The following is a 449,723-nucleotide window of genomic DNA, read 5'->3' on the forward strand; positions in this document are numbered from 1 at the left end:
GGTTTACGCACCGGATAAACCGCATAGCGGTTTACCGAGATGGCGCGGGGTGGAGCAGCCCGGTAGCTCGTCAGGCTCATAACCTGAAGGCCGCAGGTTCAAATCCTGCCCCCGCAACCAAATCAAACAAAAAACCCGCGAGACCGAAAGGTCCGCGGGCTTTTTGGCGTTCAGGGGCAAAGAAAACAAAACCGGCTAACCGCCAAGCGCGCCCAGAACAAAGTCCAGGACCTTCGGTCTAAGAAGACGATGGCCCACGATGGCCCACGGCAGCCTGCAATATGCAACGAAGGCCTACAGTCCGCTATCTCTGGTTTGCCCTCATCCGCCAGAGATAGGCCATGCCCTTTTCAAGCATGCGGAAACGACTCCGCAAGGCAGCATTCGGCGAAAAACTTCGCTTGGTCGTGCAATTTGGCCTTGCAGCTCTAGTCACTAGAGGTCGTAGCCTTGCGTCAAGATATGCAAGGAGCAGGTCATGGCAGCAAATATTCGCGAAAACCGATATCGGGTCGAAGGCATGGATTGTGCTTCCTGCGCATCGAAGATCGACACCGCCGTCAGGCGCATGCCTGGTGTTGAAGATGTCTCGGTTTCCGTTGCCGCGGGCACGATGTCGGTCAAGCATGCCGACGACGGCGATCTTGCCGCGAATATCGTCAGCCGGGTCGGAAAGCTCGGTTACCGGCTGCATCCGATTGCCGCCCACCAGAAGCCCGCGGTTGTCGCCATACACACTTGCTCGGGCGATCACGACCATGACCATCCTCACGATCACGATCACGATCACGATCACGATCATGGGCACGGCGACAAGCATGAGAAGCACGCGCATACCAACGACCACGAACATCAGCACAGCCACACCGCGGCCGAGGCAGCTTCATCGCAGCAGCCCAGTTCCCATGCCCATGATCACGGGCCAACGAACGGCCCCTGGTGGCGCTCGGCCAAGGGCCGGCTGACCATCGCCTGTGGTCTGGCTCTGGCCGCCGCCTATGGCCTTGGGCATCTTGTTCCGGCCACCGAGCCCTGGATCTTCACGCTTGCCATGCTGGTCGGCCTGCTGCCGATTGCGCGGCGCGCCTTCGCAGCGGCGACCTCGGGCACGCCGTTCTCGATCGAGATGCTGATGACCATTGCGGCGGTGGGTGCCGTCTTTATCGGCGCGACGGAGGAAGCGGCGATGGTCGTGCTGCTCTTCCTCGTCGGCGAACTGCTGGAAGGCGTCGCCGCCGGCAATGCGCGGGCCAGCATTCAATCGCTGACGGCGCTCGTGCCGAAGTCGGCCTATCTCGAGCGCAGCGGTCGGGTCGATGAGGTCCCGGCGGATAGCCTGGCGGTCGGCGCCGTCATTCTCGTCCGACCCGGCGACCGCGTTCCGGCCGATGGCATCATCCTCTCTGGCGAAAGCGCCGTCGACGAGGCACCGGTCACTGGTGAAAGCACGCCGGTGCACAAGGCAGTGGATGATGCGCTTGTCGCCGGAACGGTGAATGGCGACGGGGCCTTGCGCGTACGCGTCACGGCTGCGGCCTCGGACAATACCATTGCCCGAATCGTGCGGCTCGTCGAGGAGGCGCAGGAGAGCAAGGCGCCGACCGAACGCTTTATCGATCGCTTCTCGCGCTACTATACACCGGCCGTCGTTGTTGTCGCCGCCCTGGTCGCTATCCTTCCGCCACTTCTGGGCAGCGGCGTCTGGAGCGAGTGGGTCTACAAGGGGTTGGCGATCCTGCTGATCGGCTGCCCCTGCGCCTTGGTGATCTCGACTCCGGCTGCGATCGCCGCCAGCCTTTCGGCCGGTGCCCGCCGCGGCCTGCTCCTGAAGGGCGGCGCCGTGCTTGAAAATGTCGGCAAGATCACCGCCGCAGCATTCGACAAGACAGGTACGCTCACCGAAGGCAAACCGCGGGTGACTGATATCGTCGGCTTCGCCCGCGCCGAGAACGAGGTGCTGGGCTTGGCCGCAGCTCTTGAGCAGGGATCGAGCCATCCTCTGGCACGGGCAATCCTGCAGCGCGCCGACGAGCTGAAACTGCAGGTCCCGGGCATCACGACGGTCAAGGCTATCGGCGGCAAGGGTCTTGAAGGCGTCGTTGGCGCCGCCACCCTGTTCCTCGGCTCGCCCCACGCTGCCGATGACCGCGTGCCGATGTCGCCTGATCAGAAGGCGCGCATTGCGGCTCTGAACGACGAGGGCAAGACGGTCTCGGTGCTGATCTCCGGCAATGAGATTATCGGCGCCATCGCCATGCGTGATGAGCCGCGCCCGGATGCGGCAGTCGGCGTCAAGGCGTTGACCGACGCCGGCATTCATGTGGTCATGCTGACTGGCGACAACCGCCGCACGGCGGAGGCGATCGGCCGTCAGTTCGGCATGGAGGTGCGCGCCGAACTGCTGCCGCAGGACAAGCAGCGCATCGTTGGAGAATTGAAGAAATCCGGCTTCAATGTTGCCAAGATCGGAGATGGCATCAATGATGCGCCGGCGCTCGCTGCAGCCGACGTCGGCATCGCCATGGGCGGCGGCACGGACGTGGCGTTGGAGACCGCCGACGCGGCGGTGTTGCACGGCAGGGTCAGCGATGTCGCCGCGATGGTCCGGCTTTCCCGCTCTACAATGCGAAACATTGTCCAGAATATCACTATTGCGCTTGGCCTGAAGGCTGTTTTCCTCGTCACCACGATTGCGGGTATCACCGGTCTGTGGCCGGCCATTCTCGCCGATACCGGCGCCACGGTGCTTGTGACCATGAATGCGCTGCGCCTGCTGCGGCCCGTCCAAACCGCTTGAAGCAAAAGCATAAAACTGAACCGGCGGCATCGAATGCCGCCGGTTTTTTGTTGCGATTACGGCCGATCTGCCTGTGTATATTCACGCTGGACTCTCATCAGCGATCCGGTGAGAGTATAAGGAGATCTCGATTGAGGGCTTCCGTGCCGGGAAATCGATGATAAACTTATACCAAATGGTAAAAAAATCGCCGGCACGGTTTCTGGGAAGAAGACCGAAGCGGGCCAGTTTGGGGATCGTAAGGCCAATATGGACAGTATTGCCATCGAACTGCGTGGGATCGACAAGAGCTTCGGTCCGGTTCACGCCAACAAGAATATCAATCTGAAAGTCCGCAAGGGTACGATCCACGGCGTCATCGGTGAAAACGGTGCGGGAAAATCGACCCTGATGTCGATCCTGTACGGCTTTTACCAGGCCGATAGCGGCGAGATTCACGTCGATGGCAAGCAGGTCTCGATCCGGGATCCGAATGCGGCGATCGCTGCCGGCATCGGCATGGTGCACCAGCACTTCATGCTGGTCGAGAACTTCACCGTTCTCGAAAACGTCATGCTCGGCGCGGAAGAGAGCCAGATCCTCAACAAGGGCATTGCCAAGGCGCGCATCGAGCTGAAGCGGCTGGAGCGCGAATACGCGCTCGAGGTCAATCCGGATGCCGTGATCGAGGAATTGCCTGTCGGCTTGCAGCAGCGCGTCGAGATCCTCAAGGCGCTCTATCGCCGGGCCGATATCCTCATTCTCGATGAGCCCACCGGCGTGTTGACGCCGGCCGAGGCCGATCATCTCTTCCGCGTTCTCGAACAGCTGAAGAGCCAGGGAAAGACCATCATTCTCATTACCCATAAGCTCAGGGAAATCATGGCGATCACCGACGAGGTTTCGGTGATGCGCCGCGGCGAGATGGTGGCAACGCGCACGACGGCGGAAACCTCGGTCGAGGAACTCGCCGAGCTGATGGTCGGCCGCCGCGTGCTGCTGCGCGTCGAAAAGGGCGAGGCCAAGCCCGGCGATGTCAAGCTTTCGGTCAACGGTCTGACCGTCAAGGACGGCCGCGGCGTCACCATGGTCGACAATGTGTCGTTCAACCTTAGGGCCGGCGAGATCGTCGGCATTGCCGGCGTCGCCGGCAATGGCCAGTCGGAACTCCTGGAGGCGATCTCCGGTATCCGCCGTGCCGTTTCCGGCGAGGTGCACCTCAATGGCAAGCCGATCGACGTCACCGGCCATGCCGACCCCAAGGAGCTGCGCGATCGTGGCCTCGCTCATGTGCCGGAAGACCGGCACCACGTCGGCCTAGTGCTGAAATTCGAGGAATGCGAAAACGCCATCCTCGGCTATCACCATGACAAGCGCTACCTCAACGGCGTCTTCCTGAATGTCGACGCCATCCGCAAGGATGCCGAGCAGCGGATCGCCGAATACGACATCCGTCCGCCGAACGCCCGGCTGAAGACCGCGAATTTCTCCGGCGGCAATCAGCAGAAGATCGTTCTCGCCCGCGAGATGGAGCGGGGGCCGGACGTGCTGATCATCGGCCAGCCCACCCGCGGCGTCGATGTCGGCGCCATCGAATTCATCCACAAACGGATCATCGAGATGCGCGACCAGGGCAAGGCTGTCCTGCTTGTTTCCGTCGAACTCGATGAGATCCGCGCCCTGTCGGACCGTATCCTGGTCATGTTTGCCGGCCGTGTCGTCGGCGAGCGCGATCCCGATGCGACCGAGGGCGAGCTGGGCCTGCTGATGGCCGGCGTCGAAGGCCGCAAGGAGGCCGCAGAATGAGCAATCCCTATGCAAAGCTTCCAGGTTGGGTCGAATACGGCCTCGTCCCGCTGGTCAATCTCGCCGTCGCGTTTCTGGTTGCCGGCCTCGTGGTTCTGCTCGTCGGCGAAAATCCGTTCGAGGCGGCCTATCACCTGATCAACGGTGCCTTCGGTCGCGGCGAATATATCGGCTTCACGCTCTACTACGCCACCACCTTCATCTTCACCGGCCTTGCGGTCGCGGTCGCATTCCATGCCGGGCTTTTCAACATCGGCGGCGAGGGCCAGGCCTATGTCGGCGGCATCGGGGTCGCGCTCGCGTGCCTCTGGCTCGACCAGACGATGCCGTGGTTTGTGGTCTTCCCGCTGGCGATCATCGGTTCGGCCGCTTTCGGCGCTGCCTGGGCGTTTCTGCCCGGCTGGCTGCAGGCCAAGCGCGGCAGCCACATCGTCATCACCACGATCATGTTCAATTTCATCGCGTCGAGCCTGATGGTCTATCTGCTGACGCGGGTGTTGAAGCCGCTCGGCTCGATGTCGCCGCAGACGCGCACCTTCGCCGAAGGCGGTCAGTTGCCCAAGCTCGATTGGCTTCTGGGGATCTTCGGGCTCGATATCGGCACGGCGCCATTCAACGTTTCGTTCCTGCTGGCCCTTGTCGCGGCCTTCGGCGTCTGGCTCCTGATCTGGCGCACCAAGCTCGGTTACGAGATGCGCACCATGGGCCACAGTCCGTCGGCCGCGCGATATGCCGGCATGAGCGAGAGCCGCATCACCGTCATCACCATGATGATCTCCGGCGCGCTTGCCGGCATGATGGCGCTCAACCCGATCATGGGTGAGCAGGGCCGCATGCAGCTTGATTTTGTCCAGGGTGCAGGCTTCGTCGGCATCGCCGTCGCCCTCATGGGCCGCTCGCATCCGGCAGGCATCATCCCGGCGGCGGTTCTCTTCGGCGTGCTCTACCAGGGTGGGGCGGAGATCTCGTTCGAAATGCCGTCGATCTCGCGCGACATGATCGTCATCATCCAGGGCCTCGTCATTCTGTTTGCTGGCGCCCTTGAAAACATGTTCCGGCCGGCGATCACCCGGTTGTTTTCCACATCCAGCCGGCGCGCCGCGGTCGTTGCCCAGACCAAGGGAGCTTGAAGCCATGGATTTCTTCCACGTCATCGTGGTGCTCCTCGAGTCCACCATCCGCGTCTCCGTTCCGCTGATCTTCGCAGCCCTCGCCGGTCTCTTCACCGAGCGTGCCGGTATCTTCGATATCGGCCTTGAAGGAAAAATGCTGGGCGCCGCCTTTGCCGCCGGCGCGGTCGCAGCGATCACCCAATCCGTCTGGCTGGGACTGCTTGCGGGCATCCTCATCTCGATCGCCCTGTCCCTTGTCCACGGCTATGCGTCGATCACCCAGCGCGGCAACCAGATCGTCTCCGGCGTTGCCATCAACTTCATCGTCGCGGGTTCCACCGTCATCCTCGGTGAGGCCTGGTTCCGTCAGGGCGGGCGCACGCCGGCACTGGCCGAAGGTGCAAGGTTCCAGACGATCACTTTTCCCTTCGCGGACGCCATTCGCGATGTTCCCTTCATCGGGCCGATCTATGCCGATCTGCTCTCCGGGCATTTCATCCTGACCTATGTGGCCTTCGCCATGGTGCCGCTCAGCTGGTGGATCCTCTACCGCACCCGCTTCGGCCTGCGGCTCCGTGCGGTCGGGGAGAACCCGGGTGCCGTCGACACCGCCGGCATTTCGGTGGTCTGGATGCGGTACCGCGCCGTCATCTGCTGCGGCATCCTGTGTGGCTTTGCCGGCGCCTACCTGTCGCTGGCGATGACCGCCGGCTTCGTCAAGGGCATGACCGCCGGCAAGGGCTACATCGCGCTTGCAGCGCTGATTTTTGCCAAATGGCGGCCATTCAACATCATGCTTGCCTGCCTGCTGTTCGGCTTCCTCGATGCGTTTGCGATCCGCCTGCAGGGCAATCCCCTGCCGCTGATCGGCCAGTTGCCGGTGCAGCTGATGCAGGCATTGCCCTATATTCTCACCGTCATCTTGCTTGCCGGCTTCATCGGCAAGGCAATCCCGCCGAAGGCCGGCGGTGTCCCCTATGTGAAGGAGCGGTAAGGCTATGGAAAACGAACTCTTCGAAGCCGCACGCGAAGCGATGGCCAAGGCGCATGCGCCCTATTCCAAGTTTCCGGTGGGCGCCGCGATCCGTGCGGAAGACGGCCATATCTACACCGGCGCCAACATTGAAAACCTCTCCTTCCCGGAAGGCTGGTGTGCCGAGACCACGGCCATCAGCCACATGGTCATGGCCGGCCAGCGCAAGATCATGGAAGTCGCCGTTATCGCCGAGAAGCTGGCGCTCTGCCCGCCTTGCGGCGGGTGCCGGCAACGGCTTGCGGAGTTTTCCGGCGCCAGCACGCGCATCTACCTCTGCGACGAGACGGGCGTGAAGAAGACGCTCGCCCTGTCCGATCTGCTACCGCACAGCTTCGAGACCGAGATCCTCGGATGAGCAGCGCTGCTGAATTCCTGAGGGGCAGGCTCGGCGGCCTGGCTCCCCGCTATGGTATTGTCCTTGGTTCAGGGCTTGGGACGCTCGTCGAAGCGGTCAGTAACCCGACACGCATTTCCTATGCCGACATCCCGGGTTTTCCCGTCAGCAGCGTTTCTGGCCATGCCGGCGAACTCGTCGCAGGTTTGCTCGGCGCCGTCCCGGTCGTCATGCTGTCCGGCCGGGTGCATTACTACGAGAGCGGCGATGCCAACGCGATGCGCGTGCCGCTGCAGACGCTGAAGAAACTCGGCGTCGAAAATCTCGTGCTCACAAACTCCGCTGGCTCGCTGCGTGATGATCTGCCGCCGGGTTCGGTCATGCGGATCTCGGATCACATCAACTTTTCCGGATTCAATCCACTGATTGGCGTCGAAAGCGACGATCGCTTCGTCGGCATGACCAACGCCTATGACACCGAGCTTGCGACGCGCATGCGGCGCGCGGCCGACCGGATGGGCATTCCGCTGCAGGACGGCGTTTACATGTGGTTCTCCGGGCCGAGCTTTGAAACGCCAGCGGAAATTCGCATGGCGCGCGTGCTCGGCGCCGATGCGGTCGGCATGTCGACCGTGCCGGAAGTCATTCTCGCGCGCTTCCTCGGCCTCAAGGTTGCTGCAGCGTCGGTGATCACCAATTTCGGCGCGGGCATGACGGGCGGCGAACTCAGCCATCACGAGACGAAGGACATGGCGCCGGTCGGCGGCAAACGCCTGGCCGCCATTCTCAAGGAGATGATTTCCACGGACGCGGCGGTTCAGTGACCATGCTTCCCCAGGAGATCATCCGCCGCAAGAGAAACGGCGAGCGCCTCGAGGCGGCAGATATCACGGGCTTCGTCCGCGGCCTTTCCGATGGTTCGATCTCGGAGGGTCAGGTCGCTGCCTTCGCTATGGCTATCTGGTTTTCGGGCATGAGCCGGGACGAGACGGTGGCGCTGACGCTCGCCATGCGCGATTCCGGCGAAACCCTCGACTGGAGCAGCATCGGCCGACCCATTGTCGACAAGCATTCCACCGGAGGCGTCGGCGACAACGTCTCGCTGATGCTTGCCCCGATAGTCGCAGCATGCGGTTTGGCCGTGCCGATGATCTCGGGACGGGGATTGGGGCACACGGGCGGCACGCTCGACAAACTCGAATCCATACCCGGCTATGATATTCAGCCGTCTGCTGCGCTATTCCGAAAGACGGTCGACGAGGTCGGCTGCGCCATCATCGGCCAGACCGCCAATCTGGCGCCCGCCGACAAGCGGCTCTACGCCATCCGTGACGTGACGGCGACCGTCGATTCAGTTCCGCTGATTACCGCATCGATCCTTTCCAAGAAGCTTGCCGCCGGGCTGCAGTCGCTGGTGCTCGACGTCAAGCTCGGCAATGGCTCGTTCATGGGCGATGCTGGCGAAGCCGAGGCACTCGCCCGGTCGCTAGTTGATGTCGCCAATGGTGCCGGCGTTCGCACGTCGGCATTGCTGACGGATATGAACGAGCCCTTGGCCGATGCGGCTGGAAACGCGCTTGAAATCCGGAACTGCGTCGCCTTTCTCAAGGGCGAGAAAAGCGGCACCCGCCTTGAAACCGTGGTCATGGCTTTCGCCGCGGAGATGCTCGTCGCGGCCGGTGTGGCAGTCGACCCGGTAGCCGGCGAAGCATTGGCGCGCACGGCGCTTGCAAACGGTGCAGCGCTTGAGCGTTTCGCCAGGATGGTTTACGCGCTCGGTGGTCCCGCCGATTTCGTCGAGCGTCCCGAACAGCACTTGGCGCCTGCCCCAGTTATCCTTCCGGTGGAAGCAGAAAGAGACGGCTATCTACAATCCTGCCGGACCCGTGACCTTGGCATGGCCGTCATCGCTCTGGGTGGCGGTCGGACACATCCGAACGACAGGATCGATCATCGGGTCGGCTTTGCCGAGCTGAAACCGTTGGGAACGCGAGTTGCCGAGGACGAACCGATCGCCTTCGTCCATGCGGCGGACGAGACCGCGGCCGAACATGCGCGGCAAGAGCTGCTGGCGCTCTATACGATCGCCGACGCTCAGCCTGAGGTGCGCTCGCCAATCCTTTCAAGGATCACCTGACCAGATGCAGCGCGCCGTTTTCGACGCGGTAGGACGATAGTCGGCCGAGGAAGCTCATGCCGACGAGCATGCCGGCAAGCGCCTTGTCGGGCAGCACCAGGGCGTCGACGTCGCGCAACGATATGCCGCCGATTTCGACCCTCGTCAGCTTGGCCCGCGCTGCATCGACATCGCCATTGGCCGTTCGAACGCGTGCGTTGAAAGTAAGCGCTCCGGCAGACAGGCCGAGCCTGCGCGCGGTCGAGACATTGATCGCGATGGTGCTGGCGCCGGTATCGACCATGCCCCGTTCGGTGCGGCCGTTGATGCGGAACGCTCCGAAGAAATGGCCCGAGCGGTCGGCTTCGAGCACCACGCCTTTTCCCGAAGCATATTTCGCCGTCGTTGCCGGAAGGGAGTTGTTCACCGCCGGTTTGTCCGTGGCGGCAGTCTCAGCGTTCGAGAGATAGGAACTCGCGAGGTCAGGAATGACCAGGGCCGCAATAGCGATACCGCCGGCGAATGTCAGCAGACGGACGAACATGGCCTGACCTCCCGCGCATCGGGCCGCAGACGCCCGCGCCGATGAAGTCCAGTAGAGCAGGGGATGGCTAATGCGATACAAAAAAGCCGCCGGTTTGCCGGCGGTTTTTCATCAATTTTGCGCTCTGGTTAAGAAACGGAAAATTACTTGGTTCCATACATGCGGTCGCCGGCATCGCCGAGCCCGGGCATGATGTAGCCGAGTTCGTTCAGGTGGCTATCGATCGACGCCGTGAAGATCGGCACATCGGGGTGGGCGGCCTGGAAATTGCGAATGCCTTCGGGCGCTGCGAGCAGGCAGAGGAAGCGCAGGTTCTTCGCGCCACGTTCCTTCAGCTTGTCGATTGCTGCGATCGAGGAGTTGCCGGTCGCAAGCATTGGATCGACGACGATGATCAGGCGCTCGGACAGGCTTTCGGGCGCCTTGAAATAATACTCTACCGGCTTCAGCGTCTCGTGGTCGCGATAGACGCCGATATGGGAAACGCGGGCCGACGGCACGAGTTCGAGCATGCCTTCAAGCAGGCCGTTGCCGGCGCGCAGGATCGAAGCGAAAACGAGCTTCTTGCCTTCGAGCACCGGTGCGTCGATCGCCTGCATCGGCGTCTCGATGCGCTCCATCGTCAGTTCCAGATCGCGCGTCACCTCGTAGCAGAGCAGCGTCGAGATTTCCCGAAGCAGCCGCCGAAAACCGGCGGTCGAGGTTTCCTTCTTGCGCATGATGGTCAGCTTGTGTTGCACAAGCGGATGATCAATCACTGTAACGCCGTCCATGGCCACCTTCCCCGAAGTTTATGTATCCGCCCTTTTTCCATGGAATGCTCCGCGGCCGCAAGGGCGTTGGGCGGCTCGTTGTGTTCATCCCCAACCGCGACCACCCGCGCTACGGCATAATTCCTTAAATCGGAATCGATTTAAGGAGAAAATTATGCAGCAAGCTTAAAGCGCTACCGCGTCCTTAACGCGTCAAATTTGACGCGCGGCGCTGTAGGTGAACGCAAGGCTCGGTCAGATTAGGGCAAGCAGTTTCTGGCGGGTCGACTCGTCGACGAAAGCCGCCTGGATCGCCGTCCTAGTCATGCTATTGATGTCGTCGTCGCCGAACCCCATCACCGAAGAAGCTATGTCATATTCCTGGGCTAGCGAAGTGTGGAAGAAGGGCGGGTCGTCGGAATTGAGCGTCACCCGCACCCCGGCGCCATGCAGCGTCCGCAAGGGGTGCGAGGCGAAGTCCGGGAAGACCTGCAGGGAAATGTTGGATCCGGGGCAGACCTCCAGAACGACGCCGTCGTCGGCAAGCCGCTTGACGAGATCGGCGTCTTCGATCGCCCGCACGCCGTGGCTGATGCGCGACGGCCTGATATGGTCGAGCGCATCGCGCACACTGAAGGCGCCGGAAAGCTCGCCTGCGTGAATGGTCAAACCCAGGCCGGCGTCACGGGCGATATCGAATGCCCGGGCAAAATCGGCGACGCGGTGCATGCGCTCCTCACCCGCCAGATTGAAGCCGGTGACCAGCGCATGGTCTCTCCTGGCGGCAAATTCGGCCGTCTTGGCGACCGATTCCGGCCCGAGATGACGGATGCCGGTTATCAGCATGCGCGATTCGATCCCGGTCTTTGCCTTGGCGGCCTCCATGCCGGCGGCAAGCCCCTCAAGATAAGCGTCGGCCCCGAGGCCGATCGTGTTGCCGTGATCCGGCGAGACGATGATCTCGCTGTAGATCGTTCCGACCTCCGCCAGTTCCGTCAGATAGGCTTCGGCCAGAAGTGCATAGTCTTCCTGCGTGCGAAACAGCGAGGCGACACTGTCGTAGCACTTCACGAAGCTGGTAAAGTCTGTCCAGACATAGGCTCGGTCGGCGATGATCTCGCTGGTGTCGAGCCCGTACTTCTCCGCCTGCAGCAGCGCCAATTCCGGCGGTGTCGCGCCCTCGATGTGGCAGTGCAGTTCCGCCTTCTTCAGATGTGCGGTCAAATGAGGCTTCTCCCATGTAGGCCGGGTGCGATCCCGAGATGTCTGGCGACCGTTTCGCCGATATGCGCAAAGGTATTGGCAACGCCGAGCGAACGGCTGCGCACAGCCGGGCCGAACATCAGCACCGGCACGCGCTCGCGCGTGTGGTCCGTTCCGCGCCAGGTCGGGTCGCAGCCATGGTCTGCCGTGAGAATGACGATATCGCCGGGTTTCAGCCGCCGGTCGAGATCGGGCAATCGTGCGTCGAAGGCTTCAAGCGCCGCGGCATAGCCGGCGACATCGCGGCGGTGGCCGAAGAGCATGTCGAAGTCGACGAAGTTGGTGAAGACGAGGTCGCCATCCTCCGCCTCGTCGATCGCCGCCAGGCTGGCGTCGAAGAGCGCCATGTTGCCGTCCGCCTTGGTCAGCTTCGTCACGCCCTGATGGGCGAAGATGTCGCCGATCTTGCCGATCGCATGCACGGTGCGCCCCGCTTGCGCCAGCCGGTCGAGGACCGTCGGCTCGGGCGGCAGCACCGAGTAGTCGCGCCGGTTGCCGGTGCGGGCAAAGGTCTGCGCGTTGTGGCCGATGAAGGGACGGGCGATAACGCGGCCGATATTGTAGTCGTCGAGCAGGCGCCGGACGACCTGGCAGAATTCTAGCAGGCGCTCCAGGCCGAAGGTGTGCTCGTGGGCGGCGATCTGAAAGACGCTGTCCGAGGAGGTGTAGCAGATCGGCTTTCCCGTTCGCATATGCTCCTCGCCGAGGCGCGCGATGATATCAGTACCGGAGGCATGGCAGTTGCCGAGAATGCCGGGAATGTCGCCCTCGCGGCAGATCGCTTCGACCAGTTCGGCGGGAAACGCGTCGCCCTCGGCCGAGAAATAGCCCCAATCGAACGTGACCGGCGTTCCGGCGATCTCCCAATGACCGGATGGCGTATCCTTGCCGCGCGAGACTTCGCTGGCAGCGCCATAGGCACCGTAGACCCGGCCCGGAACCGGCATGCCAATAGGCACGCGGCCCGTGGCCAATTTCGCCGCATGCACGAGCCCGAGCGCAGACATGTTGGGAAGGTGCAGCGGGCCTTCGCGCACACCGGCGCGATCTGCGGCGCCCGTCGCGCAAAACTCGGCGATGTGACCAAGCGTGTCGGCACCCAGGTCGCCATAGGTTTCGGCATCCGGCGCACCGCCTATACCGAAGGAATCGAGGACAAAGAGAAACGCGCGCGCCATGAAAGTTCCGGTAAGCCGAAGCGCGGGGCAGGGCCTGCGTTCCGGTGCTGCAACGAGCGCGGACGCAGATGCCGCCAGCGCAATCCCGAAGGAATACCGCCGGCGACGCCGCAATGCAATTGGCCTCGACTACAGCGCTGCGCGTCTTATTAGACGCGCAAAGGTCGCTGTAGTACTTTGAATGGCTGCATGTTTTGATCCTTAAATCGGATAGGATTTAAGGAAACATGCAGTGGCCCCGGTCAGCAATCCGGGCACTTTATGGTTTCGGCCTGGCGTGAGCGGAAATACGCGGTTTTGGACAAATCTACGGTGTTCGTGCTGGATGCAAGGCTCGGCGCGAACAGCAACAGTCCATGCTCCACGATCAGCTCCGTACGGATGACGAAGGCCGTGGTCGCCGTAAACTGGCTCGGAACGGTGGTGGTCGAGTTGACGGCATACGGCACCGCGCCGTTTTGGTCGCGCGACCAGACGACGGTTCCCGTGTTCGTTCCGCTGACCTCGATGCCGGTAATCTTGAGCGTGTATTTTGAACCTTCGTACGGGGCAAGGATGCTTTTCACCACATTCGACATGTTTCCCAAATAGGTCTTGTTGACCTCGCTTTGCTGGGAAACCAGATCGGCAACGGCGCTGGCGGCACGCGCAGCCTTGCCGGCTACGGTAAAGCCGAGCGATAATTCGAATGCGCCGACGTAAATCATGATCAGCAGCGGCGTGACGATGGCAAATTCGACACCGCCAAGCCCGCCCCGGTCTTTGAGCAGCGAGCGGAAGCTTGCGAAGGTCAGGCGGATTGCCGTCATCCAGTGCATCGCTAAAGTCTTCACGACGCGCCTCACTCGTTTTCTGTGCGGAAAGTGGTTGTGGAAACCATGAGATAGTCTTTAGGCATGCTGGATCCGGCCGGGCGCAGGTTGGTCACAAATGGCCTGATGAGATCGGTCATCACACTCCAGCGATAATACGCGCGCATGACGTTGAAGGAGCCGGGTCCGCCCGGCGCAAACTTCAGGTCGGCTGTCTTGAGATCCGACGACGACGACGAGGGGTCCATTCGCGGGATGAGCACCGGGAATTTGGTGAGATCGGTGACACTTCTGACGTCGATATAGAGCTTCGAGGCTTGGGCAGCCTCCGTCGCCGAGCACGTCAACATCACCGAGATTTCCTCGCAGAATGCCTGGCGAAACTTTGTCTCGTCCATATCAGTCGCCGTCTTGCCACGGTTGAAGGTGATCTCGCCGGTCCGGATCTTTCGCGCCATCGTTTCCGTGGCGTTTGCCAGCAGCTGGTCGCCGTAGAAGGCGGCGAATGTTTCGATGGAGGCGAAAATCACCATAAAGAAGGGAAGAGCCAGTATCGCGAACTCAATGCTCGCGGTGCCCTTTCTGTCGCGCCGGAAACGCCTCAATAAGCCCCTTGTGGGCTTTGCGGCCTTTTGGGGCTGCAGTGTTTCCTGCTCGATGCTCATCGCGCCGTCCCATCATGTTACGCCTGACGGAGACACAAAGTAGGGAGTAACTATTGATATTTCGTTGGCGATAATCGCGGGTATTTTAGTGAATTTCCAGTGTTTCTCGCAGTTTGCTCAGCTCCCACCACTTGCGGTTTTGCGCTCCACATGCCGCTCGCAACTTGGCGTACAGGAAAGGACTGTGCGCGACGTCTGTCGATAGACGCGCAGAGTGTTTGCTTCGTCGATCGACACGAGAATTTGCTCGTCGACGATGGCGTTTCCGTCCTGATCGAGGATGACAAGATTCGTCGTGCCGAAGCTGCGGCCGGTAATGACGATCGTGCGGGCGTCGGCCACCGTCGCATCTGCAACTTCCGCGTTGCCGATGATGACTTTGGCGACCGGCCGGTCGAGCTTGAGCACCCGTGCATGGTCCATGTAGACGCGCATCATATCGTCCTGCGCGCTTGCGGCCGACGCCGCCATCAGCGAAAGCATGCCGAGGATCGTGAGTGTCAGCGTGGCGGTCCGGTTGGCCGCGAGGGGCAAAATCATGGCAGGTCCCTGAGATGGCATTCGCCCCATCATCGGCACTCTTGGTGAATGAATCGTTAAGTCGGGTCGGCGCATCCTAAGCCGGCACATTTCCTATTCGCTTACCCAAAAATCAGCGGTGGGCCGTTAATCTTTTGGTAGCTGTCTTCCTTAAGCCGATAGCAATTCGCCAGGACTAGGTTGAGCTCATCCGATCAACGGCAACAGTTGGCGGACGTGCTGAACAACAATCGTGAAGTTAGGAGAATCATCATGAAGAAGATTTTTGCCCGTCTGATGAAGGACGAGTCCGGCGCAACCGCCATCGAATACGGCCTGATCGCCGCTCTGATTTCGGTTGCGCTTATCGGTGGAGCGACGGCGTTGGGCGACAAGCTGAACACGCAGTTCACCAACCTCGGCTCGTACATGAAGGTTACCCCGGCTCCTTGATCACTGCCTCTTTCTCTGAGGGCAAGGCGAGGTTCCGCCGGCGATCAGCTTAAAGTGCGGGGCCGCCCTCCAGTGGGGCGGCCTTATCTTTGCTGCAAGCAGCAAAATGGACTTTTGTGTGCTGGCTGGAAGGCCAGGAAACGTATTCCGCAAACGATGGAACGTCGCAGTGGCGAATTTATGAGTTCCACTCGAGGAGACGACCGGTGATCGTGGCTGCTATCTTCGTAGTTTTTCCGTTTTGTCTGGCGTTGTCCGCTTTCTCCGACGCCTTTACGATGACGATTCCAAATCGGGTGCCGATCGTTCTGATTGCGACCTTCACCATCGTTGCGCCCCTTGCTGGGCTCGGCATCCCGGAAATCGCGCTCCACATTGCCACAGCCCTTACCGTATTCGGCTTATGCTTCTGTCTCTTTGCACTCGGAACCATGGGTGGCGGTGACGCCAAACTTCTGACCGCTTGCGCCCTATGGTTTGGGGCCAACAGTTCGCTATTGGAATTCTTGCTTTCAGTCTCACTGTTTGGCGGCGTGTTGACCGTTGCGATCCTGTTCCTCAGGGCGCATGAAGATTTCATCCTGCCCTCGCGAATTCCGATGCCGCGGCTATTGTTTACGGCCACAAAGATTCCATACGGGATAGCGATCGCGGCCGGCGGTTTTGTTGCCTACCCCTCGTCACCATTGGTGCGAATGGCGTTATCCAGTCTCCATTGAACTGGCGATCCGAGTTTTGACATGTGCCGCCGCAAGTGTTCGCCACGTGCAGTAAGCGGCCTATGCCGACGGTAGGCGATTATTAACCATACCCGTAAGCGGCTTATTAACTATAATTACACCAATTCCTGATCAACCTGACGCCAGCATATCTGCGGGGCTCAGAAACGATCATGAAACCGGTTCGCATCATCATACTGGCGGTGGCCGTCGCCTCGGCGGCGATGGCCGGGTTGTTGGCGATGAAGCTGACCCGTGGTCCCTCGCCACAAATGGCGGAGCCACTGATCGAGCGAGCGCCGACCGTCAATGTCCTTGTTGCGAGCAAGAGCTTGCCCGTCGGGTCGCGCTTAGGTGGCGATGCGGTCCATTGGATGGCATGGCCCAAGGACGGTGTCGTCGAGGGGCTCATCACCGAAGAAAATCGTCCCTCTGCCATTGAAGATCTGACCGGCGCAGTCGTTCGCCTGCCGATCTTTAACGGCGAGCCCGTGCGCAGCGAGAAGGTCGCGGACTCCTCCAGCCGAATCATGTCGTCGCTATTGCCTGCTGGCAAGCGCGCCGTTGCCACAGAGATCACCGTGGCGACCGGCGCCGGCGGCTTCATCCTGCCCAATGACCGCGTCGACGTCATCATGGTCCGTAAATCGGACGGCGATCTCTACCTGACGGAAACCGTGCTCAGCAATGTTCGCGTGCTGGCGATCGATCAGCAGGTCGAGGAGAAGGATGACGGCTCAAAATCCGTTGTCGGTACCACGGCGACGCTGGAACTGACGCCGGATCAATCAAAGGTCATGACTGTCGCGCAGCAAATGGCTGAACGCATCTCACTTGCCCTTCGCAGTGTCGCGGATGCTCAAGAATCCGATACGAACGCTGCGGATTACCTTCTGAGTGGCGATGGCCAGCCCAGCATCCAGGTCATCAAGTCGGGCTCGATCGTCAAGAACGACGGTGCCATCAGCCAAGGCCAGCAACAATGAGCGATCGAGCGGAGCGCAGGGTGAAGCGGAGCGGGAACAAATTTCGGACGTCTGTTGCAGCCGGTCTGTCGTTTTGCCTGACATTCTCGGGCATGGCGCTGCCAACGCTCCCGTTCGCCCATGCGGCCGCCTCGTCGGTCGTCAGGATCGTTGAAAGCGGGCCCGGGGTGAAGAAGAAGATCAGCCTGGGGCTGAACAAGGCCGTCGTCGTCGATCTACCGGCCGATGCCCATGATATTCTCGTCGCCGACCCATCGCTCGCCGATGCCGTCACGCGCACGTCCAGGCGTATCTATCTCTTTGGAAAATCCGTTGGGCAGACCAACATTTTTGTCTTCGGGCCGAATGGCGAAGAGATCGTCAGTCTTGACGTCGAGGTTGAGCGCGACATCGCCAATCTGCAGTCAAACCTGCGTCGTTTCATTCCCGATGCCGAAATCAACGTTGAGATCATCTCCGACAACATCGTGCTGACGGGTACCGTGCGCACACCGCTCGATTCGACGCGAGCCGTCGATCTCGCCAAGGCCTTCCTGCAGGGCGGTGAAGCGACGACACGCAACATCACTGCGCAGGGAAACAATGGTGATGCCGATATCTTTGCCGAGGATCGGCAGGTCTCGCAGATTGTCAACCTGTTGACCATCGAAGGTGACGATCAGGTCACGCTGAAGGTGACGGTTGCCGAAGTGAGCCGCCAGGTCTTGAAGCAATTGGGCTTCAACGGGCGTGTAGGAGACGGCGAGAGCGGTATCGGCTTCCGCAATCCTGCAAACCTCGGTGATGCGATCAGTGTCGGCGCAAACGCGCTGATCAAGGGATCCATCGGCGGAACGACGATCTCGAGCTACATCAATGCGATGGAGCAAGCCGGTGTCATGCGCACACTGGCCGAACCCACCTTGACGGCAATTTCGGGACAAGAGGCCAATTTCTATGTCGGCGGGGAATTTCGGCTCGGCGGCACCCAGGAAGTCAAGGTCGACGACAAAACCGGCGACCCAACGGTTACGCGTGAGATCAACGACGTCGAATATGGAATTCGCCTGAACTTCAAGCCGGTCGTCCTGGGACCGGGCCGTATCAGTCTGCAGATCGAAACCAACGTTTCCGAGCCGACCTATGAGGGCTCGATCGTCACCGGCAACGGCTTCACCTCTGTCCCTGGCAACACCTTCCTCGGCATCCGCAGGCGCGAGGCGTCGACCAGTGTCGAGCTTCCCTCGGGCGGCTCTATCGTCATCGCCGGCCTCGTGCAGGACAATATCCGTCAGGCAATGTCCGGCCTGCCGGGTGCATCGAAAATCCCGGTCCTCGGAACGCTCTTCCGCAGCAAGGATTTCGTGCGCAACGAAACCGAACTTGTCATCATTGCGACGCCCTACCTCGTGCGCCCGGTTGCCAGAAGCGCGATCGCCAGGCCCGACGACAATTTCAACCCTGCCAATGATCTCGACAGCTTCTTCCTTGGTCGCGTGAACCGCATCTACGGGCGCCCGGAAGCATCCGCACCGGCGGGTCAGTACCATGGCAATGTTGGCTTCATCTACAAATAGGGCTGGGTCATGCAAACGCGAAGCAGCTTCCACGAGAATTCTGAAAGGCCGAGTGCCATGTCCCTCAACAGATCCGGAGTTCCCGTCCGTCATTTGCGGCGTGCTGCAATCCTCCTCGTGGCTGCCGGGCTGCTTGTCGGCTGCGGCACCAAGGATAATCTTTCGACGGGCTCTATCCCCGATGATTACCGGACACGGCATCCGATCGTGCTTGCCGAGGGCGAGCGTACGATCGATATCCCCATTGCCTCCGGTGACCGTCGGCTGACGCAAGGCACGCGCGACGTCATCAGCGGCTTTGGTGCCGATTATCGCAATTCATCGACCGGTGTCGTCCAGATCATGCTGCCGCGTGGCTCGGCAAACAGCCACGCCGCGCAGGCCATGCGCAAGGAGATCCGCGGCGTTCTCGTCGCCGCCGGCGTTCCCGCGAAGCGACTGATCGAGGCCGGCTACGAGGCCGGTCCCATGGGTGATGCCGCTCCGGTTCGCTTGAGCTATGTGGCGATCACCGCCCAGACCGGTCCCTGTGGCGAGTGGCCGGAGGACGTTGCACTCAACACGATCCAGAACCGCAACTACTATAATTTCGGCTGCGCGTCGCAATCCAATCTGGCGGCCCAGATCTCCAATCCGACCGATCTGCTCGGCCCGCGCCAGATGTCGCCGATCGATGCGGAGCAGCGCGGCCAGGTCATCACGGACTGGCGCGGAACCGAAAAGAGTGACGGACCCGTCATCATCGTCAATTGATATCGTTGGGATCAGCAGATGAGCACCATTGAGTACAGGATCGAAACGGGGGCCGGGGCGGGCGATTCCGTTTTCGATACGGTTCAACCGGGCGACCTCGAGCAGGTCCGTCCGCTGCCGCGCATTTCTATCCATGCCTTTTGCGAAAGCGAGGCGATGCAGCGGCTGATGGAGCGTTGCGGCCAGGACCGCCGCATGGCGAAGGTCAGCCTGCGCATCAACAGTGGCGGCATCGATGCTGCGGCAAACATGTTTGCGACGGTGTCGACGCCCAATCTGATTATCCTGGAAACGTCGACAGAACCACGGTCGCTGCTGACGGAACTCGCGCCATTGGCTGCGGTCTGCGACCCCAGCACCAAGGTCGTTCTCATCGGCAAACACAACGATATCGCTCTTTATCGCGATCTCATCCGCAACGGCATTTCCGAGTATATGGTCGCGCCGGTGGCGATGCCGGATATTCTGTCGGCGGTTTCATCGATTTTCGTCGATCCCGACGCCGAGCCGCTGGGGCGCAGCCTGGCCTTTATCGGCGCCAAGGGCGGCAGCGGTTCCTCGGCCATCGCGCACAATTGCGCCTGGGGCATTTCTAACCTTTTTTCGACCGAAACCATTCTTGCCGATCTCGACCTGCCCTACGGCACGGCCAATATCGATTTCGATCAGGACCCGCCAACGGGTATCTCGGAAGCGGTTTTCGCACCGGAGAGGCTCGACGAGGTCTTTCTCGATCGTCTTCTGACCAAATGCTCCGAGCATCTTTCGCTGCTGGCGGCGCCGTCGATGCTGGATCGCGCCTATGACTTCGAGGGTGGCGCCTTTCATCCGATCCTCGAGATCTTGCAACGCAGTGCACCCGTTTCGGTGCTCGACATCCCGCATATGTGGACGGAATGGACGCGCGCGGTTCTCGGCGAAGCCGATGAGATCGTGATCACAGCCGTGCCGGATCTCGCAAGTCTTCGCAACACGAAGAACCTGCTCGATGCCTTGAAGAAGCTTCGGCCGAACGACAAGCAACCTCATCTCATCTTGAATCAGGTGGGCATGCCGAAGCGTCCGGAGATTGCGGTGAGCGAATTCTGCGAGTCGCTGGAAATCGAAGCGGCCGCTATCATCCCGTTCGACGCCGTTCTCTTCGGCAACGCGTCGAACAGCGGCCGCATGATTGCGGAGATAGACAAAAAATCCGCCGCCGCCGAAACCTTCTCCCAACTCGCGCACCTGCTGACCGGCCGTGCGTCGATGAAGAAGGCGCGACGCGGCGGCCTCGGGAAGATGCTCGCGGCGCTGGGCAAGAAATAGACCACGCATACCGCATAATTCCTTAAGTCGGATTCGATTTAAGAAGAAAATTATGCAGCAAATCTAAAGTGTTACAGCGTCCTTAGCGCGTCATGTTTGACACGCGGCGCTGTACAACGGACGGATCAGGAACATGTTCGGCAAACGCGGAAACGAAGGCTTCGGCAAGAGCGGCACGACAGGTGCTGCTCTGCCGCCGATCGTCCCTGCCACGCAAGCGGCCGTCATCGCCCACGTGCCGGTGCTTGGCGATGCTCAAGCACCGGCGTCGCGTCCGCAATCGCCAGCTCCGGCACAAAGAAAGCGACCCGCCCGCAACGAGGACTACTACGATACGAAGTCGCAGGTTTTCTCCGCGCTGATCGATACGATCGATCTGTCGCAGCTGGCCAAGCTAGATACGGAAAGCGCACGCGAAGAAATTCGCGATATCGTCAATGACATCATCACGATCAAGAACTTCGCGATGTCGATCTCCGAGCAGGAGGAACTGCTCGACGATATCTGCAATGACGTCCTTGGCTATGGACCGTTGGAGCCGTTGCTCGCGCGCGATGATATTGCCGATATCATGGTCAATGGTGCCGGTCAGACCTTCATCGAAGTGGGCGGCAAGACGATCGAATCCGAAGTCCGATTCCGTGACAATGCCCAGCTCCTGTCGATTTGCCAGCGGATCGTCGGACAGGTGGGGCGGCGCGTCGACGAATCCAGCCCTATCTGCGACGCGCGTCTTCCTGACGGCTCGCGCGTCAACGTCATTGCGCCGCCGCTCGCCATCGACGGCACCGCACTGACGATCCGCAAATTCAAGAAGGACAAGCTGAAGCTCGATCAGCTGGTGAAATTCGGCGCAATCACGCCCGAGGGGGCAGTCCTTCTCCAGATCATCGGCCGCGTCCGCTGCAACATCGTCATCTCCGGCGGTACCGGTTCGGGCAAGACGACGCTTCTGAACTGCCTGACCGGCTTCATCGACCTCGACGAGCGAGTGATTACCTGCGAAGACACCGCCGAACTGCAATTGCAGCAGCCGCACGTGGTTCGCCTCGAAACCCGACCGCCGAATATCGAAGGCGAGGGTGAGATCACCATGCGGGATCTCATCAAGAACTGCCTGCGTATGCGGCCCGAGCGCATCATCGTCGGCGAAGTGCGCGGACCTGAGGTGTTTGACCTGCTGCAGGCGATGAACACCGGCCATGACGGTTCCATGGGGACGATCCACGCCAATACGCCGCGCGAATGCCTGGCGCGTATGGAATCGATGATCGCCATGGGCGGCTACACCCTGCCGGCCAAGACTGTGCGCGAGATCATCTCCGGATCCATCGACGTCATCATCCAGGCCGCGCGTCTGCGCGACGGTTCGCGCCGCATCACCCACATCACCGAAGTGGTCGGTATGGAAGGCGACGTCATCATCACGCAGGATCTGATGCGCTACGAGATCGAAGGGGAAGATGCCAACGGCCGTATTGTCGGCCGCCACGTATCGACCGGCATCGGTCGCCCGCACTTTTGGGATCGCGCCCGGTACTTCAACGAAGACAAACGCCTGGCGGCGACACTCGACGCTATGGACAAGGGCTAGGAGCCGCGATGTTCGGCATAGGCATCCCCGTCCTGGCGCTGGCCTTCCTCGTCGCAATTTCAGCGGCGGCCCTTGCCTATGTTGTCCTGTATTCGCGGATAGAAACCGAGAAGAAGGCGGAAGGTCGAATTCGCAAAGTCGGCGCCGCCGAAACAGATCGGGTCAAGGTCAAGGCAGCTCGCGATCGTGTCAGCGAAATGTCGAAGCGACGCAAGTCCGTTCAGGACTCGTTGAAGGAACTCGAGAAGAAGCAACAGGAAAAATCGAGCAAGACGGCGCCATCGATGAAGGCCCGCCTGGCACAGGCAAACCTGTCCATTTCCCTGACGCAGTTTTATCTTTTCAGTGCGGCTTTCGGCTTCGTCGCCTTCATCATCACGCTCATGGCTGGCGCCGGTCTCGCGATCTCGGCTGGCATCAGCCTGATCGCCGCCGCTGGCCTGCCACGCTGGTTCATCGGCTTCCTGATCAAGCGTCGCTGCAAGAAATTCCTTGAGGAGTTTCCGAACGCGCTCGACATCATGGTTCGCTCGATCAAATCGGGTCTTCCGTTGAATGATGCCCTGCGCCTCATCGCCGGTGACGGCCAGGAGCCGGTCAAAACCGAATTTCGCCGCGTCGTCGATTCTCAGCAGGTCGGCCTCAGCGTCACCGAGGCATGCGCCCGCATGATCAATAGCATTCCACTGGCAGAGGTGAATTTCTTCGCCATTGTTATTGGTATTCAGGCGCAGGCGGGTGGCAACCTGTCCGAAGCGCTCGGCAACCTGTCGAAGGTGTTGCGTGAACGAAAGAAGATGAAGGCCAAGGTCAGCGCTCTGTCGATGGAGGCAAAGGCTTCGGCTTGCATTATTGGCGCCCTGCCATTCATCGTGTCGTTCCTCGTTTACGTTACCTCACCCGACTACATGATGGTCCTGTTCACTGACCCGCGCGGCCATCTCATCATTGGCGCTGGCTTGGTCTGGATGAGTATCGGCATTCTGGTGATGCGCAACATGATCAATTTCGATATCTGAGGGACGATTATGAGCGAAGGATTGATCAAGACACTGACGGATCCCAATGTCGTCTTTGCCGTTCTTGTCTCATTTGCAGTGCTGGCGACCTTCTATTCTCTCGTGGTGCCGCTCTTGGAGCGCGGAGACCTCGGCAAGCGGATGAAATCGGTGGCGACCGAGCGCGAACAGATCCGCGCACGGGAACGCGCGCGCCTGGCGGCCGAAGTCTCGAGCGGCAAGGCCAATTTGCGCGGTCAGAACAATACGTCCGTTCGCCAGGTGGTCGAGCGGCTGAATCTGCGCAAAGCCCTCGTTGACGACAACACGGTCAACCGTCTCAAGACGGCGGGCTATCGGTCCCAGAACGCGCTCAACACCTTCCTCTTCGCGCGCTTCTGCCTTCCGTTCCTGTTCCTGGTCATCGCGATCATCTATATTTTCGTGCTCGGCAATTTTGCCGAAAAGCCGTTCATGATGCGGTTCGCATTTGCCGTCGGTTTTGCCTATGTCGGCTTCTATGCGCCGAACATCTTTGTCGCCAACGCCATCTCGAAGCGACAGCATTCCATTCGTCGCGCCTGGCCGGATGCGCTCGATCTCCTGCTGATCTGCGTTGAATCCGGCGTCTCGATGGAGCTTGGCATGCGGCGCGTTGCCGATGAAATTGCCTCCCAGTCGCCGGCTCTGGCGGAGGAATTGGTGTTGACGACGGCCGAGCTTTCCTTCCTGCCCGAACGCCGGATCGCGCTCGAAAACCTCGGCCACCGGACGGGCCTCGATGATGTGAAATCGGTGGTTCAGGCGCTGATCCAGGCCGACCGCTACGGCACCCCGATTGCCCAGGCGCTGCGCGTTCTGGCGCAGGAAAGCCGCGATCAGCGCATGAATGCCGCTGAAAAGAAGGCGGCGGCGCTGCCGCCCAAGCTCACAGTGCCGATGATCCTGTTCTTCCTGCCGGTTCTCGTCGCCGTCATCCTCGGTCCGGCCGGCATCCAGGTCGCCGATCGTTTCTGATCCCGCTGCTGCACAATTCTTCAGAGCGGATGCAATTTGGGAGATTGTGCCGAAAAGTCGGGCCGCCCATGGCGCTCGTCGCGTATTCCATTGAACGCGCGAGGCTGTGGAGGCTTGCAAATCAGAGGCGGCTTGAGATCAGCCTAGCGCATGTCACTATCGCAAAACCGCTACGCACTTTTGCGCGACATGCGCAAAAACAAAGGCTTAAAGCGCAGTCAGCGATTCCTACAGCGCAGCACGTCTTATTAGACGCGCAAAGGTCGCTGTAGCGGGCTTGGGGCGTGCGACAGACACCGGTTCCGTTCCGTGATCTCAGTTGGTGTTAGTTTCGTCCGCCTTGGCCAGCTGCGTCCACGCACCTTGCTGCGACAGCATCGAGCGCAGATATTTCACGTTGGCTTCTGCCTGCTCCCCGGAAAGCTCCTGGCGGGCGATCGTTTCGGCCTCTTGAAAGCGTCCCTGCAGCCCGACGGCGAGTGCGAGGTTCTGCCGTACGCTGCTGTCGGCGCCGGGTTGGCTCGCGGCGGACTTGAGATAGGTCTCCGCCGTGCGCAGGTCCTTGGTCAGAAGATAGGACATGCCGAGGTTGGAGAGCACCGAAGGCTCGTTCGGCTTGAGCTCGAGCGCTTCGCGATAGCGCAGGCGCGCCTCCTGGGCACGTCCGAGTTGGTCAAGGATCGCGCCCTCGGCCGATTTCAGCTTCCAGTCCGGCCGATCCGGCGTCTGCGCGCGACTGATCGTGTTCAGTGCCTGATCCAGTTGTCCGGCCGCTGCCTGCGCCTTGCCGTAGGCGCCGAGGACCTCGCGGTCCTGCGGATGGTTGATGGCGACCTGCTGCATGACGGCAAGCGCCTGTTCGTTGCGCCCGGTCATGCGCAGAAGATTGGCGTAGTTGAGCCCCGCCTCGCGATCCCGCGGGTTCTTCTCATAGGCCTGGCCGATGCCTTCGGCTGCCTGGGACAGTTCCGATGCGGTCATCGATTGAACCGACTTCGACGTGCCCGAAATGGAACCGGTCGTCAGCTCCTTCTTCGGCTGGTTGGCACAGCCGGCGACAGACAGGGCGACGATCGCGATCGCGGCGCCTTGCAGCAGACGGTTGGCGTTTAGGGATGAGATCGTGCGTTTGGCCATCGGCGGTGTCCCCAGCATGCATTCGCGCACCAGAACTCCAAACAACATCGGCGCAACTTTCACTCCAGCAATAATCTGTTAACCCTAACAGAGCGTTAAATGCGCGAATCCATCTCTGTCAGCCGAGGACTTCCATGGCCCCCTATCAGTTCATCGAGCGGCCGTCGCCGTTCAACACCAGCGCAGGCAAGACTCTGCCGATCTTCGCGGTCACGCCGGCGCATATCGAAACGGGAGCCATCGATCCGATCGCGCTTGATTGGGCCCGAAAGGCCGGCTTCAAGGCCGAATCGGGCGCGGTCCTTCTGATCCCATCCGCCGATGGCCATCTCGGCGGCGCGCTCTTCGGCCTGGGCGGCAACCCATCCGAGGCGCCGTTCCTGACCGGCAAGCTCGCGCGCGCCCTGCCACCCGGCAAGTGGCATATCGAAACGGCGCCGCTCACAGCCAACCGGCTGGCACTCGGCTATGGTCTCGGCTCCTATCGCTTCGAGCGTTACAAGTCGGCAAAGGGCGAGCCGCCGACCTTGCTCATCCCGACCGATGCCGATGCTGCCGATATCAAGCGTCAGCTCGCCGGCGTCTTCCTTGCCCGCGACCTCATCAACACGCCGACCAACGACATGGGCCCTGAGGCGCTGGAAGCAGCATTCCGCGCACTTGCGACGCACTACAAGGCGGATGTCTCGGTGATATCGGGCGAGGCTCTTCTGACGCAGAACTTCCCGCTTGTTCACACGGTCGGCCGTGCGAGCGCAGAAGCGCCGCGTCTTCTTGAACTGCGCTGGGGCAAGAAGGGCCACAAGAAAGTGACGCTGGTCGGCAAGGGCGTCTGCTTCGACACCGGCGGCCTCGACATCAAGCCCGCTTCCTCAATGCTGCTAATGAAGAAGGACATGGGCGGTGCCGCCAACGTCATGGGCCTCGCGCTGATGATCATGGATGCAAAGCTCAAGGTCGATCTGCGCGTCATCATCCCCGTCGTCGAGAACTCGATCTCCGCCAATGCCTTCCGGCCGGGCGACATCTATCGCAGCCGCAAGGGCCTGACGGTGCAGATCGACAACACCGATGCCGAAGGCCGTCTCATTCTTGCCGATGCGCTCGCCTATGCCGACGAGGAAAAGAACGAGCTGCTTGTCGATATGGCAACGCTGACCGGTGCCGCCCGCGTTGCACTCGGTCCCGACCTGCCGCCGTTCTTCACCGACGACGCCGAGCTGGCGCAGGATCTCTCTGAGGCGAGCCTCAGCGTCGACGATCCGATGTGGCGCATGCCTCTGCACATGGGCTACGACAAGGACGTCTCCGCGCGCATTGCCGACCTGACGAACGCGCCTTCGGGCGGCATGGCAGGTTCGATCACCGCAGCGCTCTTCCTCAAGCGCTTCGTCACCAACACCAAAAGCTGGGTGCATTTCGATATCTTCGGGTGGGCCCAGTCCGAGCGGCCGCATTCGCCTGTTGGCGGTGAGGCTCAGGCTATTCGCGCGCTCTATCAGCATATCGGGCGGATCGCCAAGTAAGTCTCTGATGAAGACGACCGGCGCTGACCCTGCGCCGGTCGTCCGAAAAAGCAACGCTTGCGTAACGGTCCGCCGCTATGGTGGCGGACTACCGCAGCGCCGCGCTTCCCTTGGAAGTGTATTGGTCGCTGTCGTTCGTTGACTGTCTGTTTGAATCCTCGAACCGGAGAGCGATCGAGGGATTCATGCGGTTGCGCAGGAGTTGCCATTGCCGGTCGAGCTTACGCCCTCCCAGGCCCTCGGGCTCTGGCACATGGTATCGTTGGAACAGGTGCGGGTGGACGGTCGCGATCTGACGCTGCGCCAGATGGCGATCCTCTTGCAGATCTATCTCGTGCCGCCGCCCCACACCGTTCGTGGCCTTGCCGCAACCCTTGGCGTCACCAAGCCGGTGATCACGCGAGCACTCGATACCATGGGCGCCCTCGGCCTTGTCGACCGCGCCCGCGACGACCGCGATCGGCGCAACGTGGTCATCAAAAGGACAGTCGACGGTGCTCTCTATCTTGAAAAATTCGGCGATCTGATCATTGATCAGGGCCGCAAACAGCCTAAGTGAGTTGACATGTCGACACTTCCCGATCGCCGCCTGAATGCCTATCGAGCCGACCTCGCCGAAAGCCGCCTTCGCGGTGTCGTGGAGGCCGAGCGCTATGTCGAGGGAAGCGTTGCCCGCGTCTCCGTGCCGGTAACGCCGCTCAGGGCAAAGCCCGATCTTGCCTGCGGTACCGATACCGAACTGCTGCTCGGCGAATCGGTTCGGGTGCTCGATACCAACGAGAGCTGGTGCTGGGTGAAGGCGGATCTCGACGGCTATGTCGGCTACCTTCCGGAATATTGCCTTGCGCCGGTGGTCAAGAGCCCGACGCACATCGTCTCGGCCCCGCGCACCTTCGTCTATTCCGGTCATGACTTGCGTTTTCCGACTGTTTATCCGTTGTCGATGGGCAGCCGTCTCAGCGTTGTCGACGAGCGCGAGACCCGTGGCACGCGCTACTTCCTGCTCGACGGCGGCCAGGCGGTGATCGCCAACCATTGCATCGAGGTCGGCAGCGTCGTGCCCGGAGACTATGTCTCGGTTGCCGCCCGCTTCGTCGAAACTCCCTATCTCTGGGGCGGTCGTTCCGGTTTCGGCATTGATTGTTCCGGCCTTGTGCAGCTGTCGATGATGATGGTCGGCAAGCTCGCCCCGCGCGACTCCGACATGCAGGCTGCAGGCTTGGGAACGCCGATCGCCCGTGAGGAGCTTAGGCGCGGCGACCTCGTCTTCTGGAAGGGCCACGTTGCGCTGATGGAAGACGACGAAACGCTGATCCATGCCAACGGCCATACGATGACCGTTGCCCGCGAGGGACTGGAAGCGTCGATCGAACGCATCGGTTGGCTCTACGACCAGCCGACGGGCTATCGCCGCCCTTAAGCATTTCCAGGAAAAGTGCGAAGCGGTTTTCCGTCAGGTAATGCGCAAAAACAAAGAGATAGAGGGTTTGGGCGGCTCTCTCGAGGCCGGAAGCGTTCTAAGCGCTCAGTAGCCGGCTAATTTATCGACGACGTGCTGCAAAGGTTGCCCGCTTTCGAGGCGGGCGATCTGCTGTTCGACGTGGCGGAACAGCGCCTTGACGTCGGACGAAGCTGCGACATGCGGCGTTACATAGACATTCGGCATCTGCCAGAAGCGGCTTTCTGGCGAAAGCGGCTCCTGCTCGAAAACGTCAAGGGACGCTGCGCCGAGAAGGCCCGAATCGAGTGAGCTCAAGATATCGGTTTCGACCTGGCTGCCGCCGCGGCCGCCATTGATGAAGACCGGGGCGCCAAAGGGGCCGTTGCGGCTCAGCTTGGCAAAAAGTCCGGCATTGAAGATGCCGCGGGTCTCCGGCGTCAGCGGCAACAGGCCAACCAGGAAGTCCGTGCGCGCCAGGAAGGCGTCCAGCTCGTCACCGCCATAGGTCTCGATGCCGTCGATCGCCTTCGTGCTGCGCGACCAGCCGACGACCTTGAAGCCCAAGGCCGAAAGCTTACGGGCCGCATCCTGTCCAAGCACGCCCATGCCCATGATGCCGACGGTAATGTCCGCCGCCTCGGGTTGGGAAAGGTCGCGCCACTCCCGCTTTGCCGCCAGCGCCTCATAGGTGCTGTGCTGGCGCAGATGCATGAGGCATTGCATCACCACCCATTCGCTCATGCGTGTCGTCAGGCTGCGATCGACGAAGCGCACAAGCGGCACATCCGGCAATCCCGGCAGCGTCAGGACATGGTCGACGCCGGCGCCGCCGGAGAACACCACCTTGAGATCCGGCGCTCTCTCGAAAAGGTCCGGTGCCGATTTCCACACCACGGCATAGTCGATATCAGAGAGATCGCGATTGTCGTGGATGGCATCGGCTCGGTTGATCACCTCCCGGTCCGGGAAGGCGCCCTTCAGGGCTGCCGCAACCTCCTCGGGAATGAACTTCAGATCGATGATGACGGAGCTTTTCGAGGGCATTGTTAGGACTCTACTGGCGGATGGCGGACAGGTTGACGGCTTCGAGGTTGAAGGCTGCCGCCATCAGGGCCTTGGTATAATCCTCCTGCGGCGCATTGAAGATGCGCTCCGCCGGGCCCTGCTCGACGACCTTGCCCATGCGCATCACGATCATCTCGTTGGCAAGCGCCCGCACAACCTTGAGGTCGTGGCTGATGAAGAGATAGGCGAGGTCGTGCTTGTGCTGCAGGTCGCGCAGCAGGTCGACCACCTGCGCCTGGACGCTCATGTCGAGCGCCGAGGTCGGCTCATCCAGCATCACGAATTTCGGCTTCAGTACCATCGCACGCGCAATCGCGATGCGCTGCCGTTGGCCGCCGGAGAATTCGTGCGGATAGCGCCAGCGGGTGGCGGGGTCGAGCCCCACTTCCTCGAGCGCTGCGGCGACGCGTTGATCGCGCTCGTTGTCCGACAGCGCGCTCTCGTGGATTTTCAGCCCTTCGGCGATGATGTCGGAAATCGACATGCGCGGGCTCAGAGAACCGTAAGGGTCCTGGAAGACGACCTGCATCCGGTTTCGAAGCGGCCGCATTTCGCGGAAGCTGTAGGCGGCGATGTCCTTGCCGACGAAGGCGATCCGTCCCTTGGACGATATCAGCCGCGTCAGCGCCAGACCGAGCGTCGTCTTGCCGGAACCCGATTCGCCGACGACGCCGAGCGTCTGGCCGGCGCGCAGCTTAAGGTCGATGCCGTCGACCGCCTTCACGTGGTCGACGACCTTGCGCAGGAAGCCGGCCTTGATCGGAAACCAAACCTTCACATCAGCCGCTTCCATGACGACTGGCTTCGAGGCGTCCGAAAGCGGCGGGTTACCCCTTGGCTCGGATGCGAGCAGGTGGCGGGTATAGGCATGCTGTGGATTGGCAAAGATCTCGGCGGTCGGCCCGGTCTCGACGATCTTGCCCTTGGTCATCACGCAGACCCTGTCGGCGATTTTTCGCACGATGCCGAGGTCATGGGTGATGAACAGCATCGACATGCCGTGCTCGTCTTTCAGCGTTTTCAAGAGTTCGAGGATCTGGGCCTGCACCGTGACGTCGAGCGCCGTCGTCGGCTCGTCGGCGATCAAAAGCTCCGGCCGGTTGGCGAGCGCCATGGCGATCATCACGCGCTGGCGCTGGCCACCGGAAAGCTCGTGAGGATAGGCGCCAAGCCGCTTCTCCGGCTCGCGGATGCCGACCTGGTTCAAGAGCTCGAGAATTCTCGTGCGCGCCGCGGCTCCTTCCAGTCCCTGATGCAGCTCCAGGATCTCGCCGATCTGCCGTTCGATCGGATGCAGCGGATTGAGCGATGTCATCGGCTCCTGGAAGATCATCGTGATGTCGTTGCCGCGCACATGGCGCAGCTCCGCATCGCTGGCCTTCAGCAGGTCCTTGCCGTTGAAGTGGATTTCGCCGCTCGGATGGCTTGCCGAAGGGTAGGGCAGGAGCTTCAGAATCGAGTTGGCGGACACGGACTTGCCGGAGCCGGACTCACCGACAAGCGCAACCGTTTCGCCGCGCTTGATGTCGAAGGAAATGCTATCGACCGCAAGCGAGGTGTTACCGCCCTGATGGAAAGCGACCGACAGATCGCGGACGGAGAGAATGGGATCGGTCATCGTCGCGCTCACCGGAATGTCTTTCTCGGGTCGAAGGCATCGCGGGTCGCTTCGCCGACGAAGATCAGCAGCGACAGCATCACCGACATGACGCAGAAGGCCGTCAGCCCGAGCCAGGGCGCCTGCAGATTGGATTTGCCCTGCGCGATCATCTCGCCAAGGGAAGGCGAGCCCGGCGGCATGCCGAAGCCGAGGAAGTCGAGCGAGGTCAGCGTGGTGATCGAGCCAGAAAGGATGAACGGCAGGAAGGTCAGGGTCGCCACCATCGCGTTCGGCAGCAGGTGACGGTACATGATCGTGCCGTTGCCGACGCCAAGCGCGCGCGCTGCATTCACATATTCGAAGTTGCGTGCCCGCAGGAACTCGGCGCGCACGACGCCGACAAAGCCGACCCAGGAAAACAAGAGCATGATGCCGAGCAGGATGAAGAAGCCCGGCGGCAGGATCGCGGCGATGATCAAGAGAATGTAGAGCACCGGCATCGACGACCAGATCTCGATGAAGCGCTGCATCAAGAGGTCGGTCCAGCCGCCGAAATAGCCCTGCACTGCGCCGGCCGTCACGCCGATGATCGCGGAGGCGATGGTGAGTACCAGCCCGAAGAGCACCGAGATGCGGAAGCCGTAGATCATGCGCGCCGTCACGTCGCGCGCCTGGTCGTCGGTGCCGAGCCAGTTGAGGTTGCCGGCAATGCAGTTGCGGTCGGCGGTGCCTTCCGGATAGGCCGAGCAGCGTTCCTCCGTGCTCATCAGCCAGAAGGGCTTTGTCGGCGCCGAATGCGGAATGTTCGAGTTGACCGTCTGGTAGGAGTAGCGGATCGGCGGCCAGATCATCCAGCCGTTGCCCTCGATCTCGTCGCGAATGTAGTCGGAGCGATAGTCGGTCTCGGCAAGGAAGCCGCCGAACTTCTCCTCCGGATAGTTGACCACCGCAGGAAACAGGATCTCGCCCTTGTAGGAGGCGATGATCGGCTTGTCGTTGGCGATGAATTCGGCAAACAGGCTGAGCACGAACAGCAGAAGGAACAGCCAGAGCGACCAGTAGCCGCGCCGGTTCGCCTTGAAGTTCTGCCAGCGCCGCTTGTTGACCGGCGACAGCCAGCCACGCGGCGGGGCGGCAACCTGGGTGGGGGCAGTGGTTACGGTGCTCATCACACGTCCCTCCGCTCGAAATCGATGCGCGGATCGACCCAGGTGTAGATGAGGTCGGAGAGCAGGCTGACGAGCAGCCCCATCAGCGAGAAGATGAACAGCGTCGCAAAGACGATCGGATAGTCGCGCTTGACGACGGAATCATAGCCGAGCCGCCCAAGGCCATCGAGCGAGAAGATATATTCGATCAACAGCGAACCGGTGAAGAAGGCCGAGATGAAGGCGCTCGGGAAACCGGCGATGATGATCAGCATAGCGTTGCGGAAGACGTGGCCGTAGAGCACCTGACGGTCATTCAGGCCCTTGGCGCGCGCCGTCGTCACATACTGCTTCTTGATCTCGTCGATGAACGAATTCTTGGTCAAGAGCGTCGTTGTCGCGAAGGCCGAAAGCAAAAGCGTGATCAGCGGCAGCGTCATGTGCCAGAAGTAGTCGAGGATCTTCTGCCACCAGGGCAGTTGCCAGAAATTGTCGGAAACGATGCCGCGCAGCGGAAACCAGTCGAGGAACGAGCCGCCGGCAAAGACGACGATCAGCAGGATGCCGAAAAGGAAGCTCGGAACGGCATAGCCGACGATGATGATGCCCGAGGTCCAGATGTCGAAGGTCGATCCATCAGACACCGCCTTCTTGATGCCGAGCGGGATCGAGATCGCGTAGGAAAACAGCAGGATCCAGAGCCCCAGCGAGATCGAGACCGGCATCTTCTCCTTGATCAGATCGATGACCGACGTGTTGCGGAAGAAGCTCTCGCCGAAGTCGAAGCGGATATAGTCCCACATCATCGTGCCGAAGCGTTCGAGCGGCGGCTTGTCGAAGCCGAACTGTTTTTCGAGCTTGGCGATGAATTCCGGGTCGAGCCCCTGGGCGCCTCGGTACTGGCCGCCTTGATCGCCACCGGTCTGCATCAGGTCGCCGCTGCTGCCGCTCAGCCGGTCGGAGCCGCCGGCGTTCGTCAGGTCCGAAATCACCTGTTCGACCGGTCCGCCGGGCGCAAACTGAATGACTGTGAAAGAAATCGCCATGATCCCGATGATCGTCGGGATCATCAGCAGCAGGCGTCGCAGGATATAGGCACCCATCAGGCCAGCCTTTCGATCGACGTGTTGCCGGTGGCCCGGACCCGCGAAGCGTCGGCGTGCGCCCTATGGTGTCTCAATCCTCACGTCTCCTTGCGGCTTTCAGGCCCAAGCCGGGCCTATATTCGTTTTCAGTGATTCGTTTTTCTGCATTTGGAATCGAGACGGCATCCAAGTGCAAGGGCTTCATTTGGCCGTGGCGTTTTTCGACCACCAGACATCCGGGAAGCCGGTGCCGTAATAGGGCAGCTCCTGCGGATGGGCGAGGTGGTTCCAATAGGCCACGCGGACCGCCTTGGAATAGAAGAGCGGCACGACATAGTTATGGGAGAGGAGAACGCGGTCGAGCGCCCGTGTCGTCGCAACCAGTTCCTCGCGGTTCGGCGCGAAGATGATCCTTCGGATCAGCTCGTCGATCGCTGGATCGGCAATGCCGGCATAGTTTCTCGATCCCGGCTGGTTGACCGAGCTCGAGCCCCAAATGTCGATCTGTTCGTTTCCTGGCACCAGGGACTGCGCCCAGATGCCATAGATCATGTCATAGTCGAAGCTTCTGACGCGATTGGTGTATTGCGAATCGTCGACGGTGCGGATGCGGGCATCGATGCCGATTTTCTTGACGCTGTTAATGAATGGCGTGACCGTGCGCTCGAAGGACGGGTTGGACAGAAGCAGCTCGAAGCCGAAGGGTTCGCCGGTCTTGACGTTGACCAACCGGTTGCCCTTGAGCTCGTAGCCCGCCTCCTTGAACAGGTCGAGCGCCTTGCGCAAGTTGCCGCGCACCTTCTGCGGGTCGCCGTTGATGGGGTTCACATAGGGCGTGGTGAAGACTTCGGCCGGAACCTTGTCCTTCAGCTCCTCCAGGATTGCCTTTTCGCGGCCCTCGGGAAGCTTGGAGGAGGCAAGCTCGGTGCCCCAGAAATAGCTGTCGACACGCTGATAGGCGTTGTAGGCGAGATTGCGGTTGAGATCCTCGAAGTCGAAGGCGTAGTTCAGCGCCTCGCGCACCCGCTGATCCCTAAACTTCTCGCGGCGCATGTTCGGCACCAGCGCCTGCATGACCCCGGTTGCGCGCAGCGGATTCTCGATCTCCTCGCGGATCACACGGCCGTCCTTCATGGCCGGAAAGTCGTAGGCGGTCGCCCAATGGCTCGCGCTGCTGTCTCGGTAGAAATCGACGTTGCCGGCGCGAAAAGCCTCGAATTCCACGTTTCTGTCGCTAAAGAAGGCATAGGTGATCGTGCTGAAATTGTATTGTCCGACATTGACGTTGAGGTTCTTGCCCCAATAGTCGTCCCTGAGCTCGAAGCGGATCGAGCCACCCGCCTGGAAAGAGGCGATCTTGTAGGGGCCGGAGCCCATCACCGGTTCCAGCGTTGTGCGGGAGATATCGCGCTTGTTGCCCTTGGCGTCCTGCCCCTCCCACCAGTGCTTCGGAACGATCGGGAACTGGCCGAGAATGTTCGGCAGTTCGTGGTTGTTCTTCTCGTCAAAGCGGAAGGTGATATCGCGCTCGCCGGTCTTTTCCGCTGAAACCACGTGGCGGTAATAGTTGGACTGGAGTGGATTGTGCTCCTTCGCCATGTTGAGGGAGAAGATGACATCCTCCGGGGTCACCGGCGTTCCGTCGGCCCACTTGGCCTCCGCACGCAGGCGAAAAGTGGCAGACGAGATATCGTCGGGATAGGAGACGCCCTCGGCAAGCAGGCCGTATGCGGTGGTGATTTCATCCTCGGCGGTTTTCAACAGCGTATCGAAGACCAGGGACGAAACGCCGGTCGCCGCTTCGCCCTTGGCGAGGATGGGGTTGAACGTGTCAAACGTGCCGTTTTCCGAGAGCCGCAGCTCGCCGCCTTTCGGTGCGTCCGGATTGACGTAGTCGAAGCGGGCGAAGCCATCCTTATGTTTTGGCTCACCGATCGACGACGTACCATTGCGCCAGACGGGCTGTTCTTCGGCATTCGATGCAGGGGGAAGGAGAAGAAGCGCTGCTGTCAGAAGCGAGGCCGCGAGGCCAGGTTTCACGGTCCTGCAGAAGTTTGGCATCCAGCCGGTACCCCTATATTCCAATGTTCTTTTTTGAAAGCATAGGCGAAATCGGGGCAATTGACAGGCACCGCCGCAAATCAGGCGAAATTTTTGCGTCACATCCCGGTGATTCACAAGGCTGAGGCAAAGACCGCGCCTTAGGATGGGGGTTCATCGGACACGGCGCGTCGGCGTCGGGGTCTGCGGGACATGAACGGGACGAAATGACATGGTTGCTCCACTTCAACGTTGCGGCTCGGCGCTTCTGGCGCTGTTGCTCGGAACGAGTTTCTTGATCGCCGATGCTGCCAGGGCCGACGACACGCCGGCAAAGACGCTTTTCGGCGCCAAGACGCTGCCGGCTCAGATGGCGCCTTCGTCCTATGGCTTCTATGCGAAGGGCTGCCTTGCCGGCGGCGTCGCGATCCCGACGGATGGTCCCACCTGGCAGGCGATGCGGCTGTCGCGCAACCGGCGCTGGGGCCATCCCCAGATGATCGCACTGATCGAACAATTCTCCCATGATGCCGCCGAAAAGGTCGGCTGGCCGGGTCTGCTTCTCGGCGATATCTCGCAGCCGCGTGGCGGACCGATGATCTCCGGCCACGCCTCGCACCAGATCGGTCTCGATGCCGATATCTGGCTGACGCCGATGCCGCAGAGGACGCTGACGGGCCGGGAGCGGGAAGACATCTCCGCAACGTCGATGCTGCAGAAGAACAAGTTTCTGACCGTCGACCCATCGATCTGGACGCCGGCGCATGCCCGGCTGATCATGCTGGCCGCCAGTTACCCGCAGGTCGAACGGGTCTTCGTCAATCCGGCGATCAAGAAGAAGCTCTGCGACACCTGGAACGGTGACCGTTCTGCGCTCGGCAAGGTCCGGCCGATCTATGGCCACGACTACCATTTCCACATCCGCATCAAATGCCCGGCAGGCTCGAAGACCTGCAAGGACCAGGCGGCCGTCCCGGCCGGCGATGGCTGCGACAAATCGCTGGCCTGGTGGTTTACAGATGAACCATGGGCAAAGCCGAAGAAGAAGCCGGGCGAAAAGCCGGTGAAGCCCCGGTTGACGACCATGGCCGATCTGCCGAAGGCCTGCACCCTGGTGCTGAACGGACCGGCCCCGGCCACCGAGCAGGATGCGACCTTCGGCATGGCCTATCGCGCTGCGTCGCCAGTGCCTGCCGAACAGGGCATCGAGCAGGTGATCGGCAATGCCGCAGCCGATTTGCCGCCAGCCGACATTCCCGTTCCCCTGGCGCGCCCGACGCTGCAGTAGCCGTCTCGGCTTGCGCCTTTTCAATCTTGCCGGGCTCATGTATACGGCCATCAAATCGATTTAAATTTGCTGGCGGGGATACGGCATGGCGGATCGGAAATGCGTTGCCCTGATCGCTCACGATCAGAAGAAGGATGATCTCGCCGCGTTTACCAAGGCAAACGAAGCGGTCTTCGCGCAATGGAAGATCGTTGCCACGGGCACGACTGGCGGCCGCGTTCTCGATGTTTGTCCCAGCCTCGATATCACGCGCCTGAAAAGCGGTCCGCTCGGCGGCGACCAGCAGATCGGCGCGATGATCGCCACCGGCGATATCCAGCTTCTGATCTTCTTCGTCGATCCGCTGACGGCGATGCCGCACGATGTTGACGTCAAGGCGTTGATGCGGCTTGCGATCGTCTACGATATTCCGATGGCGCTCAATCGCGCAACGGCGGAGCAGTTGATCGACTTCAACCACAACTGATACTGCATGAATCCTTAAATCGGATTCGATCTAAGGATTCATGCAGCAAGTTTAAGTGCTACAGCGTCCTTTGCGCGTCATATTTGACGCGCGGCGCTGTAGAGAATTCGAAACCTCACGGCGACGATCAGGATGGACAGTGTGATGCCCGGTGCGAGTGACAACAGTTTTTCCTTTCCGATCCTGATCGGCGACATCGGCGGCACCAATGCCCGCTTCGCTTTGCTGCTCGATGCCTTTGCCGAGCCGAAGCAGCTGCCGCCGATCAAGACCGGCGATTTCGAGACGATCGAGGAAGCGTTGCAGAAGAGCATCCTCGACAAGACCTCGGTCCAGCCGCGGTCGGCGATCCTCGCCGTCGCCGGCCCGATCAAGGGCGACGAGATTCCGCTGACCAATGCCGGCTGGGTGTTACGCCCCAAGGACATGCTGTCGGGCCTCGGCCTTGAGGACGTCCTGATCATCAACGATTTCGAGGCGCAGGCGCTGGCCGTCGCCGCCCCGGCTGCCGAAGATCTGGTGAAGATCGGTGGCGGCAGCGTTCGCCCGCTGACCTCCCGCGTCGTTCTCGGTCCGGGTACCGGACTCGGTGTCGGCGGCCTGGTCTTCGCGCAGCACACCTGGTTTCCGGTGCCCGGCGAAGGCGGTCATGTCGATATCGGCCCGCGAACCGAGCGCGACTTCCAGATCTGGCCTTTCCTGGAGCCGATCGAGGGGCGCATGGCCGGCGAGCAGATCCTCTGCGGTCGCGGCATCATGAATCTTTATCGGGCCGTTTGCGCCGCCAATGGCGAAGAACCGGTCCTGAACGATCCGGCCGAGGTCACCACAGCAGCACTTGCCGACAACAACCCCGCCGCGGTCGAGAGTATATCGCTGTTTTCGACCTATCTCGGTCGCGTGGCCGGCGACATGGCGCTGATTTTCATGGCGCGCGGCGGTGTGTTTCTGGCCGGTGGCATTTCGCAAAAGATCCTGCCGGCGCTGCAAAAACCGGAATTCCGGGCCGCCTTCGAAGACAAGGCGCCGCATTCCGCGCTGATGAAGACCATCCCGACCTTCGCGGTCATTCATCCGATGGCGGCACTGTCGGGTTTGGCAGCTTTCGCGCGCACGCCGAGAGACTTCGGTGTTGCAACGGAGGGACGCCGCTGGCGAAGCTGATGGCGGCGGCGTGCGCAAAGACTCGCCAAAGCGACATCAAAGCACTATAGAGCCCGAGAAAGGTAGTGTCGGCGTCCGACTTACCGCGCAGGCTCAGGGAAGACAGGCTTTTTGAGCGCCAGAGATAGAAAACAGCACGCTGTCGATTCTGACACGATCAGCGGAATCTTGAAGCGGGTCATCGCAGAAAACGGTCGCGATCATATCCGCGGCTACGTCTTTGCCATTGCGTGCCTGGCTGTCGTCGCCGTGACGACCGGCTTTACCGCCTCGATCATGGAGACCGTGATCAACGAGGCTTTTGCCAACAGAAATGCGGGTATCGTGCTGCTGGTGTGCGGTTCGATCTTTGGCGCGTTCGTGTTGCGCGGCTTTGCCACCTACGGCCAGGCGGTCGCCTTGTCGAAGATCGGCAACAATATCGTCGCGCGCTACCAGCGCCGGCTCTATGCGCATCTGATGGCACTGAGCGTCGGTTACTTCAACGAGACACGCTCGGCGCAGCTCGCTGCCCAGATCAGCCAGAATGTCAGCGGCATTCGGGACGTGCTCAATCTGACCGTCACTTCGATCGCCCGTGATCTCCTGACCCTGATCGGGCTCGTCGGCGTGATGTTCGCCAAGGATTGGCTGCTGTCGATCATCGTCTTCGTGGCAGCGCCGCCGTTGCTGCTGGGCCTGCGCTACGTTTCCAGGCGCTTGCGCTCGGCGACGCGTGAATCCATCGAGGTCAACAGCCGTGTCCTCGGTGCCATGCAGGAGACGATCCAGGGCATTTCCATCGTCAAGGCATTCACGATGGAGCGCGAACTGCGCGGCAAGGTCGAAGCGATCATCGAGCGGGCCGAAAACCGGGCCAACCGGATTGCGCGCTTGAGCGAACGCACCGCGCCGATGACCGAAACCTTTGCGGGTCTCGCGATTTCCTGCGTGCTTGCCTATTCCGCGTTCCGCGCGATTTATGCCGGCGTACCGCCGGGAGCCTTCTTCGCCTTCGTCGTCGCTCTGTTGATGGCCTATGACCCGGCCCGACGCCTGGCGCGCCTGCAGGTTTCGCTGGAACGTGCCGCGGTCAACGCCCGCATGGTCTACGAAATCCTCGACACGGTGCCGCATCAGCGTGACAAGCCGGATGCAAAGCAGCTCGAGTTCCACGGTGCAAACGTCGAGCTGCGCGATGTGCGCTTCCGCTACGCCAATGGCGACGAGATTCTGAAGGGCGTCAGCTTTGTCGCCGAAGGCGGCAAGACCACTGCGCTTGTCGGCCCGTCCGGGGCCGGAAAGTCGACGGTCATCAGCCTTGTTCCGCGGTTCTACGATCCGGCCTCCGGCCAGATTCTGATCGACGGGCAGGACATCGCCGACGTCACCAAGCAGTCGCTGCGCAATGGCATCGCCTATGTCTCGCAGCAGCCCTATCTTTTCGAAGGCTCTATCCGCGACAACATCCGCTATGGCCGCCCGGACGCGACCGATGCGGAAATCGAGGAAGCCGCGCGTCTGGCCTATGCGCATGACTTCATCCTCACCCAGCCGCAGGGTTACGACACCCCGGTTGGCGAAAACGGGGTCACGATGTCCGGTGGCCAGAGGCAGCGTCTGTCGATCGCCCGCGCGTTGGTGCGCAATGCACCGATCCTGCTGCTCGACGAGGCAACCTCGGCGCTCGACACCGAGTCGGAGGCCGCGGTGCAGAAGGCGCTCGACGAGGCGATGCACGGACGCACGGTCATCGTCATCGCCCACCGTCTGTCCACGGTCGTCAATGCCGACAAGATCATCGTCATGAAGGACGGTCTCGTCGTCGAGGAAGGCACGCACGAGGATCTTGCGCGCCGCCAGGACGGTCTCTACGCTCGCCTGCACAATCTCCAGGGCAAGGCCCCAGAGGCGTCGGCCGACGCCGAAATCTAAACATGAGCTGGAAGGAATATCGCCGATGAGCACGACGGACATGAAGCTTGTGGTCGTCGGCGCGGCCGGTCGCATGGGCCAGACGCTGATCCGTATGGTTCACGGCATGGACGGCGTCCGCCTGCATGCGGCCGTCGAACGTCCAGGCTCACCCTTCGTCGGCCGTGACGCGGGCGAACTCGCCGGGCTCGGACCGATCGGCATCGCGATCACCGACAAGCCGCTCGAAGCTTTTGTCGAAGCCGAAGGCGTGCTCGATTTCACGTCGCCGGCCGGCACCGTCGAATTTGCCGGCCTCGCCGCACAGGCACGCATCGTGCATGTGATCGGCACCACCGGCTGCGGGGCGGATGACGACGCGAAGATCCGCGCTGCCGCGCGTCATGCCCGCATCGTCAAGTCGGGCAATATGAGTCTCGGCGTCAATCTTCTCGGCGTGCTGACGGAGAAGGCGGCGCGTGCTCTCGGGCCTGCTGCCTGGGACATCGAAATCCTCGAAATGCACCATAAGCACAAGGTGGATGCCCCCTCCGGCACGGCACTGCTCCTTGGCGAAGCGGCGGCGAGGGGGCGCAGCATTGCGCTGTCTGAAAATTCCGTGCGCGTCCGTGACGGCCACACCGGCGCCCGCCCGCAAGGCACGATCGGTTTTGCGACGCTGCGCGGCGGCTCGGTGATCGGCGAACACTCGGTCATTCTCGCCGGAGAAGGCGAACAGGTGACGCTGTCCCACAGCGCCACCGACCGTTCCATCTTCGCGCGGGGCGCCATTACCGCAGCACTCTGGGCACGCGACCAGAAACCCGGCTTCTACTCCATGCTCGATGTTCTCGGGCTCAACTGACACCATCTCTATCGTCTCAAGGGGAAATCATATGAGCGGCACCCTCGTCCTTGTCCGGCATGGCCAGAGCGACTGGAACCTGAAGAACCTGTTCACCGGCTGGCGCGATCCTGACCTGACCGAGCTTGGCGTCGAAGAAGCCAAGGCTGGCGGCAAGGCGCTCGCCGACTACGGCATCAAGTTCGACATCGCCTTCACCTCGTCGCTGATCCGCGCCCAGCGCACCTGCCAGTTCGTGCTCGACGCCGTCGGCCAGCCGTCACTCGAAACCATCCGCGATCAGGCGCTGAATGAGCGCGACTATGGTGACCTCTCCGGCCTCAACAAGGATGATGCCCGCGAGAAGTGGGGCGAAGAGCAGGTGCATATCTGGCGCCGTTCCTACGACATTTCGCCGCCGGGCGGCGAAAGCCTGCGCGACACCGGCGCCCGCGTATGGCCCTACTACCTGACGGATATCCTGCCGCGCGTGCTGGCCGGCGAGAAGGTTCTCGTTGCCGCGCATGGCAACTCGCTGCGCTCGCTCGTCATGGTTCTCGACCGGTTGACGAAGGAAGAGATCCTGAAGCTCAATCTCGCGACCGGTGTGCCGATGGTCTACAAGCTCAACGCCAATTCGACGGTCGCTTCCAAGGAAGTGCTCGGCGATATGTCGGCTGCCCATTAAGGCAAACTGCAGAGCAAACAAAAGGGGCGCCGGTCGCCCCTTTTTTCGTTCTCAGGCCTTGCCGGCTTCCCATCCGAGGATTGCGCGCTTGCGCGTCAGCCCCCAGTGATAGCCCGTGAGATCGCCGCTCTTGCCGAGCGCCCGGTGACAGGGAACGACGAACGAGATCGGGTTACGGCCGACGGCTGCCCCGACGGCGCGTGAGGCGGTCGGCTGGCCGATCTCGCCGGCGATGGTCGAATAGGTCGTGGCGCGGCCGAGCGGGATCTTCAAGAGCGCCTGCCAGACCCGGATCTGAAAATCGGAGCCGATCAGGAAGATGCGCAAGGGCTCTCCGGCGCACCAGCGTTCAGGATCGAAAATGCGCGCCGCATAACGCGCCGTGGCCGCGCTGTCCTCGACATAGGTGGCGTTCGGCCAGCGATGCGCCATATCCTCGAAACTCTCGTGCTCGCCGCCGCCATCGGCGAAGGCAAGGCCGGCAAGACCTCGATCGGTGATCATCACCAGCGCCGTGCCGAAGGGGGAGGGGTGGTAGCCGTAGCGGATGGTGAGGCCCGCGCCGCGCGCCTTCCATTCGCCCGGCGACATCGCCTCATGGGTGACGAAGAGGTCGTGCAGCCGGCTCGGGCCGGAAAGCCCGATCTCGATGCTGGTCTCCAAGAGTGGCATGTCTTCCTGGCGCAGCAAGCGCTTGGCATGGTCGAGCGTGACCGCCTGCAGGAACGCCTTCGGCGACAGCCCGGCCCAGCGGGTAAAGACCTTCTGCAGTTGCGTCGGCGACTGCTTCAGACGCTTCGCGATCGCTTCAAGCGAAGGCTGCTCGCGATACTCTTCGGTGAGCATCTCGATCACATTTCTCACCGTGTCGTAATCGGTGCCATCAGGCGTGATGTCGGTGGGGAGGGTTGTCGCAATGTTCATCGGTCATCTCCTGTCGTGACACAGGTAACCATGCCGCCAGCGTCGTTGCCACCCGAAACTTGATTGGCCCTAGCGTCAGCGGCGGCGCACGGTGGCAAGCGCCCCGGAAAACGCCGTGGCGAAGGTTTCGCGGTCGTCGCGGTTGAGGAAGGAACCGACATCGGTCCTGTGGCCGCCGCCGCTGATGCTCATCGAGACGATGCCGATCTCCTGATGCCGTGCGATGTTGAAGCGCGCCCAGAACGGATTGAAGCGGTGTTCGATCATCCGGCCCGACGGCGTGAACTTGCGCACCGACACGTCGGTTCGCGAGACGCTGACTTCTTCACGGCTACGCGCCGAGCGGTAGTTCAGCCAGAAAGCACCGAACAGCAGCGCGAAATCCAGCCCGAAGAAGAACACGATCGGCCAGGCGCCGATCACCATGAACACGACCGCATGTACCAGGCTGAGCAGCCCGGCGATCAGGAAAAACACCTTGAACCCCTTAAAGCCCAGGGAGCGATAGGGGGTCAGTTCGGCGCTGAACACCGGCTCTTCGCCGTCAAGCGTCTGATCGTTGCCATCAGTCATGACCATTGACTATAGATGCATCATGAAAAACGTGAAGCCGAAATTGCCGGGCGAGCCCGCGAAAACGAAGCCAGCGACGGGCCGCCGCGCCCCGCGTACCTCAGGCGTCTACAGTCGCGAGGAAATCTCCGAGATCTTCCGACGCTTCTCGATCCAGCGGCCGGAGCCGAAGGGGGAACTGGAGCACGTCAATCCCTTTACCCTGGTGGTTGCCGTCGCCCTGTCGGCGCAGGCGACTGATGCCGGCGTCAACCGGGCAACCCGGGCACTTTTCGCCGTTGCCGACACGCCGAAAAAAATGCTGGCCCTCGGCGAGGAGAAGGTCCGCGACTACATCAAGACCATCGGCCTTTTCCGCAACAAGGCCAGGAACGTCATCGCGCTCAGCGAAAAGCTGATCACCGATTTCGGCGGCGAAGTCCCGCGCACGCGGGAGGAGCTGGTAACGCTGCCGGGCGTCGGGCGAAAGACCGCCAACGTCGTGCTGTCGATGGCCTTCGGCCAAGCGACGATCGCCGTCGACACCCATATCCTTCGCATCGCCAACCGCCTCTGTCTGGCACCGGGCAAGACCCCTGATGAGGTCGAGGCGAAGCTCTCGCGCATCATTCCCAACGAATATCTCTACCATGCGCATCACTGGCTGATCCTGCATGGCCGCTATTGCTGCAAGGCGCGCAAGCCGGAATGCGAGCGCTGCGTCATTGCCGATATCTGCAAGGCACCGGAAAAGACCTGCGATATCCCGGCGCCGCTGGTCGAGTTGCCGCAACAAGTTCTTCCGGTCGCCGGCTGACGCGCGTCTTATATCTGTCTGCGCTGTCGGCCCGAGACTGACTCATGCGGAGATCAGTCGGTCGATCAGATGGCCGATGGCGTCGACGTAGACCTCTGTCGGCGCGCCTTCGGCAATCTCCAGCACGGCGCGGTCGAAGGCGGCTGACAGCAGCGTCGCCATTGCCGTCAAGGCGGCCTGATCGTGGACCTGCGGCGCCATCGCCTCCGCCAGGCCCTCTTCCAGCGTTCTCTGGGCGTTGGCCGCGTCGATCGTCGCCATTTCCCGTGTGCCGAGCACGGCCGGGCCGTCGAGCAGTAGAATGCGGATTCTGCCCGGCTCCGCCATGGCGTCGAAGAAGGCGCGCGCGCCTGTTATCAGCGCCTCGCGCGGCGTCAGGCGGTCGAATGTCGCTTCCTCGATCCTCGCCGCCACGGCACTGGATTCCCGCTCGGCGACGGCGCGAAACAGTGCCCTCTTGTCTTCGAAGTGGTGGTAGAGCGCACCGCGCGTCATGCCGGCGGCAGCCACGATGTCCGGCGTCGACGTTTCTGCATATCCCCTCGCGACGAAGAGACCGTGGGCAGCATCGAGGATCGCGGCGCGCGTCGTGTCGGAGCGCTCGCGATTGGAGCGGCGCGAGGATTTTATTTGCATACATTCAGCCTGTATGTTAATTCAAAAATACATGCAGACTGTATGATGATGCGAGCGCGAGGGAAAGCCCCCATGAAATCGACGAGCTACTATCCTGTGATCATGACATCAGACGTTGCAGCAACCGCGGCATTCTACATCGACAACTTTCGCTTCCAGGCGCTGTTCACCAGCGACTGGTACATGCATCTGCAGTCGACGGAATCCGAGACGGTGACGCTCGCCGTCCTCGACTATCGCCATGAAACCATCCCGGAGCGTGCCCGCGCGCCGGTCAGTGGCCTGCTCCTCAACTTCGAAGTCGAGGATCCCGACGCAGTCTATGCCGATTGCCAGGCAGCAGGTCTGCCGATCCTGAAGGCGATCTGCGACGAAGATTTCGGCCAGCGCCACTTCATCACCGCCGATCCCAATGGCGTTCTGATCGACGTCATCAAGCCGATCCCGCCGAGCGCCGAGTTCGCCGCCGCCTATGAGGCAAGCGCATTACCAGCGGAATGATCGCAGCCACGCGTGTTTTGTCTTCCAAATGGCTGGAAAACCGCTATTAACGAACACCGGCCATTAGGGAAACTGGACGGAGTTCATGACAAAATACGACGTGCTGACGATCGGCAATGCGATCGTGGATATCATTGCGCGCTGCGATGACGGCTTTCTGAGTGAAAACGGCATCATCAAGGGCGCAATGAACCTCATCGATGCCGACCGCGCGGAGCTGTTGTACTCGCGCATGGGCCCCGCCGTCGAAGCTTCCGGCGGCAGCGCCGGCAACACGGCGGCCGGCGTTGCCAGCCTTGGCGGACGTGCCGCCTATTTTGGCAAGACGACCAACGACCAGCTTGGCGAGATCTTTGCGCACGACATTCGCGCCCAGGGCGTCTATTTCCAGACCAAGCCGCTCGAAACGGTGCCGCCGACCGCCCGCTCGATGATCTTCGTGACCGAGGACGGCGAGCGCTCGATGAACACCTATCTCGGCGCCTGCGTCGAGCTCGGTCCGGAGGACGTGGAGGCCGATGTCGTCGCTGAGGCCAAGGTCACCTATTTCGAGGGCTACCTGTGGGATCCGCCGCGTGCCAAGGATGCAATCCGCGAGGCCGCCAAGATCGCCCATGAAAACGGCCGCGAAACCGCAATGACCCTGTCGGACAGTTTCTGCGTCCACCGCTATCGCGACGAGTTTCTGGAGCTGATGCGCTCCGGCACCGTCGACATCGTCTTTGCCAACAAACAGGAAGCGCTCGCACTCTACGAGACCGAGGACTTCGATCTGGCGCTGGAAAAGCTCTCGAAGGACTGCAAGCTTGCGGCCGTCACGCTGAGTGAAGAAGGCTCCGTCGTCGTGCGCGGCACCGAACGTGTCCGCGTCGGCGCGACGCCGCTCGCGCAGGTGGTCGATACGACAGGCGCCGGTGATCTCTATGCTGCGGGCTTTCTCCACGGATATACGACCGGTCGGTCGCTCGAGGATTGCAGCAAGCTCGGCAATCTCGCAGCCGGTATCGTCATCGGCCAGATCGGCCCGAGGCCGATGGTATCGCTTGCCGCTGCCGCCAAGCAGGCCGAGCTCGCCTGAGGCGAGCTGCAGCGCCGCGCACCAAATATGACCTATGTCAGAGCGGGCGTAGCCTTTATTTGAAGGCTTCGCCCGGATAGGCGCCCCAGATCTCGCTCTGGACGATCCAGCCTTCGACGCCCTGGGTTTCGATGTGGCACCAGTCGCCATTGCATTCACCCACACGGATGACCACGCCGGGCTCCATGCGCGCAACGATCCCTGCCGTGCTCTGCGGCTCGCGGCGCAGGTTGACGAAGACGCCTTCGCCCTTGCCGCGCATCCATGGCGCGGTGACGGCCGTGCGGTCGCCCGACAGAAGGGCCTGGTTCACCCAGCCTTCCGTGCCGTCGGCGTCGCGGATACGGCGCCAGTTATCGTATTCCTGGATGATTTCCACCGGTACGCCGGGCCTGAGGTAGCGGAACGCCACCGCGTAGTCGACGCTCGGGCCGATGCGCAGGTTGACGCTCTTGGCCTTCAGGCTGACGAAACGCGGCAGCGGCAATCCGCTGGCCCCCTTTGCGGCCTGGGCATGGGCACCCGACGTCGTGATGACCGCGCCGATGCAGGCGGCGATCAACGCTAACGAGAGTTTGGAAATGACGTGACGCATGACGAAGCTCATTTTCCGTGGCAACTTGCAGGCGCAGTTCACCCAGGGCTCTTGGCCGGGGCGTAAATCGCGGGGACGACGCAGCGAGTTTTGTTTGTCTTCCCGACCGGGTCTGGTAGAAATTGCGGCTACAGGGAGAAAGTATCGCCCAACTTGGTTAAGGACCCGTCAACAAGGCCCATCGCAGCAATGACAAGCAAGAAGAAGCCCAAGGTCTACATCACCCGGAAACTGCCGGACATCGTCGAAACCAGAATGCGTGAGCTCTTCGACGCCGAACTGAACATCGATGATACGCCGCGCAGCCAACCAGAGCTTGTGGCGGCGGTGAAGCGCGCCGACGTGCTCGTGCCGACGGTGACCGACCGCATCGATGCGGCGTTGATCGAGCAGGCCGGCCCGCAACTGAAACTGATCGCCAGTTTCTCCAACGGCGTCGACAACATCGATGTCGACGCGGCCGCACGCAAGGGCATTACCGTCACCAACACCCCGAACGTTTTGACCGAGGACACCGCCGACATGGCGATGGCGCTCATTCTCGCCGTGCCGCGCCGGCTCGCCGAGGGTGCGCAGATCCTGACCGATCGCAAGGGCGAATGGGCCGGCTGGTCTCCGACCTGGATGCTCGGCCGGCGCATTGCCGGCAAGCGCATCGGCATCGTCGGCATGGGCCGCATCGGCACCGCGGTCGCGCGCCGTGCCAAGGCCTTTGGCCTGTCGATCCACTATCACAACCGTCACAGGGTCAAGGCCGAGACCGAGGAGATGCTGGAGGCGACCTATTGGGACAGCCTCGACCAGATGCTTGCCCGCGTCGATATCGTCTCGGTCAATTGCCCCTCGACGCCGGCGACCTATCACCTGCTTTCGGCCCGTCGGCTCGCGCTGATGCGCCCGGAAAGCTATATCGTCAACACCGCCCGCGGCGGCATCATCGACGAGACGGCGCTGATCAAGTGCCTGCGCGAAGGCAAGATCGCCGGTGCGGGGCTCGACGTTTTCGAGAATGAACCCGTGGTCAACCCCAAGCTCATCAAGCTCGCCGGCGAGGGCAAGGTCGTGCTGTTGCCGCATATGAGTTCGGCGACGCTCGAGGGTCGCATCGACATGGGCGACAAGGTGGTGATCAATATCCGCACCTTCTTCGACGGTCACCGGCCGCCGGATCGGGTGCTGCCGGGTCGCGATTGATTCGCGACTGATCAAAGCGTCTTGCGCATCTCGATCGAGGTAGGCCGGGTAAAGCCCGGGTGAGCGGTTCTGTCGGTTTCGACGAAGCCCCAGGCCGAAAACGTCCTGTGGTTTTCGGTGAGTTCGATCCGTGTCAGCAGCCTCAGAGCGGCCAAGTGGCGGTCGCGTGCCGCTGCTTCGGCGCTTGCAAGCAACAGTCGGCCGACGCCTTTTCCCCGGCAGGTCGCGGAAACCGCAAGCTTGCCGATATAGAGGCAGTCGGTCTCCGGCTTGCAGAAGATGCAGCCGGCAAGCACTGAGCCGTCGACGGCGACGAAGCCAATTTCTGCCGAAGCCTTCTCGCTCAGCCCCTCAATCGTTAGCGCATGGGCCGAGGATGGCGGATCAATCCGCCCGTCCATATAGGCAAAGGCGTCAAGGATCAGGGCCAGCAATTCCTTGTAGCGATCGAAGGCAGCGTCGATCCTGATGATCTGCATCAGTCTGCGCTCCTGTCCTTGCGCCGGCGATAGCGGATGGTGCTGAATTGCGCCGAGAGAGCGTCATACATCAACAGCCGACCGACGAGTGGCTCGCCGATCCCGGCGATCACCTTGATGGCTTCCATAGCCTGCAATGTTCCGATGACGCCGGTGAGCGCGCCGATGATGCCGGCCTCGGCACAGGAGGGCACGACGCCCGGCGGCGGCGCTTCGGGAAAGAGATCGCGGTAGGACGGGTTCGGTTCGCCATCCGCGCCCGAGCGATAAGGCATCAGCACTGTAAGCGAACCGTCGAAGCGGCCGACTGCACCGGTGACGAGCGGTATGCCGACGGTTGCTGCCGTATCGGCGGCGAGATAGCGCGTGTCGAAATTGTCCGAGCCGTCGATCACCAGATCATATTGGCGCAACAGCGCCTCGGCGTTGTCGGCTGCCAGACGAAGGGGATGCCTCTCGACCACCACATGCGGATTGAGCGCGCCGATCGCTGCCGAGGCGCTCTCGACCTTTGTCTGGCCAATATCGGCCGTGCGGTGGATCACCTGCCGCTGCAGGTTCGACAGCGACACCACGTCATCGTCGACGATGCCCAGCGTGCCGATGCCGGCGGCGGCGAGATATTGAAGAACAGGAGCGCCGAGGCCGCCGGCGCCAATGACGAGAACGCGCGCCGCCTTGAGTTTCTGTTGCCCCCCACCGCCGAGTTCGGGCAGCATGATGTGGCGCGCGTAGCGGGCAATTTCCGATGATTCGAGGCTTGTACTAGTCATGAGCGGACACTTTCCATGATCGGCTCCATCATCCCGATACGCTTCCGTGCTCCACCGTCAGGAACCGGCCGCGATCGCCGAGCGCGTCGAACATCGCACGGTCCGTCCCGGTCATGAAGGCCTGGCCGCCAAGTCCGTCGACGAGATCGAATAGGGCGGCGCGGCGGCCCATGTCGAGATGCGCGGCGATCTCGTCGAGCAGCAGGATAGGAGCGTGACCGGTCATGTCGCCGACGAGGCGCGCATGGGCAAGAACCAGGCCGACGAGCAGCGCCTTTTGCTCGCCGGTCGAGCAGCGCTCGGCTTCCATGTCCTTTTCGCGGTGGCGAATCAGGAGGTCGGTGCGGTGCGGTCCGTCCAGTGTCCGGCCGGCGGCCGCGTCGCGCGCCCGGCCCTCGCGCAGCATGGTGAGATATTGTTCTTCGAGGTCGAAGGCTGGCTTGTGGCTCTCGTCGTCGAGGAAGCCCGCCAGCGCCAGGCGCGCAGATGGAAAGACGCTGTCGCCGGTGTTTCTCTCGACGAGCGCCGTCAGCAGACCCAGCATCTCCTGCCGTGCGAGCGCCATCGACACGCCGAGCCCCGCCATTTCCCGCTCGATGGCAGTCAACCAGGCCGGGTCGGGACGAAAGTCGCTGAGGAGCCGATTGCGGCTACGCATGGCACGGTCGAATTCGCTGGCGCGCTTCCCATGCTCCGGATCGAGCGAAAGCACCAGCCGATCGAGGAAACGGCGGCGATCGGCCGACGGGCCGGTGAAGAGCCCGTCCATGGCCGGCGTCAGCCACAGCACGCGCAGATGGTCGGTCAGCTCATCGACCGTACTCGCTGTCGTGCCGTTCAGCCGCAGGCGTCGTGATTGCCCCTCACTGGTGCCGGCCGTGCCGGTACCGATCTCGACCGGGCCTTCCATGCCCACGACTTCGGCAAAGACCGAGAAGCCGTCGCTTGCGCCGACGCGAGCGACATCGGCATAGGCCGCACGCCTGAGGCCACGGCCTGGCGACAGAAACGACACCGCTTCCATCAGATTGGTCTTGCCGGCGCCGTTCTCGCCGGTCAGCACGACGTGCCTCTGGTCGAGCGCCAGCGACAGCGCCGCATAATTGCGGAACTCGCTCAGCTTCAGGCGATTGAGAAAGACCTTTTGTGGCATTTCGGGTCCGGATTCGACGTCGGCGCCAGTCGCAGCGCCACGCGTCGAACAGGACGTGCAAAGGACGCTGCAACACTTGCTGCATAGCTCCATAAATCGATGCCGATTTAAGGAGCTATGCAGTAGGACGAAAGCGGGCTTTAAGGCAAGACGAAAGGTGACCTGAGTCATTTCCAGGCAAAATTGCGCGATAACGGCGGGGAAAGCCTTATAATCCCAGTCGTTCAGCGCTTTTCTTGATCGCTTGCGTACAATATGACAGCCGCATGACAATCCACGAACGGATATATTTGTGATGCTGGCTTGGTTCCGCAAACTCCTTCCCCGCGAAGACAGCTTTTTCGATCTCTTCGCGCAACATTCGCGTACCGTCGTCGGTGCCGCCGAAGCGCTCGACAAGCTCCTCGCCGGCGGCGACGATCTCGAAAAGCACTGCGACCGGATCGTCGCGCTTGAAGACGAGGCAGACGGTGTCACCCGCGAAGTGCTTCTGGCCGTTCGTCGCTCCTTCATCACGCCGTTCGATCGTGGCGACATCAAGGATCTCATCCAGTCGATGGACGATGCCATCGACATGATGCACAAGACGGTCAAGACCATCCGGCTCTACGAGCAGAAGACCTTCGATCCGGGCATGAAGGAAATGGGCGTCATCGTCGTCCAGGCGGCGCACCTGATCGCCGAGGCCATTCCGCTGCTCAATCGCATCGGCGTCAACCACGGCCGGCTCATCGCCATCGCCGAAGAGGTCACGCGCATCGAAGGCCGGTCCGACGAGCTGCACGACCAGGGCCTGAAGGATCTTTTCCGCCGCTACGGTGCCAACAATGCCATGGCCTACATTATCGGTAGCGAGATCTACGGCGAGCTCGAGAAGGTCGTCGACCGCTTCGAGGACGTCGCCAACGAGATCAGCGGCATCGTGATCGAGAACGTCTGATGGACGCGACGCTCGCCCTGCCGTTGCTCGTCGCCCTCATTGCAATCGCCCTGTTCTTCGACTTTCTCAACGGGCTGCATGACGCCGCCAACTCGATCGCAACCATCGTTTCGACCCGGGTGCTCCGGCCGCAATATGCGGTCATGTGGGCGGCGTTCTTCAATTTCATCGCCTTCCTGTTTTTCGGCCTGCATGTGGCCGAGACGCTCGGACGCGGCATCATCGATCCCGGCATCGTTACGCCGCTGGTGATCTTCTCGGCCCTGATGGGGGCGATCGTCTGGAACATCGCGACCTGGATCTTCGGCATTCCGTCGAGTTCGTCGCATGCGCTGATCGGCGGCCTCGTCGGTGCCGGCCTAGCCCGCACTGGCGGCGATGCCATCGTCTGGACCGGTCTCTTGAAGACGGTCGGCGCCATCGTGATGTCGCCGATGATCGGCTTCTTCCTGGCGCTGCTCCTGATCCTCATCGTTTCCTGGCTGTTCGTGCGCCGGACGCCTTTTGCTGTCGACCGTACCTTTCGGGTGATGCAGTTCGTCTCGGCGTCGCTCTATTCGCTCGGCCACGGCGGCAACGATGCGCAAAAGACCATGGGCATCATCGCCGTGCTCTTGTTCTCGCAGGGCTATCTCGGCTCCGAGTTCTATGTGCCGTTCTGGGTGGTGATCACCTGCCAGGCGGCGATCGCGCTCGGCACGCTGTTGGGCGGCTGGCGCATCGTGCACACCATGGGCTCGAAGATCACCAAGCTCAATCCGATGCAGGGCTTCTGCGCGGAAACCGGCGGCGCCATCACGCTGTTTGCCGCCACCTGGCTCGGCATTCCGGTGTCGACCACCCACACGATCACCGGCGCGATCATCGGCGTGGGTGCCGCCAAGCGTGTCTCGGCGGTGCGCTGGGGCCTTGCCGGCAACATTGTCATCGCCTGGTTCGTGACGATGCCGGCCGCTGCTGCGATTTCGGCGCTCACCTACTTCGCAGTCGATCTGTTCCTGTGACCCTGTCCGCCTCCGGCTGCAATGCCGGGGGCGGGGCTCGCGGTTGGGGAGAGAGCCTCCGCATTGGCGGTGGGACTGAGCGTCATGAGACGATCCAGTTCAGGGAACAGGCGTCCGACTTTCGGTTGCAAGGCTCGTCCGGGATATCCGGCCCGGTCGTGATCGCGACTTGGGCGGCGCCCATCAAGATGTAGCGAATGGGGGTTGCGCATGAACGGTCGCGCCCACAGCCGCGCAGCGGTTCACGGGTCCCAGTGCGGAGGATCGCCAAAGGTCTTCTTCAGATGATCGGTAATTGCCCGGAGCTTGGCCGACGGCCGTCGGCCCTCCGGATGGGCCATGTAGATGAATTCCGGCTCTGGGCGAAAACCGACATCGATCTCGCGAAGCCGACCGTCGCGCACCGCAGGACCGCAGATGAATGTCGGCAGCAGCGCGATGCCGAGCCCGGCGACGGCAGCATCGTGGATCATGTCGCCGTTGTTGATGCGCAGCGCCATGCGGGCGCGGATAACGGTCGAACCGGTCGGCCCCTCGAACCGCCAGTCGGAAGCGCCGCGATTGGTGTAGAAGATACCGCGGTGATCGTTGAGTTCCGCAAGCGAGGCCGGCGTGCCGTTGCGATCGAGATAGTCGGGCGAGGCGACCAGCAGGCGCCTGCTTTTGGCAAGCTTCCACACGACCAGCCGTGAATCGGCGATGATCCCGTGGCGCACGATGGCGTCATAACCCTCCGAGGCGACATCGACCCGGCGATCGTCGAGATCGAGCGTCAATTCGACCTCGGGATGTGCCGCCAGAAAGGGGTAAAGGGCAGGCCCGAGATGCAGATGCCCGAAACTGACCGGGGCGGCGATCCGCAATGGTCCGGTCAGCGTCCCGCGGCGCTCCGCCAGATCGCTGGCGGCGGCCTGCACCTCGCTGACGATCCGCACCGCGCGCTCGCGAAAGGCGATGCCATCTTCGGTGAGAGTCAGCTTGCGCGTCGTGCGATGCAACAGCGTTGCGTTCAGGTGGCGTTCCAGGTCCGAGACCCGTTCGCTGATCACGGATTTCGACAGCCGCAGCCGGCGCGCCGCCTCGCTGATCGAGCCGGCTTCCGCAACTGCGACAAAGGCAGCAATTCCTTCGATCTTCAGCATCGTTCGGCATTTCCGAATTCGAGTTCCATCATTGGCAGACTAATCCGAACGGCAATCTTCGGCCATATCTATTGGCAACGAAGGACGGCGGTCGATGGAAAGAAGACCGGTCCCAAGCCAACCCAACAGCCAGGCCAACCCAAAAGAAGGAATTCCATCATGCCACGTTTGCACAACAAGACCGCGCTCATCACCGGCGGCACCAGCGGCATCGGCCTCGAAACGGCGCGCCAGTTCATCGCCGAGGGTGCCCGGGTCGCCGTTACCGGCACCAATCCGAAGAACATTGCCGAAGCACGCAAGATACTCGGCGAAGGCGCCGTCATCATCCAGGCCGATGCCGGCAACGCCGCCGGACAGGCGGCGGTTGCCGAGCAAGTCAAGGCCGCCTTCGGCCATCTTGACATCCTCTTCGTCAACGCCGGCATCGCCAAGCTTCAGCCGATCGAAAAATGGGACGAAGCCAGCTTCGACCAGTCGCTCGCGATCAACGTCAAGGGCCCGTTCTTCCTGATCCAGGCGCTGCTGCCGATCTTCTCCAACCCCGCCTCGATCGTGCTCAACACCTCGATCAACGCCCATATCGGCATGCCGACCTCCAGCGTCTACGCGCTCAGCAAGGCGGCGCTCCTGTCGCTTGCCAAGACGCTTTCGGGCGAACTGATCGGCCGCGGCATTCGCGTCAATGCGGTCAGCCCCGGCCCGATCAAGACGCCACTGCATGACGGACACGGTGCCACGCCTGCCGAAAACAAGGAGATCGTCGCATCGATCGCCGCGCAGATCCCGCTCGGCCGCTTCGGCGATGCAAGCGAGATTGCCAAGGCAATTGTCTTCCTCGCCTCAGACGAGGCCGCCTTCACGGTGGGCGCCGAACTGATCATCGATGGTGGCATGGCCACGCTCTGATACTCACCTGTCTGTTGCCGCCGCGCGCGTTCGATCGCGCGTGGCGGCAAAGTCCTGTTCGTCATCGACGGCACGCCGCGGGCGGCGTTGGCAGGGCGCCCGGAGGAGAGTATATTCTTGAAACCTAATAAGTCGTCGAACAGTCGAGCGGAATGAAGCAGATCCCACACCGATCAGATCCGGGAGGAGACGATGACGAGTGTCAATTGGACGATCAAGGGTCGAGAATTCATTCATTGCAATTGCGCCTATGGCTGCCCCTGCCAGTTCAATGCGCTGCCGACCCACGGCAATTGCTGCGCCGTCGGTGGATTTGAGATCGAGACGGGCCATCACGGCGACACGCGCCTCGACGGCTTGAGATGCGGGATCATTGCGGCTTGGCCCGGTGCAATTCATGAGGGCAGGGGTGAGGTCGTGCCGATCGTCGACATCCGTGCCACGCCGGCCCAGCGCGAGTCGCTGCTGCGCATCATGAGCGGCCAGGATACCGAGCCGGGAGCAACCTTCTTCCAGGTGTTCGCCACCACCTTCGAAACCTTTCACGACCCGGTCTTTGCCGAGATCGACTTCGACGTCGATGTCGGCGCGCGGACAGCACGGCTGAATGTGCCCGGGTGGATCGTGGCGCGTGGCGAGCCGATCTTGAACCCCGTGACCGGAAACCCGCATCAGGCACGCATCAACCTGCCGCAGGGCTTCGAATACGACGTCTGCGAGGTTGGACGCGGGTGGGCCGACACGAAGGGGCCGCTGACGCTGTCCATTCCGGATTCGCACGCCCATTTCGCCAGCATGCATCTGTCTGAAAGCGGCGTGGTTCACTGACGCCCATGGCCGACACTGCGCTCGAAACGCTTTTAAGGCGCGACCGGCTCATCGTCGTGGTCTCGCTGTTGGCCCTGACCGGAATTACCTGGCTCTATATTCTCTGGCTGGCAGTCGGCATGGAGGCCATGGCGCACGTGCCGGCCTCTGGCGATGGCATGAGCGGCGACATGGCGATGGGCACAGACGAGGGCATGGCCATGGACATGTCGCCGGGTGCCATGGCGTCGATGGCCGACGTCGCCTTCCGTCCCTGGAGTGTGTCGACCTTCGCCTATGCCTTTGTCATGTGGGCGGTGATGATGGTCGGCATGATGACGCCTTCGGCAACGCCGATGATCCTGCTCTTTGCCCGTGTCGGGCGGCAGGCGGCGCTCGACGACAGGCCGTTTGCCGCGACCGGCTTTTTTGCCGGCGGCTATCTCACCGCCTGGGTCCTGTTTGCGGCTCTGGCGACGCTCGGGCAATGGCTGCTGGAGTCTGCTCTGCTGCTGACGCCGATGCTGGCGAGCGGCAGCCGTATTCTCAGCGGCATCATCCTGATTTCGGTCGGACTGTTTCAATGGACGGCGTTGAAGGACGCCTGCCTAAGGCAGTGCCAGGCGCCGCTCATGTTCATCCAGAGCCATGGCGGCTTTCGCCGCGATGCCGGCGGCGCCTACCAGTTCGGTCTTCTTCACGGCCTTTATTGTGTCGGCTGCTGCTGGGCGCTGATGGCGCTCCTGTTCATCGGCGGCGTGATGAACGTCCTGTGGATCGCGGTGATCGCGATTTTCGTGCTCGCCGAAAAGGTGGTGCCCGGCGGCCGGATGCTGTCCCGCGTCGCGGGAGCCGCGGTCGTCATGGCCGGGCTGTGGCAGCTTGCGGCCATGACGTGATCCTACAGCGCCGCGCGTCTTATTGGACGCGCAAAGGTCGCTGTAGCACTTTGAATTGCTGCATGTTTTTATCCTTAGATCGGATAGGATCTAAGGAAACATGCAGTAGGGGCAACCGCTGAGCGTCAGTCGCTCAGCGTGTCGAAGAAATCCTTCATCCGGGCGAAGAAGCCGGCGGATTCCGGATTGTTGTCCTTCGACGAGATCTGCTCGAATTCCTGTAGCAGCTCGCGCTGACGCTTGGTCAGCTTCTGCGGCGTCTCGATCTGCATCTGGATGTAGAGATCGCCGGTCTGGCTGGAACGTAGCACCGGCATGCCCTTGCCCTTCAGGCGGAACTGCTTGCCGGCCTGGGTGCCTTCCGGCACGGTCACGCGCGACTTGGTGCCGTCGAGCGTGGTGACGTCGAACTTGCCGCCAAGCGCCGCCGTCGTCATCGAGATCGGCACGCTGCAATAGAGATCGGCGCCATCGCGCTGGTAGAACTCGTGCGGCTTGACCGAGAGGAAGATGTAGAGATCGCCCGCTGGTCCACCGCGCAGGCCCGCTTCCCCTTCGCCGGAGAGGCGAATGCGAGTGCCGTCTTCGATGCCGGCCGGAATGTTGACGGAGAGCGTGCGCTCCTCGGTGACGCGGCCCTGGCCGTGGCACTTGGTGCAGGGATCGGTGATCGTCTGGCCGCGGCCGCCGCAGGTCGGGCAAGTGCGCTCGATCGAGAAGAATCCCTGGGCGGCGCGTACGCGGCCCGAGCCTTGACAGGTTCCGCAGGTCTTCGGGCTGGTGCCAGGCTTGGCACCGGACCCGGTGCAGACGTCGCAGGTGATCGAGGTCGGCACCCGGATCTGCGCGGTCTTGCCGGAATAGGCCTCTTCCAGCGAGATTTCCATGTTGTAGCGCAGATCGGCGCCGCGCTCGCGGCCACCCGATGAACGCCGCTGGCGCCCGCCACCCATCATCTCGCCGAAGATGTCTTCGAAGATGTCGGAGAAACCGCCTGCGCCACCGGCGCTACCGCCAAAGCCGTTGCCCATGCCGCCCTGCTCGAAGGCTGCGTGGCCGTAACGATCATAGGCCGCGCGCTTCTGCGGGTCCTTGAGCGTCTCGTAGGCTTGGTTGATTTCCTTGAAGGTCTTTTCCGAGGCGGCGTCGCCGGGGTTCTTGTCCGGATGATACTGCATCGCCAGTTTGCGGAAGGCGCTCTTCAGCTCCTTCTCATCCGCGTTCTTGGCAACGCCAAGCGTTTCGTAAAGATCACGTTTCATTCTTCAAAGATTGTCCTGTTGACAAGGCGTGCCAGCGCGGGGGCCCGGCGGCTGCCTGGTTACCTTGCCACAGGATTTAGTAAACCTTGAAGCGCGATACCATAGCCCATCGGGCCGCGGATGCGGTTTTTTGTCGGAAAAATGACGTTTCTGCCGGTCTCGCGCCCGGTAGACCCGCTTTGGGTGGCACTCCTGCCCCCAGGGATGCTCTGTAGCGGCGGTTTCAGCGGCGCGGGCCTCACGGGCCCGACGTCCTTCAGAGGCTGTCTGGCGCAGGCGCCTGAGGGGTAAAAAGGCAACAAAAAAGCCCGGGTCGCCCCGGGCTTTTCCGTCTCTAGGAGAGGGCGACTTAGGCCGACCGCTTGCGATCGTCTTCGTCGTTGACTTCTTCATAGTCCGCGTCGACGACATCGCCGTCGCGCGCGGCGTCAGCGGCGGCATCCGCATGGGCGGCGTCCGTCTGCTGGGCCTCGTAGATCGCCTGACCAAGCTTCATGGAGACTTCCATCAGCGTGTTGGTCTTGGCCTTGATGTCTTCGGCGTCCGGCTCGGAAGCCTCGACGGCGGTCTTCAGCGCGGCAATGGCGTCGGAGATCGCGTTGCGGTCGGTTTCCGAAACCTTGTCGCCGTAGTCCTTCAGCGACTTTTCCGAAGAATGGATCAGGCTTTCTGCCTGGTTCTTCGCTTCCACGCCTTCGCGGCGCTTCTTGTCGGTTTCGGCATTGGCTTCGGCGTCCTTGACCATCTTCTCGATGTCTGCGTCGGACAGGCCACCGGATGCCTGGATGCGGATCTGGTGTTCCTTGCCCGTACCCTTGTCCTTGGCCGATACCTGCACGATGCCGTTGGCGTCGATGTCGAAGGTCACTTCGATCTGCGGCATGCCGCGCGGTGCCGGCGGAATGCCGACGAGGTCGAACTGGCCGAGCAGCTTGTTGTCGGCTGCCATTTCACGTTCGCCCTGGGAGACGCGGATCGTCACGGCCGACTGGTTGTCGTCGGCGGTCGAGAAGGTCTGCGACTTCTTGGTCGGGATCGTCGTGTTGCGTTCGATCAGGCGGGTGAAGACGCCACCGAGCGTTTCGATGCCGAGCGACAGCGGGGTCACGTCGAGCAGCAGAACGTCCTTGACGTCGCCCTGCAGAACGCCGGCCTGGATCGCAGCACCCATGGCCACGACTTCATCCGGGTTCACGCCCTTGTGCGGCTCCTTGCCGAACAGCTGCTTTACGGTTTCCTGGACCTTCGGCATGCGGCTCATGCCACCGACGAGAACGACTTCGTCGATCTCGGCAGCCGAAACGCCGGCATCCTTCAGCGCGGCCTTGCACGGAGCAACGGTGCGCTGGATCAGGTCGTCGACAAGCGCTTCGAACTTGGCGCGGGTCAGCTTCATGGTCAGGTGCTTCGGACCGGAGGCATCCGCCGTGATGAACGGCAGGTTGATTTCGGTCTGCTGCGACGAAGACAGCTCGATCTTGGCCTTTTCGGCCGCTTCCTTGAGGCGCTGAAGAGCGAGCTTGTCGTTCTTCAGGTCGATGCCCTGTTCCTTCTTGAACTCGCCGGCGAGATACTGGACGAGACGCATGTCGAAGTCTTCGCCGCCGAGGAAGGTGTCGCCGTTTGTCGACTTCACTTCGAAGACGCCATCGCCGATTTCGAGAACCGAGATATCGAAGGTGCCGCCGCCAAGGTCGTAGACAGCGATCGTCTTGCCGTCCTTCTTGTCGAGGCCATAGGCGAGCGCGGCAGCGGTCGGCTCGTTAATGATGCGCAGCACTTCGAGGCCCGCGATCTTGCCGGCATCCTTGGTTGCCTGGCGCTGGGCGTCGTTGAAGTAGGCCGGAACGGTGATGACGGCCTTTTCGACCTTTTCACCGAGGTAGGATTCGGCGGTTTCCTTCATTTTCTGAAGGATCATGGCGGAGATCTGCGACGGCGAGTAATCCTTGCCATGCGCTTCGACCCAGGCGTCGCCATTGTCAGCCTTGGTGATCTTGTAAGGAACCATGTCCTTGTCTTTTTGCGTGGTCGGATCCTGGAAGGTCCGGCCGATCAGGCGCTTGATCGCAAAAAGCGTGTTTTCCGGGTTGGTGACGGCCTGGCGCTTTGCCGGCTGGCCAACGAGACGTTCGCCGTCTTCGCTGAACGCCACCATCGAGGGGGTCGTGCGCGCACCCTCGGCATTTTCGATGACCTTCGCATCTTTTCCGTCCATGACGGCGACGCAGGAGTTGGTCGTTCCCAAGTCAATACCAATAACTTTAGCCATGTCGTTCTCTCCTTGCAGCGGACTGTCGGAACCCGGTCAGGCATTCGTGAGACAGTCCCTAACGGGATGGTCTTTGGATTTCTTCGCAGCGGTGGCTGCGCCGATGCGGCGTATATAAGGACCGGCGTTTCGGACTGCAAGGCATTCTGCGGGGCGATTGGGGGCAAAAGCAAGCCTGCGATTGGCGTGCGGCCTACAATAGATGCTCGACCCGCGGCAGGGGCGGCTGCAAACTGCCAGGACGGCGCCGTTTGCGCCGCCTCAGCCGCCCGTCAGGATATCGAAAAGCGTCGTGCGCTTGGTGGCGCCGGTGGTCTCGCCGACGTCTGCCGGCGGCACCATGCCGCCACTGCCCTCAGGCAAAGGCCGGGTCTGCTGCACGGCGGCCGAGCCGTCGACGCCTACAGGCGGCTCAGGAAACGCGTTCGGGTCGCCGGAAAGCATGTCGCCCGCCGCGGCAGGCGCACCTCCGTCATCGAAGACCGGCTGCACCCCGGTTGTGCCGAACAGCGGCGAGGGCGAAAGGCCATCATGTGCGGCCACCATGAAGTCGTGCCAGGCCTTGGCCGGAAGGCCGCCGCCGGTGACCTTCTTCATCGACTTGCCGTCGTCATTGCCGAACCAGACGCCGGTGGTGAGGTTCGAGGTGTAGCCGACAAAAAGCGCATCGCGGAAGGATTGAGTGGTACCGGTCTTGCCGGCCGCCTCCCAGCCCTTCAGACGCGCCTTCTTGCCGGTGCCGTTGGTCAGCACCCGCACCATCATCTGGTTCATTTCGCTGACGATGGCCGGATCGAGCACGCGCGGCGGGTTGTCGTAGGTGTTTTCGTAAAGCACCGTGCCATCGGCCTTCGAAATCCGGCGAATGACATGCGGCGTCGCCTTGAAGCCACCGTTCATGAACGGGGCATAGGCCGAGGTCAGTTCGACCAGGCTCACTTCCGAGGTGCCGAGCGCGATCGAGGCGTTGGCTTGCATCTCGGAATCGATCCCCAGGCGATGCGCCACCTTCACCACGTTCTGTGGGCCGACCTCCATCACCAGCTGCGCGGCGATGGTGTTTAGCGAGTTGGCGAGCGCGTCGGCGAGCGTAACTTCGCCGCGGTATTTCTGGTCGTAATTCTCGGGCGTCCAGTTGCCGATTCTGACCGGGCCGTCGTTGCGGATCGACATCGGCGTGCGGCCGATCTCAAGCGCTGCCGCGTAGACGAAGGGCTTGAAGGCCGAGCCCGGCTGGCGCTTGGCCTTGGAGGCGCGGTCGAACTGGCTCTCGGCGTAGTCCTTGCCACCGACCAGCGCGCGGATGGCGCCGGTGCCGTCGATCGAAACGAGGGCTGCCTGCGAGGCGTCGAGCTTGGCGCCGTCGCCCGCAAGCGTGGCGCTGATCGCCTCCTCCGCCTGCTTTTCCAGATTGAGGTCGATGGTGGTGTCGACGATCAGGTCTTCCTTGACGTCGCCGATCATGCCGGGAAGCTGGTCCATCACCATGTCGGCGACATAGTGTTCGGCACCCGACCAATAGCTCTTGGCCTTGGTCGGCGTCTGCGACATCGCCGTCTTGATCTCGCTGTCGGTAACGAAGCCTTCCTCGCGCATGGCGCCGAGCACGACCTGGGCGCGCTCTTCCGCGGCCTTCGGGTCACGGGCGGGCGACAGGCGGGAAGGCGCCTTCAACAGGCCGGCCAGCAGCGCCGCCTCGCCGAGGTTCACGTCGCGCGCCGATTTGTTGAAGTAGCGCCTCGACGCCGCCTCAACGCCGTAGGCGTTCGAGCCGTAGAACACCCGATTGAGGTACATCGCCAGGATCTGGTCCTTGGAATATTTCTGCTCCAGCCAGAAGGCGAGTAGCACCTCCTGAACCTTTCGTTCCAGGGTCCGCTCCGGCGACAGGAACAGGTTCTTGGCAAGCTGCTGGGTCAGTGTCGAGCCGCCCTGGACCATTCGGCCGGTGGTGACGTTCGTCAGCATGGCGCGCGCCAGGCCCAGAGGGTCGACGCCGAAATGCGAATAGAACCGGCGATCTTCGATGGCGATCACCGCCTGCGGGATATAGGGTGACATGTTTTCGAGCGACAGCGCTTCGCCGCCGGTCGTGCCGCGATTGGCGATGATGTCGCCATTGACGGAGAGAATCTTGACGTTGGGCGGACGCTCGGGGATCGACCAGCTTTCAGCACTCGGCATGCGCGCGCCGTAATAGAGCACCAGGCCGCCGACGCCCATCGCGCCCCAGATGCCGAGCACAATGCACCAGTAAAACAGCGTGCGCACGAGACCGATGAAACCGCCGCCTCCGCCCGAGCCGCGGCGCGTTCCGCCGCGCTTGCTGCGCTGAGCCTTCTTCTTGGGCGCAGGAGCCGATTTGCCACGCGCAGGTTTGCGGCTGCCGCCGGTCACGCGATCGCTGGCCTCGATGCGAAAATCGTCATCGTCTTCGGCGTTGCCGCCGAACGAGGGCTCGATCCGTTGTCCTGACTTGCCGCTTGCTGCCATGCCGTTTGGATTTACCCCTCATGCCGCATTGCGGGCGCCCAGTCGTCCGCCCCAGCAGCGAACGCAATCCTAAAGGCGGGGAAAAATTGATCGCTCGACCCGCCATGGCGATGCGGTGAACTTTAAATGCGGCAATTTAAGGGGGGGTTAAAAACCGAATTGTAAAATATGCATGGTCTTCAACAGCTTGCCGGATTTGAAGCCCCAGGCTTTGCCGCTTCGTTCGCGCACGCCTGCCAGCATCAATCGCGCGGAGCCACGCGCACGCGCCATCATCAACAGCGGAGGAATTGGCCGCAGTTGCCGCCGACGTGCACGATCCGGCATTGTGTCTGTGTCGATGCCGGCCCTATTCGGCGGCCTTTTCGTCCTGAACCACGCGATCGGTCTTTTTCAGGAGCACAATTTCTTCGGACGTCGGCTGGCTTTCCGTCGTGATGCTGGCGGTGGTTGTTGTCGTATCGACCGCTGCATTGGTCTTGGCGTGATAGGCGCATTCGGCAAATGCCGCGGAGGCGGACAGGCCGACGGTGGCCACAGTCACCAGAATGATCTTCATGATCTTCTCCTTCTCGCTCACGCGTGAAATCCTAACCTGCAACGCGAGCCGCTCGAAATCACGATTTTGTTCCGGCGGAGGCTGCGCCAGGGTTATGGAGGTAGATCGAACGTCGTTGCTCTACTCGATCGAACTCCTGAGCGGTGTTTCGCCGACGAGCTTCGCCTGCTTGCTGCGGTCTGGTTCGGTGTACTCGTAAAGCCATTGGCTGAAAGGCAGTCGCAGCAGGACGGTCTTTGCCAGCTTGTTGGTAGCCATCGCATCGCAGTCGCGCGCCGGGTAGGCCTGGCGGGTACACATCGCTTGCGGACTGTCGACCAGGCGGTAGCCGTGACCTTGAAAGACCAGTGTGGTCATCGCGGTCAACCGGTACGAACCGGGCGGCACAACAACGAGGCGCAGGCTGGCAAGCCAGGTCGTCAGAATCAGGAGAACGATGATCGCGGTCGGGACCTGGAGCAATAACTTCAAGAAAGAGCCTGCAATTCCTAGGTGCAATGGCATCTAAGGAACCAAAAACGCCCGCATGTCTAGGAAGATGTGCGCCGTCATATCGGCTATCTTCAGTTGTGGTTTGCAACCTTTAACGCCAATCGCCACTCATATACGCAACCGGTAATAGATTGCGGACATGATTTTGGGTGAAAATTGTGCGATGCAACAAATCCGCCCTTGAAAATATTGCGACGCATGATTATTGTAACACTTATCGAAGCGCTGCACCTCCTCCCGCGGCGCCCGATGCGGATCGGTGGCACTCCTCCTCCCAGTCACCGGTCAAGTTTGAGAGCCCCGTGCACCTCCTCCCGCGCGGGGCTCTTTTCATGTCTGGACCCCCGCGCTCGTAACGAAAGCACCTGAACGGCGACGCAGATTTTGCTGGTCCTGTCGGTGTTGCGGGTGTATCGGCGCGGTTCATGGGCTCCAAGGCAAACGGCTATATCTACGCGCTCCTCGCCATCGTTATCTTTGCGATCCAGGACGGCATCTCCAAACATCTGGGCAGTGTCTATCCGCCGGTCTTCGTGGCGATGATCCGCTATTGGGCCTTTGCCCTGTTCGCCGTGGCGCTGGCCGCCCGCGCAACGGGAGGGCTCAAGCTGACGGCGACGACGAAACAGCCATTGCTTCAGGTACTGCGCGGGCTGCTGCTGCCGCTGCAGATCGTCATGATCATTACCTCTTTCACGATGGTTGGGCTGGCGCATTCGCAGGCGATCCTTTCAGCGACACCGCTGTTCGTAGCGCTTCTGTCGATGCCGCTTCTGGGCGAGCGTGTCGGCTGGCGCCGATGGCTGGCAATCTCGGTTGGGCTCATCGGCGTACTTCTGATCCTGAAACCGGCCGAAGGCGCGTTCGAACTCACATTCCTGTTGCCCTTGGCCGCAGCACTTGTCTTTGCCCTCTATGTCATCGTCACGCGGCTGGTCAGCCGCGACGATCCGGCGATGACGAGCTTCTTCTACACCGGCATCGTCGGCGCCGTGGCGATCAGCCTTGTCGGCCCATTCTTCTGGACGACGCTGTCGCCACCCGATTGGGGTTGGATGCTGCTCTTGTGCCTCACGGGAACCACGAGCCATTATTTCCTCATCCGTGCCTATGACGTGCTGGACGCGGTCGCCGTCCAGCCTCTGACCTATCTGCAGCTGGTCTTCGCGTCGATCATGGGCGTCAGCCTCTTCGGTGAGACGCTGACCACCAACATGGTTGCCGGCTCGGTGCTCGTGGTTGCGGCCGGCATCTTCACCGTCTGGCGCGAGCGCGTCGTTGCCCGCCGCAAGGCGGGCCTGCCGTCGACCTGACGCGATATCGATATTTTGGCGAATCTTGCTATGGCTTCGCCTTGATGTTGTGCTCGGTTGGCTGCCCCAAAAGCCGATCAGGAGGAGTGCCATGACGTTTCCGTCCGCCGCCGTGCTGGTGTTTTCGACGCTCGCTGCCGTGAATTCCGAAGCTCTGGCGCAGGACAACGTCGCCTATATCGACGACCGATCGGATGGTGCAGCAGTCGTTCGCTCGCTCTACAACGCCATCAATCGCAAGGAATATGCGCGCGCCTACGGTTATTTCGGCGAATCGAAACCGGTTGGCGGTTACAGGACTTTCACGCGCGGTTACGACCGCACCGTTTCGGTCGAAATAAAGCTCGGCAAGGTGAAGACCGAGGCCGGCGCCGGCAGCATCTATTCGGCTGTTCCGGTGGCGGTGAAGTCGATCGAAAAACGTTCGCGGGTACGCTTCTTCGCCGGCTGCTACGTGACGCGGATCATCAATCCTTCGCTGCAGGTGCCGCCGTTCACGCCCTATCAGATCGAAGCGGCGCGCCTCAAGGAAGTGAAGGGACCGCTGGAGGCGGCCCTTCCGACCGTCTGCAACGCCCCGTGACGACGACCTCTACTGAATAGGTCCGCGCCGCTCCGCAAGGAATCTTGACCGTTCGAACACCAGGATTACGGTGAGCGCCATGATGAACGGGATGACGAGATAGAGGATCCGGAAGATCGCCAGCGCCGCCAGCACGTCGGCCGGATCCATTTCCGGCAGGGCGGCGATGAAGACGAGCTCAAGAACGCCAAGTCCGCCCGGCGCGTGCGACAAGAGTGCTGCCGAAAACGACGCCAGAAAGATCCCGAGAATGACGATGAAACCCGGATTGCCGGCTTCCGGCAGGGCGAAATAGATGATCCCGGCGGCACCGATCAGCTCGACCGGCGCGATCACCAGCTGCCGCAGCACGATCGAGGGCTTGGGATAATGCAGCTGGAACCAGCGTGTGCGGATCGACGGCAGGCCGACGAGGCTGCCGATCACATAGAGCGCGATCACGACCAGGATCAGCACGCCCGTCGTCAGCGACATTTCGACCGGCAGGAACTCGGCGAACCGCTCGATGATCTCCGGTTTGACCAGAAGCACGATCGCCGAGAGCATCAGGGTGCCGAGCGTAAAGGTGAACGAGCAGAAGGCGACGAGCACGCCGACTTCGCCCGGCGTCAGCCCTTTCGATCGGTAGGCCCGGTAGCGCACGACAGCGCCCGAAAAGACGGAGGCGCCAAGATTGTGCGAGAGCGCATAGGTGGTGAACGAGCAGACGGTGATGAACCACAGCGAGATACGATGGCCGAGGTGATCGAGCGCCAGCTTGTCGTAGCCGGCAAGTGCTGCATAGGCGACCAGCGTTGCGCCGATCGCCAGCAGCCAGCTTCTCAGGGAAATCGCCTTGAAGCTGGCGATGAATTCGTCCAGCGAGAGGCCGCTCAGCTCGTGATAGAGCGCATGCACCGAAAAGATGATCGCCGCCAGCCCGACGACGGGCCAGAAATACGCGCGCAGCCTGCTCATACCGGTGTCGCGATCGCTGCAACAATCTTGGCCGAAGGCCCTTTCGACGGCGTCGCCTTTATCTCGGGACGCATCTGTTCATGAAAGCAGCCGCGATCGCGGCTCCAGCCCGTCACAGTTTCGCGTCCGGAACGCGACGTCTCGGTCCTCACACTTGCCAACGATCCAATTTCCCATTCTGATTTGTTTTGCAAAAGGGAAGCATCTGAGGTCGAGCAGGTCAAGGATCGATGCCCCGGCAGGGGCCGGTGTTTGGTCAAGAAATCGCGAACACGACACGGTAAAGCGGAGGCGGGCGGATGCAGAACGATGAGGAAAAGCCGATCGAGCCGGTTTTTCGCAATGGAACGGTGACGGTCGTCGGCGTGGTGCTGTCGTTTTCGCTGGGCTTTCTCACCCAGTGGGCAGCCAATCCGGTGCCATGGAATATGGGCGATCTTCCCGCCGTCATCCTGTTGGCGATCGGCATCCTTTTGCAGATGCATGCGCTCTGGGACTTTCTGCAGCTGCGGTCGCTGCAGCCAAAGGTCTACGGTCACGCGACGCGCATCTTCTTCATCGGCGTAGTGGTTACCGGCAGCGGCGTGTTTGCAGCGCTTGTCGCCGACTTTGTCGTGATGATCTCGAAAGCGGGGTGATGGTCGTGGCGGGCTGACCCGCCACGACGTCGTTCGATATCAGGCGGCAAGCGCGTTCAGGATGCGGATCCAGGAACGAATGCCCTTGTGATAGGATTGCAGCTCGTATTTCTCGTTCGGCGAATGGATGCGGTCGTCCGAAAGGCCGAAGCCGACGAGCAGCGATTCCATGCCGAGCATCTTCTGGAAGTCGCCGACGATCGGGATCGAGCCGCCCATGCCGATGACCACGGCCGGCTTCGGCCATTCGTCGGAAAGGGCGAGCTTTGCCGTGTTGAGCAGGTTCGAATCGTAGGGCAGCTGGATTGCCGGCGAACCGCCATGGGCGTGAAATTCGACCGTGCAGTCCGCCGGCACCTTCGAGCGCACATAGGCGCGGAAAGCTTCGCGGATCTTCTCCGGGTTCTGGTTGCCGACCAGGCGGAAGGAGACCTTGGCGGAAGCCTGCGCGGCAATCACCGTCTTGAAGCCTTCGCCGGTGTAGCCGCCGGTGATGCCGTTGATCTCGGCGGTCGGGCGGGCCCAGGTGAGTTCGAGGACCGAACGGTTCTTTTCACCAGACGGGATCGACAGGCCGATTTCGCCGAGGAATTTTTCCGCGGTCTGGCCAAGCGTCTCCCATGCAGCCTTGATCTGGGCCGGGGTTTCCTCGACGCCTTCGTAGAAGCCTTCGAGCGTCACGCGGCTGTTTTCGTCATGAAGCCCGGCGAGGATGCCGGTCAGGATGCGGATCGGGTTGGCGGCAGCACCACCGAAATAGCCCGAATGCAGGTCGCGGTCGGCCGCCTTGATGATGACTTCCTCGCCGACGAGCCCGCGCAAGCCCGCCGAGATCGCAGGCGTGTCCCGGTCCCACATGCTGGTATCGCAGACAAGTGCATAGTCGGCTTTGAGTTCGGCCGCATTGGCTTCGAGGAAAGGTTTTAGCGACGGCGAGCCGGACTCTTCCTCACCTTCGAACAGGATCGTGACGCGGCAGGGCAGCGAACCGTGGACTTCCTTGTAGGCGCGGGCGGCTTCGACGAAGGTCAAGAGCTGGCCCTTGTCGTCGGCGGTGCCTCGGCCGGTGATGACCTTGCGGCCGGGCTCCAGCTCCTTGACGCCGGGTTCGAACGGATCGGTGTCCCACAGGTTCAGGGGATCGACCGGCTGGACGTCGTAATGCCCGTAGAACAGCACATGCGGGGCATCGGCGGTGGCGCCGGCGTGATGGGCAACTACCATCGGATGTCCGGGAGTGTCGCGGATCGAGGCGTCGAAGCCGAGGCCGTTCAGTTCCGCGACCAGCCATTCGGCGGCCTTGCGGCAATCGGCCTTGAAGGCCGGATCGGTCGAGATCGACTTGATGCGCACGAGGTCGAAAAGCCTGTCCAGGCTCTTCGGCAGGTTTGCGTCTGCGCGCTCGAGAATGGGGGTGATATCTGCCATCATGCATATCCTTGCTTCAAGTTTTGCCGGAACCTACTGCATGACGCCGCAAATCGGAATCGATTTCAGCAGCGAAATCATGCGGCCGTTCGACGGGCGGCAGCGATTTTGGCGTGTCCGAACGAACCCGCTCAGGTTGTTTAGAACCTCATGCGGGTGGATTTAAGCCAAATTTTTTGATGGAACGATTAGGGAGACGTGTTGCCTGTCACGCGGCACCGCCGTCACGCGCGGCATGGGCAAGCGCCATGCGCATGTATTCGAGCATGAGTTCGCGCTCGAATTGCCTGAGGCCTGATAACAGCGACTGATCGGCGGCAAGCGCTGCCTCCTTGGCCGCCGCCTCGATTTCCCTCGCCCTCTCGGTCAGGAAGATTTGCTGCGAACGCTTGTCCTGCGGATGTTTGCGCCTGACGATGAGCCCGTCGCGTTCCATTCTCGCCAGCGTGTTGGCCATGGTCGCCTGTTCGATGTCGAGCCTGTCGAGAAGCTGTTTCTGGGTCAGACCCTCCTCGGCCCATAGTTCCAACAGGACGGGAAACTGCCCGGGCGCGAAGCCGAGCTTCTGACCGCGCTCCTGAAGTGCACGCGAGAAGCTTTTGGCCAGCAGGCTGGCCAGGTAAGTCGCAGATTCCATACGGTTGAAGGCCATGCTCCAATGGGTACGCTCGAAGCGGCGCGAAGACAAGTTACAAAGCAGGCGATGGACTTGAGAAAGCCTTATCTCACAAGGATTTGACAAGGACTTGACCCAACCAACGAGAAACCGCCACGGCGCGGAGGCGGCGCCGTGGCGGTTCTCTGAAAACGGGACAAAGGCCCGGAGAGGGGGATAAGGCCTTTGTCCTCATCTGGTGCGGGCGGGGGACAGGCCAATCACCAGAAGACGGCATCACTCGGTGCCGTTGACTAAGATTTGAGGATTCAAATGTGGCTTTTCAAGGATTGGGCCAATGAATCGCACATTACAAATGCGTAACGTTTCTGTGAAAGCCGGACATTGCTCAAGCGCCCTTCGAGCGCCGGTTCCGCAAGGCAAAAATGACCTCCACGGCGCCGATCGCGATTGCAGTCGCCAACGCTGATTTCGCCACATCGCGGGCCGATTGATCCGGCCTGATGCACATGACGATAATGAAGGCGACGAAAAGTGCGGCCCGAGCGATCGCGTATTCGACCTTCTGCCACAGTGGCCACGGCGCGGCGTCCGCCCGTCTGAAATGGGCATCGAGCCCCGTCGTCGCAAGCAGATAGATCGGCGCAAAGACGGTCTTGATGACGACAAGGAATGCCGGATCGCTCAACAGCCAGGAAATGACGAAACAGACTCCGGCAAACCCTGAAAGAACAAGGTACTGTCTCAGTGCATATTGCACGTCATGCGGCATCGCTTGCTCCTCTGTGACAGCTGGACATTGTAGTGTTCGACGAGAAAACCGCAATGGACGTTTGGCTCACCCCGCGCTATCCATTGCCCATGAAAAACGGTGATCACCTCTTCCTCGTCGACGGCTCCGGATTCATCTTCCGGGCGTTCCACGCCATCCCGCCGCTCAACCGCAAATCCGATGGCCTTCCGGTCAATGCGGTGTCCGGTTTCTGCAACATGTTGTGGAAGTTGCTCACCGATGCGCGCGACACCTCCGTCGGCGTGACGCCGACGCATTTCGCCGTCATTTTCGACTATTCCTCGAAAACGTTCCGAAACGAACTCTACGATCTCTACAAGGCCAATCGCTCGGCGCCGCCTGAGGATCTGATCCCGCAGTTCGGGCTGATCCGCCACGCCACGCGCGCCTTCAACCTGCCTTGCATCGAGAAGGAAGGGTTTGAGGCCGATGACCTGATCGCCACCTATACGCGCCTTGCCGAAAAGGCGGGCGCCAGCGTCACCATCATCTCCTCCGACAAGGACCTGATGCAACTCGTGACGCCGAACGTCTCGATGTACGACAGCATGAAGGACAAGCAGATCTCGATCCCGGAAGTGATCGAGAAATGGGGTGTGCCGCCGGAAAAGATGATCGATCTTCAGGCGATGACCGGCGACTCGACCGACAACGTGCCTGGCATCCCCGGCATCGGCCCCAAGACCGCGGCGCAATTGCTGGAGGAATACGGCGATCTCGATACGCTGCTGGCGCGTGCGGGCGAAATCAAGCAGGCCAAGCGCCGCGAAAACATCATCGCCAATGCCGACCTTGCCCGCCTGTCACGCCAGTTGGTGACGCTGCGCACCGACACGCCGCTCGACGTCCCTCTCGAGGAGCTGCATCTCGAACCGCAGGATGGGCCGCGCCTCGTCGCCTTCCTGAAGGCGATGGAATTCACCACGCTCACCCGTCGCGTGGCCGCCGCCACCGATACGGACGCCGATGTGGTCGAACCGGCCGCGGTGCCGGTCGAGTGGGGCGCGGATGCGCGCGGACCGGATCTCGACAAGGCTGCGGCTGCCCCGGCGTCGTCGAGTGCCGGCGAGGCCGCGCCTGCGGCCGTGAGCCAGGTAGCCTCCACGGGCGAGGCCACTGACGCCACACCAGAGGCGCTCGCACAATCGCGCGCAGCCCTTTTCGCCAGCGCTACCATCGACCACTCGCGGTATGTCGCGATCCGCGATCTGCCGACGCTCGACGCCTGGATTGCCGACGCCAAGGACGCGGGCCTCGTCGCCTTCGACACCGAAACGACGTCGCTCGATGCCATGCAGGCCGAGCTCGTCGGCTTCTCGCTGGCGCTTGCTGACTATGGCAAGGACCCTTCGGGAACGGTGATCCGCGCCGCCTATGTGCCGCTGATCCATAAAACAGGAGTGGGCGATCTTCTCGGCGGCGGCCATGCTGAAAACCAGATTCCGGTGCGCGAGGCGCTCAGCCGGCTGAAGGTGCTGCTTGAAGATCCTTCGGTGTTGAAAGTCGCACAGAACCTCAAATACGACTACCTCCTCATGAAGCGACACGGCATCACCGTCCAGGGCTTCGACGACACCATGCTGATGTCCTACGTCGTTGATGCCGGCAACGGCACGCACGGGATGGATGCGCTGTCGGAGCGCTGGCTCGGTCACAAGCCGCTCGCCTACAAGGACATGACCGGCAGCGGCAAATCGTCGGTGACCTTCGATTATGTCGATATCGACCGCGCCACCGCCTATGCCGCCGAGGATGCCGAAGTCACCCTGCGCCTCTGGCACGTGCTGAAGCCGCGGCTGGTGGCCAAGGGGCTGGTGCGCGTCTATGAGCGGCTGGAGCGCCCGCTCGTGCCGGTGCTGGCCCACATGGAAGAGCGCGGTATCACCATCGATCGCCAGATCCTGTCGCGCCTCTCCGGCGAACTGGCGCAAGGGGCAGCGGCGCTCGAAGACGAGATCTACAAGTTAGCCGGCGAAACATTTACCGTCGGCTCGCCCAAGCAGCTCGGCGATATCCTCTTCGGCAAGATGGGGCTGCCCGGCGGTTCGAAGACCAAGACCGGCCAATGGTCGACCTCGGCGCAGGTGCTCGAGGATCTCGCGGCGGAGGGCCACGAACTGCCGCGCAAGATCGTCGACTGGCGCCAGATGACCAAGTTGAAGTCGACCTATACGGACGCCTTGCCGGGTTTCGTCCATCCGGAAACCAAACGCGTCCACACCTCCTATGCGCTGGCGGCGACGACGACGGGACGCCTGTCCTCGTCCGACCCGAACCTGCAGAACATCCCGGTGCGCACCGCCGAAGGCCGCAAGATCCGCACGGCCTTCATTGCCACATCAGGTCACAAGCTGGTTTCGGCCGACTACAGCCAGATCGAACTGCGCGTGCTTGCCCATGTCGCCGACATCCCGCAGCTTCGCCAGGCCTTTGCCGATGGCGTCGACATTCACGCGATGACGGCTTCGGAGATGTTCGGCGTTCCTGTCGCGGGCATGCCGAGCGAAATCCGCCGGCGGGCGAAGGCCATCAACTTCGGCATCATCTACGGTATCTCCGCTTTCGGCCTTGCCAACCAGTTGTCGATCGAGCGCTCGGAAGCCAGCGACTACATCAAGAAGTATTTCGAGCGTTTCCCCGGCATTCGCGACTACATGGAAAACACCAAGGCCTTTGCCCGCGAGCACGGCTATGTCGAAACGATCTTCGGGCGGCGTGCACATTACCCCGACATTCGCTCGTCGATCCCCTCGCATCGCGCCTTCAACGAGCGCGCTTCGATCAACGCGCCGATCCAGGGGTCCGCAGCTGATATCATCCGTCGTGCCATGGTGAAAATCGAGCCGGCGCTGAGTGAGGCGAAGCTTTCCGCCCGCATGCTGCTGCAGGTGCACGACGAACTGATCTTCGAGGTCGAGGATGCCGACGTCGAGCGGACCATCCCGATCGTCGTGTCGGTGATGGAAAATGCCGCGATGCCGGCGCTCGACATGCGGGTACCGCTCAAGGTCGATGCCCGCGCCGCGATGAACTGGGACGAGGCGCACTGAGGTTTCCCTGAGGGATTCCATCAGCGACCTTGCATCGACAGCTGCGGTTATTCTTGCAGAAGGCGGCCACGACGGCCGCCTTCTGCCTGTCGGCGTATCACGATGATAGAAAGCGCATGCCGCCGCCGTCTCAGCGGTTGCGGTCGTCCTCGTCTCCCCCTAGGCAGCGATCGGGGAGGGCGCTAGCGCGCCCGGCAGAGCCGCCGATCGGAGGAGACCATGGCCACCAACACATTCATCCTTGTGCTGTCCTGTGACGACAAGCCGGGCATCGTTGCCGCAGTGACGACGGAGCTGGCCGGCCTTGGCGCGAATATCGCCGAGAGCAGCCAGTTCTGGGATCGGCACACCAACAGCTTCTTCATGCGCATCGCCTTCCAGGCGCCCGATGGCATGACGCGGGACGACGTCGAGCGGGCGTTGCGGCCGGCGGTCGACCGGTTCCAGATGCGCACCGCGCTGACGGAAGCCGCACGCAAGCCGAAGATCGTCATCCTGGTGTCGAAGTTCGACCATGCGCTCCTGCGTCTGCTCTACCAGATCCGCGTCGGCTGGCTGAACGCCGAGGTCGCCGCCATCGTTTCCAATCACGAGGACAGCCGGCGCACGGCGGAACTCGAGGCGATCCCGTTTCATCATTGGACGGTATCGAAGACCAACAGGGAAGAGCAGGAGGAAAAGCTGTTGCGCCTGACGCAGGAGACCGGCGCCGATCTGGTGATCCTGGCGCGGTACATGCAGGTGTTTTCGGACAATCTGTCAAAGCGCCTCTACGGCAAGGCGATCAACATCCATCACTCGTTCCTGCCGTCGTTCAAGGGGGCCAGGCCCTACCACCAGGCCCACGAACGCGGCGTCAAGCTGATTGGCGCCACGGCCCACTACGTCACCCCGGATCTCGACGAGGGGCCGATCATCGAGCAGGAAACCGAACGTGTCAGCCACGCGCTGACGGCGGAGGACTTCGTCGCCAGCGGCCGTGACATCGAAAGCCGCGTGCTGGCCCGTGCCGTCAAGCTGCACCTGGAACGGCGGGTGATGCTCAACGGCCATAAGACCGTCGTCTTCAGCTGACGGTGGATAGTGCAGAACGGGCGGCGGAGGGCGTGCGGAAGCTCGAAAACAGCCGCCTCAGCCCGTCACGCCCTTCGGCGACGATGTCGAACGGGCGACCAAAGAGCAGCCACTGGGTGCAAAGCCCAAGCATCATCCAGTGAAGCGTGCGGGTCGCCGACGTGGGCGTCCAGCTGTCCTGCATGTAGCCCTTGGCAAGGGCGCGGGAAAAGGCCAGTTCGAGCAGGGCATTATGATGTTCGTCGAGTTCCTTGTGGCGGGTCAGGACCTCGCTCATGTCGCCGTCGTAGTTGGTGCGCAGCATGATGGTGAGAATGCGCTGGCGCTGCTCGTCGGCGGCCAGGATATCGATCCAGGCGCCCATGGCGTCCTCGACGATTGCCAGCGTATCGGCGGCCTCGGCCTCGATTTCCTGGGCGATCATGTCTTCCTGGGGCAGCGGCACGGCATCGTGCAGGGCCAGGAAAAGATCGGTCTTGTTGGCGAAGTGCCAGTAGATGGCGCCGCGGGTCACGCCCGCTTCCTTGGCCACTTCCTCAAGCGTGGTGTTTGAAACACCCTTTTCGTAGAACACACGTTCAGCGGCGCTCAGGATCTTCTGCCGGGTTGCCTCCGCATCGGCTTTCGTTCTGCGCATTCATTCCTCCTTGCAGAACGGCCCGCCGAGAGGGCGGGCCGTCGATAGCAGTGTTATTCGGCGGGTGTTGGGGTCTCGGCTGCAGCCGGTGTGGCTTCTACCTTCTTGCGTCCGAACAGCTTCGTGACGAACACGAAGAACACCGGAACGAAGAAGATCGCCAGCACCGTTGCCGAGATCATACCACCCATCACGCCGGTACCGATGGCGCGCTGGCTGCCAGAGCTTGCGCCGGTGGCAATCGCCAGCGGCAGAACGCCGAGCGTGAAGGCGAGCGACGTCATCAGGATCGGGCGGAAGCGTAAGTGTGCTGCCTCCAGCGTCGCATCGATCAGCGATTTGCCCTGTTCACGCAGTTCCTTGGCGAACTCGATGATCAGGATGGCGTTCTTCGCCGACAGGCCGATGATCGCGATCAGGCCGACCTTGAAGTACACGTCGTTCGGCATCTCGCGCATGGTCACGGCAAGCACCGAACCGATGACGCCGAGCGGAACCACCATGATGACCGCCACCGGGATCGACCAGCTCTCATAGAGCGCAGCCAGGCACAGGAAGACGAGCAGGCACGACAGCGCGATCAAGAGAGGCGCCTGGGTACCCGACTGGATTTCCTGCAGGGACTGGCCGGTCCATTCGTAACCGAAGCCTGCCGACAGTTCGCCCGCAAGCCGCTGCATTTCGTTGATCGCGTCACCGGAGGAGTAACCCGGAGCCGCTTCGCCGCTGATGCGTACCGACGGGTAGCCGTTGTAGCCGATCGTCTGGGTCGAGGCCTTGACCCACTCCACCGTCGCGAAGGCGGAGAGCGGGACCATGCCGCCATTGGCGTTGCGGACGTTGAGGTTCAACAGATCCGCCGTCTGCATGCGCTGACCCTCGTCCGCCTGCACCGTCACGCGCTGCATGCGGCCGGCATTCGGGAAGTCGTTGACATAAGACGAGCCAAGGTTGGTCGAGATCGTCGAGTTGATGTCCGCAAAGGTCACGCCGAAGGTATTGGCCTTTTCGCGGTCGATGGCCACGCTGACCTGAGCCGCATCGGGCATGCCTTCGAAGCGAACCCCGGTCACGATCTTGCTCTGAGCCGCAAGGCCGAGAAGCTGGTCGCGTGCCTGGGACAAAGCCGCTTCGCCGAGACCGCCACGATCCTGCAGGCGGAAGGAGAAGCCCCCGGTGGTGCCGAGGCCCTGGATCGCCGGCGGCGACAGCGCGAAGCTGATCGCATCCTTGATCTGGCTCATGGCCATGGTGGCCCGCATGGCGATCGATTGAGCGGCGTTGTCGGCGTCGCGTTCCTTCCAGTCCTTCAGCGTCACGAAGGCGAGCGCTGCGTTCTGTCCGGTGCCGAAGAAGGAGAAGCCGTTGATCGCGATGATGCGTTCGACAGCCGGCTCCTGGCCGAAGATCTTCTCCGCCTGTTCCACCACCTCGGTCGTACGGTTGCCCGTCGCTTCGGAGGGGAGCTGCATCATGACGATCACGAAGCCCTGGTCTTCGTCCGGAAGGAACGACGACGGCAGCTTCATGAACAGCCAGCCGAGGCCGGCCAAGACGGCGATGTAGACGATCATGTAGCGACCGGTGCGGTGGACCAGGCGCTTCACGATGCCGCTATAGCCGTGCGAGGTCTTGTCGAAGCTGCGGTTGAACCAGCCGAAGAAGCCGCGCTTGGCGTGGTGGTGGCCCTTCGGAACCTGCTTCAGGAAGCTGGCGCACAGCGCCGGCGTCAGCGACAGCGCGAGCAGTGCCGAGAACAGGATCGACACGACCATGGTCAGCGAGAACTGGCGATAGATCACGCCGACGGCGCCCGGGAAGAAGGCCATCGGAATGAACACCGAAGCCAGCACCAGCGTGATGCCGATGACGGCGCCGGTGATCTGCTTCATTGCCTTGCGGGTGGCGTCCTTCGGTGTCAGCCCCTCTTCGGACATGATGCGTTCGACGTTCTCGACGACGATGATCGCATCGTCGACCAGGATGCCGATCGCCAGCACCATGCCGAACATGGTCAGAACGTTGATCGAGAAGCCCATCGCCAGCATCACCGCGCAGGTGCCCAGAAGAGCGACCGGCACGACGAGTGTCGGGATGATGGTGTAGCGGATGTTCTGCAGGAACAGGAACATCACGATGAAGACGAGCGCGACCGCTTCGACCAGCGTCGAAAGCACCTTCTCGATGGAAACGGCAACGAACGGCGAGGTGTCGTAGGGAACCGAATATTCCAGGCCCTCCGGGAAGAACTTCGACAGTTCGTCCATGCGCTCCTTGATCGCCGTCGAGGTCGACATCGCGTTGCCGCTTGGCGACAGCTGTATGGCGATAGCCGCGGACGGCTTGCCGTTCAGGCGGGTCGAAAACGCGTAGCTTTCGCCGCCGATCTCGACGCGGGCAACGTCGCGCAGACGAACGGAGGAGCCGTCCGGATTGGCGCGAAGCACGATCGCTCCGAATTCCTCGGCGCTCGACAGCTGACCCTTGACGACAACAGGAGCACTGATCTGCTGCGTGATCGGGTTCGGCTGTGCGCCGATCGAGCCGGATGCGATCTGGGCGTTCTGGGCCTGGATGGCATTCGTCACGTCGCCGGCGGTCAGGTTGAGGCCGAGCATCTTGTCCGGATCGAGCCAGATGCGCATCGAGCGTTCGGTCGCAAACAGCTGCGCACGGCCGACGCCGGGCACGCGCTGGACTTCGTTCAGCACGTTGCGGCTGAGATAGTCGCCGAGACCGATGGCGTCCATAGAGCCGTCGGTCGAGGTGAGCGCGACGATCATCAGGAAGCCGGAACCGGCTTCGTCGACCTGTACGCCCTGGCGCTTGACCGAATCGGGCAGGCGCGGTTCGACGCGGCGAACGCGGTTCTGAATGTCGACGGCCGCCTGTCCCGGATCTGTACCGGGTGCAAAGGTGGCGCTGATGTCGACCGAGCCGGCAGCGCTGGAGGTCGATTCGAAATAGAGCAGGCCTTCGACGCCGTTCAGCTCGTTTTCGATCAGCCGGGTGACGCTCTGATAGGTGTCCTGCGACGAAGCGCCGGGGTAGCTCGTGTTGATGGAGATCTGCGGCGGCGCAACATCAGGATATTGCGATACCGGCAACAGCGGTATCGCGATGATGCCGGCGAGCATGATGAAGATCGCCACCACCCAGGCAAAAATAGGCCTGTCGATGAAAAAACTAGGCATTAATCAGCACTCACTCTGTGGCTTCAGCGGGCTTTGCGTCGGTCGCCGCGGTCGTCTGGGCTGCTTCGGCCGCCGGCTTTGCATTCGGATCCCAGTCGGTAGGCTCCACCGGCGCGCCGGGGCCGATCTTCTGGAAGCCTTCGACGATGACCTTTTCGCCGGGCTTCAGCCCCGAGGCCACCTGCCAGCGGGTTCCGACCGTGCGTCCAAGTGTGACGTTGCGGAACTCGACCTTCTTGTCGGCGGCCACGACATAGACCTGCGACTGGCCGGCATTGTTGCGCTGGACAGCCTGCTGCGGCACGGTGATCGCGTCCTTCTCGACACCCTGCTGGACCAGCACGCGGACATACATGCCCGGCAATAGGTCGCCGTCGGGATTGGGGAACTCGCCGCGCAGCGTTACCTGGCCGGTCGTCGCGTCAACGGCCGCTTCCGAGAACAGGAGCTTGCCCTTGTGTTCATAAGGCGTGCCGTCGTCGAGGATCAGTTGAACCTCGGCCTCCTGGTCACCGCTCATCATCTGGCCGGCTTCAAGCGCCTTGCGCAGGCGGATGAGATCGGTCGCCGACTGGGTAAAGTCGGCATAGAGCGGATCGAGTTGCTGGATCGTGGCGAGGTTTTCCGAGCTGTTGGCGCTGACGAGCGCACCCTCGGTGATGAGAGCGCGTCCGATCTGGCCGCTGATCGGGGCGGTCACGTTGGCGTATTGCAGGTCGAGCTTGGCAGCGGCCAAGCCCGCCTGGGCGATGGCGACGTCGGCGTTTGCTGCAGCCAGCAGGCCGTTTGCATCGTCGAACTGCTGGGCGGCGACGACGTTTGCCTTCTTCAGAGCTTCCTGTCGGGCAGCCTTCTGTTCGGCCTGGAGATGCACGGCCTGGGCGCGGCGCAGGGTCGCTTCGGCCTTTTCGACCTGGACCTGGAAGGGAGCAGGGTCGATGCGGTAGAGCACGTCACCTTCCTTGACCTTCGAGCCCTGCTGGAAGACGCGTTCGACGACGATGCCGGAAACGCGCGGACGAACTTCGGCGACGCGCGTCGCGGTGATGCGGCCCGGCAGTTCATTGGTGATCGGCAGCGTCTCGGATGCGGTCGTGAAGACAGCGACGGCCGATGGCGGGAAGGCGGGAGCGGCCTGTTCTTCGTCTTTCTGGCAGCCGGAAAGGAGAATCACGGTTGCCAAGGCGGCGGCCAGTGTCGGTCGGTTCATGCGCATAGCGATGTCCATATTCGGTGACCGTGCGCAGCCAGTGCGTATCGCAGGGCTGCGCGGTCCGGAAGTGAAGGGAAGCAATTACCAGTATCGGGATGGGAAAATACCGGAACGCTAATATACAAACACAAATGTATGTTAATTTGCGCCGCAGTGCAACACCGTGATGCAGCGCGTTGAATCGATCAAAAAAATCAGCCGCCGCAGTGCTTTCGGCACCACGGCGGCTTGATATCACTAAGGTGTGATCCGGGTTTGTCGCCGGATTATCGTCTCAGGCGAGGACGCGGTCGTCGGCACCGAAGCGGTGCATGCTGCCGACCATCGGCGTCGCAAAGACAATGTCATCAGGCGCGTAGCGGTGTTCGCCAAACAGCCGAACGGTGATCAGACCGACCTGGTCGGACTCGATATAGACAATCGTGTCGGCGCCCAGATGCTCGACGTGGATGACCTTGCCCTTCCAGTCGCCACTCTCGCGCGACAGACCGATATGTTCCGGCCGGATGCCGATCGTCTTGGCGCCGGGATCGCCGAGGCGGGCGCCGTCGACGAAGTTCATCTGCGGCGAGCCGATGAAGCCACCGACGAAGACATTGGCCGGCCGGTTGTAGAGATCCATCGGCGAGCCGATCTGCTCGATCTGGCCGGCGTTCAGCACCACGATCTTGTCGGCCAGCGTCATCGCTTCGACCTGATCATGGGTCACGTAGATCATCGTGGCCTTCAGGCTGCGATGCAGCCGGGCGATCTCGAGCCGGGTGTTGACGCGCAAGGCCGCATCGAGGTTCGACAAGGGCTCGTCGAACAGGAACAGCTTCGGTTCGCGCACGATGGCGCGGCCGATGGCGACACGCTGGCGCTGGCCGCCGGAAAGTTCCGCCGGGCGCCGGGCGAGATAGGGGTCGAGCGACAGCATGCTGGCGGCCTTGCCGACCTTGTCCTCGATTTCAGCTTTCGGCTTGCCGGCCTGCTTCAGGCCCAGGCCCATATTGTCCTTCACCGTCAGGTGCGGATAGAGCGCATAGGACTGGAATACCATGGCGATGCCGCGCTTGGCGGGGGCCACGTGTCCGACTTCGACGCCGTCGATCTGGACGCTGCCGGAGGTCGCGTCCTCAAGGCCGGCAATGGTGCGCAGCAATGTCGACTTGCCGCAGCCGGAAGGACCCACGAAGATGACGAACTCGCCGTCCTTCACTTCCAGGTCGATGCCCTTGAGAACCTCATGGTTTCCGTAGGCCTTGCGGATGGATTTGAGTTGAAGTGATCCCACCTAATTGCCCCTCTTAAAGTTTGACCGGCTGACCGGTGCGGACGCTTTCATCAGCCGCAAGGCAGATGCGCAGCGACTGGACGGCGTCGTTCATGTGGCGGTCGAGATTGATATCTTCGCGAATGGCCTTCAGCACATAGGCCTGCTCACGATCGCAGAGTTCCTGATGGCCGGGCTCTCCGTCCATTGTCAGGTCCTCGTCCGGCTTGAGAAAGCGACCGTTGGGACCAGTTTCCGCATTGTGCACGCGAATGACCGAGGTCTTGGTGTGTGTGTCGATATCGTCCGACTTGGCATTCGGATCCATGACGATCGACACGGAGCCCTTTGGCGACATGACGTCCTTCACGAAGAAGGCGGTCTCCGAAATCATCGGACCCCAGCCGGCCTCGTACCAGCCGGCCGACCCGTCTTCGAAGATCACCTGCAGGTGGCCGTAATTGTACATGTCCGAAGCGATTTCGTCGGAAAGACGCAGGCCCATGCCGCGCACCTCCACCGGCTTGGCGTCGGTGATCTGGCACATGACGTCGACATAATGCACGCCGCAGTCGACGATCGGCGGGGTCGTCTGCATCAGCGACTTGTGGGTCTCCCAGGTCGGACCGCTCGACTGCTGGTTCAAGTTCATGCGGAAGACGTAAGGACCGCCGAGTTTGCGGGCTTCGGCGATCAGCCGGATCCACGAGGGGTGGTGGCGCAGGATGTAGCCGATGATCAGCTTGCGGCCATGCTTCCTGGCGGCAGCAACGACCCGTTCGGCGTCTGCGACCGTCGTTGCCAGCGGCTTCTCCACGAACACGTCGCAGCCGGCTTCGAAGGCGGCAACCGCATAGTCGGCATGGCTGTCGGAATAGGTACAGACCGAGCAGAGTTCGGGTTTCAGTTCCTCAAGCGCCGTCTTGAAGTCAGGATGGATCTCGTAGCCGCGCAGTTCCTCCGGAAGCTCCACCTTGGAGCGGTTGACCAGCCCGACGATCTCGAAGCCGGGATTGTTGTGATAGGCCAGCGAATGGCTGCGGCCCATATTGCCGAGACCCGCGACGAGGACCCGGACCGGTTTGCTGTTTGAACTCACTTGACTGCTCCTGCGGTGATGCCGCGGATCAGCTGCCGCGAGAAAATGACATAGAGGACGAGAACCGGAAGGATGGCGAGCGACAGGGCCGCAAGCACGGCGTTCCAGTTGGTGACGAACTGGCCGATGAAGATCTGCGAGCCGAGCGTGACCGTCTTGGTTGCTTCTGCCGGCGCCAGGATCAATGGGAACCACAGATCGTTCCAGATCGGGATCATCGTGAACACGGCAACCGTTGCCATCGCCGGCCGGATCAGCGGCAGCACGAGGCGGAAGAAGATCGAGTATTCCGACAGCCCGTCGATGCGGCCGGCATTCTTCAGGTCATCCGAAACCGTGCGCATGAACTCCGACAGGATGAACACCGCGAGCGGTAGCCCCTGTGCGGTATAGACGAGGATCAGCGCCGTCAGCGTGTTGACGAGGTTGGCAGCGACCATGCCCTGAAGGATGGCGACGGTGCCGAGCCGGATCGGGATCATGATGCCGATCGCGAGATAGAGCCCCATCAGCGTATTGCCGCGGAAGCGGTATTCCGACAGCGCGAACGCGGCCATGGCGCCGAACAACAGCACCAGCGCGATCGCGACGACCGTGACGATGAAGCTGTTCTGGAAGTAGGTCGCGAAATCGCCCTGGCCGAGCACCGTCTGGTAGCCGATCAGGCTGAAGGTCTCGGGCGTCGGGACCGTCAACGGCGCCCGGAAGATCGCGTTGCGATCCTTGAACGAGTTGATGATCGTCAGGAACACCGGAAACAGCGAGATGAGCGTATAGGCGATCAGCGCGATGTGGACGAAGCCGGTGCGGAAAATGGAGTGGCGTGCTTGCGACATCTCGGCCTCCCTTAGAACTGATAGCGGCGCATGCGGCGCTGGATGACGAAGAGGTAGAGCGAGACGCCGGCGAGGATGATCAGGAACATCACCGTTGCGATCGTCGCGCCCATCGAGCGGTCGCCCAGCTGCAGCTGGAAGCCGAAGAAGGTGCGGTAGAGCAGCGTGCCGAGAATGTCGGTCGAGCCATCAGGACCGGCAAGCGCGCCCTGCACGGTGTAGACCAAGTCGAAGGCGTTGAAGTTGCCGACGAAGGTCAGGATCGAGATGATGCCGATCGCGGGCAGGATCAGCGGCAGCTTGATCTTCCAGAACTGGCTCCAGCCGGTGACGCCGTCGCATTCGGCGGCTTCGATCACTTCATCGGGAATGTTGAGCAGGGCGGCGTAGATCAGCATCATCGGGATGCCGACATATTGCCAGACCGAGATCAACGACACGGCGATCAGGGCCGAGCCTGGCCTGCCGAGCCAGGGCGCAAACATCGACTTGAGGCCGACGAGATCGAGCATCCAGGGCGCGACACCCCAGATCGGCGACAGGATCAGCTTCCAGATGAAGCCGACGATAACGAAGGAAAGCAGCGTCGGCAGGAAGATCGCCGTGCGGTAGAACGTGACGAAACGCAGCTTCGGAATGGACAGCATGGCCGCCAGCGCAACGCCGATCGGATTCTGCACGCACATGTGAATGATGAAGAAGATGACGTTGTTCTTCAGCGCGTTCCAGAAGTCGTGCGCCCAGCGCTCCTCGCCGAACAGGACCTGGAAGTTTGCGAGACCAACGAAGGTCGGCTGGCCGTCGACCGTGTTGTATAGCGAGAGACGCAGCGTCTCGATCAACGGCAGGATCATCACCGCCGTGTAGACCAGAAGGGCCGGCAGCAGAAAGATGAGGATGTGCCAGCGTTTCGGCCGTCTCACGGTCGGCTGTCCCTCTTGCAGTGAAGTGACGTTGCTCATTGATCGTACCCGCTTGTTCGACCGGTTCCCCAGGGCGTCATGATGCACGTCGACGCCACACGGCCGGTCTTGCCGCATAACGCCTGCCCCGATCCGGGCTCATGACGAAGGTTAAGGCTATCGCGTTCTTTTGCAAACGACTGCGTCGGGGACCTCCCCATCAAGGGGAGGTCGAGGACGCTGCGGCTGGGGGAGTGCCTCCTTGGGCAATGTCCTCCCGCCCGGCCCTTGCTGCATGTTTCCTCAATCCTATCCGATTTGAGGACAAAAACATTCAGCAATTCAAAGTGCTACAGCGACCTTTGTGCGTCCGACAAGACGCGCGGCGCTGTAGGGCCGACCCTCCCCCGAAGGGGAGGGAACCAGTTGCGCTTACTTCGCCGGCTTGTACCAGCCGTCGAGACCCTTCTGCAGCTTTTCGGCCGCAACCTCAGGCGTATCCGTGCCGTTGATGACGTTGGCCGATTCAACCCAGGTTTCGTTCTCGAGGCTCGGCGTACCGCGCGCCAGGATCTGGTAGGTCGAGCGGATCGTCGGCTTGCACTTTTCGCGCCAGGAAACGAATTCCTGAGCGAGCGGATCGGTCATCTTCACCGGGGTCGAATTGAGGCTGAAGAAGCCCGGCAGCGAATTGGCGTAAATCTCGGCGAATTCCGGCGAAGCGACCCAGGTAAGGAAGGTCTTGGCTTGCTCGGCGTGCGCACTCTTGGCGTTCAGACCGACGCCGATGTCGTTGTGGTCGGAGATGTAGCAAGCGTCGCCGGCGTTCTTAACCGGAGGCGGGAAGGCGCCCATCTTGAACTGGGCCTGGGTGTTGAACAGGCCGATTTCCCACGAGCCGGCCGGATAGATCGCGGCGCGGCCGAGCGTGAACAGGTTCTGGCTGTCCGGATAGGTCTGGGCCTCGAAGCCGTCGCCGAGATAGTCCTTCCACTTGGCGAGAACGCGATAGGGCTCGACCCACGGTTCATCGGTCAGCTTCTGCTCGCCCTTGATCAGCGCAGCGCGGCCTTCTTCACCCTTCCAGTAGGTCGGGCCGATGTTCTGGTAGCCCATGGTCGCGGCTTCCCAGAGATCCTTGGTGCCCATCGCCATCGGGATGTAGTTGCCGTCGGCCTTGATCTTGTCGAGAGCTGCGAAGAATTCGGCTTCCGTCGTCGGGATCTGGATGCCGAGCTGGTCGAAGGCGTCCTTGTTGTAGATGAAGCCGTGGATGACCGAAGCCATCGGCACGCAGAAGGTGGCCGAGCCATCGTCTGTCGTCCAGGCGGACTTGGCGACCGGGGAGAAATTTTCCATACCCGGCAGCGCCGTCAGGTCGGCAAGGTGCTTCTTGTTGTAGAGTTCGAGCGAGACATCGAACGGACGGCAGGTGATGAGGTCGCCCGCGGAGCCGGCGTCGAGTTTGGCGTTCAGCGCCGCGTTGTACTCGGTCGGCGCCATCGGGGCGAACTTGACCTTGATGCCGGGGTTCTTGGCTTCGAAAGCCGGGATCAGCTTTTCTTGCCAGATCGCCAGGTCGTCGTTGCGCCAGCTTTCGATCGTCAGCGTGACGTCCTCCGCGTGGGCCAGGCCGGCCGAGCCGAGAATGCTCGACGCAAGCAGCAGGCCCTTGAGTGTCGTACGGGTCATTTAGCTTCTCCCTCTTATATGCGCCGTTTTGGCGCGGTTTGAATCCCAGGTTTATCTCAGGCCGAAACGATATCGATCGCCCGGCGCAGGTTCTGCTTGGTCTGGTTGAGCGCCGCTTCGGCTGCCGCCACGTCCTTCGCGCCCGATGCCAGCAGGATGGCGATCTTGACCGAGCCGGATGCGGCATTGATCAGCCGGCCGGCCTCGGATGCGCCAACACCGGTAATGTCGGTGACGATGCGAACGGCGCGGCCGTGCAGCTTGATGTTGTCGGCGCGCAGATTGACCATGTGGCCGTCGAGCACGTGGCCGAGATGGATGCCGACCAGCGTCGAGAACATGTTGAAGGCGATCTTCTGTGCCGTGCCGGCACCCATGCGCGTCGAGCCGGAAACGACTTCCGGCGGCGTCTGCAGCAGAATGGCGACATTCGCGTCGTTGAAAAGAGCTGCGCCCGGATTGTTGGCAACGGCGATGACTTTTGCGCCGAGCTTGCGCGCTTCGTCGGCTGCGGCCAGCGCATAGGGTGTCGAGCCGCTGGCCGACACTGAAACCAGACAGTCGCCCGCGGTGATGCCGGCCTTGCGGACGTCTTCGCGCGCCAGATCCATGTCGTCTTCGTAGCCGCCGGCGAGGTCATTGAGACTGGCGGCGCCGCCTGCAAGCAGAATGACGATCTGGTCCTGGGGGATGCCGTAGGTGCCGGGAAGTTCCAGCGCATCGGCCATGGCCATCAGGCCTGAGCTGCCGGCGCCGGCATAGGCGAGACGCTTGCCGGAGGCGAGCGTTTCTGCAGCCAGGGACGCAGCAGCGGAAATCTGCTCAATCGCGGCGTCCACGACCTTTGCTGCCGCCTGTTGTCCGGATGCGAGCAGCCGAAGCGCCAGCGCCGGATGCATGACATCCAGGCCTTTGGCGTTGTCGTGACGCTCTTCGGTCTTCACTGAAGGCATAGGTTGTGTCTCCTCTGGGTGAATTAATGCCAAAAAAATACCAATTGTCTAGGAGAAATTACATTTTGGCGTCAAAAAAAACCAATCTCTGAAATTATCCGTTGTTATTCAATGCATTATTTCAAAATTGGATATCGAGACCAATTCGGACTTGGTTATTGGTATTTTTTTGGTATCCTCTATGGGCGGAGGTGCTCATGCCAAACTACCTAATAGGAATCGATGGCGGCGGAACAAGCTGCCGGGCGGCTGTGGCTGCGGGGGATGGACGTATTCTCGGCCGCGGCAAGGCTGGTGCAGCCAACATTCTGACGGATCCTGAAACGGCGCTCGCCCATATTGGCGACGCTGCGCGGGCGGCATTTGAAGAAGCCGGTCTTGATCCCTCTGGTATCGCCGAGGCGCGCGCAATTGTCGGCGTCGCCGGGCACAATGTCGGCGATGCCGTGCATTATGTGAAGCGACGCCTGCCGTTTGCCGCAGCCGATATCGAATCGGATGGTCTGATTGCCCTGCAGGGCGCGCTCGGCGACGAGGACGGCGCCGTCGCCATTCTCGGCACCGGCAGCATCTATATCCTGCGGCAGGCCGACATCGTCAGCTATGTCGGCGGCTGGGGCTTCACGATCGGCGATCATGGCAGTGGCGCACGCATCGGCCATGCGCTTTTGCAGGAAAGCCTGCTTGCCTTCGATGGCATCCATGAGGCGTCGCCGATAACCGATTCCGTCATGGCCGAGTTCAGGAACGATCCGAGTGCTGTCGTCGATTTCGCGCGCCTGGCAAAGCCGGGTGAGTTCGGCCGCTATGCCCCGCGTGTCTTCGAAGCGGCGCAGGCGGGCGATCCCGTCGCCGTGCGTCTGCTCAAGACTGCGGCGATCACGGTCGACGAGGCGCTAGACGTCGTGGTCGCCCGGGGCGGGCGCAAGCTCTGCCTGCTCGGTGGCCTCGCGCCGCTCTATCGTCCCTGGCTTGCCGAGCGCCACCAGCCGTTTTTTGTCGAAGCCGAGGCCGACGCGCTCACCGGCGCCGTCGCACTCGCCGCACAGCGCTTCGGCTCCCGCTCGGAGGTCGGCGCATGACCGATCATCTCGCTGCCATTCTGCCGCTCGAAGGCCTGCAGGCCGGTGGATCCGGTCCGCTCTATCTGAAACTGCGGCAATCGCTGGAAGACGCGATCCAGTCGGGCAAGCTCAATCATGGCGACGCCCTGCCGCCGGAGCGCGATTTGGCCGATTACGCCAATATCAGCCGCGTGACCGTGCGCAAGGCCGTCGACGATCTCGTGCGCGACGGCTTGCTGGTGCGGCGCCACGGCTCCGGCACTTTTGTCGTCAAGCCGGTCTCCAAGGTGCAGCAATCGCTGTCGCGGCTGACCTCGTTTACCGAGGACATGGCGCGCCGTGGTCTCAACACTCATGCCCGCTGGCTGGAGCGAGGCCTGTATCATCCGTCGCCGGATGAGATGATGGCGCTCGGCCTGCCGGCCGACGCGTTGGTGGCCAGGCTCGGGCGTCTGCGCATCGCTGACGACATGCCGCTCGCGATCGAGCGCGCCAGCATCTCGGCCGAATTCCTGCCGGATCCGCAGGCTGTCACCTCGTCGCTCTATACCGCGCTCGACAAGACCCGTTCCCGGCCGGTGCGCGCCGTGCAGCGCATCTCCGCCTGCAACATCAAGGATCCGGACGCCTCCATGCTCGGCGTCGCCGTCGGCTCTGCCGGCCTTTCCATCGAACGCGTCTCCTATCTCGCATCGGGACGCGTCGTCGAATTCACCCGCTCGCTCTATCGGGGCGACGCCTATGATTTTGTCGCGGAACTGACCCTGTCGGAATCCTGACCGTCGCTCCGCAAGAAAGGAATTGACCATGCAGACCAACATGCGCCGAGAAATCGACGAGATCCCCGAAGCGGCGGCCCGACTGCTCGAGCATTCTTCCGAGGCCCTGAAGCAGGCCGGCGCAGCGCTGCGCGCCAAGGACCCGGCTTTCCTGGTGACGATCGCGCGCGGTTCTTCGGACCATGCCGCCCTGTTCCTGAAATATGCGATCGAGCTGCAGGCCGGTCGACCGGTCGCTTCGCTCGGGCCGTCGCTCGCGTCGATCTATGGCGCCAAGCTGAAGCTCGGTGGCGCGGCGGCAATTGCGATTTCGCAATCGGGCAAGAGCCCGGATATCGTCGCGATGGCCCAGGCCGCAACCGATGCCGGCGCCGTATCAATCGCACTTACCAACACCCTGCCGTCACCGATCTCGAAGGCATGCACCCATCCGCTCGACATTCTCGCCGGCCCGGAAATCGCCGTTGCTGCAACCAAGTCCTATGTCAACTCCATCGTCGCCGGCCTTGCCGTTCTCGGCGAATGGACCGGCGACGCGGCGTTGCAGCGCGCCGTGGCCGATCTGCCGAACCAGTTCGCCAAGGCGGTGAAGCTGGATTGGCATGAGTTCGCCGCCGATCTCGGCGAGGCCGAATCGCTCTACGTGCTTGGCCGTGGCCCGGCGCTGGCGATCGCCAGCGAAGCGGCGCTGAAGTTCAAGGAAACTTCGGGCATGCATGCGGAAGCCTATTCGGCCGCCGAAGTGCTGCATGGACCGGTGGCGCTTGTCGGCGCCAAGTTCCCGGTGCTGACGCTTGCGGCGCGCGATGCGGCCGAAGGGTCCGTCGCCGAGATCGCCGACGGCATGGCCGAGAAGGGCGCCGTGGTCCATGTGACGTCGAACCGCGCCGGCAAGGCCAAGCGCCTGCCGTTCGTCGAGACGGGACACCCGATCACCGACGCGCTGACCCTGATCCTGCCGTTCTATGGCTTCGTCGAAGCCTGGTCGCGCTCGCGCGGTCTCAATCCCGACGCACCGGCAAGCCTCAAGAAGGTAACGGAGACGAGATGACCGAGAAGAAGGCAATCATCGGCGCCCGCCTGTTCGATGGTATCGAATGGCATGACGGCGCCGCTCTCTTGATCGAGGCGGGTCGTGTCAAGGCCATCGTGGCAGCCGGCGATCTGCCGGCCGGTGCCACGATCGTCGATGCCCACGGCCTGCTGCTGGTGCCCGGCTTCATCGACCTGCAGGTCAACGGCGGCGGCGGGGCGCTTCTCAACGCGCAGCCGACGCTGGAAAGCATCCGCCAGATCTGTTCGGCCCATGCGAAGTTCGGTACGACCGCACTTCTGCCGACGCTGATCACCGATACGCGCGAAGTCCGCACGGCAACGATCGCCGCCGGCCTTCAGGCCAAGGCGGCCGGCGTGCCCGGCTTCCTCGGCCTGCATCTGGAAGGTCCGCATCTTTCGGTCGCACGAAAGGGCGCGCACGATCCAGCGCTGATCCGACCGATGGATGACGCCGACCTCAAGGAGATGCTCGACTGCGCCAGGGCGCTCGGCACCCTCATGGTCACGGTCGCACCGGAAAATGCGACCAAAGAGCAGGTTCGAGCCCTTGCCGACGCCGGCGCCATCGTCAGCCTCGGCCATACGGATGTCGGCTATGAGACCGCCGTGTCCTATGCCAAGGCAGGGGCGAAGACGGTGACGCATCTGTTCAACGCCATGAGCGGTCTCGGTCATCGCGAGCCTGGCGTCGTCGGTGCAGCCCTTGCGACAGGCACCCTGCACGCGGGCCTGATCGCCGACGGCTACCATGTCGACCCCGCCTCGATGGGTGTGGCGCTGCGGGCCAAGACCGGCCCGGGCCAGATCTTCCTGGTGACCGACGCGATGTCGCCGATTGGAACGGACATGACGAGCTTCGAGCTCAATGGCCGCGAGATCCTGCGCCACGGCGGTCGTCTGACGCTCGCCGACGGCACGCTTGCCGGCGCCGATATCGACATGCTCTCGTCGGTGCGCTTCGTGCACGAAAAGCTCGGCCTACCGGTCGAGGAAGCCCTTCGCATGGCATCGGCCTATCCCGCCGACGCCATGGGCATCTCCTCGCACAAGGGCCGTGTTCTGCCCGGGGCAGATGCGGATTTCGTGCTTCTGACATCAGAACTCGCCATGGGATCGACTTGGATTGGCGGCAACCAGGTCTACGCAGCCTGATCACCGATCTATCGAAAAATTGAGGCCCGACGATCGGAGTGATCGTCGGGCCTTTCTTTAGCGTGAACTGAAAGCGTGGCGAAGATCCGACGCGCGAACGTCCTACCCCGCCGAAAGCCGCGCTTTCATCGCCTGAACGGTCGCCACATCCGTGCGGCGCCGATCCTCGGTCACGAAGCCCATCTCGACCAGTCGCCGATCATGAGCCGGCTCACGGATCGAGCAGGATGAATGCACTTCCGTGACGGGCAGTCGGGCAAGCAGCGCATCGACGGTTTCAAGCGTCACGCCGGAACCAGGCATGATCGAAAGCCGCCCACCTGCCAGCTCGACAAGCTCCGCCAGCTTCTCGATGGCCTGTGGCGCGCTCCTCGCGCCTCCGGATGTCAGGATCCGCTCAAAGCCGAGTTCAACCGCAAGTTCGATTGCGTCCTTGAAATCTGGCACCAGGTCGAAGGCGCGGTGCAAGGTGAGGCCGAGGCCTGCGGCATGGCCCGTCAGTTTTCGGAGCATGGGCGCATCGAGCTGGCCATCGGTAAGCGACGCACCGAGAACGACGCCGGCAAGTCCGGCATCGCGCACCGCATCGATATCGCGGCGCATCATGTCGAGATCGGCGGCGCCAAAGACGAAGTCGCCCGGCCGCGGCCGGACCATGACATAGACGGGTACCCGTGGCGGCCCGGCGAGTGCCATCAACCCGGCGGTCGGCGTCAGCCCGCCGACGGAAAGTGCTGCGCAGAGTTCGATCCGGTCCGCCCCGCCCTCGATCGCCGCGGCAAGCCCGTCGGCGTCGTCGACGCAAACCTCAAGTCCGATGCCATTCATGCCTTTTCTCCTCCAAGGCCGAGCAGGGCTGCGCCGATCAGGCCGGGCTCGACCTGACACTCGCCGCGCACGACGAGCGGCCGTTTGAACTGCCGCAGAATCCGGCTACGAACCGCCAGATCGATCCCCTCAAGCAGCGGTTCAACGTTGGAAAGACCGCCGCCGACAGGTACGATCGTCGCTCCCGTGGTGTTGATGACGAGCGCCAGCGGTGAGCTGACGAGATCGACAAGAATCTCGACGGTGCGTTTCGCTTCCGTGTCGCCCTTGAGCCACGCCTCGATGATCTCATGGCTCGACATGGTCTTGCCGTGCACGGTGTCGTGCAGTCGTTCGAGCCCGCGCGCGCCGCCGACCGTGTCGACGCAGCGCCGCTGGCCGCAGCCGCAGGCATAGGCGGGGATGGCGATCGGCGGTTCACCCGCTTCCGCGGCAAGTGCCGGTCCATGTCCCCATTCGCCGGCAAAGCCGCCGTCGGCGTTGATCAACTGGCCGTCGACCACCAAGCCGCCGCCGACACCGGTGCCGAGGATCGCCCCGAAGACGATGCGGTGACCCCGGCCGGCGCCGGCGCCCGCTTCGGCAAGGGCGAAACAGTCGGCGTCATTGGCGATCTTGATCGGCAGGTGCAGCTCGCGCTCGAGCTCGGCCACCAGTTCGCGGCCGTCGATGCAGGGGATGTTGGCGCATTTGATCCGGCGCGTCTCCGGGTCGATGACGCCGGTAATCGAGATCGCCACGCATTCCGGGTGGCCGCCGGCTTCGTCGAGCACGGATTCGAGCGTTTGGACGAACTGGCGGAAATTGTTGAGCGGCGTCGTGCGGCGCGGCAGCGGAAAGATCCGTTCGCGCGAATGCACGATCGCCCCCTTGATCGCCGATCCGCCGATATCGAAACAGACGATCATGCCTCTCCCCGGATCACGGCTTCGGCGGCAAGTGCGATCGAGAGCAACCGGTCGTCCTGATGGTGCGGTGCAGCCAACTGCAGGCCCACGGGCATTTCGCCGGCACCGGTGCCGCAGGGGATCGAGATGCCGCAGAAATCGAGGAAGTTGCCGATGAGCGTGTTGCGCAGCGTCGTGGCGTTGGTCTTGAAGAACAGCTCGTCGTCGGCCAGCAACGGCGCCAACGGCGGCGCGACATGCGGCAATGTCGGATGGACGATGAGTTCGCCCGGCTTCAGGCTCTCGACCGTTTCATGGATCAGCTGGTCGCGCGCATCGAGAAGCGCGATATAGTCAGGCATGGTGATCTTCTCGCCGAGCCTGGTGCGCGCGACGACACGCGGATCGATGCGTTCGGCCTCGGAGCCTGCCAGGCGCTCCCGGTGAAGTGCGAAGGCTTCGGCGGTGACGAGCGCGCCGTGGCGCGCCATCAGATCGAACACCGCCTTGAACGTCGGAAAGGCGCGGCGGGTGACCGTGGCGCCGGCCTTTTCCAGCCGCTTGACCGCATCCTCGAAGGCTTCGACGACTTCGTTTTCCGCCTCGTCGAAGACGATGGTTTCGGGGATGACGATCGAGAGGCCGGCGATCGCGCCGCGGCGAACCACCGGTGCGGTCAGTCCATGCATGGCGGCGTCGAGCCAGACCGCATCCTGCACCGTATGACAGAGAGGCCCGAGCGAATCGAGGCTTTCGGCGAGCGGGAAGACGCCCTTCATCGAATAGCGGCCGCGCGTCGCTTTGTAGCCGATGATGCCGGTCATGGCCGCCGGGATTCGGACGGAGCCGCCAGTATCGGTACCGATTGCCGCGGGCACGAGACCGGCCGCGACCGCCGCCGCCGCGCCCGACGAGGAGCCGCCGGGGATGCGCTCGACATCGGTCGAGGCCGGGTTGTGCGGCGTGCCGTAATGCGGATTGATGCCGAGGCCGGAGAAGGCGAACTCGCTCATGTTGGTTCGCCCGACGCTGACCATGCCGGCACCGGCAACCGCGCCGACCACGGCGGCGTCACTGCCAGCAGGCGGGGTGTCCCGCAGGACCGCGGAACCCGCGGTCGTCACGCTGCCCTTGACGTCGAAGAGATCCTTCCAGGCGACCGGAAGACCATCGAGCAGGCCGAGCGATCGGCCCGCACGAAGCCGGGCGGAGGCCGCCGAGGCCTCCTTAAGCGCGCGTTCGCGGGTGATGCCGACAAAGATCGACTGATCGCCGTGCGCCGCGATGCCGGCAAGTGTTTGCTCTGCAAGCGTGACCGGGTCGAGCTTGCCTTCCTGGACGAGTACCGAAAGCCCGGCGAGCGTTTTCTGTCTGGTCATGGTCTCCCCTTGTCCGCCTGCCGCCAGCGGCAGCTCGTCCTTCCGTTGGCCCGCGTGGGCAGGCTTTTGATCTAAAGCGTGTCGCGATCTCCAGGATTCGCTGACTGCGCATTAAGTCGTTGTTCTTGCGCATGTCGCGCAAAACCCCTGCACAGTTTTGTGCAACAAGCTCTACCATATCGCTCCCCGTGGCGTTTGCCATGGTTCGTCCGTCTTCGCCGCAGGAATTTTGCCGAAAGCAGATGATGCCGGCCGTCCTGCCTTGTCGATACGAAGGCGTTTGCCTACATGCCTCATCGAACCCTGCCCGGCACTGGAGAGATTTGATGATATTGGACGCGGCGCGGCTTTCTTTTGCCAATCTCTTTGCACCGGAGACCCGTTCGGTGTTCTGGAAAGTGCTCGGCCTGACGCTTCTGGCGCTCGCAGCACTGTGGTTCGGCCTGCGCGAACTCTTCATCTGGCTTGCTTTGCCATGGCTCGATGCGTTGATGCCTGGCACGCCCGCCTGGGCGGGTTGGCTCACCTTCGTGCTCGGCATCTTCGCGAGCCTCGGGCTGGCGCTGGCCCTGGCCCTGCTGCTAGCGCCGGTGACGGCGCTGATCGCCGGCTTCTTCCTTGACGATGTCGCGGACGTGGTCGAGGCGCGCGACTATCCGAGCGAGCCGGCGGGCAGGCCCTTGCCGCTCGGAGAGGCGATTGCCGGCTCCGCCAAGTTCCTCGGCGTCGTCATTCTCGGCAACATATTGGCGCTGTTCCTGCTGCTCGTGCCCGGCGTCAACCTGATCGCCTTCTTCCTCGTCAACGGTTACCTGCTGGGGCGGGAGTTCTTCGAGTTTGCCGCCATGCGCTACCGGTCGCCGGCGGAGGCGCGGCTTTTCCGCGCCAAGCACCGCTCGACCGTGTTCCTGGCCGGGTTGATCCTTGCGGCGTTTCTCGCCGTACCGCTGCTCAACCTGCTGACGCCGCTCTTTGCCGCCGGCATGATGGTGCACCTGCACAAGAGGCTGTCGGCAAGCGATCCGGGATTTTCGCTGACGCGAGGGGCCACGGCCAGGCCCTGAGACGCAATCTGCTTGACAGCGGACATCCGCTGGCCAATCTGCCGGCAAATCCCCCGCTGCATGTTTCCTTAATCTTGTTCGATTTAGGAATACCGACATGCAGCTATTCAGAGTGATACAGCGACCTTTGTGCGTCTGAAGACGTACGGCGCTGCAGGCGTCGCCCGCCGGGATGGCCGCGACAGGACGGAGCAGCTGAAATGAACAACGCCGAAGACCGGGTCACCCGCCTTGAAGAGACGGTGGCTCACCAGGCCAAGACGATCGAAGAGCTTTCCGACCAACTTGCCGAGCAATGGAAAGTGGTCGAACAGACCCGAGCAAAGCTCGACCGGCTGACGGAACGCTTCCTCAGCCTCGAGGAGCAATCGATCGATGCGCCTCCGATCACCCGGCCGCCGCATTACTAGAGCTTTTCCAGGAAAAGTGCGAAGCGGCTTTGCGTCAGGAAATGCGCAAAGCCAGGGAGATGGCGCGGCTCAATGGCTCCGCAGGACAGGGAAATAAAAAGGCCGCCGGTTCTAGCGAACGGCGGCCTTTCTCATTTTCAGGCGGAAGCCCTTAGTAGGGGCAGGCTTCGTCGCTCATGTAGTCGTGCACCTGGACCTTGCCGGCGATGATCTCGGCTTTCACCTTCTCGACCGCATCGAGCATTTCCGGGGTGATCAGAGCCTTGTTGTTGTCGTCGAGCGAGTAGCCGACGCCATCTTCCTTGAGGCCGAGATTGGAGATGCCGAACTCGAACTTGTCGTTCTTGGCAGCAGTGAAGGCTTCGTAGACGGCGACGTCGACGCGCTTCAGCATCGAGGTCAGAACCTTGCCCGGCTGCAGTCCGTTCTGGTTGGAGTCGACGCCGATGCCGAGCTTTCCGGCATCTGCAGCGGCCTGCAGGACGCCAACGCCCGTGCCGCCGGCTGCGTGGTAGACCACGTCCGAACCCTGGTCCATCTGCGACTTGGCAATTTCGCCGCCCTTGACCGGGTCGTTCCAGGCGTCCGGTGTCGTGCCGGTGTAGGCTTCGAGAACCTTCACGTCAGCGCCGGTCGACTTCGCGCCGCCGACATAGCCGCAGGCGAACTTGTGGATGAGCGGCACGTCCATGCCACCGACGAAGCTGACGGTCTTCGACTTCGAAGCGAGACCAGCGAGCACGCCGACGAGGTAGGAGCCTTCCTGTTCCTTGAACACGATCGACTTCACGTTCGGCTTGTCGAGCACCATGTCGATGATCGCGAACTTGGTGTCCGGATATTCGCCGGCAATCTTTTCGAGCGGTGCCGCCCAGTTGAAGCCGGCCATGACGATCGGGTTGTTGCCGTCGCTGGCGAAGCGGCGCAGGGCCTGCTCGCGCTGTGCATCGTTGGCGATTTCGAATTCGCGGTATTCGACGCCCGATTCGGTTTTGAACTTTTCGGCGCCGTTATAAGCGGCTTCGTTGAACGATTTGTCGAACTTGCCGCCCAGATCGTAAATGATGGCCGGCTTGATGTCGGCGGCCAGAGCCGTCGCGGACATCATGGAAAAGGCAAAGAGACCGAGAATGGTTTTTTTCATCGTGCAGCCCTGTTGTCGCTATTGATCTTTATCGGGTCCTCCCGCGGGCCCCGGATGGAACCTGTCTGCGGAACCCACCCCTCTCGTGGGGGCTAGGGTGGCCGCATCCTTGCACGGTCACGGCAAAAAAACACTCAAAATTTTTCGGATGGTAAAAATGTCGACCGGCATTCACAAGCAGGGTTAAAATGCCGGTTCGCTTGACCTTTTAGCGCGGGGGGTGGACACCAGCAGCATGTAAAAGGCCAAGAGCATATCGCGCAAGAGTATACAGTGGGTTGTGCGCGACATGCGCAAAAGCGAAAGCCTGAAACGCAGCAGGCGGATCCCGCTGATCGCGATAGGCCCTAGGCGCCGATCGGGCAGCTGACGCCGGTGCCACGCAGGGCGCAATAACCAACAGGGTTCTTCGCCAGATACTGCTGGTGGTAGTCCTCGGCAAAATACAACGGGCCGGCCTTCGCGATCTCGGTGGTGATCTTGCCGGTGTGGCCCGATCTCTTCAGCGCCGCCTGGAAGGCATCGCGCGCGGCCTTCGCTTCCTTCAGCTGCGCGTCGTCATAGACATAGATGGCGGAGCGATAGGTCGTGCCGATATCGTTGCCCTGACGCATGCCCTGGGTCGGGTCGTGTTCCTCGAAAAAGGTCTTGAGCAGGCTCGACAACGGAACCACCTCCGGATCGTAGACCACCAGCACCACCTCGGTGTGGCCGGTCAGTCCCGTGGTGGTTTCCTGGTAGGTCGGGTTCGGCGTCATGCCGCCGGAATAGCCGGCCGCGGTGACATACACGCCCGGCTTATTCCAGAGCAGCCGCTCCGCGCCCCAGAAGCATCCCATGCCGAGCAGGATCTTTTCCATGCCTTCCGGGTAGGGGCCCTTCAGCGGGTGTCCCGAGACGAAATGCGTGGCGGCGGTCGGAATGGCGTCCTCGCGCCCGCGCAGTGCCGTCTGCGCGTCGGGCATGATGGTCTTCTTGTTGAACATGTCGATCAGGAACATCACGAAACTCCTTGTCGGTCGACGCGGGATGAGCACCCCGCGATGATCAGGCAGCGAAACGGCCGGCCGCCGGCCGCTTCTTGTATCCGGCCATCCACAGGAGGAGGGCGAGAAGGGCGAGCACCGCAAACGCCGGCTGCGTAAAGAACCAGTGCAGCACCGTGTGCCAGAGGATCGGCCCGGTATCCGTCCGCTGCGCGAACAGCACCCAGCTAGCGGTGTCGGGGCCAAGCGCTTCGAGATCGTCGCCGAGCGACGTCATCACCAGCTCGGAGGCTGCGACGGACTGGATGGCATCGACAGCCCCCGCAAGGACGGCCGCAAGCAGCACCACAAAGCTCGCCAGTCGCAGCACGAAGCGCATCGGTCCCTCATTTCTCAAACTCTATCGCCCCAGATCGAACCGTCGCTCCCGTCTTACGGCATCAGTTCCCCTGCTTGAGGGCAAAGCCGGCGCGAGGGGAGAACGTGGCAATCCGGGATGGTGCAACGTTCCGGCGGCCTTCGAAAGGAGGCGCCGAACAACTCTGCCGCAAGAGATAGGCCCCGTGTTCGACAAGCGCAATGGCAGCCGTTCGCTGCCAAGTTTCATAAGATGTCAACAATCTGTCAGAAAGCAGTTGATCCCGCGCAAATCATCGGTATATATCCCGCCCGTCCGCCGGTTCGCGCCGGATGACACGAAGGGCCTTGCCCTTCCCATCCAGCCGCATGACCATCGGCTGTTGACGGATGGACAGGTGGCCGAGTGGTTGAAGGCGCACGCCTGGAACGCGTGTATACGTGAAAGCGTATCGAGGGTTCGAATCCCTCTCTGTCCGCCATTTCTTCACCAAGGGTTAATTTTTCATCGTACTCAGCCGTCGCTAGTCGCAACCTTGTGCGCTGACCCAGATCATTGATGTGCGCGGAGCTTGCGCGGGTGTTGGTGCGTCGCCGGCGGAGGGCAAACAGTTAGCCGTTGCGCTAAGTGTTTCGTCATGATACTTAGCCTTATGGAACAGTATTCGAGCCCTTTGGACGGAATTTTTCAGGCCCTGGCCGACCCCACGAGGCGCTCCGTGCTGGCGAGGCTCGGTCGAGGGCCAGCCAGCATCAGCGATCTGGCAGAGCCGTTCGACATGGCGCTACCGTCGTTCATGAAACACATCCATTTTCTCGAAGGCAGCGGCCTGATCCGCACCGAGAAGCAGGGCCGGGTGCGCACCTGCACCATCGAGAAGAGCCGGTTTGCCGCCATCGAAGCGTGGATGTCGGAGCAGCGCGCCCTTTGGGAAGGCCGCACCGATCGGCTTGAACAGTTCGTGATATCAGCTGAGAACAAGGAGAAATGACATGATCCGATCTCACAACCCCGATCTCGACCTGACGATATCGCGCCTGATCAAGGCGCCGCGGCCGACGATCTGGAATGCATGGACCGATCCCGCCAGCTTCGAGCAATGGTGGGTTCCGGCGCCGGCCAGATGCCAGGTGGTCGATATGGGCCTGCGGCCGGGCGGCGCCTTCGTCACAAGGATCAGCGAAGGCGGCGGTGCGTTCACGCCGCATCTGGATGCGTGCTTTCTGGCGGTCGACGACATCCAGCGCATTGTCTTTACCAATTCGCTGGTCGCGGGGTGGCGCCCGGCCGAAAACCCTTTCATGACGGCGATCATCACACTCAAGGATCATCCTGAGGGCACGGACTATGCCGCCCACGTCATGCACAAGAGCAACGCCGACCGAAACATGCACGAGGAGATGGGTTTTCACGATGGCTGGGGCACGGTCATCGCGCAGCTTGCCCGGCTCGTGGAGGGCAGAACCCAGTAGAGGAGGTCGACATGCGCAAGATTGTCCTGCAGATGATGACGACGCTCAACGGTCGCCTCGACGATCCGCTGGCCTGGCTCGGTAGCGTCGGCGACGACCAATATCGGGCGATCGACCGGCTCTACGCCACCTATGACACCGTACTCGTCGGCCGCGTGACCTACGAGGAAATGGCATCCTACTGGCCGGGCGCCCTGTCGGAGGACGTGGGAACCGAAACCAACCGCAAGATGGCGCGGAGGATGCACGACTATCGCAAACTGGTCTTCTCGCGCTCGGGACGCCAGACGCTGACCGAATGGAACAATGTCGAGCAGGTCGTTGCCCACGATGACGAATTGCTGGCAGCCTATCTCCTGGATCTGAAGGCGCGCGCCGGTGGCGATATTCACCTTTCCGGCGGCGCCAGCCTGGCCCAGACGGTCATCGGTCTCGGCCTCGTCGATATCTTCCACTTCTTCGTCTATCCCGTCACGTCCCCGGGTGCCGCCTGGTTCGATGAGCTTCCCGACAGATATGATCTGCGGCTGATGGGCACGGACACCTACGAGAATGGCGTGGTCGGCCTGCACTACGAACCGCTCAAGCGTGAGAACGCGGAACGGGCAAGCAGTTTTTCCGAACTGCTCGTATAACCGCGTGTCCCGCCGCTCCGGCCGCGCCGACGGCCCGAGCGGCGGTCGATCGCAGATCAGCAACCGTGCTCCAGCGCGGTCTTCATCCGGTCATAGGTCGGGGCGAGTGCCCGCAAGGTGGCCGCCGCGACTGCGTCCTTGCGCACCACCAGCGGATACTGCAGCGCTCCGATGAGCCGTGCCTGTTCATCGGCAATGCGGGCCGCCTCGTTGTAACCCGCCCGTGCGAGGCAGGCGGCCGCGTCGGCCGCGCGGCGGGCGCCGGTCCGGATGGCGAAGTGGACCAGATGCGCGCGCAAGTTCTTGTCGCAACCGGTCGCGACGCGCGCGGCGAGCGTTTCGGCTGCTTCGGCATTGCCGAGGGTTCCGGGAGGAACGGGCAGGTCCGTCTCCATCGACAGCCAGTGGATGGCGGCCGGGATCGACGCCCGTATCGTCTCGATTTCCGATATCTCGGCGATACGGACAAAGTCGGTCCGCATGGTGTAGGCGTCACCATAACTCAGCGTGTCTGCGCGCCAGGCGGCCATGAAGTTGGCGAGCGGCAGGCGCGCATAGGGGTAGCCCTGCGGGTCGTGCATCAGCACGCTGTCCTCGTCCATGTCGAGCACCACGACGTAATGGTCGGCGTCGATCGGTCCGTTCATGCCCGGCTGGTGGCGCAGATGCCCCATCTCGATGGGGCCGATCCAGACCGGTCCGTCCTTGAGGGCTGCGCGCAGGCGGGAAAGCGCGTCGTCCGCATCGCCGCCCTTGCTGAGCGTCGATGTCCAGCCGAGCGCCGCAAGCGCGCCTTCAGAGCCGGCTTCCGGATCCCAGCCATAGGGGTCGAAGAACGGCAGGGTGCCGCCGAGCAGTTGCATGCCGAACGGACTGCTGGTGGCAAATTCGATCACCGCGGTGGAGGGGGCCTGCGCGCCGAACATCATTGCGAAAGAGTTGGCGTAGCAATAGGGGCCGGAGCCCGTATAGGCGAAATGCATCATGATCGTCTGTCCTGTTAGAGCATTTCCAGGAAAAGTACGGAGCGGTCTTCCGTCAGGAAATGCGGATAAAACAAAGAGATAGAGTGGTTCTGATTCCGCCTAAGACGGAAACATTATGGGGTAGGCGACATCGAAGGACGCGCCGTTGCTGCCGGGGTAGATTTCGTAGGGGCTGCCGCTGCTGTTGATGTCGGTTCGCGCATCCAGCCAGGTTTCGATGGCGTCGTAGACGCGCAAGATCAGCGGGAAGTTTTCACAAGCCGCCGGCACCGGCAGAAAGACCTCTCGCCGCGCGGCCTGAAGGCGGATGCGCAGGTCGTCGACCGGCTCGATGCCGCCTTCATAGGCGATGGCGACTTCCACCAGTCCCTCGCTGTCGCGGCTAACGGTTTCATGGAAATGCACGGTCATGGCGCCGTCGCTGGCAATCCCGCAATGGCGCAGGTAACCACGGATCTCCGCCTGGGCGGTTGCCAGGAATGCATCAAGCGCCTCGATATCGAGCTGACGTTGGCAGGAGATCAGCTTGCAGGCTGCCACCTCGCGTACGGCAATCGCCGAGATTAGGTCGGCATCACCGCCGTCCGTCTGCCGCGCGATCGCCTCCACCAGCTCGGTCTGCTCGCTCAGCCGCTCGTTTTGAGCGTCCAGCCAGGACCGCAATTCGATAAGGCGGCTCTGCGCATCCAGTTCCACCAATTGCGCGACGCGCGCCACCGACAGGCCAAGGCGTCGAAGGCGCGCGATAAGCCGTGCCCGGGCGGCCTGCTCCGGCGCATAGTAGCGATAGCCCGTCGTCGGATCGGTATAGGCGGGCACCAGCAGGCCCTGCTCGGCATAAAGCCGCAGCGCCTTTGGTGACAGTCGTGTGGCGGCGCCAAAACGGCCCGCAAGGAGATAAGATTCGCTCATGGATCTGACTGTGAGGCTTGCCCCTGGGGCGAGGTCAAGAGGCAATCGTTGTCGATGTGCACGCCTTGTACTCGCATTCGCTTTGCCAGCGCTGTCGGGGGGTAAACAAGGGGTGCCGCAGGGCGTGCCGAGATGGTCGATACGCCCTGTGGCAGGTTCATCGGATCAGGCTTCCGCCGGGCGTTGCCTCGCCAGCACACCGAGCGCGACCAGCGTGACGATCGCCATTGTCATTGAATAGCCGGCTAATGGAAATGCGGTATCTCCACCAAGCAGAACCACAGCCAGGGTGCCGAGCACCCCGACAATCAGGCTCTGAATGCAGAAGTAGAGCGCGACCGCCGTTCCTGCCACATGGCCGAAAGCCTGGAGGGCTCCATTGGGGGTGACCGAACCGGTGAAGACGATGCCGACGGCGATGACCCACATCGGCAGGATGAAGGTCCAGAACGACGGTGCGGCGACGCTCTGGCCGACGACGAGCAGCACCGCGCCGAGGATGAGCAGCGCCATCCCGCGGGCAAGGCTGCCGGTGATGCCCCAGAGCGCCACGAAGCGTTTGGCAAAACGGGTCGTGACGATCATCACAAGGGCCGCCGTCGCAAAGACCAGGCTGAAGGCGAGTTCGGAATAATCAGCTCGATCGATGAGCACGCGTGGTGCTGTCGAGAAGAACACGAAGAACGAGGCCATCGCGGCGCTGAAGCCGAGCGTGTAGGTCCAGAACGCTCCGTTGCGCAGGATCGGGCCGAAGGATCTTCTCTCGCCTTCGGTGCCGGTTGGCCTGGTTTCCCGCCATCGCGGTATCGTATTCGCCATGGCCGCGATGGCGAGTAGGCCGAGTGCCAGGAAGATCGCCCGCCAGCCGAAGCGATCGGCAAGCAGCGCGCCGGCGATCGGGCCGAGGGCCGGCACGAAGGCGAGCATCGCGCTGAAGAGGCCGTAGATGGTCACGCCTTCGGGCCGGTCTGCATAGACATCGCGGACAGTGGCAAAGGTGGCAACGAGCGCTGCCGAGGCGCCGATCGCCTGCAGCAGGCGAAGGGCGAGGAAGGCGGGGGCCGACACGGTGGCGGCCATCAGCAGCGATGCGACCGCAAACAGCAGCGCCCCACAGATGACGACCGGACGCCGACCGATGCGATCGGAGATGGGCCCGAAGACGATCTGGCCGACGCCGAGAATGGTCATGTAGAGGCTTAACGTCAGCTGGATGATCGCTGGCGTCGTGGCGAGAATGCCCGGCATGACAGGCACGACCGGCAGATAGATATCCATCGCCAGGGAGGCGAGAATGTCGAAGGGGGCCATCAGCAACAGCGCTGCCGGCACTGAATAGTTCCAGGTTGATGATTTATGATTGGGCACGATTGAACATCCGCTCAAATGAATGACATTCAGCGGCGCTCTGCCTTCTTATCGGTAGTGTGAAATGACCGGACAGACGCCGCAACAACGATTGGGAGTGTTGTTGCGGCTTACTTGGTTGCTGACTCAGGCGTCCCCATTCCGGTCTCCATAGGAAATCGCGCGCGTTGTGGTTGGCGCCGTCTCCATTTACCAGCCCAAGCTGCCAACAACAACCGCTTGCGGTCAAGCAAGCAGATCATGAATGTTTGCCCGGCTTCACCGTCAGGCGGTTCTCGACGCTGGTGACGCCGATTACCGATCTCGCCGCGTCGCCGGCGCAGGCAACATCGGAATCGCTTGGGACCTGGCCCGACAGCACGACCATTTCGCCGAGCACGATCACTGAGATATCGGTGGTGTCGACGAAGGTGGCGTAGCGGATGAAGCGCAGAACCTTGCCCGCCAGATCGTCATCCTTCAGATGAGGATCGTCGTCCTTATGGGAGTAGATGGGCTTTTCTGTTGGCATGGTCGTTTTCCCACTGCTGTTCGGGAACGCCCCGGACAAGCGAATGTTCCGGTCTTTTTTACCTTGGTCGACGGCTTCGTCAGGGGCGTGGATCCGGTCCTGCAACCTTGCGGCGGTCGCCGGAACGGGTCTATCTCTATCGGACCGTTCCCAAGGCTCACGCATGTCCGATATTTTCCAGAATGTTCTGCCCATCTTCATCCTGATCCTCACCGGTTGGCTGATCGTCAGGCTCGGCTACCTGAAACCGACCGTTGGCGACGCGCTCGGTGATTTCGTTTTCCGCGTCGCGGTGCCTGTTCTCCTGTTTCGCACAATCGCCGAGGCGGATTTCAAGGACGGCTCGCCCTGGCCGCTCTGGGTTGCCTATTTCTCAGGCGTCGCCGTCACCTGGACCATCGGCCATCTGGCGGCGACGCTCGCCTTTGGCCGCGATGCGCGCATGGGCGTGCTGGCCGGTGTTTCCTCGGCCTTCGCCAACACCGTCTTCATCGGCTTGCCGCTGGTCTCCCGCATCGTCGGCGAGGAGGGGATCGTCGCGCTGTCGATCCTGCTGTCGGTGCACCTGCCGGTGATGATGATCGCGGGCACCGTGCTGATGGAGCGCGCCGAACGCAGGGTAAGCGGCAAGCCGGGCCAAAGCCCGCTGAAGCTCCTGGGCGGCGTTGCCCGCAACCTGCTGCGCAATCCGCTGGTCATAGGCCTTGCCTTCGGTGCCGCTTTCCATCTGCTTGGCCAGCCGCTCGACGGTCCGGTCAAGAGCGTCGTCGATCAGCTTGCCGCCATTGCCGCGCCGGCGGCGCTGGTTTCGATCGGCATGGCGCTCGACAAATATGGTCTTGTCGGCAATCTCGGGCTGGCGACGGTGACGAGCCTGTTGAAGCTTGTGGTTCTGCCGGGCGTCGTCTTTGCCGCCTGCCACCTGCTCGGCCTCAACGACAACTGGACGACCGCGCTTGTGCTGACCTCGGCGGTGCCGACCGGCGTCAACGCATGGCTGATCGCCAATCATTTCAACGTCGGCCATGCGCTGGCGTCCTCGACCATCACGCTGACCACAGCGCTGGGTGTCGCCAGCGTTTCGGTCTGGGCCTACATCCTGATGTGACCGGCGGGTCCGGTGAAGACAGCAAAAAGCCCGGCGCGATGGCCGGGCTTTGCGAAATTCGATCGTAACGGAGCTTGGGGCTTATTGAGCCGGCGCAGCCTGGCCTTCGGCCGGCTTGGCTTCCGTTGCGGGCGCTTCGGCCGGCTTCTCGGCAGCACCTTCGGTAGCGGCAGCCGGAGCAGCTTCTGCGGCCGCTGCATCCGGGAGAGCGGCCGGAGCATCGGCCTGTTCGCGGAGATATGCGATCAGGTTGGCGCGTTCGTCAGGCTTCTTCACGCCGGCAAAGCCCATAGCGGTGCCCGGAACGTGCTTCTTCGGCGCTTCGATGAAGAAGCTGAGGTGGTCGTAGTCCCAGACGACCTTGCTGCCTTCGGAGAAGGTCTTCATGCCAGCCGAGTAGCTGAAACCTTCGTGCGAGGCGATCGGGCGGTTGACGACACCCCACAGGTTGGGGCCGACCTTGTTGGCCCCTCCCTTATCCACGGTGTGACAGCTTGCGCATTTCTTGAACACGGTTCCGCCGGCTGCAGCGTCTGCCTTGAGGAGCAAGGGCTTGATGTCGACTTCAGCCGCTTCCTGGGCGCCGCCGCCAGCTTCGGCCGTGCCTTCTTCGGCAACGATCGCGAAGCCTTCCTTCTCGGGAGCCTCGGAATGGAAAATGCCTTCCGACGCAATGGATACGGACATCAGAACGAAAACCGTACCCAGAAAGGCACCCACGCCCATGTTCACATATGAGTTCATCTGCAAACGCTCCCTTTGCCACCGGCGTAAACAAAAACCCGGCCCATCTTGAAATCGCGCGGAACCTATGTCTTTTGGCTCTGCGTTGCAACAGAGATTATGGGCCCCCAACTGAGACTTTTTGACACTTTGGGCGGGGTTTTTGAAGGCCACATCATGAATCGCGAAAATTCAGGCAAAGCCATCGTGCTCATTCCGGCGCGCATGGCCTCCACGCGTCTGCCGGGCAAGCCGCTCGCCGATATCTGCGGCCTGCCGATGATCGTCCAGGTTGCCAAGCGCGCGGCGGAAGCCGATGTCGGACGGGTCGTCGTCGCCGTCGACGACCCGCGTGTTTTCGATGTCGTGCGCGACGCCGGTTTCGAGGCGATCATGACGCGGGTCGACCATCAGTCCGGTTCCGACCGGATCTATGAGGCGCTGTCGAAGGCCGATCCGGACAGTGAGGCGCAGTTCGTCATCAACGTGCAGGGCGATCTGCCGACGATCGAGCCGGCTCCTATCCGTGCCTCGCTGAGGCCGCTTGTCGAAAATGCCTCGACCGATATCGCCACCTTGACGGTGGCGATCACCGACGAGGAAGAGAAGAAGAGCCCCAACATCGTCAAGATCGTCGGCTCGCCGCTGTCGGCGACGCGCCTGCGCGCTCTCTATTTTACCCGCGCGACCGCGCCCTACGGACAGGGCCCGCTCTACCACCACATCGGGCTTTATGCCTACCGCCGCCAGGCGCTCGAAAAATTCGTCGCTCTGAAGCCGTCGACGCTGGAAAAGCGCGAATCGCTTGAGCAATTGCGCGCGCTTGAAGCTGGCATGCGCATCGATGTCGAAATCGTCGACACCGTACCGCTCGGCGTCGACACTCCGGTCGAGCTCGAAAAAGCCCGCCGCATCCTTTCCGAAAAAGCCTGAGAAGGAAGACAGTGTGACCACGAAGACCAACAGGATCTCCTTCCAGGGCGATTACGGCGCCAATTCCGACATGGCCTGCCGCGACATGTTTCCGTCGATGGAGCCGCTTCCCTGCCAGACCTTCGAAGACGCCTTCGTGGCGGTCGAGAATGGCGAGGCGGATCTCGCGATGATCCCGATCGAAAACACCATCGCCGGCCGTGTTGCCGACATCCACCACCTGCTACCCGAATCGCGGCTGCATATCGTCGGCGAATATTTCATGCCGATCCGCTTCCAGCTGATGGTGCTGCCGGGCGTGACGCGCGACGAAATCCGCACCGTTCACAGCCACATCCATGCGCTCGGTCAGTGCCGCAAGATCGTGCGCGCCAATGGCTGGAAGCCGGTGGTTGCCGGCGATACCGCAGGAGCCGCCAAGCTGGTGTCGGAGCAGGGTGATCGCTCGATGGCGGCGCTCGCGCCGCGGCTTGCCGCCGACCTCTACGGCCTCGAGATCGTTGCCGAAAATGTCGAGGACACCGAAAGCAACGTGACTCGCTTCGTCGTGCTGTCGCGTGACGAGCAGATGCTCTCCCGCAGCGCCGATGACGAACTGATCATCACCACCTTTGTGTTCAACGTGCGCAACATTCCGGCCGCGCTCTACAAGGCGATGGGCGGCTTTGCCACCAACGGCATCAACATGACGAAGCTCGAGAGCTACCAGCTCGGCGGCAAGTTCGTGGCCACGCAGTTCTACGCCGACATCGAAGGTCATCCGGACGACACGTCGGTGCGCCATGCGATGGAGGAGCTGCGCTTCTTCTCGGAGAAGGTCCGCATTCTCGGCACCTACAAGGCGCATCCGATGCGTGGTGTGCTTTAAGCATCTCAGAGACAGAGCGTTTCTACGACCCGTCTAAACCGGAGACGCTCTGGCGGCTCCGGCCGCACTGCAGATCAGGCTTACCAATGCGTTAACTCGCTACGCGTCTGGTGCATGCCTAATCTGCAATCGCGGCGGTACCTAAACAATGTGCAAATGCCTATTTGACACTCGTTCACATATGGAGTGTTAAAAATGAAGATCCGTCAGAAGATCGTTGAATATGCAAAAATGCGCCGTGCGATCCGCGAGCTGAATTCGCTGGATGACCACGCCCTGAGCGATATCGGTATTTCCCGTTCGCAGATCCAGGCCGCCGTTTACGGCCGCTAATCAGCACAATTCGCCGTATCCCGCCACCCAAGCTGGCGGGATACGCGCAATGCACTACAGCGCCGCGCGTCAAACTGGCGCTACTCGTCAAAAAGGCACACGCGCAGGCGGTGTCCATCCGGGTCAAGCGCCACGAAGGTCGGTCCGAAATCCATCTTCGTCAGTTCCTGCGCAATCGGCAGGCCAGCGTCCTTCCATTTTTCATAGTGCGCGCGAACCGCCTCCTCATTTTCCACCATGAATGCCAATTCCGAGCGGCTGCCGGTCTTCGACGGCGGTGGTGGCGCCACCTTATCCTGTGCCCAAAGCCCGAGCACGAAGCCGCCCTGCAGCTCGAAGGACGAAAAGGTCGGGAAGGAGACGAGCGGCTCCTTGCCGAGCAGCTTGCGATAGAATTCGACGCTTGCGAGCGGATCTTCGACATAGAGAATAGTGAGATTTGCCTTGGCCATAATCCGTCTCCTTGTTTGGGAGTTGCAGATTAGCGCGCACCACTGCCAATTTCTGTCAGCATCGATTTCCGGTTTTTATGCCTTATGCCGAACCGACCCGCCTGCCTTCAGGCGCAGCAATATTCTGCGTCGTGCGCCATTCCCGAAGCAACACCTGCCGCCGGCGCGCATAGCGGCTCTCGCTCATGTCAGCCTGCCTGATGCGGTCGGTCCGGAAATGCCTGAAGCCCTGGCGCAGCTCGCACCAGGCAACCAGAACTCGAACATTCTCGAAGAAGCCGAGGGCAAACGGCCAGACCGTGCGGCGGGTCTCGCTGCCGTCGTTGTCGATATAGACGAGGTCGAGCTTGCGCTCGTGGCGTATCGCCTTGCGCAACAATGCAATGTCGATGCCGTCGGCCACCGGCGGGCTTGGCCCGACGAGCAGTGTCGAGGCGTCGAGCTCGTCGCGCAGATCCGCCGGCAGCACCGCGGCGATCTTGGCGAGCGCATCGGCGGCGGCCGCCGCCAGATGGGTGTCGGCGCGTTTTGCCACCCAGCGTGAGCCGAGCACCAGCGCCTCGATCTCCTCCTGCGAGAACATCATTGGCGGCAGCATGAAGCCGGGTTTCAGGATGTAGCCGAGCCCCGGCTCGCCTTCGATATGGGCGCCCTGCGCCTGCAGGCTGGCGATATCGCGGTAGAGCGTTCTGAGGCTGACGCCGGTCTCCTCCGCCAGACGCCGTCCGCTGACGGGCTGGCGGTAGCGTCTGAGAACCTGCAGCAGGTCGAGAAGCCGTTCGGAGCGGGACACCTTAAGTCTCCTCGTATCGGCAGGTCTGTGCTCAGCCGTGCTCGTCCCAGGCCAGCCAGTCGCGCATCAGCCGGTGGGCAATGGCGCCCTTCGGCGGCGGAATATGCTCGTCGCCGGTATCGGCCACGCCGGTCGTGCGTTCCAGCATTGCTGCCGTTTCGGCGCGGGTGAACCAGCGGACATCCTCGAGCTCCTGTTCGTCGCGCTTGATCGCCGTCGATTTCGCCTCGGCATAGCAGCCGATCATCAGCGAGTGCGGCAGCGGCCACGGCTGCGAGGCGTGGTAGCGCACGCGGCCGATGTGGATGCCGGATTCCTCGTGGGTTTCGCGGCGCACGGCGTTTTCGATGGTTTCGCCCGGCTCGACGAAGCCGGCGAGGCACGAATACATTCCGGCCGTGAAATGCGGGCTGCGGCCGAGCAGGCAGAGATCACGCTCCAGATCGATGGTCAGCATGATGACGACGGGATCGGTGCGCGGGAAAACCATATGGCCGCAGGCTGTGCAGACGCGGCGATAGCCACCGGCCTTGCCTTCCATCGGCCCGGCGCAACGGCCGCAGAAGCGGTTGTTGGCGTTCCATGTGATGAGGCTCGAGCCTTGGGCGAACTGGCCGAGAAGTTCTTCCGGCAGCATCTGCTGGCGGTAGAGCGTGCGTCCGTCGGCGATCTTGAACGGCTCGGCCATGTTGTCTTCGGTAAGGCCGGTCGGCACGGCGAGCCGCGGCTCGCCGTTCGGCAGGTAGCCGAGCAGGATGGTGTCGTCGAGCACCGGCTCAAGCCCGTCGAGCTCATAGGGTGCAAACAGCGGGTCGATGATCTTCTCGTCGTGTTTGACGATCAGCTTCGGTCCGGAAAAGGCGAGGAAATGGGCGCCCGGATGTTTGAGCGCGACTTCGATGCAGTCGTCGGCCCGGTGCTCGGACTGGCGATCCAGGTGGTTCTCGGAAAAGGCGACGAGAGTGCTCGGCTCCGGATGAGGGCTTCGAAGGTCAAAGATCGATTTCGTCATGTTCAGAGATTTTCCAGAATGCGGGCTGCAAATGCCTGATGGTCTTGCTCGCCCCAAGGCTCCGACTTGCCGAAGCCCCAGACGGGTCCGGGCCAGTTCGGGTCGCCGTCACTGCGGGCGATGATATGCACATGGAGCTGCCGGACGATGTTGCCGAGCGCGCCGATATTGATCTTCTCGGCACCGGTGACCTTTTTCAAGGCGGTCGCCACCATATTGGTTTCGAAAGTCAGCATCGTCTGGTCGAGCGGCGTGAGATCGAAGATCTCGGAAATGTCCCCGCGTTGGGGAATGAGGACCAGCCAGGGCCAGCGGCGATCGTTCATCAGGCGCATCTGGCAGAGGCCGATCGAGGCGATCGGGATGCCGTCGCGTTCAAGCCGCTCGTCAAGGGTGAATGTCGTCAAGAAGGTCTCCTTGTGCCGGGAGCGGATTCGCCTTGTTTTGCATATCGATATCAGTTTTTTGATGGCTTGGCTTGCATTTGGTTGCGATATTGCCGATATGGGAGCCGGGAGGTTGGTGGTGGACGAGCCACTCGCCAACCGGGTCAGGTCCGGAAGGAAGCAGCCCTAACGAGCCCGGCACGGGTCATCGTGCCAGCCTCCCACCTGCCTGATTGCTGAGATCGAGATAGCTCTCAGCAATCAGGCAGCATCACAGAATGTTGCGGCGTCCAGACGCATCCCATGCGACGCGCGGTGCCGTAAATCCGTCCTGTCGGGACACGAGTTCAAGCAGCGGCAGGGTCGATGAGCGACGAAACGTCCATTTCATCCGAACAGAAACCAGCCGCCTACCGCGTTCTGGCGCGCAAGTATCGCCCCAAGGATTTCTCCGACCTGATGGTCGGCCAGGAGCCGATGGTGCGCACGCTGACCAACGCGTTCGAAACCGGCCGCATCGCTCAAGCCTATATGCTGACCGGCGTGCGCGGGGTCGGCAAGACCACCACCGCCCGCATTCTCGCCCGTGCGCTGAACTACAAGACACCCGAAATCGATCGGCCGACGATCGACCTGCGTGCTCTCGGCGAGCATTGCCAGGCGATCATGGACGGCCGCCATGTCGATGTCATCGAGATGGACGCCGCTTCCCATACCGGCATCGACGATATCAGAGAGATCATCGAGCAGGTGCGCTACCGCCCGGTTTCGGCGCGCTACAAAGTCTACATCATCGACGAAGTGCACATGCTGTCGACGCAGGCCTTCAACGGTCTGTTGAAGACGCTGGAAGAGCCGCCGGAACATGTGAAGTTCATCTTCGCCACCACCGAAATCCGCAAGGTTCCGATCACGGTGCTGTCGCGCTGTCAGCGGTTCGATCTTCGGCGCATCAGCGGCTCCGACCTCGTCGGCCTGTTTTCGACCATTCTCGGCAAGGAAGGCGTTTCCTTCGATCCCGAAGCGCTGGCGATGGTCGCGCGTGCGGCCGAAGGCTCTGCCCGTGACGGCCTGTCGCTGCTCGATCAGGCGATCGCCCATGGCGGCGGTTCCGTCGAGGTCGAGACGGTGCGTTCGATGCTCGGACTTGCCGATCGCGCCCGCATCGTCGATCTGTTCGAACATATCGTCAGGGGTGACGTTGCCGCAGCCCTCGCAGAATTTTCGGCACAATACGAGGCCGGCGCCAACCCGACGGTGGTTCTGACCGACCTTGCCGATTTCACCCATCTCGTCACCCGGCTGAAATACGTGCCGGATGCGGCCAGCGATCAGTCCCTGAGCGAGATCGAGCGGACGCGCGGAGCGGAGTTTGCCGGCAATGTCGCCGTCAGCACGCTGTCGCGCATCTGGCAGATGCTGCTGAAGGGCATTCCTGAAGCCGAAAGTTCGTCGCGCCCGGCCGGTGCTGCCGAAATGGTGCTGATCCGGCTTGCCCATGCGGCCCATCTTCCGTCGCCCGAAGACGCGGCGAGACGCGTGCTCGAACTGTCCGGCAGCGACAATGGCAGCGTCCGTCCGGCGCCCGGTGGTGGAAGTGGCGGCGGCATGCTGGCGTCAGTCGGCGCGCCCGTGCAGGCGCAGGCGGCCCAGTCGACATCGATGGGACGGCCGACCGGCAACGGCGCGACGATGTTGCGCGCGGTTCCCGATGTCAGCCCGCAGCCGATCAGCGTCGGACACACCGAGGAGCGGCCGGCAGCCGCGCCTTCAGCAAAGGCTCAGCCGTCGGTGCCGGTCAATTCGGTCAGCGACATCGCCGACCTCTGCGCCAAGAATAAAGACATCAAGCTGAAGACGCTGGTGCGCGGCTTCGTGCGGCTGGTGCGCATCGAGCCCGGCCGGCTTGACGTCAACGTCCCGGATGATGCGCCGAAGACGCTGCTCGGCGAACTCGCCGTCAAGCTCAAGGAATGGACCGGCATTCACTGGATCGTCAGCTACAGCCGTGACCCCGGCGAGCCGACCATGATCGAAGCCGAACAGCAGGCCCAGGAAAAGCGTGTCAGCGATGCGCGCCAGGATCCGGATGTGGCTGCCATCCTCGCCCGTTTCCCGGGCGCCAAGATCACCGACGTGCGCATTCGCGCCGTCGAGGAGGAAGAGGCCGAGAGCGTAGCTCCGGCCACAGCCGAATCTGCCGATGGCGATATCGTCCCCGGCGACGATATCGAATAGTCGGTCGGAACGAACGACCGGAAATTTCTAGAGAACAGGAGACGACGATGCGCGACATCATGGGGATGATGGGCAAGGTCAAGGAAATGCAGGCCAAGATGGAGAAGATGCAGGCGGAAATCGCTGCGCTCGAAGTCGATGGTGTCTCCGGTGGCGGCCTCGTCACCGTCCGCCTCGATGGCAAGGGCACTCTGAAGAGCCTGAAGATCGACCCGTCGCTGTTCAAGGAAGACGATGTCGAGATCCTCGAAGACCTGATCGTCGCCGCCCACAAGGACGCCAAGGACAAGGCCGAGGCCGTCCAGGCCGAAAAGACCCGCGAACTCACAGCCGGCCTGCCGATCCCGCCCGGTATGAAGCTGCCGTTCTGATCGGCCGTTCTTCGCTGCTAGACCATTTCCAGGAAAAGTGCGAAGCGGTTTTCCGTCAGGAAATGCGTAAAAACAAAGAGATAGATCATTTGTGCGGTTCCGTCCAAATCGGAAACGACTCTATGAGTCGGGCGCCGGTGCGGGAACGATCGGTTTCGCCGGAGTGGCGCCGCGCGGATTGGTGTCCATGCTGGCGGTGATGCGCAGATCGGCTTTCTGTGTAGAGGCCGGCGGTATCGGTCGTTGATCGAGCGCCGCGCCGATCTCGGCGAGCTTGAAGGCGAAATCGTTGAGCGCTGCGCGTTCGGCCTTGGACGACCCCACCAATCCGGTCGGGTCGTATTTCGTCAGGATCGTTGGATAGTCGGCGGTGCTGTCCGTCGGCGGCGCATTGTAGCGCGCCGAGAGCTTTCTGAGCGATTCCGCCAATGTCGGCAGCATCGTCAACGCTCTACGCCAACGGTGTTCGTTGAAGTCGAAATCGTTAAGAAGAGTCTCGCCGGCCTTTCCGCCGAGTGCGCTGAGATAGGCGACGGTTTCGCGATCCATATCCAGATTGAGCCCACCCTCCTTGTCGTCGTCGAGCCTGACTTCGACGATCCGCTCGCTGTAACCGTGCAGCTGGCTCTGCAGCGTGTCCTGCCAATTGCGCGCCGTGTCGAGGATGGCACCGACAAAGCCGAACAGCCCGTCGACCGGGTAGATGGGCGCGACCTTGCCTTCGGACGTCCTGCGCGGAAGATAGACGCGGCTTGCCCCGTCCGCGTCATCGCCGTGCCGCCGCTGATCATAACTGGCAAGCGAGATGCCGAAGGTCGGTCGCCCAGGCAGAAGGCCGTCAAAAAGGTGAATCGGAAAGTTGCTGGTGATGCCACCGTCGGAAAACAGACAGCGGATGTGCGTAGCGGGATCGCGCCGTGCGCTGCTTTTCAGCGAGTAGTCGTAGCGGTAAAGCGGCACGGCACGGATCAGCCCGGGAAAGCTCAGGCTCATCCGGGCGAGAATGGCCACGGGCAGCTTGTTTGCCGGCGGAAGCTGGTAGAAGTCCTTCGACCCATCGGCCGCGACGATGTCGCGTGGTTTGCTCTCCTTGAGCAGGTACGCCATGATCGAGGACGGAAACAACGCCTCGAACTCCGACTTGCGATAATTATGGACCCGGTCTCCGAATGGCAACTCGTAAGGACGGCGCGAGGAGAGGTCGGTGGTCACGCTTCTAAGCGTGATGTCGTGCGCCTCGAGGTCGCCAATTGTCAACGGCCTGTCCGAACCATCCTGCCGGAGGGGACCGGCTATCGCCTCTATTCTTTCGGAGATCCAGTTGGTGAAAGCCGGGTTCTTCATGCCCGGCTGGGTCAGGCCGCTGCAAAGACCGAAATCGTTGGCCGGCAAGAGCACCGCTACCGCCTGGTAGAATTGATAGAGGATCATCAAGATTGCGCCGGTCAAAGCGGTGACGATGCCGAGCAGTATTGTCGCGGCGCCGGTGCCGAGCACACCTGCAATAAGGATCAAAATGCCGGGTGCAGCGCCAAGCAACGCCGGCAGGGCAAAGACCCGCAGCGTCTCCAAGGCGCAGGCCATGGCCCTGCTGTGCTGGGTGCGAATGGCGGCCATGCCGATGCGAAAGAGGGGGGCCGTGTCGGCAGAGGGCTGAAAGAAGGTTGAAAGGTTTGCCGCCAGCTCGCCAGGCATGCCGTCGATGAGGGCAAAGCCGGCATTCTTCTCTTCCACCGTCGCGCCGGTTTGCCGCCGGTACTCCGCGGCCGCCGTCATCACGGCGGCGATCGCGCCAGCCGAAGTTCCGCCAATGTGCATGAAGCGGTAACGGGTTGCCAGTTCAGTGATGGCGCGCGGGAATACCACGCCGGAGGTGATGCCACCCTTCATGATGAGGTCGCACTCTTCGCTGGGTTTGGCGTAACGGAAAGTCGTATCGTTCATCGCACCCTCCATCTCCGAACAACAACATTAGATTGTGTTGATGTTCGATGCACGCAATTTCGCAGCGGCGGAAGGCTGGCGCCGACGGCAAAGCATGGTAATTTGCCGCCTCTCGAGGAGGATCGCGCATGACCATGACGTCCCTGCTTATGTTTGCCGGCGCCTTGCTGGTTGCGGCCGGCTCGCCCGGCCCGAGCGTCGCCGCCCTTGTGGCCCGCGTGCTTTCGAAGGGCGCGCGCGACGTTCTACCCTTCCTTGTGGCGCTCTGGATCGGCGAGGCCATCTGGCTGTCATTTGCGGTGGCCGGCCTGGCGGCGATTGCCGAAAGCTTCCATCTGCTGTTCGTTGCCATCAAGTGGCTGGGCGTCGCCTACCTGCTCTATCTCGCCTGGAAAATGTGGATGGCCGAACCGGATCTGCCCGGCGACAGCCTGCCGCAGTCGCGCTCACCCTCCAAGCTGTTCTTTGCCGGCCTGACGGTGACGCTCGGCAATCCCAAGGTGATGATGTTCTACGTCGCGTTGCTGCCCTCGATCATCGACCTGCGCTCGGTCACCTTGATCGGCTGGATGGAGCTGGTTGCGACGATGCTGGTGGTTCTGGTCGTGGTCGATTTCGGCTGGGTGACCATGGCCGCCAATGCGCGCAAGCTCCTGAAGAGCAAGCGCGCCGTTCGCCTCGCCAACCGCGCCAGCGCCGGAACCATCGCCGGGGCGGCCGTCGTCATCGCCACCCGTTGAGCCGTGCTTCGATGCGTCCGTGAGTTCCGGCGCAATGGAGGGCGGGAGCCGCGTGATATTCCGGCAAGGCGATTCCGTTTGTCGGCGATATGGGCTAAAAGCGCCGCATGGCAAAGCGAGTCACCGGTCCCGAAATCGAAAAACTGATCCAGCTTCTGGCAAAGGTGCCGGGGCTGGGGCCGCGTTCGGCGCGGCGCGCGGCGCTGCATCTGGTCAAGAAGAAGGACCAGCTGCTTGGGCCCCTGGCGGAAGCCATGGGCGAGGCCCATCGCAAGGTGCGCATCTGCTCGTGCTGCGGCAATGTCGACACGATCGATCCCTGTACGGTCTGCGCGGATGAACGCCGCGACCAGTCGGTGATCATCGTCGTCGAGGATGTCGCCGATCTCTGGGCGCTGGAACGGGCCGCGGCGATGAACGCCGCCTATCACGTGCTCGGCGGCACGCTGTCGCCGCTCGACGGCGTCGGCCCCGACGACCTCAACATCAAGGGGCTGGTGCAGCGCGTTGCCAATGGCGGCGTCCGCGAACTGATCATCGCCGTCAACGCCACGGTCGAGGGCCAGACTACCGCCCACTATATCACCGACCAGCTCGAGGGGATGGAGGTGAAGATCACGCGGCTTGCCCATGGCGTGCCTGTTGGCGGCGAACTCGATTATCTCGACGAGGGCACGCTGGCGGCCGCCCTTCGCGCCCGCACCTCGATCTGACACCTCGAATTGATCGGGGCTTTTGCCCCAACCGCCCGCGATCCAACCGATAGGGAAGCCGGATGCTGAGATTTCTATCACTGTCGACATTGTTGTTCTGCGTTTTCACGGGCTTCGCCCAGGCTGCCTCCAAGGCGGATGTCGAGAACCAGTTTCGCCAGTGGCTGCAGCGCGATCTCTGGCCGGAAGCCGAGAAGTCGGGTGTATCAGCGCGATCGTTCAAGGCCGCATTTGCTGACGTAAAGCTGAACTGGGACCTGCCCGATCTGGCCCCACCCGGCTTCCCCAAGCCGAAGGAGCAGAAGCAGAGCCAGGCGGAGTTTTCCTCGCCCGGCAGCTACTTCTCCGAAAAGCGGCTGCAGGGATTGGCGGCAACGGGGCGAAGCCTTGCTTCGACGCACGCGTCTACCCTGAAGCGGATCGAAAAGACCTATGGGGTTCCGGCATCGGTGGTCGTGGCGATCTGGGGCCGCGAATCCGGCTTCGGACGCGCGAAAATTCCCTATCCGGTCGTCGATGTCCTGGCGACCAAGGCCTTCATGTCGACCCGGCCGGATCTGTTCCGCCGCGAGTTGATCGCGGCCTTGCATATTCTGGACAGCGGCGACGTCGAAGAGGTGTCGATGCGCGGCTCCTGGGCCGGCGCCATGGGTCAGCCGCAGTTCATGCCGTCGAGCTTCCTGCAATATGCCGTCGATTTCGACGGCGACGGCCGCCGCGATATCTGGAACTCTGTTCCCGACAGCTTGGCGTCGATTGCCAACTATCTCGTCAAGAAGGGCTGGCAACGTGGCCGCGACTGGGGCTTCGAAGTGTCGATCCCGGCCGGCGTCTCCTGCGCACAGGAAGGTCCGGATCTTGCCCGGCCGATGTCCGATTGGGCGGCCAAGGGCATCACCCGCATTTCCGGAAAAGCCTTCCCGTCGCATGAGCGTTCGGCGCCGTCGATGATGTTGGTTCCGGCCGGCACTCATGGGCCGGAGTTCATCGTCACGCCGAATTTCTATGTGCTCAAGGAATACAACAACTCGGACCTCTATGCGCTGTTCATTGGCAACCTTGCCGATCGCATCGGCGCGGGTGGCGGTGCCTTCCGCGGCACCTGGGGCGATGTCGGCAACATGCTGCGCTCCGATGTCCTGGCGATGCAGAAGGCGCTGGTTGCCAAGGGCTACGACGTCGGCAAGGCCGATGGTCTGGCCGGCTACAAGACGCGCCGCTCGCTCGGCGACTGGCAGGCCAAGAACGGCCTGGCGCCGACCTGCTTTCCCGACGCCACGTTGAAAGCGAAGCTCCGGTAAGTCTGCTGCTGCCGGCGTGTTTACCCAATCCTAGGCGCGCGCTTCGCCTCAGTGCATGTCGACGTTCACCTGCCGCTTGTAGCGCTCGTAATGCGTCGGAACGATCGTCTGGCGCTCGATCATGCGATGCACCCGCGGTGGCGCTGCGCCGCGATGCAGCGCCGTCAGCTTGTCGCCGACCGAGGCGTCGGCTTGCGTCCGGCGCTGGTTATGGCGCACATATTCCACCCAGGTCGGCACATGGTAGGTTTCCGTCCAGGTGGTCGGAATTTCCAGATCGCGCATCAGCGCCCAATGGCCGGCGCCGTCGCGGATGCGGATGCGCCGCCGTTCGGCCATGGTCTCCAGAAACTCCGGTATGTCGGCATCGTCGATCTCGTAATCGATCATGATGACGATCGGGCCGCTGCGGGGTTTCAGGTCCAGCTCGAGCAGCGGCTCGTTGAAGCGGTTGAGCGGATCGAGGTTGAGCGACTTGAACTCGGGCAGCGGCAGGCGCAGGCCGATGACCGCACCCGCCAGCATCAACAGACAGGAGACAACAAGCGCATTGGTGGCACCATATTGCTCGGCCGTCGTGCCCCAGAGCCAGCTGCCGCCGGCAATGCCGCCGAAGGTCATGGTCTGGTAGAGCGACAGCGCCCGGCCGACCACCCAGCGCGGAGCCGAAAGCTGGACGGTGGTGTTGAACAGCGACAGGGCCAGCACCCAGGATGCGCCGGAGACCAGGAGCACGAGACAGCTGAGCCAGGCATAGGGGCTGAAGGCAATGACGACCGTGCTCACGGCAAAGCCGCCAAAAGCCAGGCGAACGATCGCTTCGCTCGACATCATTTCGCGCAGTCTTGCGCTCAGCAATGCGCCGCCGATCGCGCCGAGACCGAAGGCGCCGAGCATCAGGCCGTAGGTGAGCGGTCCGCCCTGGACGAGATCGCGCGCCACCAGCGGCAGAAGCGCGAGAATGGCGCTTGCCGAAAGGCCGAAGAGGAAACCGCGCACCAGCACCTTGCCGATATTGGGCGACATGACGACATAGCGCAGGCCTGCCGTAATCGCCCGGCCGAGCGTTTCGCGCGGCAGTGGGCTCATGGTCACTTCGCGCCGCCAGCGCATCAGCGCAAAGAGGATGGCGAAGTAGCTGAGCGAGTTGGCGGCAAAGGCCGCCGCTGCACCCGCCGTCGCCACGATCACGCCGCCGATCGCCGGGCCGACGCTGCGGGTGATGTTGAAGCCCATACTGTTCAGCGCCACGGCCGCCGGCAGGTCGTCGCGCGGAACCATGTCGCCGACCGAGGCCTGCCAGGAGGGGTTGTTGAGCGCCGTGCCGCAGCCGATCAGGAAGGTGAAGAGCAGGAGCAGCCACGGCGTAATGATGCCGAAATAGGCGCAGATGGTCAGAAGCGCCGACACCGTCAGCATGAAACACTGCGCCACCAGCATGATCCGCCGCCGGTCGAAATTGTCGGCAAGCGCGCCGGACACCAGCGAGAACATCATGATGGGAAGCGCGGTCGACGCCTGCACCAGCGCAACCATGTTGGCCGACGAGGAAATCGAGGTCATCAGCCAGGCGGCGCCGACCGACTGGATGAGGCCGCCGAAGTTGGAGGCGAGGCTTGCTATCCAGATGGTGCGGAAGATGTCGTGCTTGAAGGGGGCCAGTGGCGAAATACGGGTGGGCACCTCGTCTTCTCTCTCGTGTCTTTTGATTGCGATATCGAAGCGGTTCGTTGCCTGTTATAAACCTCGAAGGCCGAAGTGCCAGCCGCTGAAACTTGCCGTCGCATCGATTGCCTGCCATCCGCCCCGATCTGGCGGCTTCGGCCACCACCGGTCGAACACCTTGCAATTTGCGGCAACGAGGCGTATATGGGCCTCAAATTCTTGATCGGTAGATGAAGAGTGGGCCCGTCAGGACCCGCTCTTTTTTATTAGCCGGTCCCATGAGGAGACATCGTTTGTCCGATCCGACAACGGCTGAAAATGAAATTGAACCCCGCCTGATCACCGAGACCGGTCTTGATCAGCGCATCGCCGACATCATCGAACCGGTGCTGACGCCGATGGGCTATCGCCTGGTACGCGTGCGCATGTCCGGCCAGAACGGCATGACGCTGCAGATCATGGCCGAGCGCAACGACGGCACCATGACCGTCGAAGATTGCGAAGCGATCTCGATGGCCATTTCCCCGGTTCTCGATGTGGAAGATCCGGTCGACAAGGCGTATCATCTGGAAGTGTCGTCGCCCGGCATCGATCGCCCGATGGTGCGCAAGTCCGATTTCTTCCGCTGGCAGGGTCACCTGCTGAAATGCGAGACCTCGGTGCTGGTTGAAGGCCGCAAGCGTTTCCGCGGCAAGATCGTGTCCGTGGATGCGGATGGTTTCCAGATCGAGCGCGATCAGCCTGCTTATGGCGAGGAAGCGACGGTTACCATTCCTTTCACCACGCTTGCGGAGGCGCGGTTGATCCTGACCGACGACCTGATCCGCGACGCCCTGACGGCCGACAAGAAGGCCAAGGCAGCGCGCGCCGCGAACGAGAATTTTGAAGACGAAGATTCACCTATCGACGAATAAAAGCCGGGGCGGTGCTTGAGGCCCCCTGCAACCAGACGGAGACATGAGATGGCAGTCAGTGCTAACCGGCTCGAGCTTCTGCAGATCGCAGATGCAGTGGCACGCGAAAAGGTGATCGACCGCGAGATCGTTCTGGCCGCGATGGCCGATGCGATCCAGAAGGCCGCGCGCTCCCGCTATGGTTCGGAATCCAACATCCGTGCCGACATCAATTCCAAGACCGGCGAAATCCGCCTGCAGCGTCTGCTGGAAGTGGTCGAGAAGGCGGAAGACTATTCCACCCAGATCCCGCTTGAACTGGCCCGCGACCGCAACCCGGACGCCAAGCTCGGCGACTTCATTGCCGACCCGCTGCCGCCGATGGATTTCGGCCGTATCGCTGCCCAGTCGGCCAAGCAGGTCATCGTGCAGAAGGTTCGCGAAGCCGAGCGTGACCGCCAGTTCGACGAATTCAAGGATCGCGTCGGCGAGATCGTCAACGGCACCGTCAAGCGCGTCGAATACGGCAACGTCATCGTCGATCTCGGCCGTGGCGAAGGCATCATCCGTCGCGACGAGATGATCCCGCGCGAAAACATGCGTTACGGCGACCGCGTCCGCGCCTTCGTCTACGACGTTCGCCGCGAACAGCGCGGCCCGCAGATCTTCCTGTCGCGCACGCATCCGCAGTTCATGGTCAAGCTCTTCACCATGGAAGTGCCTGAAATCTACGACGGCATCATCCAGATCAAGTCGGTTGCCCGCGATCCGGGCTCGCGCGCCAAGATCGCCGTGATCTCGAACGACTCGTCGATCGATCCGGTCGGCGCCTGCGTCGGTATGCGCGGTTCGCGCGTTCAGGCCGTCGTCGGCGAACTGCAGGGCGAAAAGATCGATATCATTCCGTGGTCGCAGGATCCGGCATCGTTCATCGTCAACGCGCTGCAGCCGGCGGAAGTCGCCAAGGTCGTTCTCGACGAAGATGCGGAACGCATCGAAGTGGTGGTTCCGGACGAGCAGCTGTCGCTGGCCATCGGCCGCCGCGGCCAGAACGTTCGCCTCGCTTCGCAGCTGACCGGCTGGGATATCGACATCCTCACCGAGCAGGAAGAAAGCGAACGTCGCCAGAAGGAATTCAACGAGCGCACCAACCTGTTCATGGACTCGCTCGACGTCGACGAGATGGTCGGTCAGGTTCTGGCTTCCGAGGGCTTTGCGGCTGTCGAGGAGCTTGCCTATGTCGATCTCGACGAAATTGCCTCGATCGACGGCTTCGACGACGAAACGGCTACCGAAATCCAGACCCGCGCCCGCGAGTACCTGGACAGGCTGGAAGCTGAGATGGATGCCAAGCGCAAGGAACTCGGCGTTGCCGACGAACTGCGCACGATCAATGGCCTGACCAGCCCGATGCTGGTCGCGCTCGGCGAGGAAGGCATCAAGACCATCGAGGACTTTGCCGGTTGCGCCGCTGACGACCTGGTTGGCTGGAGCGAACGCAAGGACGGCGAGACCAAGCGCTTCGAGGGCACGTTCTCGAAGTTCGAAGTTTCGCGTGCCGACGCTGAAGCCATGATCGTTCAGGCTCGCCTTGCTGCCGGCTGGATCACGGAAGACGACCTCGCCGTCGAGCAGGAAGTAGATGAGGCGATCGAGGTTGCCGAAGGCGCGGAACAGGACGCCTGATGGCGACCACCGCATCGACTGACGCTGACGTTCTGCCTTCGGACAACGGTCCGAAGGACAAGAGCGGCAGCACCCGGACTTGCATCGTCACGCGCGAGAGTGGCTCGCCCGACGATCTGATCCGCTTCGTCGCCGGACCCGACGGCCGCATCGTTCCCGATCTGAAGCGTCAGCTTCCGGGGCGCGGCTGCTGGGTCAAGGCGGAGCGGGCGCTGGTCGAAAAGGCCATGGCGAAGAAGCTCTTCGCCCGGGCCTTGAAGGCCGACGTCAAGGTCGATGCGACGCTTGCCGATGACGTGGACAGGCTGCTCGTCGAGCAGCTTGCCGGAATGATGAACATGGCGCGCAAGGCGGCCCAGTTCATCTCCGGCGCGACGAAGACGGAGCAGGCAGTTCGTGGATTGGCGGCACTCGCCGTCTTCCACGCGAGTGATGCGGCAGCCGACGGCGTCCGCAAGATTGACCAGGCCCGCAAGGCGATGAGCTTTGTGGTTGAAGATGAAACGGAAATACCCGCGTTCCGCCCCTTCACGGCGGCGGAAATGGAGGGCCTTTTGGGAAGTAATGCTTTTATCCATGCCGCAACGCTTGCAGGGCAGGCGGGTGAGGGTGTAGTGAAGCGCGCAATCATGCTCGAAAAGTACCGTGGATCCGTCCCGGTCCGGGCCGAAGGCGGCGCTGGCAAGCCACAGCAATGACGCGCGTCACCGGCAAAATCCGGCATCGCGTACATTGTTTGAGACAATTTGGAAGACAGGGTCAGGTGATACGCATCCGGCCCTGATCGCTAGGAACGGAACGGAATGACCGACAACAACGACGACAAGACAGGCGGCGCAGCAGGCAAGAAGACGCTGACCCTGAAGCCCTCCGGGGTTTCGCAGGGGACCGTGCGTCAGGACATGGGCCGTGGCCGCACCAAGGCGGTCGTGGTCGAAACCAAGAAACGCCCCTTCCATCGCCCCAAGGACGAGCGCCCGATCACGCCGGTTGCCGCGGCTCCCGCCGCACGGCCGGCCGAACAGCGTCCGGCTCAGCCGCAGCCTTCGGGCCGCCCGGCCCCGCAGCCACAGCAGCACCAGACGCGCCAGGAAGCCAACCAGGCGAACCGTCCGCGCGTCGGTGTCGTTCTGAACCAGCTTTCCGCCGGTGAGATCGATGCGCGCCGCCGCGCTCTGGCCGAAGCCCAGATCCGCGAAGCTGAAGAAGCGGTCATCCGCGCCGAGAACGAAGCGCGCCGCAAGCGTGAGGAAGAAGCCCGTCTCCTGCAGGAGAAGGAAGACGCCGCACGTCGCGCCGCCGAGGAAGCAGCCCGCCCGGCTGTCGAGCCCGAAGCCAAGGCCGAAGAGGTTGTCGAAGAGCGCCCCGTGGCTGCTCGCGCACCTGCAGCCGGCGAGCGTCGCGTCGACAATCGCCCGCAGGCTGCACGGCCCGCCGCCGCCCCGGCAGCAGGTCTTCCGACGCCGGCACCGGCCGGTGCTCTGCGCGGCCGCAAGGTCGACAACGAAAAGGATGAGGATCGCAGCCCGCGCCCCGGCGCAGGTCCGGTTCGTGGCAAGGTCGTGCGTCCGGAGCCGGCAAAGCCGGTCACGCGCCCGAAGGGTGACGATGGTCGCCGCCAGGGCAAGCTGACGCTGACCACCGCTGCCGACGAGGATGCCGGCCAGCGCGCCCGCTCGCTGTCGGCGATGCGTCGCCGCCAGGAGAAGTTCAAGCGCAGCCAGATGCAGGAGACCCGCGAGAAGATTTCGCGCGAAGTCGTTCTGCCGGAAACCATCACGATTCAGGAACTGTCGCAGCGCATGTCCGAACGCGCCGTCGACGTCATCAAGTACCTGATGAAGGAAGGCCAGATGATGAAGCCCGGCGATCTGATCGATGCCGACCTGGCTGAACTCATCGCCGGCGAATTCGGCCACACCGTCAAGCGTGTTTCCGAGTCCGACGTCGAAGAAGGCATCTTCAACGTTTCCGACATCGAGGAAGAACTGGTCTCGCGTCCGCCGATCGTCACGATCATGGGTCACGTCGACCACGGCAAGACCTCGCTGCTCGACGCCATCCGTCATGCCAACGTGGTTGCCGGCGAAGCGGGTGGCATCACCCAGCACATCGGCGCCTACCAGGTCGAGCAGAACGGTAACAAGATCACCTTCATCGACACACCCGGCCACGCGGCGTTCACCGCCATGCGTGCCCGTGGTGCCCAGGCGACCGACATTGCCATCCTGGTGGTTGCGGCCGACGACAGCGTGATGCCGCAGACGATCGAATCCATCAACCACGCCAAAGCGGCCGGTGTTCCGATCATCGTGGCGATCAACAAGGTCGACAAGCCGGCGGCCAATGCCCAGAAGGTTCGCACCGAACTTCTGCAGCATGAAGTCTTCGTCGAATCCATGGGCGGTGAAGTTCTCGACGTGGAAGTCTCGGCGAAGAACGGCACCAACCTCGACAAGCTGCTCGAAGCGATCCTGCTCCAGGCCGAAATCCTCGACCTCAAGGCCAATCCGAACCGGACAGCCGAAGGTACTGTGGTTGAAGCCGAACTCGACCGTGGCCGCGGCGCCGTCGCAACCGTGCTCGTTCAGAAGGGTACGCTGCGTCCGGGCCAGATCATCGTTGCCGGCGACCAGTGGGGCCGTGTGCGCGCCCTGGTCAACGACAAGGGTGAACACGTCAAGGAAGCCGGTCCGTCGATGCCGGTCGAAGTTCTCGGCCTGTCGGGCACGCCGGCAGCAGGCGACAAGTTCGCCGTCGTCGAAAACGAAAGCCGCGCTCGCGAGATCTCGGAATACCGCCTGCGGCTTGCCCGCGACAAGGCAGTTGCCCGTCAGTCCGGTTCGCGCGGTTCGCTCGAGCAGATGATGACCCAGCTCCAGACCTCCGGTCTCAAGGAGTTCCCGCTCGTCATCAAGGGCGACGTGCAAGGCTCGATCGAAGCGATCGCCGGTGCGCTGGACAAGCTCGGAACCGACGAAGTGCGTGCGCGCATCGTCCATTCGGGTGCTGGCGGTATCACCGAGTCGGATATCTCGCTCGCAGAAGCATCGAACGCCGCCATCATCGGCTTCAACGTTCGTGCCAACAATCAGGCCCGTTCGGCAGCCGAGCGTGGAGGCATCGAAATCCGCTACTACAACATCATCTACGATCTGGTGGATGACGTTAAGGCGGCGATGTCCGGTCTGCTTTCGCCCGAGCGTCGCGAAACCTTCCTCGGCAACGCCGAGATCCTTGAGGTGTTCAACATCACCAAGGTCGGCAAGGTCGCGGGTTGCCGCGTCACCGAAGGCAAGGTCGAGCGCGGCGTCGGCGTCCGTCTGGTTCGCGACAACGTCGTCATCCACGAAGGCAAGCTCAAGACGCTCAAGCGCTTCAAGGACGAAGTCTCGGAAGTCAACGTCGGTCAGGAATGCGGTATGGCGTTCGAGAACTACGAAGACATCCGCGCAGGCGACACGATCGAGTGCTTCCGCGTCGAACACATCACGCGGACGCTGTAAGATCCGTCCGATTAGAAATTGTGCGGGCGCCGGGTTATCCTTCGGCGCTCGCATTTTTTTGAGGTATTGACCAATGACCAGAGCCACATCCTCTGCCCCCTCCCAGCGCATGCTGCGCATCGGTGAACAGGTGCGCGCCGCGATCACGCAGGTTCTACAGCGGGGCGACGTCCGCGATCCCGTGATCGAGAAGACGCTGATCGCGATCTCCGAAGTGCGCATGTCGACCGACCTGAGGATCGCGACCGCCTTTGTGACGCCGCTCGGCGTTCCCAATCATGCTGAGGTCATCGAGGCGCTGAACAAGAACGCCAAGTACATTCGCGGCCGCCTCGGCCCGCATTTGCGCCAGTTGAAGTACATGCCCGAAGTTCGCTTCCGCGACGATACCAGCTTCGACAACTACAAGAAGATCGATGCCCTGCTTCGTTCGCCCGAAGTCAGCCGCGACCTCGATCCGAATACCGACGACGAAGAATAGAAGAGTTCATGTCCAAACCGCGTAAACCCAAGGGCCGTCCGATCTCGGGCTGGCTGATCCTCGACAAGCCGCTCGATTTCGGCTCGACCGAAGCCGTTTCCAAGATCAAGTGGCTGTTCAAGGCGCAGAAGGCCGGCCATGCCGGCACGCTCGATCCACTGGCGTCCGGCATGCTGCCGATCGCTCTTGGCGACGCGACCAAGACCGTCCCCTATGTCATGGATGGCCGCAAGATCTATGAATTTACGGTCGCCTGGGGCGAAGAGCGCTCGACCGACGATCTCGAAGGCCAGGTGACGCATTCTTCGGACGCACGCCCGACCGAAGAGGCGATCCGCGCCCTCTTGCCGAACTATACCGGCGTTATCAGCCAGGTGCCGCCGCAGTTCTCTGCGATCAAGATCGACGGCGAGCGCGCCTACGATCTCGCCCGCGATGGCGAGACCGTCGATATCCCGGCACGCGAAGTCGAGGTGTTCCGCCTGACGCTGCTCGGCGCCGCGCCCAATCTCGCCCAGTTCGAGATCGAATGCGGCAAGGGCACTTATGTTCGCTCGATCGCCCGCGACATGGGCCGCGATCTAGGCTGTTTCGGCCACATCGCTTCGCTGCGGCGCACCTTCGTCGCGCCGTTCGGCGAGGATGACATGGTGCCGCTCGCCGATCTGGTGGCACTCGAAAAGATCGAAGACGAGGACGAGCGGCTGGCAGCCCTCGATGCGTTCGTCATCGAAACCGGCGAGGCGCTGTCCAGCCTGCCGCATATCGCCGTCAGCGACGACCAGGCGCATCGGCTGAAGATGGGCAATCCTATCATCCTGCGTGGCCGAGACGCGCCTCTGGCAACGCCAGAAGCCTATGCGACCACCCGCGGCAAGCTGATCGCCATCGGTGAGATCGCCGAAGGCGAGTTCCGCCCGAAGCGGGTCTTTGCCGTCGGCTGATCGCTTCGATCGCCACATTTGCCTTTGCCGCATCGCTGACGCATGATCCCGCCCAAGGGCTTGGGGCTGCTTCGAAACGGTTCCGTTTCCAGCTCGCAAGCAGGCGCTCGTCGCCTGCTGTCGCCCGTTTCGGCCGCCGTCCGGCGGTCATGGCTGCTGCATGATTTTCCGGATCGGCATTGATTTGGAGCGAGGATTATGACGCAGTTTTAAGGTGTTGCGGTGGCCTTCGCGCGCTACATTCGACGCGCGACGCTGTGGTTGAAAGGCGGTGCATTTGGCGCAGGTTTCGCAAGAGGGAAGGGAGACTGCCGTGGGTCGCCTGGCGACAGCTCTCGATTTCGTTCGTCACCGCATGACGCGGCCTTTCCGTTTCTACCTGACTTCGCTGCTGCTGATCGCGATCGTTCCCGCGTTCATCTTTTCGCTCGTGGTGCTGAAGCGCAGCGTCGACGCACAGGAGCAGGTCATCACCGCGCTGCTGCAGGCCTCGACCGGATCGGTGACGCGCATCGTCGAGCGCGATGTCGAGGGAATGCTGACGACGCTGAAGGTGCTGTCGACCGCACCGGCGATGGAGGGCGGCGACATGGAGGCCTTCTATCGCAGGGCCTCGACGGCGCTCGCCGATACCGATTCCTATCTGATCGTCATCGACCGCAAGCACAATCAGCTCATGAACACCCGGGTGCCCTTTGGCACGCCGCTCGCCAAGGCCTCCGATCCCGCCTCCGTCGAGCGGGCCTTCACCAACAATGGTGCGCCGCTGGTCTCGAACGTCTTCTTCGGCCAGACGGCCGAAAAGTGGGTCTTCAACGTTTATTTGCCGGCGAAGCTTCCAACCGGCGAGGAATACCTGCTCGCTCTGACGCAGAACGCCGAGAGCATGGCCAAGGCCGTGAACCGCGAAACGCTGTCGCCCGGCTGGAACGCCGCTCTGGTCGACGGCAACGGCAAGGTCATCATTTCCTCCGACACCGGGGTCAAGGCGGGTGAACCGTTCTTCCTCGACAAGGTGCCGGCGATCAGCATCGGCGTGCGCAACATCACCGAAAACGGTACCGCCTATCGGGTGGCAACGGAGTTCTCCGTCGTGACCGGCTGGCGGATCATCGCCTGGGCGCCGCGCACCACGGTCGATGCGCCGGCCACCTGGTCCTTCCTGTGGCTGTCGCTTGGCGGCATCATCTTTGCCGGCATTGCCATTGCGGGATCGCTGGCGATCGCAAGGCTTCTGTCGCAAGGGGTGAAACTGGTCGCGCTCGACGCACGCCGCCTCGGCGCCGGCGAGCGCATCGAGCCGCGCCCGCATATGATCGCCGAAGTCGAGACCGTATCCGCAGCCCTTGCCAAGGCCGCGGCGTCGCGCACCAAGGCCGAGGGCGAGATCCGCTTCCTGATGCGCGAGGTTGCCCACCGCTCGAAGAACCAGCTGACGGTGATCCAGTCGATGCTGAATCAGTCGGTGCATTCGGCCGAAAGCGTCGCCGACTTCGCGGACTCCTTCCGCAAGCGCATCGCCGGCCTTGCTCGCTCGACAGATCTGATGATTGCCAACGCCGCCCAGGGCGTCGATTTCCGCGAGCTTGCCCAGAACCAGCTGCAGCCGTTCACCCCGGATGATCCCAAGCGTGTGGTCCTGTCGGGCCCGCCCCTAAGGCTCGACACGGAGAGCGCACAAACGCTCGGCATGGCGCTGCATGAACTGGCCACGAACGCCACGAAGTATGGTGCGCTTGCCAATACCACCGGTGTCGTCAAGCTCAGCTGGTCGCTGTCCGACGAGGGCATCGCCGTTCGTTGGCGCGAGGAGGGGGCCGACATCGAGGCGCAGACGAACCCGACCCGCAAGGGCTTTGGAACGCTGGTGCTGGAGCGTATGCTCGGCATGGCGCTGAAGGCCGAATTAGAACGGATCATGCATCCCGACGGCATCGAGTGGCGGATCAACATCCCGCGGAATGCCAAGGGTGGCGAAGGGGACGACGCGGAGCCTTGAGACGCATTCGGTTTTGAACGGTTGGTTTTGAAAAGGGGCAGGAATGCGGGGCTGGACAGGTCGCATCGGCATTCTCTCAGTCGTGTTGAGCCTGATGGCTGCGGCACCCGCCGCCGGCCAGGATGTGGCCTGTGTCGTCTCAGACCCGACCGGCACGCCGCTTACTGCATAATTCCTTAAATCGGATCCGATTTAAGGATAAAATTATGCAGCAGGTCTAAAGCGTTACAGCGTCCTTTGCGCGTCATATTTGACGCGCGGCGCCGTAATGTCCGCACGGAACCGAACGGCCGGATCGTCATGACATTGGCCAATGGCAGCAAGGTTCGCCGGGTCGGCGAACGCCGGCATGCCGGCAGGGGCTGGGCGCTGGTTTCGAGCGTTGCCGGCGAACTCGGATGGGTGTTTGCCGCCTATCTCGACTGTGTCCCGGTTGATGGCGACCAGCTGAAGTCGGCGCCGATGCGCCCGCGACCGTCAGGCAATTGAGAGGCGGCCGGCCATCGCTGAAGAGCCATTTTCATGACCCTTTCCTTTTTCATCCAATTCGGTTATAGGCACGCCAGCAAAAGGCGCATGCCCGTTGCATTCACGGCCGCAGCTGGACGACATCCCGGCTGAAGGCGTCCCTAAATCCTCGAAATCGAAAGGATCATCCGATGTCGATTGCTGCAGAGCGTAAGGCTCAGCTCATCAAGGAATATGCAACCGTTGAAGGCGACACCGGTTCTCCGGAAGTCCAGGTAGCTATCCTGACGGAACGGATCAACAACCTGACCGAACACTTCAAGGGCCACAAGAAGGATAACCATTCCCGCCGTGGTCTTCTCGCGATGGTTTCCAGCCGTCGTTCGCTCCTCGACTATCTGAAAAAGAAAGACGAAGCGCGCTACACCAAGCTGATTGGTGCCCTCGGCATCCGTCGCTAAGCGACTTGCCCGGCGGATCGCATGCGGTCCGCCGGCCTTTTTTATTATGGAGCGCAGAGCGCTCAGGAAATGAACTCTCCGCAAGCGCACTAGGCGCACACAAGGAGAGGTATCCAGCGGGCCGGATGGGCCGGATCCGCGGATCAACCGATGGCCCGTCATGGGGCAGGATTGCAGGATGCTTCGGCGCCTGCTTGCAGAACCCGCTGCAGAGCAGCCAGGTCTTGCAAAGCGGAAAGCGGCCGGTCTCTTTTGAAGCCTCCCGTTGTCTTGCCCGTGATGCGCCATACCAGGCGGTTTTTCGACCACCCGCGCTGCAACAGCCGCGGAAAGGTCTGCCGCACACGAAGGACAGAACATGTTCGATACCCATAAGGTTGAAATCGAATGGGCTGGGCGTCCGCTCAAGCTCGAAACCGGCAAGGTCGCCCGTCAGGCTGACGGCGCCGTTCTCGCCACCTACGGCGAAACCGTCGTTCTCGCCACCGTCGTTTCGGCCAAGTCGCCGAAGCCGGGCCAGGACTTCTTCCCGCTGACCGTCAACTACCAGGAAAAGACCTACGCCGCCGGCAAAATCCCGGGCGGCTACTTCAAGCGCGAAGGTCGTCCGAGCGAGAACGAAACGCTGGTTTCGCGTCTGATCGACCGCCCGATCCGCCCGCTTTTCCCCGATGGCTACAAGAACGACACCCAGGTCATCGTCACGGTCATGCAGCATGACCTCGAAAACAATCCCGACATCCTGTCGATGGTTGCAGCTTCCGCTGCGCTGACGCTGTCCGGCATCCCGTTCATGGGCCCGATCGGCGGCGCGCGCGTCGGCTACATCAACGGCCAGTACGTTCTTAACCCGCATCTCGATGAGATGGACGAGTCGACCCTCGACCTCGTCGTCGCCGGCACGCAGGAAGCCGTGCTGATGGTCGAGTCGGAAGCCAAGGAACTGGCCGAAGACATCATGCTCGGCGCCGTCGTATTCGGCCAGAAGGGTTTCCAGCCGGTCATCGACGCCATCATCAAGCTCGCTGAAGTTGCCGCCAAGGAGCCGCGCGAATTCGAACCGGAAGATCATTCCGCTCTCGAAAACGCCATGCTTTCGCTTGCCGAAGACGAACTGCGCAATGCCTACAAGATCACCGAGAAGGTTGCTCGCTACGTTGCCGTCGACGCTGTCAAGGCGAAGGTAAAGGCGCACTTCCTGCCGGAAGGCATCGAGCCGGCGCATACGCCTGAGGTTATCGGCGCTGTCTTCAAGCACCTGCAGGCCAAGATCGTTCGTTGGAACATCCTCGACACCAAGAGCCGCATCGACGGCCGCGATCTCGAAACCGTACGTCCGATCGTCTCGGAAGTCGGTCTTCTGCCGCGTACCCACGGTTCGGCGCTCTTCACCCGCGGTGAAACCCAAGCGATCGTCGTTGCCACGCTCGGCACCGGCGAAGACGAACAGTACGTTGACAGCCTGACCGGCATGTACAAAGAACGCTTCATGCTGCACTACAACTTCCCGCCCTTCTCGGTCGGTGAAACCGGTCGCATGGGCTCCCCGGGCCGCCGCGAAATCGGTCACGGCAAGCTTGCCTGGCGCGCTATCCGCCCGATGCTGCCGGAAGCCGAGCAGTTCCCCTACACGCTGCGCGTCGTTTCCGAGATCACCGAATCCAATGGCTCGTCGTCGATGGCGACGGTCTGCGGCACCTCGCTCGCTCTCATGGATGCAGGCGTTCCTCTGGCAAAGCCGGTTGCCGGTATCGCCATGGGCCTGATCAAGGAAGATGAGCGCTTCGCCGTTCTCTCCGACATCCTCGGCGACGAAGATCACCTCGGCGACATGGACTTCAAGGTTGCAGGCACCGACGCCGGCATTACCTCGCTCCAGATGGACATCAAGATCGAGGGCATCACCGAAGAGATCATGGGCATTGCGCTCAACCAGGCCAAGGGCGGCCGTCTCCACATCCTCGGCGAAATGGCCAAGGCCATCTCCGAAAGCCGCGGCCAGCTCGGCGAATTCGCACCGCGCATCGAAGTGATGAACATCCCGGTCGACAAGATCCGTGAAGTCATCGGCTCCGGCGGCAAGGTCATCCGCGAAATCGTCGAAAAGACCGGCGCCAAGATCAACATCGAAGACGACGGCACCGTGAAGATCGCTTCTTCTTCGGGCAAGGAAATCGAAGCGGCCCGCAAGTGGATCCACTCGATCGTTGCCGAGCCGGAAGTCGGCCAGGTCTACGAAGGCACCGTTGTCAAGACCGCCGACTTCGGCGCCTTCGTCAACTTCTTCGGCGCCCGTGACGGCCTCGTCCATATCTCGCAGCTTGCCTCGGAGCGCGTTGCCAAGACCACCGACGTCGTCAAGGAAGGCGACAAGGTCTGGGTCAAGTTGATGGGCTTCGACGAGCGCGGCAAGGTTCGCCTTTCCATGAAGGTCGTCGACCAGGCGACCGGCAAGGAAGTTGCTGCAGAAAAGAAGGGTGACGGCGAAGCCGCTGAATAAGCGGTCTCTACCCGAACGCATTCGGGGCGCGGAGCGGATCGCTCCGCGCCCTTTTCTTGTACTGATATCGACGGAAGAAACCGATGAGCCGAGACGCATTGAAGACCCTGTTCCACCCGTTCGAAACCGGGGTTATCGACCCGCCGGGCGAGGGCGAGCGTGTGCTCTTCCTCGGTGCTGAGGCGGGCTACAGGCTGCCCGAGGGCTTCGGGGCGTCGATCGCTTCCGTCCAGCCGCTAAGGCCGCTGTATCGCGCCCTTGAGGCCGAGCGCGCCGACGTGGCGCCTGTGGTCACCGGTGAGGACTACGACGTCGCGCTGATCCTGTGCGGCAAGCACAAGGGTGAAAACGAGGACCGCATCGCCGAGGCGCTGAAGCGCACGCGCGACGGCGCGCTCATCGTCGTTGCCGGCGGCAAGGAAGATGGCATCCAGTCGCTGAAGAAGCGCATCGCCAAGTTCGAATGGGATGGCGATCACCTGCCGAAATATCACGGCGTCGCCTTCTGGTTCACCCGACCGGAAGACGTCACCGACGCTGTTCAGAAACTTGCCAAGGTGCCGGTCCGGGTCGACGGCCTGTTCGCAGCTTCTCCGGGCATGTTCTCGCACGATCGCATCGATGCCGGCTCCGAACTGCTGGCCTCGCGCCTGCCGCGCGACTTCAACGGCCATGCCGCCGATTTCGGCGCCGGCTGGGGCTATCTCGCGGTCAAGCTCGCCGAAGCGTCGCCCGGCACGAAGGGCATCGACCTCTTCGAGGCCGACCACGATGCGCTGGAGGCGGCCCGCGTCAACATGCCGGCAAACGCTCCGCGCATGCCGGCGCGCTTCTACTGGTTCGACCTGACGAGCGAAGAGCCGCGCGACAAATACGATCTCATCGTCATGAACCCGCCGTTCCACGAAGGCCATGCCGCCGAACCGGCGCTGGGCGTGGCGATCATCAAGGCGGCGCACAAGGCGCTGAAGCAGGGCGGCAAGGTCATGCTGGTCGCCAATCGCGGCCTGCAGTATGAGCAGGTGCTCGCCGAGACCTTCAAGGAATATGGCGAGACCTGCCGCAACGCACGCTTCAAGGTTCTCTGGGGCAAGCGCTGAGCCGCAATCGAAGTCAAGCAAGGAGCCGGGTTCGTCGCCCGGCTCTTTCGTTTTTGGGTGTGCGCCTCATCCGTCGGCGTGAAGGCAAAAGATTGCCTGTTGCCATCATCCTTGATCGGGCTCACCATGCTCGCTGCCGATGTGTCTCGTCGAAGGATGGGTGCCATGACGTGGGGAGTGAACAGGCCGCCTTTGACCGAGGATGCGGCCGAAGCCATCGCCAAGGATATAAAGCACGCCGAGGGGCACGGAGCCACCTCGGAAGTGCCCCTGTCGTTCCTGAAGAGCCTCTACCGTCTGCCGCTGGATCCGGCGCGGCGCACGCATACCGGCCTGGTCGTGCTGGCGATCATCGTCGTCCTGCTTGTCCTGTTTCTCTGGCCTTGAACCTTTCGGTCCATGACGACGCCCGCAGCCAGTGACGTCGGCGTTGACGCGATCGCCAGCGGAAAAAACCTCTCTTTTCTCACGCTTGTCTCGGAAGGGGCGTCGATACAAGGCGCCCCAGCGGCGCTTTTGAACGGCATTGCCGGTTACGCCCCCTGGAGCGGCTGTGGCGTCGCAAACGTCGGCTATCGAGACAGCCCCGTCGTCCGGAATGGCCCAGCGATCCACGATGTGAGTGCTGTTGCCCTCCGTTTTCGTGTCGTGCTATCGTTGGTGTTATTCCATGACAACGCAACCAGAATTGTCGCCTGACATTTGTTTCGACAGTCACATTTGCCGCATGGATTTTGCGGACTAGACATTTTCTTCAGCTCGGCGCCGGGCGGGGCTGCGAGACTGGAATCCAGCGAAAGCGCTGCGTTCTGATCGACGCTCAAACAGTCGGGATGAGGGACTTCTTTGCTCGGCACGACACTTCTACGCGACGTCTTCCTGCATTCCGTGGCCATTCTCTGTCTGTTGGCCGGGCTCCTGGCCTCAGCCTCGACAGTTCTGGCATCGCCGGCCGGCGGCGCTGACATGCAGTTCTTGGTGGTTCGCAGCAATCAGCCGGGGTGCGAGCCGACATGCCCGGAGTGGATATCGGCCGAGGGGACGATCGTTCGCGAAAGTCCGACGCATCTCAAGAAGCTGCTCAAGGCGATCGGCGACCGCCGCCTGCCGATCGTCGTGACGTCGCTCGGCGGCGACGTCGATGCCGCCATGGTGCTCGGACGGATCATCCGGGCGCGAAAGCTCGAAGTGGCGGTCGGCAAGACGCGCTTCGTCGGTTGTCAGCCGCAGCAGAAGGATTGCCGCGACAATGACGGCAAGGGTGCCCGCCTCATCGGGACTGCCTATTCGGGCGGAGCCTATTGCAACTCCGCCTGCCCGCTGATGCTTGCCGGCGGTGCCCGGCGTGTGGTCGGCCAGTGGGCATATCTGGGCGTTCACCAGATCACCGCTGTCTACGCTCAGGTCCAGACACGGTACCAGGAGAAATATCGGATAGTGAACGGCAGGAAGAAGATAATCAGCAAGAAAGTCGTCAGCCAAAAGAATGTTGGCAACCGCAAGACCTACGAGATGAGCAAGGCGATGGAGCGCGAACTGGCCGCATACCTAGCGGAAATGGGCGTCGGGCGTGCGGTCATCGATCAGATGAAGATCACGCCCGCTGCCGACATGCGCAAGATCGAACCTGTGGCGATGATGGAGATGAAGTTGATCACGCAACTGGGCGGGGTCGAGCTGCTGACCGCGGCCGGGGTCTGCAAGACGGTGCCCGCCTCCGCCAATTGCCGGGTTTTCGTTATGTCGGACCTGAAGCGTTAGACGAGGGGATCTGGGTTGGAGACCGGAATGCGCATATGGAGTTCTCCCGTCGGCTGCGCCACGCCCCGCCTGCGACGAGTAGTGCTGCTGATCTGTCTGCTGGCCGCAAGCCTGTTGATGGAGCGGCCGGCAATGGCGGCTGAGCAGCAGATGCGGTTTGTCGTCGTGCGCTCGAACGAGGTCGGTTGCGAGCCGACATGTCCGGAATGGATTTCCGCCGCAGGCACCATCGGTCCGAAGACGCCGGCACTGCTGAAGGCAACCTTGAAAACGCTCGCAGGCCGCAAGCTACCATTGGTCCTGCGATCGCCCGGTGGCGATATGGCGGCTGCGATGGCACTCGGCCGCCTCATCCGCAAGAGCAAGCTGAGCGTGGCGGTGGGCACGACCATTTTCGTTGGATGTCAGCGAGATCAGAAGAACTGTACCGCAAACGACCGCAAGGCGGCCGAGTATATCGGCAAGGCAGTTTCGCTTGGAGCCTGCTCACAGGCATGTACGCTTGTCCTTGCATCCGGCAATCGACGACTCGCGGGAGAGGGGGCGATCGTCGAAGACATTCCGACGCTAGCCGGAAACGAGGCCGACACCCGGAAACTCGTGGCTTACTACGGTGAAATGGGCGTGCGATACCAGTCCCTGGTCGAACGCCTGCGCAGCGCGGACGGCAATCTCGGCCGCTATCAATTGTCCACGGTGCTGCTGTTGACGAGCGAGCTGCCCGTCGGCCAACTGGTCGATGCGGATATTTGCCGTGGCACGCCTGCGCCCGACAATTGCCGGGTCTTCACCACGATGGATCTGGAATAGCGGCAGGCGCCGGGCGCGGGAGCCAACCAAACTGGAAAACACGCCAACAAAAAAGCCCCGGCGATAACCGCACCGGGGCTCGTCATCTCTGGGCTGTGCCCACCCATCAGCTTTACTCGGCGTCGGCGGTCCTGAGCGCGTCGAGCGCCGGCATCGAGGTGATGTTGTAGCCCGAATCCACGTAGTGGATTTCGCCGGTGACGCCACGCGACAAATCGGAAAGCAGGTAGAGCGCCGAACTGCCGACATCGTCGATGGTGACGGTGCGGCGAAGCGGCGAATTCTTCTGCTGCCAGGAGAGCATGGCCCGCGCATCGGAAATGCCGGCGCCTGCAAGCGTGCGGATCGGGCCGGCAGAAATCGCGTTGACGCGGATGCCGCGCACGCCGTAGTCGGCCGCAAGATAGCGCACGGAGGCTTCGAGAGCCGCCTTGGCAACGCCCATGACGTTGTAGTTCGGCATCACCCGCACCGAGCCGCCATAGGTCAGGGTCAGCATCGAGCCGCCGTCGTTCATCAGTTCGGCGGCGCGCTTGGCGATCTCCGTGAAGGAGAAGCACGAGATCACCATGGTGCGGCTGAAGTTGTCGCGCGTCGTGTCGGCGTAGAGGCCCTTCAGCTCGTTCTTGTCGGAAAAGCCGATGGCGTGGACGATGAAGTCGAGCTTGCCCCAGCGTTCCTTGATGGCCGAGATGACCGTATCGACGGAAGCGATGTCCTCGACGTCGCAAGGCAGCAGAAAGTCGGAGCCGACCTCGGCCGCCAGCGGCTTCACGCGCTTGCCAAGCGCTTCACCCTGGTAGGTGAAGGCCAGTTCCGCGCCCTGCGCTGCCAGCGCCTTCGAGATGCCCCAGGCAATAGAGTGGTTGTTGGCCACACCCATGATGAGGCCACGCTTTCCATTCATCAGTCCCGTCATGGTGTTATCCGTTGTAGCGCTGGAAGACGAGCGTTGCGTTGGTTCCGCCGAAGCCGAACGAATTGGAAAGAACCGTATCGATCTTGGCGTTGTCGATGCGCTTGCGCACGATCGGCACACCATCGAATTCCGGGTCGAGTTCGCTGATATGGGCGCTCTCGCCGATGAAGCCACCCTGCATCATCAGGAGACCGTAGATCGATTCCTGGACGCCGGCAGCGCCGAGCGAGTGGCCGGTGAGCGACTTCGTCGACTGGATGTGCGGGATCTTCGCGCCGAACACTTCGCGGATGGCGCCGATTTCCTTGCTGTCGCCGACCGGGGTCGACGTGCCGTGCGTGTTGATGTAGTCGACGTCGCCCTTCACGGTCGACAGCGCCTGGCGCATGCAGCGCATCGCGCCTTCGCCTGATGGGGCGACCATGTCGTAGCCGTCAGAAGTCGCGCCATAGCCGACGATTTCGGCGTAGATCTTGGCGCCGCGCGCCTTGGCATGTTCCAGCTCTTCGAGCACCAGCACGCCGGCACCGCCGGCAATGACGAAACCGTCACGGCTGACGTCATAGGCGCGCGATGCGGTCGACGGCGTGTCGTTGTACTTGGAGGACATCGCGCCCATGGCATCGAACAGGTTGGACATCGTCCAGTCCAGGTCCTCGTGGCCGCCGGCGAACATCACGTCCTGCTTGCCCCACTGGATCATCTCCGCGGCATTGCCGATGCAATGGGCAGACGTCGAGCAGGCCGACGAGATCGAGTAGTTGACGCCGTGGATCTGGAACCAGGTCGCAAGCGTGGCCGAAGCCGTCGACGACATCGCCTTCGGCACGGCAAACGGGCCGATGCGCTTGGGGCTCACGTTCTTGCGGGTCGTGTCCGCCGCCTCGACGATCGTGCGGGTGGACGGACCACCCGAGCCCATGATGATGCCGGTGCGCTCGTTGCGGGAAATGACCGCTTCCTCGAGGCCGGAGTCGGCGATCGCCTGCTTCATGGCCACGTGGTTCCACGCGCCGCCCTGCGACAGGAAGCGCATGGCGCGCCGGTCGACGAGATCGCTCGGATCGAGCGTCGGTGCGCCCCAGACCTGGCACTTGAAGCCGTTTTCGGCGAAATCGGAAGAAAACGTGATGCCCGATTTGGCGTCGCGCAGCGATGCCGTGACTTCGTCGGCATCATTCCCGATCGAGGAAACGATCCCGAGGCCCGTGACAACAACCCGTCTCATGGTAATGACCTTTTCTTTATCTCATTCGGTGCGGAGAACCCGCGGCTTAGTCGGTCTTTTCCTTCGACAGACCGACACGCAGGTCGGTTGCCTGGTAGATGGTTTCGCCGTCGGCCTTCAGCCAGCCATCGGCAGTGCCGAGCACGAGGCGACCGCGCATGACCCGCTTGAAATCGATTCCGTACTCGAGCAGCTTGGTATGGGGGCGAACCATGCCCTTGAACTTCACTTCGCCGGTTGACAGCGCCATGCCGCGCCCCGGTTCGCCGAGCCAGCCCAGGAAGAACCCGGTCAATTGCCACATGCCGTCGAGACCGAGGCAGCCGGGCATGATCGGGTTGCCCTGGAAATGGCAGGGGAAGTACCAGTCATCAGGGCTCACGTCATACTCGGCGCGAATGAAGCCCTTGTCGAAGGCGCCGCCCGTCTCGGAGATTTCCGTGATGCGATGGACCATGAGCATGGGCGGCAGCGGCAGCTGCGCGTTGCCGGGGCCAAACAGTTCACCTCGGCCGCAGGTCAGGATTTCCTCATAGCTGAAGCTGGATTGCCTGGTCGTCATCAATGGTTGTTTCCCCGAGTAACATAAAGTGTTGTCAGACCTGCTTTAGAGCAAGTTCGCTGTGAAATGAAGCGCACCGATGGCCGTTTTCGATGTTTCCGACGTCGGCGTCGCCCATTTCGATTGCGATATCGTTCCGCCGTCGCTTACAGGATCAATGTGGGTCCGACCAGAGTTAAATACCAGCCTTCCTTGAAATAGGCCGGTTTTTCAGGCATTCCAGCCGTTCTGCACCTTAGAATCTATTGAAAGAGCAGCGTGCAAAAGTTATATCGCAGCGGAAGTATTGTAAATTTTACGGGATCCATGGAACGCTCCTTGATGACGAAAGCAACCGAAGTGAGTTCGGAAGAGAGATTGCGCAGCTCGGGTCTGCGCCCGACGCGTCAGCGTGTCGCGCTTGCCGATCTGATCTTCGCCAAGGGCGACCGTCACCTGACCGTTGAAGAACTACATGAAGAGGCTGTTGTCGCCGGCGTGCCGGTTTCGCTGGCAACCGTCTACAACACGCTGCATCAGTTCACCGAGGCCGGCATGATCCGCGTGCTCGCGGTGGAAAGCGCCAAGACCTACTTCGACACCAACGTCTCCGACCATCACCACTTCTTCATCGAGGGCCAGAACGAAGTCCTCGATATTCCCGTCAGCAATATCGAGATCGGCAATCTGCCGGAACCGCCTGAAGGCATGGAAATTGCCCATGTTGACGTGGTCATTCGTCTCCGCCGCAAGCGCGAACGGTCGTAGCGACCTTTTCCTACATCACATCGTTGGGGTCGCGGCCGGGGCTTGCTTTGCCGATGGGCAGCGTCCAGCCGTATTTGAGTGCGCCGGCGCGCACGGTGAAGGCCGAGACCACGCCGAGCGCCGATGTTGCGGCCAGCGGCAGTCCGATCATCGTCGCGACGACGAACACGGCGGAGCCGACCAGAGCTGCCGTCACATAGACTTCCGGACGCAGCAGCACTGACGGCTCTCCCGCCAGGAGGTCGCGCAATATGCCGCCGAAGGTCGCCGTCAACATGCCGGTGACAAGCGCGACCCCGGGCGAGCCTGTTGCCGCCAGCCCCTTGGCAGCACCCATGACGCAATAGGCCGACATGCCGATCGCATCGAGCCAGACCAGCACCCGGTAACGCGAGCCGAACAGGTGGGCGGTGAAGAACAGGATGACGCTCACCGAGACGCAAACCAGAAGGTAGGTCGGGTTGAGCACCCAGAACACCGGCGTTGCGCCAAGGATGACGTCGCGCATCGTTCCACCGCCGATACCGGTGACCGAGGCAAGGAACAGATAGCCGATGATATCGAGCTGCTTGCGCGAAGCTGAGAGCGCTCCTGTTGCGGCAAAGACGGCAACACCCGCATAGTCGAGGATTTCCAGGATCGTCATGGCCGCTCCGTTGATAGGCGCATCGCTGTTATCGGTCGCATCGCAAGCTGGAGCATCCAGGCCCGCCGCGTCAACGGGGTGAAGCGTTGGGGGGTGAAACGCCGGGAAGCAGGCTGTCCGTCCGGCCGCCGAAATAATAGGCCGCCAGCCCGATCCATTCGCGCACCGCCGTCGTCGCCAATTGGGCATTGAGCGAGGGTTGGGTGAAATCGAAGCCGGGCGTGACCGTGCCGCTGGTGCGGTAGTCCGTCGGCCAGGGAGTGACCTCCAGCCCGAGCTTGCGGAAAAGCCCGACCGAACGCGGCATATGGAAGGCCGACGTGACCAGGGCGCAGTTGGCAAGGCTGTTTGCCGTCAGCAACGCCTCAGTGTTGCGGGCATTCTCGAATGTCGTTCTCGATTGCTCCTCGCGGATCAGCCGTTCAGGGCCGATGCCGAAGGTGGCAAAGAAGGCTTCCGATGCCTTGGCGTCGCCGTCATAGGCGCCGCTGAACGAACCGTCGCCGCCGGAAATCAGGATGCGCGCTTGTGGGTAGCGCTTCGCCAGCATGGCCGTCTCGATGAAGCGGTCAGCCGCCTGGTTGAACTCGATGCCGCCACGGCTCGCCATCACCTCGTTCTCGAAGGCGCCGCCGAGCACGATGACGCAGGAGAGGGTTGCTGGCGGTACCGTCGGCCGCGGGAAGTGGTCCTCGAGCATCTGCAGGAAATAGGATCCTGAGGTCGTGAACAGGCTGACGAAGAGCACCAGCGCACCGAGCAGGCCGAAGGCGACGCCGCTGCGCCTGAGGCCGGCCGCCGTCATCAGCAGTCCGGCAAGGACGGCGAAGAACGCCAGGGAAAGGGGCTGCGCGACGAGCCAGAATATCTTGGAAAGCAGAAACATCAGGCCCGTGTTCTTCGCTACGATCCCTTAATATTTCGCAAAGCCGATCGGCCGGCCGGCTAAAGCGCTCCCGTACCCAGGCAATCGTGGAGCCGCTCGATCCCGTTATTCTTACGCAAATCCGGACGCAAAACCGCTCCGCATTTTTGCTGGAATTGCTCCAATCAACACCCTGCGCCGCTCATCAGGCCGGCACGCCGCCGGACATCGGCTTTGCCTTGCCGGCACGCAGATAGCCGATGCCAAAAGCAATGAGCGCGCCGACTGCGACGATCGCCAGCGACAACAGCGGGCGATAGGCAAACCAGGCGACGGCGATGACGACAGGGCCGAGGAGCAACGTTAGGATCGCGGCGATGATGCCGGTACCGAAAGCGACCACAGAACCGAGCACCGGAATGACGTCGGCAATGATGGAGATAAGGGACAGCATCAGCGTGAAGCCGATGAACAGGCCGATCAGTCCGCCCACCCGAACCAGCCAGGAAATCAGCGTGTTCTCGCTCTGGGCGGCGTCAAACATTTCGGCGGCGCTGGTGATGCCGGCTGAGCTCAGGAACAGGTCGCGACCGTTCGTGGTGCGGTAGGGGGCAAGGCTGCCACCTTTCTGTGCGGCGACGAAGCTCGCGGTCTCCGTGTCTTCGCGGGTAAAGCCGATGCGCAGATCGCCGACGGCCGGGTTCTGGCGATCGGCGGAGACGAAGATCGTCTGGCCGTCGGTCTTGACGGGGCGATTGGTGTCGAGCGCGTCGGCGAGGTGCTGCAGGTCAGTGTCCGCCATTTGCACGGGGCTGTCGCGGCCGAGATCGGCAACGGCCCTGCCGTTGACGGAAAACGCACCGAGCATCGCGCGGTCGACGGTGAACCGCTCGCTTGAGATCGGCATTTCCGGGTTCTGATGCCCGTTGCCGTCGCGGAAGTCGGCTGAATCGGCGCGGTCGCTGCGCCACTCCTTGGTGTAGGAATAGGTGGTGACCGTTTCCTCGCCGCCGCCGAGCGTCTTGCGCGTCTCGCTCTTCTTTTCCTCGACCCATTGGTACATCTCGACCGAGCGGCGCAGGCCCGCAGCCCCCTTCGCGGAGATCCCGAGTTGGCTGTCGGCCGGCGTGCCGACGGGCTCGACCCGGCTGGCGATGTGAACCAGCTTGCCCTCGTTGCCAGCCTCGACAGCGCCGCTGTCGATGTCGACCACAGCGCCGGCGCCCTCGACGAGTGCCCGATAGGTCTTGACCGAACGGCCCTCGTTCCAGGTAAGCAGCCAGATCATGCCGAAGACCAGCAGCAGACCGATGAAGATGCCGATGACACCGTTCTTGAGGCGCGCGAACCACGACGTTCTGGTCGTTTCGGTAAAACTCATCTGATCCCCCGGCACTTGCATTCGACCCGGTTGCGCAAGCGAACCGTTCGATTTTCCCGTTGGTACCAGAAAAAAAGCGGAAAGGAATATACCGGCCGACATGCGCAGACGTTTGGCCCAAACATGGTGAAAGGCGGTCAGTTCAAAGGTTTGTATTTCAGGAGAAATTTGGTGGAGCTAAGCGGGATCGAACCGCTGACCTCTTGCATGCCATGCAAGCGCTCTCCCAGCTGAGCTATAGCCCCATATCGGGTCCGGCAAGGCCGGTTCCGGGAAACTTGTCGGGCTGTTGTGCCCGGCGAGTGGCGGCTTATTACTTCTGCTCTTCGCGGATAGCAAGCCGAAAATGTCAGGCCGGTGGAAATAATTTGGCTCCGGCCCGATTTGCTCCCGTCCACGCCATTTGGCAGGGGACGGGAGGCATTCGCGTAATATTTTAAGCGCTTAGACGTCGTCGTCGTCGTCGGACACGCCGATGAGGTCGCTCATGTCGTCGTCGTCGTCTTCGTCGTCGGTCTGCAGGAAGGTATCGTCGTCGTCGCCGTCGATCTCTACCTCGTCGTCGCCCAGATCCGGAATCTCGTCGCCGCCGGCTGCTTCGTCGTCAGCTTCCTCGAGCGATACGAGTTCGACTTCCGTGTTCTCGGTGTCGACTTCAGCGACGTCCTCTTCCTCTTCCTTCTCGAGCACCTTGGCAACCGAGGTTTCTTCGAAGAAGGACAGCGGGTAGGACTTGCCGCTGTAGGGGGAAACGATCGGATCACGGTTCAGATCGTAGAATTTGCGCCCCGTTTCCGGGTCAATGCGCTTTGTTCCGAGTTCCGCTTTTGCCACAGTCAAAGCCTCTTGAATGGCCGGCCGAACCGGCGCTTGCCGGAAAGCCGGCGGGTGGAAAGGATATCAAGCCTATGATGATTAGCCGGTCCCCATAATCATCTTGGCCGCATCTGTCAAAGATAAAACTCGAAAGCCCTGCGCCGCCTGCTTTTTCTTGCGCCCGGGAGGATGATCGCGCAATCGCATTGTGTTAGGCAACGCAACGGAAGGTGGTCGCGCCTCCGTAGCCGTTTCGCCTGTGGCGATGGATGGTTCCGGCCGCAGGTTTGAGGAAGGTTCATATGTCCGCTGGCTTGATCGCAAAGCCTGCCATTGCGCGCAGATCCAAGGCACTCGGCGGCACGGTGCGTATCCGCGGCGACAAGTCGATTTCCCATCGCGCCCTGATGCTCGGCGGGCTTGCGGCCGGCCGGACGCGCATTGCAGGCCTGCTCGAAGGCGAGGATGTCATCAACACCGCACGAGCGATGCGGGCGCTTGGCGCTACGGTGCGCGAGGAAGGCGGCACCTGGATCGTCGACGGTCTCGGCAACGGTGCGCTGCTTGAGCCCGAAGCCCCGCTCGATTTCGGCAATGCCGGTACCGGCTGCCGCCTGACCATGGGGCTCGTCGGCGCTTATGATTTCACCACAACCTTCGTCGGCGATGCCTCGCTTTCCAAACGTCCGATGGGCCGCGTACTCGATCCGCTGCGCCAGATGGGCGTTCAGGTGGCGTCGGCCGAAGGCGGCCGCCTGCCGGTGACGTTGCGCGGACCGAAGACGGCGAACCCGGTGAACTATCGCGTGCCGATGGCCTCGGCCCAGGTGAAATCCGCCGTGCTGCTCGCGGGTCTGAACGCACCCGGCATCACCACGGTGATCGAGCCGGTGATCACCCGCGATCATACCGAGAGAATGCTGCAGGCCTTCGGCGCGAACTTGGCGGTTGAGACTGGCAATGAGGGCGAACGCATCATTCGGCTCGAAGGGCAGGGCAGACTGACCGGCCAGGACATCGATGTTCCCGGCGATCCGTCCTCGGCGGCCTTTCCACTGGTGGCAGCGCTTCTCGTGCCGGGTTCCGACATCACCATTCTCAACGTGCTGATGAACCCCATCCGCACCGGACTGATCGTGACGCTGCTGGAAATGGGCGCTCAGATAGATGTCCTGAACGCGAGGACTGCGGGCGGCGAGGACGTGGCGGACCTGCGCGTCCGTTACTCGGAGTTGAAGGGCATCACGGTGCCGGAAGATCGCGCTCCCTCGATGATCGACGAATACCCGGTGCTGGCCGTTGCGGCGGCTTTCGCCGAGGGCCGCACTATCATGAGCGGTCTTGAGGAGCTGCGCGTCAAGGAATCCGATCGGCTTTCCGCCGTTGCTGCCGGGCTCAAGCTCACCGGCGTCGATTGCGAGGAGGCACCTGCCGCCCTCGTCGTGCACGGTCGCCCCGGCGGCAAGGGTCTCGGCAATGCCGCCGCCGCCGTCGCCACCCATCTCGACCACCGCATCGCCATGAGCTTCCTCGTCATGGGCCTTGCCTCGGAGCACCCCGTCACCGTCGACGACGCGACGATGATCGCCACCAGCTTTCCCGGGTTTCTGGAGCTAATGGCCGGGCTGGGCGCTGCGATCGAATGATGCATCGGTAAAATCCTAAAGGCCGGCGCGACCCGTCGGTAACGACCATCGGCTATGGTTTGACTGGTTGAGGATATGCCTATGTCGGTGGACGATCGATTCAAACTGGTACGCCGCCATGATGACGGCAGGATAAGCTATCGGCAAAATTTGCGAGCGCCCGCGGTTGTCGTTACGGAAGACGAGCTCGATGAGCTGAGCCGGTTGACTGGGAAGTGCTGGGTGGTGCCCATTGCTTTCTTCCTTTTCGCGGCGCCTCTCTTTGGCCTTTGGGCGAAGCAACCTGCAATACCCGTCGTTTTCGTTGTGTTTGCTGTCGTGGTGAGCGCAGGGGTTATTGTCACTGCCCGACAGCGGTTACGAGAAATTTTGGCGAATGCGCCGCGCCATATTGAGAGTGGTCCACTATCGGTGCAGCCATCGACCCTCGAGTACGTTCGGGAACTTTGGTTCGACGACAAAATGACGATGCTATGCGGCATCGTTTTGTCCGGAATGGTTTTTTTCACCTACGCTACTGTTGTCATCGCCAAGATCGTCGGCCATCCGGACTTCGTCGATAAAGGTGGCAGCTCGATAAAAGCCGCCGCACTGGCCATCGTCTCGGGATACGTGCTGCGCGTCCATCTCAAGGCGTGGCGCCGCGGAAAAAAGGAAAGAAATTAGTAATCCTCTAGGTGCATTGAATGGTGATTGCAGCCTGGACGTGCGGCCGAATGGCCTTCTGACGTGTGTCGAGGCGTGGCACCGGCCTATGCGCCGTTTGAGGAGAAGATTTCATGTTTGACCGCGGCTTGAATTGGGAGAAACGAGAGGACGGAACGATCCTCTATCGCCGGTCGCCTTCCGGGCCGACGTTTATCATCGATGAGCAGACACTCGGCCGCATCGTGCGGTTTAGGTTCATGATCCCGCTTGTGTCGTTCCTGACCTTGATTCCAACGGTTGTGCTCGGCGTTTTCGCGGGCCATGGAGAGGTCTCGCTTGCGATACCTGTCGCCGCGCTTCTTTTTGGGGTGGCGGCCTTCTACCTCTATTTCCGCCGCACAGAGCGTCGGATCGAATGGATGCTTGCGGGAGCCAGACGATCATCCCAGGCGCCCGAGCCGTTCAAACCGCAGCGCAATGCCCGGAACTGGAAGACGCTGGATGACGGCTCGGTTTTCTATTGGCCGCGGAACTGGCCGAACCCGGTAATGCTGACCGCGAAACAGTTTGCGTCGATTGGAGTCGACAACGGGTATGGCTTTTGTGCGCTGTTTGTTAGCGTCATTATTGCCGTGTTGGCGGATGGCTACCGTTGGGCCGGCGGACTAAACAATGGCGCCGCAAGCGTCATTGCCGTTGCCCTGATTTCGTTCAATGTGCTTTTCATTGCAAGGATACGCCGAACGCGGCAACGCATGCTGGATCGCGCGCCGCTCGCACCTGTTGTATCGGGATTGAATCCACCGCTGAAGTTACTCGATTTTGCGCGCCTGATCAGAATGAAACTGGTTCGGGGTTCAAGGGGTATGCTCTTGTTCTGGCTTTTGGTTGCCGTGTTCGGGCTTTTCCCAAGCGTGCAAACCTTGTCTGACCTCTTTGGCGGCGTTAGGGTCTATTGGGATAAGGGAAAGTCGTTTCCGGTAGGCCCGGTTCTGCCTTCGCTGGCTTTTGTCGGTAGCCTGTTGCTGGCCATGGTGAATGTATCTGCGATCGTCATGCGCGCGAGGTCTGCCGGCAAAGGGTGACGGAGCATCGGATGAGCATGGATTCGCCTGCGAATTTGATCTAAAGGCCAGCAACAACATCGATTGCAGGACCACCTATGATCATCATCGCCATCGACGGACCCGCAGCGGCAGGCAAGGGCACGCTCTCGCGCCAGATCGCCGAAGAGTACGGCTTTCACCACCTCGATACCGGGTTGACCTACCGCGCCACGGCGAAGGCGCTGCTTGATGCCGGCCTGCCGCTCGACGATGAGGCGGTGGCCGAACGCATGGCGCTGAATGTCGAACTGGCAGGCCTCGATCGCTCTGTGCTGTCGGCACACGCGATCGGCGAGGCGGCGTCGAAGATTGCCGTCATGCCGGCCGTGCGTCGCGCGCTGGTCGAGGCGCAGAGGGCGTTTTCGAGGAAAGAGCCGGGCACCGTGCTCGACGGTCGCGATATCGGCACCGTCGTCTGCCCGGATGCGGCGGTGAAGCTCTATGTCACCGCATCGCCGGAAGTGCGCGCGAAACGCCGCTATGACGAGATCGTCGGCAACGGCGCCGCCGCCGATTACGCGGCGATCTTCGACGATGTGAAGAAGCGCGACGAGCGCGATATGGGTCGGGCCGACAGTCCTTTGCGCCCCGCCGACGACGCGCACTTGCTTGATACGTCTGAAATGAGTATAGAGGCGGCGTTTCAGTCCGCGAAGTCTTTGATCGATGCGGCCCTGATCAAGAAGATCTGAAGAAGAGCCTTTTCGCGACACTGTCAGGATCGCTCTTCTTGCATAAGCCTGAAATTCCGTCCACGCGCCGGATTGTCCCTTTGATGGGGCGGACTGGGTTCAGGCCTGTTCAACACCAACCCCCGGCGCATGTGCGTCTCTCATTTAGAGATGCATCAGGAGATTCCATGTCTGCTACCAACCCAACCCGTGATGATTTCGCAGCGCTTCTCGAAGAATCCTTCGCGAAGACCGATCTTGCCGAAGGCTATGTTGCCAAGGGCATCGTCACGGCCATCGAAAAGGACGTCGCCGTTGTCGACGTCGGTCTGAAGGTCGAAGGCCGCATCGCTCTGAAGGAATTCGGCGCGAAGGCCAAGGACGGCTCGCTCAAGGTCGGCGACGAAGTCGAAGTCTACGTTGAGCGCATCGAAAACGCGCTTGGCGAAGCTGTTCTCTCGCGCGAAAAGGCTCGCCGCGAAGAAAGCTGGATGCGCCTGGAAGTGAAGTTCGAAGCCGGCGAACGCGTCGAAGGCATCATCTTCAACCAGGTCAAGGGTGGCTTCACCGTCGATCTCGACGGCGCCGTCGCCTTCCTGCCGCGTTCGCAGGTCGACATCCGTCCGATCCGCGACGTGACCCCGCTGATGCACAACCCGCAGCCCTTCGAAATCCTCAAGATGGACAAGCGTCGCGGCAACATCGTCGTTTCGCGTCGTACCGTTCTGGAAGAATCCCGTGCTGAACAGCGTTCTGAAATCGTTCAGAACCTTGAAGAAGGCCAGGTTGTCGAAGGCGTCGTCAAGAACATCACCGATTACGGTGCGTTCGTCGACCTCGGCGGCATCGACGGTCTGCTCCATGTCACCGACATGGCATGGCGCCGCGTGAACCATCCGTCGGAGATCCTGAACATCGGCCAGCAGGTCAAGGTTCAGATCATCCGTATCAACCAGGAAACCCACCGCATCTCGCTCGGCATGAAACAGCTCGAGTCGGATCCGTGGGATGGCATCGGTGCGAAGTATCCGGTTGGCAAGAAGATCTCGGGTACCGTCACGAACATCACCGACTACGGTGCGTTCGTCGAGCTGGAGCCGGGCATCGAAGGCCTGATCCACATCTCCGAAATGTCCTGGACCAAGAAGAACGTACACCCCGGCAAGATCCTGTCCACGAGCCAGGAAGTCGACGTTGTCGTTCTCGAAGTCGATCCGACCAAGCGTCGTATCTCGCTCGGCCTCAAGCAGACGCTCGAGAACCCGTGGCAGGCATTCGCGCATAGCCATCCGGCTGGCACCGAAGTTGAAGGCGAAGTCAAGAACAAGACCGAATTCGGCCTGTTCATCGGCCTCGACGGCGACGTTGACGGCATGGTGCACCTTTCCGACCTCGACTGGAACCGTCCGGGCGAGCAGGTCATCGAAGAGTTCAACAAGGGCGACGTCGTTCGCGCCGTTGTTCTCGACGTCGACGTCGACAAGGAGCGCATCTCGCTCGGTATCAAGCAGCTCGGCAAGGATGCAGTTGGCGACGCCGCTGCTTCGGGCGAACTGCGCAAGAACGCTGTTGTTTCGGCCGAGATCATCGCCGTCAACGACGGTGGTATCGAAGTGAAGCTCGTCAACCACGAGGACATCACTGCGTTCATCCGCCGCGCCGATCTGTCGCGTGACCGTGACGAACAGCGTCCGGAGCGTTTCTCGGTTGGCCAGGTTGTCGACGCACGCGTCACCAACTTCTCCAAGAAGGACCGCAAGATCCAGCTGTCGATCAAGGCTCTGGAAATCGCGGAAGAGAAGGAAGCCGTTGCTCAGTTCGGTTCGTCCGACTCGGGCGCTTCGCTTGGCGACATTCTCGGCGCCGCTCTGAAGAACCGCCAGACCAACGAGTAATCGTTCGCTGACGCCTGAAATGAAAAAGGCCCGCGGAGAGCGATCTCCGCGGGCTTTTTGCTTGTGAGCGTTTCGTTCGGCTGCAGTGTCCTTGGTTTTCTGGATCGCTCTTCTGAAGTCGACCCGATCTAACGCGTATCGCGATCTCTAGGATTCGCTTGCGGCACTTTCAGCTCTTGATTTGCGCACGTCGTTCTCGCAGGACCAACTGCACACTTTTGCGCGACATGCTTTCGGCGATCAGTCCGGAGGGTCAGCCAAGACCGCCGAGCTTGCGATAGAGTTCGTAGACATCGGGCTCGGCGTTCCATTCGCCGCCCGTTTCACCCCTGCCGCCTTCGGTCTGCTGCTCATCTTGCGTGGCTTCGTCCCGTGCGGCTCCGCCGTCGCCCTGCGCCGCTTCGTGGTCGCCGTTCGGCTCTTCGCCGCCTTCGCCTCTGCCCTCGTCGCGCTCGCTCTTTTCCGCCTCGCTCTTCACGTCCTCAACTGCGATCGGATAGGGGATCATAGCAAAGGGTATCGCTTCGCGCGGCAGCCCGTTTTCGATCAACCGTGCGATCGCCTGTTGCATCGCCGGGTCGTCCGTCGGCCTCTGGGCGCGCTGGACGGCGGTGGCGCCCGCCGGGCCTGGTGGCTCCGTCTGGTCTTCCGCAACGCTCAGGGCGGCAAGCTCAGCGCCTGCAGCCGTATCGCGGGGGCGGAGCGGGTTTGCGCGGCCCGGCTCCGTGCCATCCGTCTCTGTATGGCTCGCTGCTGCGTCGGCTTCGGCGCTTTCGAGTTCGGGTGCGATCCCTTCGGGTCGGTCGGCGCCTGCAGGTTCTCCCGGCAGGCCGAGCGTATCGCGCACGATCGTCTTCAGCGCGTCCGAAAGCGCGCGGTCCGTACGGCTCTCGTTGCCGCGCGTCGTTGCCCTGTCGTTCTGCAGCTGATCCTCGCCGTCGCGCAGCGGGCCATAGGTGCCGTCTGGCTCCTCGCCTTCGTCGGTGTGGCCAGCCTCGGTGCCCGCATCCGTCCGGGCGGTGCCGTTGCGCAGCTCTGCTTCCTTGGCCTTTGCGGGCAAATCGGTATCGTCAGCCGCGGCGGCAGGGTGCGGCGACGCATTTTCCTCATCATCGACCGCTGCCTTGCCGGTAACAACCTCCGGATCGACGAGTTCGGGGTCGGTGTCGCCATTGATGATGGCGGCCAGGGCTTCGATCTCGGGGCCATCAAGCGAAGGCAGCCTGCCGGGCATCGCTCTCGGTTCTCCCCGCTCTGGCGAAGTCTGAGGCCGAACCGTTGCTGCGTCTTCAGCAGGTGGTGTCGCGTCCATCTCCTCCGATGCGAGACTCGACGTGTCACTCTCGCTGCCGACGCCAAAAGTTTTTTTCAGCGCGGTCTGCAGCATGGCGACCTCGCTTGCAGCCGGTGCGCTGGCGGCGGCCAGATGCAGCGGGATGGCTGGCTGCAGGGATGGGTTGCTGAGGCCGGGCAATGCGGCGCCCATGGAGGGTGGCGCCGCACCATTTCGGATGGCCGGCAGGTCTGCAAGGATACCGACCCGTAGCGCCAGGCTGCGACCGCCCAGTTGCCGCTCAAGCGCCAGGCGTTCCGGCATCGGCATCGATTCAAGAAAGGTGACGAGCCGTCGCACGAAGTCGCGCCCGCCTTCCTGTGGCAGCGGCGGGAATTTCAGGATGCGGGCAAGGTCCTCCATCAGCCGCACAAGCGCGTCCTTGGATAGGATCTCGCGGCCTGCGAGATGCCGGGTCAGCGCGTCGAGGACCTTCTGGATCGCTTCGCCGCGCTGGGCGGCAGTAAGAGGCGCTGCCGGTTGTTGGGGCCGAGCGCTTGCCTCCTCGGCAAGTCCGGTCGCGGTTTTGACCGTGAGAATGGATGTCAGCATTCTGGTCTCCCTCTCGCTTGACCCTCGCGTTGGCGCGCGGCCGTTGACAGCCGGCATCCGCATTTCACGCCGTTCCACGGATCACCTCGACCGTCCGTCGGGCAGGTTGTCACTTCGGTTCGGGCTGGCGCCTCATGCGCGTCTCGGCCAACCGGCCAGACCTGCCGCAGCTAAGGTGCGGATACGGGAATCGGCATGATGCTTCGAGACAGGTTTATGAAATCTTAACCATGCGATGGGGTGCGACGGAGGTCGCAGTGCCTTGTCGCCTGGGCGCGCAAAGACCCGTTGCCGCACGAACCCTTTGCATCGCGACCGATCCGGCGGCAAGATGCACGCTGCAACCGCAGTTGCGCGTGTTACTGCATGTTTCCTTAAATCCTATTCGATTTAAGGATAAAAACATGCAGCAATTCAAAGTGCTACAGCGACCTTTGCGCGTCCAATAAGACGCGCGGCGCTGTAGTCAACGCGTGGCGCTATCCGTGTTGGAGCCATGGAGTTTCGGATGACCGTTCGCCCTCCAAGATCCCTGAACCCCTCCTATTCGGCTGCGGGTGCCCTCAGCGCTCTCGAATACGAATTGCTTTCGGAGCGTGCCGACGCGCTCGGGCGGCATGGCCTCAAGGTCGAAAAGGCGATCGCGGCATTGCAGGCGCTCGAGCGGAATGAAACGACGCCGGAGCTGCGCGAGCGGTTGCTCGACGATGCGGCTGACGCGGTCTGGGCGTTTTTTATCCAGCGCGAGATCTGCGGCCTGCGCGATAGCCGCGACGCTATCCGGCGCTATGGCATACCCAACCAGGTCATGGCCCGGCTGGGTATCGTCCGTCGGAAATGATCAGGCGGCGATAAACGTCTGGCTGGCGAGGCTGTAGCGACCGATCTCGTCGATCCGAACCGGCAGCGGGCGCTCGGCTTCGGCCTCGCGCGCGTCTTGCACGTCTTCCAGATTGTCCTTGGCCTGAAGCGCTTGTAACTCTTTCTGCTGCTCGGCGAGTGTCTCGGTGTCGGTGACGCGAGTCAGGTCACCAGTCAGGCTGTCCAGTTGCAGTTCGTCCAGCGACTTCGCCTCTGCAGCATCTGCAAGACGCTGTATCGCCTTCGTAGCGCCGTTGCTTTGGCCGGTGTTCGCAGACCCCTTGCTGTCGAGAGCCTCGTCCAGCTTCTTGCCCCGGCTGCCCTCGGGGTCCTTGATCGCCTCGATCAGTTCGTTCAGCGAGACATCGATATCCGTCAGCCCCAGCTTCTTTTCGATGTCACGAACGGTTGCCGGTGGCAGGTCCTCGACGATCTTTGACAGTGCGCTGCCAAAGGCGAAATCGGATTTGAAATCCTCTCGCTTCAGGTCGAAGAACTCGCCGACTTCCCGGATGAGCACCATCCGGTTGTTATTGGCATCGTTTCCTGCCTGATTGAAGAAATGATCGTTGATCTTGGTATTGGCTGCCTTCTGGGCGTCGTCCGACTTCACCTGGGCCTTCAGGATCTTGTCGTCCTTGGTGCCTTTCGCCTTTTCGTCCTCTTCCGCCTGGCGCTTCTCGATATCCTTCAGGATCGAGCCGACCAGGTTGGTCGTCGCGGTGGCGTTGGATTGCTGGGTCGGGAGCAGCATCATTTCATTCCGGCAAAGAGTTGCGAGCGTGATGAAACGGTATGATGGCGAGGTTAATTGCTGCTTAACCAGCCTTTCCAAGAAATTGGAGTTGGTAAAGCGGCGCAACGCCGGCGCTGCGCCGCTTGGGCGTGACCTATCGATAGGGCGAGTAGCAGGCGCGATAGACACCCTGATAGGTGAGGAACCGGTTGGTTGCCGGATTGTAGGAGCGGTAGCGCGAAAGGCACCAGCTCACATGCGCGTTGGTGCCGCCGCGAACATAGTTGTCGCGGTAGTAGTAGCGCTCGCGGTAGTAGCGGCGGGGATAATTGTTGTAGTAGCCTCCATAGCCCGGTCCGAAATAGAGGCTGAAGCCCGAGCCACCATAATACGGGCCGCCCCAGCCTCCGCCGTAGTAGCCGGGGCCCCAGCCACCGCCCCATCCGCCACGCCAGCCGTTGGGATACATAACGCCTCCGTATCGCCTGTACGGGTAATATTGGGCCTTTTGGACATCGCCTTGCGCCCTGATTTGAACGTCGTGGCCTGACAGCGGCATGGCCAGGGCAGGCCCGACCGAGGTCATCAGGGAGGCGGCGGCTAAGGCGCAACCGACAACGAAATTCCGAAATCCCGTCATGCTTTCCTCACTTTCCGAAAGGGTTGCTTTCCGGTTGTGTCCCTGCTTCACATTAGGTGTTTTTTTCTTGGTTTATTCATGGCGAAATGGTGCGGATCCGTTCGGCCGATGGCCGGATTTCCACGCCGTCTGCCGTTCGGTATAGAATGCACCGGCGCGTTTGCCATGTCACTGTTATTCTTGCCTATTGCCGTTCGTTGGCATTCACGGAGTATAAGATGCAATTGAAGTTCGGTACCAGCGGTCTGCGCGGCCTGTCCGAGGAGCTGAAAGGCGAGCCGTCTGCACGCTATGCGAAGGCCTTCGCGCGGCACCTGATCGCCTCCGAGCAGGCGAAGGCCGGGGATCCGATCCTGATCGCTCGCGACTTTCGCGATTCCAGTCCTGAAATTGCGGGGGTTTGCGCCGATGCGCTGAAGAGCGAAGGCTTTCGCGTGTTCGATTGCGGCACTGTTCCGACCCCGGCACTGGCGCTTTATGGCCTCGTCCACAAAGCTGCGGGCCTGATGATCACCGGCTCGCATATTCCCGCTGATCGCAACGGCATCAAATTCTACCGGCCCGACGGTGAGATCGACAAGAACGACGAACTGGCGATCAGTTCCATTGCCGACGCCATTGCCGGCGAGGCCGTGCCTTCGGCCGGCTCCGGTGAAGACCATGCGGCGTCGGCCGCAGATCTGTTCCTCCAGCGCAACAGGGACCTGTTGCCACCCGGTTCGCTTGGCGGCTTGCGCATCGGCGTCTATCAGCACAGCACGGTAGCCCGCGATCTGCTCGTCGAGTTGCTGACGCATCTCGGCGCCGAGACGGTCGCTCTCGGCCGATCCGAGGACTTCGTGCCTGTCGATACCGAGGCGGTTTCGCCTAAAACGCTCGCCAAGCTTACCGCCTGGGCGCCTGAACATCGCCTGGATGCGATCGTCTCGGCCGATGGCGACGGTGACCGGCCGCTGGTTGCCGATGAAAAGGGCGTGCCGCTTCGTGGCGACCTGTTGGGCCTCGTCGCCTGCGAGTTCCTCGGTGCCCAGATCGCCGTGACGCCGGTCACCTCCAATTCGGGTCTCGAACGAGCCGAAGGTCTGTCGGTCATCCGCACCCGGGTCGGTTCGCCCTATGTCATCGCCGGAATGGCGCAGGCAGTTGCGGAAGGCGGCACGAAGGTGGCCGGCTTCGAGGCCAATGGCGGCACGTTGACCGCGAGCGACTTCTCCGTCGGCAATGGTGTTCTCAAGGCTTTGCCCACCCGTGACAGCTTCCTGCCGATCCTCGCCGTGCTTGGGCGCGCCGCCGAAGCCCGGATGACCCTCTCGGCGCTGGCCGCGTCCTATCGTCTTCCGGTCGCGCTTAGCGACCGCCTCGAACACTTCCCGGTCGAAACCAGCAGCCGGCTGATGGCGTTTCTGCGCGGTGGGGCGGAGAACCTCGGCGGCTTCCTTGCCGCCATTGGCCGTCCGGCTGCCGTCAGCGACATCGATGGTCTGCGCGTTACCCTTGCCGATGGTCGAACGATTCATTTCCGCCCGTCCGGCAACGCACCGGAAATGCGCTGCTATGTCGAGGCCGAGACGACAGCAGAGGCGGAATCGCTGCTAGCTCAAGGACTTTCCACAATTCGATCCTGGGCAAAAGTGACGTCAAACTGACCTTTTTCGTGTTCTGACACGAAAACTTCAAAATGCCTGTTGACACTTCGGCTCGGGCCTTTTACATGCCGGTCCGTCGCCCAGATGGCGGAATTGGTAGACGCGCCAGCTTCAGGTGCTGGTACTCGAAAGGGTGTGGAGGTTCGAGTCCTCTTCTGGGCACCATTCCTTTAGCCAAACATTTGTTTTGGTTCGAAAAACCCCGGCTTGCCGGGGTTTTTTCGTTTCTGGCTTTTGGCCTGAACGGCGAGCGACCACCGCAAGTTTGCCTGATGAAAAATGCCCGATTTCCCGAGTTCGAAACCGCGCGGCGGAGCCACGTTCCTGCATAGGGTTTGTGTGCCTGCTAGCGCGCCGCGTGAGCCATTTCTGCAGCGTCTGGTGCATCTGCGCGGTACAGGGTCATTCAGCCAGTAAGGAAGCCGTTGTGGCGGCGCGTCTTGCGATCTGTGGTAGGCTCGCTACTATTCAATCACCCGCTGCGGCGGCGGATTTCGAGCGAGGATCATCCGCGATGGCTGACACGCGTCGCAAGCTGACGACCATCTTCTCCGCTGACGTCCAGGACTATACCCGCCTGATGCGGGCGGACGAGGAGGGTACGCTTGCTACTCTCAAGCGGTACCGGGATGCCATGACGCGCCTGATCGAGGCGCATGACGGCCGGGTCATCAACACCTGGGGGGATGGGCTGATCGCCGATTTCCCCAGTGTCGTCGAGGCGCTGCGCGCGGCGATCGACGCCCAGAACGAGCTGGCCGGTTACAACGCGAGAAGCAAGGACGATGCGCAGATGCTGTTTCGCATCGGCATCAACCTCGGAGATGTGATCACCGAGGACGACGACATCTATGGCGACGGCGTCAACGTTGCCGCTCGCCTGCAGGCGTCCGCCCCTGCCGGCGGCATCGTGATCTCCAACACCGTCTATGACCAGGTGCGCAACAAGATCGCCGTCGGCTTCGAGTTTCTGGGCCAGCTTGAGGTCAAGAACATCGACGGCGGCGTGCCGAGCTATGCCGTGCGCATCGGTGCGTCCGATGACAGCGGGGCGGCTGCGGACCGCCAAGCCGAATGGGGCCGGTCGGCCGAGCAATCCGGCCGATCCGCGACCGTACCGATCGAAGCCGCGGCTGAACCGACGGGCCTGACCGGAAAGCTTATGGGAACGTTGGCGGTCATCGGCGCCGGCCTCGCGGCGCTCAATCTGCTGACCTGGCGCGGCGTGTTCTGGGCCGCATGGCCCCTGCTGGCATTCGCGGTTCTCGCGGCCTTGCGATGGGTGCGGGCAAACAGGAAGATCGACCGGGTCATCGGCACGCTTGCTGTCGCCGGTCTGGCTCTCGTCGCAATCAACCTCCTGTCCTGGCGGGGCGTGTTCTGGGCGGTGTGGCCGTTGCTTGCGATCGCTATTGCTGCTGGCATCCGTTGGGTCATGCGCCAGAGAGATGGCGTCCGGCGTTGACGGCGCGCGCTGCAGGCGCCTCAGGATGATGTCGTCGGTGATTTCAAGGCTGCATCCTCGACGATCGGCCGCGCGCTCAGCACCTCATAGACATCGAGTGCCGTGGCGCGCCCCTTGGCTTGCGCCGATCCGAGCGGCCGGAAGGTGATCGCGTCGGATGCCTGGGCGACGACGGCGCCGCTCGCCATGATCGTCGTGCCGTAGTTCTTGTTCATGCCTTCGAGTCGCGAGGCGACGTTCACCGTGTCGCCCATGGCGGTATATTGCAGCCGTTCCTTCGCGCCGACGCTGCCGACAACGGCGGTGCCAGTGTGGATGCCGAAGCGCGTACGGAACTCCGGCAGGCCCTTCTTGCGCTGCGCTTCGTTGAACGCTTGCAACCGTTCCTCGACTGCCAGCGCGCAACGACAGGCATTCTCCGCATGGCGCTCGTCTGGCGCCGGCGCGTTCCACATGGCAAAGACGGAATCGCCGAGGAACTGGATGATCGTGCCGTCATGGGCATCGACGACCTCGCTGAAGATGTCGAAATATTCCGAAAGCATCGCCACCACTTCTTCCGGCGCGTGGCGTTCGCTCAAGGTGGTGAAATCGTAGATATCGGTGAAAAGTGCCGTGACCTCCTGACGCCAGGCCGCGCGGCCGCTGAACTGGCCGGATTCGATGCCCTTGCGCACCAGTTCCCTCGGCACGTAGAGCGCGAAGGTGAAGATCGCGTCGCGTGCCCGGTTCATCGCCCCGCCGAGCGTGGAGATCTCGCTGACATGCGACGACACGTCGATCGGCGTGGTGAAATCCAGGTCCTGCAGCCGGTTGGCGCTGGCGGTCAACTGGTTGAGCGATTTAGTGATCAGGTGTGCGAGCACCAGCGACGACAGGACGGCGAGCGCCACTACGGCGCCGGATATTGCAAGCCCCTGGATCAGTGCCTTGTTGGCGTCGGCCATGAGTTCGTCGAGCGGGGCGGCGACGACCGCCCGGTGTCCGGTCAGCAGCAGCTCCGATTCGAGCGGTGTCACCATGACCAGATAGGTCCGGTCCCCCACCTCGGCGAAACCGGCCTTTCCAGGCGGTGGCGGGTTGAGGCGGATGCTTTGCACCAGCGGATCGTTCTGCGGCGGGACGATCGGATCGTCCTTGTCCTTGGCCGACATGATGCGTTTCATCATCGTCCGGTCGGAGTGGATGATCGGTCGGCCGACCGCATCGAGGATGAAGGAGACGGATCCCTTCGTCAGCCGTTCGCGCGACAGGAAATCGGTGATGGTGTCGAGAACCACGTCGGCGCCGATGACGATCTTGGGATTGCCGCGGTGCGCCTGCGAGATCGTCATGCCGAGCGCGCCGGTCGTTGCCATCTCGTAAGGGCCGTTCGACACGGCAGCCGTGCCGTCGACGGCCGACTGGTACCAGGGCCGGGTTCGCGGATCGTAGCCCGACGGCGGTAACCGTCGCTCCGACGTCGGTTCGCCCGCCTCGTCCAGGAAGATGACGCGGTTGATCGATTTGCCGCTGGCGTCGCGCTCCATCGAGCGGACAGCCATGGAGGCGCCGCGTGGGGCATCGAGCGCCATGCGCCAGGCGATGTGCTTGAGATCGACCACCTGGAAAAACGCGCCGCTCGGGTAGCCGACATAGACGCCGTCGATATGCGGCGAGCGGCTGATGCCTTCGCGCAGCACGGCCGCCTTGTCGTTCATGCGCTCCGGCGGAGGCACGAGGAAGGAGTTGGCGACCGACGAGACGAGGCTGACAAGCGCCGAGGTGTCGCCGGACAGCACGCCGAGACGATCGACCAGGCGGCCGGCAAAGCCGCGCATGTTGGATTCGGCATCCGCAATCGCGGCGTTGCGTGAGCGGTGATAGTCAAGCCCGACAAGGATGCCGGATACGGCGATCAGCATGGCGACCATCACCAGGCTGAACAGCGAACGCAGCGAACTGTTCCAGCTGTCGCGTATCCTGGTTCCGAGAAAGCCGGACGTCTTGTTGGCCATTGCGTGTCTCTGATCTCGCGCCTGTCCTGGCGATGCTACGTGCTTTTCCCATAGAACACGTTAATCGGGGGCAATGCATTCCCGGCCGTCAGCGAAACGATGAAATCTCCGATGGCGAAGAGCTTATACCAAGCTGGGTCGATATCAGTTGACCGTCACCGGCTTGGAGCGCATCCGTGCGACCGTCTCGCGCTCAGCGCGTTTGCAGCGCATCGGCGGCAGGTCCCGGTCCATCAGGTCCATGTCTTCCAGCACCATGTCGCCCATCTTCTTGAAGGCGCTGTCGAGCGCGCCCGCGCGGTGCGCCGAGCGCAGGAAGCCGGGCAGGCGGCGCACCCTGTGGTCGAGCGGAAGTGGCTCCTGCGGGAAGACGTCGCTGGCGGCAACGATATGCCCGCTTTCGACGGCGGCCATTAGCGCATCGAAATCGACGACGCCGGCGCGGCTGAGCAGGATGAAGGCTGCCCCCGGCCGCATGCTGGCAAAGGCCCTCGCGCCGAGAAAACCCTCATTCTCGCTGGTGACCGATGCGACGACGAAGACGAAATCGCTTTCGGTCAGCACGGTTTCCAGCGATGCCGGTTCGACGCCGTTGTCACGGAGGATAGAGGCCGGCATCCAGGGATCGAAGACGCGGATCCTGGCGCGGAAGCCTGACAGCACCCGGTTGAGCGCCTTGCCCAGGTCTCCGAAGCCGATGATGCCGATGTCCGAGCCGGAGAGCAGTCGCGCCGAGCGATTGCCGTCGCCACCCCAAAGCTCCCGGCCCTCGCGAAAGGCGAGATCGGCGTCGACGATGCCGCGCGCGATGTTGAGGGCCATCGCAAGCCCCATTTCGGCGACCGGCTCGGCAAATACTTGGCCGGTCGTGACGACGTGGACACCGCGTTCGAACAGCACCTCATAAGGCATGTTGTTGATCAGGTTGCTCTCGACATTGAGAATGGCCCGCAGCTTCGGCAGGCGCGCCAAGGTATCGTGGTCGAGCGGCGGTTGGCCGATGATGTAGCGCGCTTGCGACAGCACCTCGTCGCCAAGGCCGGCGATCTCATCCGGATCGGTCTCAACGATGCGGTAGCGCTCGTGCAGTTGCTTCAAGGCGTCGGCTGTGAAGATCAGGTCGAGCGTGCGCGGCGCCGGCACGCTGATGGCGAGCGGTCTCGTGTCGTTGGGCATTGTTCCTCCTCGGTGGAGGCAGAACACCTCCACAGTTCCTTGCCCAATTTTCTAGGAAGTATTCATCGGCTTGCCAAGCCGAACCGGTGCAGGTTGGTATTAGTAGCCGAGCCCGCGCTTCTGCCGGTAGAGTGACGGTGGCAAATCGCTACCCTGGAACACCGGGCCATCGCCGCGGCGGCAGTTGTAGATCGTGTCGTAGCGCGGCCCGCCGCGCGAGCTCGATTCGAACGGATAGTCGCGATCGACAAGTGTCTGCTGGCAGACGACCTTGTCGCCGTTGTCGTTCAGGGGATCCATCGGGCGCACACCGGGCAGGTCCCTATAGTTCTGCGCCAGCGCCGGCACGACCGTGAAGCCAAGCACGAGCGATATGATCGAAAGAGCCGAGGCGGTGCGAGAGGAGGTCATCAATGCGAGCTTTCGAAGGGTGCACCCGCGGCGAGGTGCCATGACACGGTTTCGCCAGGGCCAAACTTGCGCTATAGGCGACACCACTTCCGTTTCATCTGGGGATTTTCGATGGCGAATGCAATACGGTTCCATGAAGGCGATATTTCCGCAGCCGATGCCGCCCGCTACCGGGGCGCGATTGCCGTCGACACGGAAACTCTTGGCCTTGTCCCCCGCCGCGACCGGCTCTGCGTCGTCCAGCTTTCGCCGGGCGACGGCACCGCCGACGTGATCCGTATTGCCGCCGGCCAGAAGGATGCGCCGAACCTCGTCGCCATGCTCGCCGACCCGGCCCGGCAGAAGATTTTCCACTACGGCCGTTTCGATATCGCCGTACTCTTCCACACTTTCGGCGTGACGACGACGCCGGTGTTCTGCACCAAGATCGCCTCGCGTCTGACGCGCACCTACACGGATCGCCACGGGTTGAAGGACAATCTGAAGGAAATGCTCGACGTCGATATTTCCAAGCAGCAGCAGTCCTCCGACTGGGCGGCCGAGACCCTGTCTCCGGCGCAGCTCGAATATGCCGCATCCGACGTGCTGCACCTGCATGCGCTGCGCGAAAAACTGACGGGGCGGCTCTTGCGCGATGGCCGCATGGACCATGCGGATGCCTGCTTCGCCTTCCTGCCGACCCGCTCCAAGCTCGATCTGCTCGGCTGGGACGAGACCGACATTTTCGCCCATAGCTGAACGGGTCATACCAACCTGCGCTGATATTGACCTCTCGCGCCGGAGCGATTTTGGTTTCCGGCAAAGAGACAATCGCAACCGGACCCAAGCGGCGCGGTGAGGAGTGTCGACGCTATCAGGATGCCAAAAGCGCCCGGCCCTTCGGGTGGGCCGTGTATCGGCCACCGGCAGCGTCGCAATCCTCGACCGATGCCAAAGCATCGTCCTGCGGTATGCTCCTTGCCGGATGACCGCACGGTCCCACGCAAGACGTCAATATCAGCGCAAGGTTGGTATCACGGCGTCAGCCAGAGCACGATGGCGTAACGCGCCGCCTTGCCGATCGCCACGAACACCAGGAACAGTGCAAAAGGCATGCGCAACAGCCCGGCGACGAGCGTCAGCGGATCGCCGACCACCGGCAGCCAGGATAAGAGCAGCACCGGCTGGCCATAGCTCGCAAACAGCGTCTCCGCCTTCTGCCGCGCCGCAGGCGAGATCGGGAACCAGCGCCTTCCCTCAAAGCGGATCAGGAACCGCCCAAGCACGAAATTGACGACGGCGCCAAGGACGTTGCCAGCTGTGGCCGCGACGAAAAGGGCGACACGGCCGGTTTCGCCATGAAGTGCGGCGGCGACGATCGCCGCCTCCGACATGCCGAACAGCAGTGTCGCGGAGAGGAAGGCTGCCGAGAAAACGCCAGCGAGAATGCCGAAATCCAGGATCAGCTCCTGTCGGTGTGGCCGAGATCGCGCTCCGGCTCGATGATGTCGCGGATGCGCTGCTTCAATTCTTTCGGTCCGGGAAAACCGCCGTCACGCTTGCGCTCCCAGATCAGTTCGTCATTGACGCGGATCTCGAAATTGCCGCCGGTGCCGGGGATCAGCGCCACTTCACCCAACGATTGGCCGAAGGTCTGCAGCAGCTCCTGTGCCATCCAGCCGGCGCGCAAAAGCCAGTTGCACTGCGTGCAATAAAGGATGGTGATCCGCGGCTTCTCGTCCATCTGGTGGTTCCCGGCTGGTTTGTGCGCGGCAACATACTGCATAACCCCGTAAAACCGGAACCGGTTAAATGAGAAAATTACACAGCAGGTTTCAGGCGTTACACCGTCCCTGGTGCGTCACGCCGACCGCTTGGCGCGGTAGCGGTCGATCTGGAAACAACCGGCGGTCACGCGCCTCTCACGCAATTGTCAACTGATTTAGTCATGTTTTTATCGGTCGCTCCCTTGCAAACGAAAAGACGCCCGGCGAGACATTGCTGCATTGCACATATTGTCGCAGCCACCTCCAAGAGGACCTACCCATGACTGATGCTACCGTCTCGACCTCCCGTCCCCGTGCAATCCTCCCGGCACTGGAAAAGATCTATCTGCCGCTTGATACCTTTGCCGAAACGCTGCTGCGCGTTCTGTGCGGCGTCCTGCTCGTAACCCACGGTTACGGCAAGATCATCAATCCCTTCGGGGCTGTCGGCATGGTCGAAAGCCTCGGCTTCTACCCCGGCGTCTTCTGGTCGCCGCTGCTGGCCGCCACAGAATTCTTCGGCGGCATCCTGATCGCGATCGGCCTTCTCACCCGTCCGGCCTCGGTTGCCGCGATGATCGTGCTGCTCGTCACTGTCTACTTCCATGGCGTTGTGCAGGACCAGGGCCTCGGTGGCGCCGAAAAGTCCATTCTCTGGGCAGCGATCCTGTTCTTCTTCGCCGTTCGCGGCGCCAACAGCCAGTCCGTCGACGCCAAGCTCGGCAAGCAGTTCTGATCGACCTTCGGGCAAGAGTTGATTGAAAAGCGGGGAGGGCGGTCTGACGACCGGCCTCCTCGACGCGTTTCGGGGGTGCGCTCAGGCCCGCTCGGCCGGTGTAACGTTGCGGATGGTCATCCGGTGGACCTTGCCGGAGCGGTCGTGCCAATCGATCGACTGGCCGACGGACAGGCCGATGAGTGCTGCGCCGATCGGCGTCAGCACCGAAATACGCCCAGCCTCGATATCGGCCTCGCCGGGATAGACGAGCGTCACCTGCTTGGCAAAACCATTGTCGGCGTCGAAGGCGACGGTGGATCCCATCTGGACGCTGTCGGCCGGCAGCTTGCCAGGGGTGGTCACCCGCGCCCGTTCGAGTTCGGACAGAAGCGCCTCGGCGACCTCGGGGATGCGGTCGAGAGCGGAGGAGGCAAGCGCCGTCAGACGCTTGTGGTCCTCGGCATTGATGATGATCGCGGGAAGTTTGTTACGGGCGGTGGTCGCCATGATGATAACCTGACGTTCTTGTCGACGGGCCATGGGCGCCGTCATTGCTGATTCTTTCTGGAAAAACGCGGCGCTCGGATCGTGGCATGGGAACGGAGGTTCTCATTTGCCGACGCGAAAGGCTCCCCTGACCCGGAGAGCGCAAGCATCCGGGCTGGGGTCAGGTTCCTGCGATCGGGCACACCCGGAAGCAGCGAAGGGAAGAAATCGCGAGCATCATGATATCAGGAAAGTCGGAAAGTTTGGCACGGAAGTCAAGGCCCGGCTGCGTTGGTCAATGAGCACCATGCCGGTTCTCTCCTCTTGAAGCGGGGCGCATGTCGTGATCAATCTTCCGCCCATACGGCAAAGGGAAGGTGATGATGCGGGTACTGGTGGTGGAAAACATGGCGAAGACGGAGCTCGGCCAGGTCGGCACGGCGCTTCGCGAGGTCAAGGCCGAAATCGAGGTTCGCCGTGCCTATGCCGGCGACCCGGTGCCGACTGAACCCGATGGCTTCGATGCGCTGGTCGTGCTCGGCGGCGAGCAGAGTGCGCTCGACGACGAGGCTTTCCCCTATCTCCCGCAACTGGCAGCTCTGATGCGCCGTTTCGGCGACAGCGAGCGTTCCGTGCTCGGCATCTGCCTCGGCAGCCAGCTTTTGGCGCGTGCCTATGGTGCGAAGAACCTGTTGGGCGAAGCCAAAGAATTCGGCTGGCACGATGTGCGGGTGCGTGCCGAGGGGCAGAGCGATCCGGTGCTGGCAAGCGTCGGCGAAAGCTTTCCGATCTTCCAATGGCATGGCGATACCTTCACGCTGCCGGAAGGGGCGGTGCACCTTGCCGAAAACGATGTCACCCGGCATCAGGCGTTTCGCATCGGCCGTGCCGCCTATGGCACGCAATTCCACTTCGAGGCCGACACCGATCTCGTCGAGGATTGGAACCGCTCGTTCCCGCAGACGATCAATCGGCTCGACCCCAACTGGTTGGCAGAGTACCCTGCCCATGCCCGGCATCATGGCGAAAAGGCCAATGCCGCCGGTCTCGCTTTGGCGCGCGCCTGGGTCGCCACCATCAGGCGTGGCGATGCTATTGCCGCAGCGTCGGGCGACGAGGTGCTGGAGGAGGCCTGCTGATGGATAAAACCATTGCTGGCGGCTGCTTCTGCGGACGCATCCGCTATCGGCTGAAACGGCGGCCGATGTTCGTCAACTGCTGCCATTGCACCGATTGCCAGCGACAGGTCGGAAGCGCCTTCGTTGTCAATGGCGTTATCGAGCGTGAGAACATCGAGCTGACGGCAGGCGAACCCATCGTCGTGACGCTGCCGACCGAGAGTGGCCGGCCGCACGATGTCTATCGCTGCGGTGAATGCCAGACGGCGCTCTGGAGCGATTACGGCCGTCGCGGCTGGCTCGCCTTCCTGCGCATTGCAAGCCTCGATCGGCCTTCGGATTTCCCGCCGGATGCCCATATCTTCACGCGCTCGAAGGTCTCCTGGCTATCGCTTCAAGGCGGCGCCCCGGTCTTCGACATCTATTACGACATGGCGGCACTGTGGCCGGCGGAAAGCCTGGCGCGGCGTCAAGCGGCCGAGGCAAGGGCAAAACCGTGAGCGCCAGCGAGCGCGGCAAGATGGCGGCGGGCGATTGGTACTGCTGCCTCGACCCGGAACTCGAGCGGCTGCGTCAGCGCGCGCGTGACGCGGTGCACCAGCACAACACCATGGCACCCGATGCGCGTGGGTCGATGGCGCCGGCGCTTCGGGCGCTGTTCGCGAGCGTTGCCGATGATGTTCTCATCGAAGCGCCGTTTCATTGCTCCTATGGCATCAACATTTCGCTTGGCCCCCGCGTCTATCTCAATGCCGGCTGCACCATGCTGGACAGCGGCCGCATTTTGATCGGCGAAGGTTCGATGCTAGGCCCGGGCGTGCAGATCTATTGCGCCGAGCATCACAAGGACGTGCCGCTCAGGAGCCGTGGCATCGAGATCGCAAGGACGGTCGAGATCGGCAAGGACGTGTGGATCGGCGGCGGCGCCATCATTCTCGGTGGCGTGACGATCGGCGATGGCGCCATCGTCGGGGCCGGCTCCGTCGTCACGAGAGACGTGGCGGCGGGCGCGACGGTTGTCGGCAACCCGGCGCGGCCTCTGCCGCAATCCGGCAAGTTGTAGTTCAAAAGAGAGGTTTTTGATGGTCGACCAGATGACAACAATCAAGGTGCGTCCGACAACGCCTGCCGACGTGCCGGCGCTCTGCGCCTTCCTCAACGAGATCATCCGGATCGGCGGCACGACTGCCAATGAGACGCCGTTCACACTCGAAAGTTTTACCGCGCACTACCTCGCCGGCCCGGGCTTCGTCAGCTGCTTCGTTGCCGAAGATGTCGACGGCCGCCCTTGCGCGTTCCAGGCACTGGAACGCTACGACGGATTGCCGGAAGGCTGGGCCGATATCGGCACGTTCTCCCGCCCTGATGCCAAGGTGCGCGGCGCCGGCTCGGCGCTCTTTGCGGCCACGAGGGACAATGCCCGTGCGCTGGGCCTCACCGCGATCAACGCCACCATCCGCGCCGACAACACGGGCGGCCTTGCTTATTACGGCAAGATGGGTTTCGTCGATTACAAGGTGGACAAGGCGGTGCCGCTCAAGAGCGGCCTTCCGGTGGATCGCATCTCGAAGCGGTATCTGCTCACTGAGAGCTGAAGACGGCTGGTGGTCGGTGGTGGCCTCGGGTCAAGCCCGAGGATGACGGCGGTCGGGTGTGAGGCTGAACAGAAATCAGCTCTGCTTTGCAGCCTCCCCGTGGGCGACTGCCCCGAGATCCGTTGCTGGCCAGGACCACCTCCCACTGTCATCCTCGGGCTTGACCCGAGGATCCATGGACGAGCTCTGCCCCGCTGCCGGGCCATGCTGACATCGTCACGAACTGCAAAGAGGCGATCGTTATTTCGAGATTTTGCAGGTGGATCCTCGGCTCAAGTCCGAGGACGGAGACGCCGTCAGCGAACGTCTGCAAGCAAGGGCGTGGCGTCAGGCTCTCCCCTTCGCCACGCACGTCATTGGTGTCTGACGCTTATTCGTCGCCCATCTTGAGCGCGGCGATGAAGGCTTCCTGCGGGATCTCCACCTTGCCGAACTGGCGCATGCGCTTCTTGCCGGCCTTCTGTTTTTCCAGAAGCTTGCGCTTGCGGGTGGCGTCGCCGCCGTAGCACTTCGCCGTCACGTCCTTGCGGAGCGCCGAGATGGTCTCGCGGGCAATGACGTTGCCGCCGATCGCCGCCTGGATCGGGATCTTGAACATGTGCTTCGGGATCAGCTCCTTGAGCTTCTCGCACATTTCGCGACCGCGCTTTTCGGCCGCCATCCGGTGCACCATCATCGACAGCGCGTCGACCGGCTCGCCGTTGACGAGGATCGACATCTTCACAAGGTTGCCTTCCTTGTGGTCGGTGATCTGGTAGTCGAACGAGGCATAGCCCTTGGAGATCGACTTCAGGCGGTCGTAGAAGTCGAACACGACTTCGTTGAGCGGCAGGTCGTAGGTCAGCATCGCGCGGGTGCCGACATAGGTCAGCTCGATCTGAATGCCGCGCCGGTCCTGGCAGAGCTTCAGAATGCCGCCGAGATAGTCGTCGGGCGTCAGGATCGTCGCGCGGATCCACGGCTCGTGGATCTCGGCGATCTTGACGACGTCGGGCATGTCGGCCGGGTTGTGCAGCTCGCGCTCCGAACCGTCGGTCATGAACAGCTTGTAGACGACCGAAGGCGCCGTCGCGATCAGGTCGAGGTCGAACTCGCGCTCCAGGCGCTCCTGGATGATTTCAAGGTGCAGGAGCCCGAGGAAGCCGCAGCGGAAACCGAAGCCGAGCGCGGCCGACGATTCCATTTCGAACGAGAACGACGCGTCGTTGAGGCGCAGCTTGCCCATCGCCGAACGCAGGTCCTCGAAATCGGCGGCATCGACCGGGAACAGGCCGCAGAACACCACCGGCTGCGCCGGCTTGAAGCCCGGCAGGGCCTTGGCGGTCGGGCGCTTGTCCTCGGTGATGGTGTCGCCGACGCGGGTATCGGCCACTTCCTTGATCGAAGCGGTGATGAAACCGATCTCGCCCGGGCCGAGCGCGTCCATGGCCACCATCTTCGGCGTCAGCACGCCGACGCGTTCGATCGTGTACTTGGCGTCGGTGCCCATCATGCGGATGGTCATGCCCTTCTTCAGGGTGCCGTCGATGATACGCACGAGAACCATGACGCCGAGATAGGCGTCGTACCAGCTGTCGACCAGCAGCGCCTTCAGCGGTGCGGTATCGCCGCCCTCGCTCTTCGGCGCCGGCAGCTTGGTGACGATCGCTTCGAGAACATCGGGAATGCCGAGGCCCGTCTTGGCCGAGATCAGAACGGCTTCGGAGGCGTCGATGCCGATCACTTCCTCGATCTGTTCCTTGATCCGCTCCGGCTCGGCGGCGGGAAGGTCGATCTTGTTGAGCACGGTGACGAGCTCGTGATTGTTGTCGATCGCCTGGTAGACGTTGGCGAGCGTCTGGGCTTCCACCCCTTGGCTCGCATCGACGACCAGCAGCGAACCTTCGCAGGCCGACAGCGAACGCGAGACTTCATAGGCGAAGTCGACGTGGCCGGGCGTGTCGATGAGGTTCAGCACGTAGGTTTCGCCGTCATTGGCCTTGTAGTGCAGACGCACGGTCTGGGCCTTGATGGTGATGCCGCGCTCGCGCTCGATATCCATGCTGTCGAGCACCTGCTCGGACATTTCCCGCTCGGCAAGGCCGCCCGTCGACTGGATCAGTCGGTCGGCCAGCGTCGATTTGCCGTGGTCGATATGGGCCACGATCGAGAAGTTACGGATATGCGACAGGGGCGTCTTGGAAGATGTTGTGCTCATGGGCCGCATATAGCAGTGCCTTCAAGCCGCGCAAAGCGGGAAATGAAGGCTTCGTTCACTATAAATGAGGGGCTGCGGCGGCTATTCGGTTCTGGCATCCGCGTCGATCAGCGCGCCGGCATTCGGCACCTGCGCGCTCTTCAGTTCGAAGGTCTCGCGCTCGCCGGCGGGTACCTCGTCGCGTTTCCTGAGGCGTATCAGCACGAACAGCGCATAGAGCGCCGCAACGACCATCGCCGCATAGATGAAAGTACGCGGCCCGAACACCGGCGTCAGCAGCGTGACGAGCATCGGCACCAGGGTTGCCGCCGCCGACCAGGCGACCAGCATGGTGCTGGCGAGCGGCACGAAATCCGCCGGATCAGTGCGGTCGTTGGCATGTGCGTTGGCGATGGAATAGACGGTCTCGACCGCACCGGCGAACAGCGCGAAGACCACCATCAGCATGAGAAGATTGCTGAAGGTCGCCGAGAGCGCGAAGAAGCCGGCGGTAACGATCAGCAGGCAGGTGGCGATCAGCACCAGCCGGCGGTCGATCCGGTCTGATAGCGTGCCCATCGGATACTGGATGGCGATCAGCCCGAGCTGCATCACGAACATCAGGTTGGCAACGTCGCCCTGGCTCACCTGATTGGCGGCCGCATAGATCGGCGTGAAGCCCTGTACCACCATCGAAAGACCGCCAGCGGCAAGCACGCCGATGAAGGCGACAGGTGAGCTGCGCCAGACCATCGGGATATCGATGCTGACCTTGGCCGGCGCCGGCGGTGTGGGCAGGCGCGTCAGGCCGATCGGCAGGATGGCAAGTGCCGTGAAGAAGATGGTGATGAGCGGCGGCAGGTTACCGTCGACGGGGATCTGTCCGAACAGCCAGGCGCCGGTGCCAAGCCCGATCACGTAGGCCATGTAGAACATCGCCATCGCCCTGCCGCGCCAGTGGTTGTCGCTCGCATGATTGAGCCAGCTCTGACTGATGATGAAATTGGTGTTTCCGGCAGCACCGTAAAGGCCGCGGGCGAGCACCCAGAGGATCGGGTGCATGCCGAGACTGATCGTCAGCGCCGAAAGGATGACCAGCGCCATCGAGCAGGAAAACGCCCGGGCATGGCCGACGCGGCGGATCATCGGTCCGGCGATCACGCAGCCGACAAGCCCGCCGAAGGCAATCATGGTGACGGCGGCGCCCGGCACCCAGTCCGGCGCATCGGACCGGGTCAGCACGAAAGGCACATAGGCGAGCATCATGCCGTTGCCGATCGCCACAGCCGTCATCGACATGACGATGCTGGCAATCGACGTCAGCGAGGAGGGTTGCTTGTCCATGTCGTGCCGGTCCGTTTCATCAGCCGTGACGGCCTGTTTCGTGAGGTCGTGCTAAATTATTGAGCGGGAACGTTTTTTCGCTCAGGATGCCCGTTGCGGACCTTAGCCGAAAGCGCGTTGTCGCAATGTCGCCAAAGCGGCATTGTCAGCCTTTATTTTCAGTTCCCGAGGTCTTGACTCTATTATATGAGAAATGTAATCTCAAATAATGGAAATCACCGGCGACCCACTCGAACAAGCCATCGGCGAACGCGTCCGTTCGCTGAGGGCCGAGCAGAACCTGACACTTGACGATCTGGCGACGCGGTCCGGCGTCAGCCGGGCCATGATCTCGCGCATCGAGCGCGGCGAGGTGAGCCCGACGGCGCAACTGCTCGCCAAGCTTTGCAGCGCCCTCTCGACTACGCTGTCGGCGCTCTTTGCCTTTGACGGCCAGCAGGCTTCGCCGGTTGCACGGCGCGCCGATCAAAGACTTTGGCGGGATCCGGAATCCGGCTATCTGCGCCGCTCGGTCTCGCCTGATGGTGTCGGCTCGCCGGTCGATATCGTCGAGGTCGAGTTCCCGCCGGGCGCGCGCGTCGTCTTCGAACGCCAACCGGCCGATCGGGGCATTACGCAGCACCTCTGGCTTTTCTCCGGCCGGCTCGAACTGACCATGGAATCCGGGTCGCATGTGCTTGAAGCCGGCGACTGCCTGTTCATGGGGCTCGAGCAGGGCCACGTCTTTCACAATCCCCATGATGAGCCGGCTCACTATGCCGTCGTCCTTTGCCGAACCAGGGTTTGACCATGCCTGACATCACGATCCGCCTGCTCAACGAAGCCGAAACCCGTTCCGCCATGCCGGCGCTTGCCGAGGTGCTCTCCGATTGCGTCGAGGGCGGCGCATCCGTCGGTTTCATGCAGCCCTATCCGCCGGAGGCGGCGTTGCCCTACTGGGATGGCGTCGCCAATGCGGTTGCCGCCGATGAAACGCTGCTGATAGTTGCCGAAGACGAGGGGCGGATCGTCGGCACGGTCCAGGTCGGCGTGGCGCAGATGCCCAACCAGCCGCATCGCGGCGATCTGAAGAAGCTGCTCGTCCATCGCGCCGCCCGCGGCAAGGGCGTCGCCCGGCTGCTGATGCAGGCCGTCGAACGGGAGGCGGCGGCACGCGGCAAGGTGCTGCTTGTGCTCGACACGGCAACCGGCAGCGAGGCGGAGGCGATCTATCCACGCCTTGGATGGGAACGCGTCGGCGTCATTCCCGATTACGCCATGTGGCCGGAGGGCGGCCTGTGCGCCACGACGCTTTTCTACAAGCGCATCGCGGCGTAGGGGGATCGCCGCTCCCTCGGATGCCCCTCCTTCAGTGTCGCTGCCCCTCACCCCAGCCCTCTCCCCGCTTGCGGGGAGAGGGGGGACTGGAGTTTGCCGCGCGTCTCCTTCGCCTCGCTTGCGGGGAGAAGGTGGCCGGCAGGCCGGATGAGGGGCGCCCGCTGAGGTAGCCAACGGCCCGAACCCTGCGCTAGCTTGCCGACGCTTCGCTCGCTTCACGAACTCAACCGGGACATTGCCATGCGCGTTTTCTATTCCGAAGATCACAAGCTCCGTGAGGCCAGGACAGAACTCTTCGGTGGCGAACTGGTGGCGCCGTTCGAGGCGCCGTTTCGTGCCGAATGGATTTTGGCGGCGGTGAAGGAGGCTGGCTTTGCCGATGTGGTTGCGCCCACGCATCACGGCCTGGAAACGGCCCTCAAGCTCCACGCGGCCGACTATCTCGACTTTCTCGAAACCGCCTGGGCGCGCTGGGTCGCTGACGGTTATCGCGGCGAAGCGATCCCGACGTGCTTCCCGGCGCGCCGGATGCGCCAGCACCCGCCCAAGGATATCGACGGCGCGCTCGGCTATTACGCCTTTGCCGCGGAAACATCGATCACTGAAGGCACCTACGTCGCCGCGCGCGCGGCGATGAATTGCGCGCTTTCGGCTGCCGAGCATGTGGACGCCGGCAACACGGCCGCCTTTGCGCTTTGCCGCCCGCCCGGCCATCACGCGGCGATCGATCTCTATGGCGGCTACTCCTTCATCAACAACGCCGCCTGCGCCGCCCAGCGGCTACGCGATCTCGGTGCTGCCAGGGTCGCAGTGCTCGATGTCGACTTCCATCATGGCAACGGCACGCAGGACATCTTCTATGGACGCGGCGACGTCTACTTCGCCTCGCTGCATGGCGATCCCGTCGACGCTTTCCCGTACTTTCTCGGCTTTGCCGATGAAGAGGGGGCTGGCGAAGGCCTCGGCACCACGAAGAACTATCCCCTGCCGCGCGGCACGGCCTATTCGGCCTGGTCGGCCGCGATGGACGATGCACTTCATCGCATCGAGACCTTCGGCGCCGAGGCGCTGGTGGTTTCGCTCGGCGTCGACACGTTCGAGCGCGATCCGATTTCGTCGTTCAAGCTGAAGTCGGAGGATTATCTGCGCATGGGCGAGAGGTTGAAGAGGACGGGCCTGCCGGTCGTCGTCTGCATGGAGGGCGGCTACGGTGTGCCCGAAATCGGCCTCAACGTCGCCAATGTGCTCAAGGGCATTGCTACCTGAGCCTACTCCGGCCGTCAGGCAGCCGCAGATTTCTCACGAACCCCTGTTGACCTCAACTTTACTTGAGGTCGTACGAGTGTTCCTGCCCGTCGCCGAATGGCCGCCGACGGGATTTGAAGGGATACTCAAGGAGAGTTCAATGAGCAGCAATACAAAGGCGGGTATCGTCGCACCGCTCTATCGTATCAACAAGTTTGCGGTGCCGACCGCCGCACGGACGCAGTTTCTGGAACTGGTGGAAAAGACCCTCGAAGTGATCCGCAGCCAGGACGGCTACGTCAAGGACCTGTTCCTCGAGCAGCATGCGGGCCCGGGAAAGTTCAACTTCTGCACCATGATCGAATTCGAAAGCGAAGAGGTCGCGCCGAAGGTTGCAGCAGCGATCGGCGCGTTCGATAGAAGCCTCAACATCGATCGTGCGGCGCTGATGGAAAAGCTCGGGGTTGAGGCCGATTCCGCCAGCTACAAGAGCTTCCAGGCGACATCGGCATGAGATCGCGCCGTTCCGGCTACTGCTTAATTGCTTAAATCGAATCCGATTTAAGGATAAAATTATGCAGCAAGTTTAAAGCGATACAGCGTCCTTTGCGCGTCATATTTGACGCACGGCGCTGTAGCCGGCCGGACTCGCGACCGGCGCGTCGATGACGACGCGTCAGGTTCACGATGGCGATACGTTTTAAGAAACGAAGAAGTTGGATAGGCCCTGGCCGGCCGCAACTGCCATATAGGCGAGGACGGTGAAGTAGACCGTGGTTGCGATCAGGAAGAGATAGCCGCCAGCGACCATCAGTCCGTCGCGCTGGATGATGCCGAGCGACAGGAGCAGGATGGCGATGCCCGGCAGCGTGTTCGATAGCGGAATGAGGCCGAGCGGAAACATCAGCAGCACGCCTCCGGCCATGATCATCAGGCCGTTGAAGCGGTTCATCAGTGCGCCTTGCGTCAGGAAGCCGAAGCGCGGCCTGACGAAGCGATCGAGCTTGGAGACAAGCGCTGCCCCCTTCTGCAGCGTCGGCACCAGTTTTTCGGTTTCGATCTGCCGGTCGAGGATGCGCTGCGGCATCCAGGGCAGGCGGTTGAGGGTAATCGAAATCGAGATCAGGATGATGGCGGCGCCGAAAACGGTACTGACGCCGGGAATGGAGACCGGCAGCAGAAACGGCAGCGTCAGCAGCGCGCACAGCAAGAGAAAGCCCTGTTCGCCGATGCCCGTCATCAGGTCGCGAAGCGTGATGGTGTTGCCGCGAATCGACCCGATCATCCCGTTGAGCGTGTCGCTGAGACTGCGTTGCGTATCGCCAAACTCGATTGCCATCAGATAGTCCGCCTCGATTTTCCTCGAACGCGCTTGTTATCAAGAGCGTGTGAAGGATCGGTTAGTATCCGGCCCTGTCATGACGATGACTGTGGCCGTGGCGCCATTTGTCGCCAAACAATGGCATCAGTGGGACGTCTCTTCATCTTCCTGCCGCAATCGCTAGTATGAAGCACCTTTGAGCACGAATGGGGACCATTGATTCTATGATCAAGAAATGCGCCATACTGGCTGTAGCGGCCATCTATCTCTCGGGATGCACGACCACCGATCCCTATACGGGTGAGCAGAAGATGTCGAACACCGCCGGCGGCGCGCTGATCGGCGCGGGTCTCGGTGCAGCGACCGGCCTTCTTGTCGGCGGCAGTGCTGCGGGACGGCGTGATGCCGCTCTCGTCGGTGCCGGTATCGGCGCGCTCGGCGGTGGCTTGGTCGGCAACTACATGGACAGCCAGGAAGCGGAACTGCGCGCCCAGCTGCAGGGTACCGGTGTTTCCGTTACCCGCGCAGGCGACCGCATCATCCTGAACATGCCGTCGAACATCACCTTCGCCACCGACCGCGACCAGGTAATCCCAGCCTTCTACGACACGCTGAACTCCGTGGCGATCGTGCTGCGCAAGTTCAACAAGACGCTGATCGACGTCGACGGCCACACCGATTCGACCGGCAGCGCCTCCTACAACCAGGGCCTTTCCGAGCGTCGCGCAGCCTCAGTTGCCAATTATCTGGCAAGCCAGGGCGTCGACCAGCGCCGCATGGCCACCATGGGCTTCGGCCAGGAACGGCCGATCGCCTCCAACGGCAGCGAGGCCGGCCGGGCGCAGAACCGCCGCGTCGAAATCTCGATCGCGCCGATCAAGCAGGGCTGATAGGTCTCTGCGATACCTTGATATAGAAGGGCCGCACCGGGAACAGTGCGGCCCTTCGTCGATCGGACGTCCCGTCGCCGTACTGCTAAAAGCGGTAGCGCAAAAGCCGCCCCATCCGCTGCAGCATGGGCATGACGCTGAAGATCTGGATGGCGATGCGCGCGGCCGCTGACATTCTTTCTATCTGGCTCGGATCGTAGTCGCTGACCTCCTCCAGCAGACTGAGGCCCGGCACCTGCCGCTCCAGCATGCGTGGATCGTCGATGCCCCAGCGAAGCGCAGCACCGGTGGCGCGGATGGCGGGGTTGAAGCGCAGCAATTGAATGCCCAGGTGGCTATAGCCGTCGAAGACGACCTCGCCCGCCGGCAGGCGTTCCAGCAGACGCCGAAGCAGATCGTAGACGTCCTCTGCCGCAAGGTAGGGCAGGACGCCTTCGGCGACGACGATCGCCGGCGCGTCATCCGGTATCGCCGCAAGCCATCCCGCCTCCGTCACCGAAGATGCGATCTGTGTATAGTTGGCGCGATCCGGATAGAGCGTGCGGCGCAACGTCATCACATCGGGAAAATCGACGTCGAACCACCGCACCTCGTCGGGCGGATCGACGCGGAAAACGCGGGAATCGAGGCCGCAGCCGAGATGCAGCACAGTTGCATCCGGGTGCCTGGTGACGAAAGCCCGTGTCCACTGGTCGAGGAGATAGGCGCGCATGGCGATCCCGATCGTCATGTCGTGGCCGACGTCGAGATGCTGCGCAGCTTGCCCGAGACGACGCATGGCATCGGCGGCGAATTGGTCGCGCAGCAGGGAATCGGGACGCGCGCTTTCGGCGGCCTTTGCCTGCAGCGTGATCAGCAGTGTTTCTTGCGCGCCACTCAGGCCGATCCCGTCGGCATCCATCGTTTCCTCCCCACAGCGCCGCGCGTCAAATATGACGCACAAAGGATGCTGTAGCGCTTTAAACGTGCTGCATAATTTCATCCTTAAATCGGATCCGATTTACGGAATTATGCAGGAGGCACGGCCTCGGAAACGGTGGCACGTATCCGCTGCCTAGTCGTCGGCTGCCTTCACCGCACGCGCCCGACGGACGCGCCTCGCCGTCAGCATCGCCAGTGCCGGTGCCAGCGCGAACAGCCAGAAAAGCCACTGCGTCGCGCGGGCAACGCCGTCGGTGGTGCTTGCTTCGATACCCGCCAGATTGGCGGTCAGGCCGGCAAGGGCAGCACCCAGTGCGGCGGCAAAAAGCTGCACGGTGGTGATCGAGCTCGATGCCTTCTCTTCCTCGCCCTGTGGTGCCAGTTCGTAGACGGCCGTCACGATATGCGGCCAGGCGAAACCCATGCCGAAACCGACCGCCATGATACCGGCGGAAAGCGGTGCGGAGATCGCGGCAAACCCGGTGCCGGCCATCGGCATGAACATGGCGATCAGCGCCAGGCCGGCAAGGCCGAAGGCCGGTCCGGCGAAGATCGTGCGCTGCGCCCTGTCGCCGTGCCAGTGCGCGCTGGTCATCGATCCGGCGGTCCAGCCGATCGACATCAGTGCGGCGATGTAGCCGGCAACCAGCGGCGACAGCCCATGCAATTCCTGCAGCAGATACGGTACGTAGATCTCCGGCTGCATGCCGATCATCAACAGCGTGATCGTAGCATAAAGCGCTGCCAGCGGGGAGGTTATGGTGAAGCTGCTGCTCGGCAGCAGCTTGCCGGCAGCCCGGCGTTCGACGACGAGAAGCACTGCGAACATGAGGATGGCCGCGCCGACCGAGGCGAGCTGTTCGCCCGATGTGGACAGGGTGCTTGCGATCGAAAGAGCCAGAACGATGCCGACCAGAAGCAGCAGTTGCACGACCGGCAGCGGCGTGCGATTTCCTTCGGACGAAGCGTTGCGCGGCAACGTCCAGAAGGCGAGTGCTGCCAGAAGTGCCGTCAGCGGCAGCAGCGACCAGAAGGCGGCGCGCCAGGTGGCGAATTCCGCAAACATGCCGCCAACAGCCGGGCCGATAAGCGTTGCCGTGCCCCAGGTCGCCGAGATCAGGCCGATGGCACGGGTCCAGAGCGCCGGCGCAAACACCAGGCGGATGACGCCATAGGCGAGCGCATAGAGCAGGCCGCCGCCAAAGCCCTGGATCGCCCGGCCGCCAAGCAGCACCAGCATATCGGGAGCGGAGGCGCACATGAGCGTGCCGAGGCCGAAGACGAGCGCGCCGATCGCATAGGCCGAGCCGGCGCCGACGACGGCAAGCAAGCGGGCCGAGAGTGCTGCGCCGAGGATGGATGCGGCCACGAAGACGGTGGTGCTCCAGGCGTAATATTCGAGCCCGCCGATCTCGCGCACGATCGACGGCATGATCGTCGTTACGACATAGATGTTGAGCGCATGGAGAGCTACGCCGCCGCTCAGCACGACGGAATGGATGGCGTTTTCGCCCGACAGCAGAGCGAGCCAGCCGCTGTCGGCTTTTTCAGCGGGTCTGGATGTCTTGTCGAGCATATGTGTGCACCTTTTCCTGTCGCCTCACGACTGCCGGGCAAGTAACGCGCCGTGCATCGTTGCGCGGCCGCGTCGGGCTTGCCCCGTCGGCGCCGATAGAGCACTCCCGTTTCAAATGGAGTTTTGGAGCGGCTCTATCCTATTGTTTTTACGCATTTCCTGACGGAAAAGCGCTTCGCATTTTTCGTGGAAATGTTCTGATTCAGTGGACGACGGCATCACCGAGATGGGTGAGCTTGTCCGGATTGCGAACGATGAAGATGTCGTTGACGTTTCCGTCGCCGTCATAGCCGAAGGAAACGCTGGCGGCGATATCATTTTCGGTCTCGCCCCGGAGCACAATGCCGCGGCCGCCGTTGATATCGGCAACGTCCCAGACATAGTGCGCCCAGTATTCGGTCAGCCGGTCGGCGATGAAGGCAAGCACGGTTTGCTTGCCCGAGAGCACGCCGAGCACCGTCGCCACCTTGCCGCCGCCATCGGCCGTCAGTCGTACGTCGGCGGAAAGCAGGCTCGAAAGGCTGGCAATATTGCCGCCGTGGATCGCCGTGTGGAAAGCCGACAGCAACTCGTCCTGGCGTTCGCGCGGCGTCTGGTGACGGCTCTTCTCCACGCCGATATTGGTCTTGGCGCGCGACACCAGCTTGCGTGCGGCCGCCTCCTGCATGTCGAGCGTTTCAGCCACCTCCTCATAGGGCTGGCCGAAGATTTCATGCAGCAGATAGGCAGCCCTTTCCTTCGGCGTCAGCCGCTCCAGCATCAAGAGGAAGGCGGTGGTCAGCGACGAGGTCAGTGCCAGCTTCTCCTCGGCATTGTCGTCGCTTGCCGTGTGGATCGGCTCCGGCAGCCAGGCACCGACATAGTCGACACGCTTGCGGTGTGCCGCCTTCAAGAGGTCGAGGCAGCGGCGGGTGCAGGCGGTCGTCAGCCAAGCGGCCGGGCTTTCGATCGCCAATTGATCGGCCTCCTGCCACTTCACGAACGTGTCCTGCACCGCGTCTTCCGCGTCCGCGCGCGAACCAAGGATCCGGTAAGCCAGACCGAGAAGGCGGGGACGCGCCTCCTCGAAAATTGCCGTGCTGTTTGCGCCGCCCATCTCAATGCCTCGATATCTGTTTGGTCCGGTCAATGCTGTCCTGGTCGATCGTCTTGCGTCCGCCGGCAAGCGCGCCGAGCCCGTCGGGGATTTTCTGCTCGTAACGGACGGTTTTCATATCGGTCATGATTACAACTCCGTCGATCGTTGCTCATGACCAACTGACGATTGGCTTCCGGCCGCTGTGACGCCGTCTTGAAATTTTTCTCAGATTTTTGGCGGGTAGGCGTGCTCTTTGCCGCGGAAGTCGGTCACGGTGTAGCAACCGCCGCCGTCCGCAGCGATCGATGCCGCGCTGATCACCGTCTTGCCGTGACCGCCGGGAATGTCGAGGATATAGGTCGGCTGGCAGAGGCCAGAGACCCGGCCGCGCAAGGACGCGACGAGTGCCTGGCCCTCCTCGATCGAGAGCCGGAAGTGGCTGGTGCCGGGTGCCAGATCCGGGTGGTGCAGATAGTAGGGCTTGATCCGGGTTTCGACGAAGGCGCGCATCAGTGCGGCAAGCACGTCCGCATCGTCATTGACGCCTTTCAGCAGCACCGACTGGCTGACCATGACGACGCCGGCATCGATCAGCCGGGCCGAGGCGTCGCGCGCTTCCTGTGTCAGTTCACGCGGATGGTTGGCGTGCAGCGCCACATAGGTCGCCTTGCCGCTGGCCTTGAGGGCTGAAACGAGATCGGCGTTGATGCGCTCGGGCTCGACCACCGGTACGCGGGTGTGGAAGCGCACGATCTTGACATGGGCGATCGGCTTCAGCCGCTCCATGATTTCGGTGAGGCGGCGCGGCGAAAGCACCAGCGGGTCGCCACCGGTGAGAATGACCTCCCAGATCTCGTCATGTTCGGCGATATAGGCGATCGCCGCATCGAGTTCGGCGGGTGTCAGCGTACCCAGTCCCTGCGGTCCGACCATTTCGCGGCGAAAGCAGAAGCGGCAATATACCGGGCAGACATGCACGGCCTTCAAAAGCACCCGGTCGGGATAGCGATGCACGATGCCGGCGACCGGGCTGTGCGCCTTGTCGCCGATCGGATCTTCGCGCTCTTCCGGCAGCAGCGTCAGCTCGGCGGCATCGGGTACGAACTGGCGGGCAATCGGATCGTTCGGGTCGTTGCGGTCGATCAGCTTGGCGATAGCAGGACTGATGGCGACCGCGTAGCGCTCGGCGACCTGCGAAACGACGGTTTGCTGTGACGGTTCGATAAGGCCGGCATCAACCAATTCGCCGGCTGTCTTGATCGGCCGGTGAACGTTCATGATGCCGTCTCCGCCACCGGTGCCCAGAGCACCTGGTCGATGCGCGACGCACCGGTCGCCAGCATGACCAGCCGGTCGAAGCCGAGCGCGATGCCGCTCGCCTCGGGCATGATGGCGAGCGCTGCCAGAAAATCCTCGTCGAGCGGATAGGTCTCGCCATAGACGCGGGCCTTCTCCGTCATTTCCATCTCGAAACGACGGCGCTGCTCGGCCGCATCGGTCAGTTCGCCAAAGGCATTGGCGAGTTCGACGCCGCAGGCATAGAGCTCGAAGCGCTCGGCAACGCGGCGGTCGCGCGCGGTCGGCCGGGCAAGGGCTGCTTCAGCGACCGGATATTCATCGAGGATCGTCGCGCGGCCAAAGCCGAGATGCGGTTCGACCTTTTCGACAAGCACGCGGCTGAACAGGTCGGCCCAGTTATCGTCGGCGGCGACCCGCAGCCCGGCCGATACCATCGCGCTAGCAAGCGCGTCCCGGTCCGTTTCTCCGTTGGAGGCGATCGAAGCGAGCAGGTCGATTTTCGCAAAACGCTTGAAGGCTTCGGCCACCGCCAGCCGTTCGGGCTCGGCGAAGGGGTCGCAGGTGCGGCCCTGGAAGGTGAACTGACTGACGCCGGTCGTCTGTGCCGCGAGCGTCAGGATCTCGGCGCAGTCGCGCATCAGCGTCTCGTAGGTCTCACCGGCGCGGTACCATTCGAGCATGGTGAATTCCGGATGGTGCAGCGGCCCACGCTCGCGGTTGCGATAGACATGGGCAAAGCAGGCGATGCGCTTTTCACCGGCAGCGATGAGCTTCTTGCAGGCAAACTCCGGCGAGGTGTGCAGATAGAACGGATCGGCGGAGCCGTCATGGTTGAGCGCCTGGGTGGCAAAGGCGTGCAGATGGGCTTCGTTGCCCGGTGAGACCTGCAGCGTCGCGGTATCGACCTCGATGAAGTCGCGCTCGTCGAAAAACCGGCGCAGCGCCGACTGGATCCGGTTGCGTCCGAGAAGAAACGGGCGCCGGTCGGCATGGACGTGCGGCGTCCACCAGGGTGAGGCATGCGACATGGTCGTTCGATCCAGGCTTTCTTCGCGCCCTAGGCTATCTTCGCGTCAATGCCGGCGCAGGCTGGCTATTTGCACGAAATTAGGGTAGTGGCGGCGCGATATCATAATTTTCGCGTCTTTCGGGGCCGGCTTTCCCGGCGCGCCGTGTCGCGCATACCTCTGTTACAAGGAAGACTAATGGTCAAGGTCATCGCTTCATCTGTCCGCAAGGGCAACGTTCTCGACGTTGACGGCAAGCTCTATGTCGTTCTTACCGCGCAGAACTTCCATCCGGGCAAGGGCACGCCGGTCACCCAGGTCGACATGCGCCGCATTTCCGACGGCGTGAAGGTCTCCGAACGCTACCGCACGACCGAACAGGTCGAGCGCGCCTTCGTCGAAGACCGCGAGCACACCTTCCTTTATGAAGATGGCGAAGGCTTCCACTTCATGAACCCGGAAAGCTACGACCAGCTGGTCATGACCACTGACGACATCGGCGACCTCAAGGCCTACCTGCAGGAAGGCATGGCCTGCATTCTTTCGATCCACGAAGGCCTGGCGATCGCCATCGACCTGCCGCGCCACGTGACGCTCGAAATCACCGAGACCGAGCCGGTCGTCAAGGGCCAGACGGCATCGTCGTCCTACAAGCCGGCTATTCTGTCGAACGGCGTTCGCACGCTCGTGCCGCCGCATATCCAGGCTGGCACCCGCGTCATCATCGCGACCGAAGACGGCTCCTATGTCGAGCGCGCCAAGGACTGACACGCTCAAGCACTGACGATCGAGCGATCGCATCGAACGGGGACGGCAGGTTCAACCTGCCGTCCCCGTTGTCGTTTCTACTGCTGGGCTCCTTCGACCGTTGGTGTTTCAGGGGCAAAACCAGGCAGCAAGTTCAAAGCGTTACAGCGTCCTCGGCGCGTCACCGGATGCGCGACGCCGCAGAGCCCGGAAGCTGTGGCAGAGATCGGATAAGCAACCGCAAATTTAGGGGGAGCATTTCGAAAAACGGGTGCTAGGATGCCGGCGCTACGACGTTTCCGCCATGAGAGGGCCCGCATGTTTCCATTGTCGCATATGATGAAGTCGTTCATTCGCAAGGGTCGCCTGACGGTGATCGACGCTGATGGCAGGAGGCATGTCTTCTCCGGCGAGCCCGGGCCTGAAGTCACCATGCGGCTCACCGACAAGAAGCTCTATCGCAGCCTTGTCTTCAATGCGGAGCTGGCGGCTGGCGAGGCCTACATGGACGGTACCATGCGCTTCGAGGAAGGCTCGACGCTCAAGGATTTCCTGACGCTGTTTTCGATCAACCGGCTCTCGCTCGGCTCCTACCCGATCCAGAAGGTGCTGCGCGCGATAAAGATGCGCTTCCGCAAGCGCCAGCAGGCAAATCCCAAGGGCAAGGCGCAGGAGAACGTCGCCCATCACTACGATCTCGGCAACGACTTCTACAAGTTGTTCCTCGACGAGAACATGCTCTATTCCTGCGCCTATTTCCGCGAGCCGAACGAGAGCCTGGAAAAAGCCCAGCGCAACAAGCTGCGGCTGCTCGCCTCCAAGCTCTGCCTGGAGCCGGGCATGAAGGTGCTCGATATCGGTTCCGGCTGGGGCGATCTGGCGATGTACCTGGCGAAACTCGAAAACGTCGAGGTTCTGGGTGTGACGCTTTCCAAGGAGCAGCAGGCGCTGTCTTCGCAACGCGCACAGGCGGCCGGGCTCGCCGATCGTGTTCGCTTCGAACTGAAAGACTATCGGGATGTGCAGGGACCGTTCGATCGCATCGTTTCGGTCGGCATGTTCGAGCATGTCGGTGTGAATCACTACGACGAGTTTTTCAAGAAACTCAATGCGCTGATGCCGGATGACGGCGTTGCGGTGCTGCATTCGATCGGCCACATGAGCCCGCCCGGCATGGCGAGCGCCTGGCTGCGCAAATACATCTTCCCCGGCGCCTATTCGCCGGCACTTTCGGAGGTCTTCGACGTCGTCGAGCGCAACAGCCTTTGGGTCACCGATCTAGAGTTCCTGCGCGTGCACTATGCCACGACGCTGGCGCATTGGGGGGAGCGGTTCGAGGCAAACCGCGACAAGGTGATCGCGATGTATGACGAGCGCTTTGCCCGCATGTGGGAGTTCTATCTGATCAGTGCCGAAATGATGTTCCGCACCGGCAGCCAGCTGGTCTTCCACATGCAGCTGTCGCGCTCGCGTGACGCAGCACCGATCGTGCGCGATTACATCACCGACCGCCAGCGCGACTTCATGGCCCGCGAGCACGCGCTCGACCTCAACATCTGACCGGCCCCATTTGACCGGCATCGTGCCGGTCAATCTCCGTTCCAGCGCAGCCGCTTGTAGTCGAAGCCGAATTCGAGTGTCGGCTTGACGATCGAGAAGAACGGCGAGAGATCGAAGTCGCGCGGGGTATAGAGCGAATAGTGGCGGATATGCAGGATCTCTTCGCGTGAATAGGTGGAGGCGGCCGACGCGCGCCCAGGCGCGCGCGTGACCTCCGGCAGGATCGGATAGCGGATCTGCTCGAAGGCTTCGGCAATCAGCGTCGAGCAGATCGCCCGCGTCGGATCGCCTGAACCAAGCGCCAGCAGGCGACGACGCCAGCGCACGGGCACCGGCGGTGCCGGCATGAAATAGCGCAGCATATCCAGAATGTTCTTCAGGTCGTATTTCATGCCGAGCCGGGCGATCATGAAGCCGACCAGCGCGGTACGATCGTCGGGCGTCAGCGCCACCGGTCGGCAGATGCGCGTGTTGAACGATGCATATTTCTTCAGCGGCACCGCGACGCAACCTTCGCCGATATTCACCTCGATCAGTTGAGGCCTTTCGATCACCGGCAGGGTCGCCTGGTCGAGCGTCAGCGGCATCTCGTCGCCGACGAAAAATGCCGCGTGCGACCAGGTGGATTGCGTCAGGTATTTGATCGCGGCGGAAACCTTCTGGTTGCCTTCGATCAAGAGGACGTCGCCCGGACGCAGCGTGCGCGCCAGCGTTTCCGGGTCGGATGGCGTGTAGGGTTCGTAGCCAAGGGTCTGCGTCTGCAACCTTGCGGCCATACGGGCGCCGAGCCGGTCCAGAAACGTATCCTTGCTTTCCGAAAGCGGGTAGATGGTCCTCATGGAGGCGATTGCTCCAGCCGCGGGAAGGGGATTCGCATGCGCCTGCATGGTGGCCGAGCCGCGACACTCTGTCGAGTGATTGTCGCGTGATTGCATGGCTTTGACCTTGACGCACATTCCCGGGGTTTCTATTTAGAATTATTCTAAAGAAGGTTTTCAACGATGTTTTCCCGTCTCTTCTCCCGCTCCAAGCGTCCGTTTCTCTCCCTCAACGAACAGGAAATCCTGGCACTGGCGATCTCGTCGGAGGAGGACGATGGACGCATCTATCTCGCCTATGCGGATGCGTTGAGAGAGAAATATCCGCACTCGGCAAAAGTGTTCGAAGAAATGGCGGAGGAGGAGAGCCATCATCGGCAATGGCTGATCGACATGCACGTACAGCGCTTCGGCAACCGGATCCCGCTGATCCGCCGCGAGCATGTCCGCGACTTCCCCGATCGCAAGCCTGAGTGGCTGATCGCCGAAATGCCGATCGAGAAGGCGCGGGCGGAAGCCGAGGCAATGGAGGAGACGGCGCACCGCTTCTATGTCGAGGCGGCGGCGCGCACCCAGGATGCGGCGACGCGCAAGCTGCTGGGCGACCTGGCAATCGCGGAAAAAACGCACGAATCGCTCGCCCGCAGGCTCGGTGAAAAGCACACACCGGACGATGTTCGCGAGGAGGAGGAGCAGACGGCGCGCCGACAGTTCATCCTGACCTACGTTCAGCCGGGGCTGGCTGGGCTGATGGATGGCTCGGTTTCGACGCTCGCACCGATCTTTGCTGCTGCCTTTGCGACACAGGATACCTGGCAGACCTTCCTCGTCGGCCTGTCGGCCTCGGTCGGCGCTGGTATTTCCATGGGCTTCACAGAGGCGGCCCATGATGACGGCAAGCTGTCGGGCCGCGGTTCGCCGATCAAGCGCGGCCTCGCATCGGGCATCATGACCGCGCTCGGCGGTCTAGGGCACGCACTGCCCTATCTCATTCCGCATTTCTGGACGGCGACGATCACGGCCGCAGTCGTCGTCTTCTTCGAGCTTTGGGCAATCGCGTTCATTCAGAACCGCTACATGGAAACGCCGTTCCTGCGCGCCGCATTCCAGGTTGTGCTGGGCGGCGGCCTAGTGCTGGCAGCGGGCATCCTGATCGGTAATGCCTGATCGGGCGTGCAGCGTTTGAAACGAAAAAAGGGCCGGTTTGACCGGCCCTTTTTCGTAAAGCGATGATGCTGCGGTATCAGTTGCCGACCGAGCCGACGACCACTTCCGCGCCGTTGTCGATGGTGACCCAGCGACCGCTGTTGAACGAAGCCTGGCGCTTGAGATAACGGTAGGGCGTCTGGGTCCAGAGCCGCACGCCGTTTTCGAGGTTGTCGAGGACGAAATCCCCCTGGGCGGTGCGCACCGTCAGCACGGCATGGCCCTCGCCATCGGGTTTGCGAACGACAGTGATCAGCAGTTCGCTGGGGGAAAAGCCCTTGCGCATCAGACGCTTGCGCTTTTCGAGAACGAAGTCCTCGCAATCGCCGGCGTCCTGCGGGTAGGACCAGACTTCATCCCTGCCGAAGAGTTCCTGATCGGTCACCGGCGTGATTTCGCGGTTCACGGCAGCGTTGACCTGACGGATCGTCGCCCAGCCGCGCTCGGTGACACGCGGCGCCACGCTCGTCTTCGATTTGACGCTGCATTCGCCCTTGTGCTTCTGACAGAACTCGTAATGTCCGATCGGCTGCGAGGTAACCGAGCCGGTCTGCATCCAAGGAGAGGATCCCGCCTGTGCGGGAATTGCCGTGTTCGCTGAAATGAAAAGTGCGCAAAACGCCGCGATACTTCCCTTAACCCCGGTCCAAGACGCCATACAAATCCCCTGCGTGACGCGGTATGCCGGGCTCTTCCTGTCCGGACGTATTCGCGCAATCCTGAGTTGAGGGCAGCTTGTTCAGGTCTTCCGCCTCACGCTGCTCTAATCGTTAATAAAGAGTTAATAGCGTTGGGGTCGGAGAGTCAATCTACTGATTCGGCCATTGGACTTTATGGTTAAAGCCGTTGCCGAAACGCAGCGCAAAGCCCTGCGCAGCAGGCGGTCTGCGGCGCATGGACGCGGAAATTGGGGGTAGAAAGGGCGTCGAGCGCCGGCCTATCGGCTTAAGCCGAAGGCAGCATGTTTCCGATCGCCTGTTTCATTTTAGCAATGTCTTCCTCGCGCGAAAGACGGTGGTCGCCGTCACGGATGAGCGTCATGACGACGTCGTCGGCCGGAAGGTGCTCCATCAGTTTCAGCGCGTGCGTGTAGGGCACATCCGGGTCGCGCATGCCCTGCAGGATGTGAACCGGGCAGCCGGTGGTGATGGTGCCGACGAGCACGCGGTTGTCGCGGCCGTCCTCGATCAGGGCGCGCGTATAGATGTTGGGCTCGGGGCTGTATTCGGACGGTTCCTCGAAATAGCCGCGCTCGGCAAGCGAGTGCCGCTCGATTTCCGTCAGGTTTGGTTCGATGAGTTCGGCGGTAAAGTCGGGAGCAGGCGCGATCAGTACCAACCCGGCGATGCGTTCGCTGAGGCCGCGCTGGCGTAGTTCCTGGATCAGCCTCATCGCGATCCAGCCGCCCATCGATGAGCCGATCAGGATCAGGCGCTGCCCGGGGGCGGCATGTTCGACGACGGCAAGGCTTTCTTCCAGCCAACGCGAGATCGTGCCGTCCTTGAAGGCGCCGCCGGAGGCGCCGTGGCCGGAATAGTCGAAGCGGATGCAGTCGGTTGCCCTGTCTCTCGCAAGCTGCTCGACCTCGACCGCCTTCGTCCCGGTCATGTCGGAGCGGTAGCCGCCAAGCCACACAAGCGTCGGCCGATCGGAGCGCTTTTGTGCCCGCAGGATCCGCATGGCGATGCGGCGACGGGCGGCATCCTTGCCAACCTCGATGAAGGTTGTTTCGGTTTCGGCTGGCGTCGTTTGCATCTCAATTCTCTCCAAATGCCCGGATTGGCGGCGAATTTCTTTCTAAAACAGATTCGTCTTGGCTTCGACAGGTGGTGATTTTCCCTGCGAGCCATGCTATTGACTCTCCCGTCGCAATTCACACATTGCCGTCGGCGGCAGATTGAAGCATTTCGGCCAAGGCCGCGCCGACTAATAATTGAACCGCATTTTCGGAAACAGCTCGAGGAGAGTACGACCATTCGCAGACCGTTCAAAACGGACGCCCCCGTCAAGGAGGGACCGCGCTCAAACAAGGAAATCCGGGTGCCCCGGGTTCAGCTTATCGATGCCGAAGGCCAGAATATCGGTGCCATCCCGATCGACCAGGCGCTCCGCATGGCGGAAGAGGCCGGTCTTGATCTGGTAGAGATCGCACCGAACTCCGAGCCGCCGGTGTGCAAGATCCTCGATCTCGGCAAGCTGAAATACGCCAACCAGAAGAAGGCGGCCGAAGCGCGCAAGAAGCAGAAGATCGTCGAGATCAAAGAGATCAAGATGCGTCCCAACATCGACACGCATGATTATGAAGTGAAGATGCGGGCGATGAATCGCTTCTTCGAAGAGGGCGACAAGGTCAAGGTGACCCTGAAGTTCCGCGGTCGCGAAATGGCGCACCAGGAACTCGGCATGAAGCTCCTGCTTCAGGTCAAGGATGACACCCAGACGATCGCCAAGGTGGAGGCCGAGCCGAAGCTCGAAGGCCGCCAGATGATGATGGTCCTCGCTCCGCGTTGACCGAGGTGTCCGGGCGCAATGTCCGGAAACTGGATCAGGTAGGAAGCCGCCCGAAGGGCGGCTTTTTGCGTTTGAGGGTCCTTGCCATCAGCGCCGATATCGCCGATGCCTATGGCGCGAAGTTGATCCTCGGGCAGTCGCCGCTCGGCGGACTGGAGGCGGTGCTCGCCTTCGAAACGGCCGGCAGGCGCAAGCGTCGGCGCGATCCGGTTTGACGTTGTATGTCGCTTCTATGACGCTTCGTCGATTCCGCAGTTGCGCTTTCGGGGAGGTCCGGGTATAAGCGCCCGTCCGAACGGTCCGGCAGGGCATGCCGTGGCCGTTCTTAACGCTGGAAATGGACCTCGTCTGTCCGTTTCGAATTCTTAAGAAAAATGGAGTAGCAAAATGCCCAAGATGAAGACGAAATCGTCTGCCAAGAAGCGGTTCAAGATCACCGCTACCGGCAAGGTTCGTGCAGCAGCTGCTGGCAAGCGCCACGGCATGATCAAGCGTTCCAACAAGTTCATCCGCGACGCACGTGGAACCATGGTTCTCGCGGAGCCCGATGGCAAGAAGGTCATCAAGAACTACCTGCCCAACGGTCTCTAAGACTTTCAGGCATTTTGGACACGTTAAGGAGATCATGACATGGCACGTGTAAAACGCGGCGTAACCGCTCACGCCAAGCACAAGAAGACACTCAAGGCAGCCAAGGGCTTCTACGGCCGCCGCAAGAACACCATCCGCGCTGCAAAGGCTGCGGTTGATCGTTCGAAGCAGTTCGCTTACCGCGACCGCAAGGTCAACAAGCGCAACTTCCGCGCTCTCTGGATCCAGCGCATCAACGCTGCCGTCCGCGAATTCGGCCTGACCTACGGCCGCTTCATCGACGGCCTGAACAAGGCTGGCATCGAAGTCGACCGCAAGGTTCTGTCCGACATGGCTATCCATGAGCCGGCAGCATTCGGCGCCCTCGTCGAAGCTTCCAAGAAGGCACTTGCCTACCTCAAGGAAGCCGGTACGACCAACGAGTTTGAAAGCGCTGTTCGTTAAGCCAGCGTTTTCCCAAAACCGTTCTTGATTTTTGTTGGGAAACCCGCGCTGGCAGGGCTAGTGCGGGTTTTTCTTATTTGGCGGGACGAAAGTGTACGACGATCGAAAGGGGCCGCTTGCGGTTCGCGAGCTTGACGACGAGGACATGGCGGCTCTGCTGGCAGCACTTGCCGGCGGATCATCCCGTGTCGAACGACGCCAGCCTAGGGATCGTATGGTCTGGATCAAGCGTGACCGGCGCGTTGGCCCGCGTCTCGGACTGCTCTTCCTGCAGATCGCAAGCCGCGCGCTGAAGCCAGAAACGCCGGACCGGGCTTTTGCCGCCTGGAAGCTTGCGGCGCCAGCGGAAGCCGCCGTCGCTCCCTCAGAGATCAAACCGCTCTTTACGCGATTGTTGCCGCAGGCGCGCTTCTTCCTGCGCATCCAGAACGGTCATGACCCCGTGCGCCTCGTGGCGGCGACGGACTCACTGGCGACGCAATCACAATCCTGAAGACAACAACCGATATAGACCGAACCCATTCCCGCATCGAGGCAGGACAGAATGAGCGAACTGGAAACACTGGAACGGACACTGCTGGCGGACATCGATGCCGCCGGCGACGAAGGATCGATCGAGGCGGTGCGCGTCGGCGCGCTCGGCAAGAAGGGCTCGATCTCCGAGCTACTGAAGACGCTCGGCACGATGACGCCGGAAGAGCGCCAGACCCGTGGCGCCCAGATCAACGCGCTGAAGACCACGGTTGCAGAAGCGATCACCGCCCGCAAGTCGGCGTTGAAGGACCAGGCGATCGCCGAGCGTCTGGCCCGCGAAACCGTCGATATCAGCCTGCCGGTGCGCTCGTCCCCGGCCGAACGTGGCCGTATCCATCCGATCAGCCAGATCGTCGACGAGATCACCGCGATCTTCGGCGACATGGGTTTCTCGATCGCCGAAGGTCCTGACATCGAGACCGACTACTACAACTTCACGGCGCTGAACTTCCCGGAAGGCCACCCGGCCCGCGAGATGCACGACACCTTCTTCTTCAATGAAGATGACAAGGGCGAGCGCAAGGTGCTGCGCACGCATACCTCGCCGGTGCAGATACGCACGATGGAGGCGCAGGACCCGCCGATCCGCATCATCATCCCCGGCAAGACCTATCGCCAGGATTCCGACGCCACCCACTCGCCGATGTTCCATCAGGTCGAGGGCCTGGTCGTCGACAAGTCCGCGAACGTCGCCAACATGCGCTGGGTGCTGGAAGAATTCTGCAAGGCCTTCTTCGAGGTCGATCAGGTCACGATGCGTTTCCGCCCGTCGTTCTTCCCGTTCACCGAACCGTCCTTCGAGGTCGACATCCAGTGCGACCGCTCCGGCCCGATCGTCAAGTTCGGCGAGGGCACCGACTGGATGGAGATCCTCGGCTGCGGCATGGTCCACCCGAACGTGCTCAGATCCGGCGGGCTCGATCCGGACGAGTATCAGGGCTTTGCCTGGGGCATGGGTCTCGACCGCATCGCCATGCTGAAATACGGCATGCCGGACCTGCGTGACTTCTTCAACGCCGATGTCCGCTGGATGAACCATTACGGCTTCCGCCCGCTCGACATGCCGACATTGTTCGGCGGCCTCTCGGCCTGATCGCGCTGAAAATTGGAGCATTTCCAGGAAAAGTGCGAAGCGGTTTTCCGCCAGGAAATGTGTAAAAACAAAGGGATAGAGTGTTTCTGCAACCCGGTTTAAGCCGGAAACGCTCGAGGACACAGGTGAAATCATGAAATTCACGCTTTCCTGGCTCAAGGACCACCTTGATACCGACGCTTCGCTGGACGAGATCTGTGCGCGCTTGACGATGATCGGGCTTGAAGTCGAGGATGTCGACGACAAGGCCGCCTTCAAGCCGTTCGTCATCGCCAAGGTCGTTTCCGCCGAGCAGCATCCGAATGCCGACAAGCTTCGGGTCCTGATGGTCGATACCGGCACAGGCGCACCGGTTCAGGTCGTCTGCGGCGCGCCGAACGCCCGCGCCGGCCTCGTCGGCGCCTTCGCCGCATCGGGCACCTACGTGCCGGGCATCGACGTCACGCTCTCCGTCGGCAACATTCGCGGCGTCGAAAGCCACGGCATGATGTGTTCGGAAAAGGAACTCGAGATCTCCGACGACCACAACGGCATCATCGACCTGCCGGATGATGCGCCTGTTGGCACGAGCTATGCGGCCTATGCCAGCCTCGACGATCCGATGATCGAGATCAACCTGACGCCGAACCGCCCGGATTGCACCAGCGTTTACGGCATCGCCCGCGACCTCGCAGCCTCTGGCCTCGGTACGCTGAAGGCCCGCGCGGCACCCGCCTTTGCGGTCGAAGGCGAGACCCCGGTCAAGCTGACGATCGACCTTGGCGAAGATCGTCACCTTTGCCCAGGCTTCGGCCTGCGGCTCGTGCGCGGCGTCAAGAACGGCCCGTCGCCGAAATGGATGCAGCAGCGGCTGCTGTCGATCGGTCTTCGTCCGATTAACGCGCTGGTCGACATCACCAACTACATGACCTTCGACCAGGGCCGGCCGATGCACGTCTTCGACGCGGCCAAGGTTACGGGCAACCTGACTGTGCGCCGCGCCAAGGAAGGCGAAACCGTGCTTGCGCTCGACCAGCGCGAATACAAGCTCGGCCCGAACAACGTCGTCATATCAGACGAAAAGGCCATCGAGTCGATCGGCGGTATCATGGGCGGCGAACACTCCGGCTGCGATGAGAACACCACAGACGTGCTGATCGAATCGGCGCTCTGGGACCCGATGAACATCGCCAAGTCCGGCCGCACGCTCGGTATCATCACCGACGCGCGCTACCGCTTCGAGCGTGGTGTCGATCCGGAATACATGGTGCCCGGTCTCGAGCGCACCACCGAACTGGTCCTCGAGCTTTGCGGCGGCAAGCCGGCCAAGGCAGAAGTCGTCGGCTATGCCGGCTATAGCCCGAAGATCGTCGATTTCCCGATGTCCGAGGTCAAGCGCCTGACGGGGCTCGAGGTTTCCTCGGAAGAGAGCGTCACGATCCTGAAGAAGCTTGGCTTCGGCGTCCAGGGCTCGGGCGAGCGCGTCAACGTTTCGGTGCCGTCCTGGCGCCCGGATGTCGACGGCAAGGCCGATCTCGTCGAAGAGGTCATGCGCATCCACGGCGTCGACAACATTGTTGCAGCACCCTTGCCGAGCCATGGCACCGTCAATGGCAAGATCCTGACGACGCTGCAGATCCGCACCCGCCTTGCCAAGCGCGCGTTGGCGAGCCGCGGCATGCTGGAGGCCGTCACCTGGTCGTTCATTTCCGAAGACCAGGCGAAGCTCTTCGGCGGCGGTCAGCCGGCGCTGAAGCTTGCCAACCCGATCGCGGCCGATATGTCGGACATGCGCCCGTCGCTGTTGCCGGGTCTCCTGTCGGCGGCACAGCGCAATGCCGACAAGGGCTTTGGCGACGTTGCGCTCTTCGAAGTCTCCGGCACCTATGAAGGCGATGGCCCGGATCAGCAGCGCCGCGTTGCCGGTGGCGTACGCCGTGGCACCGCATCGCTCAACGGCGCCGGTCGTCTCTGGTCGAATGCTGCCAAGGGCGGCGGCAAGCCGGTCGACGTCTTCGACGCCAAGGCCGATGCGATCGCGGTCTTGGAAGCCTGCGGCGTGCCGATGGGCAATGTCCAGTTCGAAGCCGGCGGTCCCGCCTGGTATCATCCCGGCCGTTCCGGCACGATCAAGCTCGGTCCGAAGATCGTGCTTGGCTCCTTCGGTGAATTCCACCCGAAGACGCTTGAGGCGCTCGATGTCTCCGGTGCACTCTGCGGCTTCGAAATCTATGTCGACGCCATGCCGGAACCGAAGAAGAAGGCGACCCGCACCAAGCCGGCACTTGATCTTTCGCCGTTCCAGGCGGTCAAGCGCGACTTCGCCTTCGTCGTCGACAAGGGCGTCGAGGCAGGTGCCATCCTGCGTGCAGCCTCCGGCGCCGACCGCAAGCTGGTGACCGGCGTCAGCGTCTTCGACGTGTTCGAGGGAGCGTCCCTTGGCGAAGGCAAGAAGTCGATCGCCATCGAAGTGACGATCCAGCCGGTCGAGCGCACGCTGACCGACGAGGACTTCGAGGCTTTGACGGCCAAGATCGTCGCCAACGTCACCAAGACGACAGGCGGCGTGTTGCGCGCCTGAAGGCCGTTCGGTTTATAACCATGGCAAAGGCCGCTGCTTGCAGCGGCCTTTGCCATGCGGCTAACCAATGCGTTGCATCAGCTCGATCCGGTTGCCGAAGGGATCGCTGACGTAACACCTGGCATATCCGGCAAGTGGCGCGTCACGCGTGATCGACACGCCGGAGGCTTCGAGTCGCAAAAGGAGCAGGGCAAGGTCGTCGACAAGGAAGGCGGGATGAGCCTTGCGCGCAGGCGAGAAAGCCGGGTCGATACCGAGGTGAATTCTTGCCTCTCCTCGCTCGAACCAACAGCCACCACGTCCGGCAAGGTTCAATGGTTTCTGCACCTCGGTTAGGCCGAGCAGCCCTTCATAGAAACCCCGTGCTACATCCTCCATCCCGGCAGGCATGGCCAGCTGGACATGGTCGAGCGCCATGATTTGACCTATGGCCTCGAGGCTCCCGCTTGATCCCGCCATCAGGCGTGAAGGTGGTAGATCTTGTTGACGATCACCCAGCGCCCGTCGATCTTGACCAGCGACAGATAATCGGAAAAGCGTTCGCCGGCGAAGCTGTCGATCACCTTCACCGTTGCCGCATCGCCGGTAATGTCGGTCATCTCCACATCCATCTCCGGCTGGCTCCCGGGCGGCGCGGCCCCCTGGTCCAGAACCGCCTTGATGAAGCCGTCGCGCGTCATCCATTCGAGCGCGCCTCTGTAGTTGCCGATGATCGCCGCGTCTGGGTGAAACGCCTTGCGCAACGCACCTTCGTTGGCAAAGGCCATGCCGTCCACATAGAGATGCACCACCGCGCTGATCGCCTGCTCGTCGGACATTCCCGATCCTCCGAAATTGTTGGTCACGACAGGAAAGGTAGTGCATCCGGCTGAAAATTCGATGGGTGAATGCCCCGCCTCGGCAAGGAGGCGGGGCATGCGCGTTCAACGATTGGTGAGCGCCAGCGATGCTTCCGTATAGCGCTTGCCAGCAACGAGCGCCGGCGACAGCGCATCGCCGAGCCGGGCAAGTTCGTCAGCGCTCAGCACGATATCGGCCGCGGCCGCATTCTGCTCCAGGTGGTGGAGCTTGCGCGCGCCGGGGATGGGCACGATGAAGTCGCCCTGATTGATCACCCAGGCGAGCGCCAACTGGGCGGCGGTTACGCCTTTTTCGCGCGCGAGCGCTTCCAGCGTTTCGACAAGGGCGGCGTTGGCGCCGAGGTTTTCCGCCTGGAAGCGCGGCAACGAGCGACGGAAATCGTCCGCTGCAAGATCGTCAGCCTTGCGGATCGTGCCCGTCAGCATGCCGCGCCCAAGCGGGCTATAGGGCACGAAGCCGATGCCGAGGTCGCGGCAGGTCGCCAGCACGTCCTCTTCCGGGTCTCGCGACCAAAGCGAATATTCGCTCTGGACCGCCGCGATCGGATGCACCTTGTGGGCACGTCGGATCGTTTCGGAACTTGCCTCGGAAAGCCCGAGCGTGCGCACCTTGCCCTGGCGCACCAGATCGGCCATGGCGCCGACGGTTTCCTCGATCGGAACCCCGGGATCGACGCGGTGCTGGTAGTAGAGGTCGATCACATCGATCCCAAGCCTCTTCAGCGAGGCGTCAGCCACGGCCCTTGCGTTTTCCGGTCGACCGTCGATGCCTTTGATCGCCTCGGCCGCTGGTTTGCCGGGCTCTATGCGGAAGCCGAATTTAGTCGCGATCGTGACCTTGTCGCGTAGCGGCTTCAACGCCCGGCCGACAAGCTTTTCATTCTCGTAAGGGCCATAGACTTCGGCCGTGTCGAAGAAGGTGACGCCGAGGTCGACGGCGCGCTGCAGCGTGCGGATCGATTCCGCCTCGTCGGCGCCGCCATAGGCAAAGCTCATGCCCATGCAGCCAAGACCAATGGCGGAGACGGTCAGTTCATTCCCGAGTTTGCGGGTCTTCATGTCATGTCCTTTCGGGGTAGGGGCGACCATGCAGGCGCGCCAGGGTGGCCCGCGAACGCATCGAAACGCCCGGTATTCGTCGGCGCTTGGCCAGTCGGCTCCAAGCGGCGTCCTGCATGCCGCTCTTCCCGGTGCCGTCTGGCTACGACGATGATCAAAGGATAGGGCCGCAGCATGCGGTTGAAAATCTCTGTCAACTCTCACGGGCTGTTCTATTATTTAGATCAATGAACAGGACCCAGCTTTCCCAACTCGCCGTCCTTGCCGCGGTTGCCGCCCATGGCAGCTTCCGTGGTGCCGCCCGCGAGCTTGCCATCGCACCATCGGCCGTCAGCCACGCGGTCGGCAGCCTTGAAGCGAGCCTTGGTGTGCGGCTTTTATCGCGCACCACCCGCAGCGTCGCGCCGACCGAGGAGGGGCGGCGCCTCCTTGAACGACTGGCACCGGCGCTCGACGAGATCGCCCACGCGCTGGAGGCTGCCACGGACACGCGCGACCGTCCGGCCGGCAATCTGCGCATCACGGCGCCGCGATTTGCCGCCGATCTTATCCTGGCGCCCCGGCTTGGTGCCTTTCTCAACCGCTACCCGGAGATCGTGCTGGAAATCGCCAACGAGGATGGTTTCACCGACATCGTCGAACAAGGCTACGACGCCGGCATCCGACTCGGCGAAAGCCTCGAAGCCGATATGATCGCCGTCAAGGTCGGGCCGGAGCTGGAAAGTGCGGTTGTTGCATCGCCCGATTATTTCGAGCGTTTCGGCCGCCCCTTTCATCCGAGCGATCTCGCCGGCCACCGCTGCATCCGGCGACGCTTTTCCAATGGCACGCTCTATCGCTGGGAGTTCGAGAGGCACGGCGAGGAATTGACGGTTTCCGTCGAGGGGCCGTTAATCCTTGGGGAAGACCGGCCGATTATCAAGGCGGCGATGGGTGGAGCAGGGCTTGCCTATCTCTTCCTCTCGCGGGTGGAAACGCCAATCGCCGAAGGGCGGTTGATCCGCGTGCTCGAGGATTGGTGCGCGCCCTATGCCGGCCCGTTTCTCTACTATCCGAGCCGGCGCCAGATGCGCCCGGCCCTTCGCGCCTTCATCGATTTCTTCAAGCATGCGAGCTAGGCCGGTTGATGGCCCTCATCAACGGCTATCGGCGTTTGCATCGGACTTGCAATCGCCGGTCGGCCGGGCAAAGTCGCGCTGACGCGGTGTGTCACGAGGGGAAGCGCAGTGAAGAAACCGCATTGGAAGATCTCGGGCGCGTGCGGCTGTCGAAAAACTTCTTCTTGCGCGAGTTCCTGCATTCGGAGATCGCCGATTTTCATCGTATCCCGAATATACCCGATGATCCCGAGCTGGCGATCGAGGCCGGGCGGCGGTTGTGCGAGGAGCTACTGGAACCGCTGGAAGCGACCTTCGGCCGTTTGACCATTCGCTCCGGATACCGAAACCGCGCGGTCAACGGTTTTGGCAATGCCCGCGGTCTCAACTGCTCGAGCAATGCGGCGTCGGCGGCCGATCACATCTGGGACATGCGCGATGCGGACGGCTGCATCGGCGCATCCGCCTGCATCGTCATTCCCTGGGTCTGGGACCGTCGCCACGAGCTCGGCGGCTGGCAGTCGATCGCCTGGTGGATCCACGACCATCTGCCCTATTCATCGCTCTGTTTCTTTCCGAAACTCTGGGCGTTCAATATCCAATGGCACGAGCGGCCGGCGCGCCGGATCCGAAGCTTCGCCGAGCCGCGCGGGATGCTGACCAAGCCCGGCATGGCGAACCAGCACGGCAGCCATCATGCGTTCTACGCACTCTTGCCCGAGCCGGTGAACGTGCCGAAAGTCAACTTGTAGCGCACGTGGTCGTCGGTTGCCGAGTAGCGGTCGTAGAGACGGCGCGCCACGGCATTGTCGCGTTCGGTATACCAATAGAGCCGGTCCCAGTCCGACGCCTGGCAGAGCGCGATCAGGTCGTCGATCATGGCGCGGGCGACGCCTTGGCCGCGCGCTGATGGATCAACGTAGAGATCCTCGATGTAGCAGATGGGGTGTCGGAAGAAGGTCGCGAGCTGTTCCTGGCAGATCACGAAACCGACCGGTTCGCCATCGAGGATCGCCAGCCGGGCAAAGAGCGGTGCAGCGGGATCGATGAGGCGGCTCCAGGTCAGACTGACGATGTCCTCCGCCAGCTCAATGCCGGAAAAGGCGACATAGCCGGCCCACAGGCGGCGCCAATGCGTTTCGTCGCTGGCGGTCGCCGCCCGTATGCTCAATGCCATCGTCCTTGCCTTGCTCCTGCTATTCGCTGACGTCGTTGAGCTGTCGAATTGCCTCGTCGCTCAAGGTCAGCTGGGTCGAACGGATGAGGCTCGTCAACTGGTCGAGATTGGTGGCGCTGGCGATGGGAGCGGTGATGCCCTTGCGGTTTCGCACCCAAGCGAGCGCAATCTCGGCCTGCGTTGCTCCGGTCTCTTCAGCGATTTCGTCGAGCACGCCGAGGATGCGCATGCCGCGGCCGTCGAGATATTTTTCGACGCCCGAGCCGCGCGCCGACCCTTCAAGGTCCTTGTGCGTGCGGTATTTGCCCGAGAGGAAGCCGCGCGCCAGGCCGAAATAACTGATGACGCCGATCTCTTCGCTGACGCAAAGATCGCGCAACGGCCCGTCGAAACTGTCGCGATCGTAGAGATTGTATTCCGGCTGCAGCACCGCATAGCGCGGCAGGCCGCCATTGGCGCTGACATCGAGCGCTTCGCGCAGCTGCAGCGAGTTCAGGTTCGAGGCGCCGACGGCGCGCACCTTGCCCTCAGACAAAAGCTGGTCATAGGCGGCAAGTGTTTCTTCGTAAGGCGTTTCGGGGTCTGGCCAGTGCGAGAGGTAAAGGTCGATATAATCAGTCTGCAGCCGCTTCAGTGAATCCTCGACCGCCTGCAGGACCCAGCGGCGTGACAGGCCCTTGCGGTCCGGCCCAAGCTCGGAACCGACCTTGGTAACGATCACAGCCTTGTCGCGGCTGTGGCCGGACTGTTTCAGCCATTTGCCGATGATCGTCTCGGATTCGCCGCCCTGGTTTCCTGGTGCCCAGGACGAGTAGACGTCAGCGGTGTCGATGGCATTAAGGCCGGCATCGAAGAAGGCGTCGAGCAGGGCGAAGGACGTCTTTTCGTCAGCTGTCCAGCCGAAGACATTGCCGCCGAAGACAAGCGGCGCGATTGAAAGGTTAGTGCGGCCAAGTCTGCGTTTTTCCATGGTTTCGCTCCATTGGACTGGATGAAAGCAAGTGCGCGATCGGGAGGATGCCGGCACGAACATAAGGCAAGCGAACAAAGCTTGTCACCTGCCGCCGGTCTTTTTTATCGGTCGTCGCCGCTTGATAGGTACGCACCTCGCCGCTACGGCGCCGCGCGTCATATGACGCGCTAAAGGCGCTGTAACGCTTTAAACTGCTGCATGATTTTCTCCTTAAATCGATTCCGGTTTAAGGAATCATGCAGTAGTCTCAGCCGCCAAATCAGGGAGCCCCGCTATGTTTCGTTTCGGAATTCTGTCCACGGCCAAGATCGGCCGCGATCTCGTCGTGCCCGCCATTCAGGACGCCGAGAACTGCGTCGTTTCGGCAGTCGCCAGCCGCGACCTCGCAAAGGCGCGCGCCATGGCCGACCGCTTTTCCGCGCCGCACGCCTTCGGATCCTATGAGGAGATGCTCGCCTCCGACACGATCGATGCGGTCTATATCCCGCTGCCGACCTCGCAGCACGTGGAGTGGACGATCAAGGCTGCCAATGCCGGCAAACATGTGCTCTGCGAAAAGCCGATTGCGCTGCGGGCATCCGAGATCGATGCATTGATCGCGGCGCGCGATCGCAACAAGGTGCTGATCGCCGAAGCCTTCATGGTCACCTACAGCCCCGTCTGGCGCAAGGCCCGCTCGCTGCTTGCCGAAGGGGCTATCGGCCGACTTCGACACGTGCAGGGTGCCTTCACCTATTTCAACCGCGACCCCGGCAACATGCGCAACATTCCGGCACTCGGTGGCGGCGGCCTGCCGGATATCGGCGTCTACCCGACGATCACCACGCGCTTCGTGACGGCCAAGGAGCCGGTGCGCGTGCAGGCAAGCACTGATCGCGACCCGGAATTCGGCACCGACATCTATTCGAGCGTGCGCGCCGACTTCGGTGATTTCGAACTGAGCTTCTATATCTCCACGCAGCTTGCCGCCCGCCAGGTCATGGTCTTCCACGGCGACAAGGGTTTCATCGAGGTGAAATCGCCGTTCAATGCCGACCGCTACGGGCGCGAGGAAGTGGAGCTCACCAACCAGAACCACGCCCAGTCGCAGCTCTTCCGCTTCCAGGATGCACGCCAGTACAAGCTGCAGGCGGAAGCGTTTGCGCGCGCTGCAAAGGGCGAAGCCGAGGAAGTGGTCACGCTCGAAAACTCGCGGCTCAACCAGAAGCTCATCGATGCGATCTACCGCGCCAGCGACAAGGACGGCTGGGAAAAGATCTGAGCCGGCTAATGAAAGAAAAAGCCCGCCGGCGCGAGCCGGCGGGCATTTCTCGTTGTTGTCGGATCAGGCCAGCGCCGCGCGCTCCCTGGCGAAGCCCTTCACCTTGAAGAACAGGAAGTCGCCGACGCCGATCAGGCCGACGATCAAGAACCCGACGCCGATGGGCGTCAGCGAGTTATAGGCGGTTGCAAGCAGTGCAAGGCTTGCGATCTGCCACAGGACGTCGCCGCCGATACTGACGCGGGCGGCAGCCGAAACCGGCCCACCGTTGCGGGCGGCCGAGAGATGGAAAATCCCCCAGGCCAGAAGCCCGACGCCAAGCAGCTTTATCATCAGCGGGGTGGCGACAGGGCTGATGAGAGCGGCGAGCGGGGCCGCACCGAGGATGAGGACCGCGCCGGTGAGGAGCGAAAATGCGCCATCGGCGAGGAAGGTCTTGTTGAGCAGGCTGCGGTTGGAAAGGTTCAACATTTTCGGCTCCATTCGTTTGTCGATATCCGGATGTTGCCGCCTCCCGGTCATGAAACCAATTACCTCGCAGGTAGTGGATTTTGCGCAGCGCCTGCGCCAATCTGCCGGCACAACGGAGATCGGCATCGATGGAATTCGGCAATCACCTGAAGGAATGGCGTGGGCACCGCCGCATGAGCCAGCTTGACCTGGCGGTGGCTGCCGGCATCTCGACGCGGCACCTTTCCTTCCTCGAAACCGGCCGATCGAAGCCATCGGAAGGCATGATCCTGCGTCTGGCCTCGGTGCTCGACATTCCTGCGCGCGACCAGGGCACGCTGTTTTCAGCCGCCGGATATCGTCCGCGCATGACGACGCGCCCTGCGTCGGGGCTCGATGCCATGCCCGCCGCCGTGGCCAATGCCATCCGGCTCATCCTTGCTCGCCACGATCCCTATCCGGGCCTGGTGCTCGATCATGAATACACGCTCCTGATCGTCAATCCGGCGCTGGCGGCGCTCGCCGTTTCGGCCGACGTGCCTTTCAATCCCGGCCAGAACTTTCTCGATGCTTTTCTCTCGTCGGAAAATGTCCGCGCCCTCGTCGTCAATTGGGAGGCTGCGGCCGCCGATCTGGTCCAGCGCGTTCGCACCGAAGCCTGGCTGCAGGGGCCGAGGAGTCGCCTTGGCAAGAGGCTGGAGAAACTGGCGGCCGATCCCGCCGTCAAGCGCGCGGTCGAAAACTATCCGGATACCGACCGGCTACCGGTTCTGCCTGTCGAGTTGCGCGTCGGGCCGGTTACGTTGAGCTTCATCACCACGCTGCAGACCTTCGGCTCGACCCAGGACGCCCTAGTGGAAGGTGTGCTGATCGAATCCTTCTTCCCGGCCAACGAGGAAACCAGAACCTTCTTCGAACGCAAGGGATGACGTGTCAGCCGTTATGCACGCCAGCGACGATGGCGCCGCACAGCGTCAGTGCAATGCCCATGTTGTAGCCGCCGATCGCTGCTGCAACCTGCACCCAGTCACCACCTGCACCCGCCAGGATGGAAAGCACGCCGGCAACGAACAGGCATGTCCGAGGCGAACGGAGGCCTGCGACAAGCATGCCGAGCATGACGGTGGCGATAATGATCATGAAACCCACATTGCTGGCATCGCCGTCAGGAGTTGATGATGATCATGCCGCCGATGATCAGCACCGCGCCACCGACATAGCGCAGCGTCAAGGCTTCGCCGAGGAAGACGGCGGCAAGCAGCGGCACGATGCAAAAGGTCAGGGCCATGAACGAGTAGGCGATGGTCAGCGGTACCGACCTGATGGTGAAGATCCAGATGATCGTGCCGAAGCCGTAGACGATCAGGGCCGTCAGCAGCGTCGGACTGAAGATGAGCGCCAGCAGGCCCTGTGCGTCAGGGCTTCCCGTCTTGGCGCTCGTCAGCTTGAAAAGGATCTGGCCGGCCGAGATCAAAACCGGCGTGAAGAACAGTCCAAACCAAACGGCCGGGGCGAGATTGAGATTCATCGCAGGGCACCTCGCATCGGCTACAGCGCCGCGCGTCTCATTAGACGCGCAAAGGTCGCTGTAGCACTTTGAATTGCTGCATGTTTTTATCCTTAAATCGAATAGGATTTAAGGAAACATGCAGTAGGCCTTGTCTTCGCAATAGAAAATATCGCGACCGATATCGATGCACGCGTGTTGCGCTGGGACAGGATGCATCGCCCGCAGGAAGGAGTGCGTATAGGGGAAGAAATTGAAATGCGGATTGAAGGTGTAGCGATATTCGCGTTCGCGCGGAACGACGATGATCAGCCGCTGCCGGGTGATACGGCGCAGTTCGGCAATCGCCTTGCGATAGTCGAGGATATGCTCGATGACGTGGGTGCAGACGACGGTATCGAATTCGCCATCCGCGAAGGGAAGCTCTTCGATCATCGCCGCGAAGTATTCCACGCCCTCGATTGTGGCCGCGTCATCGATGGCGAAGTCGACGCCGGTCAAGCGCCGCAGATCGGGGTTCGCGCCTCGGATGTGCTTCAGCAGCACGCCGGTGCCGCAACCGACATCGCAGACGGATTTGCCGCGTACTTCGGCCGCAATCTTGCGAACACAGGCTTCGGAATTGTCGGTTCCTTCGTGAACGCGTGGATGCTGCTTGTAGAGCTGCTCGTATTCTAAGGCCGTCAGGAAGGGGGCACGTTCGCGAAAACGGGCGAGGTGGCCGATATGCTCGCCCCAGGCGAGGCTCGCCATGCCCTTGAACAGGCGTGAGTCCCTGACGAACGGCGGCAATATGTCTTCGATGACAAAGCGTATGCGGTTGGTGGTTTCGCGGTTCATCGACAGGGGTTCCATATATCTCGTGAGCTTAGGCCGCGTCCGGTCCGCGCCGGTGGGCACGGAGCTGCGGGACCGCCGGCTTTTCGACGACAGCCTCTCGCGCTGCGCGCCGGCCGGTCGCCATGTAATGCAGCCGCAACTGCTCGGTGCGGGCCCGCGATACGGAGTCCAGGATCAGGCCGGCGGTGAACATCGTGATCGATATCAGCAGCAGCACCATCGAAAGCACCCAGGTCGGCATGCGGGGAACCAGCCCCGTGCCGAAATATTCGATCAGCACCGGCGTCATGAAAATCAGGCTCGTTGTCATGAAAGCGAGGCTGATCAGACCAAAGAAGGCGAAGGGTCGCGTTTCCTTCATCAGCATTGCGAACATCCAGAGGATCTTGGCGCCGTCGCGGTAAGTTGAGAGCTTGGAATGCGAGCCTTCGGGGCGTCTGCCATAATCCAGCTCCAGTTCGCTGACCGGCAGCTTCAACCGCGAGGCATGCACCGACATCTCGGTCTCGATCTCGAAGCCGGCGGATATCGCCGGAAAACTCTTCACGAACCGTCGCGAGAAGACGCGATAGCCGGAAAAGATGTCACTGAAATCCGTACCGAAGATCGACCGGTAGAGGTAGTTGAAGAGCTTGTTGCCGAGCGCGTGACCCTGCCTGCCTGCATCTTCGCGAATATTGCGCCGCGTCCCCACGACCATGTCCGACTGTTCGGTAATCAGCGTGCGGATCAGGTCCTCGGCGTCAGCCGGTGAGTAGGTGCCGTCGCCATCTGCCATCACGTAGATATCCGCGTCGATGTCGGCGAACATCCGCCGGACCACGTGTCCTTTGCCTTGCCGTCTTTCGCGAACGACGGTGGCGCCGGCGAGCATTGCCTGCAAGGCGGTTCCGTCCGTCGAGTTGTTGTCGAAGACGTGAATGCTGGCCGTCGGCAATGCGGCTCTGAAGTCGCGCACGACGCCGCCGATGGTCGAAGCTTCGTTGTAGCAGGGCAGAAGGACAGCAATGCTTAAGGGTTCAAACATCGGCGCAGCTCGATTTGAAAGTGTCAGCGCATGATAGGTGTCGCCGGTTAACAACACGCCAAAGTGCACATGCGCGTCAGCGCCTTTGTCTTCGGGAGCCCGGTACAACTTTACGGTTTTTTGATCCCGCCCGATTAGGGTCCTGGGAGGATAGGGGCGTAAGAAGATGCTGGACAGAATTGCGAGACGTCAGGACCCGGCGGCAGTGACCGCAAAAATGCGCTTCTGGTCGAGCTTGCCTTGGATGGTCCTGTTCTATGGCGCGCCCGTCGTCTTGTTTTTGGCCGTCCGTTTCCTCCGCGCATCGGATTATGTGGGCCGCGACAATGATGACGCCATGCGGCTGGTTCAGGTTCGAGACCTGCTCAACGGTCAAGGCTGGTTCGACCTGGTCCAGCTTCGTCTCGGTCTGGATGGCGGCACGCAGATGCATTGGTCGCGGCTGATCGACCTGCCGATAGCCGGGCTCATTTCCTTGCTCAGTCCGCTCTTCGGTGCCGACAGAGCCGAAGTGCTGGCGCTTGCGATCTGGCCGATCTTCCTCGCCATTCCATTGCTGGTGTTCATGGGGCTCGCCGGCCGTCGTATTGGCGGAACGCAATGCATGCATTTCTGCCTCGGTCTGACGGCGATCTTTGTGGTGACCAGCAATCGGTTTATGGGTGGCGCCATCGATCACCACAACGTCCAGCTGGTCCTGGCTGCAGTGATGGCCGCGATGCTGGTCGACATGCGCCATCGTGCGCGCAACTACGTGATTGCCGGCGCGGCGGCGGCGCTGGCGATTGCCATCGGCGCCGAGACGACGCCGCTTGTGGCGGTCGTTTGTGCCATTGTCGCGTTGCAATGGGCGCTCCTCGGGCGGGACGTTGCTGGTGCGACCATCGCTTTCGGCATCTCACTGGCAGTTACCTTGAGCACTGTGTTCTTCCTCACGGTGCCGCCTCACCTCTATCGCGTGGCAACCTGTGACAACCTGTCGATCGCCTTCTACTCCCTGGCACTTGTCGGCGGTTGTGTGCTGGCTGCGTCTGCGGCATTTGTTAGCGATCGCGGAATATCGGCTCGGTTTGTCGCGCTGGCCGTCAGTGCCTGTTCCGTCCTGGCTGTCGCACTCGTTATTGCGCCCCAATGCCTTGGCAACCCGCTTGCCGATCTTGACCCGCTGTTGATCGAACTTTGGCTCGACCGTGTGACCGAGGCGCAATCCTTCGCGACCGTGCTGGCGCGCCAGCCGGCAAGCGTCGGCGCCTACTATTTCTGTGGGGTCTTTGCATCGCTCGTCTGTGTCTGGCGCATTTGGCAGGGCGATCGGGTCAGACTGCATCTCATCCTCGTCGCCCTTGTTGCTGCCAATCTTGCCATCGCGATGGTCCAGGTGCGAGCGATGGCGTTTTCCAACCTTCTGGCAATCCTGCCGCTCTCGCTGCTGCTCGTGGATATGCGAGCCTGGTCGCAGGGGGGAACCAGGGGCGTGAGCGCATCGCTCGCCTATGTCCTTGTTCTGATTTTTTCGGTGCCCGCAGTCTGGGCAATCGGCGGCGCCTTGGCACGCAACGGCCTTGCCGCTCTGGAGGCGCCGCAGGCGTCCAATACCGAAAACTGCCTGACGCCGGCAGCTCTTTCAGATCTTGAAGGTCTTCCGCCATCGATGATCGTTGGTCCTTCGGATATTGGCGCCTCGATCCTTAGATACACGAGCCACCGTGTCTTGACGGCGCCCTATCATCGCAATGCCGATGGCATGCTTATGGAGCTGAAGATCGGGCTGGCGTCGCCATCTGATGCCAAGGCGATGCTGAGCAAGTTGCACGAACCGATCCTGGCATTTTGCGCCAACGATGTTCAGGCAGACATGATCATCAAGCGGGAACCTCGGGGGCTCTACGGGCAGCTCGCCGCCGGTCGGGTTCCGGAGTTTCTGACGCCGCTGCCTGTTTCCGAGAAATCCAGCATTTTGCTCTACGCGCTGAAGCCATAGCGAGCGGGGACGGCGGAGGAAGAAACCGGTAGAAAGGCGCACGGTTCTGCTGACCTTGGGCCTCTCGTCGGCTACAAATGGGCATGAGCTCCATTTTCGACAACGATTCTCCGAGCAACCTCACCGAATATTCGGTCTCCGAGCTTTCCGGCTCGATCAAGCGTACGGTCGAGCAGGCCTTCGATCAGGTTCGTGTGCGTGGCGAGATCTCGGGCTATCGTGGGCCGCATTCTTCGGGGCACGCCTATTTCGCGCTCAAGGACGATCGGGCGCGCATCGATGCGGTGATCTGGAAGGGCACCTTCTCGCGGCTGCGCTTCCGCCCGGAAGAGGGCATGGAAGTGATCGCCACCGGCAAGGTCACGACCTTCCCCGGTTCGTCGAAATACCAGATCGTCATCGAGACGCTGGAGCCGGCCGGTGCCGGCGCGTTGATGGCGCTTTTGGAAGAGCGCAAGCGCAAGCTTGGCGCCGAAGGCCTGTTCGACGCGACGCGCAAGCGGCCGCTGCCTTTTATGCCAAAGGTGATCGGCGTGGTCACTTCGCCGACCGGGGCCGTCATTCGCGATATCCTCCACCGCATCGCCGACCGGTTCCCCGTCCATGTCGTCGTCTGGCCGGTTAGGGTCCAGGGCGAAGGCTCGGGAGACGAGGTGGCGGCGGCCATCCGTGGCTTCAACGAATGCGAAGCCGGCGGGCCGATCACCCGCCCCGACGTCCTGATCGTCGCGCGCGGTGGCGGCAGCCTGGAAGATCTCTGGGGTTTCAACGACGAGGCGGTCGTGCGCGCGGCGGCAGCGTCCGTCATCCCGCTGATCTCGGCCGTCGGTCACGAGACCGACTGGACGTTGATCGACTATGCTGCCGACCAACGCGCACCGACCCCGACCGGGGCGGCGGAAATGGCCGTGCCGGTCAAGGCCGATCTGGAAGCGGAAGTATCCGGCCTTTCGGCGCGGCTGAAGGCCGGCATGGTCAGGCAGATGGAAAACCGTCGCCAAGTGGTGCGGTCGCTTGCCCGGGCGCTGCCGTCGCTCGATCAGTTGTTGGCGCTGCCGCGTCGACGCTTCGACGAGGCTGCCCTCGGCCTCGGGCGTGGTCTGATGATGAACACAACGAACAAGCGCCGGATGTTCGAGCGCGCTTCGGCGGAGCTGCGGCCGGATCTGGTCAAGGCGCGGCTCGGCGATCGTCGGCAACGGCTAAACGATGCGATGAACCGCGCCGAGCGCGTCGTCGAGCGTCAGGTCCATCGCGGACAGTCGCGTGTCTCGGCGGCGGATGCGTCGCTGCGCGCGCTGCCGTCGCGCCTGCTGGCCCAGATCCACCGCTCGACGGATCGCGTGGCTGGGCTGGTTGCGCGGTCCGACGCGGCAATCCGCACGGACATTCGCCGGTTGACGGGTGTCATCGCCGCACAGGACCGCATCCTGCAATCGCTGTCCTATCGCAATGTCCTGCAGCGCGGTTTTGCGCTGGTGCGCGACGGCGAGGGCGGCCCGGTTCGCCAGGCCGCGGCCGTTGCGCCCGGCATGGCGCTGTCGCTGGAATTTGCCGACGGCAGCGTTTCGGCGATTGCGGGTGAGGGTGGGGAGCCGACAGCCCAGGCGGCCGCCAGGAAGAAGCAGCCGAAAACCGGTGGTTCCGGTGGCGACCCGTCGAAGCAAGGCAGCCTGTTCTAGGCAAGGTTTGCGATCACGGGAGCCCTCATCTTTCCAACGAGGACGGGTTGACTGTGCGGCCTGCATCAATGACGCCTGCTTTTCATTTCCCTGTCACGGAGGCAGCATAACGCCGCGCTCACAGCACTCTGCGGAATGGAAGTCAGATATGGTCGAACGAGCCAAGATTATCTTCATTCACGGCGCTTCCAGCAGTGGAAAATCCACTCTGGCGCGCGCGGTCCAGGCACAAATCGGCGAGCCATTCTGGCACGTCTCGATTGACCATATTCGTGATTCGGGAACGTTGCCGACGGAAAGATTCCGGCGCGGCGACTTCAGGTGGCAGGAATACCGTGCCCGTTTCTTCGAAGGGTTCCACCGCTCCCTGGTCGCCTATGCCTCGGCCGGCAACAATCTCCTGCTGGAACACATTCTCGAGGAGCCCGGTTGGGCGTCTGAGCTGGCGATGATGCTGCAGTCCTTCGATGTCTTCTTCGTCGCGCTCCACTGTGAGCTTCAGGAACTTGTCCGACGGGAAACGCTGCGCGCGGACCGGCCGATCGGCAGCGCTACAGACGATTTCCATCGCATTCACGAGGGGCAGCGCTACGATCTCCAGCTTCATTCAGGGCAAGCCGTTGAAGATAACGCTGCGCAACTGATTTCCGCCTGGGCGTCGCGCCGGTCGCCATCCGTGTTCGAGGAACTGGCCTTGGAAGCGCGCTCCCGGCCCGCCTACTCCTCCGGTCTCTGAGCAAGGGCGAGTTTGGCAAACGCATTTGGAATCGGCCGATTTTCCGGTGACATGCGTTCGTCGCGGGCGGGTCGCGCTACGGCTCAAAAGATCGTCATTGCAATAGATTGATTCTTTGGATCATTTTCTCCGTCGATCGATCTCGATCCCAGGTCTTATGCAGTAGGAACAATGGATGCATATTCTGCTCGTGCTCGCCCATCCGCTGGAAGACAGCTTTGCCGCCAGCGTCGCCCGCGAAGCGCAACGGGCGCTTGTTGCCGGTGGCCATACCGTCGATCTGCTCGATCTCTATCGCGAGGATTTCGATCCGAGGTTGAGCAAGGTAGAGCGCGGCAGCTATTTCACCGACAACTACGATGCCAGCTTAACGGCCGGGTTGATCGCGCGGCTGCAGGCAGCGGACGGGATCGTCCTGGTTTTTCCGCAATGGTGGTTCAATTTTCCGGCGATCCTCAAGGGCTTCTTCGATCGGGTCTTCGTGCCGGGCGTTGCCTTCGACAACGATCCGGCCGGCGGCCGCATCATCCCGCGGCTGAAGAACATCAAGCTCTTCTGGGCGCTGACGACGACGGGATCGCCCTGGTGGGTGGTGCATCTTTATATGGGCAACCCCGTGCGGCGGCTGCTGAAGCGCGGTATTGCCGCCTTCTGCGCCAAGGGCCTCGATTTCCGCATGGTCAGCCTGCACGACATGGATCGGGCCACGGATGAGAAACGTAAGCGTCACCTTGCCCGCGTGCGGCAGCTCGCCGGACGCATCTGATCGTCAGCCCTATTCATAGGTTGCAAGCAGTTTCCGCAGCACCGCATCCAGCGCTTCGCGCTCGTCCGGTGCAAGGCTTGCAACGACCCGGTGCTGGTTGGCGACATGGGCCGTCGCAGCCTCGTCGACGCGTTCCAAGCCTTCCGCCGTCAGCGCTATGATCACGCCGCGGCGGTCGTCCGGATTGTCGAGGCGCTGGACGAGACCCTGCTTTTCCAGCTGGTCGATGCGGTTGGTCATCGTGCCGGAACTGACCATGGTGGTCGCCAGCAGTTCGCCGGGTGAGAGCTGAAAGGGTGATCCGGAGCGCCTGAGCGCCGCAAGCACGTCGAAGCTCGCCGACGTCAATCCGCGCTCGGCGAAGGTCTTTTCGATCTCGCGTCCGATATGGTTACGCAGCCGCGTGAAGCGGCCGAGAAGGCCCATGGCCGAAACGTCCAGGTCTGGTCGTTCGCGTTGCCACTGCGCCAGAATTCTATCGACGTGATCCATCTGAGCCTCCACCGTTCTTCCGAAATACCTAAGGCGAAGATATCTTGACGTCAAGATAATATCGGTTATAACGGAGATATCTTGATCTAGAGATACTTGAGGTAGAGACATGATCGCCAGCCGCAACGCCGACCTCGCCCTGACCGCCCTGGCGCCTGCCATCTGGGGCAGCACCTATCTGGTCACGACCGAACTGCTGCCGCCGGGCTATCCCTTGACGGTCGCCATGTTGCGCGCCTTGCCGGCGGGGCTCTTGCTCCTGCTGATCGTCCGCCAGCTGCCTTCAGGCATCTGGTGGCCGCGCACGTTCCTGCTCGGCGCCCTCAATTTCTCGTTCTTCTGGGCGATGCTGTTCGTGTCTGCCTACCGGTTGCCCGGCGGCGTCGCCGCCACGGTCGGCGCGATCCAGCCGCTGATCGTCATCCTGTTGTCGCGCGTCTTTCTCGGCTCGCCGATCCGCGCGCTGAGCATCATCGCCGGCCTTGCTGGCATCGTCGGCGTCGGCCTGCTTGTGCTGACACCGGGCGCAACGCTCGATCCACTCGGCGTCGTTGCCGGTCTTGCCGGTGCCGTGTCGATGGCCTTCGGCACGGTTCTGAGCCGCCACTGGGCGCCGCCCGTGCCGCCCTTGACCTTCACCGCCTGGCAGCTTGCCGCCGGCGGAGTGCTGCTGGTGCCGGTCGCTCTCTTCTTTGAGCCGGCCCTGCCGACCCTGACGATGGCGAACTACGCGGGCCTCGCCTATCTCGGCCTGATCGGCGCCGCCTTCACCTATCTGCTCTGGTTCCGGGGGCTGTCGCGCCTCGAGCCCTCGGCCGTAGCGCCGCTCGGCTTCCTAAGTCCTGTCGTCGCGATCCTGCTCGGCTGGGGTGTGCTTGATGAACGTCTGACACCGGTCCAGGCGCTGGGCATTCTCGTCGTGCTAATCAGCGTCTGGCTGAGCCAGCGGGCGCAACTGGCGCCTCGCGTTCGCCCGGCCCGTGCGTGAAGAACAAGGTGCCCCCTTCGCTCACCAATCCAGGCAAGCGCTGAGGTTGGACAAGGCAGGCGCCCCGGCAAAAACCTACCCGAGGTCGCAGTCGCGGGTGCCGGCCGCCGCTTTCGCAGCGGCGGCCGTTAACCCCCGAGCGATCGGCGTGTGGATATCGGCGGCAGCCATGGCCTCGAGCCCGGCCGCGGTCGTGCCAGCGTAATCGAGGAAGGTTTGCACGATTTCGTCAGGCGTCTGCTTGCTGCCTGCCAGCAAGGTGCTGCCGCCGAGGAAAAGCTGGCGCACGGCGCGCTCGGCGATGCCTCTCTCGATGCCTTTCGTCACGGCATCGGAAATCATCGCATCGGCAAAGACGGCAAGAAAGGCAGGGCCGGAGCCGGTCAAGGCGGTGAAGTAGTCGAGCTCGGTTTCCGTCGCGATCCTTTGCACCTTGCCGGATGCTTCAAAGAGCCGCTCGGCGAAGGCGCAATCCGCCTCGGTGGTGTCAGGGCTTGCAAGCCACGGTGTGAAGGAGAGCCGCTTTTCGGCGGCAGTATTCGGCATCGCCCTGATGATGCGACGAGCCTCGAAGCGGGCGGCAAGGTCGGCAAGCGAAACCATCGCCATCACCGAAATGACGAGCTTGCCCGAGAGATCGAGCGCGATGGCGTCGAGATCCTGTGGGCGTACGGACAGCATCACCACATCCGCGTCAGCGGCGAGCGCGGCGTTATCTTTCGTCTGGCGGACAGCCGGCCAGGGCTCGAAGCCCGGGACGGTGCCGCTGCGCGAGGAGACGGTCAACGCCTCCCCGGCGATGACGCCATCGGCAAGGGCGGGCAGCAACAGGGCCTTGCCCAGCCAGCCGCCGCCGCCGATGACACCGAACTGCGTCAAGCCCACTCGCCCTGCCGCATGACCGGCACGCGACTGCCGTCGGCGCGCACGCCGTCGATATCCACCTGGCCGGAGCCGATCATCCAGTCGATGTGGATCAGGCTCGAATTGCCGCCCTGGGCGCGGATCTGTTCCGGCGTCAGGCTGGTGTCGTCGACGAAGCAGCCCGAGTAGCACTGGCCAAGCGCGATGTGGCACGAGGCATTTTCGTCGAACAGGGTGTTGTAGAACAGGATGCCGCTTGCCGAAATCGGCGAGGAATGCGGCACGAGGGCCACTTCACCGAGCCTGCGCGCGCCCTCGTCGGTGTCGAGCACCTTGTTCAGCACCTCCTCGCCGCGCGAAGCCTTCGCCTCGACGATGCGTCCGCCTTCGAACCGGACCTGAATGTTGTCGATCAGCGTACCCTGATGCGACAGCGGCTTGGTGCTGGAGACGTATCCCTCGACGCGCAGCGCGTGCGGTGTCGTGAAGACCTCTTCGGTCGGGATATTGGGATTGCAGATGATGCCGTTTTTCGCTTCCGACGCGCCGCCACACCACAGATGGCCATCGGCCAGCCCGACGACGAGATCGGTGCCGGGGCCGGTGAAATGCAGCGAGGCGAAGCGTTCGCCGTTCAGCCAGGCGGAGCGTCGCGCCAGGTTGGCATTGTGCGCCTTCCAGGCCGCAACCGGATCGTCGAGATCGACGCGCGACGCGGCGAAAATGGCGTTGGCCAGCTTTTCCACCGCGATCGGCTCGGGATCGTTCGGGAACACCAGCTGCGCCCAGGCAGGGTTCGGATAGGAGACGATGTTCCAGTTGATGTCGAAATTCGTGATTTTTTCGAGCGCCGGCTTGTAGGCGATGGAATTGGCCTTGTTGGCGCGCGCCACTTTGCTCGGGTCCTGGGCCGACAGCATCATCGGGTTGTCGCCGGAGATGGCTAGGCGGGCAGCGCCGCCGCCGAATGCCTTGGCCATGCCTTCGTAAAGCCAGTCGCTTGCCCGGTCGAAGCTTTCGTCAGGCGCGTAGGCGTAGCGCGCAAGTGTCGTTTCCTCGTCGGAATAGAACGTCGTCACCAGACCGGCGCCGGCCTTGTAGGCGTGCTTGGCGATATCGCGCACAAGCGGCATGGCGGCGATCGGCGCCGTCATTACCAGGTCCTGGCCCTTTTGCAGCTGCAGGCCGACCTTGATGGCGACTTCCGCGAGCTTGTCGAGTTTTACCGGGTCGATCGGGGTGGGGGTGTTGGCGGGATAGGTCATGATTTGCCTGTCATTATGAAATCGGACGAACAAGACTTAGTGCGCTTTGCGGCGAAAATGAAGGCTGGCGGTTGCAAACGTCAGATGCTCTTGGCTGCAGCGCGCATTCTGGCGACATTGCTGTCGTGCACCTCTTCATAGGGCGCGAAGTAGAGGATCGAACCGGCGGCGATCTCATCGGCAGCAAAATCCTTGAGAGGCCCGATGGGAGTTCCGTCCGCGGCCGCGCGCACCAAACGTTCGAGATAGCTTCGGTTCGCATCGATCAGCGCCGCGTCATAGCCGCCCGCAGCAATACGATCGCGATCGCCGTGGCTTGGCAGGATGCGGGCGATCGGCCATTCCCGCAGGCGCTTCAATTCGGCGATATGCGTTGCGACCTGCTCGGCTTCGGCGATAAAGGTGGCGCAGTCTTCGACCGTGTCGCCGGCCAGCAGCAGCTTTTCCTCGGGCAGCCAGAGGACATTGCCGTCGGCGCTGTGAATGGCGAAATGATGCAGTTCCACCTTTCGTTGCCCCACCTTGAGATCAAGCCCGTGCTCAAACAGGCGGTTGGGCATGACGAGGGGATGGATCGGCGGCGTTGCGATTTCGATCTTCTCGCGGTTTTCGGCAAGCCGTTCCGCCGTCAGCGACAAAGCGATGATCTCGCAATCGGCAAAGGCGGCGTTTCCGGCTACGTGGTCCTTGTGCCAGTGGCTGAGCACGACCCGGATCGAGGTGACGCCAAGGCCTTCGAGATGGACGCGAATGGCTTCGGCGTGGGGGATGGAGATGTGGGTGTCGTAGACGAGCGCCTCACCGCCATCGACGATTGCGTAGGACGCGACGCCCAACGCATAGGCGCCATCGTCCAGCCAGTTTGGTCCCTCGGAATGGAGCCGGGTCCCGGCAATCCGCCCGTCGTAATAGGCGAAGATGCCGGGATAGGGCTGCAATATCGTCAGGGTCGACGTCATATCAGGCATGGCGCGCTTGCTCCTCCCGTTGTTCGCATCTGTCATAGGATGGCGCGCGCCGAAAAAGAAGGGCCGTGGGGCCGCTCTATTGCGCACGCAGCAGATAGGCGTCGTGCTGCTTCAAGAAGATCATCAGACGCTCGCCATAGTCCGATGCCACGGCAGCCTTGACGCTCGAGCGTTCCGCCAGGGCCTGCCGCCAGGCGGAAACACGGGCAAGGCCGCTGAAGATCTTGTGGTCGACCAACGTGTCGAACAGGTCGAAATAGCGGAAGATCGGCGCAAAGACTGCATCCACCAGGGAGAAATCCGTTCCGGCGAAATAGGGCCCGTCGCCCAGAACGGTTTCGATCGTCGCAAACTTCGCGGCGATCACCTGGCGCTTCTGCTCGAAAGCGTCGGCAGCCCCGGTGGTCTCGAAGCCCCAGAGGTCCGAGAGGATCGACGAGCCGTATTCCATCCAGCCGCGGTGGCGTGCCCGTTCCAGAGGGTCCGTCGGGTGAAGCCGGACGCCAGCCTGTGTCTCCTCGAGGTATTCGCAGATCACCGAACTTTCGAACAGGACGGCCTCGCCGGTCGTCTGCGGGATCTGCAGCAACGGCACCTTGCCGAGCGGCGAGATTTTCAGGAACCAGTCTGGCTTGGCGGCCAGATCGATGCTCGCGCGATCGAAGGCGACACCCTTTTCGGCAAGCGCGATCGCAGCGCGCTGCACATAGGGGCAGAGATGATGGCTGATCAGGGTAAGGGCACTGCTCATGGGTGGTCTCCTGGGTTGATCAATGTAGATGCATCTGCATGTATGTGTGCTTGCCAACACTTTCAAGATCAATGTAATTGCATCTATGAGCGATATTTCGAAGAATGGAGAACTGCGGCCGACGCCGGCTGCCACACAGGCCTGGATCGGCCTCATGCGCGCGCAACGGCGCGTGCTTTCGGCGATCGAGGCGGATTTCAAGAGGGCCGGTCTGCCGCCGCTCGGCTGGTATGATGTGCTCTGGGAACTGGTGCAGGCGGAGGACGGCAAGCTGCGTCCCTTCGAGATCGAGTCCCGCACCTTGCTTGCCCAATACAATCTCTCGCGTTTGATCGACCGGCTTGAACGGGAAGGGCTGGTTCGGCGCGAGGCTTTCGACGCCGACGGGCGCGGGCGCTGGGTGGTCGTGACTGACAAAGGGCGTGCGACACGCGAGCGCATGTGGGAGGTCTATTCCGGTTCGATCGAGGCCCATGTCGGCACAAAACTGGGTACGGACGAAGCGCAGCAACTGGCTAGTCTGCTCGCAAGGCTTCGCTAGAGCATTTCCAGGAAAAGTGCGAAGCGGTTTTCCGTCAGGAAATGTGTCAAAACAGGGAGATAGAGCGTTTCTGCGGCTCTGTCTAAACCGGAAGCGCTCTCGATCTCAGAACACGCCTGGAATGCCCAAGGACATCCTGGAGTGTTCATGTCGGCGTCAGGCGATCAGCGGTGCCGCCACGGCCTTGAGTGCCGTTCGTGCGTCGCCAGGTGCCAGCCGCACCTGAAGCCCGCGCTGGCCGCCATTGATGTAGACCTGTGCTTCGGAAAGCGCCGCTTCTTCGATCGCGGTCGGCACCAGCTTCTTCTGCCCGAACGGGCTGATGCCGCCGACATGATATCCGGTCAGGCGCTCGGCATCAGCAGGCTTCATCATCGCTGCCGACTTGCCGCCGAAGGCCGCGGCCAGTTTCTTCATGCTGACTTCGCGATCGGATGGCACCACGCAGCAGACTGGCTTGCCGTCGACCTCGGCCATCAGCGTCTTCAGCACCCGGCTCGGATCCTCGCCGAGTGCTTCTGCCGCCTGCAGCCCGACGCGCTCGGCGTTCGGGTCGTAGTCGTAGGTGTGGACGGTGAAGACAACGCCGGCCTTGGCAAGCGCCTGAGTTGCGCGGGTGGTCTTGGACATCGTGCCTCTCCCGGCGTCAGGCGTTGGTCTTGTGAAACAGGGCCTCGTAGAGGTCCGGCTTGAAGCTGATCAACAGGTTGCCGTTGGCCTCGATCACCGGACGCTTGATCATCGAGGGCTGTGCCAGCATCAGCGCGATTGCCTTGTCGGTATCGAGGTTCTGCTTTTCGGCATCGGGCAGGTTGCGGAAGGTGGTGCCGGCGCGGTTGAGCACGATTTCCCAGCCTGCCTCCTTGCACCAGCGATCGAGATGGGCTCGGTCGATGCCCTCGACCTTGTAGTCGTGGAAGCGATAGGCGATGCCCTGGCCGTCGAGCCAGGTGCGCGCCTTTTTCATCGTGTCGCAATTCTTGATGCCGTAGATCGTGACCGTCATTCCCATGCCTTTCCTGCCTTGCGGCAAATTCGTGCTGGGAGTGATAGCCTCCCTCTCAGGGAGAGGGAAGACCTTGCCGGTGTCTCAGGTTACGCCGACGTAGCGGCCCGGCTTGTGGTTGATGGCAAGCGTCATGTTGACGACGGCGGCGCCAACTACGGACAGAACCAGGTTGGCCGGCGGCAGCACGAAGAAGGCGGCGGCAAGGATCGTAAGATCGACGGCAAGCTGGAAATAGCCGGCGCGGATGCCGTACTTCTCCTGCAGATAGATCGCCAGAATGTTGATGCCGCCGAGCCCGGTGCGGTGGCGAAAGAGGATCAGCAGGCCGGTGCCCATCAATCCGCCGCCGACAATGGTCGCGTAGATCGGGTCGAGCTTGGCGAATTCCACCCATCCTGCCGTCAACTTCGAAAACAGCGCCACCAACGTGACCGCAAGAAAGGTGCGCAGCGCAAACATCCAGCCGAGCCGTTTGATCGCCAGGACATAGAACGGCAGATTGATGAGCGAGAACACCAGCCAGAATTGCGCGCCGGTCGCGTATTGCAAAAGAAGGGCCAGACCGGAGGTGCTGCCCGTCAGCAGCATCGCCTTGCTGTAGATGATGACGCCGAGCGACATGATCAGCGTGCCCGTCAGGATCGCCAACGCATCCTCAAAGAGGTGGTGGCGCTCGGCGGGCACGTCCTGGGTATTGATCATTGGCTCGGCGTTCATCGTCTTTTCAGTCCTTAGAGGTTCTTGAACTTGCCGATGACGTCATCGACTTCGGCCGTCTTCAGTCCGGCAATGTTGATGCGGCCGGAACCCGGCATGTAGATGCCGTGTTCGTTCCTGAGCCGCATCACATCCGCTTCCGAAAGCGGCAGCAGCGAGAACATGCCTTCCTGGTCGGCGACGGCGCCAAGCGCCTGCCAGCGGTCGCGCAGGCCTTCGGCAAGCGATCGGCGAATGCCTGATATACGCTGGCGCATGGTTTCAAGTTCTTCTCTCCAGTCGCGCGCCAGGTCGGCATCGCACAGGATGGTGCGCACGATGGCGGCGCCGTGATCCGGCGGCATCGAGTAGCTGGTGCGCGCCAGGCCGGCGAGGTTGGAGCGGACCGTGTCGGCCGACGAGGACGAGGCGGTCACGGCAAAGATGGCGCCGGTGCGCTCGCGGTAGAGCCCGAACGATTTCGAGCAGGAGACGGCGATCAGGGTTTCCGGGACGATGCCGATGAGATGGCGAAGGCCCGTTACGTCCTCGTCCAATCCGCGGCCGAAGCCCTGATAGGCAAGGTCGATCAACGGCAGCAGGCCGCGCTCGGCGACGACGGCCGCGATCTCCAGCCATTGCGTATCGGTGATCACGCCGCCCGTCGGGTTGTGGCAGCCGGCATGCAGCAGCACGGCGTCGCCGGCCGAAGCACCTTGGAGCGCGCTCATCATGGTGTCGAAGAGCACGGTCTGGGACGGGACGTCGAAGAATGGATAGCCGGCCGTCTCAAGGCCCGCGGCCTTGAAGATGCTGGCATGGTTCGGCCAGCTCGGCAGGCCGATCCAGATGCGCTTGCCGCCCATCTGGCGGATGAGGTCGGCCGCAAGCCTTAGCGCGCCGGAGCCGCCCGGCGTCTGCACGCCGGCCAAATGGCTTCGGTTGATCGTGTCGCCACCGACCAGCGTCCAGAGGTGATCGACGAAAATGAGGTCGCCCTCGGGGCCGACATAGGCCTTGCTGTCCTGCGTTGCGAGCAGCCGCTTTTCCGCTTCCTTGACCGCGCGGAAGATCGGCGTGTGGCCGGTTTCGTCGCGGTAGACTCCGACGCCGAGATCGACCTTTCCAGGGCGCTCGTCCTTGCGATAGAGCCCGATCAGGGCCAGCAACGGATCGTCGGGTTGGCGGGTCAGAGCGTCGAACATGCCGGAATTCCCCCTTGGCAGTGACAGAGTAGCGATGGGCGATCGAGAAAGGTCGCGCCGAGAACCGTCCTCCGGCTCTCGACAGGCTTCTTCTTTAAATCAGAGACAGCGCAAAATCGATGCCGGATTTGCCACGGAGACAATATTCGCATAGATCGAATTGCGTAAATCGATGCATTTCTTTTGCTGATTTGCGCAAACGCTGAAGAGAGCGGGAAGGGCTGGCTATGACGGAGCGCGGAGCGTCCAAACTCGATGCGATCGACCGGCGGATTATCCGATTGCTTGTCGAGGACGCGTTGCGCAGCAACAACGAGCTTGCGGCGCGGGTCGGGCTTTCGCCGGCACCGCTGTCGCGCCGGTTGGCGCGGCTCTACTCGGAAGGTGTTATCCGGCAAACGGTCGTGGTCGATCCGAAGGCGGCGGGGGTCGGCTTCCAGGCCTTTCTCGAAGTGACGCTGGAGCGGACCGCAAGCAAGGTCGGGCAGCGTTTCATCGAACTGGTGTCGCGCATGCCCGAGGTGGTGGAGTGCCATACGGTTGCCGGTGATTTCGACTTTCTGCTGAAGATCGCCGTACGTGATGTCGCCGACTACAAACGGCTATTGTGGACCGAGTTCGAGCAGATCGGCGAGATCAAGACTCTGCGCTCGACCATCCTTCTCGACAGTCCGAAGATGACCGCGACGATGTCGCGGTGATGTCCGGAACGTTCTCAGGACGTTCCGGACAAAGCCACAGCTTTGGCTTGGCTTCAGGCTTCCAGCGGGCCGGGCTTGCGTGCGGCGCTTGACGCGGTTGCGCAGGCGATTTTCATCAGGTCCGCGCGGCGACGGGCAAGCCTTGTCGATACCCGGGTAACAATCAGCCCGTCCTGCGGTGCGCGGACTTCGATGGCGCCGTCTGGCCGGCCGGGACGGCTAAGGATCGTCACGAGCAGATCGGCGGCCTTCACCCTCTCGCCGATATCGCGGTGGAAGAGGATGGCGCCGGATTCCGGAGCGCGGATCAGCTCGATGTTGTCGAGCGGCGCGACGATGCCGCCGAATGCTGGAAGTGCTGCCCTGTCGCCGGCGACCACGCCGCGCTGGGCGAGGAAGCGCAGCACGCCTTCGGCATCCTTGCGTGCCATGTCAGGATAGACGTCGCGTGTGCCGCGAAGCTCGACCGTGACGGAGAGCCGCCCCGGAAGGCTCGTCTTCATCTGACCGGCTGCCTCATACTTCCAGGCGTAGGCGACGGCCTCTTCGAAGGCGGAGCTTTCGCCATCCGAAAGAAGCACCGCCTCCATGTCGAGAGCTGCGGCAAGGTCGGCCGCCTCCGGCCAGAAGGCGTCGTCGATATAGGCATATTGCAGCGCTTCGTCGTCGCAATGCAGGTCGAGCATCAAGTCGGCGCCGAGCGCCATATGCAGCAATTGCCGCTTCAGCCGATCCGTGGCCGAGTAACGATCAAGATCCTCGAGAAGGCTGTCGCGCTCGCCGAGTGCGATCAGCGGAAAATCGCGGTTGAAATTGGTGCGCGAGCCGAGATCGAACCGGCCCTGCAGTTCGCCGAAATGCGATTGCGCGGTGCCGATGGGGTTTGCCTGCGGCACGACGGTGATGTCGCCGAGAATGGCGGCGTTCTTCTCCGCGTCAGCGAGCTTCTGCAGGAGGAAATGCGCCAGCGCGGTGCCGGGCAGTTCGTTGGCGTGCAGTGCCGCTTGAATATAGGTCTTCGGTGCGTCGGGGCTCCTGCCCTTGAAGCGGAAGACCGGAAGGCGCCATTCGATGCCTGCGGTGTCGCCGGCGATGATGATTTCCGAGATGTCCATGGTCTCCCCCTTTTGTCTCGTGTCGAAGGCTTATCGGCATTCCCGATAGGCTCTGCAAGTGGCTAGAAACGGGGAGCGCGGGCGTTGATGGGGGCGGAGCAAGGCTTTGCTTTTGCCGCGCATCCGTTGTCTTCTGGCTGCGCTCTCACCAGACGGGACCCTGCAGATGATCCTGATCGGCCAATATGATTCTCCCTTCGTCCGCCGCGTCGGCATCGCGCTCACGCTATACGGCATGGAATTCGAGCACCGCCCCTGGTCCTCCTTCGGCGATGCCGACAGGCTTCGTGCCTACAATCCGCTGACGCGCGTCCCGACCCTGGCGCTGGACGACGGTACCGCGTTGATCGATAGCCACATCATTCTCGATTATCTCGACGGCCTTGTTTCCGATGAACGCGCAATGTTTCCAAGGTTCGAACCCGCCCGACATCGGGCGCTTAAGGTTGCGGCGCTTGCAACCGGGCTCGGCGACAAGGCCGTCAGCCTGTTCTACGAGAAGCGTCTGCACGGCGAAGTCTCGGCCCTCTGGGTCGATCGCTGCCGTCACCAGATGGAGGCGGCGCTCGGCGTATTGGAGGCCGGCCGGTCGGAGGGTACCTCGGAGTTCTGGTTCGGGGAGCGCATTGGCCATGCCGATATCGCCGTGGCAGTGGTGCTGCGTTTCCTGTGCGAGGTCCATCCCGAGCTGATCGCGATCTCCAACTATCCGGCGCTACGGGCACACGGGGAAATGCTGGAGGCGTTGGCCGTATTCCAGGCGATCAGCCAGCCTTTCATTCCGCCGACCTGACGCCCAGCCGGAGCTTGAGAGCTATCGCGCTGCGCGCTGGCCATGATGCGAAAAGAGCCGGCGCAAAGTGCTTGCGCCGGCTCTGGTCAATGGCCGCTTCGTAGGCACCCTCGATCATTCCGCGTCGAGAAAGCTGCGGATCGCCTTCACCGTCGCTTCGGGCTGTTCCTCCATCAACCAATGGCCGGAAGCGGGAATGACCACCTCGGTGACATTGTTGGCGGCAAAGCGGGTTACGACGGCCATTGTCGGGCCGAAGGATTTTTCGCCGCCGACGGCCAGGACAGGCATGCCGAGCTTGCCCTGTTTCAGGAAGGCCTGGTTGTCGATCGCGTCCTGATCGAAGGCGGCGAACTGGGCGAAGCCCGCCCGCATCGCGCCCGGCTGGGCATAGAGCTTGGCGTAGTGTTCGCGCGAGGCCTCGTTCCACTTCTTCGGATCGGCGGAGAATTCGTTCCAGAAGCGGTCGAGGTAGATGCGCTCGCGGCCGGCCACCAAGCGCTCCATGTCAGGCCCGCCGAAACGGAAGTGCCACAGCAGCGGGTTCTTCAGGATCTCTTCCCACGGGCCGACGCCGGGAAGCGGCGCGTCCATCAGCACCAGCTTTGTCGTTCGTGTCGGATACTGGGCGGCAAAGGCGTAACCGACCATGTTGCCGATATCGTGTGCCACCACGTCGACCTTGTCGGCCTTCAACGCGTCGAGCACGCCGGCGATATCCTGCGCTTCTGTCTTCTTGTCATAGCCGGTCGCCGGCTTGTCCGAGAGCCCCATGCCCCTGAGATCGGGCACGATGACGCGGTGATCGCGGACAAGCTCGGCAGCAAGCGGCGCCCACATGTCGCCGGTCTCGCCGTAGCCGTGCAGCAGCACGACGGTCGGCCCCCGAACCGCCGACGCGCACATGCAGGGTCGTGCCGTTGGTGGCGATGGTTTCCGTTGTAAACGTCGCCGGATAGGGCTGAACGTCGGCGAGTGCCGGGACGGCGAAGGCTATGGCTGCGCCGGTGATGAGGGAACGAAGCATTGGTCTCTCCTGTTTTTTCGGTGTGCGCCGATTGGCGTTTCGATGGAGAGAAGATGACAGGCGTGATCTGTTCGAACTAGCCGCCAGAAGGCGGATCTACTGTTCGGCAATACCGAACGCGGCATGGCGCATTTGCTCGGTTGCTACGCGATGGGGATGGGGTAGGGCGCGCGACGGCGCGCCCTGGAAAACTTCGATGTCCGTTCGCCTGGTCTTTACATCGGCGGCATCTTGTCAAACTTCGGCAGCGTCGGGTCGAGGTGGTCCCAAGCGTAGCCGCGTGATCCATAGGTGACGACCTGGGGCTTGTAGCGACTCGGATCGTCGAGGCTCGCCGCGCGCACGGTGAAGAATTCGGGCATTGCGGCAAAGGTCATATAGACGGGCGAACCGCAGGTGGGACAAAAGGCCCGGGTCTTCACGTTGCCGCTATCGGCGACCATGTCCCACAGCGTCGCCTTGCCTTCGAGCTTCACGCCGTCTCGCCTGAAGGTCAGGTGCGATCCGTGTCCGGTGCCGCTCTCGCTCTGGCAGTCGCGACACTGACAATCGTTTGAGAAAACCGGTTCTCCAGAGATCTCGTAACGGATCGCGCCGCAGGCGCATCCACCGGTATAGGGCTTGCTCATGTCATTGCTCCTTGGGCTCTGGGGACGGCAACGCGTACGTCATCGAGCGTGCTCGATGGTCGGGCATCGCAATCAGTTGTTTTGCTTGTGTTCGTGATGGCGCTACGGCGCTTGCCGAACCGGGCGCGTCAAGGACGCGGGCACGGCGCCCGCGTCAGGCTTTGGGTGTCGTCTCAGTCCTGCCCTTCGGTCACGGTGCCGATCCGCGTCAGAACCTTCTTCCAACCTTCGCTCATGTTCTTGAAGGCGGTGTCGTTTCTCGGCGTCACGAAGCCGGAATGAACGAGGCGAAGGCGCGTGCCGTTGTGGACCCTGGACAGGGTCCATGTAACGACCGTGTCAAGACGCGAGCCATAGCCGGCATTGGCCTCGTGCCCGCCTTTCCAGGCGTAGACGAACCGCTCGTTCGGTTTCACCTCCAGCACCCGGCAGTGGATGACGCCATCCCATTCGCCGGCCGGCGTGGTCTGGAAGGTGAAGCGGTTGCCTTCGACCGGCTCGAAGCCTGTCGCAACCATCATCCAGCGGCTTATCAAGGCGCCGCTCGTCAAGGTTTTCCAGATCGTCTCGGGGGCGTGGGGGAAGACCTCGTCTACCACGATGTCCTGCGTGTGGGGCTGCAACACTACTTCATTCATGGATCGATCTCCTTCAAGAGAGTGCGGAGGTTTGCAAACCGTTCGCGCCAGAAGGCGCCGTAATGGCTCATCCAGTCGACAAGCGGCTCGAGGCCTTCGGGCTCAGCGCGGTAATAGACGTTGCGGCCTTCGGGACGCTCGCTGACGAGGCCCGCCTGCTTCAATGACTTGAGATGCTGCGAAATGGCACCCTGCGTCACGCCGCTGCCGCGCGTCAGTTCGACCACCGTGATCTCGTCGGCATTGGCGATGCGCTCGAACACGGCACGCCGGGTCGGATCGGCAAGGGCGCGCATGACGGCGGTGATGGGTGCGGTTTCAATCATGACAAAACAATTAGTGCATACTGATTAATTAGTCAACACTATTGTTTTTTGTCAGGTAAGGCTACGGCTCTTCCGTTGTTGTGGCGATGGCTTGGACTGCTTATTTCAGTCAGCAGGCCCCGCTCCGCAGAGAACCATTTCCCAAAATTTTCAAACGTCGCGATCCGTTTTCACCCTTCCGGTCGTCCTTGATGTGTTCGAAACAAAAAGGAGACATGCCATGTCCGACGAGTCAGTCATTTTGATCAATCTGCTGAAGGTCAAACCCGGGAAGCAGGATGCGCTGATCGCGCTCCTGAAGCTGAACACCGACACGGTTGTCCGCACGCTTGAAGGCTGGAAGACGACCCGGTTGATCGCGGCAAATGACGGCACCGGCGTCGTCATCTACTCCGAGTGGGAGACCCCTGCAGCGGTCGAGGCGATGCGCAGCGACCCGCGCATGAAAGCCTACTTCCCTGAGATCCTTGAGCTGGCGAGCCTCGATTCGATCATCGGCTCGGCGGTGTTTGGCGAAACCCGGTGAGGCTTGGCACACACCGAAACAACGGAGGAATCGCAATGGCCCGCATGGTCGTGATTTACCCAACACCTGATAATGTCGAGGCGTTCGACCAGCATTATTTCGAGATCCACGTGCCTCTCGCCAAGAAGATCCCTGGGCTCAGGAAATACGAGGTCAGCGACGGCCCGATCGCAAGGCCAGTCGGAACGTCCAAAATTCATCGCATTGGAACGCTGCATTTCGACGACCTTGCGGCGATCAACAAGGCGTTTGCAAGCCCGGAAGGTCAGGCCGCTGCGGCGGATCGACGACTTTTTGCGCCTGACGACTCTGGTGTTGAAATGTTCCTTTTCGACGACAGGGAAGTTTGAACCGACGCTGGCAGTTGGCCGCTTGCACAGGCCGCAAATATCGTAAGGTCAGAGTAAAGGGGACTGAGGGAATGGCAGTGACCAAAGCAGTTTTTGTCCTGATCCATGGCGGTTGGCACGACCGCTCGACATGGGACAAGGTGACGCCGATACTTGAAGCCAATGGCTTTTCGGCCTTGACGCTCGACCTTCCCGGCGCGGGGGTCAATGCCATAGCCCCACCGTCGCTCGGCCTTCGTCCGTTCGACCCCATTGCTTTTGCCACGGAGCCGTCACCCAGCGCCGGCATTACGCAGCTGGAGCGGACGGAAGCGGTTGTCGAGCTGGTAAAAGAGGCCGCGGCCCTCGGCGGCGGCAAGGTCATCCTGGTCGGGCACTCGGCCGGCGGGATGACGATTTCGGCGGTCGCCGAAAGGGTTCCGGACCAGCTTCTCGCAGTCGTTTATATCGCCGGGTTCATGGTGCCGAACGGCATGCCGTTGCTGGCGATGCTGCAACACGAAACCATGTCTTCGGCCCTGTCGCCCGGGTTGTTCGTGGGCGACCCCGTCGGCATCGGTGCGACAAGGATCAATCCGCGATCGACAGACGTCGCCTATCGATCGCTTCTCAAGGCTTCGTTTTATGGCGACGTGCCGGAGGTGGAATTCGCGCAGGCGGCGCTGCATCTTCACTACGACGAATCGAATGCCGGCGCCGTGGCTCCATCGGCCATTACGCCGGAAGGATTTGGCACCGTGCCGCGCCACTACATCCGCACCACACAGGACCGCGCGGTTCCGTTGGCCGGTCAGGATCACATGATTGCGACCGTAGACGTTGCCATCGGCGGCAAGACGACGACCCACACTTTGGAGACCAGCCACTCGCCATTCCTGTCACAACCGGCCAAGCTGTCGAAGATACTGATCGAAATCAGCGCCCAGTCCCAGGCGGAGCGGGCAAGCGCCGGAGGTCTTGGTGCATGAATACCGACCATTTCGAGGACCGTCTGAATGCGCTCAGACCACGCCTTCATCGCTACTGCGCGCGCATGACGGGATCGGCGGTCAATGGCGAGGATGTCTTGCAGGATACGCTCGTCAAGGCGCTCAACGCACGAGCCCAAGGAGTCGAGGTCGATAGTCTCGAGGGCTGGCTGTTTCGCATCGCCCACAACACGAGCCTCGATTTCCTGCGCGAGCGGTCGCGCAACACGGTCGTCTCGCTCACCGAAGACGTCGAGGCGGCGCCCATCCCTGAGGCGGAAATCGTCGCGTTCAGCTTCCAGACGTTTCTGCGGCTGCCTGAACTTCAGCGCTGCGCGGTGATCCTCAAGGATGTCCTGGGTCATTCGATCGACGAGATCGCCGGGATCGCGGGCTGCTCGCCCGCCGCCGCCAAATCGGCGCTACAGCGCGGGCGCGTTGCACTCCGGGAACTTGCGCAGGCACCCGACGATATCAGGCTGCCGCTGATGTCAGAGCCGGACCGGCGGAAGATGACCGCCTATGTCCGTCTCTTTCAGAGCGGTGATTTCGACGCAATTCGCGCCATGCTCGCCGATGACGTGAAGCTCGATCTGGTAAACCGGCTGCAACTCGAAGGACGCGACAGGATCGGCCACTATTTTACCCGCTATGGCGAAGTGACGAAGTGGCGGTTCGCCTTCGGCGCGGTTGAAGGACAGCCGGCCATGCTGGTGTTCGACAGCACCGGCTCGACGGAACGGCCTGCACATTTCGTCCTGATCGGCTGGTCGGAAAGCCGGATCATCCAGATCCGGGACTTCCTGTTCGCGCCGTATGTGCTCGAAGCCATCGATTGGGTGCGGTTGGACTAATCGACCGGACAGCGCCATCATGGCGCTCGGCGCACGTGAGGAATAGACGGCTGGCAGCAGCGCGGGCGAGAAAATCGCCGCCCAAAGCTACGCTATTGCCGCCGATTGCCCGTTATTCCCACTCGATCGTGCCGGGCGGCTTCGACGTGACGTCGTAGACCACGCGGTTGATGCCACGGACCTCGTTGATGATGCGCGTTGCCGCACGGCCGAGGAATTCCATGTCGTAGTGGTAGAAGTCGGCGGTCATGCCGTCGACCGAGGTGACGGCCCGCAGCGCACAGACGAACTCGTAAGTGCGGCCGTCGCCCATGACGCCGACGGTCTGGACCGGCAGCAGCACGGCAAACGCCTGCCAGATGGCGTCGTAGAGGCCGGCCTTGCGGATTTCGTCGAGATAGATCGCGTCGGCTTCGCGCAGGATCTCGAGCTTCTCGCGGCTGATGCCACCAGGGCAACGGATGGCAAGGCCCGGTCCGGGGAACGGGTGGCGGCCGATGAAGCTGTCGGGCAGGCCGAGTTCGCGGCCGAGCACCCGGACTTCGTCCTTGAACAGCTCGCGCAGCGGCTCGACCAGCTGCATGTTCATGCGTTCCGGCAGGCCGCCGACATTGTGGTGCGACTTGATCGTCACCGACGGGCCGCCGGTGAAGGAAACGCTTTCGATGACGTCGGGATAAAGCGTGCCCTGGGCAAGGAAATCCGCGCCGCCGAGCTTCTTTGCCTCTTCCTCGAACACCTCGATGAACAGGCGGCCGATGATCTTGCGCTTGGTTTCCGGATCGCTTTGGCCTTCCAGTTCGCCGATGAAGCGGTCGGAAGCGTCGACGTGCAGCAGGTGCAGATTATAGTGCTCTTCAAACATGGCGACGACGTTCTTCGCCTCGTCCTTGCGCATCAGGCCATGGTCGACGAGGATGCAGGTCAGCTGGTCGCCGACTGCCTCGTGGATCAGGAGCGCTGCGACCGAGCTGTCGACGCCGCCGGAAAGCGCGCAGATCACCTTCTTGTCGCCGACCTGTTTGCGGATCGCGTCCACGGCCTTGGCGCGGTAGGCCGACATCGACCAGTCGCCCTTGATGCCGGCGATCTTGTGCACGAAGTTGGCGATCAGCTTGGCGCCGTCGGGCGTGTGCACCACTTCCGGGTGGAACTGCACGGCGTAGTACTTGCGCTTCTCGTCGGCAATGAAGGCAAAGGGGGCGTTGGCGGATGTCGCCACGACCTCGAAGCCTTCGGGGATCGCCGTGACGCGGTCGCCATGCGACATCCAGACCTGGTGGCGCGAGCCGAGCGACCAGACGCCGTCGAACAGCGCGCAGTCCTTCTCGACTTCGAGGAAGGCGCGGCCGAATTCGCGGTGATGGCCGCTCTCGACCTTGCCGCCCAGCTGGGCGCACATGGTTTGCTGGCCGTAACAGATGCCGAAGACCGGCAGGCCGGAATCGAAGATCATCGAAGGCGCGCGCGGCGAGCCGATGTCGAGGGTGGAAGCCGGGCTGCCGGAGAGGATGACGGCCTTCGGCTTTAGCCGCTGAAAACCTTCGTCCGCCGACTGGAACGGCACGATTTCGCAATAAACACCGGATTCGCGCACGCGCCGGGCGATGAGCTGCGTCACCTGGCTGCCGAAATCGACGATGAGAACGGTGTCGGGATGGGCTGTCTGGGTCATGTCGGGCCTTCAAACAAGCTTGATCATGGCGAGCCTTTAATCAAAGCCCGTCCTCTGCGCAACGATTAGATTGCACCCCGACAATTCCGGGCTTTCAGAGCCGGATTTCGCCCGTGCCGATCGCTGTCTCAAGCCTGTCGATGACGCCGGCGAGCTTCTCGTCGATGACATCTAGATATTCCGTCCAGTCGTTGACGTGCTTGAGTTCCGCCTTACCGTCGGAAATGCCGCGAAGCGCGATGAGCGGCACGCCGAAAGACTGGCAGGCGCGTAGCACCGCATAGGTCTCCATTTCCACCATGTCGGCGTCGATGCCGTCATAGGCGGTGCCGGAGACGATGTTGGCGCCGGTCGAAAGCCGGGCCTCCTTGATCCCAGGAATGCGCAGCGGCAGCGAAACGACGGCGGGAAGGTCGAGAAACGGCGTCGCGCCTTTCTCGAAACCGAGCACCGAGGCGTCCATGTCGCGGTAGCCGACCGATGTCGCCTGATAGACTTCGGTCTGTTCAAGCTTGGCCGCACCCGCCGAACCGAGCGAGACGACGAGATCAGGCAGAGTGTCTTTGGAGGCAAGGCCTGCCAGCGTCTTCGTCAGCGTGACTGCGGCCTCGACCGGTCCGACGCCGGTCATCAGCGGCGCGATCCGTGCCTTGAGATGAGGACCGTACTCGGCATCGACAGCCATGACATAGAGAACCTTGCGGCCGGCGACGTCCTTCATTTCGACCTTCATCCTTCGATACCCTCGCGTCCGCGGATGACCATCATCGTGCCGGTCATCGAGGCGATCAGCTTGGCCGGCCCGTCCGAGCGGATGGCGTAGCCGCGCCCGTCGGAGACGATGATCGTCGTGCCGGGCTTGGTGACCTCGCCGCGAAACAGGAAGCGCTCGCCGCGCCCCGGCGACAGCAGGTTGACCTTGAATTCGATCGTCAGGATAGAGGCGTCGGGGTCGATGACGGAATAGGCGGCATAGGTGCCGGCCGAATCGAGCGCGGCGGAGATCACGCCCGCATGCAGGAAGCCGTGCTGCTGCGTCAGCTTTTCGTCAAAGGGCAGCTCGATCTCGACGGTACCCTGCTCGACCAGCGTCAGTTCTGCGCCGATCGTTTCCATGGCCGCCTGCCGTGCGAAGCTTTCCCTTATGCGCCTGCGGAAATCTGGGGGATCGCTGTCGTCCATCAGTCTGTACGGCCCTGGCTGTCGCGGCAGGCCCGATTGCCTCCCATATCGATCGACGGACAGTGGCACGGCCGCACCAGTGCGACAAGCTCAATTCATGAGGAAAATCGAGCCGTTGAGTACGGTCGCGAATGCCACCCAGGCGAGATAGGGCAGGAAGAGCAAGGCCGAAGCGCGGTCTCTTTGCCAGCTTGCGACGATGACACCGGCGACTGCGATCAGCAGCGCGATGATGACAATCAGTGCCGACGCGATGTCCTGCAGGCCGAAGAACAGCGGCGACCACAGGAAGTTGAAGATCATCTGCGCGAGCCACAATCGCATCGCGGCGGTACGGCGATGGTCAAGAAACAGCCGGGCGCCGACGATGCCGATCATCACGTAGAGCACCGACCAGACCGGGGCGAAGATCCAGTTGGGTGGATTGAAGACCGGCTTTGCCAGTGACTGGTACCATTCGCCGGGGATGTTGTTGTAGCCGATGAGAAGCCCGAGACCGAGAACGGCAGCGATGAAGACTGTGTAGACGAGGGGTCTGTTCATGGCGTCGACAGATAGAGTGCCCTGATGCGCTTTCCAGCGGGGGCTGCTGTTTCGAAGCGACCATGCGCCACCTATATCTCTGCCATGAAAAGCTTCCGACGCATCGACATCCGGCCGGCCGGTCCTGATGACATCATGATGATCGCTTCCGTCATCGTCGAAACCTGGCGATCGACGTTTCGCGGGCTGATTTCCGATGCCTTCCTCGATGCCATGAGCATCGAGGAACAGGCGTTGCGCCATGCCCGGCGCATGCGCGTTGTCGACGTTTTCCACCTGGTCGCGGTCGACATGAGCACGAACCGGGTGATCGGCTTTGCCAATTATGGAAAGGCCCGCTCGATGCCGCCGCGCTTCGACCGCGAACTCTATGCGCTTTATATCCTCAAGGAGTTTCAAGGGGCCGGCATCGGCTCGGCGCTCGTGCGCAGCGTCGCGGCCCACTGCCGGGAGCTGGGCGGCGCGTCGCTGTTTGCCTGGGTGCTTTCCAGCAATCCGAACCGAGCGTTTTACGAACGCCTGGGGGCGGTCGCCGTCGGCCAGGGCCAGGTCAGCCTCGGCGGTGAGAACCACGATCAGACCGCCTATCGATGGGACAATTTGGCAAAGCTGGCCGGCGAGGGTCGCTTCTCCGCGTGACGTGGGCCGTCAGTCCCGGCCGAGCCGGACGATATGCTGGTCCCAGGCGACACGGCTTTGACGGTCCTTGAAGCGGCCGTCATAGGACGACACGGCAAAACCATGCTCGGCCGCCGCGACACCGGCGGCGTCGGTCACGCGCTCTTGCCTCAACACCGCACCCGTGCGGGCATCGAGCGTCACGGCAACGCCACCCTTGGGCGAGGTGAGGCCGATCAATCCCTCCTGGCGGTTGACGGCTATGGCGCCGACATAATTGGCCAAGGCCTCGGTCGTGCTTTCGGGCAGCGACACGAAGGCGAGATCTTCGCCATGGGAAAAATGGCCGACGAGCGGCGGCAGGTCGTCGCGCGCACCTTCGTATTGGCAGGCAAACCAGATTTCGCCCTTCGGGCCGATATCGACGTGGCGGGTGGAGAGACGGTTGAGTTCGCCCGGCAGTATGTGTTTTTGGATCAGCGCGCCGGTCTCGGTGTCGACCAGTGTCAGGCTCGGTTCCATATGGTCGAGATTGAGCTTGGTGCGGCCGAAATCCGGATGAGTCTCGATGCCGCCATTGGCGATGGCCAGCATCCGTCCATCGGCGGAAAGCGTCATGTCATGCGGGCCGATGCCATAGGTCGGGAACTCGCCGATGCGGGCAAAATGTCGGCTGCCGTCGTAGATGCCGATCATGCCGCGATTGGCGGCAAAGTCGTTTTCGGTGGCGTAGAGCAGGCGGCCATCGGCAGAAAAGCAGCCATGGCCATAGAAGTGCCGGCCCTCGGCGGCCGCGATGACCACCGGCTCGGCGCTGCCGTCGGTCGCAAGGATCATCGCATAGGTGCCGGGGCGGCGGGAAAACGCCACCGTCCGTTTGCTGGCGGCTGAATGGGCCATGCCGTGGGCGCGTGCCGGAAGCGCCGTGCGCTCGACGATCTCGCCGGCCTCGGTCAGTGTGGCAACGCCATAGCTTCCGTCCGGCGCCATGAAAGCGGAGGCAAAGACCGCGTCGGCGCGCTCGAGCGCAAAGGCGCCGCGAGCGCCGAGCGTCGCCACCCAGGCGGCGCCGGCCATCTTGATGAAATTGCGACGGTCGATCAGACCCGTGGTGGCGCGCATGGCCATTCCTCGCCTGCCATCTTATCGGACCGGCACCGGAATTCCGCCGCCGATCCTTGTCGCTACGATGTAGCAGATGACTCTGTCAGAGCCAGCCCCGCCGCTTGAAGTAGAGGAACGGCACGATCGCCGAAAGCACCATCAGCGCCAGGGCATAGGGATATCCGAACTGCCACTGCAGCTCGGGCATGACCTCGAAGTTCATGCCGTAGATCGAGGCGACCAGTGTCGGCGGCAGGAACACGACGGCAGCGACCGAGAATATCTTGATGATCTGGTTCTGCTCCAGATTGATCAGGCCGAGCGTCGCGTCGAGCAAGAAGTTGATCTTGTTCGACAGGAACAGCGCGTGGTCGCCGAGCGATGTCGCATCGCGCTGGATCAACTTGATCCGCTGCCGGCTTTCCTTGGCCGCCTTGCGCGGACCGATGCCTTCGAGCGCCACGTGATAGGCGACCAGCCGACCGATGCTGACCAGGCTTTCGCGAATGATCGTCAGAAGGTCACCCTTCTGGCCGATCTGCTCGATCAGCGACTGCAAGTCGCGTGTCTTCTTGGTGGCGCTGGCATTGGTCTTGCGGAACACTTCACGCGAAATACCGTCGACCTCGCTGCCGGCCCGCTCGAGTGCGTCGGCGGTGCGGTCGATCATCGCTTCGAGAAGCCCCAGCATCGCCAGTTCGCCAGTTTCGCAGCCTTGGCCGTTGGCCTTCTGCAGCCGGTTGGCATAGGTCTGGAACGGCTTCGGGTCGGCGTGACGTACGGTCACGAGCGTCACGCCCTTGACGATGAAGGTCACGGGAACCTTGACCGGGTAGTCGCTGTCGAGCTTGGCAACGGCCGTCATGGTCATGAACTGCGCGCCGTCTTCCTGGTAGAGCCGGTCGGACAGCTCGATTTCCTGCATCTCGTCCCGGGTCGGGATTTCGATGCCGAGTTGGCCTTCGACCAGCCGGGTCTCCTCCACGGACGGATTGAGCAGGTCGAACCAGATGACCGGCGTCGGAGAGGCAAGGCCGTCGAGCATGTCGACGAGCACGAGATGGCTGTTCTGGCTTTTGTAGATGCGCAGCATTTTGGGCTCCATAGGGCGAGTCATCCGACCGCCACGAAGCCCTGATCAATCAGGACCGAGCGGTCGTGAGCATGAAGGCTCGACTTCGACTGTCGGGGTTCATTGCAAGTTGATCCTTGTGGTGAAACGTGGCCGCGAGAGCGGACACGGGAGCGCTTTGCGCCCAAACGGGGGGATTGTCAACAGCCTCGGCTAAGGGCTGTCTGCTCAGTCGCCGTCGGCAAAGGAGAAGCCGGCGCCAAGGCCGATGGCACCGCCGAAATCCTTGTTCAGCCGGTCGAGAAGATCGGCGGTGTTGAGCGTGAGAAAATCGAGCTTGGCCCGGCTCTTGTCATCGGCGATCGCCTCGCCGATCGGACCGTCGATGGTCTGCGAGATGCCGATGACCGACTTGAAGACGAAGTCTGCCGACCCGGCGACCGAGCGGCTGTCGTTCGGAAGCAGGCTTTCCATGTCGGCCACCTTGAACAGGGTATGCAGGCCGCGGAAGTTGGCGGCGATCGAGGGCATGGTGTTTTCCGACCGCCAGTAGATCGCCGACTTCGGATGTCCCTTGTCCTGCTTGCCGTCGACGGTTCCGGCATAGAACGGCTTCAGCCGCTGGTCCTTCACCATCTCGACGCCGTGCACGAAAATGCCGAGCAGCTCGGTTGCCGCCTCCTTGCTGTCGCGAAATTGAGGATTTCCAGGGCCCGGCTTTTTCCAGGCGGCCTGGATGCCCTCAGGCTTTTGCCACTCCGCCAGGAACTCGTTGGCGATGGCGTCGAGGTTCTGCGAGATCGCCACGCCGTAGCGGCAACGGAAATCGCCGTCCTTGCTCGCCAGCACATCGGAGCCATTGCCGTAGAGCACGTATTCCAGTGCGCCCAGTCCTTGCGCCGCGACGCTCTTGCCCTTGAGCGATGCGACGTCGGTCGCCGTCTCGTCGCCCTTGGCAAGAATGGCCTGCACCTGTTTCAGGCCCGTGCTCTTGCGGTCGGGGTAGAACAGGAAGCGCTCGAAGCGGTTCTGCTCGAGCGCCGGCCCCAAACGGATGATTTCGACCGTCGACCAGGCCTGTACCAGGTCGGAAAATGCTTCTTGCGCTTTCTCCTGCGATGCCGCCGACGGGACCTCGCAAAGGGCGGCCGACGCCTTCGTCAGCAGCGCGGTCTTGTCCGACAGGTTGCGGTAGCCGGGGATAATGAAATCGTCGACCGCCCTAGCCATCACGGCTGGCACGGCAGCCTCGTTGACGACACGGGGCGACAGCGCGCTTCCCTCCTGCGCCATGGCCGGCAGGGACAGAGCGGCCAGGCAAAGGCCGAGGGCAAGCGAAGGCATATGAGACATCAAAGAGACTCCAGGAATGCGAGGAGGTCACGGCGGTCACGTGTGGAAAGCGCGGCAAAGGCGTCTCGCGCTTTTTCGCCCTCTCCACCATGCCACAGAATGGCTTCGGTAAAATTGCGGGCCCGCCCGTCGTGCAGCAGGAACGTATGGCCGCTCACCGCCTTCGTCAGTCCGATGCCCCAGAGCGGCGGCGTGCGCCATTCGCGGCCATTGGCGATACCTACGGTCTGGCCATCGGCAAGGCCGTCTCCCATGTCATGGAGCAGGAAGTCGGAATAGGGCCAGATCAGCTGGAACGCCTGTGCCTTGTGGGCAGCGTCGCGACGCGTCACGTATTTCGGGGTGTGGCAGGAAGCGCAGCCGCTCTGGTAGAAGATCTCCTTGCCGCGCAGGGTTTTTGGAAAGCTCGCCTTGCGCCGCGCCGGAACGGCCAGATTGGCCGAGTAGAAGGTGACCAGTCCCAGCACCGGGTCCGGAGCCTCGACCGCGCCGAGACGCGCCTGGACGCCGGTCGGCAGGCCGAGGCAGGCCGTTTGCCCTTCGGTGCAGTCGCCAAAACTGCGGTCGAGATCCGGGGTCGAAAGGCCGATATCGGCGGCGAAGGCATCCGCCGTCTGCTGGCGCACCGTCGGGGTCTGTGCCTTCCAGCCAAAGCGACCAAGCGCAATTTCTCCGGTCGCGCGATCGCGAACCAGCGAGGCGCGCCCGCTGATGCCGTCGCCGTCGGCGTCATCAGGGTCTGCACGGGAAAGGATATCCGCCTCATGGATCGCCTCGATCAGTCCCAATCCGATCATCTGCGGCGCCACCCGCGGCGAAAGCGTCGTTGTCGGATCAAGGGCGCCGTAGGCGAGATCGCGCACCGCATAGGTCGGCTTGCGCAGGAAGACCAGTTCGCCGTCCGCCAGCGTGACCGGCAGCTCGGAGTAGGTCATCTTCATCTGACCTTCGGCGGCAAGCCCCGGCACCGCCCTGTCCTGCAACTGCGCGCCGTAAATCGGGTCGGGGAAATTGGCCATGTCGTAGGTCGCCAGCATCTGCCGTTCGCCGTCGTTGCGCGGCGCCCGGGCGAGCCGGTAGAGCATCGAGGTGCCGTCGCTGGCGCCTTCGGGCGGGCCGCCACGCCCATCGCGCGGATGGCAGCTGAGGCAGGACCTTGCATTGTAGAGCGGCCCCAGGCCATCGGACGCCTGGGTTGACGAGGGCGAGGACACCCAGAGCTTTTCGAACAGCGCATCGCCCAGCTTGAATCCCTCTTCATCCTCGAAAGCCAAGTTTGCGGAAAACTGAGTGAAGCTGTCCTGATCGTTCGGGGCGATCGACGTTCCGGCTCCCGCCGACATCGCCTCGTATCGTTCTGCCTTGGAGAAATCCGTGACCGGCACAGTGATCGCCTCGACGCGGCGAAGGTCGGCCTCGGAGAGATCGTCGCGCTTGTGCTTGAGCGCGGAGGTATCGTCTGACGCCTGAACTGCCGCCGCAACAAGAAACAGCGCCAGGAGCGACTGCAGAAGGGAGCGGGCAATGCATGCGTTCATCGATTGAGGATCGGGCCGCGTCCGTAACGGCGCGGCCCGCCTTTTCAGCTTATTGGAAAACAGCGTTAGGATTATCCAAGCTGTCGGAACCTTCAAGCTCAATCGTGCCGAGGTCGAGCGACGCGATGACGCGCTGCACGGTCTTGGCCTGGGCGATCAGGCCGTCGATCGCGGCCTGGACGGTGGCGTTGCCCTCGGCATTGCCTTCGCCGATCATCTGGTCGTAGGCCTCGACGGTTTCGGCGCGCTTGGCCATCGCCTGCATCTTCTCGACCGTGGTGGCGAGATCCTTGGTCATTTCCTTGTCGAGTGCCGCGTCCTTGGTGGCAACGAGTTCGGAAAGCGAGGCGCCGGTCAGCTTGGTGCCGTCGACGCGGGTATATTCGCCGGTATAGGCCGACTGGATGCCGATCGCGTCGTGCAGGTGCGAGTTGTGGGTGTTGTCGGAGAAGCAGTCGTGCTCTTCTTCCGGGTCATGCAGCAGGATGCCGAGCTTCATGCGCTCGCCTGCAAGCTCGCCATAGGAGAGCGATCCCATGCCGGTCAGGATGGCGGTCAGGCCAGCCTTCGGATCGGCTTCGACGGCCTTGGTCGCCGCGCCATCCGGCGTCCAGTTGGCAACCATTTCCTTCAGGTCCGAAACGAGCAGTTCGGATGCAGCCTTCAAATAGGCGCCACGCCGATCGCAATTGCCGCCGGTGCAGGCCTTGGTGTCGTAATCCGTGTAGGGGCGGTTGCCGGCGCCAGCCTTGGTGCCGTTCAGGTCCTGGCCCCAGAGCAGGAATTCGATGGCGTGATAGCCCGTGGCGACGTTCGCCTCGATGCCGCCTGCTTCCTGTAGGGTACCCGCCAGCAGTTCCGGCGTGATGTTGGTGGCGTCGACATCCTTGCCGTCGATCTTGATCGTCTTGTTGGCGATCACGTTGGCGGTGAAGAGACCGTTCTCGTCGCTCTCGCTGCCGTAGCTCGGATCGACATAGTCGATCAGGCCTTCGTCCAGCGGCCAGGCGTTGACCTTGCCTTCCCACTCGTCAACGATGGCGTTGCCGAAGCGGTAGACTTCCGTTTCCTGGTAGGGGTGGCGGGCCTTGAGCCAGGCTTCGCGCGCCGCCTTCAGCGTTGCTTCGCTGGGGGTCGCGATCAGCGCGTCGATTGCCTTGTCGAGCGCCTCAGCGGTGATCAGCGCATCTTCGAACTTGGCGTGCGCGACGACGGTGTAGTGCTTTACAACGGCGGCCGCATCGGTGGCGGCCTGCGCCGGCTGCAGGGCCAGCGTCGACGTTGCCGTCATGAGCGCCAGCGCCGCGGCGCGGATGAAATTCTTGGTCATGACCCTCTCCTGTTCTTCTCCCGGCGTGACCGGAACGGACACCGCGGGACGGCGTCATTGCTCGGCAATGGGTCGTGGAAAATCCCCCGCCGACCCGCCGGAGCTTGATTGTCATGAACCAAAAGTAAACTGGTGTCAAAGTGTATAGTTTAGAACGTTTTCAATCTGATGCCGGCGGTTTGGCGCAGTGTCGAAGCCGCCGGCGAGGCGCTCAGGCCTTGCGCTGCATCAGGCAGAAGAAGAAGCCGTCGGTGCCGGTGGAAGCCGGCGTCAGCGTCACCGTCTTCATGTCGGCGGACCATGGCTGCGGCTTGTCGGTACCGAATAGCCCGGCCCAGATGTCGGCGGCCGACAGGATCTCGAATTCCGGATTGTCTTCGCAGAAGCCGTAGACTTGCGCCTCGTTCTCCTCGGGAAGCACCGAGCAGGTGACGTAGATCAGGTGTCCGCCCGGCCGCACGAACTGCGCAGCACTTGCCAGCGCTTCTTCCTGCTGGGAGATCCGCTCTTCGAGGTTCTTCTGGTTGAGCCGCCACTTGGTGTCGGGGCGGCGACGCCACGTTCCGGTGCCGGTGCAAGGCGCATCGACGAGAACCCGATCGAAACGGCCGGCAAGCGGCGCCAGGCTGTCGGCGGAATCGTGTACCTGGACATTGCGCGTTCCAGCGCGCTTCAGCCGTTCGATGATCGGCGCCAGGCGCTTGCGGTCGGTGTCGTAGGCGTGCACCTGGCCCTTGTTGTTCATCGCAGCCGACATGGCGAGCGTCTTGCCGCCGCCGCCGGCGCAATAGTCGAGCACCTGTTCGCCTTCCTGCGGGAAGGCGAGATCGGCGACGATCTGCGATCCCTCGTCCTGGACTTCGAACCAGCCTTTCTGGAAGGAAAGCTCGGCGGTGACGTTCGGCAGGCGCGAGGCGCCTTCGCCGGCGGGAATACGAATACCGTTGCGGGCGATCGTTGCGGCTTCAGCGCCGCTGCGCTCCAGCGCCTTCAGCACCTTGTCCCGGGTCGACTTGAGCGTGTTGGCGCGCAGATCGAGCGTCGGACGCCCGGCGAGCGCCTTGGCTTCGTCGAGCCAATCCTCGGAGAAGTTTTCCTCGAAGGATGCCTGCACCCATTCGGGAATGTCGCCCTGGATGTGGGGCGCGGCATCATCGAGGCGGCGCGTCGCGAAGGCCTGCGCCATGTCGGCGGACGGCATCTCGGGTGCGAATTTGTCGCCATCGAGTTCGGCCGCCAGCGCTTCGGGGGAAAAGCCCCACTGGCGGTACATCACGGCGTGGCCGAGAGCGGCGGCGCTGTCGCTGTCCATCAGGTAGGCGTGGGAGAGCTTCATGCGAAGCGCGTCATAGACGATGTTGCCGATCGCCGATCGATCGCCGGAGCCGGCGAAGCGATGGGAAAGGCCCCAGTCCTTGAGTGCGTCGGCGACCGGGCGCTTCCGCTTTTCGATGTCCTCAAGAACCTCAATGGCTCCAGCGAGCCTGCCGCCCAATCGCATCTTCGATCAACTCCTTTTTCGCCGTGGTAGCGGCGATGGCATCGAAGAGCAAGACGCTGGCCGGGATTAAACGCGGGGAAGTGGCGAGGAACAGTACTTCTCAAAGCAGAACCGCCCGGATCGGATGCCGGACGGAAGTATTTTACGATCAGGAATTGACGACGCGATAACAGATGCTGGCGTGGCCGGAGCTGATCATGCCGATCTGCGAGGCGGCTGCTTTGGAAAGATCGATCACACGGCCACGGATGAACGGGCCACGATCGTTGATGCGAACGATTACACTCTTGCCGTTGCGCTTGTTGGTGACCTGCACCTTGGTGCCGAATTTCAGACTGCGATGGGCGGCGGTGAGGCGGGCGGCGTTCATACGTTCGCCGGAAGCCGTCTTGGAGGTCAGCGCATACCAGGAAGCACCGCCGCAGCCGGCGCCTGCTGCCTGGCTGTCGGAAACGGAACCGAGGCCGATCCCGGCGGTGAACAGCGCTGCCGCAGCAACAGTCTTGATTTTCGCTGGCGTCAAACTGGCGACCCTCGGTTAGAGCTCTTGGGCTGGAGCTCTTGGTTAATTCTGTCGAAGATCGCTAATTGGGGCGAAAAATGGCGAAAACGTGCTTCAACCATTTACGTTTTATTAGGATCTATTAAAAAAGGACGAAAATTAAAAAACGAAGATTGTTTGAAATAGTTTAAATAGAACCCGGAAGTTCTTTGGAATCAGCGGTTGAACGCGCTAAATGCGGCGCGCACGCGAGCCGAGATATCGGCTTAACGAAAAAAATCATTAAAAATTTCGAATTGAACGAATCGTCCGGAATCCGGATGGTCAAAAATGCGTCACTACCGCTGTGGTTGCATTCAATTCGCCGAGTATAGAATGAATATCTCACGAAGGTCACAATTAAGCGCCTCCGTGAGATCACCATTACTAACGATCATGCTATCGACAAGGTTCCATTGCGAACGGAATATTTTGACTGGTTCGCGCAGCAATTGTTCATTGGCCGCGCCAGCTGTCCGTCTGCCACATTTGCGCAAGCGAGACGCGATAATCGGGATAGGCGAGTTCGAAGCCGGTTTCCCGCAGGCGTGCATTCGAAACGCGCTTGTTTTCGCCATAGAAGGATCGGGCCATCGGCGAAAGCTCGGCGGTTTCGAACGGCATCTCGGGCGGCGGCTCGACGCCCATCAGCCGCGCGGCCTCGGCAACGATATCCTGCGGTGGTGCCGGCTCGTTGTCGGTGATGTTGAAGATCCCACCCTGAAGTCTTTCGGAGAGGTAGGATGTGGCAGCGCCGATATCTTCCACACGAATGCGATTGAACACCTGGCCGGGCTTGATCAGCCGGCGGGCCGTGCCGTTGGCGAGATTGCAGAAGGCGTTGCGTCCGGGGCCGTAAATGCCGGAAAGCCGTAGCACAGCGACGGGAACAGCGTGTTTGGCGCCGAAGGCAAGCCAGGCGTCTTCCGCCTCGACTCGCTCCACCGAGCGCGCCGAGACCGGTTTGGACAACATGTCTTCCGTCACCCACTGACCGCCATGGTCGCCATAGACGCCGACGGTGGAGAGATAGCCGATCCAGCGAAGGGCAGGGGCAAGCGTGGCGAGGTCGGTGCTGCCGGGGCGGAACATCGGGTCGCCGTCGCGGCCGGGAGCGATCGACTGGATCAGATGGGTCGCCTGCCGCAAGGCGTCTGCCAGTTCGTCGGAAACCGTATCGCCGTCGAAGACGATCGGGCGGATGCCCGCTTTTGCGAGTTTGGCAGCCTTTTCCGCACTGCGGGTCGTACCAGTGACGCTATCGGCCTTGTCGGCCAGTGCGCGCGCGATCGCCATGCCGGAATAACCGGCGCCAAGAATCAGGACATGCATCGGCTTACTCCCGCCATTTGCCATTCGGACAACACTTCTTCGTCGCTCTCCGCACCGCATTGCCTCTCATGGGCCGCAAGCGCATCGGGCGAGATCAATAGTGACAAAGCCCACACCGCCATCGCCCTCACCATCGGGGAGGTATCGCTGGTCAACGTCTTGCAGGCTGCGACCAGGCTGTCATCGCCGGAATTGCCCGCTGCGATCAAGACATTTCTGACGAAGCGGTCACGCCCGATGCGTTTGACCGGCGAGCCCGAGAAGAAGGTCCTAAATGTCGGGTCGTCGAGGGTCAGGAGAAAGGCGAGCGACGGCGCCTTCAGGTCATCGCGCGCCTTCAGTTTCATCTCCGACGCCTGCTGCGCGAACTTGTTCCAGGGGCAGGCGGCAAGACAGTCGTCGCAGCCATAGATGCGATTGCCGATCAGCGGACGCAGCGTCGGGTCGATCGGCCCCTTGTGCTCGATTGTCAGGTAGGAAATGCAGCGCCGCGCGTCGATGCGGTAGGGGGCGGGGAAGGCAGCGGTGGGACAGGCGTTGACACAGGCACGACAGGAGCCGCAATGGTCGCGCTCGGCGGCGTCGAAGGCAAGTTCCGCCGTGGTGAACAGGCTGCCGAGAAACAGCCAGGAGCCGAACTCGCGGCTGACGAGATTGGTGTGTTTGCCTTGCCAGCCGATGCCTGCCTTTTCGGCGAGCGGCTTTTCCATCACCGGTGCCGTGTCGACGAACACCTTCACGTCTTCGCCGGCACGTGCCGCAAAGCGGGTCGCGACCTCTTTCAGGCGGCCCTTGATGATATCGTGATAGTCGCGGTTCTGGGCATAGACGGAGATCGCACCGCGATCCGGCTGGTCGAGGATGCCGCGCGGGTCTTCCTCCGGGCCGTAGTTCATTCCGAACATGACGACCGAGCGCACGTTGCTCCAGAGGGTTCGCGGATCGGAGCGGCGCTCCGCCGTTTCGGCCAGCCATTCCATCGTGCCGTGGAAGCCCTCGTCGAGGAATTCCACGAGCCGCGCCGGCGCCTCCGGTATGGCATCGGGCCGGGTGATGCGACAGACGTCGAAGCCCTTGTCGGCCGCCTCGGCCTTCAGGAATTCCGTCAGCTTCTGCCGCCGTCGCTCCTGGTTTTCAGCCTTGGCAGCACTGCCGGGCACGGCACTATCCTCAGAAATCGAGATCCGCATAATGCGGAACCGGTGTGATACCGCGCACGCGCTCGGAGAGCAGCGGGCGGAAGGAGGGGCGGGACTTCAGCCGCTGATACCATTCCTTGGCGGTCGGCGCGTCCGACCAGTCGATCTCGCCGAGATAGTCGAGCACCGAAACCGTCGCGGCCGCCGCAAGGTCGGCATAGGAGATCCGGTCGCCTGCAAGCCAGGGCCGCGACCCGGCAAGCCACGACAGGTACTTCATGTGCTGGCGGATATTGGCGCGCGAGGTGCGCAGCACCTTGCTGTCAGGTGCGCCGCCGCCCTGGTCCGGCGTCATCTGCAGTTTGAAGATGCGCTCGCGCACCAAGGGGCGCGTCACGTCGGCTTCCATCTTGTGAAGGAACCATTCGGCCAGCCGGCGGATTTCGGCGCGCTGGAACGGATCTTCCGCCAGAAGCCGCCGATCCCGCTTCATGATGCCGTTCGTCTCGTCGAGATATTCCGAGATGATCGTGGCGCCACAAAGCGCCCTCATACTGTCGTCAACATAGACCGGTAACGTGCCCGCCGGATTCAGCGTCAGAAAGTCTCGCCGGTTTTCCCAGGGCTGTTCCTCGGTCAATTCCGTCTGGTAGCCGTATTCCGAAAGGATCAGGCGCACGAACCGCGAAGCGGAGGACATGGGGTGATGGTACAGTGTCGGCATCGATGATCTGGCTTCTTATGGTCTTTTTTCAGGGAACGTCAGCGTGGCGGCGCATGCGTCTGGCCACGGCTCATCAGAAAAAGCTATAGGAACTTGTGGTGGCAAACACAAGCGAATCAGCCTTTTCCTCCCACTCCAAAACTTGTCAGGAAAATCTTATATATGGCGGATCAATCGATCATCAGCGCGCTCGTCCTCGGTCTCATCGAGGGATTGACGGAGTTCATCCCCGTGTCTTCGACGGCGCATGTGCTCCTCGCCGGGCACTTCCTCGGCTTCAGATCGCCGGGCAACACCTTTGCCGTTCTGATACAGCTCGGCGCCATCCTGGCGATCCTGCTCGTCTATTTCCAAAGACTTCTGTCGATCGCACTGGCGCTGCCGACGAGCGTCAAGGCCCGCCGCTTCGTCGTGTCGGTGCTGCTCGCCTTCCTGCCGGCCGCCATCATCGGCGCAATCGCCCATGACTTCATCAAGACCGTGCTGTTCGAAACGCCGATCCTGATCTGTGTCGTGCTGATCATTGGCGGCTTCATCCTGCTTGCGATCGATCGGATGCCGCTGACGCCGCGCTACACCGACGTCATGGACTATCCGCCGTCGCTGGCGCTGAAGATCGGCCTGTTCCAGTGCCTGGCGATGATTCCCGGCACCTCGCGCTCCGGTGCGACGATTGCCGGCGCTCTGCTGATGGGAACGGACAAGCGGTCGGCGGCGGAGTTCTCGTTCTTCCTGGCCATGCCGACGATGCTCGGCGCCTTCACGCTCGACCTCTACAAGAACCGTGATGCGCTGTCGTTCGACGATTTCACACTGATTGCCGTCGGCTTCATCGCGGCGTTCGTCGCCGGCATCTTCGTCGTCCGCTCGCTCTTGGACTTCGTCTCGCGCCGCGGCTTCACGCCATTTGCGATCTGGCGCATCGTCGTCGGCACCGCCGGCCTTATCGGCCTCTGGATGCTCGGCTGAGAACAGCTACTGCATAATTCTCTAAATCGGATCCGATTTAAGGGCGAAATTATGCAGCAAATATAAAGAGATACAGCGTCCTTTGCGCGTCATATTTGACGCGCGGCGCTGTAAAAATAAAACCGCGTGCGTTTCAGATGAAACGCACGCGGTCCCTGGCCCCCGCCAAAAACTTGTAGCTAATCGCCCGATGGGCGCCGGCTTACTTGCCGGAAAGGTCGATCGACGCCGTCGTGCACGGGTCGACGCCATAGGCCGGCGTGCAGCCCTTGCGGCTGCTCGCGACCGTGTTCGGCGCGACGAAGGAGCCAGCCAGAATGATCAGTGCCGCAGACGCAAAAAAGATTGCGATCGACTTGCCCATGGACGCCATGCCTTTCGAGAGTGATGCTGCCGCCGCCGAGACTTACCTGTGATCGGGGCGCGGGGCGGTTTTTATGCGTTGGATATGTCTTGATCAATATCAGGACATGTTGAATCTGCGGTAAATGCCATTCGCTTTTGTCACTGCGGCAGAACTGCAACGCTGTTGCCTTGATGACACAATAAAACAGCCGCCGGCAGGGCCGGCGGCGATCGAAAGAGGCTTTCTGGGCTGCTGCCTCAGGCGGCGCGGCCGCTGCGTGTATACTGGCCCTGCGGGCGATAGCGCACGAGATAGGTCGACAGGATCGATTCCAGCATCGTCGGCGTGATGCCGATGCCGCCAAGCGTCCGGCCTTCGGATTCGGCCTTGGCCGAGACGATATTGTCGGATTTCAGCAACACCACCTGGTCGGGCGTTATCGGCGGCGTGATGAAGGGGATCATCGACGCGACGCGGCCCATCAGCGAGGCGATGCCGAAGGGCACCGATACCAGCGAGCGCTTGCGATCGATGGTCTGGAGCATGATCTCGAGACATTCGCGGAAGGTGAGGACGTCAGGTCCGCCGAGTTCGTAAATCGTGCCAGCCGACAGCTTGCCGTCGACCGAGCGGGCAACGACCTCGGCGACATCGGTGACATAGACCGGCTGGAACTTGGTGTTCCCGCCGCCGATCAGTGGCAGCGCCGGTGCGAACCGGGCCATTTGGGCGAACTTGTTGAAGAAGCCGTCCTCCGGTCCGAAGACGATCGACGGGCGCAGGATGATCGCGTCCGGCAGCGTTTCCAGGATCGCGGCTTCGGCACGCCCCTTGGTGCGGGCGTAGCTCGATTCCGACTTGGCGTCCGCGCCGATCGCCGAGATATGCGTTAGCTTGGCGCCGACATTGCGCGCGGCTTCCGCAACCGCTCGGGCGCCGAAATCCTGCACGGCGTCGAAGGTGTTGCGGCCGCTCTCGAACAGGACGCCGACGCAGTTGATGACATGGTCGGAGCCTTCGACGGCGCGGTCGACCGACTTGCGATAGCGCAGGTTGGCCTGGACGAACGAGATCTGGCCGACATTGCCGAGCGGCTGCAGGTGGCCTGCAAGATCCGGCCGGCGAACGGCAACGCGGATGCGGTAGCCGCGCTTGGCGAGTGCACGTACGACATGACGGCCGACGAACCCGGATCCGCCGAAAATCGTCACCAGCGGCGGAAGGTTGGACAAGGTCATGGGAAGTGCACTCCTGATCTCATTTGGAAGAATTGTTTGCTACATAGCCCAACAGCCGCGAGAGGTGAAGGCCAATCCTCGCGGCGGGCGGCGTTGCCGTGGTTGGCAACACTCGTCGGTCAGATGCCCTCGACGACCACCATCTCGGCGTCTGCCACCTGTTGGCGGATCGCCGCGGCAATCTGGTACTCGGGGGAATTATAGCAGTCGACAGCGGCCTGAAGCGATGGAAATTCGATGACGACGTTGCGGGCGCGAACCCCACCTTCCAGCCGCTCGAATTCACCGCCGCGCGCCAGGAAATTGGCGCCGTATTTCTCGAAGGCCGGCTTTGCGGCCGCCACATAGTCCTTGTAGCGTTCGGGGTCTCGCACATCGACCCGTGCGATCCAATATCCTTTTGCCATGCTGAACTCCTCGTCTTCAGGCATCGAAAGCAGACGGGAGTGTTACTTCCGGCAAATTCCGGGCAAGGTCAAGCGGAACGGTTGCAGAGGGCGGCGATGTACGAGAGGGATCGCCGACCTGTTGCACGCGGGTGTCACGATCAGCGCGAAAGCGCGCCGTTCATCTCGTCGAGGATGCCGCGCGCGGCGACAAGCGGATCTGCGGCTGCGACGATTGGGCGCGCGACGACGAGGTGGCTCGATCCGGCCTTCAGCGCGTCGGCGGGTGTCATGACGCGCTTCTGGTCGCCCTTCTCGGCTCCGGCCGGGCGGATGCCTGGGGTCACCAGAGCCATGTCGGGGCCGATGATCTTGCGCACCGCGGAGGATTCCTCGGCCGAGCAGACGATGCCGCCCATGCCGGCGGCACGGGCCTGTTCGGCCCGGCGCAGCACCAGCGTGTGCGGGTCGTATTCGTAGCCCGCATCGATCACGTCCTGCTCGTCCATCGAGGTGAGCACGGTAACGCCGAGCAGGCAGAGATCCGATCCCCTGGCTGCCTCGACCGCCGCCTTCATCGCCTTGGGGTAGGCGTGCAGCGTCAGCATCGACATGCCCATCTTGACGATGTTCTCGACGCCCTTGGCCACCGTGTTGTCGATGTCGAGCAGCTTCATGTCGAGGAAGACCTTCTTGCGGCTTGCGGCCAGATCGCGGGCGAACTCGAGCCCTCCGGCAAACACCAGTTGGTAGCCGATCTTGTAGAAGGTCACGTCGTCACCAAGCGTGGTAACGATCTTTTCAGCCTCTGCGATTGTCGGAAGATCCAGGCCGACGATCAGTCGGTCGCGTGCGGTCTCGGTCATGTCGCGGTCACCCCCTGCCAGAATTCCATCGGGGTCCAGTCGCATGTGAGGGCGCGATCCGCAAGACGGAACGCGAAGAGATTGCCGCCGCCGCCGCCCTTCTGGTCGGCGCTTCGGCTGATGGCGGTGCCGCCCAGCTTGCACTTCAAGAGGGTACCGACGCCGCCATGGCCGACGAAAGCGATCGGGATTTTGGCGTCGTGTTCGTCAAGGATACGAAAGACGGCAGCCGAGATGCGGGCCTGCGCGTCGACGGCGCGCTCCCAGCCGTTGAAGCTTTCGTTCGGATTGGCGAAGAACCAGTCCGCCGCCCTCTCGAATTCCGGGGGCGGCAGGAAGCCGGTGGCCGAGCGGTCGTTCTCGCCCATCGTGTCGTCGGTCTCGATCGCGACGCCGGCCGCTCCGGCCAGAAGGTTCGCGGTCTCGATCGCCTTGGTCTCGTCGCTCGAAACGATCCGCCCGAGCGTTCGAACCCACGGCTGCCGCGCCGTCGCTTCCGCTCGCGCATATCCGATCTCCGACAGTCCCCATTTCGGCACGGGAACTGCCGGATCGATCTGCACTTGCGGGTGCGTGATATACAGACCGAACAATGGTGTGCCCTGTCAGTGCGCTTTGCGGTAGACCCAGAGCTGCGCCGGGGGAATGTTGCGCACGACGAAATCGAGATGCTGGATGCTGTAGCGGTCGGGCATGGCAACCACAGGCGACAGCGGACCATAGGAGATCTGCACGACGGGACGGCCGACCGGGATGCGCGACAAAAGATCCACGATCAGCTCGACGCGACGATGCATCGGGAAATTGAGCAGCGGCACGGCAGACACGACGCTGTCGAAGGTCCGGTCCGTCATCGCGCCAAGCGTCTGCTTGAGATCGAACGCGTCGCCGTTGATGAAGTTGACGCCGGCAAAGTTTGCCTTGAGCTGCTGGTAGAAGTCGGTGGAGTACTCGACGGACACCAGATCTTCCGCTGCTAGACCGCGCTCCAGGATCGCCTTGGTGATGACGCCGGTTCCGGGGCCGAGTTCAAGAACCGGCAATCCGGAATGGGGATTGATGACGCTCGCCATGCGGCGGGCGGTGACGGAAGACGTCGGAAGGATTGCCCCGACCGCCTTCGCATTGCTCATCCACCCCTTGAAGAAACGGATCTCCTCGTCGAATTTCCGGCCAAGCCGTTCCTTCACCTTCACGCGCAAATTCATTGAACCCCTCAAAACCGTCGTCCTCTCATACGGATCGTCCGGTTCCGCTGATTCGAGCGGGGAACGGACATTGCAGACATAATGTGATCCCATCTGCGGCAAAAACAAGTCTGTCTACGCCTGAAAGCGTCGTCTTATCAACAGCACGCGAATATCAGCGCCAACAAAAAACCCGCCACGCGCGGCGTGACGGGTCTTAATTTTTCACCGCGGCACGGGCGGCTAAACCCGCATCGGCATCAGCACGTAAAGCGCGTCCTCGGCCGCCAGATCGCGCACCAGCGTCGGCGAGCCCGGGTCGGCCAGCATGAAGATGGCGTCGGTTCCCGTCAGCTGCGAGGTGATGTCGAGCAGGTATTTTGCATTGAAACCGATTTCGAGCGGGTCGTGCTCGTAGCCGACCGGCAGCTCTTCCGTCGCGCTGCCCGAATCCGGGTTGTTGACCGTCAGCGTCATCTGGCCGTCGGCCAGCGCCAGCTTCACGGCGCGTCCGCGTTCGGAGGAAATCGTCGAAACGCGGTCGACGGCCTGGGCGAAGGACTGGCAATCGACGCGCAGTTCCTTGTCGTTGTTGGCCGGTATAACGCGCTGGTAATCCGGGAAGGTGCCGTCGATCAGCTTTGAGGTCATCACGATCGAGCCGATCGTCAGGCGAATTTTGGCGTCCGATACTTCGAGCGTCACGATGATATCGGGGCTGTCGAGTAGCTTCTGCAGTTCGCTGACGGTCTTGCGCGGAATGATGATGCCCGGCATGCCCTCGGAGCCGGACGGCGCTTCGACGTCGGCGCGCGCAAGGCGGTGGCCGTCGGTTGCCACGGCGCGCAGCTTCAGGTCGCCCTTGCTCTCGACCGTGTGCACGAAGATGCCGTTGAGATAGTAGCGGGTCTCCTCGGTCGAGATCGCGAACTGCGTCCGGTCGATCAGCATCTTCAGGTCGGTCGCCTTGAGGCGGAAGGTGTGGGAGAAGCTGCCGGCCGTCAGGTCGGGGAAATCGGATTGCGGCAGGCACTGCAGTGAGAATTTCGAGCGGCCGGAGGCGACCGTCATCGCTGTGCCTTCGGCGTTGGTCGCCAGCAGCACTTCCGAGCCATCGGGCAGCTTGCGCACGATGTCATAAAGCAGGTGCGCCGGAACCGTGGTGGCGCCGGCCTGTTCCACCTGCGCCGGCGTCGCCTCGGTGATCTCGAGATCGAGGTCGGTCGCCTTCATCTCGAGGCTCGCGCCGTCGGAGCGCAAAAGAACGTTCGAGAGGATCGGGATCGTGTTTCGCCGTTCGACCACGCGGTGAACGTGGTTCAGCGACTTCAGGAGATTGGACCGCTCGAGAGTAATGCGCATGGGATGCTACCGCTTTCAACCGTTGCTGGGCGGGCGAGGCTCCCGCCGCAGCGTCAACTGCGAGTGTCCCGGCCGACCGACCGGAAGGATGTGGACCGGCAAAATGGCAGAAACAGCGCCTGAAAAGCAAGGGGTTTGACTGGCGCTGTCCCCAGATGACGCACCAGCCGGCCGCTTGGCGCCCTTGCTCTGCCATGTCGGCTCACTCATAAAGACTAAAACCGGTCAGCCGGCATCGCCATCAGGAAGCTGCAGTTGGAAAAACATAAGACGTCGGACGCCTCGGATGGGCAGAAGCAGCGCAGCTATCGGCTGCACAATGCCAGCATTCCCGCGCGTCCGCTCGATGTCGCGCTCTATCTGGTGGCGACGCCGATCGGCAATCTTGGCGACATCACCCTGCGGGCGCTTGAAACGCTTGCCGGCGCCGACGTGCTCGCCTGCGAGGACACCCGCGTCACCCGCGTGCTGCTCGACCGTTACGGCATCGTCAACCGGCCCTACGCCTACCACGAGCATAATGCCGACGAGGTCGGCCCGCGGCTGCTGGCGGCTCTTGGCGAGGGCAGATCGGTGGCGCTAGTCTCCGATGCCGGCACGCCGCTTGTCTCCGATCCCGGCTATCGCCTGGCGCAGCTGGCGATCGATGCAGGCTATCGCGTCGTGCCGATCCCAGGCGCCTCAGCCCCGCTTGCCGCCCTTGTCGGTTCGGGCCTGCCCAACGACGCCTTTCTCTTCGCCGGTTTCCTGCCGACCAAGGACAAGGCCAAGCGCGATCGGCTGCAGGAGTTGGCGACGGTGCCGTCGACGCTCATGTTCTTCGAATCGCCGCACCGGATTGCCGCCACGGTGGCGGCTGCCGCCGCCGTGCTCGGCGAAAACAGAAAGGCGGCCGTGTGCCGCGAACTGACCAAGACCTTCGAGGAATTCCGCCGTGGCACGCTCGGCGAACTCAAGGCGTTTTACGACGATGCCGGCGCGGTCAAGGGCGAGATCGTGTTCGTGATCGGCCCGCCGGACGCGCCGCCGGAACCGGAGGCCGCCGACGTTGATGCGCTGTTGACGCGGCTCATCGCCGATATGTCGACCGGCAAGGCGGCGACCGAGGCAGCAAAGCAGACGGGCCTTCCGCGCAAGGAGCTTTACGACCGGCTGCTGGAACTCAAGGGCCGCCATGGCGACTGAAGGGCCCGATCGACGCAGGCTTGGGGCTCAGAGGCGCGGTCGGTTCGCCGAGTATCGCGCGGCCCTCTGCCTGATCGTCAAAGGGTACCGCATCGTCGCCATGCGTCATCGCACCAAACTGGGCGAAATCGACATCATTGCGCGGCGGGGTGATCTCATCGCCTGCGTCGAGGTCAAGGCCCGGCGCTCGGCCGACGACGGGGTCTTCGCCGTCACCGGAACGGCGCAGCACCGCATTCGCGCGGCCAGCGATCTCTGGCTCGCACGCCAACCCGATTTCGCCAGGCTTTCCGTCCGTTACGATATCATCACGGTGACACCCTGGCGCTGGCCGCGACACCTGCCCGATGCGTTCTGAACCGGCGCGGGATGAGGGAAAATGATTGCGGTGTTCCGCCCGCATCCCGTCTTGGAACAGATTCGCGAATTTGTAATCGTCCCGACATAAAAGCGTTACCGGCCTGTCATTGAAGGCCACTAGTCCACTGCCATCCGCAACTCGGTGGAGAGGACCAGTCATGTTCAAGAAAATTTCACTCGCAGCTTTCACCCTTGCTTTTTCGGCAACCTCGTCGCTAGCCGCAACCAATATTACCTGGTGGCACGGCATGGCCGGCCGCAACGGCGAGGTCATCAACGAGATCTCGCAGAAGTTCAACGAAGCCCAGAGCGCCTGCGCGCTGACCCCGGTTTCGAAGGGCACCTATGAGGAAGCGCTCGCTTCCGGCATCGCCGCATTCCGCTCTGGCGAACAGCCGAACATTCTGCAGGTCTTCGACGCCGGTGCAGCGACCATCATCAACGCCAAGGGCGCCGTCGTTCCCGCCGAAGATCTGATCATCAAGGCCGGCCACAACTTCGACCGCAATGCCTTCATCGACGGCGTGCGCTACTTCTACGCCGATAGCGAAGGCAAGTTCGTCGGCATGCCGTTCAACTCGTCGGCCCCGATCATGTACGTGAACGACGAAGCCCTGAAAAAGGCCGGCGTCGAAGCACCGAAGACCTGGGAGGAGTTCGAGGCTGCAGCACCGAAGCTGAAAGCCGCCGGCTACATCCCGCTCGTCCAGTCGCAGCTCACCTGGCAGTTCACCGAGAACTTCTTCTCGCGCAACAACATCCAGTTCGCCACCAACAACAACGGCTACGACAGCGTCGCCGACACCAAGCTCAAGGTCACCGATCCGAACCTGGTCATGATGTTCGACAAGCTCAAGGCCTGGAAGGACGAAGGTTACTTCGCCTTTTACGGCGCCGGCTGGAACGACAACCAGAAGGTCTTCGAAGAAGGCAAGGCTGCATTCTGGATCGGTTCGTCCGGTTCGTTCGGCGGCCTGCAGAAGACGGCGCAGATGCCGTTCTCGGCGACGTTCCTGCCCTACTGGAACGCAATCGAGGGTGCCGGCACTAACTCCTTCATCGGCGGCGCGGCACTGTTTGCCATGTCGGGCAAGTCGGACGAGGAAAATAAGTGCGTCGCCGACTTCTTCCAGTTCCTGACCTCGCCTGAAATCCAATACTTCTACCACAAGGCAACCGGCTACGTGGCCATCACCAAGGCAGCCTACGAGCTTGCCCAGAAGGACGGCTACTACAAGGAAAAGCCGGTCGCGGAAGTCGGCATCAAGCAGCTGATGCTGCCGGCCGGCGACTGGTCGAAGGGCTACCGCCTCGGCTTCTACCCGCAGATCCGCGAGATCATGGAACGCGAATACGGCCGCATCTTCTCCGGTGAAACCACGGTCAAGGACGCCTTCGACACGATCGAGAAGGACGGCAACGAGCTGCTCGCCCGCTTCGCCAAGACGGCTGGCTGATCTCGATGACCTCTGGAACGGAAAGCCTCCCCGCACCGCGGGGAGGGACGGGAACGGACGGGCGTCGCTTCGGCGCCCTCCGGCTGTTCGGCGGCAAACCGAAGGACGGCGACGCGACTGCCAAGCGCGTGCAGTTCTCCTCGCCTTACCTGCCCTACCTCTTTCTCGCGCCGCAGCTGGCGATCATCTTCGTGTTCTTCTACTGGCCGTCGATCCAGGCGATCCAGTCGTCCTTTTATCTGGAAGACCCGTTCGGCTTCGGCTCGACCTTCGTCGGCATGGCGAACTACACCGACGTGCTGAAGTCGGGCGAATATCTGGGCATCTCGCGCTTCACGGCGATCTTCACCACGCTCGTCACCTTCTTCGCGCTGTCGATCGGCCTGTTGCTCGCCGTCAAGGCGGATGGGGTCATCCGCGGCAACGCCACCTACAAGACGCTGCTCATCTGGGTCTATGCGATCGCGCCCCCGGTTGCCGGCCTCATCGGCATGATGTTCTTCGACCAGCATATCGGCCCGATCGTCGAGCTTGCCCGCTGGTTCGGCTGGGATATCAAGGTCGGTCTCAACTATTTCGATACGGCTTTTTCGATGATCGTCGTCTCGGTCTGGAAGCAGATCCCTTACAACTTCATCTTTTTCCTCTCCGGCCTGCAGGGTATTCCGGTCGCGGTGCGCGAGGCGGCGGCCATGGATTGCCGCTCGGGCTTCCGCCGCTTCTGGACCGTGATCCTGCCGCTGCTCGCGCCGACCGCCTTCTTCCTTCTGATCATCAATGTCACCTACGCACTGTTCGACACCTTCGGCGTCATCGACGTCATGGTGAAAGACAAGGCGGCGAACAATCCGATCACCCTTGTCTACAAGGTCTACATGGACGGTTTCCGCGGCAACGACCTTGGCGGCTCCTCGGCGCAGTCGGTCATCCTGATGCTCATCGTCTTCGTGCTCACCATCTTCCAGTTCCGCTTCATCGAGCGGCGCGTGCACTACAATTGAGGCGGGGCCGATGTATCGCACCAAGTTTTTCGACCACGTCATCCTCCTCACCGGCGTCTTCATCATGGTGGCACCGGTCGTGGTCGCCTTCATGACGTCGACGCACGAGGCGGCGGATATCCACCGCAACGGCCTCAGCCTCAGCTGGGGCGGCCATTTCGTCGAGACCTACGAGACGGTGCTCACCCGCAAGGGCGGCTTCACCGGCAAGATCACCGGCCTCAACATGATGATGAACTCGATGATCCTCGGCCTCGGCTTCGCGCTCGGCAAGATCGTCTTGTCGATGCTGGCCGCCTATGCGATCGTCTATTTCCGCTTCCGGCTCGCGACCTTCTTCTTCTGGATCATCTTCACGACGCTGCTCCTGCCGCTCGAAGTGCGCATTCTTCCCTCCTACGAGGTGATGAACACGCTGAAGCTGACCAACACCTATACCGGCCTGATCGTGCCGCTGCTCGCGTCGGCGACGGGTACCTTCTATTTCCGTCAGTTCTTCAAGTCGGTGCCGGACGAATTGCTCGAGGCAGCGCGCATCGATGGCGCCGGCCCGTTCAAGTTCTTCATCGACGTGCTGGTGCCGCTGTCGCGCACCATGATGGCGGCGATCTTCATCATCATGTTCGTCTATGGTTGGAACCAGTATCTCTGGCCGACATTGATGACCACGGACGAAGGTTTCTTCACGCTGGTGCGCGGCATCAAGCAGATCCTGCTCGTCTGGGTCGGCTCGAACATCCCCGATTACAACGAGGCCTTTGCTCTGGCGATCCTTGCCATGCTGCCGCCGGTCCTGATCGTGGTGATCTTCCAGCGCTGGTTCATCAAGGGCCTGACGGAAAGCGACAAGTAGACAAAGGAGAGGCGAAGCCGTCTTTGCCGCTTCCTCAAACCGCAATTTACCAACGGAGGCAGCCATGGCGGCCATCACCATCGCCGAGGTCTCGAAGATCTATACCGGCAACGTCGAGGCGGTAAAGTCCGTCTCGATCGATATCGAGGACGGCGAGTTCATCGTGCTTGTCGGCCCGTCCGGCTGCGGCAAGTCCACGCTTCTGCGCATGGTCGCAGGCCTTGAAGGCATCTCGAAAGGCACGGTCAAGATTGGCCCACGCGTCATCAACGAGGTCGATCCGGCTGAGCGCGACATCGCCATGGTTTTCCAGAACTATGCGCTCTATCCGCATATGACGGTCTACCAGAACCTCGCCTACGGTCTGAAGAACCGCAAGACGCCGAAAGCCGAGATCGACGCCCGTGTAGCGGAAGCCGCGCGCATGCTGGAGATCGAGCCCTATCTCGACCGCAAGCCGCGTGCGCTTTCCGGTGGCCAGCGTCAGCGTGTGGCCATGGGCCGCGCCATCGTGCGCAAGCCGGCAGCCTTCCTTTTCGACGAGCCGTTGTCCAACCTCGACGCCAAGCTGCGCGTTTCCATGCGTGGCGAGATCAAGCGGCTGCAGAAGCGCCTCGGCACCACATCGCTTTATGTCACGCACGACCAGCTCGAGGCGATGACGCTGGCCGATCGGCTTGTGGTGTTCAACGGTGGCCGGATCGAGCAGATCGGCCGCCCGCTCGATGTCTACCATCGCCCGGCCTCGACCTTCGTCGCGAGCTTCATCGGCTCGCCCGCCATGAACCTGATCAAGGGCCGCATCGAAGGCTCGCGCCTTTCTGTCGGCACCTACAGGATCGAGCTTGGCGACAGTGCGCCGGTCGAAGGGCCGGTCACCGTCGGCCTGCGCGCCGAGGACCTGCGGCTTGCCGCCGTCGGCGAGGATGCGATGCTGTTTCAGGTCGACTATGTCGAGGAACTCGGCGCGCAACGCCTCGTCCACGGCACCATCGAGGATCAGGCGCTGACCGTGGCGCTTTCTCCCGAAATTCCCTTGTCCGGCGATCTTGCTGTCACGATTGCAACGGGCCGCCTGCATTTCTTCTCGCCCGAGAACGGCAAGCGACTGGAGCGCGGAACGTCTTTCGCCAATACTGCCGAAAGCGCTCGTCCCGTCAGCCTGGAGCCGGCATTGTGATCGAAAAGACTGTCATCAGCCTCACCGTGCCCTCGCAGGAAACCCGCGCCGGTTTCACGGCGATTGAACGTTCGATCGCAGCCCATGATGCCGTGATGGCAGCACTTCCCGAGATGAACAGCATCGAGATCGGCGGCGCGCCGTCGTCGGGCGAGCCGCTTGCCTTTCCGTTTACCATCGCCGCCTGGAACCTGGAGCGCTGCCTGTTTGCGCCGGAAAGTGCCGCGCATCTGGCGGCAACCGACGCGCCGGTCGTGCTGCTCTCGGAAATGGACAACGGCATGGCCCGCACCGGCCAGCGCCACCCGACCGCGGAGGTCGCAGCCACGCTCCAGATGCAATATGCCTACGGCGTCGAGTTCATCGAGCTCGGCCTCGGTTCCGATACTGAACTGGAATTCTGCAAGGACGACTTCAACGAAAAGGGTTTTCACGGCAATGCGTTGATGGCTGCGGTGCCGCTCGGCCGGCCGTTCATGCTCCGCCTCTGGGGCAAACGGCTGTGGTTCATGGATGGCGGCGATCAGCCGCGCGTCGGCGAACGCTTTGCCATCGGCGCGGTGATCGAGACGCAAGCCGGGCCCTTCGTTGCCGTTTCCACCCATCTCGAAAGCGCCACCACGGCGCCCTATCGCGAGCGCCAGGTGAAGGAACTGATCGAGGCGCTCGATGAAGCCTTCCTGGCCTTGCCTGTGCTGATCGGCGGCGACCTCAACACCGGCAACCACGCTGGCGGTGATTTCGAGGCCGAAGGGCTGTTCACCACGAGCGCTGCGCGCGGCTTCACCCGCCATGGCGGGCCGATCGAGCTGATGACGACCCGCCCCAGCCTGATCACGCGCTGGCCGGAGCGGGCGATGAAACTCGACTGGTTTCTGTCACGGGGCTTGAAGATCGGCGAAAGCGGGATCATTCCTTCGCTCGACGCGGACGGCCGTCCGCTTTCGGATCATGATCTCATCACCTGCGTCATCGAGGGCTTTGAATAGCCTTGCCGCTGAAGCGCTCGATGCTTGGCGCTCGAGCCTTGCCTAAGGCGAGTCCGCATTCTACATGTTGCGGGCATTTCTAGAGCGGGATGAGGAAACGTTTGCTCGGTTCTCCGCCCGCATCTCGCTCTAACGTATTAATATCGATCACGTTTATGACCTTGGATCGGACCGCTCCAAGGTCATCGCGATCTAACGGGGATAGGAAGATGGCGAAAATCGTCAATGTCGGGGTCCAGATGGACCATGTGTCGGGCATCAACATCGCAGGTGATTCCACCTTCGCGATGTGCCTTGAGGCACAGGCCCGCGGCTACCGGCTCTTCCACTACACCCCGGAGAAGCTGTCGCTGCGTGACGGCAAGGTTTTCGCCACTGCGCAGCAGATGACGTTGCGCGACGTCAAGGGCGACCACTTCACGCTCGGCGAGCCGGAACGGCTTGATCTTTCGACCATGGACGTGATCCTGTTGCGCCAGGATCCGCCCTTCGACATGGCCTACATCACCTCGACGCATCTGCTCGAGCGCCTGCATCCGAGGACGCTTGTCGTCAACGACCCGGCCTGGGTGCGCAACTCGCCGGAAAAGATCTTCGTCACCGAATTCGCTGATCTGATGCCGAGGACGCTGATTACCCGCGATGCCGCCGAGATCGCGCGATTCCGCGAGGAAATGGGCGACATCATCCTGAAGCCGCTCTACGGCAATGGCGGCGCTGGTGTGTTTCATTCCGCGCGCGACGATCGCAACATGTCGTCGCTGCTTGAAATGTTCGGCCAGATGTTCCGCGAGCCCTTCATCGCGCAGGAGTATTTGCCGGCGGTGCGCAAGGGCGACAAGCGCATCCTGCTCGTCGACGGCGAGCCGGTCGGCGCCATCAACCGCGTGCCTGCCGAGCACGACGCCCGCTCCAACATGCACGCCGGTGGCCGGCCCGAGCCGACCGAACTGACGGCGCGCGAGAAGGAAATCTGCGCCCGCATCGCACCGGCGCTGAAGGAGCGCGGCTTCCTCTTCGTCGGTATCGACGTCATCGGCGACTACATGACCGAAATCAACGTGACGTCGCCGACCGGCATCCGCGAAGTCAAGAAGTTCGGCGGCGCCGACGTCGCCAGCCTGCTTTGGGACGCGATCGAGCGCAAGCGCGCCTAGCGCAGGCGGCGCACGTGTTAGACGACAGGCGCGCGCTGTAGCCACGAGATGCTACCAGCGCGCAGACGCGCTCTGGCCGATCCCGATCGTGGTGCTGATTGGCTGGCGTCCATCACCGAGCTGTTGCAGACGCTCTATGGGAACAGGCTCCCAGCAATACCGTTCCAAAAAGGCCAGCCGAGCGAGTGCTCCCTGGACCGTGATTGGTTGCTTTGTCAGCCTATGCGCGGGCACCCGCGTCGCGTACCGAAGATGATGCGATTGCGTTCGCCACGGCTGCCGATTCCGCGAATTTCAATAATCTCCTGCGACGTCCGGCCGACGCGTGGATTGCGAAGATATCTTTGGGCTTTGTTAAGCGCCTGGCGCGGTGTGCACTGATAGGCTTCCGGCGGTCGGCGGCGATATTGCTGCTCGCCCCAGCCGTCGTCTTCGTCATAGTACCGGGGCTCGTCATAGTAGCGTGGCTGATCACGGTAGCGCGGGCCACCGCCGTCGATATAAATATCCAGATCCTGGGAAGCTGCCGCTCCTACTACGAAGGTGCACGCGATGGTGGCTATCGCACATGTTTTGATCATCCTGATCATAGGGCTCTCCTTTGACTGCCCGAGCATTTTACCGACGGAATCATGAACGGGAGCAAAACGGTTCACTGGACGACAATCACTCCCTGGCCGGTCGGCAGCGTCAAAATCGCCTGACCGTTTTTCCTCGCAAAGTCGTTCCACATCGCGTTTTGTTCCTCGCTGCCGCGGAACGCATAGTCATCGAGAACGATTGTTGCCCCCAGTACGAGATTGTCCCACACTCGTTCGATGCATTCCTTCTCGTATTGCGCGACGTTCAGGTCGATCGAAAGATAGGCAATGTTTCCGAGCGGAACGCCTTCGAGGGTATCGGGCAGCACGCCGCGAATGAGATGTGCATTGGGGAAAGGTGCAAAGTTGCGCTTCGCGACCTCAAAAACGTCCTCGTAGATGCCGGTGTTTCGCTGCGTTGTCAGGCGGCGTTCCACGTCGGTCATGTGCCCGTGCGGGATGCCGCCGAACGTGTCGAACAGCCAGAATTTGCGATCGAGCGCTTCGAAACCGAGATACCGGCACACCGTCATTGACAGAAGACCGGCGTTCACGCCGAATTCCACAAAGTCGCCTTCCAGGCGAAGCGCCCGCGATGCCGCCCAACAGCACGTGTGCGCGCGCCAGCGAACATCGGGAACGCGGCCGCGCTTCCGCCAGGCCTCCCGGTTGCCTTCCTCGGCAATGGTCCATGCTGCTGCAAACTGCGGCTCGTCCATGAACGACGTGTTCTTGTTCGTCGTCCTGAGGCCGTCAGCGGCATACCCAGGCAGCGTTTTGTCTCCATGTAGAAAGTATCGAGTGCGCTTTTTCAGTTCGCGGATGCCAACCATCATCAATCCCCTCTGGAAACATGAGGACTAAGTAGGCGTTCGAATGGCATCGGCAATCCGCCTGTGGCCGCTTGGATCCAAGTTGAGCGCAAGCGGTTGATACGTTTCGAGACCGATTGCGAACGCGCGCCGATGGCCGGCGGGCGATCTCTGGGTTTCAGCACGTCTGGTGACGGTGGGACGGTCGAGCGATGTGCTGCTCAAGCATCTGCGCGACGCAAGGCGTGATGTTCTGTTATTGTTCTTGTTTTTGTGTGTTTTCCGTGCAAGATTTATCGCTGCAACCACCGGGGTTGCGGCGGCATGGCGGGCCGCCCTGGTCGAAGAGGCGGTCATGGTTGCGCGGGTCAGTACGGTTGCATTCCAGGGGATAGAAGGTGTGCCGGTCGACGTTCAGGTGATGGTTGCACCCGGGCGGGTCGGCATGCAGATCGTTGCCTGCCCGACAAGGCCGTGGCCGAAAGCCGCGAGCGGGTGCAGGCAGCCCTTCATGCGTCTGGTCTAGCGCTGCCAGCCAAGAAAGTCACCGTCAATCTCGCGCCCGCGGATCTGCCCAAGGAAGGCAGCCACTTTGATCTCGCGATCGCGCTAGGGCTGATGGCCGCGCTCGGTGCCATCCCCGGCGACGCGCTGAATGGCTATGTGGTGATCGGCGAGCTCAATCTCGACGGTACGGTCGCGGCCGTCGCCGGCGCGCTGCCGGCCGCAATTGGCGCCAATGCGCTCGGCAAGGGGCTGATCTGTCCGGCCGAAAGCGGTCCGGAGGCCGCCTGGGCCGGCGCCGAGATCGATATTCTTGCACCCCGCAGCCTGATCGCCATCGCCAATCATTTCAGGGGCACGCAGGTGCTCTCCCGGCCGGAGCCTGCCATTCGCGCCGGCGCTACCGATCTGCCTGATCTTGCCGATATCAAGGGACAGGAGAGCGCCAAGCGGGCGCTCGAAGTCGCCGCCGCCGGCAACCACAATCTGCTGATGGTTGGACCGCCGGGCTCGGGCAAATCGATGCTGGCCTCGCGTTTGCCGTCGATCCTGCCGCCCTTGACGCCTGCCGAGCTTCTCGAAGTCTCGATGATCCACTCGATCGCCGGCCAGTTGCCGGGCGGCAAGCTGTCCGACCGGCGGCCGTTCCGCACGCCGCACCATTCCGCCACCATGGCGGCGATGATCGGTGGCGGCTTGCGAGCGAAACCAGGCGAGGCATCGCTCGCCCACAACGGCGTTCTGTTCCTTGACGAGTTTCCCGAGTTCCCCCCGCAGGTGCTTGATGCCCTGCGTCAGCCGCTGGAAACGGCGGAATGCATCATTGCCCGTGCCAACCATCGCGTCACCTATCCCGCCGCGATCCAACTGGTGGCAGCGATGAACCCGTGCCGGTGCGGCATGGCGGGTGAACCCGGCCGCACCTGCGCCCGTGGCCCGCGCTGCATGAGCGATTACCAGGCGCGCATCTCCGGCCCGTTGATGGACCGGATCGATCTGCGCATCGACGTACCGGCTGTCAGCGCCGCAGACCTGATCCGGCCGATGGCGGCAGAGGCCAGTGCTGCTGTGGCAAGACGTGTCGCCCGCGCCCGGCAATTGCAGATCGATCGCTTCGCCGCGCTCGGCAGTCGCGAGCCATCCAGCAACGCCCGCTGCTCGACGGCGATGATCGAACGCATTGCCGAACCGGATGCAGCCGGCCTGCAGTTGCTGCGCGACGCTGCCGAAAAACTGAAGTTCTCAGCGCGCGGCTACCACCGCGTCCTGAAGGTGGCGCGTACGCTCGCAGATCTCGATGGCAGCGCGACCGTCGGCCGGCTGCACTTGGCCGAAGCGATCTCCTACCGCATCGCCGGCGAGCGTCTGCAAGCGGCCGCCTGACGGTCGTTGACGGCGTCGGGCAGTCGCCGTCCGCGTTACCTGCAATTGCGGTTTCGGAAGTCGGCGACTTTGCTTTTGTATGCTGCCGCACAATTCCTGACATGCGCATCGACCCAAGTTGGAAACTAACGGGGCAAGTTTGGAGCCTTGCCGCGTCCACTGGGCGCCATGTCTGACTGGCGGAGTCGCGGCGCTCTGCGGCGATGGTCGTCCTTCGTTGCAGGTTCTCTCGAGTGGTCATTGCAACGCTTCTTCCGCGCTTGCCGTCGGCAATAGGCGGAAACGGTCGAGTGCCCTATCTTGATGACGGCACCGGATACTTGCCGCACTGCTCAATTTGGGAGGTTTGTCATGACGAACGGTTCGCTCAGACGAACGGATAGCGCCGAACGTGTGATCGTGGCGTCCGCGCAGGTGGTTTATCTGGCACTGCTTGATCCGAAAGCCGTGACGCGATGGCTGCCCCCGGAGGGGATGACGGGCCATGTCCATGCATTTGAGGCGAAAGAGGGCGGTCGCTATCGCATGGCGCTCGTCTACGATAAATCCGAACATGGCAATCGCGGCAAGACGTCGGATGAGACCGATATTGTCGAGGGGCGCTTCGTCGAGTTGCGCCCGAATGAACGCGTCGTGCAGCAGGTGGAGTTCGAATCCGAAGATCCGGCATTTGCCGGGATCATGACGATCACCTGGGCACCGGAGACGATATCCGGTGGCACCCGGGTGCGTGTAACCTGCGCGAATGTTCCTGAAGGCATATCGCGGGAGGATCACGAGGCGGGTCTTTCATCGACGCTTGCCAATCTTGCTGGTTTCACCGAGCGAAACCCCAGAGCATAGCTTCCTAAAGCATGTCGCGCAAAAGTGTGCAGCGGTTTTGCGATAACGACATGCGCAAAAACAAGAGCTTAAAGCGCAGAAAGCGAATCTGAAAGATCGCGGCGCGAAAAGCATGTCGCGCAAAGTGTTCAGCGGGTTCGCGATCACGACATGCGCAAAAAACAAGAGCTGAAAGGGCAGCAAGCGAATCCTGGAGATCGTGAAGCGCTTTCGAGCGCTTCGAGAAAAAGTACGAAGCGGAATCTCGTCAGAATTCGTAAAAACAAGAAGATAGAGCGCTTTTGCGCCTCCGTTTAAACCGGAACATTCTCAATGAAGAGAACGGATGCCGGTGTTTCAGGCCAGCGACGTGGTTTGAAGGTCCGGTTTGGCGCACGCGGGGCCGGCGGTGACGCCCGCAGTCCAGCAGTGGGCAACAAAAAAGGGCGCCCGAAGCGCCCTTTCGTTTGCACTTTGCAATGATCGGCTTACGCGCCCAGGCCTTCGAACAGAACCGTCGAAAGGTACCGCTCGGCAAAGGATGGGATGATGACGACGATGTTCTTGCCGGCGTTTTCCGGGCGCTGGCCGATCTCGATGGCGGCGGTGAGGGCCGCACCCGAGGAGATGCCGACCGGCACGCCTTCGAGCCGGGCAACGAGCCGGGCGATCTCGACGGCTTCGCCGCTGTTGACGGTGACGACTTCGTCATAGACGCTGGTGTCGAGGATCGCGGGCGCGAAGCCGGCGCCGATGCCCTGGATCTTGTGTGGGCCAGGGTTTCCGCCCGAAAGCACGGGCGATTCCTCTGGCTCGACGGCGATCACCTTGATCGACGGCTTGCGTGCCTTCAACACTTGGCCGGCGCCAGTGATTGTGCCGCCGGTGCCGATGCCCGAGACGAGGATGTCGACGCTGCCGTCGGTGTCGTTCCAGATCTCCTCGGCCGTCGTCTTGCGGTGGATTTCCGGGTTGGCCGGGTTTTCGAACTGCTGCGGGATGATGGCATACGGCAAGGTCTCGACCAGCTCCTGCGCCTTGGCGATCGCGCCCTTCATGCCCTTGGCGCCCTCGGTCAGTACCAGCTCGGCGCCGAACAGCGCCAGCATCTTGCGGCGCTCGACCGACATGGTTTCCGGCATGGTGAGGATCAGCTTGTAGCCCTTGGCGGCGGCGACGAAGGCGAGCGCAATGCCGGTGTTGCCCGAGGTCGGCTCGACCAGTGTCGTGCGGCCGGGAACGATCTTGCCCTGCGCTTCCAGGCTCTCGATCATGGCAACGCCGATGCGGTCCTTGACCGAAGCGATCGGGTTGAAGAATTCGAGCTTGGCGAGAAGGTTGGCCTTCACGCCCTTTTCCTTGGCAAGCTTGTCGAGCCGCACGATGGGAGTGTCGCCGATCGTTTCCGTGATCGAGGAGTAGACGCGGCCGCGGCCGGGCTTGCGCGTGTCAGACATTAAGTTTCTCCCTTGGGTGTGACGATTTGGTTGTGACAATAGGGGCCATGCCCGTTCTATTCCAGAACGGTAACCGCGACGCGACGATCAGCCGGAGGAAAAACCACCGGCGGAAGCCCAGTCCGGGGAATGTTTTTTCAGGCGGCGCGGGTAGCGATATAGGCGGCGGTGCCTGCCAGCACGCCAGCGGCAACGCGGTTCAGCGCCAGCAATGCCTTGGGCTGTTTGAGCAGCGTGCGCGCCCGTGCGGCAAGCAGGATATAGGGCAGAAGCACGGTCAGCAGCACGAGGAACGTCGCGATCAAAAGCAGCCCGTATTCGCGCGGCCCGATCACCGCAATGTCGATCAGCGTCGGCACCAGCGCCACATAAAACAGCATTGTCTTCGGGTTGCCGAGCGTGACCAATAGGCCCGAAAGGAACGACATCGACACGCTTGCGGATGTCTTCGCCTTGATGTCCCGCGGCAACAGGCCGGCGGTCCAAAGCTTCCATGCGATGTAGCCGAGGTAGAGCACGCCGGCGAACTTGACGATCAGGAAAGCGGTCGTGAAGGTCTGGGCGATCAGCGCCAGGCCGAGCACCACGGCGGTCAGGTAAACCATGTCGCCGAGGATCAGGCCGAGCCCCATGAAGAAGGTCTCGCGAAAGCCGGAGCCGAGCGCTCGCGCAACGAGCGCCGTCACGCCGGGGCCGGGAATGATGGCTGCGATGAAGAGAGCGCCGCTATAGGCAAGCAGGGCTGCAAGCGTCATGATCGTTCCTCCCGGGTGGCGACGCCGCTTTTACCAAAGAGCGTCGAAAATGGAAATCGGGATCGGCGGGCGAGCGGCAATTTCGCGACAAAATTGATCGGGTGACAAGTCTGGCGTTGCCCGGTTTTTGGAGATGCGTAGAGCTTTGGGAAATACTCAATAAAGGCGCGCGTTATGCCCGAGATCCAAAACATCATCGGCTTTGCCCTCATTGCTCTCGGCATGGTGCTGACACCCGGGCCGAACATGATCTACCTGATCTCCCGCTCGATCAGCCAGGGGCCGGCGGCCGGCCTGATCTCGCTTGGCGGCGTCGCGCTCGGTTTCGTCGTCTATATGGTCTCGGCGGCGCTCGGCATCACCGCGCTGCTCTTGGCCGTGCCTTTCGCCTATGATGTCCTGCGGCTCGCCGGTGCCGGATATCTCGTCTATCTCGCCTGGCAGGCGGTCAGGCCCGGCGGGCGCTCGCCGTTCCAGATCAAGAACCTGCCGAAGGACGGTCCGCGCAAGCTGTTCCTGATGGGCTTCCTGACGAGCCTGCTCAACCCGAAGGTGGCCGTGCTCTATCTCTCGCTCCTGCCGCAGTTCATCCGCCCGGAGGCGGGCAATGTGCTGGCGCAGTCGATGATCTTCGGCTCGATCCAGATCGCCACCAGTGTCTCGGTCAACGCGATGATTGCGCTGGCGGCAAGTTCTATCGCCGCCTTCCTGGCCGGGCGTCCCCTGTTCATGGTCGTGCAGCGCTGGGCGATGGGCACGGCACTGTTCGGCTTTGCCCTCAGCATGGCCGCCGAAGCGCGCCGTTGACACATGTCGCGCAAAAGTGGGCAGCGGCTTTGCGATCACGACATGCGCAAAAACCAAAGCTTTAAGCGCAGTCAGCGAATCCTACTGCATGTTTCGTTAAATCCTATTCGATTTAGCGATAAAAACATGCAGCCATTCAAAGTGCTACAGCGACCTTTGCGCGTCTAATAGGACGCGCGGCGCTGTAGAGATCGCGACGCGTTTCAGATAAGCGGCCTCTATCGGGCTTCAGGCAATTCGCTGCCGCGCGCCGCTCTACGGCGACACGCGGCGTGGTCTTTCCTATTCGAACACCGGCCGCATGAAGCTGCGCTCGTAGCTGACGATGCAGCGCGTCTTTTCGCCGAAGGCGAAAGCCTCCAGGCATTCCGGGTCCTTGGCCATTTTCCCGCGATAGACTTCATATTCGGCCAGGCTCGGGAAGGTGAAGAGCGCCAGTGCGATGTTGTTTGCGCCCTCGTGCGGCATGAAATAGCCGTGATGGGTGCCGCCGAGCCGGTTGACGAGCGGTATCCAGAGCTTGGCGTAGTGCTCGAACTCGGCCAGCTTGTAAGGGTCGATAACGTATTTCAGATAGCAGGTGATCATGCGGTTCTCCCTTCGCGTCTCCGCTTGATAGGCGAGGGCAGGCGAAGTTTCCAGCCGAGATTCATGCCGGCTGCGGCGACCAGGATGGCGATCGAACCGAAGATCTGGATCGGCTGCAGCGCATGGCCGAAAGCCAGCCGATCGACGACGATGGCAGCGATCGGGTAGATGAAGGATAGCGCCCCGGTCATGTGCGTCGGCAGCCGCTGGATCGCGCCGTAAAGCAGCACATACATGATGCCGGTATGGATGACGCCGACGGCAATCAGGATCGACCACTGTTCGGCGCCGGAAGGTGCCGGGGCGGCAAGCGCCATCGGCGCCAGCATCAGCGTGCCGGTGACCACCTGGATCAACGCGATCAGATGCGGAGGCGTTCCCTTGAGCAACTTCGTCAACAGGGCCGCGATCGCGTAGAAGAAGGCGGCACCGATCGCAAGCGCGATGCCGATCAGGTAATCCTCCGGCGCAAAGCCGCCGCCGGGCTTGGCTGAAATGATCGCCAGCATGCCGGCAAAGGAGATCGAAAGCCAGAACACCTTGGTCGCGGTGATCTTTTCGCCGAGGAACAAGGCTCCGAGCCCCAAAAGCATGAACGGCTGGGTGTTGTAGACCATCGTCGCGATCGAGATCGAGGCATGCGAATAGGCCGCAAACAGCAAGAGCCAGTTGACGACGATGGCGATGCCGCCGGCAATCGACAGGAGCACCGTCCGCCGGGTGAAATGGCGCCGGTCGAGCAGGCCGAGCATGGCCGCGATCGCCACCAGCGTCACCGCGCCGAATACGCAGCGCCAGAAGACGACGCTCGTCACCGGCTGGCCCGACATCAGCACGAACCAGCCGATCGTGCCCGATATCAGCATGGCCGCCGTCATCTCCGCACTGCCTCTTTTAATGTCTGCGCCCATGGCGATCACTCCTCGGTTGAGGCTCCAAGATTAATCGGCCAGAGCGCAGGTTTATATGGAGGATCGCAGGTGTTTCTGCTATTATACCTCATCATCTAAGATGGTTTCGATCTTTTGGCTTATGAGGTTGCCCATGCTCGATGAACTCGATCGCCGCATTCTGGGTATCCTGGCGGCGAATGCGCGCGTGTCGCTGAAGGAGCTGGCGCAGGAGGTGGGTCTGTCCTCGCCAAGTGCCGCCGAACGTTTGCGCAAACTGGAGGAACGCGGCGTCCTCGACGGCTTCACCATCGCCCTCAATCCGGTGAAGCTTGGTTATCCGCTGCAGGCGATCATCCGCGTGCGGCCGATGCCGGGCATGCTGCATATCGTCGAGAAATTGATCCAGGAGACGCCGCAGATCGTCGAATGCGACAAGGTCACCGGCGACGATTGCTTCATCGCCAAGCTGTTCGTGCGCGATATGGGGGAACTGGACACGCTGCTCGATCGCATCGCCGAGAAGGCGCAGACCAATACGTCGATCGTCAAGTCGACACCGGTCAAGCGGCGCTTGCCGCCGCTTATCTGATCCAACGTTTCGAGATCACGCAATTCCGGACGGAAAACCGCTTCGCACTTTTCCTGGAAATGGTCTAGACGCCCGTGGAGCCGAAGCCACCGGCACCGCGTGCCGTGTCGCTGGCGCTGTCGGCTTCCCGAACGCTCACCTGTGTCACTGGCGCGATCACCATCTGCGCAATGCGCATGCCGCGTTCGATGACGAAGTCCTCGTCGCCGAGGTTGACCAGCAGAACCTTCACCTCGCCGCGATAATCGCTGTCGATCGTGCCCGGAGTGTTGAGGCAGGTGATGCCGTGCTTGAAGGCAAGGCCCGAGCGCGGACGGATCTGCGCCTCATAGCCGGCCGGGATCTCGAAGATGAAGCCGGTCGGCACCAGCGCCCGCTTTCCTGGCGCAAGCGTCATCGGCTCGCCGACTGCCACTGCGGCGCGCAGGTCCATGCCGGCAGCACCCTCGGTCTCATAGGCCGGCAGGTCCAACGCCTCGGCATGCGGCAGGCGGATGAAGGTCAAGGCGGGTTTTGTCTGGGGCGTGTGCATGGTCATCGTTTCATAAGCCGGGCGCTCACTGCGCCGGTCAATTGCATAATGAGGGCTGAGCCTGTAAAGACGCCGCAACTCACAGGAATCTACGACATGGCCGAAAGTCTCGCCGAGGCGGTCTCCCGCCGCCGCACATTTGCGATCATCGCCCACCCGGACGCGGGTAAAACCACACTCACCGAAAAGCTGCTGCTGTTCGGCGGCGCCATCCAACTCGCCGGCGAGGTCAAGGCCAAGAAGGATCGCATCCAGACCCGTTCGGACTGGATGAAGATCGAGCGCGAGCGCGGCATCTCGGTCGTCACCTCGGTGATGACCTTCGAATATGGCGGCAATGTCTTCAACATTCTCGACACCCCCGGTCACGAAGACTTCGCCGACGACACCTACCGCACGCTGACGGCGGTCGATGCGGCGATCATGGTCATCGACGCGGCAAAGGGTATCGAGCCGCGGACGCTGAAGCTGTTCGAAGTCTGCCGCATGCGCGACATCCCGATCATCACCTTCGTCAACAAGATGGACCGCGAGAGCCGTGACCCCTTCGAGATCCTCGATGAAGTCGAAGAAAAGCTGGCGCTCGATTGTGCGCCGGTGACCTGGCCGATCGGTCGCTCCAAGACCTTCTGCGGCTCCTATCACCTTGCCGACAACACCGTGCGCGGTGCCGATACGCAGGAAGTGCTGACCAGGGTCAACGGTCCTGAGATGGTGGCTCACCGCCTGCCGGAAAACGAGCGCGATGCTTTCATCGAAGAGACGTCGCTGGCGATCGAGGCCTGCAAGCCGTTCGACAAGAAAGCCTTCCTTGAAGGTCACCTGACGCCGGTCTTCTTCGGCTCGGCGCTCCGCAACTACGGTGTGCGCGACCTGATCAACGCGCTTGGCGAGATCGCCCCGCCGCCGCGCGACCAGGTTGCCGACACGCGCACGGTGCATGCGACCGACGACAAGATGACCGCCTTTGTCTTCAAGATTCAGGCGAACATGGACCCGAACCACCGCGACCGCATCGCCTTTGCGCGCGTCTGCTCCGGCAAGCTGGAGCGCGGCATGAAGGCGCGGCTGTCGCGCACCGGCAAGCAGCTGGGTCTGAGCGCCCCGCAGTTCTTCTTCGCTTCACAGCGCCAGCTGGCCGACACGGCCTATGCGGGCGATGTCGTCGGCATTCCGAACCACGGAACCCTGCGCATCGGCGACACGCTCACGGAAGGCGAACATCTCGTTTTCCAGGGCGTGCCGAACTTCTCGCCGGAAATCCTGCGCCGCGTGCGACTTGAGGATGCGATGAAGGCCAAGAAGCTGAAGGAAGCCCTGCAGCAGATGGCGGAGGAGGGCGTCGTGCAGCTGTTCTCGCCGGAAGACGGCTCACCGGCGATCGTCGGCGTCGTCGGCGCGCTGCAGCTCGACGTTCTGAAGGAGCGCCTGCAGGCCGAATACGGCCTGCCTGTCTCCTTCGAAATGTCGCGCTTCTCCGTCTGCCGCTGGATTTCGGCCGATCAGCCTGGTGACCTCGACAAGTTCGTCACTGCCCGTCGCGGCGATATCGCCCGCGACCTCGACGGCGACCCGGTGTTCCTGGCGCAGGACAGCTTCTCGCTGCGCTATGAGGCTGAACGTTATCCCGCGATCAAGATGGTCGCGATCAAGGAATATCACGTCGCCAAAGCGGCGTGAGAAGGCGGCGTGAACGATGACACTGTCAGCCGGCGGCGTTCGCCGGCTGACCATCGGCCGATCAGAAGGCCGACATGCGCAGCGCCAGCACCAGCTGCGTCACCCTGAGGGTTATGAAGACGTAGATCGCCAAAAGCAGGATCTGCAGCGCCAGGTGCCGGCGCACCTTCGACAGCCTGTGCAGACCATCCGCCAGGTTGAGCAGAAACAGGACTGTGCCGATGACGGAGACGATGTAGCCCGCCACGGCGATGTTGGGCAGGCCCTTGATCTCCAGGCTGCGGCCATTCTCGATCGCATGCATGCCGGCGGCGATCACCAAGGTCGCCATCACCAGGTTGCGCACATGGCGAAAAATCTCTTCGAGCCCGCCATTATCGAACAGCATTCGCCGCGCCAGACCGAGTTTTGATCGCGTACCTTCAGTCATCATCGCCTCTTGCTCGCCGCATGATCCTTAAATCGGGGTCGAGTTAAAGGCGGAACTTTGCGGCAAATTTAAAGAACGGCAGCATCGCGCCCCTTTTGACGTGGGGCGCTGCAGGCTGCCGGGAGGCTGCGATAGTATGACCGGTGGCCTTGCGTCAAAGACTCTCATGTGTGGCAAAGGCAAACCGCGGCGCCGCTCGGCTGAGCAGCATAGAGGTCGGGCGGACATGCCAGGCGGCGGCGATGGCTTCCTCCAATGCGGCAACGAGTTCGGCCACGTCAGCCGCTGCGGTTTCATGCAGCGCCTCCGCGACGATGAGGGCCGACGTGGTCTGCGGGTGGATCGCCGAATAGCCGCTTTGCCGGTTGGTCCATCGGCGCGCATGGGCGCGTCCCTCCGCATCGCGAAAGATCACTTCATCAGGTTCAGGGTGTTCCGTTTCACCGGAGAAGGTTGCATAGACCTCGTCTCCGCCCGCGCGGGTAACCTCGAGATTGCCGGAGATGCGGGAAACGTCGAAGACGGCGATGGGCATGGCAAAGGCCAGCGACACGGCGTTGCACAGGTCGATCAACGGATGGATCGACGGCAGGTCGCCCTCCTTCCTGAACCGGCGCAGCAAGGCTTCGGACGCGCAGCGATACTGCGTCGGCTTCAGTCCCATCCTGGCGAAGGTGCGGCGCCACGCCTGAATTTCCGCAAGTTCGCCTTCGGCGCGCGTTGCAAGAACGTCCCTGGCGATCGCCTGAAACCGCTCGACGGCATCGGCGACCGAAACGTCGCTGCGAATGCCCTCGACGTGGAGCGCGCCGGCTGCAAGCTCGGGAAAATCACGCCAGATGCTGTCTGAATGCTGGAAATGCATGGGATGCCTCGAAGTGGAAGAGATGATGACGGCGTCAGCTCTGCGTTTGGCCGGCAGTCTTGGGCCGGAAATGCGGCATGGCAAGACTGAGGACGGCGACAAGCACGCAGCCGATGCCGGCGAGCTGGTTGATGCTGACGGGTTCGCCGAGAATGACGAAGGCCAGCAGCACGGCGGAGACGGGTGCAAGAGCGGTGAAAACCGAGGCTTCCGTTCCGCTCACCCTGGCGGATCCTGCGTACCAGAGGATGAAGCCGGCAACGGTCGGGACCAGGGCATAATAAAGCACGGCTGCCAGCGACTGCATCGTGACCCCTTGCTGCGACGGCGCTTCGAACAGAGCGGGCACGATGGCGACGGCAACGCCCATGCCGGCCATGATGGTGGACAAGGCGAGAGGTGCGATCGGCGTTCGGATGCGTTTGTTGATCAGGATGAACAGCCCTTCGCAGATCACCGCGCCGAAGACGAGAGTGATGCCGAGCGGCGAATGGTGTGCACCATCGTCGGGCCGAAGCACGATGGTCAGAACGCCCGCTGCCGCCAGCCCGATCGCGACAAGGGTCGAGCGGCTGGGCCGTTCGCCGAGCAGCAGGATGGCGATTCCGGCAGAGACGACCGGTAGAGTGCCGATAACGACGCCGGCATCCGTCGCCGAACTGTAGCGCAACCCGGCAATCAGAAGTGTCGTGTAGCCGACGCTGCCGGCTCCGGCCTGCAAGAGCAGGATCAGCCACTCGCGCCGCTCCAACCTTGGCCAAGGCGTGCCGGTCAGTCGCACCAAGGTGAAGAACAGCGGAAAGGCGACCGCGAAGCGCAAGGCGGTGGCGCTAAACGGCGGTAAGCCGGAAGCGATCAGCTTGCTGGCAATCACCGTGCTGCCGACCGTGATCATCGCCAGCGAGAGGTAGAGGTATCCCTGAATTTTTTCCGTCATGCGGCCACTCCTGCGTTGGCGCGCAGAAAACCTCATCCGGATCTTTCGGTCTTGAACGGAATTGCAGGCGTTAAGGCGTGGCGAGCAAAACTGTGTAGCGATTCTGCATTGACGACATCCGCGAAAACAAGAACGCAAAGCGCGTCTTCAGGTCAATGGAATGCATCGGCATAGGCGCCCGGCGAAATGCCGTACTTGCGCACGAAGATTCGGGTCATGTGGCTCTGGTCGGCAAAGCCGCCTTCCACTGCCGCCTCGGCAAGCGGCACGCCCCGCGCAATCAGCCGCCGCGCCAGATCGATGCGGCGTTGCACGAGATAGGCATGCGGCGTGAGCCCGAAGGTTTTCGAAAAACCGCGCACCACCTGAAATCGGCTGAGGCCGGTTGCCTGCGCAAGGTCGGACAGGGTGATGGCGACGGTCGGATCGTCGTCGATCAGGCTTTGCGCTCTGCGCATCGCCGACGGCACATGTCCGCCATGCGTTTTCCCCTCACGCACGCGCATCACATCGGCCAGCAGCGTCAGGACGTGCTCCTCGCCCTGCATCCCCGTCCGATCGCCATCGGGTGCGGTGATCGCGCTAAAAAGAGCCTGGAAGTGTTTCGACGTTCGCTCATCATGGAAGGCGGGAGCGGTGAATTCTGCACTTCGCGTCCTGCCCTGGCTGATGTCCTCCATGGCGTCGGCGATTGCGGAAGGCTCGAAATAGAGCATCCGCCAGGACCGTCCCGCATCGCCGATCGGCATGCCGTCATGGACCTCGCCGGGGTTGACCGTGATCATGTCGCCGGCGCCGGCTTCCACCATGCCGCGACCGCTCAGCGATTTCTGGGCGCCCTGGTGGATGAGGCCGATGCCGAATTGCTCATGCGTGTGGCGGGCAAACACGTGCCCCGACGCCGCCTCGACGGCCTCGATGCCGCCAATGCGGCCGGGGAATATCGTGAATCGGCCCTTTGCCATCGCCTCGCCTGGTCGGGCACTGGTGGCCCGTCGGATGTTTCAGTTCTTTCTTACACCGGCCGCGCCTTTCCGGCCATGGCGATCGACTGTAACCGCTGCGACGGCCGCAAGGTCGGCGCGACAATGGGCGCAGGCATGGGCTGATGCTTTTGTCCTTCCGGCGTTGCAATCGACGGCCGCATGCTTAAATTCCGCCGTCGAATGACGATGACGACCGGAGATGTGCCGAATGCTGGACCTGCGCGTTCACTTCCTCGAAGCCGATGGAGCCCTTGCACAATGGCGCGAGCAGATCCTCGCAGACGTGCAAGTGACGGCAGAGCGTGTCGGCGGCCGCGTTTCCGCGGCCGACAGGGCTGCGCCCGTCGATGTCATCGTCGAGCGCCGGCCGGGCGAGACGATTCCGGAGCTTGGGTTGTCGGGTGCCTGCTACCGCCGCGGGCTCGTGACGGTCACGCTCGATCCGGACAATCCCAACTTCGCCGCCAGTCTCGCCAATGGCGAGCTGCGAAAGACGCTCACGCACGAACTTCACCATTCCTTCCGCCACGCGATGTGCGGTTATGGTTTCAGGCTGGGAGAAGTCTTGGTCACCGAGGGCCTGGCGGACGCTTTCGACGCCGAGATCAACGGTGGCGATGGCAATCGCTGGAACCACGCTATCCCTGCCGAAGACTGGTTGGGGGTTATCGAGCAGGCCGAGCTGGAGCTCTGGGCCGACGCCTACAACCACAGCGCCTGGTTCTTCGGCTGGAGCAGCCATGGCAACCCGCTTCCCCGCTGGGCCGGTTATTCGATCGGCTATCATCTCGTCAAAGCCTACCTCGCGGCCAACCCGGACGCGCGTCCGTCGCAGATGACCGGAACCCCGGCACCCGAGGTGATCGGCCAAGCCTGGGCACACTTGAAAATAAGGATGACGGCCGAGGCATGACCGGGATTAATCCCTGTCGTGACCGGGCAGTGCACCGACGTCGTTGATCCAGGGCAGGGCGGACGAGCGCCAGATCTGTGATTTCGGGGTGAGCTCACGGCGCTGGTTGATCGTCCCGAGGCGAATGCCGACCTCTTCGGCGTCCTCGTCCGTGCCGGTGGTGTAAACCGGCGAACCGCAGTTCGGGCAGAAGAACTGCAGCCGCTTGCGGCCGTTCTCTGCGGTCTTGACGTAGAGCTTTGGTTCGCCCCCGGTCAGTCGGAAATTCTCGCGGGCCGTGCCGGCCGACACCCGGTAGGCCGTTCCCGTCAGTTGCTGGCAATCGGTGCAGTGGCAGATCGCGACATCGTCCGGATCGATCTCCGCCTCATAGGTCACGAAGCCGCAATGGCATTGTCCGTCGATCCGCATGGCAAAGCCTCCCTGAAAGACCATAACCTAGAGCGTTTCCGTCCTAAACGGAGTCACGGAAACGCTCCATTTTTCGCATTTCCTGAAGGAAAGCCGCTTCGCACTAACGGCTCTGGGGCGGCCCGCTTCCGTCCATCCCAGTGCAACGGTACGGCACGGTGCCGTACGGATCGGCGCACACCTAAGGTCCTGATCGGTAGGTGCGCCACGTCGCTCCTAAACGCCGGTAAACAGCCACTCGTGTTCGCGGGCGTTGTGGAACTTCCAGACCCGCTTCGGCCCGGCCATGACGTTGAGATAATAGACGTCGTAGCCGTGCACGGCCGCAACGGGGTGATATCCCCTCGGCACCAGCGTCACGTCCCCGTCTTCCACCGCCATGGTCTCGTCCAGCGAGCGATCGTCGGTATAGACGCGCTGCACGGCAAATCCCTGCGGCGGGTTCAGGCGGTGATAATAGGTTTCTTCCAGGTAGCTCTCGGCGGGCAGATCGTCCTGGTCGTGCTTGTGCGGCGGGTAGGAAGAGGTGTGTCCGCCCGGCGTGATCACTTCGACCACCAGCAGCGACTGGGCGGAGCTGTCGTCCTCGGGCATGATGTTGGTGACATAGCGGGTGTTGGTGCCCTTGCCGCGGGTCAGCTGCGGGTGTGTTCCCGGCTTGATCACCTTGGCCTTGAAACCCTCGCCGCCCGGGGCCGAGCAGATCGCAAGATCGAGATCGGTCGTCGCCGCCACTTGCCAGCGGCTGCCCTTCGGCACGTAGACGGCATAGGGCTGCCCCTCGAACGGCGTCATGCGCTCACCGAGCTCGCCGAAATCCTCGCCATCGACCGAAACCTTCGCCTTGCCCGAAACCAGCACAAGGCAAATTTCCTTGTCGCCCGCCTCGCCCTGCGTCGTCTCGCCCGGCTTCAGCCGATTGAGCGCGAAACCGACATAGGTCCAGCCGGCGCTTTCGGGTGTGACGTTCTGCATCAGGCCGGACTTGGCCTTCGGTTTGACGAGCAGTTTGGACATTTGGGGGTCTCCTGACTTCTTACTTGGCGGCGGCATTCTTGGCCTGCCCCTCACCCTAGCCCTCTCCCCGCAAGCGGGGAGAGGGGATTCTGGAGTGCGCCTGATCTTCTTCGCCTTACGCTGCGAGGGGGGCGCGGAGCTAGCGGCATTTCCCTTCTCCGCGCGAGCGGGAGAAGGTGGCGGCAGCCGGATGAGGGGCGTTCCCCTCGAACCTGGCAGCCGGATGAGGGGCTGCTAAGCCCGATCGAGCCCGGCTTCCTTGGCAAACGCCTTCAGCGATTTCAGTCCGAGCGACTGATACTCGAAGGGATTGCGCACGGCGGAATCCTGCTCGGCTTCGATCACCAGCCAGCCATCGTAATTGTGTTCGGCGGCGATTTTCAGGACGGGGAGGAAATCGACGCCGCCTTCGCTGTCGCCCGGAACGGTGAAGACGCCGCGGCGCACGCCTTCGAGGAAGGAGAGGCCTTCGCCTTCGACGACCTTGCGCACGGCAGTGCGCACGTTCTTGCAATGGATATGGCGGACGCGGTGCATGCATTTTTTCGCAACCTCGGCCGGGTCGGAGCCGCCGAACCAGGCATGGCCGGTGTCGAGCAAAAGCTTGGTTGCCGGACCGGTGTTCTGCATCAACAGGTCGATTTCCTCGCCGGTCTGGACGATCGTGCCCATGTGGTGATGGTAGACGAGATCGACGCCCTGGTCGGCGCAATATTGCGCGATCGCTTCGAGGTCTGCACCGAATTTCTTCCACTGGTCTGCCGGCAGCACCGGCTTGTCGTTGGCGACCGACTTGGTGTCATCGCCGTGAATGGCGTTCGAGGTCTCGCAGACGATCGCCACCTTGCAGCCATTGTGCTTCAGGAGGTCGAGATGCGGCTGGATCGCCTTCTTCTCTGTCTCGACGTCATGGGTGAGCAGGTTGGTCGAGTGCCAGCCGGAGACGAAGACGAGGTCGTAGGAGGCGAGCTTTGCCTTCAGTGCTTCCGGATCGGAAGGCATCTTGTGGCCCTTCTCGATGCCGTCGAAGCCGATCTTCTGGCAATCGGAGAGGCAATCCTCGAGCGTCAGATGCGCGCCGATCGAATGATCGTCGTCGTTGCTCCAGGCGATCGGATTGGTTCCGTAGCGGATCATGTCTTTCACTTTCTCTTGCGTCATCCGCTTGGGGCGGAAGGTTTGTTGTGTCTCACTCGTACGGCAGGGGAGGGCGACGATGGCTCCTCATCCGGCTGCCGCCACCTTCTCCCCGCTTGCAGGGAGAAGGGATATGCCGCGCTCTCCGAAGTTCCCTCTCCCCGCAGGCGGGGAGACGGTTAGGGTGAGGGGCATAAATGCGCAACGGCGCCCACGTGGACAACGCGGGCGCCGAAAGGGCAATCTCAGCCAAAGCGCTGGGAGGTCAGCGCCTTCTCGTAGCCCTTGCGGGCCTCGTTGACTTCCGTACGGTTGGAAACCTCGGGGACTGCGACATCCCACCAATGGCCGCCTTCGTCGGTGGTGATCAGCGGATCGGTGTCGATGACGATCACGGTCGTGCGGGCTTCGCCTGCCGTTTCCTTCAGCGCCGATTCCAGTTCGGAAATCGAGCCGACCTTGCGGGTGAGCGCGCCCATCGCCGCGGCGTGCGCAGCGAAATCGATCACCGGCAGCTCGACATGGTGCGTGTCGCGCAAGAGGTTGTTGAAGTTGGCACCGCCGGTTGCCATCTGCAGCCGGTTGATGCAGCCGTAGCCGGCATTGTCGAGCAGCACGATGGTGATCTTGGCGCCGAGCATGATCGACGAGGCGATCTCTGAATTCAGCATCATGTAGCTGCCGTCGCCGACCATGACGATGACGTCGCTGTCGGGGCGGGCGAGCTTGGCGCCGAGGCCGCCTGCGACTTCATAGCCCATGGTCGAGAAGCCGTATTCCATGTGGTAGCCGCCGGGCGTTTCCGCCTGCCAGAGCTTGTGCAACTCGCCGGGCAGCCCGCCTGCCGCACAGACGAGGACCGTCTCCGCTCCGCCGCGTGCACGCTGGACCGCACCGATGACCTGTGCGTCCGAAGGCAGCGCCGCATTCGTGGTTGCCGTCGCCTTGTCGGCGGCCTTCAGCCACTCGGCCTTGCCGGCCTTGGCCTTGTCGGTCCAGGCGGTGTCGGCCTTGTGATTGCCGAGCCCGGCGGAAATGCGTTCGAGGCCGATGCGCGCATCGGCGACCAGCGGCAGCCCCTCATGCTTGGCCGCATCGAACGGCTGGACATTGAGGCCGACGATCTTCAGCCCTTCGTTCTTGAACAGCGACCAGGAGCCGGTGGTGAAGTCCTGCAGCCGCGAGCCGACGGCGAGCACGACGTCGGCCGCTTCCGCCAGCTGGTTGGAGGCTGACGTGCCGGTGACGCCGACCGAACCCATGTTGAGCGGATGGCTGTGCGGCAGGGAGGACTTGCCGGCCTGGGTCTCGACAACCGGAATGCCATGCTTTTCCGCGAAGGCGGCCAGCGCCTTGCTGGCTTCCGAATAGAGCACGCCGCCGCCGGCGACGATCACCGGCTTCTCGGCTGCCTTCAGCGCAGCAATAGCAGAGGCGAGCTCATCGGCATCGGGCTCGATGCGGCGCGAAGACCAGACCTTCTCGTCGAAGAAGGCTTCCGGATAGTCATAGGCTTCCGCCTGCACGTCCTGGCAAAGCGAGAGCGTGACCGGGCCGCAATCGGCCGGATCCGTCAAAACCTGCATGGCGCGACGCAGCGCCGGGATGATCTGCTCCGGCCGGGTGATGCGGTCGAAATAGCGCGAAACCGGACGGAAGCAGTCGTTGGCCGAGATCGTGCCGTCGGCAAAACCTTCCACCTGCTGCAGCACCGGATCGGGCCTTCGATTGGCGAAGACATCGCCGGGCAGGAAAAGAACGGGCAGGCGGTTGACGTGGGCAAGGGCTGCCGACGTCACCATGTTCAGCGCCCCGGGGCCGATCGAGGTGGTGCAGGCCATGAAGCGGCGGCGGAAGCTCGCCTTGGCAAAGGCGATCGCGGCATTGGCCATGCCCTGCTCGTTCTGGGCGCGGTAGGTGGGCAGCGTATCCTTGATGCCGTGCAGCGCCTCGCCGACGCCGGCGACGTTGCCATGGCCGAAGATGGCGAAGACGCCGCCGAAGATCGGTACCTTGTTGCCGTCGATGACGGTCATCTGGCGGGTCAGGAACCGCGCCACGGCCTGTGCCATGGTCAGGCGCACGGTCTTCTGGCTCATACTCTGTTTCCTCCTCGTGGCGAAATCGTCCCGTTTCGCCGACTGTATAATTTCTCAGATCGGAATCGAGTTAAGGACTCCGCCGATCCTACGCCGCCTTTGTTTCACCCAGTTGCAGCCAGAGATCCACCAGCGCCTTGAATTTTCCGGCCATGTCGGCGATCGCCTGCTCGTCGGTCATGGTGCCGCCGAGCCAGGCCTTGCTGGCATCGGCAAAGATGGTGCGGCCGACGGCAAAACCCTTGACCGTCTTCGATGTGCGGGCCGCGGCAAAGCCGTCCTTCAGCGCCTCGTAGGGGGCTTCGAGGCCGAGCAGCACGACGCCGCGGCAGAGCGGATCGCGCTTTTCGATGACCGCATCGATCGCTGCCCAGGCGCTGCGGCTTGCCTGCGGCTCGAGCTTCCACCAGTCGGGCTTGAGGCCGGCATCGTAAAGCTCGTTGAGCGCGCGCGGAATGGTCTGGTCGTCGAGCTTGCCGTGTTTGCCGGCGATGATCTCGATCAGGATTTCGCGGCCGACCTTGCGAGCCGCCTCGAAGGCCGAGCGCAGCTTGGCCACCTGCGTCGCTTTCATCTCGGCCGGGTCGTCCGGATGGTAGAAGGACAGCACCTTGATGCAGTGGTCGACCGGCCAGTCGATCAGGCGGCTGCCGAGGTCCTGGCTGAATTCGAACTGCAGCGGCCGCGAGCCCGGAAGCTCGATCGGCTTGCCGATCCAGAAGTCGCGGTGGGCGCCGGCAGCATAAAGCGCGTCGCGGCCGTATTTGTCGTCGATCAACATGCCGAAGCCGGAACGGCCGGCCGCCACCTGTGCCGCCGCCTTGACTGCCAGAACCTTGAAGGCCGGGATGCGGGCAAGTAGCTCCGGGTTGCCGGCGGCCACATCTTCCAGCTGGCTGCGATGGTCGATCGCCAGCGCCATCAACAGCGGGATTTCGCGGCGGCGCGTGGTCGCCCAATGCACGTGATTGATCGCCTCGTCCTTGCGCAGCGCCCGTTCCTTGCTGCCCTTCTCCAGGAAGAACTGCAGCTCGGTCCAGGTCGGGATCTCAGGCGCGCAGAGCAGGCGGGAGACGGCAAAGGCGCCGCAGGCGTTGGCCCAGGTCGCGGAGGTCGCATGCGGTTCGTTCTTCAGCCAGCCGCGCAGGAAGCCGGACATGAAGGCGTCTCCGGCGCCGAGCACATTGTAGACTTCGATCGGGAAACCCTTGCCGACGATGCCGTCTTCGAGGTTATCGGAAATCGGACCGTCATAGACGATACAGCCCATCGGGCCGCGCTTCAGGACGATCGTCGCCGTGGACAGCGCCCGGATCGTCTTCAGCGCTTGCAGCAGGTCGCTTTCGCCCGACGCGATCAACACTTCTTCCTCGGTGCCGACGATCAGGTCGCAGTCGGCGAGAACTGTCTTCAGATGGGCCGAGACGCGGTCGGAGGCGATGTAGCGGCTTTCGCCGGCATCATGGCCGGCAAGGCCCCAGAGGTTCGGGCGGTAGTCGATGTCGAAGACGATCTTCGCGCCGTTTTCCTTGGCGATACGCATCGCCTTGCGCTGCGCCGCATCGGTGTTGGGCTTGGAAAAGTGCGTGCCGGAAACCAGGATGGCCCGCGCCGAACGAATGAAGTCTTCAGAAACGTCGTCTTCGCACAGCGCATTGTCGGCGCAGTTGTCGCGGTAGAACAGCAGCGGAAAGGACTTGTCGTTCTCGACGGCGAGGATGGCGAGCGCCGTCAGGCGCTCCGGGTCGGTTACCATGCCGCGGGTCTCGACGCCTTCGCGGGTCAGCTGCTCACGAATGAAACGGCCCATCTGCTCGTCGCCGACGCGGGTCAAAAGCGCCGACTTCAACCCGAGCCGCGCGGTGCCGACGGAGATGTTGCAGGGGCAGCCGCCGACCGATTTGGCAAAGCTCGCAACGTCCTCAAGCCGGGTGCCGATCTGCTGGCCATAGAGGTCGACCGATGCCCGGCCTATGGTGATGAGGTCGAGCGGCTTTGCTCCCTGTGGCGAAACGTTCTGGCTCACTGCTTCCTCCCCGCGGACGCCTTTGCGGCCCCGACCATTCTCGTTCTGTGGGTGATGCAGGTATGAAACATAAATTCCGGCGTTTCGTCAATATAGAATTTTCATTCTATCCGTTCTATTCCGTCCTCGTCTCTTCAAGCAGGCGGCGACGCTTCTCGGCAATGGCGACTGTCAGCGCCATGGCGAAGGCCATGCTGGCGGAAAGCGAGCGGAAGCCGGCGTGATCCGCCTCGACCAGTTCGAACCAGACCTTGGAAGATTCCGCCAGCGGCGAGAACGCCGAGTCGGTCAGCGACACCACCGGCACCTTGCGCTCGGCAAGCAGCCGCGCCTGGGTGGCGCTTTCGGAGGCGTAAGGCGAGAAGCTGACGGCAAACGCGGCATCGTTCTTGCCAGCCATCGCCAGCATGTCGTCATCGATGCCGGCGGCCGTGCCGACCAGCTGGTATTTCACCTTCAGCTTGCCGAAGGCATAGGCCATGTAGCTGGAGATCGGATAGGAGCGGCGCTTGGCGATCAGATAGACCGTCTCGGCCTTGGCGAGGATGTCGACCGCGCGCTCAAAGGCTTCCGGGTCGACCGAGGTTGCGATGTTGTCGAGCGAGCGGTGGGCGGCGGCGACGAAGCCGTTGAAGATCGAGCCGCTCTCGAGCTTGCTGTGTTCGTTCTCGCTCAGTGCCTTCAGCCGGTCTTCGTAGCCAGGCGTGCGCTCGCGCAGGCGGGCGCGGAAAATCTGTTGCAGGCTGGAGAAGCCCTCGAAGCCGAAGTGCTGGGCAAAGCGCACCAGGGTCGACGGCTGGACGTCGGCCGAGGTGGCGATGCTTGCGGCGGTGCCGAAGGCAATCTCGTCGGGATTGTCAAGCGAATAGGCGGCCACCTGCTTCAACCGTTTCGGCAGCTGCGCCTTTCGCTCCAGAATGACCGCCTTCAGCGCTTCGAAATCCTGCGGGACCTCCGTCGTCGTTTCAGGCGTTGCCATTCTTGTCTGTCTCCAGTCTGACCCGTGTTCTCTAGTGACCTCACACTAATCGAATAGCGGCGGCTGGGATAGAACAGGCATTCCATTTTTTGCCGCCTTTTCCATTCCGACTTTTCGTCAGCCGATCTGGACCCATTCGTTGGTCTTTGCCGATTGATAGGTGGCCGAGAGCACCTTCTGCACCTCATAACCCTCGCGGAAATCGGTCGATGGCGGTTTGCCCTTGGCGATCGCCTCAAGGAACTCGTTCACCTCGATGGCCTTCAGATCATTGAAGCCGATCTGGTGGCCGGGTGCCACGCAGAAGGCGCCGTAGGGCGGATGCTCGGGCCCGGCCCAGATGGTGCGGAAGCCGCGGCTGCGAATATCGTCGCCGGTGGAGTAGACGCGGATCTCGTTCAGGCGCTCCTGCGTGAAGACGATGCTGCCCTTGGAGCCGTAGATCTCGAAATCGTGCTGCATCTTGCGGCCGGTGGCGATCCAGTTGGCCTCGAAGCTGCCGGTCGCGCCGTTTTCGAAGCGCACGAAGGCGCGGGTGATGTCGTCGACCTCGACGGCGCGCATCTCGCTGGCGCCGGCAGAGACGGGGCGCTCAGGGATCTGGATGATGGTTTCGGCAAGCACCGATTTGATCGGCCCGACGAGGTGACGCATGGAGGCGATGATGTGGCTGCCGATATCGGCAAGCGCGCCGCCGCCGCTGGCCGGGTTCAGCCGCCAGCCCCACGGCACCGAGGCATCGGCCATGAAGTCTTCGGCATGGACGCCGCGCATGGAGCGGATCTCGCCGATCTCGCCGCTCTCGATGATGTCCTTGGCGAGGAAGATCAGCGGGTTTTTCAGGTAGTTGAAACCGACCTGGGTCGTGACGCCGGCCTTTTCCGCAGCCGCGACCATTTCGGCGCAGTCAGTGACCATCGGCGCCAGCGGCTTTTCGCAATAGACATGTTTGCCATGGGCAATGGCCGCCAACGCCATCTCCTTGTGCAGAAGGTTCGGCGTGGTAATGTCGATGATGTCGATGTCGGGGTCGGTCAAAAGTTCGCGCCAGTCCGCCGTCGCCTTGCGAAAGCCGAGACGCCGGCGGGCGTTTTCCGCGCTTTCGGTGGTCACATCGGCAACCGAAACCAGGTCAAGCTCGAAGGGCAGATCGAACACCCGCGCGGCGATGGTAAAGCCGAGCGCATGCGCCTTGCCCATGAAGCCCGTGCCAATCAGGCCCACACCCAGTTTCTTCTTGCTGCTCATGCCATTCCTCCGGGGTCAACGACCGTGTCGTGGCTCGGAATGAAATGAAATGTGCAAGATTTGTCAACATGGAATATTTGTTCGAAAATATATTGGAGGTCTATGGAGGCGCCTTGGTTGATGTTTCTGTCGAGACAGCGCGATCGGGTGGCCGAGAATACGGTCCCGGCAGAGCCTGGATGAATTTGTTAACGCATTTTTACCATGTTTCGTCGGAACATCGCTCATGGTTAACGAATCGCATCCGTATGAACGGTGCGAAACCGGAGTGATTTCAGCATGTGCCGCTGGGCAGCCTATCGCGGGGAGCCGCTCTATCTCGAGGAACTGGTGACCTCTCCGGCGCACTCGCTGATCGAGCAGTCCCATTGCGCCACGCGGGCAAAGACGGCGACCAACGGCGACGGCTTCGGCATTGCCTGGTACGGCGACCATCCGGAACCTGGGCGCTACCGCGACATTCTCCCCGCCTGGTCCGACTGCAATCTGAAGAGCATTGCCCGCCAGATCCGCTCGCCGCTGTTCCTCGCCCATGTGCGGGCGTCGACCGGTGGCGGCACCCGGCGCGACAACTGCCATCCCTTCGTCTTCGGGCGCTGGTCCTTCATGCACAACGGCCAGATCGGCGACTTCGAACATCTGCGCCGGCCGATGGAGAGCATGCTCGACAACGACCTCTATTCGGCCCGCACCGGCACGACGGATTCCGAACTCCTGTTCCTGCTCGCCATGCAGTTTGGTCTCGACCACAATCCGCTCGGCGCGATCGCCGAAGCGCTGGCCTTCATCGAACAGCTTGCCGAACATCTGGAGCGCCAGGTTCTGGTGCGCTTCACCGCCGCCTTCTCTGACGGCAACGATCTTTATGCGGTGCGCTATGCCTCCGACTGGAAGGCGCCGACGCTCTACGCAGCACCCATGGGCCCGAGCGGCGGTTACTGTCTTGTCTCCGAACCGCTCAACGACGACGACGGCGCCTGGGTCGAAATTCCTGACGGCACGGCCGTGATCGTCGGCGAAAACGGCGTCGATGTCAGGCTGTTCTCGACGCAGGGCGCGCCGGTACGCAAGCACCGTTCGGCCTGAGGCTTTCAGCATATCGGTGGGCAGTGAGCGGCCCCTCATTCGGCTGCCGCCACCTTCTCCCCGTTTTCACGGGGAGAAGGGATACGCCGCACTCGCGCGTTCCTTTTGCTGCGGATGCTTCATCCACACAGGGCACGTTCCCTCGCCCCGCCTGCGGGGAGAGGGTTAGGGTGAGGGGCTTTTTGGCCAGGTACGGCGATTGATCAACCCTGTTCTCTTCGCTCCAGCTCAGCCGCAATCAGCGCCGCCAATTTTTCGGCAACCGCTTCCTTGTCCATCTCCGGCCAGTCGTCGTTGCCGTCGGCCGAGATCAGCTTCACCCGGTTGCGATCGCCACCCATGATGCCGGTTGCCGGCGAGACGTCGTTGGCGAGAATGTAATCGGCACCCTTGCGCTCGAGCTTCGAGCGGCCGTTGTCGGCGACGTTCTCCGTCTCGGCGGCAAAGCCGACGACCAGCTTCGGCCGGTTTGCATGGTGGCCGACCGTCTTGAGGATGTCCGGGTTCTCGGCCAATTGAAGCGGTGGCGGCGCTTCGCCCGGCTTCTTCTTGATCTTGTTGCCGGCCGCACTTGCCACCCGCCAGTCGGCAACGGCCGCGACCATCACCGCAACGTCGGCGGGAAGGGCGGCAAGCACTGCATCGCGCATTTCCTCGGCGCGCTCGACATGGATCACGTTGACACCTGTGGGGTCGGGGATCGTCACAGGGCCGGACACCAGCGTCACATCCGCGCCGAGCCTGGCGAGCGCCGCGGCAATGGCGTGGCCCTGCTTGCCCGACGAGCGGTTGGCGATGTAGCGCACCGGGTCGATCGGCTCATGCGTCGGGCCGGATGTGACGACCGCCTTGCGTCCGGCAAGTGGCTTCGCGCCGCCTGCAAGCAGGTTTTCGACGGCAGCGACGATCGCCAGCGGCTCGCTCATCCGTCCTTCTCCGGCCTCGCCGCTCTCCGCCATTTCGCCGGCTTCAGGGCCGATGAAATGGATGCCGTCGGCGGCGAGCGTCGCGCGGTTGCGCCGGGTTGCCGGGTGCGCCCACATCTTCGGGTTCATCGCCGGCGCGACCAGCACCGGACGGTCGGTGGCCAGCAGGATGGTCGAGGCGAGATCGTCGGCATGACCGTTCGCCATCTTCGCCATCAGGTCGGCGGTAACAGGGGCGACGACGATCAGATCGCATTCGCGCGCCAGCCGGATATGGCCGACATCCTGTTCGTCCTCGCGCGAAAACAGCTCGAGATAGACATGCGAGGCGGAAAGCGCGCCGACGGCAAGCGGTGTCACGAACTGTTGCGCACCTGATGTCATGACTGGCCGGACGCTGGCGCCGCGCTCGCGCAGCCGGCGGATAAGGTCCAGGCTCTTATAGGCCGCAATGCCGCCGGAGATGATCAGGAGAATGCGTTTGCCCGACAGTGTCATTGCGTCCCAGCCTTGCGGCCGCCTTCTTAACCGGAGTTCTTTCCGGTTCAGCCATGGTGTTCAACAGCATCCCTTTCGACGGCTTCGCCGGCGGAGGGACGCGGTTGCAGCGACCCTACTTGAGCGTTTCATCGGGCGCAACGTGTCTGGCCGAACGCCACAATTGCAGCCGTGGCGGCGCACGCCTGGAGGGGCGTTCGGCGATCCTTGCGCGCCGGCAGCAGATCACCCGATCCAGATGGCGCGCCTGGCCGCGTTCCCTTTCTAGCGGCGAATATCCCTTGGTATCTCACTGCCGAAGGCGCATAGTGCATCCATCATCGACCGATCGAACGGGCGTCGGTGGCTGAGAGATCGTTACGCTTTCGCCCCAACTGAGGAGATCGCGTGATGCACCCCATCGACGGATTTCGTGGGCGACCGATCCTTCCCGAGGAATTCCCGATGGTTGCCGATGTTTTTCGGGATGCCGTCCGAGTGCGATACCCGGCGCTTGATCGCGAAGAGGGCGAGGCAATCCTGGCCCGACTCATGGACTTGCACCACAGCCGTGTCGAAAGTCGGCTGCCCCTGGTCCAATAGCTGTCGACCTTCGGATCTGCCGTCCTCAGCAGCCAAAACGCGTCGCGGATGCCGCTCCAGATTTCCGCGCGGGCCTCCCGCACCTCATAAGATGACACGCAGGCGATCGCGTGGCCCGGCCCCAACGGCCGTCGGGCATTTCGACGCCAGGGAGAATGCCATGCTTCATACCTTTGCAATGCATATTCGCCGCTATGACTACGCGCTTGCCGCAATCAAGATGTCGCTCATCCTGTCCCTGCTGGTGATCGCGCTGATCACGCTGAACGGTCTCGTCTGGTAATCGTCCAAAGGCGGTACCATCTGCTCCAGACCGGGCGACCACGCTCGTGTGCCGCCCACACTGTGTTCCAATACCATCTCCAATCGATCAGTGCCGAACGCGGCCGGATCTGGCTTCAAAGCAAGCAGAATGCCGGTTGCACGGGCGCCAAGGATGTTTCCAGACTGAGCGGCGACCAAGTGCTCACGGTTCGCGGCGAGCGGCTATGGCATCCTTGCCTTGAAGAAAACACGATCGATGTTATCTTTGCATCGATAGAAATTACCACAGGATACACGCATCGATGGATTTCCACCTGACAGCAAAGCCCACTCTTTTTGCCATCAGGGAAATCCGTATCCATGCCTGTTTCGATCTCGCTCTCCCATCTCACCTGGTCAACGCCTGACGGCCGCAGCCTCTTTTCCGACCTGAGCCTGACGTTCGGCCCGGCGCGCTCTGGCCTTGTCGGGCGCAATGGCGTCGGCAAAAGCACGCTGCTGAAGCTGATTGCGGGAACACTCCAGCCGCAGGCCGGCACAGTCTCGGTCGACGGCAGCCTCGGCATCCTGCGCCAGACGGTGCAGGTCGCCGAACAGGAGAGCGTCGCCGACCTCTTCGGCATTGCCGATGCGCTGGCGCTTCTACGCCGAGCGGAGGAAGGCACCGCCAGCATCGACGAGCTGTCGATTGCCGACTGGACGCTGGAGGCGCGACTGGCCGCAGCGCTCGCTCGCCTCGGGCTGGAGGCAGAAGCGCAGACGCCGCTCTCATCGCTATCCGGCGGGCAGCTGACCCGTGCCAAGCTGGCGGCATTGGTCTTTGCCGATCCCGATTTCATCCTGCTCGACGAACCCACCAACAATCTCGACCGCGCCGGGCGCGAGGCAGTGATCGAGCTGATGGCGAACTGGCGTGGCGGCGCCATCGTCGTGAGCCACGATCGCGAGCTTCTCGACACGATGGATGTGATCGTCGAACTCACCTCTCTCGGCGCCACCAGCTACGGCGGCAACTGGAGCCACTATCGCGAGCGCAAGGCGATCGAACTCGCATCGGCCCGGCACGATCTTGCCGACGCGGAACGACGCCTTGCGGAGGTCGACCGCAAGACGCAGGAGCTCGCGGAGCGCAAGGCCCGAAAGGATAGCGCCGGCCGCAGAAAGCGCGCCAAAGGTGACGAGCCGCTTCTGCTGCTCGATGCGAAGAAGGAGCGCAGCGAAAAGACGGCGGGCGACAACGCGCGGCTTTCCGAGCGGCGACGCGATCAGGCGCTCGGCGATCTTGCCGCCGCCCGCGAACGCATCGAGATCCTCCAGCCGTTTTCGGTCCGGCTGCCTTCGACCGGGCTGCCGCCCGGCCGTGCCGTTCTTCAGGTCGATGATGTCAGCGCCGGTTATATCCCGGACCGTCCGGTGCTCGCCAATCTGTCGCTGACGATTGCCGGGCCGGAGCGGGTGGCGATCACCGGCCGCAACGGTTCAGGCAAGACGACGTTTCTGTCGCTGATGTCAGGCAAGCTTGCTCCCTGGTCGGGTCAGGTTCGGGTTCTGACGGACTTTGCCATTCTGGATCAACAGGTGAGCCTGCTCGATCCGCAGGTGTCGATCCGCGACAACTTCCGCCGGCTCCATCCCGGCGCCGGCGAAAACGCCTGTCGGGCGGCGCTCGCGCGGTTCATGTTCCGCGCCGACGCGGCACTGCAGCGCGTCTCCAGCCTGAGTGGCGGGCAGATGCTGCGTGCGGGGCTCGCCTGCGTGCTTAGCGGCGAGAGCCCGCCTGATCTCCTGATTCTCGACGAGCCGACCAACCATCTCGATATCGATTCCATCGAGACGGTGGAGGCGGGACTGCGGGCTTTCGACGGGGCGCTCATCGTCGTCAGCCACGACGAGGCGTTTCTGGAGGCGATCGGCATAACGCGCCGGATCGATCTGACGACCCCGTCGGCAGGTCGTCGCTCGAACGTTCGTTAAAGGCGGATGATTTCGGGCGGCACGCCGGCAGTGGGCGCTACTGCGCCCATTTCACGTCGCCGGTAAAGGCGATCGTCAGCCAGCGATCGCGCCCGGCCTCGCCGATTTCCGCGCCGATCTCGGCGCGGATCGCATCGAGGCTCGCAAGCGTATCCACCCGGGTTTCGGCCGATCCGATCAGGTAGATCTCGATCAGCCGGGCCCTGCCGACCTTGGCGACGTATGTGCGATAATCGGCAAAGCCGTGGCGGCTGGCGGCATTGCGCGCTGCCTCGCGCACTTTCTCGTCCAGTTCCGCCGGGGCGACTAGGAAGATTTCCTTCAGCGCGGCATAGACGGTCTTCAGCGGAAGCGGGATCAGGCAAAGTGTCAGAACCACCAGAATTGCCGGGTCGGCATAGGGCGTCCAGTCTTCATAGGCGGTGCCCTTCAGCATCGCGGCGACCACGAAAGCAACAAGCAGGGCTGCGGTAATCGTGCCCGACATCGCCCAGGCACGCACATCCAACGCCAGGAATTCCGAGCCGATCGTGCGGTTCGCCCGCCGCCCGTAGATGAACATCACGATGCAGATGACGACGACGACGGCGGCATAGGCGATCGCCCAGTCGAAGGCGAGTTCGCGGCCGCCCGACAGCAGCGAGTCGACGGCGTTGATAAGGGCGTAGAAGGAGAGCGTCGTGAGTAGGCCGGCGTTTAACAGCAGGACCATCGGCTCGATATGCCAGAAGCCCATTTGAAAGCGGCTGCTTTCCCGTGGGATCAGCCGCGTCACTCCCAGCGCCAGCAGCGTCATGGCGGCGTCGACGACGGAAAACACCCCGTCGAACACGATCGACACCGATCCGGACAACAGGCCGAACAGCACGCCTGTCGCGCCGACGACGATGGTGGCGGCGATCGATCGCTTGAGGACGGTTTGTTCGGTGGCGGTGGTCATGATCTTGTATTCACTCCTGTTTCGACGCGGTGCTTAGGCTGTGCCAGTGACGAAATGGTGACGGTGATCACGCAGACGAGGCGATGGTAGCGCTTCCGGTTGGCAAGAAAAAGCGGCGGCAGCGCTGCCCTGCGGCGATCTCGTGTCGCACCAGGGAGGCGATCGATGAGCCCAAGCATGATGATTGTGAACACGAATACCACCCCTGCGTGGGGCAATGCTGCCTCCGGCCCTAGGCGAATTGACCGAAGCGCATGAGATCTCGGCCGACGGCGCTGCCATCGAGCGCATCGGTGCGTGCCGGCGGGGCGGCGGCATGGAATGGCCGATTGCAAACAGGAGCGCGCTTGCCGCTGAAAGCAGCGCGAACAGCAGGAACATGCCGGCGCCGCCGCTTGCGCCGAGTGCAAGGCCGCCGATGAGCGGCCCAAGGAAATTGCCGACGGTGGACAGTGAATGGGCGCCGAAATAGGTGCCGCGATTGCCGGCATCCTGCCGTCGACCAGCACATATTCCGAGGGCACGACGAGCACCTCGCCGATGGTGAAGAGGATCATCGAGGCGACCAGCATTTCGACGCCGGACGAGGCTGCAAAGCCGATTTCACCAAGCAGGAACAGCAGGCAGCCGAGCGACAGCGCCTTGAGCGCGCCGATCCTTTCAATGACGAAGCGGGCGGGCGTGCTGGCGACGAGCACCGTTGCTGCGTTGGTCGAAACCAGCAGCGCGAACAGGGTGACGCCATCCTCGAAGCCGGTGTTGAGATATTGCGACAATGTCACCGACCATTGACCATGAACGGCCAAAAGCAGGGTGCCGCCGATGACGAAGAAGATCAGTCGGCGGTCGCGCAAGGCAGCGACAAGCCCGCGCCAGCCGCCCGTGGTGTTGGACCCCGGTCCCGTCTCGACCGCCCGTCTGTTGCTCGCTTCCGGCACGGTGAAGAACAGCACGAGGCCGAAGGCCGCATGCATGATGCCGGCAATGATGAATAGGGTCGAATAGGCAGCGCCGACCCAGACGCCGATCAACGGCCCGACGGCCCAGCCGGCATTGATCGCCAGATAGCGCCAGGAGAATACCCGCAGGCGCAGATGCGCTGGCGCGGCATCGCTCATCAATGCGCGCGAAACCGGTTCATAGACGGCGGCGGCAACCGCAGAGACGATATGCGCCAGCGCGAAGGCGGCGATCGAGTGCGCCAGCCCGAGCCCCGCCAGCGCCAGTCCGGCCATGAAGAGCGCTATGGTCAGCACACCCGTTCGGCCGATGCGATCGGACAGGCTGCCGGCAAACGGGCTGATGATCGCGCCGAGCAGGGGGCCCGCGCCAATCAGGACGCCGATACCTGCCGGGGTAAGGCCAAAATCCCGCTGCAGGCGGATCGCGAGGAAGGTCAGGCTCATGCCCTTGGCGATCGTCACCACGCCGGAGCCGGCGATGAGAAGCAGCGCCACCAGGCGGCCCGTGCGTTCGGAAAAGGCATTCATCGCAGCACCCGCGGGCTGGGCCGCCGACGTTCTCCGAGGAACGCTGGGCGGCAGGGAGGAGAGGGCAATCTCACCTTCGCGATTACACTCGCCGCGTGTGTTCGGCAAGGGCTCTGGTTGTCGAGACACCGTCGGTCGGCGTGAGCAGGCGGGTTGTTCCGGCGCCTCACTGCCTTTGCCGTGCCCGTCCGCCCGTCGGAGGCACCACCGGCCGGCGCTGGCAGTGGCCGCCGCAGGGGGCTGCCCAAGCTGTGGCTGGGCTTGACCGGTGCCGGCCGCTTGTCAGCCCTCTTTTTGACGATGCTGCCATTCCGCATAGAGCGGTGCCAGGTCGTTATCGTCGACCGGCACATGGCGAAAGCGCATCGACTGTTCGCCAAGGGGTTTTGCCAGTTCGGCATAGACTGCCGCCGTCGACAGCCCGTAGGGTTCGGCGTCGGCATTCGAGTGGGCGTAGGCGATCTCGGTGATGCCGGCCATGCGCATGGCCGCAATGCACATCGGGCAGGGTTGGCCGCTGGCATAGATCGCAACGCCTTCAAGACGGGGAGACCCGAGGCGCTTTGCCGCCAGGCGAAGGGCATTCATCTCGGCATGCGATGTCGGATCGCCGGTTTCAAGCATCTCGTTGACGCCGCTGGCGATAACCTCGCCGTTGCGAACGGCAACCGCGCCGAAGGGACGGCCACCTTTTTCGACATTGGCGCGGGCAAGGGCGACAGCCTCGCCGAGAAAGCGTCTTTCCTGCTTCATGTCCCCTCCGATTTCAACGGGCGCCGGCGGCGGTAAGCAGCTTTTCAATCCGGCCATAGCCGCGCTGCCGGGCGTGGCTCAATGGGCTCACGCCCTCGCCATCGGCAAGATTGACGTTCGCGCCCGCGTCGATCAGCAATCGCACGATCTCCGTATGCTTTTCGCCGCCGGTGCCGAGAATGATGGCTTCGATCAGCGCCGTCCAGCCCAGCCGGTTGACGTGATCGACATCGACGCCCGCCTCGATCAGCGTCTTCACCGTTTCGACGTGGCCGCGTTCTGCCGCAGGGATCAGCGCCGTGCCGCCGTAACGGTTGGTGCTTTTGAGGTCGGCGCCGTTGGCAAGCGTCAGCTTCAGGATTTCGAGATGGCCGCGCGCGCCAGCATAGAGGTAGGGACTGTCCTCGATCTTGTCCTTCGCATTGACATCCGCGCCGGCTTCGATGAGCGCGCGGGCAGCGTCGATGCGGTTTTCGTGTGTGGCGACGAGCAGAGCGGTCGCGCCGCTTGCGTCACGCGCGTCGAGCGTTGCTCCGCGCTTGATCAATTCGCGCAGTTCGGCGGCGTTGCCGGCCGAAGCTGCGGCAATCATTTCCTTTTCAAGCATGGCGGCTCCTGCAGCGGCGGGAAGAAGGGCTGAGGCGAAGAGTGCAATCCCGAGCAGCCACCCGGTCGATGGTGAGTTCATGGGGGTCATTCCAGTCGTTTAGCCAGTCGTTTGGCCAGTCGTATGGTCAGCCGGGCAAACGGCGCCCGGCTGCAGGTTTTACTGCATAACCCCTGAAACCAGCATCAATTTGCGGTGAAGTTCACCTGCGAAATTGAAGCTTCTGAACGCCATGTCTGACGCACGATGCAATAATAAATGACCGCCTTGAGCCGGTCGCTTGTATTTTCAAGGGAGGGGCAGGGCGGACTGACGCGGCAACTCAGAGCATCGATCGGCTGAGACCGCCGTCGACGGGAAGTGCCACGCCCGTGACATAGGCCGCGGGCCGGCCCGCGAGAAATGCGGCGGCAGCGCCGAATTCCGCCGGCGTTCCATAGCGGCCGATTGGAATATCCGCCTGGCTGCGCGCGGCAACCGTGGCGATATCGACGCCTTCGTTCTCGGCGTCCATGCGGTCGAAGCCCAAGGTGCGGTCGGTCGCAAGCCGCCCCGGCAACAGCATGTTGACGGTCACGCCGTCGGCGGCGACTTCGCCGGCCAGCGTCTTCAGCCAGCCGGCAACAGCGCTTCGAAGCGCGTTGGAGGCGGTCAGGCCCGGGATCGGCTCGCGGATGCTGGTCGAAGCGACGGCAATGATGCGGCCGAAACCGCGCTCCCTCATGCCGGGCAGAACCCGGCCGGTGATGCGCATGCCGGCGAGCACCATGGTCTCGAACTGCGTCCGCCAGAACTCCGGCTCGATGGTGGACGCAAGCGACGGCGGCGGCCCGCCGCCATTCAGGATGAGAATGTCGATCGCGCCGAAATCGGCGGCGAGCCGATCGAGCAGCGCGTCGAGGCTTTCGGGCTTGGAAAGATCGAGCGCAAAACCGCGGGCGCTCGAACTGAGCTCTGCTGCGACCTTTTCGGCCGTAGTTGCGTCGCGACCGGTCACCGCGACGGCAACGCCTTCAGCCGCGAGTGCTTCGGCGATGCCGCGTCCAAGCCCCTTGCTGCCGCCGAGCACGAGCGCCTTCTTGCCTGTGATGCCGAGATCCATGACGGTCTACCTTCCCATGCGATTTGCGTTGCTGCTTTTGGAGCCCGGCAGCGACGCGGCGTCAATGGGGTAAGCGGATGGGAACCGGCAATTCGGATGAAGGTGATGAGCGCCAGACGTCGAAAAGCCCGGCCGGAAACCGGCCGGGCCTCGTGTCCCTCGCCCCTTGCTATTATTAACGGCAGATGCGGATACGCTCGTAGTAGACATTGCCGTAGTGATCGTAGCGCCTGACTTTCTTGATGAAGCAATAGGGGCGATACTCGTCGTAGTAGCCACCGTAATAGCCGTCGACATAGCCGATCTGGCCGCTCCAGCCATGGCCGTAGGCGCCGTTGCTGAAGCCGATCGTCACACCGCCAGCCTGTGACGGCGCGGCAAAGGAAACGGCTGCGGTGATTGCGACGGCCGCGGCGATGATGATCTTGCGCATGGTGTTCTCTCCTCCAGGGATGAACTCCCGTCATCCATGGGGAGAAGATCGCATGTCGTCTGCTTATTCGCAGTTCCGGATGGAACATGGTTGCAGCCGGCGGCAGAACCGAAAGCCCTGCCACCTCTTCCTCACCACCCGGACGCATGGTCCGGCCGCGATCAGGCGCGAATGCGCGCCATCGCCAGCACGTCGGCCAGCACGCCATTGCGCAGAGCATAGGCCCTGTGCGTGCCTTCGGGTTCGAAGCCGGTCTTGTGATAAAGCGCGATTGCCGCTTCGTTGTCGGTAAAGACGGTCAGCTCGATGCGGCTGATCCCAAGCCAGTTATCGGCAGCATCGATCAGAGATGTAAGAAGTGTCTTACCGATGCCTTCGCCGCGGTGGTTGTCATCGACGCTGATGCCGAGCACGGCGGAGTGATGCCGGCGCCCCTTATTGCGGTGCAGACCGGCCATGCCGACGATGCGGCCGTCGCGCTCGGCCACGATCACAGTGTTGTCCTCCGACAGGCCCTCCATCCACTTGCGCGTCTGCTCCGGTGTCGAATAGGGCAGTCTGAGCGTGCCGGAGCGGATGCCCGGCTGGCTCATAAGTGCGGCGATCGCTTCCCAGTCGACGACGCGCGCCGCTCGAATCCTGAGTGTCGGGGAGGGGGTGGCTTCGGTCATTGTTTCCTCATCAGCTCGCTGGCACCGAGGAAACAGGACCAAACCCTGCTCGCCTCGGCAGGGTTGGTCGGGGGACAGTCCGTTTAACGCACGTGGTCTCCCGCACACCCCTGGATATGCGTGCAAAGCACCATTGCGATCATCGAACGATTGTCCATGTCGGAACGATAACAAGCGGCAGTGGAATTGCAAGCCGGTTCGGCGACCGGATTGCCGGTGGCGCTCAGGTCACCTGCCAGGCGATATAGACGAGCGTGGCGGCAATCAGCCACAGCGCCAGGCGGCCGGAGCGCGTGTGGCGTGCCTCGGCCTTGCCGATGGCATGCGCCGTCTCGGCGTCGAACCGTAGGCCGTTTTCGCTCATGGCCATGATCTCGCTGGAGAATTTTTCCGTGCGGGCGGCGATTTCCGGTGCTGCTTCGGCCAGACGAAGGGCCGCGTGCAGGCCGTCGCGCAGGTCGGTGACGATGCGCTTCGGTCCGAGATTGTCGCGGATCCACTTGCCGACCACAGGCTCGGATGCTTTCCACATGTTGAAACGCGGATTGAGCGTGCGCGCGACGCCCTCGACGACGACCATGGTCTTCTGCAGCATGACCAGTTCCGGCCGTGTCTGCATGTCGAAGAGCTCGGTCACCTCGAACAGAAGCGTCAGCAGCTTTGCCATCGAGATGGTCTCGGCCGGCTGGCCGTGGATCGGCTCGCCAATGGCGCGGATCGCCTGGGCGAAGCTCGCGGCATCATGATGCGACGGCACGTAGCCTGCCTCGAAATGCACGTCGGCGACGCGCTGGTAGTCGCGGGTGATGAAGCCGAACAGGATCTCGGCGAGGAAGCGGCGTTCCTTCTTGCCGAGACGGCCGACGATGCCCATGTCGACGGCGACGATATGGCCGGCATCGTCGACGAACAGGTTGCCCTGATGCATGTCGGCGTGGAAGAAGCCGTCGCGCAATGTGTGGCGGAGAAAGGACTGGATCAGGGTGTCGCCCAGCGCGTCGAGATCGTGGCCCGCCGCCTTCAGCCCGTCGATATCCGACATCTTGACGCCGTCGATCCATTCCATGGTGACGACGTCGCGGCCGGTGCGTTCCCAATCGACCTTCGGTACGCGAAAGCCGGAATCTTCCTTGGTGTTCTCGCCGAGTTCGGAAAGGGCGGCTGCTTCCAACCGAAGATCCATTTCGATCTTGGTCGTCTGCTCTAGCGTCTTGGTGACCTCGACCGGTTTCAGCCGCCGCGTATAGGGCAGGAAACGCTCCTGCATGTGGCTGACGAGATACATCGCCTCGATATCGGAGGCAAAACGCTGGCGGATGCCGGGGCGGATGACCTTGACGGCAACCTTGTCGGGCCGGCCGTCGCGCATGACGATGGCCGGATGAACCTGGGCGATCGAGGCGGCCGCCATCGGCAGGGAAAATTCGGCGTAGAGGTCTTCGACCTTGCGGCCGAGCGATCCCTCGATCGCGGCCTTGGCTTCGCTTTGCGGAAAGGTCGCCATCTGGTCCTGCAGCAGCGACAGGTCAGCGGCAAATTCCGCGCCGACGACGTCGGGGCGGGTTGCCAGGAACTGGCCGATTTTCACATAGGAGGGGCCGAGGCGTGCAACGGCGCGCGACAGCCGGTCGCTGCGCTCCTCGCCTAGCACCTTGCGGCGGGCGAAAAGCCCGGCTGCCTTCTGGGCGAAACGGGCAAAGGGCGGCAGGTGTTCGGTCGGGACCGCCGAGACGACGCCTTCGCGCACGAGAACCCAGCCGATCCGCACGAGGCGGACATATGCTCCAGCTGTGCTCATAAGATCAGATTTTCCAGCCGGAATGCAGCGCTGCGATGCCGCCGGTGTAATTGGTGAAGGAGACGCGCGAGAAGCCCGCCTCCTTGATCATGGCGGCAAAATCGCGCTGGTTCGGGAACTTGCGGATCGATTCCACCAGATACTGATAGGGCGCTTCGTCGCCGGTGATCAGCTTGCCGAATTTCGGGATCGCGTTGAACGACCATGCATCGTAGAAACGGTCGAGAAGCGGCATCTCCACTTCGGAGAATTCGAGCACCAGCAGTCGCCCGCCGCGCTTCAACACACGATAGGCTTCTTTGAGCGCGACATCGATACGCGGGACGTTGCGGATGCCGAAGGCGATCGTATAGGCGTCGAAGGAATTCGCGTCGAACGGCAGTTCCTCAGCATTGGCCTCGACAAAATCGAGATTGGCCGAAAGCTTCTTCTTTTCCGCCCGTTCCGCGCCGACGGCGAGCATCGAGCCGTTGATGTCGAGAACCGTCGAATGCGCCTTGCGGTCGGAGGCTTCGATGATGCGGAAGGCGATGTCGCCGGTGCCGCCGGCGACGTCGAGCGTCCTGTAGCCCTCGCGGCGCGGCGGATTGAGCGCGGCAATCATCGCATCCTTCCAGGCGCGGTGCAGCCCGGCCGACATCACGTCGTTCATGATGTCGTAGCGCTTGGCCACCTTATGGAAGACGTCGTTGACGAGCGGCTGCTTTTCGCCCGTACCGACGTTGCGGAAACCGAAGGAGGTTTCCATTCCGCCATTGGCCGATACCCGCTGATCCGTCATACGAAGAACTCCACCTGAACCAATTTTTCCGGCACCATAGCGAAATCGTCCGACCCGCGCTATCTCGGGGGCAGGGCCATGGCTGCGGCATAGCGCACCCCTATAGGATAAGTAGCCCGCCAAGGAAATGCCAACGGCCGGGCTTATGGTGGTTAAGAATGCCGGGCGTGTGGTGGTTAAGAAAGAAGGAGACGACGCATGCCGGAACTGCCGGAGGTCGAAACGGTAAAACGGGGTCTGGCGCCGACCATGGAAGGCGCGCTCCTCGTCAGTGCAGAACTGCGTCGGCCGGATCTGCGTTTTCCCTTCCCTGTCAATTTTGCAGCCACCGTTGCCGGTCAGCGCATCGTCTCGCTGTCGCGCCGGGCAAAATATCTGATGATCGATCTGGAGGCCGGTGACGTCATCATTGCCCATCTCGGCATGTCAGGTTCGTTCCGTATCGAACAGGGCGCGCTGCCAGAAACGCCGGACGAATTTCACCACCCACGCGCCAAGGATGAGAAGCACGATCATGTGATCTTCCATCTGGAAGGTGCCGTCGGCCCCGCCCGTGTCATCTATAACGATCCGCGCCGTTTCGGTTTCATGGATCTCGCCCGACGGGACACGGTGGCGGCCCACGCCTTCTTCCGCGCACTCGGGGAAGAGCCGACCGGCAACGCGCTCGACGCCGCCTATCTGGCGGCACGCTTTGCCGGAAAGGCGCAACCGCTGAAGGTAGCCTTGCTCGACCAGAAGAATATTGCCGGCCTCGGCAATATATATGTGTGCGAGGCGCTCTGGCGTTCAGGCCTGTCGCCGCTGAAGCCGGCAGGCGCCCTCGTCGACAGCCAAGGTGGGTCGAAGCCGGAACTGCAGGGCCTGACCGTTGCAATCCGCGAGGTCATTGCCGATGCCATCGCCGCGGGCGGCTCGTCGCTGAAAGATCATATCCAGGCCGACGGATCGCTCGGCTATTTCCAGCATTCCTTTTCCGTCTATGACCGGGAAGGGGAGGCTTGCCGCACGCCGGGTTGCGGCGGTACGGTCGCCCGCATCGTGCAGGCGGGACGCTCGACGTTTCATTGCCCGCGCTGCCAGAAATGAACATCCGGGTCCGGCCGGACCCGACCGCTGACACGAATTCGGAGGAGACGACAATGAGTTACGAGACGCTGCTGGTCGAGACGCGCGGACGCGTGGGCCTGGTCACGCTCAATCGCCCGCAGGCGCTGAATGCGCTGAACTCGACCGTTATGCGCGAGCTTGCCGCGGTGCTGAAAGCGTTCGATGCCGATAACGAGATCGGCGCCGTTGTTGTCACCGGTTCGGAGAAGGCCTTTGCGGCCGGCGCCGACATCAAGGAGATGCAGACGCTGGACTTCGTCGAAAGCTATCTCGGCGATTTCATCGGCGGCTGGGATCAGGTGGCTGCTGCCCGCAAACCGGTCATTGCAGCCGTTTCCGGCTACGCGCTCGGCGGCGGGTGCGAACTGGCGATGATGTGTGACTTCATCATCGCTTCCGAGACGGCAAAGTTCGGCCAACCGGAAATTACCCTTGGCGTCATCCCCGGCATGGGCGGGTCGCAGCGCCTCACCCGTGCCGTCGGCAAGGCGAAGGCGATGGACCTCGTCCTCACCGGACGGATGATGGACGCGACCGAGGCGGAACGCGCAGGACTCGTTTCGCGTGTGGTGGCGCCGGAGAAATTGATGGAGGAAGCGCTGGCTGCGGCCGAGAAGATCGCATCGTTCTCGCTGCCGGCGGTGATGATGGCAAAAGAGGCCGTCAATCGCTCGCTGGAGCTCACGCTTGCCGAAGGCCTGCGGTTCGAACGGCGGCTTTTCCATTCGCTGTTTGCCACTGAAGACCAGAAGGAAGGCATGGCCGCCTTCGCAGCGAAGCGCAAGCCGGAGTTCAAACACAGGTAGATCAAGGGGCGACGCGCAGTTTTCTCCAAATTGCGCGTTGACGGGGCGGCCGTTTCTCGCTATATGCCGCCCTCAGTTTGGAACGCCAAATCTGGGCTTTCCGATAATGCTCCCGAATTGCTTTGATGACAGGTCGCAGTGACCCGGCACGGCGAGGGCGGAGTTCATGTCAGTTTTCGAAGAGAGGCATCAATGGCCAATACAACTTCGGCGAAAAAGGCGACCCGCAAGATCGCACGCCGCACTGCAGTGAACAAAGCCCGCCGTTCGCGCGTCCGTAACTTCGTCCGCAAGGTCGAAGAAGCGATCGCAACCGGCGATCAGGCGGTCGCAGCCGCAGCCCTGAAGGCCGCTCAGCCCGAGCTGATGCGCGCTGCCATCAAGGGCGTGCTGCATTCCAACACCGCTTCGCGCAAGGTTTCGCGCCTTGCACAGCGCGTGAAGGCACTTTCGGCCTAATCCGGCTAATAAAAATCTGTTAATTGAAAGCCCGACCCTTGCGTCGGGCTTTTCCGATTCATACATGTGTCATCACGATGGTTAACCTGCACGACATTTCTCGTGTCAATGCGATGACAGAATTTCTATAGGAATTTCAGAGACTTACGAGAGGTCCTTGGTGATAGGGTGTCTCTGGCTGGGGGTCTTCTGGGCCCGTGATGAGTCAAGCGAATTTTTATTTTTTTTCTTTTTCGCCAGCTAATCAAAGAGCCGAAAATCAAAACCCTTGATTCAAAAGCGATTCTTCCCGGACTCGGATTGCGGCAAGCAAAAGGCAGCATGAGAGTCAACGGGCAGCGCTTAAGGTTGCGTAAAAATCGCGATTGATCTTGCCCATCGATCCTGCCTAAATGCCCTCCACAGGGGACACAGACCATATCTGTAAAGGGAAGTACGGAGGCCATTTCAACGAGATGGTTTCAGGCTTTCTGTTCCCTGTATCAGGGCGGCTCCACGTCGTTCAATCAGACAAGTCGAGAACGAAAAACCGGATGGCCCAACCATTCCGGACGAGGACATTTCGACTTCTGGTTGCCGGTGGCGCCACTGCTCAAAGTCAGGTGCAAGCGGTGCCTGACGAGAGATAGAATCCAGCGCTCGGCTGTCCGCTTCGTACGAGGGTGCGAGACAGTTGTCGGCGAGGAGGAGGATCCGGCACGGTCCAGGGCGGACTGGGGGATTTGTTGACAATGAGGCGCGAGGGGACATCAGCCGGCCGGCAAGGCCTGGCAGATGCGCGTAGCGCGCACCCGGTCGGGAGATGAGGAGCCCGGTTGGATTGCGACTGTGACGTTCGGTGAAGCGGCATGACCTCGATGAGGAAGCCGTGGGTGCCGGACATAAGAGATGGGGCCGGCAGAGATGACGGCGTCTGAACATAATCGGAAGGCGGCAAAATGCGGATGAACTTGGTGACGGCGGCGGGCGCGTTTCAAAAGAACGGCGACGTATTTCAGGCCGGAAGCAATCTATCTCAGGCGGCGGGAGATAAGCACGACATGAGGCATGACGCACTGTTCGAACGAGTGAGTGCGCGTTTGAAAGCCCAGGTCGGTCCCGATGTCTTCGCCAGCTGGTTTGGGCGTCTGAAGCTCCATTCGGTTTCCAAGAGCGTCGTGCGTCTCTCGGTGCCCACGACATTCCTGAAGTCCTGGATCAACAACCGCTATCTCGATATCATCACCCAGATCTTCCAGCAGGAAGACGGCGAAATCCTGAAGGTCGAGATCCTGGTGCGGACCGCGACCCGTGGCGCCCGTCCGGTTTCACAGGAAGAGACGCTGCCGCAGGCAACGGAATCGGCTCCTGCAACGCCCGCACGCCGTCCGACGACGGCGCAGTCCGTGGCTTCGGTCGCAGCCTCTGCGGTTGCCAGCGTTCAGCGGCCGACCCAGGCGCCGCTTTTCGGCTCGCCGCTCGACCAGCGTTACACCTTCGACAGCTTCGTCGAGGGCTCTTCCAACCGCGTTGCGCTTGCAGCCGCCCGCACGATTGCGGAAGCCGGCGCCGGTGCCGTGCGCTTCAACCCGCTGTTCATTCATTCAAGCGTCGGGCTCGGCAAGACCCACCTTCTGCAGGCGATCGCCATCCAGGCGCTGCAGAGCGCCCGCGCTCCACGCGTCGTCTATCTGACGGCCGAATACTTCATGTGGCGCTTTGCCACCGCAATCCGCGACAACGACGCGCTGTCGCTGAAGGAATCGCTGCGCAACATCGACCTCCTCGTCATCGACGACATGCAGTTCCTGCAGGGCAAGTCGATCCAGCACGAGTTCTGCCATCTGCTGAACATGCTTCTCGACTCGGCCAAACAGGTCGTCGTCGCCGCCGACCGCGCTCCTTGGGAGCTGGAATCGCTCGATAGCCGTGTTCGCTCGCGTCTTCAGGGCGGTGTCGCCATCGAAATGGACGGACCGGACTACGACATGCGCCTCGAAATGCTGAAGCGCCGTCTCGACTCCGCTCGTCAGGACGATACTTCGCTGGACATTCCCGGCGATATCCTGAGCCATGTTGCACGCAACATCACCGCCAGCGGCCGCGAACTCGAAGGCGCCTTCAACCAGTTGCTCTTCCGTCGCTCGTTCGAACCGCATCTGTCGATCGAACGCGTTGACGAACTGCTTGGGCATCTCGTCAATGCCGGCGAACCGCGCCGTGTCCGTATCGAGGACATCCAGCGTGTCGTTGCCAAGCATTACAACGTATCGCGCCAGGAGCTGGTGTCGAACCGCCGCACCCGCGTCATCGTCAAGCCGCGTCAGATCGCGATGTATCTGTCGAAGACGCTGACGCCGCGGTCTTTCCCGGAAATCGGCCGCCGCTTCGGTGGTCGCGACCACACGACCGTTCTGCATGCGGTGCGCAAGATCGAGGAGTTGATCTCCGGCGATACCAAGCTCAGCCATGAGATCGAGCTTCTGAAGCGCCTGATCAACGAATAGGCGCGAGATAGATTTACTTTCCGATTGCGAGAAAGGCCCGGGAAACCGGGCTTTTTTCGTTTCAGGCGCCGCGTGCCTGCGCGACGATCCAGGCACGGAATGCTGTGACGGCCGGCCGGTCGAGGGCCGATGGCGGATAGACCAGGTGATAGGCGAGATCGGTGGCGATGCCGGTTGGAAACGGCGCGACCAACACGCCTTCGGCAAGCTCGCGCGAAACCAGCGACAGGCGCACGAGAGCGACGCCATCGCCGGCTCTTGCCGCCTCGATGGCGCCATTGCTGTTGACGAACACCGGACCGCGCGTCGTGTCTATGCCTTCGGCGCCGACGGCCTCCAGCCACAGCTGCCAATCCGACCTCTGAACGTCATACAACAGCACATGGGCCGAAAGATCGGCCGGCGTGGTGAGCGGATGCTTGCGGGCAAGGGCCGCGTTGACGACCGGCACCAGCTCGTCATCGATCAGCCGCTCGCTCGTCAGACCCTCATAGCGACCGAAACCGTGGCGGATAGCGATATCGACGCCATCTGACACGAAGTCGGTCAGCCGGTTCGAGGCGCTGATGCGGATGTCGATGCCGTTGAGACGCTGCTCGAAGTCGCTGATCCTCGGCACCAGCCATTGCGCCGCAAAAGTTGGCGTGCAGCTCACCGTCAGTACCGGCGCGCGATTTCGCGCCGTCAGTTCCTCTGTCGCTTCCCGCATCATCCGGAAGGCGCGGCGCAGCGTCGAAAAATAGGTGCTGCCATCCTCGGTCAGAACCAGTTGCCGCGGCCGTCGCTCAAACAGCATCACACCCAGCGTCTGCTCCAGTTCACGCACCTGCAGACTGACCGCACCAGGTGTGACGCTGAGCTCGCGCGCCGCGAGCGTCACACTCAGGTGTCGGGCCGTGGCCTCGAATGCGCGCAGTGCTGCAAGGGAAGGAAGAGGTGTCATTATGATTTAGCCATACTCAATCATGGAAAGAGAAATGCTCGTTTGTGCAAACACTAACATGCTGACACTATTTATGTAAATCGAAGTCAACCAATATGGTTGTTTCAGATGAAGGCGAAGAACTAAATCATAGGAGGGTATGGAGATGCCGGAAACACTTAAGGCGAAGGTGATGGGACCCGGTGAATGGGCCATGCTGATCACACTGTCCCTGTTGTGGGGCGGCTCGTTTTTCTTCGTCGGCGTTGCGGTCAAGGCGCTGCCGCCGTTCACCATCGTTGCCCTGCGGGTCAGCCTCGCGGCGACGGCGCTTTTGATTTTCCTGCGCTTCACCGGCCGCGCGATGCCGCGCGATCCCCGCATCTGGCTTGCCTTCTTCGGCATGGGTCTGCTCAACAACCTGATCCCGTTTTCGCTGATCGTCTGGGGCCAGACTCATATCGCCAGCGGCCTTGCCTCCATCCTCAATGCCACCACGCCACTCTTCGGCGTCGTCGTCGCCCATCTGCTGACCGACGACGAGAAGCTGACCGCCAACAAGCTCTCCGGCGTGTTGATCGGTTTTCTCGGCGTGGCGGTGATGATCGGGCCTGCAGCGCTCGGCGGGCTCGGCTCGAATGTGCTGGCGCAGTTCGCCGTGCTGGGAGCTGCCCTTTCCTACGCCTTTGCCGGCGTTTTCGCCCGTCGTTTCAAGCGGATGGGCGTTGCGCCCATCGTCACCGCGACCGGGCAGGTCAGTGCATCGAGCATCATGCTCGTGCCGATCGCGCTGCTCGTCGATCACCCCTGGACCCTGACCGTGCCGGGCCTTGAAGTATGGGGAGCGATCATCGGCATTGCCTTGATCTCGACCGCGCTTGCCTATGTGCTGTTCTTCCGCATCCTGGAAACGGCGGGTGTCACCAATCTGATGCTGGTGACGTTTCTGATCCCGGTCAGCGCCATTCTGCTCGGCGCCTTGTTCCTCGGCGAAAACCTCGAGCCCAAGCATTTCTTCGGCATGGTGCTGATCGCCGCCGGCCTCGCCGCTATCGACGGTCGCCTGGTCCGGCGTTTCCGTCGCAAACAAACGGTCGATCCGGATCTCGCCTGCGGCGAAAATATCTGAAATCAGGCAAGCTCATGAACGATCGCGGCGGTGCGCAGGCACCTGCCGCGATCATTGCGTTTGGGCCCGTGATTGCAGGTATTTTTTTTGGCGGTCTTGTCGACTATCTCTTCTCCAGATCGTCCTTGTTACAGGAGCAGGAGAGTTCCAATGCTTTACGCCGTATTTTGTTACAACCAGGAAGACGTCACTGCCAACTGGACCAAGGACGAGGACGACAAGGTCATGCGTGACCTTGCTGCCGTCCAACGCAAATATGGCGATGCCGGCAAGCTCGGGCCGGTGGCGCGGTTGTTGCCGACCACGGCGGCAACGACGCTCCGCCACGCCGTTGGCGAGACCGTCGTCATCGATGGCCCATTTGCCGAAACGAAGGAGCAGCTGCTCGGCTTCTATGTCGTCGATTGCGCTTCACTGGACGAAGCGCTCGATTTCGCCCGCGAGCTCAGTGCGGCCAATCCTGCAGACGGCTCCTATGAAATTCGTCCCCTTGCCATCTACAAGCCAAGTGAGTTTCCCTCATGACAGACACGACCTGGATCGACCTCGCACTTGTTTCCGCTCGGCCGCAGGCAATGGGCGCGCTTCTGCGCTATTTCCGCAATCTCGATACGGCCGAGGAAGCATTCCAGGAGGCCTGTATCCGGGCATTGAAGACCTGGCCGAAGAGCGGCCCGCCGCGTGACCCGGCCGCCTGGCTGATCTTCGTCGGTCGCAACAGCGGCATCGACAAGGTGCGCCGGCAATCTCGCGAGACCGCGTTGCCGCCGGAAGAATTGCTCTCCGATCTCGAGGATCAGGAGAGCGATCTTGCCGAACGTCTCGATGGCTCCCACTACCGGGACGACATTCTCAAGCTCTTGTTTGTCTGCAGCAATCCGGTCCTTCCGGCAACGCAGCAGATCGCGCTGGCGCTGCGCATCGTCTCCGGCCTGTCGGTCAAGCAGATTGCCCGTGCCTTTCTCGTCGGCGAGGCGGCGATGGAGCAGCGCATCACCCGGGCAAAGGCCCGGGTCACCGCCGCCGGCATCGCCTTCGAAACGCCTGACGCGGCCGATCGGTCGGAGCGGCTGGCGGCCGTCGCAACCATGATCTATCTGGTTTTCAACGAGGGCTATTCGGCGATGAACGGGCCGGACAGCGTCTCGGCCGATCTTTGTGAGGAGGCGATCCGGCTCGCGCGGCTGCTCCTGCGGCTGTTCCCCTCCGAGCCAGAAATGATGGGGCTGACGGCTCTGCTCCTGCTGCAGCACTCACGCTCGCGCGCACGTTTCGATGCCGATGGCGGCATCATCCTGCTCGATGATCAGGATCGCAGCCTTTGGAAAAAGCCTCTGATCATCGAGGCGCTGGCCATGATCGACAAGGCGGTGCGCCATCGCCAGCCGGGTCCCTACCAGATCCAGGCCGCGATCGCCGCCTTGCATGCGCGTGCGACGCGCCCGGAAGAAACCGATTGGGAAGAAATCGACCTGCTCTACCAGGCGTTGGAGCGGCTGCAACCGTCGCCGGTCATCACGCTCAACCGCGCCGTCGCAGTGTCGAAGAGGGACGGGCCTGAAGCGGCGCTCGCGCTGATCGAGCCACTTGCCGAAAAACTCGCGGGTTATTTCTACTTCCATGGGTTGAATGGCGCGCTGTTGAAGCAGGCAGGCCGGGTTCGCGAGGCGCGCGTCGCCTTTGACCGGGCGATCGCGCTGGCCACCAATGCCGCCGAGGCCTCCCACATCCGCATGCAGCTCGATCATCTGAGCAAGGATGCGGGCGAGAAAAACCTGGCCACTGAAAAAAGATAAAAAATCTTGTCGGCGGTTGTCGGAACCGTGGCTGCAACTTCGTCCTTGGACTGAACCCGCTGACGGAGAAACAAACAATGACCGTTGTCACTGAAATCAAACCTGCCGACGACCGCGAACTGGTCATCACCCGCCTGATCGATGCGCCCCGCGCGCTCGTCTACCGCTGCTGGACGGATGCCAAGCTGCTGAAGAAGTGGTTCGCGCCTTCGCCGTGGACGACGCCGGAGGCAAAGCTCGAGGTTCGCGCCGGCGGCGCCAACCGCATCGTCATGCGCTCGCCCGAGGGCGAGGACTATCCCAATCTCGGCGTCTATCTCGAAGTGGTGCCGAACGAGAAGCTGGTCTTCACAGACGCCTTCACCGATGCCTGGTCGCCATCCGACAAGCCGTTCATGGTCGTAACCATCACCTTCGAGGACGTCGGGGCCAAGACCCGCTACACCGCACGGGTCCGCCATTGGTCCGTCGAGGATCGCGAAGCCCACGAAAAGATGGGCTTTCACGAAGGCTGGGGCCAATGCGCCACCCAGCTCGAAGGGGTAGCCAGGCAACTCTGATCAAGCCCAGGGCTCGACGGCCGTCGCCCTCGCGCCTGCCACCATCGGGAAGGGAGACCCGCCATGTCCGTGATCGACAACAAGAGTGCCGCCGTCGCCGAAATCCGTACGGTGATCGATGATTGGGCGGATGCCATGAGGGTAAAGGACGCCAAGCGCGTCATCGGCCATGGGACGCCTGATTGTGTCCTCTTTTCGCTGGCGCCGCCGCTGAAGTCGTCCGATGCCGGCGAGGGCGGGCTCGAACAGTGGTTTTCCACCTGGCGTGGACCGCTTGGCTATCGCTTCGGGGATCTCGATATCTCGGTCAGCGGCGATGTCGCATTCGTCAGTATGCTCACCGAACTTTCCGGCGAGAAGATCGATGCCGGGAAAATGTCGGTCTGGTTCCGCCAGACCCTCGGTTTGAAGCGCATGGCTGCCGGCTGGAAGATCGCACACCAGCACGAGTCCGTGCCTTTCTACATGGATGGCAGCCTCAAGGCAGCCGTCGATCTCAATCCGAAATCGACGGTCGACGGGCAAGCGCCGGCGCCGCCACCGATGCTAGGCCCGATCGCCTACCTCTGCGTCGAGGATGCGTACGCGACCGCTGATTTCTACGTCCGCGCCTTCGCCGCAACGGATGGCGGGCGGATGCTCGCCGAAGACGGTAAACGGCTGATGCATTGCCATCTGACGATCAATGGCGGTGCATTGATGCTCAACGATCCCTTCCCGGAACACGGCATGCCCTATGCCGCGCCGCAGGGCGTCGTGCTGCATCTGGTGGTCGAGGACGCGCAATTCTGGTGGGATCGCGCGGTTGCCGCCGGCGCCGAAGTGACGATGCCGCTTGCGGTCGCCTTCTGGGGCGACCTCTATGGCCAGCTGCGTGACCCCTTTGGCATCCGCTGGGGCATCGTCGGACCGGCCAAGAAGACAGACTGAAGAACGATTTGTGACAACGGGAAACGAGGAGAACTCCCCGAATGAACACTGCTCTTGTTATGACGGCTCCGGCTGGAAAAATGGTGATCCTCGGCCGCGTGCTGAGCGGTCTGGTTGTTGCGTTCCTGGCCTTCGACGGAGCGATCAAGCTCGTGCCACTGGACGTGGTGACTGAGACTTTGGCGGTGCTCGGCTATCCCGCCGATGTTGGCCTTGCGCGTCTGCTCGGCGTACTCACGCTTCTGTGTGCGCTGCTCTATGCGATCCCGAGAACGTCGGTCCTCGGCGCCATTCTGCTCACCGGTTATCTCGGCGGTGCCATGGCGACGCATCTGCGCGCGGATAGCCCTCTTTTCACCCATCTGCTGTTCGGGCTCTATCTCGGCGTCATCGCCTGGGCTGGCCTGTGGCTCCGAGACCGTCGCGTGCGCGCGCTGATCCCGTTCAAGAACGAGCAAGCCTAAGGAGAATTTCGCGATGAGCAAAACGGTTAGCGACTACATTGCAGGCCTTTCCGGTACGCCGGCTGCCGTGGCGAAAGAGTTGCACGGTGCCATTCTTGCCGCCGGCGGCACCAGGGACAGCGTGAAATGGGGCCATCCGATCTATGAGGCCGGCGGACCGGTCTGCCTGATCAAGGCTGCCAAGGACTATGTGACGCTCGGCTTCTGGCGCGGCGCCGATATGCTCGATCTCGACCCACGACTGGCCAAGGGCGGCGGCAAGGGCGACATGGCCTTCATCAAGGTGAAAGCGACCGGCGAGGTCGACGGCGCCCAGGTGGCGCGGCTGGTAGCCAAGGGTATCGCCCTCAATGCCGAGAAGGGCGATCCGTTCAAATCTTGAACGACGAAACAAACTTGCAAAGGGCGCTCCGAAACAGAGCGCCTTTCTCTTGTCCGATGCAATACATCTTCGCGGGACCGGATAATTTCCTTCCAACACCCGCGAGGCACGATGATCCTCTATTACCAGACCCATTCCCCTTTCGCCCGCAAGGCACTCGTCTTCGCCCACGAGGTCGGCATCGCTGAGCGACTGGAGGTGATCCACCACGAGACCAGCCCGACGCTGCGCAATGAAGAGGTCCATGCCGAAAATCCACTCGGCAAGGTGCCGGTTCTCTTGCGCCCCGAGGATGCGGCGATCTTCGATTCCGACGTCATCTGCGCCTATTTCGATACGCTGCATGATAGCCGCAAGCTCATCCCCGAAAGCGGCGAGGCGCGCTGGCATGCCCTGAGATTGCAGGCCGTGGCGCAAGGGCTGGCGCAGGCGGGGATCGGGTTGCGTTGGGAAACGGAGCGACGCCCGGAAGCCTTGCGCTATCCGGCGCTCGCCGACGGCTATGCCGAAAAGATCGAGCAGACCTATGACTGGCTGGAGCAGACGCTCGATGTCGACGCGCCGCTTGATATCGGCCACATCGCGCTCGCCACGACCCTGTCCTGGATGGCGTTCCGTGACCTGCCGTCGTTCCGTGACCGGACGAAGCTGAGCGTCTGGTTCGATGCCTTCGAGGAACGACCATCGATGCGCGCGACGCCGCTCTCCGGCGAGACCCACGATTGAGCCTTCGGTTTCCTTGCGTTGGATGCAGGCAGGGCGGCCGCTAAAACATTTGCGTCTCAGACGGTGGCATCGAGACGCGATATTTCCTTGCTCTACGCATTTCCTGACGGAAAACCGCTTCGCACTTTTCCTGGAAAAGCGCTAGCAGGCGAGGTCGGCGACGACGGCGTCGAGAATCAACATGCCGGAAGGCGTGCAGCGCAGGCGGGAATTTCCCAGCCGCTCGATGAACCCGTGGTCGATCAGGAACTGCTCGCGGTCTGGATCGGGATCGCGGCCGGACAGCGTCTGCCAGCGGGCGAGATCGACGCCTTCCTTGAGGCGCAGGCCCATCAGTAACAATTCGTCGGACTGGGCCTCGAGGTCGAGCACTTCGCGCTCGACCATGCCGTGGCCGTAGGTTTCGACCAGCCGCAGCCATTCCTCCGGCTTGCGCTCGGTCGCCGTCGCCAGCTTGGCGCCGCCGACGCTGAGGCGGCCATGGGCACCAGGCCCGACGCCGGCATAGTCGCCATAGCGCCAGTAGGTGAGGTTGTGCCGGCTCTCGGCACCAGGGCGGGCATGGTTGGAGACCTCGTAGGCGGGCATGCCGATCGCCGCCGTGATGTCCTGGGTCGCCTCGTAGAGGACCGCCGATTGCTCACCATCAGGAACGATCAGCTTGCCGGCCTTGTGCAGGCCGAAGAAGGGCGTGCCCTCCTCGATCGTCAGCTGGTAGAGCGACAGGTGGTCGACGGCATAGGAGACGGCCTCCTTGAGCTCGCGTTCCCATTCCTCGACCGTCTGGTTGGGGCGGGCATAGATCAGGTCGAAGGACATGCGCGGGAAGATCTCGCGCGCCAGCCGGATCGCTTTCAGCGCGTCTTCGACATTGTGCAGCCGGCCGAGAAATTTGAGGTCCCGGTCGTTCAGCGCCTGCACGCCGAGCGAGACACGGTTGACGCCGGCCGCGCGATAGCCGTGGAAGCGCGTCGCCTCGACACTCGAAGGGTTCGCCTCCATGGTGATCTCGATGCCATCGGGCACATGCCATTCGCGGGCGATGCCCGAGAGGATAGCGTCGACCGTTGCCGGATCCATCAACGACGGCGTGCCGCCGCCGATGAAGATGCTGGTGACGGTGCGTGGACCGGAAAGCTCACGCGCCTCCGCCATTTCCTTGAGGAAAGCGGCGACGAAACGCGGCTGGTCGATCGGCTGGTGGCGCACGTGGCTGTTGAAGTCGCAATAGGGGCATTTGGCCGCGCAGAACGGCCAGTGCACATAGATCCCGAAACCGGGATCCATGCCGTCACCGAGTGCCGATAGCGTGGCCGTCTGCATCGTTGCGTCTCTCATGCGGTAGATCACGTTGACCTTGGGCCGATCGACCCGAAGTCATGACTGCGATCGCTTCTAACAAATTGGAGCGGGATGTTGCGGAAAACCGCATACACGTTTCCTCAGCCCGCTCCAAGGCAGGTTTCGGCGAAGATCTTGAAGGCGCGGGCACGGTGCGACAGCGCTTCAGCATCGCCCGGCTTCCAGCCGTGTTTCTCGTCCGCGCTCATCTCGCCGAATGTAGTGTCGTAACCCTTCGGCTGAAAGACCGGATCGTAGCCAAAACCCTGGTCGCCGCGCGGCGGCCACACGACATGGCCCTCGACCTCGCCGCGGAAAAGTTCGACATGGCCGTCTGGCCAGGCAAGGCAAAGCACCGAGACGAAACGGGCCGTGCGTTTTTCAGGCGCACTTGCGCCCTTGCCCTGCAGCGCCTTTTCGACCTTTTCCATCGCCATGGCGAAATCGCGGCTGCCGTCTTCGCGTTCGGCCCAGTTGGCGGTGTAGACGCCAGGTGCGCCATCAAGTGCGTCGATCGCCAGGCCGGAATCGTCCGAAAGCGCCGGCAGGCCCGAGGCCTTGGCCGAGGCGAGCGCCTTGATCGTCGCGTTTTCCTCGAAGGTCGTGCCGGTCTCATCCGGTTCGACGAAGTCGAGGTCGGCTGCCGACTTGGCCTCGAAGCCGAGCGGCCCGATCAGGTCGCGGATCTCGCGGATCTTGCCGGCATTGTGGCTGGCGACGATGAGCGTCTTGTCATCCAGTGTGCGCATGATGTGTCGTCTCTTAAAAGATGCGGCGCGAAGGCCGCGGTTCATTCGATGGACCAGAGGCCCGGTTCCGCGCATTCGAGGCTGTTGCCGGCCGGATCGCGGAAGTAGAAGGAGCGCGTGCCGTTCGGCCAGACAACATCGGCTTCGATCGTGACACCCGCCGTTTCCAGCTTGGCCCTCCAGGCGTCGAGTGCCGACGCGGAAACGCGGAAGCACATGTGGCCCTGGCCGGTGGTGCCGTGCGGCGGCACCGGCAGGGCCGCATCCGGCGAAGGCGGTTTGACCGTTTCCGCAGGATTGAAAATCAGCAGAACGCCCGAGCCACAGCGAAAGAACACATGTCGGTTCTCCCGCCGTGTAATCTTCTCCAGCCCCAGCACACCGCTGTAGAAGGCCTCGGCGGCGTCGAGATCCGACGCATAGAGCGCAGTCTCAAGAATGCCATCCAGCGCCGGGGCCATCGTCTCCGTCCTTCTCGTCAGCCGGCGATCGCCTGCTTCTGCAGTGCGACAAGCTCGGCAATGCCGGTCTTTGCCAGTCCGAGCAGGCTTGCGAATTCCGCTTCGCTGAAGGGTTTGCCTTCGGCCGTGCCCTGGATCTCGACAATGCCGCCGGTGCCGGTCATGACGAAATTCGCGTCGGTCTCGGCGGCGGAATCTTCGAGGTAGTCGAGGTCGATGATCGACTGGTTGGCGAAGATGCCACAGGATATGGCGGCGACATGGTCCTTCAGGACCTTCTCGACCTTCACCATGTTGCGGGCTTCCATCCACTTCAGGCAGTCATGCAGCGCCACCCAGGCGCCGGTGATCGAGGCCGTGCGCGTGCCGCCATCAGCCTGGATGACGTCGCAGTCGATCGAGATCTGGCGTTCGCCGAGTGCGGGCAGATCGACGACGGCGCGCAGCGACCGGCCGATCAAGCGCTGGATTTCCTGGGTGCGGCCGCTCTGCTTGCCGCTCGAGGCTTCGCGACGCATGCGCTCGCCGGTGGCGCGCGGCAGCATGCCGTATTCGGCCGTCACCCAACCCTTGCCGCCGTTGCGCAGCCAGGCCGGAACCTTTTCCTCAAGGCTGGCTGTGCACAGCACGTGCGTATCGCCGAATCGCACCAGACAGGAGCCTTCCGCGTGCTTGGAGAAATTGCGCTCGAACGAAACCTTGCGCATTTGGTCGATTTTTCTGCCGGATGGCCGCATCATCAAACTCCTATCGTATCTGGTGAGCCTTCTAGAGCATGGCGCAGCCAAAGGGAACCGGTGGACAGCCGGGGATCGGGGCGATTTTTCCCTTTTGCTATCGGGCGCGGGGATCACTATATTTCCGGCGGCAGGATTGGCCTGCGAACATGGAGCGACATGGTACTGCGCAATCCCGGAGTGACCGATATCGCGGCGGCGCTGGACGAGCGTTCCGGTGAAATCTTCCGTCGCATCGTCGAAACCTATTTGAACAGCGGAGAGCCTCTCGGCTCACGCAACCTTTCGCGGTTGCTGCCGATGTCGCTGTCGCCGGCGTCCGTGCGCAATGTGATGAGCGACCTCGAAGATCTCGGGCTGATCTATTCGCCGCACATCAGCGCCGGCCGCCTGCCGACGCAGACGGGCCTGCGTTTCTTCGTCGACGCCTTCATGCAGGTCGGCAATCTCTCCCCAGAAGATCGTGCTTCGATCGATCGGCACGTGCGGTTGAGCGACCATGCCCAGCCGGTCGATACGCTGCTGGCAGAGGCAAGCCAGATGCTGTCGGGCATGTCGCGCGGCGCCGGCCTCGTGATCACCGCCAAGAACGATCCGGTGCTCAAGCATGTCGAATTCATCCGGCTGGCGCCCACCAAGGCGCTGGCCGTGCTCGTCGGCGAGCATGACCAGGTCGAAAACCGCATCATCGAGCTTCCCGCCGGCGTGACGAGCTCGCAACTGACGGAAGCAGCGAACTTCTTGAATGCCCATCTCGCCGGCCAGACGATCGGCGAGGTGCGCTCGCAGCTCGAAACCGTCAAGCAGACCGTGCGCAGCGAACTCGATGCCCTGTCCCAGGAACTGGTCGAGCGTGGACTGGCGATCTGGTCGGGCAACGAGGGCGATGAAAAGCCGGCACGGCTGATCGTTCGCGGCCGGGCCAACCTGCTCGAGGGCCTGGAGGGAACCGAGGATATCGACCGCCTGCGCATGCTCTTCGACGACCTGGAAAAGAAGGACAGCCTGATCGAGCTGCTTGACCTCGCAGAGAGCGGCCCGGGTGTCAGGATCTTCATCGGTTCGGAGAACAAGTTGTTTTCATTGTCCGGTTCGTCGCTGATCGTTGCGCCCTATCGCGACAGTGAAGATCGCATCGTCGGCGCCGTCGGCGTCATCGGTCCGACGCGGCTCAACTATTCGCGCATCGTGCCGATGGTCGATTATACCGCGCAGTTGATGTCGCGGCTTTCGCGCTGATCAGGCGCTTTTGGCCACAGGCAGCATTGAACCCTTGATTTTTCGGCCCTAAACCTCGATATCGGCATCAAATCCAGTCACTGGGCATTTTACGCCATGCGGCCATCGTTGCGCGCGGGCGTCGGAATGCGGAAGACAAGACAGACGAACACCGGAGAACGTCATGACCGACGAAACAAACAAGCACGGACACGAAGCTGCCGCGACCGACGAGGCAGTCAACGATACGCCCGAGGTTGTGGAAGCGGCGCCGGTTGCCGAGCCCGATCCGCTGGAGCTTGCAAGGGCTGAGAACAACGACCTGCGCGACAAGTATCTAAGGCTCGCCGCCGAAATGGACAACCTGCGCCGCCGCACCGAACGCGACGTCAAGGATGCCAAGTCCTATTCCGTTGCTGGTTTTGCCCGCGACATGCTCGCCGTCTCCGACAATCTGCGCCGTGCGCTCGATGCCATCCCGGCTGAAGCGAAGGAAGCCGGAGAAGCGGGCCTTACTGCCCTCATCGAAGGTGTCGAGATGACCGAGCGCGCCATGCTGTCGGCGCTGGAACGTCACGGCGTGAAGAAGCTTGAGCCGGAAGGCCAGAAGTTCGACCCGAACTTCCACCAGGCAATGTTCGAAATCCCGAACGCCGACGTGCCGAACAACACGGTGCTGCAGGTCGTTCAGGCCGGCTACACCATCGGCGACCGCGTGCTGCGCCCGGCCATGGTCGGCGTATCCAAGGGCGGCCCGAAGGCGGCAGCTACGGAAGGCGACAGCCCGGCGGCCTGAGCTGCGGTCTGATCCATTTCAACGCCGCGCGTCCACTCGGATGCGCGGCGTTTCTTGTTTTCGGCAATCATATCAACCGAACAACTGCCGCAGGTGATCGTTGAGGAAACGGCCCTCCGGGTCGACTTTCGCCCGTAATGCCCGGAAATCGCCGGATCGTGGATAGAGCGCAGTCACGTCCTCCGCGCCGAGGAAATGCAGCTTCCCCCAATGCGGCCGCGAGCCGTATTGGCGCAGGATCGTATCGACGTCTTTGAGATACTCCCAATAGTCCGTGCCCGGCTCGCCCGAGACGGAAAGCGTGATCGAATCCTGCTCGTAGAACGGGCTGATCCAGCCGGTGTCGCCTGCGGTGAAGCGGTATTCGATCGGGTAGATGCAGGTCGGGTGCTTTTCCAGCATCAGCTTGCGCACAGCTTTTACAGCCTCCTTGCCGTGGGCGATGGGCACCGCATATTCAAGTTCGTGGAAGTTCGGCACATACTCGATCGGATAGATCTCCGAGGAATAGGCGATCTTCTCGAACCCCTGCTCCATCGGCGGCCGGTCGGTGATGTCGATCACCTTCATCTCGCAGACGTCGGACGTCTTGTCCGTCGTCGAAACCGACGCGGTATCCGGCAGGCAATAGCAATGCCGGCTTTCGGAAACCGGGCACCAGAAGAAGCCGAAGTGCCGATGCTTGGCGGCGAGTTCGTCGTGCTGCTCGATCATCTCGTCGAATGTGCAGCGCCAGAGCTTTTCATGCAGGTTGTAGCTGTCCATCGCCTGCAGCGTGATCTCGGAGATCACGCCGAGCATGCCGATCGAGACGCGGGCCGCCTCCAGCAGGTCCGGCGTCGTCTCGTCGACGACGAGAATGCTGCCGTCGGGCTCAACGAGCCGCATGCCGACGATCTGCGAGGCCATGTTGCCAAGTGCTGCTCCCGTGCCGTGGGTGCCGGTGGTGAGCGCCCCAGCCAGCGCCTGGCTGTCGATGTCGCCCTGGTTGATCAGCGAGAGGCCGTTCGACTTCAATACCTTGCCCAATTGGTTGATCGTCGTTCCCGCCCGGACCGAGACGCGTTTGCGCGCCTGGTCGATGGCGACCACGCCCTGCATGTTGGCAAGCGTCAGGTGGAGCCCGCTGGTCAGCGCCACCGGCGTGAAGGAATGGCCGGAGCCGGCGCAGCGCACATTGAGCCCTTGCGACGTCGCCTCGCGGACCATTTCGGCGAGCGCCGCCTCGCTCTCGGGTGCACCGCGCTGGCGCACGATGCAGGATTGGTTTCCGACCCAGTTGCGCCAGTGGCCGCCCGTCTGAAGCATATCTTTCCCCTCTCTCAGACCGCTGTGAAGCAATTGTCGACGAACAGATGCGTGCCGTTGACGAAGCTTGCCTCGTCGCTGGCCAGAAACAGCGCGGCATTGGCGACCTCTTTCGGGTCGCACATCCGCCCCTGCTGGGCAGCGATCGCCGCTTCCGAGACATCGACGCCGTATTTACTGAGGCCCACCAGTTCGCGCTTGCCGTGATCGGTGGCGATGAAGCCGGGGCAGACGGCGTTGCAGCGGATGCCGCGGTCGCGGAACTCAACCGCGATGGCACGGGCGAACATGTGGCAGGCGCCCTTCGTCGTGTCGTAGAGCACTTCCATCGGCGTCGCCGCCACGGCCGAGATCGACGAGGTGCAGACGATGCTGCCGCCGCCGGCGGCGAGCATCCCTGGAAGCACCGCCTTGGTCATCAGGAACATGCTGCGCACGTTGACGGCCATCAGCCGGTCCCATTCGTCCTCTTCCGTCTCCAGAAAGGGCCCGACCGCCAGGATGCCGGCATGGTTGAAGAGAACGGTGATCGCGCCGAAGGCTGCTTCGACCGCCTTGACGGCCGAGCTCACCTGCGCAGAAATCGAGACGTCGGCCGGCGCGAAGATCGCATCGCCGCCGTTTGCGCGGATGGCGGCGGCAACCTCTTCGCCCTTGCTGCGTGGCAGATCGACGATGCCGACCTTGGCCCCTTCGCGGGCAAAGAGTTCGGATGCGGCAAGCCCGCAGCCACCGGCGCCACCACTGATCAAAGCCACTTTTCCGGAAAGTCTGCCTGCCATCGTGTCCCCCTGTGCTCAAGCGTCGCGGCTAAACACGTGCTACGATCTTGGTCCCTCGTGGGATGAATTATTGTTGACGAAGAGGGGGCTGTCGATATCCCATGCGGGATACGGGGGTAGGGGAGAGTTCGACGCGGATGCTGGCTCGGGAGTCGGCCGATATTTCGGCCATGATCGGATTGATCGGAACACAGGATTTCGGCGGCGCGCTCGATCGCATGCTGCGCTCGGTCGCAAGCTTCGATCTCTCGGTTGCCTTCGCCTATCCCTATGATAACAGACCGATCGTGCTGCATGACGGCTACACCGCCAAGGTGTCCGCCAGCGCGCTTTCTGCCTATCTCGGCGGCGCCTATCTGCTTGACCCGTTCTATGTTGCCTGCAGCTCCGGCCAGCCGCAGGGGCTATGGCGCATGCGCGAACTTGCGCCTGACCGGTTCTTCCATTCGGAGTTTTCAAGCTCGGCCGAGGTGCATCCCTGCATCTCGATGGAAAGCGGGGTTCTGGTCGAAGAGATTGGCTTCGTCATTCCGCTCGATGACAGCGTGCAGGCCACCTATTCGCTGATGCGCGGCCGCGGCGGCACGCCGTTCAGCGACGAGGAACTGGAGCGCTTGCGGGTCTACGAGCCGATCGTGCGAGAGGCCGTGCGTTCGAACTGGCGCCAGCAAAGCCATGCCGTGGCGGCGACGCCTCGGCCCGACGACGCGATCGAAACCGCTTTCGACAGCCTCTGCGCCGACCGCCTGACCCGGCAGCAACGCAACATCGTCCGCCTGATCCTGCGCGGGCACAGCAACCTGTCGATCGGCAAGACGATGAACATCGCCGAAGGAACCGTCCGCATTCACCGCAAGAACATTTATCGCCGGCTCGGTATTTCGAGCCAGGGCGCACTGTTTCGAATTTTCATTGATCATTTGAACCGCCGTCAGCTTTACTGACGGCCGGTCCGGGCCGTGGCTCAGGCGGCGTGCGAGGTCGTGTCCTCGTTGAGCAGCGTGTAGATCGCGCTGGCGGAATCGCTCGATCGGATCTTCGCCACCATGTCGTGGTCGCGCAGTACGCGGGCGATGCGCGACAATGCCTTGAGATGGTCGGCGCCGGCGCCTTCGGGCGCCAGGAGCAGGAAGACGAGGTCGACAGGCTGGTCGTCGAGCGCTTCGAAATCGACCGGCGTGTCCAGCCGCGCAAAGATCCCGATGATCGACGGCAGGTTGTTGAGCTTGCCGTGCGGGATAGCAATGCCGTTGCCGACGCCCGTGGAGCCCAGCCGTTCACGCTGCAGGATGACATCGAAGATTTCGCGTTCCGGAAGGCCGGTGATCTTTGCCGCTTTAGCCGCCAATTCCTGAAGGAGCTGTTTTTTCGAGTTGGCCCTCATGGCCGGGATGATCGCATTTTGGTGCAGTAAGCCTGCCAATGCCATTCTTTTGTCCTCGTTCGCCGGTTAGAGCCGGACAACATCATCATAAATGCGTCGCAATGGCTCTAACCATCTTTGTCTTGGCGGGTGCCATGCACAGAAAAGTCGTATTTTCCGGCCTGTCCGCTGATCCAAGTGGCGGGAGCGCCGGCGCACCGGCACTCCCTTTTTCCACTCATCCCTTGATATTGGCGGCGTCAATCCAGCCAATATTTCCGTCGTTGCGTCTGTAGACGATATTCAACTCTGCCTTGCCGGGAGTGCGGAACATGAGGACGGGTTCATCCGTCATGTCGAGCGCCATCACGGCGCTGGCGACAGACATCGTCCTCAGGTGTTTCGAGCTTTCGGCGACGATCGTCGGTGCGTAATCCTCGGGGACTTCGTCATCCTCGAATGGCACCGAGTCCATCACTGTGTATGCCACCTCGGTACCTTGACCATTACCGTTGTGGTGGTCCTTGAGCTTGCGCTTGTAGCGACGTAGGCGCTTTTCGATGCGCTCCGACGCTGCGTCAAAGGCAGCCTGAGGGTCATTGGCCTGTCCATTCGCCTGCATAACCACGCCCGTATCGAGATGAAGCTTGCAGTCGGCGCTAAAGCGCGGTCCAGACTTTTCCACAGTGACCTGGCTTGAATATCCTCCGTCGAAATATTTGGTAACGGCCTGCTCGATCTGATCGCCAATGCGGGCGCGGAACGAATCGCCGATTTCCATCTGTTTACCGGATACACGCACACTCATGGAGTTTCCTCTCTATTTCGTGATTTGCGTAGCCAGTCTATTCCAAGCGCTCTCGTCATCCAAGCCTTTCACGCTTGCGGGAGCCTCTCTGTCGCACCTACCGGTCGTGCCGGCCGCCTGAGGAAGACCGTGTCCTCGGCAATTGCGGCGGGCTCATATCCCCTGCGTCGCGGAGAGTCAATTGAAGGTCGCAAAAAAGTTAATACGCTTTAACCTTGCGTCGTCGCTTTAGGCTCTTTTTCTTTCGCATGTCGTCGTCGCAAAACCGCTGAAAAACTGTTGCGCGACCTGCTTTAGAAGCCCGATACCTTGGCCAGCGCCCGCTTTTCGCGCCGTCGCTGCACGGAGGAGGGGATGTTCATCGCTTCGCGATATTTCGCCACCGTGCGTCGCGCGATGTCGACGCCGGCCTGCTTGAGGCTGTCGACGATATCGTCGTCGGAAAGCACCGCATCGGCGACTTCCTGCTGGATCATCATGCGGATGCGGTGACGCACGGACTCAGCCGAATGGCTGTCGCCGCCCTCGGCCGAACCGATGGAGACGGTGAAGAAATACTTCAGCTCGAACAGCCCACGCGGCGTCAGCATGTACTTGTTCGAGGTGACGCGGCTTACCGTCGACTCGTGCATCTTGATCGCATCGGCGACGGTTTTCAGGTTGAGCGGTCGCAGATGCCCGACGCCATGGACGAGGAACGCGTCCTGCTGGCGAACGATCTCGGTGGCGACCTTCATGATCGTCCTGGCGCGCTGATCGAGGCTGCGGGTCAGCCAGTTGGCGGTCTGCAGGCATTCATTGAGAAAGGCCTGGTCCGCGCTGTTCTTCTCGGTGCCGCGCGACACCGTGGTGTAGTAGGCTTGGTTGACGAGGACGCGCGGCAGGGCGTCCGGGTTGAGTTCGATCAGCCAGGTTCCGTCGGGTGCCGCCCGCACGACGATATCGGGAACGATCGCCTCGCTAACGCTGGTCTCGAAGCTCGTTCCCGGTTTCGGGTCGAGCTTGCGGATTTCGGCGAGCATATCGATCAGGTCTTCCTCATCGACGCCGCAGATTTTCTTCAAGCTGGCAAAATCGCGCCGCGCCAGAAGCTCTAGGTTGGCGATGAGGGCTTCCATCGCCGGATCGAGGCGATCGCGAAGGCGCAGCTGAATGGCGAGGCATTCGCTGAGTGTGCGTGCGAAGACACCTGGCGGGTCGAACTGCTGCAGCGTGAGGAGGACGCGGGTGACGTCGGCGCCGGATGCGCCGAGGCGTTCGGCGACCTCCTGCAGATCAGCCTGAAGATAGCCTGCCTCGTCGAGCTGGTCGATCAGGTGCTGGGCAATCAGCCGGTCGGATGGGACGGACAACGCAAAGGGCAATTGCTCCAGAAGCGTCTCGCGCAGGCTCTTGGCGCCGGCCACGAAGTCGTCGAAATCGTAGTCGCCTCCTTCGCCGCTGCCGGGCATCGATTTCCACTGGCCGAGCAGTTCCGGCGCGTCGGCGCGTTGCGGCGCCGTGTCGTCCTGGTAGACATTGCCGAAATCCGCATCGAGCTGTTCATTGAGCCGCGCCCCATCGGTTGCCGTGGCATTGTCGTAGAGATCGCGCTGGCCGGATGCCTCATCCGTTCCGCCGAAGTCTTCACCGGATGCCTGCCCCGCTTCTTCGCGGCTGCCGTGCTCGGAGCTTCCACCGAACTCGTCGTCACCGCCGTGAAGCTCGAGCAGCGGATTCTTTTCGACTTCCTGCGCGATGAAGTGGTTGAGTTCCAGATGCGTCATCTGCAGCAGCTGAATCGATTGCATCAGCTGCGGGGTCATGACCAGCGACTGTGACTGGCGCAGATGAAGGCTGGCCGACAATGCCATGCGGACGTGAAACTCCCGATGAAATCTCCACCGGTCGCATCGTTGGCGGGCCGGTTTTTCAATTGGCCCAAAAATTGCTTATTGCAGGGGTTTGGTCAAGCGCGACCGCGGGGCGAGATGCCGGATTCGCCCGCGGATCGCATCAGAGGCTGAAATTATCGCCGAGATAGAGCCGGCGCACGTCCGGATTGGTGACGATATCGTTGGCGCGGCCGTGGGTCAGCACTTCGCCGGCATGGATGATGTAGGCCCGGTCGATCAGGCCAAGGGTCTCGCGCACATTATGGTCGGTGATGAGTACGCCGATACCGCGCGACGTCAGGTGTCGCACCAGCGCCTGGATGTCGGCGACGGAAATCGGGTCGACGCCGGCAAAGGGCTCGTCGAGCAGCATGAAGGTCGGGTCGGTGGCAAGCGCTCGGGCAATTTCGAGACGTCGCCGCTCGCCGCCGGAAAGGGCGATCGCCGGCGACTTGCGCAGATGCGTGATGTTGAACTCGCCGAGCAGGTCGTTGAGCTTGCTCTCGCGGCGCTCCAGGTTCTTATCGTGCACTTCGAGAACGGCGCGGATGTTGTCCTCGACCGTCAGGCCGCGAAAGATCGAGGCTTCCTGCGGCAGGTAGCCGACGCCGAGGCGGGCGCGGCGATACATCGGCATCGTCGTCACGTCGTTGCCATTGATCTCAATCGAGCCTTCGTCGACAGGCACGAGGCCGGTGATCATGTAGAAGCATGTGGTCTTGCCGGCACCGTTCGGGCCGAGGAGACCGACTGCCTCCCCGCGGCGAACGACCAGCGACACACCATTGACCACGCGCCGCTCGCGATAGGACTTTGTCAGGCCACGCGCGATCAGTGTGCCGTCATAACGCGCCTTGTCGACCGCGTGACCGGTCGCGGCTGGTGTGGCCGCCGACGGTTTGCGGACGCGCTTGCGCTTGTGAAGGAAGGGGAGTTGCACGAGCGGGTCTACGTCAGTTCTTCTTCTGTGACTTCGGGTCGAGCTGGATCTGCACCCGACCGCCACAGGCTTCGAGCTGCGCTTCGCCCGTGTTCATCTGCACATTCAATTGGCAGCCGACGAACACGTTCTTGCCTTCCGACAGAACGACCTTCTCGCCCTTCAATACGAAGGTCTGCTTGGTCATGTTGAACTCGCCGCTGTCAGCGGTTGCCTGCTGGGTGCCGGAGCTGAGGAAGACGCGCTGGCTGACTTCGATCCGCTCGATGTCGGCGTCGCCGCTCGAGACCGAGCCTGCGCCGGACTTGTAGAAGACCGTCATGCTCCCGGCCTGAAGCGTCGTTGTGCCCTGCACGACCTTGACGTTCCCGGTAAAGATCGCCTTGCTTTCTGGGTCCTTGATTTCAAGCTTGTCGCTTTCGATCTGGATCGGCTTGTCGTTCGACAATTCGAGGCCCTTCATCTTGCTCGATGTGGCCTGGGCTGACGCGCCTGAAACGATCATCAATGCGCCGATGCCGGCAACGGCCAGGCTGGCTGAAATCCTGAAAAAAGTAGCGGGTAAAACCGACATGGATGCACCAGATCCTAATTCGTGTTCTTGCGGATGGCGGCGGGTTCGAGATTGACCCTCACCATGCCCTCGAATGTTACTATGCGTCCCTTATCCGTCATTCGCAGCCGCTGCGCAATGATCGAACCGCCCTTCATGCTGATCGCAATCGGTTGTTTTGTTTCCATTTCGCCGGCATTGATGTCCAGATAGGCCGATTGGAAATCGGCGTTGACGCCATTATTCATTGTAATCGTGAACGGGGCGTTCATGTCGAGCGTGTTGGCCCCGCGGTCGTAGATGCCGTTGGTCGCGTCCACCGTGGCGATCAGCTTTTCGTTCACCGGCATTTCGGCATGGATCGTCTGCAGCGTGATGATATCGGGATTGACGATATCCTGCAGCGCGCGCTGCGCCTTCATCGAATAGCTGATGCCCTGCTTGTTGCGCCCGGCAATCGCAGGGTTCTGCATGACGATCTTGCCATCCTCGATCGTTGCACTGTCGAGCTGCAGATCGACCGGCATGAAGGCGCGCACGAAGGAAATGGCGGCAAAGATCGCCGCGATGATGCCGGCGACGACAGGCAGGATGATCTTCAGACGCCGGACGCGCGCCGAATGCCGCGCCGCGAGCGCGTAGGCGTCCGACGAGCTCGCACCCGAATCGGCAAAGAAGCCGGGGGCTGGCGCATGATCTAACATGTGAAGACCTGTTGGTTCCGTTGCTTTCCCGCGGATCGTCGAGAACCGCATTTTACATACATTCGTGTAAGTCGTCGCAAATATGGATACTTTTTGCAGCTGCACAATGGCGCCGCAAAAAACTTCGTGAAGACAGGAAAACGGCGGGCACGGCTTTTAACCGTGACCGACCGCGTCTATTGAATATGCCACCTGCCGCGCAGATAGCATGTTCCATCGGAAACTGACAGAAGCTGCGCCAACAAATTCGGGAGAAACCCACATGGATGAACTAGCCATCGCCGATCGCCGCAGCCTGCGCAGGAAGCTGAGTTTCTGGCGCTGGATCGTCGCCGGCCTGCTCGCCGTCGTGGCATTGGTCATTCTGTTCTGGTCGGGCTGGGCGGAGACCGCAGGGCGTGCCCGCGATCATGTTGCCCGTGTGACGATTTCGGGATTGATCCAGGACGATCGCGAATTGCTGGAGCGGCTTCAACGGATCGAGGACAACGATTCGGTCAAGGCACTGGTGGTCACCATATCGTCGCCCGGCGGCACCACCTATGGCGGCGAGGTCATCTACAAGGCGATCCGCAAGGTCGCCGCCAAGAAGCCGGTGGTTTCCGATATTCGCACGCTAGCCGCCTCCGCCGGCTACATGATCGCGCTTGCCGGCGATACGATTATCGCCGGCGAAAGCTCGATCACCGGCTCGATCGGCGTCATCTTCCAGTATCCCCAGGTCAAGGAGCTGATGGACAAGCTTGGCGTCTCGCTGGAATCGATCAAGTCGCGGCCGCTGAAGGCCGAGCCGTCCCCCTTCCATCCCGCGAGCGATGAAGCCAAGGCAATGATCCAGGCGATGATCGATGACAGCTATGGCTGGTTCGTCGATATGGTGGCAGAGCGTCGCAAGCTGTCGCGCGACGAGGCGCTTCTGCTGGCCGACGGGCGGATTTTCACCGGCCGCCAGGCGCTGGGCCTGAAGCTCGTCGACAAGCTTGGCGGCGATGACGAAGTCCGCACCTTCCTGGCCGACAGGAAGGTGTCGAAGGACCTTCCTCTGGTTGATTGGGATGCGCCGCGCCGGACTCTGCCTTTCGGCCTCGGATCGGCCGTCTCGGAGTGGGTCAAGATGTTGGGATATGACGCTTTTCCGGCCATGAGGGGTCTCGAAAAAATCGGGGGTGACAAGTTGTTTCTTGACGGTCTTGTTTCGGTTTGGCAGGTTGATGCTCAATGAGGATGGCAGCATATGCCCAGCCTGATCCGTAACATGGCCGCCCGCGCCAAGTGAGCGTCGGCCATATTCTTGCGGCAATCACAATGCAGACCGAAAAAGCAAAACAAACAAGAATTTAAGGGGGCGACAGTGATCAAGTCAGAACTGGTGCAGATTGTTGCAGCTCGCAATCCGCATCTCTATCACCGCGACGTCGAAAACATCGTCAACGCGGTGCTCGATGAGATCACAGATGCGCTGGCTGCCGGAAACCGTGTCGAACTGCGCGGTTTCGGTGCTTTCTCCGTCAAGAACCGGCCGTCGCGCTCCGGTCGCAATCCGCGCACCGGCGATTCGGTTTTTGTCGAGGAAAAGTGGGTGCCGTTCTTCAAGACCGGCAAGGAGCTGCGCGAGCGGCTGAACCCGGGCATGAACGGGGACGATGAAGACTGATCATCCCGCCCGATCGTCATGAGTCCGGATTGTCGCCATCGCTGCCAAGGCCTGTCGATGATCCGGAAAACTGGAGCGGCTGAATGCTCAAGAAACTGGTCAACATCATCGTTCTCATCCCGGTCGGCGTCATTCTGATCGTGCTCAGCGTCGCCAATCGCCAGAGCGTCACGCTGGCCCTCAATCCGTTCCGGCCCGAAGACAGCGTGCTGTCCGTGAGCGCGCCGTTCTTTGTTTTCCTGTTTCTTGCCGTCGTCGTCGGGTTGATTCTGGGTGCCGCCGCGACCTGGTTTAGCCAGGGCAAGTACCGTCGGCGTGCGCGCAATGAAGCGACCGAGGCGCTGAAATGGCATCGCGAAGCCGAAAAGCACCGCAGCCAGGCAGAGAAGCTGGCCACCCAGGCGACACTCGCCGCCCCGCAGAACTGAATGGCAGGGCGGCCATGCCCTTCAGCCGGCCGCTTCCGCCGGGCCGCCGATCGCTGCGCCGAAATCCGTGAAGAACTGCTGCGCCAGCTTCTTGGCGGTCGAATCGACCAGCCGGGATCCGAGCTGCGCTAGCTTTCCGCCGATCTGCGCCTTGACGTCGTAGCGCAGCAGCGTCTCCGCACCGTCGTCGACCAGGGTCACATCCGCGCCACCCTTGGCAAAACCGGCAATGCCGCCCTTTCCCTCACCGGAGATCGTGTAGCTTTCGGGCGGGTTGAGGTTCGACAGGATGACGTCGCCGGTAAAGGAGGCCGAGACCGGCCCGATCTTGATCTTGACGACGGCCGAAAGCTCGGTCGGAGATTTCATCTCGATCGACTGACAGCCCGGGATGCAACGCTTGAGGATTTCCGGATCGTTGAGGCCGCGCCACACGGCATCGCGCGGTGCCGAGATGCGTTCTTCGCCGGTCATGTCCATGCGCTTTCCTCCCACTGACGGTGCCGTGCGTCGACAAGGACGCGCGAGGTTGATGTAATCTTTTGAATTCGCTTTACAATCCTGTCCGTAAGTTGATGCCGGACGGTGGAATTATGCAAGTGTCGCTTCCGCACCGATCTTGGCAAATCGGAAACGGCTTTGCCAAGAGCATGAGCGGTGCTATTTGCACCAACAGAAAAAGCTTCGCCTCGAAATCCGGGGTGCGGCGGCATACCTCATGGTGCAGGCCCGTTTACATCCGATATCCGGGAGGGTAGCGCCTCGTGACAAAACAAAGCCCAGGGATCTCAGCGTGAAGGAAAAGGACCGGCGGTCGAAGAATGCCTCCGTGACGACGGCGAAGGGCCGTGGTGCCGAGGCGCGTGGCGGTGGCCGCCATGAAAAGAAGCGTCCACCGTTTGCCAAGTCGGGCGATTTCAAAGAACGGGCCACCATCCAGGCAACGGCGAAAGTTGCAGAGCCGCGCGAGCGGCCTCCGCGGGCACAGCCCGAAAACGAGGCACCGGCGCGCGTCATCCCACGGCGCACCGGCGACAAGCCGGGCGAACAGGTGCCGCTCATTCTCGAAACGTCGGGTGTTTCCGGCTATCATCTGATCGACAGCGGCGCCGGCGAAAAGCTTGAGCAGTACGGACCCTATCGCATCGTGCGCCCCGAGGCGCAGGCGCTTTGGCCGCGTACCCTGCCCGCCAGTGTATGGGAGAATGCCGACGCAATCTTCACCGGCGACACCGACGAGGACGGCATGGGCCGCTGGCGCTTTCCCGGCGCCGTTCTTGGCGAGACCTGGCCGATGCAGCTTCTCGGCACCGAATTCCATGGCCGCTTCACGTCCTTCCGCCATGTCGGCGTGTTTCCCGAGCAGCTCGCCCACTGGAGCTGGGTGAAGGACCAGGTAGAGGCGGCCCGCCGCCCCCTGAAGGTCCTCAACCTGTTCGGTTATACCGGGGTCGCCTCGCTGATCGCCGCCAAGGCCGGTGCCGAGGTCACCCATGTCGACGCCTCGAAGAAGGCGATTGGCTGGGCCCGGGAAAACCAGGCGCTGGCGCGCGCCGAAAAGCTGCCGATCCGCTGGATCTGCGACGACGCGATGAAGTTCATTCAGCGCGAGGAACGTCGCGGCAGCCGCTATGACATCATCCTGACCGACCCGCCAAAGTTCGGCCGCGGTCCGAACGGCGAGGTCTGGCAGCTTTTCGACCACCTGGCTGCGATGCTCGACATCTGCCGCGAAATCCTGTCGCCCGAAGCGCGCGGCCTAGTGCTGACCGCCTATTCGATCCGCGCCAGCTTCTACTCGATCCATGAACTGATGCGCGAGACGATGCGCGGCCGCGGCGGCCGGGTGGAATCGGGCGAACTCATCATCCGCGAAGGCGGCCTTGACGGCCACGAGCCGGGACGGGCGCTTTCGACTTCTCTCTTCAGCCGCTGGGTGCCGTAATGAGCAATGACAGAAGCGAACACGGCGCAGGCCGCGTCGGACAGGTGAAGGAAGTCACCAGCCTCACCAATCCTATTATCAAGGACATCAAGTTGCTGGCGCAGAAGAAGCACCGCGACGAGACACGGTCCTTCATGGCCGAAGGCTTGAAACTGGTGATCGATGCGCTCGATCTCGGCTGGAAGATCAAGACGCTGATCTACGCCAAGGCGGCCAAGGGCAAGCCGCATGTGGAACAGGTCGCAGCAAAGACCTTTGCCCGGGGCGGTCTGGTGCTCGAGGTCAGCGAAAAGGTGCTCTCGACGATCACCCGGCGCGACAATCCGCAGATGGTCGTCGGCATCTTCGAGCAGCGCTACCGGGCGCTGAAGGAGATCCGCCCGCAGCTCGGCGAAACCTATGTGGCGCTCGACCGTGTTCGCGATCCGGGTAATCTCGGCACGATTATCCGCACGGCCGATGCGGCCGGTGCCTCCGGCATCATTCTCGTCGGGGAAACGACCGATCCGTTCTCGCTCGAGACGGTGCGGGCGACGATGGGCTCGGTCTTCGCCATGCCGGTCGTGCGCGCCAGCGCCGATGACTTCGTCAAATGGCAGAAGCAGGCCGGTGTAAAGGTCGTCGCCACGCATCTGGCCGGTTCGGTCGACTACCGGACGATCGACTACAAGTCGAAACCGGTCGTGTTGCTGATGGGCAACGAACAGGCTGGCCTTCCGGAAGAGCTTGCCCGTGAGGCCGGAGCGCTGGCCCGCATTCCGCAGGCGGGGCGTGCCGATTCCCTCAACCTGGCGATCGCCACCGGCATCATGCTGTTTGAGGCGCGACGTCATCTGCTGGCGCTGGATGCCGGCGCATGAGCGAAAAGCAGGTATTGTTTTCGCGGCCGCTCCCGATCGCGGTCTTCATCGCCCTCGCGCTCGCCGCCGACCAGCTGATCAAATATCTGGTCGAATCCTATCTGCCGTTCAATGAGGCGGTTCCGGTCGTGCCGATGCTGGCGCTCTACCGCACCTACAATTACGGCGTCGCCTTCTCGATGCTGTCGGGCATGGAAGGCTGGTTCATCGTCGGCATGCGCCTTGTCGTCGTTGCCTTCGTTCTGTGGCTGTGGCGGCGCACGCCGAAGGACAGGTTCTTCGCGCATTTCGGCTACGCCTTGATCATTGCCGGTGCGCTCGGCAACCTCGTCGACCGGCTGATCTTCGGCTACGTCATCGACTACATCCTCTTCCATACGCAGACGTGGTCTTTCGCGGTCTTCAACCTGGCCGACAGTTTCATCACCGTTGGCGCCGGCGCGATCATTCTCGACGAGCTGCTGCAGGCGAAAAAGGCAAACCGCTAAGATTTTATCGATGCGCTGAAGCCATTCGGAACGCTTGCCGTGTTAGCTGAATGGCATGAGCGAGCCGTCACGATTGCTAGAGCAGATCGAATCCGGTTTCGGTGCACAAGCCCGAACCAGCGGTGCGATGTCCGCTGCCGGCAGGGCGGACGGCATCGGATCGGTGTCGAAGCCCGTGGCATCGGCCTACTCCCTGCGTCGTCTTTCGCTGGCATCTTTGGGGGTCATCGCCTCTGGCCTCGTGCTTGCGCTCGGTATCGCCGCCGGTCTTTATCTGTTTTCCGCGGCGGTTGCGGCGGCCGGCCTTGCGGGCGTGTTGCTCCTGATCGCCGATGGCATCAGGGCCGCCGACAGCGATAGACAGTGCGTGGAGGCAAGGCACGATGGCGACTGGGATCGCCAGGAAACTTCGGCGCTGCTTTCGACCATCCACGATGCGCTCGGAGATCTGGCGATCATGCGCGGCATGGATGGCAAGATCGTCCATGCCAATGCCGCCTTTCATCGCGCCTGCGGCATCGATGATGCCAGGGGGCTGACTTGTGCCGCCATCGGCCTGAACTTCGAACCGAAGATCGAACCCAATCACTACCTCGTGCTGATTGCCGCATCCGAAGGGCTGCGCCTCTACGATTGGCACGATGTCATCGCCCGGGATCCGGCGAACGGTCGGCTGATGCGCCACAGCATCGCGCGCGATGTGACGGAGGAAGCCCGTGCTGCACGTGAACGTGAAGACGCGCGCCGCCGCGCCGAGGACGCGAGCCAGGCGAAATCGCGGCTGCTTGCAACCGTCAGCCATGAAATCCGCACGCCGCTGTCCGGCATCCTCGGCATGAGCCATCTGCTCGGCCAGACCCGGCTGTCGAGCGAGCAGAAGAACTATCTTGCCGGCATGCAGCAGTCCGGCCATGCCCTGGTACAGCTCGTCGAGGACCTGATCGATTTCTCGTCGCTGTCTTCAGGGCGTTTCCAGTTCCGGCCCTCGCGACAGGATCCGCGCGGCGTGATCGAGAGCGTCGTCGAGATGCTTTCCAACCGCGCGCATGAAAAGGGCATCGAGATCGGGGCTACCGTGACGGCCGACGTGCCGGCGCTGATGGAGTTCGATGCAGCCCGCCTGCGCCAGGTGCTGTTCAATGTCATCGGCAATGCTGTGAAGTTCACGGAGGTCGGCGGTGTTTTTGTCAGTGCCGACATCGTCGAGGATTGCGTGCAAATCCTCATCGACGACACCGGTCCCGGCATGTCGGGCGACGAACTGAAACGCATCTTTGAAGAGTTCGAACAGGCCGGCAATCACGAGCAGCGCGCCAAGGGTACGGGGCTCGGACTGGCGATCTCGCGCCGGATCATGCAGGCCTGCGGCGGCAGCCTGACAGCGTCGAGCGCGTCCGGCCGCGGCAGCCGCTTCGAGATCCGCCTGCCACTCGCCGAAGTCGAGCGGGTAGCGCCGGAGCGGCGCCAGAGGCTCGCCCAATCGCATGTCCTGGTGATGGCGCCGGATGGGCCAGCATCCGCGGCACTCTCTGCCACCATCGCCACGCTCGGCGGGCGTTGCCATCGGGCAACGACGCTGGCCGCCGCCCAGAACGTCATCTCGGATGTTCTTTCCGGCGGCGCGCCATTGACCGATATCATCGTCGATCACCGCCACGCCGGTCAGTTCAAGCAGATTCTCGCCTTGCAGCCGGCCGTCGCGCGCCTCGACGTGCGCCGGACCTACCTGATCAACCCGGAGGAGCGCAACAATCACCCTGTCGATCAGATGGACGGTTACGAGGCTTGGCTGATCCGCCCGTTGCGCGAGAAGTCGCTGGTCGAAGTCCTGCTCGGACGGTTGAAGGGTATCGAGAAGCGCGATGCCATCAACGACAACCGGCCGATCCTTCGCGAGGAACCGACAATTGCGCCCGCCAGGCAGAGCCCGCGCTGCATCCTTTTGGCGGAGGACGATCCGGTCAATGCGCTGATCGTGCGCACGGTGCTGGAGCGCGCCGGACAGACGGTCCGGCTGGTGACGGATTTTGGCGCCGTCGATCAGATCCTCTCCGGGACCGGCGATCAGGTCCAGGCGATGCCGGAACTGGTCGTCACCGATCTCAACATGCCGGGCGGCGACGGATTTTCGATGCTGAAACGCCTGCGGGAGAACGAAGCGATGCGGCCGGGCCGGCGCCTTCCGGTGATCGTGCTGACGTCCGATGCACGGCTGGAGATCAGGGACAGACTTGTCGCGGCCGGCGCCGACGTCGTACTGCCCAAGCCGGCGGATCCGCAGTGGTTGATGGCTGAAATAAGCCGCCTTCTCGAGATACGGTAAGCGCTCAAGTCGTAACGGTATCAACGCCCGAGCGGGGGGTTGTGCTCCGTTTTCATGTCACTATGTTGTTGCAGAAACGTGGTCTAAGCCCGGCAGATACGAATGATTCGGGATGACGCGGATGACGATCGACCTTCTGGATTCGACGAGCGTGGTAGACACTTCTCAAGCTTGCGTCGGCAAGACAATGACCGCCCCGGCGACCGACGTTCTCGGCCGAATAGCTAATCTTGAGACCCGGCTTGCACGCAGCGCATCGGAGATCGATGCGGCGCAGGCGGTGCGCTACAAGGTTTTTGTCGAGGAAATGAAGGCGCAGGTCGGGCCGGACGCCGACCGTCGCAAGCGCGACGTCGACAGCTGGGACGCGATCTGTGATCATCTGCTTGTGCTCGACACGGCGATCGAGGGTGATCCGGAAGACCAGATCGTCGGCACCTACCGCCTGCTGCGCCAGGACGTGGCCGAGCGCGCCGGCGGCTTCTATTCCGCTTCGGAATTCGATGTCGGAGCACTTCTCTCCCGCCACTCCAGCAAGCGCTTCATGGAGCTCGGACGCTCCTGCGTGCTGCCGGATTACCGCACGAAGCGCACCGTGGAACTGCTCTGGCAGGGTAACTGGGCCTATGCTCTGAGATACGGTGTCGATGCCATGTTCGGCTGCGGATCGTTTCCAGGCGTCGTCCCCGCCGAACATGCGCTGGCGCTTTCCTTCCTTCACCACAATATCCTTGCTCGCGACGAATGGGCCGTCGGCGCCCGCCCCGAACTGCACCGGACCATGGACATGATGCCGGTAGAGGCCATCAATCCGAAGAAGGCTCTGGCCGCCTTGCCGCCGCTGATCAAGGGCTACATGCGCCTTGGGGCCATGGTCGGCGACGGCGCGGTGGTCGACCATGCGTTCCGCACCACCGACGTGCTGATCGTTCTGCCGATCAGCAACATCTCCGGCCGCTATCTCAATTACTACGGTGCGGATGCCGGGCGGTTTGCCACGTCTGTATCCTGACAGGCGCTTGACGCAATTAACCAGATATTAAGGATGGGTTTGACTTTCGATGTCGAAAGATGGACTAGTCTTGTCAAGAAGTAATTTTGTTTCATGACGAAATTATAGAATAAATAACGGAGAGAACCGCCAGCTTCATATGAGATTGGCGTATATTGCGCTCTGTCTCCATATTATTTTCATCGCACTGGAAGTAAGTCTTCCATCATGTATTGAGCTCGACCCCTTTCCCAAGGGTGTCGAGCTCTTCTTTTGTATGCAGATCCATGCTGTTTCTGCATCGGCTCGACACACCCTGTTCATCGCTGGAGCAGGGTGTGTCCCGAAATCGGACATCAATTACCGAGTCTACATTCCGGCGTTGTAGGCAGCGATTGCCGCCATGTTGACGATGTCGGAATCCTTCGCCGACATCGAAACGATCTGCACCGATTTGTCGAAACCGACGAGCAGGGGACCGATGACGGTCGAGCCGCCGAGTTCCTGCAGCATCTTCGTCGAGATCGAGGCGGAGTGGAACGCCGGCATGACGAGCACGTTGGCAGGGCCTGAAAGGCGGCAGAAGGGATACTGCTCCATCACCCGCGAATTGAGCGCCACGTCGGCGGCCATCTCGCCGTCATATTCGAAGTCGACACGGCGCTTGTCGAGAATGTTGACCGCCTCGCGCACCCGCTCCGAGCGTTCGCCCGAGGGATGGCCGAAGGTCGAATAGGCCAGCATCGCCACCCGCGGCACGTAGCCGAGGCGCTTGGCGAGGCCGGCTGCTTCCTCGGCGATATCGGCGAGTTCTTCCGACGACGGCATGTCGTGTACGGCCGTGTCGGCGACCAGAACGGTGCGGCCGCGGCAGAGGGCGATCGACACGCCGATGACCCGGTGGCCCGGCTTCGGGTCGATGCAGCGGCGCACATCGTCAAGCGCCGTCGAATAGTTGCGGGTTATGCCCGTGACCATGCCGTCGGCATCCCCGAGCGCGACCATGCACGCGGCGAAGTGGTTGCGGTCGTTGTTGATCAGGCGCTGGGCATCGCGGAACAGGGAGCCCTTGCGCTGCAGGCGCGCGTAGAGGTAGTCGGTATAGGCTCCGACCCGCTTGGAAACCCGGGCATTGACGATTTGGATGCCGGGGCGGTCGAGATCGATGCCCTCGCGCTCCGCGGTCTCGCGCATGCGGTCCTCGCGGCCGAGCAGGATCGCGGTGCCGAGCTGCTGGTTGGCATAGGCGATCGCCGAGCGCATGACCTGCACTTCTTCACCTTCGGCAAAGACGATGCGCTTCGGCTGGCGCCGGACGCGCTCGTAGATCCGTTGCAGCGTCGAGGCAATCGGGTCGCGGCGGGCGGAAAGCTGGCGGCCATAGGCTTCGAGATCGACGATCGGCTTGCGTGCGACGCCGGTTTCCATCGCCGCCTTGGCAACGGCCATCGGGATCGCCGAGATCAGCCTCGGGTCGAAGGGAACCGGGATGATGTACTGCGCGCCGAAGCGCGGGCGGTTGCCCTGGTAGGCGGCCGCGACATCGTCCGGCACGTCTTCCTTGGCGAGGCTTGCGAGCGCTTCCGCCGCGGCGATCTTCATCGCGTCGTTGATCGTCGAGGCGCGCACGTCGAGCGCGCCGCGGAAGATATAGGGGAAGCCGAGTACGTTGTTGACCTGGTTTGGGTAGTCCGAACGGCCGGTCGCGACGATCGCGTCGTCGCGGATGCGGGCGACCTCTTCCGGGGTGATTTCCGGATCCGGGTTGGCCATGGCGAAGATGATCGGCCGCGGCGCCATCGAGCGGACCATGTCCTCCGACAGCGCGCCCTTGGCCGAAAGGCCGAAGACCACGTCAGCACCCTCGAGCGCTTCGGCAAGCGTGCGGCGGTCGGTCTTGACCGCATGCGCCGACTTCCACTGGTTCATGCCTTCGGTGCGGCCCTGGAAGATCACGCCCTTGGTGTCGCAGAGGGTGACGTTTTCCGGGTTGAAGCCCATCGCCTTGATGAGCTCGATGCAGGCGATGGCCGCGGCGCCGGCGCCGTTGCAGACGAGCTTGGTGGTCTTGAAGTCGCGTCCGGTCAACGTCAGCGCGTTGATGAGGCCGGCGGCTGCGATGATCGCTGTGCCGTGCTGGTCGTCATGGAACACTGGAATGTCCATGACCTCGCGCAGCTTCTGCTCGATGATGAAACAGTCCGGCGCCTTAATGTCCTCGAGGTTGATGCCGCCGAAGGAGGGGCCGAGGAAGCGCACGCAGTTGATGAACTCGTCGACGTTCTCGGTGTCGACCTCAAGGTCGATCGAATCGACGTCGGCGAAGCGCTTAAACAGCACCGCCTTGCCTTCCATGACCGGCTTGGAGGCGAGCGCTCCGAGATTGCCGAGGCCGAGGATGGCCGTGCCGTTGGAGATGACCGCGACCATGTTGCCGCGTGTCGTGTAATCGTAGGCGGTGGCGGGATCCTCGGCGATCGCCAGGACCGGCACTGCAACGCCCGGTGAATAAGCGAGCGACAGGTCGCGTTGCGTGGCCATGGCCTTGGTGGGGGAAATCTCCAGCTTTCCGGGACGACCCTGCGAGTGAAAATCGAGCGCTTCCTGCGCGGTGACGCTCGTCATAGTGCGATCGGTCTTGTCGGTGGCCGGCATGTTTCCTCTATCCTCCTGTGGGCGACCCTGTCGGGGCGTCTCTTTATGGTTGTCGTCTATAATTGCTTGCGGATAGTGTGCCATCTCTTTTTTCGGGACAATCATGAATTTCGTGACAGACCAATCGAGCCGCTCCGGCGAGGTGTTTTCTGCAGCCGAACTGGCGACCGAGGAGAGCCGCTCCACGGCGACGCCGATGATGGAGCAGTTCATCGAGATCAAGGCGAACAACCCGGATTCGCTGCTTTTCTACCGCATGGGCGACTTCTACGAGCTGTTCTTCCAGGACGCAGTCGAAGCCTCGCGGGCGCTCGGCATCACGCTGACGAAACGCGGCCAGCATATGGGACAGGAAATCCCGATGTGCGGCGTGCCGGTGCATGCGGCCGACGATTATCTGCAGAAACTGATCGGTCTCGGCTTTCGCGTCGCGGTCTGCGAGCAGGTCGAGGATCCTGCCGAAGCCAAGAAGCGCGGCAGCAAATCAGTCGTGCGCCGCGACGTCGTCCGGCTGGTGACACCGGGGACGATCACCGAGGAGAAGCTGCTTTCGCCCTCGGAGACCAACTATCTGATGGCGCTCGCCCGCATCAAGAGCGGTTCGGAGCCGGCCTATGCGCTGGCCTGGATCGATATCTCGACCGGCATCTTCAGGCTCGCCGAAACCGGTGAGAGCCGGTTGCTCGCCGACATCCTGCGCATCGAGCCGCGCGAACTGATCCTCGCCGACACCGTCTTCCACGACCCGGAACTGCGTCCCGTGTTCGACGTGCTCGGCCGGGTGGCCGTGCCGCAGCCGGGCGTGCTGTTCGACAGCGCCACGGCCGAGGGCCGCATCGCCCGCTACTTCGGCGTCAAGACGCTCGATGGTTTCGGCAGCTTTTCGCGCGCCGAACTGGCGGCGGCATCCGCTGCCATCTCCTATGTCGAAAAGACCCAGCTTGCCGAACGTCCGGCTCTCGGCACACCCGAGCGTGAGAGCGCTGCCTCGACATTGTTCATCGATCCGGCGACGCGGGCCAACCTCGAGCTCGTCAAAACCCTGTCGGGCGCCCGCGAAGGCACGCTTTTGAAAGCGCTCGACCGAACCGTGACGAGCGGCGGAGCGCGGCTCCTGGCCGAACGGCTGATGTCACCGCTGACCGATCCCGATCGCATCAACCAGCGGCTGGATTCGATCGAGATTCTGGCCAGCCAGCCCTCCTTTGCCGGCGATCTGCGCGATTCTCTTCGTCGCGCCCCCGACATGCCGCGTGCGTTGTCGCGGCTGGCGCTTGGCCGCGGCGGCCCGCGCGACCTCGGCGCCATCCAGGCGGGCCTCAAGGCAGCGGCAACGATCTCCCGGCTGATGGCTTCCGGCAATCTGTCTGAGGAGCTTGTCGAGGCACGGGCGGCGATCGATGCCCTGCCATCGGCCGTCCTCGACCACCTCGATACGATGCTTGCCGACGAATTGCCGCTTCTGAAGCGCGACGGCGGCTTCCTGCGGGAAGGGGCAAGTGCCGATCTCGACGAGGTGCGGGGGCTGCGCGACCAGTCACGCCGGGTTATCGCCGGGCTGCAGCTGCAATATTCCGAAGAGACCGGCATCAAGTCGCTGAAGATCAAGCACAACAACGTGCTCGGCTATTTCATCGAGGTGACGGCGGGCAATGCCGGCTCGATGACCGACACCGACGAGGGCCGCGCCCGCTTCATCCATCGCCAGACCATGGCGAACGCGATGCGCTTCACCACGACAGCGCTTGCCGAGCTTGAGAGCAAGATCGCCAATGCGGCCGACCGGGCGCTGTCGATCGAGCTTGCCGCGTTCGAGGCGATGACATCAGACGTCGTGGCGGCGGCCGAAATCATCAAGGCTGCGGCGCTGGCGCTTGCGACCGTCGACGTTTCGGCTGGCCTCGCGACGCTTGCCGAAGAGCAGAACTATGCTCGCCCCATCGTCGACCACACGCGCATGTTCGCCATCGAAGGCGGCCGCCATCCCGTCGTCGAGCAAGCCTTGAAGCGTCAGGCGTCCAACGCCTTCGTTGCCAATGGCTGCGATCTGTCGCCGCCAACAGGCGAAGAGGGCGGGGCGATCTGGCTTCTGACCGGTCCGAACATGGGCGGTAAGTCGACCTTCCTCAGGCAGAACGCGCTGATTGCGATCATGGCGCAGATGGGCACCTTCGTTCCCGCCGCAAGCGCCCATATCGGCATTGTCGACCGCCTGTTCTCGCGCGTCGGCGCCTCCGACGATCTTGCCCGCGGACGCTCGACCTTCATGGTCGAGATGGTCGAGACGGCGGCAATCCTCAATCAGGCGACCGATCGCTCGCTGGTGATCCTCGACGAGATCGGCCGAGGCACTGCGACCTTCGACGGTCTGTCGATTGCCTGGGCAGCCGTCGAGCATCTGCATGAGGCGAACCGCTGCCGCGGATTGTTCGCGACCCACTTCCACGAGCTGACCGTGCTTTCGGAAAAGCTCGGCCGGCTTTCGAATGCGACCATGCGCGTCAAAGAGTGGCACGGCGACGTGATCTTCCTGCACGAGGTCGGGCCGGGTGCCGCCGACCGTTCCTACGGTATTCAGGTCGCCCGTCTTGCCGGTCTGCCGGCTTCGGTCGTGGCTCGGGCCAAGGACGTGCTTGCCAAGCTCGAAGACGCCGATCGCAAGAACCCCGCAAGCCAGCTGATCGACGATCTGCCGTTGTTCCAGGTGGCGATCCGGCGCGAGGAAGCCAAGCCCGCTGGAAACTCCAGGGTTGACGAGGCGCTGAAGGCACTCAACCCCGACGATATGACGCCGCGCGAGGCGCTGGACGCACTCTACGCCCTGAAAAAGGAACTGAGCGCCCGGTGACGGGCATACCGTTTTTCCTGTGCATGCGTCGGTGAAAAAGGCTATACAGCGCCGCGCGCCTTTCGAGGGCGTGGCGATGAGCCTGTATTAATTTTGAAATGCTGCAACGTCCCGGTTCGGCCTTGATCGGATGGGAGCATGCAGGAATGCTCTTCATGCAGCGGACCACGCAACCAGTCGGACAGGACGCCCCTCGGCACTTCATGGGCAGACACGAAACTTCCTTTCCCGAAATTCTCGACGTCGCGGCGCTTCGGGCGAAATGCGACTTCATCGCCTCGGCCCACGCCGAGCAGCGCGAACCGATGCGTCAGGCACTGCTTGCGGCCTTCAAACAGGCAAATGTTGCAGGCCGCGCCAAGGCGCGCGAACTGTTTGCTGGCGATGGCGGCGGTATCCTTTGCGCCGAGCGTATCTCCTGGCTTCAGGACCAGCTGATCACGGTGCTGCATGATTTCGTGCTCAACGAGATTTTCGATGCCGCCAATGCAGCCCCGGCAAGCCGCATCGCTGTCGCTGCCGTTGGCGGTTACGGCCGCGGCACGCTGGCACCCGGCTCGGACATCGACCTGCTCTTCCTGCTGCCGGTGAAGAAGGCCGTCTGGGCCGAGCCCGCCATCGAATTCATGCTCTACATCCTGTGGGATCTGGGCTTCAAGGTCGGCCACGCCACCCGCACGATCGAGGACTGCATCCGGCTCTCGCGTGCCGACATGACGATCCGCACGGCAATCCTCGAGACCCGCTATATCTGTGGTTCCGAAACGCTGGCGGCTGAACTCGAAACGCGCTTCGACCATGAGATCGTGCGCAACACCGGGCCGGACTTCATCGCCGCCAAGCTTGCCGAACGCGACGAGCGCCACCGCAAGGCCGGCGACACGCGCTATCTCGTCGAGCCCAACGTCAAGGAAGGCAAGGGCGGGCTTCGAGACCTGCACACACTGTTCTGGATCGCCAAGTATTTTTACCGGGTCAAGGATTCGGCCGATCTGATCAAGCTCGGCGTCCTCTCCCGCACGGAATACAAGCTGTTCCAGAAGGCGGAGGATTTCCTCTGGGCGGTGCGTTGCCACATGCATTTCTTGACCGGCAAGGCCGAGGAACGGCTGTCCTTCGACATTCAGCGCGAGATCGCCGAGGCGCTCGGCTATCACGACCACCCCGGCCTTTCGGCGGTCGAGCGCTTCATGAAGCACTACTTCCTGGTGGCCAAGGATGTCGGCGATCTCACCCGCATCTTCTGCGCCGCACTCGAAGACCAGCAGGCCAAGGACGCGCCCGGCCTTTCCGGCATCATCGGCCGCTTCACCCATCGCAGCCGCAAGATTGCCGGCACGCTCGACTTCGTCGATGACGGCGGGCGCATAGCACTTTCGAGCCCCGATGTGTTCAAGCGCGATCCGGTCAACCTTTTGCGCTTCTTCCACATCGCCGACATCAACAATCTCGAGTTCCACCCGGCAGCGCTTCGGCAGGTGACGCGCTCGCTCGGCTTGATCAAGCCGCAGCTGCGCGAGAACGAGGAGGCGAACCGGCTGTTCCTGTCGATCCTGACCTCGCGCCGCAAGCCGGAGCTGATCCTTCGCCGCATGAACGAAGCGGGCGTGCTCGGGCGGTTCATTCCGGATTTCGGCAAGATCGTCTCGATGATGCAGTTCAACATGTACCACCACTATACGGTGGACGAGCATCTGCTGCGCGCGGTCGACGTTCTCTCGCGCGTCGAGCGCGGCATCGAGGAGGACGCCCACCCGCTGGTCGCCAAACTGATGCCGGGGATCGAGGACCGCGAGGTGCTCTACGTCGCCGTGCTTCTGCACGATATCGCCAAGGGTCGGCCGGAGGATCATTCGGTCGCCGGTGCCAAGGTGGCGCGCCGGCTCTGCCCGCGCTTTGGCCTGACGCCGAAGCAAACCGAGCTTGTCGCCTGGCTGATCGACGAGCACCTGACAATGTCGATGGTCGCCCAGACCCGCGACCTCAACGATCGCAAGACCATCGTCGACTTTGCCGAGCGGGTGCAGTCGCTCGACCGGTTGAAGATGCTCTTGATCCTCACCGTCTGCGACATCCGCGCCGTCGGCCCGGGCGTCTGGAACGGCTGGAAGGGGCAGCTGCTCCGTACACTCTATTATGAAACCGAACTCCTGCTTTCGGGCGGCTTCTCCGAGCTGTCGCGCAAGGAGCGCGCTGCCCATGCGGCAACGATGCTGAGCGACGCGCTGACCGACTGGCCGGCAAGCGAGCGCGAAGCCTATGTGCGGCTGCATTATCAACCCTATCTGCTGACCGTGGCGCTCGAGGATCAGGTGCGTCACGCCCGCTTCATCCGCGAGGCGGATGCCGCCGGCAAGGCGCTGTCGACCATGGTGCGCACGCACCAGTTCCATGCGATCACCGAAATCACCGTGCTGTCGCCCGACCATCCGCGGCTCTTGACGGTCATCGCCGGCGCCTGTGCTGCGGCGGGCGCCAACATCGTCGACGCGCAGATCTTCACCACTTCGGACGGCCGGGCGCTTGATACGATCCTGGTCAACCGCGAGTTTTCCGTCGACGGCGACGAGACGCGCCGGGCGGCCAGCATCGGCAGGTTGATCGAGGACGCGCTGTCCGGTCGCAAGCGGCTGCCGGAGGTGATCGCCAGCCGCACCAAGGTCAAGAAGCGCAACAAGGCCTTCACTGTTACGCCTGAGGTGACGATCAGCAATACGCTGTCGAACAAGTTCACGGTCATCGAGGTCGAGTGTCTCGACCGTCCCGGCCTGCTGTCGGAGATCACCGCCGTCCTGTCGGACCTTTCGCTCGACATTGCCTCGGCGCACATCACCACCTTCGGCGAGAAGGTCATCGACACCTTCTACATCACCGATCTCGTCGGCCAGAAGGTCACCAGTGAAAACCGCCAGATGAACATCGCCGCCCGCCTCAAGGCCGTCATGGCCGACGAGGCCGACGAGGTTCGAGACCGGATGCCATCCGGCATCATCGCGCCTGCCGTAGGCACGTCCTCCGCTCAAAGAACGACAAAAGCCGAAACATGAGTCTGGTCAAGAAATTTGCAACCGTCGGCGGCGCCACGCTCGGCAGCCGTCTGTTCGGCTTCATCCGCGAAACCTTCATGGCGGCGGCCCTCGGCACCGGCCCGGTCGCCGATGCCTTCAACACCGCCTTCCGCCTGCCCAACACCTTTCGCCGGCTCTTTGCCGAGGGCGCATTCAATTCCGCCTTCGTGCCGCTTTTTGCCAGGGAGATCGAGGCGAACGGCATGGAAGGGGCGCGGCGGTTCTCCGAAGAAGTCTTCGGCGTTCTCTTCACCGTGCTGTTGTTCCTGACGGTGGTGATGGAACTGACGATGCCGTTCATCGTCAGCAACCTGATCGCGCCCGGTTTCGCCAATGATCCGGCGAAGCTCGGCAATACCATCGTCTTCGCGACGATCATGTTTCCCTATCTCGCCTGCATGTCGCTTGCCGCGATGATGGCGGGAATGCTCAATTCGCTGCACCGCTATTTCGCCGCGGCGATCGCTCCGGTGTTCCTCAATATCATCCTCATCGGCATCCTCGGCCATGCCTGGTACATCGGCCAGGATCCGATTGCGGTCGGCTACGGCCTCTCCTGGGGCGTGATGGCGGCCGGTCTCGTGCAATTGGCGATCGTCTGGGTCGCGGTGCGCGACGCCGGCATCAAGATCGGCTTTCGCCGCCCGCGGCTGACGGCCAATGTCAGGCGGCTGCTGGTGCTGGCGTTGCCGGCCGCGATCACCGGCGGCATCACCCAGATCAACCTCCTGATCAACACCAACATCGCCTCGGCGCAGGAAGGTGCTGTGTCGTCGCTCGTCTATGCCGACCGTATCTACCAGCTGCCGCTCGGCGTCGTCGGCATTGCGGTCGCAACCGTGCTTTTGCCGGAACTGGCGCGCGCGCTGCGCTCCGGCAACGTCAACGAGGCCGCGAACCTGCAGAACCGCTCGGTGGAATTCACCCTGTTTCTGACGTTGCCGGCGGCGGCGGCCTTGCTTGTCATGTCGGAGCCGATTGTCCGGCTGCTGTTCGAACGTGGTGAATTCTCCGCGTCGTCGACGGTGGTCGTCGGCCATATCCTGGCGATCTACGGCCTCGGCCTGCCGGCTTTCGTGCTGATCAAGGCGTTCATCCCCGGCTTCTTTGCCCGCGAGGACACGCGCACGCCGATGGTCTTTGCCGGCATTTCGGTTGCGGTGAACGTGTCGCTGGCGCTGACGCTGTTTCCGCGGCTGGGCGCAAGCGGCATCGCGACGGCGGAAATCGTTGCCGGCTGGGTGAATGCCGTGCTGCTGTTCGGCATGCTCGTCTGGCGTGGCCATTGGGGACGCGACATTCCGCTTCTGACCCGCATTCCCCGTCTCGTCATTGCCGCGGCCGGCATGGCGCTCGCCTTGCATTATGCTCTTCAGTGGTTGGCCTACGAAGTGTCGTCGGCAGCGCCGTTGATCGTGCGCGCAACCACGCTCTGCGGTCTGGTGGCCGTCGCCATGGCGATCTATTTCGCGATCGCCTTCGGTATCGGCGGCGCTAATCTCGGCATGATCCGCCGCAACATCAAGCGCAAGGCGAAGGCCAAGGCAGACCCTGCTCCAGCGCCGGACGCAGACGCCTGAACCATCCGGTGATGAAGCGGCGATGCCTATTTTAATCGGCGTCGCCCACTCGGATTCGCACCACTTGATCGCGCCCCGCCCGACGTGCATAAGCCATGCCGTTAGCAACATGGGTGATGAACCCTGGGGCCCTCCACCAGCCTATTGAGGACGACATGAACGAATTCAAGCCGCTCGTATTTTCCGGTGTGCAGCCGACGGGCAACCTCCATCTCGGTAATTATCTCGGCGCGATCCGCAAGTTCGTGGCTCTGCAGGAAAACAACGATTGCATCTATTGCGTCGTCGACCTGCATTCGATCACCGCGCAGCTCGTGCATGAGGACCTGAAGGGGCAGATCCGCTCGATCGCCGCAGCCTTCATCGCGTCCGGCATCGATCCGGAAAAGCATATCGTCTTCAATCAGTCGGCCGTGCCGCAGCATGCGGAACTCGCGTGGATCTTCAACTGCGTCGCCCGTATCGGCTGGATGAACCGGATGACCCAGTTCAAGGACAAGGCCGGCAAGGACCGCGAGAACGCCTCGCTGGGCCTGCTTGCCTATCCGAGCCTGATGGCCGCCGACATTCTCGTCTATCGCGCCACCCATGTTCCTGTCGGCGACGACCAGAAGCAGCATCTCGAATTGACGCGCGACATCGCCCAGAAATTCAATATCGACTTCATGGAGCACATCCGTCGTGGTGGCTACGGCGTCGACATGGTCGTCGGCGAAGAGCCTGTTCATGCCTATTTCCCGCCGGTGGAGCCGCTGATCGGCGGCGCAACGCCGCGTGTCATGTCGCTGCGTGACGGCACCAAGAAGATGTCGAAGTCCGATCCGTCGGATCTTTCGCGCGTCAACCTGATGGATGATGCCGAAACCATCTCCAAGAAGATCCGCAAGGCCAAGACCGACCCGGATGCGCTCCCGAGCGAGCTCGACGGCCTCAAGGGACGCCCCGAGGCGGAAAACCTCGTCGGCATCTATGCGGCCCTTTCCGACAAGACCAAGGAAGAAGTGCTGGGCGAATTCGGTGGCCAGCAGTTCTCGGTGTTCAAGCCGGCCCTGGTCGACCTGGCGGTCGAGGTTCTGTCGCCAATCACTGGCGAGATGCGCCGCCTGATGGGCGACACGGCCCACATCGACGCCATCCTTCGCGATGGTGGCGAGCGTGCCCGGGCGCGGGCGGAAAAGACCATGAGCGAGGTTCGCGAAATCATCGGATTTCTGCAGTAAAAGGCGAAAATGAGGCCTTGCGGCGGCTTATCTGGAGTGTAATGTTCGCCGCATGGTCTCGACCCGACTCTCACGACTTGAAGGTCACCGCCGCAAATTCATGGCGGTGATCGACGATACCCCGGAATGCGGCCGCGCTGTCCACTATGCTGGCATGCGCGCCAAGAATTCCAATGGCGGTCTCGTCCTGCTCTATGTCATCGCCGACGGCGACTTCCAGCAATGGCTGGGGGTCGAGGAAATCATGCGTGCGGAAGCGCGCGACGAGGCGGAAGCGACGCTCGCCAAGGTGGCGCAGTCCGTCCGCGAGCGCATCGGAATAGAACCCGAAATCGTCATCCGCGAAGGGGCAGCAACCGAGCAGATCCATTCGGCCATCGAAGAGGATCGCGACATCGCCATCCTGGTTCTGGCCGCAGGCTCGGCAAAGGAGGGCCCCGGTCCGCTGGTGTCGTCGATCGCCGGCAAGGCGGCCGCCTTCCCGATCCCGGTGACGGTCATCCCGGATCTGCTCACCGACGAGGAAATCGACGCGCTCAGCTGAGCTGCGTCTCTTTGCGCTCTTGCGAGGGCGGAACGAAGATCTTATATTCTTTTGAATTATTCTAAAGAGCCGGTTGAGGGAACCGATCCCGGCGAGACGGAGAGAGACATGTTCATCCAGACCGAAGCCACGCCGAACCCGGCCACGCTCAAGTTCCTGCCGGGCAAGGTCGTTCTGGAAAGCGGCACTGCCGAATTCCGCGACGAGGAAGAAGCACGCGCCGGTTCGCCGCTTGCTGCCCGCCTGTTCTCGATCCCTGGCGTCAGCGGTGTCTACTTCGGCTACGACTTCATCACCGTCAGCAAGGACGGGCAGGAGTGGCAGCACCTGAAGCCCGCCATCCTCGGCTCGATCATGGAGCACTTCATGTCCGGTGCGCCGATCATGGCCGGAGCGGGCCGCGCCGAGCAGCTGGACGAAGAAGACGAATTCTTCGAGCCCGGCGACGAGACCATTGTCGCAACCATCAAGGAACTGCTCGAAACCCGGGTTCGCCCGGCGGTGGCTCAGGACGGTGGCGACATCACCTTCCGCGGCTTCAAGGACGGTACCGTGTTCCTGAACATGAAGGGTGCCTGCTCTGGCTGCCCGTCGTCGACGGCGACCCTGAAGCATGGCGTGCAGAATCTGCTGCGGCATTTCGTTCCCGAGGTGGAAGCGGTCGAAGCCGTCTGATATCGCGATGGCGAACGGCTGCGCCTTTCGAGGCTGCAGCTGATCACTAGTGTGAGTAAGCGTAACCGCGATGCCGATCGGGCTTCGCGGCATGATGCGTCTGGAAATCGCTGCAACTGAAATGATCGTACTTGCCATCGACACATCAGGGTCCGGCTGTTCCGCTGCCATCTATGACAGTGGTTCGTCGGCAGTTCTCGGGCAATCCGGTGCCGACATCGGCCGTGGCCATGCCGAAAGGCTGATGGAGTTCGTCGACGAGGCGCTCGTCGCAGCCGATCGCCCGATCGGCGATATCGACCGCATCGCCGTCACCATCGGCCCGGGATCGTTCACCGGTATCCGTGTCGGGGTCGCGACGGCGCGCGGACTGGCGCTTGCGCTTGGCAAGCCCGCGGTCGGCATTTCCTCCCTTCACGTTATCGCAGAAGAAGCCCGTTCCGCGGCGCCGGGCAAATCGGTGCTGGTCGCGATCGACGCCAAGCGCGACGAGGTCTATGTCCAGGCCTACGATGCCGCAGGCCATGCCGTCACGGAGCCGGAAGCGCTGTCGGTCACGGTTGCCCGCGACCGCTTTGCCGGTTTCGAGGGATGCGTGGCCGGTTCGGGCGCCGAACTGCTCGCCTCTCTGACGCCGGTCAAGACCCCGGATCTCGTCGATATCGCAGTCGTTGCGCGGCTCGGTGTTATTGCTGATCCAGCCTCGGCCAAGCCGAAGCCGCTATATCTTCGTGGGCCCGACGCCAAGCCGCAAGCGGGCTTTGCCGTTGCCCGAGCCTAGACACAGATGAACTTCACCGATTACTTCACGCGCCGTGCCGAATTCGACATCTTCCCGCTGGAAGAGCCGGATCTCATCGCCGCCGCCGGCCTGCATCGCCAGCGCTTCGCGGCGCCTTGGAGCGATGGCGAAATCCACGCCTTGCTGGTCCAGGACACGGTGTTCGGCTTTGTCGCTCGCCAGACCAACGGCTCGCTCCGGCCTGCCTTCGGCGGCTTCGTTCTGTCGCGTGCGGTGGCCGGCGAGGCCGAAATCCTGACCATCGGCGTCGATCCGCGCTATGCCCGTTCCGGCCTCGGCTGGCGGCTGATGCAGGCGGCGATGCGCGAAGCTTCGGTCAAGGGATCGGACACGCTGTTCCTCGAAGTGGACGAGACCAATCAGGCCGCGATCGGGCTTTACCGTAAGCTCGGCTTCCTCAAGGTCGGCGAACGCCGCGCCTATTACCAGGACAAGACAGGACAGCGCACCGCTGCGCTTGTCATGCGGCTCGATCTTCGCTAGTGCGAACCGGATTGGTTCGGCACGCCCCGGATGAACCGGGGCTTCGCGCAACCATGCGGAGTGGCGCGTGAACGGCGCAGGAAATCCTTTTCGATGATCAATTGGCTGCGGATCATTTTGTTCGCGCTGGTGCTGGCGTTGGCCTCGCTCGTGCTGATGCCGATCCAGATCGTCTGCCTTTGGCTCGATCTGAAGCCGCGCCGCCTGTTGCCGCGCTACTGGCACCGCATGGCCTGTTATCTGCTCGGCATCAAGGTGCGCGTCCATGGCATGCCCGAACGCCGCCGGCCGCTGCTTCTGTGCGCCAACCACGCCTCGTGGAAAGATATCCTGGTGTTGTCTTCGGTTGCCGACGTCGTCTTCGTCGCCAAGTCCGAGGTCAAGCAATGGCCGGTCTTCGGCATTCTCGCGCGGTTGCAGGCATCGATCTTCGTCGTGCGCGAGCAAAAGCGGTCGACCGGAAAGCAGGTCAGCGAGATCGGCCAGCGGCTCGCTTGCGGCGAGATCGTCGTGCTTTTCCCGGAAGGCACGACCTCCGACGGCAACCGCCTGCTCGAAATCAAGACGTCGCTGTTCGGCGCAGCCGCTTCTGCTGTGCCGCATTCACCGACCGGCATGGTCCACGTTCAGCCGGTCGCCATATCCTATACGGGCATTCACGGAATGCCGATGGGGCGCTTCAACAGGCCGATCGCCGCCTGGCCCGGTGATACCGGCTTGGTGCCGCATCTGCTCGGTATCCTGCGCGAAGGGGCGATCGAGGTGGATGTCGATTTCGGCGAGGCCGTCGACTACGACCACCACACCAACCGCAAGGAAGTCAGCCGCGTGATCGAGCAGCGCATCCGCTCGATGCTGTCGGACCGCCTGCGCGGACGGGCCTGACGCTGGTGGCCACGTGAATGCCGGCAGGCAAAAATACTTCAATTCTGACCCGCTTTGCACTAAAGAACCGGCATGACCCAGGAAACAGCTCTTCTGACGACGCCCGCAACGGGCGACGAACGCACGCCGGCCCGCAAGGTTTTCGTCAAGACCTACGGCTGTCAGATGAATGTCTACGATTCCGACCGCATGTCGGATGCGTTGACGCGTGACGGCTATGTCTCGACGGATGTGCTTGAGGATGCCGACTTCGTCCTGCTCAACACCTGTCACATCCGCGAGAAGGCGGCAGAGAAGGTCTATTCCGAACTCGGTCGCCTGCGCGATCTGAAGAAGGCGAAGGCGCTCGAGGGCCGGGAGATGGTGATCGGCGTTGCTGGCTGCGTTGCCCAGGCCGAAGGCAACGAGATCCTGCGCCGCGCGCCGGCGGTCGACCTCGTCATCGGGCCGACCACCTATCACCGTCTGCCGGAAGCGCTGAAGCGTGCGCGCAACGGCGAGCGCGTCGTCCAGACCGACTACGCCGTCGAGGACAAGTTCGAGCATCTGCCGGCACCCGACAAGGCCAGGACCCGCGCGCGCGGCGTCACAGCGTTCCTGACGGTGCAGGAAGGCTGCGACAAGTTCTGCACTTTCTGCGTCGTTCCCTATACCCGCGGATCGGAGGTCTCCCGTCCCGTCGCCCAGATCGTCTCGGAAGCGGAAAAGCTGGTCGAAGCCGGTGTGCGCGAGATCACCTTGCTCGGCCAGAACGTCAACGCCTGGCATGGGCTCGGCCCCGACGGCCGCGAATGGGGCCTCGGCGATCTGCTGCAATGTCTTGGCGACATCGAGGGGCTGGCGCGGCTGCGTTACACCACCAGCCACCCCCGCGACATGGACGACAGCCTGATCGAGGCGCATCGATCGATGCCGAAGCTGATGCCCTATCTGCACCTGCCGGTCCAGGCAGGCTCCGACCGCATCCTCAAGGCGATGAACAGGCGGCATACGGCGGCCGAGTATCTGGCGCTGATCGCGCGCATCCGCGCGGTGCAGCCGGACCTCGCCTTGTCGGGTGATTTCATCGTCGGCTTCCCCGGCGAGACCGACGAAGACTTCGAAGCGACCATAAGGCTGGTCGAGGCCGTGGGTTATGCACAGGCATTTTCGTTCAAATATTCGACCCGTCCCGGCACGCCCGGCGCCGACCTCGAGGATCAGGTTCCGGAGGACGTAAAAGCCAAGCGTCTGGAAAGATTGCAGGCTTTGCTGATTTCGCAGCAGCGCGCCTTTGCCGAATCCTGTGTCGGACGCGAAATCGACCTGCTTTTGGAGAAGCCGGGCCGCATGCCCGGGCAACTCGTCGGCCGGTCCCCCTGGCTGCAGCCCGTGAATGTTGATGCAAAAGCATCGCAAATCGGTGACATTATCAAGGTGCGAATCATCAAGGCGGGACCGAACAGTCTGTTTGCCGAGATGATCGGGTAAGGACCAAACACAGGAGCCTGAACCGCTTGAACGGACACGAACTGATCTCTTCATCATCGCGCCAGTCGAAAACAACTGCGACAGACGCCAATCACTTCGTGCTCACATTCGAGAACAACCGGTTCGCCAGCGAACTCTTCGGGCAGTTCGATCAGAATCTGAAGCTCCTCGAGGAGCGCCTCCGGATCGAAGCGCACCCGCGCGGCAATTCCGTTGCGATCTCAGGTGATGTCGTTGCCACCAATCAGGCGCGCCGCGCACTCGATTTTCTCTATGGACGGTTGCAGAGTGGCGGATCGATCGATACGTCGGATGTGGAAGGCGCGATCCGCATGGCGGTCGCTGCCGACGACCAGCTGCAATTGCCGACCATGGAGAAAAAAGCCAAATTGACGATGGCGCAGATTTCAACGCGCAAGAAGACGATCGTCGCCCGCACGCCGACGCAGGATGCCTATATCCGCGCGCTGGAGCGTTCCGAGCTCGTCTTCGGCGTCGGTCCGGCCGGTACCGGCAAGACCTACCTCGCGGTTGCCCATGCGGCGCAGCTTCTTGAGCGTGGTGCCGTCGACCGCATCGTGCTTTCCCGTCCGGCCGTCGAAGCCGGCGAACGCCTCGGCTTTCTGCCGGGCGACATGAAGGAGAAGGTCGACCCCTATCTCAGGCCGCTCTACGATGCGCTCTATGACATGATGCCGGGCGACAAGGTGGAGCGTGCCATCACGGCAGGCGTCATCGAAATCGCACCCCTGGCCTTCATGCGCGGTCGCACGCTTGCCAATGCCGCCGTCATTCTCGACGAGGCCCAGAACACCACATCGATGCAGATGAAGATGTTCCTGACCCGTCTCGGCGAAAACGGCCGGATGATCGTGACCGGTGACCCGAGCCAGGTCGACCTGCCGCGCGGCGTCAAATCGGGTCTGGTCGAGGCCTTGCAGATCCTGCGCGGCGTCGAGGGTGTCTCGGTCGTCCGGTTCAAGGACGTCGACGTCGTGCGCCATCCGATGGTGGCACGCATCGTCCGGGCCTACGAGGCCCAGACCGCCGTGCACGATGAAAGCGAGCAGAGCGACCGCTGATCGGCGGTCGTTGCGATCATGACTGCATTGGATATCCAGATCAGCGTCGAGGAGGGCAATTGGCCCGACGAAGAGACGCTTCTCGCCTTTTCGTCGCCGGTGCTCGAGGCGGCCGCAGCCTTCCTGACTGCGGAAGAGGGCCAGCCGTTCCCGAAGATGCAGCCCGAGCTGTCGCTGGTTTTCACCGACGACGCTTCCATTCGCATGATCAATGCCGAATGGCGCAGCCAGGACAAGCCGACCAACGTGCTTTCCTTCCCGGCGTTTCCGCTGACGCCCGGCAAGATGCCGGGGCCGATGCTCGGCGACATCATCGTTGCGCGCGAAACCCTCGAGCGCGAAGCTGAGGGTCTGGAGAAGACGTTCGATGCGCATCTGACGCATCTTCTCGTGCATGGATTCCTGCATCTTTTCGGTTATGATCATATGGTAGATGATGAAGCCGAAAGAATGGAAAGCCTGGAGACTCGCATTTTGGCGCGTCTTGGCTTATCTGATCCTTACGGGGACCGATCCCCGGATTAACAGTTTGGACCAATGAGCGACTTTAAAACACAGCCCGTCGCAATGGCGACCGAGGAGGCCGATGCCTCCGGAGAGGCGGAGGCGGGCAGTAGTAGCACCGCCACTCGACAAGAGGGCACCAAATCCACATCGTCCTTCTGGAGCCGGGCCGCGCGCATTTTGCGTGGTGCCAATCCTTCGAGCCTCCGCGAGGACCTTGCCGACGCACTGCTGACGGACGCCGACAGCAACACGGCATTTTCGCCCGAAGAGCGGGCGATGCTCAACAACATCCTGCGCTTCCGCGAAGTCCGCGTCGAAGACGTGATGGTCCCGCGCGCCGATATCGAAGCCGTCGACCAGAGCATCACCATTGGCGAATTGATGGTGATCTTCGAGGAATCGGGGCGCTCGCGCATGCCGGTCTACAACGAAGGTCTGGATGATCCGCGCGGCATGATCCACATTCGCGACCTGCTCGCCTATGTGACCAAGCAGGCCCGCAACCGCCGTCGCAACGGCAAGGCTCAGACTACCGCCGCGTCGTCGTCTTCGGCTGAAAAGACACCAAGATCGCCGAAAGCGACCTTCGATCTGTCGCGTGTCGATCTCGGCAAGTCGCTGGAGGAGGTGGGCATAATCCGCCAGCTCCTGTTCGTGCCGCCGTCGATGCTTGCTTCGGACCTGATGCAGCGCATGCAGGCCGCTCGTATCCAGATGGCGCTCGTCATCGACGAATATGGCGGCACCGATGGTCTCGTTTCGCTGGAAGACATCGTCGAGATGGTCGTCGGCGACATCGAGGATGAGCATGACGACGACGAGGTCATGTTCGCCAAGACCTCGGAGGACGTCTTCGTCGCCGATGCCCGCGTCGAGCTGGAGGAGATCGCCGAAGCGATCGGTTCCGATTTCGACGTTCGCGAACAGCTTGAGGATGTCGATACGCTCGGTGGCCTGATCTTCGCGTCGCTGGGGCGGATTCCGGTGCGGGGCGAGGTGGTGCAGGCACTGCCAGGCTTTGAGTTCCAAATCCTCGACGCCGATCCTCGCCGCGTCAAGCGGGTGCGGATCATGCGCAAGCGTCCGCCGGCCCGTCGTCGCATCGTGCGATCCGAAGGCGAGTTGGCACAGGAACAGGCGCCCGCCAATCGCGGCAACGGTACCGAGCCGCAACAGGCCGCCGCCGGAGAGCAATAGGCTTTTCCCCACATTGTTTTCTCAGCGAAGCTCGGTCTCGACCTTCGCTGAGAACGGCCACCGATCCTCGATCGGTGGCGTCCCTTTTGCGCGTCAAATTCGACGCGTGGTGCTGCAAAGGGGACAAGCAGCCACTTTTTTGGAACACTGCCGGCAACTGATTCGGTTGTTCTTCCCGCGCAGCGTCGTGTTTCGCGGCCTGCGCCAACAGGAGGCTGCATGGAAAGACTGGCTGGCAGGATCATGCTTCTGTCGGGCGCCCCCCGGCTATTGCTCGCGTTTGCCGCGGGCCTCCTGGCTGTTCTGACACAGCCGCCGTTCGGCATCTTTGCGGCTGCCTTCCTCTCCTTTCCTGTTCTCGTTTGGCTGCTCGACGGCGCGACCGGCCATCCGGACGGCGGCGTAATCCGGCGGCTCTGGCCGGCAGTCTGCATCGGCTGGGCGTTCGGTTTCGGCTATTTCCTCGGCGGGCTCTGGTGGCTTGGTAACGCACTGTTGGTGGAGGCGGACAGCTTCGCCTGGGCATTGCCGCTGGCAGTCGTAGGGCTTCCGGCGTGCCTTGCCCTGTTCTACGCGCTCGCGGCCCTGATTGCCCGCATCCTCTGGTCGGATGGCGTGGGCCGGATCGCAGCACTGGCGCTGGGTTTTGGCTTGGCTGAATGGTTGCGCTCGTTCATCTTTACCGGCTTTCCCTGGAATGCGATCGGCTATGCGGCGATGCCGATGCCGTTGATGATGCAGTCGGCAAGTGTCCTGAACCTCGCAACCATCAACATGCTGGCGGTTTTCGTCTTTGCGGCGCCGGCCCTTATCGCGACCGGCAAGGGCAGCCGTATTGGTCTCAGCCTTGCTGTGGCGCTTTTCGCGGCCCATACCGGCTTCGGCTTTTATCGGCTTGCGCTGCCGGCGCCCGGCGGACCGGATCAGCCGCTTGCCGTTCGCCTCGTTCAGCCGGTGATCGATCAGGCAAAGAAACTCGATGATAGCGAGCGCGGCGCCATCTTCGAGGAGCATTTGGCTTTGACCACGGCACCAGCCGAAGGTGAAACCAAGAAGCCCGATATCGTCGTCTGGCCGGAAACCTCGATCCCGTTCATCCTCACCGACAGTCCCGATGCGCTTGCGCGCATTGCCGAAGTGCTCGATGACGGGCAGATCCTCATTGCCGGCGCGGTGCGAGCGGAAGATGCCGGCGCCGGCCTGCCGCCGCGCTATTACAACTCGATCTACGTCATCGACGAACGCGGGCAGATCATGAGTGCTGCCGACAAGGTGCACCTCGTTCCCTTTGGTGAATATCTGCCGTTCGAGGACATGCTCTCGTCCTGGGGCCTAAGCTCGGTCGCGGCCGCCCTGCCGGGTGGTTTCTCGGCCGCCAAGACCCGGTCGCTACTGACCTTGCCCGGCGGGCGCACGTTCTACCCGCTCATCTGTTATGAGGCGATTTTCCCCGACGAGATCGGCACTGATGCGCGCGGCGCCGACGCGCTGCTCAACATCACCAATGATGCCTGGTTCGGCGACACGCCGGGCCCCCGTCAGCACTTCCATCAGGCGCAGTTGCGTGCAGTGGAAACGGGATTACCCCTTATCCGTGCAGCCAATAATGGTATATCAGCGATTGTTGATGCACGTGGGGTTTTAGTGGTAGGATTGGCCTACAATTATAGGGGAGTGATCGACACAATTCTGCCGGGAAGGCTTCCTACGCCCACGAATGAGGTCATTCGTAGCCGCATTTTCGGGTTGTGCGCAATCTTCCTCCTGCTGGTTGCAGCCTTCTCGCGTGTTAGTTTTAATATTAGGAAGAATTGACCTAAAACCCCTAAAATTGCATAGTGGACCGGACCATCGGTTTCTGCTGTGGCGACTCGTTTGTCTTCACCGTTGCGGTTGCAGCGGTGTGCGGTGTCCCCACGCCAGTCCGTGGATGATCGAAACAGCGTGTTTAGGAACGCAGATATGATGGAAAATAAAAAGAAGCCGAACCCGATCGACATTCACGTCGGTAGCCGGATTCGCCTTCGCCGCACGATGCTTGGCATGAGCCAGGAAAAACTGGGCGAAAGCCTGGGGATCACCTTTCAGCAGATCCAGAAGTACGAAAAAGGCACGAACCGCGTTGGTGCCAGCCGGTTGCAGAACATTTCCAGCATCCTGAACGTCCCCGTTTCCTTCTTCTTCGAAGACGCTCCCGGTGAAAACACCAGCGCTTCCGGCTTGGCCGAAGCCTCCAGCTCGAACTACGTTGTCGACTTCCTCTCTTCCTCGGAAGGCCTTCAGCTCAATCGCGCGTTCGTCAAGATCAACGATCCCAAGGTGCGTCGCAAGCTTGTCGACCTCGTCAAGGCTCTGGCTGCGGAAGCAGAAAGCGAATAGTCCCGAAACCCATCGGGATTGGAAAACAAAGCGGCCATTTGTGCCGCTTTTTTCTTGTCCGCCGTTTCCCTCTGATATCGGAAGTGATTGGCTCCGATGTCGATATAAAGATATATTTATGTCGTTGTTCGCTTGTTTTTCGGTCGCAAAACCACTAACACGATGCCAGCGCTTATCTTCTTGAGGGGAATTCCCGCATGCGTGCAAACTACCTGTTCACGAGTGAATCCGTAGCCGAAGGCCACCCGGACAAAGTATGTGACCGTATCTCCGACGAGATCGTCGATCTGGTCTACCGCGAAGCTGCCAAGACCGGTGTCGATCCCTGGGGCGTACGCATTGCCTGCGAAACGCTGGCAACGACGAACCGCGTTGTGATCGCCGGCGAAGTCCGCCTGCCGCCGAGCCTTCTGAAGAAGGACAAGAACGGCAACGACGTCATCAACCCCTCGAAGTTCAAGTCTGCCGCACGTAAGGCGATCCGCGACATCGGCTACGAGCAGGACGGCTTCCACTGGAAAACGGCCAAGATCGACGTGCTCCTGCACTTCCAGTCCGCACACATTGCCCAGGGCGTCGACAGCGCGTCCGACAAGCAGGGTGAAGAGGGTGCTGGCGACCAGGGCATCATGTTCGGTTACGCCTGCCGCGAGACCTCGGAACTGATGCCGGCGCCGCTCTATTATTCGCACCGCATCCTGCATCTGCTCGCAGCCGCCCGCAAGAAGGGCGACGGCGAAGTCGCCAAGCTCGGCCCGGATGCCAAGAGCCAGGTCACCGTTCGCTACATCGACGGCAAGCCGGCGGAAGTCGTCTCGATCGTTCTGTCCACCCAGCATCTCGATGAGAGCTGGGATTCGACCAAGGTTCGTGCGGTCGTCGAACCCTATATCCGCGAAGCGCTTGACGATCTGAAGATCGCCAGCGATTGCACCTGGTACATCAACCCGACCGGAAAGTTCGTCATCGGCGGCCCGGATGGGGATGCCGGCCTGACGGGTCGCAAAATCATCGTCGATACCTATGGCGGCGCAGCTCCGCATGGCGGCGGCGCCTTCTCGGGCAAGGACACGACCAAGGTCGACCGTTCGGCTGCCTATGCAGCCCGCTACCTCGCCAAGAACGTCGTTGCTGCCGGCCTCTCCGATCGTTGCACGATCCAACTTTCCTACGCCATCGGCGTTGCCCAGCCGCTCTCGGTCTATGTCGACCTGCACGGCACTGGCAAGGTCTCCGAGGACCAGGTGGAAAGCGCGATCCGCAAGACGATGGACTTGTCGCCGACCGGCATTCGCCGTCATCTCGACCTCAACAAGCCGATCTACGCCAAGACCGCTGCCTATGGCCACTTTGGTCGCAAGGCCGGCCGTGACGGCTCGTTCTCCTGGGAGAAGCTTGATCTGGTCAAGCCGCTCAAGGAAGCCATCGGGGCTTGACGCTTCGACATTTGCCGGACACAGAACGTCCGGCCGCTAAAGATAAAGGCGGATGCCCCCGAAAGGGGTGTCCGCCTTGCTCGTTGAAGGAAGATTGTCATGACTGAACCGCGCCGCAGCCGCGCCACGGAAGCCTTCTTCGGACGCCGCAAGGGCAAGCCCTTGCGCGAGCGCCAGGCGGCACATCTCGAAACCATTCTACCGAAGCTGAAGCTCGATCTCGGCACTGCCGCGCCGCAGGACATGAAGTCGCTCTTTCCCGAGCCGGTCGATCGCGTCCGTATGGAAATTGGTTTTGGCGGCGGCGAGCATCTGATCCACCGCGCGGCCGAGACCCCCTCGACCGGTTTCATCGGCGTCGAACCCTTCGTCAATTCGATGGCGAAGCTGATCGGGCAGATCGAGGAGAAGGGTGTCTCCAACATTCGTCTCTACAATGACGACGCCACGCAGGTGCTCGATTGGATGCCGGACGCCTGCGTCGACCAGGTTGACCTGCTCTATCCTGACCCCTGGCCGAAGCGCAAGCATTGGAAGCGTCGTTTCGTCTCCAGCGTCAATCTCGACCGCTTCGCACGGGTGCTGAAGCCCGGCGGCCTCTTCTGCTTCGCATCCGATATCGACACCTACGTCAACTGGACGCTGCTGCATTGCCGCGACCATGCCGCCTTCGAATGGACGGCCGAACAGGCATCGGATTGGTTGACGCCGTTTGAGGGCTGGCCGAGCACGCGCTACGAGGCCAAGGCGCGCAGGGAAGGGCGGAGTTCCGCCTATCTTACCTTCCGTCGCGTTTAAGCGGCGGTCTACGCACAGCATATTAAGGACACTCGAAGCGTTGCAGCAGCTTCTGTTGCGCGCCAGATTTGACGCGCAGCGCCTTGACGTTCCAGCGGCGAGCTTCGCCGCAGCTGACGATCAATGCAGGCTGACGGTCTTCAGATCGTCTTCTGCAGCCTTGTAGAAGGTGCTGGAGCGGTTGTCGGTCAAAAGGATCGGCGTGCCGTCCGCACCGAACAGGGCCCACAGATCGATGCCCGGTCCCATTTCAGGCGCTTCCGGGAAGCAGCGGGAAACCTCTTCCGAACGCATCTTTCTGATATAGCCGACTTCGCCCTCTCCCAGATGTGCGAGGTCGTTTTTTGACAATGACGAGGTGATGGCTTTCAGTCCCATGGTGGTACTCCGTGGTCGCCGGCCAGGGGAAAATCCCGCCGATTATCCTACTCTGGGACTGAAATGTTAATTTTCTTTACCATACGCACCGGTTCCGGACGAACGAGATCGACCGAGAGCAGGCCGTTGCGCAATTCCGCGCCAAGCACCTTCATGCCGTCGGCAAGCACGAATGTGCGTTGGAACTGCCGGGCGGCAATGCCGCGGTGCAGGTAATCGCGATCGCCGGTGTCGATCTGACGGCCGCGAATGACGAGCTGGTTTTCCTCGGTCGTGACGTCGAGATCTTCTTCGGAAAAGCCGGCGACGGCGAGCGTGATGCGCAATCGCTCTGGCGCATCGACCGAATCGTCGCCGCGGATGCGCTCGATATTGTAGGGCGGGTAGCCGTCATTTCCCTTGGCGATACGCTCAAGGGTCTTTTCCATTGTGTCGAAACCCAGCAGGAGTGGGCTCGTGAAAGGCGTAATTCTGCTCATTCCCAAGTCCTTGTAAGATCAAGCGACCATTCTGCGGACCTGCCAAGCAGCATCCCCTTCCAATATGGTAGCTGTGCGCAATGAGCGCAAGCCGCTTGCCTCCGGCGTGCACGCAAATCATAGTCCGCAGCGCGAGAATCCGAAGGAGGAACACAAGCGTGCCTGTGCCGAGAAAAATAATCATAGACACTGATCCCGGGCAGGACGATGCCGCCGCCATCATGCTCGCTTTCGGCAGTCCGGAAGAAATCGATATCCTGGGGATCACGACGGTCGCCGGCAACGTTCCTCTGGCCATGACCGCGCGCAATGCCCGCATCATCTGCGAACTGTGCGACAGGACCAAAGTCAAGGTCTTCGCCGGCGCCGACCGGCCGATCGCCCGTCCGCTCGTCACTGCCGAGCATGTGCACGGCAAGACCGGTCTCGACGGACCTGTTCTCGACGAGCCGAAGATGGCGCTTCAGGCCCAGCATGGCGTCGACTTCATCATCGACACGTTGCGCGCTGAAGCACCTGGCACGGTCACGCTCTGCACGCTCGGTCCGCTGACCAACGTCGCGCTTGCCCTTCAGAAGGCGCCGGACATTGCACCGCGGGTGCGCGAACTGGTGATGATGGGCGGCGGCTTCTTTGAGGGTGGCAACATCACGCCGGCGGCCGAATTCAACATCTATGTCGATCCGGAAGCGGCCGACATCGTCTTCCGTTCGGGTATTCCGATCGTGATGATGCCGCTCGACGTCACCCACCGGGTGCTGACGCACAAGGCGCGCGTGGCGAAGATCCGTGAGATCGGCAGCGCACCGGCGATCGCCATGGCGGAAATGCTGGAATTCTTCGAGCGGTTCGACATCGAAAAGTACGGCACCGACGGCGGCCCGCTGCATGATCCGACCGTCATCGCCTACCTCCTGCGGCCGGAGCTTTTCACCGGTCGTGACTGCAATGTCGAGATCGAAGTTCAGTCGCCGCTGACATCAGGCATGACCGTGGTCGACTGGTGGCAGGTCACGGGCCGCACGCACAATGCCAAGGTCATGCGTCATATCGACGATCAGGGTTTCTTCGACCTGTTGACAGAGCGGCTGGCGCGCATCTGATCGCCGCGAGCCAAAACCACAAAAGAAAACGCCGCCCCGAGAGGCGCCGTTTTTTTGCTTTATCGATTACTGGATCAGAACTCTTCCCAATTGTCCTGTGCCAACGCGTTGGCGCCGGACGTCTGTGTCAGGACGCGTTGGGTCGATGGCGTATAGCCGGCGCGCGCGGCACTCGGTGCCGGACGGGTGTCGCGGGCATAGGGAGGAGCCGGTGCGGGTGCCGGGCGTTCGGCCGAGCGCATGCGCTCGGCCGTACCGCGCAACATCTCCGTCGAGTTCGGCTGGGCTGCCGTCGTTCCCGAGCGCTGAGCGACGCGGAAGCGGGCGACCAGCGTGCTCAGCGAGCGTGCTTCCTCGTTGAGCGCCATGCCGGCGGCAGTGGTTTCTTCGACCATCGCGGCGTTCTGCTGGGTCACCTGGTCCATCTGGTTGACGGCCGAGTTGATCTCCTTGAGGCCGACGGCCTGTTCGGAAGCCGAACTCGAGATCTGGCGGATGAGGCCGTTGATCTGCACCACCTGTTCGGCGATCTTTTCGAGCGCGCCGCCGGCGCGACCGACGAGGTCGACGCCTTCGCGCACCTGGCCCGCCGAGGTGTTGATCAGCGTCTTGATCTCCTTGGCAGCGTTTGCCGAGCGTTGGGCAAGCTCGCGGACTTCCTGGGCGACGACGGCGAAGCCCTTGCCGGCGTCACCGGCGCGCGCGGCTTCGACGCCGGCGTTGAGCGCCAGCAGGTTGGTCTGGAAGGCGATCTCGTCGATGACGCCGATGATGCGGCTGACCTCGTGCGACGACTGCTCGATGCCCTTCATCGCGGCAATCGCCTTCTGCACCACTTCGCCGGACTGTCCGGCATCGCTGCTGGCCACGTCCACCGACTTGGCGGCGACCTTGGCGTTCTCGGCGCTGGCGTTGACCTGCGAGGTCAGCTCGTCGAGAGCTGCCGCCGTCTCTTCCAGGCTTGCCGCCTGCTGTTCGGTGCGGTGCGACAGATCGTTGGCGGCGCTGCTGATCTCGCTGGTGCCGTTGCCGATGTTGACGATGGAGTGGTTGACGGTGCGGATCGTCTCTTCGAGGCTGTCCATTGTCGCGTTGAAGTCGCGCTTCAGCTGGGCATATTCACCGGGGAATTCGTCGGTGATGCGGAAGGCGAGATCGCCGGAGGAGAGGTGCGAAAGACCCTTGCCGAGGCGGGCGACGATGTCGCGCTGGAGGGCGCTGGATTCGGCCCGCTCGGTCTCGGAACGGCTACGCTCGTGTTCCGCCTGCTCGCGCTCGTGGCGGGCTTCGCCTTCGAGCCGCTTGGTGTCGGCCAGCTGGTGGCGGAAGCCTTCGAGCGCCTTTGCCACCTGGCCCGTCTCGTCGGAGCGGTCCTGGCCGGTGATCGAATTGCCGTAGTCGCCGTTGCTGAGGTTGCGGACGTCCCTGACGAGGCCTGCAAGCGGCTGCTGGACAAAACCACGGACTGCGAAGTAAAGGCCGAGCAGCACCGCGCCGAGAACGACCAGGCCCCCGATGATCATCATGTAGGTCTGGTCGCGGACCGGCGCGTTGATCGCCGTGCGCGGCACGTCGACGAGCACGATCCAGCTGGTGTTCACACCCGAAACGGCGAAGGGGTAGACAACGCGGTCGAAGGGCTCGTTGCCGTCGTAGGACAGGTTCTTGACGACGCCCGAAGTTCCCGAAGCCAGTGCCTTCTTGACGACCTCGTTGCCTTCGCCGTCATAATCCTTGAGCAAAAGCTCCGGGATCGGCGCGACCAGCCACTTGCCGGTCTGGGACAGCAGGTAGACGCGGCCGGTTTCGAACGGCTTCAGCTTGGAGAGGCCGTCCGCCAGCGAAGCGAGCGAGATGTCGACGCCAGAAACGCCGATCAGCTTGCCGTTGGACGTGACCGGATAGGCGATCGAGCTCATCGCAGTCGGGACATCGGTGTCCTGCGCGGTATAGGGCGGGGTGATTGCGCCCTTGCCGCTCTTTGCCGCAAGGCTGTACCATTCCGCCGCGTAGTCCGCGCGGAAGGTCGAGAACTGGATCTCGTTTTCGCGGTTTTTCGACCAGTAGGGCGCAAAGATGCCTTCCTCGTTGGCACCCAGCTCCTTGTTGTTGGCCACGTCCTCCTTGCGGCCGTCAAAGGCCTTGGGCTCTTCGGCAAACCAGCTGCCGAAGGCGAATGGGTTCTGTTCGAGATTGGCCCTGAGGATGTTGATTACACCGGCGCGTTCCATCGATTTTTCCGCGTGGCTGCGGCCAAGGATGCCGGCCATCGAGCGCGAAGCGCTTGCCAGTTCGCCGATGCCGCCGGCGATATCAGAAGCGATGGCTTTCGCTTCGCCGGTTGCCTGGTCGAGCACCAGCGTTTCGACGCGCTCCTGTGTCTGGGAGATGAGAACGAAGTTCGAGGCGAGCAACACGAGCGCGATCGTGCCGCCTGTCACCGCGATCAGCTTGGTCGCCAGCGATTTGGCTTGGAACTTGAACATGAAATCCTCACGTGCTGGGAGGTCCGCAGGAGACAACCTGCGGCGAACGCATTTCACAATGTGGGTGAAACTCCATCATGGAGCGCCAGATGCCGACCGGCATTAAGGAGGCTGCCCATTCCTTGGGGAACCGGCTTTCTCATGGTCTTGAATAGCCGAGCAAATCTTAAGATTGGGCCAACGCAACGGCCAATTCATGCGCCGCTCATGGAGAATTTCCGCGCAAAGTTTTACCTCCGCGACAAAGACTGTCCGGATTGCGCAAAGGCTGTCGAAGAGTGATTTTCAGGGTCGTTGCCCGCTGAAAGGGCGCTTTCGGCACAGCAGGAACGGAAAGCCTCGCCGTTCAAACCAGGTCGCGCGACGGGCGTCAAAGTCTGCCCGGAAAAGTGTGCAGCTATTTGCGATAACGACATCGGCAAAAGCGAGAGCTTTGAAGTGCGGCAATCGAACGATCGCAACGCACTTCAAGATCGGATCAGGCCCTTAGATGCGCGGCTCGACTTCCGAGGCAAGCGGGATCGAGGGCTGGGCGCCGCGCTTCAGGCAGGCGAGTGAACCCGCCACCGCGGCGCGTCGGAGCGCGTCGGGAAATGCGAGCTTCTCGTCGAGGCTTGCAGCCAGGTAACCGCAGAACGTATCGCCGGCACCGACGGTATCGACCGGGTCGATCTTTAGGCCGCGGGCGCGATGGACCTCGCCTTCGTGCACGGCGATGACGCCTTCCGCGCCCAGCGTGACGATGACTGTGTGGCCGGTTTCGGCGTGCAGCTTTCTCATTGCCTCTTCGCGTTCGTGACCTTCGATCCCGGTCTTGCCGGCCAAAAGTTCGAACTCCGTCTCGTTGGCGATGACGATATCGGCCAGCCGGCCGAGGCGGGCCGCTTCCGGGGTCAGGGGCGCGATATTGATGACGGAGCGAATGCCCTTGCGCCGGGCTTCCGAGAGCGCCTTTTCCACCGACGCTGCCGGTATCTCCAGCTGCAGCATCAGGGTGTCGCCGGCGTTCAGGCCACCAACGGCGGCAACTGCATCGGCTTCGTTGACCGTTGCGTTGGCGCTGGCAACGACGACAATGACATTCTCGCCTTCACCGCCGACGAGGATATGGGCCGTGCCCGTCGGCTCCTCGACGGTTTTGGTCAAGGACAGGTCGGCGCCGGCCTCCCGCAGCAATTCGAGCGCGCCGTCGGCAAAGCTGTCCGAGCCGACGGCGCCGGCCATGTGAACGATGGCGCCGGCACGCCGTGCGGCCAGCGCCTGATTGGCGCCCTTGCCACCGGCGGCAGTCGAAAAGCCCGAGCCGGCAACGGTTTCGCCCGGCTTCGGCAGACGCGCGGTCGTGGCGATCAGGTCCATATTGATGGACCCAAAAACAGTGATCATGTGAAGATGTCCCGTCGAATTGCTGATTTTGGCCGGAGAGTGCCCGAGACCGTCAGTCCTCGTCAACCACCCTGAGGCGCAATTGCCCGACGCGATTGTCGACGGCATGGCGCGGTTCTTCCGGTCGTGCCGCACCTTCCGCCTCAAGTTCCAGCGCTTCGATCTTGGCGCCGCGGCGGGAAAGCTTGCCCGAGGAGATGAGGATCTCTTCGACATCCTTCTGGCTCATGGCGAAGTGACCCTGCAGCTTGCGGACCCGTTCGTCGAGGCGCGTCAAGTCCTCCATCAGCCGCCCCACTTCCCCCTGGATGAGATGCGCCTGCTCGCGCATGCGGGCGTCACGGAGGATCGACTGGATCACCTGGATCGACAGGAGCAGCAGCGACGGCGAGACGATGACGATCCGCTGGCGATGCGCCTTCTGGACGATCGCTTCGAAATGCTCGTGGATTTCAGCGAAGATCGATTCCGAGGGAACGAAGAGGAAAGCCGTCTCCTGCGTCTCGCCGGGGATCAGGTACTTGCTGGCGATATCGCGGACATGCACCTCCATGTCGCGGCGGAACAGTTGCACCATCTGTTGCCGGCGCTCAGGCGTTGCAGCGTCCCGCATGCCGTTCCAGGCCTCCAGCGGAAACTTCGCGTCAATCACCAGCGGCGGTTGGTCGTTCGGCATGCGGATGGTGCAGTCCGGCCGGGCGCCGTTGGAAAGCGTCGTCTGGAAGGCAAAGGCGCCCATCGGCAGGCCGTCGGCGACGATCGTTTCCATACGCGACTGGCCGAAGGCGCCGCGTGTCTGCTTGTTCGAAAGGATGGCCTGCAGCCCGGCCATGTCCTTGGCCAGCGACTGGATGTTGTTCTGGGCGGTGTCGATCACTGCCAGGCGCTCCTGCAATCGCCGCAGGTTTTCGTGCGTCGCCTTGGTCTGCTCGCTGATCGAGGCGCCGATCCGGTGCGTCATGCCATCGATCCGCTGGCTCAGCGTCTGGTTCAGTTCCGCCTGGCGGCTGCCGAACACGTCGGCCATTGCCGCGATGCGGCCCTGCATTTCCGTCTGCGCTGCCAGCAGCATGGCCATCTGCTCGTGACGCTCGTCGTCGCCCGCCCGCCGCCGCCGCGAAACGGTCATCAGCACGAAGCCAATCGCCAGCACGGCCAGAACCATGCAGAGATGGGCGACAGTGACCGGCACGGTGCCGATGAGAAAAACAGGCTGGTCAAACGAAATTGGCGCAGGTTCCATGCGGCAAGCCTAACAGATTCTTTTTTGAAGACCAGATCAAAACGAGAACATTTACCCGGCGCGGTTAACGGGAGACGACATTGCCGCGATGCCCGTAGCGTGCGCGCCAATTTTCTTGCACCCGGATGGAAAGATCGGTTATGGGAGCGATATGACGATCAAGCCGCTTATCATCCTTCCCGATCCTGTTCTGCGTCAGGTCTCGACCCCGATCGAAACCATCGATGCCGACATCCGTCGCCTGGCCGACGATATGCTCGAGACGATGTATGACGCCCCGGGTATCGGGCTCGCCGCCATCCAGATCGGCGTGGCGAAACGCATGCTGGTTCTCGACGTCTCCAAGGAAGGCGACGAGAAGACCCCGCACGTTTTCATCAATCCCGAAATCGTCGCTTCGTCCGACGCGTTCTCGGTCTATGAAGAAGGCTGCCTCTCCATTCCGGATTATTATGCCGAGGTGGAGCGTCCGGCGGAGGTCACCGTCAAGCACCTCGACCGTGACGGCAAGGAACAGATCGTCAAGGCCGACGGCCTGCTGGCGACCTGCCTGCAGCATGAGATCGATCACTTGAACGGCGTGCTGTTCATTGACCACATCTCCAAGCTCAAGCGGGACATGGTGATCCGCAGGTTCACCAAGGCTGCAAAGACCCGCGGCGCCAAGGCGATCTGATCCCGAGGAAAGCGCCCGCAGGGCGCTTTGTCGTTGAGGGGCTTGATTTGAGGCGCGTAAACCCGTTTGAAGGGGCCTGATTTCAAACGGTCGGAGTATCCGCCTTGTCGCTTCGCATCATCTTCATGGGAACGCCGGAATTTTCCGTACCGACGCTTGCCGCACTCGCAGGGGCAGGTCACGAGATCGTTGCCGTCTATACCCAGCCGCCGCGGCCCGGCGGACGGCGCGGGCTCGACCTGCAGAAGTCGCCGGTGCACCAGGCGGCCGAGCTGCTCGGCGTTCCCGTGCTCACGCCCGTCAACTTCAAGGACGAAGCCGATCGCCAGACCTTCCGTGATTTCAATGCTGACGTTGCCGTTGTCGTCGCCTATGGCCTGCTGTTGCCGGAAGCGATCCTGACCGGAACGCGGCTCGGCTGCTATAATGGCCATGCCTCGCTCTTGCCGCGCTGGCGTGGTGCGGCTCCCATCCAGCGTGCCATCATGGCCGGCGACCATGAGACCGGCATGATGGTGATGAAGATGGACAAGGGGTTGGACACAGGCCCGGTCGCGCTCACCAAGGCGGTGCAGATCGGCGAGACGATGACGGCGGGCGAGCTGCATGACCGGCTGATGCAGGTCGGCGCTAACCTGATGAAGGAAGCGATCGGCAAGCTTGAGGCCGATGACCTGCCACTGACCGAGCAGGCGGGCGAGGGCGTCGTCTACGCCGCCAAGATCAGCAAGGCCGAGACTCGCATCGATTTTGCGAGGACCGCGCGCGAAGTGCACGACCATATTCGCGGCCTGTCGCCTTTTCCCGGCGCCTGGTTTGAGCTCGAGATCGCCGGCAAGCCGGAGCGCATCAAGGTTTTGAACTCCGAGCGCGTGACGGCGGCAGGAACCGCCGGAACGGTGCTCGACGACACTCTCACCATTGCCTGCAGCGACGGTGCCGTGCGGCCGACGCGGCTGCAGCGGGCAGGCGGCAAGGCTCTCAGTGTTGCCGATTTCCTGCGCGGTACGCCCATCGCCGCCGGCACGAGGGTCGGCTGATGCCGCGCTTTCGACTGATCGTCGAATATGACGGCTCCAACTATGTCGGCTGGCAGCGCCAGGACAACGGCGCTTCCGTCCAGGGCGCGATCGAAAAAGCGATCCTGTCCTTGACCGGCGAAACCGTCTCGATCCGCGGTGCCGGGCGGACCGATTCCGGCGTTCATGCCGTCGGGCAGGTGGCGCATGCGGACCTGACGCGCGAGTGGAAACCTCACACGCTGCGCAATGCGCTGAACGCGCATCTGGGCATGGCCGGCGAGGGCGTCTCGATCCTCGACGCCCAGGAAGTCACAGACGCCTTCGACGCACGGTTTTCGGCGCTGCGCCGGCATTATCTCTACCGCATCATCTGCCGTCCGTCGCGGCTGGCGCTGGAGGCGAAGCGTGCCTGGTGGGTGACGAAGCCGCTCGATCACGAGGCGATGCATGAAGGCGCGCAACGGCTCGTCGGCCACCACGACTTCACCACCTTCCGCTCCGTCCATTGCCAGGCGACAAGCCCGATGCGCACGCTCGACCGGCTGGATGTCTCTCGCACCGGCAATCTGATCGAAATTCGCGCCACGGCGCAGAGCTTCCTGCACAATCAGATCCGTTCCTTCGCCGGCTCGCTGAAGCTGGTTGGCGAAGGCAAATGGACGCCGGACGAGCTGCAGGCGGCACTCGAAGCGCGCGACCGCAAGGCCTGCGGTCCGGTGGCGCCGCCCGACGGGCTTTATTTCATGCAGGTCGATTACTGAGGAAGGTAACGTCGCGCGCAGATGGCGCGTGACGTCTGTCAGGTCGGGATAAGGCCGAAGAACTGCTGCAGCAATTCGCCCATCATCATCGACGGCAGCAGGAAAAGCGCCGTCAGCGCCGTGGCCAGCAAGGTCTGGTTTCCGGTAATGATGCGCAGCAGCCGGAAGAGTATGCCGATGCTGACGAAGAGCAGCACCAGCCAGATCAGGCTCGTCAGCCCTTCGCTGCCGGGAATGACGAGGCGGATCGCCGCCGGCACCGCCATCGCATAGGACAGCGGCACGGAAAGCCAGTTGGTGGTGACGACGATCGGCACCACGGCGGCGGCAAAGCCGAGTGGGCGCGCCAGGACGAAGACCAGCACCAGCGGCAGCAGCCAGCTGGCGAGATCGACAACCAGAAGCTTGAAGACGAAGCCGAAGCCGACAGTGGTTCCTGTTGGCATTGCAGAGAGATAATAAAGCCGCCAGGATGCCCAGGTGACGGCAATGGCCGGCAGGCACCAGAGCATCGCTGTAAACGAACGCCACAATCCGCTCTCGCTGAAATCGAGCCAGCGGAAGCCTTCGCCATTGCCCTGGATCAGCAGCCAGAGGCCCTTGATATAGGAAAGAACCTCCTCAAGCAGCGGCATGGCCGAACCAGCTGAAGATGAAGGTTTCGTAGATTTCCGTCAGCGTTTCGAGATCGGCGACGGCGACACGCTCGTCCACCATATGCATGGTCTGGCCGACAAGCCCGAATTCGACGACGGGGCAATAGTCCTTGATGAACCGCGCATCCGAGGTGCCGCCGGTGGTCGAAAGTTTCGGCTGCTGGCCGGTGACCGCTTCGATAGCGCCTGACAGCGAATCGATCAGCGCATTGTTGCGCGTCAGGAAAACGTGGCTCGGCCGTTCGTTCCAGGTGATCTCGTAACGGACCGGGTCGCGGCCTGCCCGCAGAGCGCCGTCCGTTGCCGCGCGGTCGAGGCGGGCGATGATCTCCGCCATCAGGCTCTCGGCGGTCCAGGTGTCGTTGAAGCGGATATTGAAGGCAGCAGCCGCCTTCGCAGGGATGACGTTGACGGCGCCATTGCCGACGTCGATGGTCGTCACTTCCAGGTTCGACGGCTGGAAGTTTTCCGTGCCGTTGTCGAAGGGCGGGTCCATCAGTGCCTGGGTCAGTTGCAGGATGCCGCGCACCGGATTGTCCGCCAGGTGCGGATAGGCCGCGTGGCCCTGGACGCCGTTGACGGTGATCCGGCCGGAAAGCGAGCCACGGCGGCCGATCTTGATCATGTCGCCGAGACGGTCTGGATTGGTCGGTTCGCCGACAAGGCAGGCGTCCCAACGCTCGCCCTTGGCGGCAGCCCAGCCGAGAAGTTTCGTCGTGCCGTTGATCGCAGGGCCTTCCTCGTCGCCGGTGATGAGGAACGAAACCGAGCCCTTGGGGACCCCATGCTTTTCGATGTGGCGGGCGACGGCTGCGACGAAGCAGGCAATGCCGCCCTTCATGTCGACCGCGCCGCGGCCATACATTTCGCCGCCGGCGATATCGGCGGAAAACGGACCGTGGGTCCACGCGCCGTCGTCGCCGACCGGCACCACGTCGGTATGGCCGGCAAACATCAGATGCGGGCCGTCGCTGCCGAGCCGGGCATAGAGGTTCTCGATATCGGGCGTACCCGCGTCTTTGGCCGTGACCCGGTCGACGGCAAAGCCGAGCGGCTTGAGCATGGCTTCAAGCGCTGAGTGCGCGCCGCCTTCGGCAGGGGTAACGGAGGGGCAACGGATGAGGGTGGCGAGATTGGCGATCGGATCGGTCGAGGTCATGTAGCGATATGCCGTCTGCGTGGCGCTGGGGCCAATGGGATTGAGGGTGCTGGTTTATCCGATCGTTGCGCGGCTGTCACGCAGGATGGGTGTGCAGCCGACGGCTGAGGCTATCCGTCTGTCTTCAACGTAAGCGGGCCGGATCAGATCCGGCCCGCTCAAAGCGCATATGCGGCAAGATTACCTCATTCTCCGGGCGCGAGATGAGGTGCTTCGATATGCGCTCCGGCGTGCTTCAGAGGCCGCTCGCCCGAGAGCTTGCGGATCAGCACGTAGAACACCGGCGTCATGAAGATGCCGAAGGCGGTGACGCCGATCATGCCGGAAAAGACCGCGACCCCCATGGCCGAGCGCATTTCGGCGCCGGCGCCGGTGGAGATCACCAGGGGCACGACACCCATGATGAAGGCCATCGAGGTCATCAGGATCGGCCGCAGGCGCAGCCGGCTCGCTTCGATCGCCGCCTGGACGGCGGTGCTGCCTGATAGTTCCAGTTCGCGGGCGAACTCGACGATCAGGATCGCGTTCTTGGCGGAAAGCCCGACAAGCACGATCAGGCCGATCTGCGTGAAGACGTTGTTGTCGCCTCCGGTCAGCCAGACGCCGGCAAGGGCGGCCATGATGCCCATCGGCACGATCAGGATAATCGCGATCGGCAGGGTCAGGCTTTCATACTGGGCGGCCAGCACGAGATAGACCAAGAGCAGCGCCAGCGGGAAGACGAGCATGCCCGAATTGCCGGCAAGAATCTGCTGATAGGTCAAATCCGTCCACTCGAATGCGATACCGGGCGGCAGCGTTTCCGCGGCGATCTTCTCGATCGCGGCCTGAGCCTGGCCCGAGGAGAAGCCCGGCGCCGGGCCGCCGTTGATGTCGGCCGACAGGAAGCCGTTGTAGCGGATCGCCCGCTCGGCGCCGACCGTCTGCTCGACCTTCAACAGTGCCGACAGCGGGATCATCTCGCCCGATTGCGAACGCACCTTCAGCTTGCCGATGTCGTCGGCGTGGCTGCGGTAGTTTGCATCGGCCTGGACGCGCACGCTGTAGGTGCGGCCGAAGGCGTTGAAGTCGTTGACGTAGAGCGAGCCCAGATAGATCTGCAGCGTCTCGAACACATCGGTCACTTCGACGCCGAGCTGGCGCGCCTTGACGCGGTCGAGGTCGGCGTAGAGCTGCGGCACGTTGATCTGGAAGCTCGAGTAGATGCCAGCCAGCTCCGGCGTCTGGTAGGCCTTGGCAATGAAGGCCTTGGTCGCCTCGTCGAGTGCCTGGTAGCCGAGGCCGTTCTTGTCCTCGATCTGCAGCTTGAAGCCGCCGGTGGTGCCCAGCCCCTGGACGGGCGGCGGCGGGAACATGGCGATGAAGGCATCCTGGATCGCGCCGAATTCCTGGTTCAGCTGCATGGCGATCGCCCCGCCCGAAAGCTCGGGCGTCGTGCGCTCCTCGAACGGCTTCAGCGCCACGAAGACGATGCCGGAGTTCGACGAGTTGGTGAAGCCGTTGATCGACAGGCCGGGGAAGGCGATGGCATTTTCGACGCCGGGATGCTTGAGCGCGATATCACTCATGCGGCGGATGACGTCTTCCGAGCGGTCGAGCGTCGCTGCGTCAGGCAACTGTGCAAAGCCGATCAGATACTGCTTGTCCTGGGCGGGCACGAAGCCGCCGGGAACGGCGCGGAACAGCACGAAGGTGACGCCGAGCAGCAGGACATAGACGCCCATGATCAGCGACTTGCGCGACAGGATCCTGCCGACGCCGCGGCCATAGGCTTCCGAGCTGCGACCGAAGAAGCGGTTGAAGCCGCGGAAGAACCAGCCGAACACCTTGTCCATGGCACGGGTCAGCCAATCCTTCGGCGCATGGTGATTGCGCAGGAGGAGGGCGGCGAGCGCCGGGGAAAGCGTCAGCGAGTTGATGGCGGAGATCACCGTCGAGATGGCGATCGTCAGTGCGAACTGGCGGTAGAACTGCCCGGTCAGGCCGGTGATGAACGCAAGCGGCACGAACACGGCGACGAGCACCAGCGCAATGGCGATGATCGGTCCGGAAACCTCCTGCATCGCACGGTAGGTCGCCTGTACCGGCGACAGACCCTGCTCTATGTTACGTTCGACGTTTTCGACCACGACGATGGCGTCGTCGACGACGATGCCGATCGCCAGCACCAGGCCGAACAGGCTGAGCGCGTTGATCGAGAAGCCGAAGACGTACATCACCGCGAAGGTGCCGACGATCGAGACGGGCACCGCCACGAGCGGGATGATCGAGGCGCGCCAGGTCTGCAGGAAGACGATGACGACGATGACGACCAGCGCGATCGCTTCAAGCAGGGTGTGGATGACCGACTCGATCGAGGCACGCACGAACTGGGTGGTGTCGTAGACGATCTCGTAGTCGACGCCGTCGGGCATGGTCAGCTTCAGCTCGGCCATGGCCTTGTGAACGTTTTCCGAGATCTGGATCGCGTTTGAGCCCGGCGCCTGGAAGACGCCCATGCCGACGGCGGCCTTGTTGTCGAGCAGCGAGCGCAGCGAATAGTCGGCAGCGCCCATTTCGACGCGTGCGACGTCGCCAAGCCGCGTGACCTCGCCGCCGGCGCCCGACTTGACGACGATGTCGGCAAAGTCCTCAGGCGTCTGCAGGCGGCCTTGCGCGTTGACGGAAAGCTGCAGGTCGAGGCCGGGAACCGACGGCGAGGCGCCGATGACGCCGGCGGCGGCCTGAACGTTCTGCGCGCGGATGGCGTTGGCCACGTCGCTTGCCGCAAGACCGCGTTCGGCAGCCTTCTGCGGGTCGATCCAGATGCGCATCGAATAGTCGCCGCCGCCGAAGATCTGTACCTGGCCGACGCCGTCGATGCGGGCGAGCCGATCCTTGACGTTGAGCACGCCGTAATTGCGCAGATAGTTGATGTCGTACTGGCCGTTGGGCGACAACAGGTGCACGACGAGCGTCAGGTCCGGCGAGCTCTTGACGGTCGTGACGCCGAGACGGCGCACTTCCTCGGGCAGGCGCGGCTCGGCCTGCGCGACGCGGTTCTGTATCAGCTGCTGGGCCTGGTCCGGGTCGGTGCCGAGTTCGAAGGTGACGGTCAGCGTCATCAGACCGTCCGCCGTCGCCTGGCTCTGCATGTAGAGCATGCCCTCGACGCCGTTGATCTGTTCTTCGAGCGGCGTTGCCACCGTCTCGGCGATAACAGCCGGGTTGGCGCCGGGATACTGCGCCCGCACGACGATCTGCGGCGGCACGACTTCGGGATATTCGGAGATCGGCAGGCCGGTCATGCCGAGCAGGCCGCCCACGAAGATCAGGACCGAAAGAACGCCCGCGAAGACCGGGCGGTCGACGAAGAAGCGTGAGAAGTTCATTGACGTATCCCCCTTGGGACGAGTTCAGGCAAATCTCCGGCTGTCGCGGCAAGAACACTCGCCACGCGCCGGGATCTGCTAAGTGATGTCTGGGCGGCCAATCCCGCCTCGGCGACAGCCGAAGCGGGTGCCGTCATGTCCTACTTGGTTGCGATCGACGCCGTCGTTTCTTCGACCTGCTGCGGTGCCACGAGCACACCCGGGCGTACCCGCTGCAGGCCGTTGACGACGATGTTCTCGCCGGTCTTCAGGCCGCTTTCGACGATGCGCAGCCCGTCGGAACTCGGGCCAAGCTTCACCTGGCGGTACTCGACCTTGTTGTCGGAGCCGACGACGAACACGAATTTCTTGTCCTGGTCGGAGCCGATGGCGCGATCGCTGATCACGAGCTTTTCTTCGGGCTCCGGTTCGCCGATGCGGATGCGCACGAACTGGCCGGGGATCAGCCGCCCGTCGGCATTTTCAAGCGCGGCGCGGACGCGGATCGTGCCGGTCGCCGCATCCACCTCGTTGTTGATGAGCTGGATATGGCCGGAGATCGGCGTGCCTTCGTCGGCAGCGGTGCCGATCTGCACCGGGATGCGCTCGATGGCGTTGCCGCCGGCCGAGGCCTGGAGCCGGGCGAGTGCAGTGGTGACCACTTCTTCGCTGGCGCTGAAGCTTGCGTAGATCGGGTCGACCGAGACCAGCGTCGTCAGCACCGGCGAAGCGGAGCCGGCGGCGACGAGGTTGCCGGCGGTCACTTCCAGCCGGCCGACGCGGCCGGAGATCGGTGCCTTGACTTCGGTGTATTCCAGGTCGAGTTCGGCCGTGCGCAACGCGGCCTTGGCGGAGCGCACGCTCGCCTGCGCCTCGTCGAAGGCGCTGAGGCGCTGGTCGACGCCGCTCTGTGGGATGGCGCTCGTGGTCACGAGCTTGCGTCCGCGGTCGAGTTCCGTCCTGGCGAGCGCCACCCGCGCCTCGGCTGCTGCGACCTCGGCTGCAGCCCGGTCGACGGCTGCCGCATAGGGCTCGGGATCGATGGTGAGCAAAAGGTCGCCCTTTTTCACCAGTGCACCCTCGCGGAAGTGGGCTTGGAGAATGGCGCCGCCGACACGGGGGCGAATCTCGACGCGTTCGATCGCTTCCAGCCGCCCGGAAAAATCTTCCCAGGTGGTGATGCGGCGCGACTGCGCCTTGGCCACCGAAACCGGCACGGCCGGTGGAAGCGCGGCTGCCGTTTCGGTTGCGGCATCCGCCTCGAAGTGCTGCGGCAGGCCAAGAAGAACCGCGGCACCGCCGGCGGCGGACAATAGGATGCTCAGGCCGGCGCCCCAGAGGGCCCGGCGGGTCACTGTCGATTTCATTTTTCTCTCCTTGCCGGTTGGGAGCCGGCGTTTTTGCTGCTGTCGTCAGCGAAAGGGAAAGGCCGGCGGCCCTGTCGTCCTTGGCTAACGCATCGTCATTTCAGCCGGCTTCGCCCCCGCCTGCTGGAAGAAGCGGGAAAAGATGCCGGTAATCGTTTCTTCCTGGGATGCCCAGGTTTCAGCGTTCACGGTATTTTCCGGTATCCACCCGGCGCGGCCGGGAAGAATATGGGACTGAACGCTCACGCCCGCCTGGCGAAGACGGTCTGCATAGGCAGCAGTCTCGTCGCGCATCGGGCATTCCTCGCTGGTCAGGATGAGCGAGGGAACAAGGCCGGCGAGCCGCGTACAGTGCGCCGGAGCGGCATAGGGATGCGTGAATCCACCGCATTCGCCCAGATACCGTTGCCAGCCTTCGGCGATCGATTGCACCGAACCCTCGGGACAGTATTTGCGAAACGATGCGGTCGCCAGGCACGGATCCAGCATCGGCGACAGGAGGATCTGCCCCTTGAGGTCGGTGAGGAACTGGTCGCGAGCCATCAGCGCCACGCCGGCTGCCACGTTGCCGCCCGCCTCCTCGCCGGCGATGAACAGCAACGATTTTTTATGCGCGAACTGCGGGCAACGCGCACGCATCGAAGAAAGCATGGAATAGGTGACGTCGAGTGCGGCCGGGAACGGATTGAGGCAGGCCGACGCATATTCCGGCGAGATGACGATGGCACCGGCCGCCGCAAGCGCCTTGGCGACGCGTTCGCCGGCTGCGATCGAGCTGCCGACGAAGGAGCCGCCATGCAGGTGCAGCACCACGGGCGGCGGGTTGAGCAGCGTTTCGCCACTATAGACACGTGCCGGGCACGAACCTTTGCCCGTCTGCATCGTCTCTACCGTAAAGCGTTCACCCATCTCTCTTGCCTTTGCCACGGGGTCATCCCACATGAGGCGACAACCCGCCATGATGGGAGAATAACATTGTCTTCTGTCTGGAATAGTCCGTCTAATCCGACTACACTATTCAGTATCTCGAACAATAATGGCTATTGAAAATGGACCAGCTCACGGCCATGCGCGCGTTTCTCCGCGTTGTCGAAACCGGCAATTTCACACGTGCTTCCGCTTCGCTCAATATGCCCAAGGCGACCGTCACCAATCTCATCCAGGGATTGGAAGCGCATCTGCGCACCAAGCTGCTCAATCGCACGACGCGGCGGGTTCTGGTGACCCCGGATGGCGCGCTCTATTACGAGCGGGCCGCGCGCCTCGTGACCGACCTCGATGAGCTCGACGGCAGCCTGTCGAGCGCCCAGACGCTGCCGAAGGGGCGGCTGCGCGTGGAGATGGCAAGCGCCATGGCCAATCTCATCGTTATCCCGGCTCTGTCCGAATTCCACAAGCGCTACCCTGACATCCAGATCGATCTCGGCGTCTCGGACCGCACCGTCGACTATGTTGCCGAGAATGTCGACTGCGCCATTCGTGTCGGCACCCTGACCGACCAGTCGCTGATTGCCCGGCGCATCACCGACATGAGCTTCGTCGCCTGCGCGGCACCCGACTATCTCGACCGTTGCTCGACGCCGCAACATCCCTCCGATCTTTCGAAGAATTGTTATGTCGTCGGCTATTTCCGCCCGCAGACCGGCCAGCAGATGCCGTTCTATTTCAAGCGCGGCGCGGAAGAGATCGAGGTTCATGGTCGTTATGCGGTGGCCGCCAACGAATCGACCACCTATCTCGCCGCCGCCCGTGCCGGCCTCGGTGTCATCCAGGCGCCCCGCTTCATGGTGCGGGAGGATCTTGAGACCGGCGCGATGCGGAGGGTGCTGCAGGACTGGCAAATCGAATCGATGCCGATCTATCTCGTCTATCCGCCGAACCGACACCTGAGCAGCCGTCTGCGCGTCTTTGCCGACTGGGTGGTGAAAGTGATCGCCCAGTCGCAACTCGACGGCGAATAGGCCTATTTGCCCCGCTCGGCGTCGTAGCGCGCGCGCGCCGCGTCGAGAGTGCCGAAATGCGTCTCGGCCCAACGGTCGAGCACCAGCAGGGTTTCGCTGAGCGAACGGCCGACAGCGCTGAGGCTGTATTCCACATGCGGCGGCACGGTCTTCTTGTCCTCGCGAATGACAAGGCCGTTCCGCTCCAGTTCCTTCAGCGTCTGCGTCAGCATCTTCTGCGAGACGTCGCCAAGCCGGCGCATCAGCGCGGCGTTGCGCATCGGCCCTTCTTCGAGCGCCGAGATGATCAGCATCGCCCATTTGCTGGCGATCAGCTCCAGCGCATGCCGCGAGGAGCAGGTCGGGTCGAAGACATCCGGAATGGAGGTGATGGGTGCTTCGAGCGGGTCTGTCGAGATTTTCATAGTTACCAAAAGGTGCGTAATTGCTATCCAGTGCCTACCCTACCAGATTGTTCTCCAGATGGAAATTTCGATGGAGACGGTAATGGCATGGATCATCCTGATAGCGGCGAGCCTGATTGAAATCATCATGGGCCTGGCGCTCAAATATGCCGAAGGCTGGACGAAACTGGTGCCGAGCGCGATCGGCATCGCAGCGGCGCTCGGCAGCGTCTACCTCCTGACGATCGCCATGCGCGACCTGCCGGCCGGCACTGCCTACGCCGCCTGGACCGGCATCGGCTCAGTCGGCATCACGGTGCTCGGCATCGTGCTTTTCGGGGATCCCGTCTCCTGGATGCGGATCACCTGCATCGCGATGATCATCGTCGCCGTCGCCGGCCTGCGCTTCCTCGAAGCCTGATACGGCCAGCCGCCGCAACTGCAGACAAAAAAAAGCGCCGCGATTTGATCGCGGCGCTTTTTGATTTGGGCTGACGCCGTTGCTGCGGCAAGCTTAGCTCTGGCGGTTCTTGGCGTTGTTGCCCTTGGGCTTCGGCTTGAAGCCGCCGTCCTTGCCGGCGTTCGGCTTGGCCTTCTTTTTAGTCCAGGCGTCGCGGTTTTCCGGCGGCTTGTCGTCGGTGTGGGCCGGGGCGGCGGCGTAAGCCGGCTTCTTGTCGAACTTGCGCTTCGGCTTGAAGTCGCCGTCACTGCGTGCCGCATCGTCCGAATAGGGGCGCTTCTTGGCAAAGGCCGGTTTGTCCTTGGAGAAACCTGGCTTGTCCTTGGAGAAGTTCGGCTTGTCCTTGGAAAAACTCGGCTTCTCCTGGCGCTGCTGCGACAGATCGGGAGCGCCCGGCAGCGTCTTCACCCGGATGCCCTTCTCCAGCATGCCCTCCTTGCCGATCGACGACAGGAAGCGCTCGGCTCCATCGGAGGTCATTTCGACGAAGGTCTCTTCCTGCTGCATGCGGATCGCGCCGATGTCGCGCTTGGTCAGCTTGCCGTGGCGGCAGAGCATCGGGATCAGCCAGCGCGGCTCGGCATTCTGCTTGCGGCCGACCGAGAGCGAGAACCAGCTGCCATCGCTGAAATCGGCGCGCGGCGCGTCATAGTCTTCGCGCGGTGCAGACTTCTCATCGCGGCGCGGCTTTGCGCGGCTGTCGCCGACGGCAACCTCGATCAGGTCTTCCGGGGCCGAGCGGCCAGAGCGGAACTGGCGCACGAAGGCGGCAGCCATCTGCTCGGCACCATGAAGCTCGATGAGCGCGCGCACGATCGCCTCTTCGTCTTCGCGGATCGGTTCGGCAAAGCTCGTGTCGGCAAGCAGGCGCTCGTCGTCGCGGCGGCTGACCTCGTCGGCCGACGGCGGGCGGGCCCAGTTGGCGGTGATCCGGGCGTTTTCGAGCAGGCGCTCCGCCTTGCGGCGCTGGCTCACCGGCACGATCAGGGCGCTGACGCCCTTCTGGCCGGCGCGTCCGGTGCGGCCGCTGCGGTGCAGCAGTGTATCCGGGTTGGTCGGCAGGTCGGCGTGGATGACCAGTTCGAGGCCCGGCAAGTCGATGCCGCGGGCGGCAACGTCGGTGGCGATGCAGACGCGGGCGCGTCCGTCGCGCATGGCCTGCAGCGCGTGGGTGCGTTCGTTCTGGCTGAGTTCGCCCGACAGAGCCACCACCGAGAAGCCGCGGTTGTTGAAGCGGGCAGTCAGATGGTTGACGGCTGCACGGGTCGAGCAGAAGACGATCGCATTCTTCGCTTCGTAGAAGCGCAGGACGTTGATGATCGCGTTTTCGCGATCGTTCGACGCAACGGTCAGGGCGCGGTATTCGATGTCGACGTGCTGCTTCTGCTCGGACGCGGTGCTGATGCGCACGGCGTCGCGCTGGTAGTTCTTGGCAAGCGTCGCGATCGAGCGCGGTACGGTCGCCGAAAACATCAGCGTGCGGCGGTCGTCGGGAGACTCCTCGAGGATGAATTCGAGGTCCTCGCGGAAACCGAGATCGAGCATCTCGTCGGCCTCGTCGAGCACGACGGCACGCAACGAAGAAATATCGAGCGAGTTGCGGCGGATATGGTCGCATAGGCGTCCGGGCGTGCCGACGACGATGTGGGCGCCGCGCTCCAGCGCGCGCTTCTCGGTGCGCATGTCCATGCCGCCGACGCAGGACGCGATCGTCGCGCCAGTCTGCTCATAGAGCCATTCGAGCTCGCGCTTGACCTGCAGCGCCAGTTCGCGCGTTGGTGCGATCACAAGCGCCAGCGGCGCGCCGGGCGCGCTGAAGCGGCGCTGGTCGCCAAGCAGGGTCGGTGCCAGCGCCAGGCCGAAGGCGACGGTCTTGCCGGAGCCGGTCTGGGCCGATACCAGCGCATCCTTGCCCGCCAGATCAGGATCGCGCATCGCCTGTTGAACCGGCGTCAACTCGTTGTAACCGCGTTTTGCCAACGCCTCGGCGATCGCAGGCGCGATCCCTTCGAATTCTGTCATCTCTCGTCTTTCGGATTTCGGTTTTCGCGCCGGTAAACGAACAAGACCTTGGATCAGGTCGTCATCAGGCGCCGATTGCCGCGGCCAGCATCTTATCGCCGGCCTGTTCATGGCGCGCTACATACGCGTTCGGGCCCGAAATGTACAGTGCGCCGCTCAAGCGCCGGGTTCATCGCTGGTTTGGCCGAATTCGTTCGGCCCCTCGGTGCCCGGCCAGAGACAGAGCGCGATGAAGACGATGGGGCTCAGGACAGGGATGAACAGGCAGATCGCCAGCGGTCCGGGATAGCCGATATCGTGCAGCCGCTTGATCGCCAGCATGGCGATCGAGAGCGTGGAAACGATGCCGGACACGATCAGCGCCAGCGTCCAGAGCGCCAGCGCGGTCCTGTGGTTCTCGTTGGCGAGCATCTGCGCGACGACGAAACCGCCTATCAGCAGCCAGAAAAGCCAGGACAGGAAAAAGGGCAGGCGGGTGATGCGGCCGGAGGGGCTGAAGAACAGCCAGATCATGCTCGGCCGTCGCCCCTCCGGTGTCATCGGATCAGTCTCGAAGCAGTTCGTTGATGCCGGTCTTGGAGCGGGTCTTCTCGTCGACGCGCTTGACGATGACGGCGCAGTAGAGGTTCGGTGCCGGCTGGCCGTTGCCCATGGTCGAGCCCGACGGCATCGAGCCGGCGACGACGACGGAGTAGGGCGGGACTTCACCATAGGTCACTTCGCCGGTGGCGCGGTCGACGATCTTGGTCGACTTGCCGATGAACACGCCCATGCCGAGAACCGAGCCCTCGCGCACGATGCAGCCTTCAACGACCTCGGAGCGGGCGCCGATGAAGCAATTGTCCTCAATGATCGTCGGGCCGGCCTGCATCGGCTCCAGCACGCCGCCGATGCCGACGCCGCCGGAGAGATGCACGTTCTTGCCGATCTGGGCGCAGGAGCCGACCGTGGCCCAGGTGTCGACCATCGTGCCTTCGCCGACATAGGCGCCGAGGTTGACGAAGGACGGCATCAGGATGGCGTTCGGCGCGATATAGGCCGAGCGGCGCACGACGCAGTTCGGCACGGCGCGGAAGCCGGCCTTCTCGAACTCGTTGACGCTCCAGCCGTCGAACTTGGAGGCGACCTTGTCCCACCAGACGGATTCCCCCGGGCCGCCCCGGACGATTTCCATCGGGTTGAGGCGGAAGGAGAGCAGAACGGCCTTCTTCAGCCATTGATTGACGGTCCAGTTGCCGTCGGCGCCACGCTCTGCCACCCGCACCTTGCCGCTGTCGAGCAGGTTCAGTGCCGTTTCCACGGCGTCGCGCACCGCGCCGCGCGTTCCGGTGTTTACGGAATCGCGGTCATCAAAGGCGGCGTCGATCGTCTGCGACAGGGAGGCGAGGTTGTGGTTCGTCATCGGAATTCCTTAAAGTTCGGCGGTTATCCTGCGAAAGCTCTACTGCATAATTCCGAAAATCGGAATCGATTTAAGGACAAAATTAGGCAGCGACGCGATGTGCGCCCGTGGGTGTTCTGTATCGGCTGGAATGCGCGGCGCCCGAGGCCCGTTCCGGAAAAGTTGGACCGCTTTTCGGCTCGACGCTGCCGGCAGGGCTTGGCAAGCGCGGTCGACTGCGGCATCAGGGGCATTCATGACCGATGAAACAGGATAGGACGCGTCCGCCCGAGATGCCGATTGTCCGGAACGCGACGGGAAAGACGATAGCATGGCACGCATGAAGAAGCGCAATCTGCGCCGTAAGGATGGGGTTTGGGATCCGCTGGCCGATAGCTCGCAGAGCCGGCAACGGGCGCAGACGGTGCCGGTGACGCCGCAGTCGGCCTCTCCTTCCTATCGCCTTGCCTATATCGACGACGATTTTCTCTGCCGCGAGGAACTGCGCCCGGTGCGGCTGCAGCTCGAACTCTTGAAGACCGAAATGATGCTGGAGGAGTACGGCATCAACTCGACCGTGGTGATGTTCGGTGGCGCGCGCATTCCCGAGCCGGGCGGCGACGCCTGGGCCGCCAGGAACGATATCCAGCGCAAGAACCTGGAAGCAGCCTCGGTCTATTACGACGAAGCGCGCAAGTTCGCGCAGATCGTCTCGGAACATTCCGCCAAGCTGCACTACAAGGAATATGTCGTCGTCACCGGCGGCGGGCCGGGTGTGATGGAGGCGGGCAACCGTGGCGCTGACGATGTCGGCGCGCCGTCGATCGGCCTCAACATCGTGTTACCGCACGAGCAGGCGCCGAACCGCTTCGTGACGCCGGAGCTGTCGTTCAACTTCCACTATTTCGCCATCCGCAAGATGCATTTCCTGCTGCGCGCCAAGGCCGTCACGGTGTTTCCAGGCGGCTTCGGCACGTTGGACGAGCTGTTCGAAACGATGACGCTGATGCAGACCGGTCGCCTGGCGCTGGTCCCGCTCATTCTCTTCGGGGAAAAGTTCTGGCGCTCGATCATCAATTTCGAGGCGCTTGCCGAGTTCGGCACGATCGCGCCGAACGATATCGATCTGGTGCAGTTCGTCGAAACCGCCGATGAGGCCTGGGATATCATCTCCCGCTTCTACGAGACCGTCGATCCGCGGTCGGTGCCGATGGCGAACGGCAGGCGATAGCGCCTCTCCGGTAAACTTGCGAAGCGGTTTCGCTCAGGGGAGGCCATCTTCATTTCCTCCGGTTCTCGTGTATTTTGTGCCCATGCAGAACGACAATCGATCATCAGTCAGAAAAACAATCTCCCTCGCCCTGGGTGCCGCGATGACGCTTGCCGGAGCGATCGGGTTCCTGATCGAGAGCCTTCTTCGTCATTCGGTTTGATGCCGCCCTAAGCCCTGCATCCAAAACCGGAACCAGCGCCAGCAATCAATGCCGGCGAGCCAGTCGTTGAGCCAGCAGCCGCGCCTAGTGCTTCGGTAACGGCAATGCGTCAAAACAAGGATTGTGCATTTCCGCCGCCCTGTTTGACACGGAGCTTTCGACACCGCCGCGTGCCAATCCAGGCGCGCGGCGGTGTCGTCGGATACTCCTTTCACCGGGCGGCGGGAAAGGGCACCGATGGATCAAATTTTCTTGGTGAAGTCGGCGGCGTCGATGACACCGTCGCCGTTCTTGTCACGACGCTTGAACATTTTTTCTGAAGCACTTGCGACCTCGGCAGCGCTCAAAGAGCCGTTGCCGTCGGCGTCGACGCGCTTGAAGGCCTTTGGCCGCATGCCGGGCACCATGGCCGGCCGCGCGTCCTTCAGTTGGGCAAGGGCTGCGTCGCGCTCCTTGCCGTCCTTGCTCTTGGCTTCCTGCCAGGCCTTGCGGGCGTCGCGGAACGCCTGGCGCTTCGCCTGCATCTCGTCGGCACTGATCTGGCCGTCGCCATTGGTGTCGAATGCCTTGAAGTTCGCGGTCATGTGCGCCTGTAACTCGTCGAGTGACACCTTGGAATCGCTGTTGGTGTCCAGTCGCTTGATCATCCGTTCGGCCCGCTGTTCGGGCGTCATCTTGTCTCTGGCGGCAAATGATGGCGCAGCCAATCCGGTAACGGCGACGGCAAGGGCGGTTACGCCAAGGATCAGGGTTCTGTTCCGCATCATGCTTCCTTTCGATCGGGTTATGCCCGAACGAATGATAGGCAGCGGGACGGCGAGCACCAGTTAAACTTTGGTAATTTAAGTCTTTGGCGGGAAAGGGGTTTTTCCCGGGCCAAAATGTGTCGGGGTCAGAGGTCGGCGACCACGCGCCTGAGGAAGCTGGCGAGATCCTCGGTGACGTAATCGATCTGCTCGTCCTCGTCTCCGGACTGCTCCCAGGATTCGGCGAACTCGTATTCGAAGTTGCGCGGCACCAGTAGAACCGTCTTCATCCCGAGCGTTTTCGGAACCAGAAGGTTGCGCGGCAGGTCCTCGAACATGACCGCATTGCGGGTATCGACCCGGTGCAGGCTCATGAACTTGTCATAGGTTTCGCCGGCCGGCTTCGGCACGAAATCGGCAGCGACGATATCGAAGATGTCGTTGAAGTGATCGAGGATGCCGAGTGCGCGAGCGGTCATTTCCGCATGTGCAACGCTGCCGTTGGTGAAGATGAACTTGCGCCCCGGTAGCGCCTTGATCGCTTCGCCCAGCGTCGGATCCGGCGGCACGATGCTGTAGTCGATCGCATGCGCCTTTTCGAGGAAGTCGCTCGGGTCGATGCCGTGATGGATCATCAGGCCTTTGAGCGTCGTGCCGTGATCGCGGTAGTAGTCTTTCTGCAGCTTCTTCGCGTCCGCCGGCTCGAGCGACAGCAGCGCCGAAACGTAAGCCGTCATGTTACGGTCGATCTGCGAGAACAGATTGACGTGGTGCGGGTAGAGCGTGTTGTCCAGATCGAAGACCCAGTCGGTGACATGGGCGAATTCGTCGTGGGTCGGCAGGCGATCGAGCTTTTTCATGACCGCCTTATGACACGGGTATGGGCGGCCACCAAACGAGAAAATTCACCCCGCCGCACGGGCTACCCTACCGGCGCAGACGTTTCCACTTTGAATTGCCAAAACAACATGGCATCGTTCGGCCGGCGCGGCTTTGACGTAGGGGTTCCGGATGCCGATGTCGGACGAACTGTTTTACCTGCTGTTTCTGTTCGGATTCTACGCGACGACAGTCGTTACCTATTTCGCCCTGGGTTATGGCCTGACCTGGGTCAACGACCGCAATCCCGAGCGAAAGATTCAGAAGGGACGCGGTTCCGACAAGCGCCGCAGGGCGGAAGTCCGCCAGAGCCTGGTGTCGATGTTCAGCGCCTGCCTGCCGCTGACGATCGGCCTCTATGTCCAGCAAAAGGGCTGGGCGCCCGGGCCCTGGACCTTCAATTGGTGGGCGGCGGTGCCGCTCTTTGTCCTGTGCATGTTCCTCTACGATACCTGGTTCTATTTCATGCACCGGCTGCTGCACACCAAGTGGCTGTTTCCACTGCACGCCCTTCATCACAGAAGCGTCGCACCAACGATCTGGAGCACCTATTCTGAGGATTTCTTCGACAACTTCCTCTTGCAGAGTTTTTCAGCCGTCGTCGTTTTCGCCGTCCCGTTTCCGCCGGCGATCCTGATCGGGCACCGGTTGTTCGAACATTTCAACGGCATGTTCGGGCACTGCGGGTTCGAGTATTTCGCCTCATCGACGGCGCGATATCCGTCCCCTCTCTTGTGCACGACGTTCCACGACCAGCATCATTCCGGCTTCAAGTACAACTACGGCAACTACTTTTCGTTCTGGGATCGCGTGCTCGGCACGATCTCGCCGAACTACGATCAGCGCGTGAAGGCCTTCGAAGACGAAGGTCAGCCGCTCACGTTCAGTCGGGCGGTCGACCTGGCGGAAGTTCAGGAAAAGCCGGACTGATATCAGCGCAGGTTGGTATATATCGGCGAGACTGTACGGAGTTCTTGGCAATATCAGGACCCGCGTGCTAGCTCGCAGCCATGGAAACCTGGGTAATCATCACCGTCGCTGCGGCCTTCCTTCAGAATGTCCGCTCCGCCATGCAGAAACACCTGAAGGGCGTCATGGGCACGACCGGCGCGACCTTCGTGCGTTTCGGTTTCGGCCTGCCTTTTGCGTTGCTCTATCTCATCGTGCTCTGGCGCGTGGCGGGCCATCCGCTGCCGGTGCCGAACGGCACATTCTTCCTGTGGGCGGTCATCGGCGGGCTGGCGCAGATCGCGGCGACCTTCCTGCTGGTGCACCTCTTCTCCTTCCGCAACTTTGCGGTTGGCACCGCCTATTCGCGCACCGAGCCGGCCCAGGCAGCGCTCTTCGGCCTCATCTTCCTGGGCGAGCGGGCGAGCGAGGGCACGCTGGTGGCGATCGCCATCTCCGTCGTCGGCGTCATGCTGATTTCGGTTGCGCGTACGACGCTGAGCCCGCGCTCGCTGGTCACTTCGGTTTTCAGCCGCACGGCCGGGATAGGCCTTCTCTCGGGCACGTTCTTCGGGCTTTCGGCCGTGGCCTATCGTTCGGCCTCGCTGGTGCTCGCGCCCAGCCTGCCGGCACCGGATTACATGATGCAGGCGAGCTTCACGCTCGGCTTCGTCATCCTGCTGCAGACGGTGGTGATGCTGATCTGGATCGTGCTGCGCGAGCCGGCCGAGCTGAAGCGCATTGCCGCTGCGTGGAAGCCTGCCTTCGTCGTCGGCTTCGTCGGCGCCTCCGCTTCCTTCGGCTGGTTCATGGCAATGACGCTGCAGCAGGCGGCGATCGTGAAAGTAGTGGCGCAGGTCGAGATGCTCTTCACATTCGCCTCGTCCTTCTTCATCTTCCGCGAGTGGATCAATCGTCTCGAACTCCTCGGCTGCCTCCTGATCGTGCTCGGCGTGGTGACGCTCGTGCTTATCTGAACTGTCGCCAAACCATCGCCGGAAAAATAGACGCCCGAAAACCGGCGCCCGTCCCTTCGCACACATGGTAGAAGGGCCGCATGTTGTTCGATCTTCCTTCCGACGAAACGCTTTACGATGCCCTGATTGCGCGCAGCACCGAATACGAGGGCGCTGCCTATGTCTGCGTCAAGACGACGGGCATTTTCTGCCGCCTCTCCTGTCCCGCTCGCAAGCCGAAGCGCGAGAACACCATCTTCGTCGGCTCGATCGGCACCTGCCTCGAAGCCGGCTTTCGCCCGTGCCAGCGCTGCAAGCCGCTTGCAACCGTCGGTGCCAAGGATCCGCTGGTCGATGACCTGCTGCAGGCACTGGAGGCAGCACCCGAACGGCGCTGGACCGAGGACGACCTGGTTCGCCGCGGCCATGATCCGTCGACCGTTCGCCGCGCCTTCAAGCGCAATCTCGGCATCACCTTTCTCGATCTTGCCCGACATCGGCGACTGGGCCTTGCCGCCCGCCAACTCGCCGAGGGCGGCCGGGTCATTGATGCGCAGATCGACGCCGGATACGAATCGCCGAGCGGCTTTCGCGCCGCCTTTGCCAAATTGCTCGGCGAAGCGCCGGCTATGTCGCAGGGCCGTGTGCTGCTGTTTGCCGACCGCATCGACACGCCGCTTGGCCCGATGGTGGCGGTCGCCGACAAGACCCATCTGCACATTCTCGAGTTTCACGATCGCAAGGCGTTGCCGACCGAGCTCGAAAACCTGAAGCGCAAGACCCGCTCGGCGATCGTCCCAGGCCGCACGGCGCCGATCGACCAGATGGAGGCGGAGCTGAAAGCCTATTTCTCGGGCGATATCGCAGAGTTTCGCACGCCCCTGGCGCCTGGCGGCACTGCCTTCGAGCGTGAGGTCTGGGCAAGGCTCGTGAAAATTCCGCTCGGAGAGACACGTTCCTATGGTGACATCGCGCGCGAGGTCGATACGATCCAGGCCGTGCGTGCCGTGGCGAAGGCCAACGGGTCCAACCAGATCGCCATCGTCATTCCCTGCCACCGCTGCATCGGCTCCGATGGTTCGCTGACGGGATATGGCGGCGGGTTGTGGCGCAAGCAATGGCTGCTGCGGCACGAAGGCAAAATGAAACCTGTGGGATTGTTTGCGGAGGAAATGCAATGAACCAGACTGAAAAGGCCACCGAATTCGCCGCTCTGCATCGCAAGGGCGATCCGGTGGTGCTCTACAATATCTGGGATGCGGGCAGCGCCAAGGCCGTGGCCGAGGCTGGAGCCAAGGCGCTTGCGACCGGCAGCTGGTCGATTGCCGCCGCGCATGGGTTTGGCGATGGCGAGAAGGTTCCGCTGGCGCTGCTTACCGATATCGCCCGGCTGATCGTCGCCTCGACCGAACTGCCGGTCACGGTCGATTTCGAGGGCGCCTATTCCGACGACCCGGCAACGGGGGCTGCCAATGTCTCGCGTCTGATCGACGTCGGCGCCATCGGCATCAACTTCGAAGATCAGGTTGTCGGCAAATCCGGCGTGCATGCGGTCGAAAAGCAGGCCGCCCGCATCCGCGCGATCCGCGAAATGGCGGACCGCCGCAGTGTGCCGTTCTTCATCAATGCCCGCACCGACCTGTTCCTGCAGGAAAGCGATGCTGGCCGCCATGCCGGTCTTGTCGATGAGGCGATTGCGCGCGGAAAGGCCTTTGCCGAAGCCGGCGCCAGCGGCTTCTTCGTGCCGTGGCTGGTCGATGCCGCGCTGATTGCCAAGGTCTGCGCCGCTTCGAGCCTGCCGGTCAACGTGATGATGCGGCCGGGTGCGCCGGACCTGCAGACGCTCGCCGGCGCCGGCGTCGCACGTGTCAGTTACGGACCTTTCCCCTACCGGGCGATGATGGAAAAGCTGAAGCAGGAGGCCCAGGCCGTTTATCAGGCCTGATCAATCAGCCCAAAACAAAAGCGGGATGCGGCCTGAAAACCGCATCCCGCTTTTTCGTGTTTTCGGTTTGCTGTCGATCAGGGAACGATCAGCGTGCCGGCACCGCGCTCGGTGAAGATTTCGAGCAGCACGGAATGCGCCGTCTTGCCGTTGAGGATGACGACGCCCTGGACGCCGGCCTTGATCGCATCAATGCAGGTTTCGACCTTCGGGATCATGCCGCCGGAAATCGTGCCGTCGGCGATCAGCGCCCGTGCCTGCGCTACGGACAGTTCCTTGATCAGCTTGCCTTCCTTGTCGAGCACGCCGGGAACGTCGGTGAGGAACAGGAGCCGCGTGGCGTTCAGCGCACCGGCAATTGCACCGGCAAAGGTGTCGGCGTTGATGTTGTAGGTGTGCCCGTCGCGGCCAGGTGCCACCGGCGCGATCACCGGGATCATCTCCGAGCGGGCGAGCAGGTCAATCAGGGTACGGTCGACCTCGACGACCTCACCGACGAAACCGAGATCGAGCACGCGTTCGATGTTGGAATCCGGATCCTTGATGGTCTTGCGTGCCTTTTCGGCAAAGACCATGTTGCCGTCCTTGCCGCAAAGGCCGATCGCCCATTCGCCGGTCTGGTTGATGAGGGCGACGATTTCCTTGTTGATCGAGCCGGCCAGAACCATCTCGACGATCTCGACGGTCTTTTCGTCGGTGACGCGCAGGCCGCCTTCGAACTTCGATTCGATGCCCATCTTCGTCAGCATCGCGCCGATTTGCGGGCCACCGCCGTGCACGACGATCGGGTTGACGCCTGACTGCTTCAACAGAGCGATGTCGCTTGCAAAGGCTCGGCCCAATTCGGCGTTGCCCATGGCGTGGCCGCCATATTTGACGACGATCGTCTTGTTCTCGTAGCGCTGCATGTAGGGCAGGGCCTGGGTGAGCAGGCGTGCCTGGATTTCACTTTCATTAGCGGACATGGCGGACCCTCGAAAAATACCGGCTGCTGTTTAACGCAAGTTTCCCGTCGATGGAATGATCGGCGAGCAACATAAAACAGCAATGACGATGCGCGCTGGCGGATAGCGATTTGTGCTCTATGTCCTATCTCAAGAATGCATCGGGTCGGGTTGGCAATGATCGACGAGGAAATTTCCGGACTGCTCGGCCGTGTTGCGCTCAGGGATCGTGCGGCCTTTGCCGAACTTTACCGGCTGACCAGCCCGAAACTTTTCGCCATTTGCCTGCGTATCCTGAGAGACCGAAGTGAAGCGGAAGAAACGCTCCAGGAAATCTACGTCAGAATCTGGCAGCACGCCGACCGTTTTTCGCCCGGCCAGTCAACGCCGATGTCCTGGTTGGCGGCGATTGCGCGCAACCGTGCCATCGATCTGATCCGGGCGCGAAAACCCGTAGCCAACGCGATTGACGAAGCCTACGATTTGGCTGATCCTGCTGCCGATCCGGAAAAATCGGCAGTGGTCAGAGCAGAGGGCAGGCGGATCGATGCGTGCATGGAGGAGCTCGAAACCGATCGGGCGGACGCCGTGCGGCGTGCCTATGTCGAAGGTCTGAGCTACCAGGAACTGGCTGAAATGTACGCTGTGCCGCTGAACACGATGAGGACTTGGTTGAGGCGCAGCCTGTTGAAGTTGAGAGAGTGCATGGAGCGATGACAGCGTCCACCCCAGACAAAGGAGATTTCCGCCGCGACGAGGTGATCGCCGGGGAATATGTGCTGGGTGTGCTATCCGCCGACGACCGCCGCAAAGTCGAGGCCCGCCTTGCATCCGACCGCAATTTCGCCGCCATGGTGACGCGCTGGCAAAACAATCTCTCCTCCTTCGACGAAGCCTATGATCCCGTCGTGCCGCCGGCGCGGATTTTCGCGGCGATCGAGCGCCGGCTCTTCGAAACGGCCCCGCCTGCCGCGGCCCCGGTGCGGGCAGGCATATGGCAATCGCTTGCGCTCTGGCGTGGTCTCGCACTCGCCTCGCTTGCTGCCGTCGCCGTCATGGGCGCGTCCATGGCAGGGCTGTTTGCACCGCCGTCCGGCGGCCGGCCGCTTGTCGCCGAAATGACCGGCAAGGGCATTTCGGTCGATCTCGTCGCCCGTTTCGATCGCGAGACCGGCCATCTCCGGGTGACGCCGGTTGCCGCACAGCAGGCCGAGCAAAAATCGCTGGAGCTGTGGCTCATCAACGGCGACAACCCGGCCGTTTCCCTCGGCGTGCTGCCCCAGACCGGCGAAGGCGAGATCATCATCGCCCCGGCCATGCGCGGGAAATTCTCGCGCGGTTCGGTTCTGGCCGTCAGTATCGAGCCGCTTGGCGGTTCGCCGACCGGATCGGCCACCGGCCCGATCATCGCGCTCGGCAAGGCCCGCGATCTCTAACTCAGCGCACGCGGGCCTTCCCGGTCCTGCAGCGTCGGTCGCTTCTCACGTCGTTTTTCGCCCAACCGACCGGCAATCCGAAAATTCCTGAAACTCTTTTTCCAAGGCTTCCGTTGCTTGTCATGTTCCCGGGGAGGGAACGGCAATTTCAACGAGGCGGCTGGGTGTCGCCTCCCTGACAGGTTCAACAGGAAGGAAGACCAAGATGTTCACCTATGGAATCCGTTCGTTCGCTGCCATCACCATACTGACCGCAAGTGCGGCAATCGCCCATGCCGAGAACCCGATGGTCGGTGGCGCGGCGATGTATGCGGACAAGAATATCGTCGAAAACGCCGTCAACTCGAAGGATCACACCACGCTGGTGGCGGCGGTCAAGGCGGCCGGGCTGGTCGAGACCCTCCAGGGCAAGGGGCCGTTCACCGTCTTCGCGCCGACGAACGAGGCTTTCGAGGCCTTGCCGACCGGCACGGTCGACACGCTCCTGAAGCCGGAAAACAAGGACAAGCTGACCAAGGTTCTGACCTGCCATGTCGTCTCCGCCGACGCGATGTCCTCGGCGATCGCCAAGATGGTCAAAGGCGATGGTGGCGAACACGACGTCAAGACGGTTGGCGGCTGCGTTCTCCAGGCCAAGGATGACGGCGGCAAGATCACACTCACGGACGAGACCGGCGGCACGGCCACGGTCACCATCGCCGACGTCAAGCAGTCAAACGGCGTGATCCACGTTATCGACAAGGTGCTGCTGCCGAAGGGCTGAGCTCTCGCTTCCTCCGGATCGCCGCGGCAGACATTCGCAGGCGATCCGCCGCCGGGGTCTCATCCGTGGCGCGCCGGCGCTTCTGCCACCGATCGCTTGCGATCGGTGGCCTTTCAACCCGGCTTCTTCACGGCGCTTTGATCGGTCTTGTTTTGCCGCGTGACAGGCCGGCCGCTATCTTCGACCTCGGCAGCGTCAAGGGGCATGACAAGGAGGGTTCGATCGTGAACCGGCGGAATTTTCTGATTTTTGGCGGGACACTAAGCGTGATCGCGATCGCGGCGGCAAAGGGGTTTCCGCTGGCGGCGCGCCCAGCCTCGGCCGAAACGTTCGAGGTCACGAAGACCGATGCCGAATGGCGGGCGATCCTGACCGACGAACAGTATCGGATACTGCGCCAGGAGGACACCGAGCGTCCGTTTACCAGCGCGCTCAACAATGAAAAGCGCAAGGGCACGTTTCAATGCGCCGGTTGCGCGCTCCCTGTCTATTCCTCCGAAGCCAAATATGACAGCGGCACCGGTTGGCCGAGTTTCTGGCAGTCCCTGCCGGGCGGCGTGGCAACGCGCGAGGACAACGCACTGTTCATGACGCGAACGGAATGCCACTGCCATCGCTGCGGCGGACATCTCGGCCACGTCTTCGACGATGGCCCGCCGCCAACCGGCAAACGCCATTGCATCAATGGTTTCGCGCTGACATTCGTTGCGGCGAGCGCCTAGGAGCACTTCCAGGAGAAGTGCGAATCGGTTTTCCGGCAGGAAATGCGCGAAAACAAAAAGATGGTAGTTCTGCGACTCCGTTTAAGCCGAACGCACTAGCGCCCGTTCCTGCGGTCGACGATGCGCCCGCAGGAAGATCGCGCTGATGCGGCTCAGAACGTTCCGGCTTGCGGCGAAGGCGTCTGGGCGTCGGAGAGCGCCGCCTGGAGCTTCTGCTCCTGCTCGGGCGACAGCGATGTTTTCAGCACGCGGCCGCGCAGGCCTGAGAATTCGGCCAGGACCTTTTCCGGCTGCACCTTGCGCACCAGGACGAACAGCGCCGACGAGTTGTTCGGGATGGTGTTGCCGAGCGACTTGATGAATTCGTCGTCGATGCCGTAGTCGGTCAGCGAGCCGGAGAGCGCACCGGCGCCGGCGCCGAGCGCGCCGCCGATGGCAAAGCCAGCGAGTGGATTGAGGAACAGCAACCCGACGAGCCCGCCCCAGATGGAGCCGGACAAGAGACCGGAGGTCGCCCCGATCGCGGTCAGGTTGAGGCTCTGCTTGAGGTGGACCTTGCCTTCTGCGTCGCGCACGACGACGACGGCGTCCTCGAGATCGATCAAATATTCCTTCTTGAGGCCGGCGAGCTTGACGAGAACCTTGTCGGCCTCTTCAGGCGTGTCGAATCCCACAACGATCAAATCGGACATGTGTCTCTCCTATCCTTGACGCTATCGCGCAAGGAAACGCGCGACCGCACGGCAGAGATAGAGCGGTTTGCATGTCAGAGTAGTGACGGAGATCAAAGACTTTCGGGCGATCGTCGCTCTCAGCGCGAAAGCGCAAGCTCGATCGTCGCGCGAAGCTCATCGATGCCCTCTCCCTTTTCCGAGGAGGTGGAGAGGATTTCGGGAAATGCGGCGGGGTGCTTCTTGATCTTCTCGAGCGTCTCGGCGATCAGCCGCGGCACGCCGGCGGCCTTGATCTTGTCCGTCTTGGTCAGGATGATCTGGTAAGAGACGGCCGCCTTGTCGAGCAGCGACAGCACGTCCTCGTCGTTCTTCTTGATGCCGTGGCGGGAGTCGATCAGCACGTAGACGCGCTTCAGCGTCGCGCGGCCGCGCAGATAGTCGAACACCAGTTTGGTCCAGGCATCCACCTGTTCCTTCGGCGCCTGGGCATAGCCGTAGCCGGGCATGTCGACCAGCGCCATCGGCGGCAGATCGCCCGCTTCACCGGAATAGCCGTCGGGCACGAAGTAGTTGAGTTCCTGGGTGCGTCCGGGCGTGTTGGATGTGCGCGCCAAGCCCTTCTGGCCGACCAGCGCATTGATCAGCGACGACTTGCCGACATTCGATCTGCCGGCAAAGGCAATTTCGGTCGGTCCTTCCGGCGGCAGGAACTTCATCGCCGGGACGCCGCGAATGAAAATCCACGGCCGGCCGAACAGCGGCTTGTCGTCTTTTGTCTTTGTGTCGGCCATCGATGTTCATTCCTTCGTCAAGATTGGCTTTGGCTTCACGGTTTTGGCCGGCGATGTCAAGCTTTCGGCTCGGCGCAGCTATCGAACCGGCGGGATTTGCTGGCGCAGCCCCTCGACGGTGAGCTTAGAGCGGCCGAACGAAAAAGCCCCGGACCGAGGTCCGGGGCCTTGTGAAGGCTCTGTCTGCCGGCGTCACTCCGCCGGCTTGGGTTTCTTCGAGAACAGGTTCTTCAGATTGTCGAACAGCTCGATCTTCACGCCCTGGCGCTTCATGATGATCGACTGCTGCAGCACCGAAAGCGTGTTGTTCCAGGCCCAATAGATCACCAGACCGGCCGGGAACGAGGCCAGCATGAAGGTGAAGACAACGGGCATCCAGGTGAACAGCATCGCCTGGGTCGGATCGGGCGGCGTCGGGTTCATGCGCATCTGCACGAACATGGTGATGCCCATGATGATCGGCCAGACGCCGAGGTGCAGGAAGGACGGCGCGTCGAACGGCAAGAGGCCGAAGAGGTTGAAGATCGTCGTCGGATCCGGCGCGGACAGGTCGTGGATCCAGCCGAAGAACGGTGCGTGGCGCATCTCGATGGTGATGTAGATCACCTTGTAGAGCGCGAAGAACACCGGGATCTGGATGAGGATCGGCCAGCAGCCCGCGAGCGGATTGATCTTCTCGTCCTTGTAGAGCTGCATCATTGCCTGCTGCAGGCCCATGCGGTCGTCGCCGAACTTCTTCTTCAGCTCTTCCATCTTCGGCTGAACCTTCTTCATGTTCGCCATCGAAGAGTACTGCTTGTTGGCAAGCGGGAAGAACAGCAGCTTGACGACGATTGTCGTCGTCAGGATGGCGATGCCGAAGTTGCCGAACAGACGGAAGAAGAAATCCATCATTTTGAACATCGGCTTGGTGATGAAGTAGAACCATCCCCAATCGATCAGCTTGTCGAAGTTAGGGATAGAATAGGCGGCCTCATAGTTGTCGACGACGGGCACTTCCTTGGCGCCGGCAAATACGAGGTTCTTGAGTTCCGAGGACTGACCGGCGGCAATGGTGATTGCGTCGCTCTTGTAGTCGCTCTGATAGCGGGCGCGGCCATCTGTGAAGTGCGAGAAGCGGGTCTCGTAAGGCGTCGCCTGCGGCGGAACGATCGTTGCGGCCCAATACTTGTCGGTGATGCCGAGCCAGCCGCCCGTCGCCTTGCCGGGTTCGATCGCCTTGTCGTCCTCGATCTTCGAATAGCCGACTTCCTGCAGGCCATGATCGCCGATGACCCCGATGAAGCCTTCATGCAGAACATAGACGCTCGGTGTCGTCGGCTTGTTGAAGCGCGTCACACGACCGTAGGAGGAGAGCGACACCGGTTCTGCGGCACCGTTCTTGATGCTGTCGACCACCTGGAACATGTAGCGTTCGTCGATCGAGATCGTCCGGTTGAAGGTGATGCCCTTCTCGTTGGTGAAGCTCAGCGTCACCGGCGTTGCGGGCGTCAGCTTGTCGCCGCCCGAAAGCGTCCACACGGTCTGCGGGCCGGGCACGCTGCCGCTTGCCGCATCGCCGACATAACCGATTTCGGTGAAGTAACCGTCGGTGGTCTCAGCCGGGCTGAACAGGGTGATGATCGGGCTCTGCTTGCTGACGGTCTCGTGATAGGCCTTGAGCTTGAGATCGTCGAAGCGCGCGCCGGTCAGGTTGATGGAGCCGGAAACCGCAGGCGTGTCGATGGCAACGCGCGCCGACTTGGCAAGCGCCTTGTCGCGGTTTTCGCCCGTCCCGGGAACTGTGCCGCCAGGCAGGGCCTGACCGGTCGCCGGCTGTTGAGCCGTGGTGCCCGGCTGCGATTGGGTCTGCTGAGCCTGCTGGGCCTGCAGCGCTTCCGCAGCGATGCGTTCCTTTTCCATCTTCGGATTGACGTAAAGGAACTGCCAGGCGACGAGGATCAGCACGGACAGGCCAATCGCCACGAAATAGTTGCGGTTTTTTTCCATCATTGTTTCCTGGAACCGGCCGGCGGCCGCTTCTGTTTCGGCTTGTTTTCGATGCGCTCGCCAAGCCCCCGGGTCAAGGCGTCGAAGGGGGCATTCAGGAGATCGCGTCGGGCGACAATCACATAGTCGTGTCCGGGTTTCATTGCAAACCCGGCGGAAAGCCGCACCGCCTCTTTCAGGCGTCGGCGCATCCGGTTTCGCTCGACGGCATTGCCGTGTTTCTTGGTAACGGTGAAGCCGACGCGGGCCTCTCCCTCCGGATCGTTGCGGTCGAGCACTTCGAGGAGAAACAGCGGGCCTCTACGGCTTTCTCCTGCCCGAACGGCCAAAAACTGCGGACGGCTTTTCAGCCGCCCGACAGTCGTTTTGTCTTTATCTGACGTCATGTGCCCGGACACTGGTTTCGGGCAACTTCGGCTTAAGCCGAAAGACGCTTGCGGCCACGAGCCCGGCGGGCTGCGAGGACCTTCTGGCCACCCGAGGTGGACATGCGTGCACGGAAGCCGTGACGGCGCTTGCGAACAAGCTTGGACGGTTGGTAAGTACGCTTCATTTATTTTAATACCGCGGTGTGCGGCCCTTCTTGGGTTTGCATGTAGCAAGGAGCGTTTACGTTCCGGACATAGCTCCGCCTGTCGGGCAGGCAGGCTTGGCCGGACGTGGGCGGCTTATAAAGGCAAATTTCCCGGAAAGTCAATCACGCGAGGCCTTCGATGGGCAAAAGTGATCGCATCCCGATATCCGGGCGACCTCGATTTCGCAGGCACAAGCCGCGACGCACTATCTCAGACTGGTAAACAGGGAGCTAACCGGCACTCCCCAGAATGCCGGCCGGCCACCGCGATCTTTATTAACCATGAATGTTTTAGCGTGACTGCGGTGCAATGAGGCCGCGACCCTTCCGATAACCGGGCAAGTCTTGCGGTGTCGTGGAGGCAGGGATGAAAATACGTGGTAAGATCAATCTGATCGTCGGGGTAATGAGCCTCCTGGCGATCGCGGTGACCGGCATGTCGCTGCTGGTGGTTTCTCAATACAACAGCCGGTTCCATCAGTACCAGAACGCTTCTGAGCGTGCCTTCAACGGCGAGCATCTCAATCGACTGGTGACCGGCGTCGTCATGGAAGCGCGCGGAATCTACGCAGCGCCCACCATCGAAAAGGCAAAGCCCTTCGCCGAAGGCATTCTGAAGAACCTCGAAAAAATCGATGCGCTGTTTGCCGAGTGGCGACCCCTGGTGCCGGCCGACAAGCTCGGCTCGTTCGATGCGCTGGTCAAGCGCGCTGAGGAGTTCAAGACGTTCCGCGTCGAAACCGCGCGTCTTGGCCAGGAGGTATCGCCGCAGGCGGCCAACGAGCAGGGCAACACCGACGCCAACCGCGCCAACCGCAAGGCCTTCCAGGGCGAGATCGACGCCGTCGTCGAAGCCAACCTGGCAACGCTCGAGACCGTCAAGGCTGACATCGCTTCGTTCGAACGTTCGGTCATCGTCATCATTCTCGGCATCGCCGGGCTCGGGCTCGCCGTCGGTATCGGCACCGCCTTCTATATCGGCACCAATCATCTGAGCCGTCCGATCCTCGATCTCACCGGCAAGATGAAGCTGCTCGCCGGCGGCGATCTTTCCGCCAACGTACCCTTTGCCGACCGCAAGGACGAAATCGGCGAGATGGCTGCGGCCGTGCAGATCTTCAAGCAGAATGGCCTTGCCGTTCGCGATCTCAACGCCCAGGAAGCGGCGCTGCGCGAAAAGAGCGCCGATCTGCAGATGAGCATCGGCGTCGTCGTCTCGGCTGCGGCCGCCGGCGATTTCACCAAGCGCATCGGCAAGGACTACGAGAACGACGATCTCAATCGTTTTGCGTCGAGCGTCAACGAACTCGTCGGCAGCGTCGATGCCGGCATTGCCGAAACGCGCCGCGTCGTCGCCAGCCTTGCCGCCGGCGACCTGACCCAGAGCATGAACGGCCAGTTCCATGGCGCCTTCGCCGAATTGCAGAAGAACGTCAACGAGACGCTGTCGACGCTGCAGAAGACGCTGCGCGAAGTGCGTGTCACCACGGACTCGATCAACGGCAATTCGTCCGAGCTTCGCTCCGCCGCCGACGATCTGTCGAAGCGCACCGAGCAGCAGGCCGCAGCACTCGAAGAGACGTCTGCGGCACTCGACGAGATCACCGTCGCCGTCAGGAGTTCGACCGAGCGGGCGCAGGAAGCGACCGTAATGGTCAACGAAGCCAAGGAAAGCGCTGCCGAATCGGCCGCAGTCGTGCGCAACGCGGTCGAGGCCATGGGCCGGATCGAGCAGGCATCGAGCGAGATCGGCCAGATCACCAATGTCATCGACGAGATCGCCTTCCAGACCAACCTGCTGGCGCTGAATGCCGGCGTCGAGGCTGCCCGTGCTGGTGATGCCGGTAAAGGCTTTGCCGTTGTCGCTCAGGAAGTTCGCGAGCTTGCTCAGCGTGCGGCCAGTGCTGCCAAGGACATCAAGGCCCTGATCTCGAAGTCGGGCTCGGAAGTCGCAACCGGCGTCCGGCTCGTGCAGGAAACCGGCGCGGCGCTTGGCGAGATCGAGGAGCGCGTGCTCAAGATCAACGATCATATCCACTCGATCGCAACGGCCGCACGCGAACAGTCGACCGGCCTCGGCGAAGTCAGCACCGCCGTCAACCAGATGGACCAGGTCACCCAGCAGAACGCCGCCATGGTGGAAGAGGCGAATGCCGCGACCCACAAGCTGTCGGCGGAAGCCAACAACCTTGCGAGCCTGATCGCCTACTTCAAGCTCGACGGCACTTCGGCGGCACGCACGATCGCACCGGCGCGGGAAACCAGCCGTCCGGTGGATTCGCCCGCCCGCCGGATGATGGGCAACGTCGCCCGCGCCTTCAGCGGCGGATCTTCGGCGGCCGTCGCCAGGGACAACTGGGAAGAGTTCTGATCCGACCAGTTTGACGGATCGCACCAATCGACGCCCGCGGACGACTGACGTCTCCGCGGGCGTTTTCCGTGGATAATCTGCAATCATCGCCCCGTCGTTGCCGCCACGCTCTCGTGTAACGGCAACGTGAGTTGTCTTGTCGGCCCGTTCACGCTGTCGTTTTGCAACGCGACCATTCGTTATTGGTCTCCGGTATGGATTGCCGATACTGCAAGGAAAGACTTTTCCAAGAAACGAAATCACATGAACCGAAGCGCCATCAACAGAGCCGGGGATGCCCGTCCAACGCCGTCGGAGGCACCGGACGAGGGCTCGCCCGAAGACCGCGGCAAGGTCGCGTGGCGTCTGGTGCTGTTGGCCCTTCTTGTCGCCGGCGGGTTTGCCTCCTATGCCTTCGGACTTCAGCGTTATCTGTCTCTGAGCGCACTCGTCCATCACCGTGAGGCGTTGCGCCTCTATGTCGAAGCCTATCCGCTTCAGGCCGCCGGTCTGTTTTTCCTGGTCTACGTAGCAGTGGTGGTCTTCTCGATCCCGGCTGCTTCGGTTCTGACGATCTTTGCCGGCTTTCTCTTCGGCTGCGCCGGTGGCGGCCTTCTCGTCGTTGCAGCCGCGACGCTCGGCTCGTGCCTGTTGTTTCTGGCGGCCCGCAGCATGTTCGGCGATCTCCTGCGGCGGCGTGCCGGGCCATTCCTCGCGCGTTTTGCCGATGGTTTCTGCCGCAATGCGTTTCTCTATCTTCTCGTCCTGCGGCTCACGCCGATCTTCCCGTTCTTCGTCGTCAACATCGCGCCCGCCTTCTTCGAGGTGAGATTGAGAACGTTTGCGATGGCAACTCTGATCGGTATCGTTCCCGCCACCTTCGCCTATGCCTGGCTCGGCGGTGGGCTCGACGAGGTGATCGCCAGTTCGGCTGCCGTTGGCCGCGAGCTGTCGGTGTCGGATTTCGCAACGCCGAAATTGACCTTGGCGCTTGTGGTATTAGCGTTGTTTGCGGCATTGCCACTCGCTTTCAAGCGGGTATGGTCGCGCCGCAAGGCTGTTTGACGGGTACGGGGCAGGCGTGGCGAAAGTCATCAATCCGGATATCTGCGTGATCGGTGGCGGTGCCGCCGGGCTTTCCGTGGCGGCGGGTGCCGCCGCCTTCGGTGTTCCCGTGGTCCTGATCGAACGCGGCACCATGGGTGGGGATTGCCTCAACCACGGATGCGTGCCGTCGAAGACGCTGATTGCCGTCGCCAGGCACGCGCAGGCGATCCGTATGGCGGGTCGCTTCGGTCTGGCCGCTGGCCAACCCGTCGTCGACTATCAACGCCTTCATGCCCGCATCCACGAGGTCATTGCCGGTATCGCTCCGCACGATAGCGTCGAGCGCTTTACCGGCCTCGGCGTCGAGGTGCTGCAATCCTCGGCCCGGTTCGTCGATGAAAATACCGTTGCCGCCGGAGACCATCTCGTCCGCGCCCGCCGTTTCGTCGTCGCCACCGGCTCGTCGCCGGCGATCCCTGATATTCCGGGCCTCGACAAAGTGTCGTTCCTGACCAACGAGACGCTGTTCGATCTGACCCGGCTTCCGGCCCATTTGATCATTGTCGGTGCGGGTCCTGTTGGCATCGAGATGGCGCAGGCCTATCGCCGGCTTGGCGCCGGCGTCACCGTCATCGAGAGCCGGCGCGCGCTTTCGGATGCCGATCCCGAGCTTTCATCGATCGCGATTGCCGCACTTCGGCACGGGGGCGTGGTCCTGCACGAGGCAACGACGATCCTTGGCGCCGAGCAGGATGGCGGGCGGGTCGTTCTGCGATGCGAGAATGGAGGCGGCGTTTTCCAGGTCGAAGGCAGCGATCTCCTGATTGCCGCCGGTCGTCGGCCGAACCACGCATCGCTCGGCCTTGCCGCCGCCGGCATCGACCACAATGCGAAAGGCATAGAGGTCGGGCCCAACCTTCGCACCAGCAATCGCCGCGTCTATGCGATCGGCGATGTCGCAGGCGGGCTGCAGTTCACCCATGTGGCGAGCTATCATGCACGGCTGGTGCTGCAGCAGATGCTGTTTCGATTGCCGGCGCGGGAAGATCGGACGATTGTGCCGAAGGTCACCTACTCCGATCCGGAAATCGCCGAGGTTGGATTGAGCGAGACGGAGGCGCGGGAAAAATTCGGCGCCGTCGACGTCATCAGGACCGATCTTGCCGCAGGCGACCGTGCCCGCACGGACGGGGTCGAGGCTGGCGTGATCAAGATCGTCGCCGGCCGCCGCGGACGCATCCTCGGTGTCGGCATTGCCGCCCCAGGTGCAGGGGAGCTGATCAACATGTGGTCGCTTGCGGTCGCCAACGGCATGACGCTGAAACAGGTCCGCGGCTATGTCGCACCCTATCCGACCCTTTCCGAGATTGGAAAACAGGCGGTCATCTCCTATTATGCGCCCTTGGCGAGGAAGGCGGTCGTGCGGTCCGCCATCAGGGCCTTGCGGTATTTCGGCTGACGGACAGGGATTTTTCGGGACGATGAGCGAAGAGGCGCAGCCGACGACGGTGAGTGAAGCGCCGCGAACCGCAGCGGGCTTCCTCCGCGGGCTCTCGGGCAAGCTGCTGTTGCTGACGATCGTTTTCGTCATGCTGGCCGAGGTGCTGATCTTCGTGCCGTCGGTCGCAAACATGCGCATCCGCTGGCTGCAGGATCGGCTGAACACCGTCGCTGCCGCCGCCGTCGTCGTCGACGGCCTGCAGAATGTCGAGCTGCCCCGAAACGTGCAGGACGACACGCTGATGGCAACGGGCACCAAGGCGATCGTCATTCGCCGCAAGGATGCCTCGCGGATGATCGCTGCCGCCGACATGCCATCAGAGATCGACGGCGAATACGACACCGCCAATTTCACCGCCTTGGCGGCGATCCGCGATGCCTTCGATACGCTGCTGTTCGGTGGCAACCGGGTGGTGCGCGTCTACGGGCCGCTCGGTGAAAGCGACGCGGTGATCGAGCTGGTCATGGCTGATGCCAGCCTGCACAAGGCGATGCTCGTCTATTCCCGCAACGTGTTCTTCCTGTCGATCATCATCTCGCTGATTACCGCGACGTTGATCTTCCTTGCGATCAACCGGATGCTGATCGTGCCGATCCGGCGAATGACGGCGAGCATGCAGGAATTCTCCAACGATCCGTCCAATCCGGCGCGCGTGCTCGTTCCGCCGGAGGGGCGCGACGAACTCGCGGTCGCCGGCCAGCATCTGGCGAGCATGCAGCGCGAGCTGCAGAAGACGCTGAAGCAGCAGAAGAGCCTTGCCGAGCTTGGCCTGGCGGTGTCGAAGATCAACCACGACATGCGCAATATCCTGTCGTCGGCGCAGCTGATCTCCGACCGTCTCGCCGATGTCGATGATCCCGTCGTCAAGCGCTTCGCACCGACGCTGCTGCGGGCGATCGACCGGGCCGTCGGCTATACCCGCGAGGTTCTTTCCTATGGCCGTACCACCGAGGCCGAACCGCACCGCCGGTTCGTCGCCCTCAAGCCGCTGGTCTCCGATGTCGCCGAGCTGCTTTCGATCGATCCGCAATCCGGCATCGAATTCCAGATCCAGGTGCAGGACGACCTTGAGGTCGACGCCGACAGCGAGCAACTGTTCCGGGTGGTGCACAATATCTGCCGCAACGCCGTCCAGGCGCTGACGAATCACGAGGCCGAGGACGGGCGGCCACGCGTCGTCAGCGTTTCGGCGATGCGCATGGGCAGTGTCGTCACCATTTCCGTCGACGATACCGGCCCAGGCATGCCGGCAAAGGCCCGCGAAAATCTTTTTGCAGCCTTCCGCGGCTCGGCGCGCTCGGGCGGCACCGGTCTTGGCCTGGCGATTGCACGCGAATTGGTGCTCGCCCATGGGGGAACGATTGCCCTTGTGGAAAAGCCTACGCCCGGAACGCTTTTTCGCATCGAATTACCGGACCGCCCGGTGCCGCTCGATGCATTTCGCTCCAAAGCCCGGCATTGAAGGGGTTCGCGGGTGAGATTGCGCGCTGATTTCGCCGTGAAAATCCACAGCTTGAAACCGCGTCGTCGTAAAAATGAAATTTTTTGCCGAGCGGCGCTTGCAATCCCCGAAAGGACCCTTTAGAGAACCGCTCACGCAAGCGGTTCGACCGCTTCAGGCAAGCACCCGTAGCTCAGCTGGATAGAGCACCAGACTACGAATCTGGGGGTCAGGAGTTCGAATCTCTTCGGGTGCGCCAACAATTTCAAAGCCTTAACTGAAGGCGCTTCTCCAGCATTCCCTACAGCGTCGCGCGTCTTATTGGACGCGCAAAGGACGCTGTAGCACTTTGACTTGCCCCCGCAGGCACCAACTCCACGTCGTCCTCTGCGAGGTGTACGATGCAGGATTGCGGCGTCTACGGCAGGTGGCTGAAGCGGGCGACCTGCGCATCCTTCATCAGGCTGCGAAAGTTAGGTCCGGTGACGTGCACCAGTGTCTTGTGGTCGCCGCCTTCGAAATAGACGTCGCTGGCGTCTTCGAGGCTTTCGTCGAGGATCACCGGTACATCGTAGGCCGATCCGATCGGCGGCACCGCGCCAATGTCGCAATCGGCGAAAAGCGAACAGACCTCCTCCTCCGAGGCGAGGCCAAGGCGTCTGTTCATAACACTCTGCAATGTGGAGAGCTCGATCCGGTGCGTACTCGGAACAACGGCGAGGACGTACCCCATTTCGTGGTGTACGACCACGGACTTGGCCAGTCTGCTGCCCGGAACATGCGCGGCGCGCGCCGACTGGCTGGTCGTTGCCGTACGATGGTGCGCGACGGTGTCGTAGGCGACACCCTCGCCGTCGATATAGTCCTGAAGTTTCCTTGCGATAGTCATCGTTGGGCGCCCCTTGTGTTACGTTGTGACGCATAAGAAGACATTTTCCTCTCATCGCCTGCGAAGTCAACGACGAGCCTATGGTCGCAAGCGTGCGCGCGCTTCGGTTGATTGAGCATCCGGCTACGTTTGCGAGGCGTTTTCGTCGGCGCTTCACTAGCGCCGCGATCAAAAAAAACCGCGCTGGTTCTCCGTTCCATCCGATCGTGATGCGCCTCGGCGGAGCCGTAAGAACAGTTGTAATAAATCTATATATTAGTATAATGTAACTTACAGGCTGCGCGCTTGCGTTGCGCCTGATGGGGGCGGAAGAGAGCGATCCGGAGGCGTCTGCGGCGGCCGGAAAAAGGGGGCATCCTCACGATCTTTTGAAGCCTGCGACTGAAAAATGGCCGGTCCGATTCCCATATAAAAGGGAGCCGTACGGCTGATGGAAGGAGGTGCCCGATGTATCGTTATATGATGAAAGAGCTGCTGGTGATCGTAGCCGGGCTTTCCGTCTGCGCTTTCGTGATCCTGTTCTTCCTCGCGAGCGCCGCGCACGGCGTCTAACGCGATCCGCGGGCTGAATGCCCCTGGCGCTTGTGCGCCGTCATGGCGAAGGCGGGCCGAGCAGGTCGAGCGTTCGTCGATCCTCTTCCCCGGCAAAATAGAAACTGAGGGCCTGCCCGAAGACGCTGCCTGTGTTTGCGGCCTTCGAAAACAGCGTCATCGACGAGCGGAATTTCATGTCATCAGGGCTTGCGAAGATTTCGTGTGCCGAACACCCGATCAGCCCGTTGACGGTCTCGGTGCATTCGACAAGCCTGGGCCCGAGGATTGGATGGGCGAGATAGGCCCTGGCCTCCGCGAGCCCGGAGATGGCGAAGCGCTGGGCCATCGGCGAATGCCCGAGGCCCGCAAGCTGGGGAAAGACGAACCACATCCAGTGGGTCTCTTTGCGGCCACGCCGCAATTCGTCGAGCGCTGCGGCATGGACGCGGCCCTGAGCGTCGACAAAGCGCTGCAGCACGAAAGGGTCTGCCATGATCGCTTCTCCCGCCCTGGCGCGCCTGTGTGCCCGCTACAGCGCCGCGCGTCTTATTAGACGTGCAAAGGTCGCTGTAGCACTTTGAATGGCTGCATGTTTTTATCCTTAAATCGAATAGGACTTAAGGAAACATGCAGTCGGGTGGTGTCCGCTGCCGCCGGTCGCGCCCATTGGCGGCGGCCCCATTGGCAGCTACGATACATCCTACCAGCGATGATGAACATGAACCTTGACCAGCCGCTCGTAAAGCGCGGCGATGGCGGCCTTGGCTTTTTCGTCGATGGCAGGCAGCGCGCTGGCAGCCGCATTGGATTGCGCCTGCGTCTCATTGCGGGCGCCAGGGATGACGACGGACACGGCATCCTGCTCCAGTATCCAGCGCAGGGCGAACTGCGCCATCGGCACGCCTGCGGGCACCAGCGGGCGAAGCTGCTCGACGGCTTCCAGTGCCGTCTCGAAGGGCACGCCTGCAAAAGTCTCGCCGACATCGAAGGCTTCACCGAAGCGGTTGAAGTTGCGATGGTCGTCGGCGGCAAACGCCGTGTCGCGGGTAATCTTGCCCGACAGCAGCCCGGAGGCGAGCGGCACGCGCACGATCACGCCGACATTCTTCTTCCTGGCTTCCGCGAAGAACAGATCCTGCGGCCGCTGGCGGAAGATGTTGTAGATGATCTGGACGGTGGCAACACCCGGATACTCGATCGCCTTCAGCGCTTCCTCGACCTTCTCGACCGAGACGCCGTAATTGCGGATCTTGCCCTTGGTGATGAGCTGGTCGAGCGCACCGAAAAACTCCGGACGGTAATAGACGTCGGTCGGCGGGCAGTGGAGCTGGACGAGATCCAGCGTTTCGATACCGAGATTGCTAAGACTGCGATCGATGAAGGCTTCGATATTGGCGCCGGTGTAGCCTTCGGTGACATGCGGGTTCAGCCTGCGTCCGGCTTTGGTGGCGACGAACGGCTTTTCGCCGCCGCGCTCCTTCAGGACGGCGGCAATGATCTTTTCAGACCGTCCGTCACCATAGACGTCGGCCGTGTCGACGAGGGTGACGCCGCTGTCGAGTGCGGCATTCAACGCGCGCTTGCCGTCCGTTTCGCTGACGTCGCCCCAGGAGCCGCCGATCTGCCAGGCGCCGAAGCCGATCTCCGAAATCGTCGCACCTGTCTTGCCCAGAACTCTCGTTTTCATGCAGATCATCTCCCTGGCGTCGAAATCGTTTTCGGATTGAATATTATTCGGTTTGCGGGTCGCTTTTATGATGGTTCGATCGGCAAGGGGAAGGCGATCAATCGTCGGTCGAAATGACCGCGCGGCCGCGGCTGAGATCGGTGACCATGGCAAGAATGCCGTCTGCTTCGTCCTTGCGCATGTCGACCGTCATTACCGGCCCCTTGTCGGTGAAGGTTTCGCCTGAGATCGTGACGTCACGGGCAAGAAGGCGGGCCTTGATCAGCGCCAGATCGGCAAAGTCGCAGGCGATGGTGGTGCGTATCGTCTCGATCATTTCGATCTTCTCGGCCGCCCGCAGGCAGAGCGCGGCGGTGCCGCCATAGGCGCGGATCAGGCCGCCGCTGCCAAGCAGGATGCCGCCGAACCAGCGGGTGACCACCACGACGACGCGGTCGAGCGACTGGCCATCGATCGCAGCGAGGATCGGCTTGCCCGCGGTCCCGCTCGGCTCGCCGTCGTCGTTGAAGCGATAGGCCTGGCCGATGCGCCACGCCCAGCAATTGTGGTTGGCGGTGGGATCGGAATGCTCAGCAAGGAAAGCCTTTGCCGCCTGCTCGTCGGGCACGGGCGCGCAGATTGCCAGAAACCGGCTCTTCTTGATTTCCTGCGTCGAGGTTTCTGTGTGCTTGAGGGTGAACATCCGCTGCTTCCGTTTGTTCAACGCTGATAGCGGATTGCTGCCAAATGCGCCATCCGGCGCACGCAGGTAGCGCGGTCGGCAAAGTCCGAAGCGGCGGACCGGAGCAATGAGAACTGATTTATCCCTCTCCCCCGTGGGGGAGAGGGCCGTACTTGTTGATGCAGGCCGGCTCAGCCGATCGCCATCAGGCTGGCATTGCCGCCGGCAGCGGCGGTGTTGATCGAGGTAGACACCTCTTCCAAGAGCCAGTTGAGGCAATAGGCGTCGGGGTTGCGGCCGATCTCGTCAGTCGAGGCGGCCTGGACCAGAACCAGCGGACCCGGCAGGCCGGCGATCACCTTGTTCACCTCACGCACACGCTCGCCGTCGCCTTCGACCAGTGCACCGGCGAAGGGGCCGTCCGCCGACCAATCCTTCGACCAGGACAGGCGGGTGGAAACACTTGCCGGCAAGGTCTTCAGCGAGGACTGCAGGCCCGACGCCGCGTCGATGACGACGGTGTTGCCGGTCGCCAGTGCCGCGCCGAGCTGGCGATAGAGGCCGGTCTCGGTGGCTGGCACCAGGAGCACGCGGCCGCGAGGATGCAGCGCATAGAGGTTACGCTCGCCAACCGGGCCTGGAAGCTCGGAGATGAGGCCGAGGGCCGAGTTGCTGCCGGCTGTGCGGGCGGCTTCGGCTTCCGCCTTGACACCCTTGCCGTCGAGCCATTTGGCGAAGTCGAGCAGCGCCGGATCGGTGTGGACGGAGCTGTGCTGCGGCGGCACCGGGGCGGTGGCGACGAGGCGGCCGAGATAGAGCGGACCGCCTGCTTTCGGGCCGGTGCCCGAGAGGCCACGACCGCCGAAGGGCTGTACGCCGACGACAGCGCCGATGACGTTGCGGTTGACGTAGAGGTTGCCGGCCTTCACGCGAGACGTGACGTGGGCAATCGTCTCGTCGAGGCGGGTGTGCAGGCCGAAGGTCAGGCCGTAGCCCGTCGCGTTGATATCGTCGATCAACCGGTCGAGATCGTCACGGCGGTAGCGGATGACGTGGAGAACGGGACCGAAGACCTCGCGCTTGAGGTCGGAGAGCTTTTCGAGCTCGACAATCGTCGGCGGCACGAAGGTACCGAGTTCGGTACCGGACGCGAGGCCGATCTGCTCGACCTTGCGACCCATGCCGCGCATGGTTTCGATGTGCTTCTCGATGATCCCCTGCGCTTCCGCGGTGATGACAGGGCCGACGTCGACGGAAAGCTTGTCCGTGCGGCCGATCTTCAGTTCGTGCAGCGCGCCCTTCAGCATCGCGAGGATGCGGTCGGCGACATCTTCCTGCAGGCACAAGACGCGCAGCGCCGAGCAGCGCTGGCCGGCGCTGTCGAAGGCCGAGGCGATCACGTCGCCGACGACCTGTTCGGCGAGCGCCGAACTGTCGACGATCATGGCGTTCTGGCCGCCGGTTTCGGCGATCAGCGGGATCGGCCGGCCCGACGGCGACAGCCGGTCGGCCAGCTGCGCCTGGATGAGGCGTGCGACTTCGGTCGAGCCGGTGAACATCACGCCGGCGATTTCAGGCGCGGCAACCAGTGCCGCACCGATGCGACCGTCACCGGGCAGGAGCTGCAGCGCGTCGGCCGGAATGCCGGCTTCGTGCAGGATGCGCACGCCCTCGGCGGCGATCAGTGGCGTTTCTTCCGCCGGCTTTGCCAGCACCGGGTTACCTGCGACGAGTGCTGCGGCAATCTGGCCGGCAAAGATCGCGAGCGGGAAGTTCCACGGGCTGATGCAGACGATTGGTCCGAGCGCCTTATGAGCAGGACCGAGTGTGCGGCGGGTCTGTTCGGCATAGTAGCGCAGGAAGTCGATCGCTTCGCGCACTTCGGCGATGGCGTTCGGCAGCGACTTGCCGGCTTCGCGCACGATCAGGCCGAGCAAAGTCGGCATGCGGGCTTGCATGATGTCGGCTGCACGCACGAGGCAGGCTGCACGCTCTGCCGGTGAAACCGCCGACCAGCTCGAGGCGGCCTTCGCGGCAAGGCTTGCGGCCTGGCGGGCGTCCGCTTCCGATGTCTCGGTGACGGCGCCGACGATATCGCGGTGGTCGCCGGGGTTGACGACCGGGCGGGTCTCGCCCGATGCAGGACCGGTTGCCAGTTGCGGCACCGCGCGCCAGTCGATGGCAGCACTGGCCTTGAGCGCTTCGGTTAGCGATGCGAGCGAGGTTTCGTTGGAAAGGTCGAGACCACCGGAGTTCGGGCGTGCATCGCCGAACAAACCGACCGGCAGGGCGATCTGCGCGTGCGTCGCGCCGACGACAGGCATGGCGCGCACGATGTCGACCGGATCGGCAACCAGTTCGTCGATTGAGACCTTCGGGTCGGCGATGCGGTTGACGAAGGAAGAGTTGGCGCCGTTTTCAAGCAGGCGGCGCACCAGGTAGGCCAGCAGCGTCTCGTGCGTGCCCACGGGCGCATAGATGCGGCACGGCCGGTCGAGATTGCCCTTGCCGACGACTTCGTCGTAGAGCGGTTCGCCCATGCCGTGCAGGCACTGGAACTCGTACTTGCCGACCTGGAAGTCCTTGCCGGCCAGTTCGTAGATGGTGGCGAGCGACTGAGCGTTGTGGGTGGCAAACTGCGGGAAGATCACGTCGGTTGCTGCCAGCAGCTTGCGGGCGCAGGCGATGTAGGAAACGTCGGTGTAGATCTTGCGGGTGTAGACGGGGAAGTCTTCCAGGCCGTCGAGCTGCGCGCGCTTGATCTCGGCGTCCCAATAGGCGCCCTTGACCAGCCGGACCATGATGCGGCGGCTCGCGCGGCGGGCGAGGTCGATGATGAAGTCGAGCACGAAGGGGCAACGCTTGCCATAGGCCTGGACCACGAAGCCCATGCCGTCCCAGCCGGCGAGATCCTTGTCGAGGCACAGTTCTTCGAGCAGGTCGAGCGAAAGCTCCAGCCGGTCGGCTTCCTCGGCGTCGATGTTGAGGCCGATGTCGTACTTCTTGGCAATGACCGCGAGTGCCTTCACCTTCGGCAGAAGCTCTTCCATGACGCGGGCCGACTGCGCGCGCACGTAGCGCGGATGCAGCGCCGAAAGCTTGATGGAGATGCCGGGGCCTTCGTAGATGCCGCGTCCGGCCGATGCCTTGCCGATGGCATGGATCGCCGTTTCGTAGTCCTTGTAATAGCGCTCGGCGTCTTCAGCCGTGGTCGCGGCTTCGCCCAGCATGTCGTAGGAGTAGCGGAAACCCTTCTGCTCGAGCGCGCGCGAGCGGCGCAGCGCCTCGTCGATGGTTTCGCCGGTGACGAATTGTTCGCCCATCATCCGCATCGCCATGTCGACGCCGCGGCGGATCACCGGTTCGCCGCAGCGGGCGATCAGGCGCGTCAGCGCGGCCGAAAGGCTGCGGTCGTTGACCGTCGACGTCAGCTTGCCGGTCACGACCAGACCCCAGGTCGCGGCGTTGACGAACAGCGAGCGGCCACCGCCCAGATGCGACTTCCAGTCACCGTCGGAAATCTTGTCGCGGATCAGCGCGTCGCGCGTTGCCGTGTCGGGAATGCGCAGCAGCGCCTCGGCCAGGCACATCAGCGCCACACCTTCCTGGCTCGACAGCGAGTATTCGTGCACCAGTCCTTCGACGCCGGAACCTTTATGTTTTGCGCGCAGGGCCTCGATCAGCTTGCGGGCGGTTCTGGCGGCTGCCTTCTGTGTCTCGGCCGGAAGCGTTGCTGCTTCGACGAGCGGCGGCAGCGCTTCGGTTTCCGGCCGGCGGTACGCGGCGGTGATCGCCTGGCGCAGCGTGCCTTGCGCGCGGATCGGCGGTGCGAAGTCGGCAAAGGGGGCCGGGGCCGCATCGGCCTTTGGGCTGGATTTTTGAAGCTGGGTCTGGCTCATCGAACGCGGTCCTCCGGAAGGCGGTGACAAGGCGCAATGCGCCTTGGATTTCGTGGGCAGAAAATACGCGTCGTCCCGCCGAACATCCATCCGGCAAATTTCGTCATTCTCGGAATGTTTCACTATCGCAGTGCCGGCAAACCGATGGGGATACGGAATGTAGGCTTGAGTGCCGGATGATCCGAAGTTCTACGCGGCCTGCCCGAAGTGCCGTTCGCGCGCCATCAGACACTCGTCGTCACCGGGCATGCAGGTGCGACAGACGATCGGCCTCACAGCGTAGATCTTGCAGGCGACATGCACCCCGAGCTTGCCGCCGAGTGCCGTGCAACGGTTGTCTTCGCAGCGCATGCCGCCGAGGTCGGCGGCGACGTACTCTTCCGGTATCAGGTCGAGTTCCTCGTCCGTCTCCATCGAGAATCGCGGCCAGTCGGAGGAGTAGGCGCAGCAGGCGCCGCAGCTCTGACAGTCGAGGATTTCATCGGTGGCGGTGGTTTGGGTCATGGGCCAACCTAGCATGAAGGCCCGGCGGCCGGAATGCCCCTCATACCAACCTGCACGGATATTGGCCCACTGCGTGGGACCGTCTGCGGTCGTCCGGGAAGGAGCGGACCTTAGAGCGATGCCTGGACATCGGTCGAGGATTGCGAGGCTGCCGGTGGCCGACAGGCGGCCCATCCGAAGGGCCGGGCGCTTTTGGCCTCCTGATAGCGTCGACAATCCTCACCGGACCGCGTGGTCCGGCTCCGGTTTTCTCCTTACAGGAAACCAAAATCGCGCCGGCTCAATGGGTCAATATCCGTGCAGGTTGGTATCAGGCGAAGGCAGCGTCCCGGCGGGCGATTTCGTAATCCTCGGTATGAACGAGAACGCCATCCTTCGTCACCACGGCAATGCCGTAGGCTGCTGGTTCATCGACTGAGAGCGAGGCATCCGGCGCATCGAACGGCATCGGCTGCTGGTGCACCGGGCTCTTGAAGACAGAGAAGGGTATGCCGCGGCTGGAACCGCTGATCGTGCGGTGCACATGGCCGGCGAAGATGTGGCGCACATTGCCGTGGTTCTTCACGAGCGCATAAAATTCCACTTCGTTGACGAGGCGGATCATGTCCATGCCGGTGAAGCCGGTGGCGTGCGGGGGATGATGCATGAAGATGAGCACCGGCCTGTCGCCGGCTTCTGCCAATTGGCGATCGAGCCAGGTAAGGCGTTTCTGGCACAGGAGCCCGGCATGGCTGTTGGGGTAGTCGTAGGGCGGCGCAAACAGCGTGTCGAGCAGGATCGCCCGGCAATCGCCAAAGTCGACCACTTGCTGCACGAAGCCATCGTCGTCCGTTACGGCGTCTGCAAAGACGTCGAGAAACACGTCGCGCCGGTCGTGGTTGCCGATCATGATGGCGGCCGGAGGCAGCAATTGATCGGTCAGCGTTTTCAGCCGCTCGTAGGAGGCGCGGTCGGCATGATGCGCGAGGTCGCCGGTGAAGATCACCCGGTCGGCATCCGCGTGGTAGCGGTTCACATGTGCGATACCGTTGGCCAGGCGCTGGTAGGGATCGAGGCCGATGATCGTCGTGCCCTCGGGCACCATGTGCAGGTCGGTAAAGATAATCAGTTTCGTCATTACATTTCCAGGCGAGGGGTGTCTTCCCGCCACGCTGTAGTGCGCCCGGCTGCACGTCAAGCTGCATCTTTGGGGGGAACCTGTCGGGACATAACGCGGACCGACCGGTTGAGGTCGGCTCGCAATGCGTCACTTGATGCGGCTGGTCTTGTCGAGCATGGCCGTCTCGAAATTGCTGCCGCCGCTGAGTTCGGCGAACTTGCGCTCAGCAAAGGCGTCGCCCTCGGCCGCGGCTTTGCGGAAGATGGCGCGCGCGGCCGATGAATCCTTGGTTACGCCTTCGCCGGTCTCCAGCATCAGGCCGAGATTGACCATCGCGTCGACATTGCCGCGCTCGACGGCGAGGCGATAGAAGCGCGCGGCCCTGGCGTTGTCTTCCGGCACCAGCTTGCCTTCATCCAGGATGACCGCGAGGTTGAATGCGGCGATGTCATCGCCGGCGAGCGTCGCCCGCTCGAACCATTCGATGGCGAGCTTGCCGTTGGCGGCGGTGCCCATGCCGTCGCGGTAGGCGACGCCGAGATTATAGGCAGCGAGGATATTGCCGGCTGCGGCGGCTTTCTGGTTGAGCGCGAATTCGGTCTTGATGTCGCCCTGTTCGCCGACAAGCACCGCATAGTTGGTCATCGCCAGCGCATGGCCGTGTTCGGCCGCTTCGCTGAGGATGCGCAGCGACTGGATCTTCTGGCCGGCCTTGTCGAGCACGCGGGCCAACTGGAACTCGATGCGGGCGCCGGCATGCTGGTTATAGGCCTCGCGGCAGGCCGAAAGGGCGATACCGATCTTCATGTCCTCGGTCGCAACTGCCGGGAAGGCCTGGTTGCGCTGCAGGTCGAAGATGCTGCCCGCCTCGCGGTCGCAGATGTCGACGGCCGAAAGTTCTGCCGCACGGGCGGGAGGAAGCGCGATTGCCGCAAGCGCCAGGAAGCTGACGATGGCGAGAAGCAATGCGTTGAAGATGCGAATGCCTGTTTTGCGCTGATTTTCCATGATGCTCTCCCCGTCTCTTGACGCGAACTTAGCCCGGTGGGTTCGCACTGCCTGTTCCGGCGGTAACAGCCGGATTGCTGGGGCTCTGGCGAAGTGGAGAGGTGGCAAGGAACGCACCATTGCGCGTTCGGCTTGTTTCCGCTGATATCGGGGATATCCTTTGGGAAAGCCGGACGCTCGAGGGCTCGAACGCGTCGAACAGGGAGAAGGACCATGATGGACCGGGAGCTGGTGCGGCAGATGCTGGTGAGCAGGCGCGTCGTCGTTGGTGGCCTGTTGTTGGCGGCCATGGGCGGCGGCGTGGCAACGACCATGGCGAGCCCGGTGATCGGCAAGGCAACGGAAATCCGCGGCGACGTTCGTCGTCGACAGACTGAGCAGGAAGAGGCTCTGGCTGTCGGTGCGCAGATCTTCGACAACGATCATGTGCGCACCGAGGCCGAAAGTTTCGCAACCCTGGCGCTTGGTGCCGACACCCGCGTCCTCTTGGGTGCTGAGACCGATCTGCTGGTCGACAGCTTCATTGCCGGCCAGGGCGGTACGCTCGAACTCGGCATCGGCCGAATGGTATTCGACCGCCCCGAGGGGCTGCCCAAGGTCGATGTTGCCGTCAGGACCGCTTTCGGCATGATCGGCGTGCGCGGCACCAAGTTCTTTTGCGGCCCGAGCCGTGTCGCCTTCGCCGTCTTCGTCGAGCATGGCAGCGTTGCGGTCGCCGCGGGCGGCGTAACGCAGATTGTCGCTGCGGGGCAGGGCGTCGAGTTCCGACAGCGAGGCGACGCGCCGAGCGACCCCGTCAACTGGGGACAGGCGCGGATCCGGGAAGCCTATGCCAGTGTTGGCCAACAGTAGCGTCGGCAGCACCACGAGGAGCAATTCTCTGCCTCAATCGATGCCGACCATGGAATTCTGCAGTGGCGCTACACCTGTTCAGGGTCGGCGACTGTGAAGAGTTCCATCGTGGCAAAGCCGCGGATTTCATGGCTGCCGAGCGAGCGAAGCCGTTGCTTGCTTTCAGCTGCTGCAGCCGGGCCGACGCAGATGGCCGTGCCCAGAAATTTGTTTGCCTCCTGCAGTCGCGCTGCAAGGTTGATGGCGTCGCCATGGGCGGTGTAGTCGAGCTTGCCGCCGGCGCCGACTTCGCCAAGCACCGCCTGACCCGTCTCGACCCCGATGCGCGTGCGCCCGAAATCCCGTGCGGCAAACTGCGGTCGCCTGCGCATTTCTTCGGTCAACGCATGGATTGCCTTGGCGCATTCGATTGCCTTGTCGACATGATCGGCCAGATCCTCCGGCGCGTTGAAGAAGGCGTGCACGGCGTCGCCGACCACCTTGTCGACCATGCCGCCATATTGCGCTACCAGCCCGTTGACCTCGGTAAAATAGATATCGAGCAGGGCGATGAGGTCGCGCGGCCCGAGTTTTTGCGAAAGCGTCGAAAAGCTCTCGATGTCGGTGAACAGCGCCGTCACCGCCCGTTCCTCGCCCGCAACCCGGGCAGCACCTGGATTGTCGATGTAGCGCGCGACGACGGATTGCGGCAGGTATTGCGAGAATTTTTCCCGCGCCGTCGCTTCCGCCCGCCTGACATGGGCGAACTGCAGCGTGCTGGTCACTGCCAGCACGGCAGCAAGTGCGACTGAAATGCTCACTGCATCGACGAGCCAGCCGCTGGTGCGGTAGATCGCGGCAGTCGCCGCGACGACGACGGCAACCGCGACGATGCCGAGCACGGCCGATGTCATCGGCCGGAGCCTTGCCGCGCCATAGGCGGCGGCAATGCCCGCTGCCAGCGAGAACAGGGCCTCGATGACGGGAAGCCGCGCGTCACGCCGTGGAATGAAACCGGTGGCGATCGCATTGGCGATATCGGCATGGATCTGAACCGAGGGCTCGAGCGGCATTGAGGCGCTCGGCCGGAGGCCGCCGAGATTGGGCAGGCTGCTGCCGATGAAGACGAGTTTGCCCGCAAACCTGTCGCTGCCTGCTTTCCCTGAGAGAACGTCGGCTGCCGAAATGGTCCGGGCGGCGATCAAGTCAGGGGTGCTCGCGACGAAGCGCAGGCTGCCGGTATCGTCGAGTGTGATCACCTGCCTGTCGAGCCGCAGCCAGGCTGGGTCGCCGCCGAGTATCGGCGTTCCTGCACCCATCATCAGCCGCGTCGCCTCGATCGCAAGCGTCGGATAGGCCTCTTCGCCGAGAACAGCGAAAGCCTGCACCCGTCGGATACGGGCATCCTCGTCGCCGACAAGAAATGATGCGGCCGCCGCCTTGGCGTGATCCATGAAGGAAGGGCAGGAGGTTTCCGCGCCGTCGAGGAACCAGAGTTCCGGTGCTGCGAAGGGGCGGCTCAACGCCAGTGGCGGAGCCGGGCGAGGGCGCTCCTGCAGCGTATCGGCAATGAGAAAGCCGAGAACGACGGGGGTCTTCGAAAGCGCTTGCGAAAGCGATGTATTGCCTGGCAGCTCTGCCGCACAATCGGAACTGAAGACGAAGTCGACGGCGATGACCTTGGCGCCGGCCACGGTCAGTCCGGATAGGAGTTCGGCGGTTGCCGCCCTGTCCCAGTCTCCATCAGGCCGGGATTGGTAGGCCGCCCGGTCGATATCGACGACGACGATGTCGGGCGATTGCGGTGACGGCACCCATTGCATCAGGCGGTCGAAGAACAGCTCCCGCTGCGTTTCGAATACCGGTTCCGCATAGAAATAGAGTGCCAATGCGACGATCAGGCTCGTCAGGATCCCGCCGGCGAGCGGAGTGAAGCGAAATTGCCGGCGAGGTTGCACGGTCATGCCGCCTAATCCTCTTCAGGATCGGCGATGCTCAGCAGCCGGCCGACCTTGCAGGCGATGATCCCTTCTCCCCGCTTGATGGCGCCGCTCTCCTCTAGCCACAGAATGGCCCGGTTGACCTTGGGGCGACTGGCGCCGAGAACGCCGGCGATATCCGTCTGGCTCATCGTCAGCCGCAGATTGGCGCTTTCGGGAAGCTCGTTGCCGTGGATCTGCCGGAGTGTGGCCAGGAAGAACCGCGCAACGCGGGCGTTGAGGTCATAGAGCGCGATGGTTTCCAGCCGCTCGGTGGTGTCGCGCAGCTGGGCGCAGAGAAAGCGGATGACGGACTCAGCTGCCGCCGGCCGGGTAGTGACCATATCGAGAAACGCCTTCTTGCCGATCACGTAGCCTTCGGACGCCGTCTGCGCCGTGGCGTCTGCCGACCGCGTCTGGCCGTCGAGCACCGCCATCTCGCCGAAGATCGCGCCGGCTTCATGCTGGCGCAGCATCAGTTCGCGGCCCTGCGGTGTGATCAGAGAAAGCTTGATGCGGCCCGATATGACCACGATCATATAGTTGCCTTCGTCGCCACGCTGGAAGATCACCGTGCCGGCCGGCCACTTTCGATAGGTGGCGATATCGGCGAGATCCTCGATCGTTTTCTTGTCGAACCCTTCGAAGATCGCGAATGAGTGCCAGAAGGCCGGGCTCCTGTTGATTTCGTTCATGAGATGCCCCCGCGCGGCGTCCCCTGCCGCGCCTGAATTTCACCCAGCAGCCCCGTCCTTGCAACAGAAAAGAACACTTGTGGCCGAACCAGCGCTCGCTAGGACGAAAAGCACTGCACAGACTGGGCCGCGGCTCAAATGTCGGTTGACGATAAATCCCGGTTGTCTCTACGTTGTGAACGATCTGTCGTCGGGCGTGCGGCTAGATGAATTTGAAAATGCTGATACTTCTGCTGCCAACACTCGTTTCTCACAGGAGCCTCGCATGTCTCAGAATGTCGTCGTCCTCATCGGGCGCATTCTCCTTTCGATCATGTTCATCACCGCTGGCTTCGGCAAGCTGACTGATCCCGCCGGCACCGCCGGAATGATTGCTAATGCCGGCTGGCCGGCAGCAACCGCGCTTGCCTATCTCGCCGGCGCTTTCGAGCTGATCGGCGGTCTTGCCGTTCTGGTCGGCTTCCAGACGAAGATTGCAGCCTACCTGCTGGCTCTGTTCTGCCTGGTCACCGCCTTCGTCTTCCACAGCGGCGCAATCAACATTCCGACGTTCCCGCCGGAAGCCAACGGCCTGCTGAGCGTCTTCAACGGCCTGATGATGATGAAGAACATCTCGGTTGCCGGCGGCTTCCTGGTGCTTGCCGCCTTCGGCCCGGGCGCACTGTCGATCGACGCACGTCGCGCCTAAGACATTCCAGACATGAAACGAAAAAACCCGCCGGTTCCGCCGGCGGGTTTTTCGTTTTGTCGCCCGATCCGTCAGGGATAGATCACGCCCTTGCGCAGGATGACGTTGCCGTAAAGCCGCGGTTCGCTGGTCTGCACCACCGTGTGCGCCGCTTGCACCCGCGGATAGAATTCCGGGCCGAGCAGGGGCACGACCGTTCGTGCCGGCTCATGCCTGCCGCAGCAATCAATGATCTCCCGGTGGACGGGATCTAGCGCGTCCCGGTCCTGCTTGACTGTAGCGCGGAAGATCGCCGCCGGCACGAAATCGTCGATCGGCATCACGCTGAGAATGGCGTCCAGCACCGGGATCAGCCCGTGGCCGTCGAGCCGAACCAGCCGGCGAGCATGTTCCTGGCCGGGATAGTTGCCGTCGACCAGCGCAATCTCGTCGCCATGGCCCATTGCCCTAAGCGTCGCCAGCAATTCGGGGCTGAGGATCGGGTCTATGCCTTTCAGCATCAGCTGAGCTCCTTGAAGAGGACGTTGGTGTCGAGCAGGTAGCGGGAGAACAACGGCAGGCTCGCGCCGCCGATGGCGCGGGCATGGCTGCCGACCAAACCTTCGACCAGTTCCGGGATCGTCACGCCCTGCAGGTCGAGGTCGTAGAGCGCCTTGCGCGTTGCCGTCAAAAGCCGGGCGCGGACCCAGGGCGGGAAGCCGCCGTCGATGACAACGGCGGAGAAGTCGATGATCGAGGCGGCGGAGACGACCGCCTGGGCAAGGGCTGCCGCACTGTCGTCGATCCAGATCGTGAGTGGCTCACCGAAATCGATCCAGTCGTCGGCCGAATACCACAGCGGCTTCGGATCGATGCCGCGTTCGCGCAGCAGGTTTTCGAGCACGAAGACCGAGGCGATCTTCAGGAGCTGGATGGTCTTGCCGTCCTTGCCGGAAACCGGCAGCGGGCCGACGGCGCCGGCGGTGCCGGTGCGGCCGGAAAAGAGCGCGGAATTGATGACGATGCCGCCGCCGATGAACGAGCCGATGTAGAAATAGACGAAGTCGGGATAGCTGGCGCCGACGCCGAAGGCGAGTTCGGCGCCGCAGGCGCTGGTGCCGTCATTCTGCAGGAACACCGGGTGGCGGGTGCGTTGGGCCACGATCGCCTGCAGGTTCACCTCGCGCCACCGGTTCATTTCTTCCCGCGGGGCGCCGACTTCTTCCGCCCAGTTCCACAGTTCGAAGGGCGTGGCGATACCGACCCCAGCGATGCGCTTGCGCTCCTCTGGGCTCAGTTGCGCCTCGAGTTTCTCGATGCCGCCGACGATGAAGTCGACCAGTTCGCCGGGCAGCGGATAGGCATGGATCTGGTGCAGGTGCAGGCGGATATTGCCGACGAAATCCATCAGCACCAGGTCGGCACTTCGACGCCCGATCTTCACCCCAAAGGAAAACACCGCATCCGGGTTGAGCCGCATCGGCGTCGACGGCTGGCCGACACGGCCGCGCACCGGCGCGCCGCGCACCAAGAGGCCATCGCTTTCGAGCGCCCGCATGATGACGGAAACGGTCTGCGCCGAAAGGCCGGAGCGTCTGGCGATATCCGCCTTCGACAGCTCGCCGTGACGCCGCACCAGCGACATCACCAGCCTCTCGTTGTAGGCGCGCACGCGCGTCTGGTTCGCCCCGCCGCTCGGGTCGATGACCTCAGGTTGTATCGGTCCCCTGTCGGGGCCGTCTGTCAATGACATGCCACCGTCTCCTCCCGTTGGCATTGGTGCCCGCTTGGCGCGGGTCTGTTGTTTCCGCTCTGGGCGGACCTGTCAATTTGCGCGACGGCCCGGATGGCCTCGGATCGCTGTTATCCAGAGAATGCCACATCGAAATAATAATTCAATTTGATTTATTTATTGACACCCCCGAAATTTAATGTTTGTTTTTGATCCGGAAGCGCCTGCTGCAGCAGAGGAGAATGCTGTGGCGGCGAGGCCTGGGCCGGTCCACCGGCACGTTTTTCATCCTTGGGAGGATTACATGAAGAAGACTGTTCTCTCCGCCGCGTTCGGCGTGCTGTCGCTCGGCGTCGTTTTTGCCGCTCCGGCACAGGCCGCCGATATCGGCGCCTGCCTGATTACAAAGACCGATACCAACCCCTTCTTCGTCAAGATGAAGGAAGGCGCTACCGCCAAGGCCCAGGAACTCGGCGTCACGCTGAAGTCCTATGCCGGCAAGATCGACGGCGACCATGACAGCCAGGTGGCTGCGATCGAATCCTGCATCGCCGATGGCGCCAAGGGCATCCTGATCGCCGCTTCCGACACGAAGGCAATCGTCGACCAGGTGAAGAAGGCGCAGGAGGCCGGTCTTCTGGTGATCGCGCTCGATACGCCGCTTGATCCGGCCACCGCCGCCGACGCGACGTTCGCTACAGACAACCTGCTCGCCGGCAAGCTGATCGGCCAATGGGCCGCCGCCACGATGGGCGAGGGCGCCAAGACCGCCAAGGTCGGCTTCCTCGATCTGATACCGTCGCAGCCGACCGTTGACGTCCTGCGCGACCAGGGCTTCATGATCGGCTTCGGCATCGACCCGAAAGATCCTAACAAGATCGGCGACGAGGATGATGCCCGCATCGTCGGCCACGACGTCACCAACGGCAACGAAGAAGGTGGCCGCAAGGCGATGGAAAACCTTCTGCAGAAGGATCCTGATATCAACGTGATCCACACCATCAATGAGCCGGCCGCCGTCGGCGCCTACCAGGCGCTGAAAGCCGTTGGCAAGGAAAAGGACGTGCTGATCGTATCGGTTGACGGCGGTTGCCCCGGCGTCAAGTCGGTGGCCGAAGGCGTCATCGGCGCGACCTCGCAGCAGTATCCGCTGATGATGGCGGCGCTCGGCATCGAGGCGATCAAGAAGTTCGCCGACAGCGGCGAAAAGCCGAAGCCGACCGAAGGCAAGGACTTCTTCGACACCGGCGTTTCGCTCGTCACCGACAAGCCGGCTGCCGGCGTCGAATCGATCGACGTCAAGGTCGGCACGGAGAAGTGCTGGGGCTGATCGCTCCCGTTCTTCGAACGCATGAGCAGCAACGGAAGGGCGGCCCGGGCCGCCCTTCGCGTAAGCGTCGATGTCTTTGACAAGGCGACGAAAACCGCGCAGCTTCTTGAATGAGTGCTGATGCCCGCCACATGGTGGGCGGGCTGTGCACCAGATTGCATCGCAACCCCTTGGGAGTGGGGTTCACCGGAGGAAGGTCCATGGGCGAGCCCAACGCAGCCGCACAGCCATCCCAGGAATTCGAAAAGGTCCTGGTCAACAGTTCGACGCAGGTCGCGTCGTTCGACACACATGACAAGACGCTGATCCAGAAGATCCAGCATTTCCTGCATTCGACGCCGGCGGCTGTGCCGTTCATCGTGCTCGTTGCAGCGATCCTGATCTTCGGTCTGACGATCGGTGGAAAGTTCTTCTCGTCCTATACGCTGACGCTGATCCTGCAGCAGATCGCCATCGTCGGCATCCTGGGGGCCGCGCAGACCCTGGTCATCCTGACGGCCGGCATCGACCTTTCGATCGGTGTGATCATGGTGCTTTCGGCTGTCATCATGGGCAATTGCGCCGTGACTTACGGCCTTCCGGCGCCGATCGCGATCTTCATCGGCTTCGTCGTCGGCGGTGCCTGCGGCTTCCTCAACGGCTTCCTCGTCTCCAGGGTCAAGCTTCCGCCGTTCATCGTCACGCTCGGCACCTGGTACGTCATCATGTCGACGAACTTCATCTACTCGGCAAATGCGACGATCCGCGAGGCTGATGTAGCGGCCGTCACCAAGATGCTTCACCTCTTTGGCGTCAGCTTCAAGGTGGGATCCGCCGTCTTCACGCTCGGTGTGGTGATGATGGTCGTGCTGGTCCTTGGCCTCTGGTACGCGCTCAACCATACGGCCTGGGGACGCCACCTTTATGCCGTCGGCGACGATCCTGAGGCAGCGAAGCTTTCCGGTATCCGCACCAGCCGCGTGCTGCTCAGCGCCTATACGCTCGCCGGCCTGATTGCGGCACTCGCCGCCTGGGTCTCGATCGGCCGCAACGGCTCGATCTCGCCTTCGGCAGCGGTCACCGACTACAATCTTCAGGCCATCACCGCGGCCGTAATCGGCGGCATCTCACTCTTCGGCGGGCGTGGATCGATCCTTGGAACGCTGATCGGCGCGATGATCGTCGGCGTGGTCTCCATGGGGCTCAACATGTTGGGCGCCGATCCGCAATGGAAAGTCTTCCTCACCGGCGTGCTGATCATCACCGCCGTCGCAATCGACCAATGGATCAGAAAGGTAGCAGGCTGATGGCTCAGGAACCCATTCTCACCGCGCGCGGCCTGGTCAAGCGTTATGGCCGAGTTACGGCTCTCGACTATGCCGATTTCGACCTCTACCCGGGCGAGATCCTGGCCGTCATCGGCGACAACGGCGCCGGAAAGTCCTCGATGATCAAGGCGATCTCCGGCGCCATCACGCCGGATGAGGGGGAAATCCGGCTCGAGGGCCAGCAGATCAACTTCCGCTCGCCGATGGAGGCGCGCACGGCCGGCATCGAGACCGTCTATCAGAACCTGGCGCTGTCACCGGCGCTCTCGATCGCCGACAACATGTTTCTCGGCCGCGAAATCCGTAAACCCGGCATCATGGGCAAGCTTTTCCGCACGCTCGACCGTGCGGAGATGGAGAAGCGGGCGCGGGCAAAGCTGTCCGAGCTCGGCCTGATGACCATCCAGAACATCAACCAGGCGGTGGAAACGCTTTCGGGCGGCCAGCGCCAGGGCGTGGCGGTGGCGCGAGCCGCAGCCTTCGGTTCCAAGGTGGTGATCATGGACGAGCCGACGGCAGCCCTCGGCGTCAAGGAAAGCCGGCGGGTGCTGGAGTTGATCCTCGACGTGCGTTCGCGCGGCCTGCCGATCGTGCTCATCTCGCACAACATGCCGCATGTGTTCGAGGTGGCCGATCGCATCCACATCCACAGGCTTGGCAAACGCCTCTGCGTCATCAATCCGAAGGAACACACGATGTCTGATGCCGTCGCCTTCATGACCGGCGCGAAGGAGCCGCCGCGCGAGGCGCTCGCCGCATGAATGTCGGGCCGGTGGTTGATCAGATCCTCGAACGGGCGGCTGGAGCCGCCCGTTTCGTCGTGGCGATTGCCGGCCCGCCGGGTGCCGGAAAATCCACCCTGTCCGACGCGCTTGCCGAAGCGCTGGTAGCTGCAGGAGAAATGGCGGCGGTGCTGCCGATGGACGGGTTTCACATGGACAATGCCGTGCTCGAAGAGAAGGGCCTGCTTGCCCGCAAAGGTGCGCCGGAAACCTTTGATGTCAGGTCGTTCCTGGCGACGATCGCTGCGGTCAGGGCCAATGACGGCGAGGTGCTGGTGCCGGTCTTCGATCGCTCGCGCGAACTGGCGATCGCCTCGGCGCGTGTTGTAGCGGCCGATACCCGCATTATTCTCGCCGAGGGCAACTATCTGCTGCTCGACGAGGCGCCCTGGAACAAGCTTGCCGGTGCCTTCGATTTCTCCATCTTCATCAATCCCGGCATCGAGGAACTGGAGCGGCGGCTTTTGAAGCGCTGGTTCGACCACGGCTACGACGAGGAGGCGGCGAAGCGAAAAGCCCATGGCAACGACATCCCCAACGCGCATCGTGTGGTCGAGCATCAGCGACGCGCAGATGTCGTGCTTGCGGATTTCTGAGCGATGGTCGGATTGCGGATTGTGTTTGCGGGCGCATTGGTGATATCGAGACGCGGTTTCACCACATGAGTAACCGCCCAACACCCGCACCTGCCGGCTGCAAAGCTGCGCGCGCGGATCGGGCGCGAGCACCGGGAGGGGGATCAGGAAAAGTGTACGCGGTTTTCCGCCTGCATCCCGCCCTGACTTAGGAGAACGCTGACCATGCAAGACCTCGTTATCCGCCGGCCGGATGATTGGCACCTTCACCTGCGCGACGGCGACATGCTGAAGGGCGTCATCGCCGACACCAGCCGCCATTTCGCCCGCGCGATCATCATGCCCAACCTCGTGCCGCCGGTCGTCACCGCGGCCGACGCTGCTGCCTATCGCGAGCGCATCCTCGCGGCCATCCCGGCAGGCGACCGGTTCGAGCCGCTGATGACGCTTTATCTCACCGAGGGCACGAACCCCGACGACGTCGAGGCCGGCCACAGGAGCGGCCTCGTCAAGGCAGTCAAGCTCTATCCGGCTGGCGCGACGACGAATTCGCACAGCGGCGTGCGCAACATCGATGAGGCGATGCCGGTGCTCGAGCGCATGGCGAAGATCGGCCTGCCGCTCTGCGTGCATGGCGAGGTCACGACATCGGACGTCGACATCTTCGACCGCGAGGCCGTGTTCATCGACACCGTGCTTGATCCCTTGCGCCAGCGCCTGCCGGAACTGAAGGTCACGATGGAGCACGTCACCACCAAGGACGGCATCGACTACATCAAGGCGTCGAAGGCCAATCTTGCCGGCTCGATCACCACCCATCACCTGATCATCAACCGCAACGCCATTCTCGTCGGCGGCATCAAGCCGCACTACTACTGCCTGCCGGTTGCCAAGCGCGAAAACCACCGTCTGGCGCTGCGCGCTGCCGCCGTCTCGGGCGACAAGCGCTTCTTCCTCGGCACCGACTCAGCACCGCATGTCGATCCGCTGAAGGAATGCGCCTGCGGCTGCGCCGGCATCTACACCTCGATCAACACCATGAGTTGCCTGGCGCATGTGTTCGAAGAGGAGGGCGCGCTCGACAAGCTCGAAGCCTTCGCCTCGCTGAACGGTCCCACCTGGTATGGCCTGCCGGTCAACGAGGAGACGATCACGCTCAGGAAGCAGGCAGAAGCCGTGACCTATCCCAAGAAGATCGAGACCGGTGCCGGTCCGGTCACCGTTTTCGATCCGATGTTCCCGCTGCACTGGGCCGTCGCCTGATCGTTTGGAATTTTGAAGGAGAGTTTGATGTTTTCCAATGCGTTCACCGACAAGGCCGTGATGGCCGAGCTGGTCGCCAAGATGCTCTGGGAGATCAAGGCGGTGCATTTCAGCGCCGACAAGCCCTATAAGCTCTCGTCCGGAATGGCGAGCCCGGTTTATATCGACTGCCGCAAGCTGATCTCCTATCCGCGCATCCGTTCGGCCGTTATGGATTTTGCCGCGGCATCAATCCTGCGCGAGGCGGGCTTCGAGCAGTTCGACGTCGTCGCCGGTGGCGAGACGGCGGGTATTCCCTTCGCGGCGATGCTGGCCGAGCGCCTGGGCCTGCCGATGATCTACGTGCGCAAGGCGCCGAAGGGTCATGGCCGCAACGCCCAGATCGAGGGCCACATGCCGGAGGGCGCCCGTGTTCTTGTTATCGAGGACCTGACGACCGCCGGCGGCTCGATGTTCAAGTTCATCGATGCGATCCGCGCAGCCGGCGGCATCGTCGACCACGGCATCGCGCTCTTCTATTACGATATCTTCCCGGAGGCCGTCGGCGAGATGAAGGGCAAGGGTGTCGACCTGCACTGGATCGCCACATGGCGCAACGTGCTTGCCGTTGCCCGCGAGCAGGCGCTGTTCGACGACGAGACGCTTGGCGAAGTCGAGGCCTTCCTCAACGACCCGCTGGCCTGGTCTGGCCGCAATGGCGGCGTCAGCGCGCTTGCCGCCCAATAGTCGGCGACACTCTGGGATTTCGTCGAAAGTCATTGAAATCAGTTGAAATGTCTTCAGGGGAGAAATGCCGATGATCGTATGTTGTGGTGAAGCGCTGATCGACATGCTGCCGCGGGACACGACCGCGGGCGAAAGTGCATTTGCGCCCTATGCCGGCGGGGCGATCTTCAATACGGCGATCGCGCTCGGTCGGCTCGGCATTCCCACCGGCTTCTTCACCGGCCTTTCCGATGACATGTTCGGCGATGTCCTCCGCGAAACGCTGAAGGCGGCGAATGTCGACTTCGCTCCCTGCGCGACCCTGTCGCTGCATACAACGCTTGCCTTCGTCAAGCTCGTCAACGGCCATGCCACCTACGCCTTCTTCGACGAGAACACGGCGGGGCGGATGATTACGAAAGATCATCTGCCGGCGCTCGGCGACTTCTGCGAGGCGCTGCATTTCGGCGCGATCAGCCTCATCCCCGAGCCCTGCGGCTCGACATATGAGGCGCTGATGACCCGCGAACACGAAAAGCGGATCATCTCCTTCGACCCGAACATCCGGCCCGGCTTCATCAAGGATCGGGAAGCCCATCTCGCCCGGATGAACCGCATGGCGGCGATGTCTGACATCATCAAGTTCTCGGATGAAGATCTCGACTGGTTCGGCATGACCGGCAGCCACGACGATCTGGCGGCCGAATGGCTGAAGCGCGGTCCGAAGCTGGTTCTGATCACCAAGGGCGCCGATGGGGCCGTCGGCTACACCGGGCGTCACAAGGTCGACGTTGCCGGTGAGCGCGTCACGGTCGTCGACACGGTCGGTGCCGGCGATACCTTCGATGCCGGCGTGCTCGCATCGCTGAAGCTGAGCGGTCTCCTGACCAAGGACGCCGTCGCAAACCTCTCGGAAAGCGCTGTTCGCGACGCCCTGGCCCTCGGCGCCAGGGCCGCCGCCGTCACCGTTTCGCGTGCCGGCGCCAACCCGCCCTGGAAGCATGAAATCGGGCTCTGAGAAGAGCCCGCACGAAACTCAATCCTTTTCCTCCGGGCGATATTCGAGAATGTCACCCGGCTGGCAATCGAGAACGGCGCAGATCTTCTCCAACGTGTCGAAGCGCACGCCTTTGACCTTGCCCGATTTTAACAGCGATATGTTCTGCTCGGTAATGCCGACCTGTTCCGCAAGATCGCGCGAGCGCACCTTGCGTTTCGCCAGCATGACGTCGAGGTTTACGACAATCGGCATCCGTTAAACGAAGCTCCTGTTCTCGGCTTCGATCCCCGATGCGATGACCATGACATGGCCGAGCACCAGAAGCAGCCCGGCCATCAGCATAACGATAATCGTTCCCCCATTGATGTCGATGAAGACGGAGTGCCCGGTCGTACTGGGATTGTCGTAGGTGACAGCCATGATGCCGATTGCGTTGCTGACAGTCATGCACAAGGAACCGACGATGGCGATGATGCCGATCCGCTTCAGCAGGACACCATTGCGGCTGGAAAGGATCTCACCGCGTTCGAAACCGTCGAAAAGTTGCCAGGCAAAGGCGAGGCCGGCAATAACAAGCGCATTGTTCATCGCAGTGAGAAACATGACGGTTATTATCGCGCGATAGGAGAGCGTGATGGCGGAGACCTTCGGGAAGACCACGTCGCGAATACCCTGCTCGAAGCCGGCCCGGTCGAAGAAAATCTGCCAGTGCCCGTAGACGACGGCCGAGCAGAACACTGCGCCGCACAATACGACCATCAGTTTCATGATGCGGCTCAGCTTGCGCAGCCGCTCGGGAGATCCGTTCATTAAAAAGTTCCTTATCGGCTCACTTGTTTTTTTATTGTAAAACGATAATTATTTCGCGTCAATTATGATTTTGGTGCGTTTCATGACTTTCCGTATTTTGATGAACCCATGCCTTTTCCTGTCCCTCAACGTGCTGGCCGCCTGTGCAGCGCTCAATGTCGGCTCGTTTGAAAAACTGTCTGGCGTCGATCCGCTCACGTCCGATCCGGCAGAACTGCGTGTTGCCCTTTTGGTGCCCGAAGCGCTGTCGCTCAGGCGCGGCGACGCAACACTCGGCATTTCGTGGAAGGCGGATGGTGCGCCCCTCGACACCCACCGTTTTGCCCTTCAGATCCAATCCGGAAATGTCGGGGCGCCGGGGCTGACCGAGGGGATGCGGGAGGGGCAGACGCTCTATGTCCTGACGCTGACGCCCGCCGATGCGGAGCGCCTGCGCGATATGCAGGAGAAGATCGCGGCGACCAAAGGCACGGAGGCCAAGGGTCGCGGAAGCCTTACGGTCGGTTTTTCCGGTGGCTGCTGGAGTGGTGCGTTTCCTGCTGACCAGAAAGTCACGGTCGATGCCTGGATCCGTACGCGTTCCGACGAAAACTACTTCCAGCTCCTTTCGGGACTGGATCTGATGGATATGCTCCGCCAGTCCGGCGTCAAGGCGCTGCCGGCCTGCGCGGCCTGAACGGCCAGGGCACGCCGGGCGCGCCCTGGCCTCGCATTCTTAGCGAGAAGCCTTGAGCAGCACGGCCACAAGGCCCGCCGTCGACGAATCGTGACCGGCAGCACTTTCCTTGCCTTCGACCACGGGCAGCAGGCCCGTTGCCAGCTCCTTGCCGAGCTCGACGCCCCACTGATCGAACGAATTGATGTTGAAGAGCGCGCCTTCGACGAAGACGCGGTGCTCGTAGAGCGCGATCAGCCGGCCGAAGGCGAAAGGATCGAGCTGGTCGTAGACCAGCGTCAGCGACGGGCGGTTGCCGGCAAAGACGCGGTGCGGCGCGATCTTGTCTGCCTTGGCATCCGCCATGCCCTTGGAGGTCAGCTGTGCCTTCGCCTCGGCAAGCGTGCGCCCCTTCATCAGGGCTTCAGACTGGGCGAGGCAATTGGCAATCAGCAGTTCGTGCTGGTGGCGCAGGTTCTTCTCGTGGCCGTTGGCGGCGATCATGAACTCGGCCGGGATGACGTCCGTGCCCTGGTGGATCAGCTGGTAGAAGGCGTGCTGGCCATTGGTGCCCGGCTCGCCCCAGACGACCGGACCCGTCGAATATTCGACCGGTTTGCTGTCGAGCGTGACCGCCTTGCCGTTCGATTCCATGTCGAGCTGCTGCAGGTAAGCCGGAAAGCGCGACAGGCGCTGGTCATAGGGCAGGATCGCCCGCGAGGGATAGCCGAGAACATTGCGGTGATAGAAGCCGAGGAGGCCCAGCAGCATCGGCAGGTTCTGGCGGATCGGCGCAGTGCGGAAGTGCTCGTCGATGGCATGGCCGCCATCGAGGAAGCGGCCGAAATTCTCCTTGCCGATGGCGATCATCAGCGGCAGGCCAATGGCCGACCAGATCGAATAGCGCCCACCGACCCAATCCCAGAAGCCGAACACGCGCGCCTGGTCGATGCCGAAAGCTGCGACCTTGTCGAGTGCCGTCGAGACGGCGGCAAAGTGGTGGCCGACTGCGGCTTCGCCGAGCTTGCCGGCGATGAAGGCGCGGGCAGTCGCCGCATTGGTCATCGTCTCGATGGTCGTGAAGGTCTTGGAGGCGACGATGAAGAGCGTCGTTTCCGGATCGACGGGCTTCAGCGTATCGGCGATATGCGCGCCATCGATGTTGGAGACGAAATGCAGGCGCGGGCCGTCATGGAACGGCGCGAGCGCCAGCGTCGCCATCACTGGGCCGAGATCCGAGCCGCCGATGCCGATATTGACCACATCGGTGATCTTCTTGCCGGTCGCACCTTTGAGCGCGCCCGAGCGGATGCCATCGGCAAAGGCGCCCATGGTTTCAAGCACGCCGTTGACGTCGGGCATCACGTCCTTGCCGTCGACCATGACAGGACGATTGCCGCGGTTGCGCAGCGCCGTGTGCAGCACGGCCCGTTCTTCGGTAATGTTGATGATGTCGCCGCGGAACATCGCGTCGCGCTTCTCTTCGACCTTGGCCGCTTTCGCCAGCGCCTCAAGACCGTCGAGCACCTGTTCGTTCACTGCGCATTTCGAATAATCGAGCAGCAGATCGTCGAGCGAGGTGCTGAAGCGCGAGAAGCGCTGGGCATCGCTCGCGAAGGCGGCGCGGATATCGGTCGCATTGGTCTGCGCGGCGGTTGCTTTGAGTTGATCGACAAGCGCTTTCATCGCGGGGCTCCTTGTGTCGGACATTCGCCTGCGTAGCTATTCGCTTTGCATTGTCCAAATCAAGCCCGCAAAACCGCCGGGATGGCGGTTTTCAGGATTTTTTAAATCGTTTTAAGTCGAGGCTGGCCCTAGCCCCGGAGGTCCTTGCGCAGGATCTTGCCGACATTGGTTTTCGGCAACTCGGTGCGGAACTCGACGAAGCGCGGCCGCTTGTAGTTGGTGAGATTGGCCGCGCAATGCCGCTTGACGTCCTCTTCGGTCAGGTCAGGATCCTTGCGCACGACGAACAGCTTGACGGCTTCGCCCGAATGTTCGTCCGGAACGCCGATCGCCGCGCATTCGAGAATGCCGGGATGGGTCATCGCCACTTCCTCGATCTCGTTAGGGAAGACGTTGAAGCCCGAAACCAGGATCATGTCCTTCTTGCGGTCGACGATCTTGACGAGGCCGGCGGGGTTTATGAAGCCGATATCGCCGGAGCGGAAGAAACCGTCGGGCGAAATCGCCTTGGCGGTTTCGTCCGGACGCTGCCAGTAACCGGCCATGACCTGCGGCCCGCGAATGCAGATTTCGCCGACGTCGCCGATCGCCAGGGTGTTGCCCTGGTCGTCGCGGATCTCAACCTCGGTCGAAGGGATCGGAAAGCCGATCGTGCCGGTGAACTCGGTCGAGTCGAGAAGGTTGGCGGTGGCGACCGGCGACGTCTCGGAAAGCCCGTAGCCTTCGGCGATCGGGCACCCCGTCATCTTCTGCCAGCGCTCTGCCACCGGTCTTTGGATGGCCATGCCGCCGCCGAAGGTGAGCATCAGCGACGAGAAGTCGAGCTTCTGGAATTCGGGGTTGTTCATCAGCGCATTGAACAGCGTGTTGAGACCCGGGAAGATGTTGGTCTTGTACTTGCCGAGCTCCTTGACGAAGCCGGGAATGTCGCGTGGGTTGGGGATCAGGATGTTGTTGCCGCCGGTGGCAAGGCCCATCAGCGAGTTCACCGTCAGCGCGAAGATATGGTAGAGCGGCAGAGCGCACATGAAGACGAGACTGTCCGGCCGCGGACGCGAGCGGAACGCCGTGTCGAACCAGATTTCCATCTGCGCCATGTTCGACAAAAGGTTGGAATGGGTGAGCGTCGCCCCTTTGGAAATACCCGTGGTGCCGCCGGTATATTGCAGGAAAGCGACATCGCTCGGCGCCACATTGGGTTTGGTCAGCTTCAGGCGGCCACCTTCGGCGAGCACGGACTTGAAGGAATGATGGCCGGGGATCGACCAGGCGGGCACGAGCTTCTTCACCCGGCGCACGATCAGATTGACGATCGTGCCCTTGAAGCCGAGCATGTCGCCCATCGTGGCGACCACCACATGCTTGATGCTGGTCTTGGCCGCAACCTGCTGGACCGTATGAGCGAAGTTCTCAAGCACGAAGATCGCCTTGGCGCCGGAATCGACGAGCTGATGTTCCAGTTCGCGCGGCGTGTAGAGCGGGTTGACGTTCACGACCGTGAATCCTGCCCTCAGAATGCCGAAAACGATAACAGGGTTCTGCAGGATGTTCGGCATCATCACCGCGACGCGGTCGCCCTTCGACAGCCCGCGCGCCTGCAGCCAGGCGCCGATCTTGGCGGATTCGGCATTGAGCTCGGAGAAGGTCAGCGATTTGCCCATGCAGGTAAAGGCGAAGCGGCGCGAGTAGCGCGCGACGGCATGGTCGAAGAAGTCGCCGATCGATTTGTAGGGCAGAGGGCCGATTTCGGCGGCAATGCCCGGCGGATAGGACTTCAGCCAGATCTTCTCCGGGCTGATGCCTGTTGGTTGCGTGTTGAGTTCCGCCATGACCTCTCTCCCTCTGGTCGCCACAGGCTAGCCTTGCTTGCGGCCAAAGAAGTAACCCTCCCGGTCTTCTCTTGCCGATGAAGATGATGCTTTTACGACACCTCTTCAAGCCGAGATTCGGGATTATATAACTTTGACGTAAACGTCAACTCAGCGAACAGTTAGCCGGTCTGCTTCACCAGCGTGTGAAAAAGTATGATGAGTGCCGCAAAGCCTTTGCCAGCCGGGTTTAAAGCCTGTATTGCATTGCAGCATATCCCCGTCGGAAACCGTCCGATACCACGCCGCCAGCACCCCACAGATTTGTTCCGCTGTTCGAGGCCGAACGACACAGGTCATTGCTCATGTGTGACGAAGCCTATTCTTCTGCCGTCGATTCGCGCCGAAGCCGCATCTCTGTTGCCGAGGTTGCGCTCGCCGTTGGCGGGTTCGGCATCGGTACGGGCGAATTCGCCATCATGGGCCTGCTGCCGCAAGTGGCCGATGACGTCGGCGTTTCGGTGCCGCGCGCCGGCGCCGTCATCAGCGCCTATGCACTCGGCGTCGTCGTCGGCGCACCGTTGATCGCGGTGCTTGCGGCGCGGTTTTCCCGCTTTCGGGTGCTCTTGGTGCTGATGCTGCTGTTTGCGATCGGCAATTTCGCAAGCGCCATCGCACCGGATTTCTACACGCTGGTTGCCGCGCGCTTCTTTGCCGGTCTTCCGCACGGTGCCTATTTCGGTGTGGCGGCGCTCGTGGCTGCAGGGCTGGCTGCACCCAACCAGCGGGCGCGTGCCGTCGGGCGCGTGATGATGGGCCTGACGATCGCGACCCTGTTCGGAACGCCGCTCGTTGCCTGGTTCGGTCAGGCGCTCGGATGGCGGTCGGCCTTCGCCATTGTCGGCGGCATCAGCCTTCTGACCATTGCGCTCACCTGGTCCTACGTGCCGCGCGACAAGGGCAATCCGCAGGCGACGCCGCTGCGCGAGCTTGGCGCCCTGGGCAAGCTGCAGGTGTGGCTGATGCTCGGCATCTGCGCCATCGGCTGCGGCGGCATGTTCGCCGTCTTCAGCTACATCGCTCCGGCATTGACGGACGTCGCAGGCGTTTCCGTGGCGAACGTGCCGATCATGCTGTCGGTGTTTGGCGCCGGGATGATCCTCGGCAACATCGTCGGCTCCAGGCTCGCCGATTGGGCGCTGCTGCCGGCGATCGGCATCGCGCTTGCCTTCAATATCTTCGCTTATGTGCTGTTCTATTTCACCATGGGCAATCCGTGGATCGCCATCGTCAACGTCTTGTTCATCGGCGGCGGCTTTGCCGTCGTACCGGGTGTGCAGACCCGACTTATGGACGTGTCGGGCGAGGCGCAGACACTTGCCGCAGCACTCAGCCATTCCGCCTTCAACCTCGCCAATGCGCTCGGCGCCTGGCTTGGCGGCTGGTCCATTGCCGCTGGCTATGGTTGGACTTCGACTGGTCTGGTCGGTGCCGTCATGGGGGTTGCCGGTTTCGGTATCTTCCTCGCATCGGTTTTCGTCGATCGCGCCGAGACGACCAAGCGGGCGGCGATACGTGCGGCAGAATGACTTCTGCCATCAAATGAAGCCTGAGAGCTTGCGCGCCGCTAAATTTTTCTGTCATGTCCCGCCGCTAGCGTCGGCTGTGGCCCCGAAACTACCGTAAACCGGGGGCATGGGGGCGGCACTGCATAATTTTGCGCTTAAATCGGATCGATTTAAGCGCAAAATTATGCATCAGATCCTGGTACAGCGACCTTTGCACGTCTTTGTGGGAGACGCGCGGCACTGTACAGGCTGGCAAGGCCTCGGGTTTGTTGTAAGGTCGTCTGGAGACGGAGGAATGTTGGTGCAGTTGGGCAATCGCGAACGAGAAAACCTTCCCGTAGAGCCGCGACTCTTCGGGCATGCGGCGGCGTCGCGCTCGGCTCTGGTTGGTCCGATCACCGCTGCGCGCTGGATGCTCGTCTTCGTGCTTCTGGCCGGCGTCTATTTCTTCCACGGCTTCCTCGTCCCGGTTCTGGCTGCTGTCGTCATCGGTTTTGCCAGCTGGCCGATTTATCGCCGCCTGCTGGCGGCCGTCGGCGGCAACCGCACACTGGCGGCGACCATTGCCATTATCTGCGTCGTCGCCTTCATCGTCGTGCCGATCTCGGTCGCTGCCGTCTACGCGGTCGACGAAGTGCGCGACTGGCTGGTCTGGGCGGTTGAAACCAATGCCAACGGCGCCGGCGTGCCCGTCTGGCTGACCTCGATCCCCGTCGCCGGTGCCTGGCTCGGCGAGCAATGGGTCAAATATGTCGGCCATCCCGGAGCGCTCGGCGAACTGGTGCAGCTCGTCAGCGGCTCCAACATCGGCAATATCTATCGCGGCGTGCTGGTCATCGGCGCGTCGGCGTTTCACGCCTTCCTGACGCTGCTCTTCATGCTGATCACGCTGTTCTTCGTCTATCGCGACGGACACTCCTTCTCCAAGCAGCTCGATCATCTCGGCGAACGCATCTTCCCGATGCGCTGGGAACGGCTGTCGCGCGTGGTGCCGCTGACGATCAGCTCGACGGTGACGGGCATGGGCATCATCGCCATCGGCGAGGGCATCGTGCTCGGCGTCGCCTATTGGCTGGCCGGCGTTCCCTCGCCGGTCACGCTCGGCATCATCACCGGCCTGATGGCGCTGATCCCCGGCGGTGCGCCGCTCTGCTTCACGCTGGTTTCCGTCTATCTCGTCGCCAGCGGCTCGCCGGTCCAGGGCATTGCGCTGTTTGCCTGGGGCACGACCGAACTCTTCATCGTCGACAAGACGTTGCGTCCGCGCCTTGTCGGCGGCCCGATCAAGCTGCCGTTCCTGCCGACCTTCTTCGGCCTCGTCGGCGGCGTGAAGACCATGGGCTTTCTCGGTCTGTTCGTCGGTCCGGTGCTGATGGCACTGCTCGTCGCCATCTGGCGCGAGTGGATGCGCGAAGTGACCACCGAAGCGGCACCCACCGTAAGCCCGATCATCAAGGGCTAGGGTTTTTCCAGCAAAGATGCGAAGCGGTTTTTCGCCAGGAAATGCGTAAAAACAAAGAGCTAAAGCGTTTCTGTTACTCAGTTTAAGTTGGAAACGCTCTGACGCCACCAATCCGCCAGCCGCCTTCGGACGGTGGCAGTATCCTTATCTTTTCCTTATGCGCGCGCGAAACCATCGCAATCGATAATTGACCCGCTGAGGGTGCATCATCCGGCCATAAACAGTTCCGGAGAATGCACATGTCCGATTTCCTTTTTCTTGCCGCCGGTCTCGGCGGCCTTGTCGTGTTTGCGCTCTACGCGCGCACGCTCAGCCGGCTCTAGGAGGCGTCGATGTTCGAAGCCTTCATTGGCCTCGCCGTCGCCTTTGCGCTCGCGGCCTATCTCATCGTGACCCTCGTTCGACCGGAACGGTTCTGATCGTTCAGCCGTATTTTGCGGAGAATTCCTCATGTCTATTATCGGGTGGCTGCAGATCGGCCTCCTCTTTCTCGCCGTCTTCCTCGCGATCAAGCCATTGGGCCTTTACATGGCCCGGGTTTTCGCTGGCGAGCGCAACTTCCTCTCTCCGGTTCTCGGACCCGTCGAGCGTGGGCTCTATCTCGCGGCTGGCGTCGATGCTAGGAAGGAGCAGGGCTGGCTCGCCTATACACTGTCGATGCTCGCCTTCAGCGCGGCCGGCTTCGCGCTTCTCTACGTCATCCTGCGCTTCCAGGGGTCGATGCCGCTGAACCCGCAGGGGTTTGCCAACGTCCCGCCAGACCTCGCCTTCAACACGGCGGTCAGCTTCCTCACCAACACCAACTGGCAGTCCTATGGCGGCGAGACCACCATGAGCCATTTCAGCCAGATGGCCGGCCTGACGGTGCAGAACTTCGTGTCGGCTGCAACGGGCATCGCCATCGCGCTTGCCGTCACCCGCGCCTTTGCCCGCTCCGGCGCCGCGACACTCGGCAATTTCTGGGTCGATCTGACCCACTCGACCCTCTATGTGCTGCTGCCGCTGGCAGTTCTCGTTGCACTCGCTTTCGTCGCGATGGGTATGCCGCAGACGTTCCACGCTTCCGTCAGCGCCACCACGCTCGAGGGCGTGCAGCAGACGATCGCGCTTGGTCCGGTCGCAAGCCAGGAGGCGATCAAGCAGCTCGGCACCAATGGCGGCGGCTTCTTCAACGCCAATGCGGCGCACCCGTTCGAAAACCCGAGCGCGCTCAGCAACTACCTGTCGATCTTCGCGATGCTGTCGATCACCTCGGCGCTGGTCTACACCTTCGGCCAGATAGTCGGTGACCGCCGCCAGGGCTGGGCCTTCATCGCTGCCATGGCAACGTTGCTGATCGCCGGTATCGGCGTCATCTACTGGGCCGAAAGCTACGGCAACCCGATCCTGCACAGCCTCGGCCTCGAGGCGTCTCTCGGCAATATGGAAGGCAAGGAAGTCCGCTTCGGCCAAGCGATGTCGGCGGCTTATGCCGGCGTGACCACAGGCATTTCGACCGGTGCGGTCAACGGCATGCACGGCTCCTTCACCGGCATTGGCGGCCTTGTCCCCATGCTGCTGATCCAGCTTGGCGAAGTGCTGCCGGGCGGCGTCGGCTCCGGCCTTTACGGTATGGTCGTCTTCGCGATCCTCGCCGTCTTCGTCGCCGGCCTGATGGTCGGGCGCACGCCCGAACTGCTCGGTAAGAAGATCGAAGGCCGCGAGATGAAATACGCGATGCTGGCGATCCTCATCCTGCCCGCCTCGATCCTCGGCTTCACCGCGATTTCTGCCGTCATGCCCTCGGCTGTCGCCAGCATCGGCACGTCAGGTCCGCATGGCCTGTCGGAAATCCTCTACGCCTATACCTCTGCTACCGGCAACAACGGCTCCGCGTTTGGCGGCCTCTCGGCCAACACGCCCTGGTACAACACGACGCTCGGCTTCGCGATGCTGCTCGGCCGTTTCGCCTACGCGATACCGGTGCTGGCGATAGCCGGCTCAATCGCCGCCAAGACCCGCGTTCCGGCTTCCCAGGGAACCTTCCCGACGCACACGCCGCTCTTCGTCGGCCTGCTCATCGGCGTCATCCTCATCCTCGGCGGGCTGCAATATTTCCCGGCCCTCGCGCTTGGTCCCATCGTCGAGCAGTTCGCCATGCTCTCGGGCCAGACCTTCTGAAGGAACAGACAATGTCTTCGAAACCCGTCGCCCCAAGCCTTCTCGACCCGGCGATCCTGCTACCGGCCTTCAAGGCCGCATTCACCAAGCTCGACCCGCGCCAGCTTGTCCGCAACCCGGTGATCTTCGTCACCGAGGTGGTGGCAGCCATGGTCACGGTCTTCTTCATTCGCGATCTTGCGACTGGAACCGGCACGCCGCTGTTTTCGGGCCAGATTGCCGCCTGGCTGTGGTTCACGGTGCTGTTTGCCACCTTCGCCGAAGCGGTCGCCGAAGGACGCGGCAAGGCGCAGGCCGACAGCCTGCGCCGCACCAAGTCCGAACTGACGGCCCGCAAGCTTGTCTCGGCCGAAGGCAGGGAAACGCAGACCATTCCGGCGACATCGCTGAAGGTCGGCGATCTCGTGCTGGTCGAAGCCGGGGAACTGATCCCCGGCGACGGCGACGTCGTCGAGGGTGTCGCCTCGGTCAACGAAAGCGCCATCACCGGCGAATCCGCACCCGTCATCCGTGAGTCCGGCGGCGACCGCTCCGCCGTCACCGGCGGCACGCAGGTGCTGTCCGACTGGATCAAGATGCGCATCGGCACGGCGCCCGGCGACACCTTCGTCGACCGCATGATCGCGCTCATCGAAGGCGCGCAGCGCCAGAAGACCCCGAACGAGATCGCGCTCTCTATCCTGCTCTCGGGCCTGACGCTGGTCTTCCTGGTCGCCGTCGTGACACTCTGGGGTCTTGCCGGCTACTCCGGCACGGTTCTGTCGGTCACGGTTCTTGCAGCCCTGCTCGTCACGCTGATCCCGACCACCATCGGCGGCCTGCTGTCGGCCATCGGCATCGCCGGTATGGACCGGCTGGTGCGGTTCAACGTCATCGCCACATCCGGCCGCGCCGTCGAGGCGGCTGGCGACGTCGATACGCTGCTGCTCGACAAGACAGGCACGATCACCTTCGGCAACCGCATGGCCGCCAACTTCATGCCGGTCCCCGGCGTGACGGATGCCGAGCTTGCCGATGCCGCGCTGCTGGCAAGCCTTGCCGATGAGACCCCCGAGGGCCGCTCGATTGCCGCCCTTGCGACCGGCGAATTCGGTCGTCAGACGCCAGCCGTATCGCTGCCAGCTTCCGACAAGCAGACGAGCCGCGAGGTTGTGGCTCTGGCTGTCGGTGGCGGCTCGGTTCAAACAGGTGCCTTGGCAATTGATGCCGTCGTGCCCTTTGCCGCCGAAACGAGACTGTCGGGCGTCGATTTCGGCGGACGCCGGCTGCGCAAGGGCGCCGTGGATTCGATCCTGAAGTTTGCAGGCGTTCGCGACGAGAACGTGCCGGCCGAATTCCGCCGTGCCGTCGACCAGGTCGCGCGCACCGGCGGCACGCCGCTTGCCGTTGCGGACGGCAATCGCCTGCTCGGCGTCATCCACCTCAAGGACGTGGTCAAGCCTGGCATCAAGGAGCGCTTCGCGGCACTGCGTGCCATGGGGATACGCACCGTGATGGTGACCGGCGATAACCCGGTAACGGCAGCGGCAATCGCCTCGGAAGCCGGCGTCGACGATTTCCTCGCCGAAGCGACACCGGAAGACAAGCTCGGCTATATCCGCAAGGAACAGCAGGGCGGCCGATTGATTGCCATGTGCGGCGACGGCACCAACGACGCGCCGGCGCTGGCCCAGGCCGATGTCGGCGTGGCGATGCAGACCGGCACGCAGGCGGCGCGCGAGGCGGCCAACATGGTCGATCTCGATTCCAGCCCGACAAAGCTCATCGAGATCGTCGAGATCGGCAAGCAACTGTTGATGACGCGCGGCTCGCTGACGACCTTCTCGGTCGCCAACGACGTGGCAAAATACTTCGCCATCATCCCGGCGCTGTTCATCACCACCTATCCGGCGCTGGCCGCGCTCAACATCATGGGGCTGTCGTCACCGCAATCGGCAATCCTGTCAGCGGTCATCTTCAATGCCTTGATCATCGTCGCGCTCATCCCGCTGGCGCTGAAGGGCGTCAAGTATCGCCCGGTCGGCGCCGCAGCACTCCTGCGCCGCAACCTGCTGGTCTATGGCCTCGGCGGCCTCCTGCTGCCCTTTGCCGGCATCAAGCTCGTCGACGTCGTCGTCTCTGCTCTCAATCTGGTGTAATCATGTTGAACCAACTTCGTCCCGCAATCGTCATGGCCTTGTTGCTGACTGCGATCACCGGCCTTGCATATCCCTTCGCGATCACCGGCGTTGCCCAGGCATTGATGCCGGCGCAGGCCAATGGCAGCCTGATCCGCATCGATGGCGCGATCGTCGGCTCCGATCTGATCGGGCAGAACTTCACCGCCGACAAATATTTCTGGCCGCGCCCCTCCGCGACCGGGCCCGAAGCCTACAACGCCGGCGGCTCGACCGGATCCAACCTCGGCCCGACCTCGGTCAAACTGAAGGACCGGGTTGCCGCCGACGTCGAGAAGCTGCGCGCCAGCGGTATAACAGGCGAGATCGCCGCCGATGGCGGCACCGCGTCCGGCTCCGGCCTCGATCCGCATATTTCGCCGGCTTTCGCCCGCGAGCAGGTGTCCCGTGTTGCCAAGGCCCGCGGGTTTGCGGAAGCCGACGTGGCGAGCCTGGTCGAACAGGCGACGGAAGGTCGTCTGCTCGGGATCATAGGCGAGCCGCGCGTCAATGTGCTAGAACTCAACCTCGCTCTGGATGCCCGGAGAAGCTGAGTGTGAAGCCTGAGATGCGGCCAGAGACGCTGCCAGAGACCCTGAATGCCTGAAACCGACCGCGAATCGAAAAGCCGTCCGGACCCGGACGCACTGCTGGCGCTGGCCGGGCAGGGGCGAAAGGGGAAGCTCACGGTTTTTCTCGGCGCAGCCCCCGGCGTCGGCAAGACCTACACGATGCTGACGCGGGCGCGTCGGTTGAAGGCCGATGGCGTCGACATCGTCATCGGTCTGGTGGAAACCCACGGGCGCGGCGAGACCGCCGCGCTCGTCGAAGGGCTGGAGATACTGCCGCGCCGCGATGTCAACCATCGCGGCCGTGTGCTTTCCGAATTCGATCTCGACGCGGCGCTCGCCCGCCGTCCGCGGATCATCGTCGTCGACGAACTGGCGCACAGCAACCCCGAGGACAGCCGCCATCCGAAGCGCTACCAGGATGTCGAAGAGTTGATTGCCGCCGGCATCGACGTCTGGACGGCACTCAACATCCAGCATCTGGAAAGCCTGTCCGATGTCGTTGCCCAGATCACCGGCGTTCCGGTGCGCGAGCGGGTGCCCGACACGGTTCTCAGCCGTGCCGATGACGTGCTGCTCGTCGACCTGCCGCCGGCCGAACTGATCGAGCGGCTGAACCAAGGCAAGGTCTATCTGCCTGACAGCGCCAAGCGCGCGATCGAGCGCTTCTTCCGCCTCGGCAATCTGACGGCGCTACGCGAGCTGGCGCTGCGGCGGACGGCCGACCGCGTCGACGACCAGATGGTCGACTATCTCAAGCAGAACGCCATCGAAGGCCCCTGGGCGAGCGGCGAACGTCTGCTGGTGTGCATCGGGCCCGACCCGCTGTCGGAAAAGGTCGTGCGCACCGCCAGCCGCCTGGCCTCGGGGCTGAATGCGCCATGGATCGTCGTCTTCATCGAGCGGGCCGACCGCGAAAGCGGCGATGGCGAAGCGGCGCGACGGCTTGACGAGACTTTTCGCCTGGCCGAACAGCTCGGCGCCGAAACCCGCCGCATCGTCGGCAACGATTTCGTCGAGGAGATCCTCAAGCTCGCCCGTCGCGAGCATGCGACGCAGATAGTCATCGGCATCAGGCGCCAGCGGTTCCCGCTACGGCTGTTCCGGCAATCGCTTCCCGACGCGCTGGCCGAACGCATCACCGGCGTCGGCATTCATCTGGTTACCGACAAGGAGCAGCCGCGTCCGAAAAGTCGCCTGAGCGTCAAGCGGCAAATGCCGGAGGGCTTCGGGCGGGCGCTCGCGATCGCGGCCGTCACCGTGGCGGCGGCGACTGCACTTGGCGTCCTGATCGAGCGCTTCATCATCCTGCCGAATATATCGCTGCTGTTCCTGCTGGCGGTGCTGGCGTCGGCGACCTATGCCGGCCACGTCGCGGCGATCGCGGCTGCCCTGTTTTCGGTTCTTGCCTACAACTTCTTCTTCATCGATCCGGTCGGCACCTTCACGGTCGCCGAACCGCACGAAGTCTTCGCGCTGTTCATTTTCCTGGTCGCGGCTGCGCTTGCCGGTAGTCTGGCCTCCCGGGTGCGCGAACAGGCGAAATCAGCGCGACGCCGTGCCGCGGCGACGCAGGCGCTCTACGATTTCTCCCGCAAGCTCTCGGGTACCGCCAATGTCGACGATGTGCTCTGGGCGGCGGTGACCCAGATGCAGACGACGCTGAAGCGCAATGTCGCGCTGCTGTTGCCGGAGGAGGGCGATCTGCAGCTCAAGGCCGCGTGGCCTCCGGACACCGAGCTCGATGTCACCGATACCATGGCAGCGCGCTGGGCGATGGACAAGCAGGAGGCGGCCGGCAACGGCACCGGTACGCTGCCGAACAGCCCCTTCCATTTCCGACCGTTGACCAGCCCGCATGGCGTCGTCGGCGTCTGCGGTTTCGCCCAGGCCGGCAAGCCGCTGGAGATCAACGAAGAGCGGGCGCTCGCCGCCATCCTCGACCAGACGGCGATCGCCATCGACCGGGCGCGCCTTTCGCGCGAGAGCCTCGATCACGCCGCCAAGCTGGAGGGCGAGCGGTTTCGCGCTGCCTTGCTGTCATCGATCTCGCACGATCTGCGCACGCCGCTTGCCACCATCACCGGCGCCGTCACCAGCCTGCGCCAGCTGGGCGACCGCATGCCGCCGGAAAGCCGCGACGACCTGCTGCAATCGATCGAGGAGGAGGGCGCACGGTTGACGCGTTTCGTCGCCAACCTCTTGGACATGACCCGCATCGAAGCGGGGACAGTCAATGCCAAGCGCGACTGGGTGGATGTCGCCGACGCCGTGCGGGCAGCCGTCGATCGGGCGCGTAAGTATTTTCCGGACCGTGAGATCGAAACCAGCATCGCGCCCGAACTACCGTTGATGCGCGGCGACAGCGTGCTTCTCGGCCAGGTGCTCTTCAACCTGCTCGACAACGCCAACAAATACGGCGGCGAGGAGCCGGTCAGCATCTATGCCAGGCGGGACGGCAACGAGATTGTGCTGTCGGTCACCGATCTCGGCAAGGGGATTGCTCACGGTGATCTCGAACACGTATTCGAAAAATTCTTCCGGCGGGGCAAGGTGGATGGCCGCACGCCGGGCACCGGCCTCGGACTGTCGATCGCCAAAGGCTTCGTCGAGGCCATGGGCGGCCGCATCAAGGCTGAGAGCCCGGCTTTGAGGCGTCGCGGAACGCGCATTTCCATGCGTTTTCCCGCCGCCGAAGCAGAAATTTCTGAAAAGGACCGTGCATGAGCGTGGAGCGCATCCTCGTTGTCGACGACGAACCCCAGATCCAGCGTTTTCTGCGACCGGCGTTGAGTGCCGCTGGCTATGACGTGCTTGAGGCGCTGACGGGCACCGAGGCGCTGAAGGCGGCGGCGACCACCGCGCCCGATGTGGTGATTCTCGATCTCGGCCTGCCCGACATGGACGGCAAGGATGTGATCGCCAACATCCGCGCCTGGTCGCAGGTGCCGATCATCATCCTGTCGGCTCGCGACCGCGAGAGCGAAAAGATCGCTGCCCTCGATCTCGGCGCCGACGACTATATCGAAAAACCTTTCGGCATCGGCGAGCTGACGGCGCGCATCCGGGCAGCGCTTCGCCACCGCATCCAGATGGAGGGCGGCCACACCCAGCTCTCGGCCGATGGCGTGGCGATCGATACGATCAAGCGGCTGGTGACGCGCGACGGCGAGCCGGTGCGTCTGACGCCGAAGGAGTATGATCTGCTCGTCATGCTGGCGCACCATGCCGGACGCGTCGTCACCCACAAGACGCTGCTGACCTCGGTCTGGGGCGCGGCGCATGGAGAGGACCTGCATTATCTGCGCGTCTTCATCGGCCAGTTGCGCGGCAAGATCGAGCGCGATCCGGCCGACCCGAAGATTATCCGCACCGAGCCTGGTGTCGGTTACCGCTTCGTCGGCGACGACGACTGAGGCCGACCGGTTTTTCCGGTCGGCCCTCGAAACGTCCACTCAGTTGATCACCAGCGGCTTCGGTTGGTCTTCGGACAGCGTGTCGCCGACCACCTGCCGCTTTTTCGTCGGGCGTGGATTCTCGATGATGCTGACCGGCGCGGACAGCGTTGTCGCAGCGACGTTGCCGACGCCTCTGGCTGTGCCGGCGACGACGGCCGCAATGCCCGTGCCGACCGAAATGTTGGAATCGGTCAGAGTCTGGCCCTTGATCAGCCGCTGGCCGATCAATTGCACGATCTCCGGGCTTTCGGCGAACTTGCCGTGATGCAGCCCGTCATCGGTCTCAACCTTGGTCAGGTCGATGGCGGTGATGCCGGATTTCTCCAGGTCCGTGCGATAGGGTTCCTTCGATGGGTCGATGGCGCCGAGCCTAGAAACGTCACCGGAAATGAAACTCGAAAGCGCGAGCGCACGGTCGTCCTGCGAGACGAAGATCGTGAACTTCGGTTTCTTCTTGCCCATCTCCACCCATTGCTTGGCAAAGACGTCGAGGTCGATATCGGGAGAGGCTAGGATCACGTTCTGGATCTTCGAGGGGACGTTGCCGTCGCGAATACCCATCTGCCTGAGCGATTCCATCGTCAGCCAGGTGCCCACGGAATGGGCCAGGATGGTGATGTCCTTGACATCAGGCGCGTCGGCGAGGATGCGCAGCGTATCCTCGAGTGCGGTGCGCGAGTAGTTCGTGCTTTCCTTGTCGTAATTGTATTCGAACACATTGGCGCGCGACGGCCAGGTGAACAGGATCGGCGTTGTCTGGGCGCCGGAATCATGGATGATCTGCGCAAGCCGGAAGACGGAATCCTCGTAGCGGTTGTTGAAGCCGTGAACGAAAACGAAGGTGTGGCCGCCGACACTGTGCTGCCTGAACCAGGCCTTGCCGTCGGCAAGTGTGTCGAGTTCCCGCACCCGCGTTACCGCAAAGTCGGTCGCCGGATTGGGCGGCAGCTTGCGCGGCCATTGCACGGTGCCGGGCTTGCGCACCGAATCCGGAGGGATCGATACCGAAACATCGGTCATGAAGGTGTTGACGTCTCTTTCGCCTGAAAACAGAGTCGCAGGATCGCCGGAAGGCTGCCGGGTCGTTGCGACCAGCATGTCCACCTGTGAGGTTTTCGGTGTTTGTGCCGTCAGGGCGACCGGCGTCATCACGCCCTTGGGCTTGCCACCGCACCCGGCAAGCCCCAGCGAGAGGACAACGGGGAGGATGATCGTCATCATTGCCGGCATCCGCGCCGTCGAGATCTTAATACGCGCATTCTCAATCATCGGCGCCCCACGCAGAAACAAAACGAGCCGCATCAGACTGTGCTTTCGCGACGGCGCGATGACAGCATTCCGGGCCGGCGGATGCAAGCGGGTACTTCCCGGGTTCTCGCGTTATGGTGGCGCTGTGCAGATAGCGGCTGCTTAGGCGGCGGCCCAGCCGGCGGACCTTGGCGCTTCTCGCAGGCGCCGATCCGTGCTAGGAGCGCGGTCAAAGGGATAACCGAAGCTCTGCCTCGAAACCCGGTGTGCAACCAGTCGCCACACCGGGAAGACCTTTTCCGATCGTGGCGTCCACCGATCGGGAAAGGCAACATGAACATCCCCCTTCTTCTCCTCGCATTGGCGACCTTCGCCACCGGCACGGCGGAAAATCTCGTCATCGGCATCCTGCCCGATGTGGCGTCAGGGCTCGGCGTCTCGATCGGCCTCGCCGGGCAGCTGACGTCGGTCTTCTCCGTGACATTCGCGTTGGCGGCGCCGGCAGCCCTCATGCTGACGGCGCGCCTGGAGCGCAGGACCCTGCTTTTAGTGACGCTGGGGCTCTTCATCACAAGCAACGTCGTGGCCGCTGCCAGCCCGAATTACGGCGTCCTGGTTGCCGCCCGCATCGGCATGGCGGCCGCGAGCGCAGCGTCTTTATCGGCCTTGAGCTGTTTGCGGCCTGCGTGATGTTGGCATGTGGCTGGTTCGTACCGGGGGGCGGTCGGTCGAAGCCGGCGCACGGTGGCTCCTATGCCGGCCATCTGCGCTCGCTACCCTGCGTCTGCGCGCAGCTCGTGTCGGTGCTGATGATCGGCGGTCACTTCATCCTGTTCGCCTATCTCGCACCCTATCTGGCCGAGATCGTCGGGATGCGGGGCGATGAGGTCGTCACAGCCTTTTTCGCCTTCGGCGTGGCCGGCGTCTGCGGTGGATATCTCGGCGGCCGGTTCAGCGATGCCGTTCCGCCGCGGCTGGCGATCCGGTTGACGCCGCTCGCCTACCTGCTTGCGCTGATCGCCGTACCCTTCATGTCCGAGATGCGCCTGCTGTTCCTAGTGGTGATGATGCTGTGGGGCTGCATCAGCTGGATGATTTCGCCCGTGGTGCAGAGCTTTCTGATCAGCCAGAGCCCCGAGACGGCGGAAGCCGGCATCGGTCTCAACCTGTCGGCGATGCATGTCGGCGTCGGGCTGGGCACGGGCATCGGCGGTCTGCTTGTCGAAGCGGCCTCGCCATCTGTGCTTCCGGCCGCAGCCGCGATTCTGGCGGGCCTTGCCGTGGTCGCGGCATTCGCGCGACATGGCGTGTGCCAGCGCCGGAAGGGGCCGATCGCCAGCCGGCGGCGTGAGCGAGCGGTCGACAGCGCCGCGCGTCTTATTAGACGCGCAAAGGTCGCTGTAGCACTTTGAATTGCTGCATGTCTTTTGTCCTTAAATCGAATAGGATTTAAGGAAACATGCAGTAGGCTGTCGTTTGACTGCAGATCAGGATGTGGCGCCGGGTAGCGGCAGGTTGAGCGCCGGGCCGGGGCTGACGCCGTGCTGTCGGCGGACCTGCCGCGATGCGCTGCCGTCGAACAGCGACATTGGCAACGTCCCTGTCAGGATCCAGCGATAGGGCGAGCCGGCATCCGGTTCGCGCGATTGATGCGGTATCGACGCCAACGGCAGCACGTATTCCGGACGGCGCAGGCCCGCGTCCTTGTTTCCGAGCCAGGTGAGCACGACAAACACCTCGCCGCCGATCTCCAGCGCCGACAAGGAACAGGTCCGGCCGGAGACATTGGCCTGGACGGCATCCTCGTGAACTTGAAAACGGCTGACTTTAAGCGACATCGATCGGCTTCCTCGAAATGGACCTCTTGCCGGCCGCTCATGCGTGGCAAGACGAGCTGACCTTCGGCCAGCTTCAGACTTTCATCCCGCTACAGTGCTCATTTCTTTGAAGGAAAATGGTGCCGCTTAGCAGACTCGAACTGCTGACCCCATCATTACGAATGATGTGCTCTACCAACTGAGCTAAAGCGGCCCTGAGGCGGTTCCGCGAAAAGTCCGCGGAACGAAGTGTGAGGCGCTGATAAACGCAAAGCGCCAAGATTTCAAGCCATCAGTTTCGAGAACTTGAAAATTCCTTGTTGGCGGCGATCGTGGGGGCGGGGCGGAGCCCGAGGCGGGCGCGCGCGGCGTCGTATTCGCGCTCCCACCGATCGACCATATGCGCGACCGAAGTGACCTCGCGGACCGCGCCGATGCCCTGGCCGCAGCCCCAGATGTCCTTCCAGGCCTTGGCGCCCTCGGTGGCCTGGGCGAAGTCCATCTTCGACGGGTCGGCTTCCGGCAGGCTTTCCGGGTCCATGCCAGCCGCCAAGATCGATGGCTTCAGGTAGTTGCCGTGAATGCCGGTGAAGTAGTTGGAATAGACGATGTCGGCGGCATTGCTGTCGACGATCATCTGCTTGTAGGCGTCGCTGGCGCGCGCTTCTTGCGTGGCGATGAAGGGCGAGCCGATATAGGCCATGTCGGCGCCCATCGCCTGGGCTGCCAGGATGGCGCCGCCATTGGCGATCGCGCCGGAGAGAAGCAAGGGGCCGTCGAACCAGGAACGGATTTCCTGGACGAGGGCGAAAGGCGAGAGCGTGCCCGCATGGCCGCCCGCGCCCGCTGCAACGGCGATCAGGCCGTCGGCGCCCTTGCGGATCGCCGAATTGGCGTGGCGGTTGTTGATCACGTCGTGCAGCACGATGCCGCCGTAGGAATGAATGGCGGCGTTGACCTCGGGCACGGCACCGAGCGATGATATCACCACCGGCACCTTATACTTGATGCAGAGCATCAGGTCCTGTTCGAGGCGGGTGTTGGACTTGTGGACGATCTGGTTGACGGCAAAGGGGGCAGCCGGACGGCCGGGGTTCTTGGCGTCGTGGTCGGCCAGCGTTTCGGTGATTTCGGCAAGCCACTCGTCGAGCTGCGATTGCGGGCGGGCGTTCAATGCCGGGAAGGACCCGACCACTCCTGCCTTGCACTGCGCGATCGTCAGTTTGGGATGCGAGACGATGAACAAGGGTGCGCCGACAACAGGCAGTCTCGTCGTTCCGGAAAGAATTGGCGGCAGCGACATCGAGTTCTCCATCCCATGAAATTTTTGACGTTTGCGTAAACGTCAAAATAGATAGCAGCAAGTTGCGCGCTTGCAAAGATGCGGATTTTCGAAGCGAAGCGACGGTTCGGAAGCAGTTTTCCCCGCCGTTGCCGGGGCTGCCGGCGCGTCGGACTTGCGGATTTTGAAAGCAGCGGTTACGCAATTGTTAACAAAACCAACGGCGTGCATCCGGAATTAACCGATAAGAGCTTGCGGATGATGAAAAAGGCACCGATCGAATGCCGAGCGCCGGCGGGGGCTACTGCATAATCCTTTAAATCGGATCCGATTCAGGGATAGGATTATGCAGCAGATTTAAGGCGTTACAGCGTCCTTTACGCGTCATATTTGACGCGCGGCGCTGTAAGGCCCGGTGTGCACAGAAGGATTTGACGTGAGCGGACTCGAAACTGCAATCCGAAATGCGCTGGAGCGCTCCGACAGAACCAACGCCGAAACGCGGGCGCGCATCTATCAATCTGCGCGACAGGCGCTGGAAACCGGGCTGCAGAAGCAGGGAATCGAGGATCAGAACGTCGTCGCCCAGCAGCGCCATCGGCTGGAAGCGGTCATCCATGCGATCGAAACCGAGGAGCGCGCGGCGTTGAAGGCACGCCCGGCGCCGACCCCTTCGGTCAGCCTCGACGACGCGGTCACGCCACGCGATACAGCAACGAGCAGGCCCGAGCTGCAGCCGTCCGCGCCCGCTAGCGGCCGCCGCGAGCCGGCTTTCGCCGGCCAGGCACCGCGCGATGCGCCGAATGACGGTGGGCTTGGCAGCCTTCGCGCCGACCGCGATGGCCCCGTTGTCTCGACGGCAGCGGCCGGCGAGGTCGCGGCCAGGCAGTCGCATGAAGGCCGAGGCGCAGTTGCGCCGGAAGCGCGCGCGACGGACGGTCGCAAGCGTCGACGCAAGCGGGGGCGTCTGCTTTCGCTCGCCATGGTCGTTGCGACGCTTGCCGCCGCGGTCGTGGCTGCCGTCTGGTGGGTCGAGACCAACAATCTGCTGCAGTCGCCGGCCGCGCGCGATACCAATGTCGCCAACCCGCCGGCAACAGTGGCATCGCAGGATTTCGACGGTGCCGCCGGTCTGCAGACCCTCGGTGCCCAGGAAGGCTTCACCGGCGACTGGGTCGAGGTGTATGCGCCCGGCAAGACAGGCGCGATCACGCCCGGCCCGCAGGCGACCGCCGAACAGGTCAACGACGATGGCGGACCGCGCGCCCTGCTGACATCTGGGAATGCCGATGCCGACGGTGACGTGACCATCGAGATCCCGGCCGCGATCCTGGCCGAGCTTTCAGGCAAGACGTCGACACTGGCGTTGACCGTCCAGGCCGCACCTGGCAAGTCGACCGAGTTTGCGGTGGAGTGCAACTTCTCTTCGCTGGGCGAGTGCGGTCGCCACCGTTTCACCCTGCATGACGAACGGGTCGACATGCTGTTCAAGGTCACCTTCGATCGCAGCCTTGCGCCGAGTGCTGCCGGGCAGATCGTCATCAACAGCGACATCAGCGGCGGCGGCAAGGGCATGAACCTTTACGCCATCCGCGTCCTGCCGGGTCAATAATCCCAACGCAGGTGGGTATAGACCGACGGGCGGCCGGCTGACGCTAAAGCGCGTCCCGATCTCAAGTGTTCTCTTGTTGCGCTTTACAGCGCCGCGCGTCTTTTCTTGCGCATGTCGTTGTCGCAAAATCGCTGCGCACTTTTGCGCGACAGGCCGCGGGCCTATTTCAGGAAGCCGGGGCCCGAGCCGATGATCTTGTCATCGACCTCGCCGATGGCGTCCTTGTCCTTGCCCTCATAATCGAGCTTGGAAAGCATGTGCCGAATGAGGTTGAGACGGGCGCGCCGCTTGTCGTTGCCACGCACCACGGTCCATGGCGCCTGGTCCGTATGGGTCTCTTTCAGCATCTGGTTGCGCTTATCGGTATAATCGTCCCATTTGTTGAGTGCGGCGATATCCATCGGCGACAGCTTCCAGATTTTCAGAGGATCATGGCAGCGGTCGTGAAAGCGCTTGAGCTGCATCTCGCGGCCGATGTTGATCCAGAATTTGAAGAACTGAATGTCTTCGTGCACGATCATCTTTTCAAAGCGCGGCACCTGCTTCAGGAATTGCTCGTGCTGCTCGGGCGTGCAGAAGCCCATGACCGGCTCGACGCCGGCGCGGTTGTACCAAGAGCGGTCGTAGAGAACGAGTTCGCCTGATGTCGGCATCGTCGCGATGTAGCGCTGGAAGTACCATTGCCCACGCTCGGTTTCTGTCGGCTTCGTCAGCGCGACGACGCGCGCCCAGCGGGGGTTCAGGTTGCCGCTGGTCGCATGGATCGCGCCGCCCTTGCCGGCCGCGTCGCGGCCCTCGAACAGGGCGATGATGCGCTTGCCGGTTGCCTGCTGCCAGAGTTGCAGCTTGACCAGTTCGATCTGCAGCTTTTCCAGCGTCTTCAGGTATTCATCGTCGTCGAGCTTCTTCTTGTAGGGGTAGTCGTCGGAGGAGAACGCGGCCTCGTCGATCCACTTCGGCAATTCGGGATTGTCGATGTCGAAGAGCCGCTTCTTGCCGCCGATATCGAGTTCTACCGCCCGGCTTTCGGTCTTCGTTGCTGCCTGCGTTGACGCCATTTGGTCTTCCTCCAGCCCGAGCGATTTCCTGTGAGGAGGCCACAATTGCATTGCGGATTCAAGCGCGTCGTGAAAATCATGTCATGAACGGTCGCTATCTCTCGACCATTTAGGGTCGGGAGGAAGACAAAGTGATTCATGAGGATATCGTGCTGGACGGTTCCAAGGCGTTCTGGCGGATGCTCGTGCCGCGACTGAAGGCAGAACGTTGGCTCCTCGGCCTGACGGCGCTGCTCGCCGCGCTTGCGACCGTCGCCGGCATTCATTTCCTCGTCGTGCTGCCGTTCTGGATCGTGCTTGCCGCAGCCCTGCTCAACCGCAGCGCGCCTTCGGTGCTACCGAAGGCCGCAAAAGCGGCAAAGGTGGCCGCGGTTGCGGGCGCGGCCAGCGACGCCCTGATCCCAGCCCTGAACGCGCTCGATATGCCGGTGCTGGTGGTGGCTGTCGATGAAACGGTCGTCTTCCAGAACATCGCTGCCGAAAAGGCTTTCGGCACCATCCCGCCCAACAGCTATCTTGCCGCCCGCGTTCGCTCGCCCGGCATTCTCGATATGGTCCGCGAGACGATCGCGACCGGCAAGATCAACCAGATCGAGCACACCGAGCGGCTGCCGTCCGATGCCGTCTATGTGGTCCGGGTGGCGCCAGCCGAAATCGGTGGCGATGGCCCATGGCGCCGGATCTTTCTCTTGACCTACCGCGATATTTCGCAGGCCCGCCGCATCGATCGCATGCGCTCTGACTTCGTCGCCAACGCCAGCCACGAGTTGCGCACGCCGCTGGCGTCGCTGCGCGGCTTCATCGAAACCATGCAAGGCCCGGCGCGCAACGACGCGAAGGCGCAGGAGAAGTTCTTCGGCATCATGCACGAGCAGGCGACGCGCATGAGCCGCCTCGTCGACGACCTCCTGTCGCTGTCGCGGCTGGAGCTGAAATCGCACATCGCGCCAGACGATACGATCGATCTGCGGCCGCTGCTCGGCCATGTCCGCGACAGTCTTGCTCCGCTTGCGGGCGATCTTGACGTGACGATCACGCTGACAATGCCCGAGACGCCTGTGGTCGTTCAGGGGGATCGCGACGAACTGATCGAGGTTTTCGAGAACCTGATCGAGAATGCCTGCAAATACGGCCAGGAAGGCAAGAGGGTCGATGTCGAGCTTTCCGGCGACGACGGCGGGCAGGCGGAGGTCGTGGTCAGAGACTACGGCCCCGGCATTCCGGCCGAGCATGTGCCGCGCATCACCGAGCGGTTCTATCGCGTCAATGTGGAGGCCAGCCGCTCGAAAAAGGGCACCGGTCTCGGCCTTGCGATCGTCAAGCACATCCTGACCCGCCACCGCGCGCGGCTCCTGATCCACTCGGAGTTGGGCAAGGGCACGGTGTTTACCGTGCGCTTTTGACATATTGGCGCGGGATAATGCCGCTGTGTTCATTTTTCATTATTATTTTCAATGACATGAGCTGTCATAAATGTTTCGCGAAACTGACATAAAAGGTGTGGCTATCGGCGGCTAGTTAGGGGCAGCCGATCAAACGGCGAAGAGCGCTGCAACGCTTGGCGCACTCAACACCAGCCCATTCCGGGAGAACTTTTATGAAAGCTCTTAAACTCACCGTAGCGGCGCTTGTCGCATCCGCCGCATTCGCCGGCGTGGCTGCCGCGCGCGATCAGGTTCAGGTCGCCGGCTCCTCGACCGTTCTTCCCTACGCAAAGATCGTCGCCGAGACGTTCGGCGAAACGTTCCCGGACTTCAAGACCCCGGTTGTCGAATCCGGCGGCTCCTCGGCCGGCCTGAAGGAATTCTGCAAGGGCGTTGGCCATGATACCATCGACATCGCCAACTCCTCCCGCAAGATCAAGGACAGCGAAGTCGAGGCCTGCAAGGCCGCCGGCGTCACCGAGATCCAGGAAATCCAGATCGGTTATGACGGCATCGTCTTCGCAACCGACGCCGGCAACGCCGACCTCGCCCTGAAGCCCGTTGATCTCTACAAGGGTCTGGCTGCCGAAATCGTCGTCGACGGCAAGCTCGTTGCCAACCCTTACAAGAAGTGGTCTGAAGTCAACTCCGCTCTGCCGGACGCCGACATCGCCGCCTTCATCCCGGGCGAAAAGCACGGCACGCGCGAAGTCTTCGAAGAGAAGATCCTGGCCGCAGGTTGCAAGGAAGCTGGCGCCATTGACGTCATCAAGGCCGCCGTTGCCGATGAGAAGCAGCAGCACAGCAAGTGCGTCGCAGTCCGCAAGGACGGCATGGCTGTCGACATCGACGGCGACTACACCGAAACGCTGGCCCGTATCGCTGCCAACAAGAACGGCATCGGCGTATTCGGCCTGTCCTTCTACGAAAACAACGCCGACAAGCTGAAGGTCGCCACCGTCAACGGCATCGTTCCGTCGACCGAAACGATCGCTTCCGGCGAATACCCGGTTTCCCGCCCGCTGTACTTCTACGTCAAGAAGGCACATCTCGGCGTTATCGCGGGCCTCAAGGAATATGTTGAGTTCTTCCTCGACGATCAGATGATCGGCCCGGAAAGCCCGCTTGCAGAATACGGCCTCGTCGCTGCTCCGGACGCCGAGCGCGAAGAAGTTCGCAAGGCTTTCGCAGCCGGCAACATGCTCTGATACTGACAAGCCCCGGCGCGATGGTCTCGCGCCGGGGCATGCCTCCATCCGAACTGCCGGCAGCGCATTGAGCGTCACGCCGCGGAGACGTGCCGATGAGTACTTCATTTCTTCTTTTGCTCATTGTTGTAATTGGTTTTATTTCTTATTTTGGGGGTCGTGCGCGCTCCTTCGCACAGGCTGGCGGCAAGCTCTCCAATCTGCATTCCTTACCCGGCTATCACGGCAGCTATGTCGCCATCTGGGCGATCCTTCCAGCGGCGCTCGTACTCGGCGCCTGGCTCGTCGCCGCGCCCATGTATATCGACTCCAGCACCCGGGCGACCTTGCCCGAGACGGTGCAGACGCAGGGCGGCGCCACGGTCGAGCTGGCGCTTGGCCAGGTCAAGTCGGTCGCCGGCGGCCTGAAGCGGTTGACGGCCGAAGAAGTTTCGGCGCTTGAAAGCGGTTCGGCCAATCTTCGCTCGACGCTTGCGGCCAAGGGCGTGGCTCTTGCCGGCGAGGGCGAACCCTACATGATCACCGCCGCCCAGCATTTCAACGCGATGAGCGCCACCAATCGCTGGCTGATGAGCGCCGTCGTCCTGCTGATCGCGATTGCCGGCGGCTTTTATGCCATCCGCAACATCGCCACCCGCTTCCGCGCCCGCAACCAGGTCGAGCGCGTCATGCTCGGCGCGCTGATCGTAGCGTCCTCGATCGCCATCCTGACGACGGTCGGCATCATCGCCTCTATGCTGTCGGAAGCCGGCCGCTTCTTCACGATGGTTTCACCCTTCGAGTTCTTCTTCGGCACGGTCTGGGACCCCCGGTTTGCTGCCGCCGGAAGCGGTGGCTCCTCCGGCCAGTTCGGCCTGATCCCGCTTCTCGCCGGTACGCTCTACATCGCCTTCGTCGCCATGCTGTTTGCGGTGCCGATCGGCCTGTTTGCCGCCATCTACATGGCGGAATATGCCAGCCCACGACTGCGTTCGACGGCAAAGCCCCTGCTCGAAGTGCTCGCCGGCATCCCGACCATCGTCTACGGTTTCTTCGCACTTGTGACCGTCGGCCCATTCCTGCGCGATATCTCTGCCCAACTGAACGGTCTCGTCACCGGCAATTATCAGAACTTCATCCAGGCACAGAGCGTCGTGACCGCCGGCATCGTCATGGGCATCATGCTGATCCCGTTCGTGTCCTCGCTTTCCGATGACATCATTACCCAGGTACCGCGGGCCCTGCGCGACGGTTCGCTCGGCCTTGGTGCCACCCGCTCCGAGACAGTCAAGAAGGTCATCCTTCCCGCAGCACTTCCGGGCATTGTCGGCGCTCTGCTTTTGACCGCCTCGCGTGCCGTCGGCGAGACGATGATCGTGGTGCTTGCCGCCGGTGTCGCGGCCCGCATGCAAATCAATCCTTTCGAGCCGATGACCACGGTGACGGTGAAGATCGTCAACCAGCTGACGGGTGACCTTGAGTTCACCTCGCCGCAGACGCTGGTTGCCTTCGCACTCGGCATCACGCTCTTCGTTATCACGCTCGGCCTCAACATTTACGCGCTCTACATCGTGCGCAAATATCGGGAACAGTACGAATGACCGACATCGCTTCCCCGGCCGTCCGGATCTCCGTCCGCCCCGCATCCGCCAAGCGTGATATCGGCATCAAGCGTCGCTACGCGGCCGAGCGTCGGTTCCGTGCCTATGGCATCAGCGCCATCAGTCTTGGCCTGTTCTTCCTCGCTCTGCTGCTGTGGACGGTGATCTCCAACGGCTACACCGCGTTCCAGCAGACGACGATCACGCTGCCGATCGAATTCACCGAAAAGGTCATCGATCCCAAGGGTGAGCGCGCGACCGACGGCAAGGTGCTGGTGGCGGCCAACTATCCGCTGCTGGTCCGCGATGCGCTGATCAAGCAGCTCGGCATCGATCCGAGCAATCGTCCGCTGGTCAAGCGGGCCACCGACATGGTGTCTGCAAGCTCCCGCACGCTGTTGCGCGACATCGTCGTCGCCGACCCGTCGGTTATCGGCAAGACCATACCGGTGACACTGCTCGCCGAAGCCAATGTCGACTCCGCCTTCAAGGGGCAGATCGACCTGAAGGTCGATGAGAGCAAGCGCAAGGTCAAGGACCAGCAGGTCACCTGGATGAACGAGCTTGCAAGCGCCGGCGTCCTGAAGAAGAGCTTCAACACCGGCATCTTCACCTTCGGTGCCTCGAGCCGTCCGGAAGCGGCAGGCGTCGGCGTTGCCGCCCTCGGTTCGCTGTTCATGATGCTGATCGTGCTCGTGCTGTCGCTGCCGATCGGCGTTGCCGCCTCGATCTATCTCGAAGAGTTTGCGCCGAAGAACCGGCTGACCGATCTCATCGAGGTCAACATCAACAATCTCGCCGCCGTTCCGTCGATCGTCTACGGTCTCTTGGGGTTGGCCGTATTCATCAACTTCGCCGGCATGCCGCGCTCGGCCGCCCTCGTCGGCGGCCTGGTGCTGACGCTGATGACCCTGCCGACGATCATCATCGCCACCCGTGCAGCGTTGAAGGCGGTCCCGCCGTCGATCCGCTCGGCAGCGCTCGGTCTCGGTGCGTCGAAGATGCAGACCATCTTCCACCACGTCCTGCCGCTGGCGATGCCGGGCATCCTGACCGGCACGATCATCGGTCTCGCCCATGCACTTGGCGAAACCGCGCCGCTGCTGTTGATCGGCATGGTCGCCTTCGTCGTCGATTATCCCGGCTCGCCGATGGAGCCGTCGACCGCGCTGCCGGTGCAGATCTACATGTGGGCCAACGAGGCGGAACGCGCCTTCGTCGAGCGCACATCCGGCGCGATCATCATTCTTCTCATCTTCCTCGTCGTCATGAACCTTGGCGCCATTCTGTTGCGACGTCGCTTTGAGCGCCGTTGGTAGTGAGGTAATTACTATGAACATCATGTCAGAAGCAGCAGTCGAAAAAGCCTTGGATCAGAAAATGAACACCGTGCCCTACAAGATGATCGGCAAGGATGTGTCGGTCTACTACGGCGAGAAGCGTGCGCTTTTCGACGTCAATCTCAATATCCGCGAGAACACGGTGACAGCGCTGATCGGCCCTTCGGGCTGCGGCAAGTCGACCTTCCTGCGCACGCTGAACCGCATGAACGACACCATCGAGAACTGCCGCGTCACCGGCAAGATCACGCTCGATGAAGACGACATCTACGACCCGACGATCGACGTCGTGGAACTGCGAGCCCGCGTCGGCATGGTGTTCCAGAAGCCGAACCCGTTCCCGAAGTCGATCTACGACAACGTCGCCTACGGCCCGCGCATCCACGGGCTTGCCCGCACCAAGTCTGAGTTCGACGAAGTCGTCGAGACCAGCCTGCAGAAGGCTGGTTTGTGGAACGAGGTGAAGGATCGCCTGCAGGAGCCGGGCACCGGTCTTTCGGGCGGCCAGCAGCAGCGTCTGTGCATCGCGCGCGCCGTTGCCGTCAGCCCTGAAGTGATCCTGATGGACGAGCCCTGTTCGGCGCTCGATCCGATCGCGACGGCCAAGGTCGAGGAACTGATCCACGAGCTGCGTACCAACTTCACGATCGTCATCGTCACCCACTCGATGCAGCAGGCGGCGCGTGTTTCGCAGCGCACTGCCATGTTCCACCTCGGCAATCTTGTCGAGGAGAACGACACCGACAAGATGTTCACCAATCCGGATGACCAGCGTACCCAGGACTACATCATGGGCCGGTTCGGTTGATGGCCGAAGCTCCTCTTCACCCCGTTTCCTGAACGCGCCCGCAAGGATCGAAGACTATGTCCATGCACATAATGTCCGCCTACGACGAAGAACTGAAATATCTCACGCGCCGCATCTCCGAGATGGGCGGGCTTGCCGAGCAGATGGTGGGCGAATCCGTTCGTGCGCTTGTCAATTCTGACCTCGCCTTGGCGCAGAAGGTGATCTCCGACGACACCATCCTCGATGAAGCCGAACGCCAGATCGGCGAAAAGGCAATCGTCACCATCGCCAAGCGCCAGCCCGTTGCTGCCGACCTGCGCGAGATCATGGGATCGATCCGCATCGCGTCCGATCTGGAGCGCGTCGGCGACCTCGGCAAGAACAACGCCAAGCGTGTCATCGCGGTTGCCGGCTCCGGCATCCCGCGCAAGCTGGCGCGCGGTCTCGAACACCTGGCAGAGCTTGCGCTGGTGCAGCTCAAGGAAGTCCTCGACGTCTACGCTTCCCGCTCGCCGGAGAAGGCCAACAGCATCCGCGAGCGCGACGAGGAGATCGACGCGATCTACACCTCGCTGTTCCGCGAGCTGCTCACCTACATGATGGAAGATCCGCGCAACATCACGCCCTGCACGCATCTTCTCTTCTGTGCCAAGAACATCGAGCGTATCGGCGACCACGCCACCAATATCGCCGAGACGATCTACTACATGGCGACGGGCGCGCAGCCGGAAGGCGAGCGTCCGAAGGACGACAATACGTCGACGCTGGGTGCCGTGAAGGACTAACGCATGTCGCGCAAAAGTGCGCAGCGGTTTTGCGATAACGACATGTGCAAAAACAAGAACTTAAAGCACAACAAGCGCATCTTAGAGATCGCGACGCGCTTTAAGACCCGGATACGTTCGAGTGCCTGCTTATGAACCTGCTCCGGTCGCAGCCCTGGTTGCGGCCCTGCTCTACTGCGTCTGAAGCTATACGTTTTCGCGCGTGCCTATGAAAACGCGCGGAGTGCTCCAGATTCTATATGTTCGAGCATCTCTTTGCGTTCGATCGAACGCGAGACGCTCTGGGTAAGGAGACGTTGCCTGATGTTGCCGAAAATCGCCGTTGTCGAAGACGAAGAGGCGCTGAGTGTCCTGCTGCGTTATAACCTCGAAGCCGAAGGGTTCGATGTTGATACGATCCTGCGCGGAGACGAGGCGGAGATCCGCCTACAGGAGCGCCTCCCGGATCTCCTGATCCTCGACTGGATGCTGCCGGGCGTTTCCGGCATCGAGCTTTGCCGCCGGCTGCGCCAACGTCCGGAAACCGAGCGCCTGCCGATCATCATGCTGACGGCGCGCGGCGAGGAGAGCGAGCGGGTTCGTGGCCTTGCCACCGGCGCCGACGATTATGTCGTCAAGCCGTTCTCGACCCCGGAGCTGATGGCCCGTGTCAAGGCGATGCTGCGGCGCGCCAAGCCCGAGGTCCTCTCGACGCTGCTTCGCTGCGGCGACATCGAGCTCGATCGCGAGACCCATCGCGTGCATCGCCGCACCCGCGAGGTCCGCCTTGGTCCGACGGAATTCCGCCTGCTCGAATTCCTGATGTCGTCGCCGGGCCGGGTGTTCTCGCGCTCGCAACTCCTTGATGGCGTCTGGGGCCACGATATCTATGTCGACGAGCGCACCGTCGACGTGCATGTCGGTCGCTTGCGCAAGGCACTGAATTTCTCGAGCATGCCTGATGTCATCCGCACCGTTCGCGGTGCCGGCTACTCGCTCGAAAGCTGAGCCAGCCGGCCACTGCAGCGCCGCGCATCTTAATGGACGCGCAAAGGTCGCTGTTGCATCTTGAATTGCGGCATGTTTCCTTGAAGCGAATACGAACCAGGGAAACATGCAGCAGCCAATAAAAAAGGGGCCGTGCGGCCCCTTTTCTGCATGTGGTTTTCGGTCGTCTCAGCGAGCGCGACGGCGCTCGGAGGTCGGCTGATAGGCAAGCCGCGCATGGAATGTGCAATAGGGCGAAGCTTCCGGGGAATCGTTGCCGCAGAAGTGGAATTCTTCCTTGAGCGGGTCGCCGATCGGCCATTTGCAGGTGCGCTCGGTCAACTGCGTCAGCTCCAGGCGGCGCGACATTGGCACGACCACATCCGTCTGGATGCGGAAATCCTGTTCGGCGACGAGATCGACTTCGACCTCTTCCTTGAGCACGGTCGCGCCGGCCGCACGGGTAACCGTCCGTGTCGTGACGCGCGAAGCGTAGTTCGGAGCGCGCGGCGCCGAAGTCGGGCGCTGCTTCGGCCGGGTCGCGGCGGTGGTTCCGCCAGCCTTGGCCCTGCCGGGCAGGCTCAGCCGGTGAACCTTGCCGATGACCGCATTGCGGCTGACGCCGCCGAGCTGTGCCGCGATCTGGCTCGCGCTCAGGCCCTCGGACCAAAGCTTCTTCAGTTTTTCCACCCGCTCGTCAGTCCAGTTCATTTCTGCACTCTCCGTTCTCAGCGTTGGCGATGACAGAATCTCTCACCACGCTCCGGACAGGCTCCGGAGCTGCAACGCGATAACACTTTTGGTGACTAGGCCCGCCGCATGCGTCTAGTAATTGAACATTAACCTACTGACCGGCGGACTCCGTGGCAAGAGTCCCGCGAATCGCGCCGAATCGATTTCTTGGTTTTCCCCAACTTGCTCGGTGGGCGTTGCATTTTTGCAAGCCCCGTCGCGTGATTTTTTCGTCGCATGGATCAGACCCGTCCGACCGCACTGCAAAGCTTGGTTTTGTTGACATTGCGCTGCGAAATAGGAATAGTGCCTGCGCCGCCGCAAGGCGGCATTTTTAATTTTTTGCCGCGCTCAACAGGGGCTCGGATCGATGCCGATAGCAATGAAGGAGAGGCTCGCCATGACTGCAACCACGCCGCTTTACGACACCTACATGCGTGCGCCGTTGCGTTTCGAGCGAGGAGAGGGCGTCTGGTTGATCGCCGAAGACGGCTCGCGCTATCTCGACTTCGCCGCCGGCGTCGCCGTCAACTCGCTTGGCCATGCGCATCCGCATCTGGTCGAGGCGTTGAAGGCGCAGGCCGAGAAGGTCTGGCACCTGTCCAACCTTTATGAGGTCCCCGGCCAGGAGAGCCTTGCACGCCGGCTGACGGCCGTCACCTTCGCCGATCGTGTCTTCTTCACCAACTCGGGTGCCGAGGCGCTCGAATGCGCGATCAAGACTGCGCGTCGCTACCACTATGCCAAGGGCAATCCGGAGAAGTTCCACATCATCACCTTCGAGGGTGCCTTCCACGGACGCACGATCGCGACCATCGCGGCGGGTGGTCAGCAGAAGTACATCGAGGGCTTTGGCCCGAAGGCCCCGGGTTTCTATCAGGTTCCCTTCGGCGATATCACGGCGCTCAAGGATGCGATCACCGACGAGACGGCGGCGATCCTGATCGAGCCGATCCAGGGCGAGGGCGGCATCCGCCCGGTCACCAAGGAATTCATGCAGGAGCTGCGCGCGCTTTGCGACGAGTTCGGTCTGCTGCTGATCCTCGACGAGGTCCAGTCCGGCGTCGGCCGCACCGGCAAGCTTTTCGCCTATGAATGGGCTGGCATCCGTCCGGATATCATGGCTGTCGCCAAGGGCATCGGCGGCGGCTTCCCGCTCGGTGCCTGCCTTGCGACCGAAGAGGCGGCTGCCGGCATGGTCGCCGGTACGCACGGTTCGACCTATGGCGGCAACCCGCTTGCCATGGCTGTCGGCAACGCCGTGCTCGACGTCATCCTGGCCGACGGTTTCCTGGAGCATGTCCGCGACGTGGCCCTGGTCTTCCGCCAGGGCCTCGCGTCGTTGAAGGACCGTTTCCCCGATGTGATCGAGGATATCCGCGGCGACGGCCTGATGCTCGGCATCAAGGCGAAAGGCCCTTCGGCCGATCTCCTGAAGGCGATCCGCGCGGAGAAGCTGCTGGCTGTTCCGGCCGGCGAAAACGTCCTGCGCCTGTTGCCGCCGCTGACGGTGACCGCCGCGGAAGCGCGCGAAGGCCTGGCGCGGATCGAGCGCGCGGCCGAAGCCGTGAGAAGCAGCAGCGGTACCGCCGCAGCCTAATTTGTGAACCCGGAGATCGGCAGCGATTTTCCCAAGGGTCCATGCGCGAGCCCAAGGTGTCGAGCGTTCTTTTGGCTCTTCGACACCGGTCGCGCTCCACGGGCCATTCTGAGACAGGAATTGACTACGATGGCAGGCACAAGACATTTCATCGATCTTTCGGCCATGACGGCAGCCGATCTGCGCACGATCATCGATGACGCACGCGTGCGAAAGACGGCGACGAAGGCCGGAACCGCCGAAAAGCCGCTCGCCGGCAAGATGTTGGCGATGATCTTCGAAAAGCCTTCGACCCGCACGCGCGTCTCCTTTGACGTCGGCATGCGCCAGCTCGGCGGCGAAACCCTGTTTCTCTCGGGCACCGAAATGCAGCTCGGCCGCGCCGAGACCATCGGCGACACTGCCAAGGTGCTGTCACGCTACGTCGATGCGATCATGATCCGCACCACCGATCATCGCCGTCTTCTCGAGCTTGCCGAGCACGCCACGGTGCCCGTCATCAACGGCCTGACCGACGACACCCATCCCTGCCAGATCATGGCCGATATCATGACCTTCGAGGAGCATCGCGGCCCGGTG

Annotated in this window: 440 protein-coding genes, 6 tRNA genes, 1 other RNA gene and 2 pseudogenes (1 of these 449 running past the window's edge); 232 read left to right on the forward strand and 217 right to left on the reverse strand. The window is 62.4% G+C overall.

Features of this window, described 5'->3' with window-relative positions; all coding sequences use genetic code 11:
- The first annotated feature begins 43 nt into the window (after positions 1-43).
- The 8 genes from C6558_RS00005 (at position 44) to deoA (ending at position 9,201) form a co-directional block, all read left to right on the forward strand.
- Positions 44-120: transfer RNA gene (locus C6558_RS00005), tRNA-Met, on the forward strand.
- Positions 121-478: 358 nt separating this feature from the next.
- Positions 479-2,797, forward strand: a complete 2,319-nt coding sequence (locus C6558_RS00010) for a heavy metal translocating P-type ATPase (protein ID WP_107026805.1) — start codon at positions 479-481, stop codon at positions 2,795-2,797.
- Between the two features lie 249 nt (positions 2,798-3,046).
- Positions 3,047-4,582 carry an ABC transporter ATP-binding protein gene (locus C6558_RS00015; RefSeq protein WP_025425376.1) on the forward strand — a complete coding sequence of 512 codons (1,536 nt, stop codon included), beginning with the start codon at positions 3,047-3,049 and terminating at the stop codon, positions 4,580-4,582.
- A complete protein-coding gene (locus C6558_RS00020) occupies positions 4,579-5,712 on the forward strand; it encodes an ABC transporter permease (protein WP_025425377.1) in 1,134 nt (377 codons plus the stop codon). The genes C6558_RS00015 and C6558_RS00020 overlap by 4 nt, the downstream gene beginning before the upstream one ends.
- A gap of 4 nt (positions 5,713-5,716) precedes the next feature.
- The gene (locus C6558_RS00025) at positions 5,717-6,688 is read left to right on the forward strand and encodes an ABC transporter permease (RefSeq protein WP_107026806.1); all 972 of its coding nucleotides are present in this window, start codon (positions 5,717-5,719) and stop codon (positions 6,686-6,688) included.
- Positions 6,689-6,692: 4 nt separating this feature from the next.
- The gene (locus tag C6558_RS00030; protein ID WP_025425379.1) at positions 6,693-7,085 is read left to right on the forward strand and encodes a cytidine deaminase; all 393 of its coding nucleotides are present in this window, start codon (positions 6,693-6,695) and stop codon (positions 7,083-7,085) included.
- Positions 7,082-7,888, forward strand: a complete 807-nt coding sequence (locus C6558_RS00035; RefSeq protein WP_025425380.1) for a purine-nucleoside phosphorylase — start codon at positions 7,082-7,084, stop codon at positions 7,886-7,888. The genes C6558_RS00030 and C6558_RS00035 overlap by 4 nt, the downstream gene beginning before the upstream one ends.
- Entirely contained in the window at positions 7,885-9,201 is a 1,317-nt protein-coding gene (deoA, locus tag C6558_RS00040; RefSeq protein ID WP_025425381.1) for a thymidine phosphorylase, read from the forward strand. The genes C6558_RS00035 and deoA overlap by 4 nt, the downstream gene beginning before the upstream one ends.
- Here the strand turns inward: deoA and C6558_RS00045 are convergent.
- The 7 genes from C6558_RS00045 to C6558_RS00075 form a co-directional block, all read right to left on the reverse strand.
- The gene (locus C6558_RS00045) at positions 9,194-9,724 is read right to left on the reverse strand and encodes a TIGR02281 family clan AA aspartic protease (RefSeq protein ID WP_025425382.1); all 531 of its coding nucleotides are present in this window, start codon (positions 9,722-9,724) and stop codon (positions 9,194-9,196) included. The two genes, deoA and C6558_RS00045, sit on opposite strands and share 8 nt — an antisense overlap.
- 143 nt (positions 9,725-9,867) lie before the next feature.
- Positions 9,868-10,497, reverse strand: a complete 630-nt coding sequence (upp, locus tag C6558_RS00050) for a uracil phosphoribosyltransferase (protein WP_025425383.1) — start codon at positions 10,495-10,497, stop codon at positions 9,868-9,870.
- 234 nt (positions 10,498-10,731) lie between these two features.
- Complete coding sequence (locus C6558_RS00055) at positions 10,732-11,700, reverse strand: adenosine deaminase (protein WP_025425384.1); 969 nt, start codon at positions 11,698-11,700, stop codon at positions 10,732-10,734.
- Positions 11,697-12,917 (reverse strand): phosphopentomutase, encoded by a 1,221-nt coding sequence (locus C6558_RS00060; protein WP_025425385.1) that lies wholly within the window; start codon positions 12,915-12,917, stop codon positions 11,697-11,699. Before C6558_RS00060 ends, C6558_RS00055 begins: the two co-directional genes overlap by 4 nt.
- Positions 12,918-13,159: 242 nt before the next feature.
- Positions 13,160-13,726 carry a TadE/TadG family type IV pilus assembly protein gene (locus tag C6558_RS00065; protein ID WP_081788889.1) on the reverse strand — a complete coding sequence of 189 codons (567 nt, stop codon included), beginning with the start codon at positions 13,724-13,726 and terminating at the stop codon, positions 13,160-13,162.
- Positions 13,727-13,758: 32 nt separating this feature from the next.
- Complete coding sequence (locus C6558_RS00070; RefSeq protein ID WP_025425387.1) at positions 13,759-14,394, reverse strand: TadE/TadG family type IV pilus assembly protein; 636 nt, start codon at positions 14,392-14,394, stop codon at positions 13,759-13,761.
- Between the two features lie 117 nt (positions 14,395-14,511).
- A complete protein-coding gene (locus C6558_RS00075; protein WP_025425388.1) occupies positions 14,512-14,934 on the reverse strand; it encodes a pilus assembly protein N-terminal domain-containing protein in 423 nt (140 codons plus the stop codon).
- A 252-nt stretch (positions 14,935-15,186) separates the two neighbouring features.
- On the opposite strand from C6558_RS00075, the gene C6558_RS00080 reads away from it, so the two are divergent.
- The 9 genes from C6558_RS00080 to C6558_RS00120 all read left to right on the forward strand — a co-directional run bounded on the left by C6558_RS00080 (position 15,187) and on the right by C6558_RS00120 (position 24,297).
- Positions 15,187-15,366, forward strand: a complete 180-nt coding sequence (locus tag C6558_RS00080) for a Flp family type IVb pilin (RefSeq protein WP_025425389.1) — start codon at positions 15,187-15,189, stop codon at positions 15,364-15,366.
- Positions 15,367-15,572: 206 nt separating this feature from the next.
- On the forward strand, positions 15,573-16,085 hold the full coding sequence (locus tag C6558_RS00085) for a prepilin peptidase (protein ID WP_025425390.1): 513 nt from the start codon (positions 15,573-15,575) through the stop codon (positions 16,083-16,085).
- Between the two features lie 173 nt (positions 16,086-16,258).
- On the forward strand, positions 16,259-17,071 hold the full coding sequence (cpaB, locus tag C6558_RS00090) for a Flp pilus assembly protein CpaB (protein ID WP_025425391.1): 813 nt from the start codon (positions 16,259-16,261) through the stop codon (positions 17,069-17,071).
- Positions 17,068-18,627, forward strand: coding sequence for a type II and III secretion system protein family protein (locus C6558_RS00095; protein WP_051509142.1), 1,560 nt, complete (start codon positions 17,068-17,070; stop codon positions 18,625-18,627). The genes cpaB and C6558_RS00095 overlap by 4 nt, the downstream gene beginning before the upstream one ends.
- 57 nt (positions 18,628-18,684) lie before the next feature.
- Positions 18,685-19,380 (forward strand): CpaD family pilus assembly protein, encoded by a 696-nt coding sequence (locus C6558_RS00100; RefSeq protein WP_025425393.1) that lies wholly within the window; start codon positions 18,685-18,687, stop codon positions 19,378-19,380.
- An 18-nt stretch (positions 19,381-19,398) separates the two neighbouring features.
- Entirely contained in the window at positions 19,399-20,688 is a 1,290-nt protein-coding gene (locus C6558_RS00105; RefSeq protein ID WP_025425394.1) for a CpaE family protein, read from the forward strand.
- A 133-nt stretch (positions 20,689-20,821) separates the two neighbouring features.
- Complete coding sequence (locus C6558_RS00110; protein ID WP_025425395.1) at positions 20,822-22,282, forward strand: CpaF family protein; 1,461 nt, start codon at positions 20,822-20,824, stop codon at positions 22,280-22,282.
- 8 nt (positions 22,283-22,290) lie between these two features.
- A complete protein-coding gene (locus tag C6558_RS00115) occupies positions 22,291-23,301 on the forward strand; it encodes a type II secretion system F family protein (protein ID WP_025425396.1) in 1,011 nt (336 codons plus the stop codon).
- A gap of 9 nt (positions 23,302-23,310) precedes the next feature.
- Positions 23,311-24,297, forward strand: coding sequence for a type II secretion system F family protein (locus tag C6558_RS00120; protein ID WP_025425397.1), 987 nt, complete (start codon positions 23,311-23,313; stop codon positions 24,295-24,297).
- A 315-nt stretch (positions 24,298-24,612) separates the two neighbouring features.
- On the opposite strand, the gene C6558_RS00130 is transcribed toward C6558_RS00120, so the two are convergent.
- Positions 24,613-25,434, reverse strand: a complete 822-nt coding sequence (locus C6558_RS00130) for a tetratricopeptide repeat protein (RefSeq protein ID WP_025425398.1) — start codon at positions 25,432-25,434, stop codon at positions 24,613-24,615.
- Positions 25,435-25,568: 134 nt separating this feature from the next.
- On the opposite strand from C6558_RS00130, the gene C6558_RS00135 reads away from it, so the two are divergent.
- The 3 genes from C6558_RS00135 (at position 25,569) to C6558_RS00145 (ending at position 28,380) form a co-directional block, all read left to right on the forward strand.
- Positions 25,569-26,960, forward strand: coding sequence for a M17 family metallopeptidase (locus C6558_RS00135; RefSeq protein ID WP_025425399.1), 1,392 nt, complete (start codon positions 25,569-25,571; stop codon positions 26,958-26,960).
- Between the two features lie 208 nt (positions 26,961-27,168).
- Positions 27,169-27,519, forward strand: a complete 351-nt coding sequence (locus tag C6558_RS00140; protein ID WP_025425400.1) for a helix-turn-helix domain-containing protein — start codon at positions 27,169-27,171, stop codon at positions 27,517-27,519.
- A gap of 6 nt (positions 27,520-27,525) precedes the next feature.
- Positions 27,526-28,380 carry an NlpC/P60 family protein gene (locus C6558_RS00145; protein WP_025425401.1) on the forward strand — a complete coding sequence of 285 codons (855 nt, stop codon included), beginning with the start codon at positions 27,526-27,528 and terminating at the stop codon, positions 28,378-28,380.
- Between the two features lie 105 nt (positions 28,381-28,485).
- Here C6558_RS00145 and C6558_RS00150 read toward each other — a convergent pair whose 3' ends face one another.
- From C6558_RS00150 to C6558_RS00170, 5 genes are all read right to left on the reverse strand, one after another.
- The gene (locus tag C6558_RS00150; RefSeq protein ID WP_025425402.1) at positions 28,486-29,445 is read right to left on the reverse strand and encodes a glyoxylate/hydroxypyruvate reductase A; all 960 of its coding nucleotides are present in this window, start codon (positions 29,443-29,445) and stop codon (positions 28,486-28,488) included.
- Between the two features lie 10 nt (positions 29,446-29,455).
- Positions 29,456-31,084 carry an ABC transporter ATP-binding protein gene (locus C6558_RS00155; RefSeq protein WP_025425403.1) on the reverse strand — a complete coding sequence of 543 codons (1,629 nt, stop codon included), beginning with the start codon at positions 31,082-31,084 and terminating at the stop codon, positions 29,456-29,458.
- Between the two features lie 8 nt (positions 31,085-31,092).
- A complete protein-coding gene (locus tag C6558_RS00160; RefSeq protein WP_025425404.1) occupies positions 31,093-32,235 on the reverse strand; it encodes an ABC transporter permease in 1,143 nt (380 codons plus the stop codon).
- On the reverse strand, positions 32,235-33,317 hold the full coding sequence (locus tag C6558_RS00165) for a microcin C ABC transporter permease YejB (RefSeq protein WP_025425405.1): 1,083 nt from the start codon (positions 33,315-33,317) through the stop codon (positions 32,235-32,237). The genes C6558_RS00160 and C6558_RS00165 overlap by 1 nt, the downstream gene beginning before the upstream one ends.
- 183 nt (positions 33,318-33,500) lie before the next feature.
- Positions 33,501-35,360: an extracellular solute-binding protein gene (locus C6558_RS00170; RefSeq protein WP_025425406.1), complete on the reverse strand. Its 1,860-nt coding sequence runs from the start codon at positions 35,358-35,360 to the stop codon at positions 33,501-33,503.
- A gap of 211 nt (positions 35,361-35,571) precedes the next feature.
- Here C6558_RS00170 and mepA point away from each other — a divergent pair, with 211 nt between their 5' ends.
- The 6 genes from mepA (at position 35,572) to C6558_RS00200 (ending at position 41,682) form a co-directional block, all read left to right on the forward strand.
- A complete protein-coding gene (mepA, locus tag C6558_RS00175; RefSeq protein ID WP_025425407.1) occupies positions 35,572-36,627 on the forward strand; it encodes a penicillin-insensitive murein endopeptidase in 1,056 nt (351 codons plus the stop codon).
- A gap of 85 nt (positions 36,628-36,712) precedes the next feature.
- Positions 36,713-37,093 (forward strand): methylglyoxal synthase, encoded by a 381-nt coding sequence (locus tag C6558_RS00180; RefSeq protein ID WP_025425408.1) that lies wholly within the window; start codon positions 36,713-36,715, stop codon positions 37,091-37,093.
- A gap of 144 nt (positions 37,094-37,237) precedes the next feature.
- Positions 37,238-38,257: a glucokinase gene (locus C6558_RS00185; RefSeq protein WP_025425409.1), complete on the forward strand. Its 1,020-nt coding sequence runs from the start codon at positions 37,238-37,240 to the stop codon at positions 38,255-38,257.
- Between the two features lie 111 nt (positions 38,258-38,368).
- Entirely contained in the window at positions 38,369-40,171 is a 1,803-nt protein-coding gene (locus C6558_RS00190) for an ABC transporter ATP-binding protein (protein ID WP_057204388.1), read from the forward strand.
- A gap of 25 nt (positions 40,172-40,196) precedes the next feature.
- Positions 40,197-41,015, forward strand: coding sequence for a 4-hydroxy-tetrahydrodipicolinate reductase (gene dapB / locus C6558_RS00195; protein WP_025425411.1), 819 nt, complete (start codon positions 40,197-40,199; stop codon positions 41,013-41,015).
- 31 nt (positions 41,016-41,046) lie between these two features.
- The gene (locus C6558_RS00200) at positions 41,047-41,682 is read left to right on the forward strand and encodes a 2,3-bisphosphoglycerate-dependent phosphoglycerate mutase (protein WP_025425412.1); all 636 of its coding nucleotides are present in this window, start codon (positions 41,047-41,049) and stop codon (positions 41,680-41,682) included.
- Positions 41,683-41,733: 51 nt separating this feature from the next.
- Here C6558_RS00200 and C6558_RS00205 read toward each other — a convergent pair whose 3' ends face one another.
- Both C6558_RS00205 and C6558_RS00210 read right to left on the reverse strand, forming a co-directional pair.
- A complete protein-coding gene (locus tag C6558_RS00205) occupies positions 41,734-42,606 on the reverse strand; it encodes a bifunctional helix-turn-helix domain-containing protein/methylated-DNA--[protein]-cysteine S-methyltransferase (RefSeq protein WP_025425413.1) in 873 nt (290 codons plus the stop codon).
- Between the two features lie 75 nt (positions 42,607-42,681).
- A complete protein-coding gene (locus C6558_RS00210; protein ID WP_025425414.1) occupies positions 42,682-43,179 on the reverse strand; it encodes a DUF2244 domain-containing protein in 498 nt (165 codons plus the stop codon).
- Between the two features lie 22 nt (positions 43,180-43,201).
- Between C6558_RS00210 and nth the strand changes: the two genes are divergently transcribed.
- Positions 43,202-43,975: an endonuclease III gene (gene nth, locus C6558_RS00215; RefSeq protein ID WP_025425415.1), complete on the forward strand. Its 774-nt coding sequence runs from the start codon at positions 43,202-43,204 to the stop codon at positions 43,973-43,975.
- 42 nt (positions 43,976-44,017) lie between these two features.
- Here the strand turns inward: nth and C6558_RS00220 are convergent, their stop codons facing one another.
- On the reverse strand, positions 44,018-44,611 hold the full coding sequence (locus tag C6558_RS00220; RefSeq protein WP_025425416.1) for a TetR/AcrR family transcriptional regulator: 594 nt from the start codon (positions 44,609-44,611) through the stop codon (positions 44,018-44,020).
- A 72-nt stretch (positions 44,612-44,683) separates the two neighbouring features.
- Here C6558_RS00220 and C6558_RS00225 point away from each other — a divergent pair, with 72 nt between their 5' ends.
- Positions 44,684-45,112, forward strand: coding sequence for a VOC family protein (locus C6558_RS00225; protein ID WP_025425417.1), 429 nt, complete (start codon positions 44,684-44,686; stop codon positions 45,110-45,112).
- A gap of 85 nt (positions 45,113-45,197) precedes the next feature.
- Positions 45,198-46,190, forward strand: a complete 993-nt coding sequence (locus C6558_RS00230) for an adenosine kinase (RefSeq protein ID WP_025425418.1) — start codon at positions 45,198-45,200, stop codon at positions 46,188-46,190.
- 55 nt (positions 46,191-46,245) lie between these two features.
- Here C6558_RS00230 and C6558_RS00235 read toward each other — a convergent pair whose 3' ends face one another.
- A complete protein-coding gene (locus C6558_RS00235) occupies positions 46,246-46,785 on the reverse strand; it encodes an SH3 domain-containing protein (RefSeq protein WP_025425419.1) in 540 nt (179 codons plus the stop codon).
- Between the two features lie 189 nt (positions 46,786-46,974).
- Here C6558_RS00235 and C6558_RS00240 point away from each other — a divergent pair, with 189 nt between their 5' ends.
- Positions 46,975-47,979: a D-glycerate dehydrogenase gene (locus C6558_RS00240; RefSeq protein WP_025425420.1), complete on the forward strand. Its 1,005-nt coding sequence runs from the start codon at positions 46,975-46,977 to the stop codon at positions 47,977-47,979.
- 11 nt (positions 47,980-47,990) lie between these two features.
- Here C6558_RS00240 and C6558_RS00245 read toward each other — a convergent pair whose 3' ends face one another.
- Genes C6558_RS00245 through recF form a run of 3 tightly spaced genes read right to left on the reverse strand, consistent with a single transcriptional unit; the run spans position 47,991 to position 50,555 of the window.
- Positions 47,991-48,458 (reverse strand): GNAT family N-acetyltransferase, encoded by a 468-nt coding sequence (locus C6558_RS00245; RefSeq protein WP_025425421.1) that lies wholly within the window; start codon positions 48,456-48,458, stop codon positions 47,991-47,993.
- Positions 48,458-49,231, reverse strand: a complete 774-nt coding sequence (locus tag C6558_RS00250; protein WP_025425422.1) for a molybdopterin-synthase adenylyltransferase MoeB — start codon at positions 49,229-49,231, stop codon at positions 48,458-48,460. Before C6558_RS00250 ends, C6558_RS00245 begins: the two co-directional genes overlap by 1 nt.
- Positions 49,232-49,259: 28 nt before the next feature.
- Entirely contained in the window at positions 49,260-50,555 is a 1,296-nt protein-coding gene (gene recF / locus C6558_RS00255) for a DNA replication/repair protein RecF (RefSeq protein WP_371412226.1), read from the reverse strand.
- Positions 50,556-50,679: 124 nt separating this feature from the next.
- Here recF and C6558_RS00260 point away from each other — a divergent pair, with 124 nt between their 5' ends.
- Positions 50,680-51,324 carry a DUF47 domain-containing protein gene (locus C6558_RS00260; RefSeq protein WP_025425424.1) on the forward strand — a complete coding sequence of 215 codons (645 nt, stop codon included), beginning with the start codon at positions 50,680-50,682 and terminating at the stop codon, positions 51,322-51,324.
- On the forward strand, positions 51,324-52,328 hold the full coding sequence (locus tag C6558_RS00265; protein ID WP_025425425.1) for an inorganic phosphate transporter: 1,005 nt from the start codon (positions 51,324-51,326) through the stop codon (positions 52,326-52,328). Before C6558_RS00260 ends, C6558_RS00265 begins: the two co-directional genes overlap by 1 nt.
- A gap of 242 nt (positions 52,329-52,570) precedes the next feature.
- On the opposite strand, the gene C6558_RS00270 is transcribed toward C6558_RS00265, so the two are convergent.
- On the reverse strand, positions 52,571-53,470 hold the full coding sequence (locus C6558_RS00270; RefSeq protein ID WP_025425426.1) for a LysR family transcriptional regulator: 900 nt from the start codon (positions 53,468-53,470) through the stop codon (positions 52,571-52,573).
- A 159-nt stretch (positions 53,471-53,629) separates the two neighbouring features.
- Here C6558_RS00270 and C6558_RS00275 point away from each other — a divergent pair, with 159 nt between their 5' ends.
- The 3 genes from C6558_RS00275 (at position 53,630) to C6558_RS00285 (ending at position 56,085) form a co-directional block, all read left to right on the forward strand.
- Positions 53,630-54,379, forward strand: coding sequence for an SDR family oxidoreductase (locus tag C6558_RS00275; protein WP_025425427.1), 750 nt, complete (start codon positions 53,630-53,632; stop codon positions 54,377-54,379).
- Between the two features lie 192 nt (positions 54,380-54,571).
- A complete protein-coding gene (locus C6558_RS00280) occupies positions 54,572-55,207 on the forward strand; it encodes a DUF1326 domain-containing protein (protein WP_025425428.1) in 636 nt (211 codons plus the stop codon).
- A gap of 5 nt (positions 55,208-55,212) precedes the next feature.
- Positions 55,213-56,085, forward strand: a complete 873-nt coding sequence (locus C6558_RS00285) for a DUF2182 domain-containing protein (RefSeq protein WP_107026809.1) — start codon at positions 55,213-55,215, stop codon at positions 56,083-56,085.
- A 125-nt stretch (positions 56,086-56,210) separates the two neighbouring features.
- On the opposite strand, the gene dnaJ is transcribed toward C6558_RS00285, so the two are convergent.
- From dnaJ to C6558_RS00310, 5 genes are all read right to left on the reverse strand, one after another.
- Positions 56,211-57,347, reverse strand: a complete 1,137-nt coding sequence (gene dnaJ / locus C6558_RS00290) for a molecular chaperone DnaJ (RefSeq protein WP_025425430.1) — start codon at positions 57,345-57,347, stop codon at positions 56,211-56,213.
- Positions 57,348-57,696: 349 nt separating this feature from the next.
- Complete coding sequence (dnaK, locus tag C6558_RS00295; RefSeq protein WP_025425431.1) at positions 57,697-59,619, reverse strand: molecular chaperone DnaK; 1,923 nt, start codon at positions 59,617-59,619, stop codon at positions 57,697-57,699.
- A 261-nt stretch (positions 59,620-59,880) separates the two neighbouring features.
- Positions 59,881-62,112: a transglycosylase domain-containing protein gene (locus tag C6558_RS00300; RefSeq protein ID WP_025425432.1), complete on the reverse strand. Its 2,232-nt coding sequence runs from the start codon at positions 62,110-62,112 to the stop codon at positions 59,881-59,883.
- Between the two features lie 349 nt (positions 62,113-62,461).
- The gene (locus tag C6558_RS00305) at positions 62,462-62,692 is read right to left on the reverse strand and encodes a hypothetical protein (RefSeq protein WP_239637561.1); all 231 of its coding nucleotides are present in this window, start codon (positions 62,690-62,692) and stop codon (positions 62,462-62,464) included.
- Positions 62,693-62,791: 99 nt separating this feature from the next.
- Positions 62,792-63,142 carry a hypothetical protein gene (locus tag C6558_RS00310; RefSeq protein ID WP_144239129.1) on the reverse strand — a complete coding sequence of 117 codons (351 nt, stop codon included), beginning with the start codon at positions 63,140-63,142 and terminating at the stop codon, positions 62,792-62,794.
- Between the two features lie 446 nt (positions 63,143-63,588).
- Here C6558_RS00310 and C6558_RS00315 point away from each other — a divergent pair, with 446 nt between their 5' ends.
- On the forward strand, positions 63,589-64,476 hold the full coding sequence (locus C6558_RS00315) for a DMT family transporter (protein WP_025425435.1): 888 nt from the start codon (positions 63,589-63,591) through the stop codon (positions 64,474-64,476).
- A gap of 91 nt (positions 64,477-64,567) precedes the next feature.
- Positions 64,568-65,059 carry a hypothetical protein gene (locus C6558_RS00320; protein ID WP_025425436.1) on the forward strand — a complete coding sequence of 164 codons (492 nt, stop codon included), beginning with the start codon at positions 64,568-64,570 and terminating at the stop codon, positions 65,057-65,059.
- 9 nt (positions 65,060-65,068) lie between these two features.
- Here the strand turns inward: C6558_RS00320 and C6558_RS00325 are convergent, their stop codons facing one another.
- Positions 65,069-66,016 (reverse strand): YbhN family protein, encoded by a 948-nt coding sequence (locus tag C6558_RS00325; protein ID WP_107026810.1) that lies wholly within the window; start codon positions 66,014-66,016, stop codon positions 65,069-65,071.
- 299 nt (positions 66,017-66,315) lie between these two features.
- On the opposite strand from C6558_RS00325, the gene C6558_RS00330 reads away from it, so the two are divergent.
- Entirely contained in the window at positions 66,316-66,654 is a 339-nt protein-coding gene (locus tag C6558_RS00330) for a hypothetical protein (protein ID WP_107026811.1), read from the forward strand.
- 39 nt (positions 66,655-66,693) lie between these two features.
- Here the strand turns inward: C6558_RS00330 and C6558_RS00335 are convergent, their stop codons facing one another.
- The 3 genes from C6558_RS00335 to C6558_RS00345 all read right to left on the reverse strand — a co-directional run bounded on the left by C6558_RS00335 (position 66,694) and on the right by C6558_RS00345 (position 69,470).
- Positions 66,694-68,085 (reverse strand): M20/M25/M40 family metallo-hydrolase, encoded by a 1,392-nt coding sequence (locus C6558_RS00335; protein ID WP_025425439.1) that lies wholly within the window; start codon positions 68,083-68,085, stop codon positions 66,694-66,696.
- Positions 68,086-68,290: 205 nt separating this feature from the next.
- The gene (locus C6558_RS00340; protein WP_025425440.1) at positions 68,291-68,734 is read right to left on the reverse strand and encodes a MarR family winged helix-turn-helix transcriptional regulator; all 444 of its coding nucleotides are present in this window, start codon (positions 68,732-68,734) and stop codon (positions 68,291-68,293) included.
- A 352-nt stretch (positions 68,735-69,086) separates the two neighbouring features.
- Positions 69,087-69,470 carry a hypothetical protein gene (locus C6558_RS00345; RefSeq protein ID WP_025425441.1) on the reverse strand — a complete coding sequence of 128 codons (384 nt, stop codon included), beginning with the start codon at positions 69,468-69,470 and terminating at the stop codon, positions 69,087-69,089.
- Positions 69,471-69,559: 89 nt separating this feature from the next.
- Here C6558_RS00345 and polA point away from each other — a divergent pair, with 89 nt between their 5' ends.
- Together polA and purU are read left to right on the forward strand one after the other, a co-directional pair.
- Positions 69,560-72,541, forward strand: a complete 2,982-nt coding sequence (gene polA, locus C6558_RS00350; RefSeq protein WP_025425442.1) for a DNA polymerase I — start codon at positions 69,560-69,562, stop codon at positions 72,539-72,541.
- Between the two features lie 219 nt (positions 72,542-72,760).
- Positions 72,761-73,615, forward strand: a complete 855-nt coding sequence (gene purU / locus C6558_RS00355; RefSeq protein ID WP_057219983.1) for a formyltetrahydrofolate deformylase — start codon at positions 72,761-72,763, stop codon at positions 73,613-73,615.
- Here purU and C6558_RS00360 read toward each other — a convergent pair.
- The 9 genes from C6558_RS00360 to C6558_RS00400 form a co-directional block, all read right to left on the reverse strand.
- Positions 73,608-74,252 carry a TetR family transcriptional regulator gene (locus C6558_RS00360; RefSeq protein ID WP_025425444.1) on the reverse strand — a complete coding sequence of 215 codons (645 nt, stop codon included), beginning with the start codon at positions 74,250-74,252 and terminating at the stop codon, positions 73,608-73,610. The two genes, purU and C6558_RS00360, sit on opposite strands and share 8 nt — an antisense overlap.
- 53 nt (positions 74,253-74,305) lie before the next feature.
- Complete coding sequence (locus C6558_RS00365) at positions 74,306-77,446, reverse strand: efflux RND transporter permease subunit (RefSeq protein ID WP_025425445.1); 3,141 nt, start codon at positions 77,444-77,446, stop codon at positions 74,306-74,308.
- A 10-nt stretch (positions 77,447-77,456) separates the two neighbouring features.
- The gene (locus tag C6558_RS00370) at positions 77,457-78,674 is read right to left on the reverse strand and encodes an efflux RND transporter periplasmic adaptor subunit (protein ID WP_025425446.1); all 1,218 of its coding nucleotides are present in this window, start codon (positions 78,672-78,674) and stop codon (positions 77,457-77,459) included.
- Between the two features lie 259 nt (positions 78,675-78,933).
- A complete protein-coding gene (locus C6558_RS00375; RefSeq protein ID WP_025425447.1) occupies positions 78,934-79,935 on the reverse strand; it encodes an ABC transporter ATP-binding protein in 1,002 nt (333 codons plus the stop codon).
- Positions 79,936-79,948: 13 nt separating this feature from the next.
- On the reverse strand, positions 79,949-81,013 hold the full coding sequence (locus tag C6558_RS00380) for a Gfo/Idh/MocA family protein (RefSeq protein ID WP_025425448.1): 1,065 nt from the start codon (positions 81,011-81,013) through the stop codon (positions 79,949-79,951).
- On the reverse strand, positions 81,010-81,849 hold the full coding sequence (locus C6558_RS00385) for a carbohydrate ABC transporter permease (RefSeq protein ID WP_025425449.1): 840 nt from the start codon (positions 81,847-81,849) through the stop codon (positions 81,010-81,012). Before C6558_RS00385 ends, C6558_RS00380 begins: the two co-directional genes overlap by 4 nt.
- Before the next feature lie 11 nt (positions 81,850-81,860).
- Positions 81,861-82,811, reverse strand: a complete 951-nt coding sequence (locus tag C6558_RS00390; protein ID WP_025425450.1) for a carbohydrate ABC transporter permease — start codon at positions 82,809-82,811, stop codon at positions 81,861-81,863.
- Between the two features lie 372 nt (positions 82,812-83,183).
- A complete protein-coding gene (locus tag C6558_RS00395) occupies positions 83,184-84,443 on the reverse strand; it encodes an ABC transporter substrate-binding protein (RefSeq protein ID WP_025425451.1) in 1,260 nt (419 codons plus the stop codon).
- Between the two features lie 56 nt (positions 84,444-84,499).
- Positions 84,500-85,396 (reverse strand): N-acetylmuramic acid 6-phosphate etherase, encoded by an 897-nt coding sequence (locus tag C6558_RS00400; protein WP_107026812.1) that lies wholly within the window; start codon positions 85,394-85,396, stop codon positions 84,500-84,502.
- Between the two features lie 197 nt (positions 85,397-85,593).
- Here C6558_RS00400 and C6558_RS00405 point away from each other — a divergent pair, with 197 nt between their 5' ends.
- Genes C6558_RS00405 through nagA form a run of 4 tightly spaced genes read left to right on the forward strand, consistent with a single transcriptional unit; the run spans position 85,594 to position 89,447 of the window.
- Positions 85,594-86,478, forward strand: a complete 885-nt coding sequence (locus C6558_RS00405; RefSeq protein ID WP_025425453.1) for an N-acetylglucosamine kinase — start codon at positions 85,594-85,596, stop codon at positions 86,476-86,478.
- Entirely contained in the window at positions 86,475-87,239 is a 765-nt protein-coding gene (locus C6558_RS00410; protein WP_025425454.1) for a GntR family transcriptional regulator, read from the forward strand. Before C6558_RS00405 ends, C6558_RS00410 begins: the two co-directional genes overlap by 4 nt.
- Positions 87,240-87,267: 28 nt before the next feature.
- The gene (locus C6558_RS00415) at positions 87,268-88,290 is read left to right on the forward strand and encodes an SIS domain-containing protein (RefSeq protein WP_025425455.1); all 1,023 of its coding nucleotides are present in this window, start codon (positions 87,268-87,270) and stop codon (positions 88,288-88,290) included.
- Positions 88,287-89,447: an N-acetylglucosamine-6-phosphate deacetylase gene (nagA, locus tag C6558_RS00420; protein ID WP_025425456.1), complete on the forward strand. Its 1,161-nt coding sequence runs from the start codon at positions 88,287-88,289 to the stop codon at positions 89,445-89,447. The genes C6558_RS00415 and nagA overlap by 4 nt, the downstream gene beginning before the upstream one ends.
- A 102-nt stretch (positions 89,448-89,549) precedes the next feature.
- On the opposite strand, the gene C6558_RS00425 is transcribed toward nagA, so the two are convergent.
- Genes C6558_RS00425 through C6558_RS00435 form a run of 3 tightly spaced genes read right to left on the reverse strand, consistent with a single transcriptional unit; the run spans position 89,550 to position 92,541 of the window.
- Complete coding sequence (locus C6558_RS00425) at positions 89,550-90,275, reverse strand: copper homeostasis protein CutC (protein WP_057204376.1); 726 nt, start codon at positions 90,273-90,275, stop codon at positions 89,550-89,552.
- Positions 90,272-91,183: an ROK family protein gene (locus tag C6558_RS00430; RefSeq protein WP_025425458.1), complete on the reverse strand. Its 912-nt coding sequence runs from the start codon at positions 91,181-91,183 to the stop codon at positions 90,272-90,274. The genes C6558_RS00425 and C6558_RS00430 overlap by 4 nt, the downstream gene beginning before the upstream one ends.
- The gene (locus tag C6558_RS00435; RefSeq protein ID WP_025425459.1) at positions 91,180-92,541 is read right to left on the reverse strand and encodes an amidase; all 1,362 of its coding nucleotides are present in this window, start codon (positions 92,539-92,541) and stop codon (positions 91,180-91,182) included. The genes C6558_RS00430 and C6558_RS00435 overlap by 4 nt, the downstream gene beginning before the upstream one ends.
- Positions 92,542-92,867: 326 nt before the next feature.
- Here C6558_RS00435 and C6558_RS00440 point away from each other — a divergent pair, with 326 nt between their 5' ends.
- Positions 92,868-93,605, forward strand: a complete 738-nt coding sequence (locus C6558_RS00440) for a sulfate transporter family protein (protein ID WP_057204371.1) — start codon at positions 92,868-92,870, stop codon at positions 93,603-93,605.
- Between the two features lie 200 nt (positions 93,606-93,805).
- Positions 93,806-94,015, forward strand: coding sequence for a SlyX family protein (locus C6558_RS00445; RefSeq protein ID WP_025425461.1), 210 nt, complete (start codon positions 93,806-93,808; stop codon positions 94,013-94,015).
- Between the two features lie 151 nt (positions 94,016-94,166).
- On the opposite strand, the gene C6558_RS00450 is transcribed toward C6558_RS00445, so the two are convergent.
- The 3 genes from C6558_RS00450 to C6558_RS00460 all read right to left on the reverse strand — a co-directional run bounded on the left by C6558_RS00450 (position 94,167) and on the right by C6558_RS00460 (position 96,524).
- Positions 94,167-95,159 (reverse strand): BMP family protein, encoded by a 993-nt coding sequence (locus C6558_RS00450; protein ID WP_025425462.1) that lies wholly within the window; start codon positions 95,157-95,159, stop codon positions 94,167-94,169.
- A gap of 347 nt (positions 95,160-95,506) precedes the next feature.
- Complete coding sequence (gene msrA / locus C6558_RS00455; protein ID WP_025425463.1) at positions 95,507-96,160, reverse strand: peptide-methionine (S)-S-oxide reductase MsrA; 654 nt, start codon at positions 96,158-96,160, stop codon at positions 95,507-95,509.
- A 46-nt stretch (positions 96,161-96,206) separates the two neighbouring features.
- Positions 96,207-96,524, reverse strand: coding sequence for a hypothetical protein (locus tag C6558_RS00460; protein ID WP_025425464.1), 318 nt, complete (start codon positions 96,522-96,524; stop codon positions 96,207-96,209).
- A 370-nt stretch (positions 96,525-96,894) separates the two neighbouring features.
- Here C6558_RS00460 and C6558_RS00465 point away from each other — a divergent pair.
- From C6558_RS00465 to C6558_RS00480, 4 genes are all read left to right on the forward strand, one after another.
- Positions 96,895-96,984: transfer RNA gene (locus C6558_RS00465), tRNA-Ser, on the forward strand.
- Positions 96,985-97,155: 171 nt separating this feature from the next.
- Positions 97,156-97,494: a helix-turn-helix transcriptional regulator gene (locus C6558_RS00470; RefSeq protein WP_038576608.1), complete on the forward strand. Its 339-nt coding sequence runs from the start codon at positions 97,156-97,158 to the stop codon at positions 97,492-97,494.
- A 1-nt stretch (position 97,495) separates the two neighbouring features.
- Positions 97,496-97,975 carry an SRPBCC family protein gene (locus tag C6558_RS00475; RefSeq protein ID WP_025425466.1) on the forward strand — a complete coding sequence of 160 codons (480 nt, stop codon included), beginning with the start codon at positions 97,496-97,498 and terminating at the stop codon, positions 97,973-97,975.
- Between the two features lie 11 nt (positions 97,976-97,986).
- A complete protein-coding gene (locus C6558_RS00480) occupies positions 97,987-98,610 on the forward strand; it encodes a dihydrofolate reductase family protein (protein ID WP_025425467.1) in 624 nt (207 codons plus the stop codon).
- A gap of 56 nt (positions 98,611-98,666) precedes the next feature.
- Here the strand turns inward: C6558_RS00480 and C6558_RS00485 are convergent, their stop codons facing one another.
- From C6558_RS00485 to C6558_RS00500, 4 genes are all read right to left on the reverse strand, one after another.
- A complete protein-coding gene (locus C6558_RS00485; RefSeq protein ID WP_025425468.1) occupies positions 98,667-99,596 on the reverse strand; it encodes a hypothetical protein in 930 nt (309 codons plus the stop codon).
- Positions 99,597-99,695: 99 nt separating this feature from the next.
- Entirely contained in the window at positions 99,696-100,508 is an 813-nt protein-coding gene (locus tag C6558_RS00490; RefSeq protein WP_025425469.1) for a MerR family transcriptional regulator, read from the reverse strand.
- A 165-nt stretch (positions 100,509-100,673) separates the two neighbouring features.
- A complete protein-coding gene (gene cml, locus C6558_RS00495) occupies positions 100,674-101,876 on the reverse strand; it encodes a CmlA/FloR family chloramphenicol efflux MFS transporter (protein ID WP_057212536.1) in 1,203 nt (400 codons plus the stop codon).
- Positions 101,877-102,114: 238 nt separating this feature from the next.
- Positions 102,115-102,387, reverse strand: coding sequence for a BON domain-containing protein (locus C6558_RS00500; protein WP_025425471.1), 273 nt, complete (start codon positions 102,385-102,387; stop codon positions 102,115-102,117).
- A 163-nt stretch (positions 102,388-102,550) separates the two neighbouring features.
- Here C6558_RS00500 and C6558_RS00505 point away from each other — a divergent pair, with 163 nt between their 5' ends.
- Positions 102,551-103,495, forward strand: a complete 945-nt coding sequence (locus tag C6558_RS00505) for an AEC family transporter (RefSeq protein ID WP_025425472.1) — start codon at positions 102,551-102,553, stop codon at positions 103,493-103,495.
- A gap of 81 nt (positions 103,496-103,576) precedes the next feature.
- Here C6558_RS00505 and C6558_RS00510 read toward each other — a convergent pair whose 3' ends face one another.
- Positions 103,577-104,239 (reverse strand): cytochrome c family protein, encoded by a 663-nt coding sequence (locus C6558_RS00510; protein WP_038575793.1) that lies wholly within the window; start codon positions 104,237-104,239, stop codon positions 103,577-103,579.
- 156 nt (positions 104,240-104,395) lie between these two features.
- On the opposite strand from C6558_RS00510, the gene C6558_RS00515 reads away from it, so the two are divergent.
- The 3 genes from C6558_RS00515 to C6558_RS00525 all read left to right on the forward strand — a co-directional run bounded on the left by C6558_RS00515 (position 104,396) and on the right by C6558_RS00525 (position 106,352).
- On the forward strand, positions 104,396-105,151 hold the full coding sequence (locus C6558_RS00515) for a 3-deoxy-manno-octulosonate cytidylyltransferase (protein ID WP_025425473.1): 756 nt from the start codon (positions 104,396-104,398) through the stop codon (positions 105,149-105,151).
- A gap of 13 nt (positions 105,152-105,164) precedes the next feature.
- On the forward strand, positions 105,165-106,019 hold the full coding sequence (locus C6558_RS00520) for a prephenate dehydratase (protein ID WP_025425474.1): 855 nt from the start codon (positions 105,165-105,167) through the stop codon (positions 106,017-106,019).
- Positions 106,020-106,214: 195 nt separating this feature from the next.
- A complete protein-coding gene (locus tag C6558_RS00525) occupies positions 106,215-106,352 on the forward strand; it encodes a DUF1127 domain-containing protein (RefSeq protein WP_065784874.1) in 138 nt (45 codons plus the stop codon).
- Between the two features lie 80 nt (positions 106,353-106,432).
- On the opposite strand, the gene C6558_RS00530 is transcribed toward C6558_RS00525, so the two are convergent.
- From C6558_RS00530 to C6558_RS00545, 4 genes are all read right to left on the reverse strand, one after another.
- A complete protein-coding gene (locus C6558_RS00530) occupies positions 106,433-106,804 on the reverse strand; it encodes a VOC family protein (protein WP_025425475.1) in 372 nt (123 codons plus the stop codon).
- An 82-nt stretch (positions 106,805-106,886) separates the two neighbouring features.
- Complete coding sequence (locus C6558_RS00535) at positions 106,887-107,597, reverse strand: YafY family protein (protein ID WP_025425476.1); 711 nt, start codon at positions 107,595-107,597, stop codon at positions 106,887-106,889.
- A 31-nt stretch (positions 107,598-107,628) separates the two neighbouring features.
- Positions 107,629-108,609: an NAD(+) diphosphatase gene (gene nudC / locus C6558_RS00540; RefSeq protein ID WP_025425477.1), complete on the reverse strand. Its 981-nt coding sequence runs from the start codon at positions 108,607-108,609 to the stop codon at positions 107,629-107,631.
- 2 nt (positions 108,610-108,611) lie between these two features.
- Entirely contained in the window at positions 108,612-109,016 is a 405-nt protein-coding gene (locus tag C6558_RS00545) for an HIT domain-containing protein (RefSeq protein WP_025425478.1), read from the reverse strand.
- Between the two features lie 107 nt (positions 109,017-109,123).
- Between C6558_RS00545 and ffs the strand changes: the two genes are divergently transcribed.
- The 3 genes from ffs to C6558_RS00560 all read left to right on the forward strand — a co-directional run bounded on the left by ffs (position 109,124) and on the right by C6558_RS00560 (position 111,604).
- An RNA gene (gene ffs, locus C6558_RS00550) (signal recognition particle sRNA small type) lies at positions 109,124-109,220 on the forward strand.
- Between the two features lie 141 nt (positions 109,221-109,361).
- A complete protein-coding gene (locus C6558_RS00555) occupies positions 109,362-111,233 on the forward strand; it encodes a DNA polymerase III subunit gamma/tau (RefSeq protein WP_025425479.1) in 1,872 nt (623 codons plus the stop codon).
- A gap of 47 nt (positions 111,234-111,280) precedes the next feature.
- Entirely contained in the window at positions 111,281-111,604 is a 324-nt protein-coding gene (locus C6558_RS00560) for a YbaB/EbfC family nucleoid-associated protein (protein WP_025425480.1), read from the forward strand.
- A 120-nt stretch (positions 111,605-111,724) separates the two neighbouring features.
- On the opposite strand, the gene C6558_RS00565 is transcribed toward C6558_RS00560, so the two are convergent.
- Positions 111,725-113,548, reverse strand: a complete 1,824-nt coding sequence (locus tag C6558_RS00565; RefSeq protein ID WP_025425481.1) for a patatin-like phospholipase family protein — start codon at positions 113,546-113,548, stop codon at positions 111,725-111,727.
- 128 nt (positions 113,549-113,676) lie between these two features.
- Between C6558_RS00565 and C6558_RS00570 the strand changes: the two genes are divergently transcribed.
- The 3 genes from C6558_RS00570 (at position 113,677) to C6558_RS00580 (ending at position 116,302) form a co-directional block, all read left to right on the forward strand.
- Entirely contained in the window at positions 113,677-114,288 is a 612-nt protein-coding gene (locus C6558_RS00570; RefSeq protein WP_025425482.1) for a LysE family translocator, read from the forward strand.
- A gap of 107 nt (positions 114,289-114,395) precedes the next feature.
- Entirely contained in the window at positions 114,396-115,001 is a 606-nt protein-coding gene (recR, locus tag C6558_RS00575) for a recombination mediator RecR (RefSeq protein WP_025425483.1), read from the forward strand.
- Positions 115,002-115,063: 62 nt separating this feature from the next.
- Entirely contained in the window at positions 115,064-116,302 is a 1,239-nt protein-coding gene (locus C6558_RS00580; RefSeq protein ID WP_025425484.1) for a lytic murein transglycosylase, read from the forward strand.
- A gap of 48 nt (positions 116,303-116,350) precedes the next feature.
- Here the strand turns inward: C6558_RS00580 and C6558_RS00585 are convergent, their stop codons facing one another.
- A complete protein-coding gene (locus tag C6558_RS00585) occupies positions 116,351-117,985 on the reverse strand; it encodes an MFS transporter (RefSeq protein WP_038575795.1) in 1,635 nt (544 codons plus the stop codon).
- Positions 117,986-118,245: 260 nt separating this feature from the next.
- Between C6558_RS00585 and rimP the strand changes: the two genes are divergently transcribed.
- From rimP to C6558_RS00660, 16 genes are all read left to right on the forward strand, one after another.
- Positions 118,246-118,881, forward strand: coding sequence for a ribosome maturation factor RimP (gene rimP / locus C6558_RS00590; protein ID WP_081788827.1), 636 nt, complete (start codon positions 118,246-118,248; stop codon positions 118,879-118,881).
- Positions 118,882-118,929: 48 nt separating this feature from the next.
- Positions 118,930-120,546: a transcription termination factor NusA gene (gene nusA / locus C6558_RS00595; protein ID WP_025425487.1), complete on the forward strand. Its 1,617-nt coding sequence runs from the start codon at positions 118,930-118,932 to the stop codon at positions 120,544-120,546.
- Complete coding sequence (locus tag C6558_RS00600; RefSeq protein ID WP_025425488.1) at positions 120,546-121,244, forward strand: RNA-binding protein; 699 nt, start codon at positions 120,546-120,548, stop codon at positions 121,242-121,244. Before nusA ends, C6558_RS00600 begins: the two co-directional genes overlap by 1 nt.
- A gap of 105 nt (positions 121,245-121,349) precedes the next feature.
- Positions 121,350-124,052 carry a translation initiation factor IF-2 gene (infB, locus tag C6558_RS00605; protein ID WP_025425489.1) on the forward strand — a complete coding sequence of 901 codons (2,703 nt, stop codon included), beginning with the start codon at positions 121,350-121,352 and terminating at the stop codon, positions 124,050-124,052.
- 73 nt (positions 124,053-124,125) lie between these two features.
- A complete protein-coding gene (gene rbfA, locus C6558_RS00610; protein WP_025425490.1) occupies positions 124,126-124,533 on the forward strand; it encodes a 30S ribosome-binding factor RbfA in 408 nt (135 codons plus the stop codon).
- An 8-nt stretch (positions 124,534-124,541) separates the two neighbouring features.
- The gene (truB, locus tag C6558_RS00615) at positions 124,542-125,477 is read left to right on the forward strand and encodes a tRNA pseudouridine(55) synthase TruB (protein ID WP_025425491.1); all 936 of its coding nucleotides are present in this window, start codon (positions 124,542-124,544) and stop codon (positions 125,475-125,477) included.
- 277 nt (positions 125,478-125,754) lie between these two features.
- Positions 125,755-127,476 (forward strand): sensor histidine kinase, encoded by a 1,722-nt coding sequence (locus C6558_RS00620; protein ID WP_025425492.1) that lies wholly within the window; start codon positions 125,755-125,757, stop codon positions 127,474-127,476.
- A gap of 43 nt (positions 127,477-127,519) precedes the next feature.
- On the forward strand, positions 127,520-127,648 hold the full coding sequence (locus tag C6558_RS41365) for a hypothetical protein (protein WP_255569776.1): 129 nt from the start codon (positions 127,520-127,522) through the stop codon (positions 127,646-127,648).
- A gap of 65 nt (positions 127,649-127,713) precedes the next feature.
- Positions 127,714-127,965 (forward strand): SH3 domain-containing protein, encoded by a 252-nt coding sequence (locus tag C6558_RS00625; protein ID WP_025425493.1) that lies wholly within the window; start codon positions 127,714-127,716, stop codon positions 127,963-127,965.
- Positions 127,966-128,135: 170 nt separating this feature from the next.
- The gene (gene rpsO / locus C6558_RS00630) at positions 128,136-128,405 is read left to right on the forward strand and encodes a 30S ribosomal protein S15 (protein ID WP_025425494.1); all 270 of its coding nucleotides are present in this window, start codon (positions 128,136-128,138) and stop codon (positions 128,403-128,405) included.
- A gap of 358 nt (positions 128,406-128,763) precedes the next feature.
- Complete coding sequence (gene pnp / locus C6558_RS00635) at positions 128,764-130,905, forward strand: polyribonucleotide nucleotidyltransferase (protein ID WP_025425495.1); 2,142 nt, start codon at positions 128,764-128,766, stop codon at positions 130,903-130,905.
- Between the two features lie 83 nt (positions 130,906-130,988).
- On the forward strand, positions 130,989-132,005 hold the full coding sequence (locus C6558_RS00640) for a class I SAM-dependent methyltransferase (RefSeq protein ID WP_025425496.1): 1,017 nt from the start codon (positions 130,989-130,991) through the stop codon (positions 132,003-132,005).
- A gap of 165 nt (positions 132,006-132,170) precedes the next feature.
- Positions 132,171-132,392, forward strand: a complete 222-nt coding sequence (locus C6558_RS00645) for a hypothetical protein (RefSeq protein WP_038575800.1) — start codon at positions 132,171-132,173, stop codon at positions 132,390-132,392.
- A gap of 12 nt (positions 132,393-132,404) precedes the next feature.
- Positions 132,405-132,704 carry a hypothetical protein gene (locus C6558_RS00650; protein WP_025425498.1) on the forward strand — a complete coding sequence of 100 codons (300 nt, stop codon included), beginning with the start codon at positions 132,405-132,407 and terminating at the stop codon, positions 132,702-132,704.
- Positions 132,705-132,851: 147 nt separating this feature from the next.
- Positions 132,852-133,766 carry a hypothetical protein gene (locus C6558_RS00655; RefSeq protein ID WP_051509143.1) on the forward strand — a complete coding sequence of 305 codons (915 nt, stop codon included), beginning with the start codon at positions 132,852-132,854 and terminating at the stop codon, positions 133,764-133,766.
- A 27-nt stretch (positions 133,767-133,793) separates the two neighbouring features.
- Positions 133,794-134,576, forward strand: coding sequence for a hypothetical protein (locus tag C6558_RS00660; RefSeq protein ID WP_128090450.1), 783 nt, complete (start codon positions 133,794-133,796; stop codon positions 134,574-134,576).
- Positions 134,577-134,688: 112 nt separating this feature from the next.
- Here C6558_RS00660 and fabI read toward each other — a convergent pair whose 3' ends face one another.
- The 3 genes from fabI to fabA are packed head-to-tail and all read right to left on the reverse strand — an operon-like array spanning position 134,689 to position 137,285.
- Positions 134,689-135,495, reverse strand: a complete 807-nt coding sequence (gene fabI / locus C6558_RS00665) for an enoyl-ACP reductase FabI (RefSeq protein ID WP_025425499.1) — start codon at positions 135,493-135,495, stop codon at positions 134,689-134,691.
- 4 nt (positions 135,496-135,499) lie between these two features.
- Positions 135,500-136,723 carry a beta-ketoacyl-ACP synthase I gene (gene fabB, locus C6558_RS00670; RefSeq protein ID WP_025425500.1) on the reverse strand — a complete coding sequence of 408 codons (1,224 nt, stop codon included), beginning with the start codon at positions 136,721-136,723 and terminating at the stop codon, positions 135,500-135,502.
- Positions 136,724-136,769: 46 nt separating this feature from the next.
- A complete protein-coding gene (gene fabA, locus C6558_RS00675; RefSeq protein WP_025425501.1) occupies positions 136,770-137,285 on the reverse strand; it encodes a 3-hydroxyacyl-[acyl-carrier-protein] dehydratase FabA in 516 nt (171 codons plus the stop codon).
- A 321-nt stretch (positions 137,286-137,606) separates the two neighbouring features.
- Between fabA and irrA the strand changes: the two genes are divergently transcribed.
- Positions 137,607-138,032 carry an iron response transcriptional regulator IrrA gene (gene irrA / locus C6558_RS00680; protein ID WP_025425502.1) on the forward strand — a complete coding sequence of 142 codons (426 nt, stop codon included), beginning with the start codon at positions 137,607-137,609 and terminating at the stop codon, positions 138,030-138,032.
- Between the two features lie 10 nt (positions 138,033-138,042).
- Here the strand turns inward: irrA and C6558_RS00685 are convergent, their stop codons facing one another.
- The 5 genes from C6558_RS00685 to C6558_RS00705 all read right to left on the reverse strand — a co-directional run bounded on the left by C6558_RS00685 (position 138,043) and on the right by C6558_RS00705 (position 141,758).
- Positions 138,043-138,678, reverse strand: coding sequence for a trimeric intracellular cation channel family protein (locus tag C6558_RS00685; RefSeq protein WP_025425503.1), 636 nt, complete (start codon positions 138,676-138,678; stop codon positions 138,043-138,045).
- A gap of 70 nt (positions 138,679-138,748) precedes the next feature.
- Positions 138,749-139,564: a YdcF family protein gene (locus C6558_RS00690; RefSeq protein ID WP_025425504.1), complete on the reverse strand. Its 816-nt coding sequence runs from the start codon at positions 139,562-139,564 to the stop codon at positions 138,749-138,751.
- A 184-nt stretch (positions 139,565-139,748) separates the two neighbouring features.
- Complete coding sequence (locus C6558_RS00695) at positions 139,749-140,924, reverse strand: TMEM43 family protein (protein ID WP_057212561.1); 1,176 nt, start codon at positions 140,922-140,924, stop codon at positions 139,749-139,751.
- A 169-nt stretch (positions 140,925-141,093) separates the two neighbouring features.
- Positions 141,094-141,169, reverse strand: a tRNA-Ala gene (locus C6558_RS00700).
- Positions 141,170-141,368: 199 nt separating this feature from the next.
- The gene (locus tag C6558_RS00705; protein WP_025425506.1) at positions 141,369-141,758 is read right to left on the reverse strand and encodes a TIGR02300 family protein; all 390 of its coding nucleotides are present in this window, start codon (positions 141,756-141,758) and stop codon (positions 141,369-141,371) included.
- 284 nt (positions 141,759-142,042) lie between these two features.
- On the opposite strand from C6558_RS00705, the gene aroA reads away from it, so the two are divergent.
- The 5 genes from aroA (at position 142,043) to rpsA (ending at position 147,706) form a co-directional block, all read left to right on the forward strand.
- Complete coding sequence (aroA, locus tag C6558_RS00710; protein ID WP_025425507.1) at positions 142,043-143,386, forward strand: 3-phosphoshikimate 1-carboxyvinyltransferase; 1,344 nt, start codon at positions 142,043-142,045, stop codon at positions 143,384-143,386.
- Positions 143,387-143,467: 81 nt separating this feature from the next.
- On the forward strand, positions 143,468-144,052 hold the full coding sequence (locus C6558_RS00715) for a hypothetical protein (protein WP_025425508.1): 585 nt from the start codon (positions 143,468-143,470) through the stop codon (positions 144,050-144,052).
- A gap of 113 nt (positions 144,053-144,165) precedes the next feature.
- On the forward strand, positions 144,166-145,119 hold the full coding sequence (locus C6558_RS00720; protein ID WP_057212534.1) for a hypothetical protein: 954 nt from the start codon (positions 144,166-144,168) through the stop codon (positions 145,117-145,119).
- A gap of 77 nt (positions 145,120-145,196) precedes the next feature.
- Complete coding sequence (gene cmk, locus C6558_RS00725; RefSeq protein WP_025425510.1) at positions 145,197-145,832, forward strand: (d)CMP kinase; 636 nt, start codon at positions 145,197-145,199, stop codon at positions 145,830-145,832.
- Positions 145,833-145,999: 167 nt separating this feature from the next.
- On the forward strand, positions 146,000-147,706 hold the full coding sequence (rpsA, locus tag C6558_RS00730; RefSeq protein ID WP_025425511.1) for a 30S ribosomal protein S1: 1,707 nt from the start codon (positions 146,000-146,002) through the stop codon (positions 147,704-147,706).
- Between the two features lie 253 nt (positions 147,707-147,959).
- Here the strand turns inward: rpsA and C6558_RS00735 are convergent, their stop codons facing one another.
- Positions 147,960-149,591 (reverse strand): hypothetical protein, encoded by a 1,632-nt coding sequence (locus C6558_RS00735; RefSeq protein WP_025425512.1) that lies wholly within the window; start codon positions 149,589-149,591, stop codon positions 147,960-147,962.
- A gap of 508 nt (positions 149,592-150,099) precedes the next feature.
- Here C6558_RS00735 and C6558_RS00740 point away from each other — a divergent pair.
- Positions 150,100-150,432 (forward strand): DUF6665 family protein, encoded by a 333-nt coding sequence (locus tag C6558_RS00740; protein WP_025425513.1) that lies wholly within the window; start codon positions 150,100-150,102, stop codon positions 150,430-150,432.
- On the opposite strand, the gene C6558_RS00745 is transcribed toward C6558_RS00740, so the two are convergent.
- Both C6558_RS00745 and C6558_RS00750 read right to left on the reverse strand, forming a co-directional pair.
- Complete coding sequence (locus C6558_RS00745; protein ID WP_025425514.1) at positions 150,433-151,206, reverse strand: hypothetical protein; 774 nt, start codon at positions 151,204-151,206, stop codon at positions 150,433-150,435.
- 136 nt (positions 151,207-151,342) lie between these two features.
- On the reverse strand, positions 151,343-151,828 hold the full coding sequence (locus C6558_RS00750; RefSeq protein ID WP_025425515.1) for a BA14K family protein: 486 nt from the start codon (positions 151,826-151,828) through the stop codon (positions 151,343-151,345).
- Between the two features lie 218 nt (positions 151,829-152,046).
- Between C6558_RS00750 and C6558_RS00755 the strand changes: the two genes are divergently transcribed.
- From C6558_RS00755 to C6558_RS00765, 3 genes are all read left to right on the forward strand, one after another.
- On the forward strand, positions 152,047-153,474 hold the full coding sequence (locus C6558_RS00755; RefSeq protein WP_107026813.1) for a phosphomannomutase: 1,428 nt from the start codon (positions 152,047-152,049) through the stop codon (positions 153,472-153,474).
- Positions 153,475-153,552: 78 nt separating this feature from the next.
- Positions 153,553-153,639, forward strand: a tRNA-Leu gene (locus C6558_RS00760).
- A gap of 349 nt (positions 153,640-153,988) precedes the next feature.
- Positions 153,989-154,939: an adenylate/guanylate cyclase domain-containing protein gene (locus C6558_RS00765; RefSeq protein WP_025425517.1), complete on the forward strand. Its 951-nt coding sequence runs from the start codon at positions 153,989-153,991 to the stop codon at positions 154,937-154,939.
- Between the two features lie 20 nt (positions 154,940-154,959).
- Here the strand turns inward: C6558_RS00765 and C6558_RS00770 are convergent, their stop codons facing one another.
- From C6558_RS00770 to C6558_RS00780, 3 genes are all read right to left on the reverse strand, one after another.
- Complete coding sequence (locus C6558_RS00770; protein ID WP_025425518.1) at positions 154,960-156,936, reverse strand: adenylate/guanylate cyclase domain-containing protein; 1,977 nt, start codon at positions 156,934-156,936, stop codon at positions 154,960-154,962.
- A gap of 144 nt (positions 156,937-157,080) precedes the next feature.
- Positions 157,081-158,112 carry a hydroxyacid dehydrogenase gene (locus tag C6558_RS00775; RefSeq protein WP_025425519.1) on the reverse strand — a complete coding sequence of 344 codons (1,032 nt, stop codon included), beginning with the start codon at positions 158,110-158,112 and terminating at the stop codon, positions 157,081-157,083.
- Positions 158,113-158,211: 99 nt separating this feature from the next.
- Positions 158,212-158,523 carry a hypothetical protein gene (locus C6558_RS00780; protein WP_025425520.1) on the reverse strand — a complete coding sequence of 104 codons (312 nt, stop codon included), beginning with the start codon at positions 158,521-158,523 and terminating at the stop codon, positions 158,212-158,214.
- 111 nt (positions 158,524-158,634) lie between these two features.
- Here C6558_RS00780 and C6558_RS00785 point away from each other — a divergent pair, with 111 nt between their 5' ends.
- The gene (locus C6558_RS00785) at positions 158,635-159,261 is read left to right on the forward strand and encodes a ribonuclease D (protein WP_025425521.1); all 627 of its coding nucleotides are present in this window, start codon (positions 158,635-158,637) and stop codon (positions 159,259-159,261) included.
- 275 nt (positions 159,262-159,536) lie between these two features.
- Here C6558_RS00785 and C6558_RS00790 read toward each other — a convergent pair whose 3' ends face one another.
- Both C6558_RS00790 and C6558_RS00795 read right to left on the reverse strand, forming a co-directional pair.
- Positions 159,537-159,881 carry a YqaA family protein gene (locus C6558_RS00790; protein ID WP_025425522.1) on the reverse strand — a complete coding sequence of 115 codons (345 nt, stop codon included), beginning with the start codon at positions 159,879-159,881 and terminating at the stop codon, positions 159,537-159,539.
- A gap of 83 nt (positions 159,882-159,964) precedes the next feature.
- Positions 159,965-160,246, reverse strand: a complete 282-nt coding sequence (locus tag C6558_RS00795) for a SelT/SelW/SelH family protein (RefSeq protein WP_025425523.1) — start codon at positions 160,244-160,246, stop codon at positions 159,965-159,967.
- A 302-nt stretch (positions 160,247-160,548) separates the two neighbouring features.
- Between C6558_RS00795 and C6558_RS00800 the strand changes: the two genes are divergently transcribed.
- On the forward strand, positions 160,549-161,004 hold the full coding sequence (locus tag C6558_RS00800; RefSeq protein WP_025425524.1) for a DoxX family protein: 456 nt from the start codon (positions 160,549-160,551) through the stop codon (positions 161,002-161,004).
- An 81-nt stretch (positions 161,005-161,085) separates the two neighbouring features.
- Here the strand turns inward: C6558_RS00800 and rnk are convergent, their stop codons facing one another.
- Entirely contained in the window at positions 161,086-161,493 is a 408-nt protein-coding gene (rnk, locus tag C6558_RS00805; RefSeq protein WP_038576621.1) for a nucleoside diphosphate kinase regulator, read from the reverse strand.
- A 362-nt stretch (positions 161,494-161,855) separates the two neighbouring features.
- Between rnk and C6558_RS00810 the strand changes: the two genes are divergently transcribed.
- The 4 genes from C6558_RS00810 to C6558_RS00825 are packed head-to-tail and all read left to right on the forward strand — an operon-like array spanning position 161,856 to position 164,185.
- The gene (locus C6558_RS00810) at positions 161,856-162,611 is read left to right on the forward strand and encodes a type 1 glutamine amidotransferase (RefSeq protein WP_025425526.1); all 756 of its coding nucleotides are present in this window, start codon (positions 161,856-161,858) and stop codon (positions 162,609-162,611) included.
- A complete protein-coding gene (locus C6558_RS00815; protein WP_025425527.1) occupies positions 162,611-163,090 on the forward strand; it encodes a GFA family protein in 480 nt (159 codons plus the stop codon). Before C6558_RS00810 ends, C6558_RS00815 begins: the two co-directional genes overlap by 1 nt.
- Entirely contained in the window at positions 163,087-163,653 is a 567-nt protein-coding gene (locus tag C6558_RS00820; protein WP_025425528.1) for a sugar O-acetyltransferase, read from the forward strand. Before C6558_RS00815 ends, C6558_RS00820 begins: the two co-directional genes overlap by 4 nt.
- A 19-nt stretch (positions 163,654-163,672) precedes the next feature.
- A complete protein-coding gene (locus tag C6558_RS00825; RefSeq protein ID WP_225906193.1) occupies positions 163,673-164,185 on the forward strand; it encodes a GNAT family N-acetyltransferase in 513 nt (170 codons plus the stop codon).
- A 370-nt stretch (positions 164,186-164,555) separates the two neighbouring features.
- Here the strand turns inward: C6558_RS00825 and lepA are convergent, their stop codons facing one another.
- Both lepA and C6558_RS00835 read right to left on the reverse strand, forming a co-directional pair.
- On the reverse strand, positions 164,556-166,382 hold the full coding sequence (gene lepA / locus C6558_RS00830; RefSeq protein ID WP_371412227.1) for a translation elongation factor 4: 1,827 nt from the start codon (positions 166,380-166,382) through the stop codon (positions 164,556-164,558).
- Between the two features lie 81 nt (positions 166,383-166,463).
- Positions 166,464-167,705, reverse strand: coding sequence for an MFS transporter (locus C6558_RS00835; protein ID WP_025425531.1), 1,242 nt, complete (start codon positions 167,703-167,705; stop codon positions 166,464-166,466).
- Between the two features lie 208 nt (positions 167,706-167,913).
- On the opposite strand from C6558_RS00835, the gene C6558_RS00840 reads away from it, so the two are divergent.
- From C6558_RS00840 to C6558_RS00855, 4 genes are all read left to right on the forward strand, one after another.
- Positions 167,914-168,492 (forward strand): helix-turn-helix domain-containing protein, encoded by a 579-nt coding sequence (locus C6558_RS00840; RefSeq protein ID WP_025425532.1) that lies wholly within the window; start codon positions 167,914-167,916, stop codon positions 168,490-168,492.
- 2 nt (positions 168,493-168,494) lie between these two features.
- Positions 168,495-169,022 (forward strand): GNAT family N-acetyltransferase, encoded by a 528-nt coding sequence (locus tag C6558_RS00845; protein ID WP_025425533.1) that lies wholly within the window; start codon positions 168,495-168,497, stop codon positions 169,020-169,022.
- 240 nt (positions 169,023-169,262) lie between these two features.
- The gene (locus tag C6558_RS00850; RefSeq protein ID WP_025425534.1) at positions 169,263-170,288 is read left to right on the forward strand and encodes a histone deacetylase family protein; all 1,026 of its coding nucleotides are present in this window, start codon (positions 169,263-169,265) and stop codon (positions 170,286-170,288) included.
- A gap of 139 nt (positions 170,289-170,427) precedes the next feature.
- Positions 170,428-170,781, forward strand: coding sequence for an antibiotic biosynthesis monooxygenase (locus tag C6558_RS00855; RefSeq protein ID WP_107026814.1), 354 nt, complete (start codon positions 170,428-170,430; stop codon positions 170,779-170,781).
- Between the two features lie 186 nt (positions 170,782-170,967).
- Here C6558_RS00855 and C6558_RS00860 read toward each other — a convergent pair whose 3' ends face one another.
- Positions 170,968-171,606, reverse strand: a complete 639-nt coding sequence (locus C6558_RS00860) for an exopolysaccharide biosynthesis protein (RefSeq protein WP_025425536.1) — start codon at positions 171,604-171,606, stop codon at positions 170,968-170,970.
- Positions 171,607-171,812: 206 nt separating this feature from the next.
- Here C6558_RS00860 and C6558_RS00865 point away from each other — a divergent pair, with 206 nt between their 5' ends.
- Positions 171,813-172,478 carry an OmpA family protein gene (locus C6558_RS00865; RefSeq protein ID WP_025425537.1) on the forward strand — a complete coding sequence of 222 codons (666 nt, stop codon included), beginning with the start codon at positions 171,813-171,815 and terminating at the stop codon, positions 172,476-172,478.
- 85 nt (positions 172,479-172,563) lie between these two features.
- Here the strand turns inward: C6558_RS00865 and C6558_RS00870 are convergent, their stop codons facing one another.
- The 6 genes from C6558_RS00870 to epmA form a co-directional block, all read right to left on the reverse strand.
- On the reverse strand, positions 172,564-173,379 hold the full coding sequence (locus C6558_RS00870; protein ID WP_107026815.1) for a class I SAM-dependent methyltransferase: 816 nt from the start codon (positions 173,377-173,379) through the stop codon (positions 172,564-172,566).
- A 153-nt stretch (positions 173,380-173,532) separates the two neighbouring features.
- Entirely contained in the window at positions 173,533-174,975 is a 1,443-nt protein-coding gene (locus tag C6558_RS00875; RefSeq protein ID WP_081788828.1) for an MFS transporter, read from the reverse strand.
- Positions 174,976-175,177: 202 nt separating this feature from the next.
- Complete coding sequence (sigJ, locus tag C6558_RS00880) at positions 175,178-176,071, reverse strand: RNA polymerase sigma factor SigJ (RefSeq protein ID WP_025425540.1); 894 nt, start codon at positions 176,069-176,071, stop codon at positions 175,178-175,180.
- 1 nt (position 176,072) lies between these two features.
- Positions 176,073-176,198 (reverse strand): hypothetical protein, encoded by a 126-nt coding sequence (locus C6558_RS41370; protein ID WP_255569777.1) that lies wholly within the window; start codon positions 176,196-176,198, stop codon positions 176,073-176,075.
- Positions 176,199-176,278: 80 nt separating this feature from the next.
- Positions 176,279-177,331 carry a lysine-2,3-aminomutase-like protein gene (locus C6558_RS00885; protein WP_025425541.1) on the reverse strand — a complete coding sequence of 351 codons (1,053 nt, stop codon included), beginning with the start codon at positions 177,329-177,331 and terminating at the stop codon, positions 176,279-176,281.
- Positions 177,328-178,380 (reverse strand): EF-P lysine aminoacylase EpmA, encoded by a 1,053-nt coding sequence (epmA, locus tag C6558_RS00890; RefSeq protein ID WP_025425542.1) that lies wholly within the window; start codon positions 178,378-178,380, stop codon positions 177,328-177,330. Before epmA ends, C6558_RS00885 begins: the two co-directional genes overlap by 4 nt.
- 177 nt (positions 178,381-178,557) lie before the next feature.
- Between epmA and efp the strand changes: the two genes are divergently transcribed.
- Both efp and C6558_RS00900 read left to right on the forward strand, forming a co-directional pair.
- Entirely contained in the window at positions 178,558-179,127 is a 570-nt protein-coding gene (efp, locus tag C6558_RS00895; RefSeq protein ID WP_025425543.1) for an elongation factor P, read from the forward strand.
- 297 nt (positions 179,128-179,424) lie between these two features.
- A complete protein-coding gene (locus C6558_RS00900; RefSeq protein ID WP_025425544.1) occupies positions 179,425-180,666 on the forward strand; it encodes a cyclopropane-fatty-acyl-phospholipid synthase family protein in 1,242 nt (413 codons plus the stop codon).
- A 29-nt stretch (positions 180,667-180,695) separates the two neighbouring features.
- Here the strand turns inward: C6558_RS00900 and C6558_RS00905 are convergent, their stop codons facing one another.
- The gene (locus tag C6558_RS00905) at positions 180,696-181,505 is read right to left on the reverse strand and encodes a YiiX/YebB-like N1pC/P60 family cysteine hydrolase (protein ID WP_038575805.1); all 810 of its coding nucleotides are present in this window, start codon (positions 181,503-181,505) and stop codon (positions 180,696-180,698) included.
- 162 nt (positions 181,506-181,667) lie between these two features.
- Between C6558_RS00905 and mbfA the strand changes: the two genes are divergently transcribed.
- Entirely contained in the window at positions 181,668-182,651 is a 984-nt protein-coding gene (gene mbfA / locus C6558_RS00910; RefSeq protein WP_025425545.1) for an iron exporter MbfA, read from the forward strand.
- Between the two features lie 76 nt (positions 182,652-182,727).
- On the opposite strand, the gene C6558_RS00915 is transcribed toward mbfA, so the two are convergent.
- Both C6558_RS00915 and C6558_RS00920 read right to left on the reverse strand, forming a co-directional pair.
- On the reverse strand, positions 182,728-183,348 hold the full coding sequence (locus C6558_RS00915) for a transglutaminase-like cysteine peptidase (RefSeq protein ID WP_025425546.1): 621 nt from the start codon (positions 183,346-183,348) through the stop codon (positions 182,728-182,730).
- A 287-nt stretch (positions 183,349-183,635) separates the two neighbouring features.
- The gene (locus tag C6558_RS00920) at positions 183,636-184,445 is read right to left on the reverse strand and encodes a carboxylesterase (protein WP_025425547.1); all 810 of its coding nucleotides are present in this window, start codon (positions 184,443-184,445) and stop codon (positions 183,636-183,638) included.
- Between the two features lie 219 nt (positions 184,446-184,664).
- Between C6558_RS00920 and infC the strand changes: the two genes are divergently transcribed.
- From infC to pheT, 7 genes are all read left to right on the forward strand, one after another.
- Positions 184,665-185,201 (forward strand): translation initiation factor IF-3, encoded by a 537-nt coding sequence (infC, locus tag C6558_RS00925; RefSeq protein ID WP_038576631.1) that lies wholly within the window; start codon positions 184,665-184,667, stop codon positions 185,199-185,201.
- A gap of 65 nt (positions 185,202-185,266) precedes the next feature.
- Positions 185,267-185,416: a hypothetical protein gene (locus C6558_RS39855; RefSeq protein WP_156407901.1), complete on the forward strand. Its 150-nt coding sequence runs from the start codon at positions 185,267-185,269 to the stop codon at positions 185,414-185,416.
- 172 nt (positions 185,417-185,588) lie between these two features.
- Entirely contained in the window at positions 185,589-185,792 is a 204-nt protein-coding gene (gene rpmI / locus C6558_RS00935; RefSeq protein ID WP_025425550.1) for a 50S ribosomal protein L35, read from the forward strand.
- A gap of 39 nt (positions 185,793-185,831) precedes the next feature.
- Entirely contained in the window at positions 185,832-186,236 is a 405-nt protein-coding gene (gene rplT, locus C6558_RS00940; RefSeq protein ID WP_025425551.1) for a 50S ribosomal protein L20, read from the forward strand.
- A 91-nt stretch (positions 186,237-186,327) separates the two neighbouring features.
- On the forward strand, positions 186,328-186,729 hold the full coding sequence (locus C6558_RS00945; protein WP_057212530.1) for a hypothetical protein: 402 nt from the start codon (positions 186,328-186,330) through the stop codon (positions 186,727-186,729).
- Between the two features lie 51 nt (positions 186,730-186,780).
- Positions 186,781-187,863, forward strand: coding sequence for a phenylalanine--tRNA ligase subunit alpha (gene pheS / locus C6558_RS00950; RefSeq protein ID WP_057204340.1), 1,083 nt, complete (start codon positions 186,781-186,783; stop codon positions 187,861-187,863).
- Between the two features lie 133 nt (positions 187,864-187,996).
- A complete protein-coding gene (pheT, locus tag C6558_RS00955) occupies positions 187,997-190,423 on the forward strand; it encodes a phenylalanine--tRNA ligase subunit beta (RefSeq protein WP_025425554.1) in 2,427 nt (808 codons plus the stop codon).
- Positions 190,424-190,483: 60 nt separating this feature from the next.
- Here the strand turns inward: pheT and C6558_RS00960 are convergent, their stop codons facing one another.
- The 3 genes from C6558_RS00960 to C6558_RS00970 all read right to left on the reverse strand — a co-directional run bounded on the left by C6558_RS00960 (position 190,484) and on the right by C6558_RS00970 (position 192,342).
- Positions 190,484-190,840, reverse strand: coding sequence for a VOC family protein (locus C6558_RS00960; RefSeq protein WP_038575809.1), 357 nt, complete (start codon positions 190,838-190,840; stop codon positions 190,484-190,486).
- Positions 190,841-190,881: 41 nt separating this feature from the next.
- The gene (locus C6558_RS00965; protein ID WP_025425556.1) at positions 190,882-191,241 is read right to left on the reverse strand and encodes a nuclear transport factor 2 family protein; all 360 of its coding nucleotides are present in this window, start codon (positions 191,239-191,241) and stop codon (positions 190,882-190,884) included.
- Between the two features lie 105 nt (positions 191,242-191,346).
- Positions 191,347-192,342: an aldo/keto reductase gene (locus tag C6558_RS00970; RefSeq protein WP_025425557.1), complete on the reverse strand. Its 996-nt coding sequence runs from the start codon at positions 192,340-192,342 to the stop codon at positions 191,347-191,349.
- A gap of 227 nt (positions 192,343-192,569) precedes the next feature.
- On the opposite strand from C6558_RS00970, the gene C6558_RS00975 reads away from it, so the two are divergent.
- Entirely contained in the window at positions 192,570-193,460 is an 891-nt protein-coding gene (locus C6558_RS00975) for a LysR family transcriptional regulator (RefSeq protein WP_025425558.1), read from the forward strand.
- A gap of 86 nt (positions 193,461-193,546) precedes the next feature.
- Entirely contained in the window at positions 193,547-194,191 is a 645-nt protein-coding gene (locus C6558_RS00980; protein WP_038576634.1) for a hypothetical protein, read from the forward strand.
- On the opposite strand, the gene C6558_RS00985 is transcribed toward C6558_RS00980, so the two are convergent.
- Together C6558_RS00985 and C6558_RS00990 are read right to left on the reverse strand one after the other, a co-directional pair.
- Positions 194,143-194,616 (reverse strand): GNAT family N-acetyltransferase, encoded by a 474-nt coding sequence (locus C6558_RS00985; RefSeq protein ID WP_025425560.1) that lies wholly within the window; start codon positions 194,614-194,616, stop codon positions 194,143-194,145. The genes C6558_RS00980 and C6558_RS00985 overlap by 49 nt on opposite strands.
- 19 nt (positions 194,617-194,635) lie before the next feature.
- On the reverse strand, positions 194,636-195,586 hold the full coding sequence (locus C6558_RS00990) for an aldo/keto reductase (RefSeq protein ID WP_025425561.1): 951 nt from the start codon (positions 195,584-195,586) through the stop codon (positions 194,636-194,638).
- A gap of 277 nt (positions 195,587-195,863) precedes the next feature.
- Here C6558_RS00990 and C6558_RS00995 point away from each other — a divergent pair, with 277 nt between their 5' ends.
- Positions 195,864-196,850, forward strand: a complete 987-nt coding sequence (locus tag C6558_RS00995; RefSeq protein WP_025425562.1) for a Gfo/Idh/MocA family protein — start codon at positions 195,864-195,866, stop codon at positions 196,848-196,850.
- Positions 196,851-196,913: 63 nt separating this feature from the next.
- Here the strand turns inward: C6558_RS00995 and C6558_RS01000 are convergent, their stop codons facing one another.
- Positions 196,914-197,321, reverse strand: a complete 408-nt coding sequence (locus C6558_RS01000) for a hypothetical protein (protein WP_025425563.1) — start codon at positions 197,319-197,321, stop codon at positions 196,914-196,916.
- 128 nt (positions 197,322-197,449) lie between these two features.
- On the opposite strand from C6558_RS01000, the gene C6558_RS01005 reads away from it, so the two are divergent.
- Positions 197,450-198,229, forward strand: coding sequence for a helix-turn-helix transcriptional regulator (locus C6558_RS01005; RefSeq protein WP_025425564.1), 780 nt, complete (start codon positions 197,450-197,452; stop codon positions 198,227-198,229).
- 4 nt (positions 198,230-198,233) lie between these two features.
- Here C6558_RS01005 and C6558_RS01010 read toward each other — a convergent pair whose 3' ends face one another.
- The 4 genes from C6558_RS01010 to C6558_RS01025 form a co-directional block, all read right to left on the reverse strand.
- The gene (locus C6558_RS01010; protein ID WP_025425565.1) at positions 198,234-198,440 is read right to left on the reverse strand and encodes a hypothetical protein; all 207 of its coding nucleotides are present in this window, start codon (positions 198,438-198,440) and stop codon (positions 198,234-198,236) included.
- A 25-nt stretch (positions 198,441-198,465) separates the two neighbouring features.
- Positions 198,466-198,828 (reverse strand): transporter, encoded by a 363-nt coding sequence (locus tag C6558_RS01015; protein ID WP_025425566.1) that lies wholly within the window; start codon positions 198,826-198,828, stop codon positions 198,466-198,468.
- Positions 198,829-198,936: 108 nt separating this feature from the next.
- Positions 198,937-199,647, reverse strand: a complete 711-nt coding sequence (locus C6558_RS01020; protein ID WP_025425567.1) for a bifunctional 2-polyprenyl-6-hydroxyphenol methylase/3-demethylubiquinol 3-O-methyltransferase UbiG — start codon at positions 199,645-199,647, stop codon at positions 198,937-198,939.
- Positions 199,648-199,675: 28 nt separating this feature from the next.
- Positions 199,676-200,674: a glycosyltransferase gene (locus C6558_RS01025; RefSeq protein WP_038576640.1), complete on the reverse strand. Its 999-nt coding sequence runs from the start codon at positions 200,672-200,674 to the stop codon at positions 199,676-199,678.
- Between the two features lie 166 nt (positions 200,675-200,840).
- Between C6558_RS01025 and C6558_RS01030 the strand changes: the two genes are divergently transcribed.
- The 4 genes from C6558_RS01030 to C6558_RS01045 all read left to right on the forward strand — a co-directional run bounded on the left by C6558_RS01030 (position 200,841) and on the right by C6558_RS01045 (position 205,839).
- Entirely contained in the window at positions 200,841-202,655 is a 1,815-nt protein-coding gene (locus tag C6558_RS01030) for a hypothetical protein (protein WP_038575812.1), read from the forward strand.
- Between the two features lie 83 nt (positions 202,656-202,738).
- On the forward strand, positions 202,739-204,337 hold the full coding sequence (gene xseA / locus C6558_RS01035) for an exodeoxyribonuclease VII large subunit (protein WP_025425569.1): 1,599 nt from the start codon (positions 202,739-202,741) through the stop codon (positions 204,335-204,337).
- A 148-nt stretch (positions 204,338-204,485) separates the two neighbouring features.
- Positions 204,486-205,073: a chloramphenicol phosphotransferase CPT family protein gene (locus C6558_RS01040; protein WP_025425570.1), complete on the forward strand. Its 588-nt coding sequence runs from the start codon at positions 204,486-204,488 to the stop codon at positions 205,071-205,073.
- A 175-nt stretch (positions 205,074-205,248) separates the two neighbouring features.
- Positions 205,249-205,839 carry an NAD(P)H-dependent oxidoreductase gene (locus C6558_RS01045; RefSeq protein ID WP_025425571.1) on the forward strand — a complete coding sequence of 197 codons (591 nt, stop codon included), beginning with the start codon at positions 205,249-205,251 and terminating at the stop codon, positions 205,837-205,839.
- Positions 205,840-205,848: 9 nt separating this feature from the next.
- Here the strand turns inward: C6558_RS01045 and C6558_RS01050 are convergent, their stop codons facing one another.
- Entirely contained in the window at positions 205,849-206,343 is a 495-nt protein-coding gene (locus tag C6558_RS01050; RefSeq protein ID WP_025425572.1) for a MarR family winged helix-turn-helix transcriptional regulator, read from the reverse strand.
- 97 nt (positions 206,344-206,440) lie between these two features.
- Between C6558_RS01050 and C6558_RS01055 the strand changes: the two genes are divergently transcribed.
- A complete protein-coding gene (locus C6558_RS01055) occupies positions 206,441-207,319 on the forward strand; it encodes an EamA family transporter (RefSeq protein WP_038575815.1) in 879 nt (292 codons plus the stop codon).
- A 75-nt stretch (positions 207,320-207,394) separates the two neighbouring features.
- Here C6558_RS01055 and C6558_RS01060 read toward each other — a convergent pair whose 3' ends face one another.
- From C6558_RS01060 to C6558_RS01075, 4 genes are all read right to left on the reverse strand, one after another.
- On the reverse strand, positions 207,395-208,198 hold the full coding sequence (locus C6558_RS01060) for a pyrroline-5-carboxylate reductase (protein ID WP_158268914.1): 804 nt from the start codon (positions 208,196-208,198) through the stop codon (positions 207,395-207,397).
- Entirely contained in the window at positions 208,195-209,448 is a 1,254-nt protein-coding gene (locus C6558_RS01065) for an aminopeptidase (protein WP_025425575.1), read from the reverse strand. The genes C6558_RS01060 and C6558_RS01065 overlap by 4 nt, the downstream gene beginning before the upstream one ends.
- Positions 209,449-209,528: 80 nt before the next feature.
- Positions 209,529-210,416: an MBL fold metallo-hydrolase gene (locus C6558_RS01070; protein ID WP_082523422.1), complete on the reverse strand. Its 888-nt coding sequence runs from the start codon at positions 210,414-210,416 to the stop codon at positions 209,529-209,531.
- Between the two features lie 76 nt (positions 210,417-210,492).
- The gene (locus tag C6558_RS01075) at positions 210,493-211,167 is read right to left on the reverse strand and encodes a glutathione S-transferase family protein (RefSeq protein WP_038575818.1); all 675 of its coding nucleotides are present in this window, start codon (positions 211,165-211,167) and stop codon (positions 210,493-210,495) included.
- An 85-nt stretch (positions 211,168-211,252) separates the two neighbouring features.
- Here C6558_RS01075 and C6558_RS01080 point away from each other — a divergent pair, with 85 nt between their 5' ends.
- Positions 211,253-211,708 carry a MarR family winged helix-turn-helix transcriptional regulator gene (locus C6558_RS01080; RefSeq protein ID WP_025425577.1) on the forward strand — a complete coding sequence of 152 codons (456 nt, stop codon included), beginning with the start codon at positions 211,253-211,255 and terminating at the stop codon, positions 211,706-211,708.
- 156 nt (positions 211,709-211,864) lie between these two features.
- Here the strand turns inward: C6558_RS01080 and ybaK are convergent, their stop codons facing one another.
- The 4 genes from ybaK to tatA form a co-directional block, all read right to left on the reverse strand.
- Positions 211,865-212,338 carry a Cys-tRNA(Pro) deacylase gene (gene ybaK / locus C6558_RS01085; RefSeq protein ID WP_025425578.1) on the reverse strand — a complete coding sequence of 158 codons (474 nt, stop codon included), beginning with the start codon at positions 212,336-212,338 and terminating at the stop codon, positions 211,865-211,867.
- A 16-nt stretch (positions 212,339-212,354) separates the two neighbouring features.
- Positions 212,355-212,714, reverse strand: a complete 360-nt coding sequence (locus C6558_RS01090; protein ID WP_025425579.1) for an ArsC family reductase — start codon at positions 212,712-212,714, stop codon at positions 212,355-212,357.
- 84 nt (positions 212,715-212,798) lie between these two features.
- Positions 212,799-213,434 (reverse strand): YitT family protein, encoded by a 636-nt coding sequence (locus C6558_RS01095; RefSeq protein ID WP_025425580.1) that lies wholly within the window; start codon positions 213,432-213,434, stop codon positions 212,799-212,801.
- A 14-nt stretch (positions 213,435-213,448) separates the two neighbouring features.
- Entirely contained in the window at positions 213,449-214,618 is a 1,170-nt protein-coding gene (gene tatA / locus C6558_RS01100; RefSeq protein WP_025425581.1) for a tyrosine aminotransferase, read from the reverse strand.
- 227 nt (positions 214,619-214,845) lie between these two features.
- On the opposite strand from tatA, the gene C6558_RS01105 reads away from it, so the two are divergent.
- Positions 214,846-215,319, forward strand: a complete 474-nt coding sequence (locus tag C6558_RS01105) for an Lrp/AsnC family transcriptional regulator (protein ID WP_025425582.1) — start codon at positions 214,846-214,848, stop codon at positions 215,317-215,319.
- Between the two features lie 53 nt (positions 215,320-215,372).
- On the opposite strand, the gene C6558_RS01110 is transcribed toward C6558_RS01105, so the two are convergent.
- Positions 215,373-216,434, reverse strand: coding sequence for a succinylglutamate desuccinylase/aspartoacylase family protein (locus tag C6558_RS01110; protein ID WP_025425583.1), 1,062 nt, complete (start codon positions 216,432-216,434; stop codon positions 215,373-215,375).
- Between the two features lie 166 nt (positions 216,435-216,600).
- Between C6558_RS01110 and C6558_RS01115 the strand changes: the two genes are divergently transcribed.
- Positions 216,601-217,227 (forward strand): glutathione S-transferase family protein, encoded by a 627-nt coding sequence (locus C6558_RS01115; RefSeq protein WP_025425584.1) that lies wholly within the window; start codon positions 216,601-216,603, stop codon positions 217,225-217,227.
- A 114-nt stretch (positions 217,228-217,341) separates the two neighbouring features.
- Here C6558_RS01115 and C6558_RS01120 read toward each other — a convergent pair.
- The 4 genes and pseudogenes from C6558_RS01120 to C6558_RS01135 form a co-directional block, all read right to left on the reverse strand.
- A pseudogene (locus C6558_RS01120) lies at positions 217,342-218,254 on the reverse strand (alpha/beta fold hydrolase).
- Between the two features lie 215 nt (positions 218,255-218,469).
- Positions 218,470-218,883 carry a GFA family protein gene (locus C6558_RS01125; RefSeq protein WP_025425585.1) on the reverse strand — a complete coding sequence of 138 codons (414 nt, stop codon included), beginning with the start codon at positions 218,881-218,883 and terminating at the stop codon, positions 218,470-218,472.
- Positions 218,884-219,056: 173 nt separating this feature from the next.
- Positions 219,057-219,521, reverse strand: coding sequence for an SRPBCC domain-containing protein (locus C6558_RS01130; protein WP_025425586.1), 465 nt, complete (start codon positions 219,519-219,521; stop codon positions 219,057-219,059).
- Positions 219,518-219,847, reverse strand: coding sequence for a helix-turn-helix transcriptional regulator (locus tag C6558_RS01135; RefSeq protein WP_025425587.1), 330 nt, complete (start codon positions 219,845-219,847; stop codon positions 219,518-219,520). Before C6558_RS01135 ends, C6558_RS01130 begins: the two co-directional genes overlap by 4 nt.
- Positions 219,848-220,067: 220 nt before the next feature.
- Here C6558_RS01135 and C6558_RS01140 point away from each other — a divergent pair, with 220 nt between their 5' ends.
- From C6558_RS01140 to C6558_RS01155, 4 genes are all read left to right on the forward strand, one after another.
- On the forward strand, positions 220,068-220,373 hold the full coding sequence (locus C6558_RS01140) for a putative quinol monooxygenase (RefSeq protein ID WP_025425588.1): 306 nt from the start codon (positions 220,068-220,070) through the stop codon (positions 220,371-220,373).
- A 35-nt stretch (positions 220,374-220,408) separates the two neighbouring features.
- Positions 220,409-220,723 carry an EthD family reductase gene (locus C6558_RS01145; protein WP_025425589.1) on the forward strand — a complete coding sequence of 105 codons (315 nt, stop codon included), beginning with the start codon at positions 220,409-220,411 and terminating at the stop codon, positions 220,721-220,723.
- A gap of 71 nt (positions 220,724-220,794) precedes the next feature.
- Entirely contained in the window at positions 220,795-221,691 is an 897-nt protein-coding gene (locus C6558_RS01150; protein WP_025425590.1) for an alpha/beta fold hydrolase, read from the forward strand.
- Positions 221,688-222,545, forward strand: a complete 858-nt coding sequence (locus tag C6558_RS01155; RefSeq protein WP_025425591.1) for a sigma-70 family RNA polymerase sigma factor — start codon at positions 221,688-221,690, stop codon at positions 222,543-222,545. The genes C6558_RS01150 and C6558_RS01155 overlap by 4 nt, the downstream gene beginning before the upstream one ends.
- 112 nt (positions 222,546-222,657) lie before the next feature.
- Here C6558_RS01155 and guaA read toward each other — a convergent pair whose 3' ends face one another.
- The 4 genes from guaA to C6558_RS01175 form a co-directional block, all read right to left on the reverse strand.
- On the reverse strand, positions 222,658-224,220 hold the full coding sequence (gene guaA / locus C6558_RS01160) for a glutamine-hydrolyzing GMP synthase (RefSeq protein ID WP_025425592.1): 1,563 nt from the start codon (positions 224,218-224,220) through the stop codon (positions 222,658-222,660).
- A gap of 94 nt (positions 224,221-224,314) precedes the next feature.
- A complete protein-coding gene (locus C6558_RS01165) occupies positions 224,315-224,953 on the reverse strand; it encodes a 5'-methylthioadenosine/S-adenosylhomocysteine nucleosidase (protein WP_025425593.1) in 639 nt (212 codons plus the stop codon).
- Positions 224,950-225,402, reverse strand: a complete 453-nt coding sequence (locus C6558_RS01170) for a PaaI family thioesterase (RefSeq protein WP_025425594.1) — start codon at positions 225,400-225,402, stop codon at positions 224,950-224,952. The genes C6558_RS01165 and C6558_RS01170 overlap by 4 nt, the downstream gene beginning before the upstream one ends.
- A gap of 90 nt (positions 225,403-225,492) precedes the next feature.
- Positions 225,493-225,945 carry a TspO/MBR family protein gene (locus tag C6558_RS01175; RefSeq protein WP_025425595.1) on the reverse strand — a complete coding sequence of 151 codons (453 nt, stop codon included), beginning with the start codon at positions 225,943-225,945 and terminating at the stop codon, positions 225,493-225,495.
- Positions 225,946-226,029: 84 nt separating this feature from the next.
- Between C6558_RS01175 and C6558_RS01180 the strand changes: the two genes are divergently transcribed.
- On the forward strand, positions 226,030-226,584 hold the full coding sequence (locus tag C6558_RS01180) for a GNAT family N-acetyltransferase (protein ID WP_025425596.1): 555 nt from the start codon (positions 226,030-226,032) through the stop codon (positions 226,582-226,584).
- 9 nt (positions 226,585-226,593) lie between these two features.
- Here C6558_RS01180 and C6558_RS01185 read toward each other — a convergent pair whose 3' ends face one another.
- The 10 genes from C6558_RS01185 to C6558_RS01230 all read right to left on the reverse strand — a co-directional run bounded on the left by C6558_RS01185 (position 226,594) and on the right by C6558_RS01230 (position 238,197).
- Positions 226,594-227,685 carry a DUF1513 domain-containing protein gene (locus C6558_RS01185; protein ID WP_025425597.1) on the reverse strand — a complete coding sequence of 364 codons (1,092 nt, stop codon included), beginning with the start codon at positions 227,683-227,685 and terminating at the stop codon, positions 226,594-226,596.
- 85 nt (positions 227,686-227,770) lie between these two features.
- On the reverse strand, positions 227,771-228,760 hold the full coding sequence (locus tag C6558_RS01190) for a magnesium transporter CorA family protein (RefSeq protein ID WP_025425598.1): 990 nt from the start codon (positions 228,758-228,760) through the stop codon (positions 227,771-227,773).
- A gap of 207 nt (positions 228,761-228,967) precedes the next feature.
- Positions 228,968-230,092 (reverse strand): imelysin family protein, encoded by a 1,125-nt coding sequence (locus C6558_RS01195; RefSeq protein WP_025425599.1) that lies wholly within the window; start codon positions 230,090-230,092, stop codon positions 228,968-228,970.
- Entirely contained in the window at positions 230,092-231,630 is a 1,539-nt protein-coding gene (locus C6558_RS01200; RefSeq protein ID WP_057212524.1) for a di-heme oxidoredictase family protein, read from the reverse strand. The genes C6558_RS01195 and C6558_RS01200 overlap by 1 nt, the downstream gene beginning before the upstream one ends.
- Positions 231,631-231,679: 49 nt before the next feature.
- Entirely contained in the window at positions 231,680-232,960 is a 1,281-nt protein-coding gene (locus tag C6558_RS01205; protein ID WP_025425601.1) for an imelysin family protein, read from the reverse strand.
- A 211-nt stretch (positions 232,961-233,171) separates the two neighbouring features.
- On the reverse strand, positions 233,172-234,461 hold the full coding sequence (locus tag C6558_RS01210; RefSeq protein WP_025425602.1) for an RsmB/NOP family class I SAM-dependent RNA methyltransferase: 1,290 nt from the start codon (positions 234,459-234,461) through the stop codon (positions 233,172-233,174).
- Positions 234,462-234,609: 148 nt separating this feature from the next.
- Positions 234,610-234,984 carry a septal ring lytic transglycosylase RlpA family protein gene (locus C6558_RS01215; protein WP_025425603.1) on the reverse strand — a complete coding sequence of 125 codons (375 nt, stop codon included), beginning with the start codon at positions 234,982-234,984 and terminating at the stop codon, positions 234,610-234,612.
- Between the two features lie 474 nt (positions 234,985-235,458).
- On the reverse strand, positions 235,459-236,334 hold the full coding sequence (locus C6558_RS01220) for an SDR family oxidoreductase (RefSeq protein WP_025425604.1): 876 nt from the start codon (positions 236,332-236,334) through the stop codon (positions 235,459-235,461).
- Entirely contained in the window at positions 236,322-237,494 is a 1,173-nt protein-coding gene (gene queG / locus C6558_RS01225) for a tRNA epoxyqueuosine(34) reductase QueG (protein ID WP_025425605.1), read from the reverse strand. The genes C6558_RS01220 and queG overlap by 13 nt, the downstream gene beginning before the upstream one ends.
- 10 nt (positions 237,495-237,504) lie before the next feature.
- Positions 237,505-238,197 carry a glutathione S-transferase family protein gene (locus C6558_RS01230; RefSeq protein WP_025425606.1) on the reverse strand — a complete coding sequence of 231 codons (693 nt, stop codon included), beginning with the start codon at positions 238,195-238,197 and terminating at the stop codon, positions 237,505-237,507.
- A 162-nt stretch (positions 238,198-238,359) separates the two neighbouring features.
- On the opposite strand from C6558_RS01230, the gene C6558_RS01235 reads away from it, so the two are divergent.
- Positions 238,360-239,166 carry an undecaprenyl-diphosphate phosphatase gene (locus C6558_RS01235; protein WP_025425607.1) on the forward strand — a complete coding sequence of 269 codons (807 nt, stop codon included), beginning with the start codon at positions 238,360-238,362 and terminating at the stop codon, positions 239,164-239,166.
- A gap of 202 nt (positions 239,167-239,368) precedes the next feature.
- On the opposite strand, the gene C6558_RS01240 is transcribed toward C6558_RS01235, so the two are convergent.
- The 7 genes from C6558_RS01240 to dnaN all read right to left on the reverse strand — a co-directional run bounded on the left by C6558_RS01240 (position 239,369) and on the right by dnaN (position 244,551).
- On the reverse strand, positions 239,369-239,530 hold the full coding sequence (locus tag C6558_RS01240) for a hypothetical protein (RefSeq protein WP_025425608.1): 162 nt from the start codon (positions 239,528-239,530) through the stop codon (positions 239,369-239,371).
- Positions 239,531-239,769: 239 nt separating this feature from the next.
- A complete protein-coding gene (locus tag C6558_RS01245) occupies positions 239,770-240,750 on the reverse strand; it encodes a complex I NDUFA9 subunit family protein (protein WP_025425609.1) in 981 nt (326 codons plus the stop codon).
- Between the two features lie 119 nt (positions 240,751-240,869).
- On the reverse strand, positions 240,870-241,157 hold the full coding sequence (locus C6558_RS01250) for a DUF1330 domain-containing protein (RefSeq protein ID WP_025425610.1): 288 nt from the start codon (positions 241,155-241,157) through the stop codon (positions 240,870-240,872).
- A gap of 140 nt (positions 241,158-241,297) precedes the next feature.
- Positions 241,298-242,002 carry an orotidine-5'-phosphate decarboxylase gene (gene pyrF, locus C6558_RS01255; protein WP_025425611.1) on the reverse strand — a complete coding sequence of 235 codons (705 nt, stop codon included), beginning with the start codon at positions 242,000-242,002 and terminating at the stop codon, positions 241,298-241,300.
- Entirely contained in the window at positions 241,999-242,595 is a 597-nt protein-coding gene (locus tag C6558_RS01260; RefSeq protein ID WP_025425612.1) for a histidine phosphatase family protein, read from the reverse strand. Before C6558_RS01260 ends, pyrF begins: the two co-directional genes overlap by 4 nt.
- 12 nt (positions 242,596-242,607) lie before the next feature.
- Positions 242,608-243,210 carry a phospholipid N-methyltransferase PmtA gene (gene pmtA, locus C6558_RS01265; protein WP_025425613.1) on the reverse strand — a complete coding sequence of 201 codons (603 nt, stop codon included), beginning with the start codon at positions 243,208-243,210 and terminating at the stop codon, positions 242,608-242,610.
- Positions 243,211-243,432: 222 nt separating this feature from the next.
- Positions 243,433-244,551 carry a DNA polymerase III subunit beta gene (gene dnaN, locus C6558_RS01270; protein ID WP_025425614.1) on the reverse strand — a complete coding sequence of 373 codons (1,119 nt, stop codon included), beginning with the start codon at positions 244,549-244,551 and terminating at the stop codon, positions 243,433-243,435.
- A 255-nt stretch (positions 244,552-244,806) separates the two neighbouring features.
- Here dnaN and rsmI point away from each other — a divergent pair, with 255 nt between their 5' ends.
- From rsmI to gshB, 8 genes are all read left to right on the forward strand, one after another.
- Positions 244,807-245,736 (forward strand): 16S rRNA (cytidine(1402)-2'-O)-methyltransferase, encoded by a 930-nt coding sequence (gene rsmI, locus C6558_RS01275; RefSeq protein WP_025425615.1) that lies wholly within the window; start codon positions 244,807-244,809, stop codon positions 245,734-245,736.
- Positions 245,726-246,094 (forward strand): YraN family protein, encoded by a 369-nt coding sequence (locus C6558_RS01280; protein ID WP_025425616.1) that lies wholly within the window; start codon positions 245,726-245,728, stop codon positions 246,092-246,094. Before rsmI ends, C6558_RS01280 begins: the two co-directional genes overlap by 11 nt.
- Before the next feature lie 160 nt (positions 246,095-246,254).
- Positions 246,255-247,553 carry an extracellular solute-binding protein gene (locus C6558_RS01285; protein WP_025425617.1) on the forward strand — a complete coding sequence of 433 codons (1,299 nt, stop codon included), beginning with the start codon at positions 246,255-246,257 and terminating at the stop codon, positions 247,551-247,553.
- Positions 247,554-247,558: 5 nt separating this feature from the next.
- A complete protein-coding gene (locus C6558_RS01290) occupies positions 247,559-248,554 on the forward strand; it encodes an ABC transporter permease subunit (protein ID WP_025425618.1) in 996 nt (331 codons plus the stop codon).
- A gap of 10 nt (positions 248,555-248,564) precedes the next feature.
- Positions 248,565-249,407, forward strand: coding sequence for a sn-glycerol-3-phosphate ABC transporter permease UgpE (gene ugpE / locus C6558_RS01295; protein ID WP_025425619.1), 843 nt, complete (start codon positions 248,565-248,567; stop codon positions 249,405-249,407).
- 64 nt (positions 249,408-249,471) lie between these two features.
- The gene (locus tag C6558_RS01300) at positions 249,472-250,587 is read left to right on the forward strand and encodes a sn-glycerol-3-phosphate import ATP-binding protein UgpC (protein WP_025425620.1); all 1,116 of its coding nucleotides are present in this window, start codon (positions 249,472-249,474) and stop codon (positions 250,585-250,587) included.
- A complete protein-coding gene (locus C6558_RS01305; RefSeq protein WP_025425621.1) occupies positions 250,584-251,576 on the forward strand; it encodes an endonuclease in 993 nt (330 codons plus the stop codon). Before C6558_RS01300 ends, C6558_RS01305 begins: the two co-directional genes overlap by 4 nt.
- A gap of 209 nt (positions 251,577-251,785) precedes the next feature.
- Positions 251,786-252,733 (forward strand): glutathione synthase, encoded by a 948-nt coding sequence (gshB, locus tag C6558_RS01310; protein WP_025425622.1) that lies wholly within the window; start codon positions 251,786-251,788, stop codon positions 252,731-252,733.
- Between the two features lie 215 nt (positions 252,734-252,948).
- Here the strand turns inward: gshB and C6558_RS01315 are convergent, their stop codons facing one another.
- Both C6558_RS01315 and C6558_RS01320 read right to left on the reverse strand, forming a co-directional pair.
- On the reverse strand, positions 252,949-253,323 hold the full coding sequence (locus C6558_RS01315; RefSeq protein ID WP_025425623.1) for a hypothetical protein: 375 nt from the start codon (positions 253,321-253,323) through the stop codon (positions 252,949-252,951).
- Between the two features lie 62 nt (positions 253,324-253,385).
- Complete coding sequence (locus tag C6558_RS01320) at positions 253,386-254,150, reverse strand: TylF/MycF family methyltransferase (protein ID WP_225906194.1); 765 nt, start codon at positions 254,148-254,150, stop codon at positions 253,386-253,388.
- A gap of 331 nt (positions 254,151-254,481) precedes the next feature.
- Between C6558_RS01320 and C6558_RS01325 the strand changes: the two are divergent.
- Both C6558_RS01325 and C6558_RS01330 read left to right on the forward strand, forming a co-directional pair.
- Positions 254,482-256,013 (forward strand): annotated as a pseudogene (locus C6558_RS01325) (YifB family Mg chelatase-like AAA ATPase).
- Between the two features lie 351 nt (positions 256,014-256,364).
- On the forward strand, positions 256,365-256,856 hold the full coding sequence (locus tag C6558_RS01330) for an SRPBCC domain-containing protein (protein ID WP_025425625.1): 492 nt from the start codon (positions 256,365-256,367) through the stop codon (positions 256,854-256,856).
- Between the two features lie 467 nt (positions 256,857-257,323).
- On the opposite strand, the gene cysK is transcribed toward C6558_RS01330, so the two are convergent.
- Together cysK and C6558_RS01340 are read right to left on the reverse strand one after the other, a co-directional pair.
- A complete protein-coding gene (gene cysK / locus C6558_RS01335; RefSeq protein ID WP_025425626.1) occupies positions 257,324-258,292 on the reverse strand; it encodes a cysteine synthase A in 969 nt (322 codons plus the stop codon).
- A gap of 137 nt (positions 258,293-258,429) precedes the next feature.
- Positions 258,430-259,047: a LysE family translocator gene (locus C6558_RS01340; protein ID WP_025425627.1), complete on the reverse strand. Its 618-nt coding sequence runs from the start codon at positions 259,045-259,047 to the stop codon at positions 258,430-258,432.
- Between the two features lie 174 nt (positions 259,048-259,221).
- Between C6558_RS01340 and C6558_RS01345 the strand changes: the two genes are divergently transcribed.
- The gene (locus tag C6558_RS01345) at positions 259,222-259,854 is read left to right on the forward strand and encodes a LysE family translocator (protein WP_025425628.1); all 633 of its coding nucleotides are present in this window, start codon (positions 259,222-259,224) and stop codon (positions 259,852-259,854) included.
- Positions 259,855-260,136: 282 nt separating this feature from the next.
- Here C6558_RS01345 and C6558_RS01350 read toward each other — a convergent pair whose 3' ends face one another.
- Together C6558_RS01350 and C6558_RS01355 are read right to left on the reverse strand one after the other, a co-directional pair.
- Positions 260,137-260,442, reverse strand: a complete 306-nt coding sequence (locus C6558_RS01350; protein ID WP_025425629.1) for an NIPSNAP family protein — start codon at positions 260,440-260,442, stop codon at positions 260,137-260,139.
- Entirely contained in the window at positions 260,439-261,353 is a 915-nt protein-coding gene (locus C6558_RS01355) for a DMT family transporter (RefSeq protein WP_025425630.1), read from the reverse strand. The genes C6558_RS01350 and C6558_RS01355 overlap by 4 nt, the downstream gene beginning before the upstream one ends.
- Before the next feature lie 133 nt (positions 261,354-261,486).
- Between C6558_RS01355 and C6558_RS01360 the strand changes: the two genes are divergently transcribed.
- Positions 261,487-261,924 (forward strand): Lrp/AsnC family transcriptional regulator, encoded by a 438-nt coding sequence (locus tag C6558_RS01360; protein ID WP_025425631.1) that lies wholly within the window; start codon positions 261,487-261,489, stop codon positions 261,922-261,924.
- Positions 261,925-261,988: 64 nt separating this feature from the next.
- On the opposite strand, the gene dut is transcribed toward C6558_RS01360, so the two are convergent.
- A complete protein-coding gene (gene dut / locus C6558_RS01365) occupies positions 261,989-262,456 on the reverse strand; it encodes a dUTP diphosphatase (RefSeq protein ID WP_107026886.1) in 468 nt (155 codons plus the stop codon).
- 96 nt (positions 262,457-262,552) lie between these two features.
- Between dut and C6558_RS01370 the strand changes: the two genes are divergently transcribed.
- Positions 262,553-264,136, forward strand: coding sequence for a peptide chain release factor 3 (locus C6558_RS01370; protein WP_025425633.1), 1,584 nt, complete (start codon positions 262,553-262,555; stop codon positions 264,134-264,136).
- A gap of 61 nt (positions 264,137-264,197) precedes the next feature.
- Here the strand turns inward: C6558_RS01370 and C6558_RS01375 are convergent, their stop codons facing one another.
- From C6558_RS01375 to C6558_RS01390, 4 genes are all read right to left on the reverse strand, one after another.
- Positions 264,198-264,566, reverse strand: a complete 369-nt coding sequence (locus C6558_RS01375) for a hypothetical protein (protein ID WP_225906196.1) — start codon at positions 264,564-264,566, stop codon at positions 264,198-264,200.
- A gap of 154 nt (positions 264,567-264,720) precedes the next feature.
- Positions 264,721-265,431 (reverse strand): B3/4 domain-containing protein, encoded by a 711-nt coding sequence (locus C6558_RS01380; protein ID WP_025425635.1) that lies wholly within the window; start codon positions 265,429-265,431, stop codon positions 264,721-264,723.
- A gap of 34 nt (positions 265,432-265,465) precedes the next feature.
- A complete protein-coding gene (locus C6558_RS01385) occupies positions 265,466-266,368 on the reverse strand; it encodes a DMT family transporter (RefSeq protein WP_025425636.1) in 903 nt (300 codons plus the stop codon).
- Between the two features lie 152 nt (positions 266,369-266,520).
- Positions 266,521-267,333 (reverse strand): AraC family transcriptional regulator, encoded by an 813-nt coding sequence (locus C6558_RS01390; RefSeq protein WP_025425637.1) that lies wholly within the window; start codon positions 267,331-267,333, stop codon positions 266,521-266,523.
- A gap of 229 nt (positions 267,334-267,562) precedes the next feature.
- Here C6558_RS01390 and C6558_RS01395 point away from each other — a divergent pair, with 229 nt between their 5' ends.
- The gene (locus tag C6558_RS01395) at positions 267,563-268,267 is read left to right on the forward strand and encodes a DUF2268 domain-containing putative Zn-dependent protease (RefSeq protein ID WP_025425638.1); all 705 of its coding nucleotides are present in this window, start codon (positions 267,563-267,565) and stop codon (positions 268,265-268,267) included.
- Between the two features lie 6 nt (positions 268,268-268,273).
- Here C6558_RS01395 and C6558_RS01400 read toward each other — a convergent pair whose 3' ends face one another.
- The 7 genes from C6558_RS01400 to C6558_RS01435 all read right to left on the reverse strand — a co-directional run bounded on the left by C6558_RS01400 (position 268,274) and on the right by C6558_RS01435 (position 277,184).
- On the reverse strand, positions 268,274-268,678 hold the full coding sequence (locus C6558_RS01400) for a GFA family protein (protein WP_025425639.1): 405 nt from the start codon (positions 268,676-268,678) through the stop codon (positions 268,274-268,276).
- A 216-nt stretch (positions 268,679-268,894) separates the two neighbouring features.
- Positions 268,895-269,695, reverse strand: coding sequence for a 5-deoxy-glucuronate isomerase (iolB, locus tag C6558_RS01405; protein ID WP_025425640.1), 801 nt, complete (start codon positions 269,693-269,695; stop codon positions 268,895-268,897).
- Positions 269,696-269,929: 234 nt separating this feature from the next.
- Positions 269,930-270,832, reverse strand: coding sequence for a myo-inosose-2 dehydratase (iolE, locus tag C6558_RS01415; protein ID WP_025425641.1), 903 nt, complete (start codon positions 270,830-270,832; stop codon positions 269,930-269,932).
- Between the two features lie 245 nt (positions 270,833-271,077).
- On the reverse strand, positions 271,078-272,931 hold the full coding sequence (gene iolD, locus C6558_RS01420) for a 3D-(3,5/4)-trihydroxycyclohexane-1,2-dione acylhydrolase (decyclizing) (protein ID WP_025425642.1): 1,854 nt from the start codon (positions 272,929-272,931) through the stop codon (positions 271,078-271,080).
- Positions 272,932-273,019: 88 nt separating this feature from the next.
- Positions 273,020-274,957, reverse strand: a complete 1,938-nt coding sequence (gene iolC / locus C6558_RS01425; protein ID WP_025425643.1) for a 5-dehydro-2-deoxygluconokinase — start codon at positions 274,955-274,957, stop codon at positions 273,020-273,022.
- A 115-nt stretch (positions 274,958-275,072) separates the two neighbouring features.
- Positions 275,073-275,936, reverse strand: coding sequence for a MurR/RpiR family transcriptional regulator (locus tag C6558_RS01430; protein ID WP_025425644.1), 864 nt, complete (start codon positions 275,934-275,936; stop codon positions 275,073-275,075).
- A 117-nt stretch (positions 275,937-276,053) separates the two neighbouring features.
- The gene (locus tag C6558_RS01435) at positions 276,054-277,184 is read right to left on the reverse strand and encodes a Gfo/Idh/MocA family protein (protein WP_025425645.1); all 1,131 of its coding nucleotides are present in this window, start codon (positions 277,182-277,184) and stop codon (positions 276,054-276,056) included.
- Between the two features lie 279 nt (positions 277,185-277,463).
- Here C6558_RS01435 and C6558_RS01440 point away from each other — a divergent pair, with 279 nt between their 5' ends.
- Complete coding sequence (locus tag C6558_RS01440; RefSeq protein ID WP_025425646.1) at positions 277,464-278,270, forward strand: class II glutamine amidotransferase; 807 nt, start codon at positions 277,464-277,466, stop codon at positions 278,268-278,270.
- Positions 278,271-278,473: 203 nt separating this feature from the next.
- Here C6558_RS01440 and coaBC read toward each other — a convergent pair whose 3' ends face one another.
- Positions 278,474-279,694: a bifunctional phosphopantothenoylcysteine decarboxylase/phosphopantothenate--cysteine ligase CoaBC gene (gene coaBC / locus C6558_RS01450; protein ID WP_025425647.1), complete on the reverse strand. Its 1,221-nt coding sequence runs from the start codon at positions 279,692-279,694 to the stop codon at positions 278,474-278,476.
- A gap of 742 nt (positions 279,695-280,436) precedes the next feature.
- On the opposite strand from coaBC, the gene C6558_RS41375 reads away from it, so the two are divergent.
- Complete coding sequence (locus C6558_RS41375; RefSeq protein WP_255569781.1) at positions 280,437-280,559, forward strand: hypothetical protein; 123 nt, start codon at positions 280,437-280,439, stop codon at positions 280,557-280,559.
- Positions 280,560-280,900: 341 nt separating this feature from the next.
- The gene (locus C6558_RS01465; RefSeq protein ID WP_057212521.1) at positions 280,901-282,514 is read left to right on the forward strand and encodes an ABC-F family ATP-binding cassette domain-containing protein; all 1,614 of its coding nucleotides are present in this window, start codon (positions 280,901-280,903) and stop codon (positions 282,512-282,514) included.
- Between the two features lie 37 nt (positions 282,515-282,551).
- Here the strand turns inward: C6558_RS01465 and C6558_RS01470 are convergent, their stop codons facing one another.
- The 9 genes from C6558_RS01470 to ubiE all read right to left on the reverse strand — a co-directional run bounded on the left by C6558_RS01470 (position 282,552) and on the right by ubiE (position 291,089).
- Entirely contained in the window at positions 282,552-283,454 is a 903-nt protein-coding gene (locus C6558_RS01470; protein ID WP_025425651.1) for a cation diffusion facilitator family transporter, read from the reverse strand.
- Positions 283,451-284,944, reverse strand: a complete 1,494-nt coding sequence (locus C6558_RS01475) for an MFS transporter (RefSeq protein ID WP_051509147.1) — start codon at positions 284,942-284,944, stop codon at positions 283,451-283,453. The genes C6558_RS01470 and C6558_RS01475 overlap by 4 nt, the downstream gene beginning before the upstream one ends.
- A 282-nt stretch (positions 284,945-285,226) precedes the next feature.
- Complete coding sequence (locus tag C6558_RS01480) at positions 285,227-285,697, reverse strand: nucleoside deaminase (RefSeq protein ID WP_025425652.1); 471 nt, start codon at positions 285,695-285,697, stop codon at positions 285,227-285,229.
- Positions 285,698-285,710: 13 nt separating this feature from the next.
- On the reverse strand, positions 285,711-286,304 hold the full coding sequence (locus C6558_RS01485) for an ankyrin repeat domain-containing protein (protein ID WP_025425653.1): 594 nt from the start codon (positions 286,302-286,304) through the stop codon (positions 285,711-285,713).
- A gap of 322 nt (positions 286,305-286,626) precedes the next feature.
- Complete coding sequence (locus C6558_RS01490; protein ID WP_025425654.1) at positions 286,627-287,406, reverse strand: SDR family oxidoreductase; 780 nt, start codon at positions 287,404-287,406, stop codon at positions 286,627-286,629.
- Between the two features lie 175 nt (positions 287,407-287,581).
- Complete coding sequence (locus C6558_RS01495; RefSeq protein ID WP_025425655.1) at positions 287,582-287,839, reverse strand: hypothetical protein; 258 nt, start codon at positions 287,837-287,839, stop codon at positions 287,582-287,584.
- 161 nt (positions 287,840-288,000) lie between these two features.
- The gene (locus C6558_RS01500) at positions 288,001-288,510 is read right to left on the reverse strand and encodes a GNAT family N-acetyltransferase (protein ID WP_057212517.1); all 510 of its coding nucleotides are present in this window, start codon (positions 288,508-288,510) and stop codon (positions 288,001-288,003) included.
- Between the two features lie 223 nt (positions 288,511-288,733).
- Positions 288,734-290,308 carry a 2-polyprenylphenol 6-hydroxylase gene (gene ubiB / locus C6558_RS01505; protein ID WP_025425657.1) on the reverse strand — a complete coding sequence of 525 codons (1,575 nt, stop codon included), beginning with the start codon at positions 290,306-290,308 and terminating at the stop codon, positions 288,734-288,736.
- A gap of 4 nt (positions 290,309-290,312) precedes the next feature.
- Positions 290,313-291,089 carry a bifunctional demethylmenaquinone methyltransferase/2-methoxy-6-polyprenyl-1,4-benzoquinol methylase UbiE gene (gene ubiE, locus C6558_RS01510; protein ID WP_025425658.1) on the reverse strand — a complete coding sequence of 259 codons (777 nt, stop codon included), beginning with the start codon at positions 291,087-291,089 and terminating at the stop codon, positions 290,313-290,315.
- A 198-nt stretch (positions 291,090-291,287) separates the two neighbouring features.
- Between ubiE and mutM the strand changes: the two genes are divergently transcribed.
- The 4 genes from mutM to dnaA all read left to right on the forward strand — a co-directional run bounded on the left by mutM (position 291,288) and on the right by dnaA (position 295,950).
- On the forward strand, positions 291,288-292,178 hold the full coding sequence (mutM, locus tag C6558_RS01515; RefSeq protein ID WP_057204300.1) for a bifunctional DNA-formamidopyrimidine glycosylase/DNA-(apurinic or apyrimidinic site) lyase: 891 nt from the start codon (positions 291,288-291,290) through the stop codon (positions 292,176-292,178).
- 53 nt (positions 292,179-292,231) lie between these two features.
- Positions 292,232-293,005 carry an enoyl-CoA hydratase gene (locus C6558_RS01520; RefSeq protein WP_025425660.1) on the forward strand — a complete coding sequence of 258 codons (774 nt, stop codon included), beginning with the start codon at positions 292,232-292,234 and terminating at the stop codon, positions 293,003-293,005.
- 192 nt (positions 293,006-293,197) lie between these two features.
- Positions 293,198-293,464, forward strand: coding sequence for a 30S ribosomal protein S20 (gene rpsT / locus C6558_RS01525; RefSeq protein ID WP_025425661.1), 267 nt, complete (start codon positions 293,198-293,200; stop codon positions 293,462-293,464).
- 1,040 nt (positions 293,465-294,504) lie between these two features.
- Positions 294,505-295,950 carry a chromosomal replication initiator protein DnaA gene (dnaA, locus tag C6558_RS01530; protein WP_025425662.1) on the forward strand — a complete coding sequence of 482 codons (1,446 nt, stop codon included), beginning with the start codon at positions 294,505-294,507 and terminating at the stop codon, positions 295,948-295,950.
- A 61-nt stretch (positions 295,951-296,011) separates the two neighbouring features.
- On the opposite strand, the gene gcvA is transcribed toward dnaA, so the two are convergent.
- A complete protein-coding gene (gene gcvA, locus C6558_RS01535) occupies positions 296,012-296,893 on the reverse strand; it encodes a transcriptional regulator GcvA (protein WP_038575838.1) in 882 nt (293 codons plus the stop codon).
- Between the two features lie 145 nt (positions 296,894-297,038).
- Between gcvA and C6558_RS01540 the strand changes: the two genes are divergently transcribed.
- From C6558_RS01540 to C6558_RS01575, 8 genes are all read left to right on the forward strand, one after another.
- Positions 297,039-298,001, forward strand: a complete 963-nt coding sequence (locus C6558_RS01540) for a DMT family transporter (RefSeq protein WP_051509192.1) — start codon at positions 297,039-297,041, stop codon at positions 297,999-298,001.
- Positions 298,002-298,151: 150 nt separating this feature from the next.
- Positions 298,152-298,526, forward strand: a complete 375-nt coding sequence (locus tag C6558_RS01545) for a YciI family protein (RefSeq protein WP_025425665.1) — start codon at positions 298,152-298,154, stop codon at positions 298,524-298,526.
- The gene (locus C6558_RS01550; RefSeq protein ID WP_025425666.1) at positions 298,523-299,797 is read left to right on the forward strand and encodes an RNA polymerase sigma factor; all 1,275 of its coding nucleotides are present in this window, start codon (positions 298,523-298,525) and stop codon (positions 299,795-299,797) included. Before C6558_RS01545 ends, C6558_RS01550 begins: the two co-directional genes overlap by 4 nt.
- A gap of 77 nt (positions 299,798-299,874) precedes the next feature.
- On the forward strand, positions 299,875-300,357 hold the full coding sequence (locus C6558_RS01555; RefSeq protein ID WP_025425667.1) for an SRPBCC family protein: 483 nt from the start codon (positions 299,875-299,877) through the stop codon (positions 300,355-300,357).
- A 63-nt stretch (positions 300,358-300,420) separates the two neighbouring features.
- Entirely contained in the window at positions 300,421-301,287 is an 867-nt protein-coding gene (locus tag C6558_RS01560; RefSeq protein ID WP_025425668.1) for a nuclear transport factor 2 family protein, read from the forward strand.
- Between the two features lie 41 nt (positions 301,288-301,328).
- Entirely contained in the window at positions 301,329-301,751 is a 423-nt protein-coding gene (locus C6558_RS01565; RefSeq protein WP_057212515.1) for a DoxX family protein, read from the forward strand.
- A gap of 13 nt (positions 301,752-301,764) precedes the next feature.
- Positions 301,765-302,133: a DUF1801 domain-containing protein gene (locus C6558_RS01570; protein ID WP_025425670.1), complete on the forward strand. Its 369-nt coding sequence runs from the start codon at positions 301,765-301,767 to the stop codon at positions 302,131-302,133.
- Between the two features lie 111 nt (positions 302,134-302,244).
- A complete protein-coding gene (locus C6558_RS01575) occupies positions 302,245-302,859 on the forward strand; it encodes a glutathione S-transferase family protein (RefSeq protein ID WP_025425671.1) in 615 nt (204 codons plus the stop codon).
- A 141-nt stretch (positions 302,860-303,000) separates the two neighbouring features.
- Here the strand turns inward: C6558_RS01575 and hemW are convergent, their stop codons facing one another.
- The 4 genes from hemW to rph all read right to left on the reverse strand — a co-directional run bounded on the left by hemW (position 303,001) and on the right by rph (position 306,147).
- Complete coding sequence (hemW, locus tag C6558_RS01580) at positions 303,001-304,182, reverse strand: radical SAM family heme chaperone HemW (protein WP_025425672.1); 1,182 nt, start codon at positions 304,180-304,182, stop codon at positions 303,001-303,003.
- A gap of 119 nt (positions 304,183-304,301) precedes the next feature.
- Positions 304,302-304,949: an RdgB/HAM1 family non-canonical purine NTP pyrophosphatase gene (rdgB, locus tag C6558_RS01585; protein WP_025425673.1), complete on the reverse strand. Its 648-nt coding sequence runs from the start codon at positions 304,947-304,949 to the stop codon at positions 304,302-304,304.
- Between the two features lie 41 nt (positions 304,950-304,990).
- Positions 304,991-305,410 carry a VOC family protein gene (locus tag C6558_RS01590; protein WP_025425674.1) on the reverse strand — a complete coding sequence of 140 codons (420 nt, stop codon included), beginning with the start codon at positions 305,408-305,410 and terminating at the stop codon, positions 304,991-304,993.
- 17 nt (positions 305,411-305,427) lie between these two features.
- The gene (gene rph / locus C6558_RS01595; protein ID WP_025425675.1) at positions 305,428-306,147 is read right to left on the reverse strand and encodes a ribonuclease PH; all 720 of its coding nucleotides are present in this window, start codon (positions 306,145-306,147) and stop codon (positions 305,428-305,430) included.
- A gap of 159 nt (positions 306,148-306,306) precedes the next feature.
- Between rph and hrcA the strand changes: the two genes are divergently transcribed.
- Together hrcA and grpE are read left to right on the forward strand one after the other, a co-directional pair.
- Positions 306,307-307,386 (forward strand): heat-inducible transcriptional repressor HrcA, encoded by a 1,080-nt coding sequence (gene hrcA, locus C6558_RS01600; RefSeq protein ID WP_025425676.1) that lies wholly within the window; start codon positions 306,307-306,309, stop codon positions 307,384-307,386.
- A gap of 163 nt (positions 307,387-307,549) precedes the next feature.
- The gene (grpE, locus tag C6558_RS01605) at positions 307,550-308,161 is read left to right on the forward strand and encodes a nucleotide exchange factor GrpE (RefSeq protein ID WP_025425677.1); all 612 of its coding nucleotides are present in this window, start codon (positions 307,550-307,552) and stop codon (positions 308,159-308,161) included.
- A gap of 72 nt (positions 308,162-308,233) precedes the next feature.
- Here the strand turns inward: grpE and C6558_RS01610 are convergent, their stop codons facing one another.
- Both C6558_RS01610 and C6558_RS01615 read right to left on the reverse strand, forming a co-directional pair.
- The gene (locus C6558_RS01610) at positions 308,234-309,469 is read right to left on the reverse strand and encodes a D-arabinono-1,4-lactone oxidase (protein ID WP_025425678.1); all 1,236 of its coding nucleotides are present in this window, start codon (positions 309,467-309,469) and stop codon (positions 308,234-308,236) included.
- Positions 309,470-309,483: 14 nt separating this feature from the next.
- On the reverse strand, positions 309,484-310,251 hold the full coding sequence (locus C6558_RS01615) for an SDR family NAD(P)-dependent oxidoreductase (RefSeq protein ID WP_025425679.1): 768 nt from the start codon (positions 310,249-310,251) through the stop codon (positions 309,484-309,486).
- 137 nt (positions 310,252-310,388) lie between these two features.
- Here C6558_RS01615 and C6558_RS01620 point away from each other — a divergent pair, with 137 nt between their 5' ends.
- Positions 310,389-311,195 (forward strand): helix-turn-helix transcriptional regulator, encoded by an 807-nt coding sequence (locus tag C6558_RS01620; RefSeq protein ID WP_025425680.1) that lies wholly within the window; start codon positions 310,389-310,391, stop codon positions 311,193-311,195.
- A 20-nt stretch (positions 311,196-311,215) separates the two neighbouring features.
- On the opposite strand, the gene ptsN is transcribed toward C6558_RS01620, so the two are convergent.
- The 6 genes from ptsN to lptC form a co-directional block, all read right to left on the reverse strand.
- Entirely contained in the window at positions 311,216-311,680 is a 465-nt protein-coding gene (ptsN, locus tag C6558_RS01625; protein WP_025425681.1) for a PTS IIA-like nitrogen regulatory protein PtsN, read from the reverse strand.
- Between the two features lie 172 nt (positions 311,681-311,852).
- Entirely contained in the window at positions 311,853-312,422 is a 570-nt protein-coding gene (hpf, locus tag C6558_RS01630; RefSeq protein WP_025425682.1) for a ribosome hibernation-promoting factor, HPF/YfiA family, read from the reverse strand.
- 293 nt (positions 312,423-312,715) lie between these two features.
- Positions 312,716-314,275 (reverse strand): RNA polymerase factor sigma-54, encoded by a 1,560-nt coding sequence (gene rpoN / locus C6558_RS01635; protein WP_025425683.1) that lies wholly within the window; start codon positions 314,273-314,275, stop codon positions 312,716-312,718.
- 142 nt (positions 314,276-314,417) lie between these two features.
- A complete protein-coding gene (gene lptB / locus C6558_RS01640; protein WP_025425684.1) occupies positions 314,418-315,236 on the reverse strand; it encodes an LPS export ABC transporter ATP-binding protein in 819 nt (272 codons plus the stop codon).
- A gap of 13 nt (positions 315,237-315,249) precedes the next feature.
- Positions 315,250-315,810, reverse strand: a complete 561-nt coding sequence (locus tag C6558_RS01645) for an LptA/OstA family protein (protein ID WP_025425685.1) — start codon at positions 315,808-315,810, stop codon at positions 315,250-315,252.
- A gap of 14 nt (positions 315,811-315,824) precedes the next feature.
- Complete coding sequence (gene lptC, locus C6558_RS01650) at positions 315,825-316,493, reverse strand: LPS export ABC transporter periplasmic protein LptC (protein ID WP_025425686.1); 669 nt, start codon at positions 316,491-316,493, stop codon at positions 315,825-315,827.
- Between the two features lie 262 nt (positions 316,494-316,755).
- On the opposite strand from lptC, the gene sppA reads away from it, so the two are divergent.
- From sppA to C6558_RS01665, 3 genes are all read left to right on the forward strand, one after another.
- Positions 316,756-317,715 carry a signal peptide peptidase SppA gene (gene sppA, locus C6558_RS01655; RefSeq protein ID WP_025425687.1) on the forward strand — a complete coding sequence of 320 codons (960 nt, stop codon included), beginning with the start codon at positions 316,756-316,758 and terminating at the stop codon, positions 317,713-317,715.
- Positions 317,716-317,844: 129 nt separating this feature from the next.
- Positions 317,845-318,147, forward strand: a complete 303-nt coding sequence (locus C6558_RS01660; protein ID WP_025425688.1) for an integration host factor subunit beta — start codon at positions 317,845-317,847, stop codon at positions 318,145-318,147.
- A gap of 83 nt (positions 318,148-318,230) precedes the next feature.
- The gene (locus C6558_RS01665) at positions 318,231-318,575 is read left to right on the forward strand and encodes a hypothetical protein (protein WP_025425689.1); all 345 of its coding nucleotides are present in this window, start codon (positions 318,231-318,233) and stop codon (positions 318,573-318,575) included.
- Positions 318,576-318,596: 21 nt separating this feature from the next.
- Here C6558_RS01665 and C6558_RS01670 read toward each other — a convergent pair whose 3' ends face one another.
- On the reverse strand, positions 318,597-319,055 hold the full coding sequence (locus C6558_RS01670; protein ID WP_025425690.1) for a carbon monoxide dehydrogenase subunit G: 459 nt from the start codon (positions 319,053-319,055) through the stop codon (positions 318,597-318,599).
- Positions 319,056-319,368: 313 nt separating this feature from the next.
- On the opposite strand from C6558_RS01670, the gene C6558_RS01675 reads away from it, so the two are divergent.
- The 5 genes from C6558_RS01675 (at position 319,369) to C6558_RS01695 (ending at position 325,203) form a co-directional block, all read left to right on the forward strand.
- Positions 319,369-320,520, forward strand: a complete 1,152-nt coding sequence (locus C6558_RS01675) for a class I SAM-dependent rRNA methyltransferase (RefSeq protein ID WP_025425691.1) — start codon at positions 319,369-319,371, stop codon at positions 320,518-320,520.
- Positions 320,520-321,380 carry an RNA methyltransferase gene (locus tag C6558_RS01680; RefSeq protein WP_025425692.1) on the forward strand — a complete coding sequence of 287 codons (861 nt, stop codon included), beginning with the start codon at positions 320,520-320,522 and terminating at the stop codon, positions 321,378-321,380. The genes C6558_RS01675 and C6558_RS01680 overlap by 1 nt, the downstream gene beginning before the upstream one ends.
- Positions 321,377-321,868, forward strand: coding sequence for a signal peptidase II (gene lspA / locus C6558_RS01685; protein WP_025425693.1), 492 nt, complete (start codon positions 321,377-321,379; stop codon positions 321,866-321,868). The genes C6558_RS01680 and lspA overlap by 4 nt, the downstream gene beginning before the upstream one ends.
- 55 nt (positions 321,869-321,923) lie before the next feature.
- A complete protein-coding gene (locus C6558_RS01690; protein WP_025425694.1) occupies positions 321,924-324,191 on the forward strand; it encodes a hybrid sensor histidine kinase/response regulator in 2,268 nt (755 codons plus the stop codon).
- A gap of 121 nt (positions 324,192-324,312) precedes the next feature.
- A complete protein-coding gene (locus C6558_RS01695; protein WP_025425695.1) occupies positions 324,313-325,203 on the forward strand; it encodes a GNAT family N-acetyltransferase in 891 nt (296 codons plus the stop codon).
- Positions 325,204-325,551: 348 nt separating this feature from the next.
- On the opposite strand, the gene C6558_RS01705 is transcribed toward C6558_RS01695, so the two are convergent.
- A complete protein-coding gene (locus C6558_RS01705; protein ID WP_025425697.1) occupies positions 325,552-327,837 on the reverse strand; it encodes an NADP-dependent malic enzyme in 2,286 nt (761 codons plus the stop codon).
- 103 nt (positions 327,838-327,940) lie between these two features.
- Between C6558_RS01705 and mutS the strand changes: the two genes are divergently transcribed.
- The 17 genes from mutS (at position 327,941) to trmB (ending at position 348,811) form a co-directional block, all read left to right on the forward strand.
- Positions 327,941-330,685, forward strand: a complete 2,745-nt coding sequence (gene mutS, locus C6558_RS01710) for a DNA mismatch repair protein MutS (RefSeq protein WP_025425698.1) — start codon at positions 327,941-327,943, stop codon at positions 330,683-330,685.
- A 203-nt stretch (positions 330,686-330,888) separates the two neighbouring features.
- A complete protein-coding gene (locus C6558_RS01715; protein ID WP_025425699.1) occupies positions 330,889-333,732 on the forward strand; it encodes a [protein-PII] uridylyltransferase in 2,844 nt (947 codons plus the stop codon).
- Positions 333,729-335,333 carry a murein biosynthesis integral membrane protein MurJ gene (gene murJ / locus C6558_RS01720; RefSeq protein WP_025425700.1) on the forward strand — a complete coding sequence of 535 codons (1,605 nt, stop codon included), beginning with the start codon at positions 333,729-333,731 and terminating at the stop codon, positions 335,331-335,333. Before C6558_RS01715 ends, murJ begins: the two co-directional genes overlap by 4 nt.
- A 155-nt stretch (positions 335,334-335,488) precedes the next feature.
- Complete coding sequence (gene trpS, locus C6558_RS01725) at positions 335,489-336,553, forward strand: tryptophan--tRNA ligase (RefSeq protein ID WP_057204292.1); 1,065 nt, start codon at positions 335,489-335,491, stop codon at positions 336,551-336,553.
- Between the two features lie 52 nt (positions 336,554-336,605).
- Positions 336,606-337,097, forward strand: coding sequence for a universal stress protein (locus C6558_RS01730; RefSeq protein ID WP_025425702.1), 492 nt, complete (start codon positions 336,606-336,608; stop codon positions 337,095-337,097).
- 108 nt (positions 337,098-337,205) lie between these two features.
- On the forward strand, positions 337,206-337,772 hold the full coding sequence (locus C6558_RS01735) for a NifU family protein (RefSeq protein WP_025425703.1): 567 nt from the start codon (positions 337,206-337,208) through the stop codon (positions 337,770-337,772).
- Between the two features lie 121 nt (positions 337,773-337,893).
- Positions 337,894-338,553: a tRNA (adenosine(37)-N6)-threonylcarbamoyltransferase complex dimerization subunit type 1 TsaB gene (gene tsaB, locus C6558_RS01740; protein ID WP_025425704.1), complete on the forward strand. Its 660-nt coding sequence runs from the start codon at positions 337,894-337,896 to the stop codon at positions 338,551-338,553.
- Positions 338,554-338,559: 6 nt separating this feature from the next.
- Complete coding sequence (locus C6558_RS01745; protein ID WP_025425705.1) at positions 338,560-339,057, forward strand: GNAT family N-acetyltransferase; 498 nt, start codon at positions 338,560-338,562, stop codon at positions 339,055-339,057.
- A gap of 93 nt (positions 339,058-339,150) precedes the next feature.
- Positions 339,151-339,942 (forward strand): 1-acyl-sn-glycerol-3-phosphate acyltransferase, encoded by a 792-nt coding sequence (locus C6558_RS01750; RefSeq protein ID WP_025425706.1) that lies wholly within the window; start codon positions 339,151-339,153, stop codon positions 339,940-339,942.
- Positions 339,943-340,014: 72 nt separating this feature from the next.
- Entirely contained in the window at positions 340,015-341,412 is a 1,398-nt protein-coding gene (miaB, locus tag C6558_RS01755; protein WP_025425707.1) for a tRNA (N6-isopentenyl adenosine(37)-C2)-methylthiotransferase MiaB, read from the forward strand.
- A gap of 26 nt (positions 341,413-341,438) precedes the next feature.
- Positions 341,439-342,494 (forward strand): PhoH family protein, encoded by a 1,056-nt coding sequence (locus tag C6558_RS01760; protein ID WP_025425708.1) that lies wholly within the window; start codon positions 341,439-341,441, stop codon positions 342,492-342,494.
- Positions 342,495-342,512: 18 nt separating this feature from the next.
- Entirely contained in the window at positions 342,513-343,019 is a 507-nt protein-coding gene (gene ybeY / locus C6558_RS01765; protein ID WP_025425709.1) for an rRNA maturation RNase YbeY, read from the forward strand.
- A gap of 12 nt (positions 343,020-343,031) precedes the next feature.
- Positions 343,032-344,198: a hemolysin family protein gene (locus tag C6558_RS01770; protein ID WP_025425710.1), complete on the forward strand. Its 1,167-nt coding sequence runs from the start codon at positions 343,032-343,034 to the stop codon at positions 344,196-344,198.
- Between the two features lie 219 nt (positions 344,199-344,417).
- Positions 344,418-346,013: an apolipoprotein N-acyltransferase gene (lnt, locus tag C6558_RS01775; RefSeq protein ID WP_025425711.1), complete on the forward strand. Its 1,596-nt coding sequence runs from the start codon at positions 344,418-344,420 to the stop codon at positions 346,011-346,013.
- 147 nt (positions 346,014-346,160) lie between these two features.
- Positions 346,161-346,577, forward strand: coding sequence for a helix-turn-helix domain-containing protein (locus C6558_RS01780; RefSeq protein WP_025425712.1), 417 nt, complete (start codon positions 346,161-346,163; stop codon positions 346,575-346,577).
- Positions 346,578-346,774: 197 nt separating this feature from the next.
- Complete coding sequence (gene metK / locus C6558_RS01785; RefSeq protein ID WP_025425713.1) at positions 346,775-348,013, forward strand: methionine adenosyltransferase; 1,239 nt, start codon at positions 346,775-346,777, stop codon at positions 348,011-348,013.
- A 99-nt stretch (positions 348,014-348,112) separates the two neighbouring features.
- The gene (gene trmB, locus C6558_RS01790) at positions 348,113-348,811 is read left to right on the forward strand and encodes a tRNA (guanosine(46)-N7)-methyltransferase TrmB (RefSeq protein ID WP_025425714.1); all 699 of its coding nucleotides are present in this window, start codon (positions 348,113-348,115) and stop codon (positions 348,809-348,811) included.
- Positions 348,812-348,931: 120 nt separating this feature from the next.
- On the opposite strand, the gene C6558_RS01795 is transcribed toward trmB, so the two are convergent.
- Together C6558_RS01795 and C6558_RS01800 are read right to left on the reverse strand one after the other, a co-directional pair.
- Positions 348,932-349,189: a DUF1150 family protein gene (locus tag C6558_RS01795; protein WP_025425715.1), complete on the reverse strand. Its 258-nt coding sequence runs from the start codon at positions 349,187-349,189 to the stop codon at positions 348,932-348,934.
- Positions 349,190-349,236: 47 nt separating this feature from the next.
- Positions 349,237-349,668: an Hsp20 family protein gene (locus tag C6558_RS01800; protein ID WP_025425716.1), complete on the reverse strand. Its 432-nt coding sequence runs from the start codon at positions 349,666-349,668 to the stop codon at positions 349,237-349,239.
- Between the two features lie 158 nt (positions 349,669-349,826).
- Here C6558_RS01800 and C6558_RS01805 point away from each other — a divergent pair, with 158 nt between their 5' ends.
- The gene (locus tag C6558_RS01805; protein ID WP_051509148.1) at positions 349,827-350,771 is read left to right on the forward strand and encodes a nucleoside hydrolase; all 945 of its coding nucleotides are present in this window, start codon (positions 349,827-349,829) and stop codon (positions 350,769-350,771) included.
- Positions 350,772-350,845: 74 nt separating this feature from the next.
- On the opposite strand, the gene C6558_RS01810 is transcribed toward C6558_RS01805, so the two are convergent.
- The 3 genes from C6558_RS01810 to C6558_RS01820 all read right to left on the reverse strand — a co-directional run bounded on the left by C6558_RS01810 (position 350,846) and on the right by C6558_RS01820 (position 355,886).
- Positions 350,846-353,257 (reverse strand): methyl-accepting chemotaxis protein, encoded by a 2,412-nt coding sequence (locus C6558_RS01810; protein WP_057212509.1) that lies wholly within the window; start codon positions 353,255-353,257, stop codon positions 350,846-350,848.
- A gap of 486 nt (positions 353,258-353,743) precedes the next feature.
- Positions 353,744-354,643 (reverse strand): ribokinase, encoded by a 900-nt coding sequence (locus C6558_RS01815; protein ID WP_025425719.1) that lies wholly within the window; start codon positions 354,641-354,643, stop codon positions 353,744-353,746.
- 52 nt (positions 354,644-354,695) lie between these two features.
- On the reverse strand, positions 354,696-355,886 hold the full coding sequence (locus tag C6558_RS01820; RefSeq protein WP_025425720.1) for a DNA recombination protein RmuC: 1,191 nt from the start codon (positions 355,884-355,886) through the stop codon (positions 354,696-354,698).
- Between the two features lie 151 nt (positions 355,887-356,037).
- Between C6558_RS01820 and def the strand changes: the two genes are divergently transcribed.
- The 3 genes from def to truA all read left to right on the forward strand — a co-directional run bounded on the left by def (position 356,038) and on the right by truA (position 358,345).
- Complete coding sequence (def, locus tag C6558_RS01825) at positions 356,038-356,562, forward strand: peptide deformylase (RefSeq protein WP_025425721.1); 525 nt, start codon at positions 356,038-356,040, stop codon at positions 356,560-356,562.
- 104 nt (positions 356,563-356,666) lie between these two features.
- Positions 356,667-357,602 (forward strand): methionyl-tRNA formyltransferase, encoded by a 936-nt coding sequence (fmt, locus tag C6558_RS01830; protein WP_025425722.1) that lies wholly within the window; start codon positions 356,667-356,669, stop codon positions 357,600-357,602.
- Positions 357,602-358,345 carry a tRNA pseudouridine(38-40) synthase TruA gene (gene truA, locus C6558_RS01835; RefSeq protein ID WP_025425723.1) on the forward strand — a complete coding sequence of 248 codons (744 nt, stop codon included), beginning with the start codon at positions 357,602-357,604 and terminating at the stop codon, positions 358,343-358,345. The genes fmt and truA overlap by 1 nt, the downstream gene beginning before the upstream one ends.
- Before the next feature lie 38 nt (positions 358,346-358,383).
- Here the strand turns inward: truA and C6558_RS01840 are convergent, their stop codons facing one another.
- The 5 genes from C6558_RS01840 to C6558_RS01860 form a co-directional block, all read right to left on the reverse strand.
- Complete coding sequence (locus C6558_RS01840) at positions 358,384-358,980, reverse strand: hypothetical protein (protein WP_025425724.1); 597 nt, start codon at positions 358,978-358,980, stop codon at positions 358,384-358,386.
- Positions 358,967-360,160 (reverse strand): succinyl-diaminopimelate desuccinylase, encoded by a 1,194-nt coding sequence (gene dapE, locus C6558_RS01845; protein ID WP_025425725.1) that lies wholly within the window; start codon positions 360,158-360,160, stop codon positions 358,967-358,969. The genes C6558_RS01840 and dapE overlap by 14 nt, the downstream gene beginning before the upstream one ends.
- Before the next feature lie 185 nt (positions 360,161-360,345).
- The gene (locus C6558_RS01850; RefSeq protein WP_025425726.1) at positions 360,346-363,531 is read right to left on the reverse strand and encodes an efflux RND transporter permease subunit; all 3,186 of its coding nucleotides are present in this window, start codon (positions 363,529-363,531) and stop codon (positions 360,346-360,348) included.
- A gap of 140 nt (positions 363,532-363,671) precedes the next feature.
- Positions 363,672-364,877, reverse strand: a complete 1,206-nt coding sequence (locus C6558_RS01855) for an efflux RND transporter periplasmic adaptor subunit (protein ID WP_025425727.1) — start codon at positions 364,875-364,877, stop codon at positions 363,672-363,674.
- Between the two features lie 84 nt (positions 364,878-364,961).
- Positions 364,962-365,786, reverse strand: a complete 825-nt coding sequence (locus C6558_RS01860; protein ID WP_025425728.1) for an alpha/beta hydrolase — start codon at positions 365,784-365,786, stop codon at positions 364,962-364,964.
- Positions 365,787-365,926: 140 nt separating this feature from the next.
- Here C6558_RS01860 and C6558_RS01865 point away from each other — a divergent pair, with 140 nt between their 5' ends.
- Positions 365,927-366,838 (forward strand): LysR family transcriptional regulator, encoded by a 912-nt coding sequence (locus tag C6558_RS01865; RefSeq protein WP_025425729.1) that lies wholly within the window; start codon positions 365,927-365,929, stop codon positions 366,836-366,838.
- A 2-nt stretch (positions 366,839-366,840) separates the two neighbouring features.
- Here the strand turns inward: C6558_RS01865 and C6558_RS01870 are convergent, their stop codons facing one another.
- Positions 366,841-367,242: a helix-turn-helix domain-containing protein gene (locus C6558_RS01870; protein WP_051509149.1), complete on the reverse strand. Its 402-nt coding sequence runs from the start codon at positions 367,240-367,242 to the stop codon at positions 366,841-366,843.
- Positions 367,243-367,324: 82 nt separating this feature from the next.
- On the opposite strand from C6558_RS01870, the gene C6558_RS01875 reads away from it, so the two are divergent.
- Entirely contained in the window at positions 367,325-367,642 is a 318-nt protein-coding gene (locus C6558_RS01875) for a multidrug efflux SMR transporter (RefSeq protein WP_025425731.1), read from the forward strand.
- 93 nt (positions 367,643-367,735) lie between these two features.
- Here the strand turns inward: C6558_RS01875 and C6558_RS01880 are convergent, their stop codons facing one another.
- The 3 genes from C6558_RS01880 to dapD form a co-directional block, all read right to left on the reverse strand.
- The gene (locus C6558_RS01880) at positions 367,736-369,703 is read right to left on the reverse strand and encodes a DEAD/DEAH box helicase (RefSeq protein ID WP_025425732.1); all 1,968 of its coding nucleotides are present in this window, start codon (positions 369,701-369,703) and stop codon (positions 367,736-367,738) included.
- Positions 369,704-369,859: 156 nt separating this feature from the next.
- The gene (locus C6558_RS01885; protein ID WP_025425733.1) at positions 369,860-370,243 is read right to left on the reverse strand and encodes a DUF805 domain-containing protein; all 384 of its coding nucleotides are present in this window, start codon (positions 370,241-370,243) and stop codon (positions 369,860-369,862) included.
- 4 nt (positions 370,244-370,247) lie between these two features.
- Positions 370,248-371,105 carry a 2,3,4,5-tetrahydropyridine-2,6-dicarboxylate N-succinyltransferase gene (dapD, locus tag C6558_RS01890; protein WP_025425734.1) on the reverse strand — a complete coding sequence of 286 codons (858 nt, stop codon included), beginning with the start codon at positions 371,103-371,105 and terminating at the stop codon, positions 370,248-370,250.
- A 310-nt stretch (positions 371,106-371,415) separates the two neighbouring features.
- On the opposite strand from dapD, the gene C6558_RS01895 reads away from it, so the two are divergent.
- The gene (locus C6558_RS01895) at positions 371,416-372,315 is read left to right on the forward strand and encodes an LOG family protein (protein ID WP_025425735.1); all 900 of its coding nucleotides are present in this window, start codon (positions 371,416-371,418) and stop codon (positions 372,313-372,315) included.
- Positions 372,316-372,759: 444 nt separating this feature from the next.
- Here the strand turns inward: C6558_RS01895 and C6558_RS01900 are convergent, their stop codons facing one another.
- Positions 372,760-373,281 (reverse strand): EF-hand domain-containing protein, encoded by a 522-nt coding sequence (locus C6558_RS01900; RefSeq protein WP_158071680.1) that lies wholly within the window; start codon positions 373,279-373,281, stop codon positions 372,760-372,762.
- A 128-nt stretch (positions 373,282-373,409) separates the two neighbouring features.
- The gene (locus C6558_RS01905) at positions 373,410-374,123 is read right to left on the reverse strand and encodes a pyrimidine 5'-nucleotidase (RefSeq protein WP_025425737.1); all 714 of its coding nucleotides are present in this window, start codon (positions 374,121-374,123) and stop codon (positions 373,410-373,412) included.
- Between the two features lie 151 nt (positions 374,124-374,274).
- Between C6558_RS01905 and C6558_RS01910 the strand changes: the two genes are divergently transcribed.
- The 4 genes from C6558_RS01910 to C6558_RS01925 all read left to right on the forward strand — a co-directional run bounded on the left by C6558_RS01910 (position 374,275) and on the right by C6558_RS01925 (position 377,991).
- Positions 374,275-375,072, forward strand: coding sequence for a sterol desaturase family protein (locus C6558_RS01910; RefSeq protein WP_225906198.1), 798 nt, complete (start codon positions 374,275-374,277; stop codon positions 375,070-375,072).
- Between the two features lie 80 nt (positions 375,073-375,152).
- Positions 375,153-376,067 (forward strand): DMT family transporter, encoded by a 915-nt coding sequence (locus C6558_RS01915; RefSeq protein ID WP_025425739.1) that lies wholly within the window; start codon positions 375,153-375,155, stop codon positions 376,065-376,067.
- Between the two features lie 80 nt (positions 376,068-376,147).
- Entirely contained in the window at positions 376,148-377,227 is a 1,080-nt protein-coding gene (locus C6558_RS01920) for a bifunctional transcriptional activator/DNA repair enzyme AdaA (protein ID WP_025425740.1), read from the forward strand.
- Positions 377,224-377,991, forward strand: coding sequence for an isocitrate lyase/phosphoenolpyruvate mutase family protein (locus tag C6558_RS01925; protein ID WP_025425741.1), 768 nt, complete (start codon positions 377,224-377,226; stop codon positions 377,989-377,991). Before C6558_RS01920 ends, C6558_RS01925 begins: the two co-directional genes overlap by 4 nt.
- Positions 377,992-378,068: 77 nt before the next feature.
- Here the strand turns inward: C6558_RS01925 and argB are convergent, their stop codons facing one another.
- Positions 378,069-378,956, reverse strand: a complete 888-nt coding sequence (gene argB / locus C6558_RS01930; protein ID WP_025425742.1) for an acetylglutamate kinase — start codon at positions 378,954-378,956, stop codon at positions 378,069-378,071.
- 156 nt (positions 378,957-379,112) lie between these two features.
- Between argB and C6558_RS01935 the strand changes: the two genes are divergently transcribed.
- From C6558_RS01935 to msrB, 4 genes are all read left to right on the forward strand, one after another.
- Positions 379,113-379,652: a sigma-70 family RNA polymerase sigma factor gene (locus C6558_RS01935; protein ID WP_025425743.1), complete on the forward strand. Its 540-nt coding sequence runs from the start codon at positions 379,113-379,115 to the stop codon at positions 379,650-379,652.
- Complete coding sequence (locus C6558_RS01940; protein WP_025425744.1) at positions 379,649-380,371, forward strand: anti-sigma factor domain-containing protein; 723 nt, start codon at positions 379,649-379,651, stop codon at positions 380,369-380,371. The genes C6558_RS01935 and C6558_RS01940 overlap by 4 nt, the downstream gene beginning before the upstream one ends.
- A gap of 205 nt (positions 380,372-380,576) precedes the next feature.
- Positions 380,577-381,134: a fasciclin domain-containing protein gene (locus C6558_RS01945; RefSeq protein WP_025425745.1), complete on the forward strand. Its 558-nt coding sequence runs from the start codon at positions 380,577-380,579 to the stop codon at positions 381,132-381,134.
- Positions 381,135-381,400: 266 nt separating this feature from the next.
- On the forward strand, positions 381,401-381,856 hold the full coding sequence (gene msrB / locus C6558_RS01950) for a peptide-methionine (R)-S-oxide reductase MsrB (protein ID WP_371412231.1): 456 nt from the start codon (positions 381,401-381,403) through the stop codon (positions 381,854-381,856).
- A 152-nt stretch (positions 381,857-382,008) separates the two neighbouring features.
- Here msrB and C6558_RS01955 read toward each other — a convergent pair whose 3' ends face one another.
- The 5 genes from C6558_RS01955 to rpmH form a co-directional block, all read right to left on the reverse strand.
- On the reverse strand, positions 382,009-382,548 hold the full coding sequence (locus C6558_RS01955) for a DUF1269 domain-containing protein (protein ID WP_025425747.1): 540 nt from the start codon (positions 382,546-382,548) through the stop codon (positions 382,009-382,011).
- Between the two features lie 119 nt (positions 382,549-382,667).
- Entirely contained in the window at positions 382,668-383,321 is a 654-nt protein-coding gene (yihA, locus tag C6558_RS01960) for a ribosome biogenesis GTP-binding protein YihA/YsxC (RefSeq protein ID WP_025425748.1), read from the reverse strand.
- Between the two features lie 192 nt (positions 383,322-383,513).
- Positions 383,514-385,310, reverse strand: coding sequence for a membrane protein insertase YidC (gene yidC, locus C6558_RS01965; protein WP_025425749.1), 1,797 nt, complete (start codon positions 385,308-385,310; stop codon positions 383,514-383,516).
- Positions 385,310-385,708, reverse strand: coding sequence for a ribonuclease P protein component (gene rnpA / locus C6558_RS01970; RefSeq protein WP_025425750.1), 399 nt, complete (start codon positions 385,706-385,708; stop codon positions 385,310-385,312). Before rnpA ends, yidC begins: the two co-directional genes overlap by 1 nt.
- 20 nt (positions 385,709-385,728) lie before the next feature.
- The gene (rpmH, locus tag C6558_RS01975) at positions 385,729-385,863 is read right to left on the reverse strand and encodes a 50S ribosomal protein L34 (RefSeq protein WP_081788836.1); all 135 of its coding nucleotides are present in this window, start codon (positions 385,861-385,863) and stop codon (positions 385,729-385,731) included.
- 388 nt (positions 385,864-386,251) lie between these two features.
- Between rpmH and C6558_RS01980 the strand changes: the two genes are divergently transcribed.
- The 5 genes from C6558_RS01980 (at position 386,252) to C6558_RS02000 (ending at position 392,482) form a co-directional block, all read left to right on the forward strand.
- Positions 386,252-388,255 (forward strand): methyl-accepting chemotaxis protein, encoded by a 2,004-nt coding sequence (locus tag C6558_RS01980; protein WP_025425751.1) that lies wholly within the window; start codon positions 386,252-386,254, stop codon positions 388,253-388,255.
- A 243-nt stretch (positions 388,256-388,498) separates the two neighbouring features.
- Positions 388,499-389,299, forward strand: coding sequence for a TVP38/TMEM64 family protein (locus C6558_RS01985; RefSeq protein ID WP_025425752.1), 801 nt, complete (start codon positions 388,499-388,501; stop codon positions 389,297-389,299).
- Between the two features lie 16 nt (positions 389,300-389,315).
- Positions 389,316-390,740: an NAD(P)/FAD-dependent oxidoreductase gene (locus tag C6558_RS01990; RefSeq protein ID WP_025425753.1), complete on the forward strand. Its 1,425-nt coding sequence runs from the start codon at positions 389,316-389,318 to the stop codon at positions 390,738-390,740.
- A 22-nt stretch (positions 390,741-390,762) separates the two neighbouring features.
- Positions 390,763-392,244, forward strand: a complete 1,482-nt coding sequence (locus tag C6558_RS01995; RefSeq protein ID WP_025425754.1) for a HAMP domain-containing sensor histidine kinase — start codon at positions 390,763-390,765, stop codon at positions 392,242-392,244.
- Between the two features lie 161 nt (positions 392,245-392,405).
- Positions 392,406-392,482 (forward strand) — tRNA-Arg (locus C6558_RS02000).
- Between the two features lie 159 nt (positions 392,483-392,641).
- Here C6558_RS02000 and C6558_RS02005 read toward each other — a convergent pair.
- The 8 genes from C6558_RS02005 to C6558_RS02040 form a co-directional block, all read right to left on the reverse strand.
- Positions 392,642-393,112, reverse strand: coding sequence for an aminoacyl-tRNA deacylase (locus tag C6558_RS02005; protein ID WP_025425755.1), 471 nt, complete (start codon positions 393,110-393,112; stop codon positions 392,642-392,644).
- A gap of 592 nt (positions 393,113-393,704) precedes the next feature.
- A complete protein-coding gene (locus C6558_RS02010) occupies positions 393,705-394,142 on the reverse strand; it encodes a DUF1810 domain-containing protein (protein ID WP_198956827.1) in 438 nt (145 codons plus the stop codon).
- Between the two features lie 204 nt (positions 394,143-394,346).
- Positions 394,347-395,333: an aldo/keto reductase gene (locus tag C6558_RS02015; protein WP_025425758.1), complete on the reverse strand. Its 987-nt coding sequence runs from the start codon at positions 395,331-395,333 to the stop codon at positions 394,347-394,349.
- Between the two features lie 97 nt (positions 395,334-395,430).
- Positions 395,431-396,015 carry a YigZ family protein gene (locus tag C6558_RS02020; protein ID WP_025425759.1) on the reverse strand — a complete coding sequence of 195 codons (585 nt, stop codon included), beginning with the start codon at positions 396,013-396,015 and terminating at the stop codon, positions 395,431-395,433.
- A 170-nt stretch (positions 396,016-396,185) separates the two neighbouring features.
- Positions 396,186-399,893 carry a trifunctional transcriptional regulator/proline dehydrogenase/L-glutamate gamma-semialdehyde dehydrogenase gene (gene putA, locus C6558_RS02025; RefSeq protein WP_025425760.1) on the reverse strand — a complete coding sequence of 1,236 codons (3,708 nt, stop codon included), beginning with the start codon at positions 399,891-399,893 and terminating at the stop codon, positions 396,186-396,188.
- A 189-nt stretch (positions 399,894-400,082) separates the two neighbouring features.
- Positions 400,083-400,397, reverse strand: coding sequence for a YkgJ family cysteine cluster protein (locus C6558_RS02030; protein WP_025425761.1), 315 nt, complete (start codon positions 400,395-400,397; stop codon positions 400,083-400,085).
- Positions 400,398-400,707: 310 nt separating this feature from the next.
- On the reverse strand, positions 400,708-401,514 hold the full coding sequence (locus tag C6558_RS02035; protein WP_025425762.1) for a phosphodiesterase: 807 nt from the start codon (positions 401,512-401,514) through the stop codon (positions 400,708-400,710).
- Between the two features lie 129 nt (positions 401,515-401,643).
- Positions 401,644-402,504: a tetratricopeptide repeat protein gene (locus tag C6558_RS02040; protein WP_025425763.1), complete on the reverse strand. Its 861-nt coding sequence runs from the start codon at positions 402,502-402,504 to the stop codon at positions 401,644-401,646.
- 231 nt (positions 402,505-402,735) lie between these two features.
- On the opposite strand from C6558_RS02040, the gene C6558_RS02045 reads away from it, so the two are divergent.
- A complete protein-coding gene (locus C6558_RS02045) occupies positions 402,736-403,356 on the forward strand; it encodes a FecR domain-containing protein (RefSeq protein ID WP_025425764.1) in 621 nt (206 codons plus the stop codon).
- A 68-nt stretch (positions 403,357-403,424) separates the two neighbouring features.
- Here the strand turns inward: C6558_RS02045 and C6558_RS02050 are convergent, their stop codons facing one another.
- Complete coding sequence (locus C6558_RS02050; RefSeq protein WP_025425765.1) at positions 403,425-405,299, reverse strand: CHASE2 domain-containing protein; 1,875 nt, start codon at positions 405,297-405,299, stop codon at positions 403,425-403,427.
- Positions 405,300-405,304: 5 nt separating this feature from the next.
- The gene (locus C6558_RS02055; RefSeq protein ID WP_025425766.1) at positions 405,305-406,009 is read right to left on the reverse strand and encodes a Crp/Fnr family transcriptional regulator; all 705 of its coding nucleotides are present in this window, start codon (positions 406,007-406,009) and stop codon (positions 405,305-405,307) included.
- 265 nt (positions 406,010-406,274) lie between these two features.
- Between C6558_RS02055 and C6558_RS02060 the strand changes: the two genes are divergently transcribed.
- Positions 406,275-406,697: a DoxX family protein gene (locus tag C6558_RS02060; RefSeq protein WP_025425767.1), complete on the forward strand. Its 423-nt coding sequence runs from the start codon at positions 406,275-406,277 to the stop codon at positions 406,695-406,697.
- Between the two features lie 71 nt (positions 406,698-406,768).
- Here C6558_RS02060 and C6558_RS02065 read toward each other — a convergent pair whose 3' ends face one another.
- Both C6558_RS02065 and C6558_RS02070 read right to left on the reverse strand, forming a co-directional pair.
- Positions 406,769-407,197 carry an RbsD/FucU family protein gene (locus C6558_RS02065; RefSeq protein ID WP_025425768.1) on the reverse strand — a complete coding sequence of 143 codons (429 nt, stop codon included), beginning with the start codon at positions 407,195-407,197 and terminating at the stop codon, positions 406,769-406,771.
- Positions 407,197-408,429 (reverse strand): ROK family transcriptional regulator, encoded by a 1,233-nt coding sequence (locus C6558_RS02070; RefSeq protein ID WP_057212507.1) that lies wholly within the window; start codon positions 408,427-408,429, stop codon positions 407,197-407,199. Before C6558_RS02070 ends, C6558_RS02065 begins: the two co-directional genes overlap by 1 nt.
- Before the next feature lie 283 nt (positions 408,430-408,712).
- Between C6558_RS02070 and C6558_RS02075 the strand changes: the two genes are divergently transcribed.
- From C6558_RS02075 to C6558_RS02105, 7 genes are all read left to right on the forward strand, one after another.
- Complete coding sequence (locus tag C6558_RS02075) at positions 408,713-409,738, forward strand: sugar ABC transporter substrate-binding protein (RefSeq protein ID WP_025425770.1); 1,026 nt, start codon at positions 408,713-408,715, stop codon at positions 409,736-409,738.
- Between the two features lie 200 nt (positions 409,739-409,938).
- Complete coding sequence (locus C6558_RS02080) at positions 409,939-411,024, forward strand: ABC transporter permease (RefSeq protein ID WP_025425771.1); 1,086 nt, start codon at positions 409,939-409,941, stop codon at positions 411,022-411,024.
- Positions 411,024-411,806 carry an ATP-binding cassette domain-containing protein gene (locus tag C6558_RS02085; protein ID WP_025425772.1) on the forward strand — a complete coding sequence of 261 codons (783 nt, stop codon included), beginning with the start codon at positions 411,024-411,026 and terminating at the stop codon, positions 411,804-411,806. The genes C6558_RS02080 and C6558_RS02085 overlap by 1 nt, the downstream gene beginning before the upstream one ends.
- Positions 411,803-412,423 (forward strand): nucleoside triphosphate hydrolase, encoded by a 621-nt coding sequence (locus C6558_RS02090; RefSeq protein WP_025425773.1) that lies wholly within the window; start codon positions 411,803-411,805, stop codon positions 412,421-412,423. Before C6558_RS02085 ends, C6558_RS02090 begins: the two co-directional genes overlap by 4 nt.
- Before the next feature lie 204 nt (positions 412,424-412,627).
- A complete protein-coding gene (gene pyrC / locus C6558_RS02095; RefSeq protein ID WP_025425774.1) occupies positions 412,628-413,665 on the forward strand; it encodes a dihydroorotase in 1,038 nt (345 codons plus the stop codon).
- Positions 413,666-413,692: 27 nt separating this feature from the next.
- A complete protein-coding gene (locus C6558_RS02100; protein WP_025425775.1) occupies positions 413,693-414,391 on the forward strand; it encodes an orotate phosphoribosyltransferase in 699 nt (232 codons plus the stop codon).
- 70 nt (positions 414,392-414,461) lie between these two features.
- Positions 414,462-415,388 carry a carbohydrate kinase gene (locus tag C6558_RS02105; RefSeq protein WP_025425776.1) on the forward strand — a complete coding sequence of 309 codons (927 nt, stop codon included), beginning with the start codon at positions 414,462-414,464 and terminating at the stop codon, positions 415,386-415,388.
- Positions 415,389-415,406: 18 nt separating this feature from the next.
- Here C6558_RS02105 and C6558_RS02110 read toward each other — a convergent pair whose 3' ends face one another.
- Positions 415,407-415,622 carry a helix-turn-helix transcriptional regulator gene (locus tag C6558_RS02110; protein ID WP_025425777.1) on the reverse strand — a complete coding sequence of 72 codons (216 nt, stop codon included), beginning with the start codon at positions 415,620-415,622 and terminating at the stop codon, positions 415,407-415,409.
- Positions 415,623-415,625: 3 nt separating this feature from the next.
- Positions 415,626-416,180: a DUF2975 domain-containing protein gene (locus C6558_RS02115; RefSeq protein WP_025425778.1), complete on the reverse strand. Its 555-nt coding sequence runs from the start codon at positions 416,178-416,180 to the stop codon at positions 415,626-415,628.
- Positions 416,181-416,262: 82 nt separating this feature from the next.
- On the opposite strand from C6558_RS02115, the gene C6558_RS02120 reads away from it, so the two are divergent.
- Positions 416,263-416,856, forward strand: a complete 594-nt coding sequence (locus tag C6558_RS02120) for a hypothetical protein (RefSeq protein WP_128090391.1) — start codon at positions 416,263-416,265, stop codon at positions 416,854-416,856.
- Positions 416,857-416,895: 39 nt separating this feature from the next.
- On the opposite strand, the gene pgi is transcribed toward C6558_RS02120, so the two are convergent.
- Together pgi and C6558_RS02130 are read right to left on the reverse strand one after the other, a co-directional pair.
- On the reverse strand, positions 416,896-418,521 hold the full coding sequence (gene pgi, locus C6558_RS02125; RefSeq protein ID WP_057212500.1) for a glucose-6-phosphate isomerase: 1,626 nt from the start codon (positions 418,519-418,521) through the stop codon (positions 416,896-416,898).
- A 128-nt stretch (positions 418,522-418,649) separates the two neighbouring features.
- Positions 418,650-420,350 (reverse strand): long-chain fatty acid--CoA ligase, encoded by a 1,701-nt coding sequence (locus C6558_RS02130; protein WP_025425781.1) that lies wholly within the window; start codon positions 420,348-420,350, stop codon positions 418,650-418,652.
- 344 nt (positions 420,351-420,694) lie between these two features.
- On the opposite strand from C6558_RS02130, the gene C6558_RS02135 reads away from it, so the two are divergent.
- The 8 genes from C6558_RS02135 to C6558_RS02175 all read left to right on the forward strand — a co-directional run bounded on the left by C6558_RS02135 (position 420,695) and on the right by C6558_RS02175 (position 431,660).
- Positions 420,695-421,918: an MFS transporter gene (locus C6558_RS02135; protein ID WP_025425782.1), complete on the forward strand. Its 1,224-nt coding sequence runs from the start codon at positions 420,695-420,697 to the stop codon at positions 421,916-421,918.
- A gap of 280 nt (positions 421,919-422,198) precedes the next feature.
- Entirely contained in the window at positions 422,199-423,359 is a 1,161-nt protein-coding gene (locus C6558_RS02140; RefSeq protein ID WP_025425783.1) for an AI-2E family transporter, read from the forward strand.
- Between the two features lie 332 nt (positions 423,360-423,691).
- Positions 423,692-423,778 (forward strand): K(+)-transporting ATPase subunit F, encoded by an 87-nt coding sequence (gene kdpF / locus C6558_RS41505; RefSeq protein ID WP_063963209.1) that lies wholly within the window; start codon positions 423,692-423,694, stop codon positions 423,776-423,778.
- Between the two features lie 31 nt (positions 423,779-423,809).
- A complete protein-coding gene (kdpA, locus tag C6558_RS02155; protein ID WP_025425784.1) occupies positions 423,810-425,519 on the forward strand; it encodes a potassium-transporting ATPase subunit KdpA in 1,710 nt (569 codons plus the stop codon).
- An 11-nt stretch (positions 425,520-425,530) separates the two neighbouring features.
- Entirely contained in the window at positions 425,531-427,657 is a 2,127-nt protein-coding gene (gene kdpB, locus C6558_RS02160; protein ID WP_025425785.1) for a potassium-transporting ATPase subunit KdpB, read from the forward strand.
- Positions 427,658-427,659: 2 nt separating this feature from the next.
- Positions 427,660-428,229: a potassium-transporting ATPase subunit KdpC gene (kdpC, locus tag C6558_RS02165; RefSeq protein WP_025425786.1), complete on the forward strand. Its 570-nt coding sequence runs from the start codon at positions 427,660-427,662 to the stop codon at positions 428,227-428,229.
- A gap of 45 nt (positions 428,230-428,274) precedes the next feature.
- Positions 428,275-430,971 carry a sensor histidine kinase KdpD gene (locus C6558_RS02170; RefSeq protein WP_025425787.1) on the forward strand — a complete coding sequence of 899 codons (2,697 nt, stop codon included), beginning with the start codon at positions 428,275-428,277 and terminating at the stop codon, positions 430,969-430,971.
- On the forward strand, positions 430,968-431,660 hold the full coding sequence (locus C6558_RS02175) for a response regulator (protein WP_025425788.1): 693 nt from the start codon (positions 430,968-430,970) through the stop codon (positions 431,658-431,660). The genes C6558_RS02170 and C6558_RS02175 overlap by 4 nt, the downstream gene beginning before the upstream one ends.
- 39 nt (positions 431,661-431,699) lie before the next feature.
- Here C6558_RS02175 and C6558_RS02180 read toward each other — a convergent pair whose 3' ends face one another.
- On the reverse strand, positions 431,700-432,923 hold the full coding sequence (locus C6558_RS02180) for an alpha/beta hydrolase (RefSeq protein WP_225906200.1): 1,224 nt from the start codon (positions 432,921-432,923) through the stop codon (positions 431,700-431,702).
- A gap of 360 nt (positions 432,924-433,283) precedes the next feature.
- On the opposite strand from C6558_RS02180, the gene C6558_RS40590 reads away from it, so the two are divergent.
- On the forward strand, positions 433,284-433,640 hold the full coding sequence (locus C6558_RS40590; protein WP_051509151.1) for an MFS transporter: 357 nt from the start codon (positions 433,284-433,286) through the stop codon (positions 433,638-433,640).
- Complete coding sequence (locus tag C6558_RS40595; protein ID WP_051509152.1) at positions 433,640-434,362, forward strand: MFS transporter; 723 nt, start codon at positions 433,640-433,642, stop codon at positions 434,360-434,362. Before C6558_RS40590 ends, C6558_RS40595 begins: the two co-directional genes overlap by 1 nt.
- Before the next feature lie 75 nt (positions 434,363-434,437).
- On the opposite strand, the gene C6558_RS02190 is transcribed toward C6558_RS40595, so the two are convergent.
- From C6558_RS02190 to C6558_RS02200, 3 genes are all read right to left on the reverse strand, one after another.
- Positions 434,438-434,788, reverse strand: coding sequence for a hypothetical protein (locus C6558_RS02190; RefSeq protein ID WP_025425790.1), 351 nt, complete (start codon positions 434,786-434,788; stop codon positions 434,438-434,440).
- Positions 434,789-434,905: 117 nt separating this feature from the next.
- Positions 434,906-434,981 (reverse strand) — tRNA-Thr (locus tag C6558_RS02195).
- A 78-nt stretch (positions 434,982-435,059) separates the two neighbouring features.
- Positions 435,060-436,070 (reverse strand): nitronate monooxygenase family protein, encoded by a 1,011-nt coding sequence (locus C6558_RS02200; protein WP_025425791.1) that lies wholly within the window; start codon positions 436,068-436,070, stop codon positions 435,060-435,062.
- 415 nt (positions 436,071-436,485) lie between these two features.
- On the opposite strand from C6558_RS02200, the gene C6558_RS02205 reads away from it, so the two are divergent.
- Positions 436,486-437,661, forward strand: coding sequence for a hypothetical protein (locus tag C6558_RS02205; protein ID WP_025425792.1), 1,176 nt, complete (start codon positions 436,486-436,488; stop codon positions 437,659-437,661).
- Positions 437,662-437,822: 161 nt separating this feature from the next.
- On the opposite strand, the gene ppk2 is transcribed toward C6558_RS02205, so the two are convergent.
- Positions 437,823-438,719, reverse strand: a complete 897-nt coding sequence (ppk2, locus tag C6558_RS02210) for a polyphosphate kinase 2 (RefSeq protein ID WP_025425793.1) — start codon at positions 438,717-438,719, stop codon at positions 437,823-437,825.
- 131 nt (positions 438,720-438,850) lie between these two features.
- On the opposite strand from ppk2, the gene phoR reads away from it, so the two are divergent.
- The 7 genes from phoR to phoB all read left to right on the forward strand — a co-directional run bounded on the left by phoR (position 438,851) and on the right by phoB (position 446,833).
- Positions 438,851-440,122: a phosphate regulon sensor histidine kinase PhoR gene (gene phoR / locus C6558_RS02215; protein WP_025425794.1), complete on the forward strand. Its 1,272-nt coding sequence runs from the start codon at positions 438,851-438,853 to the stop codon at positions 440,120-440,122.
- 194 nt (positions 440,123-440,316) lie between these two features.
- Positions 440,317-441,351 carry a substrate-binding domain-containing protein gene (locus C6558_RS02220; protein WP_107026820.1) on the forward strand — a complete coding sequence of 345 codons (1,035 nt, stop codon included), beginning with the start codon at positions 440,317-440,319 and terminating at the stop codon, positions 441,349-441,351.
- A gap of 95 nt (positions 441,352-441,446) precedes the next feature.
- Positions 441,447-442,931, forward strand: a complete 1,485-nt coding sequence (pstC, locus tag C6558_RS02225) for a phosphate ABC transporter permease subunit PstC (RefSeq protein ID WP_025425796.1) — start codon at positions 441,447-441,449, stop codon at positions 442,929-442,931.
- Complete coding sequence (pstA, locus tag C6558_RS02230) at positions 442,928-444,250, forward strand: phosphate ABC transporter permease PstA (RefSeq protein ID WP_025425797.1); 1,323 nt, start codon at positions 442,928-442,930, stop codon at positions 444,248-444,250. The genes pstC and pstA overlap by 4 nt, the downstream gene beginning before the upstream one ends.
- Before the next feature lie 13 nt (positions 444,251-444,263).
- Positions 444,264-445,079, forward strand: a complete 816-nt coding sequence (pstB, locus tag C6558_RS02235) for a phosphate ABC transporter ATP-binding protein PstB (RefSeq protein ID WP_025425798.1) — start codon at positions 444,264-444,266, stop codon at positions 445,077-445,079.
- A 56-nt stretch (positions 445,080-445,135) separates the two neighbouring features.
- Entirely contained in the window at positions 445,136-445,846 is a 711-nt protein-coding gene (gene phoU / locus C6558_RS02240; protein WP_025425799.1) for a phosphate signaling complex protein PhoU, read from the forward strand.
- A gap of 303 nt (positions 445,847-446,149) precedes the next feature.
- Positions 446,150-446,833, forward strand: a complete 684-nt coding sequence (gene phoB, locus C6558_RS02245; RefSeq protein WP_025425800.1) for a phosphate regulon transcriptional regulator PhoB — start codon at positions 446,150-446,152, stop codon at positions 446,831-446,833.
- Between the two features lie 168 nt (positions 446,834-447,001).
- On the opposite strand, the gene C6558_RS02250 is transcribed toward phoB, so the two are convergent.
- Positions 447,002-447,523, reverse strand: coding sequence for a GcrA family cell cycle regulator (locus C6558_RS02250; RefSeq protein ID WP_025425801.1), 522 nt, complete (start codon positions 447,521-447,523; stop codon positions 447,002-447,004).
- 421 nt (positions 447,524-447,944) lie between these two features.
- Between C6558_RS02250 and C6558_RS02255 the strand changes: the two genes are divergently transcribed.
- Both C6558_RS02255 and argF read left to right on the forward strand, forming a co-directional pair.
- On the forward strand, positions 447,945-449,144 hold the full coding sequence (locus C6558_RS02255; RefSeq protein WP_025425802.1) for an aspartate aminotransferase family protein: 1,200 nt from the start codon (positions 447,945-447,947) through the stop codon (positions 449,142-449,144).
- A gap of 129 nt (positions 449,145-449,273) precedes the next feature.
- A protein-coding gene (argF, locus tag C6558_RS02260) for an ornithine carbamoyltransferase (protein WP_025425803.1) crosses the window boundary here: on the forward strand, positions 449,274-449,723 show its 5' portion. Its footprint extends 468 nt past the window's final position; 450 of the gene's 918 nt are visible here — the first part of the coding sequence; its start codon is at positions 449,274-449,276; its stop codon lies off the right edge, out of view.

This window comes from Ensifer sp. NM-2 (genome assembly GCF_003024455.1).
Taxonomy (GTDB): Bacteria; Pseudomonadota; Alphaproteobacteria; order Rhizobiales; family Rhizobiaceae; genus Ensifer; species Ensifer canadensis.

Excerpts from the sequence above, each read along its gene's own strand:
- C6558_RS01250 (WP_025425610.1), bottom strand. The coding sequence starts at position 241,157 with ATGGCAAAAGGATATTGGATCGCACGGGTCGATGTGCGAGACCCCGAA.
- C6558_RS01550 (WP_025425666.1), top strand. The coding sequence starts at position 298,523 with ATGACAGACACGACCTGGATCGACCTCGCACTTGTTTCCGCTCGGCCG.
- pheS (WP_057204340.1), top strand. The coding sequence starts at position 186,781 with ATGAGCGAACTGGAAACACTGGAACGGACACTGCTGGCGGACATCGAT.
- C6558_RS00030 (WP_025425379.1), top strand. The coding sequence starts at position 6,693 with ATGGAAAACGAACTCTTCGAAGCCGCACGCGAAGCGATGGCCAAGGCG.
- C6558_RS01115 (WP_025425584.1), top strand. The coding sequence starts at position 216,601 with ATGATCCTGATCGGCCAATATGATTCTCCCTTCGTCCGCCGCGTCGGC.
- C6558_RS00515 (WP_025425473.1), top strand. The coding sequence starts at position 104,396 with ATGAATCGCGAAAATTCAGGCAAAGCCATCGTGCTCATTCCGGCGCGC.
- coaBC (WP_025425647.1), bottom strand. The coding sequence starts at position 279,694 with ATGACACTGTCGGGCAAACGCATTCTCCTGATCATCTCCGGCGGCATT.
- C6558_RS00185 (WP_025425409.1), top strand. The coding sequence starts at position 37,238 with ATGCCCGGTGCGAGTGACAACAGTTTTTCCTTTCCGATCCTGATCGGC.
- C6558_RS01485 (WP_025425653.1), bottom strand. The coding sequence starts at position 286,304 with ATGCTTGAAAAGGAAATGATTGCCGCAGCTTCGGCCGGCAACGCCGCC.
- C6558_RS01500 (WP_057212517.1), bottom strand. The coding sequence starts at position 288,510 with ATGACCGAAGCCACCCCCTCCCCGACACTCAGGATTCGAGCGGCGCGC.
- C6558_RS00530 (WP_025425475.1), bottom strand. The coding sequence starts at position 106,804 with ATGGCCAAGGCAAATCTCACTATTCTCTATGTCGAAGATCCGCTCGCA.
- C6558_RS00100 (WP_025425393.1), top strand. The coding sequence starts at position 18,685 with ATGTCCCTCAACAGATCCGGAGTTCCCGTCCGTCATTTGCGGCGTGCT.
- grpE (WP_025425677.1), top strand. The coding sequence starts at position 307,550 with ATGACCGACGAAACAAACAAGCACGGACACGAAGCTGCCGCGACCGAC.
- C6558_RS01140 (WP_025425588.1), top strand. The coding sequence starts at position 220,068 with ATGTCCGACGAGTCAGTCATTTTGATCAATCTGCTGAAGGTCAAACCC.
- C6558_RS00970 (WP_025425557.1), bottom strand. The coding sequence starts at position 192,342 with ATGAAGACCCGCAAACTCGGGAATGAACTGACCGTCTCCGCCATTGGT.
- C6558_RS02110 (WP_025425777.1), bottom strand. The coding sequence starts at position 415,622 with ATGCCGATTGTCGTAAACCTCGACGTCATGCTGGCGAAACGCAAGGTG.
- C6558_RS00750 (WP_025425515.1), bottom strand. The coding sequence starts at position 151,828 with ATGACGGGATTTCGGAATTTCGTTGTCGGTTGCGCCTTAGCCGCCGCC.
- C6558_RS02050 (WP_025425765.1), bottom strand. The coding sequence starts at position 405,299 with ATGACCGTGCAACCTCGCCGGCAATTTCGCTTCACTCCGCTCGCCGGC.
- C6558_RS00875 (WP_081788828.1), bottom strand. The coding sequence starts at position 174,975 with ATGCTCGACAAGACATCCAGACCCGCTGAAAAAGCCGACAGCGGCTGG.
- C6558_RS01320 (WP_225906194.1), bottom strand. The coding sequence starts at position 254,150 with ATGATGGTTGGCATCCGCGAACTGAAAAAGCGCACTCGATACTTTCTA.
- C6558_RS01880 (WP_025425732.1), bottom strand. The coding sequence starts at position 369,703 with ATGACAGAATTCGAAGGGATCGCGCCTGCGATCGCCGAGGCGTTGGCA.
- truB (WP_025425491.1), top strand. The coding sequence starts at position 124,542 with ATGTCCAAACCGCGTAAACCCAAGGGCCGTCCGATCTCGGGCTGGCTG.
- C6558_RS01205 (WP_025425601.1), bottom strand. The coding sequence starts at position 232,960 with ATGACCAAGAATTTCATCCGCGCCGCGGCGCTGGCGCTCATGACGGCA.
- nagA (WP_025425456.1), top strand. The coding sequence starts at position 88,287 with ATGACCGAGAAGAAGGCAATCATCGGCGCCCGCCTGTTCGATGGTATC.
- C6558_RS01235 (WP_025425607.1), top strand. The coding sequence starts at position 238,360 with ATGGCGGATCAATCGATCATCAGCGCGCTCGTCCTCGGTCTCATCGAG.
- ppk2 (WP_025425793.1), bottom strand. The coding sequence starts at position 438,719 with ATGGCGTCAACGCAGGCAGCAACGAAGACCGAAAGCCGGGCGGTAGAA.
- C6558_RS41370 (WP_255569777.1), bottom strand. The coding sequence starts at position 176,198 with ATGACCGATATGAAAACCGTCCGTTACGAGCAGAAAATCCCCGACGGG.
- cysK (WP_025425626.1), bottom strand. The coding sequence starts at position 258,292 with ATGTCTGACACGCGCAAGCCCGGCCGCGGCCGCGTCTACTCCTCGATC.
- hemW (WP_025425672.1), bottom strand. The coding sequence starts at position 304,182 with ATGCAGACGGCCACGCTATCGGCACTCGGTGACGGCATGGATCCCGGT.
- C6558_RS01130 (WP_025425586.1), bottom strand. The coding sequence starts at position 219,521 with ATGAATGAAGTAGTGTTGCAGCCCCACACGCAGGACATCGTGGTAGAC.
- pnp (WP_025425495.1), top strand. The coding sequence starts at position 128,764 with ATGTTCGATACCCATAAGGTTGAAATCGAATGGGCTGGGCGTCCGCTC.
- lptC (WP_025425686.1), bottom strand. The coding sequence starts at position 316,493 with ATGTTAGATCATGCGCCAGCCCCCGGCTTCTTTGCCGATTCGGGTGCG.
- pyrC (WP_025425774.1), top strand. The coding sequence starts at position 412,628 with ATGCAAGACCTCGTTATCCGCCGGCCGGATGATTGGCACCTTCACCTG.
- C6558_RS01210 (WP_025425602.1), bottom strand. The coding sequence starts at position 234,461 with ATGCGATTGGGCGGCAGGCTCGCTGGAGCCATTGAGGTTCTTGAGGAC.
- C6558_RS01910 (WP_225906198.1), top strand. The coding sequence starts at position 374,275 with ATGCCGATGTCGGACGAACTGTTTTACCTGCTGTTTCTGTTCGGATTC.
- C6558_RS02100 (WP_025425775.1), top strand. The coding sequence starts at position 413,693 with ATGTTTTCCAATGCGTTCACCGACAAGGCCGTGATGGCCGAGCTGGTC.
- C6558_RS01695 (WP_025425695.1), top strand. The coding sequence starts at position 324,313 with ATGACGATCGACCTTCTGGATTCGACGAGCGTGGTAGACACTTCTCAA.
- C6558_RS00405 (WP_025425453.1), top strand. The coding sequence starts at position 85,594 with ATGCCAAACTACCTAATAGGAATCGATGGCGGCGGAACAAGCTGCCGG.
- aroA (WP_025425507.1), top strand. The coding sequence starts at position 142,043 with ATGTCCGCTGGCTTGATCGCAAAGCCTGCCATTGCGCGCAGATCCAAG.
- msrA (WP_025425463.1), bottom strand. The coding sequence starts at position 96,160 with ATGTTCCTGATCGACATGTTCAACAAGAAGACCATCATGCCCGACGCG.
- C6558_RS01200 (WP_057212524.1), bottom strand. The coding sequence starts at position 231,630 with ATGAACGCATGCATTGCCCGCTCCCTTCTGCAGTCGCTCCTGGCGCTG.
- C6558_RS02130 (WP_025425781.1), bottom strand. The coding sequence starts at position 420,350 with ATGGCGGAACTCAACACGCAACCAACAGGCATCAGCCCGGAGAAGATC.
- C6558_RS01435 (WP_025425645.1), bottom strand. The coding sequence starts at position 277,184 with ATGAGCAGCAAGAAGAAACTGGGTGTGGGCCTGATTGGCACGGGCTTC.
- C6558_RS00285 (WP_107026809.1), top strand. The coding sequence starts at position 55,213 with ATGGCCGACACTGCGCTCGAAACGCTTTTAAGGCGCGACCGGCTCATC.
- C6558_RS00250 (WP_025425422.1), bottom strand. The coding sequence starts at position 49,231 with ATGACTAGTACAAGCCTCGAATCATCGGAAATTGCCCGCTACGCGCGC.
- C6558_RS02080 (WP_025425771.1), top strand. The coding sequence starts at position 409,939 with ATGGGCGAGCCCAACGCAGCCGCACAGCCATCCCAGGAATTCGAAAAG.
- C6558_RS00010 (WP_107026805.1), top strand. The coding sequence starts at position 479 with ATGGCAGCAAATATTCGCGAAAACCGATATCGGGTCGAAGGCATGGAT.
- cmk (WP_025425510.1), top strand. The coding sequence starts at position 145,197 with ATGATCATCATCGCCATCGACGGACCCGCAGCGGCAGGCAAGGGCACG.
- C6558_RS02060 (WP_025425767.1), top strand. The coding sequence starts at position 406,275 with ATGTCTCAGAATGTCGTCGTCCTCATCGGGCGCATTCTCCTTTCGATC.
- C6558_RS00645 (WP_038575800.1), top strand. The coding sequence starts at position 132,171 with ATGACGTGGGGAGTGAACAGGCCGCCTTTGACCGAGGATGCGGCCGAA.
- C6558_RS00810 (WP_025425526.1), top strand. The coding sequence starts at position 161,856 with ATGCGGGTACTGGTGGTGGAAAACATGGCGAAGACGGAGCTCGGCCAG.
- C6558_RS02175 (WP_025425788.1), top strand. The coding sequence starts at position 430,968 with ATGAGCGTGGAGCGCATCCTCGTTGTCGACGACGAACCCCAGATCCAG.
- C6558_RS01400 (WP_025425639.1), bottom strand. The coding sequence starts at position 268,678 with ATGCGGATCGACGGACAATGCCATTGCGGCTTCGTGACCTATGAGGCG.
- C6558_RS02015 (WP_025425758.1), bottom strand. The coding sequence starts at position 395,333 with ATGAAAACGAGAGTTCTGGGCAAGACAGGTGCGACGATTTCGGAGATC.
- C6558_RS01770 (WP_025425710.1), top strand. The coding sequence starts at position 343,032 with ATGAGCGACTTTAAAACACAGCCCGTCGCAATGGCGACCGAGGAGGCC.
- pheT (WP_025425554.1), top strand. The coding sequence starts at position 187,997 with ATGAAATTCACGCTTTCCTGGCTCAAGGACCACCTTGATACCGACGCT.
- C6558_RS01610 (WP_025425678.1), bottom strand. The coding sequence starts at position 309,469 with ATGCTTCAGACGGGCGGCCACTGGCGCAACTGGGTCGGAAACCAATCC.
- gcvA (WP_038575838.1), bottom strand. The coding sequence starts at position 296,893 with ATGACACCTCTTCCTTCCCTTGCAGCACTGCGCGCATTCGAGGCCACG.
- C6558_RS00400 (WP_107026812.1), bottom strand. The coding sequence starts at position 85,396 with ATGCCTTCAGTGAAGACCGAAGAGCGTCACGACAACGCCAAAGGCCTG.
- dnaJ (WP_025425430.1), bottom strand. The coding sequence starts at position 57,347 with ATGAAACGTGATCTTTACGAAACGCTTGGCGTTGCCAAGAACGCGGAT.
- C6558_RS00815 (WP_025425527.1), top strand. The coding sequence starts at position 162,611 with ATGGATAAAACCATTGCTGGCGGCTGCTTCTGCGGACGCATCCGCTAT.
- C6558_RS00390 (WP_025425450.1), bottom strand. The coding sequence starts at position 82,811 with ATGAGCAACGTCACTTCACTGCAAGAGGGACAGCCGACCGTGAGACGG.
- kdpA (WP_025425784.1), top strand. The coding sequence starts at position 423,810 with ATGTCTATTATCGGGTGGCTGCAGATCGGCCTCCTCTTTCTCGCCGTC.
- C6558_RS02135 (WP_025425782.1), top strand. The coding sequence starts at position 420,695 with ATGTGTGACGAAGCCTATTCTTCTGCCGTCGATTCGCGCCGAAGCCGC.
- C6558_RS00020 (WP_025425377.1), top strand. The coding sequence starts at position 4,579 with ATGAGCAATCCCTATGCAAAGCTTCCAGGTTGGGTCGAATACGGCCTC.
- kdpB (WP_025425785.1), top strand. The coding sequence starts at position 425,531 with ATGTCTTCGAAACCCGTCGCCCCAAGCCTTCTCGACCCGGCGATCCTG.
- C6558_RS01370 (WP_025425633.1), top strand. The coding sequence starts at position 262,553 with ATGGCCGAAAGTCTCGCCGAGGCGGTCTCCCGCCGCCGCACATTTGCG.
- C6558_RS00990 (WP_025425561.1), bottom strand. The coding sequence starts at position 195,586 with ATGGAAAAACGCAGACTTGGCCGCACTAACCTTTCAATCGCGCCGCTT.
- C6558_RS02040 (WP_025425763.1), bottom strand. The coding sequence starts at position 402,504 with ATGGAAAATCAGCGCAAAACAGGCATTCGCATCTTCAACGCATTGCTT.
- C6558_RS02105 (WP_025425776.1), top strand. The coding sequence starts at position 414,462 with ATGATCGTATGTTGTGGTGAAGCGCTGATCGACATGCTGCCGCGGGAC.
- C6558_RS00245 (WP_025425421.1), bottom strand. The coding sequence starts at position 48,458 with ATGCAGATCATCAGGATCGACGCTGCCTTCGATCGCTACAAGGAATTG.
- C6558_RS01490 (WP_025425654.1), bottom strand. The coding sequence starts at position 287,406 with ATGGATCTCGGCATCACAGGCAAGAAGGCGCTCGTGCTCGGCGGCAGC.
- C6558_RS01145 (WP_025425589.1), top strand. The coding sequence starts at position 220,409 with ATGGCCCGCATGGTCGTGATTTACCCAACACCTGATAATGTCGAGGCG.
- C6558_RS00220 (WP_025425416.1), bottom strand. The coding sequence starts at position 44,611 with ATGCAAATAAAATCCTCGCGCCGCTCCAATCGCGAGCGCTCCGACACG.
- gshB (WP_025425622.1), top strand. The coding sequence starts at position 251,786 with ATGGCGAAAATCGTCAATGTCGGGGTCCAGATGGACCATGTGTCGGGC.
- C6558_RS00180 (WP_025425408.1), top strand. The coding sequence starts at position 36,713 with ATGGCGGATCGGAAATGCGTTGCCCTGATCGCTCACGATCAGAAGAAG.
- hrcA (WP_025425676.1), top strand. The coding sequence starts at position 306,307 with ATGGTACTGCGCAATCCCGGAGTGACCGATATCGCGGCGGCGCTGGAC.
- C6558_RS01915 (WP_025425739.1), top strand. The coding sequence starts at position 375,153 with ATGGAAACCTGGGTAATCATCACCGTCGCTGCGGCCTTCCTTCAGAAT.
- fabA (WP_025425501.1), bottom strand. The coding sequence starts at position 137,285 with ATGACGACCAGGCAATCCAGCTTCAGCTATGAGGAAATCCTGACCTGC.
- pmtA (WP_025425613.1), bottom strand. The coding sequence starts at position 243,210 with ATGAATTTGCGCGTGAAGGTGAAGGAACGGCTTGGCCGGAAATTCGAC.
- lepA (WP_371412227.1), bottom strand. The coding sequence starts at position 166,382 with ATGAGCACAACATCTTCCAAGACGCCCCTGTCGCATATCCGTAACTTC.
- C6558_RS00460 (WP_025425464.1), bottom strand. The coding sequence starts at position 96,524 with ATGCGCTTCGTGCTGCGACTGGCGAGCTTTGTGGTGCTGCTTGCGGCC.
- C6558_RS01855 (WP_025425727.1), bottom strand. The coding sequence starts at position 364,877 with ATGAAATCGACAGTGACCCGCCGGGCCCTCTGGGGCGCCGGCCTGAGC.
- C6558_RS00165 (WP_025425405.1), bottom strand. The coding sequence starts at position 33,317 with ATGGGTGCCTATATCCTGCGACGCCTGCTGCTGATGATCCCGACGATC.
- C6558_RS00265 (WP_025425425.1), top strand. The coding sequence starts at position 51,324 with ATGGACGCGACGCTCGCCCTGCCGTTGCTCGTCGCCCTCATTGCAATC.
- C6558_RS01080 (WP_025425577.1), top strand. The coding sequence starts at position 211,253 with ATGAGCGATATTTCGAAGAATGGAGAACTGCGGCCGACGCCGGCTGCC.
- C6558_RS41365 (WP_255569776.1), top strand. The coding sequence starts at position 127,520 with ATGCGGGGCTGGACAGGTCGCATCGGCATTCTCTCAGTCGTGTTGAGC.
- C6558_RS01125 (WP_025425585.1), bottom strand. The coding sequence starts at position 218,883 with ATGAGCAAGCCCTATACCGGTGGATGCGCCTGCGGCGCGATCCGTTAC.
- C6558_RS00800 (WP_025425524.1), top strand. The coding sequence starts at position 160,549 with ATGACTGATGCTACCGTCTCGACCTCCCGTCCCCGTGCAATCCTCCCG.
- C6558_RS01475 (WP_051509147.1), bottom strand. The coding sequence starts at position 284,944 with ATGAATGCCTTTTCCGAACGCACGGGCCGCCTGGTGGCGCTGCTTCTC.
- murJ (WP_025425700.1), top strand. The coding sequence starts at position 333,729 with ATGAGTCTGGTCAAGAAATTTGCAACCGTCGGCGGCGCCACGCTCGGC.
- C6558_RS00230 (WP_025425418.1), top strand. The coding sequence starts at position 45,198 with ATGACAAAATACGACGTGCTGACGATCGGCAATGCGATCGTGGATATC.
- rpsO (WP_025425494.1), top strand. The coding sequence starts at position 128,136 with ATGTCGATTGCTGCAGAGCGTAAGGCTCAGCTCATCAAGGAATATGCA.
- C6558_RS01095 (WP_025425580.1), bottom strand. The coding sequence starts at position 213,434 with ATGAACGCCGAGCCAATGATCAATACCCAGGACGTGCCCGCCGAGCGC.
- C6558_RS00325 (WP_107026810.1), bottom strand. The coding sequence starts at position 66,016 with ATGAGCAGGCTGCGCGCGTATTTCTGGCCCGTCGTCGGGCTGGCGGCG.
- C6558_RS01940 (WP_025425744.1), top strand. The coding sequence starts at position 379,649 with ATGACAGCGTCCACCCCAGACAAAGGAGATTTCCGCCGCGACGAGGTG.
- C6558_RS00365 (WP_025425445.1), bottom strand. The coding sequence starts at position 77,446 with ATGCCTAGTTTTTTCATCGACAGGCCTATTTTTGCCTGGGTGGTGGCG.
- C6558_RS01395 (WP_025425638.1), top strand. The coding sequence starts at position 267,563 with ATGCTGGACCTGCGCGTTCACTTCCTCGAAGCCGATGGAGCCCTTGCA.
- phoU (WP_025425799.1), top strand. The coding sequence starts at position 445,136 with ATGTCCATGCACATAATGTCCGCCTACGACGAAGAACTGAAATATCTC.
- nudC (WP_025425477.1), bottom strand. The coding sequence starts at position 108,609 with ATGACGAAATCGATCTTTGACCTTCGAAGCCCTCATCCGGAGCCGAGC.
- C6558_RS40595 (WP_051509152.1), top strand. The coding sequence starts at position 433,640 with ATGTTGGCATGTGGCTGGTTCGTACCGGGGGGCGGTCGGTCGAAGCCG.
- C6558_RS01495 (WP_025425655.1), bottom strand. The coding sequence starts at position 287,839 with ATGCGCAAGATCATCATCGCCGCGGCCGTCGCAATCACCGCAGCCGTT.
- dut (WP_107026886.1), bottom strand. The coding sequence starts at position 262,456 with ATGCACACGCCCCAGACAAAACCCGCCTTGACCTTCATCCGCCTGCCG.
- C6558_RS01925 (WP_025425741.1), top strand. The coding sequence starts at position 377,224 with ATGAACCAGACTGAAAAGGCCACCGAATTCGCCGCTCTGCATCGCAAG.
- C6558_RS00280 (WP_025425428.1), top strand. The coding sequence starts at position 54,572 with ATGACGAGTGTCAATTGGACGATCAAGGGTCGAGAATTCATTCATTGC.
- C6558_RS00430 (WP_025425458.1), bottom strand. The coding sequence starts at position 91,183 with ATGATCGTCTGTTTCGATATCGGCGGATCGGCGATCAAGGGGGCGATC.
- C6558_RS01025 (WP_038576640.1), bottom strand. The coding sequence starts at position 200,674 with ATGTTTGAACCCTTAAGCATTGCTGTCCTTCTGCCCTGCTACAACGAA.
- C6558_RS02030 (WP_025425761.1), bottom strand. The coding sequence starts at position 400,397 with ATGACCCAAACCACCGCCACCGATGAAATCCTCGACTGTCAGAGCTGC.
- dnaK (WP_025425431.1), bottom strand. The coding sequence starts at position 59,619 with ATGGCTAAAGTTATTGGTATTGACTTGGGAACGACCAACTCCTGCGTC.
- C6558_RS00965 (WP_025425556.1), bottom strand. The coding sequence starts at position 191,241 with ATGTCCGACGAGCAGGCGATCAGCGCGGTGGTGCATCTCTATGTGGAC.
- C6558_RS00505 (WP_025425472.1), top strand. The coding sequence starts at position 102,551 with ATGTCCGATATTTTCCAGAATGTTCTGCCCATCTTCATCCTGATCCTC.
- C6558_RS00770 (WP_025425518.1), bottom strand. The coding sequence starts at position 156,936 with ATGGCCAACAAGACGTCCGGCTTTCTCGGAACCAGGATACGCGACAGC.
- C6558_RS00150 (WP_025425402.1), bottom strand. The coding sequence starts at position 29,445 with ATGCCCTCGAAAAGCTCCGTCATCATCGATCTGAAGTTCATTCCCGAG.
- C6558_RS00155 (WP_025425403.1), bottom strand. The coding sequence starts at position 31,084 with ATGACCGATCCCATTCTCTCCGTCCGCGATCTGTCGGTCGCTTTCCAT.
- C6558_RS01865 (WP_025425729.1), top strand. The coding sequence starts at position 365,927 with ATGGACCAGCTCACGGCCATGCGCGCGTTTCTCCGCGTTGTCGAAACC.
- C6558_RS01850 (WP_025425726.1), bottom strand. The coding sequence starts at position 363,531 with ATGAACTTCTCACGCTTCTTCGTCGACCGCCCGGTCTTCGCGGGCGTT.
- C6558_RS00685 (WP_025425503.1), bottom strand. The coding sequence starts at position 138,678 with ATGACGATCCTGGAAATCCTCGACTATGCGGGTGTTGCCGTCTTTGCC.
- C6558_RS00360 (WP_025425444.1), bottom strand. The coding sequence starts at position 74,252 with ATGCGCAGAACGAAAGCCGATGCGGAGGCAACCCGGCAGAAGATCCTG.
- C6558_RS00870 (WP_107026815.1), bottom strand. The coding sequence starts at position 173,379 with ATGGATGCCGACGGGATCGGCCTGAGTGGCGCGCAAGAAACACTGCTG.
- C6558_RS01290 (WP_025425618.1), top strand. The coding sequence starts at position 247,559 with ATGACCTCTGGAACGGAAAGCCTCCCCGCACCGCGGGGAGGGACGGGA.
- C6558_RS01820 (WP_025425720.1), bottom strand. The coding sequence starts at position 355,886 with ATGGAACCTGCGCCAATTTCGTTTGACCAGCCTGTTTTTCTCATCGGC.
- C6558_RS01240 (WP_025425608.1), bottom strand. The coding sequence starts at position 239,530 with ATGGGCAAGTCGATCGCAATCTTTTTTGCGTCTGCGGCACTGATCATT.
- C6558_RS01040 (WP_025425570.1), top strand. The coding sequence starts at position 204,486 with ATGGTCGAACGAGCCAAGATTATCTTCATTCACGGCGCTTCCAGCAGT.
- yihA (WP_025425748.1), bottom strand. The coding sequence starts at position 383,321 with ATGGCCGACACAAAGACAAAAGACGACAAGCCGCTGTTCGGCCGGCCG.
- C6558_RS02115 (WP_025425778.1), bottom strand. The coding sequence starts at position 416,180 with ATGAACGGATCTCCCGAGCGGCTGCGCAAGCTGAGCCGCATCATGAAA.
- C6558_RS00435 (WP_025425459.1), bottom strand. The coding sequence starts at position 92,541 with ATGACCAGACAGAAAACGCTCGCCGGGCTTTCGGTACTCGTCCAGGAA.
- C6558_RS01185 (WP_025425597.1), bottom strand. The coding sequence starts at position 227,685 with ATGCGCGCCACCACGGGTCTGATCGACCGTCGCAATTTCATCAAGATG.
- iolE (WP_025425641.1), bottom strand. The coding sequence starts at position 270,832 with ATGATCCGCTACGGAACCAATCCGATCGCCTGGAGCAACGACGACGAT.
- C6558_RS01300 (WP_025425620.1), top strand. The coding sequence starts at position 249,472 with ATGGCGGCCATCACCATCGCCGAGGTCTCGAAGATCTATACCGGCAAC.
- rnk (WP_038576621.1), bottom strand. The coding sequence starts at position 161,493 with ATGGCGACCACCGCCCGTAACAAACTTCCCGCGATCATCATCAATGCC.
- trmB (WP_025425714.1), top strand. The coding sequence starts at position 348,113 with ATGACTGAACCGCGCCGCAGCCGCGCCACGGAAGCCTTCTTCGGACGC.
- C6558_RS00045 (WP_025425382.1), bottom strand. The coding sequence starts at position 9,724 with ATGTTCGTCCGTCTGCTGACATTCGCCGGCGGTATCGCTATTGCGGCC.
- C6558_RS01780 (WP_025425712.1), top strand. The coding sequence starts at position 346,161 with ATGATGGAAAATAAAAAGAAGCCGAACCCGATCGACATTCACGTCGGT.
- recR (WP_025425483.1), top strand. The coding sequence starts at position 114,396 with ATGGCAAAGCGAGTCACCGGTCCCGAAATCGAAAAACTGATCCAGCTT.
- C6558_RS01565 (WP_057212515.1), top strand. The coding sequence starts at position 301,329 with ATGAACACTGCTCTTGTTATGACGGCTCCGGCTGGAAAAATGGTGATC.
- miaB (WP_025425707.1), top strand. The coding sequence starts at position 340,015 with ATGACCCAGGAAACAGCTCTTCTGACGACGCCCGCAACGGGCGACGAA.
- C6558_RS00160 (WP_025425404.1), bottom strand. The coding sequence starts at position 32,235 with ATGAGCACCGTAACCACTGCCCCCACCCAGGTTGCCGCCCCGCCGCGT.
- C6558_RS01355 (WP_025425630.1), bottom strand. The coding sequence starts at position 261,353 with ATGGGCGCAGACATTAAAAGAGGCAGTGCGGAGATGACGGCGGCCATG.
- fabB (WP_025425500.1), bottom strand. The coding sequence starts at position 136,723 with ATGAGACGGGTTGTTGTCACGGGCCTCGGGATCGTTTCCTCGATCGGG.
- C6558_RS01545 (WP_025425665.1), top strand. The coding sequence starts at position 298,152 with ATGCTTTACGCCGTATTTTGTTACAACCAGGAAGACGTCACTGCCAAC.
- C6558_RS00235 (WP_025425419.1), bottom strand. The coding sequence starts at position 46,785 with ATGCGTCACGTCATTTCCAAACTCTCGTTAGCGTTGATCGCCGCCTGC.
- C6558_RS01745 (WP_025425705.1), top strand. The coding sequence starts at position 338,560 with ATGAACTTCACCGATTACTTCACGCGCCGTGCCGAATTCGACATCTTC.
- dnaN (WP_025425614.1), bottom strand. The coding sequence starts at position 244,551 with ATGCGCATTACTCTCGAGCGGTCCAATCTCCTGAAGTCGCTGAACCAC.
- C6558_RS01180 (WP_025425596.1), top strand. The coding sequence starts at position 226,030 with ATGAAAAGCTTCCGACGCATCGACATCCGGCCGGCCGGTCCTGATGAC.
- lspA (WP_025425693.1), top strand. The coding sequence starts at position 321,377 with ATGAGCGAAAAGCAGGTATTGTTTTCGCGGCCGCTCCCGATCGCGGTC.
- C6558_RS01815 (WP_025425719.1), bottom strand. The coding sequence starts at position 354,643 with ATGATCACTGTTTTTGGGTCCATCAATATGGACCTGATCGCCACGACC.
- C6558_RS02035 (WP_025425762.1), bottom strand. The coding sequence starts at position 401,514 with ATGACGAAACTGATTATCTTTACCGACCTGCACATGGTGCCCGAGGGC.
- C6558_RS01385 (WP_025425636.1), bottom strand. The coding sequence starts at position 266,368 with ATGACGGAAAAAATTCAGGGATACCTCTACCTCTCGCTGGCGATGATC.
- C6558_RS00765 (WP_025425517.1), top strand. The coding sequence starts at position 153,989 with ATGGCTGACACGCGTCGCAAGCTGACGACCATCTTCTCCGCTGACGTC.
- rimP (WP_081788827.1), top strand. The coding sequence starts at position 118,246 with ATGAGGAGACATCGTTTGTCCGATCCGACAACGGCTGAAAATGAAATT.
- C6558_RS01860 (WP_025425728.1), bottom strand. The coding sequence starts at position 365,786 with ATGGGTGAACGCTTTACGGTAGAGACGATGCAGACGGGCAAAGGTTCG.
- C6558_RS00860 (WP_025425536.1), bottom strand. The coding sequence starts at position 171,606 with ATGGCAATCGAGTTTGGCGATACGCAACGCAGTCTCAGCGACACGCTC.
- efp (WP_025425543.1), top strand. The coding sequence starts at position 178,558 with ATGGTCAAGGTCATCGCTTCATCTGTCCGCAAGGGCAACGTTCTCGAC.
- C6558_RS00985 (WP_025425560.1), bottom strand. The coding sequence starts at position 194,616 with ATGGCATTGAGCATACGGGCGGCGACCGCCAGCGACGAAACGCATTGG.
- C6558_RS01020 (WP_025425567.1), bottom strand. The coding sequence starts at position 199,647 with ATGAACCGCGAAACCACCAACCGCATACGCTTTGTCATCGAAGACATA.
- C6558_RS00785 (WP_025425521.1), top strand. The coding sequence starts at position 158,635 with ATGGCGAATGCAATACGGTTCCATGAAGGCGATATTTCCGCAGCCGAT.
- rpsT (WP_025425661.1), top strand. The coding sequence starts at position 293,198 with ATGGCCAATACAACTTCGGCGAAAAAGGCGACCCGCAAGATCGCACGC.
- C6558_RS02170 (WP_025425787.1), top strand. The coding sequence starts at position 428,275 with ATGCCTGAAACCGACCGCGAATCGAAAAGCCGTCCGGACCCGGACGCA.
- nusA (WP_025425487.1), top strand. The coding sequence starts at position 118,930 with ATGGCAGTCAGTGCTAACCGGCTCGAGCTTCTGCAGATCGCAGATGCA.
- C6558_RS00225 (WP_025425417.1), top strand. The coding sequence starts at position 44,684 with ATGAAATCGACGAGCTACTATCCTGTGATCATGACATCAGACGTTGCA.
- C6558_RS02220 (WP_107026820.1), top strand. The coding sequence starts at position 440,317 with ATGAAAGCTCTTAAACTCACCGTAGCGGCGCTTGTCGCATCCGCCGCA.
- C6558_RS00565 (WP_025425481.1), bottom strand. The coding sequence starts at position 113,548 with ATGAACGATACGACTTTCCGTTACGCCAAACCCAGCGAAGAGTGCGAC.
- def (WP_025425721.1), top strand. The coding sequence starts at position 356,038 with ATGACGATCAAGCCGCTTATCATCCTTCCCGATCCTGTTCTGCGTCAG.
- C6558_RS01470 (WP_025425651.1), bottom strand. The coding sequence starts at position 283,454 with ATGACCACCGCCACCGAACAAACCGTCCTCAAGCGATCGATCGCCGCC.
- C6558_RS00905 (WP_038575805.1), bottom strand. The coding sequence starts at position 181,505 with ATGAGGACCATCTACCCGCTTTCGGAAAGCAAGGATACGTTTCTGGAC.
- C6558_RS01935 (WP_025425743.1), top strand. The coding sequence starts at position 379,113 with ATGATCGACGAGGAAATTTCCGGACTGCTCGGCCGTGTTGCGCTCAGG.
- recF (WP_371412226.1), bottom strand. The coding sequence starts at position 50,555 with ATGACTCAGGTCACCTTTCGTCTTGCCTTAAAGCCCGCTTTCGTCCTA.
- C6558_RS01195 (WP_025425599.1), bottom strand. The coding sequence starts at position 230,092 with ATGTCTCATATGCCTTCGCTTGCCCTCGGCCTTTGCCTGGCCGCTCTG.
- truA (WP_025425723.1), top strand. The coding sequence starts at position 357,602 with ATGCCGCGCTTTCGACTGATCGTCGAATATGACGGCTCCAACTATGTC.
- C6558_RS00065 (WP_081788889.1), bottom strand. The coding sequence starts at position 13,726 with ATGACGGCAATCCGCCTGACCTTCGCAAGCTTCCGCTCGCTGCTCAAA.
- argB (WP_025425742.1), bottom strand. The coding sequence starts at position 378,956 with ATGTCCGCTAATGAAAGTGAAATCCAGGCACGCCTGCTCACCCAGGCC.
- C6558_RS00775 (WP_025425519.1), bottom strand. The coding sequence starts at position 158,112 with ATGCCCAACGACACGAGACCGCTCGCCATCAGCGTGCCGGCGCCGCGC.
- C6558_RS02065 (WP_025425768.1), bottom strand. The coding sequence starts at position 407,197 with ATGCTGAAAGGCATAGACCCGATCCTCAGCCCCGAATTGCTGGCGACG.
- C6558_RS00240 (WP_025425420.1), top strand. The coding sequence starts at position 46,975 with ATGACAAGCAAGAAGAAGCCCAAGGTCTACATCACCCGGAAACTGCCG.
- C6558_RS00975 (WP_025425558.1), top strand. The coding sequence starts at position 192,570 with ATGAACAGGACCCAGCTTTCCCAACTCGCCGTCCTTGCCGCGGTTGCC.
- C6558_RS01735 (WP_025425703.1), top strand. The coding sequence starts at position 337,206 with ATGTTCATCCAGACCGAAGCCACGCCGAACCCGGCCACGCTCAAGTTC.
- irrA (WP_025425502.1), top strand. The coding sequence starts at position 137,607 with ATGACGAAAGCAACCGAAGTGAGTTCGGAAGAGAGATTGCGCAGCTCG.
- mepA (WP_025425407.1), top strand. The coding sequence starts at position 35,572 with ATGGTTGCTCCACTTCAACGTTGCGGCTCGGCGCTTCTGGCGCTGTTG.
- C6558_RS00855 (WP_107026814.1), top strand. The coding sequence starts at position 170,428 with ATGAGCAGCAATACAAAGGCGGGTATCGTCGCACCGCTCTATCGTATC.
- C6558_RS01175 (WP_025425595.1), bottom strand. The coding sequence starts at position 225,945 with ATGAACAGACCCCTCGTCTACACAGTCTTCATCGCTGCCGTTCTCGGT.
- C6558_RS00600 (WP_025425488.1), top strand. The coding sequence starts at position 120,546 with ATGGCGACCACCGCATCGACTGACGCTGACGTTCTGCCTTCGGACAAC.
- C6558_RS00260 (WP_025425424.1), top strand. The coding sequence starts at position 50,680 with ATGCTGGCTTGGTTCCGCAAACTCCTTCCCCGCGAAGACAGCTTTTTC.
- C6558_RS01995 (WP_025425754.1), top strand. The coding sequence starts at position 390,763 with ATGAGCGAAGAGGCGCAGCCGACGACGGTGAGTGAAGCGCCGCGAACC.
- pyrF (WP_025425611.1), bottom strand. The coding sequence starts at position 242,002 with ATGACCGAGACCGCACGCGACCGACTGATCGTCGGCCTGGATCTTCCG.
- upp (WP_025425383.1), bottom strand. The coding sequence starts at position 10,497 with ATGGACGGCGTTACAGTGATTGATCATCCGCTTGTGCAACACAAGCTG.
- C6558_RS01555 (WP_025425667.1), top strand. The coding sequence starts at position 299,875 with ATGACCGTTGTCACTGAAATCAAACCTGCCGACGACCGCGAACTGGTC.
- C6558_RS00695 (WP_057212561.1), bottom strand. The coding sequence starts at position 140,924 with ATGAGTTTTACCGAAACGACCAGAACGTCGTGGTTCGCGCGCCTCAAG.
- C6558_RS01480 (WP_025425652.1), bottom strand. The coding sequence starts at position 285,697 with ATGAAGCAGGAAAGACGCTTTCTCGGCGAGGCTGTCGCCCTTGCCCGC.
- C6558_RS01105 (WP_025425582.1), top strand. The coding sequence starts at position 214,846 with ATGACGGAGCGCGGAGCGTCCAAACTCGATGCGATCGACCGGCGGATT.
- C6558_RS00510 (WP_038575793.1), bottom strand. The coding sequence starts at position 104,239 with ATGAACTCATATGTGAACATGGGCGTGGGTGCCTTTCTGGGTACGGTT.
- C6558_RS01135 (WP_025425587.1), bottom strand. The coding sequence starts at position 219,847 with ATGATTGAAACCGCACCCATCACCGCCGTCATGCGCGCCCTTGCCGAT.
- C6558_RS00270 (WP_025425426.1), bottom strand. The coding sequence starts at position 53,470 with ATGCTGAAGATCGAAGGAATTGCTGCCTTTGTCGCAGTTGCGGAAGCC.
- C6558_RS00340 (WP_025425440.1), bottom strand. The coding sequence starts at position 68,734 with ATGGCCTTCAACCGTATGGAATCTGCGACTTACCTGGCCAGCCTGCTG.
- ptsN (WP_025425681.1), bottom strand. The coding sequence starts at position 311,680 with ATGGCATTGGCAGGCTTACTGCACCAAAATGCGATCATCCCGGCCATG.
- C6558_RS00580 (WP_025425484.1), top strand. The coding sequence starts at position 115,064 with ATGCTGAGATTTCTATCACTGTCGACATTGTTGTTCTGCGTTTTCACG.
- C6558_RS00070 (WP_025425387.1), bottom strand. The coding sequence starts at position 14,394 with ATGAGCATCGAGCAGGAAACACTGCAGCCCCAAAAGGCCGCAAAGCCC.
- infB (WP_025425489.1), top strand. The coding sequence starts at position 121,350 with ATGACCGACAACAACGACGACAAGACAGGCGGCGCAGCAGGCAAGAAG.
- kdpF (WP_063963209.1), top strand. The coding sequence starts at position 423,692 with ATGTTCGAAGCCTTCATTGGCCTCGCCGTCGCCTTTGCGCTCGCGGCC.
- C6558_RS00640 (WP_025425496.1), top strand. The coding sequence starts at position 130,989 with ATGAGCCGAGACGCATTGAAGACCCTGTTCCACCCGTTCGAAACCGGG.
- sigJ (WP_025425540.1), bottom strand. The coding sequence starts at position 176,071 with ATGGGCGGCGCAAACAGCACGGCAATTTTCGAGGAGGCGCGTCCCCGC.
- ubiE (WP_025425658.1), bottom strand. The coding sequence starts at position 291,089 with ATGACGGATCAGCGGGTATCGGCCAATGGCGGAATGGAAACCTCCTTC.
- C6558_RS00755 (WP_107026813.1), top strand. The coding sequence starts at position 152,047 with ATGCAATTGAAGTTCGGTACCAGCGGTCTGCGCGGCCTGTCCGAGGAG.
- C6558_RS02190 (WP_025425790.1), bottom strand. The coding sequence starts at position 434,788 with ATGTCGCTTAAAGTCAGCCGTTTTCAAGTTCACGAGGATGCCGTCCAG.
- C6558_RS00275 (WP_025425427.1), top strand. The coding sequence starts at position 53,630 with ATGCCACGTTTGCACAACAAGACCGCGCTCATCACCGGCGGCACCAGC.
- C6558_RS00500 (WP_025425471.1), bottom strand. The coding sequence starts at position 102,387 with ATGCCAACAGAAAAGCCCATCTACTCCCATAAGGACGACGATCCTCAT.
- C6558_RS00105 (WP_025425394.1), top strand. The coding sequence starts at position 19,399 with ATGAGCACCATTGAGTACAGGATCGAAACGGGGGCCGGGGCGGGCGAT.
- C6558_RS01170 (WP_025425594.1), bottom strand. The coding sequence starts at position 225,402 with ATGGACGACAGCGATCCCCCAGATTTCCGCAGGCGCATAAGGGAAAGC.
- cpaB (WP_025425391.1), top strand. The coding sequence starts at position 16,259 with ATGAAACCGGTTCGCATCATCATACTGGCGGTGGCCGTCGCCTCGGCG.
- C6558_RS01885 (WP_025425733.1), bottom strand. The coding sequence starts at position 370,243 with ATGACACCGGAGGGGCGACGGCCGAGCATGATCTGGCTGTTCTTCAGC.
- C6558_RS00095 (WP_051509142.1), top strand. The coding sequence starts at position 17,068 with ATGAGCGATCGAGCGGAGCGCAGGGTGAAGCGGAGCGGGAACAAATTT.
- C6558_RS01920 (WP_025425740.1), top strand. The coding sequence starts at position 376,148 with ATGTTGTTCGATCTTCCTTCCGACGAAACGCTTTACGATGCCCTGATT.
- ubiB (WP_025425657.1), bottom strand. The coding sequence starts at position 290,308 with ATGAGCACAGCTGGAGCATATGTCCGCCTCGTGCGGATCGGCTGGGTT.
- C6558_RS01000 (WP_025425563.1), bottom strand. The coding sequence starts at position 197,321 with ATGTTGAACCTTTCCAACCGCAGCCTGCTCAACAAGACCTTCCTCGCC.
- C6558_RS00960 (WP_038575809.1), bottom strand. The coding sequence starts at position 190,840 with ATGGCGCTCGACCATGTCCAGCTGGCCATGCCTGCCGGGATGGAGGAT.
- C6558_RS01045 (WP_025425571.1), top strand. The coding sequence starts at position 205,249 with ATGCATATTCTGCTCGTGCTCGCCCATCCGCTGGAAGACAGCTTTGCC.
- rpoN (WP_025425683.1), bottom strand. The coding sequence starts at position 314,275 with ATGGCATTGTCGGCCAGCCTTCATCTGCGCCAGTCACAGTCGCTGGTC.
- C6558_RS02090 (WP_025425773.1), top strand. The coding sequence starts at position 411,803 with ATGAATGTCGGGCCGGTGGTTGATCAGATCCTCGAACGGGCGGCTGGA.
- C6558_RS00410 (WP_025425454.1), top strand. The coding sequence starts at position 86,475 with ATGACCGATCATCTCGCTGCCATTCTGCCGCTCGAAGGCCTGCAGGCC.
- rph (WP_025425675.1), bottom strand. The coding sequence starts at position 306,147 with ATGCGGCCATCCGGCAGAAAAATCGACCAAATGCGCAAGGTTTCGTTC.
- C6558_RS00735 (WP_025425512.1), bottom strand. The coding sequence starts at position 149,591 with ATGCTGACATCCATTCTCACGGTCAAAACCGCGACCGGACTTGCCGAG.
- C6558_RS00170 (WP_025425406.1), bottom strand. The coding sequence starts at position 35,360 with ATGCCAAACTTCTGCAGGACCGTGAAACCTGGCCTCGCGGCCTCGCTT.
- C6558_RS00115 (WP_025425396.1), top strand. The coding sequence starts at position 22,291 with ATGTTCGGCATAGGCATCCCCGTCCTGGCGCTGGCCTTCCTCGTCGCA.
- C6558_RS01390 (WP_025425637.1), bottom strand. The coding sequence starts at position 267,333 with ATGGCAAAGGGCCGATTCACGATATTCCCCGGCCGCATTGGCGGCATC.
- C6558_RS00395 (WP_025425451.1), bottom strand. The coding sequence starts at position 84,443 with ATGACCCGTACGACACTCAAGGGCCTGCTGCTTGCGTCGAGCATTCTC.
- ybeY (WP_025425709.1), top strand. The coding sequence starts at position 342,513 with ATGACTGCATTGGATATCCAGATCAGCGTCGAGGAGGGCAATTGGCCC.
- C6558_RS00320 (WP_025425436.1), top strand. The coding sequence starts at position 64,568 with ATGACGTTTCCGTCCGCCGCCGTGCTGGTGTTTTCGACGCTCGCTGCC.
- C6558_RS01315 (WP_025425623.1), bottom strand. The coding sequence starts at position 253,323 with ATGATCAGGATGATCAAAACATGTGCGATAGCCACCATCGCGTGCACC.
- C6558_RS00315 (WP_025425435.1), top strand. The coding sequence starts at position 63,589 with ATGGGCTCCAAGGCAAACGGCTATATCTACGCGCTCCTCGCCATCGTT.
- yidC (WP_025425749.1), bottom strand. The coding sequence starts at position 385,310 with ATGGAAAAAAACCGCAACTATTTCGTGGCGATTGGCCTGTCCGTGCTG.
- C6558_RS01465 (WP_057212521.1), top strand. The coding sequence starts at position 280,901 with ATGCCTGTTTCGATCTCGCTCTCCCATCTCACCTGGTCAACGCCTGAC.
- C6558_RS00570 (WP_025425482.1), top strand. The coding sequence starts at position 113,677 with ATGACCATGACGTCCCTGCTTATGTTTGCCGGCGCCTTGCTGGTTGCG.
- metK (WP_025425713.1), top strand. The coding sequence starts at position 346,775 with ATGCGTGCAAACTACCTGTTCACGAGTGAATCCGTAGCCGAAGGCCAC.
- C6558_RS02055 (WP_025425766.1), bottom strand. The coding sequence starts at position 406,009 with ATGAACGAAATCAACAGGAGCCCGGCCTTCTGGCACTCATTCGCGATC.
- C6558_RS00025 (WP_107026806.1), top strand. The coding sequence starts at position 5,717 with ATGGATTTCTTCCACGTCATCGTGGTGCTCCTCGAGTCCACCATCCGC.
- C6558_RS01875 (WP_025425731.1), top strand. The coding sequence starts at position 367,325 with ATGGCATGGATCATCCTGATAGCGGCGAGCCTGATTGAAATCATCATG.
- C6558_RS01345 (WP_025425628.1), top strand. The coding sequence starts at position 259,222 with ATGCCCGAGATCCAAAACATCATCGGCTTTGCCCTCATTGCTCTCGGC.
- C6558_RS00080 (WP_025425389.1), top strand. The coding sequence starts at position 15,187 with ATGAAGAAGATTTTTGCCCGTCTGATGAAGGACGAGTCCGGCGCAACC.
- C6558_RS02085 (WP_025425772.1), top strand. The coding sequence starts at position 411,024 with ATGGCTCAGGAACCCATTCTCACCGCGCGCGGCCTGGTCAAGCGTTAT.
- C6558_RS00720 (WP_057212534.1), top strand. The coding sequence starts at position 144,166 with ATGTTTGACCGCGGCTTGAATTGGGAGAAACGAGAGGACGGAACGATC.
- C6558_RS01165 (WP_025425593.1), bottom strand. The coding sequence starts at position 224,953 with ATGAAGGTCGAAATGAAGGACGTCGCCGGCCGCAAGGTTCTCTATGTC.
- C6558_RS01590 (WP_025425674.1), bottom strand. The coding sequence starts at position 305,410 with ATGGCCCCGGCGCTGGATGGCATTCTTGAGACTGCGCTCTATGCGTCG.
- C6558_RS01340 (WP_025425627.1), bottom strand. The coding sequence starts at position 259,047 with ATGACGCTTGCAGCCCTGCTTGCCTATAGCGGCGCTCTCTTCATCGCA.
- C6558_RS01280 (WP_025425616.1), top strand. The coding sequence starts at position 245,726 with ATGGCGACTGAAGGGCCCGATCGACGCAGGCTTGGGGCTCAGAGGCGC.
- sppA (WP_025425687.1), top strand. The coding sequence starts at position 316,756 with ATGGATGAACTAGCCATCGCCGATCGCCGCAGCCTGCGCAGGAAGCTG.
- tsaB (WP_025425704.1), top strand. The coding sequence starts at position 337,894 with ATGATCGTACTTGCCATCGACACATCAGGGTCCGGCTGTTCCGCTGCC.
- C6558_RS01560 (WP_025425668.1), top strand. The coding sequence starts at position 300,421 with ATGTCCGTGATCGACAACAAGAGTGCCGCCGTCGCCGAAATCCGTACG.
- C6558_RS00425 (WP_057204376.1), bottom strand. The coding sequence starts at position 90,275 with ATGAATGGCATCGGACTTGAGGTTTGCGTCGACGACGCCGACGGGCTT.
- C6558_RS00840 (WP_025425532.1), top strand. The coding sequence starts at position 167,914 with ATGGAAATCACCGGCGACCCACTCGAACAAGCCATCGGCGAACGCGTC.
- pstA (WP_025425797.1), top strand. The coding sequence starts at position 442,928 with ATGACCGACATCGCTTCCCCGGCCGTCCGGATCTCCGTCCGCCCCGCA.
- C6558_RS00825 (WP_225906193.1), top strand. The coding sequence starts at position 163,673 with ATGGTCGACCAGATGACAACAATCAAGGTGCGTCCGACAACGCCTGCC.
- C6558_RS00560 (WP_025425480.1), top strand. The coding sequence starts at position 111,281 with ATGCGCGACATCATGGGGATGATGGGCAAGGTCAAGGAAATGCAGGCC.
- rdgB (WP_025425673.1), bottom strand. The coding sequence starts at position 304,949 with ATGCGCACACTGGATGACAAGACGCTCATCGTCGCCAGCCACAATGCC.
- C6558_RS40590 (WP_051509151.1), top strand. The coding sequence starts at position 433,284 with ATGAACATCCCCCTTCTTCTCCTCGCATTGGCGACCTTCGCCACCGGC.
- mbfA (WP_025425545.1), top strand. The coding sequence starts at position 181,668 with ATGTTTTCCCGTCTCTTCTCCCGCTCCAAGCGTCCGTTTCTCTCCCTC.
- C6558_RS02120 (WP_128090391.1), top strand. The coding sequence starts at position 416,263 with ATGACTTTCCGTATTTTGATGAACCCATGCCTTTTCCTGTCCCTCAAC.
- phoB (WP_025425800.1), top strand. The coding sequence starts at position 446,150 with ATGTTGCCGAAAATCGCCGTTGTCGAAGACGAAGAGGCGCTGAGTGTC.
- C6558_RS01110 (WP_025425583.1), bottom strand. The coding sequence starts at position 216,434 with ATGGACATCTCGGAAATCATCATCGCCGGCGACACCGCAGGCATCGAA.
- C6558_RS00035 (WP_025425380.1), top strand. The coding sequence starts at position 7,082 with ATGAGCAGCGCTGCTGAATTCCTGAGGGGCAGGCTCGGCGGCCTGGCT.
- C6558_RS00075 (WP_025425388.1), bottom strand. The coding sequence starts at position 14,934 with ATGATTTTGCCCCTCGCGGCCAACCGGACCGCCACGCTGACACTCACG.
- C6558_RS00200 (WP_025425412.1), top strand. The coding sequence starts at position 41,047 with ATGAGCGGCACCCTCGTCCTTGTCCGGCATGGCCAGAGCGACTGGAAC.
- C6558_RS00440 (WP_057204371.1), top strand. The coding sequence starts at position 92,868 with ATGATATTGGACGCGGCGCGGCTTTCTTTTGCCAATCTCTTTGCACCG.
- C6558_RS00845 (WP_025425533.1), top strand. The coding sequence starts at position 168,495 with ATGCCTGACATCACGATCCGCCTGCTCAACGAAGCCGAAACCCGTTCC.
- C6558_RS01750 (WP_025425706.1), top strand. The coding sequence starts at position 339,151 with ATGATCAATTGGCTGCGGATCATTTTGTTCGCGCTGGTGCTGGCGTTG.
- C6558_RS00850 (WP_025425534.1), top strand. The coding sequence starts at position 169,263 with ATGCGCGTTTTCTATTCCGAAGATCACAAGCTCCGTGAGGCCAGGACA.
- C6558_RS01895 (WP_025425735.1), top strand. The coding sequence starts at position 371,416 with ATGGCACGCATGAAGAAGCGCAATCTGCGCCGTAAGGATGGGGTTTGG.
- C6558_RS02020 (WP_025425759.1), bottom strand. The coding sequence starts at position 396,015 with ATGTTCACCCTCAAGCACACAGAAACCTCGACGCAGGAAATCAAGAAG.
- C6558_RS01800 (WP_025425716.1), bottom strand. The coding sequence starts at position 349,668 with ATGAGCAGAATTACGCCTTTCACGAGCCCACTCCTGCTGGGTTTCGAC.
- dapB (WP_025425411.1), top strand. The coding sequence starts at position 40,197 with ATGAGCACGACGGACATGAAGCTTGTGGTCGTCGGCGCGGCCGGTCGC.
- C6558_RS01005 (WP_025425564.1), top strand. The coding sequence starts at position 197,450 with ATGGAATTCGGCAATCACCTGAAGGAATGGCGTGGGCACCGCCGCATG.
- rbfA (WP_025425490.1), top strand. The coding sequence starts at position 124,126 with ATGACCAGAGCCACATCCTCTGCCCCCTCCCAGCGCATGCTGCGCATC.
- mutS (WP_025425698.1), top strand. The coding sequence starts at position 327,941 with ATGAATTTCGTGACAGACCAATCGAGCCGCTCCGGCGAGGTGTTTTCT.
- C6558_RS00475 (WP_025425466.1), top strand. The coding sequence starts at position 97,496 with ATGATCCGATCTCACAACCCCGATCTCGACCTGACGATATCGCGCCTG.
- C6558_RS00015 (WP_025425376.1), top strand. The coding sequence starts at position 3,047 with ATGGACAGTATTGCCATCGAACTGCGTGGGATCGACAAGAGCTTCGGT.
- C6558_RS01375 (WP_225906196.1), bottom strand. The coding sequence starts at position 264,566 with ATGACTGAAGGTACGCGATCAAAACTCGGTCTGGCGCGGCGAATGCTG.
- C6558_RS01665 (WP_025425689.1), top strand. The coding sequence starts at position 318,231 with ATGCTCAAGAAACTGGTCAACATCATCGTTCTCATCCCGGTCGGCGTC.
- C6558_RS02200 (WP_025425791.1), bottom strand. The coding sequence starts at position 436,070 with ATGTCGCTGCCGCCAATTCTTTCCGGAACGACGAGACTGCCTGTTGTC.
- C6558_RS00370 (WP_025425446.1), bottom strand. The coding sequence starts at position 78,674 with ATGGACATCGCTATGCGCATGAACCGACCGACACTGGCCGCCGCCTTG.
- C6558_RS01620 (WP_025425680.1), top strand. The coding sequence starts at position 310,389 with ATGCTGGCTCGGGAGTCGGCCGATATTTCGGCCATGATCGGATTGATC.
- C6558_RS01715 (WP_025425699.1), top strand. The coding sequence starts at position 330,889 with ATGGGCAGACACGAAACTTCCTTTCCCGAAATTCTCGACGTCGCGGCG.
- C6558_RS01670 (WP_025425690.1), bottom strand. The coding sequence starts at position 319,055 with ATGGACATGACCGGCGAAGAACGCATCTCGGCACCGCGCGATGCCGTG.
- C6558_RS00415 (WP_025425455.1), top strand. The coding sequence starts at position 87,268 with ATGCAGACCAACATGCGCCGAGAAATCGACGAGATCCCCGAAGCGGCG.
- C6558_RS00450 (WP_025425462.1), bottom strand. The coding sequence starts at position 95,159 with ATGAAAAAAACCATTCTCGGTCTCTTTGCCTTTTCCATGATGTCCGCG.
- C6558_RS01795 (WP_025425715.1), bottom strand. The coding sequence starts at position 349,189 with ATGGGACTGAAAGCCATCACCTCGTCATTGTCAAAAAACGACCTCGCA.
- epmA (WP_025425542.1), bottom strand. The coding sequence starts at position 178,380 with ATGTCGCATGCCTCACCCTGGTGGACGCCGCACGTCCATGCCGACCGG.
- C6558_RS01070 (WP_082523422.1), bottom strand. The coding sequence starts at position 210,416 with ATGCCTGATATGACGTCGACCCTGACGATATTGCAGCCCTATCCCGGC.
- C6558_RS00345 (WP_025425441.1), bottom strand. The coding sequence starts at position 69,470 with ATGCCGCATGACGTGCAATATGCACTGAGACAGTACCTTGTTCTTTCA.
- C6558_RS00485 (WP_025425468.1), bottom strand. The coding sequence starts at position 99,596 with ATGATGCATTTCGCCTATACGGGCTCCGGCCCCTATTGCTACGCCAAC.
- rpmI (WP_025425550.1), top strand. The coding sequence starts at position 185,589 with ATGCCCAAGATGAAGACGAAATCGTCTGCCAAGAAGCGGTTCAAGATC.
- hpf (WP_025425682.1), bottom strand. The coding sequence starts at position 312,422 with ATGAGTGTGCGTGTATCCGGTAAACAGATGGAAATCGGCGATTCGTTC.
- C6558_RS01705 (WP_025425697.1), bottom strand. The coding sequence starts at position 327,837 with ATGCCGGCCACCGACAAGACCGATCGCACTATGACGAGCGTCACCGCG.
- C6558_RS00745 (WP_025425514.1), bottom strand. The coding sequence starts at position 151,206 with ATGCTGCTCCCGACCCAGCAATCCAACGCCACCGCGACGACCAACCTG.
- C6558_RS00145 (WP_025425401.1), top strand. The coding sequence starts at position 27,526 with ATGTCGACACTTCCCGATCGCCGCCTGAATGCCTATCGAGCCGACCTC.
- C6558_RS01285 (WP_025425617.1), top strand. The coding sequence starts at position 246,255 with ATGTTCAAGAAAATTTCACTCGCAGCTTTCACCCTTGCTTTTTCGGCA.
- C6558_RS01690 (WP_025425694.1), top strand. The coding sequence starts at position 321,924 with ATGAGCGAGCCGTCACGATTGCTAGAGCAGATCGAATCCGGTTTCGGT.
- tatA (WP_025425581.1), bottom strand. The coding sequence starts at position 214,618 with ATGTTCGACGCTCTGACCCGCCAACCCGACGATCCGTTGCTGGCCCTG.
- pstB (WP_025425798.1), top strand. The coding sequence starts at position 444,264 with ATGAACATCATGTCAGAAGCAGCAGTCGAAAAAGCCTTGGATCAGAAA.
- trpS (WP_057204292.1), top strand. The coding sequence starts at position 335,489 with ATGAACGAATTCAAGCCGCTCGTATTTTCCGGTGTGCAGCCGACGGGC.
- C6558_RS01330 (WP_025425625.1), top strand. The coding sequence starts at position 256,365 with ATGACGAACGGTTCGCTCAGACGAACGGATAGCGCCGAACGTGTGATC.
- C6558_RS01350 (WP_025425629.1), bottom strand. The coding sequence starts at position 260,442 with ATGATCACCTGCTATCTGAAATACGTTATCGACCCTTACAAGCTGGCC.
- dnaA (WP_025425662.1), top strand. The coding sequence starts at position 294,505 with ATGAGGCATGACGCACTGTTCGAACGAGTGAGTGCGCGTTTGAAAGCC.
- C6558_RS01730 (WP_025425702.1), top strand. The coding sequence starts at position 336,606 with ATGGTCTCGACCCGACTCTCACGACTTGAAGGTCACCGCCGCAAATTC.
- ugpE (WP_025425619.1), top strand. The coding sequence starts at position 248,565 with ATGTATCGCACCAAGTTTTTCGACCACGTCATCCTCCTCACCGGCGTC.
- C6558_RS00130 (WP_025425398.1), bottom strand. The coding sequence starts at position 25,434 with ATGGCCAAACGCACGATCTCATCCCTAAACGCCAACCGTCTGCTGCAA.
- C6558_RS00690 (WP_025425504.1), bottom strand. The coding sequence starts at position 139,564 with ATGTTTCTGCTTTCCAAGATATTCTGGCTCGTCGCGCAGCCCCTTTCC.
- C6558_RS01980 (WP_025425751.1), top strand. The coding sequence starts at position 386,252 with ATGAAAATACGTGGTAAGATCAATCTGATCGTCGGGGTAATGAGCCTC.
- C6558_RS01575 (WP_025425671.1), top strand. The coding sequence starts at position 302,245 with ATGATCCTCTATTACCAGACCCATTCCCCTTTCGCCCGCAAGGCACTC.
- C6558_RS01090 (WP_025425579.1), bottom strand. The coding sequence starts at position 212,714 with ATGACGGTCACGATCTACGGCATCAAGAATTGCGACACGATGAAAAAG.
- C6558_RS01430 (WP_025425644.1), bottom strand. The coding sequence starts at position 275,936 with ATGGCAACGCCTGAAACGACGACGGAGGTCCCGCAGGATTTCGAAGCG.
- rpsA (WP_025425511.1), top strand. The coding sequence starts at position 146,000 with ATGTCTGCTACCAACCCAACCCGTGATGATTTCGCAGCGCTTCTCGAA.
- C6558_RS01985 (WP_025425752.1), top strand. The coding sequence starts at position 388,499 with ATGAACCGAAGCGCCATCAACAGAGCCGGGGATGCCCGTCCAACGCCG.
- C6558_RS02070 (WP_057212507.1), bottom strand. The coding sequence starts at position 408,429 with ATGTCATTGACAGACGGCCCCGACAGGGGACCGATACAACCTGAGGTC.
- C6558_RS01645 (WP_025425685.1), bottom strand. The coding sequence starts at position 315,810 with ATGTCGGTTTTACCCGCTACTTTTTTCAGGATTTCAGCCAGCCTGGCC.
- C6558_RS00445 (WP_025425461.1), top strand. The coding sequence starts at position 93,806 with ATGAACAACGCCGAAGACCGGGTCACCCGCCTTGAAGAGACGGTGGCT.
- C6558_RS02255 (WP_025425802.1), top strand. The coding sequence starts at position 447,945 with ATGACTGCAACCACGCCGCTTTACGACACCTACATGCGTGCGCCGTTG.
- iolD (WP_025425642.1), bottom strand. The coding sequence starts at position 272,931 with ATGAGCCAGAAGACCGTGCGCCTGACCATGGCACAGGCCGTGGCGCGG.
- C6558_RS00865 (WP_025425537.1), top strand. The coding sequence starts at position 171,813 with ATGATCAAGAAATGCGCCATACTGGCTGTAGCGGCCATCTATCTCTCG.
- C6558_RS00660 (WP_128090450.1), top strand. The coding sequence starts at position 133,794 with ATGCGCATATGGAGTTCTCCCGTCGGCTGCGCCACGCCCCGCCTGCGA.
- rpmH (WP_081788836.1), bottom strand. The coding sequence starts at position 385,863 with ATGAAGCGTACTTACCAACCGTCCAAGCTTGTTCGCAAGCGCCGTCAC.
- C6558_RS01015 (WP_025425566.1), bottom strand. The coding sequence starts at position 198,828 with ATGAATCTCAATCTCGCCCCGGCCGTTTGGTTTGGACTGTTCTTCACG.
- C6558_RS00885 (WP_025425541.1), bottom strand. The coding sequence starts at position 177,331 with ATGAACGTTCACCGGCCGATCAAGACAGCCGGCGAATTGGTTGATGCC.
- kdpC (WP_025425786.1), top strand. The coding sequence starts at position 427,660 with ATGTTGAACCAACTTCGTCCCGCAATCGTCATGGCCTTGTTGCTGACT.
- C6558_RS00470 (WP_038576608.1), top strand. The coding sequence starts at position 97,156 with ATGGAACAGTATTCGAGCCCTTTGGACGGAATTTTTCAGGCCCTGGCC.
- polA (WP_025425442.1), top strand. The coding sequence starts at position 69,560 with ATGAAAAACGGTGATCACCTCTTCCTCGTCGACGGCTCCGGATTCATC.
- purU (WP_057219983.1), top strand. The coding sequence starts at position 72,761 with ATGGCCACCAACACATTCATCCTTGTGCTGTCCTGTGACGACAAGCCG.
- guaA (WP_025425592.1), bottom strand. The coding sequence starts at position 224,220 with ATGACCCAGACAGCCCATCCCGACACCGTTCTCATCGTCGATTTCGGC.
- C6558_RS00555 (WP_025425479.1), top strand. The coding sequence starts at position 109,362 with ATGAGCGACGAAACGTCCATTTCATCCGAACAGAAACCAGCCGCCTAC.
- C6558_RS00915 (WP_025425546.1), bottom strand. The coding sequence starts at position 183,348 with ATGGCGTCTTGGACCGGGGTTAAGGGAAGTATCGCGGCGTTTTGCGCA.
- pstC (WP_025425796.1), top strand. The coding sequence starts at position 441,447 with ATGAGTACTTCATTTCTTCTTTTGCTCATTGTTGTAATTGGTTTTATT.
- C6558_RS01870 (WP_051509149.1), bottom strand. The coding sequence starts at position 367,242 with ATGAAAATCTCGACAGACCCGCTCGAAGCACCCATCACCTCCATTCCG.
- C6558_RS01150 (WP_025425590.1), top strand. The coding sequence starts at position 220,795 with ATGGCAGTGACCAAAGCAGTTTTTGTCCTGATCCATGGCGGTTGGCAC.
- C6558_RS00920 (WP_025425547.1), bottom strand. The coding sequence starts at position 184,445 with ATGCAAACGACGCCAGCCGAAACCGAAACAACCTTCATCGAGGTTGGC.
- C6558_RS02005 (WP_025425755.1), bottom strand. The coding sequence starts at position 393,112 with ATGACTATCGCAAGGAAACTTCAGGACTATATCGACGGCGAGGGTGTC.
- C6558_RS01190 (WP_025425598.1), bottom strand. The coding sequence starts at position 228,760 with ATGCTGCGCATCTACAAAAGCCAGAACAGCCATCTCGTGCTCGTCGAC.
- C6558_RS00110 (WP_025425395.1), top strand. The coding sequence starts at position 20,822 with ATGTTCGGCAAACGCGGAAACGAAGGCTTCGGCAAGAGCGGCACGACA.
- C6558_RS01905 (WP_025425737.1), bottom strand. The coding sequence starts at position 374,123 with ATGAAAAAGCTCGATCGCCTGCCGACCCACGACGAATTCGCCCATGTC.
- C6558_RS00650 (WP_025425498.1), top strand. The coding sequence starts at position 132,405 with ATGACGACGCCCGCAGCCAGTGACGTCGGCGTTGACGCGATCGCCAGC.
- C6558_RS00795 (WP_025425523.1), bottom strand. The coding sequence starts at position 160,246 with ATGGACGAGAAGCCGCGGATCACCATCCTTTATTGCACGCAGTGCAAC.
- lnt (WP_025425711.1), top strand. The coding sequence starts at position 344,418 with ATGGAAAGACTGGCTGGCAGGATCATGCTTCTGTCGGGCGCCCCCCGG.
- C6558_RS00995 (WP_025425562.1), top strand. The coding sequence starts at position 195,864 with ATGTTTCGTTTCGGAATTCTGTCCACGGCCAAGATCGGCCGCGATCTC.
- rplT (WP_025425551.1), top strand. The coding sequence starts at position 185,832 with ATGGCACGTGTAAAACGCGGCGTAACCGCTCACGCCAAGCACAAGAAG.
- mutM (WP_057204300.1), top strand. The coding sequence starts at position 291,288 with ATGCCGGAACTGCCGGAGGTCGAAACGGTAAAACGGGGTCTGGCGCCG.
- C6558_RS00060 (WP_025425385.1), bottom strand. The coding sequence starts at position 12,917 with ATGGCGCGCGCGTTTCTCTTTGTCCTCGATTCCTTCGGTATAGGCGGT.
- C6558_RS01380 (WP_025425635.1), bottom strand. The coding sequence starts at position 265,431 with ATGCATTTCCAGCATTCAGACAGCATCTGGCGTGATTTTCCCGAGCTT.
- C6558_RS01840 (WP_025425724.1), bottom strand. The coding sequence starts at position 358,980 with ATGCCGCTGCTTGAGGAGGTTCTTTCCTATATCAAGGGCCTCTGGCTG.
- dapD (WP_025425734.1), bottom strand. The coding sequence starts at position 371,105 with ATGACGAACCACAACCTCGCCTCCCTGTCGCAGACGATCGACGCCGCC.
- C6558_RS02180 (WP_225906200.1), bottom strand. The coding sequence starts at position 432,923 with ATGATGACGATCATCCTCCCCGTTGTCCTCTCGCTGGGGCTTGCCGGG.
- C6558_RS01360 (WP_025425631.1), top strand. The coding sequence starts at position 261,487 with ATGCTCGATGAACTCGATCGCCGCATTCTGGGTATCCTGGCGGCGAAT.
- nth (WP_025425415.1), top strand. The coding sequence starts at position 43,202 with ATGAAAAACGTGAAGCCGAAATTGCCGGGCGAGCCCGCGAAAACGAAG.
- C6558_RS00120 (WP_025425397.1), top strand. The coding sequence starts at position 23,311 with ATGAGCGAAGGATTGATCAAGACACTGACGGATCCCAATGTCGTCTTT.
- C6558_RS02250 (WP_025425801.1), bottom strand. The coding sequence starts at position 447,523 with ATGAACTGGACTGACGAGCGGGTGGAAAAACTGAAGAAGCTTTGGTCC.
- C6558_RS00490 (WP_025425469.1), bottom strand. The coding sequence starts at position 100,508 with ATGAGCGAATCTTATCTCCTTGCGGGCCGTTTTGGCGCCGCCACACGA.
- xseA (WP_025425569.1), top strand. The coding sequence starts at position 202,739 with ATGAGCTCCATTTTCGACAACGATTCTCCGAGCAACCTCACCGAATAT.
- C6558_RS01055 (WP_038575815.1), top strand. The coding sequence starts at position 206,441 with ATGATCGCCAGCCGCAACGCCGACCTCGCCCTGACCGCCCTGGCGCCT.
- pgi (WP_057212500.1), bottom strand. The coding sequence starts at position 418,521 with ATGAAAGCGCTTGTCGATCAACTCAAAGCAACCGCCGCGCAGACCAAT.
- C6558_RS00740 (WP_025425513.1), top strand. The coding sequence starts at position 150,100 with ATGACCGTTCGCCCTCCAAGATCCCTGAACCCCTCCTATTCGGCTGCG.
- C6558_RS01155 (WP_025425591.1), top strand. The coding sequence starts at position 221,688 with ATGAATACCGACCATTTCGAGGACCGTCTGAATGCGCTCAGACCACGC.
- C6558_RS00900 (WP_025425544.1), top strand. The coding sequence starts at position 179,425 with ATGTTTCCATTGTCGCATATGATGAAGTCGTTCATTCGCAAGGGTCGC.
- C6558_RS01075 (WP_038575818.1), bottom strand. The coding sequence starts at position 211,167 with ATGAGCAGTGCCCTTACCCTGATCAGCCATCATCTCTGCCCCTATGTG.
- iolB (WP_025425640.1), bottom strand. The coding sequence starts at position 269,695 with ATGTCCAAACTGCTCGTCAAACCGAAGGCCAAGTCCGGCCTGATGCAG.
- C6558_RS01955 (WP_025425747.1), bottom strand. The coding sequence starts at position 382,548 with ATGTCCGATTTGATCGTTGTGGGATTCGACACGCCTGAAGAGGCCGAC.
- C6558_RS00385 (WP_025425449.1), bottom strand. The coding sequence starts at position 81,849 with ATGTCGCAAGCACGCCACTCCATTTTCCGCACCGGCTTCGTCCACATC.
- C6558_RS01030 (WP_038575812.1), top strand. The coding sequence starts at position 200,841 with ATGCTGGACAGAATTGCGAGACGTCAGGACCCGGCGGCAGTGACCGCA.
- C6558_RS01615 (WP_025425679.1), bottom strand. The coding sequence starts at position 310,251 with ATGGCAGGCAGACTTTCCGGAAAAGTGGCTTTGATCAGTGGTGGCGCC.
- C6558_RS00335 (WP_025425439.1), bottom strand. The coding sequence starts at position 68,085 with ATGATGGCAGATATCACCCCCATTCTCGAGCGCGCAGACGCAAACCTG.
- C6558_RS00835 (WP_025425531.1), bottom strand. The coding sequence starts at position 167,705 with ATGGACAAGCAACCCTCCTCGCTGACGTCGATTGCCAGCATCGTCATG.
- C6558_RS41375 (WP_255569781.1), top strand. The coding sequence starts at position 280,437 with ATGCTTCATACCTTTGCAATGCATATTCGCCGCTATGACTACGCGCTT.
- C6558_RS01520 (WP_025425660.1), top strand. The coding sequence starts at position 292,232 with ATGAGTTACGAGACGCTGCTGGTCGAGACGCGCGGACGCGTGGGCCTG.
- dapE (WP_025425725.1), bottom strand. The coding sequence starts at position 360,160 with ATGACCTCGACCGATCCGATCGCCAATCTCGCCACCCTCATCCGTTGC.
- C6558_RS02075 (WP_025425770.1), top strand. The coding sequence starts at position 408,713 with ATGAAGAAGACTGTTCTCTCCGCCGCGTTCGGCGTGCTGTCGCTCGGC.
- C6558_RS01945 (WP_025425745.1), top strand. The coding sequence starts at position 380,577 with ATGTTCACCTATGGAATCCGTTCGTTCGCTGCCATCACCATACTGACC.
- C6558_RS01900 (WP_158071680.1), bottom strand. The coding sequence starts at position 373,281 with ATGCGGAACAGAACCCTGATCCTTGGCGTAACCGCCCTTGCCGTCGCC.
- putA (WP_025425760.1), bottom strand. The coding sequence starts at position 399,893 with ATGAGCCAGACCCAGCTTCAAAAATCCAGCCCAAAGGCCGATGCGGCC.
- C6558_RS00205 (WP_025425413.1), bottom strand. The coding sequence starts at position 42,606 with ATGAACATTGCGACAACCCTCCCCACCGACATCACGCCTGATGGCACC.
- C6558_RS00715 (WP_025425508.1), top strand. The coding sequence starts at position 143,468 with ATGTCGGTGGACGATCGATTCAAACTGGTACGCCGCCATGATGACGGC.
- C6558_RS01570 (WP_025425670.1), top strand. The coding sequence starts at position 301,765 with ATGAGCAAAACGGTTAGCGACTACATTGCAGGCCTTTCCGGTACGCCG.
- C6558_RS00525 (WP_065784874.1), top strand. The coding sequence starts at position 106,215 with ATGAAGATCCGTCAGAAGATCGTTGAATATGCAAAAATGCGCCGTGCG.
- C6558_RS00300 (WP_025425432.1), bottom strand. The coding sequence starts at position 62,112 with ATGGCAGCAAGCGGCAAGTCAGGACAACGGATCGAGCCCTCGTTCGGC.
- C6558_RS00210 (WP_025425414.1), bottom strand. The coding sequence starts at position 43,179 with ATGACTGATGGCAACGATCAGACGCTTGACGGCGAAGAGCCGGTGTTC.
- C6558_RS00135 (WP_025425399.1), top strand. The coding sequence starts at position 25,569 with ATGGCCCCCTATCAGTTCATCGAGCGGCCGTCGCCGTTCAACACCAGC.
- C6558_RS01540 (WP_051509192.1), top strand. The coding sequence starts at position 297,039 with ATGCCGGAAACACTTAAGGCGAAGGTGATGGGACCCGGTGAATGGGCC.
- C6558_RS00330 (WP_107026811.1), top strand. The coding sequence starts at position 66,316 with ATGCAGAACGATGAGGAAAAGCCGATCGAGCCGGTTTTTCGCAATGGA.
- C6558_RS01680 (WP_025425692.1), top strand. The coding sequence starts at position 320,520 with ATGAGCAATGACAGAAGCGAACACGGCGCAGGCCGCGTCGGACAGGTG.
- C6558_RS01010 (WP_025425565.1), bottom strand. The coding sequence starts at position 198,440 with ATGATCATTATCGCCACCGTCATGCTCGGCATGCTTGTCGCAGGCCTC.
- ybaK (WP_025425578.1), bottom strand. The coding sequence starts at position 212,338 with ATGTCCAAGACCACCCGCGCAACTCAGGCGCTTGCCAAGGCCGGCGTT.
- C6558_RS01230 (WP_025425606.1), bottom strand. The coding sequence starts at position 238,197 with ATGCCGACACTGTACCATCACCCCATGTCCTCCGCTTCGCGGTTCGTG.
- C6558_RS00480 (WP_025425467.1), top strand. The coding sequence starts at position 97,987 with ATGCGCAAGATTGTCCTGCAGATGATGACGACGCTCAACGGTCGCCTC.
- C6558_RS01220 (WP_025425604.1), bottom strand. The coding sequence starts at position 236,334 with ATGCATGTCCTGATTCTTGGCGCCGGTTATTCCGGCATGGCGATCGCG.
- C6558_RS01245 (WP_025425609.1), bottom strand. The coding sequence starts at position 240,750 with ATGACCTTGTCCAACCTTCCGCCGCTGGTGACGATTTTCGGCGGATCC.
- fabI (WP_025425499.1), bottom strand. The coding sequence starts at position 135,495 with ATGACGGGACTGATGAATGGAAAGCGTGGCCTCATCATGGGTGTGGCC.
- C6558_RS01810 (WP_057212509.1), bottom strand. The coding sequence starts at position 353,257 with ATGTTCAAGTTCCAAGCCAAATCGCTGGCGACCAAGCTGATCGCGGTG.
- C6558_RS00780 (WP_025425520.1), bottom strand. The coding sequence starts at position 158,523 with ATGACCTCCTCTCGCACCGCCTCGGCTCTTTCGATCATATCGCTCGTG.
- C6558_RS01065 (WP_025425575.1), bottom strand. The coding sequence starts at position 209,448 with ATGACCTATCCCGCCAACACCCCCACCCCGATCGACCCGGTAAAACTC.
- C6558_RS01440 (WP_025425646.1), top strand. The coding sequence starts at position 277,464 with ATGTGCCGCTGGGCAGCCTATCGCGGGGAGCCGCTCTATCTCGAGGAA.